Origin of the sequence: Bacillus safensis FO-36b (assembly GCF_000691165.1) — a bacterium.
GTDB classification, from domain to species: Bacteria; Bacillota; Bacilli; order Bacillales; family Bacillaceae; genus Bacillus; species Bacillus safensis.
Genome location: NZ_ASJD01000002.1, coordinates 1 through 461,373, shown reverse-complemented (window position 1 = coordinate 461,373; position 461,373 = coordinate 1). Strand labels below are relative to the sequence as shown.

The window sequence follows — 461,373 nt, the reverse complement described above, 5'->3', positions numbered from 1 at the left end:
CCAATCCTCGTAAGCACCCTCTAAATACGTTTCAGCGACAAATGGTGCTTCATATGTCACAGCGTTTGGGACGGGAATCGTTTGCAAGTAGGATTGTACGTTTAAAAAGAGATCATCACTGCCGGCTCTGTCGTGAAAAAGGGTCACGCCAATGGAGCTTGCTAAATATGTAGGCTTTAAAATAAGCGGTGTCCCGATCTGTTCAATAGCTTGCTGGAAATCAGCTAAAGTCGTGACAGGCTGAGTTTTCACCGCTTTGACACCAGCAGCGTTGAATGCAGCTCTCATTTGGCTTTTATCACGTGCCATTTCAGCTGCTTTTACCCCAGCGCCGCGCAGCCCCAGCCGCTCAGCGGCTTTTGCCATTGGTGCAATGAATAATTCATTATTGGTGGTGATGGCATCAGCTTTGAAAAAGGAAGCCACACGGACTAGGTCATCCACCACCTCTTCCTCTGATTTCAGATAATCATCATGTGCCCAGTAAATAGAATCAGGGTGTTCAAAAGAAGGGTGTGTCTCAAAATAATCACGATCTTTGATGACGGCAATGGAGTATTTTTCGATTAGTTCAGCGTGACCCTTTGTAATGGCAAAGGGTCTAGGGATATAGGAAACGATATGATAAGATGCCGCCACGCTTTCATAAAACATATGGGGCGGGCATCCTCCTAAGTCAGCAATGACAAGTACGGTTTTTTTACTCAATGAAAGCACTCCTTTTTATCTAGCGGTGTATCCGCCATCTGCTGTGACAACACTTCCAGTCATATAGCTGGATAGATCAGAGGCGAGAAACAGCATCACGCCCGCAATTTCTTCGGGTTTTCCGAGACGAAGCAAGGGATTCACCTTTGCTTTTTCCTTTTTAACAACCTCAAGACTTTCTGAATGATTGTCTAAAAAGGATTTTTCATTTAATGGCGTATCAATGATCCCTGGGGCGATACAATTCACCCTGATTTGATGAGCGGCATAGTCGATCGCCATCGATTTGGTGAGCTGGATGACACCGCCCTTTGTTGCGTTGTATGCAGGAATGTCAGGCCAGCCAACGAGACCACCGACAGATCCAGTATTAATAATACTTCCGCTTTTCTTTTCAAGCATATGCGGCAATGTATGCTTACTCATAAGAAATACACCAGTCAGGTTGACCTGTAGAATGTGGTTCCAATCCTCCAGTGTCATCTCGTGAATAGGTGAGACAATTTCGATGCCTGCATTGTTAATCAAAACATCAATTGTCCCGAATTGGCTCAGCACGGATTGAACGGTTTTTTGACAGTCAGACTCATTCGTAATATCTGTTTTGAAAAACGCAGCATGTTCATGAGGCAATGATTCAATGAGTTGTTTACCGCTATCTTCATTGATATCAGCCACTGCTACTTTTGCTCCGTGCTCAAGGAAAAGCTTGACGGCGGCAAGCCCAATCCCAGACGCACCTCCTGTAATCAGGACGACTTTTCCGGCAATGTTCATTTCTTCACCTTAGACGCTTTTGGCTTTAAGCGGTTATAGCGTGGAGGGAAGAAGAGATTAATAGACTTTGATGCTTCTGGCTTTGGATTAATGGCGCCATGATCTTCTTTTGGATCACAGAAGTAGGTCGTGCCAAATTCCATTTTTTCTGTAAAGCCTTCAATCGTCATATCGTACCCACCGCTAATGCAAATCCCGATTTGTTCATTACGGTGCTTATGAAAAGGCATTTCCCCGCCATTTCCCGGAATGTTGGCAATCATAAGCTCCATCCAGTCCTCCACAAAAAAAGTCACTTCCATGCCAGGAAGTAAATCACGCGTTTTGAAAATGTCTAAGAAATAAGTAGGAGGAGCCGTATATTCCTCGCCATCTTTTAATCTCTTAATATCAATGGCGATCACTTCCTCATCTGTCAGATTCGATGCGCCGTGAGGAACGAATGGTGGTGCAATATAGGCTGATTCTAATGGGGTCAGCAATTGGGTCGATTGGCCGACCGTCATTTGAAGCTCGCCTTTTAATACGATGCCGATTTGTGCTTCTGGATGCTCGTGAGGTTCGATGATCGTGTGAGGAGGGACGTATGAAATTAACACTTCCGTATCGCCTCTGACAGTAGAATATTGGATGACACCATTATCCCATTCTCGTTTTTTCGCTTGAGGAAAATATAATTCTTGCACCTTTTGTTCAGTTGTCATGTTACATCTCTCCTTTTCCGAATATAGACCAGCTCATAGGAATGCTTTTAAATGTTCGAATGAAGGTGAGCCCGTATGTAGCTCTTGCCACTTCATTGGTTAAAGCGAAATCAAATTCGCCGTCTCTTACCTTTTGTGCGGCTGTACTTGTAGAATTGACAAGCTCAAATTCAGCATTTTGATGAATAAAATATTGAATCAAATTCACAGGTGCAGGATGAGAAACAATTTTTAAATGGTGAAGCATTTGTTCTTGAAAGGGGAAATCTGGTCTGACAGCCAAACCATACATGGGCGTGTCACATCTGAATATTTGTAAAAGCTGCAGGTCAGGTCTCATGTAGAAGTGTTTGATTCCTTCGTATGCGTGTGGAACGAGAGTGTATTGGAGTGCGTTAGAGAGAGTATGTTCAATGCAAGTTTCGAATGTGTCGTAAAGGGATAGTTTCGTATGGGTGCCGAGTGTAGTGGTGGAATGAGAGATGAAATGTTTTGCTGCATATTCACTGCTTGTCCCTTTAGGGCCTAATGTATTGACTGTAAACATCTTAGGTGAAACGATGGGCTCTTCTTTGAAATGAAAAACATCATTCTTTAAGATCATGTTTACCTTACCATCCAATCTTTTTCAAATTTTTACTAGATTATAAAAAATAAAATTGGTAATTGTCAACAAAATTTATAAAAAATGTATTTTATGATGATATTAAAAATTGATCTAAAAAACTGCACATATCGAGATGTGCAGTGAAATGAGCTCACGTTTCAAATGTGTTTTTATGTTTCTGCTGTAAGGTTTTTTCACGTTTATAGCTGACGAAGCTGATGAGAAAACCAACAAGCGTAATGAGTGCACATACAAGCCCTACTGTATGATAGCCGAAATGGACATAAACAGGTCCCATCAGAGCTGATCCAAGCATTACGGCAAGATTGGAAGCAAGGCTGTAAAAAGCCATCACTTTGCCTCGGTGGGTTTGGGAGCAGTCGCTCAGGACGGTGCTCAAAAGCGTGACAGATAAACTTTGCATGGCACCCCAAATAAATAAAGCAAAAATGAGCAATGTCCATGAGAACGGTGCATAAGGAAGTAAGGCAAGAACAAGCGTAATGCCGCCCAGCACAAAGAAAAGTGAACGTGTTTTGCCAAACCAATCTGCTAATTTCCCGGTAAATATACTCATGGAAAAACCAACGCCATAAGCCATGATCAGAAGTCCAGCTGTTGATTGCCCTCCGGAAAACAGACTTTGCAAGTATGCTCCTAAAAATGAGTACATGCCATAAAATCCAAGCATGTTACAAAATGTCACGGTCAAATAGGCAGGGACTCGGTCGATTTTTAAAGCCCCCCATAAAGAGCCTGATTTCTCCCTAGTTTGAGGTGCCTTCGAAGCAGCTGTTGCGACTTGTTTTCGAGATTCAAGGATGACGAGCAGCAGGACAACGAGACTCATCATGGCGAAAATCCAAAATGTCCAGCGCCAGTTCAAACTTTGACCGATAAAGGCGCCAATGGGCACACCAAGGACAAGAGAAAGAGACCAGCTCGATACAATGAGTCCCATCACTTTGCCGCGATACTCGTATGGAACCCGGTCGCCCACAAGAGCATAGGCTGTTGGCACAAATACACCAGTCGCCAGCCCAGAAATAGCACGGCCTGCAAAAAACACGGCCAAATTTGGGGCAGCAGCACACATCACTGTTCCAATCAAAAAGAAAGACAGCCCAATAATCAAACACAGCTCTCTTGAATACCGGTCCCCTAAAGGAACGAGCAGCGGAGCTCCAACCAGCACAGCTAACCCATAAATGCTGATGGAAAGAGCGAGAATATCAAGAGAGTGCTGAAAGGAGTTTGATAAATCAGGCAGAAGTGGTGAAATCACCAGCTCTTCCGATCCCGCAGCAAAAACGCCAAGTGTGAGTGCGATGGCAAGTGTGATGGGAAATGTTTTAGAAGCCTGGCTGTCTAAAGATTCTTTCATCAAGTAATCCCTCCATACTTGCTTTTTCATTCAATTCCGTTAAAATAAATTCTACCATTATTTAGTTTTATTTTACATTTCATATCATAAGTATTATCATCAAATACTTTTCAAATGGAACGATTTTTGGATAGGAGAGGTACGAATGAAAATCACCGATGTAGATGTGCATATTTTAAATGAATTGAGAGAAGATGCCCGCTTATCCATGAGGGAATTGTCCAAACGAGTGAATTTATCAGCACCTGCGGTAGCAGAAAGAGTGCGTAAATTAGAGGATGCAGGGATTATCGAAGGGTATTCTGTTCAGGTCAATTATAAAAAATTAGGGCTTCTGATTGACTGCCTGCTGGAAGTTACGGTGTTAAATGGGGAGTATCAGCGTTTTGTGGCTTTTATGAATGAGCATCCACGCGCCTTTTTTGCTTATCGAGTGGCAGGTCAGTCTTGCTTTTTCATTAAGCTGTCAGTTTCTTCTCTTGAAGAAATTGAAGCCTTTATTCAAGAAGTATCTGGATTTACAAAAACCGTCTCCCATATTGTCTTGTCAGAGCACTCTTTTTCCCATCCAATTCAGGAACGTGTGAAACCAATAGAAGAGCCAGAAATGACCGTGGTGAAATAAAAAGTTTCAGATTGTTGACAAAGGGCTAAAATGATTTTTATTTTAGCCCTTTGTATTCTTTTCAGCTTTTTATGCTGAAATATTCGTATAGTAATAATTTGAGATTAAAGGAGTTAATTCTTTTGAAGCTTTTAAAGGTAATAGATTACGCAGCATTAATGGATATGCACAGAACAAGAAGCAAAGAAAGTCACTATAATCATTTGCCTATTGACGTAGGTAACAGGGATCGTTTTTTTAGTGCTCAGCCAATTGATTTACAATTTCATATCGATAACCATACAGCAAACTTAAAAAGTGGAATATTTTCTTTTCATTCTAGCATCAAATCTGGTGAAGATAAGAATGACAAGGTTTCGGTGGAAGTGTTTTTACGAAAAGAGTCAAAGCACAAGCCTAATGTAATCTTTGTACATGGATGGAGAATGGATTCATACGACAGAATCAAGAAGATTTTTCACGATAAAATTGTTAAAAATTATGATTGGAATATGTATTACTACACGCTGCCTTATCATTTCGATAGGGAACCACAAAATTCAACATATTCTGGTGAACACATGATTAGCGCCAATATAAGTCGAACCGTGCAATCCTCCCAGCAAGCTATTGTTGAACTTAGAGGGCTGATTAAATGGATCAAGGAAAATGAAGGTGGGGACATAATCGTAGTTGGTATTAGTTTAGGAGGGTGGCTAACAAACTTATTAGCAACAGTCGAGAAAGACGTGAATATTATTGTATCAGTTTTTTATGCGAACAATATTGCGCATTCCATCTGGAACACTCTTCCTGGGAAGTATATACGAAGAGATCTGGAGGAATATGGGACAACGTATGAAGAACTCGACAAAGCTTGGGATATTATGAACCCTAGTAAAGCAAAACTTCTCGTAGAAAAAGAAAATGTACTCTTAATATCAGGAAAATATGACATGTATATCGACATAAACGATGCTGATACTCTGTGGAATAGCTGGGATCAACCTAAAAGGCACGTATACAGTTGTGGGCATGCTGGAATTGTACTATCTAGAAATAGAATAGCAGCCGACACACTTCAATTTATTGAAAGCAGGCTAAAGAAATAAAATGATGTTCATCCTAACTGCATTGTTGTGGGCCATGAGTTTAGTTTTGTTTCTTACTTATCCTGAAAATGAAGATGTGATCACCTTTCTAAACAAATACATAAAAAAGCTTCGGAGAGATCCGAAGCCTTAAGGGTTTATCATACATGGAAATAAGACGCCAGCTGCTCGTTTGCTAATCGGTTTCCAACAAAGAAGGAACCAAATTCGCCGTAGCGTGCACTGACTTCATCAAAGCGCATTTCATAAACCAATTTTTTAAATTGAAGCACATCATCAGAGAAAAGGGTAACGCCCCACTCATAATCATCAAAACCAACAGAACCTGTAATGATCTGTTTTACTTTCCCAGCATAGCTTCGGCCAATTAAGCCGTGGCTTCTCATAAGAGATTTACGCTCATCCATGGAAAGCATGTACCAGTTGTCATTGCCAGAACGTCTTTTATCCATTGGATAGAAGCACACGTATTGAGAAGAAGGAAGCTCTGGATATAAGCGAGCACGTACATGCGGGTTCTCATAAGGATCTCCGCCATCGCCGCCTCCTGCTAAGTAGTTGCTGAGCTCAACAACTGAAACATAAGAATAAGCTGGAATCGTAAACTCTGCTAGTCGTGTCTTGTTGAATTCGAGTTCAATTTCACCTAGTTCTTCCATTGTCGGACGTAAAATCATGAGCATAATATCTGCTTTTTGGCCGACAATACTATAGATTGTTTGGCTCCCAGCCTTATCATGCTCAGCTGTTTTCCATTTTTCCAATAGACCTGTGAATTCATGAATGATGGCTTGGCGCTCATCACTTGTCAGCAGCTTCCAAGCTGTCCAGTCGATTGTTCTAAAATCATGCAGTGCATACCAGCCATCTAGTGTTTGAGCTGCTTCATTTGTTGTATGTTGTTCGCTCATTTCTTTCACTCCTATTAACAGTTTTCCATCTGTTCCAACTATAACATAGTTTGTCCAAATGGAGATGTGTTCAAAACTTGAACGAGGAAAACAGCTTTTATCAAAATTGATTAAATTAGTTTGAAAAATAAGAATTTAATTTGTAAGCGCTATAATGTAAGTTGGTAGTTTGAATTTAGGTAGAAGAAGAGTATGCTTAAAAGAGAACGCTTTTTTTGTAAAATCAAGGAGGGTATTGAAGTGGCAGATATTTTTTCAACAGTTCAGGAAAAGGTTGCAGGTAAAGGAGTTAAGATCGTTTTTCCTGAGGGAATGGACGAACGCATTCTAACAGCCGTTCAAAAACTAGCAGATGGCAAAGTATTGCAGCCAATTGTGGTAGGAAAAAAACAAGAAGTTGAAGCAAAAGCAAAAGAACTAGGTCTTACACTTGATGGTGTTGACGTGTATGATCCTCATACATATGAAGGTTTTGAAGAGCTTGTACAAGCTTTCGTAGAAAGACGTAAAGGCAAAGCAACAGAAGAGCAAGCCAGAAAAGCATTACTAGATGAAAACTACTTCGGTACAATGCTTGTGTATAAAGGTCTTGCAGACGGACTTGTGAGCGGTGCGGCACACTCAACTGCTGACACAGTACGTCCAGCACTTCAAATCATTAAAACAAAAGAAGGCGTAAAGAAAACATCTGGCGTCTTCATCATGGCTCGCGGCGAAGAGCAGTACGTGTTTGCTGATTGCGCAATCAACATTGCACCAGACAGCCAAGATCTAGCTGAAATTGCGATCGAAAGTGCAAACACAGCAAAAATGTTTGATATCGAGCCACGTGTGGCAATGCTTAGCTTTTCTACAAAAGGCTCAGCAAAATCAGACGAAACAGAAAAAGTATCTGAAGCAGTTCGCATTGCAAAAGAAAAGGCACCTGAGCTTGTACTTGATGGAGAATTCCAATTCGATGCAGCTTTCGTTCCTTCAGTAGCAGCGAAAAAAGCGCCAGATTCCGTCATCAAAGGCGACGCCAGCGTATTTGTTTTCCCTAGCCTTGAAGCTGGAAACATTGGCTACAAAATTGCACAGCGCTTAGGTAACTTTGAAGCTGTAGGTCCTATCCTTCAAGGTTTAAACCAGCCAGTAAACGATCTATCAAGAGGCTGTAATGCCGAAGACGTTTACAACCTTGCGCTTATCACAGCAGCTCAAGCACTATAATGATCTCGAAAAAGGCAGCCAGTACGATAGATTCGTGCTGGCTGTTTTTTTGATGACAAATGTGTACAATATAGGGGAAAAGAAAAAATTTTGATCGTAGATAAAGCCGATAGAATGGGCAGGTGCTATAATGGACGATTTAATACATAAGCTTCAGCATAAGGTCGCGGGATTAACCGAGGCACAAAGGAGAATTGCAGATTATATCGTGCACAATCCAATGGAGGTTGCGTTTTTAACTGTAGATAAATTGGCATCAAAAGTAGGGACGAGTACAGCGACCATCATGAGATTCTCTGCTGCTGTAGGGTATTCCGGTTTCTCCGAGCTTCAAAAAGAGCTTCAATCAAATATGAAGCATAAAGCTGCCCCTCAAACGAGACTTGAAGCGAACCTCAAGCATTCAAATAAAAGTAAGCTCCTGCATAATCATGTTGAGCTGCAATTTCAAAATATCCAGTACGCTTTAGACAATATCACGGAAGAAACCTTTCAGCATATTGTTGAAAAAATAGCCAGCTCCCGCCAGGTTCTGTGTACAAGTGTTCGAAGCGGAAGACCTGTCGGCGAGTATCTGTCACTCGGAATCAATCGGCTGTTGGGGAATTGTCAATATATTGATGCAGACAAAAGTGACTGGGTGGATGATCTCGTTCATTTTCAATCTGATGATTTCATTATAGCGGTCAGCTATCCCCGCTATGCAAAGCGTATGAAGGATTTGCTGGAGGCAGCGAAGTCATATGGGGTGGAAGTGCTTTTAATTACAGACAGCTACAGCTCTCCACTAACAAAGTATGCACAATATGTATTGCCATGTTCCTCAGCAAGTGTGAGCTCTCATAACTCTGTCGTATCTGCTATCTTTATCGTAGATTATATTTTAAGTGCCTTAGCCATTAATGATCCTGAAAGAACAAAACCACGTTTAGATCAAATCAATCATATGTTAACGAAAATGAGTTATCACACAACACATTAGTCGTGTGGTGACTCATTTTTTTAATTTGATTTTTTTGAAAGCGCTTTACTAAATAAAATCGAGATGGTATGATCGTATCACAAAAGTAATAAATATTACTTTAACTATATTAAATGTAATGAATATAACTAAAAGGGGATGATGGAAACTATGAGTACTGTTCAATTCGTTTCAAATGATCTAATAGATCGGGCAAGAAAGCTTAACTCGACCTTGCTGTCAGACGTGATGGGATGCACCGGCGCGATGGATCAACAAATTAAACCTGTTGCAAGAGGCATGAATATAGTAGGGACAGCTTTTACCGTTAGCTTACGGCCAGGGGATAATTTATTTCTTCATCAAGCGATCTACTCTGCGAAAGAAGGAGATGTACTGATTGTTGATGGAAAAGACCATAAGGGCCATGCATATTTAGGGGAATTGATGGCAGGGGCAGCAAAGGCTGTAGGAATAGAAGGAATCGTGATTGACGGGCTTGTTCGCGACAAACTCGCTTTAGAGGAGCTGGCTTTTCCGATCTACAGTAAGGGGTTTATGCCAAATGGACCTTTTAAAGATGGTCCTGGGGAATTGAATCAAACCATCTCGTGCGGCGGTGTCAAAGTAGCACCAGGTGATTTAGTCATTGCTGACGATGATGGAGTCGTCATCGTTCCAAAGGAAAAGGCGGAACACCTGCTGACGCTAGCGGAAGAGAAACAAGCGTATGAAAATCATAGATTACAAACGATTCAACAGTATATGAACGAAGGAAAGCAAGACATCAGTCTCTTAGCACCGGCATGGCTGGAAGGCAGAATGAAAAAATATCAGGGATAGGGGAATCTGTGATGAAGATAGGCTTTATTGGATATGGAGAAGCTGCATATGAGTTGTCAACGGGATTGAAAACAGAAGGATTAGATCAATTTTATGCGTATGATGTACTTTTAGAAAATGAGAAATTGTCTGGTGCGTTGAAAGAAAAAGCATCGCAGACAGGAGTTCAATTAACCAGCAGTATTAGCGAAGTCGTTGAGAAATCTGATATTGTGATTGCTGCTGTGCCAGCGAATAAAACTTTAGAAGTGGCCCAATCCGTATCGGGAAGTTTGAAAGAGAATCAAGTATATGTGGATGTGTCGGCATCAACACCAGACATCAAAAAACAAGTGGCAAACGAAGTTGAAAAGCAAAAAGCTCTATTCGTAGATGCTGCCATGCTAGGGCCTCTTCCAGTCAACAAACACAAGGTTCCGATCACGGCAAGCGGCAGTGGAACTGACCAATTCATGAAAGTAATGAATGCTTATGGCATGAATATTAAAAAAATCAGTGACCAGCCAGGAGATGCTTCGGCCTTGAAACTGATCAGAAGCGTTTATATGAAGGGGATCGTTGGTCTCATGATTGAATTTTTGGAAATTTCAAAAAAATATAACGTGGAACATCAAGTGATTTCTTCACTAAGCGATACAATGGATAGCAAAAGTTTTGAAGAGACCATGAATCGTCTTGTGACAGGGAGTGCACTTCATGCGAAAAGACGAGCGATCGAGCTTCTTGGCTCTATTGACATGCTAGATGAAGCAGAGGTTGATGCCAGTATGTCTCGGGCAGCACAACAAAAGCTTGAGAGATTAGCAGACTTTCAATTCGTTGAACGGTTTAATGGGAAAAAGCCGGCCAGCTGGGAAGAAGTCATTGACGTCATGCAGCAGGGTCAATAAATTGTAAGCGTTTTATCGAACAAAGGGGAGGCGAAAAAACGATATGGGTTTTATTGCGTTGATTGTATTCATAGCTGTCATCATTATATGGAATGTCGTCGTGAAACGGAATATGGGAGAAGCCATGCTATTAGGCTTTATTGCAACCACATTATTTGGCGGATTTGATGCATTAAGACTTTTCTGGGATGGATTAAAATTTGCATCCACATATGAGGTGCTCTATGCAGCTGTCGCATTTGTATTCATGGCCTATTTAATCGAAAAGCTGGAACTAATTCATGCACTTTTGCGAATCTTAAATTCGGTTGTAGGAAAACTTCCAGGTGGAGCGGCTTATATGAGTACGTTAGGTTCAGCAGTCTTAGGTGCTCTTTCAGGTTCAAATTCTGCAAACACAGCTGCCACTGGCTCTATCACGGCCTCTTGGATGATTAAATCAGGCTGGAGCCGAACCCATACAGCGACCATTTTAGCGGGGAATGGAGGACTTGGGGCGGCACTGCCTCCGAATTCTTCCATGTTTATCATGCTGGGGTTTGCACCAATTGCAGCCCTTGTATCTGAGGGGGATTTATATATTGCGCTTTTAATAGGAGGACTGTATCAAGTCGTATACCGATTTATTTTGGTGTATATCCTGGTGAAAAAGAATAAAATTCAGGCCATGCCGCCAGATGATATTCTTCCTTTTAGGGAAGCAGTGAAACAAGGGTGGAAGTCGATCTTTATTTTTTTCGGTGCCTTGATTCCTATCATTATCACAATTGGTCCGCTGGCAAACTACTTAAAAAGTAATCCAAACATCGGACCAGAGGCAATGGATCAAATTTCTTTAATTACGTGGATTCCGATTCTCATGATGTTGATTAGTTTAACAATTGGAAGAAAAAAGGCATCTGCACTAGATTGGTCTCAGTTTTTCAAGTCGGCCATTCCTAAGTTTACAACGATCGGTGCCTTGATGCTGTTTGCTGTTGCTGCTAGTCAGGTGCTTGCTGAATTAGGATTGGCAGAAGATTTGACGCAAATCACATCAGTACTGACCATTCCGAAATGGCTCATGGTGCTCATTGTGGGTATTCTTGTCACGCTGGTGGCTGGACCATTATCTTCTACAGCCACATTAACAGCTGTTGGACTTGTCTCATTTTCAGCTTTAGTCTCAGTCGGTGTGGACCCAGTTGTGGCTGTTGTCGCCATTCTTGCTTTTTCATCGACAGAAGGCGCTTCCCCGCCGGCATCAGGATCGATTTTCATTGCTTCTGGTCTTGCAGGAGCCAGACCGGAGAAAACGTTTATACCGCTGATTCTCTACTATATGCTGCCGATCGTGGGAATTGGCTGGCTCATCGGAATGGGAATACTTCCAGTATAGAAAGGAGAAACACATGAGAGCATTGATGGAATTTTTATTTAAAGTGCTGCTTGTCCTGTTCTTAACGTCAGGAGCCCTGTTGGTATTCGGTCAAATACTAGGGATTCTTTTGCAAAAGGGAGATATGATCATTGCAAGTACGAACCTATTCAAAAACCCAACACTGGTGTTAAGTGCCTTTTTTAGTCTTGTTGGTTTCTCTCTCCATTATATTCCTGAAAAGAAAGACACCTCATTTAGCGATCATCCATCAGCAACAGCAGGTGATTCGCTCAAATAAGCAATAAGAAGCTGGATTCAGTAAATGAATCCAGCTTTTTTGCGCGCGAGAATTAGGTATTAAAACCCAATACGTTCGATTCATTTTTTGGTAAATCCACTTTCAATCATATGCCTCTTGTGCTAGTAAATGGTAACATAACGGAGGACTATTTAAGGAATAGAGGTGTTTGACCATATCTGGAGCAATCATCGGTTATAAAGCAGCCTTGTATTCATTAAAGGCAGATATATCTATCAAAAAAGAACAAATCATCGAACTCAATATGTGCCGAAAAGAAATCAAAGAGGCAAAATGGGCCCTGTCAGATGCCAGCAAGAAAATCACTCATCCAGATCTGACATCACATACATGGTTTGGCCATCTTGCAGATACGTTTAATGACATTCGAGACGAAATGGCTTCCGCCAGTCAGGAAATAAAAGGTGTACAGCTAACCAATCTATTAAATCGAATCAATGAGAAAATCAGTGATTTAACATCGGAGATCCATTCGTTAGAACATGAAATTCATTCGGTTGAAAGAAAAATAGAGAAAGAAAAGCAGAAACAACTGGAAGAAAAAAGAGGGTAGTCACATGTCGAGAGAAATTAAAATAGATGCCAGTCAGGTCAAACAAGTATTACAGCATGCAAAACAATCAGGCGCTCAAATGAATGCAGCCCTTCCAACCACCATCAAAGGGAGAAATCAGCTCCTGACGGCAGACACAATAGAAAAGATCAATCAGCAGCTGAACGAATTAAGGTCATCCTATATAGGCATTCTTCAGAAACAGCTTGTACAAACAGAACAAGCGGTGAACACCATGATTGAAACGGACAAGGCGCTTGCTTTCAGCAGTAAAAGAAAATAAAGGAGAACGCAATGAAAACCCTTGACGCCTTTGCGCTAATAAACGGAATAGATCAAACGCTGAATGCGTTAAAGCAGCAGTCGCAGCAAATCAGCTCCCTAGAAAAACAAATCAATCACATCATCTCACTCGATGGCGCACTAAAGGGAGAGGCGGGACAAGCCATCCGCGCCTTTTATACAGAATGCCATATTCCCTTCCTGCAATTCTTTCAGGTCGTCATTGAGGAATATAGTGCTGCATTAAAAAACACAAAGCAGGCTCTTCACGCACTAGAATCAAACGAGCACGGCTTTATCTCACAAGCGTTTATCGAAGATGATCTTGATCAAGGCTTAAAAAAAGCTGAACGTACGATTTCTGAAATCGTATCAGAGGTAAACCACGCCATCGGCAGAGTGGGTCATATTGTTCACTTGCCAAGTGTAAACGAATCAGAGTTTCAGCAAAACTATCAAAAAGCATGGCTCGAAACCTCAAGAACCATTGGTCTGCTTCATGCATTTGACAGGGAGCAGACAAGTGCTTTACATGAAACCAAAAGCTCCCTTCAAACAATGAAGCAATACATAGATACCTTAAGTACCATGTTCACCGGCCCTAAAATCGACATCACGAGCTATCAAAAGGGATCTATTTTCAAAGATGGAAAAGAAGAAAAAATAAGCAGCACCATCAGTGGATTGAACGACAAAATAGACAGCCCAAAAGACCATCCAATGATGATCATACTGAAGAAACTGAAAGAGAAACAACAAGCGAATGTGGAGACGGTTGTTCGGAATGACAACCATAAAAACATCAGTAAACAAGTCACAGCAAACGATCCATCGCTTACAACATTACAAAAGGAAGCTGTGAACGGGAAAAACAAGATTCATAGAGAGATCAGAGTCATAAATGGTAGACTATACAACGTAAAAGACATTAAAAAGTTAAAAGAATTCGACATCGCAGATGAAGTCGACACGGATCCGTCGGATATTGATTTTATTGGTGGAAGATACACTGTTTACGCCAATAAACAAATCATCCGAACGTATATCGCAAACGGCGAAATAAGAATAGAAGAAGTCGACAAAATTCCAGAAAGCCGCAGCCGTGGCAACGCTAAACGCATATTAGACGGTGAAGTCGTCTCAACCACTGAAAACATCATCTTAGAATACAGCGGCATCTACGACAGCTACCGAGCCGTTACTGGCAAAGACCCAGAAACCAGCCAAAATATCAGCAGCACAGACCAAGCTCTATCCGCCGCCTCTATCATCCCAATAACGAAAATAGTGAAGGTTGGGAAATATGTTTTTAGGTTGGATCAAGGGAAGAATGTGAAGAGGGTTAAAACACCTACTTACGGTAAACAATCCGTACCAAAAGGACCGTACCGTGAAGTAAATGGTTTCCCTGCAAAAGTAAAATCAGGAGCTCAAGAAAAACATATTCCAGAAACACCAAATTATAAGCAAGAAGTAGCAAATGGAAAAAAGAAAAGCATTTTTTACGGAGATAATAAAAAGGCACAGGAATTGCTGGATAAATATGCAGGGACAGGCAAAGAATTGGGTAAGAATAAAGAAAGAATAGACTTTGGCCAAGCGATAGGAAAATACTATAATATTGATACTGGAAAGTATGAAGAGACTACTAAGGGAATGATACATTATGGGAAAGATGGTGCTCACATCGTACCAGCGAGGCCTTAAAATGATGAATTGGAGGTAAAAAATGGGTTATGATTCTTTGATTGGAACATTAATAAAGTATGAAAAAAAAGATATGATTTTGGAATGGAATAGTGGATTGAAAATCTTGGGAAAACTAGATACGGTTTTTGAAACAAATAATATGTTAGATGAAGATGATATTCATTTTACAGAATATATTGCTGCTGCTTTCCAAGTAAATGATATTCTATCTCATCCTAATGAAAACAGTGGCAGTGTATACGATTGGTTAATTCAAGAGAAAAGCTCTTTAGTTGAGATATCTCTTTATGATGATCCACCAAATAAGATTTTGGTAGATGGTCAAATAGTATGGGAATTGGCAGATGAGTAACTATTGACAAGCCCTCGGTAAGAGGGCCTTTTTATTATTTATGAGTTAGCGAAATATGCTTCAAGTCGATCGTTGGCAAAACCGGTTTCTGTAGGTTCATAACTGGGGCAGTTTGGGCTGAAATATGATAGCGCATGTGTATCATCAAAGCTCAATAAAAATTATTAACAGTAAAGTACCATTGAATGATTTAAATAAAACCTTGAAAATAGGAGCGTTCAATGAACAAAAAACAACAACTAACGAAACAAATCCAAACCGTCATCAACATCCTAGAAAAAGAATATCCACAAGAAATCAATCAAGGTGTTCTCCAATTAATATACAAAAGATATAAAAATGCACAAAGGATCATTCAGAACAATGAAGATCTCCAAAAGATTATGATCATTGGCGGGGTGAGAGCTTATTTGGATAGTTATAATGACTATCTAAACCCCTTTCTAGATGAATTACATAAAGCAGAGAGTTTGCTTAAAGAAATGCTGTCATAGATAGGACGGTTGTCTGTAGTACTGGAATCAAGTCTTGTATCGGGCAGCAAAACAGAGAAAGGGATGCCTATGGAACATAAACAAAACAAAAAAATATCCAATTGGCTATTAAGTATCAGTGTTCTGATTGTTATAGGAACAGCTTTGCTGAGAGGAGTTTCTTACTCAGATGCTGATTATCGCGGTTTCCCTATTGATTGGCTAGTTCTGCACGGACATCATACTTTTGAATTTCTAGTGTGGGGTTTTATACTTGACGTGGTCATTTTCTATTTTCTTTTAAAAATGCTCCTTCGTTTGTATAAAAGGGTGATGAAAAAATCAGCAACTTAAAATAGAGGAGGCTCTTAAAATGCTCAATTTACCTCAAATCCCACATCTGCACGTGAATAAACCAGCAAGTGACATACAGATCAAAGAGGCAGAATCCCAGCTAAACATGCTGCTGCCCCATGTTTATAAGGAACTGCTGAAACAGACAAATGGATGTTCCGTTGGCGGTGAGGTGCTTCTATACGGTACGGAGGACATTGCGGAACGCAATGCAACATGGGAGGTTCGACAATATGCAAGCGGCTATGTGGCGATTGGCGACGATGGCGGCGGGCAAGTATTTCTCATGCGGCTGGCTGAAGAGGAGAAAAAGGTATGGATCGTGGATGCTGGTGTAATGGACCCTCAGCATGCAGAGCTCCTGACCGACAACTTTCTGAAATGGGTGAGTGAGGGCTGTAACATAGAAGCGTAATCGAAAACCAAATCATCCAACTGAACCGCTCTGTGACGCCAAATGTTATGGAGCTTTTTTGCATTCTCCCCCCATTCATCCCATGGTATAATAAACACAGTTTATGAACGAGAGGATATGCAGGAGATGAAAAATGAACCTATTGAGTTACTGACACAGCCAAAATGGCGAATCATCGATCAGTCGAGTCTTGGCCTCTATGTGGACCCGAAGCAATCCTTTGCGATGGATGATACGCTTTGCGCGTCGGTGGGGAAGGGCCTCTCACCAGCGACAGCCCGTTCTTGGGTGCATCACAATACGATTGTGCTTGGGATTCAGGATACAAGACTTCCATTTCTCCAAGATGGCGTAAAGCTGCTTGAGGAAGAGGGATATCGTGTGATTGTGCGCAACTCAGGGGGTCTTGCTGTGGTGCTGGATGAAGGTGTACTGAATGTGTCTTTAATTTTTGCGGAACAAAAGAAGGGCATTGATATTGACCGCGGGTATGATGCGATGGTGGAATTGATCCGCCGGATGCTGTCGATGTATGATGTGGACATTGAAGCCTATGAAATAGTCGGCTCTTATTGTCCAGGCAGCTACGATTTAAGTATCAATGGAAAGAAATTTGCAGGCATTTCTCAGCGTAGATTACGCGGTGGGGTCGCTGTGCAAATTTATTTGTGTGCAGATGGAAGCGGGCGTGAACGTGCCGACTTGATCCGCCGTTTTTATGACGCCGCCTTAAAGGATAAACGGCAAGAAGTGAAGGCAGTATTTCCTGATATACAGCCGGATACGATGGCATCCTTATCAGAATTAATCGGTGAATCGATTGATTGTACACTTCTTATGCGTTTATTACTAGAGGAGCTTCAAAAGCTTAGTGATCAGCTGACAGCCTCGGGCCTGAACGCAGAAGAACAGCTGGAATTTGAGAAAAACATGACGCGGATGATTGAACGGAATGAAAAGGTATTTTCGTAAATATCAGTCCTTTTATCTTGAAAAGAGTAGAGGTGAAGTGATGGAAACAAAGCTTGAAAAAGCCATTGAACTTCGAAAAAGTGGACATCTTCAAGAATCAAAGGAAATGCTGTCTCATCTTGCAGAAGAGTATCCAGACGATGCCTCTATTCATTATCAATGTGCCTGAAGTTATGACTTGTTAGGAGAGGAAAGGCAGGCTGTCTTTTTTATGAAAGGGCCATTGAGTTAGGATTGTCTTCAGAAGAACTAAGACGCTTTACTAGGGTTAGGAAGTACATACAGAACTTTAGGAGAATATGAAAAGTCAAAACAGATATTCCTAAAAGGGATGGAAACGTATCCGGACAACAAAGCCATTCAAACGTTCTATGCCATACTTTGTATAATTTAAAGGAACATAGCAAAGCAATGGAAATATTACTGAACTGTTTAACTGAAACGACAAAAGATCCTGCTATTTTAAGTTATCGAAAAGTGATTGATTTTTATTCAAATCAGTTAGATACATTGTGGAAATAATATATTGATTTGGTTACTTGAATAGATTTGGAGGGGCAATGTGATGAAAAAATCCCCTCCTTTGTTATGGAGTTTTATATGTGATAGTCATTTATGGCGTAAGAAAGAAGGTAAATTTGTTGTCAATATTCACCACGTATTACCCGCTGTTTATGCTTTGTGTTTTGTCTGTGTTGTATGTGATGTATCGTATTCAGCCGCTGGCCTCTACTGTTAAAAAAATCATCATTGTGCTCTGTGTGTTAACAAATGCCGCCTATATTTGCTGGCGTCTCTTTTTTACACTGCCGCATGAAGGTACATTTAATATAATAATGGGCATCTTGCTTGTAGCCTGTGAATGTATTGGATTTTTACAGCTGCTTGTGTTTTATACACTTGTTTGGAAGCCTTCAAATCGAAAACAAGTCATGATCAGTGATTTGGACAGACTGCCAACAGTTGATATTTTCATAGCTACATATAATGAACCGATTGAAGTGCTGAAACGCACTGTTGCAGGCTGTTTGAATCTGTCTTATCCAAAAGGCAGCGTCCACATTTATTTATGTGATGATGGCAAGAGGGAGTCTGTGGAGCAGCTTGCATCTGAGTTTGGCGTTCATTATCTGACAAGAACAGATAACAAGTTTGCTAAGGCGGGTAATTTAAACCATGCGATGTCTCAAACGAATGGGGAACTGATTCTCACACTTGATGCTGATATGGTCCCCCTTCCTGCCTTTTTAGAAAAGACAGTGCCTTACTTTCATGATGGAGCGACTGCGTTTGTTCAAGTTCCACAGGCGTTTTATAACGAAGACCCTTTCCAATATAATATGTTCTCGAAGGATCGAATTCCAAATGAACAGGACTTCTTCATGCAAACCCTCCAAGCTGGTAAGGATCGGTTCAATGCGGTGATGTATGTCGGGAGTAATACTGTATTTAGAAGAACGGCCTTAGAGGAAATTGGCGGATTTGCTACTGGAGTGATTACAGAAGACATGGCGACCGGAATGCTTCTCCAAGGGAAGTTCAAATCAGTGTCTGTCGGAGAAGTATTAGCCGTCGGTCTGGCACCTGAAAGCTGGCTTGATTTGTTAAAGCAGAGAGACCGGTGGTCGAGAGGGAACATTCAGTGCGCCCGTAAGTTTAATCCATTGAAGGTTCGCGGCTTAACGCTTATGCAGCGAGTTCTTTATTTAGATGGCATTGTGTATTGGTTTAACGGTTTGTTTAAAATGATTTACATTCTTACACCAATATTGTTTTTATTGTTTGGTATTCAAAGTTTCTGGGCCGATTTCCAGTCCATTTTCATGTTTTGGCTGCCGGCGTTCTTTAGTTCGTATTTAGCGTTTAAACTGGTGTCGAATCAAAAAAGAAGTATGTTTTGGAGTCATATTTACGAAAGCTCTATGGCATTCCACTTGGCTGGTGTAGCTTTAAGTGAGCTGTTTTTGAAGAAGAGGGTTGAATTCCTTGTCACGCCGAAGGGAATTCAAACGGACAAGAGACATTTTCATTTGAAAACGATGATTCCTCATTTGATCTTCTTACTGCTCTCATTGCTTGTCCTTGTGAAAATAGGATACGATATGAAGGTAAATGGGACGATGAATGCTGATCTCACGTTGATTAATATTTTTTGGGTGCTTTATAACGGTGCAGGTCTACTCATGGCACTCATTGTGGCGTTTGATCGTCCGCGTTATCGAAAATCAGAGCGGTTTGTCATAGAAAAAGAGGGGCAGCTCTGTTCTGATCGTCAAGATGAGTCGATTGCTTGTTTTCTACTAGACATGAGTGATTCAGGTGCGCGTCTATCCATTCCATTGGATCAAGCTTCTTCTTTAAATCAAGGACAAATGCAATTGTTCTTTTCAGAGGATCAAAGTGTGGCGTGTGATGTGGTTTGGAGCCATCCAGATGGAGACAAGCTGATGGTTGGTGTTGCTTTTACTGATACAGAAAAATCAGAGTATCTGTCACTGATCCGTTTCTTATTCACACGAGAGCATGTATCGATAACGGATCGTGAGAAAAAATCCTATGCTGTTCGGACATTTCTCCGCTTTATAAGAGAAACGGAAAAAGTACCAAGGGCCTTGCGGCGCAAATGGGTGAGAAGACCGTTGCAAGGCGTGGCAGGCACGCTGTCCTATGAGGGCCGGTTAGAAGAGAAGGTGCCGGTCAACATACATGATATTAGTTTATCTGGGTGCAAAATCGAATCTGAAGCTTCAATTGAATTACATGAGAAAGTGCTGATCACCATTGACACAGAATCTCTCACAGATCAGCCGGCGATTGCAGTCTGGACATCACAAAAACGCGGCCGCACAATGGCCGGGCTCAAGTTTGTTCAGCCTGAAATCAAGCAGATAGAAGAAAGAGAGGGAGTGGTTTCTTGAAATCCAAAAACGGCGGTTACCTCTATTTACTATGGCTTCCTGTCATCATGGGAGCCGGCTACGGCATTTCGCTTTTAGTGCCATTTCTTCAGCCTGTCCTGACACTTGGCATTGCAGGTCTTTATATTTTTATGTTGGGTGATTTTCAGGTAAGGCAGGTCAGGTATATTTTTATGTTTGTGTTTTTGATCAATGTCCTTTTTAGTGTGATGCTATTTTTGGGCATTTAAATAAAGTGCTTCCCGTGGCGGGGAGCACTTTTTGTTATTCTGCCATTTTTTCGAGGTTGCCGTTCCGGTCCATTTTAAAGGTTGGTGCGGCACTATCGTCCTCTTCAAACAAAACTAGTTTTCTTGCACGGTTCATGATTTTGACGAGTGTTTCATAATCTTCTTGAATCGTGAGCTGATCCTTTTCAAGCTTTTTCACTTCAGCTTCTAGCTGCGAAACTTTATGAGAAAGCTCATTGTTTTCTCGTTTTAAGCGGCTGTTTTCCATACGTAAGGCAGTGGATTGCTGACCATCGCCTTCATAACGGCGTAAGAAATCAATGATATCGTCGATGGTTAATTCTTGATGCTGCCTAAATGGATTTGCTTCCGGTTTTTTCTCTGCGGTATTTGGGGCAGGAGAAGCCTGTGACAATAAATGTGATAAACTAGCTAACTCTTCATTGTAGCTTTGATCCACAAACTGAAGCTGTTCAGCAGTTTCAGCTGCTGGTGCAAATGTTTCTTCCTTTGCTGGCTCTAGTTCCTGTGAGAATTCCTCTTGAGTAACCGTTTCTTCTACTTGCGGCTGATAAAGTAATCGTTTTTTTGCAGGCTGGCCATTGCCAAGAGCGCGCATCCGTTGTTTTCGCTGTTTTTTGGCAAGTGCCAGCGCTTTTTCATATTGATGCCTGACGACAGCATTCCATCTAAATCCGCATGCCGCTGAGGTGCGGTTCAGTTTATCTCCTACTTCTTCAAACGCATTTAGCTGCGTGCTGCCTTCTCTGACGTGACGTAAGACGGTTTCTGCCAGGAGGAGATCATTTTCCTCTGACCATGCATCTTGTCTTTGTTTTGACATGTGTTTAAACCCCCATATGATTTGATGGTATTAGATTAGCCAAGTTCAAGAAGGTTTATACAAGTTTGCTAAAAGGATAGTGGAAAATACTAGCTTTTATGTAAGCACGTGATTGGGGCGACAAAGCGTCTTGCAAGTCCAGCCGCTTCGATGTACAATGTTGGGTGGTATATTATTCACGATTGGCTGTCCAACTGTTTCATATAGAATGAAGTATCATCATTGAAAGGAAGCGTAAGACCATGGCTAATGAGTTTCGCGTATGTGACGATTGTGATGCGACGAACCTAAAGACGTTATTGCCTCGACTCAAATCGGTTGACCCTGATGCAAAAATTGAGATCGGCTGTCAATCCTATTGTGGTCCAGGACGAAAAAAGGCTTTTGCGTTTGTGAACAATCGCCCATTATCCGCACCAACAGAAGATGAATTACTCGAAAAGGTTCAAAAAAAAGTCAAATAAATGTCACTGAATGTGTTCAGTCGACCTAAAAAGAGGTCCGTCCCTGTCAGGTCGGGCTTTTTACGTCCAAGCAACTTCTGAGAACACATTCACCAGCAAATTCAAGGATGTTTTCGGGAAAAGTTACCCGATATAATAGAAACACGTCTTAAAAAAAGAGGGACGAAACGATGGCGTATCCAAAAGGGAAATTATCTGAGGAAAAGGTATTTAAAGATCCTGTGCACCGTTATGTTCACGTAAGGGATGCATTAATATGGGATTTAATAGGAACAAGAGAGTTTCAGCGCCTGAGACGAATTAAACAGCTAGGAACTACTTATTTGACGTTTCATGGTGCAGAACACAGCCGATTTAATCATTCACTTGGTGTATACGAGATTGTGAGACGAATTGTGGATGATGTGTTTAAAGGGCGGCCTGAATGGGATGAAGGAGAGCGAGAGCTTGTACTTAGTGCTGCCTTGCTTCATGACCTCGGACATGGTCCATTTTCTCATTCCTTTGAAAAGGTCTTCCACTTAGACCATGAATCGTTTACAAGAGATATTATTTTAGGGCAGACGGAAGTCAATGAAGTGCTCCGCCGTGTGAGTGATGATTTCCCGAAGCATGTGGCTGAAGTCATTGCCAAAACGTATCAAAACAAACAGGTGGTCAGTTTGATCTCAAGTCAAATTGATGCCGACCGAATGGACTATTTGCAGCGTGATGCTTACTATACAGGCGTCAGCTACGGCCACTTTGATATGGAACGTATTTTACGTGTGATGCGCCCGAGAGAAGATCAGATTGTGATGAAGCAGAGCGGGATGCATGCGGTTGAAGATTATATTATGAGCCGCTATCAAATGTACTGGCAAGTCTATTTCCACCCAGTGACACGCAGTGCGGAGGTCATTTTAACGAAAATCCTTCATCGGGCAAAAGAGCTGCATGAAACGGGTTATATTTTTACACATGCCCCCGTTCACTTTTATTCAATCTTTGAGGGGAATGTCACCACAGAGGACTATATTAAGCTGGATGAATCCATTGTCTTATTTTATTTTCAGGCGTGGGAAGATGAAGAAGATCACGTGCTGGCTGATTTGTGCCGCCGTTTTATGAACCGCCGATTGTTCCAATATACAGAGTTTAATCCAAATGAAGAAATGACGAAATATTTCAAGCTGACTGCTTTGTTCAAGGAGGCAGGAATTGATCCTGACTATTATTTAGTGGTCGATTCTTCCTCTGACTTGCCCTATGACTTCTACAGACCAGGGGAGGAAGAAGAGAGGCTGCCAATCCACCTTTTGACGCAAAGCGGTCATATTAAAGAACTGTCGAGACAGTCAGATATTGTTGACGCCATTTCCGGTAAACGAAGAACCGATCATAAACTTTATTTCCCGATGGACTTAATTGTAGATATGTCGGAAAAAGCTGAAGAAAAAAAGGCGATCATGAAGCTGCTTGGTTTGGGATAAGGAAGTACTGAAAAAGGAGATGTCGGGAATTTGTTGAAAGAGCATGCAAAGTTGATGAAGGTATTCTCTGAATCAGGGGAAATCGTTGGACGGAAGAAGCTGCAAAAGATGATTTACATAGCAAAAAAGCTAGATTTGCCTTTTTACGAGAAATACGATTTTCATTTTTATGGCCCCTATTCAGAGGAGTTGACGCTCAGAATTGAAGAGCTGTGCAACCTTGGATTCTTGGACGAAATGAAGGAAAAAAAGGGCGGATACTATCAATATCGCTATTCGCTGACGGACAATGGGAAAGAGTTTCTCGATCAGTGTGAAGTGGACATGCCTGACCTCAAAGCGCTGACGCAGCAGATGAACGAGCAATCATCCCGTTTCCTAGAGCTTGTCTCAACGATTTTATATTTTGATGACCTGCCAGAAGATGAGGTAAAGGAAAAGGTCTTTACCATTAAAAGCAAGCAGCGCTATACGGACGAAGAATTTGAGGCGGCCCTTGCTTATATTGATCAGTTGAAGGAATTGAACTAGTTGAACAAAAGCCCGACTTTTAGGGCTTTTTTTGTTTGGTAAGACCCAGACCAAAAGCGCTATTTTTCGATGAAATGTGTGTCAAAATATCCGAAAAATTAGTGAAAATGACGTAATTCGACTTTTTTCCTGTGCATCTAATTCCCTGTTTTTGACTGAATAGAAGGAAAATGGTGAATTTTCAGTGAATATATAACCTTGTGAAAAACAAAGGAGGGATAGGAATGAAAAAGCGTTCAGTCTTTTTGTCATTTTTATTGGTAGGTAGTTTGTTACCGGGGGTAAGTTCAGCTTCAGCACCAGTAGCGAGTGCAGGTCATGGGCATGATCATGGTCATGCGCCGTTCGAAACCCATATTAGTGAGGGGCTGCCAAAAGCAAAAGATTTTAAAGATTTGAAGACAGCACCTCCAATTGAACGAGATGTGACAACAAAGGTATTAGATGAGTCTGGTAAGCAGGTAGGCTCGAGAACCTTTAAGGCCAATACAGGAGATTCAATTTCAACAAAAGCAAGTACAGGCAGTCAGAAGGTCACTGTCTATGCGGTCGCTGATGCGCAGTATCGTGCGAAATATAGTGACTGGCAAACACGGATTGTCAGCATCATCGAGCAAGCAGATGTCACGTTTAACCGTGATCATGATGTGGACTTTGTCGTACAAGCAGTAGGATCTTGGACGTCTTCGGGATCAAATGCAGAGCAAATTCTGTCTAACCTTGCGCGAAGCTTTGATGGCAGAGGATATGACTTTGTCACTGGATTTACAGCAAATCCAAACTTTGATGCTGGCGGAATTGCTTATGTCTACAATAGTGCACCAAGCGGAAGTGCATTCGCCGTTAACCTTGATCAAGGAACAGCGAACACTGCAAAAGCGGCTACGCATGAATACGGCCATAACTTTGGCTTACCGCATGACCCTCAAGGAAGCGGCATTGTCTGCTTAATGAACTATGATTATTCTTACACAGTCGACTTCTTCGATGCGGCCCATAAAAATCAAGTGAACCGTAATAAAGCGTGGTACAGATAAGAATGCAGACAAAAGGACAAACACATTGAGTGTTTGTCCTTTTTATATGCTTACAGATCGCTCATTCGCTTTCCTGCTACGGCATAGTGTTCCTTTTTCATTTCTTCAATAATAACAGAGACTTTTTCTGCCCCTGCGCCTGTTGTTTCAACAACGGCATCAGTGACTTTCTCCACAAGAGCTCTTTTCTGCTCATCTGTTCTTCCTTCAAGCATTTGAACGGTGACAATCGGCATGGCGAAAACCTCCTTTTTCCTTTAATGCTACGCTTCCCTTTAGTTTAAGGGACTTCTTATAGTATACTGAATGAAGTAAATCATTGTATAGAAAGAAAGAGGGATTCTTGCCTTTGAACCAATTTCTTGTTTATCCATTAGAACTTATTCCATATGTTGCCATTACGCTTGTTGTTGCATTTACGATGCACGAGCTGGCGCATGCATATGTTGCGTACCGATTCGGAGACCCGACGGCTAAGAATCAAGGGAGACTGACGCTCAATCCACTGAAGCATCTTGATGTATTCGGGACGATTTTGATCTTTGTGGCCGGGTTTGGCTGGGCGAGACCTGTACCGGTCAATCGTTACCATTTTAAAAAACCGCGCTTAGCAGGGATTTGTGTCTCCATTGCTGGGCCATTAAGTAACTTGGTGCTGGCGTTTTTGGGCTTTTTTGTGTATGTGCTTCTTCAGAAATTTGGCGGGGAGTGGATCATGCGCTTTGAGCCGGGAGTCGATAATTTCTTTTTAATCTTTATTAACTTAAACGTCATCTTGTTCCTATTTAACTTATTACCACTTCCGCCGCTGGATGGGTATCGTATTATTGAGGACGTCGTCAGCCCCCGTATCCGGGCGAAAATGACGCAATTTGAACAATATGGGATCATTATTTTTCTCATATTCGTGATCACACCGCTGGGACAGTTTGTGTTTGGTCCATTGATCGGAATGCGGGATCAAATCATACACTGGTTTAATCTTATTTTGAAGCCGCTGCTTTAGGAGGTTTAATGAATGGAAGGTAAAAAGAAGAAACCAATTGGTTTTAACATCATTAAAAAAACAGATGCAACCGACGGACATGGAGGCTTTGGGGCAGGTGCCCTCAGTCTTGATAATATCTCGCCAGTCATCATTGATGTAGAAGAAAAGGAAGCTGTCATTGATATTGGTGCCATGCATGCAAGAAGTGCCGTCGAAAAAGGAATTAAATTTTTGAAAACAAAAGAAGAGGTGCCGAACGGAAAACCGTATTGGCTCGTATGGGTGACGATTGACCGCAGAGAAGAAGGGCCTTATTATGCAGGTGTGACGGCTTGTGAAATGACCGTTGACCGTTCGATCCGCCGCGGGTATAAGTCACTTCCAGAGCATGTGAATTTAATGGATAAATCGATGAAGCGAAAAATTGTCGTTAGTCATATGGATGACGTATCCAAAAAGGTGCTGGCTGATTTCTTAAAAGGTCATAATCAAGCGCTATGGGACGCATCGACAGATGAATTAAAAGAAGGATTGGCTGTCCCTGAATAATTGTGAAATTTTTGTGAAGATTGGCGGATGGCTACCAATTCTCTCCGGTTTTTGAGTAAACTGGTGTTAAAGCTAGGACATGGAGAATCCCGAGATGCAGGTCTCGGGGTTTTTCATGTCTTTTTTAACGTTTCAGCCACTTTTCCCACCATTTCTTTGGCTTTTGATCTTGAACTGGTTCCTGCTCAGAGGCCTTGTCCTCAGCACCATAGCAGACACTTGTCGGCTCCGTACCTTCTATAAAATAGGTGAATACCTTTGATTCACATCCTGGACCTGCGAGGTCGCCGGTTTTTGGATTAATATATACCCCTTTGACACCGTCTGGCGGCATGAAGGAGGAGGCTGGCTGCTTTGAGAGAGCTGATTCCATAAAGGAAGCCCATATTTTTTTCGCATAGGCTGTTTCTTCGACTGAGTCAATGGTGCGGCCTTTATCATAGCCAGTCCATACACCTGTGACGAGCTGGGGAGAGAAGCCGATCATCCAGCTGTCGGCGCCTGTAGTCCCAGACTTTCCTCCGTATGTTCTTGTAAGGTCCTTTATAATGGTGCGGCCAGTGACACTTGTATAGCCGTTTAATTGATCATTGAACATGCCTGACATCATGTCGGTGGTGACAAATGCTGCTTTTTCATCTAGGATTTGTTCTCGTTTTTGTTTCTCTTCAAAAAGCACATTGCCTTTTGCGTCGGTTACTTTCGTAATAAAGGTTGGTTTGACGCGTTTTCCGCCATTGACCAGCATGGCGTAAGCATTGGTCATTTCAATGGGTTTCACAGGAGACGTGCCCAGGGCAAGAGAGGGTACTTGATCTAGTTTCTCCTTGATTCCAAATGTTTTGCCAGCACGTACAAGCTGTTCCATTCCTAAAAATAGATGGGTCTTTACAGCGTAAATATTATCAGACAGCGCTAAAGCTTGAAGCATTGTAATGCCGTCATTGGCGTAATAGCCGTGATAATTGCTTGGTGAATAAGCGGCATCGCTGCCTTGATCATCCAGTTCAAACACCGTTTCCTCACTGCGCATGACGGTTGCGGGTGTAAACCCGTTTTGCAAGGCAATGTAATAAAGAAGGGGTTTCATGGTTGAACCGGGCTGTCTTTTTGCTTGTGTCACCCGATTGAATGGACTTTTCTCATAATCTCTCCCGCCTATGAGGGCAAGTACATGCCCTGTTTGGGGATGGATGGCGGCAAAGCCGATTTGGATTTCCGATTTGGAATTCATCTCGTTTTTTAGTGTCTTTTCTGCGATTTTCTGTAATTCTGGATTGAGAGTCGTTTGGATATGAAGCCCATAGGTTTCAATCTGTTCCTCAGTTAACCCCAAGCTTTGTTTCAACTCACGAATCACATCGTCATATAAATACGGAGCTTGCTTTGCTTGCAGCTGCTTCTTTTGCAAAGGGCGATAGGACAGCTTTTCTTTCGCAGCGTCATCGGCTGCTTTTTTCGTAATCATGCCATCCTCGTGCATTTGTCTCAAAATCATATTCTTTCTTGCGCCGGCTTTCTCCTCATTCACATAAGGGGAATAGAGAGAAGGCCCCTTTGGGATACCGGCAAGCAGGGCAGATTCAGCGAGGGTTAAGTTCTTTGCTTTTTTCCCGAAATACAGACGGGACGCTGCTTCCACACCGTACGCTCCGTGACCATAATAAATGGTGTTCAAGTATCCTTCTAAAATCTCATCTTTTGTATAGTTTTGTTCTAAACGAATCGTGTAAAAGGCTTCATTCCACTTCCGTTTCCACGTTTTATCATGATCTAAATAAAGGTTTCGTGCATATTGCTGGGTGATCGTGCTGGCACCTTGCACCTTAGCCATGGCACGAATATCGGCCACCGCAGCACCTGCCATCCGTTTCACATCAAAGCCATGATGCTCATAAAAGGTTTTATCTTCAACAGCGACAACTGCCTGTCTGATATGAGGAGACATCTCCTTTAATGGCACCCAATATCTCTTTTCTCCAAAGCTGGATTCTCCAAGCTTTGAGCCATCGGCTGCATAAATGGTCGTGGATTGGGGAACTTGAACAGAAGGGGCACCTTGCCATTTAGCTATTAATAGAATCGTCAAAAAGACGGTACCTGCAAATAGAAAAGCGAGCAAGCCGATAAAAAAACAGGCTCGAATCGTTTTCACGGTCATGCGGATTTTTTTATTACTCATGATTGTGTCCATGCAAAGCCCCCATTTTGACGGTTTTTTATCAGTATGGAACAAAGAAAACCGTTTTAAACAAGCGATTGCAGGAGCGCTTTAAAAAATGAAGAGAACTCATGCGGTTCTTTACAATTTGATATGAATCCACTATACTTTTTTCTTGGACAATCGATATAGTCAAAGCCGATAAAAGGCGCTAACAATAGATGTTTGTTTATTATTGGATGAGAGGAAGATGAACAATGAGCGAACTTTGGTATACAGAGAAGCAAACGAAGAATTTTGGTATTACATTGAAGGTGAACAAAACCCTTCACACAGAACAAACAGACTTTCAGCATTTAGAAATGGTGGAAACAGAAGAGTTTGGTAATATGCTGTTTTTAGACGGCATGGTGATGACGTCTGAGAAAGATGAGTTTGTATACCACGAAATGGTGGCACATGTTCCTCTTTTCACTCATCCAAACCCGGAAAATGTTCTTGTTGTAGGCGGAGGAGACGGGGGTGTCATTCGTGAGATCCTCAAACACTCAAGTGTGAAAAAAGCGACACTTGTTGATATTGACGGAAAGGTCATCGAATACTCGAAGAAATTCCTTCCTTCTATCGCTGGGAAACTAGACGATCCTCGTGTAGATGTGAAAGTAGGAGACGGTTTTATGCACATTGCTGAAGCTGACAACGAGTATGATGTGATTATGGTTGACTCTACTGAGCCTGTTGGACCAGCTGTGAACCTGTTCTCTAAAGGATTTTACGCAGGAATTGCAAAAGCACTCAAAGAAGACGGTATTTTCGTTGCACAAACGGACAACCCTTGGTTCACACCTGAGCTGATTACAAATGTACAGCGTGATGTAAAAGAAATTTTCCCAATTACGAAGCTTTACACAGCGAATATTCCAACGTATCCAAGCGGTCTTTGGACATTCACCATCGGTTCTAAAAAATATGATCCACTTGCTGTAAAAGACAGCCGTTTCTTTGATATTGAGACGAAATATTACACAAAAGAATTGCACAAAGCGGCATTCGTTCTGCCGAAATTTGTGAGCGACTTAATCAAATAAATCAAGCGAAATGGACATGCGCAAATGACGGTTTGCGCATTTTTTGAAGCGTAAAAGGAGGAATCTTGCATGAGATTCGACGAGGCTTATTCAGGAAAAGTGTTTATTGGAAGTCATCCGACATGGGAAGATGCAAAGGTCATTTTATACGGCATGCCGATGGATTGGACAGTCAGCTACCGCCCAGGTTCACGTTTCGGTCCGAACCGCATTCGTGAAGTATCGATCGGTTTAGAGGAATACAGCCCTTATTTAGATCGTGAGCTGCATGAGGTGCCATTCTTTGATGCGGGTGACATCCCACTTCCTTTTGGGAATGCACAGAAAAGCTTAGATTTAATTGAAGAGTATGTCGACAGCATCTTGGAAAAAGGAAAGTTTCCATTAGGAATGGGCGGCGAGCATCTCGTGTCTTGGCCGGTTTTCCGTGCGATGTATAAGAAATACCCTGATTTGGCCATCATCCATATGGACGCACATACGGATCTTCGTGAGGAATATGAGGGGGAGCCGCTTTCACATTCAACACCGATTCGTAAAGCTGCAGGACTGATTGGAGCTGAAAATGTATTCTCTTTCGGCATCCGTTCTGGAATGAAAGAAGAATTTGAATGGGCAAAAGAAGCGGGTATGCACATTTCTAAATTTGAAGTACTGGAGCCATTGAAGCAAGTATTGCCAAAGCTAAAAGGGCGTCCAGTGTACGTGACGATCGACATTGATGTACTTGATCCAGCTCATGCACCTGGTACAGGAACGGTAGATGCTGGCGGTATTACATCAAAAGAGCTGCTTGCATCCATTCATTCAATTGCAGGATCTGACGTCCAAGTCGTCGGGGCTGACCTTGTCGAGGTAGCACCTGTATATGATCATTCAGACCAAACAGCGAATACAGCGAGTAAGCTTTTACGCGAAATGCTGCTTGGGTTTGTGAAATAATCAGTTGATAGAGGAGCTTGTCATCTCATATGGACAAGCTCTTTTTTTACATTGGTCAAAAAATAAAGGAGGCAGTTCATGTTTTCGTCCATATTGATGGTGTTCCTCGCTTTATGTGTGTTAGGGGCAGGCTTTCTTACACTGAAACGAGAGCTCGCAGCTGATCCGCCTGTTTTTGCTTCGAAAAAGGAAGCAAAGGAAGAGATGCTGGGGCTGTTTCACGATCGAGGCTTTTTCTATCTGACGGCCATTGCGTTATTCATGCATGTGATATTTAAAAAGGATCAAATCGCACCATTTGATTTTTTTCAGGCATTTTTGGCAAGTTCAGGCATACAGGCTCTTTTTTACTTAATGAAAAGAAAAGACTTAGGCGTAAAGGCTGGACTTGTCATATTGGTCAGTTGTATTTTTCTTTTTTTCTAAAGGGATGGCTCAAGATGAAAAACGAAGTTTAATCGCCGTGAAGATGAGAAATGATGGTATGATAGGCGATCGTGAATATGGTATACTATTTTAGTTAAACGGGTCTTAGCAAAGGAAGTGCAAAATGACACAAAACCAAATTTCAATTCATGTAAAGTCAGTGATGAAACCAGAGACGGAGCCGGCTGAAACGATCGAATTCCGCACGACTGGAACGTACCAAGAGAAGAATGACAAAACGTATCTCACTTACCATGAAGAACATGAAATGGGTCAAGTAAAAACCGTTGTGAAAATGAGTGAAAAAGAAATTTTTGTGATGAGATCAGGGGCTATTCAAATGAAGCAGCGCTTTCTCATTGGAGAAACAACCGTCACACATTACACGATGCCATTCGGTACACTTCAGCTAGATGTGCACACACATGGTATTGATCTCGATGTGGACAAGGGGCTGCTGCACATTACGTACGATATGCTGACAGGAGAAGATCAAAAGCATTTACATACATTATCGATTTCGTATAAGGAGGATTTACGTTCATGAATATCGCAGAACAGGTCAAAGATGCGTTAAAAGAAGAAATCATAGCGGCAGTCGTCAAAGCAGGACTTGCCGATGAAAGCCAGGTGCCAGATGTCCTTTTAGAAGTGCCGAAAGACAAAACTCACGGTGATTACTCGACCAACATGGCGATGCAGCTTGCCCGCATTGCGAAAAAAGCACCTCGTCAAATCGCAGAGGACATCGTCAATGCATTTGATAAAGGGAAAGCTTCCATTGAAAAACTGGATATCGCAGGTCCAGGGTTCATTAACTTTTATATGAACAATCAGTATTTAACAAAACTCATTCCAGCTGTTCTTGAGGCAAAAGAAGCTTATGGCGAAACGAATACAGGTGGCGGTCAAAAGGTGCAAGTCGAATTCGTCTCAGCCAACCCAACAGGTGACCTTCACCTTGGACATGCCCGCGGAGCAGCTGTAGGAGATTCCCTTTGCAACATCCTTGATAAAGCAGGGTTCGATGTGAGCCGTGAATACTATATCAACGATGCAGGAAATCAAATCAATAACCTCGCTTTATCTGTAGAAGTACGTTATTTTGAGGCACTCGGTCTTGAAAAAGAAATGCCTGAAGACGGCTACAGAGGAGAAGACATCAAAGGCATCGGACAAAAACTTGCGGATGAATTTGGCGACCGTTTCGTGCATGAACCGGAAGAAGAGCGTATGAAGTTCTTCCGTGAATACGGCTTGAAATACGAATTAGAGAAATTACGTGTAGACCTTGAGAATTTCCGTGTCCCATTTGATGTATGGTATTCAGAAACCTCTTTATATGAAAATGGAAAAATCGAACCAGCGCTGGAGACACTTCGCGCTAAAGGCTATGTTTTTGAAGAAGATGGCGCAACGTGGCTGCGATCAACTGATTTTGGCGATGACAAGGACCGTGTGCTGATTAAAAAGGACGGCAGCTTCACTTACCTGCTTCCAGACATCGCATATCATAAAGACAAATTGGACAGAGGCTTTGACCAGCTCATTAACATTTGGGGAGCGGACCATCACGGCTATATCCCTCGAATGAAAGCGGCGATTCAAGCACTTGGATATCCAGCTGACAAGCTTGAAGTCGAAATCATTCAGCTTGTTCACCTTTACAAAAACGGTGAAAAGATGAAGATGAGTAAACGTACAGGTAAAGCCGTCACAATGCGTGACTTGATTGAAGAAGTCGGCTTAGATGCGACTCGTTATTTCTTTGCGATGAGAAGTGCGGCGACACATATGGACTTTGACCTAGACTTAGCGATTTCTACGTCTAACGAAAACCCTGTGTACTATGCACAATATGCGCATGCGAGAATTTGCAGCATGCTGCGTCAAGGTGAAGAAAAAGGCTATGAACCGAACCTTGAAAAAGCCGATTTCTCTCACATTCAATCGGAAAAAGAATACGATCTTCTAAAAATCATTGGCAGCTTCCCAGAAGTTGTAGCAGAAGCAGCTGAAAAGCGTATTCCGCACCGCGTGACGAACTATATTTATGACCTAGCATCAGCCCTTCACAGCTTCTACAATGCCGAGAAGGTCATTGACGCAGAAAACGAAACAAAAACAACAGCACGTCTTTCACTCATGAAAGCAACACAAATCACGCTTGCTAATGCATTAAAACTAATTGGTGTATCGGCTCCGGAAAAGATGTAATGAAATAAAAGAAAGCCCCACTCTATTGAATGAGTGGGGTTTTTTACATTATCCAAGCGTATTAATTATGTTAGAAATAGAATCGAATAATTGGCTTAGTACATCAGAAAACATATTTTTGCCTCCTCTCTTTTCTTTTACATCTACTTAACGAAGGGGATGGAGGGTTGGATCACACTTTTTCTAAAAAAATTTCAAAAAAGATGATGGCAAAAGCACCGCCTATTCTGGTGCTTTTTGGCCTTTCGTTATGAATGAATGCGCAGCTTCACGTCTCCATTTGTACACGCTAGCTGAACGTTTCCACCAATCGGGAAGGTGAAGACTGGCTGTGTATGTCCGATATCGACATTATAAATTACAGGGATGTGTTTGAGTATTGGATGTTTATCTAAAATGAATCTTAAATGTTCTTCTGTCATCTTGGATTTCTTCTGAAAGCGTCCAATGATCAATCCTTTGATTGATTGTGCATGCTGCAAGAGGGAGGTAAGGTCTCTGGCGAACATTTCAGGGAACACCAGCTCATCATCCTCGACAAATAAGATGGCATCCTTTACATTCGGCATAAACGATGTCCCTTGCAGTAAGTTCAGTGTACAAAGATTTCCGCCAAACAAGGTGCCTTCAGCTGTTCCTTCCTGATATATGTTCCATTTCGTCGGATGAAACTGCCTGTTCGCTTGATCGAGATACCACGCGTCATCACTCCATTTTGTCGAAGGAATCAAATCAAACGGTTTGCCGCCATTCATCAAGCAAGCTTGAAACATAGCGGTCTGTTCCTGCTGTCCCTGCTCCATTTGAAAGCTTGAGAAATGGGGGCCAGAATATGTTACCATATCACATTTCGCTGTAATGGCGCTTGCAAGTGCTGTAATGTCACTATAGCCGCAAAGGACTTTAGGATGCTGACGGATCAAGTCGTAATCAATATAAGGCAAAAGCTCATTGCAGTTGAAGCCTCCGATGGCTGTCAAAATACCATCGACCTCATCATCTTTGAACGCCTCATGCAGATCAGACAAGCGGTGTTCAATAGACGATGAGGAATGAAGGTCACATTCAAAGACGTGCTGTCCAAAAGAGACAGTGAAGCCTAAAGACTCTAGACGTTTTTTCGCCTGAGAAATTCCTTCTTTTGATAAAATGCTGGCACTTCTGCTTGGGGCAATGACACGAATATGGCCGCCCTTTTTTAAAGGAGAGGGTGTATGCATAAACAAATCTTCCTTTCCATCACATATTTATCCATTATATCGGATCAAATGGCCCAAGTCTGTAAAGGCTAGTAGAAAGGAATGGGTCGTGTGTTTCATACAAGCTGTGCAAAGGGTATGGAAGAGAAAAAGACAGAATGAGGGCGGAGAATGTGAAAAAGAGGAGACTGGAATTTTTATTTTTATATTTTATGATATTCGGGGCATATGTGGTGTATTGGTGGCCTGTGCCGGCGTGGAGCGTTCAGCTGTACGCAGCGATTTATATCGCCATTATTTTATTTAGTATCATCTCACTCATGCTGGAGAATCGTACATCACAGCACACGCTGTTATGGATGTATGTGCTCATTTTTTTCCCGATCATTGGCTATATGTTCTATCTGTTCTCAGGGCAGCTCTATGTAAAAGGTCTTTTATTCAAATCAAAGAGAATGTATAACCGTGAAAAATTAAGAAGAATCTCTGAGCTTGAGAGCAAGCCGGATGAATCACGTTTAACCGATAATCAGCGTGCTTTTTTTCATTACACAGAAAAAGCCACAGGCATGCATGTGAACACAAATAGTGATATGGACATTTTAAAGAATGGGGAGGAGACGTTTCCCCGAATTTTTGAAGAGCTAAGAAAGGCAAAATCGTTCATTCATATAGAATACTATATGTTCAAATCCGATTTCCTCGGCCGCCGGATGATGGAGATTTTGATTGAAAAAGTGAAAGAAGGGGTAGAGGTCCGTTTCATATATGATGCGGCAGGCAGCATCCGCTTCTCCCGAAAAGATATTAAACGCTTGAAGCAGGCAGGGGTCAAGGTCGCTCCTTTTCTACCTTTAAAATATGGATTCTTTAATCAAAAATTCAATTTTCGAAATCACCGGAAAATCGTCATTATTGATGGAGAGACAGGGTTTGTCGGCGGATTAAATGTCGGCAAGGAATACGTAGGACGGGATGAAAAGATCGGCTTTTGGCGTGATACGCATGCCATGTTAAAGGGTGAGGCTGTTCAGACCCTTCACTCCGTTTTTATGCTGGATTGGGAGTATGTATCAGATGAAGTATTAATTGATGATCCGAGGTATCATACGCCGCATTCTGTGACAGGCGAGGATGTCATTCAGGTTGTACCAACTGGACCTGATATGAAAGAAAGTATGAGTGATTTATATGATGCCCTCATTTCTAATGCGAAACAATTTGTCTGGATTGCCACACCTTACTTTGTACCAAACGAATCGATTCGCACTGCGCTCAAAATCGCTGCCACAAGAGGGGTGGATGTGCGGGTGATGGTTCCAGAGATCAATGACGGATTTCTCACACAATACGCCACACGATCTTATTTTTCTGAGCTTCTAAAAGAGGGCATCAAGGTGTATCACTATCAGAAAGGATTCATGCATCAAAAGGTGATGATCGCAGATGGAGAACTCGCCTCTGTCGGTACCGCGAATGTCGATATGAGAAGCTTTCAGCTCAATTTTGAGGTCAATGTCTTTACAGCTGCGAAAAAGCCAATTGAGCAATTGATGGCCCACTATGAGGAAGATATGAAGGAATGTGAGCAAATGGGCCCTGTTCATTTTTATAAAAGAGGCTTAAAAGAGCGTTTGAAGGAATCATTTGCCCGGTTGTTTTCTGGCGTATTATGAGGATTTCCAGCCAAAGAAATCATTTCCTGATCTAGTATTTTGAAGAGGATTCCTCTATAATTGAAAATGATTATCAATTATAGAGGAAATGAGGTTCTTTTACATATGCTAAAACGCTTTTTCGCCTATTACAGGCCCTATCGCGGTCTGTTCTTTTTAGATTTCTTTTGCGCTGTCGCAGTTGGATTGATGGAACTTGGTTTCCCGCTGATCGTGAACTACTTCATTGATACATTATTACCGACAGGGAACTGGACGGTCATTGCCTGGACCGCACTTGCTCTGTTTATCATTTATGCACTCAGCTCGGTTATGCAGTTTATTGTGTCGTACTGGGGACACATGCTTGGCATCAATATTGAAACAGATATGAGGAAGAAGCTGTTTGATCATTTTCAGCGTCTCTCATTTAAGTTCTTTGATAACAACAAAACGGGTAAGCTTATGTCTCGAATGACAAATGACCTCATGTACATTGGTGAGGTGGCTCATCACGGACCTGAGGATTTGTTTATTGCAATTATGACGATTCTTGGCGCCTTTGCTGTCATGCTGATGATTAACTGGCAGCTTGCTATCTTAACCTTCTTGATCATGCCTGTCATCATTTGGCTTGCCCTTCATTTTAATAAGAAGATGACACAGGCGATTACACAGCTGAACAATGACATTGGAGACTTTCATGCAAGGGTTGAAAACAATATTGGCGGCATTCGTCTTGTTCAAGCTTTTGCCAACGAACATTTCGAGAAAAAGCGTTTTGCTGAAAACAACAACCGCTTTCGGAAAGCGAAGCTTCTTTCATATAAAATCATGTCGGTGAACGGCTCAATCAGTTACATTCTCACACGTCTTGTGACACTGTTTGTCCTTCTGGCAGGGACATGGTTTGTTCTGCAGGGGCAATTAACGGCAGGTGGATTTATCGCGTTTGTTCTCATTACAAATGTCTTATTCAGACCGATTGATAAAATCAACACAGTGATTGAAATGTATCCAAAAGGAATTGCGGGCTTTAAAAGCTATGTCGACTTACTTGAAACAGAGCCAGATGTAAAGGATACAGAGGGAGCTCGTGATGTATTCGGACTGAAAGGTGAAATTGAATATCGAAACGTGACATTCGGCTACGATGAGCACAGCCATGTGTTAAAGGACATCGATTTGAAGATCAAACAAGGAGAAACTGTTGCGTTTGTCGGGCCTTCAGGAGCCGGGAAATCGACGATTTGCAGTTTGCTGCCACGTTTTTATGATGTGGATAAAGGGGAGATTATGATTGATGGTGTAAGTACAAAATCGATGACCCTGTCTTCTTTAAGACAGCAGATCGGCATTGTGCAGCAGGATGTCTTTTTATTCTCAGGCACCATTCGAGAAAACATTGCGTACGGCAACCTAGAAGCCAGCGATGCAGAGATTTGGGAGGCTGTACGTCGTGCGCATTTAGAGGAACTCGTCCAGCGTTTCCCAGAAGGATTAAATACGGTGATAGGCGAGCGCGGTGTCAAATTGTCGGGAGGTCAAAAGCAGCGTCTGTCGATTGCGCGGATGTTCCTAAAAAATCCTTCGATTCTTATTTTAGATGAAGCCACATCAGCACTTGATACAGAAACAGAAAAAGCTATACAGGATGCACTGAGCGAACTGGCTGTCGGAAGGACAACACTCGTCATTGCCCACCGCCTGGCAACAATTAAACACGCCGATCGTATCATCGTCGTGACAGAGGAAGGCATCCAAGAACAAGGCCGCCACCAAGACCTTATTCAAATGGGCGGCGTGTACAGCAGACTGCATGAAGCGCAGTTTGGTCATTAAAGAGAAAGCCCTTTTGATAAAGGGCTTTTTTTGTTAGGATAGAAAAAACGTTTGTAGGAAGGATCTGATGGAATGAAGGGGCTTCGGCGATTACAAAAGGGCGATAAGATCGGTATATTTTCACCTTCTAGTCCTGCTTCAGCGACCTCGCCTCTTAGGTATGAACGGGCGAAGAAGTGGCTTGAGCAAAAAGGATTCATTGTGGTTCCAGGATCATTAACAGGGAAAGAGGATTACTACCGTTCAGGTACAATTCAAGAACGAGCAGATGAGCTGAATGAGCTGATGGCTAGAGAGGACTTGGCGTGCATCATGTCAATGATTGGCGGGACGAATTCAAATAGTTTGCTGCCTTATCTTGATTTTGACCTGCTGAAACAACATCCGAAAATCATGATTGGTTATTCAGATGCGACAGCGATTCTTTTAGCGGCCTACGAAAAAACGGGACTGCCTGTTTTCTACGGACCGGCGCTTGTTCCTTCTTTTGGCGAGTTTGAACCGTTTGTCACTTATACATATCAGTCGTTTCAGGACATCCTGATGTCCCATCAAACCATTCCTTATCAGATTGAAAAACCGCCTTTTTGGACAGATGAACGAATCAATTGGGAAGAAAAGACGGGTGATAAAAAGCAGCGTCCAAATGATTGGCTGTGCGTCATAGAGGGACAAGCAGAAGGCAAATTGATCGGCGGGAACTTGAATGCGATGTACGGCATATGGGGAAGTGAGTTCATGCCAGCCATCCAAAACGGAGACATCCTTCTCATTGAAGATTGTATGAAAACCGCGTCGGTTGTTGAAAAGAACTTCTCTTTATTGAAAGTAAATGGCGTGTTTGAACGGGTTTCTGGGATTCTTTTAGGAAAACATGAGCTGTTTGATGATGAAGGGACGGGCAAAGAGCCTTATGAGATTTTACTTGAGGTACTCGGAGAGACAAAAAGACCACTCATCGCTGATTTTGACTGTGCTCATACGCACCCAATGCTTACGATGCCAATCGGGGCACAAGTGAAAATGGATGCAGCTTCCAAACAAGTTTGGTTAACAAAAGAGTGGATATAGCAAAAGAGCAGCCCGCGGCTGCTCTCCCAGCATGTAGACAAACCCTCGCATTCGTTGTCACGCCTGCGTGCCGGTGCTCACGAATGTCAAATTCGCTCCGCGCCGGTACTCGTCCTTCCTAAGACTGCAAAGGTTTTCTATCACGCTGAAAAGAAGACAAAGGGCTAAAATCAAGATCATTTTAGCCCTTTGTCAACCAATCTGAAAGAGCAGCCATAGGCTGCTCTTCTTTATGAAACCTTCTCTTTTTCAAATGGCTGTAGGAGGTCTTGCGCTTTTTTCCCCTCCACGACAATTAAGTAGTCAGATTCTAAATGAGTGAGCCTGAAGGTTTCAAGCTCTACGATGTTCTTAATGCTGCACATTGTCTTTTTAGAATACACATATAAACGATGCTGAGCCTGCTGGCACTTTTCATAAAGAGAAATAAGCTTATGTAAATTCAACGCTTTTGCAGCGATTCGGATTGAATAAATTTGAGACATCTTCATATCCTCCTGTTAATTACTTTCTCACAATAGCTTTGTTACCCCCATTTGCACAAAGGTAAACCTTTCTCTATGTTTTCCACTCAATGGTTCCCCCGCCCGTCCGCAGATTGCCCCTTATCGCTGACAGCTCTTCGACTAGACGGAGCAGAGCTTGATCCTTTAATTTTGCTTCAATCATAAAATCTACATCACGACCATACGGTTTTAATGCTTGAAAAAGCGGTAAGACAAAGTTCATATCTACTCCATCTGCATGACTGCGTATGGCTTTTTCTGATTTAGGTGAAGACAAATGGATTTTGGGTGGAATGCCAGTGTTTGTCCAAGTGTCGAACATTCTTGGCAGGATGTCATCGAGTGCGGCATCATCATCTTTATTTGCCACATGATGATGGTAATCAAAAACAAACGGAATGTCATGCTTTTCACATACACCAAGCGTTTCCAGCGACGTATATGTTTTGTCATCGTTCTCAAGTGTCATTCTCGCCTTGATATGAGCCGGAAGCTGTTTGATATTTTCATCAAAGCGTTGAAGAGCCGATTCTTTATCGCCGTACGCCCCGCCTACATGAATGTTCATGTAGCCTTCCTTATCGAGCTTCATCGCCTCAAGCATTTGATAATGGTACGTCATATCGATGACGGCATTTTCTGTAATCGAAGGTTTTGGGCTGGTAAACAAGGTGAATTGATTGGGGTGAAAGCTGACCCGTAAGCCGTGCCGTTTCACCAGCTTGCCGATCTCAATAAATTCTTTGTGAAAAGGTGTCACAAAGTCCCAGCGCACCTCTGGATGGGTCGCGAGCGGGACGATCGAGCTTGAAAAACGGTAAAGCGGGATATCATGAGCAATGGCGAAATAAAGCGTTCTTAATGTATTCACGAGATTGGCTTTTGTTGTTCGCAATAAAGCCTCTTTTCTTTCTTCCTTAGCGAGCTTGCTGTATCTAGCAAAGGTCAGCGACTTGGCAGGAGAAGCTTCCCACAAGGTGACGGCATTGGATACATAACCAAATCGATAACGCATAGGTCATCTCCTTTATAAAAAATACGAGAACATGGCGGCAACCCACTCAAGCGGCCGTGTGAAAAGCGGGCGCTTTGACAATGTTTCTTCTGTCAAGATCTCAGATACTTCCATATGCTCCCGAATCTTTTCTTCTACGTGTGCAGTAAAAGCGGGATCATCAATGGCTACATCTACTTCTTCGTTTAAAAACAAGCTGCGTTTATCAAAATTCGCGGTACTGATCATACAGCGTCTGTAATCAATCAAAATGGCTTTCGAATGATAAAACCCTTTATAAAAACGATAAACAAGACATCCAGAGGCAATGAGGTCCTTCAAATAATGAAAGCCAGCCTCTTTGACAAGTGGATGATCCGCTTTCATTGGAATGATGATTTCAACTGTGACGCCCCGCTTTCGTGCATCAAGCAGCGCCTTCAGAAGAGGGGAAGATGGAATAAAATAAGGCGTACAGATGATGATCTGTTTCCTCGCCTGCTGAATATCTTGGAGAAATAAAGCTTCTAAAGAAAAGCCAGCAGTCGCGCGTGTTGTGCATTGTAATGTTCCCGGTTCCAATGCAGGGAAAACCTCATATTGCAGCTGATGAATACCAGACGACCGGTACAAATCATTCAGAAATACATGCTGGAGATCTGCGACAACCTGTCCAGTCATCCGCAAATGATAATCCTTCCAAATGCCAAACCGGCCTTTCTTTCCAACATATTCATCGCCTATATTAAATCCGCCAATATAGCCAATCTTCCCATCAATCACCGTAATTTTACGGTGATTTCTCATGTTTAACCGGTAAATCAAAAAAGGAAAACGAGGCTTATTTAAAAAGTAAAATTGAATGCCGCTTCTTTCTAGCATGTCAATCGACTTTTGATCAAACGGATAGGAGCCTAATCGGTCGGTCAGCAAAAAGACGGAAACGCCTTGCTCCGCTTTGGCTTTCAATGCTTGGAACACCCTTTGACCAATCTTGTCGTTCTTTACAATAAAGAACATCATATGAATAGAAGAAGAGGCCTGCTGTATATCCGTAAGCAGCTGATCGAAAAATGGTTCGCCATCATGATAAAAGGTGGCATCGCCGCTTGTTTGGTCAAAAGACCGTTCAAATGCGTGCGTAGAAAAATATTTTTTTCCCATATAAAGGTCTAACATGACGAGCAAAACGATGGCAATGATTACGAGTAGGATGATCAATGCGATCATGAAACTTCCTCCTTTTTTGCATATTTCAATAGTGTACCCAAACGTGTAAAAAATATTGACTGAATACTCATTCATTATTTATGATAGAGGTACAACATGGAAACGGAACAAAGAGGGTTTTGGGGAATGAAAGGGGGAGCAAGATGAATAGCCTTTTAATCATCAACTTGATCGCATTTGCGGCGGTGACCGCTTACGCTGTGTATTTGTTTGTTTATCTCATTCGAACACGAGCGGCGTATATTCGTCTTGGTAAAAAAGAAGAGTTTCAACAAGACATGAAGAAACGCTTAGAGCGTGTTTGGGTCAATGTATTTGGGCAAAAGAAGCTGTTAAAGGACAAGAAGAGCGGCATCATTCATGTGCTGTTTTTCTACGGATTTATCCTCGTACAGTTCGGAGCCCTTGATTTTATTCTGAAGGGGCTTATTCCAGACAGCGGGCTTCCTTTAGGTCCGGTGTACGGGGTCTTTACGTTTTTCCAAGAGGTGGTCACACTTCTCATTTTAGTGGCCGTTGTATGGGCTTTCCATAGAAGATACGTGGAAAAGCTTGTCCGTTTAAAACGAGGCTTCAAATCGGGACTAGTGCTTTTATTTATTGGCGGCTTAATGCTGACAGTCTTACTTGGGAACGGCATGAACATCATCTGGCATGGACACTCTCTATCACCAACTGAGCCAATCGCTTCTGGTATTGCCTTCTTGCTGGGCGGAATTTCACCTCTTGCGGCTGCGATTGTTTTTTATGCCGCATGGTGGGTGCATCTTCTTATTTTGCTGACATTCTTAGTATACGTTCCTCAGTCAAAGCACGCCCATCTGATTGCAGGGCCTGTGAACGTATTTGTCAGCAGATTAGACCCGCCAGGCAAGCTGCAAAAAATTGATTTTGAAGATGAGTCACAAGAGACCTTCGGTGTAGGAAAAATTGAAGACTTCCGTCAGTCTCAGCTCATCGATCTTTACGCCTGTGTGGAATGCGGGCGCTGCACGAATATGTGCCCGGCAACAGGGACAGGGAAGATGCTGTCTCCAATGGATTTGATTTTAAGGTTAAGAGATCATTTAACCAATAAAGGGGCCGCCATTACATCAAAAACACCTTGGGTCCCGCAGCTTGCCTTCAAGCAGACAACAGGAAACCAGCTGGCACTGCAGGCGAGAGGAGCAGGTGCGGAAGAGTCGGCTGCCAGCTCGATAAATCATCCTTCTCTTATTGGAGAGGTCATTACAGAAGAAGAGATCTGGGCATGTACGACATGCCGAAACTGTGAAGACCAATGCCCTGTCATGAATGAACATGTCGACAAGATTATTGATATGCGCAGATATCTTGTGCTGACCGAAGGAAAAATGGACGCGGATGCACAGCGTGCCATGACAAGCATTGAGCGCCAAGGGAACCCGTGGGGATTGAACCGGAAAGAAAGAGAAAATTGGCGTGAACTGAGAGAAGATGTGCATGTGCCAACAGTGAAAGAGTTGAAAAAAGCAGATCAAAGCTTTGATTATTTATTCTGGGTTGGTTCAATGGGGGCATATGACAATCGAAGCCAAAAGATTGCACTTGCTTTTGCAAAGCTCCTCAATGAAGCGGGAGTATCCTTTGCCATCCTAGGCAATAAAGAGAAAAACTCAGGCGATACGCCAAGAAGACTCGGAAACGAATTTTTATTCCAAGAGCTTGCTGCAAAAAACATTGAAGAATTCCAGAAAAACGGCGTCACAAAGATCGTCACGATTGATCCACACGCCTATAACTTATTTAAAAATGAATACCCAGACTTCGGACTTGAGGCAGAAGTATACCATCATACAGAATTACTGGCAGAGTTAGTGAAAGAAGGGAAAATAACACCTGTACATGAAGTGAACGAAGTGATTACCTTCCACGACTCTTGCTACCTAGGCAGATATAACGAAGTGTACGACCCGCCAAGAGACATTTTAAAAGCCATTCCAGGTGTGACGCTGAAAGAAATGGAACGCAACCGTGAAACTGGTATGTGCTGCGGAGCAGGCGGGGGCTTAATGTGGATGGAAGAAGAGACGGGTACCCGGATTAACACTGCACGAACGGAGCAGGCGTTACAGGTCCAGCCGTCCATCATCAGCTCAGGGTGTCCTTATTGCTTAACGATGCTGGGAGATGGGACGAAGGCGAAGGAAGTAGAGGAACAGGTAGGCACATTTGATGTCGCCGAACTTCTTGAAAAATCAGTGTTTGGTGAGCCTGGAAAGCAAGTGTCGTAAACATGACAGGCCGATGAATAGGATGTTCATCGGCTTATCCATGGCGCTGTTTCATCAGCTGCCTAAATCATATGTAAGCGGTAACAAACGGGGAGGGGCATATATGAGTACGACGGTCATTGTATCTGGAGCAAGAACACCATTTGGGAAACTAGGCGGCGCTCTCAGTGGTTTGACTGCCGCAGAACTAGGCGGTATAGCGATCAAGGCTGCACTGGAAAGAGTTTCGGGTTCTCATGAAATAGATGAAGTCATCATGGGAAGTGTTTTACAAGGAGGGCAAGGACAGATTCCTTCAAGGCAAGCAGCAAGATATGCTGATCTTCCTTGGTCTGTTCCAACACAAACCATCAATAAAGTCTGTGCTTCAGGCATGCGCAGTGTGACCGCAGCAGATCAAATCATTCGAGCCGGAGATGCTGAGGTCATCGCAGCGGGCGGTATGGAATCCATGTCTCACGCTCCTTATCTGCTAAAAAAAGCGCGATGGGGCTACAAAATGGGTGATGGTGCAGTACAAGATGCGATGATTTTAGATGGATTGACCTGTTCGTTTACAGGCGTTCATATGGGTGAGTATGGAAGTGTGGCTGCAAAGGAGCTCGGCATCACGCGCGAAGAGCAGGATCTGTGGGCACTCAGAAGTCATGAACGGGCCATCGAAGCGCAAAAAAACGGCTTTTTTCAACATGAAATCGCCCCCGTCACCGTCAAAACAAAAACGGGAGAACGGCTGATTACAGAAGATGAATCTCCGCGGCGTGATACGTCATATGAACGGCTGTCAAAGCTCATGCCTGTTTTTGATCAGAAGGGTACCATCACTGCTGGAAATGCACCAGGTGTCAATGATGGTGCAAGTGCGCTCCTTTTAATGAAAGACACGTATGCTGCACGGCATGACGTAAAGCCAATGGCAGTCGTTCTCGGTCATGCTCAGGTTGCTGTAGAGGCAAAGGATTTTCCGAAAACACCAGCCTTTGCTATCGAGAAGCTTTTAAAGAAAACAGGAAAGCGCCTAGAGGATATTGATTTGTTTGAAATCAATGAGGCCTTTTCAGCTGTGGCTCTGGCATGTGAAAAAATAACTGGGATCGACCGGCGGAAAATGAATATCAACGGAGGGGCTGTCGCGCTCGGTCATCCGATTGGGGCAAGCGGAACACGCGTGATATTGACATTGATTCATGCATTAAGACAAAGAGGCGGAGGCATTGGCATTGCGGCGATTTGCAGCGGAGGCGGTCAAGGAGACGCCATCATGATAAAGGTAGATGAAAAGGGGGGCGTTTATTGATGAGTATAGAAGAGACCGTTATGGTCGTTGGAGCCGGTCAAATGGGATCAGGCATTGCTCAAGTGTTTGCTCAGTCAGGCTATACAGTTCTGCTCCATGATGCATCAGAAAAGCAGATTCATCGAGCGATCTCCTCCATGACCAAACAACTGACGAAGCGCGCAGAAAAAGGAAAGCTGGCACATCAGGCAGTCCGAGATATTACGCAGCGGCTTGCCGTTTCCACAGATTTAAAAGACGTACAGCAGGCTCACTTAGTCATAGAAGTCGCATCAGAACAAATGAGTGTGAAAAAACAAATCTTTGAAACACTTGATCAATTTGCAGAGGCTGAGGCAATATTTGCGACAAACACGTCTTCCTTGTCGATCACAGAATTAGCAGCTGTGACGAGCAGACCGGAGAAAGTGATTGGCATGCATTTTATGAATCCGGTTCCTGTCATGAAACTGGTTGAAGTCATTCGAGCGCTGCAAACGAGTGATGAAACATATCAAGTTGTTTATGAAACAGCGAAGACATTAAACAAAACCCCAATTGAAGTGGAAGACTTCCCGGGGTTTGTATCAAACCGCATATTGATGCCAATGATCAATGAAGCCATTTACACCCTGTATGAAGGCGTAGCAGATGCAGAAAGCATTGATGGCGTGATGACACTTGGGATGAATCATCCAATGGGACCGCTTCGTCTAGCTGATTTCATCGGACTGGATACATGTTTATTTATTATGAATACCCTTCACGAGGGACTTGGAGACAGCAAATATCGACCTTGTCCTCTTTTGAAAAAATACGTGAATGCAGGCTGGCTGGGCAAAAAGACAAAGAGAGGTTTTTACACATACCACGACCACTCATAGGGGGAGTCAAGATGGATGTTTTGCTTACGGATAAACAGCGTCTCTGGAGAGAACAGACAGCAGAATTTGCACGCCAGCGTATATTCCCTGAAGTAGAAGCCATGGAACAAGGCCGGTTTCCAAACACCCTTTTAAGTGAAATGGGGCGGCAAGGCTATCTAGGGATTCCAATACCAGCTTCGTATCAAGGCTTAGGAGCAGATTTTACAACGTATATCATTGCAATCCATGAATTATCGAAAGTGAGTGCGACCATCGGTGTCATTGTGTCCGTTCATACATCTGTTGTGACGATGCCTATTTTGACTTTTGGAACGAAGGAACAAAAAGAAACTTATGTGCCGCCGCTTGCATCCGGGAAGAAGTTGGGCGCCTTTTGTTTGACTGAACCAAAGGCTGGATCAGATGCCTCCAGTATTCAGTTAAGAGCAGAGCGGATGGGCGGCGATTATGTATTAAATGGGACGAAAATCTTTATCACAAGCGGCGGAGAAGCAGAACTGTATCTTGTCTTTGCGGTGACCGATCCGGCTTCTGCGAGAAAAAATATATCGGCGTTCATTGTCGAGAAAGATACGCCGGGATTTACGATTGGAAAAGATGAGAAAAAGATGGGACTGCACGGTTCAAAAACAGTCACGCTTCATTTTGATGGCGTGCGGATTACAAAAGATCAGCTGCTCGGTGCAGAAGGAGAGGGCTTTCAAATTGCCATGTCCAGCTTAAATGCAGGGAGAATCGGAATTGCGGCTCAAAGCCTTGGCATTGCAGAAGCCGCTTTAACCGAGGCAGTGGTCTATTTAAAGCAGCATCCAGCAGGTCTTGAAACAACCATTCGGCTGGGCGATTTGGCGGCGAAGCTTGAGGCGGCAAAACTGCTCGTCTATCAAGCGGCTTCTTTCAAAGAGGCAAATCGACCGGTCACAAAGGAAGCATCAATGGCAAAGCTATTTGCGTCAAAAACGGCGGTGGAGATCAGTACAGAAGCGCTCCATTTGCTAGGTATGGATGGTTATACGAATCTTTATCAAGCAGAACGTTACTTTCGTGATGCGAAAATTTGTGAAATCTATGAAGGAACAAGTGAAATTCAAAGGCTGGTCATCTGTAAACAGCTAATATGAAACGAGGTGGCTCACGATGCAGTTCCAATTAAGTGATGAACATGAAATGATTCAAAAAATGGTGAGAGACTTTGCGAAAAATGAAGTGGAGCCAACAGCAGCAGAACGAGACGAAACAGAGACATATGATCCATCTATTTTCCGCAAAATGGCGGAGCTCGGTTTAACGGGTATTCCTTGGCCGGAAGACGTGGGCGGAATTGGCAGTGACTATTTAGCCTACGTCATAGCAGTTGAGGAGCTTTCAAGAGTGTGCGCCTCTACAGGTGTCACCCTTTCCGCTCATACATCTCTTGCTTCATGGCCAATCTATACATTCGGAACAAAGGAACAAAAAGAGAACTACTTAAAGCCGCTTGCAAAAGGGCAGAAGATAGGAGCATACGCGCTCACTGAGAGCGGTTCTGGTTCAGATGCCGGCGGAATGAAGACAACGGCCGTCAAGGCAGGCAGTGAATACGTCCTGAACGGGGCGAAAATTTTTATTACAAATGGAGGCATTGCAGATTATTATATTGTGTTTGCCGTCACAGACCAAGAAGCTTCGTCTCGAAATACAACTGCTTTTATTGTAGAAAAAGAGACACCTGGTTTTTCTGTTGGCAAAAAGGAAAGCAAACTGGGCATACGTTCATCGCCAACAACTGAAATTCGATTTGAAGATTGCCGAATTCATGAAAGGAACCGGCTCGGTCTAGAAGGAGAAGGGTTCAAAATAGCCATGATGACACTCGATGGCGGCAGAAACGGCATTGCTGCACAGGCGGTTGGGATTGCGCAAGGTGCTCTTGATGCGGCGGTTGATTATGCCAAGGAGCGTAAACAATTTGGCAAACCAATCATTCAGCAGCAAGGGATCGCCTTTAAACTGGCTGATATGGCCACAGCGATTGAAGCATCAAGGCTGCTTACTTACCAGGCGGCATGGCTCGAAACGAAAGGCCTCCCGTATGGGAAGGAATCAGCCATGTCCAAGCTCTTTGCTGGTGATACAGCGATGAAGGTGACGACAGAGGCGGTTCAAATCTTCGGCGGGTACGGCTACACAAAGGATTACCCAGTCGAACGATACATGCGTGATGCGAAAATCACTCAAATTTATGAAGGAACTCAGGAAATCCAGCGCCTGGTCATCTCAAGGAAACTGCTAGATATGTAGAAAACAAGCATAGACCGCCTGAACGTGAGGCGGTCTGTTTTCGTTCGTCATGCAGTTTTCAAACGTAAGCGTATTGTTAATGTTCATCCATATCATCATGATATGTTAAAATTAGGGAAAATATCAATATGGAGGTTATGATGATGAACTCAACATTTATGGGCATTTTGGCAATCGTCACGATGGTGATCTGGATCATGGTGTCCGCGGAGCTTTCGAAATCTCCAAAAAAGCAGGAAGAAAAAGAAAACAGCCGGAGAAAACTAATCGTACTCATGTCTGCTGGAATGTTATTCACGATTCCTGTCGTTGTCTCACTCATTCAGAACATCCCATTTTAAAACAGACGAGAAAAAACTGAACGACAAAAAGCATGCCGTACCCACTCTAGGTGCTCCCCGTGAGAAAAATCAAAAATTAACATCAATAAAGGTGGCATAAACTCCCCTAATTTGTTTATAATGAGAGGTATGGTTTGTCGTAAGAATAAGGTATAAATACTTATTATTTCACTGATAAATGGATACATACATGTAATAGAAAGGGAGTGTCTGACCTTGAGTTTGAAAGAATACTCACAGGAACAGCTCAAACAAATGTCTTTAGTTGAACTTGCTTATGAAATTTTCAGAGACAGCAAAACACCAATTACGTTTTCCGAGTTAATAGATGAAATTATCCGTTTGCAAGGAATACAAAAATCCGATCTTGATGATCGACTTGCTCAATTTTATACAGACTTAAATATAGATGGCCGCTTTATTTCGTTAGGTGATCAGAGATGGGGACTTCGCAGCTGGTATCCAGTTGATCAAATCGAAGAAGAAGTTCAGCCAGCTGTGAAAACAAAAGCGAAAAAGAAAAAATCAAAAGCAGCTGTCGTTGAAGACGACTTCGATGAGATCGAAGAGGAAGAAGAAATCGACGAGCTTGAAGAAGACCTTGACCTTGTTGAAGACGACGATGATCTCGACCTAGACGATGATGAAGAAATTGAAGAAGATCTTGAAGATTTCGACGAAGATGACGATGAAGATGATGACGGCTTAACGGAGATTGATGAAGACGATTTAGACGATGATGAGGAAGACAAATAACCCTCTCAAACCGGTCTTCAAAACAGGACAAAACCGTCTTGACTTTCGAGAGCGAACTATGTAGTATGTATTTTGGGCTCTCTAAAAAAGAGTACGTAAAGATACGTTCATTTACGCTCCCTTTCATTTATTTGAAAGGGAGCTTTCTTATTTTTCAAGAGATTTAGGGATACACTCTAAAAAGGATGAAGCTGTGCATGTCTAGACATGCAAGGGTAAAAAAGAGAGGAGCATACGAAATGACAAAGTATATTTTTGTAACAGGAGGAGTTGTTTCCTCACTTGGAAAAGGAATCACGGCTGCATCGTTAGGCCGCCTTCTGAAAAATAGAGGGATGGATGTCACCATTCAAAAATTCGATCCATACATCAACGTAGACCCAGGGACAATGAGTCCATACCAGCACGGTGAAGTTTTTGTCACAGATGATGGTGCTGAAACAGACCTTGACTTAGGTCACTACGAGCGTTTCATTGATATTAACTTAAATAAGTACAGCAACGTCACAACTGGTAAAATCTACTCTACTGTTCTGAAGAAAGAGCGCCGCGGTGACTACTTAGGTGGAACAGTACAGGTCATTCCCCACATTACAAATGAAATCAAAGACCGCGTGTACCGTGCCGGAAAAGAAACAGGTGCAGATGTGGTCATTACAGAAATCGGCGGAACAGTAGGAGATATCGAATCCCTTCCATTCCTTGAAGCCATTCGTCAAATGAAGAGTGACATCGGCCGTGAAAACGTGATGTACATTCATTGTACCCTTGTTCCTTACATCCGTGCAGCAGGTGAATTGAAAACAAAACCAACACAGCATAGTGTGAAAGAACTTCGCAGTCTTGGTATTCAGCCAAATGTCATTGTGGTCAGAACGGAAATGCCATTGGCACAAGATATGAAGGACAAAATTGCGCTATTTTGTGATATTGATACAAAAGCTGTTATCGAATGTCAGGATGCAGACACGCTATACTCCATTCCGCTTGATTTACAAAAACAAGGGCTGGACAAGCTAGTATGTGAACATATGAAACTTGACTGCCAAGATGCGGACATGACGGAGTGGACAGCGCTTGTTGATAAAGTGCAAAACCTTTCGAAACAAGTCACAATTGGTCTTGTAGGGAAGTATGTTGAGCTGCAAGATGCTTATATTTCTGTCGTTGAATCACTTCGTCATGCTGGTTATGCGTTTGATGCAGATGTTCAAATTAAATGGATCAATGCAGAAGAAGTGACAGCAGAGAATATCGCTGATTTCGTACAAGATGTGGACGGCATTATTGTTCCTGGAGGCTTCGGAGACCGCGGAGTAGAAGGGAAAATCATTGCTACACAATATGCCCGTGAAAACAAAGTGCCATTCTTCGGAATCTGCTTAGGAATGCAAGTGGCATCTATCGAATACGCGAGAAACGTATTAGGCCTTGAGGGAGCTCATTCAGCGGAAATTGACCCTGAAACAGCATTCCCAATCATTGACCTTCTTCCAGAACAGAAGGATGTAGATGATCTAGGCGGAACACTTCGTCTCGGTCTATACCCTTGTAAATTAAATGAAGACTCAAAAGCATTTGCTGCATACAATGACGAAGTGGTCTACGAACGCCACCGCCATCGCTACGAGTTTAATAACGAATACAGACAGCAAATGGAAGCAGCAGGCTTTGTCTTCTCTGGTACAAGCCCAGATGGACGTCTTGTTGAAATTATCGAGCTGAAGGATCACCCTTGGTTCCTTGCTTCTCAGTTCCACCCAGAATTCGTTTCAAGACCGACAAGACCACAGCCATTATTTAGAGATTTCGTTGGTGCTTCACTTCAAGCATCTGAATCAAAATAAAACAAAAAACTGCCGGGAATATCACTTCTCGGCAGTTTTTTTATTCATATTCCTCGATGATTTCCTTCACAGTAAACGATAGAGCGTGGTAGACGTATAAGCAGGTCATTAAAGCAGGATAACCAAACCTTGTCCCATCTTCAGCGGGCACAAGAGGTTTCTTGAGCTGGAAATCAATGTGGACATCACAATGCTCTTCAATCGTAGACGGCTCCTTTTGTGCCGGCCCTACACCAACAACGGGCGTACCTTGTTCGTGCAGTTCTTTTGCAAGAGATTGAATTTCTTGATCTTCTGGGTCTGAATAAAATAGCAGCACCCTGTCACTTGGATGAAGTAAGCTGCGCTCCTTTTGATCGAGCGGCAGCACCTTCGCACCTGGAAACGGCTCCTTGCTTTCAGATGCCTCTAGGGCGACAGCAGCCAGTTCATTCTTTCCGTGAAAATAAACGGCATGTCCACTGACAACAGCCTGTGCAAGAAGGCGTGCACCGTCCTCAATCGCTTCAGCCTGTTTTTCTCCAATACGTGAAAAAATACCTGATAACTGGGTCGTAAAAATTTTTAACAAGACTCATTTCCTCCTTCGGTCAGATCATTTTATAATAGAATATAAAGAGAATATTAGGAAAAATGCTCAGAAAATGTCGTAAAGTAAACTATTATAATTAAAGGAAATGTGAAAATCAAACAGAATTATTTAACAACAGCTCTTTTTATGGCGAAAAATGAAAGCAATGGGGTGTAACAGATGAATGAGAAAATTTTAATTGTCGATGATCAGTACGGTATTAGAATATTATTGAATGAAGTGTTTCATAAAGAAGGCTATCAAACCTTCCAAGCTGCCAATGGACTACAGGCATTAGATATTGTGAAAAACCATAGACCGAACCTTGTCCTGCTTGATATGAAAATCCCCGGAATGGATGGTATCGAAATTTTAAAACGGATGAAATTAATTGATGAAGACATCCGTGTCATTATTATGACAGCCTATGGCGAATTAGATATGATCCAAGAATCCAAAGAACTCGGTGCATTGACGCACTTCGCTAAACCTTTTGATATTGATGAAATCCGAGATGCTGTCAAAGAATACCTGCCGCTTGAAACAAATGGCTAGATGGAAATGATTGAATCGAGTCATTCTGTTGCCGATTTGTCGAATAATTGGTATCCTAGAAAGGAAGAAGAAAGCGATCTGACTTTGAAAGTTTACATATGGCGAGAAATTCTGGTCATGCTAGGGTGGAGAGCTTTTTTTAGCAAGCAAATTAGCTACATAGGGAGGATTTTTCATCATGCCTTTAGTTTCAATGACAGAAATGTTGAAAGACGCAAAGGAAAAAGGTTACGCTGTTGGACAGTTTAACTTAAATAACTTAGAATTCACGCAAGCGATTTTACAAGCTGCTGAAGAAGAGAAATCTCCTGTTATCTTAGGAGTATCTGAAGGAGCAGGACGCTACATGGGCGGCTTCAAAACAGTTGTCGCAATGGTTAAAGCGTTAATCGAAGAATATAATGTAACAGTCCCTGTTGCGATTCATTTAGATCACGGTTCAAGCTTTGAATCTTGTGCAAAAGCGATTCATGCAGGATTTACTTCTGTCATGATCGATGCTTCTCACCACCCATTCGATGAGAATGTGGAAACAACTGCGAAAGTCGTTGAACTTGCACATTTCCATGGTGTGTCTGTAGAAGCTGAACTTGGAACTGTTGGTGGGCAAGAAGATGACGTCATCGCTGAAGGCGTTATTTATGCTGATCCAAAAGAGTGCCAAGAGCTTGTAGAACGCACTGGTATCGACTGCCTTGCACCTGCATTAGGTTCAGTACATGGTCCGTACAAAGGTGAACCAAACCTTGGTTTCGCTGAAATGGAAGAAATTGGTAAAACAACTGGTCTTCCACTTGTTCTTCACGGCGGAACAGGTATCCCAACTGCTGACATCAAGCGTGCAATTTCACTTGGTACAGCAAAAATCAATGTAAACACTGAAAACCAAATTGCTTCTGCGAAAGCAGTACGCGAAACACTTGCTGCAAAAACAGAAGAGTATGATCCACGTAAATATCTTGGACCAGCTCGTGACGCAATTAAAGCGACTGTTATCGGCAAAATGCGCGAATTTGGTTCTTCTAACCAAGCATAATTTGATGAGAACCGAAAGCCGCCTGAGTCACAGGCGGTTTTCTCCATATCTTGAGAAAGCGCAATCAAATTTACATTTCAGACAATTTATTGATAGGAGAGTGGCACAGTTATGTTATTTTTCGTAGATACAGCGAATATTGAGGACATCAAAGAGGCGCACGAGCTTGGCATTTTAGCAGGCGTCACAACAAACCCTAGTTTAGTAGCGAAAGAAAAGGACGTATCATTCCACGACCGCCTTCGCGAAATCACTGACGTGGTATCAGGTTCTGTCAGTGCAGAAGTGATTTCCCTAAAAGCAGAGGAAATGATTGAAGAAGGAAAAGAGCTTGCTGCCATCGCACCAAATATTACGGTCAAAATTCCAATGACTACAGATGGCCTTAAAGCTGTCAAAGCATTAACAGACCTTGGAATTAAAACAAACGTCACATTGATTTTTAGTGCAAACCAGGCACTTCTTGCAGCTAGAGCTGGTGCGACGTATGTCTCTCCATTCCTTGGCCGATTAGATGACATTGGCCAAAATGGTCTTGATCTCATCAGCGAAGTGAAAACTATTTTTGATGTTCATGGATTAGATACACAAATCATTGCTGCATCTATTCGTCATCCGCAGCATGTGACAGAAGCTGCGCTTAGAGGTGCTCATATCGGCACAATGCCGCTGAAAGTCATCAAGCAACTGACGAAACACCCATTAACGGATGCAGGCATCGAGCAATTTTTAGCAGACTGGAATAAATAAATAATTGTGGCAGGCGGGATCGTCTCTCGTTTGCCATAGTTTTCCTTATAAACGCTAAGAAATGTTTTGTGCAAAGAAGAGAACATCACAGCCTCGCAAAGCTTCGATTATTTTTCTTCCGACAAATTTCGTTTAACCTGTATTCTTTCTCTTGATATTGGCTAAATTTTGGACAAGACCTTTTAAAGCGCGACATCCACAAACAGTATAACTCCAACAGTGATCTTCTTTAAGAAGGGAGACAAATATGGAAAAGTTAAACATTGCCGGCGGTGATCCCTTGCGCGGGACCGTACATATTAGTGGTGCGAAAAATAGTGCTGTGGCACTGATTCCTGCCACGATTCTCGCTGATTCTCCAGTAACCATTGAAGGCCTTCCGCATATATCAGATATCGACACATTACGGGATCTGTTAGAAGAAATTGGCGGAAAGGTCACTTTTGAAAAAGGTGAAATGGTTGTTAATCCTGTTTCCATGATTAGTATGCCGCTTCCTAATGGAAAAGTGAAGAAACTGCGTGCATCCTATTATTTAATGGGCGCCATGCTGGGCAGATTTAAGCAGGCTGTCATCGGACTGCCAGGAGGATGCCACTTAGGACCTAGGCCGATCGATCAGCATATCAAAGGCTTTGAAGCACTTGGAGCCGAGGTGACAAACGAGCAGGGTGCAATTTATTTGCGTGCTGAAAAATTAGTCGGAGCCCGGATTTATCTTGATGTTGTCAGTGTAGGTGCGACGATCAACATCATGCTGGCAGCCGTACTGGCTGAAGGAAAAACCGTGATTGAAAATGCTGCAAAGGAACCCGAAATTATTGATGTAGCGACACTGCTTGCAAGCATGGGAGCTAAAATCAAAGGTGCGGGTACCGATGTCATTCGAATCGAAGGTGTAGAATCTCTTCATGGCTGTAAGCATTCAATCATCCCTGACCGCATCGAAGCAGGAACATTTTTAATAGCTGGTGCAGCGATGGGAGATGAAGTTGTACTTGATAATGTGATCCCAACTCATTTAGAATCAATTACGGCGAAACTTAGAGAAATGGGGTTCACCATTGAAACGAGCAACGATCAGATGCTGATCGTTGGCAGAAACGAAGGACTCAAGCCTGTCGATATCAAAACCCTTGTGTATCCGGGCTTTCCAACTGACCTTCAGCAGCCGATGACGGCACTGTTAACAAAAGCGAAAGGCACGAGTGTGGTCACAGATACGATCTACTCAGCACGCTTTAAGCACATTGACGAATTGCGTCGAATGGGTGCAAACATGAAGGTCGAAGGAAGATCTGCTATTATTACCGGACAAACGCAGCTCCAAGGAGCAAAGGTCAAAGCAAGTGATCTGCGTGCAGGCGCTTGTCTTGTTGTCGCAGGGTTAATGGCAGACGGTGTGACCGAAATCACAGGGCTTGAACATATAGACAGAGGATATAGTTTGCTTGAGAAGAAGCTTGAAGGCTTGGGTGCAACCATCTGGCGTGAAAAGCTGAATGACCAAGAAATAGAAGAACTTCAAAATTCATAAGGCTTTGACTGTGAGAGGAGATTTGGACAAAAATGGAAAGAAGTTTATCGATGGAACTAGTACGGGTGACAGAAGCAGCTGCATTAAAATCTGCCCGTTGGATGGGAAGAGGATTAAAGGACGAAGCGGATGATGCTGCAACAAGTGCAATGCGTGATGTATTTGACACCATTCCGATGAAGGGGACAGTGGTCATTGGCGAAGGAGAAATGGACGAAGCACCAATGCTTTATATTGGGGAAAAGCTTGGGAACGGATATGGACCTCGCGTGGATGTCGCTGTTGATCCATTAGAAGGAACAAACATTGTGGCAAGCGGCGGCTGGAATGCCTTAGCTGTTATTGCAGTTGCAGATCATGGCAACCTGCTGAATGCACCTGATATGTACATGGATAAGATCGCAGTAGGTCCAGAAGCGGTAGGCTGCATCGACATTGAAGCGCCTGTCATTGATAATCTTCGCGCTGTTGCAAAAGCAAAAAACAAAGATATTGAAGATGTGGTTGCAACGATTTTAAACAGAGATAGACATGAGAAAATTATTGCTGAACTGAGAGAAGCAGGAGCAAGAATTAAACTGATCGACGATGGTGACGTTGCAGGAGCCATTAATACAGCATTTGATCACACAGGTGTTGATATTCTATTTGGTTCAGGCGGAGCGCCTGAGGGTGTCCTTTCTGCTGTTGCGTTAAAGGCACTTGGTGGCGAAATTCATGGTAAGCTTCTTCCTCAAAGTGAAGAAGAACTCAGACGCTGTGAGAAAATGGGGCTGGATGTTGGGAAAGTCCTCAGAATGGAAGATCTCGTAAAAGGAGATGACGCCATTTTTGCAGCGACAGGTGTAACGGACGGCGAATTGCTTAAAGGTGTTCAATTCAAAGGCTCTGTTGGAACAACACATAGTGTTGTCATGCGTGCGAAATCAGGTACGGTTCGTTTCGTAGACGGCAGACACAGCTTAAAGAAAAAACCGAATCTTGTCATTCGTCCGTAATCTGAAAGCGGGTATTCATTACCCGCTTTTCATATAGGTGTCAAATGTATATCATTTTCTTTTAAAAGTTGAATATTCTCTGCAAATGAGGTAAAACTAAAGAGTGCTGCGAAATTTTCTGCGAATTTACTTCTTTTAAGCTTCAACAAGTTTAAATACTGCCGCATCATGACGATATACTCATTATCCTTCTCTATGTTGACAAAGCTCTATTTCACATTGTTCCTATCTTTCACGATAAAACGAGTGGGAGCGTTACCATCAGAGCGAGGTCATTCCAACAACAACGGAATTAAAAGCTAATCAAATACAATGGTCATGCATTTGTAAAGAAATACATTGACTAGAAAAGTGTGGTGTCCATATTGAAAGATGTTTCGATTTCATCTTTGGAAAATATGAAATTAAAAGAGCTGTATGAGTTAGCAAAGCGATACAAAATCTCTTATTACAGCAAACTAACAAAAAAAGAATTAATTTTTGCCATCTTAAAGGCGAACGCTGAGCAAGAGGATCTCTTATTTATGGAAGGGGTTCTTGAAATTATTCAGTCTGAGGGATTTGGTTTCTTAAGACCGATTAACTACTCCCCAAGTTCTGAAGACATTTATATTTCAGCTTCACAAATCAGACGCTTTGATTTACGAAATGGAGATAAAGTGTCTGGAAAGGTACGACCTCCAAAAGAAAATGAACGCTACTATGGCCTCCTTCATGTAGAAGCGGTAAATGGGGACGACCCAGAATCAGCAAAGGAACGTGTTCACTTTCCTGCACTCACACCGCTATTTCCTGACCGCCAAATGATTCTTGAAACACAGCCTAATCACCTGTCTACTAGAATTATGGACATGATGGCGCCAGTTGGATTTGGACAGCGTGGTTTAATCGTTGCACCGCCTAAGGCTGGAAAAACCATTTTACTTAAAGAAATTGCCAACAGCATTTCTGAAAATCACCCAGAGGCAGAGCTGATTGTCCTTTTGATTGACGAACGCCCAGAAGAAGTAACAGATATCGAACGTTCTGTTGCAGGGGATGTTGTTAGTTCAACCTTTGACGAAGTACCGGAAAACCACATTAAAGTAGCAGAGCTTGTCTTAGAGCGTGCTATGCGTCTTGTTGAACATAAGAAAGATGTCATCATCTTAATGGACAGCATCACAAGGCTTGCTCGTGCATACAACCTTGTGATTCCGCCAAGCGGCCGAACGCTTTCAGGCGGTATTGATCCTGCGGCTTTCCATCGTCCAAAACGATTCTTTGGTGCTGCGCGTAACATTGAAGAAGGCGGAAGCTTGACGATTTTAGCCACTGCACTTGTTGATACAGGATCACGTATGGATGACGTGATTTATGAGGAGTTTAAAGGGACTGGAAACATGGAGCTTCATTTGGACCGTTCTTTGGCCGAAAGAAGAATTTTCCCTGCGATCGACATTCGCCGTTCTGGTACGAGAAAAGAAGAACTGCTTGTGCCAAAAGAGCATCTTGATCGTTTATGGGCGATGAGAAAATCGATGTCAGATACACCTGACTTCGCTGAGAAGTTCATGCGCAAAATGAGAAAAACAAAGACAAACCAAGAATTTTTCGATATTTTAACGCAAGAATGGAAACAAGCCAATATGTCTGCATCAAGAAGATAGCTTCCCTGAAAAAATACATTTGCAATCATAGACTCACACTGTTATAATTTTATCATGTGCGTTTCAGAATTTATTTCTGAGATATTAACTCTGTTTCCGAATTGGATTCAGGGCGGAAGGAGATGACAGTAGATGAAAACAGGAATTCATCCTAACTACAAAAAAGCTACAGTCAAATGCGCTTGTGGAAATGAGTTTGAAACTGGATCAGTAAAAGAAGAGGTACGCATCGAGATTTGCTCTGAGTGCCATCCTTTCTATACAGGCCGTCAAAAATTCGCTTCTGCTGATGGACGTGTTGACCGCTTTAACAAAAAATACGGTCTTAAGTAATAATAGATACAATAAACAGGCAGGAATCCGTTCTTGCCTGTTTTTTTACGTGGATTGATGGAACTTTAAAACGGGGGAGAAGACCTTATGTATGTGATGAAACAAAGCGGTTGGCTTGAAGTCATCTGCGGCAGTATGTTTTCTGGAAAGTCGGAAGAATTGATTCGGAGAGCCAAAAGGGCCACCTTTGCCAAACAAGAAGTAAAAATATTCAAACCAGCAATTGATAACCGATATAGTACAAGCTCAGTTGTGTCACATAACGGTTCATCATTAGATGGGATTGCAGTAGCCTCACCAAAAGACATAATAACGCACATATCAGAAAGAACCGATGTCATTGGCATTGATGAGGTGCAATTTTTTGATGAGACAATCATTGACATTGTCACTCAATTGGCTGACCAAGGCTACCGAGTCATTGTTGCAGGCCTGGATCAAGACTTCAGAGGAGAGCCATTTGGTGTTGTTCCGCATTTAATGGCATGTGCAGAGCTTGTAACAAAACTTCAAGCAGTTTGTTCGGTATGCGGCTCCCCAGCGAGTAGAACACAACGCTTGATCGACGGTAAACCCGCATCCTATGATGATCCTATTATTTTAGTAGGTGCGCAGGAATCATACGAAGCACGATGCAGACATCACCATGAAGTACCAAGACTTGATGTTGGTACAACACTTGACAAATAAAAAATAGCAAATGCCGCTGTGTTTCGTTTTTCGAGATTTTGGCTGAACACCCATCATTTGTACTTAAATAAATTAAATAACACTACGATTAAATTATCTAATTTTCAACGCTTGCGTTTTGTCATAAGCAGGCATAAAATGACTAACTGTAGTGTAAAGCATTTAAACGAAAAGTTCGATTTCTTGTCATAATTTTTTTGATTAAGGATTTTTCTCCTTAATCGTTCTTTGGATTAATAGTTCACTTTATTTATATTTTAGAAAGAGGGTAGTTTTTGATGAACAACGTGAAGAAAACAAAAGAAGGGTACCTCGAAACCACTTTGACAGGTAAAGATGTATTATCGATTCCAACGTTGAACAAAGGCGTTGCTTTCTCTGAAGAAGAAAGACAAGAGCTTGGACTAGAAGGCTTACTACCTCCAACGGTTCTAACTTTAGAACAGCAAGCAGAAAGAGCGTACAAGCAGTTTCTAGCTCAGCCGGATCGTCTTCGTCAAAACGTATACTTAAGTGATTTGCAAAACCGTAACGAAGTATTGTTCTACAAGCTTCTAACAGAAAAGCTTCGTGAAATGCTTCCAGTTGTGTACACACCAACTGTTGGTGAAGCGATTCAAGAATACAGCCATGAATACAGAAGACCTCATGGTGTCTATCTTTCAATCGACGATATTGACGGAATCGAGAAAGCATTTGAAAACTTGCACGCAACTGCTGGAGATATTGACCTCATCGTTGCAACTGACTCTGAGAGTATTCTTGGAATTGGTGACTGGGGTGTTGGTGGTATCAATATCGCAATCGGTAAATTAGCTGTTTACACGGCTGCAGCAGGTATTGATCCTAGCCGCGTGATTCCAGTTGTATTAGATGTTGGAACAAACAATGAAAAATTATTGAATGATCCATTATACATCGGGAACCATCACAAACGTGTACAAGGTGAAAAATACGAAGAATTCATTGATGCTTACGTGAAAGCAGCACTTAAATTCTTCCCGAAAGCATTGCTTCACTGGGAAGACCTTGGAAACAAAAATGCGCGTAACATCATGAAAAAATACAACGATAACATCTTAACGTTCAACGATGATATTCAAGGTACTGGTGCCATTACTTTAGCGGGTGTTCTTGCAGCTGTCAAGAAAACTGGTACTGAATTGAAAGATCACCGTGTTGTCATCTTCGGAGCTGGATCAGCTGGTATCGGAATTGCAGATCAAATGCGTGACACAATGGTTCTTGAAGGTCTAACAGAAGAAGAAGCAAACAATGCATTCTGGACATTAGACTACAGAGGATTGCTAACAGATCAATTTGAAGATGAAGTGCTTGATTTCCAAAAACCATACCTTCGTACTTCTGATGAAGTAGAAGGCTGGGCACGCGATGAAAAAGGACAAATCTCATTTGCTGAAACTGTTCGCAGGGTGAAGCCGACGATCCTTATCGGTACATCAGGTCAAGGCGGCGCATTCACTGAAGAAATCATTAAAGAAATGGCAGCTCATACAGAGCGTCCAGTGATCATGCCAATGTCTAACCCAACACCGCTTGCTGAAGCTGTGCCAGAGGATCTATTCAAATGGACTGACGGCCGTGCGCTTGTTGCAACAGGAAGCCCGTTCGAAAACGTTGAGTATAACGGAATTGAACATGAAATCGGACAATCCAACAATGCGTTCGTTTTCCCTGGACTTGGTCTTGGTTCAATCGTAACAGAATCAAAAATCATCACAAAAGGCATGTTCGTTGCTTCTGCGAATGCAATTGCTGAAATGGTTGATCATGAGAAACCAGGTGCTGGTCTTCTTCCAAGTATTGATAAATTGCAAGAAGTGTCAATTCATGTGGCTGTTGAAGTAGCGAAAGCAGCAATTAAAGATGGTGTCGCTAGAAGAACACCTGATAACATCGAACAAGCTGTGAAAGACGCAATGTGGATTCCTGAATATAAAAAAATTGTAAGAGCATAATAAAATGTGTAACGCGGCATTGCTTCGGGTAATTTAAGCAATGCCGCAATAAAAAAAGAAACACGTAAAGGATTTAAGGAGGAAGAGTAAGGTGGACTTTTTAAATATTTTGATCCTCCTAGCACCGATTTTTTTCGTTATCGCGCTGGGTTGGTTCGCAGGGAACTTCGGCAGCTATGACGCTAAATCTGCAAAAGGTGTAAGTACACTTGTTACAAAGTATGCTTTACCAGCGCACTTTATCGCCAGTATTCTGTCAACACCAAAAGATAAATTCTATAGTCAAATTCCATTTTTCGTTGCATTGATTTTCGGAATCGTTGGTTTTTATATCATTATCCTTTTAGTTACAAAATTTGCTTTTAAATATGATTTAACAGATTCTTCTGTTTTCTCATTAAACTCAGCACAACCGACCTTTGCATTTATGGGGATTCCGGTATTGGGCAGTTTATTTGGGGCTCAAGAAGTCGCAATTCCGATTGCGATTACCGGAATAGTTGTAAATGCATTGCTTGATCCAATTGCTATTATTGTGTCAACTGTCGGTGAAAAAACAAAAGGAAAAGCCAAAGAAGGCGAAAGTTTCCTAAAAATGACGACAAAAGCAATTTTGCACGGTTTATCAGAGCCGCTTGCACTTGCGCCGTTAGCCAGTATCATTCTTGTTCTTTTAGGATTTAAACTTCCTGCAATCGGACATGAAATGTTGGAGGAAATTGGCAGCGTTACATCAGGGGTTGCGCTATTCGCAGTCGGTGTCACTGTTGGTATCCGAAAAATTAAATTAAGCTTGCCAGCCTTCAGTATTGCATTGCTAAAAGTAGCTGTACAACCATTACTTATGTATTTTATTGCCGTTCTTATGGGTCTTTCGGCTGATGAAATTACAAAAGCTGTATTGCTTGTTGCCTTCCCAGGTTCAGCTGTTGCAGCGATGATCGCAACACGATTTGAAAAACAAGAGGCGGAAACTGCATCCGCATTTGTGATCAGTGCCATCATGTCACTCATCACATTACCGATCATTATTGCACTTACCGTATAATATAGTAGAAAGGCTGCCTATCGAGGCAGCCTTTCTTAACGAAATGAATGAAACAGAGGGAAGAGTACACGCTTTTTTTTGATGTCAGGGTGTGCAATTTCCTTTTTTTCTTCTACTTGTGATGGTTGTTTCAAGGCTGCGGTGAGGCGGTCAAATTTAGTGGATAAATCTTCAATTTCTCTGCGGTGCTGAAGCAGCTGATACGATACACCTTCATCTGCTTTTTTAGCCAATTTCCGTTCAAGCTCTTGCAGGCGGTCTTCTGCATCATTGACGTGTAATTGCTGCTGAATAAGCTCTTTCACCTGTTTTTCTAATGCTTCAATCCGTTGTATGGAGACATCAGTTTGGGCAGCAGGTGCTGATTGACGGACGGTTTCCTTATGGATTGGCAGTTGAATGTCTTGGAGGATTACACCTTCACTCATCTGGTGTTTGACCTCTTTGAGCAGCTGTACAATGTCTTCATGAAATTCATAATGTCCAAGTTCATTCCGGGCGACAGGGATGTTGAGCTGTTTGACCCAACGCTGAATCGTCTTTGAAGAAACACCAATTTCCTTTGCAACCTCATTTGTATTCAAACCAAATGCCCTCCCTTTTTTCAATTACAAGTACCATTCTCTTTAAGGAGGACCTGTTCCTTCACGTTAGACAAAACAAGTAACCAATCGCCAAAGATCGTGTTTTCTAGCGAAAAATTGCAGGAAATCAATTGTTTTGGAAATTTTTTTGACTGTCATACCCCGCTATACTATAATTAGACTGTTACGCACAAAACAGAGGTGAAGACCATGTTAGACCGTTTAAAATCAATTGAAGAACGCTATGAAAAGCTAAATGAATATTTAAGTGACCCTGAAGTGGTGAACGACCCTACGAAGCTTCGTGAATATTCAAAGGAGCAATCCGATATTCAAGAAACTGTTGAGGTATATAGACAATATCGTGCGGCATACGACCAGCTGAATGACGCGAAAGCAATGCTGGAAGAGAAGCTGGATGCCGAGATGCGCGACATGGTCAAAGAAGAAATTTCAGAGCTCACAGAGGAAACGGAACGTTTAGAAGACGAGCTGAAAATCTTGCTGATCCCGAAAGATCCGAATGACAACAAAAACGTTATTGTGGAGGTTCGTGGTGCAGCGGGTGGAGAAGAAGCTGCTCTTTTTGCCGGAAACCTTTACCGCATGTACAGTCGTTATGCTGAAATGCAAGGCTGGAAAACGGAAGTGATGGAAGCGAGTGTCACAGGCACAGGCGGTTATAAAGAGATTATCTTTATGATCAGCGGGAAAGGCGCATACTCCAAACTGAAATTTGAAAACGGCGCACACCGCGTGCAGCGTGTTCCGGAAACGGAATCAGGCGGACGAATTCATACATCAACAGCGACAGTTGCTGTATTGCCTGAGGCTGAAGAAGTAGAAATTGATATCCATGAAAAAGACATCCGTGTAGATACTTTCACATCTAGCGGACCTGGCGGACAAAGTGTCAATACGACCATGTCTGCAGTTCGATTAACTCACCTTCCAACAGGTGTGGTTGTATCCTGTCAGGATGAGAAGTCGCAAATCAAAAACAAAGAAAAAGCCATGAAAGTACTGCGTGCGAGAATTTATGATAAATTCCAGCGTGAAGCACAGGCTGAATATGATCAAACGCGTAAATCTGCGGTTGGAACAGGGGATCGTTCAGAGCGTATCCGTACGTACAACTTCCCGCAAAACCGTGTAACAGATCACCGTATCGGGTTGACGATTCAAAAGCTTGATCAAATTTTAGAAGGAAAACTTGACGAGGTCATTGATGCATTAATTATGGAAGACCAAGCAAGAAAGCTTCAAAATGCAAAATAAAGAGCGAACAATTTTTGAAGCCCTTAAATGGGCTTCTTCTTTGTTAACGGAAGCTGGAAGAGACCAAAATGCAGCAGAGCTTCTTTTGATGCATGTACTTGGCTGGAGCAGAAGTGAGCTTCTTGCACGTTTTCATGATTCGCTGCCTGAGGAGCAAGATCACCTGTTCAGCAAATTTGTGACGCAGCACAAGGCGGGTGTTCCTGTTCAGCATTTAACGGGAGTTGAATTCTTTTACGGACGTCCTTTCGAGGTGAACAAGCATGTTCTCATCCCTCGTCCTGAAACGGAAGAAGTTGTTTTGGCGGCGCTCCATTTAGTAGGTGACGTTTTCCCGCCCGATCAGCCGCTCAAAGCAGTTGACGTTGGCACAGGAAGCGGGGCCATTGCGATTACGCTGGCTCTTGAAAAAAAATCACTATCTGTCACAGCGACTGATATCTCGCAAGAAGCACTTGCGGTAGCAAAACGGAATCAACAAGCGCTCGGTGCAGACGTTCATTTTTTACATGGAGATTTGCTTGAACCGGTTATAGCTCAAGGCATGAAAGTGGACGTATTTATTTCCAATCCACCCTACATTGCGGCGGAAGAAATGGACAGTTTGTCTGAGGTTGTGACAAAGCATGAGCCGGTGAATGCGCTGACAGACGGACGTGATGGCTTGTGGTTTTATCAGCGCCTCGTTCATGATCTTCCCAGCGTGCTGAGTGATCAGGCAGTTGTTGTCTTTGAAATTGGACATACGCAAGGTCAAGATGTCACAGCGCTTCTTGAGCAGGCATTTCCTAAAGCGGATGTCTGTATCGTCAAAGATATTAACGGAAAAGATCGAGCTGTTTGTGCACACATTCAAAACGGAAAGTCCGGCTGAAGAAAGCCGGACTATTTTATTATGTAAAGATGAAACTTATGGTAAAAGAGAAACGTATATATAGAAGAATGAACATTCTGATCATGATTTTTTACATAAATTTGTTTTGAAGGAGCGAATGGTGTGAACAAAAGGTATGCGATGGTGTTGGTCATCGTCAGTGTACTATTGATTGTGAGTGCTTGTGGTAAACCGAGCTTTAAAAAAGAGGCAGCAGCATTTGGAGAAAGCTATAAAAAAGCACAATACACAGTGAATCGAACGGATGACCTATCTGACATGAAAGAGAAGCTGAAGGTTTATTTAACCGAACATGAATATCAAGAATATACACAAGACAGCATGTTCCCGAGCATATTAGAAGCGGCAAAGGATCAAGATTGTCAAATCAAGCTGAAGAAAATTACGTTTACGCCTTCAGATGAAAGCGATGACAGAATTGAATTTAACTATGAAATGGTGATCCAATTTATCGATCAAAAAGGAAAAGTCAAAAAAGAAATCGAGAAAAAAGGAGCCATGACTGTCATCAAAACAGAATCTGGTTTAAAAATCAGCCGAGATTGGGATGGGAGACTATACCCTTCTGACTACCAATCCTCACTCAAAAGTCGTTCTTAATGAGAACGGCTTTTTTGTTTTTGACTCATAATCTATTAAAAAAATCATGTTGACTGTTTATGAGATGGGTTTCCTGGACACAATGTTTGTAGCGAAGAGAAAAAGTGGGGGGAACACACAATGTTGAAAAGTAAAACGATGATTTGTCTTTATATGTTTCTATTATTATGCGGTGCTTTTGCAAATCTTGGCAGAGAGGAGACAGCGGCTGCTTCTGCAAATCAGCCTGTTGTCATACCAGATGAAGCGATTCGATTACGCATTTTAGCAAATAGTGATCGTTCAGCGGATCAGGATGTGAAAAGAAGTATTCGTGACGAGGTCAATGCGAGTATGACAGAGTGGGTCAAAGACCTCACATCCATTGAAGAAGCAAGACGTGTCATTCGATCAAAGCTGCCAGAAATCAATCGTATCACCAAAGCGAAATTGAAGGAACAGCACATAGATCAATCCGTATCGGTCAGTTTTCAAAAAGCTTCATTTCCAACAAAGCTCTATGGAAATTTCGTCTACCCTGCTGGGAAATATGAAGCCATTTTAATTACGCTTGGAGAAGGAGACGGAGCCAACTGGTGGTGTGTGTTATTTCCGCCGCTCTGCTTTATCGATTTTTCAAACGGAGAAGCCATCGCCTCACCAGAAGGGGATGATGATAAACAAGTGACAGCGCAGCAAACGAAAGAGTCTGTTAATGAAGTGGTGAAAGAAGAGGAAGAAGAGACAGGTGAAGTGAAGTTCTTTTTGTTTGAATGGGTCTCTAGTCTTTTCTCTTAAAAAAGGTATAAATCGGTTTTTGCCTCATAGAGTTGAAGTAAGAGAACAAAAAGAGGTGAAAGCATGTATTATCAATTAAGAATAGCCACAGAACAAGATGTCCCGGCGATCAATGCTTTTCTTGAAAAGGGACAAGCAAAAGGCGGAGTAACGCTTGCGGAGCGAACGGCATTTGTAGTGATGGAAGATGCGGATGGTCAGCTGGCAGGCTGCTTAGGTCTTGAACAGCTCAATGAACAAGAGGGATTGCTGCGGTCTCTTGTCATATCAGATAAGCTCGGTCAGGGACACATTGTCTCTTTGTTCCAAAGTGTTCAAACGCTCGGTGAAAAAATGGGTGTGGATACTTTTTATGTCGTCGCAAACCATTCCTCTTCCCATGATTTTTTGGCATTAATGGGCTTTACGCCTTTAGAGGAAATTCCAGAAAGCATATGGAGCTCAGCACATGCAAAAGAGACATTGGGGAAAGAACAGGCTGTGGTCCTGCAAAAAAAAGGCAGTTAATCACAAAATGATGGACTTATACACATACTTATCCACTACTAAACAAGCGTTATCCACAAATTGTGGACAACGCTTGTTTTATTGATCATCATCTTTTATACTTTCAAAAGGATAATTGAGATATATCAACAGTTTTATCTTTTTTTAAAAGGAGTTTGTATGATGTTAAATACAAAAAGGTGGTCTGTGGATGTAGAAAAGGATTTATCCACATACTATCCACAAATTAAACAGGCGGCCGATCTGCTGCAGCAAAATGAAGTGGTTGCGTTCCCGACAGAGACCGTTTACGGACTCGGGGCAAATGCGAAAGAGACAGAAGCCGTTATGAAAATTTATGAAGCGAAAGGGCGTCCGAGTGATAATCCGTTGATTGTTCACATTGCGGAGGTTCAGCAGCTTCACGAATTTGCACAAATAGAAAGCGAAAAAGCGAAGGCGCTGATGGATGCCTTTTGGCCGGGCGCCTTAACCATCGTTCTTCCGTGTAAGCCGGGCACTTTATCAAAGCAGGTTACAGCAGGTTTATCCACAGTAGGTGTGAGAATGCCTGACCATCCCATTGCGCTTGAGCTGATTCGAGCAGCTGGTCTGCCAATTGCTGCACCAAGTGCCAATCGTTCGGGAAAACCTTCACCAACACAAGCTGACCATGTAGCGAGTGATCTCGAAGGGAGAATCGCTGGGATTGTGGATGGCGGTTCAACTGGAATTGGCGTTGAGTCAACGGTTGTATCCTGTGCAGGTGAGACCCCAGTGATTTTAAGACCAGGCGGAATTACAAAAGAAGCATTAGAAGAGGTCGTGGGGACGGTGAGTGTGGACCCAGGGCTGACAAAAAAGGACGAAGCGCCTGTATCGCCGGGAATGAAATACACACATTATGCACCTGAAGCCCAGATGTATATCTTTCATGGAAGTGATGAAGAAATGCAGCGTCACATTCAGAAATACAAAGCTGAAGGTCTAAAAGTCGGAGTGCTGACAACAGAAGAAAAGAAATCGCTGTTTGCGGCAGATGTTGTGTACAGCTGTGGATATAGAGAAAAATCTGAAACGGTTGCTGCAAACCTCTATCGTGTACTGAGACAATTTGATGAAACAGATGTAGACTTGATTATTTCAGAAGCCTTTTCAGAGCAGGGAGTTGGTTCTGCCATTATGAACCGTCTGCAAAAAGCCGCAGGAGGGCGTACACTCCCTTCGTTCCAATAGTTCTAACCTTTCTTGGACAAACATAGGTTAAAGGAGAATGTGTGTCCAAGGGGGATTTACATGAACGAACTAGCTGGCGAATTGCTGACACTCAGCATCATGGCTTTTGCACTTGGGATGGATGCTTTTTCGGTTGGACTTGGTATGGGGATGATTCAGCTGAGGTTCCGCCAGATCATTTATATTGGACTTGTCATTGGGATATTTCATATGTTTATGCCGCTTTTTGGCATGCTGACAGGTCAGCTCTTATCCGGATGGCTCGGTCTACTTGCCACCTATATCGGCGGGGCGCTGCTTTTGGTGCTGGGACTGCAAATGATTGTTGCTTCTATCCGCAAAGAGGATAAGCCCTTTATCGCACCTGTTGGGGCTGGTCTCGTTCTTTTTGCTACAAGTGTAAGCCTAGACAGCTTCTCCGTTGGTTTAAGTCTTGGGATTTACGGTTCCCAGGTGTGGATGACTATATTATTGTTTGGTTTTTTTAGTATGCTCCTCACATGGCTCGGATTATTACTCGGTAAACAGGTTCGGTCATGGGTTGGCTCATATAGCGGCGCGCTTGGCGGAATCATTTTACTAGCCTTTGGTATCAAATTATTATTTCCGCTCTAGCCAATCTCCTTACATAACATGTAGAATGAAATGCTATATAATAGAAGAAAAGGAGGGCGAAAGATGAAAATCTTATTTGTTTGTACGGGAAATACATGCAGAAGTCCAATGGCTCAAGCCCTTTTTGCTTCAATTGCAGATGAAAAAGGTTTAGAGGTCACTGTAAAATCAGCGGGCATTTTTGCCTCCGATGAAGGGAAGGCTTCTCCTCAAGCGATCGAAGCATTATTTGAGAAAAGCATTCCACTAAATCACTCATCATCAAAATTGACAGAGGATCTTCTGCGCGAAGCTCATTACGTCTTCACGATGACGATGCAGCATAAACAGTTGATTGCAGAGCAATATGCGCATGCAAAAGGCAAGGTCTTCACTTTAAAGGAATTTGCGACAGGAACAGAAGGCGATGTATCCGATCCGTTTGGAGGAAGTCTTTCTGTTTATCAGGAAACACGAGATGAACTAGAAGCCTTACTGTATCAGCTTGCTGAGAAGCTGAAAAAAGATCATCATAATAGATAACCTGTAAAACCGTTGCCTCAACGGTTTTTCTGCTATTGTTTGCAAATCACTAGGCAGAGGTTAAAATATAACTGTAAATAAAGAATGAATGTAAGACATAACAGATCAACTCACCCTTAGGAGGAATTGCCCGATGAAAGTAGCCATTGCATCCGATCACGGCGGAACGAATATTCGTGAAGAAATCAAACAACTGATGGATGAATTGAAGATTGAATACATTGATATGGGTTGTGAATGCGGATCAGGTTCTGTAGACTACCCAGATTATGCTTTCCCTGTAGCCAATATGGTGGCAAACGGAGAAGTCGACCGCGGCATTTTAATTTGTGGGACAGGCATCGGCATGAGCATCTCAGCAAATAAAGTAAAAGGAATTCGCTGTGCATTGGCTCATGATACATTTAGTGCGAAAGCAACGAGAGAACATAATGATACGAACGTTCTTGCGATGGGAGAGCGAGTGATTGGGCCAGGATTAGCACGTGAGATTGCGCACATTTGGCTGACGACAGAGTTTACAGCAGGACGCCATGCTGTGCGGATTGGCAAAATTGCTGATTACGAAGAAAAGCACCTATAAGGAGCGCTTAACATGAACATTGGTCAAGATTGGCTTGAAATGTTAAAAGAGTTTCATCAAACAGTTGAATTGCGTGCCGGGCAAATCTTAGTCATTGGCTGCAGTACGTCAGAAGTGGCTGGTGAGCATATTGGTACTGCAGGAAGTGAGCAAATTGCTGCCTCTATCTATCAAGAATTGGATCAGTTAAGACGAGAGACCGGCATCGAGCTCGCCTTTCAATGCTGTGAACATCTAAATCGTGCCCTTGTTGTTGAAGAAGAAGCGGCTTTCCGTTTTAACCTGGAGATCGTAGCTGCAGTACCTGTCCGCAAGGCGGGTGGTTCGATGGCGGCTCATGCGTATCAGCAAATGGAACATCCTGTATTAGTCGAATGCATTGAGGCACATGCTGGAATTGATATTGGCGATACGTTAATTGGGATGCACTTAAAGAGAGTTGCTGTACCTGTCCGCCTCAGTCGTCATCGATTAGGACATGCACATGTGACTTTTGCGAAAACGCGTCCGAAGCTGATTGGCGGAGAACGAGCCGTTTATACAAGATCATAGCTTCGATATATTTCTAATATAATGTTGAATGATGAAGACGCTTTACCACTTGAATATTCGGGTTTTCATAAAAAAGAAGTCGATTTTCCAAAAAAAACTTTTACATTTTACTCAAAAACCGTGTACAATGAGATGGTGAAAACATCGAATGGAAATAGATTGGAGAGGATTTCGCTGATGAAACATTTACCTGAGCAAGACGCACAAGTATTCAAAGCAATTCAACTAGAGCGGAAACGCCAGCAGGACAAAATCGAATTAATTGCATCAGAAAACTTCGTAAGCGAAGCAGTCATGGAAGCACAGGGCTCTGTATTAACAAACAAATACGCTGAGGGCTATCCTGGTAAACGCTACTATGGCGGCTGTGAACATGTAGACGTTGTGGAAGATATCGCACGTGACCGCGCAAAAGAAATTTTTGGCGCTGAGTATGTGAACGTACAGCCTCACTCAGGTGCTCAAGCGAACATGGCCGTATACTTTACAATTCTTGAGCATGGCGATACAGTACTGGGCATGAACTTATCACATGGCGGGCATTTAACACACGGAAGCCCTGTAAACTTTAGTGGTGTACAGTACAACTTTGTAGAATATGGTGTAGATAAAGAAACTCAGCATATCGACTATCAAGATGTACTTGAAAAAGCACGTGAACATAAGCCGAAACTTATCGTTGCGGGTGCAAGTGCATACCCACGTCAAATTGATTTCAAAAAGTTCCGTGAGATTGCTGATGAAGTCGGTGCTTACTTTATGGTCGACATGGCTCACATTGCTGGTCTTGTTGCAGCAGGTCTTCATCCAAATCCAGTTCCTTACGCAGATTTTGTGACAACGACAACTCACAAAACATTACGCGGACCTCGCGGCGGAATGATCCTATGTCGTGAAGAGTTTGGTAAAAAGATCGACAAATCGATCTTCCCTGGTATTCAAGGTGGACCACTTATGCATGTCATCTCTGCAAAAGCTGTTTCTTTCGGTGAAGTATTGAACGGAGATTTCAAAACATATGCACAAAACGTCATTGATAATGCAAAACAACTAGCTGAAACTCTTTTATCTGAAGATATTCAGCTTGTGTCTGGCGGAACAGATAACCATCTTGTTCTCATCGACTTGCGTTCTCTTGGCATCACAGGAAAAATTGCAGAAAACGTTCTTGATGAAATCGGTATTACAGTGAACAAAAATGCAATTCCTTATGATCCAGAGAAACCATTTGTCACAAGTGGTGTACGTGTAGGTACAGCAGCAGTAACAAGCCGCGGTTTTGATCAAGAAGCGATGAAAGAAGTCGGTTCCATTATTGCACTTGCGCTAAAACATCATGAAGATGAAGCGAAATTAGAAGAGGCGAAAAAGCGTGTATCTGATCTTACGGCCCGTTTCCCTCTATATAACGAATTAGATTATTAAAAAACAGACCCATTTGCCTATATTTGGCATGTGGGTTTTTTTTGTAGGATTTGCGAATCATATTGAAAGATGATGTCTTTTTATGTAGAATTGTAGGAAGTGTGCAAAGTTCACCGGAAGATGACAGAAAAGGAGTTGTAGCAAGCAATGGCAAAGGTTTATGTATTTGATCACCCGCTTATTCAGCACAAACTTACATATATTCGTGACGTTCATACAGGAACTAAAGAATTTAGAGAGCTAGTGGATGAAGTTGCAACATTAATGGCATTTGAAATCACAAGAGATTTACCGCTTGAAGAGGTAGATGTAGAAACACCTGTACAAGTAGCGAAATCAAACGTGATCTCAGGGAAGAAACTCGGTGTTGTGCCAATTTTAAGAGCAGGTCTTGGAATGGTAGACGGGATTTTGAAACTCATTCCAGCTGCTAAAGTGGGACATGTTGGTTTATACCGTGATCCGAAAACATTAAAGCCTGTTGAATATTATGTGAAGCTTCCATCTGATGTGGAAGAACGTGAATTTATCGTAGTAGACCCAATGCTTGCAACTGGCGGCTCTGCAGTCGAAGCGTTAAACAGCTTGAAAAAACGCGGTGCGAAAAACATTCGCTTTATGTGTCTGATTGCTGCCCCTGAAGGTGTAGAGGAAATGCAAAAGCATCATCCAGATGTTGATATCTACATTGCAGCATTAGATGAGAAACTAAACGAAAAAGGTTACATCATCCCAGGTCTTGGTGATGCTGGTGACCGTATGTACGGAACGAAATAAGAAAGTCTTAATAAAAGCCCACATGCAAACGTGCATGTGGGCTTTTTGAAATATATGACAAACGGTTGATACCGTTCTTAGAAAAATCAATGTATACTGAACATTGGCTGTTTTTTTCAATGATTGTCACATCTCTCCTAAAGTTTGATGAAATTGTGAACATTTTGTGTGCTCTATCACTATAGAAAAGTTTTTTAACTTTCAACCGATTGACACATCATAGACGCTATTGTATGCTAAACGAGGGTATTATGGTAAGGTTTTCATAGCCTATAGCACTCTACTAATCCTCATTGTGAACCCTTTAATAATCAGGGTTTGTATCAACGAATGAAGCAGCATCCCATAGATCTAAAGATTTCAAGTCTGATTGTGCAATTAGACCGATGGGTGATTGATTTTTTTCGAATAGGACGGCTTATCATAAGCGTCTTCTACGCAGTTTTCATCACCATTTATCACCTTTTTTACAATACTTTTCATCGGGAGTCAGATGAATGAACGATCCAAACGCGATTTTCCGCAGACAGAGTAAATACATGTTCTATCTATTGGCAATTTTTGTGTTTGGCTATGCCATGCCTGGTTTTAAACCACTGTTTCTTGGTTTCATTATCGGCACAATTTTTGCTTTCTTTAATTTATTCCTACTTATACGGAGAATGCACGCTTTTGATCGAGCGGTTAAAAAAGGAAAATCCATTCGTTCAATGGGAAGTACAGCCAGGTGGGCCAACGCGATTCTCGCAGTAGCGATTGCTTGGCGTTACCCTAATGAAGTTCATCTGGCAGGTGTTGTTATAGGATTAATGACAATATATCCTGTCATTATGATAGATTCCTTCATTCAACTTAAACGTTCTACTATGGAAGAGAGGTGAATACTCTTTGGGTCACAGTTCAAAAACTACAGAATTTTTAGGGTTAACGTTCAACTTATCCAATGTTCTCATGATTACGATTGCTAGTATCATCGTTCTTCTCATAGCGGTGCTGACTACTCGTGTTCTGTCTATTCGTCCGACTAAGGCGCAGAACTTCATGGAATGGATCGTTGATTTTGTTCGAAATATCATAGGTAGTTCGATGGACATGAAAACAGGAGCCCCATTTCTAGCGCTTGGCGTTACATTACTCATGTACATATTTGTTTCAAACATGCTTGGACTGCCGTTCTCGATTACGGTCGATCACAACTTGTGGTGGAAATCACCAACTGCTGATCCTGCAATCACAATGACACTAGCAATTATGGTCATGGGACTTACACACTTCTACGGTGTCAAGGCAAAAGGAGTCAAGGAATATACGAAAGACTTTTTCAAGCCAATCCCATATTTAGTGCCGCTGAAAATCATTGAAGAATTTGCAAACACGCTAACACTTGGTTTGCGTCTTTACGGAAATATTTTCGCTGGAGAGATTCTTCTTGGGTTACTTGCAGGACTTGCGACCAATTTCTACACGCAAAATATTGCGCTTGGTATCGTTGGTACATTAGGTGCCATCGTGCCGATGATTGTATGGCAGGCATTCAGTTTGTTTGTCGGAACAATCCAGGCATTTATCTTCACCATGCTGACAATGGTGTACATTTCCCATAAAGTCAGCGATGAACACTAAAAAATTGAGAGTCCAAAAAGGACGTTATTTTAAAGGAGGAGCTTTTTAATGAATTTAATAGCAGCAGCAATTGCAATCGGTTTAGGAGCACTAGGAGCAGGTATTGGTAACGGTCTAATCGTATCTAAAACAGTTGAAGGAATCGCTCGTCAGCCAGAAGCTGGTAGAGAACTAAGAACACTTATGTTCATCGGGGTCGCTTTAGTTGAGGCACTTCCAATTATCGCTGTCGTTATCGCATTCTTGGCATTCTTTGGTTAATATGTGAGAAGCGTTCTAATATGAATTTTAATGGCGAAGATCAGATTAGTTCGAAACTTCGCCATTCCTTTATGTTTTGTTTCTTAACATATTATTTAAAGAAGGGAGTTGCCGTACTAAATGTCTCAGTTACCAGTGGTTTTAGGAGCAGGGGGCTTAAGCTTCAACGCCGGTGATATGTTATTCCAGCTTATCGCTATGCTCATCTTGCTTGCACTTTTAAAGAAATTTGCGCTTAAGCCTTTATTAGGGATTATGAAACAGCGTGAAGATTATATAGGAAATGAAATTTCAAGTGCTGAAGAAAAGCACGTTCAAGCTGAAAAGCTTCTTGAAGAACAACGTGTCTTATTGAAAGAAGCACGCGAAGAATCACATACACTCATCGAAAATGCGAAAAAGATTGGTGAGAAACAAAAAGAAGAGATCATTCAAGCAGCACGTCAAGAATCAGAGCGCTTGAAAGAGTCTGCTAGAACTGAAATCGTGAAAGAAAAAGAACAAGCTGTGGCTGCACTGCGTGAGCAGGTTGCATCACTATCTGTGCTGATTGCATCTAAAGTGATTGAAAAAGAACTTGATGAGCAGGCACAAGAGAAATTGATTCAAGAGTACCTTAAAGAGGCAGGCGAAAGCCGATGAGCGTAACTATTGTCTCTAAGCGTTACGCTTCTGCTCTTTTTGACATCGTTCTTGCTTCTTCGGCAGTAGACGAAACTGAAAAAGAGCTGAATGAGATCAAAAAAGTTCTAAAGGCTGATCAAGAACTCAATGACTTCCTTGTTCATCCAAAGATTACGGCAGACAAAAAGAAACAGTTGATTGCAGAAGCTTTCAAAGGTGTTTCTACTTATGTATTGCACACAATGTATTTACTGATTGACCGCGGACGCACGAATATTTTCTCTGAAATGACGTCGGAGTTTGTGAAACTTGCAAACCGCACGAAACAAATAGACGATGCGGTCGTGTATTCAGTGAAACCGCTGAGCGGTGCTGAAATTCAATCTTTATCTGAAGTATTTGCCAAAAAAGCCGGAGTCACATCACTACGTGTTGAAAATGTGATTGACAAGGATCTAATAGGCGGAGTGAAAATCCGTATCGGAAACCGCATTTATGACGGCAGTGTCAGCGGAAAGCTTTCCCGCATTGAACGTCAGCTTGCAGGCGAAAATCGTTAGAAGGGGTGAAACCTTAGTGAGTATCAAAGCTGAAGAGATTAGCGCGCTGATAAAGCAGCAAATCCAAAACTATCAATCAGAAATTGAAGTAAAAGATGTCGGTACAGTCATTCAAGTAGGGGACGGTATCGCGCGTGTACATGGCCTTGACAACATTATGGCAGGAGAGCTGGTTGAGTTCTCTAACGGTGTAATGGGTATGGCTCAAAACCTTGAGGAGTCTAACGTAGGTATCGTTATTTTAGGACCTTACAAAGATATCCGCGAAGGTGACGACGTAAAACGTACAGGTCGTATCATGGAGGTTCCAGTAGGTGAAGAGTTAATCGGACGTATTGTGAACCCGCTTGGTCAGCCTGTTGATGGACTAGGTCCAATCTTAACAAGCAAAACACGTCCAATCGAAAGTGAAGCACCTGGCGTTATGGATCGTAAATCTGTACATGAGCCGCTTCAAACAGGAATTAAAGCAATTGATGCCTTGATTCCAATCGGCCGCGGACAGCGTGAATTGATCATTGGTGACCGTCAAACAGGTAAAACATCTGTTGCAATCGATACGATTCTAAACCAAAAAGATCAAGACATGATCTGTATTTATGTAGCGATCGGACAAAAAGAATCTACGGTTCGTGGTGTTGTTGAAACACTTCGTAAGCATGGTGCGCTTGACTACACAATCGTTGTCACAGCTTCTGCATCACAGCCAGCTCCACTTCTTTACCTTGCTCCTTATGCAGGTGTAACGATGGGTGAGGAATTCATGTATAACGGCAAGCATGTACTTGTTGTCTATGATGACCTTTCTAAACAAGCGGCAGCTTACCGTGAGCTTTCATTATTGCTTCGTCGTCCTCCAGGTCGTGAGGCATTCCCTGGTGATGTTTTCTATCTTCACTCTCGTTTATTAGAACGTGCAGCGAAGCTTAGTGACGCAAAGGGTGGCGGTTCTATCACAGCATTGCCTTTCGTAGAAACGCAGGCTGGCGATATCTCTGCATATATCCCAACAAACGTTATTTCAATCACAGATGGACAGATTTTCTTACAATCTGACCTCTTCTTCTCAGGCGTACGTCCAGCGGTAAACGCAGGATTGTCTGTATCCCGTGTAGGTGGTTCTGCACAAATCAAAGCGATGAAAAAGGTAGCAGGTACACTTCGTCTGGATCTTGCTTCTTATCGTGAGCTTGAAGCATTCGCTCAGTTTGGATCTGATCTAGACCAAGCCACTCAAGCGAAATTAAACCGTGGTGCAAGAACAGTTGAAGTCTTAAAACAAGACTTGAACAAACCGCTTAAAGTTGAAAAACAAGTAGCGATTCTTTACGCACTAACAAGAGGATATTTAGACGATGTAGCCATTGCTGATGTTAAACGTTTTGAAGCTGAGTTATTCTTGTACATTGAAGAAAACCATAAAGGCTTGTTTGACACAATCTCTCAAACAGGAAATATGCCTGCTGATGAAGAGTGGAAGACAGCAATCGAAGGCTTTAAACGTACGTTTGCACCAAGCAACTAATTAGTAATCTTTCCGAGAGAAAAAGATTCTCTTTTTCTCTCTTTTCACGTAAATGAACACGGATTCCTGAAAAAAGGTGGTGAAATCTTTGGCCTCATTACGCGATATAAAGTCAAGGATCACGTCAACGAAAAAATCGAGTCAGATCACAAAAGCGATGCAAATGGTATCAGCTGCGAAACTGAATCGTGCTGAAAACAATGCGAAGTCTTTTGTTCCTTACATGGAGAAAATCCAGGAAGTGGTTGCTGCAATCGCAACTGGAACAAGTGCTAAGCACCCAATGCTTCTTTCAAGACCTGTCAAGAAAACAGGGTATCTCGTTATTACATCTGATCGAGGGCTTGCAGGACCTTTTAACAGCTCGATTTTGCGTGCCGCTTACCAAACCATTCAATCTCGTCATCAATCCGCTGATGAATATGCGGTGATTGTCATTGGTAAAATCGGACGCGACTTCTTCAAAAAGCGTGGTATTCCAGTTATTTCTGAAGTAACAGGGCTTGGAGACGAAGTAGCGTTTGCTGATATTAAAGAATTAGCAAGCAGTACAGTTCAAATGTTCTCTGATGAAGCGTTTGACGAACTTTATATGTTCTACAACCACTTTGTCAGTGCGATTTCACAAGAAGTAACAGAGAAGAAATTATTGCCGCTAACGGACCTTTCGGCCGCAGCGACACCAAATAAACGTTCCGCATCTTATGAGTTTGAGCCTTCTGAAGAAGAAATTCTTGAAGTTCTCCTTCCTCAATATGCAGAGAGTTTGATTTTCGGTGCGCTTCTTGACAGCAAAGCAAGTGAACATGCTGCAAGAATGACAGCAATGAAGAGTGCAACAGACAACGCAAAAGAATTGATCGACAGCCTGACACTCTCTTACAACCGTGCTCGTCAAGCAGCGATTACACAAGAGATTACAGAAATTGTCGGCGGAGCAGCTGCCTTAGAATAGAAATAATTGTCAGGAGGGAATGCAATGAAAACAGGACGCATCAGTCAGATCATGGGACCAGTCGTAGACGTTCGTTTTGAAGACGGTCACTTGCCTGAGATTTATAATGCGATCAAAGTTTCGCATAAAGCGGAAAGCGAAAGTGAAGTTGATATCGACTTAACTTTAGAAGTAGCACTACATTTAGGTGACGATACAGTGAGAACCATCGCAATGGCATCAACAGACGGTGTGAAGCGCGGTATGGAAGCTGTAGACCTTGGAAAACCAATTTCAGTACCAGTTGGTAACGTAACACTTGGACGTGTATTCAACGTACTGGGAGATAACATTGACTTAGATGAGCCACTTGGTGTGGAAGCTCAAAGAGATCCAATCCACAGACAAGCACCTTCTTTTGATCAACTTTCTACAGAAGTTGAAATTCTTGAAACAGGTATCAAAGTTGTTGACCTGCTTGCTCCTTACATCAAAGGTGGAAAGATCGGTCTATTCGGTGGAGCTGGTGTAGGTAAAACCGTTCTGATTCAAGAATTGATCAACAACATCGCACAAGAACACGGCGGTATTTCTGTATTCGCTGGTGTTGGAGAGCGTACACGTGAAGGAAACGACCTTTACTACGAAATGAAAGATTCTGGCGTTATCGAGAAAACAGCCATGGTCTTCGGCCAAATGAACGAGCCGCCAGGTGCACGTATGCGTGTTGCCCTAACTGGTTTGACAATGGCAGAGCATTTCCGTGATGAACAAGGTCAAGACGTATTGTTCTTCATCGATAATATCTATCGCTTTACACAAGCAGGTTCTGAAGTATCAGCCCTTCTTGGACGTATGCCTTCAGCGGTAGGTTATCAGCCGACACTTGCAACAGAGATGGGTCAGCTGCAAGAGCGTATCACGTCTACAAACGTAGGATCGGTTACATCGATTCAAGCGATCTATGTACCTGCGGATGACTATACGGATCCAGCTCCAGCAACGACATTCGCTCACCTTGATGCAACGACAAACCTTGAGCGTAAGCTGACTGAAATGGGTATTTACCCAGCGGTTGATCCTCTTGCTTCAACATCTCGTGCACTTGCACCTGAGATCGTTGGTGAAGAGCATTATGCGATTGCGCGTGAAGTGCAGCAAACATTGCAGCGTTATAAAGAGCTGCAAGATATTATTGCCATTTTAGGTATGGATGAATTATCTGAGGACGATAAGCTTGTGGTACACAGAGCGCGTCGTATTCAATTCTTCCTATCTCAAAACTTCCACGTAGCAGAGCAGTTCACTGGCCAAAAGGGTTCTTATGTGCCATTGAAAGAAACTGTTAAAGGCTTCAAGGAAATCTTGTCTGGTAAATACGATCACCTTCCAGAAGATGCATTCCGCTTAGTTGGACGCATTGAAGAAGTGATTGAAAAAGCCAAAGAGATGGGTGTAGAGGCCTAATCTGGTCCTTAGGAGGGTAAAAGCATGAAGACCGTTCAAGTCAATATCGTTACTCCCGACGGCCCAGTGTATCAAGCGGATGTGGAAATGGTCAGTGTAAGAGCAGAAAGCGGTGAGCTTGGTATTTTAGCTGGCCACGTTCCAATGGTTGCTCCGCTAAAAATCGGTGCAGTTCGCTTAAAACATAGTGGATCAACTGAATTGGTTGCAGTAAGTGGCGGATTTGTTGAAGTCCGCCCTGAACAAGTAACGATTCTTGCTCAGGCCGCTGAAACATCAGATAAAGTTGATGTCGATCGTGCTAAATCAGCGAAGCAGCGTGCTGAAGAGCATTTGAACCACCCGAATGAAAGTGATGTACGCCGGGCGGAACTCGCATTAAAACGGGCGTTAAACCGTTTAAATGTAGCAGGGAAATAAAACAGAAAATCCTTCTTATCACTGTGATAAGAAGGATTTTTTTTAGGATGACATGAGAGATTGATACATCGACACATAAGGATGAGATGCTTGCTTTTCTAGATATAAGTGCTCGCAAAATTGCGTACTACAATGCCATGTTTTATTATTTCTGCGTAAGCCAAGCGTATATTTGTGCGGAGAATCCATATAAGGCCGTACCACCCAGTCAGCATCTGAATGATGACGGATGACAACCTCTCCTATATACACACTCATCATCGCTTCTAATGCATCTATCGGCATTTTCCACTCAGCGAACAGCTGCTTGGTCAATGCATCAAAGTATAGTGATTCTAACTGATACAAGCTTTCCTCAGAGTAATCCAAAGAAATGTTATGAAAATGACACAATTGTGCTAATTCTTCTAGCTGTGTCTGTCTATAATCAAAGTAGAAAGCAATGGCCTCCCATTCATGATCAAATGAGGGAACCAATTCTCCGTACAAATCAACAAAGTCAGGAAAAGAATCTTTCAATGTGTTCAGCTCCTTCCACACGCAGTATATCATCTCCTTGGCATCAGGATAAGAGGGGATTCACACTAAATGTAGCTCTTTTTTCCAAATGATTCATCTTTCCGATTTTCGAGGATATAATGAAAGGGAGTTTTCCTTTACAGAAATAAATAAAAGGAGGATTCAACTGTATGGAAGACGTAGGACAACAAGCAATCGTGGGCATTGTGATCCACCTATTTTTTATCGCGGTTACATGGTGGGCACTGCTTGCTGTAAATATTGATCCACTCATTAAAAAAGGGAAAATCGTTCAAGCAAGGCTGCTGATGATGCTCATTACCATTGCTATCGCATCTGTAGTCAGCAATTTCTTCCTTGATTACTTAAATTTCTCAAGACAAATTCCTTATATGTTCTAACATAAAAGGTTTGGTCACGGCCTTCTGCGGGAACGTAAAAAGAAGGGTCAAAAGGCTCGCCTTTTGTTGACTTTTCCACGTATGCATTGACCTCCTTGCGGCAACACTTGTAGCAAGGGGGAATGACAAGTGAGAAAGTATTTGAAAGGTTGGCCATTATTTGCGTTTATTCTTTTTTTTGTTCTGATGATTCAAGGTGTTCGTGCGGAAGAATCTTCCCCGCTCGCTCAAATAGCAGAAGGTCTAAAAAACCAGCAAATTGAAGTCGATGGATGGACCCTTCATGCCAAGACAAATGTAGATATTTCATCCGAACAATTTTCAAAAAAAGTGAAACGTTTGAAAGACGAACTACGACAGTATGAGTGGACCGAAAAAAAAGAACAACATGTCACCAAAGTCACAGGAATTTACAAAGATGAAAAAAATGATACAGAATCGAAAATTTTACTCGTGAAGACCGACACAAAATCAAATCAAAAGTCGTATTTATTATATGAGCAAAAAGGTGCTCGCCCACTGAATACCTGGGAGCATACATATGATCAGTTCGTACGTCATGCAAAAAGCATATTACAAGAGAAAATTGTAATTTTTACTTGTCTCGATGGTCATGTAAATGGTATGATGGATGTTGTTTTGCAAAAAAAAGCTGAAATGTTAGCAAATGAATTTCAAGCAAAACCAGTTGAGTATCTCGTTGAGTCTAATTTTGTGTCGCTTTCCGCTTACACAGATAAGTGGGAACAGTTCATTATGACTTCAAATGATAAAATGAATGTTCAAATTGCCATCAGAAGTTCGGAAATGAACGAAAATCATACGATTACGGTTGGCACACCAATCGTAACGACTGAATATTAATATAGAGAATTTGGGACGCGGAGGGGAAGACCTTGGAAAAAATCATCGTCCGCGGCGGTCAAAAGTTAAACGGCACAGTTAAAGTAGAAGGCGCAAAAAATGCCGTTTTACCAGTTATCGCTGCATCTTTGTTAGCAAGTACAGAAAAAAGCGTAATTTGTGATGTACCTACGCTCTCCGATGTATATACAATCAATGAAGTGTTACGTCATTTAGGAGCAGAAGTACATTTTGAAAATAACGAAGTATCAGTTGATGCATCTCATGCACTAGAAACTGAGGCTCCGTTTGAGTATGTCCGTAAAATGCGAGCATCCGTGCTTGTCATGGGACCACTTTTAGCAAGAACAGGTCATGCAAGAGTTGCATTACCTGGAGGCTGTGCGATTGGTTCAAGACCAATTGATCAGCATTTAAAAGGCTTTGAAGCAATGGGAGCTAAAATTCAAGTAGGTAATGGTTTCATCGAGGCTGAAGTAAAAGGCCGTTTAAAAGGTGCAAAAATCTATTTGGATTTCCCAAGTGTAGGGGCAACTGAAAACATCATCATGGCAGCAGCATTAGCTGAAGGAACAACGATTTTAGAAAACGTAGCAAAAGAACCTGAAATTGTTGATTTAGCAAACTACATCAATGCCATGGGCGGTAAGGTTCGCGGTGCTGGTACTGGTACAATCAAAATCGAAGGTGTGGAAACACTTCACGGTGCAAAACACAACATCATCCCTGACAGAATTGAAGCAGGTACTTTCATGGTGGCAGCAGCCATTACAGAAGGAAATGTTCTTGTAAAAGGCGCAGTGCCAGAGCACATGACATCACTTGTGGCAAAAATGGAAGAAATGGGTATTCAGATCATTGAAGAAGAAGAAGGTTTAAGAGTCATTGGACCATCTGAGCTCAAGCCAATCGATCTAAAAACAATGCCGCATCCTGGGTTCCCAACGGATATGCAATCTCAGATGATGGCGCTATTGCTTCGTGCGAACGGAACAAGCATGATCACAGAAACGGTGTTTGAAAACCGCTTTATGCATGCTGAAGAATTCCGCCGCATGAATGGCGATATTAAAATTGAGGGTCGCTCTGTCATTATCAATGGGCCGGTTCAACTTCAAGGTGCTGAAGTGGCAGCGACTGATTTAAGAGCAGGAGCAGCACTTGTACTTGCTGGATTAGTGGCAGAAGGTCATACACGTGTCACTGAGTTGAAGCATATTGACCGTGGTTATGTGAACTTCCACCAAAAGCTTGCAGCAATCGGTGCAGATATTGAAAGAGTAAACGATGAATCAGCAGATGTGACACAAGAACAAGTTGTATCAGATCTGAACGCTTAATCATGAAAGAAATCAGTGTGTCCATTGGGGCATGCTGATTTTTTTTAGAATCATAGAATGCCTCATTTCACGAAGCTTATCATTAGTGTATCCAACCATCTTAAATTTTATTCATACAGACGAACAGTAAAATCCATTCTAAGAACAGGCCCATACCTTCATAAAAGACTTGTCCACTAAATGAAAGAAGCTGTCATATTAGCTTGTCCCTGCCCATAGGATAAAAGAGATTCAATGACAAATGGGGGCAGCCAAATATGAAACCAATGATATGGACAATCGCAGGAATATGCATCATCATTTTAATGATTCCAACATTACTTGTGTTGCCGACGTTCCAAGGGAAGCCGGCGGCCAGCCAGCACGTAGCAGCAGAACCATCAGTTAAAAAAGAAGTGAAGGGTTCAGTCAAATTGAAGCAATCACCCGTCGCTATCCCCGTCTATCGCTCAGCTTATCAGCAGGTAGAAAACATCCCCTTAGAAGAGTATGTGATCGGTGTCGTAGCATCTGAAATGCCAGCTGATTTTGAAATGGAAGCACTCAAGGCACAGGCGCTCGCAGCAAGAACGTATATCGTCAGACAAATGATCAGTGATAAGACTGTCAAATCACCCAAGGGCTCTCTTGTAGATGATACCCAAATGTTCCAAGTTTACAAAAACAAACAGGAACTCAAGAAAATTTGGGGGAAAGCGTACAATTGGAAATTAAAAAAGGTCACGGAAGCTGTCGCCAGCACACAAGGAAAAGTGCTGACTTATGACGAGAAACCAATTGATGCTTCATTCTTTTCAACAAGTAACGGAAAAACGGAAAATGCCGAAGCCTATTGGAAAAACGAAATCCCTTATTTGAAAAGTGTCTCAAGTAAATGGGACGAAAAATCGCCAAAATTTCAAAATAAGAAAACCATCTCGGTCAGTGAATTTCAGCAAAAATTAGGTGTGACGCTCACTCAGCAGGCTCAGGTCGGACAGATTGTAGAACGGACACCAGGAAATCAGGTAGCGAAAGCCGTGATCAACGGTAAAACAATGTCAGGCCGAGACATTCGAGAATCACTAGGCCTTCATTCAGCGGACTTCACATGGGAACGCCAGGGCCAGCAGATTGTCATTACAACAAAAGGATATGGTCATGGTGTAGGCATGAGTCAATATGGTGCGCATTATATGGCGCAGGCAGGCAAAAAAGTAGATGCCATCGTGAAGCATTATTATAAAGGAATTCAAATCGAATCAGCCGATCGTTTTCTCAACACGTATATGGCTAAAAAATAAAGCAAAGGTGCCTCAGAAATGAGGCATTTTTTTGTGTGTTCAAAGAGATTTGAACAGAATGTGTCAAATCGCGACTTAAGACGCAGACCAGGAAATCTTAAACATTTATGTCCTGACAAGAACTGATGGCTGATACAAAGTCCCTCGAAAGACAGAGAAAACGAGAGAATAATGGGTGTGTTAGGTGAAAATATCTAGACATCTGACAGAATTTTAGTGATTTTGATGAAAGAGAAAAAGGGACCGAGTCCTATACCATTCCAAGACAGAATAATTTACGATTAAGATGTTTCAATCAAATACATAAGGAGGAAGAAAAAGTATGTTGAAAAAAGTAATCACACTCGTAACCTTAACTGTATTGACATTATCTATGTCAATCTCTTCACCAGTATTTGCAGAAGCATCTACAGTCAAAAAACATAACAAAGATGTAAGAGTGACAATCTTACTTGATGCAAGCGGAAGCATGGCAAGAAAAGTAGAGGGAGAGCGCAAATTTGATCTCGCTAAACAAGAGGTATTTAAATTTGCTCAGTCACTTCCAAAAGACGCTAAAATTCGTATGAGCTTGTTTGGTTCTGAAGGAAACAACAAAAATTCAGGTAAAGCTCAATCATGTGAAGTCATTAGAGGCGTTTACGGCGTACAGCCTTATGAAAAGAACAGCTTCGAAAACTCTTTAAACGGACTTGGGCCAACTGGCTGGACACCGATTGCACGTGCACTTGAAAATGCAAAGCAAGCGGATGAGCAGCTTACTGCAGGAACAAAGCATATTGTGTACTTAATCACTGATGGTGAGGAAACTTGTGGCGGAGATCCAGTAAAAGTAGCAAAAGAATTGCATAACTCAAAAGGATCAACTGTTGTAAATGTGATCGGATTAGACTTTAACGATGGCTATGAAGGTCAATTGAAGCAAGTAGCCAAAGCTGGTAAAGGCCATTACTACCAAGCAAGCACTGGTAAAGAAATGGGTTCTATCTTTTCAGCAGAATCATTAAAACTACACGAATAACTTGCTGAACAAAAGGGAAACGATTGATTCATGCTTTCGTTTCTCTTTTTCTGTACAAAAGTAAAAAAGGGAGGTTTTTATTGATGAAAAAAAACATCGTATTAACCATTTTGGCTAGTCTTGTCCTGCTTCTTTCTTCACCAGCTCATGCTGTAACAAAACAGGAGCCGCCTGCGCATGTGGTGATATTACTCGATTTAAGCGGGAGCATGGCACAATCAGTTGAAGGTGAAAAGAAAATTGAAATCGCCAAACGGTCTATTCAAAGCTTTGCAAGCATTTTATCAGAAGATACACAAGTTCTGCTTCGTGTGTTTGGTCATGAAGGAACCAATAAAAATGCAGGGAAAGCTGTTTCTTGTTCAAGTTCTGAAGCTGTTTACGGATTTGGATCATATGAGCCATCAACCTTTCAGCAAGCACTGAATGTGTATAAGCCAACTGGCTGGACACCACTTGCAAAAGCATTAACGGATACGAAACAAGATTTTGAAGATCACCAAGCTGAAGGGAAAAATATTGTCTATGTTGTCAGTGATGGTGAAGAAACTTGTGGTGGAAGCCCTTCACAAGCAGCAAAGGAATTACATGAAGACGGAATAGATACAATCGTCAATATCATTGGCTTCGATGTGAATGAAAAGGAAGCAAAAAGTCTTAAATCTGTTGCAAAAGCGGGTGGAGGACAATATCAACCGGCTGCAAATGCCGAAGAATTGAACCATATTCTTCAACAGGAAGCGAGCGCTTTTGGTCGGTAGAGAGTGAATGGCAGCTGGGGAAAACAACCCCAGCTGTTTTTAAGTTGACGATTAATTCAAAGTCGTTTCTAATTCATCAATTCGTTTCTCCACATAATGCTGATCCTTTCTTGCATGGAAGGTTTCGGCTTTTTCTAATATGGCAGCCGTATTATACTCGGGAATCTGTGAGTAGCTCTCATACACACCTTTAGGAATTAAAACGTTCCCTTCCGGCCAATAAACTGCGATATTGCCGCGTCTCAACTCTCCGAATTGAGCCACTCCTTGATAGGATCCATATTGATTAAAGAGAACAACTGGATCACCTTCTTGGACATAAAGCTCTTTTGCATCTTCTTCATTCATTAGGATAGAATGACGTTTTCCACCATTAAAGGCATCCTTTTCACTGTAGATCATGGAGTTGAATTGCTTTCCTCTTCTTGTCGTGATATTGAAATGTCCTTCGGTTTTTCGATATTGAGGAAGCTGGGCAGGAAGAAGATGTCCCTTGCCGTCTGGTGTTGGACACACGCCATCTTCACAAAGCCATGCGCCTCCCCATTGAAAAACGTCTCCCTTGTGACGTAAATGCTGGATGCCATCATAGTTTCGGTTGGCGACCGCAATCTCACGACGAATGTCTTCAGCTGTTTCAAAATGTATCAGCTCAGCATCTTCTGGCCGGACTCTTTTCGCAAGATCAACATAAATGTCCCATTCTGCTCTGGCTTCTTCAATACGAGGTCCTTCAATTTCTGGACTGAAATATACCATGCGTTCCGTACTGGTTGATGTGCCGCCGCCTGGTTGTTCATACCTTGTCATAGCAGGCAGCACAATCACCGCCTCTTCAGCGTCTACCAGCGTAGAGGTATTCAAAATGATATCTTGGTGAACACGGAGTTCAAGTTCAGATAATGCTTTTTCGATCGCTTCCGGATTTGGCATCGTTTCTAAAAAGTTTCCGCCACTCGTAAACAGCATTTTGAGTTTTTGTGGGTGGTCTTTTGGGAGAGCCATCTTTTCAAAGGATTGCCCAATGGTGTCACCATGCCATTTAGGAATGTCAAACCCCCATATACGTTCGATTCTTTCAATATTCTCGTCATCAAAATCACTACCCGGCAAAACGAATGGATCAGCACCCATTTCACCAGAACCTTGGACGCCGCTATGCCCCCGAATTGGCATGACACCACAATGTTTTCTGCCGATAAATCCGCGCAGCATGGCAAGGTTGGCAACCTGTGATATATTATCAGTTGCAAAGCGGTGCTGAGTAAGGCCCATACTCCAAATAAAAACGCCTGAATTAGCATTGGCAAGCAGTGTCGCAAATTCCTTCATTCTTTCTTTTGATAAACCTGATGATGCTTCTAGGTCCTCCCACTTCAATTGTGCGACATGCTGCTTTAAATCCTGTATGCCTGTTGTATGTTTTTGAATAAATTCGTGATCAAGAGCCGAATGGGGAGCATGCTGCTCCATGTCAAACCAATGCTTGATGACGCCGTTCATAAACGCAATATCTCCGCCTATATTGACTTGGTAAAAATCATCTGCAATTTTTGTACCGAATAAAGCACTCTCTGGAATAGAAGGAACCCAATACTTTTCCATAGCAGGCTCTTTATACGGATTGATGACGATAATTTTTGTTCCCTTCTTTTTAGCAGCGTACATATATTTAGTGGAAACAGGCTGATTGTTTGCTGCGACAGATCCCCAAAAAATTAATACATCCGTTCCAATCCAATCACTGTAATTACAGCTGGAAGCACCGATGCCAAGGGACCGTTTAAGAGCGGTTTTACTTGGTGAATGGCAAATGCGAGAAGCATTATCAATATGATTCGTCCCTATAAATCGAGCAGCCTTTGCAGCCGTATAATAAACTTCATTTGTAATTCCTCTGGCGGTTAAATAGAAAGCAAGCTGCCGTTTATCAATTGATTGGATTTTAGCTGCGATTTGATCTAGTGCATCATCCCAAGAAATACGTGTAAAGGCATTGTCACCTTTTTTTCGGATCAATGGATAAGGAATCCGCCCAAGCTTGCGAAGAGAGGTGCTGTCCATTTGCTTTAGCTGATGAATATCTTCAAACCATTTTTGATCAATAGCTGGCATTGTGTTAAGACGAAGCACATTTAGTCTTGTGGTGCATATATGAGGTCCTGCGAGCGTTTGATCATACAGTCCTGAGACGCCAAGGGCACAGCCGTCACAAACACCCTGCGTTAAAATACGGTACGCGTAGGGAAGGTTATCTTTGTTCTCCCATGCCACTTTCATCGTATCTCGAATGTGTTTCGGTTTCACTTTGCCAAGCCCCATTGGTACAAAAGACGCCCATAGCTTTGGTGAGGGTTTTTTATTTAGTTTAACAGGCCCCTTATGTTTTGTTTTCCCCATGAGATCATCACCCTCCTAATACTTTGTAAAGCGTTTTCATATCTAAAAATTACCTTTAGATTGTGATTCTGTCAAATTCAAATTAAGATCGGGCTGAGACAGAGGAAGCAGCAGATAGGTTTTTTTCTCTTAGCTGCTGAATATCCTTTCGAATCAGAAGTGATATGATAAAAGCAATGAAAAATAAGCCAGAGAACACCATAAGGCTTTGTGTGTAATTACCTGTTATATCTCGGATGAAGGATGAAAATAGTGGTCCTGCTAATCCCGCAGCGGCCCAAGCAGTCAAAATATAACCATGTATGGCACCAAGCTGCTTTGTACCAAACAAATCCCCAATATAGGCTGGAATTGAAGCAAATCCTCCTCCATAGCACGTATAAATGATCGCCATGACGATTGAAAAGATGAACGGTTCTTTTAAATAGGGGAGTAAAGGAAAAGCAATGAGCTGGATACTGAAAAAAATCGTATACGTATTCGGTCTTCCTATATAATCTGAAAACGATGCCCAGCCAATGCGTCCTAAACCATTAAAAGCACCTAAAATGCCCACAAGAGTAGCTGCAGCACCTGCAGTGAACCCAACACTTTCTTGAGCAAGAGGTGACGCTACTGAAATAATAGCGATTCCGCATGTGATATTAATAAAAAGCATAAGCCACAAATAATAAAAACGTCTTGTTTTGATCGCTTCATTTGCTGTAAGCTGTGATAAATCTTGAGGGATTTTTCTTTTCTTTGTTTTGAATACATCAAATTGTTTGACGTCATCAGGTGTTGGTGGTGATAAATAAAGAGATGAGATCACCAAGATGATAAAATAGGAGATTCCAAGAATATAAAAAGTATTTGCGATATTCACTTTTTCAATGAGATATTGAATAATTGGGCTGCAAATAAGAGAAGCAAACCCAAACCCCATAATGGCTAAGCCGGTTGCAAGACCTCTTCGATCCGGAAACCATTTGACTAGAGTTGATACAGGTGCAATATAGCCTACCCCTAACCCTATTCCAGCGAGTACACCATAAAATAAATAGAGGAGAGGCAGTGATGACATGTGGACAGCGAATCCTGACCCAGTCATTCCGATGCCGAAGAAAATAGCTGAGAAGAGCCCCGATGCCCTTGGACCATACCTTTCAACAAAATGTCCCATAAAAGCAGCAGATAAACCTAAAAATAAAATAGCAATACTGAAGGTGAGACTTATTTCTGTTAATGACCACTGAAAGGCTTCATGTAAAGGATTCGTAAAAACACTCCAAGCATAAACAGACCCAATAGATAAATGAATTCCTACAGCACTTGCTGCGATGAGCCAGCGATTTTTCGATTTGTTCATTTTGTTCCCCCCATATAAAGCAGTCAAGAAGTTTGATAAGATAGAAATATGTTACATTTTTATGACTTTTTAAAATAATATCACAATTTGATTGGATCATATAACTAAATTTGCATTGAAAGGAAGATCATACAATGAATCCTTCTGTTAAAAAGAAACGAGTCATACACCAATACAATGAAGGCCAGTTTACCTGCAAAACTGATGAAATTGTAGAAGAATATCCTTTAACTGTGATGGTAAATGGAGAAGAATTTGTGACCCTTGTTTGTTCACCAGAGCACTTGAAAGAATTGGTTATCGGCTTTTTGGCTTCAGAAGGGGTCATTCGATTTGAAAAAGAGATTAAAAGGTTTACAATAGATGAAAGTATGGGTTTTGCCTATGTTGATTTAGTTCACTCAAGTGGATTTGATTCATCAGATTTTACAAAACGAGTGATTGGTTCATGCTGCGGGAAAGGAAGACACTTTTATTTCCTTCAAGATGTGAAGACGGCAAAAACAGCCATTGATCGAATCAGTATTTCTGCTGAAACCTGTATGCATCTCATGAAGTGTTTGCAAGAAGAAAGCCAATTATTTCAACATACTGGCGGAGTGCATAATGCTGGACTGTGTGACACAGAGAAGCTATTCATCACTAGAACTGATATAGGAAGACATAATGCTTTAGATAAAATTTATGGATACTGTTTACTTCAGCGAATTCCACTTAGAGATAAAATCCTTGTTTTTAGCGGCCGGATATCGTCAGAAGTTCTATTGAAGGCAGCAAAACTAGGAGTGTCTATCGTCATTTCAAAATCAGCACCTACTGAGCTGGCGCTTAAAATGGCAGAAGAATTAAATATTACGACAGTTGGATTCGTCAGAGGAAAATCCTTTAACATTTACACGCATCCTCATCGTATTACAGAATAGGAGGCAAAGTATGGTCAGTATTTTAGATAAAAGACATCGACCATTGCGCGATTTAAGAATATCAGTAACTGATCGCTGTAACTTTAGATGTACGTACTGTATGCCTGCTGAAATTTTTGGGCCGGATTATCCTTTCTTGAAAAAAGAAGAACTGCTTAGTTTCGAAGAAATTGAACGACTTGCTACCCTTTTTGTAAAGAACCTAGGTGTGGTAAAAATACGCATCACGGGCGGAGAACCGTTAATGCGGAAGGATCTGCCTGTCTTAATAGAAAAGCTCGCAAACATTCCAGGGATTGAAGACATTGCGATGACAACCAACGGAACACTTTTACCTTTATATGCTGATCAGTTGAAGAGAGCTGGTCTCAATAGAGTCACCATTAGTTTAGATTCATTAAATCCCGACCGTTTTAAGCAAATGAACGGAAGGCATATTTCTATCCAAAAAGTGTTTGATGGTATTGAGGCTGCAGAAAAGGCTGGACTTGCTATCAAGATTAATATGGTTGTTCAAAAAGGTGTGAATGATCAGGATGTCTTACCAATGGCAGCTTACTTCAAAAAAGAAGGACACGTTCTCAGATTTATTGAATTTATGGATGTCGGTAATACGAATAAATGGAATCTAGAACATGTCATGACAAAGAAAGAAATAATTGAATTAATTGATTCAACATATCCTATCAAACCAGAACCTCCTCAATATACAGGTGAAGTAGCCAAACGATTTTTTTACAAAGATGGTTCAGGAGAGATAGGTATTATTTCTTCCGTTTCAGATGCTTTTTGTGGAACATGTAACAGAGCAAGGCTGTCTGCAAGGGGGGAATTGTTTACATGTCTGTTTGCTTCATCGGGTTTTGATCTGAAACAGATGATTCGTACGACAAAAGATAATGAAGAATTAACGAACAGGTTAAAGGAATTATGGTCGAATAGACATGACCAATATTCAGCCGAGAGAGAGCAGAAAAAAGATCAGAAAAAGGTTGAGATGTCATACATCGGTGGTTAATGACAACAAAGTATCATGATCATGTATTTTTGAAAAGAAGAAAAAATGTCATAATCGTTGCTGAAAATCCTTTTTTGAAAACAGGCCATTTTATCTTATGAACTCAGTCATTATAAAAACCAGCAGAATCTCTGCTGGTTTTTAAATTGCTATTTTGCACTTCAAAAAGATTGAGATAAGATTGGAAAATAGATTTTCTCTCATTGTGTGCGGCTTTACTTTTACGAGTGCTGTGATAAGATCAAATCATTCTTTACCAGCTCGACTTTTTCACTCCAGGGATATGACCCTTATAGGCAAGCTCACGAAAAGCAATCCTAGACATTTTGAATTTTCGTAAATAACCTCTGGGACGGCCCGTTAATTCACAGCGGTTTTTTAAGCGGGTAGGGGAAGAGTCTCTAGGTAATTTTCGTAAAGCTTCATAGTCACCTTTTTCTTTTAACTCTTTTCTTAATTCTGCATATTTCAATACAAGCTGCTGTCGTTTTTTTTCTTTAGCAATCTTAGATTTCTTTGCCAATTAAAACCCTCCTGGCCTAATTTTGTATTTTCCATTGAAAGGGGTCCTCAAATGTAGTCCAATCTTGATCAAATTCCTCAGGTGTAAGCAAGCATTGATCAAGAGTACGAATGATTTCTGCTTTAGGTAAATCTACACCGATAAACACAAGTTTTGTATGGCGATCACCAAACTCTGCGTCCCACTCATCTAGAAGCTCTGGTTCCTGATTTAATATCCGTGCTTTTTCTTGTTCAGGCAAAGCAGCAATCCAGTATGCAATTGGTTCAATCGCAACAGATTTCCCAGCTTGTGAAATTAAAATGGTTAAATCATGATGTGTGGCAAGCCAAGTAAAACCTTTCGCACGAACGATCTGCTCAGGCATTTGATCTAACCAAGCATTCAGTCTGCCAGTATGAAAAGGGAGTCTTCTTTCGTAAACAAAAGATGAAATTTGGTATTCCTCTGTTTCCGGTGTATGCTGAACATGTCCTGCGTTGATTTCTTTGATCCACCCAGCAGAAGCACTTGATTTTTCAAAGTCGAATAAACCAGTATTCAAAATGTCATCTGGCTGTACTATACCTTTTGAGGTTCTGATGATAGATGCTTCTGGTTGTAGTTTGTTCAGCACATGCTCAAGTCGATCTAATTCAGAGGGAGATACTAGATCACATTTATTGATAATAAGCACGTCACAAAATTCAATTTGATCAATGAGTAAATCGGAAATTTCTCGCACGTCGTCATCGGAAACCGCTTCTTTACGATCTAATAAACTCTCTCCTGACTGGAAATCAGTCCAGAAACGATTTGCATCTACTACTGTGACCATCGTATCTAGACGGCAAAAGCGGGTCAAATCTATACCCATTTCTTCATCAATATAAGAAAACGTTTGAGCGACGGGAATTGGTTCACTAATTCCGGTTGATTCAATGACAATATAATCAATATTACCCGCCTTACAAAGGCGTTCTACTTCGATTAACAAGTCTTCTCTCAAAGTGCAGCAAATACAGCCGTTAGATAATTCAACGAGTTTCTCATCTGATCGAGAAAGCTCGCCGCCTTGTTTGACTAGTTCTGCATCAATATTAATTTCGCTCATGTCATTGACGATTACAGCCACTTTTAATCCTTTGCGATTTTGAAGAACATGATTTAATATCGTTGTTTTTCCTGCTCCTAAAAAGCCGCTTAATACTGTAACAGGTACACGCTTATTCATTTGTTTTTGTCCTTTTGAAAACGATCATTTTGTTTTCCGCCTCACTTAAAAAGTAATCATTACGATTTATAATATAAAAAATTTATTTTGTTTCTCTATGAAGGGTATATTTCTTTAATCGAGGAGAATATTTTTTTAACTCCAATCGGTCAGGATTCGTTCTTTTATTTTTTGTTGTGATGTAGTTTCTGTCACCTGTTTCAGTACAGGCCAACGTAATATTCACGCGCATAAGTAATAGGATCCTCCTTTAATTCGTAATAGTTACGATTTGTATTTTAAAATGATCAAGACTGAATGTCAAGCATAGGAGAATGATCCAAGTCAAATGATAAAAACAAAAGGGGTATCGAATGACTATTGATACCCCTCCCCATTAATAAAAGTCACCGAGTTCTTGTTCGTAATCACCCTCATACTGCTGGACATCATAAGGAATTTCTTGGAGGAAGGCTAACCCGCCTAGTATAAGTATCAAAACGATGGCAATGAATGAAAGAATAACTGCGGCAATACTTGAAATGGCAAAAAGTGTTTGCATTTTCATCATCTTAGCGTACTGTTCTAATAATTCTTCGTAAGAAGTATCTGGAGCCTGAATCAAGTGTTCAGCCGCTTTTACAGATTTTTGTACATGGATCCCCATCATAATGAGGAAGACGCCAAGGGCTGCAGGAAGAACAAGCCAAAAACCAATAAGAATAGCCAGACCGCCTGAAATATAGAGAAAGATACTACCAACCTTTCCCCACTTTACGATTGAATGAAGAGATTGAATGATTTTCTCAGTTTGTTGCAATGGTGTTCACTCCTTTATGTATTCACTCTTTATCATACTTGAGTAAGTAGTGCTTTAGGAAGAGTGAATGTTGATTGATTCAATTGTTTCTCTCTTCACTTCACTTTTTTTACAGCTGTTACTTGCGTCATAAAAAAAGCGTCTCTTTTTCAGGGAGACGCTCGTTTTATAATTCTTTTCCTAGGATATCTAAATCGTATCTGCTGCCGTCCATTTCTGCGATGCGTGGCAGGTGGCCCCATGTCTCAAAGCCGTGCTTTTTAAATAGTCGAATGCTGGCTTCGTTGTGCCCGAAAATAAAGGCAAGTAACGTTCGAATGCCTAATGAGGGTGCTAAATCAATGGCTTCTTGCAAGAAAAGTGATCCTAAGCCTTTTCCTCGATAGTCTTGGTTTAAATAGATACTCATTTCAACGGTCCCGTTGTATGCAGGCCTTCCGTAAAACGTTTCAAAGCTCAGCCAGCCGTAGATATTTCCATCCTCATCTGTTTTCACATAGAGAGGTCTTTTCTCGGAATGATTCAAAAACCATTGCCGGCGGTCCTCGACAGAAACTGGTTCTGTATCAGCGGTCACTTCTCTTGAAGCAATGGTTGAATTGTAGATATCAACGATGGCTTTGAGGTCATCTTCTGTTGCTATACGGTTGAAAGTTTTCACAATTAAGTCCCCCATCTTTTTTTTCATTTATCATACATATTATTGATGCGATTGCGCAAAATAAAAAGAAAAATGATTTCGTGTGTATATATTTTTTGAAAAGTGTTCAGAATGTTGCTGAGGTGATGAAAAATGAGAGAGGAAGAAAAGAAACGTACTTCCAAAATCACAAAAGTTCAGCAATTTTTCCGTAAGCGCTGGGTATTCCCTGCTATTTACTTGGTCAGCGCAGCGGTCGTGTTAACAGCCGTTCTTTGGTATCAAGCTGTATCAAAAGATGTGAAAGACCAACTATCTGATGGAAATCAAACAGGGCAAGAACAGCGCGATGATGCCGTTGAAGTTGGAAAGCCAATTGAAAATGTCGCAATGCCGGTCCAGAATTCTGATAATGTTTCTGTCGTGAAAAAGTTCTATGAAGCAGATGCTGACCAAAAAGAAAAAGAAGCAGCACTTGTAAACTATAATAACACCTATACCTTGAGCAAAGGTATTGATCTTGCAGATAAAGATGGCAAAGTGTTTGATGTCACAGCTGCTCTTAGTGGAACAGTGGTTCAAGCGAAAAAAGATCCAGTCCTCGGTCACGTTGTTGAAATTGAACATGAAGATGGATTATCGACTGTTTATCAATCGTTGTCACAAGTGAGTGTCAAAGAAGGCGATGAAGTCAAGCAGAATGATGTCATTGGTGCTTCTGGTAAAAATCTATATGGTGCTGAAAGCGGCAACCATGTACATTTTGAAATTCGTATGGAAGGTTTAGCGCTTAATCCGCTTAGCTTCATTGACAAGCCTGTTTCTACAATTGAAAAAGCAGCGCAAGAAGTGACGGAACAAGCAAAAGAACCTGCTCAGCCAAAGACTGAGGAAAAAACGAAGGAACCTGCTGCTGAAGATAAAGCCAAAGAGCCAGCTGGAGAAAAATCTGAAGAAAAGTCTGATGAGAAGGGGAAATCCTCTGATCAAGAAAAGTCTTCTGATTCCTCTAAAGACAGCAGTCAGTCAGAAGAAACAAAACAATCTTAATGTTTTACAAGGTCCTCTGTGTATATAAATATGCAGAGGTTTTTTCTGCTTAAAAAGATCCTCCGCCACTCGGCGGAGGATACACTATAGGGCGGCAGGTCCTTCTTCACCTGTCCGAATGTTGATTGTATTCGCTATTTCATATATAAAAATTTTCCCATCCCCTGGTTCGCCTGTCCGAAGTACCTTTTGAGCTGTTTCAACGACCTGTTCGACAGGTACTTTGCTTAGGACGATTTCGATCTTTAATCGTTCGTACACGTTGCTTTCTTTTTTGACGCCGCGGTATAGCTCTGTATGTCCCTTTTGTAAGCCGCAGCCGTGTACATTTGAAAAGGTAATCGAGGTGACACCAATCTTTCCAAGCTCCACCTTTAATGTTTCAAAATTAGCTGGACGTGTGACAATCTCCACTTTATACATTTTGCTCATAGAGACACCCCTTTTTCTTTAATCTTGATAAGCTTTTTCACCGTGCATGGTTAAATCAAGACCCACTGATTCTTCTTCTTCGGTTGCACGAATTTTGAAGAAGACATTGACCACTTTGATGATCACGTATGTCACAACGGCAACAAAAGCGTACGTGGCAACAATTGCGACCACTTGCTTCCAAAGTAAGCTGGGATCTCCGTAAAATAAGCCATTGGCTCCGCCGTCATTGACAGAAGTTGTGGCGAAAAGTCCTGTTGCAATTCCTCCCCAAGTACCGCCAATTCCGTGAAGGCCGAATGCGTCCAGTGCGTCATCATAGCCAAATTTGGCTTTGAGTGAAAAGACTCCCCAGAAACAGACGATCCCGCCAATGATTCCTATTATAATAGAAGCAAACGGTGTAACAAAGCCTGCGGCAGGTGTAATGGCGACAAGACCTGCGATGGCTCCAGAGATCGCGCCGAGCATGGTCGGTTTTTTGTTGATCATCCACTCTACTAACAGCCAGCCGATGATTCCTGCAGCAGCAGCTGTATTGGTGTTAATAAAGGCATACATGGCCACGCTGTCTAATGTAAGAGCGCTACCCACGTTAAAACCAAACCAGCCAAACCAGATGACAGCTCCACCAAGAAGGGTGTAGATCAAGTTATGCGGAGAAGAGCTTGCTGCTTCTTTACGCTTCCCGAGCACAATTGCCACGACAAGACCTGCAACACCGGATGAGATGTGAACCACGTTTCCGCCTGCGAAGTCAAGCGCACCCATCTCGCCAATCCAACCGCCACCCCATACCCAGTGTGCGACTGGAGCGTATACAAATGTGACCCAAAGGAGTGTAAATACAACGACTGCTGAGTAGCGAATCCGTTCAGCAAAGGCCCCTGAGATGATGGCTGTTGTTAAGACGGCAAAGGTCATTTGAAACATCATGAACAATGAATGTGGAATGGTCTCACTATAGGAACCAGGCTCAAAGCCTACGCCTTTCAGGCCCACCCAGTCTAATCCTCCAATCCATGCATTGCCTGGTGCAAAAGCTAAGGAATAACCGAATACGATCCATACGATTGAAACGATTGCTAGTGACGTTAAGCTGTGCATGGTTGTGCTTAACACGTTTTTACTTCTCACGAGTCCTCCGTAGAATAAAGCTAAACCCGGTGTCATTAACCACACGAGTAGTGCGCAGAAGAACATAAATACTGTATCACCCATTTGCATGCTGCATTCCCCCGAATCATTCAGAATTATTGTTTTCTTAATTCTTCATTATAGAGAGAAAAGTCATATATAACATATACATGGAAGTTTATCTGACATGGTTTTTGGTTAAGTTCAATATAAATGGATGAAAAGTTCGTAAAAAATGAGCAAAAACGTAAGTTAAGCACTAAAAATGAAGGGCGTTTGACCTATAAAATGGAACTGAGAAACAGTTTTGTACGTTCCTCCCTAGGAGAATCAAACAATTCCGAAGGGACGCCTTCTTCGACGATGCGGCCTTCGTGCATGTAGACGACACGATCGGCAACTTCTTTCGCAAAGCCCATTTCATGTGTGACAATGACCATGGTCATGCCTTCTTTTGCGAGGCTTTTCATCGTTTGCAGCACCTCGCCTACAAGTTCTGGGTCAAGGGCAGACGTAGGTTCGTCAAATAACATGACATCAGGCTTCATGGCGAGAGATCTGGCTATGGCTACACGCTGTTTTTGGCCGCCTGATAGTTTAGAAGGATATACGTTGGCTTTATCCGCAAGTCCGACTTTTTCTAGCAAGGTGCTGGCTTCAGCGATGGCTTGCGCTTTCTTTGTTTTTTTCACCATAACAGGCGCTTCGATGATATTTTCAAGCACAGTTTTGTGCGGGAAAAGATTAAAATGCTGAAACACCATTCCTATTTTTTGTCTCATTTCGTTTAATTGATCTCGCTTTGGATGAACAGGGCTGCCCTCAATGATAATATCTCCATCATTTTTTATTTCTAAAAAGTTCATACAGCGGAGCAAGGTGCTTTTTCCAGAACCGCTTGCACCAATTAAGACGACCACATCATTTTCATAAACAGTGAGATCGATATCTTTTAAAACATGAAGCTCTCCAAAGTATTTATTGAGTTTTTCAACACGTATGATTTCCTTTGATTCTGTCATGCTTCTCCTCCTATTGGTCACTGGCTGATAGTTTCTTCTCAAAGGTTTGGACAGCGAATGTTAACAGCAGGACAAGAACTAAGTAATAGACGGCTACAACAAGTAAATACGTCATATTGTCAAAGCTGTTGGAGCCTTGCGTGGTGGCGACGTTAAATAGTTCATTGACACTGATAAAGGCGGCGAGTGATGAGTCTTTTAAGCCGATAATGAACTGGTTGCCAAGAGGGGGAAGAGCACGCCGCATCGCTTGAGGGAGAATGATACGCCTCATTGTTAAAAAACGACCCATACCAAGAGATCGTCCTGCCTCTTTTTGCCCCTGATCGATGGATTGGATGGCGCCTCTGAATATTTCGGCTATATAGGCGCCGTTATGAAAGGCGAGCGCAATGGAAGCAGCCCAGAAGTCGGGTATATTCAATTCTGTGAGGCCGAAATATAGGATGAAAATCTGAACAATAAGTGGTGTTCCGCGTACAAGAAAGATATAAGCATTGGCGATATAACCGAAAACGGCTATGCGGGATATTTTCAATAAAGCAAAGAAAAGCCCGATGAACATACCGATGAAGATGCTGATCACCGTCAGCTGTAAGGTGATCAGCATTCCTTCTAAGAAAATACCTCTTGAATCAATGAGTGTCTGAAAAAAGTGTGATAGGGTAGGCAAAACAATCATCTCCATTTGAAGAAAGTGCGCCTATAAAAAGGGCGCACAATCGTGGTTTTAATCTTGTTTGACCGTGATGTCTTCATCAAAGTACTTTTCGCTAATTTGTTTTAATGTTCCGTCTTTTTTTAGTGCGTCAATCGCATCGTTGATCTCTTTTATGAGCTGTTCATTTTCTTTTGAAACAGCAATTGCCTGCTCACTTTGTCCGAGTCTTTCCTGCGCTGTGATTTTTAATTTTTTCTTCATCGCTTCTGCGCCTGTGGCGAAATCTGTCACGACTGCATCGTGTTTTCCGTTGGCCAGTGCTTCTAAGGCGACGACATCACTATCATAATACTTTGGTTCTTGCCCGCTATGTTCCTTGGCAATATCAGCGTAGGACGACCCTTTGGATACAGCAATTTCTTTGTCTTTTAAGTCATCCGCATGTTGAATGTCTGATCCGGGTCTTGTGAAAATTTGCGGACCAGAGTAGTAATATGGCTTAGAAAAAAGGACGTGTTTTTTTCGTTCCTCATTGATGGTATGACTTGCAACTGCCGCATCAAATTTACCTGCTTTCACGCCTTCGACGATGCCTGCGAATTTATATTTTTTCTGTATAGGTTCGAGACCTAGTTTGTCACTAATCGCAGTGCCTACGTCGATATCAAAGCCGGACATCTGATTTCCATCCATGTAACTAAACGGATGAAATTCACCTGATGCTGCAAAAATAAATTTTCCATCCTCCAAAATTGGCGACCCTTTCGCTGTAGAATTACGTTTATCTCCGTTCCCATTTGTTTCATTTGAACCGCACGAAGACAGAAGTAATACTGCAACCGAGAAAAGGGCTGGGACCCAAAACCGTCTTTTTTTAATAATAAGCTTCTCCTCCTTTTCAGCCGTTCTCCATATCAGGAGAAAGTAGGCTTTTCAATATGTGTAGCATCTTACCATTTGTTCCTCATATTCTCAATTTTATATGTGTTATTCCAACAATCGTCCTTTTTAGAATGTATGTCTTGCTTTTCTAAGAGAGAACTTGAATTGATTAGGGTAAAAAAGGGAAATGAATCTCATAATAACGAAAGGATTGCAAAAAGGAGGTCAGTGTATGAACAAGTGGAGAGACAACCGAAAAGTTTTTTTAACCGCTATTGCCTTTGGAACGATGTTGAATCCACTGAATTCATCAATGATTTCTTTGGCCTTGCATCAAATTCAGCATGAATTCGGTTTGTCGTTTACGACCGTATCTTGGCTTATTTCTTCTTTTTATTTAGCCAGTGCAGTGACGCAGCCGGTGAGCGGCCGGATTGGGGATCATGTCATGAGCCGGAGAACCTTATTTTTATTCGGTCTGGTTCTTGTCGCAGTCTCAGCCATTTGCGCGCCGTTTGCCCCAACGTTTGCGGTGCTGATTGTGATCCGTTTGTTACAGGCGATGGGAAGCAGTGCCATTTATCCTTCTGGGGTCGGACTCATTCGGGATCATATTCAAGAAAGACAGGCTTCGGCGTTAGCGGTATTATCCATTTTTGCTTCAGCGATGACGGCGCTTGGGCCGACGCTTGGCGGATTTTTGATGACCATTGGCGGCTGGCCGGCTATCTTTTTAGTGAATCTGCCTTTTATTTTGATCAGTTTCTTTCTCGGCCTATTTTTGTTTCCGAAGGAGCAGAAGAAGAAAAAGCTCCGCATAGGCGAAACTGTGCGAACACTCGATTTGCCAGGGATGCTTCTTTTTACCGTCTGCATTGTTCTCCTGCTTTCATTTTTATTATCACTGGGTGATGGCATTCAATATGTTCAAGGTATTCTTTGTCTCCTGAGTGCAGGCGCTTTTATCTGGTGGGAGTATCAGGTGGATGAACCGTTTATTCAAATACGGATGTTCAGGGAGAAGCAGCGGCTGTCACTTGTGTATGTGCAATTTATCATTTTAAATATCTTTTTCTATTGTCTCTTTTTTGGTTTGCCGAGTTATTTTCAGGATGAGTTAGGCTGGCGTGTGGAGATGACGGGTCTTTTTATGCTGTGTATGTCAGGGGTGAGTATTATTGTGTCACCGCTGACTGGAAAGTGGGTGGATCGCGGGGATGAACGCCATCCAGTTTTAGCGAGTGCTGTATTGATGCTGGCTGGAGCGTCTGCCATGACTTTCTTTTTTATTCCTGCGCCATTATGGGGGAAAGGATTGGTTCTAGCTCTGCTTGGGCTCAGTTATGGGATTGGGAATGTTGCGCTCCAAGCTGCGATGCTCAAGGCAAGTCCTCAGCACATGATTGGCACGTCCTCTGGACTTTTTCAAACATGCCGCTACCTTGGTTCTATTCTGTCGTCTGCTGTGCTTGGTATGCTGTTTGGGGATGAAATTGCTGGTGCTCACTTTGCGCAGTTAGGCTGGACATTGATCATCATTTCTCTTATTGGCATTGGTGTCAGTCTTTATTTTTCGAGTATGGTTAGAGGGGGAAAGCCAATAAAAAAAGCGGCGCGATAAGTGGAAGAAGAATCTTCATCACGTTATCGCAAGTCCGCTTAAGAGTTGGACAGGTCTGAGCCCTGATCCTTTGTCTTCCTTCTGAAAATTTTCCCTACAATTGTCTCGTAAAATGTCACGATACGATCAATAGGAGAGTCAAAGAACTTCCATAATTTATTCATGATAAAGACAACCACAATCGATACGACCAAGCTGCCTAAAACATCAAATGGATAATGATGGCCGACCCAGATGCGGGAGAATCCTGTAAGTAATCCAAAGACGAGCAAGATGTTGCCAAGCTTTTTATTACGGGATCGAATGGCAAGTGAAAGAGCCAATGCACCTGTTGTATGGTCACTTGGGAAGGAAGCATCTGCTGAGTGCGGGATGAGTGTGTCGACTTTATGCGCCACAAACGGCCGCTCTTCATAATGAAACAATGTAATGGCAAAGTTGACGATAAGTGCTGCAATGCCTGTTACACCGGAAAAGAAGACATGCTTCTTAAATTTGTGATTCCCTAATAACCAGCAAATCAATAAGACAAGGGCGTACACAAGAATGGCCTTTTTCGTAATAAAGATCATGGCCTGATCTAAAAACTCAGAATGGTGAGCCATCCCGTGTATGACTTTAAACAATTCGTAATTCAAAACATCACCTATACTTTCGCTTAATGCTAACTATTTTTCAACAAAGCCTGTATGCTCTATTTGGAATATCCTATATTTTAGCATGTTTCCGGCGAAGTTTAAAATAGTACCCTTTTACTCTGAAAGGGAGACCTTTTGTGCTTTTGCTTCCTGAGGTTTTCGTTCGCTCCAATAAAAAACGCCCATACTCAGTAAGACCACAATACCCGCAATGAGGTACACATTTGAAAAGTCTGTGAAGCTGACAAGGAGTCCAAAGACAAATGAGCCGGCAGCAATACCTGTATCATACAGGGTGAAGAAAGTAGCCGTCGCATATCCCGTACGATGAGCTGGTGAGTGCTGAATCGCAAGTGTTTGTAAACATGGCACGAGCGAACCGTAGCCAAGTCCAATCACAGCGCCTGATAGAAGAAGCATTGTAGCTGAATGTGTCGCTGTCAGCATCCATAAACCAATGGCAAAAAGGGCAATCGAAGGATAGATCACAACGTGAGCTCCAACCCGGTCAAAAAGTCTGCCTGTAAATGGACGTGATCCAAGCATTGCAGCCGCAAATACAATAAAGAAATAACTGCTTGCACCCATCAAATGAAGTGAATTGGCATAAACTGAAATAAATGAAATAATCGGCGAATAACAGAAGGAAATAATAATGCCGACGGCCGCTGTTTTTAATGCGCCTTTTTCAAACAGGTGAGAAAACGTGAATCGGAAGACAATGCTTCCACCGTTTTCAGGCTCTGGCTGTCTAATCAGCATCGTAAAAGCGGCTCCGATGGTCACGATAATGGAAAAGAGAAGAAATAATGAATGAAATCCTATTTTTCCTACTTGATTCAGTGCGATAAACGGACCGATGACAACAGCGAGGTTCATAGACATCACAAAGTATCCGAGTCCTTCCCCGCGTTTATGTTTCGGGATCATATCAGCTGCAATGGCACTGGTGACTGTCGTCAAAATACTAAAAAAGATCCCTTGTACGAAACGCAGCATAAGAAGCGTTTGGAATTGATCAATCGGGATGTATAAATAAGTGAGTAAGGCAAAGGCTGTAGAAGAGAAAATCGCCATCCGTTTTTTGCCGAATTTCTCAATAATGGCTCCAGAAAACGGTCTTGTCACAATAGCAGATAATAAGAAGACCGTCACAAGGAGACCGCCCTGTGATTCTGTTCCATTTAGTTCATCCATTGTGTAAATGGGCAGTAATGTCAAAAGGGCATAAAAAGAGGTAAACGTAAATAAATTCACCAGGACAATCATGATAAAGTCTTTTGTCCATATGCGTTCGTTCATGATGTATGTCACTTCCTATTCAGTTGATAATTTGTGTAAAAGTGTATGGAGGAGTTGTTTTTCTTCGTAGGTAAAATCTGAAAGACATTCTTCTTCAAATTGTTCCATCGTGCGTTTGATTTCTTCAAATCGGGCTTTTGCATCATCTGTCATCACGATCAGATTCTCACGTTTGTCTTTTCCTTGTACACGTTTCACCCAGCCGTTTGCTTCTAAACGGGTGACGGTTCTGGTGATGGTCGGTGCTTCGACGTTCAAATATGTCCAGATGTCTTTTTGGGTTTTCGGGCCGAATGTATCCAAACAAAAAAGCACAGTCCACTGGGACATGTACAAGTCATAAGCAGCAAGCGCTTCGTTCGCCTTTTTAGACAGCAGCCGTGCGCCTTGATGTATTTGATGTAAACACTCTCTATTTAACGTATCCATATGCTCACCTTTTTTAAATATTTAGCTAGGTAAATAAATTCACCTTTTCTATTTTACGTGCTGAACTCTTTCTTGTAAAGTGAAAATTTTCGCGCCTCGAAATGATTTTTTGTTTTGCCTTTTCTGATAAATCCCTTGTCCCATCTTCATTTTTAGCATATTCCCTATTCAATGCTAATACACTGTTACAAACCTGACAAAGAGAGTGTTTGAGGTGAGGGATCGTGTTTGGCATTTACTACCTAATGGATGAGAAATTACGACGAACAAGCGCCGCTGAAAATGGATAATCTTCATACGGATCTCATTTCACACTTCTCACATCCATTTTAGGGAGGTCGAGTGGTGTGCACGATTACATCAAAGAGCGAACAATCAAGATAGGAAAGTATATCGTGGAGACAAAGAAAACCGTTCGTGTTATTGCGAAAGAATTTGGAGTCTCTAAAAGTACTGTACACAAGGATCTAACAGAAAGACTGCCAGAAATTAATCCAGATCTGGCTAATGAAGTAAAGGAGATACTGGATTATCATAAATCAATCCGCCACTTGCGAGGAGGAGAAGCCACCAAGTTAAAGTATAAAAAAGAAGAAATTTTAGAAGGCGAACCTGTGAAACAGTAAGCTTAGTTCTTTGTTCATAAACATGATATATATATCTTCCTCATATCGGTAGTTTCTATCCACAAATTTTGTAAAGACTTTTGTAAAGAAATATCTTTTTTTCTGCAAATTATGATAGAATATATAATTAGGGCAGAATGTGGTATTTGCTATGGAAACAGATTTTCAAGGAGGATATATATAGATGTTTGCTAGGGATATTGGAATTGATCTTGGTACTGCCAATGTACTGATTCATGTCAAAGGAAAAGGAATTGTGTTAAATGAACCATCTGTGGTAGCTCTTGACAAAAACAGCGGAAAAGTTTTGGCTGTTGGAGAAGAGGCTAGACGTATGGTTGGACGTACGCCTGGGAATATTGTTGCGATTCGTCCATTAAAAGACGGCGTAATCGCTGATTTTGAAGTAACTGAAGCGATGCTCAAGCATTTTATTAACAAATTAAATGTGAAAGGGCTGTTCTCTAAGCCGCGTATGCTCATCTGCTGCCCGACAAATATTACATCTGTTGAGCAGAAGGCGATCAAAGAAGCTGCTGAAAAAAGCGGTGGTAAGCATGTATTTCTTGAAGAAGAGCCAAAAGTAGCAGCGATTGGTGCTGGTATGGATATTTTTCAGCCAAGTGGAAACATGGTCGTAGATATTGGAGGCGGAACGACAGATATCGCTGTCATCTCAATGGGTGACATTGTAACCGCCTCTTCTATTAAAATGGCTGGAGACAAATTTGATCTGGAAATTCTAAACTACATTAAAAAAGAGTACAAGCTGTTGATCGGTGAGCGCACGGCTGAGGATATCAAGATCCAAGTTGCAACGGTATTCCCAGACGCACGTCACGAAGAAATTTCGATTCGTGGACGAGACATGGTGACAGGATTACCAAGAACGATTACCGTCACAAGCAAAGAAGTAGAAGAAGCATTGCGTGAATCTGTATCTGCGATTGTTCAGGCTGCGAAACAAGTTCTTGAAAGAACACCGCCTGAATTATCAGCTGATATTATCGATCGCGGCGTCATCATTACAGGTGGCGGAGCTCTTCTAAACGGGCTTGATCAATTGCTTGCAGAAGAGCTGAAAGTACCAGTTTTCGTTGCTGAAAATCCAATGGACTGTGTAGCAGTTGGTACTGGCGTGATGCTTGATAATATGGACAAGCTGCCAAAGCGTAAACTCAGCTAATGATTTCCCTCATTCTTTTTAGAAAGAATGGGGGATTTTTATTAAAGAACCCTGCTAATCAGCCGATATATTTCATAGAAGATTGTGTTTAGGTCATGTGAAAGAATTTGAATGAGGTGAGCACGTGTTAAAAGGACTATACACCGCAACATCTGCCATGATCGCTCAAGAGCGGCGGACAGAAATGCTTTCAAATAATATCGCAAATGCGAATACCCCAGGCTATAAAGCGGATGAAGGGGCAATGCGTGCATTTCCAGAAATGCTGCTGAGCCGAATGGAATCAGGACGTTTCCAAACATCCTCAGGCAAAGGCTTTAGCGTTCCACTGCAATCGCCGATTGGTGGAATCAATACTGGGACATATATGCAGGAATTAATCCCTCAATTTACACAGGGAACTTTAAAAACAACAGATCAAACAACAGACATAGCACTAGTTGAAAATAATGTGCCGATCAATCCGGAGACCAATCAGAAATCAGCGCTATTTTATGCCGTCAACACACCAGAAGGCGTTCGTTATACGAAAAGCAGCTCCATTACATTGAACGCACAAAATCAATTGACGATTAATGGCCGTGCTCTTCTTTCCGTGACGGGTCAGCCGATTACGGTTCAGAGTGAGAATTTCAAAGTGAATGCAGATGGTACTGTGTCTGAAAATGGGCAAAATCTTGGTCAAATCGATGTACGTGTTGCGATGGATACAAGAAACCTAGCGCGTGAAGGAAATGATTTATACCGTACAGCTGATAACCAGCCCCTGCCAAGTGCAGTCAATAACGGTCAAATGTCCTATACGTTAAGCCAAGGCGTATCGGAGCTCTCGAACGTGGATGTAACGAAATCATATACAGATATGACAACGGCCTACCGAGCATTTGAAACAAATCAAAAAGTGGTTCAGGCGTATGATAAAAGCTTAGAAAAAGCAGTGAATGAAATTGGCAGAGTGTACTAATCAAGAAATGAAAAAGAAAGGAGGATTCTCATGCTTAGAACGATGATAAACGCAGCTGTATCGATGAATGAAGTGCAAAAGCAGCTTGACATCATCAGCAATAACATCGCGAACAGTGAAACAACAGGGTACCGCGCGAAAAACACCCGTTTCTCAGAGCTGATCAGACAGCAGTTTAATCAGGTAGATGAAAAAAATGAGCAGGTGGCAAACAGTCGTCTGACACCTGCTGGGTTAAGGCTTGGCACGGGGACAATGGTCAATGCGTCCATTAACTCGCTGCAAGGCTCTATTAAAGAAACAGGACGTGATCTTGATGTTGCCTTCGGAGCGCCGTCGCAGTATTTGCAGGTCAACGCCGGCGGTAATATCCGTTATACAAGAGATGGTTCACTTTACTTGCAGCCGGGCAATAATCGTAATCAAGTGCAGCTTGTCACGAGCGAAGGCTATCCGATTCTTGATGAAAACGGAAATGCGATCGTCTTAAATGCAAATTTCCGTGATATTTCAATCGATAAAAATGGGCGGCTTACGGCGATTTCAAGAGACAATCAACCCAATCAGCAAGTGAATCTGGGCGTTGTACAAGTCAATAATTCGTCAGCACTTGTCTCTGAAGGAGATAATTTGTTCTCAGTTGATGGAACCTATCAAGGTGCATTAACAGCACTAAATGGAGCAAACCGAGAGGCGATTCAGCTTCAGCAAGGTGCACTGGAAACATCAAATGTGGACATGTCGAAAGAATTAACAGACCTCATGACAACACAGCGTTCCTATCAGATGAATTCAAGAACAATTACGATGGGCGATCAAATGCTGGGATTAATTAATACAATTCGATAATCAGCAGGCTGGTATCAGCCTCTCATGATAAAAAAGGCGGCTCGCTCAAAGTCGCCCTTTTTTTTATAAAAATCTGAGACATCAGCAAGAAGATCCTCAAGATCAATCCAGGCTTCTTTTCGTTCAAGACATGTGACGAGCGTGGCGATCTGCTCATCTGCCTTTGGCGTTTGGCTGTAGAGAAGAGATAAGATTTGAAACTTCATTCTTAATATATCAAACTGGGAAGCAACAGCTTCTTTCAGACCTTTTTGAATATACTTCATCCCTTCATCGGTTAAATTTTCTTTAAAACAGGAACGCACAGTTTCGTATAGGCACGATACATAGGAGTGTGCTGACTTTCGGTATGCTGGAAGACGAAGCGCTTTTTTGAAGTATTCCAGCGCTTCCTTATGACGGTTTTGTCTTGACTGAATAAAGCCAGCATCATAATAAACGATACCGAGCAGCTCTTGATCATCAATCTTTTTCACGTAATCAATAATTTCAATGAAAATATCTTCCGCTTCCTTATATTTTTTTTGGTCGCTATAGTTAAGAGCGAGCACAATTTTACACCGATAGATGCTATGGATATCACCGTGCTTTGCAAAAATATCCATGGCTTTTTGAACATGACGAATCGATAACAACGAGTAACGGTTGTTATAATAAACACCGCTTGTACGGAAATGGAACTCTGCTTCCTCCAGCTCATCGTTAAGTAATGGCAGTCGTTCCTCAGCCTTTTCGAGATAATGAATCGCATCATTTTGATCACTTTTTAAAGATTCATATAATCCGAGAAAGAAATAAAAATAATATTGCAGTTCTTCGTTCATTTCATCTTTGTGGGGCAGCAGTTCATGTTTGAGTTTTTCTAAGTCCTCTGTCTGATTCATCCAGAGCTGGTGACGGAAAAGCATCAACTGATAATGGAAATAGAGTTCTTGTTTTTTTGATAATTTCCGTTTATATTTTAGCAGTGTTTTTTTGATTTCTTCAGCCTTCGAAAAATGTCGATGCTTTAGCATTGTATACCAGGAATGGAGAAGTTTTTTTACGGATTTATCGCTCATAAAATTCATTTTTACCCTCTTATTCAATCAATGATGTAATATATATTACCATATTTGTGAAAAAACATTGAGTGTAGTGTGGATTATATTTGATGACAATTGGTAATGGTAGATTCTATTTTTTACCATATGCATAAGGCGAATATTGAAAAATGCCAGCATTCATAATATACTTCTATAGGAATCAAATGAAGATCAGCGATATAGAAAAGAAGGAGAGATCAAGATATGCTTGATGCTCAGCAAATTCAAGACATTATTCCACACCGTTATCCATTCTTATTGGTCGACCGTATTTTAGAGGTTGAGGGAGAAAAAAAAGCGGTTGGAATTAAAAATGTCACAGTGAATGAAGAATTTTTTAATGGCCATTTTCCTGGTTACCCAGTCATGCCGGGTGTGCTTATAGTAGAAGCACTCGCACAGGTTTTTGGTGTGATTATGTTAGGCAAGGAAGAAAACAAAGGAAAAATCGGTTTGTTTGCAGGGATTGACGGATGCCGCTTCAAAAGACAGGTCAAGCCTGGAGACCAGCTTCGTTTAGAGGTTGAAGTGACGCGCCTCCGCGGGCCGGTTGCAAAAGGAAAAGCAGTAGCGACGGTAGATGGCGAGGTTGCATGTGAAGCAGAACTGACATTTTCTATTGGTCCTAAAGTATCATGATTTTTCTGGCGGTTCATCAAGCATGAATCGCTTTTTTATTTAGAAACGTTCAGTTAGAACGGATAAGGACTTGCAATTTTGACAAAAAAACGTCATATTAGACAAAAAAAGATGAAGGTGATAAAGGATGCTGAAAGAATTTAGAGAGTTTGCCGTCAAGGGCAATGTCATTGACTTGGCTGTAGGTGTCATCATTGGGGGAGCATTTGGCAAAATTGTCACTTCTCTTGTGAATGATTTAATCATGCCGCTTGTCGGTATTATTATTGGAGGGCATGATTTTAGCGGTTTATCCATTAAAATCGGAGCCGCTCAAATTTTATATGGGAACTTTATTCAAACAGTGGTTGATTTCTTAATTATCTCGTTTTCCATTTTTATCTTTATTCGTTATTTGAATAAGTTAAAACGGAAAAAGGTTGAGGAAGAAGAGGTTGTGGAAACGCCGGATCAAACGGAAGTTTTGCTAACTGAAATTAGAGATCTATTGAAAAATCAAAGCCAGTCTAAAGATGTGCAATAGAAAAAGAGCGGCTGATCCCGCTCTTTTTTATGTGTTTTGTTTAAAAGCATCCAGTAGTTTTTCTCCTGACAGCCCCTCTTTGACGAGGTCTTTTAATACTTCTTCAGTTTCTGTTCTGTAACGATTTGTAATCATTTTACCATCGAGTAACACAGAAATGTTTTCTTCTAAGGCAACGATGTTTTTGACTTGGACAGATAGATGAACAGGGCGGTTGTTTTCTTTAGTGATCGTTACAAGAATCTTCACTTCTGTGTGCTGCTGAAAGAGTACCTCAAACACCTGTCTATGTTTCTTTGGAATGAGTGCCTCGATCATCCAGTGATTTTCACCGTCTTCTTTATTAATGATTAAACCGTCACGAAGGGGAATGCTGGACATTTTATCTTGCTGTGGATCAAGTTCAATTTTTAAATCAATCAGCCTAAAGGTTTTCATATTTATCACCTCACAAGCGTTCATTATTCGTAAGTATTATTATAGCATACAACATCTGTATAAATGAAACCGCTGCCTGCTTAGAACTAGCTGCACATGAGTGAAAGGAGATGTTTTATGGAGTCCTATCAATTGAGAAACATTCATATTGGCGACGACAAGGCAAAGAGTGATATACGTGTTTATTCGTGGGGAGATATTCTTTCATTTTGTGATGTGTATATGGAAGAAGGAGAGTCACTCACGTTTCAATATGTCACCGAGGATCAAATGGACTGTTTTGAGTTTCAGTTGTCGGTTCATGATGGCCGGCTTTGTTTTTATTGGTTTGCGTGGGATGGATCTGATTATATTCACATGCCTTCTAGTAATTGGATTCATTCAGATATTTTTTATCAATTTATGAAAAATAAGTATTTTATCAAACAAAACAAGATGATGTTTTATACGCAAGCGGTAAAAAACAGAAATTAATGAGGATATAGAGAATTTGAAGGCCTATTTTGCTATTTTCCTGTTTTGTCACATACGGCCTTTCTCCGTAGACTAGGGGTAGCTGAAAGGAAAGGAGGCAAGTCCCGAATCAAAAGGTAATGTCTATCATCTGACAGCCCCCCTCTAGCTAAAGCTGATAGATGCTGCCTTGTTCATATGAACACTGCGTAATATAGAACCAATGCTTCTTTGTATAGGTCATGTGTCCCCTTGTGAATCCCCTTTGTGTGTATCCGGTCATATTTGCGTGGCCGGATACCCTTTTATTCACTGTTTAACCGATCAGCTCTTGCAAATAGTGGATACTCATTTCATAATGATGATGGATTTTGTTAACGGTATGTCGGTTGAAAATAAAGACAAAAAGGAGAGAACGATGACAAACATTCAATTAATCGCAACGGATTTAGATGGAACTTTATTGAACAGTGAACACAAAGTGAGTCAGGAAAACGAGCAGGCATTAAAGGAAGCAGCTGCGAATGGAATTGAGGTTGTCGTGTCAACAGGGAGAGCGTATTTTGATGTGAGGTCTATTTTTGACCAGCTTGGTATGAATACATGGGTGATTAGTGCCAATGGAGCTGTGATTCATGATCCAACTGGACAAGTGTACCATTCAGCTGCTTTACAAGAAGAAAAGGCTAAACATATATTGTCATGGCTTGAAGAACGTGATTATTATTATGAAGTCTTTACAAACGAAGCCATTTTCACACCAAATCGCGGAAGAGAGCTTCTTGCGATTGAAATGGACCGTTTAAAAAGTGCAAATCCAGAAACGGATCAAAATGTCTTAAAACAAGCGGCAGAAGTTCAATACAGCCAGTCGGGTTTTTCTTATATTGATACATATAAAGAATTGTTTCGTGAGGATCGAAAACTTTCATTTTACAATATCTTAGGTTTTTCTTTCTTTCAGGACAGATTGAAAGCTGGATGGGAGATGTTTGGTGATGATTCAGATGTAACATTGGTCAGTTCGGCTGATCATAACTTTGAAATTGGTTCAAAGGACGCGTCTAAAGGGCAGGCATTAACAAGGCTGGCAGAAAGACTAGGTATTCCTTTAAGTAGGGCAGCGGCTGTAGGAGACAGTTTAAATGATGAATCAATGCTTCGAGCTGCTGGTGTTGGGGTTGCAATGGGGAATGCGAGACAGGATATAAAAGAAATCGCTGATCACGTGACGTTATCAAATGATGAACATGGTGTCGCGCATATGATCCGTCACCTTTTGAAATAGATGAATCAGATGTCGTGGTATAAATCACATAGGATGAAGCGCATTCTACAAAAGAGGAATTCAGAACCACTTCTATTTACACATGATGTGGAACATCATATAATTTAATTATGAATATAACCCGCTTGTAAGGAAAATAAGGAGAGTAAACGAATGGCGCTGGAATCTTATAAGTCCGAAAATCTGCATTTAATCAAGGAAGCCTTGGACTATACTCAGGTTGGCCTGACGGTGACGGACCCGTCTTTACCTGATAATCCTTTAATATATGTGAACAAGGGCTTTTTAGATATGACAGGCTATCAAGAAACCGAAGTATTGGGGAGGAATTGTCGTTTCCTTCAGGGAGATGAAACTGAGCAAATCGCTCTCAAACAAATTAGAACAGCCATTGAGAACAAAGAGGCTGTCACGGTTCAGCTGAAAAATTATAAAAAATCTGGACAAATGTTTTGGAACGAGTTAAGTGTCGCTCCTCTTTGGATTGACGAAAAGGAAGGAAAACGTCTTTATTTCGTTGGTCTGCAAAAGGATGTCACGAAAGAGAAGGAACAGCAGGAGCTTCTTGAGCAATCAATTGATGAAGTGCTGAATATTTCGGTCCCAATCGTTCCTGTGAAAGATGGTATCTCTGTGTTACCGATCATTGGTACGTTAACAGCGCCTAGATTTGATAAGATCATTTCAACGGTCTCCACCTATATCTCTCAATCCAAGGATGATTATTTTATTGTCGATCTGTCCGGATTATTAGCAGTGGATTCATTTGTGGCAGATGCGATCTTTAAGCTGAATGATTTGATTTTAATGACGGGTACTGAACTCATTGTGACAGGAATTAAACCGAATCTTGCAATGAAGATGGGAGAAATGAGAGAGGACTTCCGTGAATTAAATACGTATATGAATGTGAAATCTGCATTGAAAAAACTGAACATTTAGCATACGTTTATATGAAATAAAAAAGAGGACTTTTCATTAGGCTTGAGAAAAGTCCTCTTTTTGCTGTGATTAAGATGATTGAGCGGCGGCACTTAAGGTAAATAAGTCTTCTAGTTCGTTTGTCGATAGCTCTGTAATCCAGCTCTCGCTTTGGATAATTTGATCATTTAATGTTTGTTTTGTTTCGAGCATTTGATCGATTTTTTCCTCGATTGTGCCCGTTGTGATCATCTTATGGACGTGAACAAATCGTTTTTGTCCAATCCGATAAGCTCGGTCTGTCGCTTGGTTTTCCACAGCAGGATTCCACCATCTATCGTAGTGAATGACATGGTTTGCAGCGGTTAGATTGAGTCCTGTTCCTCCTGCCTTTAAAGAGAGAATTAAGATGTTGAATTCTTTCTTCTGGAAGCGGTCCACCATTTTGTCCCGCTCTTGTTTTGAGAGGCTGCCATTTAAAAATTGGACCGGTTCTCCAAACATCTTTTCTGCCAGCTGCTTGATCATGTTGCCCATTTCAATATACTGCGTAAAGATGAGACAGCTTTCTCCTTGCTCATGTATCACTTTTAACAGCTCTGCGAGTTTATCCATTTTTAACGAACGTTTCAGCAGTTTCACATCTGTTCCGCTCTCTTTTAAATAGAGCGCAGGGTGATCACAAATCTGTTTGAGTCTGCCAAGCATACTTAAAATAATGGCTTTTCGATGCATCCCTGTTAATGATGCCATGTGTTCAAATGTATCCTTCACAAGCTGTTCATATAAAGACGCCTGCTCAGCGGAGAGCGGAATGAATTCTTTTTCTTCGAGTTTCTCAGGCAGGTTCAGGGCAACCTCTTCATCTTGTTTTGTTCGTCTTAATAAAAATGGTTTGATCAGCTGCTGGAGCTGTTCAATTCTTTTTTCTTCACGGTCTTTTTCAATCGGAAGGACGAACTTTTTATGGAAGCTGGTCAGGCTGCCGAGATATCCTTTGTTGACGAAGTCGAATATGGACCAAAGCTCTGTCAAACGGTTTTCCATTGGTGTCCCGCTGAGGGCAATGTGATGCTGTCCTTTGAGCTGTCTAATCGCTCTCGATTGTTTCGTATGGGCGTTCTTGATGTTTTGGGCTTCGTCTAAGCAAATGGTATTCCACTTTGCTGCCGTTAATTCATCACGATCAGAATGTGAGAGTCCATAAGACGTCAGAACAATATCTGTTGACTTGTATGCTTTTGTGAAGTCCTCTCCCTGTGGACGCGATGGGCCATAATGCAGGGCAACCTTCAAATGTGGTGCGAATGTTTCGAGCTCTCGCTGCCAGTTTCCTAAAACAGAGGTCGGCGCAATGATGAGAGATGGAGCGGCATTTTGCTCCTGCTCCTTCAAATACGTGAAATACGCGATCATTTGAATCGTTTTTCCAAGACCCATATCATCTGCTAAACAAGCCCCAAATCCATGAGATCTTAAAAATAAAAGCCAATTCACGCCATGCTGCTGATACGGACGCAGTGTGCCTTTGAAGGACTCACTCATTTCGTAAGAAGGCAGCTCGTGCGAATCATTTAATTGGTGGACAAGCCCTCTTAATTGCGATGAAAGTTCAAATTGAATATGGGCAAATGCTGAACTGTCTAGTAGTTCTGGAATCGATTCAGAGGAAGCTTCTTGATCTGCCAGTTCGCGTGACAAAATATCAGACATGTGAAGCCCTTCATTTTCGGCACGCTCCATCCACTTTTTCATTTGCTGAATGAAGGTCGGGTCTATTTTGATCCATTGTCCTCGAATGTTGACAAGGCGCCGTTTGCTTTGGACAAGTTCGTTGAACTCATCTTCTGTTAGTTCAATGCCGTTTGTAGCAAAGCGCCAATTAAAGTCCATTAATGCGTCCATTCCGACATGCGATTCGCCTCGCGGTGTAGAAGAAATCCTTGCTTTTAACATCATCGTGCTGTCTTTAACAATTTGCCACCACGATGGGAGCAGAATCTCAATGCCCATATTGACAAGTGTTTCACTTGCTTCAGATAGGAAGAGCCATGCTTCTTCTTCTGACATAAGTGTGGTGCCAGATGTGAAAGAAAGCCAAGGGACGATTTGACTGAATCGTTCCAGCTCTCTTGAAATTTTATCTTGATACGGATGCCAAGATCTTTTCAATGAACGAATGCCTTCAAAAAAGTGAAGGTCACTGTTTTTCTTGTCCCGCAAAAACAATTCGATTTTCCAATCATCTCCGTCAAAATCCGGTTCATTTAAGCGCAAGCCGACAGTGAACGGCGTCTCATCATCTATCCAGCCAATCGTCTCCAAGAAATCCTGCTCATCTAGAAAATGTCCTTGGAAGGTTGAGAGCGCAGGCGATTGTGCGTTCATGAGTTCCCATTTGTGCTGCAAGGCATCATCATACTGAATGTAATCCTGTACAGCAAAGGAGAACCAATCAGCCGTATAACCATCTAATAGGCCTTCTTTATCTTTAAACCGAAGCTCGCCTTTTGTCCACGCCTCATAATCGGGCACGAAATCTTCGTCCTCGATGAATTCGTAAATGGTGGAGGCAGTCTTCATCAGTGGTTCCGTTTCATCCGTTAATGTCACATGACTAAACGTATTAAATGAATTTTTTCCTAGCAATTCAACGGTCATCCAAGGGCTTAACAGAAAGGCAGGAGTGCCAATAAAGCTGACATCTTCTAAAAATGTTCCGTAGAAAGAAGATTCGTGCCATTGGAAAAGCTGCCTCTTCATTTCATTAAGCGGAACAGGGTGTCCGTCCTCTGCTTGCGCTGAAATGGTGAAAGAGAAATCTTCAGTTTGTTCTGCATGAATGACAATTTGTTTATGGCGTGTCATCAATCAATTTTCCTTTCTTCATTTCCTCTTGGAACGCACGCAGCCGTTTTGTTGAATCTTGCAGCTGCTTTACATACCTTTCCCAGATCACGGTTTTTTTCGTTTTATGATAAAGCGTACGCAGTTTCTTCAGCATTTTCACAGACTCTCGATAAGCACTTCGATTCTTTTGATCGAGAAGCAGTGAGATTTCACGGTGGTACGATGGAATGAGGGCTTCCGGCTCCTCTTTTGCAATCTGTTTGATCAAATCCTTCTCCAGTTCACTAATGGAGAAACCAACAAGGCTGTGAATCTCAATCCATTCCGCATAACGCTGCTGTGCATACAAAAGCTGACTGTATTCTGTAAACGCATAGGGCATACAGATTTGGAGATAACGTTCATATAAATGATGATCCTTCGTTTGCTTAAAATATGCATCTAAATAAAAGAAGAAATCACTGACGGCTCCTCGCAGTTCTCTGTAGGAAAGGTCGAGCTGGCAATATTCCTCTAATATATAGGTGATTTCATGATACCAGAGCTTGAGCCGCTTCCAGTCCTTTCGGTTTGTGAGATCCTTCAGCCAATTGAGCACATTAGGCAGCATATCCGCATTGAGCAGCTGTAATTGCTGAAAGAGGCTTTCGTCTTCTTTCAGTAAATAATCCATGTGCATCAGGCCGATGGTACGTTCAACCGTTTGTTCTTTCTTCTGGGCGTTCTTTAGTATTTCTGTTTCTTTTTTGACCCATTTCCCTCTATTTAATATGGTGCCCCAAATCTCCATAAAGACCGCTACTCGTTCATGCTGGAAAGGTCCATTGATTTGAAGAAGTGTGCGAACGGCAGTTGGTGTGTTTTCAAGAAACGGATCGAGGGAAAAGGAAAGGGCGTATGTCTTCAAATGATCCACTGAATCGAAAATGGTGTTCATGAGCTGTTCTACATATGGATTCATGGAATAAAAGTCCTTTTCGGCATCAAGCCGGCCGAGGTCGATGAGTTCATGAAGCCTCAGCCATACATCGATCGACGTATGAATCGCATACAAGCTCTTGAATTCAGGTGAAGCAGGTGCGTGTTTTTTTAGGATCGATAAATAGCCGTAATACAAATGCTGCGGTGTTTGCTGATGCTTCGGTGTCCGTTTCAGCCAGAGGTTAAATTCCTCTTGGAAAAAAGTCAGCCAGCTTTGGAGTGATTGTTCGTCTGGGCGCTTCACTTGGAAGTGCTGGCGAATCAGTTCTTTGCTGCGCTGTAATTCATCTTTTTCTGACCAATTTTCTGTAAATCCGGTCACACTCTCTACTTGAGCGTATAGCGAAAAGAAGACAGCAAGAATGTGTTTACAAAGTCCATCTGCTGGACATGAGCAGCTGCTTCTCACAGGAAACAGCACATGAAGGTGGACTCTTGCTGCCACGACATCATGTACGTAAGCTGACCATTCGGTATCAGACTCTTGCTTGAGCCGATATACGCTGTCCTGTCTATAAGTAATCAATGCTTTTTTGATGAGTTGTTTGTTTTCATCTGTTGCAGGAAGAAGTTCTTTGATCTGTTCGGCTGTTTGTTTGATTTCTTCTTCGTTGATGTTGTGCTGAAGCATTTGATCCGCTCCTAACCAAGTAAAAGATTCCAATTCTTTTATTATAGCTCAATGGGGATTTATAAAAAAGTTTTTCATGAAAATGGTCATAAATTTCAAAAGCTGTCGAATGATGTATTAGAGTATTGCATAAACCAACCTTAGAGCATATAATAATGAAATTAGTGGATTCGAAAGGATACAGACATGGATAATAAGGGTTTAAATCAAGAAGAGTTTTTAAAGATTTTGATGTACGCTCATGATATTGGTGAAAATTCAAATGATGTCACAACAAAAGAAATGCTTGAAAATCTGATTGCTCATATTCGAAATGGTCTTGTTTCATAAAAGTGACCCCCTGCTAGTGATGGCAGGGGGTTTTTGTATGCTTTTAAGAATGGAATGAAAGCTCCCGGCATACGATGTCATTACAAGCATAAGGAGTATGGGGAGCTGATGGTGTCATGAATATTGCGATTGCAGGCTGTGGGTATGTGGGGCTTGTGACAGGTGTGTGTTTAGCGGAGGCAGGTCATGATGTCGCGTGTATTGATATTGACCGCCGAAAGGTCATGCAGCTGAAACAGGGAAATCCCCCAATGTATGAGCCAGGGTTAAAAGAGCTATTGAAACGCAATCTTGAGCAGGGACGAATTCATTTTCACATAAATGGAGCGGAAGTCTACCCGCGGGCAGATGTGTTAATGATTGCAGTCGGCACCCCGCAGCAGGCAGATGGCCAAGCTGATTTACAGTATGTGTTTCAGGCTGCAAAAGAGATGGGGATAAAAGCAAAGTCAGGGGCGATCCTTGTGGTGAAAAGTACGGTGCCTGTTGGAACGGGTGATCAAATCGATCAGTTGATCCATCAAGAATTAGGACGGAAGGAGCCGCTAGCGATTGCATCTAACCCAGAATTTTTACGGGAAGGCTCTGCCATTTCAGATACATTGAGGGCGGACCGGCTTGTGATTGGAGCTGAAACAAAAGTCGTATTAGATCAGCTGGAGGAGATGTATGCTGATTTCCACCTTCCAATGGTCAAAACAGACCGTAAAAGTGCTGAAATGATCAAGTATGCATCAAATGCATTTCTTGCGACAAAAATCAGCTTTATGAATGAGATTGCCTCCATTTGTGAAAAAACAGGTGCTGATGTTGAATGGGTGTCGCAGGGAATGGGGCTTGATCAGCGGATCGGTTCGTCCTTTCTCAGAGCGGGCATTGGCTACGGTGGTTCTTGTTTTCCAAAGGATACAAATGCACTTGTCCAAATTGCAGGGCATGTGTCCCATGATTTTGAGCTGCTAAAGGCTGTCATCAAAGTAAATAATGAGCAGCGGGCAGGTTTTATCCGAAATATTCAGGAGCGGCTGGGGGCAGCTCTTGAAGGGAAGCGAATTGCGCTTCTTGGTCTGTCCTTTAAACCGAATACAGACGATATGAGGGAGGCGCCATCTATTCCGATCGCTCATGAGCTCCATCAATTAGGTGCGGAGCTTGTGGCATATGATCCTGTTGCTGCCAGGCATGCAGCTCGCGAGCTGCCGCATCAAGTCTTATTTGCTCAAACGATTGAAGAAGCGATCAAGGATGCTGATGCAGTCTGTCTATTAACAGAGTGGGCGGATATTCAGTCGTTTCCACTTGCTTCCTATAAGAAATGGATGAAGCGGCCGCTTATTTTCGATGGACGAAACTGTCATACACTTGAAGCGGCAGAACAGGCTGGGGTCGAGTATCATTCGATTGGGCGCAGATCAGTTTCTCCAATTTATATGTGAAAGAAAACCGATAACAGTGAATGTTATCGGTTTTTATGAATGCGGCAGAATGAATCCGCCATATAAGAAAGCAGCCACAATCAGAAAGGCAGGGTGCAGCTTGAATTTGGTCATCAAGAAAAAGGAGACCGCAGCAATGGCGAGCGATTGCGTCCAGCCGATGGCTTTCACTGCATCTCCGCCGATTTCCCATGTTAATAAAAGCATCATCATCGCAATGACAGGCTGAACGGATAAGGTCATGCCTTTAACGACGGGAGATTGACGAAAGCGGTCAATCAGCTTGAGCAATAAAATCAGCCCAACAGCAGACGGCAGTACAGTGGCAAGCAGTGCCACGATAAAGCCTGGCCAGCCCATGACGTCATAACCGACATATGCTGCAATCTTCGTAGCGATTGGCCCCGGCAGTGCATTGGCTAAAGCCAGCATATTGGAGAATCCTTCGTTCGTCATCCAATGAAAATGATTGACGATTTCTTCATAATTGAGCGGGATTGATGCAGGACCACCGCCATATCCTAATAGATTGGATAAAAAGAATGCCCAGAATAAAAAGAGAATCAGGATCATGAAGACACTCCTTTCTCTTTATTTGGCCGATTCCAATGATTTTTCAGTTTAAAATGAAAAGCGCCATAAAATAAAAAGATCATCACGATGATTCCTGGATGAATGGACAGCACTTGCAGTCCAATAAAGGCAAGAAGGAATAGAGCGATCCCGAAGATCATGCCGAATCCTTTCAGCGTTTTTTGTCCAAATTCATATGCCATGAGGCCTAACAGAACCGCAATGACAGGGGTCACAGCGCCAATCATATTTTGAATGATTTGTGAGGAGCTTAAGACGCTGACAAGTGTGACAAGGGCTACCATGGCGAGACAAGTAGGTAAAATATGAGCAGCTGTTGCAACAATTGCGCCAGATACACCCTTTAATCGATAGCCGAGGTATGCTGACATTTTTGTTGCGATCGGGCCTGGTAAGGCATTGGCGATGGCGAGTGTTTCTCCGAATTCGTCATCGTTGATCCATTGGTATTTCACCACCGCTTCATGGCGAATAAGCGGTATGACGGAAGGGCCTCCGCCAAAACCGAGAATACCGGTTCGCACCATAGCGATAATGAGTTCGATATATGATTGCAAGTGGTTCAACTCCTGTCTACAATTTCATGCCCATGCGGCTTTTGTATCGTTTAATGAGCATTTGGCAGTCCACACTGACAACGCCTTCTAAGGGGTATAGCTTTTTTGTCAGGAAAGTCTCCATTTCCTGTTCATGTTGAAAAATGCCATGCATATGCAGCTTGCTTGGTCCTGTCATGTGATAAAGACTTGTGACAGCCGTTTCCTTTTCAAGCTGAAGGGCAACCGCTTCTAAAAATTTTGGCTCTACCTCTACATTAAAGAAGACAGAGACATGAATGCCAACCTTCGCGGGGTTAATTACAGCGGTGAATCGTTCAATGACCCCTGCTTCAATGAGCTGCTGAATGCGGGCTTGTACGGCTACACGTGACAGACCGACCTGTTTGCCGAGATCTGTATAAGACATGCGCCCGTCCTCGTGTAATAGGGATAGAATTTGTTTATCTCTTTCGTCTAATGTTAGGTTTGGAATGCTATAGTCTTTTGACACCGTATAACCACCTTTCTTCTGTTGATATTCTATCATATTTCATTACGAATAGACTGGATAATTTCTATTTTGCTATCGAAACGAAAACATCACGTGCAAGAAATCATCTTTGTGCATAAAAAAACACCCCGGAATCAACGGGGTGTCTTCATTTATTGATCCGGGCTGCTTTCTGCACTGGCAATTTGCTGTGCAAGGTCAGCTCGATCAATGTCTGCTTGGAAGAATTCCTGCGTATTTGGCAGGTGTAAATTCATATGGCGTTTTTGAGAAATGCGGATGGTGACTTGATCAACGGTGTAATCAAATACGTGTCCGCCAACACTTCGATCTTCATCAATAAAATGAAGATGATATCCACTCACCGCAATGCCGTGTGCGTACTGCGGTGTACGGAAGCCTGCGATCGTACCTTGAATATCCTCAAAGTCGAAAATAGGCTGAGACTTGACTGCTTCTACCATCGGAACGTAAGGTTTTTCCTGTTTTTCAACCGTACGTGTTTGAACCTTTTTGAATGATCCATCAATGCGGACCGCATAAAAGATATTCTTACTTGGTAAAATGCGGTCGATTTCATCTTCAAGTTCTTTGGACGTCATAGGTGCATCAATTCGATGAACGATATCTGTTTCAAAGAATGCTAGAGAGCAGAATGGTGAATAATCTTGATTGGTGACCGGTGTCGCTGTTCCATCCGAGCGCAGCCGGTAGAATGCGCCGTCAAAGCCGATCAGCTCTCCATCTAATTGATTGAATGTACCGATGCCAAAATCACCGTGTTCAGGAATATGTGCGAGGGAGAAATCTCCATCATATACGGCTTCCAGCAGGGAGGTCATTGTCGATACTTGATAGACCTCTTGCTGTTTGTCATGCTGTCTTGTGTCATTCTGTTGATTCATTGGGTGCATCATACCCATAACCGCTCACTCCTTTAATGTAATGTATCGAAGTCTTATCTGACGTTCATTGCATGTTTTTTGCGAAAGACTTCTGGCCATTTTTGACTGGCGAGGTCAGGGTTGTCTTGATAGTCAATCGGAATATCAATAATCACGGGTCCTTCTATGTTTATACCCTTTTGAAGGACGGTTGAAAGCTCCTCAGGTGAGTTGACCCTTAGTCCAGTTGCTCCAAAGCTTTCCGCATATTTCACTAAATCGATCTGCCCGAATTCAACGCAGGATGTGCGGTCATATTTCATTTCCTGCTGGAACGCGACCATGTCGTATGTGCTGTCGTTCCAAACAAGGTGAACGAGGTTTGTTTTCTTCCGGACTGCTGTTTCTAACTCCATTGCGGAGAAGAGAAAACCGCCATCACCTGAGACCGAGATAATCTTTTCATCTGGATTCATGATAGAAGCCGCAATTGCCCATGGTAATGCGACGCCTAATGTTTGCATGCCGTTACTCACCAGGAATGAGTTCGGTTCATAGACGCGGAAGTGACGGGACATCCAAATCGCGTGAGATCCGATATCACACGTGACCTTCGTGTCATCAGGAATCAGACGTCTCAATGTATGAATGACATCCAGTGGATGAGATCGATGACTTTCTCTTTCTGGTGTCTTTTCGATGTCGCTTAATAGCTCCTGTAATTCAGTGACTAATTCTATGTTCTCTTTGCTTAAAGAAAGGGGAACACTGTCATGCGCGAGATGTTTGACGGTTTCAGAAATATTGCCTACAAGCTCAAGCGCTGGCTCATAAAAATGGTCAATATCTGCCTGCATGTCATCAACATGGATGATCTGACGCTGCTGCGGCTGAAGATTCCAATGCTTCGGATCATATTCAATTGGATCAAAGCCAATGGTCAAAAGGACATCTGCATGTTCAATGAGAAAATCACCCGGCTGATTACGGAATAAGCCGATTCTGCCTACATATTGAGACTCGAGCTCTCTTGAGAGAACGCCGGCTCCTTGATACGTTTCAACAAATGGGATACCAAGTGTTTTTAATAATGCTCTTGTGGCATGTGCAGCAGATGGACGACTAGCTTTCATTCCCACAATCGCAATAGGTAAGTGTGCATTTTGAATTTTGGCGATAGCCGAACTGATGAGAGCATCTGGTGCAGGACCTAATTCTGGAGAAGGGTGAGCAGACACTGGTGTTTGTGTGGTGTGTTCTGTCACGACATCTTGTGGAAAGCTGATAAATGCTGCTCCAGCCTGCCCTTTTTGTGCCGCGCGAAAAGCATTTGTTAATGCTTCTGGTATATTGTTTACGTCTTGTACTTCAACGCTATATTTTGTGACTGGTTTGAATAATGCCGCATTGTCGAGTGATTGATGTGTTCGTTTCAGACGATCTGCACGAATGACGTTTCCAGCGATTGCGACAACAGGATCACCTTCTGTATTGGCTGTTAATAGACCTGTTGCTAAATTAGATGCACCAGGACCTGATGTGACGAGACAAACACCTGGTTTGCCAGTTAAACGTCCGACAGCGGCTGCCATAAAGGCTGCATTTTGTTCGTGTCTGCATAGGACAAGCTCTGGACCTCTGTCTTTTAATACATCAAATACAGCGTCAATTTTTGCACCTGGAATCGCAAAAACATGGGTCACACCTTGAGCAATCAGCGTATCAACAATCAACTCTGCTCCTCGTCTTGTTAGGGGTTGTGCTTGAGATTTCATTTACCCCGCACTCCTTTCGGCAAGTAAAATTTTTTATGAAAATATATTTTCATGATATGATTTACTATACATTTCATAAAATAAATTTTCCAATATATGTTTAACGTGGTTTTGATATGTTTCACGAATAAGTGTGTGAGGAGTGAAAGGATGGAACTGAGACATTTGCAGTATTTTGTCACAGTAGCGGAGGAGCTGCATTTTGGCAGAGCAGCCGCGCGGTTGAATATGACACAGCCTCCACTTAGTCAGCAAATTAAGCAGTTTGAGGAAGAATTGGGTTTTCCTTTATTTCACCGGTCGAAGCGGGTGGTGGAGCTAACAGCAGCTGGAAAGGTCTTTTTACAGGAGGTTCGGGGAGTGCTGCAGCAGCTTGATAAAGCCGTTGATCATGCACGTCATACAGCAAGAGGAGAGCTGGGGAAAATCATCATAGGCTTTGTTGGAACTGCGACATATGATATTCTGCCGCCCGTTGTACGTGAATTTAGGGAGCTGTATCCCTCTGTCAGTATTGAGCTGCAGCAGCTTTCCGTTCCGCAGCAGCTAGAGGCACTTTTAAATGGTGAGATTGATATCGGTTTTTTACACCCTACATCGCCGCATGAAGAGCTAGTCAGTCGTTTGATGAAGCAGAGTGAATGTATTTTTGCGATTCCAAAAAATCATCGATTGGCTAAAAAAGAGACGGTCACAATTGAAGATATCCGTCATGAACCGATTATTTCTTTATCACAGGAATCATGGCCGTCCCTTTATCAGCACTTTATCCTGCTATGTGAAAAGTACGGGTTTTCTCCAAATATCGTGCAGGAAGCAGCGGAATATCAAATGATCATTGGCCTTGTCACAGCAGGGATCGGTATTGCAGTGATTCCACAATCAGCCCGGCGTTTATTTAATCTGGATGTTGTATATCGCTCCATTGAGGATGAACAGCTTCTAGCGGAATGGACGATTTCCTATAGGCGTGAAAATCATAATCCTGCTTTATTTCATTTGGTCCACCATATCCTGCATCGCACCGAGCTGGAATAAGAGGTATAGAGAAAGGGGTATGGTATGATGTCGTTACATTAAAAGGAGGCGTACCTGAATTGATTACATTGCTACTGGATCAGCTGTCACGAAAAGAGGCATATAAATTATTATCTGGATCTATCGTTCCAAGACCGATTGCATTTATTACAAGTCTATCTAAAGAAAATGTCGTCAATGCCGCACCATTTAGTTTCTTTAATGTCATCAGCGGACACCCGCCGCTCATTGCGGTTTCTATCGGACGACGTGATGGTCAGATGAAAGATACTGCGCAGCATATCATCGATAAGAAAGAGTTTGTCGTTCATGTGAGTGATGAAGACATGATAGAAGATATTAATGAAACAGCTGCTACTCTGCCTAGGGAAGAGAGTGAGCTGGATCGCACCGGACTTCACCAAGTAGAGAGTCATGTCATTTCGGTGCCGGGGATCAAGGAAGCACGCATTCGTTTTGAATGTCAGCTGGAAAAACATCTGACATTTCAAAATGATGAAGGGGAGATCACAGTTGATCATATCATTGGCCGGGTTGTATGTGCACATTTAGATGAGGCTGTTTATGATGCAGAAAAAGGCTATGTTTCTACTAATGAACTGAAACCAGTCGCTCGCCTAGCAGGTAATGATTATGCCCATTTAGGCACGTCATTTGTGCTGAAAAGACCACAGTAATAGAAAAATACCCCCGAGGGATATCGGGGGTTTTCTGTTTATTTCTTCTGTTCTAGTTTGAGTGGAGCTGCGATGTTCTTTTGTACTTTTTTCCCTTTTAATACGTCGTTTGCAGCACCGACTGCCAGTTGACCGATCAGCTCTGGCTGCTGCGCAACCGTTGCAGAGAGCTTTCCTGCTTTGATCGAGCTGAGTGCATCTTCGTTGCCGTCAAAGCCAACGACAAGAATGTCTTTCCCAGAGCTTTGAATCGCTTCTAGTGCGCCGAGAGCCATTTCATCATTGTGGGCAAAAACGGCTTTGATGTCAGGGTTTCCTTGAAGAAGGTTTTCCATGACATTCAGTCCTTTTGTCCGGTCGAAGTCAGCAGCTTGTTTTGCAGTCACTTTTAGATCTTTATCCGCTATTTGATGGAATCCTTTTCCACGCTCACGTGTAGCGGAAGCGCCTGGTACGCCTTCTAATTCAGCGACTTTTGCTCCTTTGCCAACCTTGTCAATGATAAATTTAGCTGCCATTTCACCGCCTTTGACGTTATCTGAGGCGACAAGTGCTTCTACCTTTCCACTTTCGGCTGAGCGGTCTAATGTGATGACAGGTATATCTGAAGCGTTTGCTGATTCGACAGCGGTTGATATGGCAGATGAATCCGCTGGGTTGATGAGCAATGCGTCGACTCCTTGCTGAATTAAATCTTCTACATCACTTGTTTGTTTAGCAGAATCATTTTGTGCATCTGCAATCACGACTTCAATGCCAAGCTTTTTTGCTTCTTTTGTCACACCGTTTTTCAGAGAAACGAAGAATGGGTTATTTAATGTCGAGATCGACAGACCGATTTTGATGTCTTTTTTCTTGCCATCCTTAGATGACTTGGCCCACTCCGGCGGTTCAAGCGAGCAGGCAGAAAGCAGAAACAAAGAGAGAGTCAGGATGAGAATAAGATATTTTTTCATAGCAGCTGCCTCCTTAAGCAGATTTCTTTCTGTCTAGCAGGACTGCAATCAAGATGACAATCCCTTTCACAACAGATTGATAGAATGATGAAACACCAAGTAAGTTCATACCATTGTTCAGGACACCGATAATGAGCACCCCGATGAGTGTGCCGACAATTCGTCCTCTTCCGCCGGACAGGCTTGTCCCGCCAAGTACGACGGCAGCAATGGCATCAAGCTCATAGGACGTACCAGCTGTTGGCTGCGCTGAATTTAGGCGAGATGTTAAGATCGCACCTGCTAAGGCAGACATGAAGCCTGCTAATGAATAGATCATAATTTTCACGCGCGGTACTTTGATTCCTGAGATGAGAGCCGCTTTTTCATTCCCGCCGATGGCATATGTTCTTCTGCCGAAAGGTGTTTTATGAAGCAGTACCCAAAGTACGATAAAGGTGAGAAGCATCGTGATCGCTGGAACAGGAATGCCTAAGAAATATCCGCGGCCGAATAACTGAAAGGCATAGTTAGAGCCAAGCCCAGTAATCGGGTTTCCGTCTGTATAAACGAGTGTCAAACCTCTGAAAATCGTCATCGTGGCAAGCGTTGCGATAAAAGGAGCCATTTTTCCTTTTGTAATTAAAAGACCGTTGATCATCCCAAGAACGGCACCGATGATACAGCCGACAATAATGGCTAAAATCGGGTCCATGCCAGAAACGATAAAGCCGGCAGTCAGGGCACTGGACAGTGCAAGAATGGCACCGACAGATAAATCAATGCCTCCAGTTAAAATAACAAATGTCATCCCAAAGGCAATGAGGGCATTAATGGAGATTTGTCTCAGTAAGTTTAAGATGTTTAATGGCTCTAAAAAGGCCGGGTTTAAAATAGAAACAATGGCGACAAGGATGATGAGTCCTAAGAATGGCCCAAGCTTTTGCATGATGTGATCAAATCGTCCATTTGAAGTAAGTGGTTTCATGTTACTTCCCTCCTGTAGCTAGTGTCATAATTCGTTCCTGTGTTGCTTCTGTTTTTTCTAATTCTCCGCTGATGGTTCCTTCATGAATGACGAGCACTCGATCGCTCATCCCGAGTATCTCTGGGAGTTCAGAGGAGACCATTAAAATGGCAACGCCTCGATCGGTCAATTCATTCATTAACTGATAGATTTCTCGTTTCGCTCCGACGTCGACACCTCGTGTCGGTTCATCTAAAATCAACACCTTTGGCTGTATGCCGATCCATTTGGCGATGACGACTTTTTGCTGATTTCCACCAGACAGGCTTCGGGCAGAGATGTCAGAGGAAGCCGTTTTAATCGTCAGTCTTTTAATGAGCAGGTCGACAAAATCCTGTTCAGTTTTCTTATCAATCAATCCCTTTGGAGAGAAGCTTTTTAAGTTTGGCAGACCGATGTTTTCTCGGATGGATGCATCAAGCATCAATCCTTCATCCTTGCGATCCTCTGTGATAAAGCCGATGCCGAGCTTGACGGCATCACTTGGTTTTTTAATAACAGCCTTTTTCCCATGAACCCAGATTTCTCCTTGGTCAAGAGGATCAAGGCCAAACAGTGACCGCATCATTTCGGTCCGGCCAGCACCCATTAAGCCTGCAACACCAACGATTTCTCCAGCTTTAACTGAGAAGCTGATATCTTGAAATTGTCCTTTTCTCGTTGCTTGTTTCACCTCAAGGACAATGTCTCCTGTTGAAGGCGTTCGCTCAGGATATCGATCTGTCAATTCACGGCCGACCATTTTCTTGACGACTTCATGGAAATTCGTTTCAGGTATGGCTTTCGTATCGACCGTTTTCCCATCACGCATGATCGTAATCCGGTCACAGATTGCAAAGATTTCCTCCATACGGTGAGAAATATAGACAATGGAAACGCCTTCTTTTTTGAGAGATTCAATGACCTGGAAGAGCTTCTCGATTTCCCGTTCCGTAAGAGCTGCTGTCGGCTCATCCATGATGATGACCTTTGCATCGGTCATTAATGCTTTTGCAATCTCAATCATCTGTTTTTGTCCAACAGAACAGCTGCCTGCCTCTTGTTCAAGTGAGAGATTCACAGACAAACGGTCCAGCTGCGTTTGGGCGAGAGTCTTCATTTTCTTAGTATCTAGCAGTCCGAGTTTCGTATAGATTTCTTTCCCGATGAATAGATTCTCCAAGACGGTCATATCCGGCCATATGTTGAGCTCCTGATGAATGAAGGCGATGCCGTGCTGTTCCGCTTCCTTCGGATTTTTGAAAGCGGTCTCTTTTCCGTCGATTTGTATCGTTCCTTGATCTAAAGAATAAAGACCTGTAAGCAGATTCATTAAAGTTGATTTTCCCGCACCATTTTCACCCATGAGTGCGTGGACTTCACCTGTGACGAGGTCAAAGGAGACCCCGGAGAGAACGGTGTTTTTTCCAAAAGCCTTATGGATGTTATGCATCTCTATGTTCATATCTGGCTCCTCCTTTTAAAAGATGACACCGGCATGAAGAATGCAGTTTGCGTATGGGGTGGCTTCACCCGTTCGAATGACTGCTTTTGCCTGTTTGGTCATGTCTTTGAACGTCTCGTGGTCTACTTCATGTAACGATTTTGAGAGCGCTTTCTTAAGAAATAAATGATCTCGTTCATTGGCTTCTTTGATTTCACTAGCTACAGTGATGTTTTCAACGGCCATTTCCTGAAGAAGGAGGGAGGTGACCTCCTGAAAGGATGGTGTGCCGATTGATAACGCCAGGTCGATTTTGACTGGACCTTCTGGGATAGGGAGACCACAGTCTGCTATGACGATTGTATCTGTGTGGCCAAGGTCAGCAAGCACCTTGGCGATATGGCTGTTTAGGATGCCGTTTTTTTTCATTTCTTTTTCTCCAATTCTTCTCTTGTTGGCATGCCGCCTTGTGCGCCAAACTTTGTGACGGACATTGAAGCTGCAAGGTTGGCAAAGGCAAGTGCGTCATAAAGGGATTTGCCTTCTGTTAGAGCGACAGCCAAGGCTCCGTTAAAGGTATCGCCAGCTCCTGTTGTATCGACTGCTTCGACAGGAACGCCTGGAACCAACACGTCTTTCATTCCATCAAAATATCGAACCCCATTTTTTCCTTCTGTGATCAATAATTTGTTAGGGTATTGACGCAAGGCATCACTGGTTGGCAGACCATCAAACATCAGAACAGCTTCATGTTCATTCGGTGTAATGTAAGCAGCCTGCTCTAAAACCTGCTGCGATACTTTGCGGGCTGGTGCAGGGTTTAAAATGACAGGGATTTCTTTTTCACTGCAAATGGCGCAGACCGCTTCGACCGTTTCTTCAGGTATTTCCTGCTGGATGAGAACCATCCCGATATTATCAATTGTAGAAAAGGCCTCTCTTACATAGTCAGGAGTGACCTCATTATTTGCCCCTTTGACCACAACAATGCTGTTATCACCTTCTGCTAAAATGATATGAGCTGTGCCGCTCTCCATTTCAGTAACCGGTTTCATATATGAGGTGCGGACACCTTGTGTTTCTAAATTGCTGAGAATATCCTGACCATAAGCGTCATCACCAACTCGGCCGACCATGTATACATCTGCACCGAGTCTGGCGCTTGCGACTGCCTGATTGGCACCTTTCCCGCCTGGGACCGTTTTAAACGATTTGCCTAAAACCGTTTCACCGGCATTTGGCCGTTTATCTGATGTGACGACTAAATCCATTGAACAGCTTCCTACTACAACAATATGACTCATTGTGAATCCACCTTTCTTGTGGTCTCTCGTTCAATAAAAGAGACGGGCATTTGAATAACTGGTTCATCTATCGGTTGTTTCTGAATCGCTTTGATTAACAGCTGTGCCGCTTCTTTTCCCATCTCATAGGCGGGCTGCCTTATGGTCGATAAGGAAGGGAAGAGCAGCTCACTTTGCGGGATATCATCAAATCCAATGATTTGAACGTCTCCTGGAATGGCTTTTCCGATCCGAAACGCTTCATGGATGACCGCTGTTGCGACGATGTCATTGCTGGCAATGATCCCATCTGTTTCAGGGTACAGCTGGAAAAGGGCCTTGGCGCTTTTTCGGGCTTCTTGAAAGGAAAATGAAGCATTAGACATCACATGAAAGTCGACGCCTGTTTCCGTGAGAACATCGAGTGCGCCTTTGAATCGCTGCCGCGCTGTTTGCAGATGGGCAGGTCCTTTTAACAGTGTGATCTGCCGGCTGCCGCGTCTGATTAATTCCATTGCCGCCATTTTCCCGCCAGCTGCAGCATCTGCAAAAACAGAAGGCGCATGTGGGACCGTTCGATCTAAAAACACAACAGGTAGATCATCATCATTGTATATATCTGATTCAGGTTCATTTGTGACCGCGATGACACCGACTACTTGATTTTGTTTAAAGGTTTGTAAGTAAGCCATTTCCTTCTCTCGATCTTCATCACTGTTCCCGAATAATAACCGAAAACCGTGCGCATGAATCTCATCCTCAACGCCTCTAGCAAGCTGAGGAAAGAAGGGATTTGTGATATCAGGCAAGATTAAGCCGATTAAGCGTGATTCTCTTTTAAAAAGGGATCTAGCCACTTCATTGGGAAAGTAGTTCAACTCCTGCATCGCTTGTGTCACGCGGATTTTCGTATCTGAATGAACATATCCAGTATCATTGAGCACGCGTGAAACAGTGGCAACAGACACTTGTGCAGCTTTTGCAACATCTTTAATTGTAGCCAATGGAGAGCCTCCCTTCATGAATGTGTAACCGTTTACACACATAGATTATCATGAAAGCATCGAAATGACAATCTAAAAAAATAAAAAAAGAAAAGAAAGATGGCTTCTTCCTTTTCTTAACTAATGATACCTGTTTGTGTAATGTTCACTTTCACTTTTGGAATGATTTTCACCTTCGGATAATCGGTGACCCAGTTCATTTTCATATATTCATCATAGTGTCTGACCCGATATTTTCTGCCAAGGCTGAGGACGTCAGAATTCGCCTCTTGCAGGGCTGCAATGACTTTTTCGGCATCTTTTGTAAAAATAGCTGACAGCCTTTTATTTAACATTTCGATTTTCTTGTCTGTATCTAAATTGTCTTTCGGATATTCAAGAACAGAGGTGGTGAATTCATAGTCAAGAGAGAAGGTTACGTTTCGATGATCAGGATTGACGATTTTTATGTCTCTCTTTGAATCCGTTACTTGAATGGTGATGTAATTGTTCTCCTTTGATTTCATATCACTTCTTACTTTTTTCGTGAAGTTTGCATAACTGCCCATTTTTCCATCCATAATGGTGAGCAGAATGGCATCCTGTGCATACAGTTCACCTTTCTTTTTCTCATTATCAAATAAGGCAACCCCTCTCACACTCGTTAACTTTTTTGACTTATCGTAGTAGAGTAACGGCAGTGTGAAATCCTCGCCGGTTTGCAGCATTTTGGACCGGATATTTTGAATGTTCTTAGGTGCAACTTGAGAGGAGCGTGATGCGGAAGTGATCAGGTTGTTTAAATAGTCGCTCACAATGAGTTTTTCCTTGAGCAGAGAATTGATTAAGTCCACACAGCTCCCCCCTTGCACCACTGCCAAATTTGCGAGCAAAGGGCTTTTGGGATCGCGATAAAACATATCTAAGTAAGGAAGCAGCCGGTTTTGGGCAAATTCATCACCGATCAGCAGCACCCTCATTTTCGACATATCAATTTTTTGGTCTACACTCCGGCTAAAGTTGCTTCTTGCTTTTCTTAAAGTAGGCGCATCGGTTGTGAGAACAGTGGTTAAATAGCTGCCAGAATTCCCTTGCTGCATACTTTGAGACTGCTGCACCTTTCGATAGGTAATCGAATATCTCGCATTGTCATCCTCTCCTTGATCAACAGCTGAAGTTAATACGAGAGAGATGTCTTTTAATAGGTTTTGATCCCAGCAGCCAGGCATGAAAATGAGGGAAACACACATAAGCAGTGTCAACATGTACCTATGATGCATGTGATTTCACCTTCTTTTTGCGGTGTTTGATAAAGATGATAATGGCCATCATGATCGGAAGTGTGTAAATAAATGAATATTGTGCAACGGTGGTAAAGTCATTAAAGCGCTGAATTCTAAAGTTATCAGTTGAAAGAAAACAGCTTGCAGCATAAATCAAAATGGCAAAATAGTAGACATATTTTTTGTGATTTTTTTTCTTCAGCATACTGGACACACCATTTGCACAAAAGTACAGATAATTACTCAGTGTGGCTAAAATGACAAAGACCCAAAAGCTCAGAAAAATTAAATCCGTGCGCTCAATGACACCGAATGTAATGGTTTTTAATAGATACAAAACAGGATTCGGGATCACATCAAGCTCAGCTGGGCTGAAAAACATAAAACAAATTAATGTAATAAATAGGTAGTAAAGCGTCGTGCATATATTTGAAATGGTCATCACTTTATATCGTTCCTTAATGGTGCCCTTCATCAGTGGAGAGATGATCAAAATCATCTCAAATCCATTCATTGACAGCACCACGTCCTTCAATCCAAGCTGAAATTGAGAAATATCTGTTTGGAAAAAAGGCAGGAGGTAATCAATATTGGTTCCTTTCAATGCATAGAACATCAATAGAGAGAGCATGAGCAAAAAGGGAGTTAAAATAAAGTTTAACCTGACAATGGCTGTAATTTGCTCTTTTGCGATATAGATAATGCATATCATCAGTAATAGGTTAATCACCCAGTTTGGTGTGAGCGGGAGCACCCATATGCCAAGAATCCTTGTGAATATAGAAAGGACTACGATGCAAACCGAGGCAAAGTATAATGTATAGAGTACGACCAAGGCGCGTCCAATCCATTTTCCAAAGACGTCAATCAGCGCTTGGAAAAATGACGTTTCTGGATACTTGTAGATGATATAAAGAAAAATGGTATTGATAATCTGGATAAAAAAACACGCGACAATTATCGCCATCCAGCCATCGTGTCCCATGTCTTTCATCAGCAAATGGGGGAGCGCTAAAATTCCAACACCAATTTGAGACTGGATGATAAAAAAAACAGCTTGAGGTGGAGATATTTTATTTTTCATTTTTCTTTGTCCACCCTCTCAGTTGTTCAATTTGTTTGTCTTTTTGCGGATTTAAATAAACAGGGCGGTTTTTGTACATCCACATTGGGAGTCGAACTACCGTATCTTTTAAGTCCTGCCAGTTAAATGGAGCAACAGGTGATAAATATGGCACCCCTAGTGATTCTAGGCGGCATAAATTCATGAGAATAATGGCGAGCCCAAATGAAATGCCAATAAATCCAAACATCGATGCCATAAACATGAGCGGGAAACGGAGCATCCTGATGGTGGACGTCATTTCAAACGACGGAAGTACAAATGAAGCGACAGCCGTCACAGCGACTACAATGACTTGGACATTCGAAATAAGTCCTGCTTGTACAACCGCATCCCCAATAACCAAACCTCCTACGATGCCAATGGTCTGCCCGATTGGTTTAGGCAGACGCACCCCAGCTTCACGTATAAGTTCAATTGTGATCTCCATCAGTATGGCCTCTATCAATGGAGGAAAGGGAATGCCAATAATAGAGTTCTTCATCGTAATGGCTAGTTCATCTGGGACAACCTCATAATGAAACGCAATAACAGCAATATAAAAAGATGGCAATATGACTGCGATGATGCAGGCAAGATAACGAAGAATACGAATAAACGTAGCAGGAATCCAGCGGCTGTTATAATCATCTGGCGACTGAAAAAAACTAAAGAACGTGATAGGCAGAATGATGGCCATTGGACTGCCATCCATGAGTACGACTATTCTGCCTTCAAGAATCGCAGATCTTACCTTGTCCGGACGTTCTGTATCAATCAGCTGCGGGAAAATAGAATATGAATCTTCCTCAATTGCCTCAACGATAGAGCCAGGACTTATCAGTGTGTCTACTTTAATAGAAGAAATCCGTCTGTTGACTTCTTCGACCTTTTCTTGATTGGCAATATCAGATATATAAACCGTTGCAAGCTTTGTTTCCGATTTTGTACCGACCTTATGATATTGAATGGCGAGCTTCCGATCATTTAAATGCGAACGCAGTAAGTAGATATTGGTATCAAGGCTTTCAACAAACCCGTCATGTGCACCCGCGATAATACTTTCAGAAGAAGGTTCAGAAATAGAGCGAAGCGGCGGCTGTCCGACAGCAAACAGCTTGATTTGCGAGGAGTTTTCATCAAGAAAGGCAATACTTCCCGCAATAATACTGTCTGTGATCAGTGTCAAGTCGCCTGTTTCAAGTGTGCTAAGAGATTTTATATAATTCTGCTTTCCAGGAGAGCCTAACAAGTTACCGATAATGAAATCATTTAGTTTTCCTTCATCTATTCTTGTTTTAATAAAAAACAGTGCAGATTTCGTTTCATTAACCATCAACTCTCGGTACTCAAAGTCGCCGCTTTGCTGAAATGTTTTTTTTAGGATACGGATTTTTTCCTCGAAGCTGCCTGATAAAAAATGCAGGCGTGTCTGCTCATTGGTGTTTGGCATCTTTAGCCTCCTCTCACAGATTTTTTACCCATAGTGTAAGCGGAGAAGCGAATTTTATTCGTCTCCTTTGGGGAAAGCCTGACATAAGCTGACAACTTTCAACTAAATTCACATTAAAAATGTTAAGAAATGATGAATCTTGATAAAAACAAATGAATAATGTTTCATTGTTTAGGTCATAAGATGCGAATCTCGTAAAGAGAAGGTACACCAAAATGATCAAATATTTACATCTTATCCCAATTTTTCGTGACCTAAAAATAAGCAGATGACTTGATTTTTTTAGAGGTGACCTTTGTCATAGGTCAACACACAGCGATCTGACCAATGAGAATGACTTTCTAACCTGTTCATTCAAAAATATAAAACATTCCAAAACACGCACTATTCATTTAAAGCGCTGATATGACTGTTGTTATAGAGAAGAGCGGGCTTTAAAACATTGATTCAAAATACATCTTAATAATTGTCAAAAAATTTAGGGAGAAAAGGACAAAAGATTTTCGGATCATTGATGGTAACGCTTTCTCATGAATTCAGCGGAAATTCAGACTGATTTTTGTCCGCCTTTTGGCCTTTTCATTTAAAGGATGGGTAGGCAAAAAAGCCTTCTGATTAGAGGAATTTGGCATACGAGGAAGTGAAAGATTATGTTACATAATACCGATTGTGATTTTATGCTGAACAGATATACTGTTGATTGAATTTACATATCACACTCATAAAAAAAGGAGATGTAGATAGCGATGTGGTTAATCGTTATAGCCTGTGTCATCATGTTAGGGATTGGCTTTATTGAAAAGAAGCGTCATCAGAAAAATATCGATGCCCTGCCGGTGCGCGTCAATATTAATGGTATTCGCGGAAAGTCTACCGTCACAAGATTGACAACCGGTATCTTAATGGAGGCAGGTTATAAAACTGTCGGTAAAACAACGGGAACGGATGCAAGAATGATTTATTGGGATACGCCAGAGGAGAAACCGATTAAAAGGAAACCGCAAGGACCGAATATCGGAGAGCAGAAAGAAGTTATGAGAGAAACAGTTGAAAGAGGAGCAAATGCTATCGTCAGTGAATGTATGGCGGTAAATCCAGATTACCAAATTATCTTTCAGGAAGAGCTGCTTCAAGCAAACATTGGCGTGATCGTAAACGTTCTTGAAGACCATATGGACGTCATGGGGCCGACACTTGATGAAATAGCAGAAGCCTTTACAGCGACAATTCCTTACAATGGACACTTGGTTATTACGGATAGTGAATATACGGATTTCTTTAAAGAGATTGCGAAAAAACGCAACACAGAAGTCATTGTTGCAGATAATTCCAAGATTTCCGATGAGTTTTTAAGGAAATTTGAGTACATGGTTTTCCCAGATAATGCTTCACTGGCACTTGGTGTTGCCCAAGCATTAGGGATTGATGAAGATACGGCATTCAGAGGAATGTTAAATGCGCCGCCTGATCCAGGAGCGATGAGAATTCTTCCATTAATGGACGCGAAAACGCCTGGACACTTTGTAAATGGATTTGCGGCAAATGACGCAGCATCTACATTGAACATTTGGAAGCGTGTGAAAGAAATTGGATATCCAACAGATGAACCGATTATTATTATGAACTGCCGTGCGGATCGGGTAGATAGAACGATCCAGTTTGCGGAGGATGTACTTCCCTATATTGAAGCAAGTGATCTTGTCTTAATTGGTGAAACAACAGATCCAATTGTGAAGGCATATGAGGAAGGGAAAATTCCGGCTGACCACTTACACAACCTTGAATATCAATCTACAGAAGAAATTATGAATATGCTTGAGAAAAAGCTTCATAATCGAGTGGTTTATGGAGTCGGCAATATCCATGGTGCCGCTGAACCGTTAATCGAAAAAATTCAAGAATACAAAATTAAGCAGCTTGTCAGCTAGGAGGAAATATAGAAAATGTTCGGATCAGATCTTTATATCTCGTTAATTTTAGGTGTTCTACTTAGTTTAATCTTTGCAGAAAAAACAGGAATCGTACCAGCTGGACTTGTTGTTCCGGGTTATCTGGCGCTTGTATTTAACCAGCCAGTCTTCATTTTAGTCGTCTTATCTGTCAGCTTGCTTACGTACGTCATCGTTCGCTTTGGTCTATCAAAATTTATGATTTTATACGGACGCAGAAAGTTTGCTGCGATGCTGATTACAGGGATTGCTTTGAAACTGATATTTGATTTCTTCTATCCAGTGGTCCCATTTGAAATAGCAGAATTCCGCGGAATTGGAATCATCGTTCCTGGATTGATTGCGAATACGATTCAAAAGCAAGGTCTTACAATTACCCTTGGAAGCACGTTACTTCTAAGTGGTGCAACATTTGCCATCATGTATGTTTACTATCTATTTTAAGATAAGGTGTGTCCAATGATGAATAAAAAATTGAGCTTTCAGGAAAAGCTGCTGAAAATCACAAAGAATCAAAAGAAAAAGACGAATAAACATGTACTGATTGCTTTACCGATCGTTATTGCTTGTACATTTCTATTTACGTTTATCGGGCAAGCACAAGTGCCAACTGTACAAAAGAATCCAGAAAACATCCTGACCGCTTCGTTTGTCGGTGACATTATGTTTGGAAGAAACGTAGAGAAAGTAACAGACCGTTATGGAAAAGAGCATCTCTTTCGTTATGCCAAGCCATATTTTGATGTGTCAGATTATGTGACAGGCAACTTTGAGCATCCAGTCGCTTCAGATAAGGAGCAGGCAGCCCAAAAGAATATTCATTTAAAAACAGATGAAGATTCTGTCCAAGCGTTGAAGGATTTAAATTTCTCTGTCTTAAACTTTGCGAATAACCATGCGGCAGACTATGGTGAAAAAGGGCTGAACAACACGATCAATGCCTTTGAACAAGATGGCATGGATTATACAGGTGCAGGCCGTAACCTCCAAGATGCAAAGCAGAACATTTCGTACAAAGAAGTAAATGGTGTCAAAATTGCTACACTTGGTTTTACAGATGTATATGGGAAAGATTTCAAAGCAACGAATCGCCAGGCGGGTATTCTGCCAGCCGATCCATCTATCTTTATTCCGATGATTTCGCAGGCTGCTGAAAAGGCAGATCTCGTCGTTGTTCATGCTCACTGGGGACAGGAGTACAACAATGAAGTAAACGACAGACAAAGAGAATTGGCAAGAGCGATGTCTAAGGCCGGAGCTGATATCATTATCGGTGCTCACCCGCACGTCCTTGAACCAATGGAAGTCTATAACGGAACAGCGATTTTCTATAGCCTAGGCAACTTTATTTTTGATCAAGGCTGGTCAAGAACACGTGATTCTGCACTTGTTCAGTATCATCTGAATGAAAATGGAAAAGCGACATTTGAAGTTGTCCCAATGTACATCAAAGAAGCAACACCTGCACCAGTAAAAGCAGGATCTCTAGAATCAAAAGCCATTATCCGTATGCTGACCAATGGAACGAATGCGGATTGGAAAGAAAAAGACGGACACATTTTCTTTGAAGTAGATCACGCTGATAAAGTTAAAAACTTAAAAGAAAACGGAGGGAAAGAGAAGAAATGAAATTCCTAAAAGCAAGCTGGCCGTTTGTTGCGTTAATTTTAGTCTTTGTCTTTATGTCTGCTTTTAAATTTAGTGACAGTCTGACAGATCACGAAAAACAAAAGATTTCGGTTGAAATGCAGAAAATTGAACAGCAAAAGCAGTCAAAAGCGGAAGCAGGTAAATAACCTAAAAAGGATAAAGGGCACGCACATCGCGTGCTCTTTTTTTGTCGAAATACGGTGTAAAATGAAAGGTGTCATGTCGAAACTATAGAAGAAAGGAGGGAAAGGATCATGAAATGGAAAGGAATGTTAATTGGAGGGTGTGCGCTTGTAGGGCTGATGTTCATGTCTCAAACAGCGGTTTCTGCTCAAACACCATCTCTTTTGGAGCAAGCGGAAAAGCTGATTGGCTCACCTTATCATAAAGGAGGAACCGATCCAAAAACGGGCTTTGATGCATCTGGGTTTATTCAATATGTGTACAAGACATCCGAAACATTTGATTTGCCGCGGAAGGTCATCGACCAATATCAGATTGGAAAAAAGGTATCATGGGATAAAGCGCAGCCCGGTGACCTTGTGTATTTCCGAAGCCTTGAAGAAACAAAGGATATCCCAACACATGTGGCGTTGTACGCTGGGAACAATCAGGTTATCCACATCACGCTTAGTCAAGGTGTGGTGAAAACAGATGTCAGCAAAAGCAAATATTGGACTGATCGATTTTATGCGGTCAAACGACTGCCTGGCACACAAGAAATTTCTGATGACCCTCTTGTGAAAGATGCGATGACCTACTTGGGAATTCCTTATGTGTTTGGAGGAGCAGATCCAAAGACTGGTTTCGACTGCTCAGGATTTTTACAGTATTTATTTGAAAAATCACTTGGAATCTATTTACCTCGAAGTGCTGAACAGCAGTGGATCGTTGGAGAAAAAGTGGCATTAGACGATATCCGCCCTGGGGATTTTGTTTTTTTTAGTAACACATATAAGCCCGGAATTTCTCATGTAGGTATGTATATTGGAGGCGACCGCTTTATTCATGCGAGCCGTTCTGAAAGTGTGACAATTTCTTATTTGTCTGAATCGTATTGGCGCGAAAAATGGACAGGTGCGAAACGATTAACAGATCTGGAGCTTGCGAAAGAGGACCCTATCGTATCAAAAGCCGCTACGTATATTGGTGAAGTCCCTTATGTCAAAGGCGGTACGAACCCAAAGGAAGGGTTTGATACAGCAGGGTTCACGCAGTACGTGTATCAAGAAGTGCTTGGCATTGAGCTGCCCCGCTATGCATCAGGTCAAATCAAAGCAGGTACACCTGTGAAACGTTCTGAGCTTCAGCCGGGAGATCTTGTCTTCTTCAGCGGAACATCATTGATGCCGGCGATATATGCAGGATCCAATCAAGTCATTCATGTGACTGTCTCAAACGGTGTTGTCTTAACCAATATGAAAACAAGTACGTACTGGAAGGACAAATACGAAACGGCAGTTAGAATCAAAAAATAAAGAAAAAGCCCGATCAATACTTGTATCGGACTTCTGCACTTCTCTCTAGGCGCTGATCAGACAAGCGTCTTTTTTTCATGGAATTGATTTTGTAAAAGAAGATCAATAAAATAAGCGACACCATCTTCATGATTTCCTTTTGTGATGAAGGTGCTCTTTTCTTTAATGACATCTACCGCATTTCCCATTGCAATGCGGTGGCCTGCTTCTTCAAACATAGAAAGATCGTTTGGGCTGTCACCAATTGCATAAATATGTGAGCGGTCTACACCATAATGGGCTGCGAGCTTTTTCAGGGCATGTCCTTTTCCAGACTCTTTTGGCAGCACCTCAATAATATGTTTACCAGACGAGGTCAATGAAAGCTCGGGCATGTCTGCCAGAAGATTTCGTGCTTCGTTCAGTTTGTTCATATCAAACGAGAAGCAGAGTAATTTATAGGTCGGTTCGTTCGACTCAAAAATCTCACGGATATCATCCACTGGTTTGATGCCAAATTGTTTAAATTGCGTCATGGCTCCTTCCCATAGATCAGCGAGATCCTCATTTGGGTTTGCGCTTTTGATCAGATCAAATTCTGCTTTCAGCTTCTCTTTTCCATCAAAAGGAGAGAGGAGAGCATCATCTGTATAGACTTCAAAGTAAATGTTTCGTTCCACTAATGCCTTTGCAGCCCGCTTGCCCGCTTCTTGGTCCAATGTGATACGGCTGAAGAGCTCGTATCCTTCTGTATGGACAGTCCCGCCGTTTGCCGCAATAATGGGGATGTCCAAATCGCCAAGCAGCTCCTTTACATCAAAAGTTGCCCGCCCTGTACAGATGGTCACAATATATCCAGCTTCCTTTGCACGAATCAATGCCTCACGGTTTTGTGCGGATATTTCACTTTTTGTATTTAAGAGTGTACCGTCTAAATCAATTGCAATCATTTTTTTCATCGCTGTCAAATCCTCCTTCATTCATGCAATAGCCTCTTCAAAGTATGTACGATTTCCTTCATTCTCATAAAAAAGGAAGGTTGATTCCTCTCTATCAAGGCTAAACAAAAATGAGTGAATGATCAAGGAAATAAGAAAAAGCGCCCCATAGGGACGCTTTTATTTATGATAATTCAAGCTGCTTCTTCAATTCAGTTTTCACTTCGTTCAGCTGGTTTTGATCCAATTGGAAATAATAAACACCGTTGGGCTGGTAATCAGATCCTTTAAGCTGAATGGTATCGACCGATTTCAATGATGTCAGAAGCGGGAAAAGACCGACTAACTCCTTCATTGAAAGGGTGGTTGACACATTATCTCCGAGTGTATCAATGATATTGTCGTATGACGGAATAGATGTTAATGATTTTGATTTATCAAAAATGGCTTTTAACACTTCCATTTGACGCTGTCCACGCATTAAATCACTATCTGCTTTTCTTGTTCTCACATATGCGAGCGCTTGATCACCATCTAGTGTATGAGTTCCAGTTTGAAGCACAACCTTGCCTTTTGTATCCTTTTTAATCTGTTTCACAAGATACTCATCCTTGATGTTAATAGGAACACCGTTTAATTCGTTGACGATTTCTTTAAACGCTACGAAATTACTTTGAATGACAAAATCGACCGGAATATCTAGTAAATCTTCAACTGTGCTCACTGTTAAATCTGCACCGCCAAATGCGTGTGCGTGAGTAATTTTATCAAAACCGTGGCCTGGAATATTAACGTATGAGTCCCTAGGAATGCTTAATAATTTAACGGTTTTATTTGTGCGGTTAATGGTTGCCAAAACCATTGCGTCACTTCGTGCTTGTTTCACTGTTTCGCCCGGTCTGCTGTCAATTCCAAGCAGCAAGACAGAAAAACTGTCTTTTCCTGGATCGAATGCTTCAATTCGTTTCACAGATTGTGCGCCGCGATCAAGAGATACTTGAGCCTTTTTAGCAGCATTGGTTATTTTATAGTAGGCATAGCCTGTGACTGAAGCCGTTGTCAGTAAAAGAATACTAATGATAAAAAGAGTGACTTTCACCCATGGTTTTAAACGCTTTTTTCCTTTGCGTTTACTTCGTGATTGATCCATATATGTTAAACCCTCGCTATGATTTTATAGTAAAGATGTCCTTCTTTCTGCTTACAAACTAAAACAAATATACCTTAAAACGGGATATAGTGCGACATTTTTTTCACTAACGCTTAATTGACGTTTCCTTCTCGTAAAAAGTTTCAAAGATACACAAATGAAATATATTTGTCATAAAACATCGAAATGTTTGAAATGACAGGAAGTGAGGAAAATGACTTTTCATAGAGTACAGAGACAAAAGTGGGGTTATGTATATGAAAAATCGGAATGGATGGCTTTATTTCTTCGGCGCCCTTGGCGGTGCTTTATATGGCTATGATACAGGTGTCATCTCTGGCGCCATCTTATTTATGAAAGAAGATTTAGGTTTAAATGCGTTTACAGAGGGGCTTGTCGTCAGCTCGATTTTAATCGGGGCGATGCTTGGTTCCTCTCTTTCTGGAAAGCTGACAGACCAATTTGGGCGGAAAAAAGCCATCATCGCCGCAGCTATTTTGTTTATTATCGGTGGATTTGGTACAGCTCTTGCCCCGAATACGGAAGTGATGATCTTATTCCGAATTGTACTAGGGCTCGCTGTCGGGTGCTCGACAACGATTGTTCCATTATATTTATCTGAACTTGCGCCAAAGGAATCACGAGGGGCACTGTCCTCTTTAAACCAGCTCATGATCACATTTGGTATTCTTCTTGCCTATATTGTGAACTACGCTTTAGCGGATGCAGAGGCATGGCGCTTGATGCTTGGAATTGCGGTTGTTCCTTCTGTTCTTTTATTATTCGGGATTTTGTTTATGCCGGAAAGTCCCCGCTGGCTGTTTGTCCACGGACAGGCTGACCGTGCGAAGGAGATATTATCTAAACTCAGAAAAAGTAAGCAAGAAGTGGCAGAAGAAATTTCAGATATTCAAAAGGCGGAAAGTGAAGAGAAAGGCGGTTTTAAGGAATTATTTGAGCCATGGGTACGCCCAGCATTGATTGCTGGTGTCGGCCTTGCCTTTCTGCAGCAGTTTATCGGTACAAATACGATCATTTACTATGCACCAAAAACATTCACAAGTGTTGGCTTTGGGAATTCAGCAGCGATTTTAGGAACTGTCGGAATTGGTGCAGTGAATGTCATCATGACGTTTGTTGCCATTAAAATCATTGACCGTGTAGGGCGTAAAGCGCTGCTCCTATTTGGGAATGCAGGAATGGTCCTTAGTTTAATTGTCCTGTCAGTCGTCAACCGATTTTTTGAAGGATCAACAGCAGCAGGATGGACAACCGTTATTTGTTTGGGTCTCTTTATCGTCATCTTTGCTGTCAGCTGGGGTCCTGTCGTTTGGGTGATGCTCCCAGAGCTGTTCCCAGTACATGTCAGGGGAATCGGTACAGGTGTCTCGACCTTCCTTCTTCATACAGGAAATTTAATCATCTCGCTGACATTCCCAGCTTTATTAAGCGCGATTGGCATCAGTAATCTCTTCCTCATTTATGCGTTCATTGGCGTAGTCGCCTTCTTATTTGTAAAATACTTGGTGACCGAAACGAAGGGGAAAAGTCTTGAAGAAATTGAAGAAGATTTAAAAAAGAGAAATCGTGCCGTCACAAGTGGCGAAGGAAAAACGGTATGAACGATGGCCAGCTGCCGTGTGCAGCTGGTTTTTCTATGTTAAACAAACGTTTAATCAAGAAAGGACATTCCCTCATCTTCTGAACGTGCTGCCTATCACATACATATGGAACAGGCGGGAGAAAGGTGGAAATGAGATGAAAGGGAAAACAAGCATTGTCATGCTGACGTACAACGAACTGCATTTAACGAAAACATGTATCGAGAGCATTAAACAGCATACGAACAGCGACCAATATGAACTCATCGTCGTCGATAATGCGTCAACTGATGGCACGAAGGAATATGTAAGAGAGCTGGATGATGTGATTTTCATTGATAATGAAGAGAATAAAGGTTTTGCAAAGGGATGTAATCAAGGGGCAAAAAAAGCTTCAGGAGACAGCATTCTCTTTTTAAATAATGACACGATCGTGACGGAAAATTGGCTCCCTCCATTAAAAGAGGCGCTATTCGCTTCAGAACAGATTGGGATGGTGGGGCCCGTCTCTAATTATGTAAGCGGCCCTCAGATGGTCCAGCCATCGTATACAGATGTGAAGGAGCTCCCAGCCTTTGCTAAGGAGTATACGTCTAAGAGAAAAGGTCAGAGAACTTATGTGCACCGGCTTGTAGGGTTTTGCTTGCTCGTGAAAAGAAAGCTGATCGAGGATGTGGGATTATTTGATGAGCGGTTCGTATATGGATCATTTGAGGATGACGATCTATGTTTGCGTTCATTACTAAAAGGATATCAGCTGCAAATTGTGCATGATTCCTTTGTGCATCATCATGGTCATGCTACCTTCAATGCCAATCAAGAAACGAACATCTCTACACTGTTTACTGAGAATAGACTTCGATTTTTAGATAAGTGGGGCATAGATCTAAATTTGATCACTCCTCATCCGTATTTTGCGGAATTACTCCCTGAGGACGCTGCTCGCGTGCTGGATGTTGGGTGCGGAGCTGGCGCAACTGGGCTTGAACTGATGAATCGGCAGTCTGTACACATGTACGGGGTAGAGGCAGATACATTAAAAGCAGCGGTCGCAAGGGCGTATTATGAAGAAGTCTTCGAGGCAAATGCAGATGAATACCCATGGTCAGAAAAAGAGGCCTTTTTTGATGCGGTCATTTTTTCGTATGTTTTAGAGCATGTGTCAGATCCTTGGCACATCATTGAGCAAGCGCACGCCTCTTTAAAGCCAGGCGGCGTCATCATTTGCTGCCTGCCTAACATGATGCATGCAGAGGTGCTTCTTCCTTTGATGACAGGTGATTTTACTTATCAAGATGTAGGAATCTTAGACCGAACCCATATGCGGTTCTTCACACCAAACACCATGCGTGCGCTTTTCCCAGACCAATTATTTGAACGCGTGATCGAGCAGCGGATTAATGTGCAGATTGATCAAAACGTCCAATTGTTTTTTGACGAAGTGGCAAGAATAGGAGCATCACTTGGCTTTCAAACAAAAGCGTTGTCTGATCAAGTGACTTTGTATCAGCTTCTCATTGTCGTACGTAAAAAAGGCGGCTCTCTTTTGGGATAACCGCCTTTTTGTATTACCATTTGAAGCTTTTCGTTGCACCTTCTGCACCAAAGTTCAAGATGCTCACTTTGATGTCATACGTTATGTCTGCTTCTTGAAATAGTTTGTCCCATTCATCTCGATGCTGATCCCAATATTCAGGATACTTAATACGAAACTGCCGGCTAAAAAAAATAGGATCAACACCTACTTCATGTTGCATATGACTGACCGTTTTTTGTATGCGCTCTTTAATTTTATGAGAAAAAATCTTCTCAAATCGTTTAATGTACTGTTCATCGTATGAGTTTTCCGGGGGATATTGATCCTCTGACAATTTTCCATTTGTTTGTACACTAACGTTAAATGAAACCTTTCCGTCTTTCAGGTAGGGTTCAATCTTGGTTTTGGCTTTCTTAATTTCATACGTAATTGGAAAGCCTTTATAGGTGGCAGGTACAACGCCGCCTGCGATACGGTCCATCACCCAGTTTAAATATTGTACATCCTGTGCAGAGATGAAACCAATCAGCTTTCTTGTTTTTCCGTGAATGATACCTGCCCCATCATAAATAAGTTCACCGTCTACCGCATCTACACTTTGTACAAGGAAGCTAATGCCCATCTGAAAATAATCAGATGCCCGGCCAATACGTGTTGGCAGTGCGATCTTCCCGTTAAAGCTTCGGTTTTTGGATGTTTCGAAGATATGTTCAACCGGAACCTTTTGCTGTGATTTCAATTTTTGATTGATGACTTTTGACGCATCACCTCGTGACACGAGGAGATAGCTGCTGCGCCGAACCTCATCATCTCGAATAAAATGATTGAGTGTTCCTTGAATATCGTGATGCTCCGCCTGGGTTTTGCCGAACAAGAAGATTTTCAGGTGATCACTATAGATCGGCGGGTCCTTCAAGGCGACATTACTGACAGCCTCCAGCACATTTTTTCCCTTCGAGACGACATTCACATAGCCGGGAGAATCGGCTTCTTGTGTTCCGCCTGTTTTCGGTACAAGGTTTTGATAGGTCAGCTTAACTCCATTCTCATCTTGTTCATCAATGCCAACACCGCGTACAAACGATAGTTTTTCAATATCCTTTAAGTCCCAGCAGCCTGCTGATAGAAGGAAAAGAAAGCAGGATAAAAAGAATAAAAGTACACGTCTTCCTCTCATGCAGAACGACCTCCCCATTTTTTGCGTATCATCAGCAGGGCAGCTGTAATAAAAGGAATGGCTAAAACCGCGAACAATGCGTAGCCAAGTAAAGTAGAGTAGTAAAAGACTTCATTGATATTTCTTGGAAAAAGTGAGAGTGCTGATGTAATTAAAAATAACAGCCATAGCAGTCTCGTTATATTGGTCGTTTTAAAAACGGTGAAGCAGCCTTTAATCGCAAATTGGAAAAAGCCCAGCATACAAATGAACTGCTGGCAGGTCCAGATCGTCAGTAAGAAAATATCAAATCGTTCGATAAACACCCCTTCAAGTTCAAGCGCTTGAATGAGGGAAACCGTTGGCCAGGTGAGAGATTTCGTTTCACCCACGGTCATGGAGCCAATCACTATAAAGAGGGTGAGGGAATATACAAGAGAAGTAATTCCAACCCCGATCGCAGCCGCCCATTTTGCCTTAGACCATTTGTCTTTATAAATGAGCGGTACGACAAACAAAATTACTTCAAACCCTGTAAATTGAATAAAGGTTTGAGAGAACAGGTTACTAAAATCTTTAAAACCATGCGCCATCACAGGGCGCAAATAATCAAAATCAAATATTTTTAAACAAAACAGCATAAGCGCTATGTAAATGACCATGGTGATCGGATAAATATAGGTCACCATTTTGACAACTGGAAAGATACCGCTTTTCAAATGATAGATCGCCACAAGTAGAAAAATCATGACAATCACTGCCATGGGAGTCGATTGCAGCAGGAAAAACTGGACCACTTCGCCGAGAACACGTGCCTCAAAGCCGACAATTCCTAGTAAATAGGCGACCAGCATTAAATTAAAGATCGTGCCGAAAAATGCCCCTGCTCCTTTTGTATTTGACTCAAAAATGGTGTCTGGTGCATTCTTTTCAGCAATCCAGCCCAACAAAAAAGCAACGAAAGCAAAGATGACTCCCTGTATTAATACAATGATCCAGCCATCAGGGACTCCTGAATTGGCAGAACTGCGAGGAATGGTTAAAATTCCAGCGCCTATCATTGTAGAGCTGCACAGAATGGTGACTTGTAACAATGATAGCTTTTCAGGTCTGTACATCGTTTAATCTCCTTGTCTTTTGAGATTTTTTATTTTTGCTGTTTTTGGTCTGGATTTAAATAGCCCGATTGGTAAACGAACGTACGTATCCTTTAAATCTGAAAACGGTGAAGAAAGCACTGGTGTGAAATAGTCAAAACCAAAAGTCTTTAACTGCATCAGGTGGCAAAGTACAAATAAATAACACATGATTAAGCCGTATAACCCAAACAATGCTGAACTAAAAATGGCCATAAACCGCAAAATACGCAGTGGGAAACTAAAGTCATATGACGGTGCTGTGAAGTCAGCCAGTGCGGTCAGCGACACAATAATCACCATTAAGGCGCTGACGATATTGGCTTGGACAGCCGCCTGACCAATAATAACGCCGCCAATGAGTCCAATTGTCTGTCCGATGGCTCTTGGAAGCCGGAGTCCAGCTTCCCGCAGCAGCTCTATCGTAAAAGACATGAGAATGGCTTCGACAACAGGAGGGAAGGGAACATTCTGCCGGCTGCCTGCGATGGTGAGTGCCATTCTTGTCGGTAATAAACCGGGATGATAAGAGACAAGTGCAATGTAAAGGCCGGGTAAAAAAATCGTGAGCAGCACGGCAATATAACGAAGTAAACGTAAAAGAGTCGCGCTTGTCCACCTCTGATAATAATCCTCCGGAGATTGCATCAAAGCTGTAAGTGTCATAGGTAAAATGAGGGCAAAAGGAGTGCCATCGAGCAAAATCGAGACTTTGCCTTCAAGCACAGATGCAATCACCCGGTCAGGACGTTCTGTGTTTTGTATTTGTGGAAAAATGGAGATGTGACTGTCCTCAATCAGCTGTTCAATATAGCCGGTTTCAGGGATATCATCCATTTTGATTTCGGTCATGCGTGATAGCACATCTTCTACTAGTTTAGGATCAGCAATATCACGAACATACACAAGAGCAGCGGATTTTTTATTTCGAGTACCTATACTCACCTTTTGAATTACAAGGTGAGGGTCGTTTGCCCGCTCACGGAGTAAAGCCGTGTTTTTTTCAAGATTCTCAATAAATCCGATCCGCGGTCCTCTTACAAGAACTTCAGATTGCGGCTCTTCTACTTCTCTAAATTGAAAAAGATTCGTATGGAGCGCAAGCGCTTGAGCCGCTCCATCTACAAATAAAATAGCCCTGCCGCTATATAACTGCTCGATGGCAAGGTTCATATCATCCAGCACATCACTTTGAATGCCAAAGAACGTTTTTGAAAGGGAGGAAAGTGTAGCAGAACCAACCTCGGTGATGTCGAGTTCCTTTTGCATAGGTGAAATGATTTGCTTAGAAAGCATCTCAAATTCTGTGAGTCCTTCAACGTACACGAGACATGCAGAAATAGTGGAAGGACCAAATGAAAAAGAGTGGAACACGATATCATCACTTCTTCCGGCAAAGCTTTTGACACGCTTAATGACGGACGCTATATCTTGTTCAATACGACTTTTCATAATACCTCACCCTCATCACATGTTTTTTATAGAGTGACTCGGAAGGTGGAGAATTATGCAAATAGAAAAAAGAGAATCCCCTAATAGGAATTCTCTCGTATATTTATCTTGCAAGCCAGCCGCCATCAACAGCTAAAATGTGGCCGTTCATATAATCAGAAGCTGGTGAGCTAAGGAAAACAGCCGCACCGGCTAGATCCTCAGGCTTTCCCCAGCGCCCGGCTGGAATTCGTTTCAGAATCTCTTCATTTCGATTTTCGTCGTCACGAATGGCTTGTGTGTTATTGGTCGCAATATACCCAGGCGCAATCGCATTCACTTGAATATGCTGGCTCGCCCATTCGTTGGCAAAAGCTTTCGTCAGCCCTGCGACAGCATGCTTACTTGCTGTATAAGCAGGGACAAAGACGCCGCCTTGAAACGATAGAAGGGAGGCGATATTGACGATTTTCCCTTGCCCGTTTTTCAGCATCTGCTGTCCAACCTTTTGCGTGAGGAAAAAGAGACTGTTGATATTCACATCCATGACTGTATGCCAATCTTCCTCTGAATAGTGAGCCGCCTGCTCTCTTTTGATCGTTCCAGCATTATTGATTAAAATATCAATCGTATGCTTCTTTAATATGGCGTCGACAGCCTGCTTTGCAGACTGAGGGTTAGAAAAGTCAACCTGAACCGCATGAAATGATCGGCCTGCCTGTTCGACAAACGCCTTTGTTTCTTCAAGTGGTGTATGGTGATATGTGCCGATGATATCTGCTCCTGATTTGGCAAGCGCCACGGCAATGCCTTGTCCAATACCGGTTCCAGGGCCTGTCACAAGGGCTGTTTTTCCTTCAAGGGAAAAGAGGGACGCTGCATATGAAGTTGTCATCACTTCGTTACCTCAGCTGATCCATTGGGACAAAGTCCATATCTTTGAATGTATAGTTTTCTCCCGCCATTGCCCAAATAAATGAGTAATTCGCTGTACCTGAGCCTGAATGAATGGACCAGGCAGGTGAAATGACTGCTTCTTCATTTGCCACAACAAGATGTCTTGTCTCAGATGGCTCTCCCATAAAATGAAAGACCCGCGCATCCTCTTCGATATCAAGATATAAGTACACTTCCATCCGGCGATCATGAATGTGAGCGGGCATCGTGTTCCATGTGTTATTGGTTTCAAGCTGAGTGATGCCCATCATGAGCTGACAGCTTTGGATGCCGTCTGCATGGATGACTTGATACAGGTTTCGTACGTTGGAAGCAGCTGCTTCCCCTAAGTGGTTTGGTGTTAATTCAGCGATAGCTGCTTTTTGCGTAGGATACGCCCTGTGAGCCGTGGCTGATACTAAATAGAACTTGGCCTGCTCGCCTGATGAACTAGCGAACTGTACATCTTCGTGACCAAGACCAATATATAAGAAATCTTTATGCTCCAGCACAAAGGCCTCACCATCAACAGTGACCGTTCCTTGTCCGCCGACATTTACAATCCCGATTTCTCGTCTTTCAAGAAAATACTCCGTCCGTAAAAAGTCTCCGGCATCTAGTGTGATCGGCTCTGCTACCGGCATGGCTCCACCAATCACCACGCGGTCCTCATGCGAGTAATAGAGCTTTAATTCACCACTGACAAACAGTGTAGGAATATGAAAATGACGACGAAGTTCCTCTGTTGTAAAACGTTTGACCTGCTCAGGATGTACAGCATAACGATTTTCCATTTGGATAAGCCTCCCTTTCCATCTGAAACAAATATTGATATTTATTTGGTATCGGTTTCAAGGAAAATTCTAGAGGAAAAAGAGAGCGCCGTCAACCGTTAATTTGAAATCGCTTTCTTTTTCTCTAGTTAGACAAATTTTTGCCATCATCATGCAAAAAAATCTTCTGAAATGCATTCAATTATGATATGCTTTTTTTAAGTTTATTTGAAATCGGTTTCGAACCAAATGAGAAGATCAATCGTGGGAGTTTTTTTGAATGAAAGAGAAAAAGCAAACGAAAGTCACCATTAATGAAGTTGCAGCTTATGCAGGGGTCTCAAAATCAACTGTATCCAGATATATCAATGGCAGAACAAATGAAATTTCTTCAGAAAAGGTAAAAAAAATCAAGAAAGCCATTGAGGAACTCCATTATCGTCCGAGTCAGCTTGCTCAAGGATTGAAAGTCAGAAAAAGCAAGGTCATTGGGTTTATTGTAGCCGACATTACGAATCCATTCTCTGTGGCAACACTTCGCGGGGTCGAAGAGATTTGTGATGAATATGGATACAGCATCATGGTGTGCAACACAGATAATCGTCCAGAAAAAGAACGGGAAATGCTCCTAAAGCTTAATGCACATTATATTGAAGGGCTCATCATCAATACGACAGGACAGAACAATGACATTCTGGAGGATTTTCAGAAAAATGGTGTGCCGATTGTTCTTGTGGACCGGAAGCTGCCTGAACTGAAAGTCGACACAGTGACCACGAATAACCGTGATATCACCATCCGGCTGCTTCAACAAATGTATGAGAAAGGCTATGATCATATCGCTTTCTTTACTGAGCCTGTCGATGGAATCAGCCCTCGTGAAGAACGAAAGGAAGCATATGAACAGACAGCTTTGAGTAAACATAAGAAGCCGATCATTGCAGAGATTGATTTAAAGCAAAAGAAACAAATGCGCGAAGAGATTGTCCGTTATTTACAATCAAACGAACAGAAAAAAGCGATTTTAGCCGGTAATGGATTACTCATGCTGAAGCTGATTAGTGAACTTGTAGAGCTTGGGGTGAAGATTCCTAAAGAGATAGGCATTGCAGGGTTTGATGATACAGAATGGTATAAGCTGATTGGACCTGGAATCACAACGGTTGCCCAGCCATCTCATGAAATGGGGAAAGCAGCCATGCAAAAAATCAAGACACGGCTAGAAGGGGATGAAAGTGCGCCCCAAACCATTCAGCTTGATGGAGAAATCATTGTGAGGAAATCTTTATAAACGATAGGCAGAGAAGAGTATACATACGTGCATGCTCTCTCTTTTTCAACTGATTTGAAACCGGTACCGAGGAAGGGGAGAAATGAGTGAAAGCATTGGATGCGGTCACATTTGGGGAATCAATGGCGATGTTTTATGCAAAGGAAGCCGGAGAGCTTCATCAAGTGCATACATTCCAAAAGGCGCTTGCTGGTGCAGAGAGTAACGTGGCTGTCGGCTTGGCGAGGCTGGGCTTTCATGTGGGATGGATGAGCAAAGTTGGAGCAGATTCACTTGGCACATTTATTTTAGAAGAGCTTCAAAAAGAGGGAGTCGATACAAGTGCAGTACTCCGTTCAAATGATGGGTCTCAAACGGGAATCTTACTTAAATCAAAAGTGATGGATGGAGATCCTGACGTCACGTATTATCGAAAAGGCTCTGCTGCAAGCACAATGAGTCCAAGCGACTTTCCCGCCGCCTATTTCAAACAGGCAGGCCATCTTCATATGACTGGTATTCCGCCTGCCCTATCCAGTGGAATGAGAGCGTTTTCTTTTCGTGTCCTTCAAGAAATGAAAGAAGCGGGCAAAACCATTTCATTTGATCCAAATCTTCGGCTTCAGCTGTGGGAAGAGGAGGAAGATATGATTCATACGGTGAATCATATCGCTTCGCAAGTGGATTGGTTTTTTCCAGGGCTTGCAGAAGGGCAAAGGCTCACGGGTTGTCACGAGCCAGAAGAGATTGCAGATGTTTATTTGCAAAAAGGTGTCAAGCTAGTGGTCATTAAGCTAGGGGCAGAAGGTGCCTTTTATAAAAGTGCAGCCGGTCAGGGGATTGTGAATGGATTTTATGTGCAGGATGTCGTAGACACAGTTGGAGCTGGTGATGGATTTGCAGTGGGGGTCATCAGCGGCTTGCTTGACGGCTTATCAGATGAAAAATCTGTGACAAGAGGCAATGCGGTTGGGGCACTTGCAGTGATGTCACCGGGCGATAAGGATGGACTGCCTACCCGGGAGGAGCTTCAGGCTTTTATGAAAGAAGCCAAGCGATATCAAAGGCGGGAGTACATGAAAGGGGATGAGAGATATGGGAAAGTCAGCAAGTTTGAGCGTTAAAAAGCAGCTAGCGTCTTGTAAATTGATCGCAGTGGTGAGAGCGGGTAGTGAAGCAGAAGGCATTGAAATGATTGATCGTTTAAAGAAAAAAGGAGTCCGTGCCATTGAAGTGACGTATACCACGCCAAATGCTGAACGCATCATCGCATCCTTCCAAGAGGAGCAGGACATCATTGTAGGAGCGGGAACAATTACGACGCTGGAGCAGGCACAATCAGCCATTGAGGCAGGCTCACAGTTTATCGTTAGTCCAGGATATCTTCCTATGATTGGTGAACATCTCTCATTTTACGACACACTCTATGTACCAGGTGTCCTCACCCCAAGTGAAATCATGCAGGCGAAAGCAGATGGCTACTGCTTGCTCAAGCTTTTTCCAAGCGACTCCTTCGGTTTATCTTATATGAAAAACCTGCAAGGTCCATTTCCAGAGATTGAATTTATCCCTACGGGCGGCATTCATCCAGCTGATGTTCCAAAGTGGCTCAAAGCAGGCGCGGTGGCTGTCGGTGTCGGAAGTCAGCTTGAAAGCAGTACAGCAGAGGAATTACAAGCCGTTCTTTCTTCATAAATACTTGTCAAACGAACAAACAACTGGCTCGTTGATGCCGGTTGTTTGTTCGTTTATCTGACATAACAGCAGATGAAATTTCAACTCTTCACGTACAATGATCGGGAAGGAGTGATTGAAAATGTACATTCTACAAGATGAACTCATGGATGGACGAATTGACCAGCTGATTACCGCACATATAGAAGAGATGAAGGAGCATTCGCCGCCAGAAAGCATTCATGCCCTTCCATTAACTGATTTAAAAAAAGAGGATGTCACGGTGTGGAGTGTGCGGGATGGAGAGGAGCTTCTTGGCTGCGGAGCGTTAAAGGAGCTGTCAAGTGAACATGGGGAAATCAAATCGATGAGAACCGCAGCCCTCCATATGCGAAAAGGTGTAGCGAGATATATGCTGAATCATCTTCTCCAAGAGGCAAAACGTCGCGGGTATACACGTGTCAGCTTAGAGACAGGGGCAATGGCTTTCTTTGAACCAGCAAGAAGACTATATGAGAGCGCTGGGTTTCAGTATTGTCAGCCTTTTGGTACATATCAAGAAGATCCAAACAGTTTATTTATGACAAAGGAATTATAGAGGTCGAGAGAGTATGCTTATAAGCAGCTCTTTTTTTTATGCGGAAATAGTGGGAAGGAGGAGGACACGGTGAAATTATCTAAGTGGATCGGAATGAGCGCATTTCTCACATTTTGTGTGGTATCTGTCATCTTCTTAACGTTATTAGGTCAAGATTTATTTAAAATTGAAAGCGCTTCCGATGAAACGGCGTCAACGTATCAATACCATTTTGTCCTTGTACCGGAGGAACTTGATAACGAATATTGGCAGCTTGTACAAAAGGGAGCTGCGGATGCGGCAGACGTTCATCACGTATATCTAGAATATTTGGGCCCAAAACAGGCGGATGTAGACGATCATCTGAAAACTATTGATATGGCGATCGCTGGGCATGTTGATGGCATTATGACGCAGGGACTTGATGCTAAGAAATACAAACCGCTTTTTCAGAAGGCGAGGGAAAAAGGCATTGATGTCGTCACCGTCGATACGGATGCAGAGGGGAGCAAGCGTCAAGTGTATGTAGGGACGGACAATTATTATTCAGGTTTTATCGCAGGACAGGCACTCATCGCAGATACAAAAGGTGAACAGTATGTAGGAATTGTCACAGGCAGGCTGGATGCCATTCATCAAAAGCTGCGCGTCAAGGGCTTTCGAGATGCCGTCTCTGCTGAAAAACGCATTCATATTGCCGGAATAGAAGAATCAGCCATTACGAAGTCAGGTGCCTCAGGTGCCGCTTATAAACTATTAAACGATCATGCAAAGCTCACCTCATTTTATGGCACAAGTGCATTAGATGGTGCAGGCATCATCCAAGCAATTGCACAGTATCGATCATCCACTGATTTTTATGTGCTTGCATTTGACACATTGCCTGATACGATTCAGGCGCTTGATGATGGGACAATTGATGCCGTCGTCGTGCAGCATCCTTATGAAATGGGCTATCAAGCGGTTGAATCGCTTGTTCGTTTGCAGAAAGGTGAAAAAGAAGAACCGCTCCAGTACACGGGAACGAGTGTGATCCGGCGCGGGGATCTGCCTCTTCAGCAAACAGACAGAAAGCAGGGGATGCAGCCATGAGAAAGATTCGAAGTAAGCTGTTATTAGCATTTTTAATCCTTGTGCTTCTTGGCAACGTAGCCGCTTTTTTTGTCTACTGGAGCAGTTCAAAAATCATATCAGAATATAGCCGGAGCTTCCGTTCTTTTCTCCTGCTCAATGATATATCAACAGAGGCGAAAACGATGTATGAAAAGGTCAATGCCTATGCCATTGAAAAGGATCGGAAGTTTGCCAAAGAATATCTTACGTCAAAACAGAAAATGAAATCATACGATCAAGCGCTGCGAAAGGATGCCGGTCTTCATGCGGCAATTCCTTCTATTGAAAAATATCAATATATGATGCGGACGCTCATCAATGAAAGTGATGCGACCATGACACATGTGAAAGCAGGGAAAATCGAAGAATATGCTGCAAGTGTGAAGGAAGTGAGAACCGTCTCCTCCTATATACAAGAGCAGACGATGACCCTGCTTGATGATGAATTATCTGAGTATCAGATACTCTATCAATCTCTTCAAAAAAGGCATCAAACCTATGCGCTCTTTACCTTATGCCTGTTTACGTTATCAATCGGGGTCGCCTTATGGATGGCGTATATGATTGCTGGCGGGATCTCAAGACCCATCGTTCATCTGTCCCGAAGTGTAAAAGAAGTATCAGAAGGAAATTTTGATGGAGCGAATTTGCATGTTACCACAAAGGATGAAATCTCTGTTTTAAATGAAGCCTTTCAGCGAATGCGGCAAGAGATGAAAATGATGATTGAAGAGATCAAACAAAAGGCAGCATTAGATCAAAAAATCAAAGACATGAAGCTAAAAACGCTGCAAAACCAAATGAACCCGCATTTTTTATTTAACACATTAAACATCGTTTCACGGATGGCTTACTTAGAATCAGCAGAAGCCACATCGAGGTTGATTCAATCCGTTTCCACGCTGATGCGATATTCGCTGTCTGCTCTAAGTACATCCGTTACATTGGAACAAGAAGTGAAAGTGGTGAAAGAATATTTTCATATACAAGAAACGAGATTTGCCGATCGTATTACGTGCAAAACCTCCATCGATGAATCATGTTTATCTGTGCATATCCCAAGTCTTACCTTACAGCCGCTTGTCGAAAATGCCTTCATTCATGGCGTTGAACCAAAGGAGGAAGAGGGACTTGTTGAGCTCTCGATCTATCAAGAAGGCGGCTATGTGATGATTCAGATTCAGGACAATGGGATGGGCATCAATGAACAGGAGAAAAGAAGATTGCTGTCAGAAAAAGAAGAGGAAGATCCGAACATACTGAGTAAAGGCCACTCGACAGGAATCGGTCTTCGAAATGTAATGTCAAGACTGCGCTTGTTTTACGGGGTGCAAGATGCCCTTCAAATTGATTCAAAGCCAAACGAAGGCACCACCATACAATTGGCTATTCCGATAAAGGAGGGACCGGCATGCTGAACGTGCTGATTGTCGATGATGAAAAAATAGAACGGCTAGCGATGCGGAAGTTCTTAACCGAATGGCTTCCAGAGTGTCATATAGCAGGAGAAGCGGAAAATGGAAAGAAGGCGGTTGAATTCGTGCAGTCTGAGCCCATTCATCTTGTGCTCATGGATATTCAGATGCCTGGCATGGATGGACTGACAGCGATCAAACAGATCAAAGCAAGCAGTCCTCATACAAAATTCATTATGCTGACAGCCTACGACACATTCGATTACGCCAAGCAAGCGATGCAGGAAGGGGTGAAACAATACCTCGTCAAACCAGCTGACAAGGATGAAACCATCGCAGCCATTCGATTTGTAGCAGCAGAGATTCAGCAGGAGGCGTCTCTGCGGCAGGAGGCAGCGGCCGATCAGCAGTCAAAGTGGCTTGAAGCGCATGTCATGAACGGTCAATCTTATACCGAAATGGAGTTTCAACAATTATTTTCCGAATATGAAGCAGGTCTTATCATTGCTGTGCAGCGGACAGAAGGAGATCAGCTGTTGATCGATTTACAGAAATCTGCACGATTTCATACGGTGCCGATTCAGATGGGGGGAGAACTGTTTACATGTCTCATTTATAGTCAGCAGGGACCAGGTCAGCTAAAGGCAGAGGTGCTGCAAGCCATTCGAGCTGCCATGACAAACGGTCAGCCTTCACCTGTCGTTGGCATAGGGCATCCAGTCTCAAACCCGCTTCATCTTCAGAAAAGTGCAGCAGAGGCGAAGCTTTCCTATTATCAGCGAAAAAAGAGTGACGGCGTTGTTCGTTATGGCTTTTACCAAACAGAAGTGAAGCCCCGCCCATTGATTCATCTGCCGGAGCTTGCAGACAGCATGATGCAGGCGCTCGAGGAAGGGAGAAGAGAGGATGCGCTGGCTTTATTTGATGCCTTTGAATTAGAGGGGGCGGCGATTTCGCAGGTAAAAGAACTGCTGATTCTCTTCAAATCACGCCTCCGTACAGATCTATCGATATTGACAATCAGCACCGCAGCTGAATGCCGCCAGTGCTGTGAACACCTATTTGACGTGTATGAAGCGAGAACACAGACCATCAATGACATCGAGCGGGCAAAACGTTACATCAAAACGCATTATTGTGAACAAATCACACTTGAGCAAACGGCCGCTTATGTTGATTTAAGTCCAACCTATTTCACAAAACGATTTAAAGACGAGACGGGTCTGACATTTAAAGAGTATGTGACAGCCTGCCGGCTGGATAAAATCAAAAAGCTCCTCAAAGACAGCACGCTTAGCTTAAAAGAAATTACCTTTCAGGCAGGATATACAGATCCTAATTACGTCAGCCGTGTGTTTAAGAAGATGGTCGGCTGTTCACCGAAGGAATATCGAAAACAGGCCGTAAAAAAATGAAGAATTTCATAAAAAAGTGAAGAAGTTTGCCTGAAAATAAGCAAGGATCTGCCATTATACTTATTTTGATAACGCTTACAAAATGGGGATAGGGGGATCAATTATGAAGTTCAAATTAGGCTTTACACTGCTGGCACTCTGTATGCTTATCGTCACTGCCTGCAGCTCATCGACGAACTCAGAGGCAAAAAAAGAAGGCGGAGCAGAGAAGCTCGAAATTTTCTCTTGGTGGACAGGAGCGGGTGAGGAAGACGGGCTGAAGGCACTCATTCAATTGTTTGAAGAGGAGAATAAAGACATTCCAATTGAAAATGCAGCCGTCGCAGGTGGTGCTGGTACAAATGCAAAGGCTGTCCTGACTAGCCGGATGCAGGGAAATGATCCGCCTGCTACGTTTCAAGTGCATGGCGGGGCGGAGCTGAATGAGAGCTGGGTCGCGGCAGGCAAAATGGAGCCGCTGGATGATTTATATGAAAAAGAAGGCTGGAAAGACAAATTTCCAGAATCACTGATTGATCTTGTCAGCAAAGATGGGAAAATCTATTCCGTACCGGTGAACATTCACAGGGGCAATGTGCTTTGGTATAACAAGAAGGTATTTGATGATGCAGGCTTAGAGCCGCCAACGACATTTGATGAATTTTTCAAAACAGCAGATGCATTAAAGAAAAAAGGAATCACACCACTTGCACTTGGAGATAAGGAGCCTTGGGCAGCGACTCATTTGTTTGAAAGTGTTTTGCTGGGTGTATTAGGGGCAGATGGTTATCAAAAACTTTGGGCTGGCGAGATGAAAATGGATGACCCGAAAGTGAAGGAAGCGGCAGACATCTTTGGACGTATGCTCGAATACGTCAATGACGATCACAGTTCACGTAACTGGCAGGATGCCTCACAGCTCGTGGCAAAAGGAGAAGCGGCAATGAATGTCATGGGCGACTGGGCGAAGGGGTACTTTGTGAATGATCTTGATTTGAAGGTGAATCAAGACTTTGGATACGCGGCGACTCCTGGAACGGAAGGAAGCTTTATGGTGATCACCGATACATTTGGACTGCCAAAGGGTGTGAAACAGCCAGAAAACGTGAAGAAATTCTTATCTGTTTTAGGATCTGTTGAAGGACAGGATGCGTTTAATCCGCTAAAAGGATCGATTCCAGCACGTGTGGATGCAGATGTATCAAAATATGATGAATACGGAAAATCGGCGATGAAGGCATTTAAAGAGTCAAAACTGGCGCCGTCTCTTGCTCATGGCTCAGCTGCTGAAGAAGGGTTTGTGACAAAAGCGAATCAAGCCGTCAATATCTTCGTGACACAAAAAGACAGCAGTCAGTTTGTTTCATCTTTAAAAGATGCAATGAAATAAAGACGAAGGAGGCGGCTAGGCACCGCCTCTTTTTTAAAAAGGAGTGTAGCTTCATGCGCATAGACACATCGCCGATGACAAAAACACCTGTGCCCAAAGTTAAACGTATGCGGAAAAAATGGAATGGAGACCAGCTGCTGGCGCTGCTCTTTTTAGCCCCGTCAGCGGTATTATTATTCATCTTTGTTTACGGTTTTATCGGCTGGACAGGATATGTGTCATTATCAAACTGGACCACGCTTGTTCCTGATTTCTCTTTCGCAGGTCTTCGCAATTATGTCATGCTGTTTCAAGATTTCCGCTTTCAATCAGATCTTCGAAACACGGTCTTTTTCACTTTATTTTTTATTGGGGCTGTCATTATCTCTGGTCTTGCACTTGCGATTTTACTAGATCAGAAGATCAAGGGGGAATCTCTTTTTCGGAATTTATTCTTCTTTCCGATGGCCCTTTCCTTCGTTGTCACAGGAGTCGTATGGCAATGGATTTTAAACCCGTCAACTGGGGTAAATTTATTTTTGAAAACGCTTGGTATCCAGCCTAAGTGGTATACGGATACGAATATATTGGCCGGATTTGTCTGGGGGAAAATTGAGTTTGGTGTACCTGCGGCCATGATTGCTGTTGTGATTGCAGCTGTTTGGCAAATGACAGGCTTCTCTCTGGCGATGTATTTGGCGGGTCTGCGAGGAATTCCAGAGGAAGTAAGAGAGGCTGCTAGAATGGATGGTGCAACGGAGTGGCAGATTTACTGGAAAATCATTTTCCCTCTTTTAAAACCGATTACTGCAAGTGTTGTCATCATCATGGCTCACATTTCTTTAAAGATCTTCGATTTGATTTACTCGATGACAGGGCCGGGTGCGAACTTTGTCACGGATGTTCCGGGCGTGTATATGTTTGAAATGACCTTTAGAGGAAACCATTATGCAGGCGGTGCCGCCATTGCGGTTGTCATGCTGATCTCTGTTGCGGTCTTTATCGTGCCATATCTCCTGTCGAGCCGGAAGGGGGCTTCATCATGACAGCCAGATGGTTTGTCCGTCCAGTTCTTTATGCTTTATTGATTTTGTGCAGTCTCTTTTTTCTGATGCCTGTTTATGTCATGCTCGTCACAAGCTTGAAGCCATTAGGTGAAGTCACCCTTGAGCGAATGTGGTCGCTGCCATCTACTATTGATTTTTCAAGCTATCAAATCGCGTTTGAAAAGCTAGCGCCCAATTTAATGAATTCTCTTTATCTAGTCATTCCTGCTACCTTATTGTCAGCTGTATTAGGTGCAATGAATGGCTATGTATTATCAAAATGGCGTTTCAAAGGATCAGAAGTCGTCTTTACGCTGATGCTGTTTGGGATGTTTATTCCATATCAAAGTATTCTGATCCCGCTCATTCAATTTTTGCGTGAAGTCGGATTGTATAATTCAATTCCAGGGCTTGTGCTTGTCCATGTCGTATACGGGCTTCCGATCACAACACTCATGTTCCGAAATTTCTATGTGAGCATCCCAGATGAAATGATTGAATCGGCGAAAATGGATGGCGCAGGGTTTATCGGGATTTTCAGACATATGATTCTGCCGCTTTCGATCACAGGATTTGTTGTGGTGGCCATTTGGCAGTTCACAAATGTGTGGAATGAATTCTTATTTGCAGTCACGATGACCACTGCGGAGCATCAGCCGGTGATGGTTGCCTTGCAAAATCTATCAGGCAGTCAAATTGTGCAATGGAACGTCCAAATGGCAGGGGCGATATTGGCTGCGCTGCCGACCCTGCTCGTCTATATACTTCTTGGAAAATACTTTGTCAAAGGGCTTCTCGCAGGCTCTGTCAAAGGGTGAAATATTTTTTGTGTTATCGTTTTCATTCGGTGTACTGAAAGGATTGACTTCTCTTTAGATAGCGTCATAATAAAAGTTGAGACTTACTAGTTTTCATCAAGCTAGGTAAGGATTATCAAAGGGTAGCAAAGGGAGGAGTCATCCTGAATGAAGCAGTCACCAATTTTTTTACTGCCTGAATTGAAGGAGAGAATATGGGGAGGTACAGCCTTAAGGGATCAATTTGGCTATGATATTCCTTCTGATCAAACGGGAGAATGCTGGGCAATTTCTGCTCATCCAAACGGGCCAAGTGTCGTGCAAGACGGTCCATATAAAGGGAAAACGCTGATCGAACTTTGGGACAATCATAGAGAATTGTTCGGGGGGATAGAAGGCGACCGCTTCCCGCTGTTAACCAAAATTTTAGATGCAAACCAAGACTTGTCCGTGCAAGTACATCCAGATGATGATTATGCGGAAAGACATGAAAATGGCGAGCTTGGAAAAACAGAGTGCTGGTATATCATTGACTGCAAAGAAGGAGCAGAAATGATCTATGGGCACAATGCAAGAACAAGAACTGAGCTTGTCACCATGATGAATAGTGGAGATTGGGAAGGTCTTTTGCGGCGGGTGAAGATTAAGCCTGGTGATTTTTATTATGTGCCAAGCGGTACCATCCATGCGCTTTGCGAAGGAACGCTTGTCCTTGAAACGCAGCAAAGCTCAGATACAACTTATCGCGTATATGATTATGAACGAAAAGACCAGGATGGCAATGAACGTGAACTTCATTTTGCGCAAGCGATTGATGTCACAACGGTTCCTCATGTAGATGGGTATGCAGATGAATCAGTTGAAACACGCCGGGGAGTGACCATTCGTACATTTGTCGAAGCAGAATATTTCTCTGTGTATAAATGGGAAATTGATCAAAAAGCAGAGCTTTCGCAGGATTATCCGTTTTTGCTATGCAGTGTGATTCATGGAGAAGGGTCTTTAGAGCATGACGGACACACATATCCACTGCCAAAAGGCGCTCATTTTATTCTGCCGGCTGAAACAGGAAGCTTCTCAATTGAAGGATCTTGTGAACTGATTGTGTCGCATATATAAGGAAAAGAGGACTTCGAGGGGGTCCTCTATTTTTCTATTGCATAAATGACTTGAAAGAGTACTTGTTTTTGTCGATAAAGAGATTAGTAGACTATTATGCAAAGTTAAGAGAGGGACAGGGAACGTGAAAAAAACCATCAAGATTATGTTACTCGCAGCTGCCTTTGGTATGACATTACACACGGGTAAAGAAGCGCAAGCAGCCTCCTATGTCGATCAATCCATTTATACGATGAACACCTCAAAAGTATTTACAACAGAAGCAGAAGTGAAAAAAGCAGTGGAAACACTGAAGAAAGACAAAAAGTGGACAGCCACTTATCAAACCTCAGGAAATAAGTCGACCTATCAGCTCACTGCTTCAGGATATGATTCGCAAGCAGCAGCGAATGCAAGTGCAGCTGCATTAAAAAAAGAAGTGGGCATGAGCGGTACGGTGTCTCCAGTAGGTGACCGCCTTCCTTTACAAAAGGTCGTATCTGATCCAGTTAATGATGAAAGTCAGGCGAAAAAGCTTTCACTCGAACTAACGAAAACATCAGGGCTCAATAGCTCCTATGAAGTCATCAATCAAAGCAAACCTTCTTATCAGGTCATATCAGGAGCCATTGATTCTGAAACGAAAGTGAAAAATATTCAAACCGAGCTGCAAAAGCAGGCAGGCGTCACCAGTACATACCAAACCGAAACGAAAGCTGGCACTGTGTATCAGCTGATTTCAAGCGGTATTGTTGGACAAAGTAAGGCGAATACCATTCTGCAAGGCTTTCAAAAGGCATCCGGCTTAACAGCAGTGCTTCAAACGGTGACAGCAGGTAAGCCGTATTACATCGTCACATCCGCTGCACAAGCGAACCAGTCGAAAGCACAGACGCTTCTTACTCAACTGCAAAAGGAAGCAAAGATCAGCGGGAAGATTCAAAAGACAGGTGCTTTAAAAAATGTCTACAGCTTGGAATCAGGCTATTTTAAAGACAACAAACAAGCAGCTTCAGCTGCAGCTCAGATTAAGAAACAAACCGGTGCTGCAGGTACTGTGCAGCGCGTGGGAAAAACAAAAAATTATATCGTGAAGCTCAATCAACTGAACGATACAGCTTACACAAAAACAGTGGCCTTTTTCAAGAAAAAGAAATGGCGCTACACGTCCAAAAAGATTTCTTCTACAAAGCCATATCAAGTCGTGACGGGAAACCTTTTAGGAGATGACCAAGTCAAAAAAGCAGCGGCTTTCTTCCAAAAGAAAAAAGTATCTGCGACAACGAAAAAAACTGGCAAGGTATCAGACAGCACGTATCGACTCGTCGTCAATCAAGCAGTGGACCAAGCGAAAGTGAATAAAGGGGCCGCCTACTTAAAAACGCAGAAGCTGACAAGCAGCATAACCACAAGTAAGGGACAGGCTGTCAGCAAAACGTATAGTCTCAAAACAACGCCTGTATTTGAACAAAGTAAAGTGAAACAGGCTCAAGAGATCATCAAGAAAAATGGCGTTGCCAGCAGTACAAAAACGCTGACAGAAGCGGTCAAGCAATACCGTATCACGACAGAGCCGACAGTGAATCAGACAAAACTGAATCAAGCACTCAGCTATTTGACGAAACAAAAAATGAAGGCCGCTGCTCAAAAAACAGGCGCAGCCGATTATGCTCAATATCAGATCAAAACAGGTGCCATCTCAACCGCTGCACTGCGTGACCAAGGCTTGGCATTTTTCAAAAAACGGAATGAAACCGCTGCGTATACAACCACAACGAAACCAACTTACAAAATCAACATTACGCAGCAATTTACAGGATTACCAACTGTAAATGAAGCCATTGCTTTTGTGAAAAGCCAATATGGCTGGACCGCCACAGCCGTAAAAATTAAAAATGGCCCAATGGTTATGCAAACGAACTACAACCTTACTGTCAATGAGATGGTCAACAAACAAATGAAGGTGTCACCACAAACAGATGGTGCGGCCTATGTCTATGCAGCATATGTAGACCAAGCAACATCGACAGTGAATACGGATGGCTTAAATGTCCGTTCTACACCTGATTCGAGCTCTGCAAGCAACATTGTGGCACAGCTCAATAAAGGAGCAAAAGTGAAACAGCTTGGGAAAGAAGGGAACTGGATCAGGATCAACCTCGGCTGGAGAAATGCAAGTGCAGCAGAGGTGCAAAAATATGTAGATCCAGCTAATATTGCAGAAGGCACGCAATCTTATTTTCAATTTCTGAAACTCTCTGAAGCTGCGAATCTCAATCCAGCAGAGGTCAATTCAAAGATTTTAGCAGGAAAAGGGATTCTTGCGGGTAAAGGACAGGCCTTTATTACAGCAGCAAAAACGTATCATATCAACGAAATTTATCTTATTTCTCATGCGTTGCTTGAAACGGGTAACGGAAGTTCCATTTTAGCGAATGGCACAATGTATAATGGAAAGAAAGTTTATAACATGTATGGCATTGGCGCATATGACAGCAATCCGAATTATCTTGGTGCAAAGTATGCGTATGAACAGCAATGGTTCACGCCAGAGGCTGCCATTATTGGCGGAGCAAAATTCATTGGCAACAGCTATATCAATAATGCCACATACAAGCAAGATACAATTTATAAAATGCGCTGGTCGGCTGCAGCGACTCATCAATATGCAACAGATATTGGCTGGGCTTCTAAGCAAGTCACTCGCATGTATAGTTTGTATAACCTGCTTGATGACTATACGCTGTATTACGATATCCCGGTGTATAACAAATAAAAAAAACGTCCGTGCTTCCTAATGAGAAGCCGGACGTTTTTTGTGTAGGAGCAGCTGCTGTTCAATGAATGAGAGGAGCTGCTGACTTGATTGTCCCTTTGAATATTGGTTCCATTCCTCAGCAAAGGTTTTGATTCGTTCTTTATTGTTTAATGCGTTTAGGTGCAAAAGCTCCTGCAAGAGCATGTCTTGAGTGACGCAAGCCTTACCAGGAATGATGTCTTCATACCGGTCGACTAAGCCGCGTTTCTCCCGATAAGTGTCTAAGTCATAAGTGAAGAACAAGACAGGCTTTTCGAGCAGTGCATACTCAAACACAATGGACGAATAATCTGTCACCAGGACATCACAAGCACAAAGCAATGGATAGAGCGGCTGATCGGACACATCAAATATCCATTCACCGTCTGTTTCTGCTTTCGCTAAATGTTTGACCGCAGGATGAAGCTTGATGAGCAGAATGTAATCGCCATTCAGCTCAGTTTGCAGCTGCTCTTTTGAAAAAGGCAGCACAAGACCGTCCATTGCAAAGTCTCGATAGGTCGGTGCATAGAGCAGGATCTTTTTCCCTTTTGGAACATCATTCAGCTTCAAGGAAGGCTGGTGCTGTTCATAGTACACATCCGTCAGTGGTACACCAGTTGGTAAAAAGCGTTCATCTTTGACCCCAAACGAGGTCTTGAAAATCTCACGCATGTGATCTGAGCCTGTCACGATGTAATCGAAAGACGCATAAACGCGTTTGAAGCGTTTGATATCACGTGGACTCCGGTCAGAATTTGAAGCATCTTCAAGCCCGAACTTTTTCAAAGCCCCATTGGCATGCCAAACTTGAATACAAGTTGTAGAAGGCCGTTTTCTTAGCACACTCGTCATGAGAAAGTAATTATCCGTCACGACAACCTTGCTTTTAAACATCGTATATATACATTGAATGAGATGGAGAGGATTTTTTTCATGAAAATAGCGAAATGACAGATGAGGCCCGTCCTTTTCTATCGCAGAAGCATGCTTCGTATAGAGGATAGTGAGCTTCATTGTCATGTTCGCCTGTTGTTGATAAGTATGAATGAGAGCAGCCGCATTCTCTTGGAATGAAACAAGCAGCGTCACCTGGTTTTCACGAGGTTTCACGCCGCTCATCAGCCATCCAATGAAAGAAATAAAAGCTGCGTAACATGAAATCATCATTGAGCGTATATTCATCATTTATCAGTCTCTCACAGCTGCTTCGTCTGATCCTTTACCTGCTCAGGATAGTAACGTTTTTTTCCTTTGCTTTCTTTCAATACGGCAAAAGCGTACTTAGGAATATTGAGCATTCGTTTCCATCTCCATGGATTCACAATCAATCTGTACAGCCATTCTGTATTTGTTTTAATCATCCAGCGTGGTGCACGCTTCACCGTTCCGCTAAATACATCAAAGCTTCCGCCTAAACCGATGCAAACAGCCTGCGGGAATAAATGGCGGTATTTGTAAATAAAGTTCTCTTGATTTGGATAACCTAATGCAACGAACACCATATCAGGTTTCGAGCGCGCGATTTGCTTCGCTACGAAACGTTTATCGGCTTGATAGCCGTCACAGCTTCCAGCGAGGACCACATTTGGATATTCCGTATCAATTCGCTGTTTCACAGCCTCAAGCACTTCTTTTTTTGCACCATATAAAAAGATTCTTTTAGACTGCTTGTTTGCTAGGTCAAGCATAGACATGAAGACATCAAAGCCGGCAATTCTTGACTTAAGCGGACTTTGGGTCATGCGGGACATCAATACGACGCCTACGCCATCCGGCAGTACATAATCCGCAGATGAGACGACTTGATGGTACGCATGATCCTTCATGACGGCATAGCCTATCTCTGGATTGACAGTCGCAATCATGGCGCCTCTTCTCTGAGAAATATGATGCTGGTTCATATAGCTGATAAATTCATCTAAGTCGCCGTTTACATAAGAAAGGTTAGAGACCACTTCTGTTTGCATTGTTTAGACCTCCTTTTTAACTTGTTATCTATGAACGTTCATTGTAAATTCATTCTTCGCCTACTCATCATTTTATCACAGATGCTCCACGAAATATTAACAATAACTTTACAAACCTTTAAATTTCATGACATTTTCATCATTTCATCTCGACGATCCTTTGTGAAACATTGATTCTTCGGACTTTTCCTCCTGCGCCCAATAAATTGGAAATAGTTTGTCTTTACATTTTCTTAACCTTTCATAGGCGTTGTGATATAATGAAATTCCGAAGAGCGAAAAATGATCGATGATAATAAGATTACGGATAACATTACTGCTTGAAGCAGACGAATAAGGATGAAAGAAAGGAGTTTATGTTTGCAATGAAGAAAGTTATTACTTACGGTACATTTGATTTATTACACTGGGGGCACATTAAGCTGCTAGAACGTGCAAAGCAGCTCGGAGATTACTTAGTGGTGGCCATCTCTACAGACGAGTTTAACTTACAAAAATCTAAAAAAGCTTATCACAGTTACGAACATAGAAAGCTGATTCTTGAAACCATTCGTTATGTTGACGAAGTCATTCCAGAAAACAGCTGGGATCAAAAAGTCCATGATGTGCAAGAGCATGATATCGATGTGTTTGTTATGGGAGATGACTGGGAAGGCAAATTCGATTTTTTAAAAGAACATTGCGAAGTCGTATACTTGAAAAGAACAGAAGGTATCTCGACAACACAAATTAAAGAAGAAATTGCTGGACTTTAATAGATCAAAAAAGTACTTCTTATCTTTTGGTAAGAAGTACTTTTTCATGTAAAATACAATGAGTAAGCAATCAATATTATGAAGGAGAGCTTCCTTTGTTTCAAAATTGGATGAAGAAAAAAGTTGAAGACACATTGGATCAATCTGAACAACATGAAACAATGGCATCAATGGACGTGCCTGATATGGACTATTACTTTATTATGGGTGATGTGCCAAAACAGGATGAGAGCTTAACAAAATCTTTAAAGACAAAAATTAAGCCTTTGGCTGATCAACATAAACGTACTGCAATTTTAACTTTGAATTATGATGCAAATGTGAAGGAACGTATTCACCGCATGGAAGAGATCTTTTCTTCTGAGATTGACATCTTGAATGTATATGAACACTATATTCTACCGGAAAGTGGTAGTAAGAGACGTTACTCGGAATTTATTGTCGGTGAATCATCGCATTCGATCAATGAAGCAGTGATTCCGGCAGATGAATCCACGATTCAGGTGACGAGATATGAACGATCTTCTTCTCCCATTTGTTATATTGAACAATATAATGAAGAGCAGCAATTGGTGAAAAGGGAAGAATATAATTGGCAGGGCGTTTTATGCAGAGTACAAAGCTTTGTTCCCCATACAGGTGCACTATACTTAGAGGAATTGATCAATGACGATGGCAGTATTTATATGGAGTTCATCTACCATGGAGATGTAAAAAAGAATCCAGTGCGACATATTAATTGGTATAAAAAAACAGGAATTCAAACATTTACAAAGAAGACCGATATTAAACAATTATGGCTATCCAGCATTCAATCACAAAATGACCGTTTGAAACTGATGATCACAGAGGACCGTGATCAAGACCGCCACCTGTTTAAAATCGAGCAGCCTGAAACAACTTATTACGCTGCATTTGTGCATCACGCACATTATGAAGAAGATCTGCATCAAGTCAATTCTCAATATGGAGAATTATTTAAACAAATAAGAAAGCAGCAAGTGGATGCTGTCTTTTTTGGGGATACTAAACATAAAGAAGATGTCGAAAAATTATTGGGAGAACAAGCCTATTTTTATCTTGTTCCTTCTGACGAAGAGACTGTTTGGAATACGGCGATTCATCATATGCTCGAAAATCGTGAGCATAAAGATGAACTGAGAGGGATCGTTGACAGCATGAAATGGGTCTTGCGTGATCTAAGCTCTGAGCATCATGTTCTTCACCTTCAACTTGAGTTAAAAGATGAAATGAGTCATGCGGATCATGTGCAAATTGATTTCGCAGGATATGATCGAGTGAATGGAGCTGAAATCATCTCTCAAACAATCGATGAGAACCATCAAGTCAGCTTCCCAATCGGCCATTTTCAAACAAAGAAAAACATTGAAATCAACCAAACGAAATTTGTGGATTTTTACATTCGTTTTAAAACAGAAGAACTTCAAGAGGTTTTGCAGCGTCTAGAAATAGAAGGTGAGCTGCTTACGAATAAACCATCATCGATCGATGGATGGTCATATCAAACGAAACAAGGCAACTATTCTTGGAAAGTAAAATAGTGATATAACACAACGGTAAGATTTCTGAACAGAGGAGATTAACGATTAATGATTGAAGAGGGAATTCATAAGAAGAGTGTCGTTGAAGGGTTAAAAAATCACCATGAGAAACTAGAAATGCTGATTCGCATCAACGATGACATGCCATTAACAGATAGAGAATTTTATTTGTTTATGAGGGAGAGAGTTTCGAAACAAGAACTTTACCTTCCGCTTGTTCATCAAGAAGAGAATCTATTCAAATTGGTATTGAATGAAGCATCGCTGCCGCTTGCGTTAGAGCAAGGCCAGACATATAACTTGTATGTCACGGACTATTTGAGCACAAACAAAGAAGAGGATGAGGACGAGCTTGAGGACTCGGCTTATGATTCTGATTCCGAAGAAGAGGAAGAAGAAGTAAAAGAAGCGGATATCAAGACAGATATTGAATCTGAAGAGAAAACGTCAAACTATAAACGCCGCTTAAAAATGGAAATAGAAAAGCCTGAGCTGACTTTTTTAGAAAATAAAGACGCCATGCTGTATATCATTCCATACCGCACTGACAAAGGGAATGCTTCTTTGAAAATCAAGCGTGAGCTAAAGGTTGTGAAATTCAATCATATCGAGCTCAACAAAGGGTGTATGTTATCTTTATCCGGGTATGCAGGTGTACTAAGTGCAGAACATCCGTATGAGATCAAAGAAGCAAAGCTTCTATTGAAGAAAAATGGTGAAGAACCAATTGAACATCGTTTTCCGGTCAATATCACCCATATAAAAGACGAAGTGATCGAATACCGTGATGATCAACATGTACCACAGCTTTATCAATTTTTAGCAGAAGTCCCTTTAGAGGAATTGACCTATTCATTAAACAAACGCTTTGTATATCGCTTCTATCTTGAATTTATCTGTGATGTAAACGGAGCAGAGGAAACATTAACAACCACTTCTTTAGTGCTTGGAGACCGCTCGAACAAACTCAAAGGACTTGTTCAAATTCATAAACGAAACGATGTACCGATTCGATATGAAGTGTACCGAAAGAAAAAAAGACAAACGCTTGGCATCCGTATTAATGATTACACAATGAAAACACGTGCCAAGTATTACGTCAAAAGCAAGTGGAAGAAATTCAAAAAGAAGATCAGTAAAATCAAAAAAGTCCGTAACCGCCTTGTGACAAGAACGTTTAAAACGACCTTTAAACTGGCGAGTAAGCTGTCTGTGAAAAAGAAAACGGTTGTTTTTGAAAGCTTTAATGGAAAACAATTTAGTTGTAACCCGCGTGGGATTTATGAGTATATGAAAGAACATCATCCTGAATATACGCTGATCTGGAGCGTTAAAAAGGGTCATGAAGCACCGTTTAAGGAAAAAGGCATCTACTATATCAATCGTCTGTCATTGAAATGGATCTTTGCGATGGCAAGAGCTGAGTATTGGGTCGTAAACAGCCGTTTGCCGCTATGGGTTCCAAAGCCAGATCACACAACATACTTGCAGACTTGGCATGGTACGCCGTTAAAACGGCTGGCAATGGACATGGACGAGGTGCATATGCCTGGAACAAACACGAAGAAATACAAAAAGAATTTCACAAAAGAAGCATCGAATTGGGATTATCTCATTTCTCCAAATGCCTACTCGACTGAAATCTTTACACGTGCGTTCCAATTCCAAAAGACCATGATTGAGTCAGGATATCCGAGAAATGACTTTCTTCACAATCAAAACAATGAAGAAACGATGAGAGCACTGAAACAAAAAATGAACCTGCCGCTCGATAAAAAATTGATCTTATATGCACCGACATGGAGAGACGATCAATTTTATAAAAAAGGGCAGTACAAATTTGATTTAGACCTTGACCTGCATGAGATGAGAGCTGCTATCGGAGATGAGTATATTATCATTCTGCGTATGCACTATCTAGTTGCTGAAAACTTTGATTTAGGGCCTTATGAAGGCTTTGCCTATGACTTCTCTCATTACGAAGACATTAGAGACCTTTATATGATTTCAGATCTGCTCATCACAGATTACTCATCTGTGTTCTTTGATTATGCAAACCTCAAACGTCCGATGCTGTTCTATGTGCCAGACATTGAAACATATCGTGACAAGCTCAGAGGCTTCTACTTCGACTTTGAACAAGAAGCACCTGGACCACTTGTGAAAGAGACAGCAAGTGTCATTGACTGGGTGAGAGAAACAGAACAGCCAGACTTTACACTACCAGAATCATTTGCACCGTTTTATGAGAAATTCTGTTACTTAGAGAGCGGGGCGTCATCGAAGCGGGTGGTTGAAGTAGTTTTTAATTCGCAACGCTTTTGATTGTTTTCTTATAGATGGAAAAACACCTTTGGAAGGTATCAAGTTCAATACTTGACCATTATCCAAAGGTGTTTTTTAATACATATAATTTTATTCTATATATAAGTGGTTAATTAGTTTTTGTACAGACATTTTTGTAGAAGAGGTCTAGCGCCTCGCTATTATACTTTTCGTAATCAAAGGATTTTTGTTCCATACTATTCTGGATAAAATCAGACATACCATTAAATAGCGCAGTTTCATTATTATCAACTAATAATCCATATCCACCCTCTAAGACGGAATGTACTCCAGTTACATCGGTAGCTATAATTGGTTTCTTTAAAATCATTGCTTCCATGAGAACCAAGCCTTGCCCTTCATAATCTGAAGATAAGACAAAACAATCACATTCATCTAGTAAAGAAAATGGATTTTCGAGTTGTCCAACAAAAAACACGCAATGTTCTAGATGTAACTTTTTTGTGTGATCCTTTAATTCTCTTTTTAAAGGCCCTTCACCCACAATATACAATACAGCTTTTGGGTATTGCTTGTGTAATTGTGAGAAAGCAGAAATTAATTTCTTTTGCCCTTTTTCAGGAGATAATCTTCCTACAGTAATAAAGTTGATGTACTCCTTATTTGGAAGTGGAATCGCAGATAGATTAAGACCGATGGATTCGTTTTTATCATTTTGATAAGTAATTAAATATCTCTCATTATTAAATTCTATAATCTCTTTATTTTCTTTCATTTGAAGGACTTTGTTAGGCGAGATTACATTATTAACAAAAACCATTTTCTCTAAAGCATTAGGAATATAAGGGCTTAAGTTCAAGTGATTTTCTATGTTAGTCGATTCGGCAACTGAAACAATTCTATCGAAGAACTTGTACAGTGAGAAAATTACTTTTAGGTTACCACGATGTTTATATTTGTGGTTCACTTTCTTGTTATACTCTTTCATCATGTCGGCATGCAGGAAAATACTTTTGACTTTAAAATCTCCGAATGCGAAAAGAAGAGTCCAAAATTTGTTATACCCTCCAAAATCTATTCCTACATCAAACTTCGTATTACCAATAATTCTCTTTAATTCTCTCTTGTATGAGTTTACTGGAGTGTATTTTAACATTTTGTTATTGTATAAACCACGGCGGAAAATTAGATTCTGTTTATATGTTTCTTTTAATGTTCTATTAACAAAACCTGGTCTATAAATAATATGAACATTAGGATGAAGCTTTTGTATGTTCATCCATTTATCTTTATGATAATTTGAGTTATCAATGACGACAACTTCATATTTGTTGTAATCAATCTGATCAAATAAATTAGTCGCTGAAACGGTTATACCATTATTGTAGAAGCCCCCACAATAAAAAAGTAATTTTTGTTTATTGCTTTCAACCTTGATTAATTCATCTTGATTTTTCCCTTTAAATATTATGTCAATGAGTCGATTAGTAGCATTTCCGTCATCATAAGAGCAGTATTCATCTAAAAACTCTTTGTATTGACTTTCAAACTGTTTATTGAAGTTATTTAAACTGTTTAGTTGGCCTAAGCTGTCAATTAAATCAACTATATTTTCACAGATAGGTCCTGGAAGTTTTGTTATATCTAAATAAAAACCTCTTTCTGATTCATATTCACGTAAGTCAGGCATATAGAAAAAGACAGGTCTTTTTAAAGGTAGGAAATCGAAAAAGATACTTGAATAATCTGTAATCAAAATGTCTATAGCTGATAAAAGTTCATTTGTATCAATCCAGTTTGGAACACAAAGATGTTCAAGACCACTCTGTTTAAAAAATTTATAAGAAAAGTAATGAGATTTTAAAAGTACTAAGTAATCATCACCAAGCGCCTGCTGAATTTTCACCACTTCACTATGCAATGTATAGCAAGTATCCTCTTCGGCCCCTATTGTTCCTCTCCATGTTGGAGCATAAAGTACAATTTTTTTATTAAAAGGTAAGTCTAATCTTTCTTTAACACTTTCACTGTTAGTGTTTAATGTTAAATCTACTCTAGGATAACCGATATTTGCAATTTCCCCGGCAAATATCCCAAATACATCATTTGATTTTAGTAATTTTTCATACGTAAAAGTATTCGGGCTAATAAGGTAATCACAATGAAGCAAATTTCTTTGGATATTTTTATGACCAGACATTGATCTTTTATTAATATCCTTCCCTAAAGTTTTTAAAGGAGTTCCATGCCATGTATTGATATAAACTTGCTCTTCTCTTTTAATAAAGTAAAAAGGAAATGACGTATCATTAACTAAATATTTTGAAGTTGCTAAATATTTTAGATATTCGTTGCTATCAACTTTAACAAAGGAAATATTAGAAGTTTTCTGCTTTAATTCTGCAATCATTGGATCATTGAAATCATTAATGACCCAAACATGATGTAAATCTTTAAAAGTACTATCTTTCATCAAGCCTAGAAAAATTGCGTAACAATTTCCAGAAATACTTTTGCCATGATAAGCTTCATATAGAATATAATTACTTCTAACCGGATTTTTCTCTAAATAGGAGGTGTATTTACTTCTAATACGAAGTCGTGAATCTCTGGAAAACTCAATTAGTGGATTTAAAATAAATTTAATCTTTCTTGTAACGATTTTTTTGAATTGCTTGATTCTCATTAATGTTAAGCCCCTTCATGTAATATATATAATAGGAAAATGATATTTATTTTGGAAATGCAATTATCCTGATAATTATATTCTAATGACAATTATAAAGCAATGATATAATAAGGTAATTAGTAACCTAGAATAGCTGAATATACCAGTGTTTATTTTGATCAAAATTCCCTACTATTTAATATACTTATTCGATTTGAAAAGTGAAATATTTCTCAACATCTGTTACAATTATGAGCGGTGATTTTTTTAAAGAGGCAATCCCAAAAACTTATATCTAAGGAAGATTAGAATGAACGCATTGTTTACAATATTAAGAGAGCAAATCAGCTCACTTCCGCTGATTATGCGACTTGCTGTTTATGAAACAAAATCAAAATATCAGATGAATTATTTGGGTGTTTTGTGGCAGTTTTTAAATCCATTAATGCAGATGCTCGCTTACTGGTTTGTTTTTGGTATGGGCATTCGCGGAGGGCAGCCAATTGCCATTGGAGACATGGAGGTTCCATTTATCATCTGGATGCTTGCCGGTTTAATCCCTTGGTTCTTCATTAGTCCGACCATTCTTGATGGATCAAACAGTGTGTTTAAACGCATTAATATGGTATCGAAGATGAATTTTCCGATTAGTGCGCTGCCGTCTGTGGTGATTATGTCCAACTTGTTCAGCTACTTTGTTATGATGGGTGTCTATCTGATTGTGCTGATTTCCTATGGCATCTACCCTGACGCGCATTGGCTGCAATATATATACTATCTTATTTGTATGATCGCGTTTATGTTTTCGTTTAGTTTGTTTAATTCCACGATTAGTGTACTCGTGAGAGACTATCAATTTCTTTTACAATCTGTGACACGATTACTTTTCTTTTTGCTGCCGATTTTTTGGAATATCTCAGAGAAGCTCACTGGAGACAAAGCGTGGATTGGGGACATATTAAGACTGAATCCTCTTTTCTACATTATTGATGGTTTCAGAAATAGCTTATTAAAGGGAGAATGGTTCTTCCATGATGTCAAATACACACTTTATTTTTGGCTGATCACGCTTCTTCTTTTAACAGTCGGTTCATTGCTTCATATGAAATTTAGGGATAAATTTGTCGATTTTCTTTAAAAAGTAAGGAGATTATACGATGAAACTAAAGGTTTCGTTTCGAAACGTATCCAAGCAATACGTCCTATATAAAAAACAGTCGGATAAGATTAAAGGGCTGTTTTTACCTAATAAAAATGAAAAAGGTTTCTTTGCTGTTCGTGATGTGTCCTTTGATGTCTATGAAGGCGAGACAATTGGTTTTGTAGGGATTAACGGATCTGGGAAATCGACAATGTCGAACCTTCTAGCGAAAATCATTCCACCAACAAGTGGTGAAATTGATATGGACGGCCAGCCATCGTTAATTGCCATTGCGGCAGGGCTGAACAACCAATTAAGCGGGAAAGACAACATTCGTTTAAAGTGCTTAATGATGGGGCTGACGAATAAAGAGATAGACGAGCTTTATGAAAAAATCGTAGAGTTTGCGGATATTGGTGACTTTATTGACCAGCCGGTTAAGAGCTATTCAAGCGGAATGAAATCACGCCTTGGCTTTGCCATTTCAGCGCATATCGATCCAGATATCCTGATTATTGATGAAGCACTGTCTGTTGGAGACCAAACCTTCTATCAAAAATGTGTTGACCGCATAACAGAGTTCAAGGAACAAGGAAAGACGATCTTTTTTGTCAGTCACTCCATTAGCCAAATTCAAAAAATCTGTGATCGGGTAGCTTGGATGCATTATGGTGAACTTCGCATGTTTGATGATACGAAAAAGGTCGTGAAGGAATATAAGGAGTTTGTTGATTGGTTTAACAAGCTTTCCAAGAAAGAGAAACAAAAATACCAAATGGAACATAAAGAAGGTAGAAAAGGCGTACAAAAGACAGAGAAGGTGTCTCGTTATCAAGAGAACGGAAACCGCCGCTCATTGTTAGGACCCGCATTTCAAGTGACAGTTTTAGCGGTCTTAACGCTATTACTAGCCTTATCGATGTTTTCAGATCGCCCGCTTCGTACATTGGCGACATTTGGTGCAATCCCATCAGATAAGACAGAAGCGCCTCAGTCGAAGAACCCGCAGACCAAAGGATCGCCTGATATGAAAAAGGTGGATCAACAGGCGATTGTCACGGCTGATCCACTCAAGGTTTACAAAGACCAAGCCATGAAAAAAAAGGCCGATGTCACTTTGCCATTTGGACAAGAAGTACAGGCTGTGGCTGAAAATAAACAAACCGTTCAAATTAAAACAGCGTCAGAAACGTATTTTGTCAAACCCGATGCGCTTCAAAATGCAGAGGATTTAAAGTCATTATCCATTGGACCAGGACAGTTTAATTCCTATGTATCGCCTGCATCGGCAGGTTCGTATGAGTATTTACTTTCTTTCCTTGGAAAAGAAGAATCTGTGCTGAAACAGAGAATGCAGACGCTGAGTTCAGTGAAAAATGACCAAGGAGATACGATTGAGCGATTGACCACAGAGAAAACCGACTATGTCATTCAAAATGGTCAGGCAAACACGATTGTGTTTCGCGGCATTATGTCAATCTCTCCTTCCACACTTGGGCTGACAGAACAAAATGTCTGGATGAATGAGAAACGAACAAAATTCGCAGTGAAGGGCGAAAACAACCTGTTTGTCATTGATAATGAACAGCATACACTGACTATTTCAGTCATTAAATAAAAAAGCTGCCGAGGCCGGCAGCTTTTTTTAATTCACTTCTTCTTTTTCGAGAAGCTGTTTCATAAATGGAATGAGTTTCTTTTTCAATTCTTCATCCTGAAGAGCAAACTCAAGCGTCGTTTCAATGAAGCCTTGCTTCTCGCCGACATCATATCGTTTTCCCTCGAAATCATAGGCGAAGACGCGCTGGATGTCATTCAGCTTTTGAATGGCATCTGTCAGTTGAATTTCTCCCCCTGCACCAATCTCTTGCTGATCGAGGTACATAAAGATCTCTGGCGTGAAAATGTAGCGCCCTAAGATGGCTAGGTTCGATGGTGCTGTTCCTTGCGGCGGCTTTTCAACAAAGTTTTTGACTTGGTAGCGGCGTCCTTCTTGTGTAAGAGGATCAATGATCCCGTAGCGATGCGTATCGCTGTCTGCTACTTGCTGAACACCGATGACAGATGAAAGGGTTTTTTCGTATTCATCCATCAGCTGGCGAAGCCCAGGCGTTTCGGCTTGCACAATGTCATCACCTAATAAAACAGCAAAAGGCTCATCACCAATAAAGTTGCGTGCACACCAAACGGCGTGTCCAAGTCCTTTCGGCTCTTTTTGACGTATGTAATGAATGTCAGCAATGTTAGAGGATTTTCTCACTTTTTCTAAAAGCTCGCTCTTTCCTTTTTCCTCAAGGTTGCGCTCTAACTCTGGTGCAAAATCAAAATGATCCTCAATGGCTCTTTTTCCTTTTCCGGTGACGATAATAATATCTTCAATTCCTGATTCAACAGCTTCTTCAATAATATATTGAATGGTTGGTTTATCAACGATTGGGAGCATTTCTTTAGGCATCGCTTTTGTTGCAGGGAGGAAACGTGTCCCAAGACCTGCAGCTGGTATTATGGCTTTACGTACTTTTTTCAATGAACTTTGCACCTTCCTTACATATAGAAAAAAATGATTTGGCTTCATTTTTCATCTTTCATAAAGTGTAACTTACAAATGATAGAAATGACAAATGATTTACGATAAATGCATGATTTGATTCATTATCTATTGTAAAGAGTTTGTGTAAATTTTTATGTTGAAAAGAGTAAAGGCGATGTAAAAATTGAAAATAGAATGATTAGGATTCGTTCCTATTCTTTTGTATAATACACTTATGATAAATGAGAAGGAAAGAGGCATCGACTATTGAAAACATTACATGTAATGACTGTATTCGGGACGAGGCCTGAAGCGATTAAAATGGCACCCCTTGTCCTTGAGTTGAAAAAACATCCGCAAATCAAATCCTCAGTCACTGTGACTGCACAGCATCGGCAAATGCTTGATCAAGTGTTGAAAGCCTTTAACATTCGTCCGGATCATGATTTAAACATCATGAAGCAGCGTCAGACATTATCTGAAATCACATCAAATGCACTCTTGAAACTAGATCAACTATTTCAAGAGGAAAAACCTGATATTGTCCTTGTTCATGGAGACACAACAACAACCTTTGCAGGAAGCTTGGCCGCATTCTACCACCAAATTTCAGTCGGTCACGTTGAAGCGGGTTTAAGAACACACAATAAATACTCGCCGTTCCCTGAGGAATTGAACCGACAAATGACAGGTACGATTGCCGATATTCATTTTGCTCCTACAAATGAGGCAAAGCAGAATCTTTTAATTGAAAATAAAAAAGAAGAGACGATTTGTGTGACGGGGAATACTGCAATTGATGCATTGCAAACAACGGTTACAAAGCAGTATCAACACCCTATTTTAGAGAAAATAGGCACAGATAAAATGATCTTGTTAACGGCTCATCGCAGAGAAAATCTCGGCCAGCCGATGAAAAACATGTTTAGAGCGATTAGACGTATTGTAGAAGAGTTTGAAGATGTCCAAGTTGTATATCCTGTACATTTAAATCCTGCCGTTCGTGATGCGGCTCAAACAGAATTCAGTGATCTGGATCGTGTGCACTTAATTGAGCCGCTTGAAGTCGTTGATTTCCATAACTTCGCTGCTGCCTCACACTTTATATTAACGGATTCTGGCGGTGTCCAAGAGGAGGCTCCTTCTCTAGGGAAGCCAGTATTAGTTCTGCGCGATACAACAGAACGCCCTGAAGGTGTGAAAGCTGGCACGCTGAAGCTCGCGGGTACAGATGAAGAGACCATTTACAACATGGCAAAACAGCTGTTAGTCGATCAGAAAGAGTACGACAACATGTCGAAGGCGTCTAATCCATATGGTGATGGACAAGCGTCAAAACGAATTGTCGAAGAGCTTCTCCATCGTTTTGGATTAAGTGAAGAAAAACCAGTTCCATTTCAATCATAAAAAAAGAAGACTACATTTCTGTAGTCTTCTTTTTTACTGCTCCAAACTTTCCTTCAATTCCTTCTTCACATTCGCAAGGCTGCTGTCATCAAGCTGGTAGTAATAAATGTTATTGATACGTGTGCCTGATCCTTTCAACTCGTGCTGCTTCACATGCTGTCTTGCATCACGATAATCATTCATCATCGTCCACATATCATCAAATGACATGTTTGTCTTCATATTATTTTCTACGACTTTGAACATATCGCCGAATTTCGTAATAGATGAAATGTTGGCACCTTTTGCAATGATGCCTTCAATGACCTGACGCTGTCTTTGCTGACGTCCGAAGTCACCTTTTGGATCTTGCTTTCTCATTCTCGTATACGCAAGGGCTTGATCCCCATTCAGGTTAATTTCTCCTGTACCAAATGAATGGCCGTCATAACTAAATGCAAACGTGCTATTTACTGTAATGCCGCCAAGTGTATCAACAATATCTTTGAAGCTTTCCATGTTGACTTTGACAAAGTAATCAACAGGTACATCAAGCAGTTCCTCTACAGTATCTGCTGCCATTTGTGTACCGCCGAATGCATAGGAGTGGTTGATTTTATCCATTGTGCCTTTTCCGACAATCTTCGTATACGTATCACGCGGGATGCTCACCATCTCGGTCGTTTTCGTTTTTGGATTTACTGTCATGTATATTAATGTATCTGCACGGCCTCGATCATTTTTTCGTTCATCGACACCCATGACTAAAATAGAAATCGGGTCTTTCTTACTTAAATCGACATCTTTGTCACGCTTATCTGACTTCTTTAAATTCTCCTGAATGCCTGCAACGGTCGATGCTGCTGTGTTCCAAAGATGATATGCGTATCCGCCAGTTGCTAATACGAATAAGCCAATAATCGATAAAACAATCCAAAGAACCTTTTTCTTCTTTCTTTTTCTTTCAGCTCTCATAATGTCCCTCACCTTTTCTATGATTCTTCCATGATTATAGGTTTACGAATCTTGATAAACAAGTTATTTTTTTACTCTGAACCTAGATATAGACGTTGTAACAAAAAAAAGGTTTCAAAAAACCTTAAATTTACCTTAAAATAATAACTTATAAGACGATACAAAGACATGAGGTGAAAAAAATGAAGAAAATCGTCGTTTTACCGTTCTTAATACTGCTACTAGGTATCGTGCTCACAGCATGTGGAACGGCCGAGCAGTCCTCAGGAGAAAACAAGACAAGCAGTTCAACTCCTCAGGTACTGGAAGAGAAAGCTGAATTTATTGGAATGGCTGATGCACATACAGTCGAAGTGAAAAAAGTGAATACGACCCTAAGCTATGAATTTACGGATAATTTTAAAGATGTGTTAAATGAATTTAAACCAGGAGACACAGTAGAAATCTCTTACTTTATTAATGACAGTGGTCAAAAGGAAATCCAGAAGATTGAAAAACAGAAGTAAAAAAGATGGGCGGGATGAACAAAATTGAAGAAAACAGGCGTTACACTAATCGTTCTCATGATACTGACTCTACTAGTTGCACCCTTTCAGTCTGCCATGGCAAGCTCGGCAATTTCAGTGAAATTGTCTAATTATATCGGAAACAAAACAAGTATGGATATCTCAACAACTGGGGAATACAAGCTATCAGGATCAAATGTTGCTGTGACAAAAAGATATGACGGCAAAAATAGATACGAAGTAGCCAACAGCATCGCTTCTGCTGGCTGGAAAAACCCATCAACTGTTGTCATTGTCAGTCGTGATGCATTTGATCATGCAATTTCTGTATCGCCGTTAGCATACAAACTGGGCGCACCTATTTTGTATACGAATATTGAAAAACTGACGAAAACAACAGAAAACCAGCTGAAGAAAATGAAGCCGGATAACATTCTGATTGTCGGAAATACGAAAAGCATTTCAACAGCTGCTGAGAAGTCTATTAAAAAGTATGGCAAAGTCAGACGTATTAGTGGAAAAGATAAGTTTGAAATCTCCCAAAAAATCGCAAAAGAAATGGGTAACTATAAGCAAGCTGTCGTTGTCGGCGGGAACTCATTTATGAATGGGATTGCCATTGCATCCTACGCATCGAGAAAGGGATACCCTATCCTGTTAACAAAAAAAGATTCCATTCCGTCTTATAGAATGCCAAGTAAAGTGATCATCATCGGCAGTACGAAAAGTACTGGACAAAAAGTTGAAAATCAAATCAAAAAAACCTCACAGGTGACAAGAATCAGCGGGGCCAATCGCTATGAATTATCTGTGAATATTATAAAGAAATTAAATATTAATGCAGATAAAGTTTATTTGGCAAAAGCCTCTAGCTATATTTATGCGATGCCGCTGTCGCAATTGGCTGCAAAATCTAACAGTACGGTTGTGTATGTGAAACCCGATTCTGTCACAGCGTCTTTAAAAGCACTGCTGAAGGAAAAAGGTACATATGCTTATCATCTTGCTGGCAGCACAAGTGCAATTAAAGATAGCTTGAAAAATTCATTAGCCAAACAAGTCTATCTGAAAAAAAATCAAAACTACCAATTGAATATTTCTAACGGAAAAATTTCATTAAAAGGCATAAAGACGTATAACACAGTAAGAGTTGTTCCTGAGAAATATTCAACAAAAAATGTCCTTCAAATTGCAGGAAAGCCGTATTTAGGCAGCGTAAACTTTGCAATTGAATCAGGGTATATCAGGCCGACTCTCGAAAATATTCCATTTGAAGACTATTTAAAAGGTGTAGTGCCAAATGAAATGCCTGCAAGCTGGAATGTTGAAGCGTTAAAAGCACAGGCAGTTGCCGCTAGAACGTATTCGGTGAAAAGTATTGGAAAAGTCGTCCCTGATACAACAGCCTTCCAAGTATATGGAGGATATAACTGGTACACAAATTCAACAAAAGCTGTCGATGCTACAAAAGGAAAGGTTCTGAAATACAACAATCAGCTTATTTCAGCAACCTATTACTCTAGCAATGGCGGTTATACAGAGGCAAGTGAAGAAGTATGGGGAAATGCACTGCCATACTTAGTGGCCAAAAAGGATCCAAAAGATCCAGTCAATCCATGGACACTGAAACTTTCTAAGAAACAGCTGGGCACGACATTGACTGCCAGCACAGCAGCATCTGAGTGGTCTAAAGCAAAAGAGACAAATGCAGCTGACCTTGCCGGCCTGAAATCATGGCTGCTCAAAAACAAAGAAACTGCTGCATCTGATATGAAAATCGCATCGATCTCAAGCCTGACGTTCTCAGGGAAAACAAAAGGCCAGCGTGCGAAGACGGTATCGATCAAACTGACATACCATCTGAAAAACAAAACAGGCACATATTCGGTAAACAAAAGCACAACGGCAAGTATGAAGATGACCGAGTTTCGATCAGTCATGGGCGCAACAAAGGTGAAAAGCACGTTTGCGTCAGTCAAAAACAACACAAATGACTTCACGATTTCAGGAAAAGGGTATGGCCACGGCATTGGTATGAGCCAATACGGAGCCAAAGCGAGAGCTGAATCTGGAAACTCGTATTCTTCCATACTCTCGTTCTACTATCCAGGTACAAAACTAACAAACTATTAAAAGGTAAAAGGAGGACATAGAAGATGCGCTCATTGATGAAAACAGCCATCCTCAGCCTCATCGCCATTTTCGTTATCGTTCCAACAGCATTGGCAGACAATTCAGTCTCAAGAATTGATGGCGGGAGCAGATATGCTGTAGCGGCAAACGTAGCGAAAAAAGGATGGGGAACTGCAAGTACAGTCGTTTTAGTAGGGAAAACTGCGTATGCAGATGCAACAGCAGGAATTCCACTTGCATACCAAAAAAATGGACCAGTTCTTTACACAAACAGTAAAAGCCTTTCGGGTGATACAAAAAAAGCCTTAACTTCATTAAAAACAAAGACGGTGATCGTTTTAGGCAGCACATCAAGTGTGTCAAACAATGTGGTCAACCAAGTGAAGAAAATGGGCATCTCCACACAGCGTATTTCAGGAAAAAACCGATATGAGCTATCTGCCAATATCGCGAAAAAAATGAAAAAGCCAGCAGGCGTCGTTGTCGTTGAGGGTTCTTTCTATGCACATGGGATTGCGATTGCACCTGTAGCAGCTCAAAAAGGATTCCCAATTCTATACACAGATAAAAAGGGACTTCGTTCTGAAATCGCTTCTGTTGCAAAAGCAAGCAATGTGAAACAAACCATTGTAGTCGGCGGAGAGAATTACGTCACAAAAGCAGCTTATAACCAATTGAAATCACCAACGCGGATCAAAGGCTCGACTCGTTATGATGTCGCGGCAAATATTGTGAAAAAGTACAATATGAGTGTCAATAATACCTATGTAGGAAGAGGATTTGGTTACGCCACTTCATCTTCTGCTGCAGGCATTGCAGCGAAGCAAAACAAAGCATTGCTTCTAACGAATGAAAAGACGCTGCCAAAAGTAACGAGAGCAACAGTGAGCAGTAAGAAAATCACCAAATTTACTGTCGTAGGCAGTACAAATACAGTGACACCAACTGTTGTGAACCAGCTGAAAAACCCGGCTGTTGGGAAAAAAGTATTCATTGATCCAGGTCATGGCGCGCATGATTCAGGAGCTGTAGGATACGGATTATATGAAAAGAATTTGAATTTAGATGTAGCGAAGCGTTTAAATACGAAATTAAACAACGCTGGTGCACTTGTGACCATGTCAAGAACATCAGACACATTTGATAGTCTTCAAACACGAGTGAGCAAAGGTGCGTCAGCAAATGCAGATATCTTCATCAGTGTCCATGCGAACTCAAATGATAACAGCAGTGCAAATGGAACAGAAACGTATTATGACAAAACCTATGCGGCTGCAAACAGCCTGAAGCTGGCGCAAAACATCCAGCCTAAAATGGTCAGTGCACTTGGTACAAGAGACCGTGGTGTGAAAACAGCTGGCTTCTACGTCATTAAATATTCTAAGATGCCGAGCGTTCTTTTAGAAACTGGTTTTGTTTCCAGTCCAGTTGATTCAAACATCTTGAAATCTGCTACGTATAAAGATCGATTAGCGTCAGGCATTTCAAGCGGTGTGTCAGGTTATTTTAGATAAGAAAACACAAACCTGAGGGGTGCCTCAGATACTCCTCTTAGGCTGCTCGAGAACGTACTCGGCAGCCTTTTTTCAAAAGTCCATGAAGCATCCTAGGTGAAGGGTTCAAACCAAGGAGGTTGACTTCATGCGTTTTGATATCAAATGTATGTTACTGATTACTGTTTCACTATGTTTATATACACCATCCGTTTTTGCCCAGCACGCTGTATCGAGGATAGAAGGAAGCAATCGATATGAAGTGGCTGTAAATACCGCGAAAAGGGGCTGGCAGGAAGCGCCTGCTGTTGTTCTTGTGGGCGGTGATGCTTATGCAGATGCCCTGAGTGCTGTGCCTTATGCTTACCAGCAAGGGGCCCCAGTCCTGTTAACGAATGCTGGCAGTCTTTCAGGTGCTGTAAAGACAGGGTTGCAGCAGCTGAAAACGAAGCGTGTAACGATTCTTGGCGGGACTGCAAGTATTTCTGAAAAAGTCGTGAAGCAGCTAAAAGCAATGAATCTATCCGTTTTCCGTATTCAAGGAAAGAACCGCTATGAATTGGCGGCAAATGTGGCTAAGCACATGAAGAGTGCTAGTGCGGCTGTCGTCGTGAATGGTTCTGCTTATGCTGATGCTGTCGCGATTGCTCCGTACGCTGCCAAACAAGGCTACCCCATTTTATTAACAGATGCGAAAGGACTGCGCGAGGAAACAGCCAATCTATTAAAAAACAAAGCAGTCAAGCGGACCATTGTGATCGGCGGAGAAGCAAGTATCAATAAAACTGCTTTTCAAAAGCTTCCCTCACCAGTCAGAATAAGCGGAGCCAATCGGTATGAGGTGGCTGCCCAAATTGTTAAAACGTATCCAATGAAGACAAGCCACACATTTATGAGTCATGGGTATGCCTATGCAGATGCAGCCGCTGCGGCAAGTATAGCAGCGAAACAGGGACAAACCCTTCTTCTCACAGATGCTCAAACGGTGCCGGATGCTATCAGAAAAGTCATTGGGGCCAAACAGATGTCAGCATTTTCTGTGGTAGGCGGAACATCAACCATTCAATCAAATGTCATCACACAGTTGAAAAATGCGGTGTTAGGCGAAACAATTTTTATTGATCCAGGTCATGGTGCGCAGGATGCTGGAGCGATAGGGAATGGGCTGCTTGAAAAGAACATCAATTTAGAAGTAGCATTAAAGCTGCGGTCGAGACTTCACCAAGCGGGTGCCCTTACTGTCATGTCAAGAACTTCTGATACATTTGACTCCTTGCAGACACGTGTCAGTAAAGGAGCGCAGGCAAGTGCTGATATATTTATCAGTATCCACGCCAACGCAAATGATAACAGCGGTGCGAATGGAACAGAGACGTATTATGATACAACATATGCGGCTGCTCATAGTGTCAAGCTGGCACAACAGGTGCAGCCCCGAATGGTCAGTGCCCTTGGAACAAAAGATCGCGGAGTGAAAACAGCAGGGTTCTACGTCATCAAATATTCTAGAATGCCGAGTATTTTGCTAGAAACCGGCTTTGTAACAAGTCCAATCGATGCGAGTATTTTAAAATCTACCGCTGCAAAGGATCGGCTGGCTTCTGGAATTGCAACGGGTGTGTCCAACTACTTTGACGTAAAATGAATCATGAATGATGTGTCAAGTTAAAAATACATTTCATTTTTGGTTATGTTTGTTATAATTGAAACATAGAAGGTGAATGGTTTACACATAAATCTTCAAACGACAGCAAACCGACAAATCATGAAGAGGTGACGATCTTGAAAAAATTAATCACAATGCCGTTTCTAGTATTGCTTCTAGGAGTATTGCTCACAGCGTGCGGCACAACAAATCAATCAAGCGATAACAAAAAGGATGACAGCAAAAAAGAAACAACTGAAGCAGCCGATCAAAACAAAGATAAGGCTGCGGACGAAAAATCAGAAGATCAATCATCAAATGAAAAAGCAGATGATCAAAGTAAAGAAACAGCTGCTCAAAAAGAAGAGCCGGCAAGTCAATCTGATGAAGAGGCAAAAGACAGCTCAAGCAAAGAAATTACAAAAGAAGAACCTGCTAAAGACCAATCAAAAGCTGACTCAAAAGCTGACTCAAAAGCTGACTCAAAAGCTGACTCAAAAGCTGACTCAAAAGCTGACTCAAAAGGTGACTCTAAAACAAAGAAAGAATCAACGGCTAGTAAGAAAAATGAAATCACCAAAGAAGGCACATATGTCGGTTTGGCTGATGGACATACAATTGCTGTCAACATTGACGGCAAAGAAGTAGCTATTCAATTCGGAAATACATTTTCTAAACAAGTGAACAGCTTAAAAGAAGAATCAAAAGTGAAAGTAACCTATACAAAAGATGCAAACGGAACACTTCGATTAAAAACGATCGAATCTGTAAAAGCAAAATAAAGAAAAGACCCGGAGACCCGCAGAATTGCGGGTCTTTTTTACGTTCAAAAGGGCATAACTTGATATAAGTGCATATTCTTAACACAGTTTTACAAGACTTAACAGCGCATTTACATTTGCTTAATGTTGCTCTGCTAAACTGACTTTCATAGAACATCTCTTTACACAACAACTACTTTGAATGGTGAGGTGCAGGTCAGTGAGTGCAGAGAAAGCGATGAATCTTTACAGAGAATATGAAGTGAGACGAAATCACTCTTTTGCCTTAACAGAACATATGGTTCGTTATTTATTTGCAAAACGTTTCATAGATTTAATGTTCTCGTTCATCGGATTGATGTTGAGTACGCCAATCATTTTGCTGTTTGCTCTTTTGATTAAGCTGGAAACACCAGGGCCAGCCTTTTATATGCAGGAAAGGGTCGGGAAAGACGGTGTTTACTTTAAATTATGGAAGCTCAGATCGATGAGAACTGACGCAGAAAGCGGAGGAGCGAAATGGGCTCAAAAAAATGACCCGCGTATCACCAAAGTGGGGGCATTCATCCGTAAAACAAGAATTGATGAACTTCCGCAATTTATCAACGTGTTAAAAGGAGAAATGAGTATCGTAGGCCCTCGTCCAGAAAGACCGATGTTTACCGCAGAATTTAATCGGACGATTCCAGGCTTCACAAAAAGGTTGGCGGTAAAGCCGGGGCTGACAGGTCTTGCTCAAGTAAATGGCGGATATGAAATGAGTCCAAGTGAAAAATTAACACATGACTTACAGTATATTCAAAACTTGACATTTTCTCTCGACACGAAGATTATGGTAAAAACGTTAAAAGTCATCATGACTGGTGACGGAGCCAGATAAGTAAAGTAGGGAAGAGAAATGGCAAGTATGAAAAAACGCATGCTAGGCGGGGCAAAATGGACAAGCTTGTCCGCATTGATCATCACCATTATCCAAATCGCACAGTTCGCCTTTTTAGGGAACGTGATGACACTCAAGGAGTTTGGACTTGTTGGCATGATCACAACTGTCACAATATTTACGCAGATTTTACTAGATCTAGGAATTGGGGCAGCAATCATTCAAAAGGAACAAACGACAGAACGTCAATTATCTACATTATATTGGATTAACCTGCTCACAGGGATTATCTTGTTTTGTCTGCTCATTCTGCTAAGCCCAATGATAGCCGCTTTTTATAACCGGCCAGAGCTAGAGGGTCTGCTCAAGCTATTATCGATCATGTTTCTAATCGCACCGATTGGCCAGCAGTACCAGTATATGATGCAAAAAGACTTAGCCTTTAAAACATTAAGCACCATTGAAGCCATTGCGACCATCATATCGCTGCTCGTTTTACTTGTTTTCGCCTTCTTCATGAATCCGATTATCGCCTATGTCATCTCTCAAGTGCTGCTGCAATCAGGAAAAGGTCTCATGTATGCAGCAGCTTATTGGAAGAAGTGGCGTCCAGCACCTGTTTTTGCATTAGGAGAAGTGAAGGAATTTTTCTCATTCGGTGCCTTCCAGCTTGCATCCAGACTGGTCAACCGAGCAGGATCGAACATCGACATGATTTTAATCGGCCGGTTTCTTGGAGCGGAAGCGTTAGGTATTTACAGCTTGGCGTATCAAATTGTAACAATACCCGTGCTGAAGATAAATCCGATTGTGACGAGAGTGGCTTTCCCAGTTTTCGCAAAAAGTCAGCGGGATCACTCCATGCTGCGAGAGGGCTTCCTAAGTATGACGAATATGCTCGCATTGGTTAGTTTTCCATTATTAATCGGCCTTGCTGCCGTATCAGACAGCTTTATTGAAGTCGTGTTTGGAGAGAAATGGCTAGTAGCGGTTCCGGTTCTAAATATATTGTGCATTGTCGGCCTGCTGCGTGTGCTGATGAATCCAAACGGTTCAATACTTCTTGCAAAAGGGAGAGCGGACTTAGCCTTTTATTGGGATACGGGGATGCTTATCGTGTATGGCTGCGCATTATATGCAGGTGTCACTACAGGCAGTCTGCTCACAGTAGCTTGGATCTACTCAGGTGTCAGCCTGCTCAACTTTATTGTCGGCAGATGGCTCATGGCATATGTCATTCAGCTTGATATGAAGGTGTATTTGAAATCACTTGGAAAACCTGCTGTCATGACGCTGCTCATGGCTGTCTGTGCGGTAGCTTTACATCAAGGGATGAAGCTGACGACAGCAGATATTTCACTTCAATTACTACTGACTGTTTGTGTCAGTGCTGCATTGTATGGCTTGCTGCTCATCAAAATGTATCCGCAGGCTGCAGGCAAATTATTGAGAAGAGGTCGTTCGTCATGAAGGTGCTATGGCTGACAAGTGTATATCCTAGTGAAAAACATCCGAGTGAGGGCGTGTTTCATGAAACGCAAGTGCAGGAGCTGCTCAAACAAGGAATAGAAGTGACTGTCATTTGCCCAAATCCAGTGAATCCGCCGGTTTTACGGATGCTGAAGGCATCCTATCGGCAGAAAAGGGATCTGCCTGAACAGGAAGTGAGAAGCGGAGTGACGGTTTACAGACCGCCTTATCCAGCGCTCCCAGGACAGCTGAAATGGGCGCAGCCGAGTAAACGAATAGCGGCTTCCGTTCTCAGAGCAATGCAGCGTCATCAGCTGTCACCAGATTTTATCCATGCGCACTTTGCCATGCCGTCTGGCGGAGCGGCGGCTGTTATTCAGAAAGAAACGAAAATCCCTTATCTTCTGACCTTGCACGGCAGTGATGTGAACGTATATCCGAGCTATAGCAAAGGGGCGAAGGCAGCCTTTGAAACGGCGGTGAGGCAGGCATCTGCTGTTCTGACAGTGAGTGAGGAGCTGGCTAAAAAGACAAATGAGATGACGAAGGTAGAAGCAAAATGTCTTCCGCTTGGTATTCCGCTCCGATCATTTTCCAGAACGGAAGAAGGTCAAGAAGGCATCAGAAAGCACTTAGGTTTACCGCTTCAAGATAAGCTCGTTGTTTTCGTCGGGCGTTTAGTGAAAGAGAAGGGCTTGCTTGAATTAGCTGATGCTGTCAGCAGCATGGATGGAGTGAAAGCAGTCTTTGTTGGAAAAGGCCCCCTTGCAATGGAGCTCACAGAACGGGCGGGAGCATCTATTATACTCCCAGGCCAGGTGCCGAATGAGCAGGTGAGAGACTACTTAATGGCAGCTGATCTGTTTGCACTCCCTTCCTACAGTGAAGGAATGCCAACCGTCGTTCTAGAAGCGCTCGCTTTAAAGGTACCTGTCATTGCAACAAGGGTTGGTGGTCTCCCATCCTTATTTTCAACCTATCAACACCTGCTCGTTGAACCGCGTTCGACGCGTCAGCTGAAAGAGGCGATTCACGCCTGCCTTTATGAAAACAGCTGGAATGAAGAAGTGAAGAACGTTCTTCATGAAATAGTTCATACAGAATATTCATCAGAACATAATACGAAGCATCTCATTCAGCAATATGAGAAGGTGCTCAATCAATCAACATCCATCGTTTAAACAAGATGAAATGTGCAAAGAATGATAGATAGATAAACAGCTTGGAACGGACAATATGCTTTTACTGAGAGGATGAAAAATGTTGAAGAAAATTGCTGTGATTGGAACAGGTTATGTCGGGTTAGTATCGGGTACTTGTTTTGCTGATATCGGAAATCGTGTCATCTGCTGTGACATTGATGAATCAAAAATCAACAGCTTAAAAAGTGGTGTCGTTCCCATTTATGAACCAGGTTTAAAGGAATTGATTGAAAAGAATACAGAAGAAGGAAGACTGTTTTTTACAACGAATATTCCTGCAGCTATTAGGGAATCAGAGATTATCTATATTGCCGTAGGGACACCGATGACACCACAGGGGGAAGCAGATTTAACGTATGTGAAGGCTGTCGCTCAAACGATCGGTGAACACATGAATGGATATAAAATCATCGTCAATAAAAGCACAGTTCCCGTTGGAACAGGCCGTCTCGTTCAAGCCATTGTGGAAAAGGCATCGCGCAGCAAATATCCTTTTGACGTCGTATCCAATCCAGAGTTTCTCCGAGAAGGCTCAGCGATTCAAGACACGATGAATATGGAGCGGGCGGTCATTGGTTCGACTAGCACTCATGCCTCTACCATCATCAAAAGACTGCATGATCCGTTTCAAACAGAGGTTGTAGAGACCAACTTAGAAAGTGCTGAAATGATTAAGTATGCTGCAAATGCCATGCTTGCCACAAAAATCTCATTTATTAATGACATTGCAAATATTTGCGAAAGGGTAGGCGCTGACGTTGAAAAAGTCAGTGAAGGAGTTGGATTAGACAGCCGAATCGGGCATAAATTTTTAAAAGCAGGCATTGGATTTGGAGGTTCTTGTTTCCCGAAAGACACGATGGCTCTTCTCAAAATTGCCGAAACATCCGGATACCGGTTCAAGCTGATCGAATCTGTCATTGAAACGAACAACAACCAAAGAGCCCACCTTGTCAGCAAATTGATGAGTGTGTTCGGTGATATTAAAGGAAAAACCATTTCTGTCTTAGGCCTCGCCTTTAAACCGAATACGAATGATATGCGTTCAGCGCCTGCACTAGATATTATCCCAATGCTGAGAGAGCTGGGGGCTTTTGTGAAAGCCTATGATCCGATTGCTTATGTAGAAGCTGAACGTGAGCTTGGCCCGCAGGCGATCTTCAGCAATGATCTGTATGAAACAGTAAAAGATACGGATGCCTGTCTCATCCTAACAGAATGGGATGACGTACAGAAGATGGATAAAGACCAGATCAAGCAGCTGCTTCGTTCACCGATTGTAATTGATGGAAGGAATTTGTTTGATCCAGCAGAAATGAAAGAGAGGGGATTTATTTACCAGTCTATCGGCCGCCCGAGTGTATGGGAAGCAGAATTGGTATCGAAGGCACAATAACAGGGGGAGCTTGGATGAAGAAAGTATTGGTTACTGGGGGAAGCGGATTTATTGGATCACATACGGTAGAGGCTTTACTAGAAAAAGGCTATGAGCCCATCGTTCTTGATAACTTTTCAACTGGATCTCGAGAAAATATTGCCCATCTTTCCGTGCAATGCATCGAGGCAGATGTTACAAAGCCAGCGACGATTGATTTGATCAAACAAATCGCACCGGATTATATCATTCACCTTGCAGCACAAGTAAGTGTAGCCGTTTCCGTTCAGGATTTCGTATATGACGAAGAAGTTAATATAAAAGGATCTCTGCACGTCATAAAAGCCGCGGCTGAAGCAGGAGTGGAGAAAGTGATCTTTGCCTCATCAGCAGCTGTCTATGGAGACCCGGTGTATCTGCCAGTGGACACCGCTCACCGGCTGAAGCCTGGTTCACCATATGGCTTAGCAAAACTGACAGTAGAGCGCTATTTAGAAATGGCAAAATCACTCTATGATGTGGACTATTGTATTCTCAGATACAGCAATGTATATGGTCCGCGCCAAGACGCACTTGGAGAAGGCGGTGTTGTCTCTATTTTCTCTGATAAGTTTGCAAAGGATGAGGCCCCTTTTATCTTTGGAGATGGGGAACAAACAAGAGACTTCATCTATGTGGGTGATCTAGCGGCAGCGAATGTTGCGGCTTTAACAGCCCACTCAAACGTTTGTTTAAATATCTCGTGTGGTGATTCCATCACTGTAAATGAACTGTTTCAAACGATGAAACGGGTAACGAGATCACAGCTTGAACCGATTTACAAGCCGCAGCGTGCAGGAGATATCGTGCATAGTACATTGGCAAATGAGGAAACGAAACAAGTCTTAGCATGGGAGCCTGTTGTGAGTTTACAGGAAGGTTTGGCTCGTACCATTTCCTACTATAAACAGGAAGTCAAGGCTTAATCCCTCAAATCGGATGGGTTGCTTAGGAGGAAAATGGGTATGAGTGTGAAACAAACAGCATGGCAAATCATGATCGGTTGTATATTATTTGCAGCAGGGCTAGGACTTGTACAAATGGCGTCTGCGCAGCCCGCCGGGTTAAAAAAGATCGTCGCCATTCCGGTCCTGCTTTTGGTTCTGACAGCTTTTCTCGTGTTGATGAAGCTATACATGAACGGTGAGCAAGTGTTCATGTCAGCCATATATCTTTTAATTGCATTGACCTTTCTCAACAACGCTTTCTTTTCAATTAGTGCCGGGTTCTTTAGTCTTTTTCTCTACCGTATCATGCTCATTGCCGCCTTTGCTTTATTTATATGGCGGATGAGAGATAAGGGAACGTACATATCGCAGTGGCAGCAGATTCGTGTAAAAGGAATTCTTGGTTTTTTCGCTGCATGGTTTCTTTACGGGCTCATCTCACTGCTGTGGGCCCACTCGGTGACAGACGGTCTCAAATATATGTCCCTGCTTGCTATGGGGATGGGTTTTGTCTTTCTTGTGGTCATGTACATTCAGCGAATGGATCAAGTGGTCACCTTTTATAGCATTTGGCTCGTCATGACTGTATTTGTCATGGGGATAGGGTTTTATAATCACTTTACTTTGAACCATTTACCGAATACTTCACTGTATCTTGGGCCGGCGTATAAACAGCACTATCCTACAGCTGTCTTTTTTAATCAAAATGACTTTGCGACGTTTTTATCGATTAGCTTTTTCTTGTATTTAGCGTGTATGCGGCAAATGAAAAATGGTTATATCAAAGCATTTGGATTATTTGGCGCCATCGCAGCACTGTATCTCATTTTGTTAACAGAATCCCGCGCGAGCCTGCTTGGCATATTTGCAGGAGCGGCCATCTATGTGTGGCTGCTCATGCCGCGCTTTCTCAAAAAGTGGTCACTCATCGCAGCAGGCGGACTTGGTGTCATCTGTATCGCTGTTTTTTCAGCCAAGATTTATTCAGTTTTTTATGACTTGTTTCTCGCTTCTCAGGTCGCGCATTCTTTTAGTGAACCACTCCCATCCAACATTGCGAGAGCGAATTTGATCAAAAATGCATGGCATTTCTTTACGGATTCATACGGGTTTGGTGTCGGAGCGGGTAATGTGTCTTACTACTTAGCCCACTTTTCGATCTTTGATACAGATCAAGTCGTTGAAGTGCACAATTGGCTGCTGGAAGTGATGACGAACTTTGGATTTGCGGTCATGCTGGGCTATATTTCAGTCTACGCTTATCTCATGTTCACGCTGTATAAACAATACCAATGGGCGGACACAAGATCAGCAAAAATGATCATTGAAGGTTTGTTTGCTGCCATGCTGAGCTTTCTCGTTTCAAGTATCAGTCCTAGTTCGGTCTCGAATTTATATTTCCACTGGGTCTTTTTAGGGCTCGTAATCGTAGCGGTGAATATGTTGAAAAACAAACAGCTCTTGGTAAACCGTGTGTGATGCTGCGCTGGTATGGCTACACTAATGAAAAAGCAAATACGTCAATGTTGGGAGAATGAACATGTCTGGTTTCATATCTAGAATAGGGAAGCGAATCAAAAAGTATATCGTATGGCTCGTGCTGCTGCCTGTCGTATTAGGCGCTTTTGGATTCTTTTTTGCTAAAGGAACAGCGCAGCAGTCTAGTTACACAGCTGCCGTTACCCTCACACTTGGTAAATATGATGACGGAGTGTATAACAATATCGCAGAAGTGACATCTCTATTAAAAAGCGATGCATTTTTGAATGAAGCACTCAGTGATGTTAAAGAAGAAAGGCAGGATGTGAAAAGCCGCCTCATCCTCACCAATCAATCAGATACACAATTACAGCTGTCTTTCACAGATGCTGATAAGGATCATGCTTTAGCTGTCGTGAAGCAGGTGTCGGATACATTTCTGAAGCAAGACAAAGCATTATTTACAAAAAGGCAGCAGGTGATTGAAAGTAGATTATCTGCTCTAGAAGACGAATCTGTCAGCAACGATTCCAAAGTAGATAAAGAACGATTTTTATATGAATTGGAGTCTACAAAGCTTGGAATGAAGCAGGCGAAGATTGTTGATCCTGCCCAAGTTCTTGATGAAGGCAATAAAGGCATGTCAGCGAAAAAGCGGGCACTGCTTGGACTTGTCATTGGCTTTAGCATCTCGCTCATGTTTGTGGTCTTACCCGAAGTGTTCAAAGAATCTTAATGATGAACTGGAGATGAGTCTTAGGTGAACAATCAACCGTTAGTATCAATCATTACACCGGCCTATAATGCGGAACGTTATTTAACGGATACAGTTCATTCCGTCCTTGCCCAAACCTATTCTAATTGGGAACTGATCATCGCAGATGATTGTTCAACAGATGGAACAAGGAAGCTGCTTGGGGACTTAAGTGAAGCAGACGACAGAATCAACGTCATTTATTTAGAGCAAAATGGGGGAGCTGCCATCGCCAGAAACGCAGCCATCAAACAGGCAAAAGGCCGCTTTATCGCTTTTTTAGACAGTGATGATAAGTGGAAAGAGACGAAACTCGAAAAGCAGGTAGACTTCATGCTGACAAACGATTATGCCTTTACATTCACGGCATATGACATCATTGCAGAAAATGGAGAACCGTTAGAAAAAACTGTCACTGCACCAGCAAGATTAACTTATGATGAAGCTTTGAAAAATACCATTATCGGCTGTTTAACGGTGATGCTTGATGTACAGAAGATAGGACATGTAGAAATGCCGAACATCCGCACAAGACAGGATTTAGCTACATGGCTGTCCATATTAAAAAGAGGATTTACAGCCTATGGCATGAGTGAACCGCTCAGTGAATACCGCATCGTTGGAAACTCGATCTCTAGTAACAAGTGGAAAGCAGCGAAAAAAACGTGGTTCGTCTACAGAGAAATTGAGCAGCTTCATTTTGTCAAAGCATCTTGGTGTTTTATGCACTATGCGACAAATGCTGTGAAGAAGCGCTTATAAACAGAAGGGAAAAAAGGTGATAAAGGTGAAAGCAGACTCGATCATACATGTTATCGTAGCGACGGGAGAATGGGGACAGGACGGCCTGAGGTACAGACGGCATCGACTGGCGGAATTTCTAGCATCTGATCCAGAAACGAAAGAGGTCATCTGGGTATGTCCATCTGCATCCCGTCACACAGCTCCCTTTCAGCCCATAACCGATCGAATGAAGCAATTGACCATTCCTGATGTGCTCAAGAGCAAATTTTTCCGCTTTGGCCGATATCAAGACATGTTCTATATTCATAAATTGTCCCCTCTTCTTGAGCATTTGCGGCAGGAGGAAAAGAAGGGAATCGCTGTTTGCTTATGGTATACGTTTCCGGGTTTTCCGCTCTTATCTTCTTTATTTGAATGGAAACATATTGTCTATGATTGCAGTGACCTGTGGGGAGAGCCGATAAGCGGCAAAAATAATTTGCTTTCTTATATGAGGCAGCGTGTCATTGTGAAAGCAGAAAATCGAATCATCAAATACGCACACAGCATTACATGTTCTTCTCAATACTTACACGATCAAATCAAAAGGCGTCTCATGGGTGAACCGAAAGATGTCTTTACAGTTGAAAATGGCGTCGAGTACGATGTGTTTGCAAAAAGCAATCTTCCATGTAAGGAGGATGTGCTGCAAGGTAGAGAAGGAACTGTTCTTGGTTTTATTGGAGGCATCAAGCCGAAGCTGGATTTTGACATGATAGCAGAAGCTGCCCGCATGCAGCCTGATTGGACATTTTTATTTGTCGGTCCGGATGGAACAAATGGTGACCCATCTTTTCAGCATGCACTTAAACTGCCGAATGTGATTTGGACAGGTGCTGTTGCACCAGAAGAAGTGCCTGCGTATATGAAGCTGATTGATGTAGGCATGATGCCATACAAACAATCTCCTTACAATCAAGCTGTGTTTCCGCTCAAGCTATATGAATTTTTAGCCGCAGGAATACCGGTTGTTGGTTTAAATCTTCCGTCAACGGAAAGGCTAAAAGAGAATGATGTGTATGAATATTTAGAAGGCGAGGATCCTGCGCTCTTCGTAGAAGCCTGCCAAAAAGTGATCAGCAAAAAAGACGACATGACCTATAGACATCTAAGACAAAGCCGTGCGAAGAAAAAAGATTGGCACGCGCTGTTCACAAACATGGTGGAACTAACGAATATTAAAGAAAACGCATAATTCATCAGGGATTGTGCGTTTTTATTTGTTTCTTCTTCACAGGGGGAGCTTGTGATCATCCTCTATTCAATTGTATAATGGAAAGAGCGGCCAATATACAAAATACAGATTTCAATTTAGAAGGAGACTGACCTATGGATTACGAACGCGCCTTATTAGCGTTTTTTGTCTCTCTGGCTACAGTTTTAATTGTGACACCAATCGTCAAAAAGTTTGCAATTAAGATTGGTGCAGTGGACCAGCCGAATAAACGAAAAGTTCATGATAAAGTAATGCCTCGAATGGGCGGTTTGGCAATTTTTATTGGGGTAGCGGCTGGAGCATTAGCAGGCGGGCTGTTTCTACATAATAAAATTACAGCAATTTCAGTTGGTGCCGTACTTATCGTCATTCTAGGTATATTTGATGATAAATATAATTTAAGTGCAAGATTTAAATTTCTCGTACAAGTTCTTGTTGCTTGTCTGATTGTAAGCACAGGCTTAAAAATGGACTTTTTCTCTGTTCCTTTCTTAACAGATCGAATTGAGTTAGGCTGGATGGCATATCCCCTAACCGTGTTATGGATTGTCGGAATCACAAATGCTATTAATTTAATTGACGGCCTTGATGGACTGGCTGCCGGTATTTCTGTCATCGGTTTATCAACCATTGCCGTGATGGCATTTTCAGCTGATAAAATTTTGATTCTTTCATTATCCCTTGTTGTCATTGGCAGTACCATCGGCTTTCTCTTTTACAACTTTCATCCAGCGAAGATTTTTATGGGTGACACCGGTTCGCTTTTTTTAGGCTATATGATTTCGGTACTGTCACTATTAGGGCTGTACAAAAGTGTCACTTTGTTTAGTGTTGTTGTCCCAGTGATCATCTTAGGTGTCCCTATTTTCGATACCACTTTTGCCATCATTAGACGAATATTAAACAAACAGCCGATTTCAGCACCTGACAAATCTCATATTCATCATAGACTGATGGCCTTTGGCTTGTCCCATCGCATGGCTGTCATCGTGATTTATATGATTGGCTTAGTCTTTAGCTTAAGTGCCATTTTGCTGACAAGTGCCACCATATGGTTATCACTGATTATTATCTTTTTACTGGTCATGTTCATGCAAGTGATTGCGGAAGTCACAGGCTTGGTGAATGAAGAGTTTAAACCATTTACGAAATTTTATAAACGAATGGTCAAAAGACAATAAAAAACAGCCCGTTCCTAGGAACTGGGCTGTTTTTATTATTGTCCAGGTGTGCTGGTCGAAGAGTTAGGTGTATCACTTGTCCCCGTTTCACCAGAGGACGGATTGGTTTGTGAATCTGTTTCAGTTGAAGATTCAGCAGGCAGCTTTAAATGCGTGCGTAATTCATTTTGTACGTTAGCTAAATTGGTCGGATCTGGCTCAAAGTAATACGTGCGATTTGGCCCTAAATAAAGGTCTGATCCCTTAATAGAAAGAGTTTCTGTGTCGTCTCCTTTAAATCCGCTGTAGATTTGCTGAAGCGCAAGACCTTCTGTGATACGGAAATTGGTCGTAATGTGATCACTGACTTCTTTCGCAATGTTATCGACGTTCGCAATGTTATTTGGCTTCGCCATTTGATCAATCATTGCACGTAAAATTTGTTTCTGACGATCGTTACGTCCGAAATCACCGCGTGGATCTTGTTTTCTCATCCGTGCGTAAGCAAGTGCTTCTTCCCCGTTTAAATGCATATTGCCTTTTTTGAAGTAAATCTTTTTCGATTTTTTAACATCACTTTTTTCATTGAAGTCAAATGGAACATCGATATCAATTCCGCCGACTTCATCAATGACATCCTTGAATCCGTCAAAATCAACGGTTGCATACTTATCAATCGGAATATGCAAGAATTGTTCGACAGTTTCGATCGTTTCGTCTTTACCACCTTTAGCAAATGCTGCATTGATCTTTTCTTTACTTCCTGTTGTATCACTTGCAAGCTGTACGCGTGTGTCACGAGGAATACTAACCATTTTCATCGTTTTGTCTTGGGGGTTTATCGTTGCGACAATGAGTGAATCTGAACGGCCATGATCACCCTTTGTGGCATAATCCTCAATTCCGACAAATAGTACAGAGAAAGGTTTTTTCTTAATATCAATGACAGCATCACGAAGATTCGATTTCTCTCCACGGTTTAGTTCATCATATGTTTTGTCAGCAGCTTGAAGAGTATTGACGATTTTATATACTGCAAATCCGCCCATGCAGATGATAAGAAGCAAAAATAAGACCAGAATACGTTTGATAATTCTCTTCTTCTTACTCTTTTTCTTTCGTACACGCACTTTTACTCGTTGTGCCATTCATCTGTCTCCTTTATCGGACCAATGTCCTTTTCTAAATAAATAAGTTCGCCTTCTTTTGTAACACTCTTTCCATTTGTCAGCTCAGTCATCCACTCAATGAACTGCTCTGTTTGTGTTTCTTCGACATATGTCTCAAAAATAACATCTTCTGCATAATGGATTTCTTTTAGCTGAAAAGATGAGGCTCTAAGCTCATTCTCTACCTTTCCAAGCCATGTATAATCTATTGTTGTGTGCATTGTACGCATTAAACAGCGCTCTACCATTCCAACATGGTTGATAGCTTCTGATACAGATTTTCCGTAGGCACGAATCAATCCACCGGCACCAAGCTTGATACCGCCGAAATAACGAGTGACCACAACGACTGTATCTTTCAGCTTCCGTTTTTTTAGCACTTCAAGCATTGGCACACCTGCTGTACCGCTTGGTTCACCATCATCATTCGCCTTTTGAATCAGGTCATGTTCACCAATGAGATAGGCTGAACAATTATGTGTGGCATTCCAATGTTGTTTTTTAATGGATTGTATAAATGCTTGTGCTTCTTCTTCTGAGACAGCACGCTGTATATGACAAATAAAACGTGATTTTTCAATGACGATCTCATGCTCGCCACGACTTTTTACTGTAAGATAGCGATTCAGCAAAAGACATACCCTCCTGACAAGCAAATTGTAAGACTAGTGAAAATTTGCATTGGTTTTAGAATTTTACAGCGTATTTTGTTATGATGATAGGAGCGGAAAAAGGGTCGTCATAAAAACTTCATGATTATACGCATTCTTTCATTATAATTCGACATAAAATGCAGATCAATGACATTTATAATAAAAAAAGATGACATCACTGTTACGGGAGGGAAAAGCCATGACAACACCCAAAATGGATCCGAAATTATTGGATTCAATCATCATGAAAATGCTAAGTACAGTTGATGGCAGCAAGGACGAAGTATTTAGAATAGGCGAACAGTCCCGTCAACAATATGAAAGCCTAGTAGAAGAGCTGAAGCAAATCAAACAGCAAGTAAACGAAGTAATTGATTTTGGGGATAAGCTGGAAGTCCATACAAGACATGCTAGAAACCGCTTATCTGAGGTCAGCAGAAACTTCAACAAATTCAGCGAAGAAGAAATACGTGAGGCCTACGAAAAAGCACATAACTTGCAAGTGGAACTCACCATGATCCAGCAGCGTGAGAAGCAGCTGAGAGAAAGAAGAGACGATCTGGAAAGACGATTATTAAGCTTACAAGACGTCATTGAACGTTCTGAAACGCTTGTGAGTCAGATTACAGTGGTTCTCAACTATCTCAACCAGGATTTACGCCAGGTCGGCGTTTTACTTGAAGATGCTCAGGCAAAACAAGATTTTGGTCTCAGAATTATTGAAGCCCAAGAAGAAGAACGCAAAAGAGTGTCTCGGGAAATTCATGACGGCCCTGCTCAAATGCTGGCCAATGTGATGATGCGTTCCGAATTAATTGAACGGATTTTTAGAGACCGCGGTACAGAAGAAGGTTTTAAAGAAATTAGAAGTCTCAGACAGAATGTGCGAAATGCACTGTACGAAGTGAGAAGAATCATTTATGATTTAAGACCGATGGCTTTAGATGATTTGGGTCTGATTCCGACACTGAGAAAATACTTAAACACAATTGAAGAATATGATGGAAAAACCAAAATTACGTTCCAATGCCTAGGTGATACAGAAAGCGAAAGAATTGCTTCTCAATTTGAAGTAGCACTGTTTAGACTAGCCCAAGAAGCTGTCACAAATTCATTAAAACATTCTGAAGCTGAAGAAATCTCTGTCAAAGTAGAAGTAACGAAAGACTTTGTGACCTTAATTATTAAAGATGATGGAAAAGGCTTTGATATGAAAGATGTGAAAACAAACAAAAACAAATCCTTCGGTTTACTTGGCATGAAAGAACGCGTAGACTTACTGGAAGGTAAAATGACCATAGACTCAAAAATAGGTCTAGGGACATTCATCATGATTCGCGTGCCATTAACATTGCAAAATAAAATTGTAAAATAGAGTCAAAAGACATATTGACCATAAAGTTCAGGTGTAGAACAATAAACATGGGGAGGCGTAGCTTGTGACTAAAGTAAATATTGTAATTATTGATGACCACCAATTATTCCGTGAAGGTGTCAAACGGATTTTAGATTTTGAACCTACTTTTGAAGTAGTTGCAGAAGGAGACGACGGTGACGAAGCTGCACGTATCGTAGAACACTATCATCCGGATGTTGTCATTATGGACATTAATATGCCGAATGTAAATGGTGTTGAGGCTACAAAGCAGCTTGTTGAGCTTTATCCCGAATCAAAAGTCATTATTCTATCTATTCATGACGATGAAAACTATGTAACACATGCATTGAAAACAGGGGCGAGAGGCTACCTGTTAAAAGAAATGGATGCAGACACACTCATCGAAGCAGTGAAAGTTGTAGCTGACGGAGGCTCTTATTTACACCCGAAAGTCACTCATAACTTAGTAAATGAATTCCGACGCCTAGCGACTAGCGGCGTTTCAGCACATCCACAGCATGAGGTATATCCTGAAATTCGCAGACCACTTCATATCTTAACTAGACGTGAATGTGAAGTTCTTCAAATGTTAGCTGACGGAAAGAGCAACAGAGGAATCGGTGAATCGCTCTTTATTAGTGAGAAAACAGTTAAAAACCACGTGAGTAACATTTTGCAAAAAATGAATGTAAACGACCGTACACAAGCTGTTGTTGTAGCTATTAAAAACGGCTGGGTAGAAATGAGATAGTGTTCCGGACAAGTACTCCTTTTTCGCCTGTTTTTATTCTCTCACATTTTAGGTGAAGGGAAATGATAGACAGGGTAAGGATTCTTTTTCGGATATAGAGGGCTTGCCTATTGATTAGGCAGGCTTTTTTGATTACTATTATAAATCTAATGAAAAAATGATCATTCTTTTAAAATAAAAAAGAGTAACTTAACGAATAAGGAAGGTATTTAAGAATGAAAATAGCCGTTGTAACAGACAGTACTGCTTATCTACCACAAGAGCTGCGTGATAAACATAATATTCATATGATCCCCCTTAACGTCATCTTCGGCAGTGAATCATACCGTGAAGAAATAGAAATGGACTGGAAGACATATTATGAAGAAATCAAAAAACACAAAGATCTTCCAACAACCTCTCAGCCTGCTTTCGGTGAATTAATAGCCTTATATGAAAAACTAAGTGAAACATACGACGCCGTGATTAGTATCCACCTTTCAAGTGGAATTAGTGGAACGTATAATAGTGCGGTCTCAGCGAATGATCTAGTTGACGGGATTGATATTTACCCGTTTGATACAGAAACAAGCTGTATGGCACAAGGTTTTTATGTGTTAGAAGCTGCTGAAAAAATCCAAGAAGGTGCTTCTTTAGAAGAAGTGTTAGCACATCTAAATTACCTGAAAGAAAGTCAGCGGGCGTATTTTATGGTAGACGATTTAACTCATTTGCAAAGAGGCGGCAGATTAAATGGTGCTCAGGCTTTTATTGGAAGCCTCTTAAAGGTAAAGCCTATTTTGCATTTTGACAACAAGCTAATTGTTCCTTTTGAGAAGATTCGCACACGTAAAAAAGCCATTTCACGTATTTTTGAATTATTTGATGAAGATGCATCACGTGGTGTTCCGATGAGAGCAACACTGATACATGGTAATAGAGAAGAAGAAGCAGAAGAATTAATTGCGCACTTATCAGAAAAATATCCTCATGTTGAATTTTATAAAAGCTACTTTGGTGCCGTAATCGGCACCCATCTAGGTGAAGGCTCTTTAGCTCTTGGCTGGGTGATTAGATAATTCCTAAAAAACCTCTTTTCGTATGGAAAAGAGGTTTTGTTTTTTGATTTTAACTGTTGGACGAAAGGTCATGTCTTTGCGCATAATAGCCAAACATCAATTGAAAGGTGTTTGGTGAAGATGAATATGGACAAAGCAATGGAACTAATGGGGCAGCTGCATTCACGCCATCTGCTCACCGTTGAAACAAAGTGCCCGCAGTCCAATTTAGATTGGCTGGAGGAGAAGGGCTTAGTCAATCGGTCTCCAGCCATTGAGAGGAAAGCAAATGGTTTTACATGCTGCCGGTGCGGTGTATCACACAAGCGGTATTTCGCTCATTCTCCATGTGAAGTGTGTCAAAAGGATTGTGTGTACTGTAGATCATGCATCATGATGGGAAAAGCAGCAGAATGTGGGTTTCTTTATGAATGGACAGGTCCACAAATGGTAGAAACAGGTCGAGCCGAATTAACATGGCAGGGAGAGCTGTCTAAAGGACAAAAAAGAGCGTCAGAAAGAATGATTGAAGCTATTAAAAACAAATTTGATCTACTTGTTTGGGCGGTTTGCGGAGCAGGGAAAACGGAAGTGCTTTTTCACGGAATCGAATATGCATTAAATCAAGGAATGAGTGTCTGTATTGCGACACCTAGAACAGATGTTGTGCTTGAACTCGAACCGCGGCTTAGAAAAGCATTTCAAGGGGTGATAATTACCGTACTTTATGGAGGCAGTTCTCAAAGGTTTCAAATAGCACCGCTTGTGATCACCACAACCCACCAGCTGATGAGATACAAAAATGCTTTTGATGTGCTCATTGTAGATGAAGTCGATGTCTTCCCTTATTCAATGGATGAGCGACTCCAATTTGCTGTTCTAAAGGCGATGAGAAAGAACGGAGGGGTTAGGATTTATTTAAGTGCGACACCCTCTAAAAAAATGACGAGAGAGGTTTCTCGCGGAAAACTGGAAGCGATAAAAATTCCTTTGCGTTTTCACGAGCACCCATTACCCGTACCGACCTTTCATTGGATCGGACATTGGAAAAAGAAATTAAAAAAGAACCAACTGCCCCCTAAAGTGATGAATTGGATGCAGAGACATATTGCAAATAAGAGAAGAATATTACTTTTTGTTCCTTCAATTGCTGTCATGAAGAAGGTAACGAAGATTCTTCGAGAACAATCCTTAAACGTGGAGGGAGTATCTGCCGATGATCCGGATAGGAAACAAAAGGTTCAGCACTTTAGAGATTACGTATACGATGTACTAGTTACAACCACTATTCTAGAAAGAGGCGTAACCATTCCAAATGTTCAAGTGGGGGTACTAGGTTCGGAATCTACTATTTTTACAGAGAGTGCACTTGTTCAGATTTCTGGACGGGTAGGCAGACATCCGGATTATTGTACAGGAGATGTTTTCCTTTTTCATTTTGGTTTAACGAGAAGTATGAAACAAGCAAAGAAGCATATCGCAAAAATGAATGATACGGCTGCAAAAGAGTTTTCTGAAAAACAGTGTGGGTTCAACTAAATCATGGTACATTATATTCACAATACACAAATGGCAGGAGAGACAAATATGCTACTCAATGCAAAAGAAATACTACTCAAGGAAATTCTCAATCAATATCTCAACCAATTAAACATGATTTGTCATTGTGAAAAGTGTATGGAAGATGTATTAGCGATTTCACTGAATCAAGTGAAACCACAATATATAACAGATATCGATAAAATATCTTACAGTAAATCTGAGATGGTGGATAAACAGAAGAATACTGCGATGCTGGTCATTCTGACAGAAGCAGCTTCCAAGGTTTCCGCATTTCCAAGGTGTGAAAATCGTCTGCTGCTGAACAAGGAAACCAATTGATTTGTCAAATTTGCGAGGGACATTTTGTGCCTGCTTTTACATGGAAATCATTCCTACTATTAAATGATGATCGTCTTTGTGTAGCATGTAAGAATCACTTAGTAAAGATTGAACGTCCTATTTGTCCAACATGCGGAAGGGCGCAGTCAAATGACCAATTATGCCAGGACTGTAATAGTTGGAATGAACGCTCTGATTCTATTAAAGTCCTTGTAAAAAATAGGTCAGTTTATACTTACAGCGAGTTGATGAAAGATGTCCTTGCCCGCTTTAAATTTCGGGGTGATACGGCTTTAGCTGAGCTGTTTAAAAGAGATGTACAAGCAGCATTTAAACATTCCTTCTGCATAAAAGACCCATTGCTGATACCGATCCCTTTAAGTCATGAAAGACTAAAAGAAAGAGGATTTAATCAGTCCGTAATAATCGCTTCTTTGCTAGATAAGCCAATATTGCAGCCACTCGTGAAAATACATCAAAGTAAGCAGTCTAAAAAAAAGAAAAATGAACGCCTAGATCAAAAAGGATTGTTTCAAATCAAGCAAACAGATGCGGTTGTTCAAAGGGATATTATATTAGTTGATGATATCTATACAACGGGAGCAACCATCTATGATGCGGCAAGAATTTTGAAAGACGCAGGTGCTAAAAGTGTTTCTTCTTTTACGTTGATACGTAGTTAAAAATCATGATAATTAACCGATAATAAGAAAAGAAAATAACGTAAGGGGTTTTGGTTATGAATCAATTGGCAAACTGTCCACAATGTAATCAGCTATTTTTAAAAACCACCATCCAAACGGTTTGTAACAAATGCTTTGAAGAAGAAGAACGTTCTTTTGATATCGTATATAAATTCTTGAGAAAACAAAGTAATAGACAATCAACTATTGCTGAAATAGTAGAAGCAACAGACGTTGATGAAGAATTAATCTTGAAATTTATTCGTTTGAAAAGACTGCAAATTAGTCAATTTCCAAATATTAATTATCCTTGTGAAAGATGTGGCAAAGCGATCAGGAAAAACAAGCTATGCAGCCAATGTGAACAGGATATTCATTCGCAAATCAGCCAAATGAACCAAGAAGAGGAGCGTAAAAGGGAGATTGAATCTAGGAAAAAAGACACCTATTATGCCATTAATCCTAAAAACGACTGATTCCCTAAACTAAGTTGCAGTTTGGTCGATAAAATGGATAGAATCAAGACAGACTGTAACGGAAAGCGAGAGGAATCCCGTGAAAATTAATCGATATGGAACACAACCAGTAAATCCTTACAAGAAAACATATGAGAAACAAACGTTGCAATCGAATCAAGCTAAATCAACTGATAAAGTCGAAATTTCTAAAAAGGCAATCGAAATGCAAAAGGTGCCGAATATTATGAGAGAACGCCAAGATAAAATTGACCAAATTAAAAAAAGCATTGAAGCCGGAACATATCAAGTAGATACAAAAGGCATTGCAGATAAAATGCTGAATTTTTATAAACAACAATAACAAAAGGGAGCAGCGTGAATGTCAGTTAAAATAATTATTGAAGAACTGCATCGTCTCTATGGATTGCATGAACAGCTTTTAAAGTTGTCTAAGGATAAAACAGAAATGCTGAAAAGCAATGAGATTGATGCTCTTTCAGAGGTCCTGAATTTAGAGCAAAAGTATATTCAGGCCATTTCTCAATTAGAAGAAAAACGAATTGAAGCGACCGTTCAATTTTTACAAAGTGATCAATCACCAACCATCACTGCATGTATCGAAAAGGCTGAAGGTACAGATCAAGAAGAGCTCATTTCATTATATGAGAAACTAAATGACATCATGGTGGAACTAAAAGATGTAAATGAACTGAACAAGCAGCTTATTCAGCAGTCACTTCAATTTATTTCACTGACATTCGATCTCGTTAACCCTAATAAAGAAAATATGAATTACGGACAAAATGGTCTTGAGAGTTCAAAGCCTAAACAGCAAAGGGCTTTGTTTGATTCAAAGGCGTAAACAAGGAGGATACCAATGGGTTCTACATTCATGGGACTAGAAACGGCAAAAAGAGGCATCACAGCCCAGCGTGCAGGGCTTTATGTCACATCAAACAACGTCTCCAATGCAAATACGGAGGGCTACTCAAGACAAAGAGTGACCTTTAAAGCAGAAAATCCTTATCCAGTCATTTCTGTTTATGACGGCAAAACGTATGGCCAAATGGGGACAGGTGTACAAGTTGGAACCGTTGAAAGAATTCGAGACAGCTTTTTAGATCTACAATACAGAGATCATAATAATAACTTATCTTACTACTCAACGAAGTCAGATGCCCTTTCACAGATGGAAGGGGTTATGAATGATTTGACGGATGAGGGCTTGAACAGAGCTTTTGATAATCTATGGAAATCATTACAGGTCTTATCGGAATCAAAAAATGCTGATACGGCTTCTGCACGTACAGTTGTTAAAACAAGTGCACAGGCTTTAGTTGACCAATTCCGTCTGCTCAATTCTTCTTTAACAACGATACAAAAGAATTTAAAAACGGAACTCGATTCAACAGCCAAAGATGTAAACACTCTTTTATCTCAAATAGATGAAGTGAACAAACAGATTGCAGCAGTTGAGCCAAATGGATATCTTCCAAATGATCTTTATGATACACGTGATACTTTGGTCGATCAATTATCCTCACTTGTTGATATTAAGGTCAGCTACAATCCACCTGGCGGTAATGCACTCAAAATTGCTGAAGGAACTGTCAACATCGACATTATCGGTGCAAATGGACAATCTGCTGGAAACATTTTGAATGGTATTACGAACGAAAAGTCTGAACTGCAAATCTCTTACGATAATACAACGGGACTTGTTAACTCACTTCAGTTCGGAACAACAACAATTGCAGCGGATCAATTACAAGTGAACGGTAAAGTAAAAGCACTTGTTGAAGCTTATGGCTACATGTCAAACGGTGCTGAAAAAGGCATGTATCCAGATATGCTTGCAGAGCTGGATGAAGTAGCAAAAGTATTCATGGATACATTTAACGATGTACATAAGCAGGGGTACACGTTAAATGGTGTAAGTGGACAAGACTTTTTTGATATCGAAAATAACAATGAGTTGAATAAAGGTTTGGCAGCTCGTATTAAAGTGAGCGATGTCATTTTAGCATCAACAGATAATATTGCTGCATCTCTCAATCAAACACAAGGTGACGGTTCGAATGCTACGAAATTAGCTAATATACAAGACTTAAAGTTACCAATCGGCGGAAATACAACGACAATTCAGGATTATTACCAAAATGTGATTGCTGAGATGGGGGTACAAGGGAAAAAGAACATGACGCTTGAAAGCAGTTCAGCTGCTCTTGTCAATTCAGCCAATGAACGTAGAATGTCGACTAGCGCTGTCTCCATTGATGAAGAAATGACGAATATGATCCAATTTCAGCATGCATATAATGCGGCTGCGAGAATTATGACATTACAAGATGAAGTATTGGATAAGGTCATAAACGGCATGGGTGTCGTAGGAAGGTAGGGATAACGGATGCGAGTCACACAAGGGATGATTTCTCAAAACTCACTTCGAAATATTAGTAAAAGCTATGAAAAACTTTCTAAAATTAATGAGCAGGCACAAACAGGCAAACGTTTTACAAAAACGTCTGATGATCCTGTTGCAGCAGTAAAAAGCCTTCAATATAGTACTGCCTTGTTTCGAAATGAACAATATAAAAATAACTTAAATGAAGCACAAAACTGGATTGATACATCTGAAACAAGTGTCACGGAAATCATTGATATTATGTCAAATATACGAGATAAAGTGCTTGATGCGGCAAATGGAACAAAGCAGCCCGAAGATTTAGCAGCTATCGGAGTGGAAATTGGCCAGATGAAGAATCAAATCATTGATGCAATGAACACTCAAATGCTAGGTAAGTTCGTATTTAATGGGACAAATACAAATGTTAAACCAGTTGTTGAGAATGCAGACGGAACGTATACATTTAACTTCGAAAATTATACAGATGCGAATGCTGTTCAAGCGAATATTTCTGATGGTATCACTTTAAATGTAAACTCAAATCCAATCTCAGCGTTTGGCGGACAGGCTAACGGTCAAAATGTCATTGAAATGCTGACTGATTTAGAAAACTCATTGAAAAATGGAACGTTTGCGAATTCTGATGATGCATTAGGAAGTATCGATCAGTTTAAAGAAGTAATGAGTGCTGAGCGATCTGACCTAGGAGCGCGTTCGAATCGTGTTGACTTAGTAGGAAGTCGTTTGACTTCACAATTTCAAGTACTGAAAAATGCTAAATCAGATAATGAAGATGTTGAAAGTGAAAAGGCAATTCTTGATCTTCTTCAACAAGAGACGGTGAATAGAGCTGCTTTAGCGACAACAGCTAAAGTCATTCAGCCATCCCTTGTTGATTTCTTAAGATAATAAAAAGCATCCGATGGGTGCTTTTTTGCATCATGGAGGTGAACATATGCAAATCCCTAGATTGTTAATGCAGCAAACCTATGCAAAACTTCAAATGTCGACAACTCCTTCCCGGCAAGAAGTAGAGCAGCCACGAGCTGATCTTGAGATTCAGCAGCCACGAGCTGTCATGAATATCAAAAGGACACCGTCGAAATTAACCATTGATCAAACCGAGGCGTTTGCCGATATGGACATCAAGTCAATTTTTAGACGTTCTGAGGAATGGGCAGCTGAGGGGAAGCGTGCTGTTGGAGAAGGAATGGGTCGCAGAGCGGAAGAAGGAAGTGAACTCATCAAGATCGAGAATGGTGGGAATGCGATTGCTGAGTTTGCCAAAATCAATGGCAGTCCCCCAGCAAAACAATTCACCATTGGTGTGATACCTTCATTCTTTAGTGTGAAAATTCACTATCAGCCTTCTGAGCTTCAAATTGATGTGGAGCCGCAAAAAGCTATCATAGAGGCCACACCTCATAAACCAATCGTTAACTACCAGCCAGGTAAGGTCAATATTGATATGTTACAATACCCAGAATTAAAAATAGAAGTTGACGAAACGGGCCAAAATGGTGATAAGGTATAGTTAAGAAAAACGAAAAAGGTCGTGAATTATGATCATTCAAACAAAATACCATGGTGAAGTGACAATCAAAGAGGAGCAAATCATTCACTTCTCTAACGGGATACCAGGATTTCTGGATCAAAAACAGTTTGTCATTTTGCCTTTATCAGAAGAGTCTCCATTTTTAGTTCTTCAATCATTAAATAACTCGGCATTAGGTTTTATCGTCAGCAGCCCGTTTTTATTCTTCAATCAATACGAATTTGATTTAGACGAAACGGTTGTAGACATTCTGGAAGTAGAAGATGCTAATGATGTGGAAGTAATGGTTATTTTAACAATGGAATCATCTATTGAAAAAACAACAGCCAATTTAAGAGCGCCTATTATTGTGAACCGGAAAAACATGAAAGCCAAGCAGGTGATTTTGCATGATTCAGCCTATCATACAAAACATTTGTTAGAGGTGGCATCCTCATGTTAGTGCTGTCTCGTAAATTAAACCAGTCGATTCAAATAGGCGATGATATTGAAGTCAAGATTATTTCAATCGAAGGCGATCAAGTGAAAGTCGGGATTGAGGCTCCTAAGCACATCGATATTCACAGGAAAGAAGTGTACCTGTCAATTCAAGAAGAGAACAATCGTGCTGCGAGTTTATCCTTAGATCTCCTCTCTCAATTATCCTCACAAAAAAAGTGAGGATTTTTTTATCGCATTCAGCTGTCCTTCTCCGTGTGAAAGCGTTTCGATACAGATGTTCATGATCTATAGGAAACTTTAACAAATCGGTCCATCTATATTTAATTTGCAAATTCAAAGCCGATATAAAAGATAGATTAAAGCACAGGAGCTGAATAACTATGTCTGTTGGTAAGTTGACATCGCTAGAGCCAATTATCGATGCATTTCAAACCCGTGTTTCTAATAACCAGAATGACAATGTAAACTCTGACTCACAAGCAAATGGCAGGGCTGTTTCAAAAGAAGAAATTGAAAAAACGCTTCAAGGGGCAAACAAGCTGATTGAACCTACTCAATTTCATCTTCAATTTGAATTACATGAAAAACTCAACGAATATTATGTCAAAGTCGTAGATAACCAAACAGATGAAGTCATTAGAGAAATTCCTTCCAAGGAATGGCTTGATTTCTATGCAGCAATGACAGAAATTGTCGGTTTATTTGTAGATAAAAGAATGTAAATGAAGGGAGAACATAAATAATGGTCAATCGTATTACTGGATTTTCAAATGTGTTCGATATTGATGAAATCGTATCAAAGCTGATGAAAACGGAGCAAGCACCACTTGATACAATGACGCGTCAGAAACAAACGCTTGAATGGCAAAGAGACAGCTATCGCGAGGTTAACTCGAAAATTAAAGAATTAGATGATTTGATTAACAGTTTAAACTTAACGCGTCCAAGTACATATGGCGCCAAAAAGGTGACAAGCTCTAATGAATCTGCTGTCACAGCAACTGGATCAACAAATGCGACCTCTGGCTCTATTCATGTCACTCAGCTAGCGACAGCTTCCGTCTTCAAATCCTCTGGTACATCTGGATTTACACCAACAAACGGAACGTTTACGTTTGAAGTGACGACACCAGATTCGACAAAACCAAAAACGGTGACAATCAATACTTCTGATACCGATACAATTGATGACATCGTGAAAAAGCTGAACAGCGCGCAATTAGGTGTGACGGCTTACAAAGGCCAAATCTCTGATGGCACTAACTACGTGGATACCATCGCTCTTACTTCTCGAACAACGGGTGAAGGCGTCAGTATTAAAGCAGCTGATGGCAATTCGGCTTCATTTTTAACGCAATTAGGCTTCCAAGTAGATGGAGATAACAAATTAGTTGCGACCACTCAAGGACAGAAGGCGCAATACGAGATTAATGGTCTGAAAATGGAAAATAACAACAATACATTCACGCAGGCTGATATTACGTACGAGCTTAAAGCAACCACAGATAAGCCCGTCAGCTTAAACGTTTCAACAGATGTGGATGCAATATATGATAAAATTAAACAATTTGTTGATAAATATAATGAACTCGTTGAGCAGATTAATGGAAAAGTCAATGAAAAGAAAAACAGAGACTATCATCCATTAACGGCTGAAGAGAAAAAAGCGATGTCTGAAAAAGAAATAGAGCTATGGGAAACGACCGCGAAGTCTGGCTTGCTGAGAAGTGATTCCATTTTACGATCTGGTGCCTCTAAAATAAGAAGTGATTTGTATGCTAATATTACGACAAGTGATGCGAATAAAATCCAACTCACACAAATCGGTATTTCGACATCATCCAGCTATAAAGATGGTGGGAAGCTTGAATTTATTAAGGATAGTGATGGAGTAGAGAAATTAAAAAAAGCCATTGAAGAAGACCCGGAGAAGGTCAGACAAATGTTCATCTCGGGTAGTTTAAATGTGGATTCAAAGGATAAAGACAAAGCGCAGCAGCAATATCAAGAACAAGGAATCATCTATCGTATCAAAAATTCCTTATCAGACTTTTCGAAGAGCATTCAAAAAAAGGCTGGCAGCATAACAATGGAATCAAAGGAATACGGACTTGGTAAGGACCTTGATTCTTTGACAAAACGAATGAGTACATTCCAAGATCGTTTAAAAATGGTTGAAGCCCGTTACTACAAAAAGTTTAACGCCATGGATAGTGCAATTCAAAAGCTAAACAACCAATCTGGCTACCTTTCTCAACTGCTTGGACAATAATTGGAGGTTTATAACATATGGCAATACAGAACCCTTATGCCGCCTATCAGAAAAATTCTATTGAGACCGCAACACCTGCCGAGTTGACGCTTATGCTTTATGAAGGCTGCTTAAAGTTCATCAGAATAGCGAAGCATGCCATTCAAAAAGAGGATGCAGAAACGAGAAACTTGAACCTAAAAAAGGCTCAAAACATCATTCAAGAATTAAATGTCACCTTAAATCGTTCCTATGACGTATCAAAGAGTATGGCAAGTATGTATGATTACATTTATCGCAGACTGATAGAAGCCAATCTTCAAAATGACGAAGAGATATTGAATGAAGTAGAAGAGTACGTAACTGATTTCCGTGATGCGTGGAAGGAAGTCATTCAAACCGATCGAAAAGGCCGTCACCACTCTATCGGGGGTTCTCTATGAGTATTGTGGACCAGCTGCATGATCAAACATTAAAAATGGCAGCCGAAATAGCGGAAAATCCGCAAAGTGAGACACTTGTTGAAGACTTTGATGCCTTTTTAATTGAGAGAGACGAATTAATGAGAGATATACAGCATGAATTGACGGATCAAGAAAAAGAGAAAATTCGAGAAATCATCCAAACAGATCAACAGATGGCGCAACAATTAACGGTTATCCAAAATGGGATAAAAGCAGATATTCAAGCCATTCAAAAAAAGAAAACAAAACAGCTGAATTATCAAAATCCATACCAGCCCATAACGAGTGACGGCGTATACTACGATAAACGGAAATAAATAGGTGAGACCTGTGGCGTATCGTTCAAATGACTATATTTTATTAACCACATATTATGAACTTCTATACACGATAGAAGAGAGTCTAAACTATTTAGATGAAATTGAGAAGGATTTTGACAAAACAGAAGGGGATCGGATCTTTAATGATCTGATCCATGCCTTCTTTCATTTAGACACAACACATCCTCTTCTGCTTTCAATTATTGAAAATGAACACTTTGCCAAAACGATTCGTTCGTTTGATCAAATATTTTTAAGTTTTGATATACTAGCTTTCTATACATTCCCTTCAAATCACTTCCAATCATTCCTGAAAACATACTTTATACCTGAATATAGAAAGTGGATGGATGAAATACATGCCTGTATGAGGCCGTATGTCATTCATTAATTTTTGTCCAATTCAGACCATTCGGAGGAAATTATGAGACTAAAAAATCAATTTTTATTTGGGCTTATTGTCATATGTGTATTGTTTGTCAGTATGTTAGGATTCTCAAGCTTTCTCTATTACAAAACAGATCAATCCTATAAAGCGCTATTAAGCAAGGAAGTGAAGCTTTATCAGACCTCGCTGGAATTAGAAGCGCTTCTTCAAAAGCAGGAAGCACAGATTAAAACATATGTCGTCGTGCAAGATGCTGAAAATTTGCAGAAAATTGAGCAAACATATGAAGATATTAATAAGAAAACAGCAGAAGCTTCGAAAATGAGTACGGTCAAACAAGCAAAAAATCTATTAGATCAAATCTCAGAAAAAAATTATCTCTACTACACCTCAACAAATCGATTATTTAATTCATTAAATATGCAAAATCAAAAAGAATTCAACACCCGCCTCAGTCAAGAATTACAACCTATCGAACAAGAAATACATACCTTTACAAAAGAGTTCGCTCAAAATCAGCTAAAACAACGTGATCAAAAAATCAATCAGCTCAATCAAGATAGTAATCAATTATTGCTTACACTCATTTTGGTCAGTGCAGCGATTGTTGTTGGCCTTTTGGTGATTGGAATCAGATTTGTTCATCGCATGACAAAACCAATTGTTTCTGTCACAAATGCCGCAAAAAGGATGGCAGATGGTGATCTAACCCTTGAAGAGATTGAAGTGACCTCTAAAAATGAGATTGGTCAACTCGGCACAGCCTTTAATCAAATGACGGCTCATTTGCGTCAGCTTATTTTGCAGGTGCAAAGCGGATCAAGACAGCTTGCTGATTCTGCTGCTCAATTTGAGGAAACCATCAGTCAAACGTTATCGGCTAGTGAGCAGACATCTAGCTCGATTGAACAGGTCAGTGAAGCTTCACGTGAACAATCAGATGCGGTCGGAAAAGTAGCATCCGCCATTCAGGAAGTGTCGACTGGCATGCAAAATGCAGCTGTACACACATCCGATGTTTCGGGTCACTCAATTTCAGTGACTGAAAAGGCTGAAGAGGGCGCGGCCCTTATTCAACAGTTTGTGAAACAAATGAGTTCTATAAAAGAGTCTGTGAATGAACACCATTCTACAATGACCCATGTGCAAGCGCAGTTTACAGGCATTCAAGATCTGTTAGGTCATATCCATGCCATTGCTGACCAGACGAATTTGCTTGCTTTAAACGCAGCTATAGAAGCAGCAAGGGCAGGAGAGCATGGAAGAGGCTTTGCAGTTGTAGCAGATGAAGTGAGAAAACTGGCAGAAGAATCTAGTCAGCTGACAGATCAAATTAGTCAATTACTCGAAAACGTGAACAAAGATACAGAAAAGTCATCACAATCGATGACGAAGGTCGAGCGGGATGTAGCAGAGGGTGTAAAGGTATCACAATTATCTGAACAGAGCTTCCATGAAATATTGGAATCTATTCGTGATATTTCAATGAAAGCAGAAGAGCTGTCAGCCACTGCAGAACAAATTTCTGCTAGTACAGAGGAAATTTCTCAAACAGTTGGTGTCATTGAAGAAGGTGCGAAACGAAACTCAGAAGAAACAGAGTACATGTCAGCTGCTGTTGAAGAATCATTGGCGGCCAATGAAGAGATGAAAGCCGCTGCGGAGGATTTAAAATCCTTATCTCAATCGCTGAAAACATCGATTTCATCTTTTACCATTTAATGTGCGCTGGTCTTTTTCAAGAATCAGCCGAATATATATTCATCACCTATCAAGCAACAGTTGAAGCACCGCAAAATTCGACAAATTTCAATAAATATTCACATTTTTTTTACGTTTGAGCAGGAGAAAAGGAGGGAAAAGTAGAAATAGGTTTACATATCCTTAATTTTAAAGGAGGCGTTCTTTACATGAATTACAATGTCAGAGGAGAAAACATCGACGTAACACCTGCACTAAGAGATCATGTCGAGAAAAAAATTGGAAAGCTGGAGCGTTATTTTGAGACAGATGTAGATGCTTCAGTCAACGTGAACTTGAAGTTTTACAACGATCAAGAATCTAAAGTTGAGGTTACCATTCCAATGACTGATCTAGCACTTCGAGCTGAGGTGCATAATGAGGATATGTACAATGCAGTAGACCTAGCAGCCAGTAAATTAGAACGTCAAATTAGAAAGCACAAAACAAAAGTAAACCGTAAATTCCGCGAGCAAGGTGCCAAAAAGCACTTATTTGCTGGAGGAAATGGTACGGCTGAAGTAGCAGTTCAAGATGACGAAGAGATTGATGAAACAGAAATCGTCAGACAAAAACGTTTCAACTTAAAGCCGATGGATAGTGAAGAGGCCATTCTCCAAATGAACATGTTAGGTCATAGTTTCTTCGTTTTCACAAATGCTGAGACAAATTTGACCAATGTGGTTTATCGCCGAAATGACGGTAAATATGGACTCATTGAGCCAAACGCTTAAATATCAGTTGATGCTGATTTAAAAACAACCTAAATAAAGTAAACCCGTTCCCTTCATTAGGGGCGGGTTTTTTGTGCGAAATTATGGCAAATTCTTTGGAAATGAAAGAAGGTATGGTATGATAAATGCAGGTAAATATGGACCTGTCAAACTTTTGGACATGCCGAAAAATTGCATGAAATAGAGGAGCGTTATTATATGCTTGGAATCTTAAACAAAGTGTTTGATCCTACGAAACGTACGATCAGCCGATATGAAAAAAAGGCAAATGAAATCGAAGCTCTCGCTCAAGATTTTGAAAAATTATCTGACGAGGCTTTACGAAATAAAACGATTGAATTTAAAGAAAAACTTGAAAAAGGACAATCCGTGGATGACCTGCTGGTTGAAGCATTTGCAACGGTTCGCGAAGCATCCCGCCGCGTAACAGGAATGTTCCCGTTTAAGGTGCAGCTCATGGGGGGCATCGCGCTTCACGAAGGTAACATCGCTGAAATGAAAACAGGTGAAGGTAAAACATTGACATCAACAATGCCTGTTTATTTAAATGCTCTTTCTGGAAAAGGCGTCCACATCGTGACAGTCAACGAATACTTGGCAAGCCGTGATGCGCAGGAAATGGGCAAAATTTTTGAGTTTCTTGGTTTAACAGTCGGCTTAAACTTAAACAGCTTAGACAAAGATGAAAAAAGAGAAGCGTACGCCGCTGATATCACGTATTCAACAAACAATGAACTCGGCTTTGACTATTTACGAGATAACATGGTGCTTTACAAAGAGCAAATGGTTCAGAGACCGCTTCATTATGCCGTGATCGATGAGGTTGACTCCATTTTAATTGATGAAGCGAGAACACCTCTTATTATTTCAGGACAAGCTGCGAAATCAACAAAGCTTTATGTACAAGCCAATGCATTTGTCCGCACATTAAAAATCGAAGATGATTTCACGTATGATATTAAAACAAAAAGTGTGCAGCTGACTGAAAGCGGAATGACGAAGGCGGAAAAAGCATTCGGCATTGAGAACCTGTTTGATGTCAAACATGTCGCGCTGAACCATCACATCGCTCAGGCGCTGAAGGCACATGTTGCGATGCAAAAAGACGTGGATTATGTGGTAGAAGAAGGCCAAGTAGTCATCGTTGACTCCTTCACAGGACGTTTAATGAAAGGACGCCGTTATAGTGAAGGTCTGCATCAAGCCATCGAGGCAAAAGAAGGTCTTGAAGTGCAGAACGAAAGCATGACACTAGCAACAATTACGTTCCAGAACTACTTCCGTATGTATGAAAAATTATCTGGTATGACTGGTACAGCAAAAACGGAAGAAGAAGAATTCCGTAACATATACAACATGCAGGTTGTGTCAATCCCGACCAACCAACCAGTGGTTCGTGATGACAGACCTGATTTAATTTACCGCACAATGGATGGTAAATTTAAAGCAGTGGCTGAGGATGTTGCGCAGCGCTATATGACAGGGCAGCCAGTTCTTGTCGGAACAGTAGCAGTTGAGACATCTGAGCTTATTTCTAAGCTGCTTAAAAATAAAGGCATTCCTCATCAAGTGTTAAACGCAAAAAACCATGAGCGTGAAGCACAAATTATTGAAGAGGCTGGTCAAAAAGGTGCTGTGACCATTGCAACAAACATGGCAGGACGTGGTACAGACATCAAGCTTGGAGAAGGTGTAAAAGAACTTGGAGGTCTGGCTGTTATCGGGACAGAGCGTCATGAATCCCGTCGTATTGATAACCAGCTTCGCGGACGTTCTGGACGTCAAGGAGACCCAGGGATTACCCAATTCTATCTCTCCATGGAAGATGAATTGATGCGCCGATTTGGTGCAGAGCGGACGATGGCGATGCTTGACCGCTTTGGCATGGATGACTCTACACCAATCCAAAGTAAAATGGTGTCTAAAGCCGTTGAATCATCTCAAAAACGTGTAGAGGGGAACAACTTTGATTCCCGTAAGCAGCTTCTGCAATATGACGATGTGCTTCGTCAACAGCGTGAAGTAATCTACAAACAGCGTTTTGAAGTCATCGATTCTGACAACTTAAAATCAATTGTCATCAATATGATCCAATCTTCAATTGAGCGTGCGGTGGGATCTTATACGCCAAAAGAAGAGCTGCCTGAAGAATGGAAACTAGATGGTCTTGTTGAATTAATCAACACGAACTATTTAGACGAAGGTGCCATTACGGTCAAAGATATCTTCGGTAAAGAAGCAGATGAAATCACAACCTTCATCATGGATCGTATTAAAGAAAAATACGATGCAAAAGAAGAAACATTTGGCGAAGAACAAATGCGTGAATTTGAAAAAGTCATCGTTCTTCGTGCGGTGGATTCGAAGTGGATGGACCATATCGATGCAATGGATCAGCTGCGTCAAGGGATTCATTTACGTGCGTACGCACAAACGAATCCGCTTCGTGAATACCAAATGGAAGGATTTGCGATGTTTGAGCATATGGTTGCTTCAATTGAAGATGACGTGGCCAAGTATGTCTTGAAATCAGAAATCCAAAACAACCTAGAACGTGAAGAAGTGGTTCAAGGTCAAACAACGGCTCATCAGCCGCAAGAGGGCGATGAGGAGAAGACAGTGAAGAAGAAGCCGGTACGTAAAGTCGTAGACATTGGACGAAACTCCCCATGTCACTGCGGAAGCGGCAAGAAATATAAAAATTGTCATGGGAAGACAGAATAAGTAATGGAAAGAGGTGAAAACCTCTTTCTATTCATGTCAGCCCCCATACATCTATGAGGTGAAGGATATGGAATTAGTAGAAATTAGACAAGAGCTTGAAAATATGGCTAGCAGGCTAGCTGATTTTAGGGGGTCTCTTTGACTTAGAAACAAAAGAGGCCAAAATCGCAGAGCTTGAAGCGACGATGTCAGAGGCTGATTTTTGGAATGATCAGCAAAAGGCTCAAGGCGTTATCAATGAAGCCAATGCACTGAAGGATTCTGTGAATTCCTACCATGAGCTCAGTGAATCACATGAAGAGCTGCAAATGACGCATGACTTATTAAAGGAAGATTATGACGAGGAGCTTCATGCAGAGCTTGAAAAAGAGCTGAAGAACTTAACGAAGCAGTTTAACGAATTTGAGCTGCAGCTTCTTTTAAGCGAACCTTATGATAAAAACAATGCCATTCTGGAGCTTCACCCAGGTGCAGGCGGTACTGAATCACAGGACTGGGGTTCTATGCTTCTGCGAATGTACACTCGCTGGGCAGAGCGCAGAGGCTTTAAGGTCGAAACGCTTGATTACCTTCCAGGTGATGAGGCAGGGATTAAGTCTGTGACTTTGCTCATCAAAGGGCATAACGCGTACGGTTACTTAAAAGCTGAAAAAGGTGTCCATCGTTTGGTTCGTATTTCTCCTTTTGATTCTTCTGGCCGCAGACATACATCCTTCGTTTCCTGTGATGTCATGCCGGAATTCAATGAAGAAATTGATATTGATATACGGACAGAGGATATCAAGGTAGATACGTATCGTGCAAGCGGAGCAGGTGGGCAGCACGTTAATACGACGGACTCTGCTGTTCGTATCACACACATTCCAACGAATGTCGTCGTGACGTGCCAAACAGAAAGATCACAAATTAAAAACAGAGAACGTGCGATGAAAATGCTGAAATCGAAACTTTATCAAAAACGGATCGAAGAACAGCAGGCAGAATTGGATGAAATCAGAGGAGAGCAGAAAGAAATTGGCTGGGGAAGCCAAATCCGCTCTTATGTATTCCACCCTTATTCTCTTGTGAAAGACCATCGAACCAATACGGAGATGGGAAATGTTCAAGCGGTGATGGATGGAGATTTAGATTCATTTATCGATGCGTACTTACGTTCGAAATTATCATAAAAACTCGGCTTCTTGCCGGGTTTTTTTAATTGTGAGAAAATATAATGAATATAAAGGTATACATACGACATACTGATTCTATATCCTTTGTATGATGAAATTAGCAAATAAAGGGGGAAATATTTTGGGATTAACACCATTGCAAGAAACGTGGGATTTAGATGCCTTTTTTAAAGGAGGCAGTTCTTCACCAGAATTTAAGACATACCTGCAAAACATTCAGCAGCTACTAGATGAATTACGACAAAAGGTGGATGCCTTTTCAAAAGAAGATACACACATTGAAAGCCAATTAACGTCTGTCCTTGACGCGTATGAAACTACATATAAAAAATTGTCTCAAGCAAGTTCATTTGTATCCTGCCTACAAGCTCAAAATACGAAGGATATGAAGGCAGGCAGTCTTCGAGGTACGATTGCCAACCTAGAAGCTGATTTAGGAACCATCCTTGCACTGTTTGATCAAGCGCTAGCTGCTATCCCTGCAAACAAGTGGGAAGAATTGATGAATTCAGCAGCCTTTTCAGATGTCCGCTACATATTAAATGAGCGAAGAGACCGTGTGAAGGATCAATTACCTGTTGAACAAGAAACGCTGATTCAAAAGCTGGCTGTAGATGGGTACCATGCGTGGGATGAGCTTTATTCCAGCTTAGTCAATAAAATTACCATTCCGTTTGAACAGCATGGAGAAACGCAGATGATCTCTGTAGGCCAAGCAGAAAATGCTATGGATGATTCAGATCGTGAAGTCAGAAAGGCCGTTTATCACAACCTAGAGCATGCATGGAAGCAGGATGAACATTTATTTGCTAGTACGCTCAATCACCTTGCTGGTTTTCGTTTGCAAGTGTATGAAGCAAGGGGCTGGGATCACATTTTAAAAGAACCGCTTGAAATTTGCCGGATGAAACAAGAAACCCTTGATGCAATGTGGTCTGTGATTGATGAACATAAGCAGCCATTCATTGATTATTTACACCGAAAAGCTGACATGCTTGGAGTGGATAAGCTGAGCTGGTTCGATGTTGGGGCTCCTATCGGCAGTGAGACCAAAATCTATCCTTATCAAGAAGCAGCTGCTTTTATTGTGAAACATTTCGCAGGATTTGGAGAAGAGCTCGCTGCTTTTACAGAAAAAGCCTTTAATGAACGCTGGGTAGAAGCTGAGGACCGTCCAAACAAACGGGTAGGCGGCTTTTGTACAAATTTCCCTGACAGCGGAGAATCACGTATTTTTATGACCTTCTCAGGAAGTCCATCCAATGTGGCGACACTAGCGCATGAGCTCGGTCATTCGTTCCATCAGGAAGTGATGCAGGATGTTCGCATTCTGAATCGCAAATACGCAATGAATGTAGCTGAAACAGCGTCGACATTCGCAGAAATGATTGTAGCTGATGCCTCATTAAAAGAAGCGGCAAATGAAGAGGGGCGGCTCAGCCTGTTAGAGGATAAGCTGCAGCGCAGTGTAGCTTTCTTCATGAACATTCAATCTCGTTTCTTATTTGAACAGCGCTTTTATGAAGAGCGTAAACAAGGAGAAGTGCCGGCTGACAGATTGAATGAATTGATGGTCGAAGCGCAGAAGGAAGCGTTCGGTGACTCATTAGATGAATACCATCCGCATTTCTGGGCTTCTAAGCTGCATTTCCATATCACGAATGTTCCATTTTATAATTTTCCATACACCTTTGGATACATGTTCTCGTTAGGAATTTACGCAAAAGCATTGCAGGCTGGTACATCGTTTGAAGAGAAATACATTGCATTATTAAAGGATACTGCTTCAATGACAGTAGAAGATTTAGCCAAAAAGCATCTAGGCGTTGACCTTACCCAAAAAGCATTTTGGGAAGAAGCCATTCGTTTGGCTGTAGCAGATGCTGAAGAATTTTTAGAGGTGACAAAAAAATAAAAAATGAAAAGCTCCTATTATGGGAGCTTTTTTGATCGATTCATCCAGTCAAGCATTGTCTGGATGAGATCATTTTGCTGCGATAGGGCTGGAATGTCCGCTGGCTGATCCCCTTTTTGTTTGCCATACATGCCAAACTGCGCATGATTTCCGCCTTTTATTTCATGAAAAACGGTTTGAGACGGCAGATTTGCTTTCGATTTTTTGATTTTTTCTTGTGTTGCCAGCCCATCCTTTTCACCTGAAATAGAGAGGATTTTTAGTGACGATTGTTTCAGGTCATCTGATGCTGGATAAGATGCTAGGAAAAAAAGTCCATCGAGCTTGCTCTGATTTTTTTCTGCAAACATAGCGGCAGCTGCCCCGCCAAGTGAATGTCCGCCAATATACCAGTGTTTGATCGATTGGTGATCTTTGATGATGTCCTGCGCTTTGTTTGGATTGAAGATCGCAAAGGAAAATGGCATGTCAGGGATAAAGACAGAGTAGCCTTTTTTCATCAGCGTATCCCCGATATAGGCATATGCAAGTGGTTCCACCTTTGCCCCAGGATAGAGAATGATGCCAGTATCACTTTTTGATGTTTCAAATGTATAAACATTGTTTTTATGTTCCACTTGCTCCATGTTCACTTGTTTTTTTAATTCTTCTGATGGTCCATATGTAAAGCGGCTCCATGTATAGAAAGCACCAAAAGCTAAGATGATCAGTGCAAGTAATGTCATACCTGTTATCTTCAGTATTTTCTTCATCGCATGCCCCTTCTTTCTCATGTACATATTAAATATACCATCAATTCATCTTATGCCAACCGGCAAGTACGCTGATCCGTCTGTGTGATAAAGTGTTAATCCATTAGCACTGCATTTGGCTGTTATTTACAATCGTTTTAAGAGGGATTAAAATAGGTGTGCATTCAGAAGTAACGGAGGAAGACAGACATGAAGCAGGGACATTCACAATTTTGGATCGAAGTGAAAAATTATTTGTTCATTTTAATCGGATCTGCCATCGTGGCGATTGGTTTTAATACGTTATTATTACCGAATCAGATTGCAGCAGGCGGTGTGAGCGGCATTAGTACCATTATGCAGTCATTCGGCTTTGAAGCGGCGTATGTGCAATGGGGGCTTAATATTCCCCTGTTTATCGCTGGCTTTTATTTATTAGGCGGTACATTTGGAGTGAAAACACTCGTTGGCTCGATTTTTTTACCTTTCATGGTGTTTGTCACAAGACATATTGCACCTGTCACACATGAAGCACTGCTGGCGGCTATATTTGGCGGTGTGGTCATTGGGATCGGAATAGGGCTCGTGTTCCTTGGGAATGGATCAACGGGTGGAACAGCACTCGCTGCCAAAATCATCAATAAGTACACAGGACTCACGCTAGGCACCTGTTTAGCGATGATGGATGGCTTGATTGTTCTGGCTGCGATGACGGTCTTTGGAATTGAAGAGGGGCTGTACGCGGTCATTGGTGTGTTTATTTCTAGTAAAACGATTGATGTGGTACAGGCTGGCTTCAGTCATTCAAAAATGGCAATGATCATTACAGGGCATGAAGATGAGGTCAGACAGGCGGTTTTTGATCAAATTGACCGCGGTGTGACGAAGATCTCAGCAGTCGGAGGATATACCGATCATGACCGCCCAATTTTGATGTGTGTCGTTGGGCAGTCACAATTCACAAAGTTGAAACAAGTGGTGAAAGCAATCGATGCATCAGCATTTGTCATCGTGATGGATGCAAAAGAGGTGCTTGGTGAGGGTTTTAAAAGGGCATAAACAAGGATATAATAGCGTTGACCAAATGATTGTAAGGGAGGGAAATAGATGAAAAAAAGCGGATTAACGATGCTATTTGCAGCGATGCTTCTTGTTCTCGCGGCTTGTGGAGGAAATTCAAGCAGCAGCGACAAAGAAGGCAGCAAAAGTGCATCATCTGTGAGCAGTGGTGAGGAGATCTATCAGCAAAACTGTATCGGCTGTCATGGGAAAGACCTATCTGGCGGAGGCGGTCCAAGCCTGAAGGAAGTAGGGAAGAAATATAATGAAAGCCAAATCGCAGATATTGCGCAAAACGGTAAAGGCTCTATGCCAAGCGGTATGGTAGATGAGAAGCAGGCAAAAGAAGTAGCAAAATGGCTTGCAGAGAAAAAATAAAACCTTTGTCTAATCGACAAGGTTTTTTTGTTTTTTTATATGTAGAAAAAGACTTTTGGATAGTATGAAAACGCATTATATTAAATTTTATTTAAAAAATAAGGGTATAAAGGCATGTTTTTCGGTTTTGATTGTTCTATTTACCTTTTATTTATAAGTTTTGAAATATAAATGTAATACCATTGCGTCGATTCATGACGTATAATTGGAGTTGTTGAAATTTAGACGATTCAATTTTTTCATCTTTTTGGATGAAAAGGACATAAATTGTTAGTAAGTATCGAAGGGTATGTGCGTGACCATACATAACGTTTTTTGACGAGAAGTGTCAAAACATCATGATAAGCTGTTAGTCAGCGAATAAGAAAAGATTAGGTGATTACATGATTCAAATGAAGGAAGTCTACAAGATCTATCCTAATGGCGTAAAGGCGATCAATGGAATCAATGTCTCTATCCATCCAGGAGAGTTTGTGTATGTTGTTGGTCCCAGCGGTGCTGGTAAATCCACTTTCATCAAAATGATGTATCGTGAAGAGAAGCCAACCAAAGGGCAAATCTTAATTAATAACAAAGATTTAGGCTCAATGAAGGAAAAAGAAATTCCTTACGTAAGAAGAGAAATTGGCGTAGTATTCCAAGATTTCAAGCTGCTCCCAACTCTTACTGTGTTTGAGAACGTAGCATTTGCTCTTGAAGTGATTGGTGAACAGCCTCATATCATTAAGAAAAAAGTGCTTGATGTTCTCGATCTGGTTCAGCTAAAGCACAGAGCGCGTCAATTTCCTGACCAGCTGTCCGGCGGTGAACAGCAGCGTGTGTCTATCGCCCGCTCGATTGTTAATAGCCCTGAGGTCGTCATTGCAGATGAGCCGACAGGAAACCTTGATCCAGACACTTCTTGGGAAATCATGAAGACGCTCGAAGAGATTAATAACCGCGGAACAACAGTGGTTATGGCGACACACAACAAAGAAATTGTAAACACCATGAAGAAACGCGTCATCGCAATCGAAGATGGAATGATTGTGCGTGACGAAGCAAGAGGGGAGTACGGAATTTATGATTAAAACTCTCTCGCGGCATTTACGTGAGAGCTTCCGTTCACTTGGAAGAAACACGTGGATGACATTTGCATCAATTAGTGCGGTTACTGTCACATTGATTTTAGTTGGGGTTTTCCTTGTGATTATGCTCAACTTGAATAACATGGCATCGAACGCTGAAAAAGAAGTAGAAGTAAAAGTATTAATCGAATTAACGGCGAATCAAAAGCAGCAGGATGAATTAAAAGCAGAAATTGAAAAGATTCCTGAAATCAGTAATGTGAAGTACTCATCTAAGGATGACGAACTGAAAGCACTGATTAAAAGCTTTGGAGAAAATGGACAATCCATGGGACTTGTTGATCAAGAAAATCCATTAAACGATGCGTTTATTGTGAAAACAACAGATCCTCACGATACACCAAAAGTAGCGAAGAAATTAGAAAACCTAAAGGGTACATATAAAGTAACCTATGGGAAAGAAGAGGTCAGCCGACTCTTCAATGTAGTTGGAGTAGCGCGTAATGTCGGCATTGTGCTCATTATTGGGCTGTTATTTACAGCTATGTTCTTAATCTCCAATACGATCAAAATTACGATTTTTGCTAGACGTAAAGAAATTGAGATTATGAAGCTGGTAGGTGCAACGAACTGGTTTATCCGCTGGCCATTCTTCATTGAAGGATTATTGCTTGGTGTATTTGGTTCCATTATACCAATTGCCCTATTGCTTGGCACGTATCAATATGCAGTTGGCTGGGTCGCACCGAGAGTACAAGGCTCATTTATTTCAATGCTTCCATACAATCCGTTTGTCTATCAAGTATCACTGGTCCTGCTAGTGATCGGTGCAATCATTGGTGTATGGGGAAGCTTAACGTCTATCCGTAAATTCTTAAAAGTATAAATATATTTTGATGGCAGCATTCGAGGATTCTATAGAAGATGTGACCGGTTGACCCGATTCATCCGGTCGGCTCTTCATGTCGACAGTTGTCATGGGAGGGGAATATCGTTTTGAAAAGAAAGCTGATGATGGCTGGAATGGCAGCGTTTATTGGAACAACGTGGCTATACATTCCAGGGAACGAGAATCGTGCATTCGCATACGAAGACCTAGATCAAAAACGTCAACAAATCGAAGAGAAAACATCGAAGACTGAATCAAGCTTGAAGAAGAAGAAGTCAGAGCTGGCAAAGCTTGAAAAGAAAGAATCAAAGCTCAAGAAAGAAATTGAACAAATTGACCAAAAGGTAAGTACTGCAACTGAAAAAGTCGCTGAAAAAGAGAAAGAAGTTAAAAAAACGAAGCAAGAGATCAAGAAGCTAAAAAAAGACATTCAAGTCATCAATGAGCGAATTGAAAAAAGAAAAGCCATTTTCAAAGACCGAATTCGTTCAATGCAAAAAAGCGGCGGTACGATCAACTATTTAGATGTGCTGCTAGGTGCTCGCAGCTTTAGTGATTTTGTCGGTCGTGTTGGGGCTGTCACAACGATTGTCGAAGCAGACAAAGACATGATTACAGAACATGAAAATGACTTAAAGCTGGTGGAGCAAAAAGAAGCAGAGCTAAATAATCAGCTAAGCGGACTTGAAACATCTCTGAAAGAGCTAGAAGCACTGAAAAAAGATTTATCTAAGAAGCACAAAGAAAAAGAACACATTTTAGGTGATGTGACAGATAAAAAAAATCATGCACATGATGAACTAGGCAAGCTTGAGAATGAACAAGAAATCCTAGCGAATCAAAAAGCGGCTGTGAAATCTGAGGAAGCACACCGACAAAAGGAAGAAGCGAAGAAAGCAAAACAAGCAGCTGAAAAAAATGCACCTGCATCTCACAGCGGCGGCTCAGATCAAGTGTCTGATACACCAGCAAGCAGCTCTGGCTTTATTAAACCAGCTGCAGGACGTTTCTCATCTGGCTTTGGCGGACGTTCTGGCGGAAACCACTTCGGATTAGATATTGCAGCAAAAGGCACAGTTCCTGTCTATGCAGCAGCATCTGGAACAGTCACGAACTCCAGCTACTCATCGAGCTACGGAAATGTTGTGTTCATTACGCACAATATCAATGGACAGACATATCAAACTGTATACGCCCACCTGTCTACAAGAAGTGTGTCAACAGGACAGAGAGTCGAACAAGGACAATTCCTTGGATATATGGGAAATACCGGCCAATCGCATGGTCAGCATCTTCACTTTGAAATTCATAAAGGATTATGGAATGGCGCAAAATCAAATGCAGTCAATCCAGCGCAATATATCCGCTAATCAAAAAGCCGATAACATGATGTTATCGGCTTTTTTGATCTAGTTAGAATTAAAATAACAGCAGTAATCCGGCAATAATAGGTGTTAACAGAACAGCTGATTTCAATAAGAGCTTCGGTGCAAGGCGTGTGAATTTCGCGCCGATAAATGCGCCTAATACGGTGCCAATTAATATTTGGATCAGCAAGATAAAATCAACATAGCCCTCTGAAATATATCCAATTCCACCGCCGATGGAAATCGGAATAATGACAAGCATGGTCGTGCCAACGGCTTGCCTTATCGACAGCTTCAGTAAAATCAAAAGTCCTACTTGAATGAATGGTGCAGACCCGATACCAAACATGCCTGACAGCATCCCAGACACAAGGCCTAAAATAATGCCTCTTGTCATCAGCTGACGAGAAGAAAGCGGCTGCTGCTCAGCCTCTTCATTAAGAACAAATAGTTTGATCATCATAAAAACAGCGGATAAAAAAAGCATCCCTGCTGTTAAATAGTGCAGACTCTCTTCTGGAATAAAAGGAGCAACCTTAGCCCCGGCAAAAGAAGCGATACAAGCAAGTGCCCCGACAATCAAACCAGATTTCAGCTGAATGTTCCCTTCCCGGTAGTGGCTGTATGCACCTGATAGTGTCGTAAATGCCATAGCGGCTAATGACGTCCCGAGTGCGGTATGGATAGGGATATCAAAAATTAACGTAAGCAATGCGATGACAAATCCTGCCCCGCCTGCTCCTACAAAACCTAATAAAATTCCTAATAAAAGCATCGTCAAGATAATATACATAGCGAAGACTCCTTCTCAATCATAACAAAATAAAAATTACACCTAATAAAATGATTCGTCAAGCCTTCACGAGAGAATGTCTTTACATGAAATCCCTTCTTCTGGCATATAATAACTCAGGTCATCAGGAAGAGTTGAAGAAGGAGGCCAAATATGAAAAAACAAATCGCATCTATTATGGCAAGTGTCGTTCTCTTAATAAGTGCAGGTGTGATGACGCATAAAGAGGGAACTCATGCGGAGTCACCGCAAGCAGCAGCTGCAATGGCTGGACAAGCTCAATCAAGTGATAAGGCGAAAGAGAATGGGATGGAAAAGATCGAGAAAGCCTATGACCTTATTTCAAATGAATATGTAGAGGAAGTGGATCGGCAAAAGCTGCTTGAAGGCGCGATCCAAGGAATGCTTTCGACGTTAAACGATCCGTATTCAGTATACATGGACAAGCAAACCGCAAAGCAATTTTCTGATTCGCTTGATTCTTCCTTTGAGGGAATTGGGGCAGAAGTGGGGATGGATGAAGGAAAGATCATTATCGTCTCCGCCTTTAAAAAATCCCCTGCGGCAAAAGCAGGTCTAAAGCCGAAAGATGAAGTCATCAGCATAGACGGTGAGCCGATGAAAGAAAAAAGCTTAAACGATGCTGTACTGAAAATAAGAGGAAAAAAAGGAACGTCTGTCGCCTTAACAATCAAACGAAACGGGATTGAAAAAGAGCTAACGTTCCATATCAAACGAGAAGAAATTCCACTTGAAACAGTGACTTCCTCTGTAAAAGAGGTAAATGGTCATAAAACAGGCTATATTGCGATCTCCAGCTTCTCTGAAGATACGGCGAAGGATTTCACTTCAAGCTTGAAACAGCTCGAGAAAAAGGGCATAGAAGGCCTTGTACTGGATGTGAGAGGAAACCCTGGCGGCTATCTGCAAAGTGTGGAAGATATTTTGAAGCATTTTATTACGAAAGATCAGCCTTATATTCAAATCGCAGAACGGAATGGCGACCGGAAACGATATTTTTCAAAACTGAAAGAAAAAAAGCCTTACCCAGTCAATGTCTTAATTGATAAAGGCAGTGCTTCCGCTTCGGAAATACTTGCTGGAGCCATGAAAGAAGCTGGAAAGTATGAAGTCGTCGGTGATGTCTCCTTTGGAAAAGGAACTGTGCAGCAGGCGGTTCCGATGGGAGATGGAAGTAATATTAAATTAACGCTGTATAAATGGCTCACGCCAAAAGGCAATTGGATTCACAAAAAAGGCGTCGTACCGACAATTGCGATTCATCAGCCGGATTACTTTACCGCAGGTCCGCTTCAGCTAAAAGAACCGCTTCAGCGTGATATGAACAATGAAGAAGTGAGACAAGCGCAGACGCTGTTAAAGGGATTGTCATTTGACCCTGGCAGAGTAGATGGATACTTTGATGAAGAAACGAAAAAGGCCGTACTTGCCTTCCAAAGCACATACAATCTCGATAAATCAGGTGTCATTGATTTGAAAACAGCGGAAATGATGAACAAAATGGTGGATGAAGTGAAATCATACGAAAAAAATGACCTTCAATTACAGACTGCACTAAAAGCACTATATCTTAAAAAATAAAGAGGCGAATAATAGCCTCTTTTTTTTGGTTCATAAGTGTCATGAACATGTAATAATTTATGATTAAAAATAAATTATATCGAGAAATATATTCATTTATTTTACAAAAAACATAACATTCCTTCAATTTTACCCGATAACATATGTATATAAGAGACTTTCTGTTGATTTAAACATGTCATGAAAATGAAACTTTTGAAAGTTGTATGTTACATAAATAATTCTTACAATAAAAAGTAGCACTCATTTTAAATATTTTATTTTTTGCGGATATTCAGCTTGAGCATGAAGCTGTACCGAGGTTTGCGCTTTTCTTAAAAGAACTAGTAAATGGGGGTACACAATTGAAAAGGGCAAGTATTGTGAGAGAGAAAAAATATTACGAGTTGGTAGAGGAACTTAAGAGTCGTACGAAAGATGTGACGTTTTCCGCTACAAAGGCATTAAGTCTGCTCATGCTGTTAAGCAGGTACTTGGTCAATTACACAACGGTAGAATCAGTCGACGAAATCGATGAAGACTGTGCTGAGATATACTTCAATTATTTAATGGATAATCATAAGAGACTTGGTATAAACTTAACCGACATCAAGAGGTCGATGCAGCTGCTCGGCGGCATACTAGATGTAGATGTCAATCACTACTTAAAAGATTTTTCACTGTCGAATGTCACACTTTGGATGAATCAGGAGAAATAAACCTGATGTCAAGCATCGATTTATTTGATAGAATAAGAGAAAATGCTTGACTTGGGCGGTGAACGATAATGAGCTCGGAGTGGATGGGAGCTGGATTAAAAGCGGTCGGTCTGTTTTTAATCCATCCTCTTTTTTATTTCATGATATTAATCAGCCTATTGCATGGCTACATCCGCGTAAAGCGGGAGAGAAAAGCGTTTCAAACAAGAATAGAAGATGTATACGATGAACTTAAATTTACATATTCAAAGGGATGGATTCTAGGGATTTGCCTATCCGTTATTTCAGTAGGCTTAGGGATTGCCCTCCCCCCTGGATTCATCGTGCTGATTGCAGCGATGACCATCGTTTTCTCTTTATTCTTTAAGGCGAGTGCGCTTTCGTCTGCATACACACTCGGTTTCAGTTTTATTGCGGCACTTGGACTGATGCATTTCCAAGTGAGTCATTCTTGGCTGCCGCAGCTCTCAATGATGAATGCATCAGCCGTTGTCATTCTGCTAGGACTTCTATTAATGACGGAGGGGATTCTAGCCTATCGAACGGCGCATTTACGTACATCGCCTGCTATGGTGATGAGTGCGAGAGGACTTTTAATTGGTCAGCAGCGGGCAAACCGTCTGTGGCTTTTACCGCTTGTTTTGCTGATGCCGGCAGGTGAATTCACTTCTTCTCTGCCATGGTGGCCGGTGCTTCAAGTACATGATCAAAGCTTTTCATTTATTTTGATTCCATATATCATCGGATTCGGTCAGAGAATTCAAGGCTCACTGCCAATTGTTAGTATTCAAATTACAGCGCGGCGTATTCTCATGCTCGGACTCGCTGTCGCCTTATTAGGGGCTGCAAGTATTTGGTTTGAACCGATTGCTTGGGGAGCTGTATTGATTGCGGTGATAGGAAGAGCCTTTCTCTCATGGAAACAGAGGGTCAATGACAATGCTGCCCCGTTCTACTTCTCTAAGCGTAATCAAGGGCTGATGGTGCTGGGGATTATTCCAAATACACCAGCGGCTGATTTAAAGCTTGAGATCGGAGAAGTCATCACAAAAGTGAATGGAATTGAAGTCAAAACCGTTTCGGAATTTTATGAAGCCCTTCAAACCAATCGTGCTCTAACAAAGCTCGAGATCATTGGCTTAAATGGTCAGACAAGATTTGAGAAACGTGCTTCTTACGAAGGGGAGCATCATCAGCTTGGCATCCTGTTTGTAAAGGATGATCCACAGCAAGAACCAACGGCAATTTCATCTTAAAAAAAGCTGCTAGAGATGGCAGCTTTTTTCTTTTGGGCGCGCTTCTTTCCCGTAGGATTCGCCCCATTCACGCATGGCGAAGATGATAGGCTTTAATGTATTTCCGAGAGAAGTGAGGGAATATTCGACACGAGGGGGGACCTCCTCATAGACTTCTCTATGGACAACGCCGTCTTGTTCAAGCTCACGCAATTGCAGTGTGAGGACACGCTGAGAAATTCTTGGCAGCAGCCGGCGCAATTCATTGTAGCGTTTTGGTCCGCAAGTCAAATGATAAAGGATCACTCCTTTCCATTTCCCTCCGATGACACTTGTCGTCACTGAAACGGGACAGCCATGATTGACAATACTGACTGGATTGGATGGTGCACTCATCTTAACACTCCTTTCTAAGACAAATTTGGTGATACACGAACAAGATGGTACCTAACGAACAAAAATGTGCGTACTTGAATCACTCGAAGCTTTTCTTATACCATAGGGATATCACATCACACATTCGGGCTGTTGTTTTTTTATCATAACAATTTCTATATGGGAATGGAAAGGAATTGGATTGATGAAACTAACGCCCTAATTGGTTAATAGAAAGGATGAATACAATGCAAGACAAAGAGCAATTAAAAAAAGAAATCATTGAGGCGTATGAGTTCCGCCATGCGACAAAAGAGTTTGATCCAACGAAAAAAATATCAGAGGATGATTTTGCATTTATTTTAGAAACAGGAAGACTTTCCCCAAGCTCTGTAGGATTTGAGCCTTGGAAGTTCCTCGTTGTTCAAAATGAAGCATTTAGAGAAAAATTAAAAGAGTATACATGGGGAGCGCAAAAGCAGCTTCCTACTGCCAGCCATTTTGTGATCATCTTGGCAAGAACAGACGCCCGTTATGATTCAGCATATGCAGAATACATCAACAAGCAAATCAAAGGAATGTCAGACGAAACGTTCGAGATGGTGAAGGGACGCTACCAAGAATTCCAAGAGAATGATCTTCATTTGTTAGAAAATGAACGTACGCTCTTTGACTGGGCTTCAAAACAAACGTATATTGCCCTTGGAAACATGATGACAGCTGCTGCACAAATTGGCATTGATTCATGCCCGGTCGAGGGATTCAGCTACGATGAGATTCATCGCATTCTAGATGAAGAAGGGCTGCTTGAGGATGGTCAGTATGATATTTCTGTCATGGCAGCCTTTGGTTATCGTGTCACCGAGCCAAAGCGCGGCAAAACGCGCCGTCCGATGGATGAAGTAGCTGTTTGGATTCGTTAAAAGAGAATGTCTGAAAAAGGATGTTGACAATTGCGTGGTTAGTCAGTATATTTAAAAAATAAAATCTTTGATGAATATACAAATTGACTATAAACGCTTTGACTTGAGAATAGTAGATGAACATCCGTTTTTTTAAGAGAGCTGCGGGTTGGTGCAACGCAGTAAAACGAATCATTGAACTCGCTCAAAGAGCGGTAAGACTGAATGAATAGTAAGTCTTTACGTGTGACCTCCGTTAACGGGTTTTAAGTTGGATTCAGCTATGGCTGAATCAATTAGAGTGGTAACGCGGTTGCAAGGTCAGTCGTCTCTTCAAGGAGATGACTGGCCTTTTTATATGTTTTTATCCTATATTTGTCTGAAGATTCAAATTTAAAGGAGCTATAGAAAATGGAAAAGGAACATGTGCAGTTAAAACGAACAATGACGTCAAGGCATATTATGATGCTCGCACTTGGTGGTGCAATAGGTGCTGGTCTGTTTAAAGGAAGCAGCTCCGCTATTGATATCGCAGGTCCTGCTGTCATTTTGGCATATATGATTGGTGGTCTTATTTTATTATTTATTATGCAAGGACTTGCCGAAATGACGGTTGCACGACCTGGCGCAAGAACATTCCGTGATTTAATTGAACCGGTGTTAGGGAAATATCCGGCTTATTTCTTAGACTGGATATACTGGAAAATGTGGGTGCTGAACATTGCAGCAGAAGCAATCGTATCTGCGATCTTTATTCAGTACTGGTTCCCACAGGTGCCGATTTGGATACTTGTGTTAATCATTTCACTTGTTGTGACATTGATCAATGTTTGTTCTGTTAAAATGTTTGCTGAGACGGAGTACTGGTTAGCTTCTATTAAAATTGCTGTCATTATTTTATTTATTATCATTGGGTTAACCATGCTGTTTGTCTCATTTGGTCAGCATGCTGCACCGGGATTATCCAACTTAACCGACCACGGAGGATTTTTCCCGAATGGAACAGGCGGCTTAATTGCGGCCATGCTTGTGGTGGTGTATTCATATGGCGGGACTGAAATGATCGGGGTCACATTAGCAGAAACAAAAAACCCTGAAAAAGTCATCCCAAAGGCCATTCAAAGTACATTTGTACGAATCATCGGTTTCTATGTACTGCCGTTCTTCATCATCGTCAGCTTGATTCCCTGGAATCAAGTAAACAATGAGCAAGTGAGTCCATTCGTCACCGTGTTTGCAACGATTGGCGTGCCATACGCAAGTGACATCATGAACGGTATCATTTTATTAGCGATCTTGTCTTCTATGAACTCTGGGCTGTACGCATCCTCAAGGGTACTTTATACGCAAGCGATGGATGGGCGTGTATGGAAGGGCTTCTCAAAGCTATCAAAACAGCAGGTGCCTGTCAGAGCGATCCTAGTGTGTACATCTACATTGTATGCCGCTGTGTTGATTTCTCTTTTTGTAGGAAGTCAAACCTTTAATTATTTAATGGGATCTTTAAGCTATACGGTCTTATTCATTTGGTTTATTATTGCTGTCGGGCATTTAAAATCTCGAAGTGTAGCAGAACCAGGAGGATATCGTGTGAAGCTGTATCCTTTCACAACATGGTTTTCTGTGATTGCGATCATTGCCATTTTCATCGGCGTTGTGTCAACAACTCCAATTGTCCAAACGATGGTCACAATGGGCATTTATCTGATTATTACTCTTTCTTTCTTCATCAACAGAAAGCGGTTTGAAACAGCTGTTTGATTTAAAAGCGTGCAGGACGTTCTCAAGAAGGTCTTGCACGCTTTTTTTGTGATAGTATTTCGTGAATGAAGCATTCAGCTCTCCCTTTTGAAAAATAGAATATGTGATGAAAAAGGGATTAAAAATAGTGGTTGTTAAGAAGACTGTTCAAATGTAGACAGCTGATTCTCATAGATAGTCTTCATCTCATTTGTTATTTGGTTGGCACGTCTTCAGTGAAAGGAGTATTTGGCAGCTGAATGATGGCTGTCGTACCAATGCCAGGCTCAGATTGAATGTCGAATGTTCCATGATGTTTTTTGATGATTTGATAGACAACGGCTAGTCCAAGGCCAGAGCCGCCATCCTTTCTTGTTCGTGCTTTATTTACACGATAAAATCGCTCAGAAACATGTGGAAGATCTTCTTTTGGAATACCGCTGCCTTCGTCGGTCACTTTCAATTCAGCAACACCTTGGTGAACTTGTAATTCAATCGATATTGATTTCCCAGATGGCGTGTAATGAATGGCATTGTCCAGTAAATTACGTATCACTTGTTGGAGACGGTCGCTATCACCATAAACAATACAATCCTCTTCTAGCGTTCGTTTGAAAATAATGCTTTTTTTGTCAGCGATGAATGCCATTTGATCAAGAACATCGTGGATGAGCTGTGCAAAGACGACTGGCTCCATCGTAAGTGGATAAGAGTCACCTTCTAACTGTGCAAGATCTAAAAGGTCGTGCACAAGCCGGCTTAAACGTGTGGCCTCATCTTGGATGATTTGCATCCCCTTTTTTTGATCAATGACCCCTTCTTCAATTCCTTCTGCATAGCCTTTCATATAACTTAAAGGCGTTCTAAGTTCGTGAGAGACATTCGCAAGAAATTCCCTGCGGTGCTGCTCAACTTTTTCGAGGGTTGAAGACAGTTTATTAAAGGAGCGGCTAAGCTGGTTTAACTCGTCTCCTTTTTTAGTTACGGCCATTCGTTTTGAGAAATCGCCAGATTCCATTTCCATTGCAATTTCTTTCATTTTATTTATTGTCTGTACAATGTGATTGGAGCTCTTATATCCGATTAAAAATATCAGGAGCAGAATCAATGAGATGGATATACCCAGCGTCAATCTAATTTGGACAAAGGGTTCATATACATCTGATAATGGCATGGAGAGGAAAATAGTTCCCGATAGATCATCATTGCTTGAGAAAACAGGGATGGCGATGCCAAGAATATCTTGGTGAAACTGTGGGTGTTCTCTAATTAACACGACGGTTTCACCTTGAAGGAGCTTTTGGCGTTCCTTGAACGTAATGAGATTATCATTTGTGTTCGTATCAAAAGGAAGACCACTTGAAAGCTCCATTGGATCATCTGTAAAAATAACGTTCGCCTGACTTGAGTCATTTGCCCATTTCATTCTGTCGGTAAAATACTTGTCTTTCCCGTGTGTGTGATAGATTTCTGCAAGCTTCTTACCTTGCAAACTTAAGGAATCAATCTGTTTATCAATATATAAGTGCTGGTATAAGTAAAAGGTAAGGGCAAGCGCTGAGGCTGCAACGATTCCGATCACTGCAAGAATTAAGAAGAGTACTTTCTTTTTAATCGATAATGGCTTCATTCTTCCTCCTCAAACTTATAGCCGACACCCCAAACGGTTTTAATATATCGTTCTGCTTCCTTTAACTTTAGTCGCAGCGTTTTGATATGTGTATCGACTGTTCTTAAAGAGCCGCTCATTGAATGTGATTCCCACAATTTTTGATAAAGGTGTTCTCGTGAAAACACTTGTCCTTGGTTGAGCAAAAGAAACATGAGTAAATCAAATTCTCTTCTTGTTAAATTAACGGGCTGTTGATGGAGGTAAACTTGTCTGCCATCTTGATCAATCTCCATGTCACCAATCTGTATTCGGCTGCGCTTTAGCGAAAGACCTCTAATTCGTCTCAGGGTTGTTTCAATTCTTGCTGCAAGCTCACGCAGACTGAAAGGCTTCATGATGTAGTCATCCGCTCCAATTTCAAGTCCTCTAATTCGGTCCTCTTCATAACTCCTCGCTGTTAAAAATAAAATCGGTATTTGAGATGTTTGTCGAATACGCTGACAGACTTCAAATCCATCCATGTCAGGCATCATGATATCTAATACAACAAGATCAACAGATTCCTTTTCAAGCTGATGCAAGGCATCTTTTCCATTATTCGCAGTGATAATGTGAAAGCCATGTCTCTTTAAAAAAGATCCGATTAACTCAAGCATATCAAGCTCATCATCTACGATTAAAATACGCATTTGTTCCTTCATTTCTTTTCCTCCAACACGATAGCGTAAGGTCCTGATGGGACATTCAGTTGATTTTTCATGATAAATGAGTGTTTATCGATGATGGATACTGAATTGTCATCCAAGTTACTCACATAAATTGATGACGTATCAGCAGTGATATAATTCGGATTTTGACCAGTTTCAACAGAAGCAAGCTGTTTATTTGTTTTGGTATCTACTTTGTATAGCGTATGATCTCCATGACATAGTACATATAAAGTAGAAGAATTTTTCTCTGGAAAAAATGCAACAGGCATAACGCCTAGCTTTATTTCTCGCTGTTTCTTGCCTGTTTTAGGGTCATAAGCAAAAATACTCTTATTTAAGGTGCCTTGTTTACCATGACCGCCGATCCAAATGGACTGTCCATCAAAATGAATCCCAGAAGGCCGTTCAAGTACAGAAAACGTACGTATATTTTTTTCCTTTTCAATATCTATGACGGAGACAGTATGACTTTCTGCATTTAAAACAAATAAAATACCTGACGAAGAAAGAGTCATAGAAGAAGGTAATTTTCCAGTTTTTACAGTCGATTTTATTTTTTTGCGCTCCGTATCAATAAAATAAACGACATTTTTCTGTGAGTTGGCAGCGATTAATGTATGAGAAGCTGCATCATATGTAAGGGAAGTCAGTCCTTTATCCACATTCATATAATCTGTTGCTGTCCCGTGTTTTAGATTAATTTCGATAAGGGATTCTCCCTCTTTACTAGTAGCGATGATGACGTCTTTATTGATTTGAATAAGATCAGTGAGTGGGTGTTTTAAATCCACAGAAGAGAGCATTTTATTTTTTTGTATATCAACTATTGAAAAGGAGGCTTTTTTTAATTGAGAGATGACAGCGATGGATTGAGAGCTGCCTGGCGGCGTAAATTGCTGTTCTTTTCCACAGCCTGTAACGAATAAAAGTAGAGCTGATAAACAGATCAAAACATATTTCACACGTACCATTCTTCCGCTCCTTTGCGTTCTCTATTTTCAAAATCATACCACAAAAATTGTGAAAAAAAATTGAAGTTATCTATGCTGAAAGAATGAAAAAAAGCTTTTAGGTAAGTGAGGGAGACCATTTGTACCTGAAGTTCCTTTTTTGTCTGGATCATATGCCATTTTTTCTTTCTTAAAAGATGATTTTCAGGATTTGATGGATGCACTCGCTATAGTTTACAGTGATACAAATGACGAAAACTCCCCGCTCTAAAGAAACATAGAGCAAGGGAGTCATTAGGCGGAATGTTCGGATGATGGGGAGGTGGATTTGGTTCTTACACGTTGAGATAAAAAGAAACCAAGAATGCCTGCACCCATTAATACAATAAATAAAGATTGAAAACCACTCATGATCCCAATCAATGTAGACGAAATGATACTGCCAAAATATCGAAAGGTAGAGAAAATGCCAGATGCTGAACCAGATAAGCTTTGATCAACAGACGTTAAAGAAGCCATCTGCATACTGGTCATCCCAATACCTGATGAAATTCCACCTGCGACAAGTGTCACGATAAGCAGTGGTAAGGTAGGGAACTGACTGAGTGTGATTAACATGATTCCTGATAAAGTGAGACAGAGAAATGAAAAGCCAATCATTTTTTTCGCGCCTTTTTTCGGATGGAGTCTTGCCCCTAACAAGCCGCTAATAGACATGCAAAGAGAAAATACTGATAGAATAATACCGCTTTGTGTATGAGAAAGTGCAAGTTGTTGTTCCATAAACAGCGGCATAATTAGAAGAATGGCATACATCACAAAATTACTCAGCATGATCGACAGGTTTGCATTTGTAAATGAACTGTTTTTAAAAAGCGACAAATCGATGATCGGATTCTTTACTTTTCGTACATGTTTAAAGAATAAAGGAATGACGATCAACGCTAGAATTCCATAGATCAAGTATTCATTTAGCAATTGGCTTTTAGTGCATAGAATGAGTGTGGCAATCCCGATGGTTAAGTATATTGAACCAGTGATGTCTACATTTGCTTGTAAGCGTGTATGCTTTGTTTTCGGAATGAGTAATACGCCGGTAACAAGTGTAAGGAACAAGAATGGGATATTGACAAAGAATATAGAGTGCCAATCAAAACTCTGAATAAGAATCGAACCAATAAAAGGTCCAAGTGCGGCACCAATACCGGCTCCAAATCCAAAATACCCCATTGTTTTAGACAGTTTTTCGGGGGATACTGTTGCACGAATCAATGCAATGCTATTCGGTGTTAAAATAGCACCGCCAGCTGCTTGAATGGAACGAAAAGTGATGAGAAAAGCTAGATTAGGAGCTAAAGCACATCCAATTGAGCCAATTAAAAAGAGCATGACCCCAATTAAATACATTCGCCTGTGTCCGTATATATCTCCTAACTTACCAGCGATAGGTTGAGTGACTGCCATGACAATAAGATAAATTGTGACAACCCAAGTGATGTTTGCAAGAGATTGATCATAATAAGTTGATATGGATGATAGAGCGACAGCGATCATCGTTGAATTGACGGGAACTAGTATAGCTCCAAGCAACAAAGAATAGATGACGAAACTCTCTTTTTTTAACCTCAATGTGTATACCACCTTTTGTAAAAAAGAAGAATTCCACCCTTTAAGCGGGAGAAATTCCTCTCATGAAAATGTGTGTGCATATTTCAATAAAATCTTCTTTTTGTGTGAGAACGAGTTGAAAATCTTGCTCTAGCTGCTGAATGAAAAATCCGAAATACGTACTAATGAAGATGTCTGCATAAATGTCTTCATTTCCTTTTAATACATGATGCTCGGCACCCATCTTTTTGAAATATTGTATGAGCATTTCTCTCAGTTCTTGAGGGTAAATCTTTTCATGACTGGTTAAATCCTTAAACATAGCCGGTTCTCGCATGCTGATATAAATAAATTCTTTTTTGGAAGTCAAATCTTCAAGGAAATAGGTACCGAGAAACTTCAAATCGGTGTATAAATCGCCTTTGAATTCTGCTTCTAGGATTTTTGTCGGTGTTGATTTCATTTTCATAATGGCAGCAATGACGCCGCGTTTGTTTTTAAAGTTGCGAAAAATAGTTGCTTCACTCACATTCGCTTTTGTCGCTATTTCTTTGGTTGTTGTTTTTTGATAGCCCTTTTCAGTTAATAAATCCATTGTTGCGCGAATGATTCGTTGATTTGTAGATTTTAACAAGCATACTCACCTCAGGTTATGAATGTGTTTGCAACAAAGTAAGTATACCGATAAAACCTATGACCGCCAATATCATCCAAAATGATAAGTTTATACACGCGAATGCTGCTTTAAAATCTGAATGCGTCCATTGCTGCCATCTACTGTCACAAGGTCACCGGATTGAAGTGTTTCAGTTGCTATTCTTGTACCTAAGACAGCTGGCATCATATACTCTCTTGCGATAATAGCTGAATGAGATAAAATGCCTCCAGCATCGGTGATGACTGCTTTTGCATCTCTAAATAAGCTCGTCCATAAAGGTGTGGTCGTTTTACAAACTAAAATATCATCCTTTTGAAATTGTGAGAATTCGTCAGCACATGTAATGACTTTTACTCTTCCAGAAACAATACCGCTGGATGCGCCAATTCCATGGATCACATCGTGTGTGTTGTTTTCATTTTCTCTTAATGAACCAAGCATTCTTTCTACTTGCTGCAGTTCAGCTTCAGTTGGTGTGCCAATGTAAGCCGGTGGTTGAATGTCTTCATTTTCCTTCATTTCTATCTTTCTTTGCTGGATAACCGAATTAAATGAGATAGACGTTGTGAGCGCTTTTTGTACCTCTTCATCGTAGAGATACCAAAGATCTTCTTGATGAGGAATGGCTCCTTTTTGTACAAGAAGTTCACCAATTTTTAATAGATATACCCGGGCCTTTGCATCTAACATGGCATCAATGTAGAAGTGGTGGTCATCTCGGATATTCGCTGCTTGAAGGGCAAATTGATACAGCGTCTCAAATTTTGTTTTAAACGATTCATCCTTCACTTGATTCATAAAATGTTTATACGTCTCTTGTCTTTTGATAACTGCTTTTGCAAATTCTTCATCAAAATCACAATGGCAATGGATATTATTTCTGATGATATCTAATATAAACTCTGGGTTTTCTGCCCAAGTCTCATCTGTAAGGTCATGACTTTTAATAGATCGCCAGCCGTAAACTTGGAGAAAACCCTCCAATTTCGAAATGAAATGCCTTCCTTTTTCCGAGTGATTGAGCGCATGTAACAGCTCCGAGTTCTTTTCATGATGAATAAATGCTTGGTGAAGTTCTGGATCTTGAAGGACATCCTTTGCGATATCAGATAGCACCTTGTCTGTTTCAAGAGATTTGTTCATCACACCTATCATCATTTCATGAAGCAAGACGACTTGGGTTTGGTCACCAGTATACGTGACAAGCATGTCTTCAATGATGGCTGATAGAATGACTTGTGGTATGACGATATCAAAATGATCATCATATGCTTGGATATAAAAATCCTTTAATTCTTCAAAGCCAATGATGGCTTTTTCAATGGTCATAGGTTCATTCATTTGGCGATCGAGTTTTTCGTAAAATGGAAAGAAATTTTTCTCTAGAATCTCATACATCCGTTCACTTAAATGTGGAAATAACTCAAATATACTTTCATCAAAAACGGGTGCAGCTCCCTCTTCCGCTTGTGGCAGATCCGGTGCTGAGTATAGGTGGCCTCTGTAAAGCTTAATATCTTTGATGTTCATATCAGGTACTTGATACTTTTCTCCATTTTTCTTCATCCCGCTTTTTAAGGCTGGTATGATCAGACTTGAGAAAAGAGGGCTCGTTGGACCAGGCATATGATCATCCATTGAAATCCAGAAATCCTGAAGCTCTTCTGGTTTCATTTGTAAAGAAGCACCTGCTGTTTCATTTACTGCTTTTGGAAGAGCTGTAGTAATCGGCCTTGCTTGAAGTAAATAAAACGACCCACCTGCAATTCCAAATTCGATATCGACTCCATGTCCGTAAAGTTCTTCTACTTGTTTCGTGATTTGTGTGATTTCTTTCAATTGATCATCGTTCAGGCAAAACTGGCCAGCCATTTCCTCCGATACTGGCTCCTCGATGACACCCTCTTGGAAAGGAACAATTTGCAGCTCTTTCGCCCCAAGTGTTTTTTCAATCGAAAAGTTCTCTTTATCTACAATAAACGTGTCTGGTGTCACAAGACCGGAGACAATTGCTTCTCCCAATCCGTAGCTTGCGGTCAGCATCATTTCATTTGTTTTCCCCGATACGGGATTCTCACTAAAGATGACACCGGAGACGTCAGAATGGATCAATCCTTGAACGACAACGGCCATGAGCGGCATCTCTTCCTCGTTTTCATTCATCTCTTCCTTATATTCTGTGACCCTCGCTGCAAAATAAGAAGACCAGCATTCTTTGACTGCCTGTAAAAACTCTTCATTTGTTTTGATATTTAAATAGGTCTCGTACTGTCCTGCAAATGAGGCGCCTTCGAGATCTTCAGCAACAGAAGAGGATCTGACTGCAACTGAGGGGTAAGTCTTCCGCAAGGATTGAAAGGACGAAAGCAGCTCTGCTTCCATTTGTAAAGGAAACGATGCTTCTTTGATTTTTTGAGAAAGGTTTTGTTCTGCTGGCTGCAGATTGTGATATGAAAGAAAGCTTGCAAAGCTGTTGGTTTTGATAATAAATCCATCTGGGACTGGCAGGCCGTGATTGTTTAATTTGATTAAATTCAGGCCTTTTGCCCCTGCGAGTGATGCGGATTCTTCAGCCGCATGAAATAAAACTGAATACATGGGAATGCCCCCTTATCCAAATAGCCAATGGTTTGTATGTCTCTCTATTTTTCAAAATGATAGTGCGCACTATCATTTTAATCATAGAATTGATTGGATGTTATTGTCAAAGACGGAAAGACCTATCTTTACAAAGGGGACAATCTCACTAATTTCCTTCTTCTTCTACAACAAAAGTCTCCGAACATGAAGAAAAAAGGCGAAATTGAAAACTGTGAATTGTTCAATATGCCAATCTTTACTATAATCAAGGAAGTAGACCATGAAGAGGGAGGGTTTTTGTGATTACAAAAGCCATATTTGCACTAGTTTTTCCTTTCCTGCTCGTTATTTTATTTTCAAAGGTTACTTACAATCATTACGTGGGCATTGCGTTAACAGCAGCGCTTTTATTTGCTTCGTACATGAAGGGATATACAGAAACCTACTTTATTGTGGGATTAGATATTATTTCTTTAGTAGCTGGGGCTTTGTTTATGGCTAAGAAAGAAATCGAAAAAAGAGAGAAAGCTGAAAAAAATCAATGATGTCATCGCCATCAAGAGCATGATGGCTGAAAAATGACATGTTTTAAACAAGAGCTGTGCTTACGATTTCTAGTAAGCGCAGCTTTCTTTTTCTGCTCATCGAATATCTCACTCCAAAATGTTCCATACTGAAAGGAAGGTTTTCTTAAGAGGGTTATTTGCCATGGGAGAGAGGGTATGACTGTATTGGAAATAAAAATCAAGTAAGAGCCGAACTTTAGTTCGTATTTTTGTGTTCTTTTATGATAATATATTCATTAGATAGATTTCGTAAACGAAACGGAGGCTTTGATGTGAGTGACCGCTTTGAATTAGTTTCTAACTATCAGCCCCAAGGAGATCAGCCAAAGGCGATTGAAAAGCTTGTTGAGGGGATCCATCAGGGGAAACAGCATCAAACGCTGTTAGGTGCTACAGGTACGGGAAAGACCTTTACTGTCTCCAACCTGATCAAAGAAGTGAACAAACCGACACTTGTCATTGCGCATAATAAGACACTTGCCGGTCAGTTATACAGCGAATTCAAGGAATTTTTCCCTAATAACGCTGTTGAATATTTTGTGAGTTACTATGATTATTATCAGCCAGAGGCATATGTGCCTCAGACCGATACATTTATTGAGAAGGATGCCAGCATCAATGATGAGATTGATAAGCTGAGACACTCGGCTACGTCCTCGTTATTTGAGAGAAGAGATGTCATCATCATTGCCAGTGTGTCCTGTATTTATGGCTTAGGTTCGCCAGAGGAATACAGAGAGCTTGTGCTGTCTTTGCGTACTGAAATGGAGATTGAACGCAATCAGCTTCTTCGTAAGCTGGTGGATATTCAGTATTCTCGTAATGATATAGATTTTCAGCGCGGAACCTTCCGAGTCCGAGGAGACGTCGTTGAGATTTTTCCTGCTTCACGAGATGAGCATTGTATCAGAGTGGAGTTTTTCGGTGATGAAATTGAACGTATTCGTGAAGTGGATGCGCTGACTGGAGAAATACTTGGTGATCGTGATCATGTGGCGATTTTCCCAGCATCTCACTTCGTCACAAGAGAAGAAAAAATGGAAAAAGCAATTATCAATATTGAACAAGAGCTAGAAGAACAGCTTGAAAAGCTTCGTGAAAATGGAAAATTGCTTGAAGCGCAGCGCCTTGAGCAGCGGACAAGATATGACCTTGAGATGATGAGAGAGATGGGCTTTTGTTCAGGAATTGAGAACTATTCAAGACATCTGACCTTGCGTCCTCCTGGTTCAACACCTTACACACTGCTTGATTATTTCCCAGATGATTTTATGATTGTTGTCGATGAGTCGCATGTGACGATTCCGCAAATCCGCGCCATGTACAACGGGGACCAAGCTAGAAAGCAAGTGTTGGTTGATCACGGATTCCGCCTGCCATCAGCACTTGATAACAGACCGCTCACCTTTGATGAGTTTGAAAAGCATATCAATCATATTGTGCATGTATCAGCAACGCCTGGTCCATACGAGCTTGAGAAAACACCAGAGGTTGTGGAACAAATTATCCGTCCAACAGGATTACTTGATCCAATTATTGAAGTTCGTCCGATTGAAGGACAAATTGATGACTTAATTGGAGAAATTCATGCACGAGTTGAGAAAAATGAGCGTGTGCTCGTGACAACACTGACGAAGAAAATGTCTGAGGATCTCACAGATTACTTAAAAGAAATCGGAATCAAGGTGAATTACCTGCATTCAGAGATTAAGACCCTTGAGCGGATTGAGATTATCCGTGATCTGCGTCTCGGTAAATATGATGTGCTTGTTGGAATCAACCTTCTTCGTGAAGGACTGGATATTCCAGAAGTGTCGCTCGTGGCCATTTTAGATGCGGATAAAGAAGGCTTTTTACGCTCTGAAAGATCCCTCATCCAGACGATTGGCCGTGCAGCGAGAAATGCAGAAGGCCGGGTCATTATGTATGCAGACAATATGACGAAATCGATGGACATTGCGATTCAAGAAACGAAGCGAAGACGAGAACAGCAAGAAGCATATAACGAGAAATTCGGGATTACACCGCAAACGATCCATAAGAAAATTCGAGATGTCATTAAGGCGACAAAGATACATGAGGATTCAGAAGAATATGAAACAAAAGCAGCACCAAAACTTTCGAAAATGAGCAAAAAAGAACGAGAAAAAGTGATCGAAAAAGTCGAGATGGAAATGAAAGATGCAGCAAAAGCGCTTGATTTTGAAAAAGCAGCAGAATTAAGAGATCTACTGCTAGAGCTAAAAGCGGAAGGATGATTGCCTGATGGCTATGGAACGAATAGAGGTGAAAGGTGCTAGAGCCCACAACCTTAAAAATATTGATGTCAATATCCCGCGTGACCAGCTAGTGGTCATTACGGGATTATCTGGTTCAGGAAAATCGTCGCTTGCCTTTGATACGATTTATGCAGAAGGTCAGCGCAGGTACGTTGAATCTCTTTCAGCGTATGCACGCCAATTTCTTGGGCAGATGGATAAACCGGATGTAGATGCCATTGAAGGTCTTTCTCCGGCGATTAGTATTGACCAGAAAACGACGAGCCGAAACCCTAGATCAACAGTTGGTACTGTTACTGAAATTTATGATTACTTGCGTCTTTTGTATGCTCGAGTCGGAAAACCTATTTGTCCTATACATGGGATTGAAATTACGTCACAAACGATTGAGCAGATGACAGATCGTATTTTAGAGTATCCTGAAAGAACGAAATTACAAGTGCTTGCGCCAGTTGTATCCGGCCGCAAAGGAACACATGTGAAAGTGCTTGATCAAATTCGGAAGCAGGGCTATGTACGAGTGAGAGTCGATGGAGAGATGGAAGACCTTTCAGAAGATATCGAGCTTGAAAAGAACAAGAAGCATTCCATTGAAGTAGTCATTGATCGAATTGTCGTGAAGGAAGGCGTTGCTGCTCGGCTGTCTGACTCCCTTGAAACGGCTCTGCGGCTGGGCGAAGGCCGAGTGATGATTGATGTGATTGGACAAGAAGAGCTGTTATTCAGCGAACATCATGCTTGTCCGCATTGCGGGTTCTCTATTGGTGAGCTTGAGCCGAGAATGTTTTCATTTAATAGTCCTTTTGGTGCCTGCCCGAGCTGTGATGGGCTCGGTTCAAAACTGGAAGTCGACCCTGAGCTTGTCATTCCTAATAAGGATCTGACTTTACGGCAGCATGCCATTGCACCATGGGAGCCGCAAAGCTCGCAATACTATCCGCAGCTTCTTGAGGCTGTTTGTACACATTATGGCATCGACATGGACATTCCAGTGAAAGATATCCCATCGCATTTATTTGATAAAATTTTATATGGAAGCGGATCTGAACGGATTTATTTTAAATATGAAAATGATTTTGGTCAGGTACGTGAAAATGAAATTGAGTTTGAAGGCGTTCTTCGTAATATTGAACGGCGTTATAAGGAAACCAGCTCTGATTATATTCGTGAACAAATGGAAAAATATATGGCCAATCAGCCATGTCCGACATGTAAAGGATATCGTCTGAAAAAAGAAACGCTGGCGGTTCTCATCAATGGCAAGCATATCGGAGAAATCACCGATTTGTCTGTCTCTGATGCCCTTGATTTCTATGAAAAAATTGAGTTGTCTGAGAAAGATTTGCAGATTGCCCAGCTCATTTTACGTGAAATCAAAGAGCGTTTGTCCTTCTTAAATAATGTGGGATTAGATTATCTGAATTTGAGCCGGTCCGCTGGCACACTATCAGGCGGAGAGGCGCAGCGGATTCGCCTGGCGACTCAAATCGGGTCAAGGCTGACAGGTGTTCTTTATATATTAGATGAACCATCCATTGGTCTGCATCAACGCGATAATGACCGGTTGATCGGGACGTTGAAAAACATGCGCGACATCGGGAACACACTAATTGTCGTGGAGCATGATGAAGATACTATGCTAGCCGCTGATTATTTAATAGATATTGGACCTGGAGCAGGAGTTCATGGGGGAGAAGTGATTTCAGCTGGAACGCCAGAAGAAGTCATGAAGGACCCGAAATCCTTAACAGGACAATATTTATCTGGTGAGAAATTTATCCCGCTGCCAATTGAGAGAAGAAAGCCTGACGGCCGCTATATTGAGATAAAAGGTGCAAAAGAAAACAACCTGAAAAACGTGAATGCGAAGTTTCCTCTTGGCGTTTTTACAGCTGTGACCGGAGTATCCGGCTCAGGGAAAAGTACGCTTGTGAATGAAATTCTATTAAAATCACTTTCGCAAAAATTGCACAGAGCGAAAGCGAAGCCAGGGCAGCACAAAGAAATTAAAGGAATGGATCATTTAGATAAGGTCATTGATATTGATCAATCTCCAATTGGCCGTACACCAAGATCCAACCCTGCCACGTATACAGGTGTCTTTGATGATGTGCGGGATGTGTTTGCACAAACCAACGAAGCAAAGGTACGAGGCTATAAAAAAGGCAGATTCAGCTTTAACGTCAAAGGCGGCCGCTGTGAGGCGTGCCGCGGGGATGGCATCATTAAAATTGAAATGCACTTTTTGCCAGATGTGTATGTGCCTTGTGAAGTGTGTCACGGGAAACGTTATAACCGCGAAACACTCGAGGTCACATATAAAGGAAAAAACATTGCTGATGTGCTTGAAATGACCGTGGAGGATGCACTCCAATTTTTCGAGAATATCCCGAAAATTAAGCGGAAGCTTCAAACGATTTATGATGTGGGGCTAGGATACATTACACTTGGACAGCCTGCAACGACATTGTCCGGAGGAGAGGCGCAGCGCGTGAAATTGGCATCTGAGCTTCACCGCCGTTCAAACGGAAGGTCTCTTTATATTTTGGACGAGCCGACAACAGGTTTGCATGTGGATGATATTGCCCGTTTATTAAAAGTGCTTCAGCGTTTGGTTGAAAATGGAGATACGGTGTTGGTCATTGAGCACAACCTTGATATTATCAAGGCTGCTGATTACCTTGTTGATCTCGGACCAGAAGGCGGTGCAGGCGGCGGAACGATCATTGCCTCTGGCACTCCTGAGCACATTGCAAAAGAAGAAGCATCTTACACAGGAAAATACTTGAAGCCTATTTTAGAGCGTGACCGTAAACGCATGAAACAACTGGTTAAAGAAACGGAAAGTGTAACTTCTTCATAAAGAAAACCCCTCGATAAGAGGGGTTTTCTTTTATTGCACATCTTCCTTCGGCATTAAATTACTGAGGTGCGTTAAATCCTTTAAAATATGGGTGCTGCTGCTGTCGAGCAGTACCTTTAAATAACGGATATCACCATACTTTGGATGAGACGGATGAATGGTCTCAAGCTCCTTGATCATATCGCTGTTCATGCTTTTTTGTTTCTGTATAAGGTCTAAAAGCGTTTGAGCCGTGTGGTTTGAATTATGATGATCTGTCAAAATAATTACCCCCTATAATGATAATCACCATCTTTTCAACATATTTTAAAGGGTAATCTGTGAAGAATCTACTCTTAGGTGCAAAAAGAAATAATTTGTGTCTAAGGTCATATGTAAATCGAATGATTTTGAAACTTTTTATACGCAATAAACGTATGAGTTAGAAAGGAATTTTCGTTATGAAGGAGCGAATATATATGAATAGAGATCAGTCGATTATTGCTTCTATTTGTTATTTTAGTGTATTGTTTATGCCGTTTATCGTACCGATCGTGGCGTTTTTTGTAGTAGATCAAAAGGAAACGAAGCGGCACGCATTGCGGGCATTATGGTCACATCTTTTGCCGGTCGCAGCGTGCATTCTGTTGATTTTTGGGTCTATTCCATTTTTATTGACGACCCAGGCAGGTGACTCGCTCATTCCAGTCATGACGGTGTTCATCTTGTCTTTTTTAGTAGTCATTGGCTTTTTGATCTCTGTCATTTGGAATATCATTCAAGGGATTAAAGTACTTCAATCCATCAAATCTTAGGGGGGCTTTGTATGAATGAAAAAGAACGAATTTTAAAATTAGTAGAAGACGGAGTATTATCAGCAAAAGAAGCAATTACGCTGCTGGAAAAACTAGAAGAAGGTCAGTCAGTCTCATTAGAAAAGTCTACGGCTGATCACAGCTTTCATGAAGAAAAAGCTGGAGCAGAGAGCAAAGGAAATGGTACCGAAAATCTTGGTGCAAAGCTGTTTGGCTGGTTAGATTCTGCGGTGAAAAAGGTAAAAGACGTGGATCTTGATTTGAACTTTGGACAGTCAGTTGATGTTGAGCACATTTTTCAGTTCAAAGATGCATCGCTTTCTCATTTAGATATTCAATTGGCGAACGGTAGTCTCAACGTGATGCCTTGGGACGATCGAGATATTCGAGCTGAGTGCCATGCGAAAATCTACCGTGCAGAGGATGGAGAGCAGGCAAGACAGCAATTTCTCAATCAATTGGACTGCGGGCTTGAAGGAGATAAATTTTTTATTCGAACCGAAAAGAAGACGATGAAAGTCAATGTTACATTATACGTACCGCGTATCCAATACGATAAGATTAAGGTCAAGCTGTTTAATGGACCGATTCGCGGGGAAAAGCTAAAGACAAAAGAACTTGCCGCGAAAACGACAAATGGGGTTGTCTCTTTTGCTTCGTTACAAGCAGAAAAAGTCGGAATTGAAACAGCAAACGGACAAATCAAACTGGCAGATCATGAGTGTGGTATGATTGAAGTAGAAACCATCAATGGGCTCATAGACCTGCGCGGGAAAAGTGAATCAATTGATGCCCAAAGCTTTAATGGAAATATTGCTGTTCAGCTGTCAGATGAAAAGTGCCGTTCCATCTATGCGAAAACGACAACAGGCAGTGTGGACGTTCAAATCCCGCGTGCTTGTGCAGTGACCGCTGAGCTGAAAAGCAATCTCGGGTCTATCTCTCACGATTTACTTGATGCAGAGATGATTAAAGAGAAAAATGAAACATTACAAAAAGAGAAAATGATCAAAGCCAATCAACAAGCGGTGCACAGTATATCCATTTTTGCAGAAACAAAAACAGGCTCAATACAAGTAAAGCACCAATCAGACAAGGAGTGATTCTACATGAAGAAGCTTTATCGTTCAGCAACAGATAAAAAAATAGCGGGTGTTGTTGGTGGACTTGCGGAATATTTAAGTGTGGATGCATCCCTGCTTCGCATTTTAACCGTCATCATCGGATTTTTGACAGCATTTATGCCGATCTTCCTGATCTACTTCATCTGGTATTTTGTTGTTCCGGAAGAAGGCACTAAATAAATGCTTAGATGGATCGTCAGTATTTTAGTAAATGCATTACTTTTAATCGTCATTGCTGGATATTTTGATTCGGGCATTCTGCCTGGGCTCGGGAGCGTGTATATTGAAGGTTTTGGCGCAGCCATTGTGGCAAGTATCATTTTGTCTTTGCTCAATATTTTAGTGAAGCCGTTTTTGATCATTTTAACGCTTCCAGTGACCGTTCTTTCACTAGGATTGTTCTTATTTGTCATCAATGCGATTACACTCATGATGACATCGAGCTTTATGGGAGATAGCTTTAACATTGATGGATTCGGAACGGCCATTTGGATGGCTGTCATTTTATCCATTTTCCATCTGTTGATACAAAAAGGAATTGTAGAGCCGTTAGCGAAAAAAAGCTAACGGTTTTTTTGTGCAAATTTGCATCGTTTCTCCGTTCCATCTGACATAAAAACGACCTTCAGGAGACACAATATCCGAAGGGAGGCGGTGCAAGATGGTGAACGTGAGCAGACAAATCATGCTTTTATGTTTTTTTATCATTCTTTTTTGTTTCAGTCAGCCTGCTTCAGCAGGACCTTTTCTTCAAACAGAAGTGAATGTACCGGACAAGCCTTTTTCGCCTTTTATCTTTGACCAATTTCATGTGGACGTCCGCCCGGTTCTAGGAAAAAGCCATGATCTACAGTTTCGTGCGTCCATTAGTGACCAAGAACAGATTTTGTCTGCGAACTTGTATTATAAACAAAGTGATGAACTGGGGTATCGCTTGATTCCAATGGAACGGCTGCCAGGGATGAAGCCAGAATTTACAGCGAAAATTCCGCCAGATCAATTATGGAATCCAACCGTTCGTTACTATACAGAGTTCCTTACGCAAAAATCAGTCATCAAAACGGCTGAGAAATCGGTTCATTTAAATGGATTTGAAGAAGATCTTTCACATATTCCGGATTTATTCATCACAGAAATTGTCGTCAATTCAAAAAACCGAAAAGGCAAAGATGCTTTTGAGTTTATTGAAGTGTATAACACGACACATGCGCCTATCTCTCTTAAACATTATCAGCTCCGCTACCGCAATCCTGCACAGGGAAGTGAAATGGATGATGTATATTCCTTTCACACAAATCCAGTCACCATTTCACCTGGAAAACCTTATGTATTCTGGCTGAGAAAAAAAGGGCAGGAGCATTTAACGGCAGCGGACTTTAATGCCATGTACAAAAGCCAATTAAAAGAGGGCGAGCATCTATCCATTATCGAGAGCAAAGGGCTGTCCAACTCAAAATCTCGTCTTGTTTCGATCACAACAAATATAGGTGAAGAGATTTCTTCTGCCGCATTTCGTTTGAAGCCATCATGGTTTAGCGAGCATAAATCCTTGCTGTTTAAGTATCCAATGGATGGTACTACGCAGACGAAGCTGATTTCGAAAATTGAGGAAGAACCCACTCCAGGTAAAGTGCTAAAAGCACAAATTCCATCTGAAAAAAAGGAAATTTCTCAAGATATCCATAAACCTGTGATTGAAGATATGACGGTAAGGAAACCGGTGAAACCCACTGAAAGTGTAGAGATTAAAGCAGATGTCCAAGATGATCAGGCCGTAAAAACCGTCAAGCTGCGCTATCGAACGAATCGAAAAGATCCGTTTAAGGAAATCCTGCTGCAAAAAGACCATAATGACCGGCTATTTCATCATATTATTTATTCACCTGAGTTGATTGGGAAAGAACAATTGGAATATCAGCTTGAAGCGTCAGACGGCGAAAATGAAGCCAAGACGTTGAAAAAAACGATTGATGTGGAGCAGGTCAGTAAAGCCCACGGTCTGCGATTCAATGTAGAAGAGGGAGATACGGTATCAGGTTTATTTTCATTAAAGGCAACGTCTGATCAGAAAAAAAGCATCGAATTACGGATAGATGGAAAACGGAATCAGCAAGTATCCTCTGCCCTTGAAGCAGATCCATATATCGCATTTGATGTCAAAGGAACAAATTTATATTTTAAAAATGGTGTGTATATAGGTAGGCGTTTACTTTCTATTTTTGATGATTCGACAAAAGTGTACCGTACCTATACAATGCCAATACCCGAAGAAGAGATAAAAAAGGCAGGTCTCCAAACGATCTCTTTTCACGCTGGTACAAAGTCTTCTCCGGTGGACCGGCTGCCTGGAGAGAATCATGATGATTTTGAATTGAAAAACGTCAGGATGATTTTATCAAATGGAACACAAATTCCGCCAATCAATGCGAAGCCGCTAAAAGAATGGAGAATGGGAGACAGCGGGAACGCAAAAAAGGTGAGAACGTTTCAATTTGAGATTCCAAAAGAGGCGTATGTCTCAACCTATATAAAGTGGGACACAAAAAGGCTGAAAGAAGGGCCGCACCTGATTGAGGCCAAAACCTCAGACGAGTACGCTTCAGTACGTGTGAAAGTTGATAACACTGGGCCGAGAATTAAGACCAACGTACAAGCAAAGGATCAATATAAAGGCGCCTTTACATTAAAAGCAAAAGTAACGGATCGCTGGAGTGACATAGAGGAGTTGAAGGCATATGTAGATGGCAAACCAGTTTCTTTGCCATATCAGACGTCCTCTAGTGAATTAAAGCCTGGAAAGCACACGTTTACAATTAAAGCAAAAGACGCTGCCGGGAACATGTCGACGTTGAAAAAAGAGTTCAAGACGGTACATGAGCATCCTGAAACACCAGAGCGGGTGGCAGATAAGACGAAAATGAAATCATCAAAACAAACTGTGCTAACCAAGGATCCAACGAATGATAAGTTAGATTACTCTTTTTATCGTGCCTATCAATATACATCGCTGCATCCTTCAATGAAGATTTTTAAGTATGCAGCAGAGACAGAACCGCCTAAGAGTTATCTCCAAAAAGGAGAAATGATTTTTTCTGATCAAGAAAGGAACCGCATTGCATTTGTTGATGGGAAGTCAGTTGAAACGAAGGATTTACAGCGCTTTCCTTATCATCGTTTTCAAATTAAGGTTCATCATGATGTACGTGAAAAGGATGTCGTCGAAGCTGTATGGAAAGGGAGTTCCTTGTCAGGGAGAAAGGTGACAATGTACGCGTGGAATCACCAGCAGGAAAAGTGGGATAAAATCACTCATCACTTTGCCAAGGATCAAAAGGAATTTTACCTGAAAGGGCTGCTGTCAGTGAGACAGTACATGAAGAATCAAACGTTTGATTTGCTAGTACAGGATGAAATCAGCAAATCGCAAAAGCCATATAAGATGATATGGATGTCTGATACTCAATATTATGCAAAGAGCTATCCTCATATCTTTAAACAAATGGTCGAATGGATCAGAGATCAAAGGGAAAAATTAAACATTCAATATGTGTTCCATACAGGCGATATTGTGGATGATTCAAAGGATAAGCAATGGCACCGTGCTGATACGTTTATGCGTGTATTAGATGAGAATCACATTCCCTATGGTGTTTTAGCAGGAAATCATGATGTTAGACACAAGGATGGTTTATATGCGGAATACGGAAAATATTTCGGGGAAAAACGCTTTGCGGATAAGCCTTACTATGGTGAATCCTATCGAAACAATAAAGGTCATTATGATCTCATCTCTGCCGGCGGCAATGATTATATGATGGTGTACATGGGCTGGGGGATTAAGCAAGATGAAATTGATTGGTTAAACCGTGTCATTTCTGAGCATCCAGATCGTATCGTCATTTTAAATTTCCATGAGTATTTGTTAGTGAGCGGCAACCGAAGCCCGATTGGCGACCTCATCTTCCACCAAGTGGTGAAACGTCATCCTAATATTGTGGCCGTATTTAGCGGCCATTATCATGGAGCAAGCAGGAAAGTAGATGAGCTTGATGATGACCATGATGGAAAAGTAGACAGGAAAGTATATCAAATACTCGCCGATTATCAGTCAGGACCTGAAGGTGGTCAAGGGTTTATGAGGGTGATAACAGCCGATCAAGAAAAAAATCAGCTTCACTTTACGACATACTCACCTTACTTGAATCAAGAGCATTTTTATGATCCTAAAACGTATGGAGATCAAGATGAATTTTCAATCGATGTGGATTTGACACCGAAAATGAAATCTGTCAAAACCAATTATTTTGAACTCAATGTGTATACGAATGTTCTTCTAGGAGAGGCTCGAGGCATAAAAAGCGGCAAAAAAGCGAGCTTTGAGTGGAAGGGCTTAAAGCCAAATGAAGATTATTATTGGTACACTGTAGCAAAAGATCGTTTTCAAGGAAAAGCCATTTCTCCAATATGGAAAATTCATACAAAAGATGATGACGAAATAAAATTTCTTAGGAAATAAAAAAACAGTGCTCCGTGTCAGGGGCACTGTTTATCTTTCCATTGTATGAATGAGCTTGTAACGATCCCCTCTATAAACGGAAACAACATACTCAAATGGAATGTCTTGTTGAAAAAAAGTCGTTCTTGTTATGGACAGCACAGGGTCTCCTGCTAGAATAGACAGCAAGTGTGCTTCTTCCTTTGAGGCAACATTGGCTTCAAGCTCCTGTTTGGCATGAGCAATGACATGGCCAGTGTGAGTTTCAATATATTCATATAAAGAGCCAGTTAAATGTTTCTTTGTTAAATCTCCTGCAAATCTTTCAGGTATATAGCTCGTTTCAATCGCCATCGGTTCATCATTTGCAAGGCGTATCCGTTTTAGTTCAAATACAGCATCACTATTAGTCAGCTGTAAGACGGGCAGCAAGTGCTCTGGACATGCGGTTTTTTTAAAGTCAATCAGCTGGCTTGATGCTTTGAGCCCACGGTGGCGCATATCCTCTGAAAAGCTTGTTAAGCCTTGAAGCGGCTGTTCAAATTTTTTCCGGCTAACAAAGGTGCCTTTTCCTTTTTGACGATACAAATATCCTTCGTTCACAAGATTCGATAAGGCTTGTCTGACAGTCATTCGACTAATACCAAAGCGTTCTGCATATTCTCTTTCAGAAGGAATGAGTGTATCAGGTGCTAATGTTCCATCCTCAATCTGCTTTTTCAAGTTCTCCATAATCTGATGGTACATCGGAATAGGTGACTGCTTATCAATAAACATGTGAAAATCCTCTCGTTTTTAGCGTAGTGATCCAGCTTCTCGATCAATCATAACCGTTACATCTTCATGAAGTTTCAGTGCAGACGCTGGGAAGTCCGGATGAATCTCTGCCCGTTCTAAATATTGTATCACTTTCGCTTTTGATTTTCCCGAAGCAAGAAGGAGAATCTTTTTACTTGAAAGAATGCTCGCGATTCCCATTGTGATGGCATGTGTAGGTACCTCATCAATAGAAGAAAAGTATCTTGCGTTAGCCTGTCTCGTGTTTTCATCTAACTGCACGACATGAGTCTTTGAGTTGAAAGGGGTACCTGGTTCGTTAAAACCGATATGCCCATTTTGACCGATTCCAAGGAGCTGAAGATCGATGCCGCCTACATCCTCAATGAGCTGGTCATATCTTAAGCATTCCTTTTCTAAATGAGCTGCTTTGCCATTTGGAAGAAAATACTGATCCTGAGGGAGATCAATATGGTCAAATAAATGACGTTTCATGTAGGTCATATAACTATTTTCGTGTTCTGGATTGAGTCCTGCATATTCATCTAAATTGATTGTTTTTGTTTGCTTGAAAGACAGTTGATTCGCTTGATGAAGTTGAATTAACTCTTTGTAAGTTTCAATAGGTGTACCTCCCGTCGCTAGGCCGAGTACGGCATCGGGTTTAGCAGCTATTGTTCTTGCAATAATGGCAGCTGCTTCTTTCCCTAATTGATCTTTGCTTTCAAATTCGATGATGTTCATGAGTGGTTGGCCTCCTTTTTTTCAAAGACGATTTGTCCACGGCAGATCGTCATCATCAGTTCACCAGATTCATCCCAAATCACCAAATCTGCTATTTTTCCAATTTCGATGGAACCGAGCTGTTGGTCAAGACCCAGTTGAGCGGCTGCATTGGTTGAGGTCATCTTCGCAATCTCTGTCCATTCACAATTTGTGAGCTGTTTCATCCGTTTGACGCCATCTTTCATTCGCAAAATTGATCCTGCAAGTGTCCCATCGTCCAGCAATGCTTTTTCGCCGCTGACTGTGACCGTCTGACCGCCAAATTCGTATGTTCCATTCCCAAGACCTTTTGCACGCATTGAGTCTGTGATCATGATCAAACGATCACTTCCTTTTGCCAAATACGCAAGCTTGATGGAAAGAGGGTGGGAGTGAATCCCATCTGTGATCAGCTCGGTATAAAGGTTCTCATTCGTAAGAGCAGCACCTACAGCATTCGGTTCACGATGCTGAAACGAACTCAGTGCATTATAAAGGTGTGTTACATGGCGTGCACCATGCTTAGCTGCTAAATTCATCATGTCATGATGGGCATTCGTATGTCCAATAGATGGGATCATGTTCATTTCCTGTAACATGGAAAGGAAAGCAAAATCTGTGTCTTCCTCAGGCGCAAACGTGACAATTCGAATGAGCTGTTCAGAAGCATCCAGCCATTTTTTAAAAAGCGGAATATCGGGCTGTTTAATCCATTGAACAGGCTGTGCCCCTGCCTTATCTTTAGAAATAAATGGACCTTCTAGGTGGATTCCTATACATTGTGCCTGACTTCCTGCTTGTTCTTCATTACTTTGTTTCCACTGAGCGACATTTTTAAGTGCCTGCTCAATCTCATGATGGTTTTGTGTGATGGTTGTCGCTAAAAAACTTGTCGTTCCTTCGGACGGAAGGTTGTCAGCGAGTGTATTCATTGCTTCTGCTGTCGCATCCATCATGTCTGCACCATATCCGCCATGGATGTGAATATCAATCATTCCAGGGAGTAAATAAAAGTTTTCCCGGGAAATATATACTTTTTCATAATTTCCTGTCGGTGGAGATGTTGAAATATAGTCAATCTTGCCATCGCGTAAACCGACAAAACCGTTTTCAATGATCTTTGTCTTTGTCACAATATGAATATTGGAGAGCAATAAAGAACCGCTCATGTTTGAGCCCCCTTATTCGTTATCTTTACTTTAAGTTTACTCTTTTTAAGTATAGTTGTCTATACCAGTTAGGGCGGTCAAACAGGAACAGGATAAAATACTGTTTTGGGTTCATCATTGAAAGTGATAAAATAGAGCTGTATTTCTGAATCGCCTGTGATAAAAGGAGGAAGAAGCGTGCCGAAAGTTCGTACGAAGGACATAATGGAACAATTTCATCTTGAACTGGTAAGTGGGGAAGAAGGGATTAATCGTCCCATTACAATCAGTGATCTTTCCAGACCAGGTATTGAAATGGCTGGTTATTTTACATATTACCCAAAAGAAAGAGTTCAACTTTTAGGGAAAACAGAGCTTTCTTTTTTTGAACAGCTCCCAGAACGCGAACGAAAGCAGAGAATGATGTCTCTTTGTACAGATATTACCCCTGCGATTATTTTGTCACGAGATCGTGATGTCCCGAAGGAATTAATCGAAGCATCAAATGAAAATGGCGTGCCCGTTTTACGATCTAGCCTAAAAACGACAAGACTTTCGAGTCGATTGACCAACTTTTTAGAAAGTAAGCTTGCACCAACGACTGCTATTCATGGTGTGCTCGTAGATGTATATGGTGTAGGTGTATTATTAATTGGGAAAAGCGGAGTAGGAAAAAGTGAAACAGCCTTAGAATTAGTGAAGAGGGGACATCGGCTTGTCGCAGACGATTGCGTGGAAATCCGTCAAGAGGATCAGGATACATTAGTCGGGAGCGCACCAGAGCTGATTGAACATCTTTTGGAAATCCGCGGGTTAGGTATTATTAATGTGATGACCTTATTTGGAGCAGGCGCTGTTAGAAGCTATAAGAGAATTACGATTGTAATGAACCTTGAGCTTTGGGAACAAGGCAAACAGTATGATCGTTTAGGACTTGAAGAAGAGAAAATGCGCATCATCGATACAGATGTGCCGAAGCTGACGATCCCTGTACGGCCAGGTCGAAACTTAGCTGTCATCATTGAGGTGGCTGCGATGAACTTCAGGCTGAAACGTATGGGACATAATGCAGCAGAACAATTTACAAGTAAACTTGCCGATGTCATTGAAGACAATGGCCAGGATGAATAGGAGTTGACTATATGAACGAAGCAATTCAGCCAATTGATCCGATTGCTTTTCAGCTTGGACCTATTTCGGTTCATTGGTATGGTGTGATTATTGGGGTCGGGGCCTTGCTTGGACTCTGGCTCGCACTGAGAGAATGTGAAAAAAGAGGAATCGATAAAGATATGTTTATTGACTTAATCTTATTTGCCATTCCAATAGCCATTATTTGTGCACGAATTTATTATGTATCTTTCGAATGGGATTACTATCAGCAGCACCCAAACGAAATCATTAAAATTTGGAATGGTGGAATTGCGATTCACGGCGGGCTGATCGGTGCCGTGCTGACAGCCATCGTTTTTACAAAAGTGAGAAAGGTATCCTTTTGGAAAATAGCTGACGTCGCAGCACCTAGTATTTTACTAGCGCAGGCAATTGGGCGCTGGGGGAACTTTATTAACCAAGAAGCGCACGGTGAGGCGGTTTCAAGAACCTTTTTAGAAAATTTGCATCTGCCTGAGTTTATCATTAATCAAATGTATATTGATGGGACCTATTATCACCCGACGTTCTTATACGAATCATTCTGGAATCTTGCCGGTGTTGTCATATTGATTTTATTACGCAGAACATCGCTGAGAAGAGGCGAAATCTTCTTGTCTTATTTAATTTGGTATTCAATCGGCCGTTTCTTCATAGAAGGGATGAGAACAGACAGTTTAATGCTGACAGAGCATCTTCGAATCGCACAGATGATTTCGATTGCGATATTCGTAGTGGCTGTTCTACTGATTTTCTTTAGAAGAATGAAAGGATACGCATCGATTCCGTATAAAGAGAACAACTCATCGAATTAAGCAGGGGGGATCATAAGAGATGGGAGAGACATGGAAAAACGGCTTGAAGGCAGGGCTATCGACAACTTGGACACTTGGCAAAGTCATCTTTCCAGTTACCATTCTCGTCAGTATCTTGCAGCATACGCCTGTAATGGGTTGGATCATACAATTCATTCGGCCATTTATGGGGGTGTTTGGTCTTTCGGGAGAAGCGGCTATTCCGCTTGTATTAGGAAACATGCTGAACTTGTATGCGGGGATTGCGGCCATTTTGACATTAGAGCTTCCTGTGAAGGAAGTGTTTATTTTGGCAGTGATGCTGTCCTTTTGCCATAACCTGATCATCGAATCGACAGTGGCAGCAAAGGTTGGACTGAGAGTATCTGTGATTTTGTTGGTCAGAATCAGTCTTGCTGTTATTTCGGCTATTGTCATTCATCTCGTTTGGCAGGGAGGCGAGGAGCCGGCGCAATATGGACTACTGACGGCAGCTCAGGCGGCTGATGTGCCTTCCAGCTGGTACATGATCGTCCTGCTTGCTTTACAAAAAGCTGTACTCGGTGTGCTCCAGCTCGCCTGTATCGTCATCCCTCTCATGGTCATCATTCAATTCATGAGAGATTTAGGGTGGCTTCATACACTGTCTAAGTGGCTGTCACCTTTTACTAGAATGCTTGGAATGAAAGAAAATACATCTATGACGATGGTGGCTGGATTAACGATTGGTCTGGCGTACGGAGCCGGCGTGATGATGAAGGCAGTGGAAGAGGACGGTGTGAGTAAAAAGGACTTAACTCTTGCCTTTATTTTCCTCGTTGCCTGCCATGCGGTGGTCGAAGATACGCTGATTTTTATACCACTTGGTATTCCAGTATGGCCGCTTCTTGTCATCCGCCTGATTTCTGCAATTTTATTGACAGCTGCTATTAGCTATATTTGGCGGAAGCGGGAACTTGCAGCTGTTAGAAAGGAAGCCATATGAACGAATCGACGATCAACACAGTGCTATTTGATTTAGATGGCACATTAATCAATACAAATGAATTAATTATTGCTTCATTTCAGCATACGCTGGATCATTATTACCCTGGTCAGTACAGCCGTGAGGATATTCTTCATTTCATTGGTCCGTCCTTGTTTGATACATTCTCTGCGATGGACCCTGATTTGACGGATGATATGATTCAGATGTACCGCACGTTTAATCATAAGCAGCATGATCTGCTTGTGACTGAATATGAGACCGTTATCGACACATTGAAAGTCCTGCAGGATCGAGGATTTAAGCTCGGTATTGTCACAACGAAGATACGGGATACGGTTTTAATGGGATTGAAGCTGACCGGTTTAGAGCCGTTCTTTGAGGTCATTGTGACGCTCGATGATGTGCAAAATGAGAAGCCGCATCCGGAGCCTGTTCAGCTGGCATTATCAAAGCTTGGCAGTGATCCGCATGAAGCGGTGATGGTCGGTGATAATTATCACGATATTTTGTCTGGTCAAGCGGCAGGGACAAAAACGGCAGGTGTTGCTTGGTCGATTAAGGGAGAAGAGGCGCTTTTAAAGCATCGCCCTGATTTCATGCTGAAGAAAATGAGTGATCTCCTGGCGATTGTTGGAGCTGATTAAGTTGAGAAAAACAGATCGTTATCCTGTAAAAGGGGTCAATTCACTGCGGCAAGTCTATCGGACAGTTCCCTTTTTCAAAGTGGTGAAAAACTTCATTTTTATTCAAATGGCAAGGTACACGCCTTTTATGGGAATGAAAAATTGGATATACCGAACCTTCCTTCGTATGAAGGTCGGCGAGGATACGGCGTTCGCCTTAATGGTGATGGTTGATCTGATGTTTCCTGAGAAAATCACTGTCGGTCGAAATAGTGTGATCGGCTATAATACGACCATCTTGTCCCATGAGTATTTGATTAAAGAGTACAGACTTGGGGAAGTCTATATTGGTGATGAAGTTTTAATTGGAGCTAATTCAACTATTTTACCTGGTGTGACCATTGGGGATGGTGCGATCGTATCGGCTGGTACACTTGTTCATAAGGATGTGCCAGCAGGCTCATTTGTTGGAGGAAATCCAATGCGCATGATTTATACGAAAGAAGAAATGGAAGCACGTCAATCTACGTCTGCTGAGTAGCTCGGCAGACTTTTTTGTTGACAATGTGACATGGTGTAACTATAATGATTACAACAGAGGTGAGAAAACATGAAAATCAGCAGCAGATTTACTGTCGCTGTCCATATTCTGGCCTTGCTATCACTTGAAAAAGGATCATTACAGACATCGGAGGATATCGCGGGAAGTGTGAATACAAACCCAGTGGTCATCCGCCGCATTATGAGTAAATTAAAAAAAGCTGGCCTAATCTCAACGAGTCTTGGCAAAGGCGGTTCTCAGCTGAACCGCAGTGAAGACGACATCACACTGCTCGATGTGTATAAAGCGGTTGAAGTCGTGGATGAGGGAGAATTGTTTCAAATTCATGAAAGCCCAAATCCTGACTGTCCGATCGGTGCAAATATTCAAGCGGTGCTTGAATTAATTTTATGCCGCGCTCAAAGTGCGATGGAGCAAGTACTTGCTGAGATCAAATTAAGTGAACTAACGCATGTGCTAATCAAAAAAATTGGATGATCTATTCAATTTTTTTTACCTCTGTTGTAACCGTATTAGTTACACCTTTCTTTATCAACATAAAACCATATTGCAGGAGGAGTTAACATGAAAATTGGAATTATTGGCGCAACAGGTAAAGCAGGACAAGAAATTGTGAAAGAGGCTCAATCAAGAGGACATGAAGTAACGGCGATCGTCCGAGATGCACAAAAGGTGACAGATTCATCACTAGCTGTTCTTGAGAAGGATGTGTTTCACTTGCAAGCAGAAGACATCAAAGGCTTTGATGTGATTGTAAATGCATTTGGCGCACCTGCTGGAAAAGAGCACCTGCACGTAGAAGCTGGGAAAAAGATGATCGATATTTTAAAAGAGGCACCTGAGACTCGTTTGATCGTTGTGGGCGGAGCAGGAAGTCTATTTGTAGATGAGGCGAAAACAACAAGACTAGTGGACACACCAGAGTTTCCTAAAGAATATGCTGCTACGGCTTCACAGCAAGGAGAAAACCTAAAAGATCTTCAACAGACAGAGGGATTAAAATGGACCTTCCTCAGTCCAGCTGCATTCTTTAATCCAGCTGGCAAACGTACAGGTTCTTACGTGAAAGGGAAAGACCATCTGATTGTCAATTCTAAAGGTGACAGCTATGTGAGCTATGCTGACTACGCCATTGCGCTGGTTGATGAGGTGGAGCAGGCAGCCCATGTTGGAGAACGTTTTACCGTTGTATCTGAAGCTGAATAAGCAGTTTCATGACCGCCTAAAAATGATAAATGGGGAGTCTAACGTATGAATGAGCAAGAATTGTCTTTCATCTATGTATGGGATGCATATTGTGGCTGGTGTTATGGATTTTCAAACAGTATCCGCACTTTGCATGAAAATCATCCGGAGATATCATTAACACTTGTGTCGGGTGGTTTATTTGTAGGGGAAAGAAGTCTTCCAATAAAGGATTATCCACACATTTCAGAAGCAAATCAGCGTATTAGTCAGCTGACTGGTGTCGAGTTTGGTGAACGTTATCAGGAGCTGCTAGCAAACGGAACGTTTCTTTTAGACTCTGAAGCTGCGGCCATTGGTTTTTCTGCATTAAGATCCATCGCACCTGAGCGCGCATTGCACTTGGCTTCATCGATGCAAAAGGCTTTTTATCAAGACGGAAAAAGCCTGAGTGATGAAGAAACGTATCGGGAGATCGCTTTGGCGCATCATCTTGATCCTGACGCAGTCATTGAACGCATGAAAACAAAAGAAGCGATGAATGATGCGTATGCCGACTTTGCGAAGGTTCATCAACTTCAGGTGAACGGCTATCCTACACTTTTATTAAAAAGAGGGGAAGAATACTTTAGCCTGGGCGGAGGTGCGATGACAGCTGAAAAGCTTGAAGACCGCCTGAAGGAATTACTAGAAAAATAAATCATTCAAAAACAACCTCTATGCGGATAGAGGTTGTTTTTTTACGCTTTAATGATAATCGCCTGACTGCCCATCTGTTCCCAAGAATCTTCAAACTGATCACGGTCGACTTTTTGATTCTTTTCTCCATAGGGGTTATTCAAGTAGACATGCTCCTTGTCATAGCCTGTGATGACCACGCTATGCATATTAAAGCTTACATTTATTTTGCCATTCGGTGTATTCCAAGTTTCGATGTTATCTGTTTTGTCAAAGGTGGATGTCGTAATCACCCAGACAGGATAGCCCTTTTCAAGTGATTGATAGATGGCCTTTTTAACAGGCTTTCCGGTTAAGTCGACAACTTGATCGCCTGCATATTTTTTCGCAAGCTGATAAATCGGTTCGTGGTAAACACCAAGACCCGGCCCATTCTCCATATCGCCTACAAACCCGTCATGAGGGTCTCCTTTTAAGCCATTTTCATAATTGAGCGGAACACGTTTTACTTCATTTGCCAACTTGTTTTTCGTTACATGCTCATAGCCGCTGTAATGAAGCAGCATCGCTAAGCTCGTGACTTCGCATCCGTTATAAAGCCTTGGCGCATCCATTTGATTGTAGAGGATGACGTCCATGGCTTTTTTGCTTCCTTTTAATGAATGATGTGTGGTTTCTGCTTTTTTCGTTGAACGAGTTTCTTCAGCTGCAAGTGCCGTATCGTTTTCTTTTGCTGCTTTTTGCGGCGAAGCTGTTTTCTTGACTTGATCGATTTGCGAAACGTATATAAAGCCGAAATAAACAAGACATGCGCACAACAAAGTTAAGATGAATGTCTGGATGAACTTCACTGTTAATCTCCTGTGTTATTCAATATTTTTAAGTATTATAGCACGTTCTTTCTTCGAACATACAGAAAAGGCACAGGTGTCACTCGAATGTAATAATTCCAGAATATGTTGATGAAAATAGGGGGAAATAAAAATGATTGATTTAATCGCTTTATTTTGTTAGCATATTATCATATTAGCGAACTAAAGGATTCGGAATTTTTTGTTTTAATGTGTTGGAGGTGCGGAAGAACATGTTTATGTTTGAGAAACCATATGGTATGCGGGATTCATTACCTGGATTGTATGAGACGAAGAAAAAAGTGAGACATTCTTTAACAGAGGTCATGACTGGTTGGGGTTTCCGTTTGATGGAGACACCAACGCTTGAATTTTACGATACAGTCGGTGTTCAATCGGCGATTACAGATACACAGCTCTTTAAGCTGCTTGATCAAAACGGGCAAACCCTTGTACTGAGACCTGATATGACGGGGCCGATTGCAAGAGTGGCGGCTTCCAAGCTTCACCAGCAGGCGTATCCGCTTCGTGTTGGGTATGCAGCCAACGTGTTCCGAGCGCAGGAAAGAGAAGGCGGAAGGCCGTCAGAATTTGAGCAGGTCGGAATTGAATTGATTGGTGATGGTTCGATTAGTGCAGATGCTGAAGTCATCGCGCTTGCCGTATTTGCCTTAAAAAATGCCGGGCTAAGGTCCTTCAAAATCGCGATCGGGCATGTCGCTTTAGCAGAGACGTTATTTGTCGATGTACTCGGAAATACAGAGCGTGCAAATGTCCTTCGCCGCTTCTTATATGAAAAGAATTATGTGGGATACCGTCAGCATGTGAAACAATTACCGCTCTCCTCCATCGATAAAACGAGGCTGTTACAGCTTTTAGAGTTAAGAGGCGGCCAAGAGGTAATAGGGCGGGCAGAGGAAATCGTCGTTTCACAAGAAGGAAAAGAAGTGCTCGCACAGTTAAAGTCGCTTTGGGAGACACTTGAAGATTACGGCTGTACAGAATATATCCGTTTAGATTTAAGCATGGTGAGTCATATGAGCTATTATACGGGTATTTTGTTTGAAGTATTTGCAGATCATGTTGGGTCGGTCATCGGAAGCGGCGGGAGATATGATCAATTGCTTGCTCATTTTGATGCACCTGCACCAGCTACAGGGTTCGGACTTCGACTAGACCGTCTTCTTGAAGCGCTCGATGCAAAAGAAATTGTTGAGCCGCAGGAGGCTGTGATTTTTAGCAAAGAACAAAGACTGGAAGCTTTTGCTTTTGCAGAAAAGGAGCGGTCAAAAGGGAAAAAGATCGTCCTGCAAGACTTAGCGGGGATTGAAAATATTGACGCGATGACCAAGGCATTTGAGCAGGTGACTTATTTTATCGGTGCTAGAAAGGAAGAGCAAAATGGGTAAAGTGTTGACGATGGCGATGCCAAAGGGTCGGATATTTGAAGAAGCAGCAGGGCTGTTAAGACAGGCGGGGTACCAGCTGCCAGAGGAATTCGAGGATTCAAGAAAATTAATCATTGATGTACCAGAAGAAAACCTCCGCTTTATTTTAGCCAAGCCAATGGATGTGACCACCTACGTAGAGCACGGCGTGGCGGATGTTGGCATTGCAGGGAAGGATGTCATGCTTGAAGAAGCTCGTGATGTGTACGAAGTGCTCGATTTAAACATCAGTAAATGTCATTTAGCTGTTGCTGGCTTGCCAGGAGCGAGCTGGGGGGGTGTCGCACCGCGTGTGGCGACAAAGTACCCAAATGTTGCATCGTCCTATTTTAGAGAGCAAGGGGAGCAGGTGGAGATCATTAAGCTGAATGGTTCCATTGAATTAGCACCGCTCATTGGGCTTGCCGATCGCATTGTGGACATTGTCTCCACAGGTCAAACACTAAAGGAAAATGGCCTTGTGGAAACGGAGCATATTTGTGATATCACGTCACGTTTTATTGTGAATCCTGTGAGCTATAGGATGAAGGATAAGGTGATCGATGAAATGGCGCAGCGTCTTGCAAGAATCATTGAAGGAGAAGGGGAGGAATCATCATGAACATCACCTGCATACAAGAAGGTGAGACAGATACTCTCTCACTCAAACGGTCTTTAGATACAGGAACAGAAGAGCAGCGTCAGGCTGTTCAGCGCATTATACAAGAAGTAAGAACAAATGGTGATGAAGCTGTACGGTCTTTTACAAAGCAATTTGACGGGGTGTTGATTGAAGATCCACTTGTCACAGAGGAGGAAATGGCAAAAGCCTGCGACCGCTTGGATAAAGAGATGATTCAGATTATCCAAACGGCTATCAAGCATATTCGCACATACCACGAGCGCCAGCTGACGTCCTCTTGGTTTTATCACCAAAAGGACGGCTCAATGCTAGGACAAAAGGTAACACCGCTTGATGCAGTAGGTGTGTATGTCCCCGGTGGAACAGCTGCCTATCCATCATCTGTATTAATGAATGTGATCCCTGCGCTAGTCGCAGGCGTTGAACGAATCGTTCTTGTGACACCCCCTGGGAAAGATGGCTGTCTCTCTGACGCTGTCTTGGCTGCGGCGAAGGAGCTTGGTATTTCTGAGATGTATAAAATGGGCGGTGCACAGGCGGTTGCGGCACTTGCCTATGGAACGGAAAGCATCAAACCTGTTGATAAAATCACAGGTCCAGGCAACATTTATGTCGCGCTGGCAAAGCGGGAAGTATTTGGTCAGGTAGACATTGATATGATTGCAGGGCCAAGTGAAATTGCAGTCCTAGCAGACGAAACAGCAGTCGCGCATGAGGTAGCGGCGGATTTACTTTCGCAGGCAGAGCATGATGCGCTGGCATCTAGTATTTTGGTGACACCGTCTAAGACACTTGCTGAAAGCGTGCAGGCTGAAGTAAGAAAGCAGCTTGATAGTTTACCGAGAAAATCAATCGCAGCAAAATCTATACAAGATCATGGCCGTATTTACGTGACAGAATCAATCGATCGTGCAGTAGACGTCATCAATCAATTAGCACCAGAGCACTTAGAGGTGCTGACAGCATACCCAGAATCACTTCTTGGTCAAATCAAGCATGCTGGTGCGATTTTCTTGGGACGATATAGTCCAGAGCCGGTGGGCGATTATTTTGCAGGACCGAATCATGTGCTGCCAACAAACGGAACAGCTCGATTCTCCAGTCCGCTTGGTGTGACTGATTTTCAAAAGAAAACGAGCATTATTTCATATAGTCAAGAAGCCTTTGAAACACACCGGGAAAGCATTGCGGCTTTTGCCAGATTAGAAGGGCTTGAAGCACATGCAAGGTCGATTGAAGCGAGAAAGCGGGAGGAATCGTAATGAGACAGGCGGAAACATCGAGAAAAACAAATGAAACGAACATTTCATTAGCGCTAGAAATTGATGGAGAAGGAAAAGCGGATATTCAAACAGATGTCCCTTTTATGACGCACATGCTCGATTTATTTACGAAGCATGGACACTTTAATTTGACCGTCGATGCGAAAGGAGATACGGATGTTGATGATCACCACACAACAGAAGATATCGGCATTGTACTTGGGCAAATGTTTAAGGAAGCGTTAGGCGATAAAAAGGGAATTAAGCGGTATGGATCAAGCTTTGTTCCGATGGATGAAACACTTGCCCAGGTCGTGGTCGACTTAAGCAATCGTCCTCATTTGGAAATGAGAGCGGCCTTTCCGAGTCAAAAGGTTGGTACCTTTGATACAGAGCTAGTGCATGAGTTTCTGTGGAAATTTGCACTTGAAGCCCGGATCAACCTTCATGTCATTGTTCACTACGGAACCAATACACATCATATAATTGAAGCCATTTTTAAAGCGATGGCACGTGCCTTAGATGAAGCAACAACTATTGATCCACGTGTGAAAGGAATTCCTTCAACAAAGGGGATGCTCTAATGATCGGAGTCATTGATTACGGAATGGGAAATTTGTTCAGCGTATCAAAAGCACTGGAACGAGCAGGTGCCCGCTATATCGTCTCCTCTGATGTAGAGGAGCTGAAAAAAGCAGATGCTTATATTTTGCCTGGGGTCGGTTCGTTTCATGATGCAATGCAGCTGTTAAAAGAGACTGGACTTGAGGCGTTTATCCATCAAGTCGTAGAGGAAGGAAAGCTGTTATTCGGCATTTGCCTTGGTATGCAGCTGTTATTTGAAGAAAGCGAAGAGGCAGGACACACAAAAGGATTGGGTCTGTTAAAAGGGCGTGTCGTTCTTTTAAAGGATCGTGATCAGGACGGGCAAAGGCTGAAGGTACCTCATATGGGGTGGAATGAGCTCACGTTTCATCAGCCCTCCCCATTGTTTGACGGTGTGCCAGAAGGATTTGCGTACTTTGTTCATTCTTATTATGTGAGTGATATGAATCCAGATGAGCAATTAGCAAGCGCGGACTATGGTGTTCAAGTACCAGCTGTTGCTGGCAAGGGAAATGTGCTTGGAGCACAGTTTCACCCTGAAAAAAGCAGTACAACGGGAATGGCGCTGCTCAAACAATTTATTCAATTAGCAAACGAACAGAAGGTGAACAAATGAGTGAGTTTACATTATATCCAGCGATTGATATGAGAAATGGCAAATGTGTACGTCTTGTGCAAGGAGATTATGATCAAGAAACCATTTATGGAGATTCACCGCTCGACATGGCCGCGCAATTTGTAAAAGAAGGAGCTAAATGGATTCATCTTGTCGATCTAGATGGTGCAAAAGCAGGGAAACGTGTCAATCATGAGCATGTGCTGGCGATTGCTTCCTCCTTAGATGTGAAGGTACAAATCGGCGGCGGTATTCGGTCGGAAGAAGACGTTGCCTTTTATTTAAAGAGCGGCGTAGATAGAGTGATTCTCGGCAGCTCAGCTGTTTCGAACCCAGTCTTTGTGAAAAAAATGCTGGCGCAATATGGAGAGAAAATCGCAATTGGGATTGATGCGCGAAATGGCTTTGTATCAACTGAAGGATGGCTTGAAACGTCTAAAGTGAAGGCAGAGGAACTCGGCAGGGAATTGGCAAAGGAAGGCGCAGAGGTCTTTATTTTTACCGATATTCAAATGGATGGCATGCTGTCTGGTCCCAATGTAGAAAGCACGGTTCGCTTAGCAGAAGCAACCGGCAAACAAGTGATTGCTTCAGGTGGTGTCAGCGCAGTAGCTGATCTTCAAAAGCTGTCAGCGCAAAAACAGTCTGGTGTGTCTGGTGCGATCGTTGGAAAAGCACTTTACACAAAGCAGTTTACTTTAGCAGAAGCATTTGAAGGGCTTGACCGCATATGATGACAAAACGAATCATCCCATGTCTTGATGTGAAGGAAGGGCGTGTTGTCAAAGGGGTGCAATTCCTAGGCTTAAAGGATGCTGGTGATCCGGTCGAATTAGCGCAGATCTATGATGAGGAAGGGGCGGATGAACTAGTCTTCCTTGATATTTCCGCTTCTCATGAAGGCCGGAAAACGATGGTGGATGTGGTCAAACAAGTCGCGTCCACTCTTGCGATACCATTTACGGTGGGAGGCGGGATTAACCATCTTGATGACATGAAGCGTATATTAAGAGCGGGTGCAGACAAAGTATCTGTCAACACAGCAGCTGTGTTAAGGCCGGAACTGATTTCAGAAGGTGCTGACTTTTTTGGCTCCCAGTGTATCGTTGTTGCAATTGATGCAAAATACGATGAAGAGAAAAAAGCATACATGGTCTATACACACGGAGGACGCCGTCAAACAGATTTAGAGGTCAGCGACTGGGCGAAGGAAGCTGTGCAAAGAGGGGCAGGAGAGATTTTGCTGACAAGTATGGATGCCGATGGTGAAAAGACAGGCTTTGATCATCGATTGACAAAGCTTGTATCAGAGGCAGTCAATGTGCCAGTTATTGCTTCTGGCGGCGCTGGCAATGCCCAGCATATGCTAGAGGCCTTTACAAAAGGAGAAGCTGATGCAGCATTAGCAGCATCTATTTTCCATTATAAAGAAACCTCCATTCATGAGGTGAAGACATATTTGAGAGAACACGGGGTGAAGGTCAGATGAAACAGGCAAATGAATTAACCTTTAATGAGGCAGGCCTGATTCCTGCGATTGTACAGGATGCTCAAAGTAAGGAAGTATTGACGCTTGCGTATATGAATCAAGAATCCTATGAAAAAACGCTGGAGACAGGTGAAACATGGTTTTATAGCCGGTCGAGAAACGAGCTTTGGCACAAAGGCGCCACCTCTGGACATACCCAGCAAGTGATTTCTATTCGATATGACTGTGACAAGGACGCTCTGCTTGTCCTTGTCGCGCCGGCGCCACCTCTGGACATACCCAGCAAGTGATTTCTATTCGATATGACTGTGACAAGGACGCTCTGCTTGTCCTTGTCGCGCCAAGCGGCCCAGCCTGCCATACTGGCAGCTATAGCTGTTTTTCAGAAGAAGGCGTGAAGCGCCAAAGCGAAGAGCAGGATCGTTTTGCGATATTAAATGAACTTGAACAGGTCATTGCAAAGCGTCAGGCGGAAATGCCAGAAGGGGCTTATACAACCTATCTATTTGAAAAAGGGGTCGATAAAATCCTGAAAAAGGTAGGGGAAGAGGCGTCTGAGGTGATCATTGCAGCGAAAAACCGGGATCAAGAAGAATTGAAATGGGAAACTGCTGACCTCCTCTATCATCTTCTTGTATTATTACGTGAACAGCAATTGCCGCTTGATGATGTATTAAAGGTATTAAAAAAACGTCATCAAGGTGAATGAAAAGCCGGGGGATATCCCTGGCTTTTTTATTTTAAATGAAAAACAAATCCTTCCTTTCTTTTTGTTCTATGTGACGACTGGTGAAGTATGTTATACTACACACGGTACACTGTTCGAAATGGAGGGTATCGGTGAGTAAATACACTTCTCAAAATAATCACACACAAGTCGTCCAGCTATTTCAAGATGGGCATTACTTTTTTCATAAAGGTCTTAAAGCATATAGAGAAAGAAATCTGTCCAGAGCAAGTAAGCTGATACAGCGGGCCATCGTACTTGAGCCTGAAAATGTAGAAATGCTGTCACAGCTTGCCATTATCTATACTGAAATGGGTCATTACCAGCAATCAAACGAACTGCTTGATTTTATCCTTGAACACATCGATGAAAACATGTCTGAGTGCCACTATTTTAAAGCCAATAATTATGCGAATCTCGGACTGTTTCAAGAGGCATATAAATCAGCTACTGCTTATGCCGCGCTGGAAGAGAACGGGGAATTTGCGGATGAAAATGAAGACCTTCTTGACCTGCTCGATATGAGCGACGAAGAGGACGAAGATTTTCCTTATGATCAGGATGACCTGATTGTGAAGCAGGATCAAGCAAACCATTTGCTAGAAAGCGGCAGACTCGATGAAGCCATTGAGATGCTGGAACAGATGATTGTTGAGTATCCAGAATTTTGGTCAGCGTATAATAATCTTGCTTTGGCCTATTTTTATTCTGGCCGAATCCATCAGGCGAAAGAAATGTTGAACCGGGTCCTTCTTGAAAATCCCGGTAATCTGCATGCCCTTTGCAATCAGCTAGTCTTCTACCATTATGAAAAAGAAGAAGAAAAGGTCAACGTGTTAGCAAAGCAGTTAACGCACGTGTATCCAATACTAAGTGAACAGCGTTATAAGCTTGGCGCAACATTTGCCCTTGTGGGAGAATTTGAATGGGCCTTTAAATGGCTTTATTCTTTGTACAAAACAGGTTTTCAGGGAGATAGTACATTTTTATACTGGCTTGCAAGCGCAGCCTATCATACAGGCCACAAAACACTCGCCCAAACGGTTTGGGATAAGATGGTTGAAGAAGATATCGACGCAGATGAAATCAAGCCGTGGCAGGATAAACCTGAGGAGACTGAGCCAATGGTCTCGATTGAGGAACGGCTGACTGCATACTATGTCAGTAAACAAAAAGGGGAACGTGACGTACTGCAGTCTGTCCTTGATGCACGCGCAGCGAAAACGGCCTTTGAACAGCAATTTATAGAACTGCTTTTGTATGAAGATGAAATGAAAGAAAAGTCTTTTTCAGAAGATGCTGTTTTTGCAAAACAGGCGGCATCCAGTCTGGAGGAAGCGGTTCAGCCTGACAGCCATATGCCTTATTTTTGGTTATTCCATATTATTCAGCAGGCACGTGCTTCTGGTATTGATAAGAAAAATGCGCCTGCCTGGGCAGCAGCATCTTATTATCTATGGATGAATGAACAAGAAGAAGCAGCTGTCAGCAAAAAAGACGTTGCGTCCGCTTTTCAGATCAGTGTTCAAACACTGTTTAAATACGAACGAAAGATCTGTACGTTAATCGATTAAATAGGTAAATAGATTCAGAACATCCCAGCATGGCCGAAAAGGTCATGCTTTTTTCTTGGATAAAAAGGTGTGATTTGCAAGGAATTGGCGAAGTATGACAATCACGACATGTTTTTGAAACATAAATGTAATAAAAATATTAGCTCATTTTGTCGATGTCTCATGTATAATGAAAATCGTGGATTAAAACAAAGATAGATATTTAAATATTTTACTATACATAATGAAACACCTAGTGATAGAAACAATCTGGTCAACATCTGACTGAACAATCAGGAAGAAAGACATAGAGAGCACAGATTGGTCGCAGAGAATTTGCTGCTTTCTAATGTCGCTTGGGAAATTGTCAAAGGAGGAACTATTCGTGAAAAAGTTTATTACTTTCGGTTTAGCTTCGGTGATCGGAGCGAGCGGTTTATTTATTCCATTTACGCATGAAGCAAACGCACAGAACTTTGAACAAAAGAAACAAGAACTAGACAGCAAGCAGTCTGAGGTAAACAAGAATCTTCAAAAGAAAAAAGAAGAGCTTTCAAAGCTTGAAGCAAAACAAGAGGCACTTGCACAAAAGCTTAAGGATATTGATGAGAAAGCTTTAAAAACAAGTGATCAAATCGAAGAAAAACAAAAAGAAAATGAAAAAACAAAAAAAGAAATCAAAGCACTGAAAAAAGAAATTGCCGATACAGAAAAACGTATTGAAGAAAGAAACGAGTTCTTGAAAAAGCGTGTACGTGCCCTTCAAGAGAGCGGCGGTTCTACGAAATACATAGATGTATTACTAGGAGCAAAAAGCTTTAGCGATTTCATCAGCCGTGCAGGTGCAGTATCTACACTGATCAACGCAGACAGTGAAATCATTAAAGAGCAGGAAAAAGACAAAGCAGAACTTCAAAAGTCTGAAAACGAATTAAACACAAAGCTTGAAAATGTGCAAAACACACTTGCAAAGCTTGAAACGCTTCAATCAGACTTGAATAAACAGCTTGATGAAAAAGACAAGCTATTCAAGCAAGTGAAAAAGCAAAAAGGAAGTGCTTTTTCTGAAATCAGCGAGTTAAACAGTGAGGCTAACAGCATTGCATCTGAAAAAGACGCAACAATCGCTGCACAAAAACAAGCTGAAAAAGAAGCAAGAGAAGCAGCTCAAAAAGCAAAAGAAGAAAAAGCGCAAAGACAACAGCAGCAGCGTCAAGCTAGTGTTCAAGCGGAAGACAACAGCTCAAATAACGATAGCAGCCCGTCTTCAAGTAACAGTGGATCATCTAATGACAACAATAACAGCAACAGCAGTTCACCAAGCAAGAAGCCATCTTCTGGCGGTGGATCACCTGTCAGCAGTAACGTAGGCGGAATTGAAGGTGCGATCAGCACAGGTTCTACGATTGTTGGACAATCTCCATATAAATGGGGCGGCGGCAGATCACAAGCCGATATTGACGCACGTCGTTTTGACTGTTCTTCATTCGTTCGCTGGGCATTTGCATCAGCAGGCATCAACCTTGGACCAGTTGGCGGTACAACAACAGATACGCTTGTAGGTAAAGGAAGAGCTGTAAGTGCATCTGACATGAAACGCGGAGACCTTGTGTTCTTTGATACGTATAAAGTAAATGGACACGTTGGTATTTACTTAGGAAACGGTTCATTCTTGAACGACAACAGCTCTCGCGGTGTTTCAGTTGACTCAATGAACAACGTATACTGGAAAAAAGCTTTCAATGGCGTTGTAAGAAGAGTCGTTGAATAAATCATTACTTTTTATATAACCGTAAACAGGCTTCCTTAAACAGCAGTTTAAGGAAGCTTTTTCTTTTTTGAAGATATGAGCAAATGATTCGCTTATTCCCCGCAGATTTAATAGGATATGGGTAAGGAATAAAAGCTAAGAGTGGAAATGATGCTCTCTGTCATGAATGGAAGCATCACCCAAGGGCATTCTAATAAGAAATGCGAGCAGCAATTGAAGAGGGAGTGACAGTTGTGTCAGAAGAAAAAATCTACGATACGATCATCATTGGAGCGGGTCCTGCCGGAATGACAGCCGCTGTTTATACATCACGGGGAAATCTTTCAACATTAATGATTGAAAGAGGAATTCCAGGCGGACAAATGGCGAATACGGAAGATGTCGAGAACTATCCTGGCTTTGAAAGCATTTTGGGGCCGGAACTTTCAAATAAAATGTTTGAGCATGCGAAGAAATTCGGTGCAGAGTATGCATATGGCGATATTAAAGAAATCGTGAACGGTGAAGAATACAAAATCGTCAAAGCCGGCTCAAAAGAATACAAAGGACGCTCTGTCATTATCGCGGCAGGGGCTGAATACAAAAAAATCGGGGCACCAGGTGAAAAAGAACTTGGCGGCCGCGGCGTATCATATTGTGCAGTATGTGACGGGGCTTTCTTTAAAAACAAAGAACTTGTCGTCATTGGCGGCGGTGATTCTGCGGTAGAAGAGGGTGTGTATCTCACACGCTTCGCTTCTAAAGTAACGATTATCCATAGACGCGATAAACTTCGTGCACAAAGCATTTTACAAGCGCGTGCCTTTGATAATGAAAAAATTGACTTCAAGTGGAACAAAACCGTCAAACAGATCAATGAAGAAAACGGGAAAGTCGGCAGTGTGACATTGGTTGATACGGTGACTGGTGAAGAAGAAGAGTTTAAAACAGACGGTGCCTTCATCTATATCGGAATGCTGCCGCTGTCTAAACCATTTGAAAATCTCGGCATTACAAATAAAGAAGGCTACATCGAGACAAACGAAAGAATGGAAACAAGAGTGGAAGGTATTTTCGCAGCTGGTGACATTCGTGAAAAAACACTTCGTCAAATTGTGACAGCAACAGGTGACGGAAGTATTGCAGCACAAAGCGCACAGCATTATGTAGAAGAGCTTGCTGAAAAACTCAAAGCAACGAAATAAAAGGCTGTCGTAAATCCTTAATATAGCGTCATGGGCTTTTAACTGGAATGTAACACGGGTGAAATAATTTTCCGTTATGATGAAACTAGTAATTGACCCCCTTTTATAAGGAATACATGTTTGGCACGGATGTGAATCCGTGTCCTTTTTTTTGCCTGAAATGAGAAATTCACGAGATGTTCACAAATGACGCATGGAGAACCATTAGATGCTGTAAAATAAAGAGTAGAGAAATTGCCCGTTACACGATCCAAACGAAAACCGGTCTGTTTTCGGGGAAGAACGGGCATGTTCATTGTGGGAGTCAGGTTGAACCTGTATAATAAGTTAAAGACATAAAAGAGTAGGTGACAGCTGATGCAACGAGTAACCAATTGTGTGCTGCATCACGAAGATCAAGTTCTCTTGCTGCAAAAGCCAAGACGGGGCTGGTGGGTAGCACCGGGCGGCAAAATGGAAAGCGGAGAATCGGTCAAGGATTCAGTCGTTCGAGAATATAGAGAAGAAACAGGTATTTATATTTTAAATCCGCAGCTGAAAGGTGTTTTTACCTTTATCATAAAAGAAGGCGATCAAATCGTTCAAGAGTGGATGATGTTCACCTTCATGGCAGATTCATTTACCGGAAAAAACGTAACAGAGTCAGAGGAAGGCGTTTTAAAATGGCATGACGTAAAGGATGTGCCTGATTTGCCGATGGCCCCAGGAGATTCCCATATTCTTGATTTCATGCTTAAAGGAAAAGGACTACTGCACGGCACTTTTACGTATACACCCGACTTTGAGCTGATTGCTTATCGGTTAGATCCTCAGGGAGAATAATACATGAACCGTTTTCATAAAGAAGGAGAGGAAGCAGGCATGAATACACACAAACAAGAAGATATTCAGCTTGTGATTATTACAGGAATGTCAGGTGCGGGGAAAACCGTCGCCATTCAAAGCTTTGAAGATTTAGGCTACTTTTGTGTTGATAACCTGCCGCCATCACTTTTACCGAAGTTCTTAGAGCTCATGAAGGAATCGAATTCCAAGATGAGCAAGGTCGCTCTTGTGATGGATTTGCGCGGACGCGAATTTTTTGACAGCTTAATTGCCGCCTTAGATGAAATGAGTGATCTTGACTGGATTACGCCAAGAATTCTATTTTTAGATGCAAATGATAAGGTGCTTGTCTCAAGATACAAAGAAACGAGACGTTCGCATCCCCTTGCGACAACAGGTTTGCCGCTCGAAGGAATTGAAATGGAGCGCGAGCTGTTAGAGGAGTTAAAAGGCCGGTCTCAAATGATTTTTGATACATCGGATTTAAAACCGAAACAGCTGCGAGAAAAAATTGTCACGCATTTTGCCACCAATCAAGGACAGGTGTTTACAGTAAATGTGATGTCCTTTGGTTTTAAATACGGCCTGCCGATTGATGCTGATCTTGTCTTTGACGTGAGATTCCTGCCGAATCCTTACTATATTGAGAGCATGCGTCCACAGACTGGAAACGATGAAGAAGTGCGCTCCTATGTGATGAAATGGAGTGAAACGCAAAAATTCACAGAGAAATTAATCGATCTCCTCAGCTTTATGCTTCCGTCCTATAAACGGGAAGGAAAAAGCCAGCTTGTGATTGCCATCGGCTGTACAGGCGGACAGCATCGATCTGTGACACTGGCCAACTATTTATCGGAGTATTTTAAAAACGATTACTATACACATGTCACTCACCGGGACATTGAAAAGAGAAGCAGAAAATAGATGACGACACTACCAAAGGTGGTCATTCTTGGCGGGGGCACTGGCTTATCTGTTTTGCTCAGAGGGCTTAAAACGAAGCCAGTGGACATTACCGCTATTGTAACGGTTGCTGACGACGGGGGCAGTTCAGGCAGACTGCGGCATGATTTGAATATTCCCCCTCCAGGAGATATTCGAAACGTCCTTGCGGCTCTCTCTGATGTGGAACCGCTAGTAGAAGATCTATTTCAGCACCGTTTTAACAAAGGGAATGACTTAACAGGCCACTCACTCGGCAACCTCATTCTTGCGGCCATGACAAATATAACCGGTGATTTTTTTCATGCCGTCACTGAAATGAGTAAGGTTTTAAATGTGAGAGGAAAAGTATTGCCAGCAGCAAATTCAAGTGTTGTTCTTCATGCTGAATTAGAAAATGGGCAAATGGTGACAGGAGAATCGAAAATTCCCACCTATGGTGAGCGAATCAAACGAGTGTTCCTCACACCCGATACGATTGAACCGCTGCCAGAATCCATTCAAGTCATTCGTGAGGCGGATTTGATCGTCATTGGGCCCGGCAGCCTGTATACAAGTATTTTACCAAACTTGCTTGTCCCGCATATTGGAGAAGAAGTGATTCGCTCTAAGGCGAAAAAAGTATATATTTGCAATGTCATGACGCAGCCGGGGGAAACGCTTTCCTACAGTGCAGCTGATCATGTTCAGGCATTAAATGATCATATGGATCGTCCATTTATCGATACGATTTTTGTGAACAATAAAGAAATTCCAGAAGAAATCAAAGCAAAATATGCAGAAGAACAGGCACAGCCTGTCCAATTCGACACAGATGCACTGAAAGCAATGGGACTAGAAGTGATTCCTGGAGAAATCATTACATATGACCAGCATGTCATTCGTCATGACACGCTGAAAGTAGCCTCGCTGCTTGTCGACCTGCTGCATCAGAAAAAATAGGAATGGGGGTGGCAAGGATGTCATTTGCATCCGAAACAAAAAAAGAGCTGACTAATCTGGACGTGAAGGACTGCTGCACAAAAGCAGAGCTTTCTGCCCTCATCCGTATGAACGGTTCATTATCTTTCTCTAATCGAAAATTGATTTTAGATATACAGACAGAGAACGCAGCCATTGCAAGACGGATTTATACGCTGCTCAAGAAGAAATACGATGTGACAGTCGAACTGCTCGTCCGTAAAAAAATGAGATTGAAAAAGAATAACGTGTATATTGTCAGACTGGTAGAACGAGCGAGAACCATTTTAGAGGATTTAAAAATATTAGGTGAGCAATTTGTATTTGAGCGCAATATTTCAGAAGAGCTTGTGAAGAAAAGATGCTGCAAGCGCTCCTATATGAGAGGTGCTTTTTTAGCAGGCGGTTCTGTGAATAACCCAGAAACGTCCTCCTATCACCTTGAAATTTTTTCACTATATAAAGAACATAATGATGCCCTTTGTGAGCTGATGAATCAATTTCATCTCAATAGTAAAACACTTGAGCGCAAAAAAGGGTACATTACGTACATGAAGGAAGCAGAAAAAATCACGGAATTCTTAAGTGTTGTGGGCGCTCATAACTCACTGCTCCGCTTTGAAGATGTGCGGATCGTCCGAGATATGAGGAACTCCGTCAACCGGCTCGTCAATTGTGAAACAGCAAACTTGAATAAAACGATTGGTGCATCACTGCGTCAGGTCGAGAACATTCAATTCATTGATGAAAAAATTGGACTTGATGCCCTGCCGGAAAAGCTTCGTGAAATTGCCAAACTGCGAGTCGACTATCAAGAGGTCACGCTGAAGGAACTTGGGGAAATGGTAGAAAGCGGCAAGATCAGCAAGTCAGGGATTAACCACCGTTTAAGAAAGCTAGATCAAATCGCAGAACAATTACGAAACGGACAAGCTGTTACACTCAAATAGGAGAATGAAAAAGGGAGGCAGATCATATGGTGGAAAAAACGGTCACCATCCAGCTGAAAACAGGCTTGCAGGCACGTCCAGCTGCTTTGTTCGTACAAGAAGCCAATCGCTTTGGTGCTGATATTTTTCTAGAGAAAGATGGGAAAAAAGTCAATGCGAAAAGCATTATGGGTCTCATGAGTCTTGCGATCAGCTCTGGGGTTACTGTCACACTGATCGCAGATGGTGCGGATGAGCAAGAAGCCATTGAGGCGTTAACGGATTTTATCAATCAAGAAAACTGAGTCTCTTCAAAGGCTCAGTTTTTTTAGGAGGGAATGTCATGATTCAATCAGCTTTTTTACAGAAGATCGAATATGAAGGCCAGTCCATCACCTTTGATGACTTGCCTGTAGTATTAAAAAAAATGGCCTTTACCTTTCCGTTTGAAAATAGAGCTGTTCTGAACAAACAATCCTACGCTTTGAATCAAGAAGGGTTGAAGCAGCATCTACTTGAAGGAAACAGAGGAGGTCTTTGTTACGATCTCAATCCTCTCTTATACTATGTGTTAAAAGAGGCAGGGCTCTCTGTACAGCTTCTTCAAGGCACAGTGTATAACAAAGAAGCGGGTACGTGGGCCATTGATGGCACGCATGTAGCCATCATGTTGAAGCATCACAACGAACGCTTCCTCATTGATGCGGGATTTGGTGTGAATTTACCTCTTCAACCTGTGCCTTTTACAGGAGATTGGGTGGAAGGAGGGTCAATGCGGTTTCGCGTCAAAGCTGAGGAAACCGAAAAAGGGACACATCTGCTCCAATTAGATAAGGGAGATGGCGCTGAAACAGGCTATGCTTTCACATTGAACGAGGTGGACGAGGCTGTATTGGCCCAAATGAGACACGAGATTTATGAAAATGAATCCTCTCCATTTAACAAAAGACCGCTTGCCTCAAAGCTCACGCCAACAGGACGTGTGGTCGTTACTGAGGATCATGTCACCACACATGAGCATGAAGAAGTGTCGAAAAAGCCGCTGCCGATTCCTTTTGAGGATTACGTGAAAAACCTGATACCGTAAACCACCATACGAAAAGACAGCCCCAGATCAAATAGGGCTGTCTTTTTTGATTATCGAATACGGGTGAAAGTCGCATAATGGTCTGTTGTTTTGTAAATGAGCCAGTCGCTTGAATACACAAGACGGTCAGCATTGCGGAAGCCTGAAACGTAGTTGATGTCTGCCTCACGCCATGTTCGGCCGCTTGCTGAAGGAAGACGTCCCTCCCGGTTTGAGAAAATATCTCCACCAATGCTTTTACCTGGCGCCACCTCGGCTAGATTTCCCTTAGATGCCACCCATCCGAGAGCACTTGCTTGTGATTTCGTAATGTAGTTATCAGGCAGTCGTTTGTAGCGAATTAAATAATCTGCTACACCATCAAACGTATTAATGACGGCAAGGGTACGCACATCCGGCGTGAGCTGAATAGAAGCAGTTTCAGTTGTGGCTGTTGGTGTAAGAGGTGTTTCTGCATGAGCTTGCTGCGGGACAAATCCAGAAAACAGAATAGCAGCGATCAGAGCGAACATAGTAAAAACCGAACTTAATCTTTTCATCTTCATCCTCCTATTAAGGAAATCGGATGCCGTCCTCTTGATGCTTGTCTAGCTCATATTATAGCACCCGAACATAAAGGAAATGTAAAGAATCAGGATATTTGCTAAAATGAGTCTTTTATCCTGATGTCTCCTAAAAGAAATAAATAAAAAGACGCAGTTTCTGCGTCTTTCAGCGTGTAGACAAACCCTCGCATTCTTTGTCAGTCCTGCGCGCTGGTGCTCACGAATGTCAAATTCGCTCCGCGCCAGTGCTCGTCCTTCCTAGACTGCAAAGGTTTTCTATCACGCTGAAAAGAAGACAAAGAGCTAAAATAAAGATCATTTTAGCCCTTTGTCAACAATCTGAAAGACGCAGTTTCTGCGTCTTATCTGTTCAAGATGAAGCAAGCTCCTTCACAACATCAACAGGCGCCTTCCCATCTATTCCATGAATCACATTATGAATGGCTCGTTTCAGCATGAGATCCCTTGTTGTTTCAGTAGCGGAACCGATGTGAGGGGCTAAGGTGACATTATTCATCTCTTTGAAAGGATGATCCTCTTGAAGCGGTTCCTGCTCATACACATCAAGACCAGCGCCTTTGATCCATCCCTCCTGAAGTGCTTGAATGAGGCTTTTTTCATCCACTGTTTTCCCGCGGGAAATGTTTACAAATAAAGCCGTTTGCTTCATTAACTTCAATTCTCGTTTCCCTATCATATGATATGTTTCCTCGGTCAGCGGTGTAATCAACACGATGATATCAGCTTGTTTTAAAAGATCATCAAGTGCACAATAGACAGCGCCATACGCCGTTTCAGCCTTTTCATTCCGGCTTCGGTTATGATAAAGAACGTTCATATCAAAACCATGTGCTGCCCGTTTGGCCACTTGTTCTCCTATACGTCCCATGCCAATAATACCGAGCGTTTGGTGATGTACGTCGATGCCAAAGATCTCTTCCTCCTGTACGAATTTCGTCCATTTTCCTTCACGGATAAAACGGTCAAGCTCGGCGATTCTTCGCGCAGAGGAGAGAATGAGCGAAAAGGCAAGGTCAGCCACGGTATGATCGAGGGTATAAGGAGTGTGCGTACCAATCACGCCTCTTTGCCTCATCGCTTCTATATCGAAATTGTCATAGCCGACAGAGTTATTACTCACCACCTTGAGTTTTGGTGCGTGATCTAACAGCTCTTGATCGATTTTTGTTCCAGACGTTAAAAGACCATCAGCGTGCTGCAGCTTCTCAAACAAAATGTCTCTTGGAATAGGGTCTTTGGATTGCCATATCTCGTATGTACAATGTTCCTTTAGCATTTCTTCAAAAGAGGCAGGTAAGGGTTTGGCGACAAAAATGTGTGGTGTCACAGTCAATTCGCTCCTTTCACATGGTCATCTTACTCCTTTTATTATATAGCAACGATTTCGGCAGAACACGTTTGAATGTTAGCAGCTCAATATTTAATATACTGAAATAACGGTAAAGAAAGACATTTTCTTAGTGAAAAAGTAGATTCTTATGCCATCTGATGCATTTTTTATCTATATAAAAATAAGCTGATAGTAGATGATACATGTGAAATTGCAAAATTTTACGAGAGATTATCTGACAAACTGGAAAATAGATCGAGACTTTTTGGTAGAAAATTTATTATATTTGAAATGTATTAAACGGGATGGTCATTTTCTACTAAACCATTTTATTGTCTTTTGGTGTGATGAGAACAATAGATTGAAAACAAACCCGCGAAGCCGTTGGGATGCAGCGTAAAATAGAGAAAATGATGATATTTCTTCTCATCGTTTTCTCATTTTTTTCTTTTTTTTCTATCATTTTTCTTCTCTATTCTTGAGAACACAAGAAAGAAAAGGAGGACAGGCACGAGCTTACGTTACTTAAAAAAAGATGGGAGATGGCAAAATGGAGTCAAAATTAGAACAGATTCTTCGGCACAATTCAGAGTTTGTGAATAAGAGACATTATGAGCCTTACAAAGCGGGGAAATTTCCTGAGAAAAAACTGGTTATTTTAACGTGCATGGATACCCGTCTTTTGGAATTATTGCCGCAATCTATGGGACTGCGCAACGGGGATGCAAAAATCATTAAGAATGCAGGCGCCATCGTGACACATCCGTTCGGCAGTGTGATGCGGAGTATCCTGCTAGCCATCTATGAACTAAAGGCAGAGGAAGTATGCATTGTAGGGCATCATGAATGCGGAATGGCAGGTCTTGCGGCGGACCCTTTACTTGAAAAGGCGAAAGCACGCGGAATCGAAGAGAAATGCTTAAGCATTGTGAAAAACTCAGGAGTTGATTTAAAGGGCTGGCTGACAGGCTTTGATTCAGTTGAAGAGAGCGTGGCCCAAAGTGTGAAATTAGTGAAAGAGCATCCACTGATGCCAAGTGATGTGGCTGTTCATGGACTGGTGATTCACCCAGCAACAGGAAAGCTGGATGTCGTTGTGAAAGATAAACTGATTGACCCGCAGTATATCTAAATCATCTACACATACTTGAAGGAGGCCAACACATACCATGCGTTTTTATGGAAGATTTGAAGGGTACAATTCATCAAAGTTTAGACGCGATTTAATCGCTGGGCTTGTCGTGGGGGTTGTGGCAATTCCTTTAGGCATGGCATTTGCCATAGCATCTGGTGTCGGACCAGAATATGGATTATATACAGTCATCGTTGCCGGCATTTTGATTTCATTGTTTGGTGGTTCAAAGTATCAGATCGGCGGGCCGACCGGGGCGTTTGTTCCCATTTTATTCGGGATCGTCAGCCAGTACGGTATTGAAAACTTGCTCATTGCCGGTTTTATGGCAGGCTGTATGCTTGTATTATTCGGAATATTCAAACTAGGAAAGCTCATGAAATTTATTCCTCGTCCGGTTATCATCGGTTTTACTGCTGGCATTGCTGTCATTATTTTTTCAGGACAGATTGCCAACTTCCTCGGATTAAAGGGTGTTGAAAAACATGAAAGCTTTTTCCTCAATATGAGAGAAATCGTGGTCCATCTTGGGACCTCAAACAGTCTCGCCATCATCACAGCCGTCATCGGGCTCATCGTGATTTTGGCGGCACAAAAATACATTCCCAAAATACCTGGTGCTCTATTAGGTCTATTGGCTTCTACGTTTCTAGCCGTTCTCTTTTTTCAAGGACAAGTTGAAACGATTGGCTCTGCATATGGTGAAATCCCTCGTCAGCTGCCAACCTTCGCTTTTCCTGAATTGACGATTGAAAAAATGATATACCTCCTGCCTCCAGCAATTGTCATTGCGCTTTTAGGCGGCGTGGAATCGATTTTATCCGCAATGGTCGCTGATAATATGAAAGGCTCTAAGCATGACAGCAATAAAGAGCTTGTGGGGCAAGGAATTGCCAATATGGCGGCACCGCTTTTCGGAGGAATTCCAGCGACGGGAGCTATTGCCCGAACGGCCACGAACATAAAAAATGGCGGGGCAAGTCCGATTTCTGGTGTGGTGCATGGCGTTGTCGTCTTGCTGATCTTAATGGTATTTGCGCCGTATGCGTCGATGATTCCACTTGCTGCAATGGCACCGATTTTAATGTTTGTTGCTTGGAATATGAGTGAGAGAAAAGAGTTTATCAATATTTTGAAAGTGAAAAATGCTGATTCGCTTGTACTGGTCGTGACCTTCCTGCTCACAGTCATCGGTGATTTGATTATTGGCGTCACTGCTGGTCTCATTTTAGCGTTTATCGCCTTTATCAAAAAAATGAGCCAGACGACCAATATTCATACCAATGTCGCTGTTCCTCAAATGGAAACAGCAGCTGCTTTAGAAAAACAGACAGAGGAGAAAGGGATCAGTATGTATTCCATTGAAGGGCCGCTCTTTTTCGGAACAACAGATTCATTAGAAAATTCGATATTGGATCATGTCCAAACAAAACCGAAAACGCTCATTCTGCTTATGAATAAAGTCAATTATATGGACACATCGGCAGAAGCGGTTCTAATGAATATCTCCAATCGGTTAAAGCATCATAATGGAAAGCTGATGATCGTTGGACTTCAATCACAGCCTAAGGAGCTTTTGCATCGAACAGGTCTATTCCATCATATCGGAAAACAGCATTTCTTTGAACGAACGGATGACATCTCACCACAGCATCTTTAAGGCGTAAAAAACACGTGACAGCTTGGTCACGTGTTTTTTACTGGCTCTTTTTCTCCAGAAAAGCGTTTGTTGAGTTTTTGTTGATGAGCGCTGAAGACCTCTTCTACTGTGACATCATATTGATCCGCTAAAATGAGGAGATTTGCTAAAACATCTCCCATTTCTTCAATGAGTTCTTTCTTAAGCTCAGATGATTCCTGTCTCTGCTCATCAGGCCGGTCTCGTCCGATTTCTATTGCTCTAACAGCGCGAGCGAGTTCTCCCGTTTCTTCCATTAAGAAGCCTAACCGGATAAACGGTCCGTATTCTGTCCAGTTTCTCGTTTGATAAAAATCCTTGATCCACTTCTCCATCTCAGTTGTTTGCATTCTCTCTATACAGCTCCTTATATGGTGTTCACTCTTTTGATTTTACACTATATATAGAAGAAACGGCTGTTTCTTTACAAATCATTATAGTAGAATGAGTGGGTGAAGAAATCATAGAGAGAGATGGAGCTGTTTTGATGAAAACGATTTGTGTGTTTGCTGGTTCGAATCCAGGTGTAAATGATGTCTACAAACAAAAGGCTGTAGAGCTGGGTGCTTATATGGCGAAGCAGGGCATTCGTCTTGTTTACGGCGGATCGCGTATTGGGTTAATGGGCGCGATTGCCGATGAGGTCATGAGACATGGCGGGCAAGTGATCGGGGTCATGCCTAAGGGACTTTTTAGAGGAGAAGTCGTGCATCACGAGCTGACAGAGCTAATTGAGGTAACAGGCATGCATGAACGAAAAGCGAAAATGAGCGAGCTGGCCGATGGGTTTATTGCGATGCCAGGCGGCTTTGGTACATATGAAGAATTATTTGAGGTGCTGTGCTGGGCACAAATCGGCATCCATCAAAAGCCGATTGGATTGTATCAAGTGAATGACTACTTCAATCCGCTCATAGACATGGTGAAATTCAGTGTACAGGAAGGGTTTTCGAATGAATCACACCTTCAATTGTTACATGCTTCGAGTGAACCGGAGGAACTAATCACGCAGATGGCTTCTTATCAAACACCGTCTCTTCAGCAGAAATGGACGGAGCTGTCTTAAAGTATGATGAAAACAAAAAACCGTCTGTTCAGGAACAGACGGTTTGTGTTGTGATGATTATTTTTGGTCTTCTGTATTACGGGTCAAGACTTTGTCAATGAGTCCGTATTGAAGTGCTTCTTCCGCTGTTTTGAAGTTGTCACGATCTGTATCGCGCTCAATGACTTCAATTGGCTGACCAGTACGTTCAGCAAGTACTTGGTTCAGTTTATCGCGTAAAGAAAGGATTCGTTTTGCCGCAATTTCAATTTCAGTTGCTTGACCTTGGGCACCGCCGAGTGGTTGGTGAATCATGACTTCACTGTTTGGAAGAGCATAACGCTTACCTTTTTCACCAGCAGCAAGCAGGAACGCACCCATAGATGCAGCCATACCAATACAAATAGTTGATACCTTTGGTTTAATAAATTGCATCGTATCGTAAATGGCCATACCAGCTGTAATTGAACCGCCAGGGCTGTTAATGTAGATAGAAATATCTTTTTCTGGATCTTCAGCTTCTAAGAAAAGCAGCTGTGACACGATGGAGTTGGCAACATTGTCATCGATCGCAGAACCAAGCATGATAATACGGTCTTTTAAAAGACGAGAATAAATGTCGTAAGCTCTTTCCCCACGATTTGTTTGCTCAATGACTGTAGGTATTAAATTCATAATGTTCCTCCTTCACCTTTTAGGTAAGTATGTAATTCAATGATACATTTTTGGTCAATAAAGGTCAAACAAAACGCTGACCTAAATTCAAATACCCCTATCCATTTTCCCCAAAATCATTCCACTTCAAACCAGCATATTATTCTATGTATCCAAAAGAAGAAAATACATCATCAAGACGAATGATTAATCATTGCTTTCTTGCAGCATTTCCCTTATAATTTGATATGCTGACGTTCAAAAAACATATCGTGCGCTCGTAGCTCAGTTGGATAGAGCGGTGGTTTCCGGTACCACGTCTGCCGGGGGTTCGAATCCCTCCGAGCGCGTACTTGACCTTGCTTACGATGTTAAAGGTCTTTCATGAACCCCTCTTCATATGGAGAGAGGTTTTTTTGTTTTCATTCGGGTTTATCGTTCACTAGGGTGAGGGAAGTGAAAAAATGATCTGATTGCATGCCAGCAACATCTATCCGGATATAATAAAATAACCCCCACTCTTAACATAAGAATGGGGGTTATTGCTATAAAGGAGTTACCTGCCTTTCTGGCCTTTCCTGTAAATAGCCGCAGGTATAATTGTTAGAAGAACGATGATACTTCCGATCACTGATACAGTATTTTTTATTGTATTGTCATTCACGGTGAAATTTGTCACAATCATTGCTGCCAGACAAAGAATGATGATTAAATAACTGTATTTCTCCAAGTCTTTCACAAAATATCCCTCCAATATGAAGCTGAAAATAATATTATGACTAATTATACAAAAATAAATAATAACGGGTTATATTGGATGTTTGCTCATGAGAAGGCGTTATGTTCATGTCCCTCCATGAAATACTGGACGTAAGCCTCATTTTTTCCCTTTTCAGGCGTATTTGTTGAGCCGGCTTGCTGTATATGATTAACATGGAAGGGAATTGACAATGAGGAGGAATTTCTTGTGGCGAAGATTTTATTGATTACGTTTCCAGCTGAAGGACATGTGAACCCTATGTTAGGAATGATTAAAGCATGGGCTGATCGAGGCGATGAAGTGCATGCGGTCACAACTGTACATTATGAGGAACGAATCAAACGCTTAGGCGCTCACGTACATATACATCCAGACTATATTCGGACATTACATGTGGAAGAAGGAGATTTAGATTCTATGCAGCCGTTCTTTCATGCCATGCTGCAAACATCCTATGATATTTTAGAGGTGGTGGAAACACTTTCCGAGAAGCATTCATTTGATTTGGTCTACTTTGATATGTTTGGGGCAGGGGAGCTTGTTCGAGATTATTTGCACATTCCAAGCATCGGTTCCAACCCATCTTTTGTGCTGCAAGAGGCACATTTTGATACACCGCTATACAGAAAGGATGAGAAAGCCGATCATCTGTTAGAAAAAATACAAGAGCGTTTTGGCGTTCAGCCGACGCGTTTGATGCAATTTATGAAAAACCGTGGAGAACTGAATATCGTCTATACAAGTGAATATTTCCAGCCTTCTGTTGATTCATTGAACGATTCGTTTGTTTTCATTGGACCGAGCTTTCTAAAAAGAGCCGACCAGCATGATTTCCCGCTGGAAGCACTTGAGCAAGAAAAAGTCGTTTTCATTTCCATGGGCACCGTTCTTGGGGATACAGAAGCATTTTTTAATATGTGTATAGATGCTTTCGAAGACTTTGACGGAAAAGTGATTATCGCAACAGGTGAAAAAGTAGATCGTTCTCTCTTAAAAGAGGCGCCTGCTCATTTTCTGATCGAGCCTTATGTGCCGCAGCTTGAAGTGCTCGAACTGACAGATGTGTTTATAACGCACGGCGGGATGAATAGTGTCAATGAAGGTATTCATTACCACGTTCCGATGGTTGTCATTCCAGTCGATAAAGATCAGCCGATGGTGGCACAAAGACTGACCGAATTATCTGCTGCCTGTACACTTGATAAAGATCAGCTGACACCAAAGCAGCTAAGAGAAACTGTTGAGAAGGTTTTAGGCAGTGACTCGTACCGTGCGGGGATTGAGAAAATTGAAGAAAGCTTCCAAGCGGCAGGTGGAACAGAAAAAGCATTAAAGGTGATCGACCAATTTATACAAGCGAAACAGACTCAATCATGAGTCTGTTTTTTTATGAAAAGACGTTGTATTTCCCATTTCTGTATGCTAATATTCAATTCGTAATCATTTCGATTAATAATCGTAATGATTACGATAATGTTGAATTGGGGGAAGTACATATGAAGGATCAACCTGTTTACATAAAAAAGAAATATGAGAAAAGGCATCCCTATGTGACATACACCTTGATGCTGTTTTCAGTGATGGCTTGTTTTTTATTGGCATCATGCTCTGAAAACAAAGCATCTTCCAGCAATGATAGAGAAGAAGATGAGCTCGTGTATGCAAGTACAAAAGATATCAGGGACATCAATCCCCATCTATACGGTGGAGAGATGGCTGCTCAAAATATGGTGTTTGAATCGCTTGTCGTCAATACAGAGAAGGGCGTTCAGCCTGCCTTAGCGAAAAGCTGGGACATATCAAAGGATGGAAGGACCTACACCTTTCATCTTCGAAAAGGTGTGACTTTTTCAGATGGTGAGCCTTTTAATGCAAAGGCAGTGAAATTGAATATTGATGCTGTCGTCAAAAATATTGAAAAGAACGCTTGGCTTAATCTCGTATCTGAAATCAAATCCACAAAGGCGGTAGATGACGATACATTTGTTCTCACGTTGAAAGAGCCTTATTATCCTACGTTAGAAGAGCTGGGCTTAACACGCCCCTTCCGTTTTATTTCTCCAAAAAGCTTCATTGATGGAACGACTGCAAAAGGAGTTAAAAGCTATGCAGGTACAGGTCCTTATGTACTAAAGGAACATAAGAAAAATCAATATGCCGTTTTTGAAATGAATGACCACTATTGGGGGCAAAAGCCGAAAATTTCAACTGTGAAATGGAAAGTCATGCCGGATCACCAAACCATCTTACTTGCGCTTCAAAAAGGAGAGATTGATCTTTTATTTGGAGCAGATGGTGACATGATTGATGGAGACTCATTCCAGGCTTTAAAAGAAGCAGGGCAATATGGTGTCACCATGAGCCCTCCTGTTGGTTCAAGATCGATTGTGATTAATTCAAACCAGACAATCACAAAAGATCCGAAAATAAGAGAAGCTTTTCAATACGCCATTCAAAAGGACATGATCACTGAAGGCATTTTAAATGGAACGGAAAAGGTGGCACACACATTGCTTGCTCCTTCTGTCCCTTACGCAGATATTCCACTGAAAAAGAAAACTTATCAAAAGAAGAAAGCAGAGGCAATATTGGATGAGGCAGGCTGGAGGATGAAAGAAGACGGGTATCGCTATAAAAATGGCAAACTGCTGAGTGTGGCTATTTACTATAATTCCGATAATGCAGGGGAAAGAACGATCAGTGAATCGATTCAACAAGACTTCAAGCAGGTGGGGATCAAGCTGGATATTAGAGGAGAAGAAAAACAGGCATTCTTAGATCGCCAAAAAACAGGAAAGTTCGATCTGATGTACTCGCTGTCTTGGGGGCTTCCTTATGATCCACAAACTTATGTCTCTTCATTCCGTGTAGCATCCCATGCTGATTATCAAGCTCAATTAGGACTGAAAAAGAAAAAGTGGCTGGACGAGACGATTACGGAAGTATTAGTAGAACCAGATGAGCAAAAGCGGAAACAAATGTATCAAGAAATATTAACGTATATCCATGATGAAAATGTCTACCTCCCAATCTCTTATTCTGTGACAAAGGCTGTTTATAATAAGCGCCTGAAAGGCGTAGGTTTTCATGTGTCTCAGTATGAAATCCCATTTGACCGTATGTATTTTGCGTCATAAAACGGAGGTAGAGACATGACTCGCTATCTCTTAAAACGAATAATGATGCTTTTCCCGCTTATGATCTTCATCACCTTCTTTGCTTTTGTACTGCTGACGATGCGGGCAAGTGATCCAGCAGAGGTCGCTTTGCGGGTGAATCAAGTCACTCCAACAGAAGAAATGATTGAATCGATGCGGCAGGAGTTAGGCTTAGACCAGCCATTTTTCATCCGATATGCGACATGGCTTAAAAATGGATTAACAGGTGATTTTGGCAGGAGCTATGTCACGCAGGAGCCCGTTTTTGATCTTATCATGGAGGCGCTGCCTGCGACATTGCAGCTTGCAGGAGCAGCGCTCTTTTTTATCATAGTGCTCAGTTTATTGTTCGGGGGGATCTGTGCATATGCTGCTCACACTTGGGTGGACCGTTTATTGAGAGCCTTTGTGTTTATCGCCGCTTCAATGCCTAGTTTTTGGCTGGGAATTTTGTTGATTTGGCTTTTTTCTGTCAAATTCAATTGGGTTAATACGAGTGGAATGGAAGGGTTCAAATCGATTCTTCTTCCAGCTGTCACATTATCATTAGGCTACTTATCGACCTATGTGAGACTCATACGTAATCAAATTCTAAAATTTCAGCACGAGCCCTTTGTTTTTTATGCAAGAGCACGTGGTTTAAAGGAACGAACCGTTCAACTGAAAGTCATGAGGCATGCCCTGCAATTAGCGGTAACAGCACTTGGCATGTCTATTCCAAAGCTCATTGCGGGAACCGTCATTATTGAGAACCTTTTTGCTTGGCCAGGGGTTGGCCGGTTGTGTGTAACGGCTATTTTCCATGCTGACTTCCCTATTATTCAAGCCTATTTGTTTGTGATGGGGTTCCTGTTTGTTATGTGCAATCTCATCGCTGATATGATGCAAATGACCATGAATCCGCAATTGCGAAAGGAGGTATGACAACAATGATAGGGTGGCATCAATTAAGAAAAGACCGTATGGCGATTCTTTCAATCTGGCTGTTAGCGCTTGTCGCATTAGCTGGACTGTTTGCTCCAATGTTAGCACCACATGACCCAACAAATACGAACATTCTTCAAAAATATGCCGGTATCAGTCTTACTTACCCACTCGGAACGGATCATCTGGGGAGATGTGTATTATCGCGGCTTTTATATGGCATTCGGACAACAATGCTTGCGGCTATGCTGACGATGTGTATCACGATGCTCATTGGCAGCGCACTTGGACTCATGGCAGGCTTCTTTCGAGGAAAGGTGGATGGGGTTTTGATGAGGCTGTGTGATGTCATGCTGTCCTTTCCAGCAGAGGTGATGATTCTTGCGGTTGTGGGAATACTCGGACCTGGACTATTCAATATTATTTTGGCCAATGTCCTAGCGAAATGGGCCTGGTATACAAGAATGATTCGGTCGTCTGTCCTTCAATATGCGAATGAACCTTCTGTTCAATTTGCAAAGGTGACAGGCGGCAAACCCCTTTACATATTGAGGAGACATCTATTTCCTCGCATCTCAGGAGAAATGGCTGTTTTTGCGACACTTGATGCGGGCTGGGTGATCTTAAATATATCAGCACTGTCTTTTCTTGGATTAGGTGTGAGTGCACCTACACCAGAATGGGGCATGATGCTCAACGAGGCGAAGAATGTCATGGTGACACATCCAGCTCATATGCTTGCGCCTGGACTTGCCATCTTGTTTGTGGTCATGGCGTTGAGCTTTTTAGGAGACAGCCTTCAGCATGCCGCGAATCCTGCCATGCATCATACCAGAAAGAAAGGGGTGAGGCCATTTGCCTTTAATCGCCGTAAAAAATCTGTCCGTACATGATCCACAGCAGCAAAAGAATATAGTGACGAATATCACATTTTCTTTACATCAACAACGCTGTTTAGCCATCATTGGGGAAAGTGGCAGTGGAAAATCAACTGTCGCCAAAGCGTTAATTGATCTTGTCGCTCCTTCGCTAGAAGTGGAAGGAACGATCATTTTTGACGGCAAAACATTAACAAATCAAGAAGCGCATCAATGGCGGGGGAAACGAATAGGTTTCATCTCACAGGATGTCATGAATGCATTCAACCCTATCGAAACGATTGGTCATCAAATGGTGGAAACATTTCAGCAGCATTTGGGCTTACGAGGGAAAGAAGGGAAAGCACATGCTATGGCTGGGCTTACACGTGTCCATTTAAAAAATCCATATGATTTGATGAAAAAATATCCGTATGAACTGTCTGGAGGAATGCTTCAGCGTGTGATGATTGGCATCACGATGATGCTTTCTCCAGATGTGATCATTGCAGACGAGCCAACTGCATCACTTGATGCCTTTAATCGGCGTGAAGTCATCAGACAATTACACAGTTTAAAGGAAGAAACGGGTGTTACCTTAATCGTCATAACGCATGATCTAGGCATCGTTCAGGAAATCGCTGATGAATTGATGGTTATGCACCAAGGAGTAATGCTTGAGCATGGGTCAGCCAAGGAAGTGTTCACATCACCCGAGCATCCCCAAACAAAGCATTTACTTGAGACGAGGCTTCGATTATCTGCCCCTACTGAAGCACTGCGGCAGCAGAAGAGAGTGGAGGCGTTTCCATGATGATCACAGCTATCGATCTAGTCAAACACGGTGAGAAGAAAGGTCTTTTTTCAAATCAAAGGAAATCAAAAGACCGCATATCAAATGTTTCGTTTCAAATCGAAAAAGGACAATGTGCCGGATTAGTCGGTGAGAGCGGCAGTGGCAAAAGTACATTGGCACGTATCCTGCTCGGTTTAGAAAAAATAGATGGAGGAGAGGTACAGATTGATGGTATGACAGCTGACAAATGGCGGAGGGTGAATCGGGGGAAAATGAGTGTTGTCTTTCAAGATTATCTATCTTCTGTTCACCCTTCCTTTACCGTGAAAGAGATCATAGCAGAACCGATGCGTTTGTTAAAGCAGAATCAGAATCTGGATCAGAAGGTTTTGTCATTACTTGAGCAAGTCAGACTGCCCTCGTCTGTACTGAATCAATATGCTCATCAGCTAAGCGGTGGTCAGCTCCAGCGAGTGTGCATCGCACGAGCCATATCGACGCATCCAGCCATTCTCATACTAGATGAAGTCTTGAACTCACTGGATGTCTCTGTTCAAGTACAAATATTGGAGCTGCTTGAGACATTAAAACAAGAGCTAGACATGACCATGCTTCTCATTACTCATGATGTAGAAGCAGCGGTGTATCTATGTGACCGCCTCCTATTTTTACATGAAGGAAGCCTAGTGGAAGAATGCAAAAAGGACGAACTGTTTGAAGTGTCCCATCCATTTACACTCCAGTTAATTGACTCACTTATGCCATTTCAGCTTGACAAAAAATAACCAATCTTTTATCGTATATGTAACAAACGACGGAAGGGTGACCCAATGCAATGAAGTACTAATCCTATGACCTGTAAGCAAAATGAACGAACGAAGGCAGTGAGCAAACGATCCGTTTGCCATGTTTGCTGCGTTTTCATTTTTTAGCTTCGGAATAGGATGGTACAGCTTGGGAATCAAAAAATGAAGTGATTGATACGCGGGATGTGTGTGTTCAAATAGGAACAGCCCTCCATACTGGATCAATCCGCTTATTTTTGTACACCATTTTGCCTCCTATTCTGAGAATGGGAGGCTTTTTCATGTCTCCTGATATGAAAGGAGAGGATTGGATGTTATTAAAAGCCAATCAGTTAAAGGTATTTCGAAAAGATCGCTTGTTATTTGATATTGAGGAGCTCGCCATCCATCAAGGTGATCGCATTGGTCTTGTAGGGACAAATGGCAGCGGAAAAACGACTTTATTGCATGTGCTGGCGGGGCAGGAAACACCAGACAGCGGCACGGTTGCCGCCACAGCGGTCTGTACGCTGCTTCCTCAATTGAAACAAGGAGACGGCAGACAGAGTGGCGGTGAAATGACCCAGACTTATATTGAAAGAGCATTAAGCCGGCCGTCTGCTCTTTTATTAGCAGATGAACCGACCACTCATTTGGATACGGAGCATATTGAGTGGCTGGAAGATAAGCTGCGTCATTATCAAGGAGCTCTCATTGTTGTTTCACATGATCGTGCTTTTTTAGATGCAATATGTACGGAGATTTGGGAGCTGGATCATGGGAAGCTTCATCATTACAAAGGCAATTACACACATTTTGCACAGCAAAAAGAGCTGGCACATCGTCAGCAGGTGGAAGCGTATGAAGCCTATACACAAAAGAAAAAACAGTTAGAGCATGCACTGGAAAAGAAAAAGAAAAAGGCGGACAAAGCGACAAAGCCCTCCCAAAAGGTGAAATCCTCAGGGCCTAAAATTGCAAAGCCCTACTATGCAAATAAGCAAAAAAAGCTGCAAAAAACAGCCAAATCCATTGAAACAAGGATGGAGAAATTAGAAAAGGTGGAGAAGGTAAAGGACATTCAGCCGATTCAAATGTCTCAGCATACGATGAAGGAAGTAGCAAGCCGTACCATTTTGCGAGTGGAAAATGTAGATGGCAAGGCGGGCGATAAAGTGCTTTGGAAGCAGGCGAATGTGGAAGTGAGGGGCGGAGACAAGGTTGCCATTATCGGAAAGAACGGGAGCGGAAAAACGACATTTCTCCGCATGTTAGTGAATGGACACCCCGGAGTTACTCGTTCAGAGGCTGTCAAGCTAGCCTATTTTCGTCAGGATCTTTCAGGACTGAAGGCAGATGAATCGATTTTACAAAATGCGCTCAAAGAGGCGGTTCAAGATGAGACAGTGGTTCGAACGGTTTTGGCGAGACTAGGATTTAGAGGGGATGATGTGCACAAGCCTGTTGAGGTATTAAGCGGGGGAGAACGGGTGAAGACGATGCTTGCGTCCTTACTCGTCAGTGATGCCAATGTTCTCATGCTGGATGAACCGACGAACTTTTTAGATCTGGCGGCAGTTGAAGCACTTGAAGGTCTATTGAAGGATTACCCTGGTACCGTTGTGTTTGTTTCCCACGATCGCAGGCTGATTGAGGAGGTTGCCACTCGTATTTTCCATATTCACGAGGAACGTATTGAAGCTTTTGACGGCACATATGAAGCCTATAAACAAAAGGAAGAAAAACCAGCTGTGACAAATCGAGAAGAGGAGCTTCTGTTAATTGATATGCAGCTGTCTGAAGTGCTCAGCCGTTTAAGTATTGAGCCGTCGCAAGAGCTTGAAGAGGCATTTCAAGCATTATTGAAACAAAAAAAGTCTTTGGAGTCATAAAAGAAAACCCCTGTTTACTCTACAGGGGTTTCAGCGCGCGGACAAACCCTCGCATTCTTTGTCAGTCCTGCGTGCCGGTGCTCACGAATGTACAATTCGCTCCGCTCCAGTACTCGTCCTTCCTAGACTTCAAAGGTTTTCCATCACGCTGAAAAGAAGACAAAGGGCTAAAATAAAGATCATTTTAGCCCTTTGTCAACAATCTGAGACCCCTGTTTACTCTACAGGGGTTTGTTCATGTCGTTCTTTTTTTAATTGTTCAAGTTCACTCACTGTGACGAGCTGGTAGCCTTGTTTGGTGAGTTCATGGATGATCTTTACGGCTGCTTGGGCTGAGCTTTCATAAATATCGTGCATTAACACTGTTCTGCCATCGGCTGCATGTGAGAGAACGCGGTTTGTGATCTGCTGGCTGTTGCGGATTTTCCAATCCTCAGGATCAACATCCCACAAAGTGACCTTCATCCCAATTGCATGATTGATATCTTGATTTGTACCGCCATATGGCGGTCTAAAGTGCGTAGGTGTATATCCGCTCGCTTTCTCAATCAGCTGCTGGGTGTCCTTCACTTGTTTCACCGCTTCATCTAAAGACAGTCTTGTTAATAAAGGGTGATTGTAGGAATGGTTTCCGATCTCATTCCCGCCTTTTAAAATATCGGCAAGCATTCCAGGATAATATTGCACCCTGCTGCCCAATACGAAAAAGGTGGCATGTCCTTTATTTTTCTTCAGCGCATCTAAAATTTTTGTGGTTGTCGCTGGATTCGGTCCATCATCAAATGTGAGTGCGATGGCTTTTTTATTCGGGTCAAGCTTTGATTTTTGCGGCAGCTTGACGGCTTTTCTTTTTGGATTCGGTTCTTTCATTTCATTTTTATTTTTGAGTTTATCCATATATTCTGGCTTTAATATGTCCTTCAGCAATGTCTTTTTGATTGCGAGTGTTTGCGGACCAAGATCCTCTGCGGCTACTTGAGATGCAGGGAAATAAAATTCTACATATTTGTCTTTCAAGGCAAATTGACTGAAGTTTTGAGCATCAGGGGCTGTCCCTTTCTGAAGGAGAGGCTGATCCTTAGATAAGGTTTTGTCCTTCCGAAGCTCTGTATATGTAATATAGGATAATTTCTTTAAATAATTGGTTTTAGGCAGAAATAAATCTTTGGTGTCAAGAAAGGCTTTTTTCTGAAAATCAAAGTTAATCGTGAGATGATTGGTGGTTCCATTTTGCTGGCCAGTATACGTATAGGTCGTAAAGCGAATGGCAGCAGACTGCTTCGCATAATGCACCATTTCATAATCAATATTCAGTTCATAGCGTTTATTTTCATCAATATCCTTTGCTTCACTGAATGTTTTTTTGAAATGCTCTAATGCTGAATTGGCATAGCTTTGAATCTTGTCATCTAGCTCTTTTTGATGAAAAAGAGGATAGTTGACTGCATATCTCATAAATTTCCCGTCATTTACGAGAGTGACAATTTCTACGTCTTTATAGTTCGTATCCTGCTTTACATTTTTCTTCTCTGTACCGCTTGCTTGTTGATTTTGAAAGAAAGCAACTGCTCCAATGACGACTGCAAGCGCAAATAGGACGATACTCCATTTTCCCTTTACTGACACAACTTTCAAATCTCCTCTCATGACGGGTCATTCTTTATTAGTTTGACATCTGTTTGTAATATTTTTATAACATTTGACTTACTTTTGTAATTTTAGGGGATATTCATGCGAACTGTCAACTATTTTCCTATTAAACTATGAGAAAAAATGATAGGCCGTACTGAGCGGCAAAAAGAACCTCCCACCTCGATGCTCCGCACATACCTTCATTAATTAAAAAAAGGGGTGTACATTGATTTTTTAGAGGCTGACGGCTATAATTTTGTTGATTATGATTCTCATTTTCAAACTGACTTTTAATGAAGAAAAGGATGACACCGATTTTGCAGGATAAGCGAAAACCTCAACAAAAACGATCATCACATATTCTGTTCTTTTTGATATTTTTTCTCGCCGTCATTGGTTTAGCGGCTGCCATGTTTTTTGCTGTGTCATACGGTGCAAAAACATTGTCTCTGCAAACGGTTTGGACAGCTGTATTTGACTACCAGTCAAATGTCACAGAGCAGCAGATCATCCATGAATTAAGACTTCCACGTGTTTTAGGGGCAGCTCTAGTGGGAGCGGCGTTTGCCGTAGCGGGTGCTCTTATGCAGGGCATCACAAGAAATCCACTGGCAGATGCGGGGATTTTGGGCATTAATGGCGGTGCGATGTTTGTGGTCGCTCTCTGTTTTGCTTTTTTCCCAGGAATGCCTTATTCAGCACTGATGTTTTTTTCCTTTAATGGTGCTGTGCTCAGTACGCTGCTGATCTTTGCGATTGGAGCGGCTGGCGGCGTATTGACACCGCTGCGCCTCACTGTAGCAGGAGCGGTTGTAGCTGCATTGCTTCATGCGCTCAGCTCTGGGATCGCGATTTATTTTGACCTGAGTCAGGATCTGGCTTTTTGGTATGCAGGCGGGGTAGCTGGTGTGAAATGGCCGCAGCTGACGATTCTCGCCCCGGTTATTCTGATTGTGATCGTATGGGCCATGCTATTAGGCCGGTCACTTTCCTTACTATCGCTCGGTGAAGATACAGCGGCAAATTTAGGGGTGAAAACACGACAAGTGCGAATACTAGGAATGGCCGCTGCTGTGTTATTAGCAGGAGTTTCTGTATCAGCAGTTGGATCGATTGGGTTTGTCGGTCTCGTCATCCCGCATATTGCACGAAAGCTTGTTGGTGTAGACTATCGTTTCGTCATTCCAATGTCAGCGATATTAGGCGCCATGCTGCTTGTCTTTGCAGACCTTGCCAGCCGTACAGTCAATCCGCCAAGAGAGCTTGCCATTGGCGTGATGGTGGCACTTGTTGGTGTTCCTTTCTTCTTATACATTGCCAGAAAAGAAGGGAGGAACCTGTCATGAGAGAGAAACAGCGTGCTCTTGTCGTGACAGTCGTTTTGCTTTGCCTGAGTGCGGCTGTTGTGCTGTATAGTTTAAATACCGGTACGCTGAAACTAAACCCTGTCATGGTCGTCAAGACGTTATTTGGCTTTGGAGATTTTCAAAGTGAAACGGTGCTGTTTGACTATCGTCTGCCTCGAATTGTGGTGACGATGTTAGCTGGTATTGGTCTTGGCATTGCTGGCGGCATTTTGCAGAGCTTATCCCGTAACCCGCTGGCCGATCCTGGGATAATTGGACTGAATGCAGGGGCGGCATTTGGCTTAATTGTGTTTGTGACATATTTTCACGCACTTGAAGGCAATCCGTCTCTTCTTATTCCGCTCTTTACGTTTGGCGGCGGACTGCTCGCGGCAGCGGTCATCGTGCTTCTTGCATATGACCGGCATGAAGGGCTTGTTCCTATCCGGCTGATCTTAGTTGGCATTGCGATTGCTGCGGGATTTAGTGCACTCACCTTATATTTGTCATTGAAGCTGGATGAAGATACATATACGTTTGCTTCAAGATGGCTTGTGGGCAATGTATGGGGGAGAGACTGGATTCATGTGCTGGCGCTTCTGCCTTGGATTGTATGCCTTGTGCCGCTTACGCTGATGCAGTCAAACACGCTCAATGCATTGACATTAGGAGATGCTGTCGCCTCAAGTGTAGGTGTACGTGTCCAGCGTAAACGTCTCCTTTTGCTGACCTTAGCGGTAGGCCTCGCGAGTGCAAGTGTTTCAATGACAGGCGGTATTGGCTTTATAGGCCTCGTCGCCCCGCATTTGGCTAGACGGCTTGTCGGTTCATTGCATCAGTATTTTTTACCAGTTAGTGCGCTGCTTGGCTTGTTGATTTTGGTCAGTGCCGATACAATCGGACGTTCCATCTTTGCTCCAAATGCGATACCGGCGGGTGTGGTCGTGGCCTTTATCGGTGCCCCATATTTTCTTTATTTATTAACTAAAACGAAATAAACACGAAAGAGGAACTCATCATGAAAAAATTACTAGTGTTTGGATTAACGCTCTGTTTCTTGCTGCTTGCCGCTTGCGGCGGACAACAGGAAACAAAGAATACAACAAATGAAAAGACCAATGGAACACCAAAGATTGCTTCCTTGTCTATTCATTTAACAAATGACTTATTAGCACTAGGTATCAAGCCGGCGGGCTCTGTTGTAGGAGGAGACTTAAAAGATTTCCTTCCACATGCGAAAAAGCAGCTGAGTCAGACGAAGAAGCTCGGCATTGCAGCCGATCCAGATATGGAATCACTGCTTGCGTTACAACCAGATGTCATTTATGTTGATGAAGAATTAGCCGGACAAGACTTATCGAAATATAAAAAGATCGCTAAAACAGAAGTGTTTAATTTAAATGATGGCACATGGCGGGATCATTTGAAAAAAATCGCCAAACACGTCAATAAAGAAAAAGAAGCGGATCAATATATTAAGAATTACAATCAAGAAGCAAAAGAAGTCAAATCGCTCATCAAGAAAAAGATTGGAAACGGGAAAGTCATGGCGATCCGTGTGACAGCAAAGGAGCTTCGTGTATTTAGCATGAAGCGCCCAATGGGTCCTATTTTATACGAGGATTTAGGCCTAACACCTGTCGATGGTGTGAAAAAGCTGGACAGCAAGCGCCCATTTGAAGTGATTTCTCAAGAGGTTCTTCCTGATTATGATGCTGATGCGATCTTTGTCGTTGTCAACCGTGATGATAAAGCGCAGCAGGCATTCAAGCAATTAGAAAAGACTCCGATTTGGAAGGGTCTAAAAGCAGTGAAGAAAAACCAAGTCTATCCGATTGCCGATCAGCCGTGGCTCGATTATTCAGCTCTAGGCAATAAAATGGCATTGGATGAAGCAAAAGAGATGTTTTCTAAATAATAGCAAATGAAATCAGGCATCATTCCGCATATAGGAATGATGTCTCTTTTTTTGATTCGTTCTTCTATTCATTCGGCGGCTGCATACATATGAGAGAGAACAAGCAATACCGCCCGTAAGAAGAGGAAAGGGAGGGGTTACAGTTGGAGGTTCAAAAAATTAGTGCAGGTACAATTGCAAGGCTTGTGCTGCTTTTACTGGCGCTTGTTAACAGTGCGCTAACCGCTGCGGGAAAAAGCCCAATTCCTATTGATGAAGAAGGCGTTCAGCAATTTATCACGCTGGCTTTTCTGGGAATTACATCACTATGGGCCTATTGGAAAAACAATGATATAACGAAAAAAGCACGAACAAAAAAAGAAGAATAAAAGAAAAAAGAGCCTTTCATGAATCAAAGGCTCTTTTTCATCGAAGCGTCAAACGCCTCTCCCCGCAATCATTCTTCCTGAAAGGCTTACGCCCGGCGTTCTCCCATGTTGTTGAGGAAAGCTTTTACTTCCTCAATGCTTAAACCAATTGCCTTCGCTTCACTCATTAGACGCTTCCACTCTGCGATATTTGAATCGGTCAGCTTTCTATGGGTGACATGTAACGACTTTTCTTCCTGCTCCTTTCGGTACGTTTGGAGCAGCTGATAGAGCTCTTCTTTAGGCATGCCTGATTGGACGGCACTCACAATATGCTCCCGCCATTCGTGTTCACTACCCTCAGCGTAATGAAACATCATCGTCTCTGCATCAAACAGCTCTTGTAAATCAATCTCTAATGAAGAGGATACCTTTTTTAAGAACTGGACAGATGGATTTCTGTGGACACCACGCTCAATTTTGCTCAAATATGACTTAGAGACATGAGCATCCTCAGCCAGCTGCTGAATCGAGTATCCTTTTCTCTTTCGGTAAATGCGTATCACCTTGCCTATCATTCGATCAATGATCTCCCTTCTCCCCGGCGAATAGTTCTGCGACCTTTTCGTTCATTATAAGAAATAAATTGTTCTTTATAAAATTCAAAAACGTAAGAATCAGGAAGTAAACAAAAGAAAACGAACGATTTCGTTCTTTAAAAAGAACTATAAGACCTATTATGACATTTTTCTTTGCGGGTATTATCTTTTATAATCCAATCATTAACAAAAAGAAACCATATATAACCTTTTTATGATGAAATCGGGAGGTATCCATGAATGAGAATATAGGTTTTAAGCAGCTGTTTTCTGTCATTAAAGAGAAAATGGCCCTTCTGATCCTGATTGTCCTGATCGTAACGGGCATTTCAGCCTATTATCAGTTCTATGTCTCGACTCCTGTATATCAGGCAACCACTCAAATTCTTGTTCATAAACGCAGCAATGACGCACAAGCAGATTTAAACGATATTCAGATGAACCTTCAATATACACGTACCTTTCAAGTTTTATTAAAAAGCCCAATCGTCATTGAAAAAGTAAAAGAAACACTCCATCTCACAGAATCAGCAGAAGGACTAAAACACAAAATTGCCACAAGTACAGAAAATGAGTCTGAGGTCATCAATATTTCTGTACAAGATGAGGATCGCGCGAAGGCAGTCGCCATTGCGAATACCGCAACAGAGGTGCTGCAAGAAGAAATCAAAAAAACAATGAATATGGATCGCATTAATGTTTTGTCTGAAGCCAAGCTGTCCAACACGATTCTGATGAATTCAAGGAAATTCGTTCATATCGTTCTGGCACTAGGCGCCTCTTTATTAGGAGGCATGACACTCATTTTCTTAATGAATTTACTCGATGATACTGTAAAACGAACACATCAAATAAGAGAAGAGATCGGATTGCCGTCGCTTGGCAGTGTCTATCAGATGCAGGCAGACAGGAGGGCCAAAAAAGACAAGCAGTCCGTCATAACGGGAGGACAGAACATTGATCTTTAAGAGGAAGAAAAGAGAAAAGAGAGATTTATCCTGTATTTCTGTATTAAATCCTCACTCTGTCATTGCGGAACAATTCCGTACGATCCGAACAAACATCGAATTCACATCGATCCAAACAAGGCTGAAATCGATATTAGTGACCTCCTCCTTACCGAAGGAAGGGAAATCATTTACGGCTGCAAACTTAGCAGCTGTTTTTGCACAGCAGAACAAGCGGGTGCTGCTCATGGACGCTGATTTGCGAAAGCCGGCCGTCCATGAATATTTTGACCTGAGTCATCATACCGGTTTGACGAATGTGCTATTAAATAATTGCAGCTTGGAAGAAGCCATTTTACCGACACCGATTGAGCATTTAGAGCTGCTTCCGAGTGGAACCATTCCGCCGAATCCAGCTGAGCTGCTCTCCTCTTCTGTGATGAAGCAGCTCTTTTATGAGATTGAACAGCAATATGACATGGTGATTGTTGATTCCACGCCGCTTCTGCCAGTTGCAGATGCAAAGATCTTGGCCAACCGTACGGATGGGAGCATTCTCGTTGTCTTAAGCGGCAAAACAAAGATTGCTGCTGTGAAGAAATCAAAAGAAGTATTAGAAGGAACAACAAGTAAACTGCTTGGAGCTATGCTAAATGGCAAGAAAGAGAAAAAGGGCAGGCTGTATATGTATTAAAAAGATTGATAGGTGATGTCTCCTAATCTTTAACAATGGAGGCACTCGATCCTGCTGTGGGCATAACCGGTGCCTTAGATGCTCGTCATCAGTAGTGGGATGTGAGGACGGGTTTGATGCCCATGTTACGTAAGAATAGTGATGCTTTAAAAAGGGGGAGGAGCGTTGACTTACGCCCAAAGATTATCAATCATCGTAGCACTAGATTCATATCTCATCTTAGTTGCCGTCTTTTTTGGTTTTCAATTTGTCCAAGAGGCGGCTTTAACCGTTTATACATTTGAAATGCTCGCCATTTCTTCACTCAGTCTGCTCATTGGGCACCATATATTTGCCTGCATGTTTCATGTGTACAAGCAAGTATGGGCTTATACAGGAGTAAGAGAGTTATTTTCTTTAATGAAGACCTTTGTGTGTTCTTTTTTATTTTCGATGACGATGCTGTACCTTTTCGTGCAGACATGGCCATTTCGGTTTTTATTCATCGTGTGGCTTTTTCATATCTTATTCATCGGTGCATCTCGTATGGCCTCTAGGCTATTTCATGACGGGGCAAAACGGCTTCAGGCAGAAAAAGAGCGGGCATTAATTATTGGCGCCGGATCAGCGGGGACCATGCTCGTTCGTCAGCTTCAGCAATCGAGTGATGTACATATTGAGCCAGTCGCCTTCATCGATGATGACAAGACGAAACATCGGCTTGAAATTATGGGTCTGCCTGTCATAGGAGGAAAAGAACAAATTCAAACAGCTGTCGTCATGATGGATATTCAGAAGATCATCATCGCCATTCCGTCCAAAAGCAGCCACACCTTAAAAGGGCTGTATAAGGAATGTGTCGCGACCGGAGTCAAAACACAGATCATGCCGGAAATGGAGCAGATTTTAAAAGGAACCCATGCGCTGAATCAATTACGGGATGTACAGCCAGAGGATTTACTAGGGAGAGAACCGATTCAATTAGATACGAGCCGTCTATCTGCTCATTTAAAGGGAAAAACAATCATGGTCACAGGGGCAGGCGGATCAATTGGATCAGAAATCTGCCGTCAAATTTGTGTGTTTGCTCCTCAAGCGATTGTACTTGTGGGACATGGAGAATTTAGCATTCATTCTATTTTACTAGAGCTGAAAGAATTATATGGAGGCAGCATCAGACTCTATCCACAAATTGCGGATATTCAAGATAAACAGAAAATGAGTGAAATCGTTGGTCAATTTCAGCCGGATATGATTTATCATGCTGCGGCACATAAGCATGTTCCGCTCATGGAGATCAGTCCGAAAGAAGCCGTGAAAAACAATATTATCGGGACAAAAAATGTCGCAGAAGCCGCACACGAGCACGGCATTGAAACATTCGTCCTCATCTCATCTGACAAAGCGGTCAACCCTGCTAATGTGATGGGAGCTACTAAGCGGTTTGCTGAAATGCTGATCATGCAAATGGGGGCAAGCAGTGAAACAAAATTTGTCGCCGTTCGATTTGGAAATGTACTCGGAAGCAGAGGGAGCGTCATCCCTATTTTTAAGAAACAAATCGAGCAAGGCGGGCCGGTGACGGTCACGCACCCAGCCATGACAAGATATTTTATGACCATCCCAGAAGCATCAAGGCTTGTGATTCAGGCAGGTGCACTGGCAGAAGGAAGACAGATTTTTGTTTTAGATATGGGGGAGCCAGTGAAAATCGTGGACCTCGCAGAAAACCTCATTCACCTCTCAGGCTACACCACAGACCAGATTCCGATCACTTTCACAGGCATTCGTCCTGGAGAGAAAATGTACGAGGAATTACTCAACCAGCATGAAAAAGCACAGGAGCAAATCTTCCCGAAAATTCATATCGGCCATGCGCTGGATGGTGACCCATATGTGCTGAACCGCTTTATCCATGAATTTGACATGATGAGCGAAGAGCAAATGAGACAAGCATTATTTGCTGCCATTGAGTCACATGATATGTCGTCCGAACAGATGAAACGAGAGGAGGAGCCGCTTGTCAATGAAGAAAAAAGTCTTGTTTTGCGCAACGGTTGATTATCACTTTAAAGCCTTTCATCTTCCGTATTTCCGGTGGTTTCAGGAACAAGGATGGGAAGTGCATACAGCGGCAAACGGCCAGCTGAAGCTGCCCTATGTGAATCAAGCTCACTCAATTTCGATTCAGCGCTCTCCTTTTCATGTACGCAACCGGCTTGCGTATGTAGAACTGAAGAAGCTGTTAGCAAAAGAGCACTATGATTTCATCCATTGCCACACACCAATGGGAAGTGTCATTGGCAGGCTCGCAGCCAAAGGTACGCGCAAAAAAGGAACGAAGGTTCTTTACACGGCACATGGCTTTCACTTTTGGGAGGGGGCGCCGCTTCAAAACTGGCTGTTCTATTATCCAATAGAGAGATTTCTAGCCCGCTATACAGACGCTCTGATCACCATTAATGGAGAAGATTTTAAAAGAGCCGACCGTCTATCAAAAGAGCGGACATCTGTTTATTATGTGCCCGGTATGGGTGTGGATATGAAGCGGTTCGCACCTGTCGATGAAAAAGAGAAGCAGCGTCTTCGCGCAGCCTATGGCTTTCCCTCGGAAGATTTTATCGTGCTGTGTGCTGGCGAATTAAATAAGAATAAAAATCAAGGGATGCTCATCAAAGCATGTGCACAGCTGTCTAAGAAAATACCAAATATAAAAATCGTGTTTGCGGGGGAAGGGACAATGAGGCCGAACTATGAAAAGCTTACCCGCCAGCTCCATCTTGAAAAGCATATCCACTTTGCTGGGTTTTGCAAACAAATGGAGGAATGGATGCATATGAGCGATGTATGTGTTTCCACCAGCTTGAGAGAAGGGCTCGGCATGAACCTGCTTGAAGCGATGTCGGCAGAAAAACCTGTGATTGCAACGGAGAATAGAGGACATTGTGAGCTTGTCAAACATGGCGTCAATGGTTTTTTAGTTAAACCGCAAGATGTGAATAGTTTAGCTGATTACTTGCAGCAGCTCTACGACAAAAAAGATCAGCTGCCCCTCATGGGAAAAGCGGGACGCTCTATGGCTCATGCATTTGCACAGGAGCAGACGGTCAGTGCAATGGAAGAAATTTATACAATCTATATGGATCAAGCAGAGAAGGTGATACAGCATGCATAAACCAAAGGTGTCTATGATCATGGGCGTCTACAATTGCCAAGAAACAGTAGAAGAAAGCATTGAATCTATTCTTCATCAAACTTATGAAAACTGGGAGCTCATCATATGTGATGACGCATCAACAGATGGCACTTATGAGAAAGTGCTGTCTTATACAAAACGACATCCTGAAAGAATCCGCCTGATCCGCAATAAACAAAATCAAAGACTCGCTGCCAGTCTCAATCGCTGCCTGGCTGAAGCGAGGGGAGAGTTGATTGCAAGGCAGGATGGCGACGACATTTCTGTGCCTGTTCGTTTAGAAAAACAGGTTCATTTCCTCGATACATATCCTGAATATGATGTGGTTGGTACGGCGATGACAGTTTTTGATGAATCGGGAACAAAGGGTGTACGGGCACTTGTTTCAGAGCCCGATCGGAAGGTGATGGCAAGAGGGACTCCTTTTTGTCATGGGACCATTATGATGAGGGCTTCTGCTTACAAGGCTTTACATGGATATCGCTCTGTGAAAACAACAAGGCGGATGGAAGATATCGATCTTTGGATCCGCTTTTTTGCTGCTGGGAGAAAAGGCTTTAATTTACAAGAGCCGTTATATCTGGTGAGAGAGGATGATGCGGCTTTTCAGCGGCGGAAGTTTCGATATTCGATAGATAATGCCTGGCTCGTTTTGAAAGCATGCTGGCTATTAAAGCTGTCGCCGCTTGACTATTTATTTGCTCTAAAGCCGGTGGTCCGTGCCTTCTTGTCACCGAAGATCATGAAGCTTTATCATCGCCGGAAGCTGGCGTCGTCTATGCTGAAGAGGAGGGCGGTTCGGGATGAGTGAGCCAAAGCGCGTGCTTCATATTGTGGGCGGGATGAACCGCGGCGGAGCTGAAACGATGATTATGAACATTTATCGTGCACTCGACAGGAATGTCCTTCAATTTGATTTCATTACCCACCGGCAGGACGTCTGTGATTATGATGAGGAAATTCGCCGGCTTGGGGGACGCATCTTTTACGTCCCAAGTATTGGGGCGTCCTCTCCGGTTGCTTTTGTGAAAACATTGACCAAGACAATTAGGCAAACAGGGCCCTATCAGGCAGTGCATGCACATACGGATTTTCAGACAGGCTTCTCCGCACTTGCTGCCAAACTAGCGGGGGTGAAGGTGCGCATTTGCCATTCACATAATACAGCGTGGAAGCCGTCGCCAAACTGGCTGGATCATATGATGCTCAAAGGGTTTCGCCAGCTGATCTTTACATTCTCTACACAGCTTGTTGCATGCGGCGAGGATGCCGGTGTCTTTTTATTTGGACAGAAAAAAATGCAGAACGGGCAGGTTGAGGTGCTGCCAAATGGGATTGATTTATCCCTTTTTTTTCAGCCCAATCCAGAAGAAAAGGCGGAGATCAAAAAGCACCTCCATCTTCGCGAAAAAAACATGGTCATTGGTCATATTGGACGGTTCCATGAGCAAAAAAATCATGTTTTTTTTATAGAGCTGGCACAGACCTTAAAGAAGCAAGGAGTTTCATTTCAGCTTGTCCTCGTAGGGGATGGACCGCTGAAGCAAGTAGTCGAATCGTATGCGGAGAAGGCAGGCTTGATGGATGACGTTGTCTTTACAGGCGTCGTATCAGACGTTCCGCAGTATATGAAAGCATTTGATGTATTTGTGATGCCTTCCTTGTTTGAAGGTCTTCCGCTTGTATTAGTGGAAGCCCAGGCGTCTGGTCTGCCTTGTGTGATTTCAGATCATATTACAGAGGAAGTAGATTTAGGCTGCGGGCTTGTGAAAAGGAAGTCGCTGCGAGATTCCGCGCATGAATGGATGAAGGCGGTGCTTGAAGCATATCATGCAGAACCTCCTCTTCAAGAGACCATTACCTCTCAGCTTGAAAAAAGAGGATTTGATGTGAAACAGAATATTACACGTGTGATGAATCTATACGGACTGTAAGGAAGGAAGAGCAGATGGCGGTTTATTTGGTGAACATGATCATGGTCTATTTATGGTCGAGCTTTGCCGCATTCTACGGCAGGCGTGATGATACCATTCAAAGCGGATGGCGGCCTAATAAGCTTCTGGTGTTTTTTCCGTTTCTGTTTCTTTGTATCGTAGCTGGTATTCGGTATAAAGTAGGAACCGATTTTGTCACATATGGCCAGATGTATGAGTTCTCCATCAATTACGAAAAGCCTTGGCATATATTTGGATTCGGTGTGGATAAGGCCGCAACGGATCCAGGGTTTACGTTTATTTTATGGATGCTTAATCAACTGTCTCATGATCCGCAAATCATGTATATCTCAGTCGGAGCCATTACTTATTTTTTTATCATCAAGACGCTTATTCAATATGGCCGTCCATTTGAGCTGAGTATGCTGCTTTTTCTTGGGACCTTTCATTATTATGCGTCATTTAATGGCATGCGTCAGTATATGGTGGCAGCGATTCTTTTTTATGCCGTCCGGTTGGTGATCAATGGACAGTGGAAATTGTATTTTCCGCTCGTCCTTGTATGTTCATTGTTTCATTCATCCGCTCTCATCATGATTCCTGTGTATTTTATTGTGAGAACAAAGGCTTGGTCTTGGATGATGCTGGTCTTATGCCTGGTGTTCTTAGGCTTAACCGCTCTTTATGACCGTTTTGTCTCAGTGTTTGTCGTGATGCTGCAAGGCAGTTCATATGGTCATTACGAGGAATGGCTCACAACGAATACGAATGGAATGAATGTGACAAAAATCGGTGTCTTGATTTTGCCGCTTCTGCTTGCTTTTTTTTATCGAAAACGACTTCGTGAGCTGACGCCTGAGAGTGATTACATTGTGAATTTTTGTTTGCTTGGTTTCTTGTTTGGCATCCTTGCAACGAAGGATGTCATTTATGCAAGATTTCATATTTATTTTGGCTTGTATCAGCTCATTTTACTGCCATATTTCACACGCATTTTTGATCAGCGGTCTAATGTGTTTATGTATGTAGGGATTGCTGTTTGCTATATTCTGTACAGCATCATGCTGATGCCGTTTGATTCTTCGGTTTTGCCGTATAGAACGATATTTACAAAGTAGATTTGAAGAAAGGTGGGGCATGCTGTAATGCCAGCTATCAGTCTATTGGTCGCAGTTTACAATACGAGTCAATATGTGGAGCAATGTCTTCAATCAATTGCAGATCAAAGCTTTTCTGATATAGAAGTCATTCTTATCAATGATGGATCGACCGACCGCAGCGGTGAATGGCTTGAAGCATTTGCTGAGCGTGATGAGCGTTTCCGGGTAATCCATCAACCCAATCAAGGGTTAGGCGCTGTGAGAAACCGGGGCATCGAGGAAGCGAAGGGGACGTATCTCGCCTTTGTGGATTCAGATGATATTCTCGCTCCTCATTACTGTGAAGCTATGTATGAAAAAGCCGAAATGACCGGGGCAGATCTTATTGTGAGCGAGTATTGGATTCAATTTGAACAGTCAAAGCGAACGATAGGAACGACGCTGTTAGACAAGCGCTCAGCCGAAAAAACGGATTTAATCAAAGCGTTATTACACGGAGACTTGACTGGATTCTCATGGAATAAGCTGTATCGGCGTGCCTTTATGGAGGAACACCACATTCGATTTCCGCTGCGGGGTGAACTTGAGAACATTGAAGATCAATATGTGACGCTGCGCTGTTTTTCTTTATCACGCAGCATCGCTTTTGTTCATGAGCCCCTTTATTATTACAGGGTTCATCTGTCATCTATTGTGCAGCGATATCAGAAGCAGTATTTTCATCATGGACTGAGCTTTTATCATGCACAGCGCTCTTTTTTAAAAGAGCATGATGACATCTCTCTGTATGAGAAAGCATTAGACTTTTTTATCGTCAATCATACGCTTCATTGTATGCTCAACGAATGGAAGAGCCAAAATGATCTCTCTATTCAGGAAAAGCTTGATCACATGCGTGAAATGATCACACATGATGCTTTTCAGCATGCCGTCAAACAGGTGGAACTATCGAAGCTCACGGTTCGAAAGCGAATGATTTTATTTCTTGCTAAGTGCCGATTGGTTTATCCGCTTTCTGCCGCGGCTTCTAGCTATCAAAAATGGATCGAATATCAGACAAGGAAATAGGGGTGATGGGATTGACAGTGCAGCAATTGAAGGCAAAAACCGCAGAGTGGCTGCTTTTAAAGGTCAAATATCCGCTTGAGTATAGACTGAGCCGCCAAAGGCTGCCAGAGCTGAGTCATCAGAAGAAAATCATTCTCACGCTGCTGCCGGGCCATGATAATTTAGGGGATCATGCGATTGCCTATGCGAGTTATTATTTTTTAAAGAAACACTTTCCAGCCTATGACATCATAGAAGTGGACATGAAGGATATCTATCGCCTTGCCCGTCCGCTAAAGCGCAGCCGGCATCCAGAAGACATCGTCTGTATGATCGGCGGGGGCAATATGGGGGATTTATACCGGTACGAAGAATGGACGAGACAATTTATCATCAAGACCTTCAAGTCCTATCCCATGATCCAGCTGCCTGCTACTGTACATTTTACAGAAACAAAGAGAGGGAAACGAGAGGAGCGCCGCGCCATTTACACGTATAGTCAGCATCCAAGACTACTCCTCATGGCAAGAGATCAAACAACCTATGAATGGATGAAGCTTCATTTTCCTGATCAAGATGTGTGGAAACAGCCTGATATGGTGCTGTCATTAGACGAATCATCAAAGGATGAAACACGTGAAGGGGTTTTGCTTTGTCTGCGTGAGGATCAAGAAGCGTATCTCACAAAGAAGGAGCGCCAGCAGCTGCAGCAGCATATCCAAGAGACATATGATCAAGTCGGTTTAATCACAACGACAATTGGCAGACGAGTCGATCGAACGACTCGCTTGGAGGAGTTAACGTCTTTGTGGACGGAGTTAAAACAAGCGCAGGTCGTCGTGACAGATCGTCTGCATGGCATGATCTTTTGTGCGATCACTCATACACCGTGTGTTGTCCTTAGATCGTTTGATCATAAGGTGATGGAGGGATTTGAGTGGGTGGCTCACCTTCCGTTTATGACCCTTTTAAAAGAACCAAATGAGGCAGCTGTGAAAGAGGCCGTTCATCAGCTGATGAAAACAACCGGTCAAAAGGGAGAGGAAGCTGGATGAGGGCTCTTAAACGCTGCGTGAAAGCACAATGAATCGAGCGTTTCTTTACAATGCCAGTGCGAACTTAATCACGTTTGTCCTAATGATGCTTATGTCTGTATGTTTAACACCTTATATTGTTCATACGCTTGGGGTGGAAGCATTCGGCTTAATCCATCTGACACAAAATATGATCAACTATTTATCGGTCATTACGGCTTCGTTAAGTGCGGTTGTTGTGCGATTTTTTTCTGTAGCGGCTCATAAAGGAGAGATGGAGAAGGCGCAGCGCTATCTCGCTTCCTATTTCGTCAGTTCGTTTTTACTATCGATCAGTCTCTTTTTGTTTTGTCTTTTCATGTCTCAACAGCTGGTTGAATGGCTTCATGTACCTGTTCATCTCGCGAAAGACACACAGACCGCCTTTATTTTAGGGGGTCTTTTATTTATGCTCAATTTCGTCATGTCTGGCATTGGGTCTGCACCGTTTTATGCAAATAAGCTCTATGTATCAAGTGTTGGACAGGCGATTCAAATGTTTTTGAGGGCGCTGATGATTGTCATCCTGTTTACATGGACGACACCAGCCATTTGGCATATCCCGCTTGCGGCCGTCATTGGAAGCTTAGCGGCTATGGGAATCGGTATCTATTATTTTAAGAAACTCATCCCTTGGTTTTCGTTCAAGTGGCGGCACGTCTCATTATCGTCTAGTCTCACTCTTGTTCGATCAGGGGTCTGGCATTCATTTGAGCAAATGGGGATATTGTTGTTTTTACAAATTGATTTATTGATGACCAACTTGCTCATTGGAGCGGAAGCGACGGGCCAGTATGCGGCAATTTTACAGTTCCCATTATTATTACGCACACTGGCAGGGACACTGGCCGTTGTGTTTGCACCAACGATCACGAAATTTTATTCGAATCAGGACAAAGAGGGGCTCATTCAATATGCTGCAAACGCCATTAAGTGGAGCGGCTTATTTGTTGCGTTCCCAGCCGCACTTCTAGGAGGTCTCGCTGGTCCGCTTATGCTTTTATGGCTTGGGCCTGCCTTTGAAGAACTGAAATGGCTTCTTATGATTCATGCGGCTTATTTATGTTTGACCTTGATGTTTTTACCGCTCACATATGTGCCGACTGTGTTTAATCGATTGAAAATTCCTGCGGTTGTCACCCTTATATTAGGTGTCTCTAATGTGCTTTTTGCCTATGGATTGACTCATATGCTGCAGCTTGGTTTATATGGCATTGCATCAGCGGGGGCAATGGTTTTATTGATTAAAAATATTGTGTTTCTGCCATTTTATACAGCCAGGATCACGAATCAGAAACGCACTATCTTTTACAAGCATACTCTGGTTCCACTTGCTGGAGGGCTATTTATTTGGGGCATCTGTGCGGGGATTCAGGCGGTATATAACGTGACTTCATGGTGGGAGCTGTTTTGTATTGGCGGGCTTTGTTTCATTCTCTATATGGGCTACTTGTATCTGTTTGCAGGAACGAAACGAGAGCGGATGCAGCTGATGCGTAAGGTAAAACATGCGGTCTCCCGCTAATATGAAAAGGAGATGCAATGATGAAAAGAATGATAGATGTGACGGTGGCATTGACGCTGCTCATCGCAGGCAGTCTTCTTTTTCTTCTCATCTATGGACTGATTAGATGGAAAATTGGAACGCCTGTGGTGTTTCGGCAGAAGCGGCCTGGTCTGTATGGCCGGCCTTTTATGCTATATAAATTTCGGACGATGACCGATGAACGCGATGAACATGGGGTGCTGCTGCCAGATCATCTGCGATTAACAAAAACCGGCGCCTTGATTCGAAAGCTTAGTCTTGATGAATTGCCGCAGCTTGTCAATGTACTCAAAGGAGAGCTTAGTCTTGTAGGGCCAAGACCGCTTTTGATGGAGTATTTGCCTATGTATACAGAAGAACAAGCAAGGCGTCATGTTGTGAAGCCCGGCATAACAGGATGGGCACAGGTGAACGGCCGGAACAAGCTTACCTGGGAGGAGAAATTCACCTATGATCTTTGGTATGTCGAGCATCAATCGTTTTGGCTCGATATGAAAATTTTGTGGATGACCTTGCTGAAGGTCATGAAAACAGAGGGGGTGCAGCAGCCGGATCATGCCACAGCTGAAAAATTCAAAGGAACCGATATATAAGAAGAAAACCATTGGTTTAATTGGGGCCGGAGGACATAGCAAAGTCATCCAAGATCTCATTTTTGCACATGCCGATTACTCATTATGTGCGGTGTTAGATGATCAATTTGAAGAGGCGGTCACTCAAAGCGGGATTTTGTATGGACCGATCTCCATGAGTGAGCAGCTGAGAGAGACAATGCCTCATATGAAATGGCTGATTGCGATCGGACAAAATGAGATCAGACAGCTTATCAAGGAACGCCTCTCATTTGAAAATACAGCATTTGCCACACTCATTCACCCAGAGGCGGTGATGAGTCCGTCAGCTGTCATTGGAAGGGGGACTGTCGTGATGGCAAGGGCAGTGGTTCAAGCAGATGCAGCCATCGGTGAGCATACGATTATAAATACAGGGTCTATCGTCGAGCATGACTGCAAACTCGAATCGTTTGTGCACCTGTCACCAGGCGCGGTGCTGACTGGCGGTGTTTCCGTGCGGGAAGGTGCCCATATTGGGGCTGGTGCCGTGGTGACACCCGGTACAACGATCGGAAGCTGGACGGTCATTGGCGCTGGAGCGGCAGTGACAAGAGATATACATGATCATAAGGTCGCTGTAGGAATTCCTGCAATTGAAATCAAAGACCGGAGAGAAGGTGGGAAGTGATGAAAAAAAGGAAGCGAATTTACTTATCTCCTCCGCATATGAGCGGAAAAGAGTCTCTCAAAATAGAGGAAGCCTTCAAGAGCAACTGGATTGCGCCGCTTGGACCGCTTGTGAATGAATTTGAACAGGCAGTGGCGGACTATGCAGGAGTGAAGTCAGGAGCGGCTTTATCCTCAGGAACAGCAGCGATTCACCTTGCTTTAAAGCTGATAGGTGTACAAAAAGGAGACATTGTCTTTTGTTCCACCCTCACGTTTGTTGCAACGGCAAATCCGATTTTATATGAACAAGCTGAGCCCGTTTTTATTGATTCTGAAAGGGAGACATGGAATATGTGCCCGCTTGCTTTAGAGAAAGCCTTTGTTGAATCAAAACGTCTTGGTAAAAAACCTCGCGCGGTCATCGTTGTCCATTTATATGGGCAAAGTGCAAAAATGGACGAGATCATGGCTTTGTGTGAAGCATATGATGTACCAGTCATTGAGGATGCGGCTGAATCGTTAGGCGCGCTTTATAAAGGAAGAAAAAGCGGCTCAATGGGCAGGTTCGGTATCTATTCTTTTAATGGAAATAAAATCATTACAACATCAGGGGGCGGAATGCTTGTGAGTGATGATGAAGCTGCGATTGAACGATGCCGCTTTCTTGCTTCACAGGCCAGAGAACAAGCGATGCACTATGAGCATCAAGAGATGGGATACAACTATCGCATGAGCAACCTCTTAGCAGGGGTCGGGATTGCTCAAATGGAAGTGCTGGACGAGCGTGTTGAACAAAAGCGCCGCATTTTCCAGCGTTATCAGGACGCTTTATCAAAATCAGAGGGTCTTCATTTGATGCCAGAATATCAAGAAACGAAATCCAACCGCTGGCTGACGGCCTTGACCATTGAATGTGACACACAATTGTCTCCAGCAGATATCATTGGTGCTTTAGAAAAAGAACAAATCGAAGCAAGGCGTGTATGGAAGCCGCTGCACCAGCAGCCGCTCTTTCGTCATTGCCCTTTTTATACTGCGGAAAAAGGCACTCCTGTATCTGAGCTGTTATTTGAGCGGGGGCTTTGTCTTCCGTCTGGAACGAGCATGACAGATGCAGATCAGGAGCGTATCATCCATATACTCCATGACATGCTGCGAGAAAAAACATTTACCTCTTCACAGGCTGCTCATTCGTAAGCAGCCTGCCTCTCTTTCTATCAAATTCCTCAATTTATGGAATAAATAGGAATAAGTGTTGTCATTTCGTATCAAATATGATATTGACAACAGGTGCCTTCCTCCTTAAAATGAAAATGATTATCAGCATCAATTAGGAGGAACAACTTATGTCTATTTGGAGAAATTTTCCGAAAATTAAAATAAATTCAGCATTACCATTTCTGCTTATTTTCTTTTTACTTGTAGGATGCTCTCAAACAAACAATGGAGCAGAAGGCAATAAGGATCATCCTGATATGATCACAATGGCGTGGCCAAGAGATATTGGTGAAATGAATCCACACGTATACAACCCATCACAATTATTTGCGCAATCAATGATTTATGAGCCATTGGTCAGCTATCAAAAGAATGGTAAGCTGAAACCTGAATTAGCGAAATCATGGGATGTTTCAAAGGATGGCAAGGTGTATACGTTCCATTTAAGAGATGGAGTGACATTCTCAGACGGCTCTAAATTTAATGCGGACATTGTCAAAAAGAACTTCGATACGATTTTAAAAAATAAAGATTTACATAGCTGGTTAGGTGTCATTAAGAAAATCAAAAAGACAGAAGCCGTTGATAAAAAGACATTTAAACTCACATTAACAGCACCTTATTATCCAACTGTGCAAGAATTAGCTGTTGTTCGTCCAGTTCGTTTCTTAGGTGAAGCAGGTTTCCCTAAAAACGGAGATACGTCAAAAGGAATTGAAAAACCAGTGGGGACAGGCCCTTGGGTTTTAAAAACATATAAGAAAGATGATTATGCCATTTTCGAACGAAACGATCATTATTGGGGAGAAAAACCAAAGGTAAAAGAAATCAAGGTAAAGGTCATCCCAGATGCGGAAACGAGAGTCATGGCATTTGAAAAAGGTGATGTGGATTTACTTTACGGAGAAGGAACCATTAGCCTTGATTCCTACAAACAGCTTGAGGCAAGCGGCAAGTATGAAACGAAAATGTCAGAGCCTGTTGCAACGAGACAGCTTGTTATGAACACAAAAGTGAATCAGCTGTCTGATGAGAAAGTGCGTCATGCCCTTCAATATGCCTTCAATAAAAAATCAATGGTAGAAGGGGTCACCTCAGGTTTAGAGGATGAAGCAGATCACATCCTGCCGACTAACATGCCGTATATGTCACACATTCAAGTGAAGTCTTTCAAATATGATGTGGACAAAGCCAAAGCATTGCTGGATGAAGCGGGCTGGACACTTCCAAAAGGAAAATCCGTTCGTGAAAAAGATGGGAAAAAGCTTGAGTTTAGTATGATGTATGACTCAGCGGAATCGATTCAAAAAGCGATGGCGGAAACGCTGCAAGCAGAATGGGCAGCCGTTGGTGTCGGCGTTAAGCTTGAGGGTGTGGATTTGGCCACACAGGTTCAGCGCTTTAAAGCCAATAAGTTTGATATGAACTTCTTTAGCAACTACGGAGCGCCGTATGATCCGCATACATTTATGAACGTTCTCTCATCAGATGGTTTTGGATTCAAAGAAGCCATTTCAGCCTACCCAAATAAGGAAAAGCTGATCAAAGAAATGACGGAAATTCCATCCACAACAAATGAAAAGAAACGCAAAGCACTGTATTCGTCTGTTTTATCCTCTTTACAGGATCAAGGGGCAATTGTGCCAATCTCTTATTTTAAAAAGACAGCCGTTTATCAAAAAGCTGTGAAGGACTTTGAATTCCCTGCAAATCGTGATGAACATCCTTTCACAGGCATTAAGCTGAAGTAACAGAAGGAAGGTAAGGAAATGGGCCGCTATATCGTCAAACGAGTGCTATCAATTATTCCTGTATTTTTATTAGCCACACTGCTCACAACTGGTATGATTCACCTCTCGCCAGTTGACCCGGCTGAGGCATATTTAGCAGCGGCTCATATTCAGCCTACGGATGAAATATTAGCGCAAAAACGAAGTGAATTCGGCTTAGATGAGCCATTTTATATGCAGTATCTTCATACCATTGAAAAAGTCATTCACCTTGATTTCGGCCAGTCGTATATGTCCAATCAGCCTGTCGTTGATGAGGTGATTTATCGAATACCGGCGACAATTCAATTGGCGCTTACCAGTCTGCTGATCGCTATTTGTGTCAGCATTCCGCTCGGCTTTTTCAGCGGCATGAGGAAAAATGGTGCCGTGGATCATGTGAGCCGGCTCATTTCTTTCTTAGGAGCATCTATCCCGACGTTTGTCTTGGGGTATTTGCTCATCTTCTTTTTTTCAGTGAAGCTTGACCTCTTACCAGTTGAAGGGATTGGAACATGGGAGCATCTCATTCTGCCGTCGATCACACTGGCAGTCCCTTTAATTGCTACGTATACAAGGCTGTTACGGTCAAGTGTGAGTGAGGCGCTTCAAGAGCCTTTCGTTCAATATGCGAGAATCAGAGGATTGAAGGAACAATCGATCATGTTCAAGCATGTGTTCAGAATGGCGATATCGCCGATGCTGACCGGACTAGGGGTGAACCTTGGCAAGCTGTTAACCGGAACCATTATTGTAGAGGCCGTTTACTCATGGCCGGGGTTTGGCCGCTTTTTTATTGAAGCGATCTTTAACCGGGATCTGCCTGTCATTCAATTTTATGTCCTCATGTCGGCCTGTATTTTTATCTTGAGCAGCTTGATCGTTGACTTAGTTCAGCTGATCATTGACCCCCGTATTTCTAGAAAGGAAGGCCGCCAGCAATGATGACAAAAGTAAAACATCTCTTCTCTCATCAAAAGATGATCTCGATCTGCGCTTTGCTGCTCGGTCTCCTGCTGATTGTGACAATATGTGCACCGTGGATCGCTCCGCATGATCCGGCAGCTGTCAATCTAGCGATGAAGCTAAAGGGGTCTTCGTGGGAGTATCCTCTTGGGACAGATCAATTAGGGCGATGCAATTTATCTCGTGTTTTATATGGTGCGCGTGTTTCGCTTGGCTGTGCGCTATTAATCTTTCTTTCTTCGTTATTCATTGGTTTAATTGTCGGCCTGTTTTCAGGATACAAAGGCGGCTGGATCGATCACGTATTGATGAGAATCTGTGACGGCGTCATGGCATTTCCAAACCTGGTGCTGATCCTTGGATTAGTCGGCATCTTCGGTCCGGGACTTTCTCAAGTCGTACTTGCCTTGATGCTTGTGCAATGGGTGTATTATGCGCGCGTCTTCCGAGGAATGGTGCTCAGTTTAAAAGAACAGAACTTTATTGCAGCTGCGAAGATCAGTGGGACCTCGCACTGGAACATCATGAGAAAGCATATGATTCCAAATGTTCTGCCGCCATTAGCCGTCATTGGAACACTTGAAATGGGCTGGGCGATTATGGACATTTCTGCGATGTCTTTCCTCGGATTAGGGGTTCAGCCTCCTATGCCTGAATGGGGAGCGATGATTCATGAAGGAAAGTCGTACATTCAAACGAATCCTCAGTTAATGCTGTACCCAGGTCTTGTGATCATGGCTGTGGTGGTTCTGTTTAATTTACTAGGAGAAGCCCTTTCAGAGAAATATGGCATCAAACGCCGTGTGTAAAGGAATGATCAATGTGCAAGAGTCCATTTTACAAATAGAGAACCTGCATGTGCAGACGAAAACACCTCAAGGGACAACCCCTCTTATTCAAGAAGTCTCGTTTGAAGTAGGGCGTGGTCAAATTCTTGGATTAATCGGTGAGAGCGGCTGCGGGAAAACAGTAACAAGTATGTCGATCTTACGGATGCTTGATCGAAAAACAACTGAAGTCACTGGCAGTATCACATTACAGGGACGAGAATTGATCGGTATAAGTGAAAAGGATATGCGTTCCATTCGGGGCAAAGACATCTCGTATATTATGCAAAATCCAATGAACAGCTTTACGCCGGTATGGACAATCGGCCATCAGCTGGTTGAAACCATCCGCCGGCATACTGCTGTCAGTAAAAGGAAGGCACGATCACAGGCAATAGATGCGTTAGCGAAAATGAATCTGCCGCAGCCAGACCAGCTGTTCAATAAGTATCCTTTTGAATTAAGCGGAGGGATGCTGCAGCGTGTCATGATTGCCATGGCTGCCTGTATGCACCCGCCCCTCATCATTGCAGATGAGCCGACAACCGCATTAGATGTACACAATCAGAAACGGGTGCTTCAGCATCTGAACCAAATTCGTCATGAACATGGAACGGCCATTTTACTCATTACCCACGATCTTGGTGTCATTGCTGAAATGGCAGATCAAGTTGTCGTCATGAAACAAGGAGAAATAGTTGAAAAGGCGGGAGTTCTTGAACTTTTTGAACAACCAAAGCATGATTATACAAAAAAACTATTAGCAGCTCGTCCATCCATCCCAGCTGTTTGTCCGATTTGAGGTGAGAAGTCCCTTGCATTTATTAGAAGTGAAAGCAGTCAGTCATGCATACAACAGCCGGTCATTTCTAGTGAGAAAAAAAGGCGCAGCCCCTGTTCTGAAAAGCGTCGATTTAACTATTGAAGAAGGCACCTGCCTTGGGCTGCTGGGACAAAGCGGTGCAGGAAAAAGTACACTTGGCCGCATCATACTTGGTTTAGAGAAACCAAGAGCTGGACAGGTTCTTTTTGAAGGTCAGGATGTCTATCGTGCAGATCAGCCAACACGTAAGCATTTTCGCCGGCATGTGCAAGCGGTGTTTCAGGATTCCTATTCGGCGGTAAATCCAAGGTGGACAGTCGAACAAATTTTATCTGAGCCGCTTGAAAACTATGAATCTATGAGCCGGAAGGAACGTAAAAACATACTGATTCACTGGCTGGAAAGAGTCGGGCTCGGTGAAAAGGATTTGTCTAAATATCCGCACCAATTCAGCGGCGGCCAGCTGCAAAGGATCAACATCGCTAGAGCCTTATTGCTCCAGCCAAAGCTCATTGTACTTGATGAATCTGTCAGCAGCTTAGACATGGTCACACAGGCTGTCATTTTAGATTTATTAGTAGAATTAAAGAAGGAGCTGGGTGTGGCTTACTTATTTATTACACATGATATAACAGCAGCCTATCACTTATGTGATCAATTGGCGATTCTTGATCAAGGAGAGCTTGCTGCCCAGTTTCAATCAAAGGATGATTTTTTTTCATCAGAAAAGGAAGCGGTGCGGAAAATGAGAAATGCAATGCTCGCAGACCATCCTTTGTCACGAACGATTGGCAGACCGGTTCGGTAAAACTTCATTTTATCAATACCTCAGCGTGTAGGTCTCAAGCTGAAAAAAAGACAAAGGGCGAAAAGAAAGATTTTAGCCCTTTGCGAGCAATCTGCGCCTCTTTTAGGAAAGAGGCTATTTTTCATGAAAGGAAGGCGGCAGCGATGAACCATCGAGCGTATTTGGCTTTGGCTATTCCTTTAACAATTTCAACGATGACCACTCCATTACTTGGAGCTGTTGATACAGCGGTTGTCGGTCAGCTCGCAAATCCCGCTTACATTGGAGGCGTTGCGGTCGGCAGTCTCATTTTCAGTACATTATATTGGCTGTTTGGTTTTTTGCGGGTCAGTACATCTGCTTTTGCCGCCCAGGCAAACGGAGCGCAGAATGAGGAACTAGGCGTTCTTGCTTTTCTAAGACCTTTTTTCGTCGCCGTCATCGTCGGACTTTGTTTTATTGCTCTGCAATGGCCGATCATTCAATCTGCTTTTCTAGTCATCTCTCCTGATGCTGATGTCCGTCAATTTGCCGCAGACTATTTTCATATTCGCATTTGGGGAGCGCCATTTACTTTAATGAATTATGTCATATTGGGCTGGCTGATGGGGATGGCAAAAATGAAAGAAGCTCTTTCATTACAAATCTTGATCAATGTCATGAATATGGCGCTCGCATTTCTGCTTGTTCATGTGTTTTCGTTTGCAGTCAAAGGAGTTGCGGCTGCGACATTGATATCTGAACTAACCGCTTTTGTGTTAGGGGCATGGATCATCATGAAGCATTCGTCAAACGGATTCCAGATGCCTTCCATTAAGAAAATCATGGATACACAGGCAGTGCAGAAAATGTTTCATGTGAATAAGGATTTGTTTATTCGTACGATCTGTCTGCTAGTGGTCATCAACATGTTTACCGCAAAAGGTGCTTCTTTTGGTACAGAGCTGCTGGCAGCCAATGCCATCTTATTTCAAATTCACTACATCATGGCTTATTTGTTCGATGGTTTTGCCAATGCGTCCAGCATCCTTGTTGGCCGATCAGTTGGTGCAAATGACCGCACCCTCTATGAAAGAACCTTAACCCTTTCAAGGCAGTGGGCACTTGTCATGGCATGTGTCATTGCGGCGGTTTATTTTTTATTAAAAGAGCCGATATTGAGCTTGTTTACAAATCTCCCTCAGCTGCTTGATGTGACATTACACTATGCAGACTGGCTTGTTCTTTATCCATTTGCAGCTTGCTTCGGATTGGTCATTTACGGCGTATTTACAGGTGCGACAGAAATTGCCCCTGTTAGAAACTCGATGCTGTTTGCGATGATTTTGTTTATCGTCGTTCAAACCGCGGTCACGCCTATTTGGCACAATCATGGCCTATGGTTTGCTTTTATCATCTATACTGTAGGGCGGTCTGGCTTTTTGATGATGTATAAATCGAGGCTGGATCAGAAACTTTTCGCATATGATAAACACCCTTTGCCATCTTGACAAAGGGTGTTCTTTTTCGTTCATTCGCTTTCTTTTTTCACCTTTTGATAGGCTTCATCAAGATGCTGAATTCGCTTCAATACAACCGCATTTTTGGTCAGCTGGTCTTGAACAAGCGTTGACACCACTGAGCGGTAATAGGCATTCATGGCATGAACCTTGTCTTCATTTTGGTTCATGGCGATGTGCTGCTTCAAGTTGTCGACAAAGTATGGAACGGAAAAAAGTTCAGACATAGAAATCACTCCTATTTCGTATATACGGTCCGTCAATCTTCATGTAAAATGATGAGAGGGAGGGGAGACAATGAGCCTTAAACTGCAACAAGAACAGGTATTAAAGCAGGTGCTCACACCAGAACTCAGGCAGGCCATTACGCTGCTGCAGCTGAATTGCACAGAGCTCGGCGAGTATCTTGACCAGTTAGCACTTGAGAACCCTCTGATTGAGCGGAAAGACACGGACAGCTACCAACCAGTTTATCATAAAAAATCACACGATCGAATGACAGAGCCGTATCGAACGCATCAAAAAGAAAGCCTGCAAATGTTTTTAAAGAGACAGGCGATTGATTTAAATTTAAGTGAAAAGAATCAAAGAATCTTCTACTTTATGATTGAGTCCATTGATTCCAATGGCTATCTAAATGAACCGATTGACGCAATGGCAGCTGTCTTAGAGGTCCCAGCTGAAGAAGTAGAAGCTGTCCTTCATCAGCTGCAATCCCTAGAGCCTGCCGGTATTGGCGCAAGATCATTGCAGGAATGTATCCTCCTTCAACTGAGAAGAAAAAAGGAACGCTGGTATGAAGCCGAGCTGATCATCGAAGAGCATTTCTTTCTTTTTGCCAGAAAGGCTTGGAAGGAAATTGCGGCGAAAACAGGTGTTTCAATGAAAACACTCCAAGCGGTACAAGATGTAGTGTCTCAGCTTGAACCAAGACCAGGCCTTCATTTCTCATATGATGAAGAGCATCTGTATATAGAGCCTGATGTGACGATTACTGTGATGCAGGATCACATCACATTTGAGCTGAATCAGCGCGCTTTTCCAGACGTTGAAATGAATGAAGGCTACTTCGCCATGATTCAAGAACAAAAGCGGCATGAAGCATACACGTATTTAAAGGAAAAAGAGCAGCAGTACAATTGGCTTGTCCAAGCGCTGAAGCAAAGAAAGCAAACGATGACTCATGTCGTTCGTGAGATTATCTCACATCAGACAGATTTTTTCCTAACAGGGAAACATAAAATGAAACCGCTTACGATGAAGCGGATCGCAGATATACTGCAAGTGCATGAGTCAACAGTCAGCCGGACTGTAAAAGGGAAAATGGTGCAAACCCCTTATGGTCTCATGGAAATGAAACAATTTTTCCAAGCAAAATTAGAAGGGCATTCACGAGAAGAGGCGTCCAGCTACACTGTCAAAACGCACATTGCAGAACTCATCCAAACGGAAAATAAGAAAAAACCGTATTCAGATCAGCAAATCATGACGCTGCTTCAGCAAACCTTTGGCATCCGGGCGTCACGCAGAACCATTGCAAAATATCGCGAACAAATGAATCTTCCGTCCTCTACGCTGCGGAAGCGATACGATTAAAAAGAAGTACTTGCCAGAACATGGCACGTGCTTCTTTTTTTGTTGAAAGCAAGGCAGCCCGAAGATTTCTTGAAAATTAAAGAGGGGAGACGTGTGATCGGAAATTTTGGGGTAAAGTATAAGATAGGGCATGAGCCGATAGGGATAGACAACAGTGATGAGGTGAGACCAATTGAAATATAAACAAATCAAAACGAAAAAAATATATGAAGAAATTGCGGATGCATTAATTGAATCCATTCGTACAGGTGAGCTTCTTCCGGGGGAAAAATTAGATTCGGTTCAAGCGCTCTCAGAAAGCTTTCAAGTCAGCCGTTCTGCTGTAAGAGAGGCGCTGTCTGCTCTCAAAGCGATCGGATTAATAGAGATGAAGCAAGGGGAAGGTACATATGTGAAGCAGTTCGATCCTGAACAGCTCACATTTAGTCTGTCTCCTGCATTTTTGATGAAGCAGCATGATGTCACGCAGCTCCTTGAATTAAGGACCATTATTGAGACGGGTGCTGTCAAAAAGGCAGCGCTGCTCCGAACGGACGATGACCTTCATCAGCTGCGTGAGGCACTCGAACAAATGAAACTCGCAGAAGCACATAAAGAAACTGGTGAAGAGGCAGACCTCTCCTTCCATCTCGCCATAGCCACAGCCTCAAAGAATGATTTATTAAAAGCATTAATGAATCAGGTCTCCACCTTGCTGGTAGAAACGATGCGTGAGACGAGAAAAGCCGTCTTGTTTTCAAAAAAAGCCTCCATTCGGCAGCTTTACAAAGAACATGAACACATTTACAAAGCCGTCTTGGCAAGACAGCCAGAAGAAGCAGAAAGAGCGATGCTCACGCATTTAAAAAATGTAGAAAAACTGCAGAGTGACGTGATTCAAGAACCGGCAAGAGAGTCAGAACCACAGTAAGCTGTGCCGAATAAGGGCACAGCTCTATTATTAACGAGAAATATGCAGCTTTTTCATGCGATATTGCAGACTTTGCCTGCTCATGCCCAGTATCTTTGCAGTCTGTGAAATATTATCGTCCATTTTTTCTAAGTAATGGACGATGTATTGTTTTTCGAATCGTTCCATTTGGGTTTGAAAATCAGTCGTATGTTCTTGGCTTGTATAAATAAACGTGTCAGCTGCTGCGGTATGCTGCAAAGGATTCGTCTGTAATTGCGCTGCAGGACGCCCTTCCCCATGCTTAAATCTAAAATGATATGGAAGGTGATGCAGGCTTAAGTAATCCTCATCCATCATCATATTCATCCCCGCTTCAATCACATGCTCCAGTTCTCGTACATTACCCGGCCAATCATACGCTTGAAAAAGGGCTAGTACCTCTTCGTCAGCCGCTTTCACCTTCATTTGAAACAGCTCATTATATTTTTGAATAAAATGACTGACAAACGTAGGAATGTCTTCTTTTCGCTCAGAAAGCGGCGGAATAAATAAGGTGACAATACCCAGCCGGTAAAATAAATCCTTGCGCATGCGTCCGCCTGCGATTGCATCTACAGGATCCTCATTCATATTGGCAATGACTCTTACATCAACAGCGATTTCTTTTGTGCTGCCAAGCCTTCTCACACGTTTCTCCTGTAATACACGCAGCAGTTTTGCTTGAAGACCAGGATTTAATGAGTTGATCTCATCAAGCAGCAGTGTACCTCCCTGCGCCTGTTCAAATAAGCCGGGCTGATCAGTTGCGCCTGTAAAAGCCCCTTTTTGTGTACCAAAGAGCAGACTTTCAATGAGATTATCAGGCAGTGCCGCGCAATTTTGGGTAATAAATGGTCCAGATGACCGGCTGCTGCCGTTATGAATACTTTGTGCAAATAGTTCTTTTCCTGTCCCTGTTTCTCCAACAATGAGCACATAGGAAGAGGTGCGTGTCGCTCGTTTTGCATGCTCAATCACCTCTAAAAACGCAGGGCTTTGTCCAATAATGGAATCAAAGGTAAAGCGCGTGCTTCCTTTTTTCTTCATATTGTGATGAATCAACCGTTCCAGCTTCGTCACATCATTCGAAATTTCAACCGCTCCTTGGATGAGGCCGTCTCGAACGAGCGGGTATGTATGATTAATCGTTGTGATTTCTTTTCCGTTGTAATTATGATACGTCTGCTTTGCATGAACGGTTTGTTTCCCAGTACGCAGCGCTTGGACAAGCGTACTGTGCATGTCGTCTTGGAAGACGAAGAGGTCTAATACATTTTTATGGAGAACATCAGAGCGTTTCAAAGACTCAATCTCCATCATTTTTTTATTATAGACAACAGTGTTGCCATTCTCGTCAATTGCATGAACCCCGACATCTATTAAATCGAGCATTTGTTTATACAGATCAATCTCATTTTCGAGCTTTGCAGTATACGAATCTTCTTTCATTGCGCCACCTCCAGACGTTACCTCTATTTTACATGAAAAATTTTGCGGTTTCCTCTAAAAAATTTGGCAGATGCAAAAATATTTTGCATAAAAAACCAGATCAATCACCGCCATAATGCAGGCAGAAAGTTGGCACGATCCTTGCATATCATATGTGTGTAGATGAACCTAATGAAAAAGAGGCTGCTTATAGAAGGAGGAATAGACGATGACACAGACAAATGAATTGATTCAACAAACCGAACAATACGGTGCGGCAAACTATCATCCACTGCCAATTGTGATTTCAGAGGCTGAAGGAGTTTGGGTGACAGACCCTGAAGGCAATCGATATATGGATATGCTGAGTGCATATTCCGCAGTGAACCAAGGGCATCGCCATCCCCGCATTATTGAAGCGCTCAAAAAACAGGCAGACCGGGTAACACTGACCTCAAGAGCTTTTCACAATGATCAGCTTGGTCCTTGGTATGAGAAAATTTGTCAACTGACGAATAAAGAGATGGCACTCCCGATGAATACTGGAGCTGAGGCTGTAGAAACAGCTGTCAAAGCAGCAAGACGCTGGGGCTATGACGTCAAGGGAATCGAAGACAATCGCGCAGAAATCATTGCGTGCGTCGGTAACTTCCATGGCAGAACGATGACGGCTGTTTCCCTTTCTTCTGAAGCAGAATATCAAAGAGGTTTCGGTCCAATGCTTCCAGGCATTAAACTGATTCCTTACGGAGATATTGAAGCGTTGCGTGAAGCCATCACACCACAAACAGCGGCTTTTCTGATCGAACCTATTCAAGGAGAAGCGGGAATTGTCATGCCGCCAGAAGGCTTCTTGAAGGAAGCGAAGGCGCTTTGTGAAAAGGAACATGTGCTGTTCATTGCGGATGAAATTCAGGTTGGATTAGCGCGAACAGGAAAGATGTTTGCATGTGACTGGGAAGACATTGAGCCAGATATGCTGATTCTTGGGAAAGCTTTAGGCGGCGGTGTATTCCCAATCTCGTGTGTGGTCGCAAACCGCGATATATTAGGTGTGTTTAACCCTGGATCTCACGGCTCTACCTTCGGCGGAAATCCTCTTGCGTGTGCGGTATCGCTGGCTGCACTGGATGTCTTAATCGACGAAAACCTTGCAGCGCGTTCTATGGAGCTTGGCGAATACTTAAAAGACAAACTCACGCGCATTCAAAGTCCTGTCATCAAGGAAGTGCGCGGCCGCGGATTATTTATCGGCATGGAGCTGACAGAGGCAGCGAGACCTTATTGTGAAAAGCTGAAACAAGCAGGGCTGTTATGTAAGGAAACCCATGAGACCGTCATCCGCTTTGCACCGCCTCTCACGATATCTAAAGAAGATTTAGACTGGGCGATTGGTCATATTGAAGCATTATTTCAAGCATAAATGTCAAAGGGGGAGAAACCTTCACTTTCTCCCTTTCTCTTTCAACGAACAGCGAATTTTGTCAAAGGATGATGAATAGAAGAGTGAAAGTGGGGAAGCGGATTTGAACCAAGAACAGCATAATGAACTAGAACGTTCCATGAAAAGCAGGCATCTCTTTATGATTGCCTTAGGCGGCGTCATTGGTACTGGTCTTTTCCTTGGGTCAGGACTCATTATCCATCAGGCTGGACCCGGGGGAGCCATTCTATCCTTTATCATTGGCGGATTGTTAATGTATTTGGTGATGCTCTGTCTTGGAGAATTAGCAGTGGCGATGCCAACAGCGGGTTCCTTTCAGGAGTATGCAACCAAATATATAGGTCCGTCCACAGGCTTTATGATCGGCTGGCTTTATTGGTTTAGCTGGGCATGTACAATAGGACTGGAGTTTACGTCAGCAGGCATTTTGCTCCAAAGGTGGTTCCCAGATATCCCTGTTTGGCTGTGGTGTCTTGCGTTTAGCGTGATTTTATTTGCCGTGAATGCCATCTCAGCTCGCAGCTTCGCTGAAACCGAGTTTTGGTTTTCAGCCATTAAGGTCGCTGCCATCCTATTATTTATTATCATTGGAATTGGCGCAATTTTCGGAATGATTCATTTGAAAGATGGAGAACCAGCTCCTCTATTTCGTCATTTGACGGATCATGGCGGACTATTTCCTAACGGCGTTTTTGCTATTTTATTAACCATGGTCACGGTCAATTTCTCCTTTCAAGGAACAGAACTTGTAGGGATTGCCGCAGGAGAGAGTGAAAACCCTGAAAAAACATTGCCTCGTTCTATACGAAATATTATTTGGAGAACGATGGTCTTTTTCGTTTTATCCATTGCGGTTCTGGCCGCACTTCTTCCATGGCAGACAGCAGGCACCGTCGACAGCCCGTTTGTCGTCGTGCTGGACAAGGTCGGTATACCGTATGCTGCAGATATCATGAATTTTATCATCATCACAGCGGTCTTATCTGTAGCAAACTCTGGATTATATGCATCATCACGTATGCTTTGGGCACTGTCGAAAGACGGGAAAGGACCTGACTTTACGAAAAAGCTGTCCAAGCGTAAAATTCCGATCAATGCACTATTGGTCACAATGGGCGTATCTGCACTATCTCTGCTGACAAGTGTTGTGGCACCAAAAACGGTGTATGTGTGGCTCATTTCTATTTCTGGTATGGTTCTTGTTGTGGTGTGGATGTCTATTTGCTTGTCCCAGTATTTCTTTAGAAAACAATTCATAAAGGCGGGCGGAGATGTAAAGGATCTCGTCTTCCGAACACCGCTCTATCCATTTGTCCCATTAGCAGGCTTTATCGCATTTGGCATTGTCCTCATCAGCTTGTTTTTTATCGAGGATCAGCGGATCGGTCTTTATTGCGGAATTCCGTTCATGGCTGCCTGTTACATCATTTATTATCTCAAAATCAAACCGAAAGAAGAGGCAAAACAGTTTGGAACCATCACAAAAACATAAGCAAATCCTGAAAAAAATGTGCATGCTGATCTCACCAGCATGCACATTTTGCATCGTGAATACATTCTATATAAAAGAAAATAAATATTTTGAAAAGAAATATCATAGCAAGAACCTTGATGACAAGCAGGTTATCTTTGAAAATGTGTCTATTTTTTGTCTAAATGTGTTTGTAAGAGTTGAAAATGCAAGATTATCCTGTTAAAATAATTAAAGAAAGCAGGGATTGATTTTTTTTGGCTGTGGCGGGACGTTTTTTGTCACAGTGGGACGTTTTTGGTCCAACGTGAAAAGAAAGGGTCGTTAGCCATGAATCATTTATTGGAAGCTCAAAAAAAATTATTGCCAGATCTTCTCATTGTTATGCAAAAACGCTACGACATTTTGCAGTACATCAGATTAGCTGAACCAATTGGCCGCAGAAGCCTTGCGACGAGTCTTGGTCTCAGCGAGCGCATCTTACGTGCTGAAGTTCAGTTTTTAAAAGAACAAAATCTGCTGGATGTCAAAACGAGCGGCATGATGCTGACGAGTGAGGGTCACGCTTTGCTTGAAATGCTTGAAGGAATGATGAAGGACGTTTTAGGTTTAACCTTTTTGGAAAATACATTAAAGAGAAAGTTAGGTCTGGAAGAAGTCATGATCGTTTCTGGTGACAGTGACGAATCCCCGTGGGTGAAGCAAGAAATGGGAAGAGCTGCTGTCCAATGCATGAAAAAAAGGTTTACTGGAAATAATATCGTCGCCGTCACTGGCGGAACGACGATGGAAGCCGTTGCCGAAATGATGACCCCTGATGCCAAAAACCGCGATATGATGTTTGTCCCTGCGAGAGGCGGTCTTGGGGAGAATGTAAAAAATCAGGCAAACACCATTTGTGCCCACATGGCTGAAAAAGCTTCCGGTACTTACAAACTGCTGTTTGTTCCAGGGCAGCTGTCAGAAGGTGCTTACTCTTCCATTATTGAAGAGCCGTCCGTCAAAGAAGTGCTTCAAACGATTAAATCGTCCACGATGCTTATTCATGGTATTGGTGAAGCAAAAACAATGGCGATGAGACGAAATACACCAGCTGAAGATTTAAAAAAGATTGATGAGCATGACGCAGTGACAGAGGCCTTTGGCTATTACTTTAATCGTGATGGTGAGGTCGTACACAAAGTGCACTCCGTCGGTATGCAGCTAGATGATCTAGAAAGCATTCCACACATCATTGCTGTTGCAGGTGGATCATCAAAGGCGGGGGCGATTGAAGCTTATTTCAAAAAACCGCGCCGAACGGTTCTCGTCACAGACGAAGGAGCCGCAAAAGAGTTATTAAGGGAGTCAATTGATCCCTCAATATAAAACATTGTGACCTATAAAAGGAGGAAACATCATGGCAGTAAAAGTCGGTATTAACGGATTTGGACGTATTGGACGTAACGTATTTCGTGCAGCATTAAATAATCCTGAAGTTGAGGTAGTAGCGGTTAACGATCTAACAGATGCTAACATGCTTGCACACCTTTTACAATATGACTCTGTTCACGGAAAACTAGATGCAGAGGTTTCTGTAGACGGTACAAACTTAGTAGTGAACGGTAAAACAATCGAAGTATCAGCTGAGCGTGACCCTGCGAAATTAAGCTGGGGTAAACAAGGCGTAGAAATCGTTGTTGAATCTACTGGATTCTTCACAAAACGTGCAGACGCTGCGAAACACTTAGAAGCTGGCGCTAAAAAAGTCATCATCTCTGCTCCTGCTAACGAAGAAGATATCACAATCGTTATGGGTGTAAACGAAGACAAATACGATGCAGCTAGCCACGATGTCATCTCTAATGCATCTTGTACGACAAACTGCTTAGCTCCATTTGCAAAAGTACTTAACGATAAATTTGGTATCAAACGCGGTATGATGACAACTGTTCACTCATACACAAATGACCAGCAAATTCTTGATCTTCCGCACAAAGACTACCGTCGTGCTCGTGCAGCTGCGGAAAACATCATCCCAACTTCTACAGGTGCTGCGAAAGCTGTTTCACTTGTATTGCCTGAACTTAAAGGTAAATTAAACGGTGGCGCTATGCGTGTTCCAACACCTAACGTTTCTTTAGTTGACCTTGTGGCTGAATTAAACCAAGATGTAACAGCTGAAGACGTAAATGCAGCACTTAAAGAAGCAGCTGAAGGAGAACTTAAAGGAATCCTTGGCTACAGCGAAGAGCCATTAGTATCTGGTGACTACAATGGTAATGCAAACTCTTCAACAATCGATGCTCTTTCTACAATGGTAATGGAAGGCAGCATGGTGAAAGTGATTTCTTGGTACGATAACGAGAGCGGATATTCTCACCGCGTTGTTGACCTTGCAGCTTACATTGCAAAACAAGGTCTTTAATTTCTCACACTGAAGGAACTCACTTGGTTCTTTCCTAGAGACACGATATAATGAAGACGGACAAGGGAAGGGGAAGCATCCCTTTCCCTTTTTCTCTGTTTTTATCCGTTCTGCACGATTTCTCGTTTTGATGAGGGCAAAATGGGAAAAGGATAAAGAGAGTCTTGTCCAATGCGTAAGGAAACCAGAATAAAGGAGGATCTCCTGACGAGCATGAATAAGAAATCAGTAAAAGACATTGACGTAAAAGGTAAAGTTGTGTTCTGCCGCGTAGATTTTAACGTTCCGATGAAGGACGGAGAAGTGACGGATGATACTCGTATCCGCGCAGCATTACCAACAATTGAGTATTTAACAGGACAAGGCGCAAAGGTACTGCTAGCTAGTCATTTGGGTCGTCCGAAGGGTCAAGTTACTGAAGAACTGCGTCTGACACCTGTGGCAAAACGTCTGCAAGAGCTTCTTGGAAAAGAAGTGAAAAAAGCAGATGAAGCTTACGGCGACAACGTGAAAAAGCAAATCTCTGACTTAAAAGAAGGAGATGTGCTAGTGCTTGAAAACGTTCGTTTCTATCCTGGTGAAGAAAAGAACGATCCTGAATTATCAAAAGCATTTGCTGATTTAGCCGATGTGTATGTCAATGATGCGTTCGGTGCTGCACACCGTGCACATGCATCGACAGCTGGTATTGCAGCTTATCTTCCGGCTGTTTCAGGCTTCCTCATGCAAAAAGAGCTTGAGGTTTTAGGAAAAGCCATTTCAAACCCTGATCGCCCATTTACAGCGATTATCGGCGGCGCAAAAGTAAAGGATAAAATCGGTGTGATTGAAAGTCTTCTTGATAAAGTGGACAACCTCATCATCGGCGGCGGACTTGCTTACACATTTGTGAAAGCATTAGGCCACGAAGTAGGGAAATCTCTATTAGAAGAAGACAAAGTAGATTTAGCGAAATCCTTTATGGACCGTGCAAAGGAAAAAGGCGTGAACTTCCTGATTCCAACAGATGTTCTGGTAGCCGACGACTTTTCAAATGATGCGAATACAAGCATTGTGCCAATCTCTGAAATTCCAAGTGATCTAGAAGCACTTGATATTGGAACAGAGACAAGAGAAAAGTATGCTGACGTTATTAAAAACAGCAAACTTGTTGTCTGGAACGGACCAATGGGTGTATTTGAAATCGATGCATTCGCTAAAGGAACAAAAGCTATCGCAGAAGCACTGGCAGAAGCAAAAGATACATATTCTGTCATTGGCGGTGGAGATTCAGCAGCAGCTGTTGAGAAATTTGGTCTTGCCGATCAGATGAGCCATATTTCTACAGGCGGCGGCGCTTCACTTGAATTTATGGAAGGCAAAGAACTTCCTGGTGTTACTGCATTAAACGATAAATAAGACCAAAACTGCTATAAGGAAGTGTCAATCATGAGAAAACCAATTATAGCTGGGAACTGGAAAATGAACAAAACACTTGGCGAAGCAGTCAGCTTCGTTGAAGAAGTCAAGTCATCTATTCCATCTCCTGACAAAGTGGAATCCATTGTCTGTGCGCCAGCTCTTTTCCTTGAAAAGTTAAACAGCCTTTCAAACGGAACAGACCTTAAAATTGGTGCACAAAACATGCACTTTGAAGAAAATGGTGCATTCACTGGTGAAATCAGCCCTGCTGCTCTAAAAGATTTAGGCATCGGCTATTCAGTGATTGGGCATTCAGAGCGCCGTGAATTCTTTGCTGAAACAGATGAAACAGTGAACAAAAAAGCACATGCTGCATTCAAGCATGGCATCGTTCCAATCATTTGTGTAGGTGAAACGCTTGAAGAGCGTGAAGCTGGCAAAACAAATGAACTTGTCGCTGATCAAGTGAAGAAAGCACTAGCTGGTTTAACGAAGCAGCAAGTCGCTGAATCTGTGATTGCATATGAGCCAATCTGGGCGATCGGTACAGGAAAATCTTCTACAGCGAAAGATGCAAACGACGTTTGCGCACACATCCGCCAAACCGTTGCAAGCGAATTTGGTCAAGAAGCGGCAGACAGCCTTCGCATTCAATATGGCGGAAGCGTGAAGCCGGCAAATATTAAAGAATATATGGCAGAATCCGATATTGACGGTGCTTTGGTAGGCGGCGCAAGCTTAGAACCTCAGTCTTTCGTTCAATTATTGGAGGAAGGTCAATATGAGTAAGAAACCAGCTGCATTAATCATCTTAGACGGGTTCGGTTTAAGAGGCGAAACAGTCGGTAACGCTGTCGCACAAGCAAAAAAACCGAACTTTGACCGCTACTGGAATGAATTTCCGCATCAAACCTTAACGGCTTCAGGTGAGGCAGTAGGCCTCCCAGAAGGTCAAATGGGAAACTCTGAAGTTGGGCATTTGAACATCGGTGCAGGACGTATTGTGTATCAAAGCTTAACAAGGGTGAATGTTGCCATCCGTGAAGGGGAATTTGAGAAAAACGAAACGTTCCTAGATGCAATGACTTATGCAAAAGAGAATGACAAGGCGCTTCATTTATTTGGACTCTTGTCAGACGGCGGTGTGCACAGTCACATCCAGCATCTTTTTGCCCTGCTGAAGCTGGCGAAAAAAGAAGGCTTAACAAAGGTATACATTCATGGCTTCTTGGACGGACGTGATGTTGGTCAGAAGACAGCCAAAGTGTACTTGAAACAGCTGGAAGATCAAATCAAAGAAATCGGTGTCGGTGAAGTGGCAACACTTTCTGGACGCTATTACTCAATGGACCGTGACAAACGCTGGGATCGTGTGGAGAAAGCGTACCGCGCGATGGCATATGGTGAAGGCCCAAGTTATCAAAACATTTATGATGTCGTTGATGACTCCTATGAAAATGGAATCTACGATGAATTCGTTATTCCATCTGTCATTACGAGAGAAAATGGTGAGCCGGTTGCCAAAGTAAACGACGGTGACTCTGTGATTTTCTATAACTTCCGTCCAGACCGTGCCATCCAAATCTCGAACACTTTCACAAATGCAGATTTCCGCTCGTTTGACCGCGGAGAAGCTCATCCGAAGAATTTACACTTCGTCTGCTTCACACACTTCAGTGAAACGGTTGATGGTTATGTTGCCTTCAAACCAGTGAATTTGGATAACACAGTAGGAGAAGTGCTTTCTCAAAACGGATTGAAACAGCTGCGGATTGCTGAAACAGAGAAATATCCTCACGTGACGTTCTTTATGAGTGGTGGACGTGAAGAAGAATTTCCTGGTGAAGACCGCATCTTAATCAATTCACCAGATGTGGCAACCTATGACCTCAAGCCGGAAATGAGCGCTTATGAGGTAAAGGATGCACTTGTTGCAGACATCAATGCTGACAAGCATGATGCGATCATTCTGAACTTTGCTAACCCGGATATGGTTGGTCATTCAGGTATGCTTGAGCCAACAATCAAAGCTATTGAAGCAGTAGATGAGTGCTTAGGAGCTGTAGTCGACGCAATCCTGGCAAAAGGCGGACATGCCATCATCACGGCAGACCACGGTAACGCAGACGTGCTCATTACCGAAGAAGGAAAGCCGCATACTGCACATACAACGAATCCTGTACCAGTCATCGTGACGAAAAAAGGTGCGACGCTTAGAGAAGGCGGTATTTTAGCCGATCTATCTCCAACGCTTTTAGACTTACTTGGTCTTGAAAAACCAAAAGAGATGACAGGAACATCATTAATTCAGAAATAAAAAAATTGATTCAAAAGGAGAGAAATTAAACATGCCATACATTGTTGACGTATATGCACGCGAAGTATTAGACTCTCGCGGTAACCCAACAGTTGAAGTAGAAGTTTACACAGAATCTGGCGGCTTTGGCCGTGCGCTTGTTCCAAGTGGTGCTTCTACTGGTGAATATGAAGCAGTAGAACTACGTGACGGAGACAAAGCCCGTTACCTTGGAAAAGGTGTTCTGACAGCTGTAAACAACGTAAATGAAATCATTGCACCAGAGCTTTTAGGCTTTGATGTAACAGAACAAGTAGCGATTGACAAAATGTTAATCGAACTTGACGGAACAGAAAACAAAGGGAAATTAGGCGCAAACGCAATCCTTGGTGTATCTATCGCTGTAGCACGTGCGGCTGCTGATTTCTTACAAATTCCACTGTATCAATACCTTGGTGGCTTCAACTCCAAAACGCTTCCAGTACCGATGATGAACATCGTCAACGGCGGAGAGCATGCGGATAACAACGTAGACATTCAAGAATTCATGATCATGCCTGTAGGTGCACCGAACTTCCGTGAAGCACTTCGCATGGGCGCTCAAATCTTCCATAGCCTGAAATCTGTATTAAGCGCAAAAGGCTTAAACACAGCTGTAGGTGACGAAGGTGGATTCGCTCCAAACCTTGGTTCTAACGAAGAAGCACTTCAAACAATCGTTGAAGCGATCGAAAAAGCTGGCTTCAAACCAGGTGAAGAAGTGAAGCTTGCAATGGATGCTGCATCTTCTGAGTTCTACAACAAAGAAGACGGTAAATATCATTTATCAGGCGAAGGTGTTGTGAAAACATCTGCTGAAATGGTTGACTGGTATGAAGATATGGTATCGAAATACCCAATCATCTCTATTGAAGACGGCCTTGATGAAAACGACTGGGAAGGTCACAAACTATTAACTGAGCGCCTTGGCAGCAAGGTTCAGCTAGTAGGAGATGACTTGTTCGTTACAAATACGAAGAAGCTATCTGAAGGAATCAAAAACGGTGTTGGTAACTCAATCCTGATCAAAGTAAACCAAATCGGTACATTAACTGAAACATTTGATGCAATCGAAATGGCAAAACGCGCAGGATACACAGCTGTTATCTCTCACCGTTCTGGTGAAACTGAAGACAGCACGATTGCAGACATCGCTGTTGCAACAAACGCTGGACAAATCAAAACAGGTGCTCCGTCTCGTACGGACCGTGTGGCGAAATACAACCAATTACTTCGCATCGAAGATCAATTGGCTGAAACAGCACAATATCACGGCATTGCAACATTCTATAACTTGAATAAATAATGTCAGCTATGCGCTGCGTTCCGCTCTTTCATGAGAGCGGGACGCAGCGTTTTTTTTGTGTTGAGCGAAAATCCGGTGGCTAATTCATTTGGCTTATCCTATTTCTGTAAAAAATCCTCCTTCAGTTAGAGAAGAAGCCAAAATCCTCTCCATTTATAAGCACTAAATCATGAAAAATCGACTAAAAATATGATCTGAAATGAACTTATGCTTTTTGTAAGGAGGTGGTATCATTTTACATATATTAGGGGGTGATGAGATGCTGAATCCTTTTAGCCTTCGTTTTCCAGTAGGTGTGTATATGTATGTCCTTCACCTATTGGCGGCATATGATGAAAGGAAGCAACGAATTTTAACTTCTAAGAATGTACAGAAAAACGCATTTTGGATTTATGTCCTTGCCGCTATATTAGGCATTATTTCACTTGGAGCATTGATTTGGGCATGCAAGACCTTTGGACGGGGCTCGAAATTTTTAGGAGAGTTCAAATTATTAGGCATGTACGTTAAAATCCAGTGCGGTTTTTAACAGGGATGAGAACAGATGCAAGGTCATCTGTTCTATTTGAAACAAACGGAGGGATATGATGCTGACATTACGATTAAAAGAAAAAACATATAGCCGCACCTTCTCTCTCCGTAATATTCAAATGAATGTCGAGAAAGGGCAGATGCTGCTGCTTTTGGGGCATAATGGTGCGGGAAAGACGACGATGATCCAATCCATGTTTGGGCTGACACCATTTATAGGATGCGTCACTTTACACGGTAAACAGCTGAACCTTCAATCCTCAGAACATATCTCCTTGTTGAAAAAACATGTTTCCTATATTCCTGACGAGCATTCGTTGTTCGATTATTTATCACCGAGGGAATACTTTCAATTACTTCAGCTGCCAAATGAGCAAGATGTCACACGGGAGGAGACGTTCATCGAACTGTTTGAGCTGGGTTCATATATGGATCAGCCTATCGCTCAGCTGTCTCATGGCAATCAAAAGAAAACGCAGATCATTTCCCAGCTCCTCAGGCCATGTGATTATTATGTGTTCGACGAGCCAACGAACGGACTTGATCCAGATATGATGATCATCTTAAAAAAGGTGCTCATGAAGCTGAGAAATCAAGGCGCTGGCATTCTCATTTCAACCCATCATTTGAGCTTTGGTGATACGCTTTATGACCATCTCATGATCTTAAGAAATGGGGACGTCAAACTGGATATGTCCCGCCAAGAAACGAATCAGACATTTCCTCATCAGGCACTTGAAGAGATTTATAAAGAAGTGAATCGAGATTACTATATGCAGGTGGAGAGGTTACTCAATGATCTGGACACGACACGTTCTTCATAAAATAGAATGGGGAATGCTGACAACGAAAGGAAAGCAGCTCGCAAAAAAGTATCCTATACAGCTTCTCGCAGCCGCGGCTTTTTTCTTGCTCATGTACGCGATATACGTCGTTATCAGCCTGCGCTTTTTCATGCAGGCAGGAGAAAGTGAGCCGGCTGCTCTATACCTCCAATTGATGAAAATGACGCTTCTACTTTTAGGCGCAGCTATTTTGTTATCCCGCAATAAATTAAAGCGACAGGAATATCAATTCTACTTTTTGAATAGTGCGATACAAAGTGTGCCATTTGTCCTTTGTGTGTATTTCTTTCCGATGCTCTTTTGTTTTCTCATGGTAGGACTGCTTTTTTTACCGATTGTCTTAGGCCTTTTGATCAGCGGTGTTACGCCATCTTTGTATTGGATAACGGCTGTATGCATGACTTGCTGTGTACTGGCGCTGCTTGCACTTGCTTCTTGGATGGTGATGCGGATTGCTGTGAGCCATTTCGTATCTAAAACAAAAGAGCATTTGCTGCTGCAAACGCTAGGCTTTGCGGTGCTGAATCTATTGGTGTTTCTCCTTTTGAAAAAAGCAATGGAGATGATCCGTGTATGGCCATCAGTCTATCTCATATTTCTGGTGATCCTTCTAAGCGCTGGCTGGCTATGGCTGAAGGGGTTAGCGGCTTCTTATGTCCATCGGATGTTTTTGCAGCTGAAAACAGAGGTAAAGTCGTTTTCTTACAAGAAAATCAGAACGCAATCTTCCTTTCTGACGCACCTGCGGCAGGAATTGGTCTATTTCAGCCGGTCAGCTGTTTTTAAAGAACAGGGCATTTTGTTTTTATTTCTCGTTTGTTTGACGGCGGGGCTGCCATTTGTTTTTACACCGGTAGAAACCGGCTGGCTGTATGCCTTTATTTTGCAGTATGCATTAAAGGAAATATTGATCATGCTTCCGCTGATGATTGGCAGAGAATATCATATGAATCAAAGGGCTATTTTTATGTTAAATACATCAAAGAGTGCTTATTTATTGTCGAGAATTTTATTTTATTACGCTATTAATTTGTTGACATATTTTGTGTTTATTTGGCTTGCATCTATGGTGATAGGCATTGAAAGTGAAGGGCATGGCCTCGCAAGTTTGTCCATTTTGTTGATCACTGCCATGGCGGCCTGTACAGGGTTTATCGTGAAGATCAGTGAGTTCAATAAACTGTTTGTCATCGTGATGATGATTGCTGTATTCAGCTTCATCGATATGCTTTTATTGAAGTGGCTTTCATCAGATGTGTATCTTCTCGCCACCGCCTATCTGCTAGGTTCACTTGCATTCTTTATCTGTATATATGCTGTCATGTTAAAGAGGCCTGTCTTGCGATGATAGAGCTTGTGTGCAGTTTCCTAGCGGTTGTGGTGATACATGAACTCGGTCATATACTGATGGTCATGGTGTGTAACAAATTCGAAAAAAGGCCGCTCTTTGATTTTGTGATAACGATTGATCGGAAGCATGTGGCGGTCGTCCATGAAACGTTTGGCCGGCCGAGCTTCAATATGATGGTGGCACTTGCAGGGCCGCTCTTTCCGGTGCTTTGTTCGATTGTTCTTTTTATGATATGGAAGCATCCGGTCAGTCATCAGCTGCTGTTTTTTTCTTTACTAAATACGGTGATGCTGCATCCAGCTTGTCCAGACGGGAAAAATATCACAGCCAGTTTAAAAGAGATGAAGGAGAGAAAGAGATGATCAAAGTATTTCATTCGTTTTCCAGCGGTATAACACTTGCGATGCTGTATGTATTTGCTGTGTTTATGACCCCTGTTTTTTTATTGCTGCTAGAGGTCAATCATGTTGAATCAAGCCCAACATTGTTTGGCATGCCATTTTATATCATGAAAATTGAAGAGTATCAATTCAGCTCAGAGGCGACGCTCTTTGGATGTGTGGTCTGTTTTTTAGCTGGCGCCGTCCTTTATTTCTTCATTCAATATGTGAAGCATTTGGTAAAAAAGCGCAGAACATAAAAAAAGCAGACGGAACAAAACATCAGTCTGCTTGCAAAGTGAGTGACAGCCGTACCATATCCATACACTGAATGCCATTTTCAAAAATCGGTTCATCATAATGCTTAAGAAAGAAATCGTGGTCAATAGATGTCATGCGGAAGCCGCATTTCTGATAAAGTGCGAGCTGCTGAATGCTCGAGTTGCCTGTGCCGATTTCAACCGTGTGAAAACCTGCGGCTTTCGCTTCAGCAATGGCATGGCGGATCAGTTGCTTCCCAATTCCTTTTCCTTGCCATGATTCCTTCACGGCGACATTAATGATTTCGACTGTCTGCTGAGACAGAGATAAAAGCACATAGACGCCAATCACGTCCTGATCATGATACGCGGCATAACAAGAGCCGGATTGCACATAAGTAAGAACCTTTTCCTTGGAAGGATCAGCTAAGAGTAAAAGATCCATAGGAACAGATTGATCACCTGACAATGGCTGAATGTGTATCATGTTTTTCATCCTTTCTATTCTTTAATATACCCTTGTTTCACACCCCAATCATATTGATCCTGTACCCATTGTGAGGGCGGATTGTGGGTGACATTTGGGTCTTTTTTGACAGTTGGTTTCCTTGCAGCCTGTGCTCTCTGCTTATTCGCTTGAGCAGTGGCTTTCGCTGCTGTCAGCTCTTTTTGAAGCTGGTCAATTTTTGCCTCAAGCGCTTTTCGCTGCTTGACTTCTTTTTGATAGGCTTTCTTTTCGTTTTTGAGCTTTTTCGACATGGTCGACAGTTTCTTTTTTTGATCTTCGTTTTCATGCTTCATATCCGCTTGATCTGATTTTAACTGCGAAAGCTGCTCAGTGTTCGTTTTGCTTTCTTGCTGATGTTTTTCCTCAGCTGCTTGGATGGTCTGCTGCTGCCAAACCATCCAGCCGGCTGCGCCTAAAACCGCAACAGATAGAAGGACGATAGTGATTGTTTTCTTCATGTGTAATTCCCCTTTCAATAAAACCTCTATTAACATCGGTTAAATATATACAGGTTTTAACATCACAAGGGAATATTCACATCAGATTGGCAGACACTATGAAAAAAGGAGGGTGTCTGTTGATTTCCTTTATGATTCATGTCGTGGTCTCATTATTTGCTGTATCAAATCCCATTGGAAACGTGCCTCTTTTTATCACCTTAACAGAGGGATATACAGAGAAAGAACGCTCCCAGACAGCCAAAAAAGCCATTGTGGTCTCTTTCATCATTCTGATTGCCTTTCTATTGGCAGGAAGGCTTATTTTCAAATTGTTTGGGATCGATATTCATGCACTCCGCATCGCTGGAGGTATTTTTATTTTTGGTATCGCTTACAATTTACTGAATGCAAAGGAGTCACATGTCCAAAATCCACATTCTGAAGAAAAGGCAGAAAGCAAAGAGAAAGCGGATGTCTCCGTTACGCCGCTGGCGATCCCGATCATCGCTGGTCCTGGTACAATCGCTACAGTGATGAGCTTAACCCCGGGAAGTCAAGTGATGCTTCACATGTTTGCCATTGTAATTGGCATTGTCATCGTTCTGGCAATGACCTTTTATGCCTTTCATTATTCAAGTTTCATTATGCGGAAAATGGGGAAAACAGAGATGAATGTCGTGACGCGGTTAATGGGATTAATTCTTGCTGTAGTGGCAGTTGAGATGATCGGCGCAGGCTTAAAAGGGATGTTTCCAATGTTTATGCAATAAGTGTATATAAAAAAGCTGTTTTTTCTACAATGATGTAAAATAAAACAGCTTTTTTTAAGGTTTCGGCACATGCTTAAACACTTCTTCACTTTCAAAGAATTCAATTAAGCGGCTAATCCAATCATAGTAATCAAGACTTTCCTTGATTTCTGAAAGAAGCAGATTGATTTTATCCTCTGTCTCTTCTGGCAGGTCGTCCTGTTCAAGCAGCTCCAGCAATTCCTTGCACGTTTTCTTATGTGCCTTGCGGTTTTTGCTGACAACTCGGGACCAATTGGCTGCAAACAAGGAAATAAACGTTTGATATTGATCTTGCTCAACGTCATATAGATCTTTACGTATTCCTTTTTCATAAACCTTTTCCGCAATATTCAAATCAAGCATTTCTCGAACGACTTGACTCATTCTCGTTTTGCTCATGCCTGTCGCCTCTGATAGCTCCCCAAGCGTCATTGGTTTACGGTTCATGTGAATGATACCAAGCACTCTACCCACTGTAGAAGAAAGACCAAAGGCATTCATGTTCTCGGCAGCTTTTTCAATATAATGATCCTGTGCTTTTTGAATGGCGCCTAACGCTAGCTTGTCCACTCCCCGATTCATCCCTTCACGACTGACAATTTGTAACACAATATATCATATACCTGTTTGTTGATGAAAACAATAAATATTGAGTATTTGCTCGTAATTTGGAGGAAAAAGGAGAGATCTCTATCTATCGGGCCGTTAACTGAAAATTTTAAATAAATGTTATGCAATACAAACACATCGTAAACTTTTTATTTTATAAAGTTTGCACTATAATAAATAAGGTGTAAATTTTCTGAAAATATTGATCCGACTAATTGGAGGTGTCTCATTTGCTGAAACTAGAGAATGTATCTAAGACGTATAAAGGCGGAAAAAAAGCTGTCAAAAATATTGATTTAGAAATAGCAAAAGGAGAATTTATTTGTTTTATTGGACCGAGTGGCTGTGGTAAGACAACAACCATGAAGATGATCAACCGACTCATCGAACCTTCCTCAGGAAAAATCTTCATCGAGGGAGAAAACATTATGAAAAAAGATCCAGTTCAATTAAGAAGAGAAATTGGCTATGTGATTCAGCAAATTGGACTGTTCCCCCATATGACCATCGCACAAAACATTTCACTTGTTCCGAAGCTGTTAAAATGGCCGGAAGAAAAACGAAAAGAACGGGCGCGTGAACTGCTGAAGCTTGTCGACATGGGACCGGAATATTTAGAGCGCTATCCTCATGAACTCAGCGGAGGACAGCAGCAGCGTATTGGTGTTCTTCGCGCACTAGCAGCGGAACCCCCTCTGATCCTCATGGATGAACCGTTTGGCGCACTTGATCCAATCACACGAGATTCATTGCAGGAGGAATTTAAGAAACTGCAAAAAACGTTAAATAAAACCATCGTATTCGTCACACATGACATGGACGAAGCTATTAAACTAGCTGATCGAATTGTGATTTTAAAAGATGGAGAGATTGTCCAAGTAGGTACGCCTGACGATATTCTGCGAAACCCAGCCAATGAATTCGTAGAAGAATTCATCGGCAAAGAACGTCTGCTTCAATCAAATCCGAATATGGAACGTGTAGAACAAATGATGAACACGTCACCAGTCACCGTTACAGTTGAAAAAACATTAACAGATGCCATCTACATCATGAGAGAAAAGCGGGTCGATTCCTTGCTTGTAGTAGATGAACATCATGTGCTAAAAGGCTATATCGATATTGAAACAATCGATGCGAACCGCAGAAAAGCAGCTTTTGTTGGTGATATTTTAAATACAGAGTTCTATACCGTACAAGAAGGCGCACTTCTAAGAGACACTGTCCGGAAAATCTTAATACGCGGCATTAAATATGTACCGGTTGTGGATGCAGAAGGGCACTTAAAAGGCATTGTGACACGTGCAAGTCTGGTAGATGTTGTGTACGACTCCATTTGGGGAGACGATACGCCGGCAGCTGTCACTGAAATGAAGTAAGGGAGGTGTACACATGGATCAAATCATCGACTTTCTAGAGAAAAATGGCGGGGAACTCCTCACAAAAATGTGGGAGCATTTATATATTTCCTTAATTGCTGTTGTGCTCGGTATTCTTGTTGCCGTTCCTTTAGGCGTGGTACTCACACGAATGAAGCGAGGCGCAGGTTTTATCATCGGTATCGTGAATATCTTTCAAACACTCCCTAGTTTAGCGATTCTTGCCTTTTTTATTCCTATTTTGGGGGTTGGGAAAATACCTGCAATCGTTGCTCTCTTTTTCTATTCGGTTTTACCTATTTTAAGAAATACGTATGCCGGGGTACAAGGTGTGAACAAAAACTTGCTTGAATCCGGTAAAGGAATCGGGATGACAACATGGGAACAAATTCGTCTTGTTGAACTCCCGCTTGCTGTACCGGTCATTATGGCAGGTGTCAGAACGTCAACGATTTATTTGATTGGCTGGACAACACTTGCAGCCTTTATCGGTGGAGGCGGTCTAGGTGACTACATTTTGATTGGACTTCAGCTGTATCAGCCGGAATTCATTATTGCGGGTGCGATCCCAGTCACAATTTTAGCAGTCATCATCGACCTATCATTAATGAAGCTGGAGAAAAAAGTAACACCTGAAGGCTTAAAAGGATTGAAGGAAGTTTCATAAGGAGTTGGCTTATGTGAAGAATCGAAAAACAAAATGGATCAGTGCACTGCTTGCCGGATGCTTGCTATTGATAAGCGGCTGTTCACTTCCTGGACTAGCCGGCTCCTCAGGGGGCACGCTGCGAATTGGAGCACAAAACTTTACCGAATCAGAAATTATGGCCTATATGGTTAGCGATATGATCGAACATTACACTGATAAAAAGACGACCATTGTGAAAAACTTAGGTTCCAACACTGTGCAGCAGAAAGCAATGGAAAACGGAGATGTCGACATTTCTGCCACAAGATATTCAGGCACAGATTTAACAAGCACGCTTGGAATGGATGCGGAAAAAGACCCGGAGCGGGCGATGGAGATCGTCCAAAAAGAATTTAAAAAACGCTATGATTACAAATGGTTTGATTCTTATGGATTTGATAATACGTATGCCTTTGCCGTGACGCAAAAGATGGCGAAGGAAAATAATTTAGAAACGGTCTCTGATTTGAAAAAGAATGCGACCAATTACCGATTTGGGGTCGATAACATATGGCTCAAAAAGAAAGGCGACGGCTATGACGGATTTGTGAAAACATACGGAATCAAATTTGGCAGCACATATCCGATGCAGATTGGTTTAGTCTATGATGCATTAAAAAATAAAAAAATGGATATTGTACTTGCCTATTCAACAGATGGACGAATCAAAGCCTATAATCTCAAAATCTTAAAAGATGATAAACGGTTCTTCCCGCCATATGATGCATCGCCAGTAGTCCCGGAGAAAGTCTTAAAAGAAAATCCAGGGCTTGATAAGGTGATCAACAGGCTGATCGGAAAAATCGATACAGAACAAATGCAAGAGCTGAACTATCAAGTCGACGGAGAGCTTCAAGAACCAGCAACCGTTGCGAAGAATTTCTTGAAAAAACACAATTACTTTGAGTAAGATGGGGAGGTGTCACGGCTGATGGACACACTGCAGCAATTATGGACGTATTATCAGCAGAACGGGTCATATGTGTTAGAAGAATTTTATCGGCATTTTCTCATGTCGGCGTATGGGGTGTTGTTTGCGGCGATTGTCGGGATTCCAGTAGGCATCTTTGTAGCGCATTACCGCAAGCTGAGCAATTGGGTCTTTGCCATTACCAACGTCATCCAAACGATACCGGCATTAGCGATGCTTTCCGTGTTGATGCTTGTATTAGGACTTGGCGCAAATACAGTCATCCTATCACTCTTTCTGTATTCGCTTCTGCCGATCATCAGAAACACGTATACAGGCATTGTCAGCATTGAACATGCCTATTTAGAATCAGGTAAAGCGATGGGCATGACGAAATGGCAAGTGCTGAGAATGGTTGAACTACCGCTTGCTTTATCAGTCATTATGGCTGGTTTAAGAACCGCACTGGTCATTGCCATCGGAATTACAGCGATTGGAACATTTGTGGGCGCGGGAGGTCTTGGTGATATCATCATCAGAGGGTCAAACGCCACAAACGGAACAGCCATCATTTTAGCAGGTGCGATTCCAACTGCACTTATGGCTATTATCGCTGACCTTGTCATGGGCTGGCTCGAACGCTATTTAAGCCCGACAAACAAGAAAAAAGAAAGAAAAGCGTTAGCTGAAAAAAACATCACATCTGCTTAAGCAGTTGAAAAGACAAAACCTCCCTTACATCGCTGTAAGGGAGGTTGTTTTATGATGATCAGGCGGTTCGAATGCTGGTTTATGATTCAAGCGTGATCCATTCAGAGGACCACTTCGCAATTTCCTCAAAAACGGGTGCAAGTGAACGCCCCATATCTGTTAAAGAATACTCAATGCGCACGGGTGTTTCAGCAAAAACCTCCCGTTTTACAATACCTGCTGCTTCCAGCTCTTTTAATCTCTCAGATAATACTCTTCCGCTTAAATTTGTCAGAGCCGCCTCAATTTCACTAAAGCGCTGCTGACCTGAGAGAAGCTGAAAAACAATCAGTGCCACCCAGCGTTTACTCAATAACTCAACTGCTTTTTCAAACCGCGGGCACATGTCAGATTGATTCATCTTTCTTCACTCCAATCTGAACCCATTATACCGTAAATCTGTCATAAATCGGCGCAAAAAGCTTAAACATTTATGAGGACGAACGGCTGTTTAACATAAATAACAAATAGCGGTTGAGGTCCTCTATTTCTTTTTTCGAAAGGGTTGACCATATGTCACCATCAAATATTTCGAGATCACCAAGTTCATATTGCGCTGCGGCTTCCTTTATTTTGGATAAAGCAAGATCATCTTCCCTAAGCTGTTGGACAGAAGCGGCTTCCTCAATATAGCCCGCAGCCTGCATCATGTCTTCATAAGGTACCTTTAACGCACCAGCTAACTTTTTAATCGTAGGAGGTTTCGGAATGCCGCGTTTCCCGTTTTCAATACGAGATATACCGGCAGCGCTGACCTCAGAATACATCGCTAATTGGTTCACCGACAGCTTCTTTTCCTCACGTAATGCTCTTAAATATGCACCAAAGTTCATTAACGCAAAACCTCACATGGTTATAGATTAGATATGTCTATTTTACTTGATTTGTTGACTATTGGCAATAAGTGCACCATGAAAATATTGACATTAGTTAATGGTGGATGTACATTAGGTTTATGCCCCGCTATTTGTTCACCTTTTTTGGTTGATGAGCGTGAGAAAGTATTCATTCAGCTGGCTGATGTCTTGTGCGGAGAGCCTTTCCCATTTGTCCCCGTCAAAAATGGGGAGATGTTCTACATCCTTTTGAAGCGCCGTTTGATAGATTTTTAACATGGACTCATATTTCGGTTTCATTTCATGAACTTGTTCCTGTTCAATATGACCGGCAAGCAGCATTAAATCCTCATAAGGCACCTTCAAAGCGTGTGCTAATTTTTTTATGGTTAAAGGCTTTGGCACACCGCGCTTTCCATTTTCAATACGAGAAATACCAGCAGCGCTGACACCTGAATACATGGCAAGCTGATTGACCGACATTTTTCTATTTTCTCTTAAAATGCGTAATTGTTCACCAAAGTGATTCATGACATCGAACCTCACATTTCAGTATATGACTTATTTTAGTATGATCATTGACCAAAGGAAATAGCAGAGGGGTAAAAGTGTTGACATAAGTTAATGAATCTGCTTGATGTGAAAGTCTTACATGTTGTACATAATGATTCCATAGGAGGTTGTAATGATGGTCGAAAAGATTCAGATCAGGCGGGCTTTTGTCATGCAGTATATGATCGAGAACGATATGTCGTTAAATCAGCTCGCTGATGAAATTGGCATCTCTCCTGCCACACTTAGCAGGGTATTAAATGGTCACCGAAAACCGGGACAGCTTGTCATTGGCAAAATGATTCATTACTTTGATAAAAAATTTGAAGATCTATTTTACTATGAAAATGTTGACAAAAGTCAATGAGTGATATCATCATATCATCATCAAGGAGGAAATGTCATTGAAAAGGACTGGGATGGTCAGACATATTGATTCTCTCGGCAGAATTGTTCTGCCCTCAGAAATGCGCAAGGTACTCAATATTAAAGAAGAGCAGCTGTTAGAAATTTTCATTGAAGATCAAACCATTATGCTGAAAAAATATGATGCAGATAAGAGCTGCCTGCTGACGGGACAAGTGACGAAGTACAACAAAAGCTATGGAAATGGGAACGTGATGCTGAGTCCTGAAGGAGCTGAACGTTTGTTAGTAGAATTAAAACAGCTATTGAAGGAAGAAGCAACTCATTAAAAATGTGTTTTTAACCGAAAAATTGCATATAAAAATGCTGCAGCCAGCACTTTGGAACGAAATTGTATCAAAATAACGAATCAAGTCGACAATATATAGGAAATCTTTATTTTGATGTTTCGTGACATGCACCTTGTTTTCATGTAAAATAAAGTTATGTGTACCAGTTTGTCTGGAGGTGTTTTCATGCACGCATTTGTTATCACATTACTCGTAATTGTCAGTATCGCACTTATCATCGTTGTATTACTACAATCAAGTAAAAGTGCTGGACTGTCAGGCGCTATTTCAGGTGGAGCCGAGCAGCTTTTCGGTAAGCAAAAAGCGAGAGGCCTTGACTTGATTCTTCACCGTTTAACGGTTATTTTGTCAGTGCTTTTCTTCATCTTAACACTTGCATTGGCATATTTAGGCGTGTAAAGCGCGAGTAACAGAAGGTCTGATCTTTTTTCAGACCTTTTTTTATTATCAGCACTCTTTTGTGTTTGTTTCATACATACAAGTGGAAAATATAAACCATACCAGAAGGAAAGGAAGTCACATCATGAAAGTTGTTACACCAAAACCATTTACGTTTAAAGGTGGAGAAAAGGCGGTGCTTCTTCTTCACGGTTTTACTGGGAATACAGCCGATGTTCGAATGCTTGGCCGTTATTTGAACGATAGAGGATATACATGCCATGCACCTCAATATAAAGGACACGGTGTGCCGCCAGAAGAGCTTGTCCATACAGGCCCGGCTGACTGGTGGAAAGACGTTGAAGAAGGCTATCAATTCTTAAAAGATGAGGGTTATGAGGAGATTGCAGTTTGCGGACTATCCCTCGGAGGAGTTTTTTCATTGAAATTAGGTTACACTGTACCTGTAAAGGGAATTGTACCTATGTGTGCACCTATGTACATAAAAAGTGAAGAAGTCATGTACCAGGGTGTACTAGATTATGCCCGTAACTATAAGAAATTTGAGGGTAAGTCAGAGGACCAAATTGAACAAGAAATGGAATCGTTCAAGAAAACACCAATGGATACACTGAGGAGCCTGCAAGAACTGATTGCAGATGTTAGAAACAATGTCGACATGATCTATTCACCTACTTTTGTTGTGCAGGCACGTCACGATCATATGATTAATACAGACAGTGCGAATATCATTTATAACGAAGTAGAGACAGATGATAAGCATTTGAAATGGTATGAAGAATCAGGCCATGTTATCACGCTTGATAAAGAGCGGGAGAAGGTTCATCAGGATGTCTATGCATTCTTAGAATCACTTGATTGGTCAATTTAAATATATAGGGGGTTAGAGTGTGCAAAAAGAAGAATTTATGGATGAATTACTCGCTTTTATGAAAGAAGAAGCGTATAAACCGTTAACCGTTCAAGAGCTGGAAGTCATGATGGAGATTACCAATCCTGATGATTATAAAGAGCTCGTCAAAGCACTTGTGACGCTGGAGGATCAAGGACTCATCGTTCGCACGCGCAGCGACCGTTACGGTGTACCAGAAAAAATGAATTTGGTAAAAGGAAAGCTGTCTGCTCATGCAAAAGGATTTGCATTTGTGACGCCTGAAGAGTTTGGACAGGATGATATTTTCATCCCGCCAAATGAGTTAGGCACAGCGATGAATGGAGATACCGTCATGGTTCGTGTCAGCCACAAATCAACCGGCACGAAAAAAGAAGGAACTGTTATCCGTATTCTCGAGCGTAATACTCAGACGGTTGTCGGTACCTACACAGAAACGAAAAGCTTTGGCTTTGTCATTCCTGATGATAAAAAAATCACAAACGATATCTTCATTCCGAAATCCGCTAAAAACGGTGCGGTCGAAGGTCATAAAGTCGTTGTGACGCTGACAAGCTACCCTGAAGGAAGAATGAGTGCAGAAGGTGAAGTGACTGAAATCCTCGGTCATAAAAATGACCCTGGCATTGATATTTTGTCGATCATTCATAAACACGGTCTGCCAGGTGAGTTCCCAGAAGAAGCACTTCAGCAGGCAGCAGACACACCTGAAACGATTGATGAAAAAGACCTTGAAGGCAGACGCGACTTGCGCAATGAAACGATTGTGACGATTGACGGTGCAGATGCGAAGGACTTAGATGATGCTGTAACTGTGCAAAAGCTGGATGATGGCAAATATAAGCTTGGCGTGCACATTGCAGACGTTTCTCATTATGTCACAGAGAATTCGCCGATTGATCAGGAAGCTTATGAACGTGGAACGAGTGTGTATCTCGTCGACCGCGTCATCCCTATGATTCCGCATCGTTTGTCAAACGGTATTTGTTCATTAAATCCAAAGGTCGATCGTCTCACACTGTCTTGTGAAATGGTCATTGATCGAAACGGAAAAGTCGTCAAACACGAGATTTTCCAAAGTGTGATCAAAACGACGGAGAGAATGACCTATTCTGATGTGAATAAGATTTTAGTCGACCAAGACGAAGAGCTTTTAAACAAATATGAGCCGCTAGTGCCGATGTTTCAAGAGATGGAGAAGCTTGCAGAGATTCTTCGTGACAAACGAATGGAGCGCGGAGCTGTAGACTTTGATTTCAAGGAAGCAAAAGTACTTGTAGATGATGAAGGCGCAGCGAAAGACGTTGTCATTCGTGAGCGTTCCGTTGCAGAGAAATTAATTGAAGAATTCATGCTTGTTGCAAACGAAACGGTTGCAGAGCATTTCCACTGGATGAATGTTCCGTTCATTTACCGAATTCACGAAGAACCAAACCCTGAGAAGCTTCAGCGCTTTTTAGAGTTCGTAACGACGTTTGGTTACATTGTGAAAGGGACGTCAACGAACATTCACCCGCGCGCACTTCAAAGTGTCCTCGATGCTGTCAGGGATCAACCAGAAGAAGTTGTCATTCAAACTGTGATGCTTCGCTCTATGAAACAGGCGAAGTATGATCCAGAAAGCATTGGCCATTTTGGGTTATCAACGGAATTCTATACACACTTCACATCACCGATCCGCCGTTACCCGGATTTAATCGTGCATAGACTGATTAGAACCTATTTGATTCAGAAAAAGACAGATGAAGCGACTCTAGAAAAGTGGGGCCAGCTGCTTCCTGAAATCGCAGATCATGCGTCCACGATGGAGCGCCGCTCAGTCGATGCAGAGCGTGAAACAGATGATCTGAAAAAGGCAGAGTTTATGCTAGATAAAATCGGTGAAGAGTTTGATGGCATGATTAGTTCTGTGACGAACTTTGGACTATTCGTTGAACTGCCGAATACGATAGAAGGTCTTGTCCATGTCAGCTACATGACAGACGACTATTATCGCTTTGATGAACAGCACTTTGCCATGATCGGTGAACGTACAGGGAATGTCTACCGTATCGGTGACGAAATCACTGTCAAAGTTGTTAATGTTAATAAAGATGAGCACTCAATTGATTTTGAAATCGTCGGGATGAAAGGCACTCGCCGTAAATCTCCAAAAGATTTCAAGTTCAAAAAACGGACAGATCCACCAGCGAAAAAAGGGCGTGGAGGTCAAAAAGCCTCTGGGGAAAAAGGCAAAGAGGATAAAAGCGGAAGTGACTGGTTCACAAACCGTAAAAAGAAGAAAAAGAAAAAACGCGTATTTGAAAACGCACCGAAACAAAAACGCAAAAAGAAAAAGTAACGTGCCAAAAAGCAAATAGGGCATCCCGCTCTATTTGCTTTTTGACCACATGGCGTCAGCATTGTCGAAAGCTGGATTGTTTGATAAAATAATCCGTACGATTTGGACCGTGTTTGTGTCAAAAGGAGGGTGTACGCCAATGCCAAAGGGAGAGGGAAAAGTTGTTTCCCAAAACAAAAAAGCAAATCATGATTACTTTATAGAAGAAACATACGAAGCCGGCCTAGTATTACAAGGAACTGAAATCAAATCGATTCGTGCTGGAAAAGTGAATTTAAAAGATTCCTTTGCCAAAATCGAGCGAGGAGAAGTGTTTCTTCATAATATGCACGTGAGCCCATACGAACAGGGGAACCGTTATAACCATGATCCGCTGAGAACGAGAAAGCTGCTGCTTCATCGCAAGCAAATCAGCAAATTGATTGGTGCGACAAAGGAAGAAGGCTACTCACTTGTGCCTCTGAAACTTTATTTGAAAAATGGCTTTGCCAAAGTGCTGATCGGAATCGGAAAAGGGAAGAAGAAATACGATAAACGTGAAGATCTGAAGAAAAAAGATGCAAAACGTGAAATCGAACGTGCCTTCCGCGATCGTCAAAAGCAATTCTAGCCTAATGCAGATGGCTTGCTGAGAGCGGAAGCATTATGCTACAATATGTTATGCAGTAAACAATCATCGCTCTTTTTACAGAAACCACCAGTTGTTTCGAGCGATGAGATTGTTATAATAGTTATATACGGAAGCAGTGAAGCTGAACTTCCATCCCGTATATCCCTTTTACAAGGGGACGTTACGGATTCGACAGGGATGGTTCGAGCTTAGGCTGCGAGCCGAGAGGCGATCTCGTTAACACGCACTTAAATGTAACTGGCAAAACTAAAAGTTTTAACCAAAACTTAGCACTAGCTGCCTAATAAGCGCAGCGAGCTCTTCCTGACATCGCCTATGTGTCTGTGAGGAGCCCAATGAAGTAGGCTACGCTTACGTTTCCGTCTGAGGACGTAAGAAGAGATCCATCAGACTAGCTCTCCAAGCGCCCGTCAGCAGGCATGAGGATGAGTGAACACGTAAATATGTTGACTACGCTCGTAGACGCTTAAGTAATCGATGTCTCTGGACGTGGGTTCGACTCCCACCGTCTCCATAATTTTAAATATTTAAAAAGGCCCCTTTCTATAAAGGGGCTTTTTTTATCTAATTTAAGAAGTTAAGTTAGTTTTGATTTTGATATTTAATGTTTTTTGAATTTATTTACATTTTTGATTGGGTTATTCCTACAAGGAATAATCGGAGTTTCTTTAATTATTTACTTATGTACGGTTTCTCAAAGAAGACTGCACCAACCGAACAAACAAAGGAAAAACGACAACCACCGCAAGCATCATCAAAAATCCATCCGGTACAAGTTCCACAAACGTTGTCTGAATCACATAAACCGCAATCAGCAGTAAATAACTGATCAAAAATAACAATCCAGAACTTCTCTTTTCAAACGGTTTTTCTAAAAGAATCAACATAAACAGCCCCGTCATAATCATCCAAAAAGTCATATTCCTTTCGAGTCTCCTCTCCATTGATCTCCACATTGTACAGATATTTCTCCAGACGCAACATACTTCTCCCTCAAATTAAGCAAAAAGTAGTGAAAATATAAGGGATCACAAACAGATAACGCCTGAAATTTTACAAAAAACCTCCAACCAATTCAAAATCACATCTTCCCATTTGTGACTTCCTCATATATAGTAAGATTAGACTAGTTCTAAATAACTGAAATTGGGGCGTTTACATGGATTCGATTGTTTTACATTTTATTGTGATCATGAGTGTTTCTGGCATTCTGTCCGTGATATTATCAATCATTGCTCATGCGAACCGCCACCGGTATATTGGCTGTCAATTGTTTATGTACATGTCTGGAGCAACTGCGATTTATATCTTTGGGCATACGTTTGAATTATTGGCTCGTACCCCTGAAGAAATCATGTTCTGGGTTTGTTTTCAATACATAGGTCTTCCGTTTATCGCACCGCTCAGTCTGCTGATTGTGCTGCAATTTACGGGGTTCCAACAATATTTCACAAAGCGCCGCGTGCTTCTCATCTTATTGATTCCAACTCTCACAACCATTATGGTGTTCACCAACTCTTTACATTCACTCTTTTATCGAAGCATCACGATGAATCCAGTAGATGGGTTTTTATTGGCTGATTTTACGATTGGCTATTGGTATATCATTCATGGCGTTTATACGTTTGGCTGTTCGATGCTTGCTATTTTTATGCTGCTTTGGTTTTTACGTGTCACAAAAAAAGAATATTTAAAGCAGATTCTGATACTGTTAGTGGGAATGTCCTTACCAATTTTGACTTCTTTTATTTATTTATTAGGCGTTACACCCCTGCATATTGATCCTGTTCCTGTGGTGATGTTTATTACCAACGCACTCTATTTATGGGCAATTATGTCGTTCCAGCTGTTTAAGCTGTCTCCCATTGCAATGGAGCGTGTGTTTGAGCATATGTCTGAAGGGGTTTTGATTTTAGATCGATATCGAACACTCATTGATTACAATCCCGCTGCTGCATCGATCATTCCAGCACTTGCGAATAAAAAGGGAATTGGCTATAAGATCGACGATATTTTCTCAGCAATCATCAAAGATTCAGCGTTCATTCAATGGCTGCGCTCTCCGCAGGATCATTCGCAATATGATTTAATGTGGAAAAAAGAAAAAGACCAGTCCTATTATTATCATCTGACCGCTTCCTCTCTATTTAATAGAAGAGGAGAGATTGAGGGCAGGCAAATAGTGATCAGTGATGTTACAGAGCAGCGTTTGCTGCAGGAAGAGCTGGAGCGTCGTGCGTATATCGATGGTTTGACGAATATTTTCAATCGATCTTCTTTCATCGAACGAACGCAGTTGATCCTTGAAGAGGATGCGCAGGATACCGCTGTTATGCTGTTTGATATTGATTTCTTTAAACAAATCAATGACACACACGGACATCATATCGGGGATGAAGCGCTGCGTCATGTTGTCTCTATTTGTCAGGAGCATTTACAAATGGATGATTTATTTGGACGATATGGGGGAGAAGAGTTTGCCATTTGTCTGCCTCATCAGTCATTTAAAGAGGCATGTCATATCGCGGAACAAATAAGACATTCGTTTGAAGCAAGTTTCTTTACGAATGATAAGGAAAAAGTGCGAGTGACAGCGAGCTTTGGAATTGCTCACACAGCCAATGATCCTTGTGTATTAGAGACACTTCTATTTGAAGCGGACCAGGCCTTGTATATGTCAAAACGCCAAGGACGGAACCGGATTTATGCATCCACTGGTAAGGGCCATGTGCTGTATCAAGAGCAGGATCTTCCGCATTGACTGTTGTCCTGACATTCGATATGATAAACATAACATTTGAACGGTTTCCTAAAGGGGAGTAGCTTTTACGGTTTTGGTCGTCACTACAGAAACATTCGTTGTTTCTCGGCCATTCCGGCATGAACAATGTTAGCCAGACCTTTGCCTATCACACATGAGGCAAAGGTCTGGCTATTTTTAAGGTCTTTTTGCATCTGTGTGATAGGGAAGCGGAACAAATGATGCTTTTAATCCTACAGATGAAAGGATGATCGATCTTGAAAAAATACGTGATGGCTTGTCTATTTTCCGGAACGCTTGTATTAAGCGGTTGCTCCGGCTTGCTTGATCAGGTCAACGATACAACGACATATGTCACTGAGGCAAATGACTATGTGACGGACATTCAGCAATTTACAGAGGAATTTCCAAAGCTCGCTGAAGAAGCTGTGCAAAACGCCGCCAAAAAGGCAGAATTAACGCAGCAGCTAGAATCGTTGAAGGCAGACATTCAAGATTTTAATGAAGTCACAGCGCCAAAAATGGCAGAAGACCTTCATGCACAAATCATTGAAAAAAATAAAGTGCTGTCAGAGGAGATCCAAACATATATACAGCAATTGAAAGCAGGCGATATCGATGTTGCCGCCATACTGGAGGATCAGCAGGGATTGATGAAACAGCTTCAGCAATCCGTCAATCTTTTGCAGGATATCGAACAATTAACAAATTAGGACAAACACAGCTTTATATGCGGTGCTCAGCATATCTTTGCCTTTTTCGGTGGAGATATGCTTTAATTTAGGTAAAGACAAGTCATAATGAAAAAAAGGTGATCACATGACAGAACATGAAGAAAGACATATGGCTTCGCCTAGAGCCGAAAAGGAAAAGGACCAATTGATCAATCGCTTGAAACGAGTGGAAGGACAAGTTCGCGGGATCCAGCAAATGATTGAAAACGATCGTTACTGTATAGATGTTGTGAATCAAATCTCTGCAGTCAATGCGGCTTTGAAAAAAGTCAGTCTTCATTTGATGGAAAAGCATACACATCATTGTGTTGCAGATGCTATCAAGAGCGGCAATGGGGATGAAGCCATTGAAGAGTTAATGACGGTCTTTACGAAACTGACAAAATCGTAGCATTTATGTTTACATCGATACCCTACTAGGGTATAGTAAATTGTAGAAAATGATTGATGGAGGCGATGAGAAGTGGAACAAGCAACACTTCAAGTGCAGGGCATGTCTTGCGGACATTGCGTGAAAGCAGTCGAAGGAAATGTAGGAGAATTAGCAGGTGTGGAATCTGTGAAAGTCCATTTAGACAAAGGACAGGTGGAGGTTTCATTTCATCCGGATCAAGTCACGTTACACCGTATTTCTGATGTGATTGAAGAACAGGGATATGATGTCGTATAAATAAGTATACGTGCTGCAGTACAGCACGTATTTTTTTCAAAAAATAATACCCCCATGGAGTATGTGGAGAGGTGAGATCAATGAAAAAGGAAATTGACTTTCAAATTACGGGGATGACCTGTGCTGCTTGTGCAGGCCGTATCGAAAAGGGATTGAACAGGCTGGAAGGTGTGGAGGATGCCAGTGTGAATTTGGCGCTTGACACTTCCCATATTGTCTATGAAACAGAGAAACTAACACCAGATGATTTAAAGCGAAAAGTTCAATCGCTTGGCTATGATGTGGTGATGGAGCAAGCAGAATTTGATATAGAGGGAATGACGTGTGCGGCTTGTGCAAACCGAATCGAGAAAAAAATTAACCGAATGGACGGTGTCGATCACGGGTCTGTAAATTTTGCGCTTGAGACACTTCAGGTCACATATCATCCGGGCCAAACGTCTACAAATGACATAAAAGATGCGGTGCAGTCTATTGGGTATTCTTTAATTGAACCAGCTGCAGATCAAGCAGAGGAAGGAAAGAAAGATCACCGCCAAGCAGCAATAGAGAAGCAAACGGCACGCTTTTTATTCTCGATGATTTTGTCACTGCCGCTTCTTTGGGCAATGGTCAGCCATTTTTCTTTTACGTCCTTTATTTGGCTGCCTGAAGCGTTTATGAATCCATGGGTACAGCTGGCGTTAGCAGCGCCTGTGCAGTTCATTGTCGGCTGGCCCTTTTATGTAGGGGCGTATAAGGCTTTAAGAAATAAAAGTGCCAATATGGATGTTCTTGTCGCTCTTGGGACATCTGCCGCGTTTTTCTATAGTTTATATGAAAGCATTCAGTCAGCGGTTCAAGGCACACATGAGGCAGCCCTCTATTATGAAACAAGTGCTGTCCTCATTACGTTGATCGTGCTCGGAAAATTAATGGAAGCAAGAGCAAAAGGAAGATCATCAGAAGCGATTCAAAAGCTCATGGGCTTACAAGCGAAAGAAGCGGTTATCGAGCGAGATGGCAAACAGATGACTGTGCCTATTTCTGACGTGAAAGTGAATGACCTTGTGTTTGTCAAACCCGGGGAAAAAGTACCGGTAGATGGGGAGATCATGGAGGGGACATCCGCAATAGATGAGTCCATGATTACAGGAGAAAGTCTGCCTGTTGATAAAACAGCAGGAGATATGGTCATCGGGGCAACGATCAATAAAAATGGATTCATCAAAATAAAAGCGACTAAAGTCGGGAAAGAGACCGCTCTTTCACAGATTATCCGAGTTGTAGAACAAGCGCAGGGCTCAAAAGCACCAATTCAAAGAATGGCAGATCAAATATCAGGAATATTTGTTCCCATTGTTGTAGGAATTGCTGTGCTCACATTCCTCATATGGTTTTTCTTTGTTGACCCAGGAAATGTGACGTCAGCACTTGAAACCTTTATAGCCGTCATTGTCATTGCATGTCCGTGTGCGCTCGGCCTTGCGACACCAACCTCTATTATGGCTGGCAGCGGCCGTGCGGCTGAATCAGGCATTCTGTTTAAAGGCGGAGAGCATTTAGAAGTGACTCAATCACTCGACACGGTCGTGTTAGATAAAACAGGGACTGTAACAAAAGGAGAGCCTAGTCTGACAGATGTACTGGCATATGCCAACTGGACAGAAGATACGCTGCTTCAGCTAGCAGGATCGGCAGAACAGCAGTCGGAACACCCGCTTGCCCGGGCGATCACAGACGGTATGAAAGAACAAGGTCTTGAAGCAGTCGAAATTGAAGCCTTCCAAGCAGATCCAGGTCATGGAATTGAAGCAAAGGCAGCAGGACACAAGCTTTTGATTGGAACGCGTAAGCTATTACAGAAACATCATATCCAATATGAGCAAATAGAAGCATCTGTCACAACGCTGGAGGAGCAAGGAAAAACGGCTATGCTTGTTGCGATTGACGGCGAAGTCGCCGGCATTGTCGCGGTCGCAGATACAATCAAAGTATCCTCTCCTCAAGCCATCGCTCGTCTGAAAGAGCAGGGGATTCACGTTGTGATGATGACAGGTGATAATAAACTAACAGCAGAGGCGATTGCGAAACAGGCAGGCATTGATCATGTCATTGCTGAAGTGCTTCCTGCAGAAAAAGCGGCTCACATTACGGCACTTAAGGAACAAGGAAAAAAAGTCGCCATGGTCGGAGACGGTATCAATGATGCCCCAGCTCTTGCAACAGCGAATATTGGGATGGCTGTGGGAACAGGGACAGACGTTGCCATGGAAGCAGCAGATATTACGCTCATGACGGGAGATCTCCATGCCGTTGCAGATGCGCTGGAATTTAGTAAAAAAACAATGAGAAACATTAAACAAAACCTATTTTGGGCGCTTGCCTATAACTGTATTGGGATACCGATCGCTGCATTTGGTTTCCTTGCACCATGGCTTGCAGGAGCAGCAATGGCCTTTAGCTCCGTGTCCGTTGTGCTGAATGCACTCAGATTGCAGCGATTGAAGCCAGTCAGAGAGGGAGTGGCAGAATGAAGATGAATGTCAAATGGGTTTGGACCGTTAGTGCATTGCTCTATGTTGCTCTTGTGCTCATTGGATATACGATTTATGATGAATTTTTTTCAAATCAACTTACACCAAGTGAACAGATGCAAAATCATTAAGACTTCGCCAAAAGCAAAGTCTCAGCGTGTAGACAAACCCTCGCATTCGCCCGCAGTCCTGCGCGCTGGTGCTCACGAATGTCAAATTCGCTCCGCGCCAGTGCTCGTTCTTCCTAGACTGCAAAGGTTTTCTATCACGCTGAAAAGAAGACAAAGGGCTAAAATAAACATCATTTTAGCCCTTTGTCAACAATCTGAGACTTCGCCAAAAGCGAAGTCTTTTTTTTACAATATTGTGGAAAAACCCACCTTTTTAAAGATTTTTCATAAAAAATTCACTTCTTTTTGTTCTTTTTTGTCGTTTTTTGTAGGTTCGTCGTTAAGATGCGATTAAGCAACAAAGAAAGCGTTATCAATAAAAGGGGGTTCACGTATGAAAAAGTTAGGGTTAGCTTCTCAAATACTCATTGCACTTGTTCTGGGTGTTGTCGTGGGAGCGCTGTTTTATCAAAATGAAACCGTTATTAATGTGTTAACGCCGATTGGCGATATATTCATCCATTTAATTAAAATGATCGTTCTTCCAATTGTTATTGCTGCATTGATTGTAGCAGTTGCAGGTGTTGGAGATATGAAAACGATCGGAAGACTCGGCGGAAAAACCATTCTGTACTTCGAGATTGTGACAACGATTGCATTAGCAGTTGGACTGCTTGCAGCAAACTTGTTCCATCCTGGTACAGGAATTGATATGAGCAACATGGAGAAAGGCGATATCTCTAAATATGAAGAGACATCTAAGGCTTCTTCTGAAAAAGCGACTTTCTCAGAAACGTTGGTGCATCTTGTACCGACAAACGTTTTCCAATCCATTGCAGAAGGTGATCTATTACCAACCATCTTCTTTACAGTCTTATTCGGATTAGGAATTGCCGCAGTTGGAGACAAAGGAAAACCAGTATTAGGATTCTTTGAGGGTATACTCGAAGCCATGTTCTGGGTAACCAATAAAGTGATGAAGTTTGCACCATTTGGTGTATTCGCGCTCATCAGTGTGACGGTGATCAAATTCGGGGTCGGAGCGCTTCTCCCGCTAGGCAAACTGGTACTTGTCGTTTACGGTACAATGGCATTCTTCGTCATTGTTGTACTTGGCATTATTGCGAAAATGGCTGGAACAAGCGTCTTTACACTATTTAAAGTATTAAAAGAAGAAATCATTCTTGCATTCTCAACAGCAAGTTCAGAAGCTGTACTGCCTAGATTAATGGACAAAATGGAGAAGTTCGGCTGCCCGAAAGCGATCACGTCGTTCGTTATTCCAACAGGCTACACCTTTAACTTAGATGGAAGTGCCATCTATCAATCCATTGCTGCGATATTTGTTGCACAAATGTACGGCATGCCGCTTTCCATCTATGAGCAAATTACGTTACTATTAATTTTAATGCTGACATCTAAAGGAATGGCTGGTGTACCAGGTGCTTCGCTCGTTGTTGTCATCACAACTCTTGGTGCCATGGGACTGCCGCTTGAAGGACTTGCCTTCATCGTTGGGATCGACCGACTTCTTGACATGGTTCGTACAACAGTGAACGTATTTGGTAACTCACTTGCAGCCATTGTCATGTCTAAGTGGGAAAAAGTATTTGATCAAGAGAAATCGAAGAAGTATATTGAGGAATTAAAACAACAAACAAAAGCAGCGTAAAAAAGGAGATCTTTTCAAATGACGAAGCTACAGGACAAGCAAGTTCGAATCGAACGAGACTTTCTAGGTGAAAAGGAAGTAGACACTCAAGCATATTATGGAATTCAAACATTACGTGCAGTGGAGAACTTTCCAATTACAGGCTACCGTATTCATGAGGAACTCATCAAAGCATTAGGGATTGTCAAAAAGGCAGCCGCACTTGCAAATATGGATACACAGCGACTATATTCTGGTCTTGGAGAAAAAATTGTTCAAGCCGCAGATGAGGTCATCGAAGGAAAATGGAACAATCAATTTATTGTCGATCCAATTCAAGGCGGGGCTGGCACTTCAATGAATATGAATGCCAATGAAGTCATTGCAAACAGAGCGCTTGAACTACTAGGAAAGGAAAAAGGCGCTTATACTGAGCTAAGTCCAAACACGCATGTGAACATGTCGCAGTCAACAAACGACGTTTTCCCAACAGCGATTCATATTTCAACATTGAATATGATTGAAAAACTACTTTATACGATGGAAAACATGCATCAAGTCATGACCGAAAAAGCGCAGGAATTCGATCATGTCATCAAAATGGGACGCACGCATCTTCAGGACGCTGTTCCAATCAGACTTGGACAAGAGTTTAGTGCTTATGCAAAAGTTCTTGCTCGTGATATTAAACGTATCAAGCAGTCTAGACAGCATTTATATGAAGTCAATATGGGTGCAACAGCAGTCGGAACTGGATTGAATGCAGATCCTAAGTATATTCGCCAAGTGGTTGGCTACCTATCTGACATTAGCGGATTACCGTTAGTTGGTGCTGAAGACTTAGTCGATGCAACGCAAAATACGGATGCTTATACAGAAGTATCGGCTGCGCTTAAAGTATGTATGATGAACATGTCCAAAATGGCGAACGATATTCGTCTGATGGCTTCAGGTCCAAGAGCGGGCTTTGGTGAGCTGCACCTGCCGCCGAGACAGCCAGGTTCATCCATCATGCCAGGAAAAGTCAACCCAGTTATGCCTGAGGTCATGAACCAAGTGGCATTCCAAGTTATTGGGAACGATCACACAATCTGTCTTGCATCAGAGGCTGGCCAGCTTGAACTAAACGTTATGGAACCAGTGTTAGTGTTCAACCTGCTTCAATCTCTCAGCATGATGAAAAATGTATTCGAGTCCTTCGTGGACAACTGCTTGCGTGACCTAAAAGCAGATGAATCTAGATTAAAAGAATATGTAGAAAAGAGTGCCGGTGTCATGACGGCGGTGAACCCGCACATTGGTTATGAAGCGGCTGCACGAATTGCAAGAGAAGCCATCCTTACAGGTGCATCTGTACGTGAGCTTTGTCTGCAAAATGATGTGTTAACAGAGGAAGAGCTTGATGTCATCTTAAATCCTTTTGAAATGACAAAACCAGGTATTGCTGGTGCATCACTTTTAGAAAAGGATCGTTTAGAAGATTAAGCGGCATCATGAGAAGCGCACACCGGCAAAGTTCCGGTGTGCGCTTTTTCATGGAGGTTTGTTTTTCTTTAGCTCACATAGTATACTATCGTCAATTATTAGGGATGTGACTGCGTTTGAATCTACTGAAAAAATGGCTGAATACAGAGCCTTATTTAATTGTGCTGCTCATTGTACTGACGCCGATTGGTGGAGAGTTTAAATTTTATCCATTTGAGGACAGCTTTCGGGTCAGCTTTGGAACCGTTGTCTTTTTCTTTATCCTGCTTCAAATGAAAAGATTTCCGGCATGGGCAAGCGGCATCATCGCTGGGATATCTGTTTTTGCGTTTCGCGTGCTGCTTGATACAGCTGTGACAGGGCATCTTCCGCTTGAAGAGGCAGTTTCATTAAGATTTCCTTCCCTGCTTTATTATGTTGTCTATGGCACACTCTTTTATTTATTGAAGGTCAGACGTTTCCGCGATCAGCCATGGCTGATTGGCGCAACAGGCATCGTCATGGAGCTGTGCGCAAGCGTTGTTGAAATCATCGCACTTCGAGGCACGATGGATGAAATGTTAACGGTGAGGACGCTGTTCCAATTATTTGTTTTAGCGATTTTCAGAAGCTTTTTCGTGTTGGCTTGTTATACAATGATTCGCTTATATGAAGAGCAGGCGAGAGAGCGTCAGATGAAAAAGGAAAAGGAACATCTGCTGATGCTCCTGTCCAACCTTTACACGGAATCTACATATTTTCATAAAACACTCGCACATGCCGAGCACATTACGGCTACATCCTATCAATTGTATCAATCCCTTCACCACGCAAAGGATGCGGAATCATTGGATTTGAAAAAGCTCGGTAAAACCGCCTTGCAAATTGCAGGAGAGGTGCATGAAATCAAAAAGGATAACCAGCGGATTTTTTCTGCCTTATCAAAGCTGATTCATGAGGAAAACTTCCAGGCTTATGAGAGTCCTTCTCATATCGCTGGGCTTGTCATTCGCATTCATGAAAATTACGCAGAATCTCTTAAAAAAAACATCGTCTTTCATTATGATGAAGATGGGAAGCATCCCGCCTATCACGTGTATACCATTCTATCTTTGTTAAATAACATCGTATCCAACGCTGTTGAAGCCATTCCTGTAGATGGAGAGGTGTCACTTTCTATTTCACAGAAAGAAAACCACGTGATTTTTCAGATCAGCGACAACGGGCCTGGCATAAAAGAACGTAATCATCATGTGATTTTTAAACCGGGCTTCACTTTGAAATACGACCAGGCTGGGAATCCATCTAGCGGTATCGGGCTTGCCTATGTAAAGGATACAGCGGAGAAGCTTGGCGGAAGTGTTGAGATGAAGAGTATCCCAAATAAACAAACGATTTTCACATTAACGATACCAGTAGATCAAGTCAGTAGAAAAGAGGGGATTGGGAGATGAGATTTTTTATAGTTGATGATGATGAAGCCGTTCGTTCTTCACTGGCTCAGCTCATTGAAGATGAAGAGCTTGGCATTGTGGCCGGGGAAGCAGAGGATGGCGCAGAGTTAACAGCCAGCTACTTAAATGATTTGCACATTGATATCTTATGTATTGATCTATTGATGCCGGAAAGGGACGGGCTTGAAACGATTCGAGCGATCAAGGATGAGTTTCATGGGAAATACTTAATGCTGTCACAGGTTGAAACAAAGGAATTAATCGGACAGGCGTATACGCTTGGCGTCGAATATTATGTGACAAAGCCGATCAATCGTGTAGAGGTCTTAAGTGTCCTCCATCTGATGATTGAACGTCTTCATTTAGAGCATTCAATTGAAAATATTCAGCACTCACTCAAATCGGTCATGCAATTTCAGCAGCGCGGTCAGACGAAAACGAAGCAGCGGGGGAAAAGTCTTGCAGAGGCAGGTCAGTTTTTGCTGGCGGAGCTTGGTATTGTTGGTGAGAAGGGGTCTAAAGATTTATTAGATATGATTCTGTTTACAGACCAGTATTTAGCGCTGCATGCTGATCATCATGATTCCTTTCCTTCTTTAAAGATCATTTTTACTGGGATTACGGAGGATAAGTTAAGTGAGCCCTACACATCGGCAGACATCGCAAGAGAAGCAAAGGCAGCCGAACAGCGGGTAAGACGTGCGATCAACCAATCATTAAAGCACATCGCATCACTTGGGCTAACCGATTTTTCTCATCCAACGTTTGAAAATTACGCATCTAAATTTTTCGATTTCACCATCGTACGAAAGAAAATGAGTGAATTGACGAAAGAGATGAGCGGAAGAGAAGAACACACCCGCATCAATGTGAAGAAATTTGTGCAGGTGCTTTACTACGAAGCGAAACGTATTTTTATGGAAGATTAAAAAAAGACATGCTCTCCAATTAAGGAGACATGTCTTTTTTTGTGATGGATTGCAGGTGCATCTGCAGTACGGAGCGTATGAGCTGAGGCGGTATACGTTCGGGCTGCACGATTCCATTCAATGCAAGTCCATTGATGACCGCATAAAGCCGTTCGGTTTCTAATAAAAGATCGATATCATTTAGCAGCAGCCCATCCTCTTTCAATTTCATTAAACAATATTGGACCGTTTGGAAAAGCTCGTCATACATCTTTGCATTGAGCGGCTGTAAATCTGGTTCAGTCAGCGCCTTGACTGCAAAAGCCTGCCACACCTCCATTTCAAATTTTCTTTCTTCATCAAGTGGAAGAAGCTGCTCCAATAAAGTGAGGACATTTTCCTCCGTTGAACCGTTTAATGAAAGCCCTGTAATCCGCTCCTTGACTCTTTCTTGAATTAAATTCATAGAGAATAGAAATAACTCTTGCTGTGTGGAAAAATAATGACGCATAGAGCCGGCTGAAATTCCAGCTTCGACTGCTATTTTTCGTACAGAAGCGCTTTCCAATCCCTCTTGTTTAATCACTCTCATTGCAGCTTGAGCGACCTTTTGTTTTTGTTTATGGTGATCGACGATTTTTGGCATACATTGATTTTAGCATAGCTGTTGTTTTTTTAACACATCTGTGTTATTTTTTATTTAATACAATTGTATTAAAAAGGATGTGGAAAAATTGGTCGGGTTATTGATTGTGGCATGTGAAATTGGTTTTTGGCTGTTTATTCTAATGGGCTTAACGCTGCGTTATGTGTTTAAACAGAAAAAGTTGGGTGCTTTCTTTCTTGTCTGTACGCCGATTTTGGATCTCATACTTCTTGCGGCTACTTATATAGATTTAAGGCAAGGGGCTGTGGCGAGTGTCATCCACGGGCTTGCGGCTGTTTATATTGGTGTGAGCCTTGCCTTCGGACATCAAATGGTGAAATGGGCAGATGCTAGGTTTGCCTATCGATTTGCAGGAGGTCCTAAGCCAAAGGGAAAACCAAAGTACGGGAAAGAGCGGTCTGTGTATGAAATGGTCGGCTGGGCGCGGCATTTCATTTCTTATGTTATTGGAGCGGGGCTGTTATATGGATTAACCTATCTCATCCAAGCACCAGAGCGGACGGAAGCACTGATGCAGCTTGTCAATACATGGGGGATGATCTTAACTATTGATTTCATCATTAGCATCAGCTACGTCATTTGGCCGAAAAAACATCCAGAAAATATAACAGGCTGACAAAAAAGACAGGCGGATTCACTCCACCTGTCTTTTCTTATGATGACAGCCCTTTGTAAATGGTGTCGATATTCCATTTCATCATCTTATAGTAGCTGTCTCCATCTTCACCTTCTTTTCCAATAGAGTCAGTGAAGACTTTTCCTTTGATCGGAACCCCGGTTTCCTCAGAGAGGCTTTCAAGGCTGCGTTTATCAACACTTGTTTCAAGAAAGAGCGCAGGAACTTGATGATCTTTGACAAAATGAATAATGCGCTTCATTTGTCCTGGTGTTCCTTCACTTTCTGTGTTGATCTCCCAAATATAGCCGGCTTTCAATCCATACGCCTCTGCAAAATACTTGAATGCCCCTTCACTTGTGACAAGGAGCTTTTTATCTTTTGGCAGCTGATCAAACTTGTCTTTTGCTTCATCGTGAAGCGCTTGAAGCTTTTTGATATAGGCTTCTGCATTTTTTTCGTAATCCTCTTTATGTTCAGGGTCTGCTTGAATGAGCGCATCTCGGGCATTTTGGGCATAAATGATCCCGTTCTCGACATTCAGCCATGCGTGCGGATCCTGCTGGCTTTCAAGGCCTTTTGATGACAAATGCTTCACTTTGACGCCTTTACTCAGCTCGGCTACAGGTGCATCATCCCCGTCCTTGCCGCTCGATTCAAGCAGCTTTTGAAACCAGCCGTTTCCTGTTTCAAGGTTCAAGCCATTATATAGAACAAGGTCTGCATCCGTCGTATACTGAACATCCTTTGGCAGCGGGTCAAATTCGTGTGGATCTGTACCAATGGGAACAATGCTGTGAATAGAGACATGCTGCCCACCTACTTCCTTCACAATGTCATAAAGAATGGAGTAGGTCGTGACAACTTTTAATGTGCCGTCATCTTTACCGGAATTACTTTGCTGGGTCGAACAGCCTGCGATGATCATAAGGGCAATGAATACTGCGGTCAAACGGATAGCAAATACCTTCTTCATATATGTCCTCCTTTTACATAGACGCTTCCTTTTTTAAGTGCGTTCGTTTTCGTTTAGATTTTAATGATCTCCATAGAATGCCTTGCTTTGGTGAAAAGATAAAGGCACTGCCGAATAAAATAGTCGCGACCAGCACGATGGAAGCGCCTGATGACAAGTTATACGTAAAACTAAGCCCTAGACCTACGACAGCAGAAACAGCACCGAAAAAAGCAGATAAATAAATCATGATCCATAGCCGGTCCGTTAAGAGATAAGCGGTGGCTGCCGGCGTAATCAACATGGCAACAACAAGAATAATTCCAACGGTTTGCAGTGATGCAACGGTCACAAGGGTCAATAAGGTCATGAGAAAATAATGAATCATACGATTCGGCAAACCGTAAACCGAAGAAATCACCGGATCAAATGAACTAATGAGCAGTTCCTTGTAGAAAACAATGACGGCTAGCAAAATAAATATACCGATTCCCAGTGTAATCCACATATCAGATGATCGAACAGCTAGAACGTTTCCAAATAGAATATGATATAGATCACTTGAACTTTTCAAAAATGTGATCAAAATAATTCCGATTGAGAAAAAGGCTGTGAAGACAATGCCGATGGCAGAATCATTTTTTATGCGGCTGTTTTGACTCACATAACCGATCCCAATCGCTGTTAACACCCCAGTTAAAACGGCCCCGAAGAAAAAGTTAATTCCCAGCATATAAGAGATGGCGACACCTGGCAGTACGGCGTGTGAAATGGCGTCTCCCATCAGGGCCATGCCGCGTAAAATGATAAAGCAGCCGATAACGCCGCAAATGATGCCTACCATGACAGATGTAAATAGCGCTTTTTGTAAAAAAGCATATTCAAAGAGTCCGGTTAAAAATTCCATTACACGTCTCCTCCTGCTGATTTTAAGAATGGCAGCTGTGTTTCATATGCTTCCAGCATGATTTCTGGGCGAAGGATGTCGTGTACAGGCCCTGCTTTGATGAGTTTTTTATTTAACAGAACAAGATGGCTGAAATAATCATCTGCCTTACTCAAATCATGATGGACAACCAAAATGGTTTTCCCTTCATCTCGTAATTCCTTCAAAATGCGAACCATCGTTTCTTCACTTCCCATATCAATCCCGACAAATGGTTCATCCAAACAGAAGAGCTGTGCGTTTTGAGCAAGTGCCCTTGCAAGGAAGACACGCTGCTGCTGTCCGCCGGATAACTCACCGATTTGTCTTTTGGCAAAGTCCTGCATCCCGACTTTTTCTAAACAGTGATACGCATATGCCCGGTCTTCTTTTTTTGGACGTTTGATTAGTCCGAGCTTCGGATATGTTCCAAGTAGTACGGTATCCAGTACATGAATCGGAAACGTCCAATCTAAATCATTTCTCTGCGGTACATAGGCGATCTGTTTTCTGACTTGTTTAAAGGGCTGCTCAAAAAAACGAATATCCCCTTGATCTTTTTCAATGAGATCCAAACATGCCTTGAGTAACGTCGATTTACCAGCACCATTTGGACCGATGATTCCTGTCATTGTCCCTTCCTGTATGGAAAGAGAGACATTCTCTAATGCATCCTGTCCGTGATATGAGACATGAAGACGGTCGATTGTTAAAGCATTTGACATCTCTTGCGGCCCCTTTCAATCATCATTGCACTTCCTAAAGATATATGCATACATTAAATAATTTTGACTAAAGGATGAAATGATTCACTAACGCTAATTTGTTTCCTTAGGGAAACTTTTATTTTATTCTAAGCTTATGTCCTTCTTTTGTAAAGAGAAAAACTGCAAATGATCGTTTTTATGTTATGCGGGGAGCGGGGGACATGAGCTTGGTTTATTGAAAATCCGTGTGACAGAATTGGACACAAAAAACCAATGATTTCTTCAGAAATGATTGACAGAAGACAAGAACTCCTCATATAATAAAGGTAATCTAATATATGAATATATGCTCATATATAAAGTTTTTGATTTTTAATAGGTTTCATCGATCCAGGGAACGTTACTTATCATATAGAAAAAAGGTGAGAACATGAAAAAAATGAAGGATGAATACGTATTAAGCGGTCTTGATTGTGGAAACTGTGCACGTAAAATTGAAACAGGTGTCAGCAAAATGGATGGCGTTGAAGCTTGTTCCGTTAATTTTGCGACAGGGACATTGACTGTCACACATGCAGATAAGCAAGAAACGATGTCAAAGCGTATTGAAAAAACGGTTCAGTCCATCGAACCTCATGTGAGTGTATCACCAAAAGAAGAGGGACATCACCACGATCATGATCATGGGACAAAGAATTTAAAAGCGATTGTGCTGAAATTAATTGGCGGTGCAGTTATTGGAACAGCAGCTTATTTTATACCAGAAGATGGCTTACTGAAATTTATCATGTTTTTCGCAGCGTATTTACTAGTCGGCGGTGATGTGGTTTTTAAAGCGCTGAAAAATATCGTGCGCGGCCAAGTATTTGATGAGAACTTCTTAATGACCATTGCAACAGCTGGCGCTTTTGTGATTCAGCAATATCCAGAGGCACTGGCAGTGATGCTGTTTTACCAAATTGGAGAGCTGTTCCAAGGGGCAGCAGTGAATCGTTCAAGACGATCCATTAGTGAATTAATGAATATTCGCCCTGAATATGCAAATCTCAAAGTAGGAAATGAAACAAAAAAAGTGAAGCCGGAAGAAGTAAAAGTCGGTGACCGTATCGTCGTAAAACCGGGCGAAAAAGTTCCACTTGATGGTCTTGTCCTTGAAGGATTTTCACTTGTGGATACCTCTGCATTAACAGGTGAGTCTGTGCCGCGGGATGTAGAAGCAGGGAAAGAAGTTCTTGCAGGATTTGTGAATCAAAACGGTATTCTTGAAATTGAAGTGCAAAAAGGGCTAAGTGAATCGGCCGTGACGAAAATTTTAGATTTGGTTGAAAATGCGAGCAGCCGAAAAGCACAGACAGAAAACTTTATCACAAAGTTTGCAAAATACTATACACCGGCTGTCGTTGTATTAGCATTGCTGCTTGCCTTTGTGCCGCCGCTTCTCATTCCATCAGCACAATTGTCTGACTGGGTTTACCGGGCACTCGTTTTCCTAGTGATTTCTTGTCCTTGTGCGCTTGTCGTGTCCATCCCATTAGGGTTCTTCGGGGGAATTGGGGCAGCTTCTAAACGAGGCATCTTAGTAAAGGGCAGTAACTATTTAGAAGCATTGAACTCTGTGAGTTATGCTGTATTTGATAAGACGGGCACACTCACAAAAGGGAACTTTACGGTGACCAATATCGTGACAACGAGCGACAAGTGGTCAGAAGAGGAACTGCTTTCTTTTGCAGCTTTAGCAGAAGCTCACTCCTCACATCCGATTGCTGAATCGATTAAAGCGGCATATGGTTCGCCGCTTGATGAAAGCCAGATCGAAGCCTATGAGGATATTGCGGGACATGGAATTAAAGCGACCATCAGTGGTTCACAAGTGTTAGCGGGTAATCATCGCTTGATGGAACGAGAAGGCATTTCGTATGAAAAAGAAAAACGAAGCGGAACAGTTGTGTACATGGCCATTAACGGTGAGTTTGCCGGATCGATCTTGATTGCAGATGAATTAAAGGATGATGCAATTGAAGCGGTCTCAGCTCTAAAAGCATCTGGCATTCAAACAGTCATGCTGACTGGTGATGCCAAGCAAGTTGGAACAGCGGTCGCCCAGCAAATTGGCATTGATGAAGTACATGCCGAATTATTACCGCAGGATAAAGTAACGAAATTAGAAGAAATTGATCAGAAAAAAGCGCCTCAAGAAAAATTATTATTTGTTGGGGACGGCATTAATGATACACCGGTATTAGCAAGAGCAGACATAGGAATTGCGATGGGCGGACTTGGTTCAGATGCAGCGGTAGAAGCGGCTGATATCGTCATTATGACAGACCAGCCGTCAAAAGTAGCAGAAGCCATCGCTGTCGCTAAACGAACAAGAAGAATTGTATGGCAGAACATTGCATTTGCTCTTGGAGTTAAAGGGGTTTTCCTATTACTCGGAGCATTTGGTATTGCGACCATGTGGGAAGCCGTCTTCTCGGATGTCGGTGTGACTGTACTCGCTGTTTTAAATGCCATGAGGGTAATGAAATAAAATTGTTAGGAAAAATTCATGAATACCATCTTTCATAATGAATCCCCTCTTGTTAAAATAGAAGAAGTTGGATAATGGCATTATTCTAAGCTATTATCCTTTTTCTTTTGAAGGAATGAAAAAGATAAGGTAGGTGCTTATGTGAGTAAAAAAAATAATCAATCATCATCCATTAAATTTGCTGTCATTTTAACCATTATCGCAGCTCTTCTCATCGGATTATTCGTCGTCATTGGAAATAACAACAGCAAAGAAGCACAAACGGTTGACAGTAAGCCTTCTATTAAAGGACAGCCTGTCATGGGAGATAAAAACGCAGCCGTACAAATTGTCGAGTTTGGGGATTATAAATGTCCATCATGTAAATCATTTGAAACAGACATTTTCCCAAAGCTGAAAGCGGACTACATAGATAAAGGCGATGTATCATTTTCGTTTATTAACTTGCCACTTCCTGTTCATGGAGATGGCGCAGTGCTGGCAGCACTAGCTTCTGAAGAAGTGTGGAAAGAAGATCCGAAAAACTTTTGGGCATTTCATGAAGCTGTCTATCAAGCACAGCCAGATAGTGAAGCAGAATGGGTCACGCCTGCTAAGCTGACAGAGCTAGCGAAAAAGACAACAAAAATAGATACGGACAAGCTTAAAGATCATCTATCAAAGAAAACATATCAGCCGCAGCTGAACACAGACGATCAGCTTGTGAACCAATATAAAGTGAATGCAACACCAACTCTTTTCATTAACAATAAACAAGTCGAAAACTTTTATGACTATGATGAAATCAAAGAATTAATTGATCAAGAGCTCAAAGGGAAAAAATCATGAAGAATAAGCTTGTTTACTTATACAGTGCTTGGATCGTTTCTATCGTTGCGACGATGAGCAGCCTGTATTTAAGTGAAGTAAAGAAGTTTATCCCATGTGATATGTGCTGGTTTCAGCGCATTTTCATGTACCCGCTCGTGCTTTTACTTGGAATTGCGACATTCAGAGGCGATGTGAAAGTGAAATATTACGTTCTGCCTCTGGCTGTGATTGGCGCTTGTTTTTCTATCTATCATTATATGGAACAAAAGATACCTGGCTTTGCATCGATCCGCCCTTGCCTGAGCGGTATTCCTTGTTCTGTTGATTATTTGAACTGGTTTGGTTTTATCACCATTCCACTGCTAGCCCTTATTGCATTTATTCTCATCATCATTAGTATGCTGCTGTTAAATGCAAAAGAAGATTGAAAGAGATAGCCTGCTTATAAGCGGGCTATTTTTTATTTTTGCAAAAAGATAAAATTTAAAGAAAATTTGTATTGCTTTTCACCTGTGTCAGATATACATTAAGGGAGTAGTGTTAGATGATCAGATAAAGGTAAGGAGATAAGCGGAAAATGGCATGGGAAGTCTTAAGTATCATTGGCATTGTCGCATTCGCTATTAGTGGTGCGATTGTGGCAATGGAGGAAGAGTACGATATTCTTGGTGTGTACATTTTAGGGATTGTGACAGCATTTGGCGGTGGAGCGATTCGGAATCTATTAATTGGTCTTCCGGTGTCTGCTTTATGGTCACAGGGCAAAATGTTTACGATTGCCCTTGTATCCATTACGATTGTGTTTCTTTTTCCAAAGCTTTTGCTCAAGCACTGGAGCACATGGGGAAATTTCTCGGATGCGATCGGTTTAGCAGCGTTTGCGATTCAAGGCGCATTATTTGCTGTGCAAAGAGAACTCCCGCTCAGTGCAGTCATTGTGGCAGCCATATTGACTGGAAGCGGCGGCGGAATTGTGCGTGATTTATTAGCAGGGCGAAAGCCGCTTGTGCTAAAAGCAGAGATTTACGCCGTATGGGCAGCCCTTGGCGGCTTATTCGTTGGACTCGGCTTAGCGCAAGGAGAGCTTGCTTTATATTTGCTGTTTGTCATCCTCGTCGTATGCAGGGTTTGTTCCTACTTATTCAAATGGCGCCTTCCCGCCAGGTCTTATTTTTTAAATAAAGGGTAAAACGAAAAAGGGCGATTCCGCTCTTTTTTTTTGTGTTTAATAAGAGCTGAATATCAGCAGATGATGGAGTTTTCGTGTAAAATAAAAGCAGGGTCTTTTGTTCATCATTTGAACAATACATATGATGAAAATTTTGTCAGCAGGCTGAATATCTGGATTCAGCCTTTTTTTGCCTAGATGGATTGTTATGTGTTGGTTTCACTTTTTGCGGAATACTAAAGAAGCACTTCTGAGCGGACGGATGTAATGAACACATCTTTGCATGTAAGCAAAACTTGACGAAAAATATACATAGGAGGGACATGTACTAGTGGAGATTTTTTTGGCAGTGCTCGTACTACTGGCACTCATTGCAGCATCTAATATTATCAATCGTTTTGTCCCCTTTATTCCCGTTCCGTTAATTCAAGTGGGCTTAGGAATATTGGTGGCAGCTTTTCCTTCAGGTTTACATATTTCTTTAAATCCTGAACTCTTCTTCGTTCTATTTATTGCGCCGCTGTTATTTAATGACGGGAAGCGTACCCCAAGGGACGAGCTATGGAAATTAAGAGCACCGATTCTTCTTTTAGCGCTTGGTTTAGTGTTTGCGACCGTCATTGTAGCGGGATATACCATTCATTGGATGATTCCAAGCATACCGCTTCCAGCCGCATTTGCGCTTGCAGCAATTTTATCACCGACAGATGTGGTGGCAGTAAGTGCTTTATCCAGCCGTGTGAATATGCCAAAGGGCATCATGAGACTGCTGGAAGGCGAAGGGCTGATGAACGATGCATCAGGACTTGTCGCCTTTAAATTTGCCATTGCTGCAACGGTGACCGGAGCTTTTTCAATTGCTCAGGCATCCTTTAGTTTTGTACTGATTGCAGCAGGCGGGTTATTGACTGGATTTATTCTATCCTTTTTTATCATTCGTTTTCGCTATTTCCTCCGCCGTTTAGGAATGGACGATGTCACAATGCATATCATCCTGCAAATCCTTACACCATTTGTGATTTATTTAGTAGCGGAAGAAATCGGTGTATCCGGCATTTTAGCTGTTGTGGCTGGCGGTGTGACACATGCCATTGAGCAAGACCGAATGGAAGCGAATTTAGCCAAGCTGCAAATTGCTTCATCAAACACCTGGAATATTATTTTATTTATTTTAAACGGCCTTGTTTTCGTCATACTTGGACTGCAGATTCCGGATGTTTCCACAGTTATTTTCCAGGATGAAGCCTTTAACAACATGCAGGTGATTGGCTACATCTTAATTATTACACTATGTCTCATGGTGCTGCGGTTCTTATGGGTATGGCTGTTCTGGGCAGGAAAATGGAGTGCAACGAAAAAGCAAAATGTGAAAAAGCCGAAGCTTCGCGCCTCGATGCTCATGACATTCTCTGGTGTCCGCGGGGCTGTGACATTGGCCGGTGCCTTCTCTATTCCATTTACGCTTGCGGACGGATCACCATTTCCAGAGCGGCACTTGATTATTTTCCTCGCAGCTGGTGTGATTTTATGTACGCTCATTTTAGCCAGTGTGTTACTGCCTCTTTTATCAGAGAAAAAAGACAAGCAAGTCGACGTGGACTTGGATACAAAGATTCAGCATGCAAAACGAAAGCTGCTGAGAAGTGCCATTAAAACCTTAAAAGAAGGAATGAATGAGGACAACAGGGAAGTGTCTCTTTCACTCATCAATGATTATAGAATGAAGCTGAGAAATATCCAGCGTGAACCATACCAATTCGGGATGAGAAAACAAGAGCGAAAAATCAGACTGCACGGTATCAAAGCAGAACAGATGAAACTTCAACAATTAATTGAGGAAGAGAAAATTGACAAGGAAGAAGCCTATGAACTGCAAGAAAGATTTCATGAGCTGGAAATGCTGTATTCAAACTCCTTCAAAATTCGCTTTTCAAAGGTGAAGTTTCTGCGCTTGCTTCAATGGCTGCAATTATGGCGGCCGAATCAGCACATTTCAAGCGGCATTTTAGAAAACGAGGAATCGTACAAACAAATCCGTAAGAAAACCGCTGAAGCTGCAGTAGATTCGATCAAACATCATATGACAGATGAAAACCAACAAACGTGCCACCAAGTCATTGGTTTTTACAATCAAGTGATTTTCCGCTGTGAACACGGTCCAAGCTTCTTCCAGCAAAAAGACCGTTCATTTGACCGGAAGAAAAAAGAGCTGAACTTCCAAGCTGTACAGACGATTCGAAATGAAATTCAAACCTTATATGAAGACGGTGAGATCAATCGTGATATTGCCCATCATTTAAGGGAGTATATCAATGACATGGAGGCTGTTCTGCTCACCAATACGTGATGTTGTCATCTTCTCCCCCATGTTTTATGATGAAGAAAGAGAACAAGCAGGGGGGATCAATGATGGCGTATTATGGAGCAATTGAAGCTGGGGGTACAAAATTTTGTTGTGCAATCGGCAATGAGCATGGAGACATCTTAGAGGAAATGACGATTCCGACAGAGCACCCGGAGAAAACAATACAAAAGCTCATTCCATTTTTTGAGCAGCATGACATTGCAGCATTAGGGGTTGGCTCCTTTGGACCCATTTGTGTTCAAAAGGATGATCCTTCATACGGTTATATCATGAACACGCCAAAAGTGGAGTGGAAGCATTATCCGTTCATTCCTGAGCTTGAGAAGCAATTAGGTGTCCCAGTATCCTTTACAACCGATGTCAATGCTGCAGCACTAGGTGAATTAACAAAGGGGGCAGCCAAAGGGCTAAGCAGCTGTTTGTATATCACGGTCGGTACAGGCATTGGTGCGGGAGCTGTTGTGAAAAATGAGCTTCTACACGGCCATTCACATCCTGAGATGGGACATATCCTTATCAGACAGGATGAATCGGATTCGTTTGCAGGTATCTGTCCGGCACATGGAAATTGTTTAGAAGGACTGGCAGCTGGACCAGCGATTGAGAAAAGGTGGGGGAAACCTGCCAAAGAGCTTACGAAGGAAGAAGCAGTTTGGTCACTTGAGGCGGATTATTTAGCGCAGGCGCTTATGCAGTACTCGCTCATTTTAAGCCCAGAGCGCATCATCATGGGCGGAGGCGTTATGAAGCAAAAGCAGCTATTCCCACTAATTCGTGAGAAGCTGGCTGCTTATGTCAATGATTATGTGGACCTGCCGCCGCTTGATACATACATTGTCTCCCCTGGACTTGAGGACAAGGCTGGCATGACAGGTGCGCTGCTCTTAGCCATCGAAGCAAAGAGAAACGCCTGATAATAGAGTTTTGAAGTACAACATGAGATAATGAAAGAGATGGAATCTATAAAAAAGGTGGTTGTTAAAATGGTCAAAAGCTTGAATGATACCGTAACATTGAATAACGGAGTCGAAATGCCTTGGTTTGGTTTAGGTGTATTCAAAGTGGAGGACGGCAATCAAGTGGTAGATGCCGTAAAAGCAGCCATACGAAACGGATATCGCAGCATTGATACGGCAGCTGTTTATAAAAATGAGACAGGCGTAGGAAAAGCGATTAAAGAATCTGGCGTGAAACGAGAAGACTTATTTATTACGTCTAAAGTATGGAACACAGATCAAGGCTATGACAAAGCGCTTGAAGCGTTTGACGCAAGCTTAAACCGATTAGGTCTTGATTACTTAGACCTCTATTTGATTCATTGGCCTGGACCAAATGCAGATACATTTAAAGACACATGGCGCGCACTTGAGAAGCTTTATAAAGACGGGAGAGTCAGAGCCATTGGAGTCAGCAATTTCTACATTCAGCATTTAGAAGAGCTGTTAAAAGATGCTGAGGTTGTTCCAGCTGTGAACCAAGTTGAATTTCATCCGAAACTGACACTTGTTGAACTGCGTCAATATGCAAAGGAAAAAGGCATTCAAATTGAGGCATGGTCTCCGCTGATGCAAGGGAAGCTATTAGATCATGACGTATTGAAAGACATTGCTGCACGCTACAACAAATCTGTTGCTCAAGTCATCTTGCGCTGGGATCTGCAAAGCGGTGTTGTGACAATTCCTAAATCAATCAATGAAGAACGCATTAAACAAAATGCAGACATCTTTGACTTCGAGCTTTCCAAAGAAGACATGGGAAAAATCGATGCATTAAACAATAACGAACGCGTCGGCTCAAATCCAGAGACAATGACGGTTGGGTTTGAATAAATAATAGAATCCTCTTTCTTATATGAGAAAGAGGATTTTTTACGTACTGCTTCGGCGCACAGCCAAGAGCATGATAAAAGATAAGATCACAATACAAATCGTCCAGGCCCAAGCGAGCTCCATTCGTCCAGAATCAATCGCTACATAGATAGCGGTTGGGAGAGTTTGCGTTTTTCCTGGGATGTTGCCGGCAAACATTAAGGTCGCCCCAAATTCTCCAAGGGCTCTGGCAAAGCTGAGGACGCTGCCTGACAAGAGGGAAGGCAGGGCAAGTGGTACTGTAATATAGGCAAAGACTTGGAATGAATGAGCACCATCTACTTTTGCAGCCCCTTCAATGTCTGACTCAATCGTAGAAAATCCAGCTTTTGCTGATTGATACATAAGCGGGAATGCCACAACCGTTGATGCAATTACCGCCGCCCACCATGTGAAAATGACCGGCTGGTGGAAGATCCATTCAATCGCGCCCCCGATCATGCTATGCCTTCCGAATATGACGAGCAATAAGAACCCTACAACCGTTGGCGGGAGGACAAGCGGCATCATCAGGAGTGTTTCTACGATCATTTTCCCTTTAAATGATGTTCGCGCCATCCAATAGCCAATCATTGTACCAAAAACAGTTGCCAGCAGCCCGCTCACAACGGCAACTTGCACGGACAGCCAGATGGGAGATAGAAATTCTTCAGTCAGCATGGGCATTATGTCACTTGAAAGCCGTACTTTTTAAAAATGGATTTGGCTGCTTTTGATTGAAGGAATTGAAAAAAGGACTTGGCTTCCTCTAAATGTTCTGTCCCTTTTACGATCCCTACTGGGTAAATGATCGGGGAATGCATGTCCTGTTTGGCTTCAGCCGCAATCTTTACTTTTTTGGAAACGAGGGCATCTGTCTTATACACAACACCTGCTTCCACATTTCCTGTTTCTACGTAGCTTAAAACCTGCCGTACATCCTTGCCGTACACAGTATTCTTTTTCACTTGATCCCAGATGTTCAGTTTTGTAAAAATCTCTTTGCCGTATGTACCAGCAGGAACGGATTCAGGTGTGCCAAGAGCAACCTTTCCTTTTATGTGCTCGACATCTTGAAAGCTTTTAATAGAGGAAGAGTGATCTTTTGGCACAATGAGTACAAGCTCATTTTGGATGGCATCCTTGATAAAATGTTGATCGATGTCTCCAGATTTCACAAGCTCATCAAAGGGCGCTTCAGCTGCAGAGAAAAAGAGATCCGCCTTTGCCCCTTGCGCAATTTGCTGCTTCAATGCGCCGGATGACCCGAAATTATTTGTTAATGTCACATTCGGATGCTCATCGTTAAAGGCAGATTCAATTTCTTTAAGTGCATCCTGAAGACTTGCCGCAGCTGAAATGACAAGCTCTGTTTTTTTGGTTGTTGTATCCGATGACTTCATCTCTGTTTGACACCCGCTCAGGAGCAAACAGATGGCGATGAAGGCGAAGAACGTATACTTCATGTTCACACCTCTTATTATTCAATATCATCTGTATCCTTTATTATAAGCAAACTTATTTGACCATTCATAGGCTTTCAGTAAAAAGAGAAAAGAAAAAGCCGCCAGAAGGCGGCTTTTATTGCTGATAAAAACGGAGCAAATTCCCATTGATCACTTTGTCTGATAAGGAAAGCTCTTTATTGGCTTTTTCGATATAAGGCTGACACACCTCATCCTGTTCAACAGGTTCTTTTGTTTTTTGATCATAGCAGGTGTTCTTTGTATAGAGATAATCATCTGTAATAAAGTTCCCGTTTCTCAAAACAGCAAAAGGCGTCCGTTCGTTTGAAAATAAATCATTGCCAAATTGAATGGCATCCTTCGTTTCAATACCGAGTAAGTGCAGGAGTGTCGGCTTCACGTCGATTTGCCCGGCTGTTTCAGAGATTGTCTGCGGTGCTTGATCTGTAACTCCCGGAATGTAAATCAAAAAGGGAACACGCTGCAATTTCACAGCATCATACGGTGTAATCTCATCTTTTTTGAGCAGCTCTGCCATTGCCTGATGATGTGCCTCGGAGATGCCATAGTGATCTCCCATGAGAACAAACATTGTATTGTCATACAGTCCTTCTTCTTTCATACGGTCAAAAAAGTTCTTAATGGCTTCATCCTGATAGCGGACGGTCGTCACATAGCGGTTTAAAATGGCGCTGGACGAATCATATTCATCAATCAATTGATCCTTTGGATCGATTTCAAATGGAAAGTGATTGGTCAAGGTAATGAACGTGCTGTAATAAGGCGCCTTCAACTTTTTTAAATAATCAATGGATTGGTCAAAGAAGTCGTTATCCTTTAAGCCCCAGCCAGTTGAATTCTGTTCATTGACCTGATACGAATCGACATCATAAAAGCGGTCAATCCCAAACGATTCATACATCACATCACGATTCCAAAACGTTTTATTATTCGCATGAAATTGGACGGATTGATAGTTCTCTTTTTTCAACTGCTTGTATAACGTGTCGTATTCGTTGTCACTAGCTGTGAAAAAGACAGCGCCGCTGCTAGATGGATAGAGGGAATTTGCGACAATAAACTCTGAATCTGACGTCTTTCCTTGCTCAGTCTGCTGATAAAATTCATCAAAATAAAAACTCTTTTTAGCGAGTTGATTTAAAAAGGGGGTGATGTATTGTCCATTCACCTTTTGATCAACGACAAATTGCTGGGTTGATTCGAGTGAAATGAACACAACGTTCTTGCCTTTAGCAAGTCCAAAATACTCTTCGTTTGGTGCACTGTAATCAGCCTTTGTGTAGTTTGCTACGGTTGAAAGTGTATCTTCATCTGCAAAGGCTTTTTGTCCAATACGCGCTGTTTGGGCAGCGCCGTCATACAAGTGGAACTGGAACAGCCCAAGGTTTCGAACAATCACTTCTCGATCATAAGAGCTTGTCAGAAAGCGAGGGTGATCCAGCATGGCTGAACTGACATGAAACAATAGAAAGCTGCAGCACACGGCATAATATGTTTTGATCGTCTTGAAGGAGGCTTTTGGCGCTAAAGGTTTGCGCTTTAACAGCCAAGCCAGCACCACGAAATCAATGAGCATCAGCAAGAACAGCGGGTGGAATAATTCTGTCATACTGCTGCCCATATCTCCCATGTTTTTCGCTTGGAATAATACAGGGATCGTAATGAAATCAATATAAAATCCATAAAAAATCGTATTCGATATGAGAATCGCCGTCAAAATCAAATTTGCGGTTAATAAAAAAACCTTTTGCTTCGTTTCATTTAAAAAAAGAGCAATCCCAAACAAGGGGAGCAAAAAGCTAAGTGGATTGATCAAAAGTAGCCATTCATGAAACAGATTGGCTGTTCGTATGTGAAATCCGAATTGATAAATGATGTATGTTTTCATCCACATGAAGAGGATGGAGTACACTAAAAACCAGTGATCTTTGAAAAACGCTTTCATTTATGTAGCTCCTCACCATTCTGTATTCAGCTGCAAGGCAAAAACACTTATCTTAAACCTACTAAAAAAATGAGGAATGATCAATTCATATCCTGTGTTTTTCGGAAATCTCTTTTTGATTCATTAGAATGGGATGGATATGCCGCAGATAACAGCGATGTAATAGCAGGTAACGACGGTAAGAGCAGCCAGTACGACTTGTTCTCCTGCGCTGCCTGTTTTGACATAGAAGGGAAGACGCACTTTAATGGAAGCTGGAAATAAAAATTTAATCCCGTTCACTGTTCCTGCATCCAGGATGAGATGACTTGCCATCCCGACTAGTAAACCGATACTTAGGCTGTCATTTGGAATGTATGTTGTCGCTAGAAAATAAATGATCAGCAAAAATAATAAACTGTGTGTAAACGTGCGATGACCGAACACACTGCTGATCAGTGCCGAGAGCAGCGGGAATTTTCTGCCGATTTTACTTTTTGTATGGCAAAGGTCAGGGATCAGGGCACCTGCTGATCCAGCGGCAGCCATTATCACTGGGTCGAATCCATAATAGTAGGCAACGGCTGTGGAGGCGGCAATTCCGCCCATGATGTGTGTTTTTCCTGTCATGATGCGTACTCCTGTTCTATCTTTAGTTCAAGTACTCACTATATCAAGGGTGGATTCATTCAGCAAGGCTTATTTCTAAAGAAAAAGAGGCCAAAAGGGTTGGCTGAATGGAAAAACATTCTATAATAAGGGGGAAGTCATGTTGATACTAACGATAAGGATGCGATTCGGATGGGTAATGCAGACATTTTAAAAGAAATTGTTCTTGTACATTATGAAGTCAGCCGTAAATTAAACCGCAAGTTACTTGAGTTAGAGAAAGACATCACGCCGCCGCAGATATATGCTCTTTCTATTTTGATACAAGGCAAAGTATCACATGCCGAAGAGCTGAAGCAAAGACTCTCATTAAACCCAGGTGCAGCCTCTATTGCGCTCAATAAATTATGTGAGCAGGGTTATATTCAGAGAGAACGGGACAAGGACGATTCATCACTTGTTCGTTTAGAAGTCACGGAAAAAGGGATGGCGATTTATGAAAAGCATACACGTCTTTTCGGAAAAGTGATTCAGCATATGATGTCAGACTTCACAAAGGAAGATTTAAAAACCTTTCTGTCGTACTTGCAAAAAATGAGACAGACCTTTCATGATGATTGAGCCTCTTCCCTTGAATAAGTCTGAGCGCTGTAGCACAAATTAAACAGGCAATCGCATTTTATGAAAAGGGAGGAAACAGCGATGTCATTTTTCCAAAAGGATAAAAAGGCGAAAAGTGAGAAAGACCATCAGCAGGTAGATCAGCTGTTAGAGGAAGCAAGTAAAGAGCTAGCAGGCGACCCGCTACAGGAAGCTGTACAAAAGAAGAAAAACAACCAACAATAAGCAGGTAAAGGGCAGAGAAACAGTTCTCTGCCTCAGCGCGCGGACAAACCCTCGCATTCGGTGTCAGGTCTGCAAAGGTTTTCTATCACGCTGAAAGAAGGAAGACAAAGAACTAAAATAAAGATTATTTTAGCCCTTTGTCAACAATCAGGGGCAGAGAAACACTTCTCTGCCTTTTTTCTATGTTTTTCCCTTTGACAGATGTGAGAATGTTTGATAACCTTCGTGTAGTAAAAATGAATAGAAATCCTCACGCTATGTCTCAGTGAGGTAGAGGTTGCGCGGATGATGAGTCACTCATAGGAGAGATGGAATCGTAGATCATGAGAAAAAAGGCATCAGCGCCGAAGTGTAAAGAGAGCTCCAACTTTCTTTATGCTGGGTCTGCATTGAATAAATGCAGGACTGCCACGTCTTTAAAGCGTGGAGGGCTATCCGGAGATCAAGGTGTATGTTTTGAAAAGCATGGACTTTTGTTCAGGCTTTTTTTTATGTTCTGAGTAACAAAAATAAGGGTATGCTGTGAATAAGTAATCCATGATGAACATAAAGAATGCAAGTCATTGCTTCACAAATATATCAATGAAGATACTGCCGGGTCTGGTCCAAAGTGAATAAAACGGAGGTACGGAAATGGAACAGACAAAAAAATGGGGTTTTTGGTTATTGACGGCCTTTGTCGTCGGAAATATGGTAGGTTCAGGCATCTTTATGCTGCCAAGTACGCTTGCCCAGCACGCCAGTCCTTTAGGTGTGACGATGGCATGGCTTGTCACAGGCGGCGGTGTGCTGATGATTGCGCTTGTATTTGGGCATTTGTCCATTCATAAGCCGCAGCTGACGGCTGGACCACAAAGTTATGCAAGGGCGCTTTTTAAAGATCCGAAAAAAGGGAAAGCGGCCGGTTTTACAATGGTTTGGGGATATTGGGTGGCAAGCTGGATTAGTAATGTCGCGATTATTACAAGCCTTGCTGGTTATTTAACGACTTTTTTCCCTATTCTCACCGTGAAGACTGAGGTTTTTACCTTTGGAAAAGAAGCGGTCACACTTGGCCAGCTCATGACGTTTATCGTATGTACCCTTCTTCTATGGGGAACACATACCATTTTAATCACAAGCTTAAGTGCTGCGAGTAAATTGAATTTTATTACGACCTTTTCGAAGGTGCTTGGATTTGTCCTTTTTATTGTTGCGGGATTATTTGCTTTTCAAACGGCATTATTTGAACATTATTACTTCCCGGTTGAAACAGGCGGGGAAGGAGTGCTCGGACTTGGAGGCCAAATTCATCATGCGGCTATTTCCACACTATGGGCATTTATTGGGATTGAATCAGCTGTCATTTTATCAGGAAGAGCATCCTCACAGCGTGATGTGAAACGTGCGACGATTACAGGTCTTTTAATCGCACTTTCGATCTACATGATTATCACATTGATTACAATGGGCGTTCTGCCGCATGATCAACTGCAAGGCTCTGACAAACCATTCGTGGATGTGCTTCAGCTTATTATTGGGCCGGCTGGCGGAATTGTCATGGCACTGCTGGCGATTATTTGTTTGTTTGGTTCGATGCTTGGCTGGATTTTACTTGGTTCAGAAGTACCGTATCAAGCAGCAAAGGCTGGTGATTTTCCAGCAGTATTTGCAAAAACAAACAAAAAAGGAAGCCCTGCTTTCGCTTTGACTGTTACAAATATTATGTCACAGCTGTTTATCTTCTCTGTGATGTCACGTACGATTAATGAAGCTTTTACCTTTTTAACCACATCAGCGACACTTGCGTATCTTATTCCGTATATTGTGTCTTCCATCTACAGCTTTAAGGTCATCATGCAAGGTGACACATATGAGCTTCAAAAAGGAAATCGAACAAGAGACGGCATCATTGCACTTGTTGCGATGGGGTATTCGGCTTGGGTCATTATTTCAGGAACAGCCGACTTGAAAACTTTTGGTCTTGGAATCGGTCTATTCTTAGTTGGTATTTTGCTTTATCCATTCATGTCAAAAGGATTTGCCAAAGAAACGGTATAAGATAAGGAAGACGTTTCTCCATCTCTGGAGAAACGTTCAGCGTGTAGACAAACCCTCGCATTCGTTGTCAGGTCTGCGCTCCGGTGCTCACGAATGTTCAATTCGCTCCGCTCCGGTACTCGTCCTTCCTAGACTGCAAAGGTTTTCTATCACGCTGAAAAGAAGACAAAGGGCTAAAATAAAGCTCATTTTATCCCTTTGTCAATAATTTGGACGTTTCTCCATCTCTGGAGAAACGTTTTTTTATGACGCAGATGTCAATCGGTCCACAATGAACTCTAGCTGACCTTCTAGTGACACTGGGTCATTAAAGAAGTAACCGACTGGATCTATTTCAAATACACGTTTATTTTTGACGGCAGGAAGTGATGACCAAATGCTGCTTTGATAGACTTGGTCACCATTACTTTTTGAGCCGCTCCATGGACCTGTGAAAATATAGTCGCCTGCGAATTCTGGCAGCTTCTCAAGAGAAATGTTTGCATAGCCGACACCGCTGTCGATCGCTTCTTTTTTGACGACTTTCGGTGCTTTTAATTTCAGCTCGTCATAAATGATTTCTCCCCCGCGGCCAAAGGTGTTTCCAAAGATATAAATACCTTTATCAAATGGCGATACGATCGAAACCGTTTTGCTGCCGACAGCTTTTGTTACCTTTGGTTTCACCTCAGCAATTTTAGTATCCCATTTCTTGATCCATTCTGTTGCTTTTTTTGGTGTACCTGTCATTTTACCGAATTCTTTTAGCTGGTCTTTGAAGGAATATTGGTTGTATTTAACCGCTACAGTTGGGGCGATTTTTTTGTATTGATCAAACTTCTCGTCTTCTCCCCATGCAATAATCATATCTGGCTTCAAAGCGGCTACCTTTTCGACTGATGGGGTCCTTCCGAGATTCTTCACTCCATCTGTTTTCCCTTTATAAAAAGGGTTTTTAAAGATGGGTGATGTCGTAGCAACCGGCGTCTTGCCGAGTGTAACGAGGTCCCCGTAATAGCTTTCTGCAAGAAGCACTATTCGCTTCGGATTTTTCGGAAGCTTCACTTCTCCTTTGGCATCCTGATATGTGATCATGTCATTCTTTTTCGCTGCAGATTGTTTATTTGAAGTGCTGCCGCAAGCGGCTGTAAAGATCATAAGGATGGATAAAGAAATCAAAAGAACTCCAGTTCGTTTTTTCACAAAAATTCTCTCCTATTCACTTTTCCTTGATAATGATTCTCATTTTCAATTTTATCGTACCATGATAGGAATAAAAATGCATCGGCTAATTTAGAACCAAAAGAAAAATGATGAAATTCTCACAGTTTTTTGCGGAAAATAAAGAAATTTATCAGAACAGTGATTTCAAAAAGAAAAGAAAGTGATATACTAGACTTCGAGATTGATAATCATTATCACTAATAGAGAATAGACATGAACGGAAAGGAAGAGACTGGTTTTGGGCTCACAATCGAATAAACAGCTGCCAGCCAGAGATGATACGATCGATATTGTCACGAAGCCTTTTGGAACAGCAGCTGTTATCATCATAGGAATGATCGCTTTAGCATTTGGTCTTTTTTTATCAGTATCATTAGGAGCGGCAAACATTCATCTACAGACTGTATGGGAAGCCGTTTTTCATTTTGATTCACATCAAACTTCACATCAAATCATTCGGGAATTGAGGCTGCCGCGTACAGTTGGAGCTGCCCTCGTCGGTGCCTTTTTAGCCGTATCAGGTGCCATTATGCAAGGAATGACGAGAAACGCGCTTGCGTCACCTGAGATTATGGGTGTGACAAATGGTTCCGCATTTGCGATTGCCATTGCACTAGCATTTTTCCCTGGCCAATCTTCTTTTACATTAATTCTTTGGTCATTTGTTGGAGCCGCACTCGGTGCCTCTATTGTATTTGGTGTTGGTACTATGTCAAAAGGGGGGCTGACTCCTGTAAAGCTCGCACTAGCTGGTACAGCGGTTGGAGCACTTTTGAGCTCCATCTCCTCAGCCATTGCCATCCGTTTTGACGTCGCTCAAGATATGAGCTTTTGGTATGCTGGCGGAGTGGCAGGTGTGAATTGGAGTAACATTCATATCATCATTCCAGTTGCCATTGCAGGGCTAATCATTGCAATGATCCTTGCCCGTTCGATCACGGTTTTAAGCTTAGGTGAAGAACTGGCGAAAGGGCTTGGACAGTATACGAAAACGGTCAAGGTGCTTGGTATAGTGGTTGTTATTCTTTTAACGGGTGCTGCCGTGTCGGTAGCAGGCTCTATTGGTTTTATTGGGCTTGTGATCCCTCATGTCACTCGGTTCTTGGTCGGAGTGGACTATCGCTGGATTATCCCATGCTCCGCTATCTTAGGGGCCACATTGTTAATTTATGCAGACATTGCTGCAAGGCTGGTCAATGCTCCGTTTGAAACGCCAGTCGGTGCCATTACGGCGATTATAGGCGTTCCTTTCTTCTTATACTTAGCTAGACGTGAAAGGAGCGGGATTTAAATGGAAATGGTGCAGCAAGCAAAGAAAAAGAAATATCAACGAACGATGCTCATGATTTTTTTCGCGATCGTAGCTGTGTTTCTCATTAGTTTAAATACCGGAGAAATTCGGATCTCTCCGATGGATACATTGAAAACACTTTTTGGATTCGGAAGTGAAATGGATGAACTCGTATTATTCGAGTTCAGGCTTCCAAGAATGGTCATCGCTTTACTTGTCGGCGCTTCTATCGCTGTATCAGGAGCGATTTGGCAAGGTGTTTCTCAAAATGGTTTAGCTGACCCAGGTATTCTTGGTGTCAATGCCGGTGCAGGCTTTGCCGTTGTGCTATTTATCTTTGCATTTCAAGGCACGATGACAAATTTAGGTGATCTTACAATTTTTATACTGCCGCTTTTCGCGTTCGTAGGTGCAGGCTTTGCTGCATTTCTCATCTATGTGTTAGCGTGGAAAAAAGGCATCACACCTGTTCGATTGATTTTAACTGGTATTGGTGTGAATGCTGCGTTTTCAGCAGCAATTGTGGTCATCCAGTTGAAAATGAGCCCAAATGATTTTAACCAAGCTATCGTGTGGTTATCTGGAAGCATTTATGGCTCGAGCTGGACATATGTCCTATCTGTTCTGCCATGGATGCTGATTTTCCTTATATTAGCGCTTGTCAGATCACGCTACTTAAACATTATGAATTTAGGTGATCAGCTGTCCTATGGATTGGGCATTTCTGTTCATAAAGAAAGAAGTCTTCTCATGCTGATTGCCGTTGCATTAGCAGGTGCGAGTGTTGCTGTTGCAGGAAGTATCTCTTTCCTAGGATTAGCCGCACCGCACTTAGCTAGAAAGCTTGTTGGGCCAAAGCATCAAGGAATGATACCGGCCTCCGCGCTGATTGGCGCGCTGTTATTATTACTGGCAGATACAATTGGCCGCGTCATCCTTGCACCATCAGAAGTGCCAGTTGGCCTTGTCGTTTCTGCTTTAGGCGCACCTTACTTCATTTACTTATTGATGAAATCGAACTAATGAGGAAGGAGAGACAACATATGAAATCGCTCGAAACAGAAAAGCTTTGTATCGGTTATCAAGACCGTTTGATTGTAGAAGATTTGAATGTCAGCATCCCAAAAGGCAAGGTGACAACACTGATTGGACCGAATGGCTGCGGGAAATCAACCATTTTAAAAACGATGTCTCGTATTATGAAGTCCAATCGAGGAGCTGTTTACTTAAATGGCAAGGCTATCCATGAGACGCCGACAAAAGAAATTTCAAAACAAATGGCGATCTTACCGCAAACGCCGGAAGCACCAAGTGGATTGACAGTGTATGAGCTCGTGTCATATGGACGTTTCCCGCATCAAAATGGGTTTGGCCGTTTATCAAATGAAGATAAACGAATCATTAGGTGGGCACTTGAGGAAACGGGAATGATTGCTTTTCATGATCGGCCAATTGAAGCACTTTCCGGCGGACAGCGTCAGCGTGTATGGATTGCGATGGCACTTGCCCAGGAAACAGAGCTGCTCCTATTAGATGAACCTACGACGTATTTGGATCTTGCACATCAGCTCGAGATTCTTCAGCTGTTAGAACGCTTAAATAGAGAGCAGGGCCGAACTGTGTTGATGGTCATCCATGATTTGAATCATGCGGCGCGTTTTTCACATTACATGATTGCCCTCAATCAAGGGAAAGTCATAAAAGATGGTACGCCTCATGAGGTCATGACCAAAGATGTACTCAGTCGGGTATTCCATATTGATGCAGAAATTGTGCTTGATCCAAGAACGAATAAGCCGATCTGTTTAACCTATGACTTAATGAATCATGAACGAAAGCTAGAAGCTGTGAATGGATAATAGATGTAAAGGAACCCGGTGCAGCTGCCGGGTTTTTTTGCATGTTTGAAACTTCCTCGTGCTGCCATTTTCTCCAGTTGATATTTTTTCGCTTTTATGCGGAAAAGAGGTACTTTTTTACTTTAGACAATGGTAATATACGGTTAGAGATCATAGCTAGAAAGGAAAGAGATGCGTGGAAACAGCAAAAATATTGATTGCAGATGACGAAGAAGCAATTGTGAAAATGGTTGAACGCGTATTAAAAAAAGAAGGATTTAAGCATATTTATAAAGCCTACCATGCAGATGAAGCATTAGATATTGTCAAAAACGAGGACATCCACCTCTTACTTCTAGATGTAATGATGCCCGGTAAGTCTGGTTTTGACGTTCTGCCTGAAATCAGAAAGTTAACGAAAGTGCCTATTTTCTATTTAACTGCAAGAACTTCAGATGTCGATAAACTGACGGGCTTTGCACAGGGGGCAGATGATTACATCACAAAGCCATTTAACCCGCTTGAGCTAGTGGCTAGAATTAAGGCTCACCTAAACCGAACTTATATCTCCTTACAGGAGGAGCAAGAAGACACTCAAAGCCAATATCATTATGCCCATTTCTCCTATCATCCTCATGCAGCCGAATTGAAAGTAAGAGGAGAGGTGACGGCATGTTCTGCTCAGCTTCTTTCTTTGCTGAAGTACTTTTGTGACCATCCGAATGTGGTTCTCTCAAAAGATCAAATCTATGAGAAAGTATGGGGCGTACCATCATATGGTGATAACAACACTGTCATGGTTCATATTCGAAAGCTGAGGGAAAAGATTGAATTAGATCCGAGTCAGCCAGAATATATTGTGACGATCCGTGGTATGGGATATAAATTTATACCGCACCCTGCAAAGGTCCTTCAATAATTTATGAATTTACGAGCAAAACTTTTCTTTCACTTTGTCGGACAAATGTTTATTGTGATTGCCATTCTGACGATCGGCAATACGTTCTCTGAGAACTTATATTTAAATAAATACTATGAGAACATGACCGAAACTGGTTTAACAAAAGCTGATGGAGATACACTCATGAGCTGGCTGTATTTTAACGAGGATGGAAAAATGGAAGCCGACGATCAGCTCAAGCAAGCAGTGGAAAAAAGAGACGGCTGGCTGCAAGTGATTGATTCAAAGAAGAATACCGTTTATAGCTATCACCGCCCTAAATCAATTCCAACGTCTTATCAAAAGGATGAAATGATCAAGATCTTTGAAAAAAGAGAATTTAAAGATTACAAGATGTACTTCTGGCCAATTGAGATTGATCAAGAAAGTTTTACTGTGTTATATGGGTTCAAAACGAACAGCACAAAGGTAGCCAATTATCTGAAACAGCACGAGAAAAATTTGGCTGCATTATCTCAATATTCGGTTGAAACAAAAGAATTCTTGAAGAGAATGAATGGATCGGTTCATTTGTTCAATGAAGAAGGAAAATATTTAAAAGGCATTCGGGCCAACACTAGTTTGAAACATAACGTAACAGATGTTGAATTGCTCAAGTATCAATCGAAGCCTTGGGAGTTTAGAAGTGACCTCACTTATATGAAGGTGAATAAAAACCTGTATATCATCGTCTCGGTACCAAATAAAGTATACAGCCCAGACGAGCTTTACGATAAAGAGAGGGACGCTTTAAATCAATATACAACCATCTTAATTGCAGGTCTTGCACTCACTATTATTATTGTCATGACATTGTGGTATTCGTATCGTTATGGGCTGCCAATTTATCACATTATTCGCTGGCTGATTTTCTTATCAAAAAATAAATTGCAGGAACCAACAAATAGAAAGGGAATTCCAGTCAGTAAAAATAAAAAAGGCCGTATTAAGCGGGAATACCGATTATTTGAGGATATCCTAAAAACAATGGATCAGCTCACGCTTACATTAAAAGAGAATGAAGCAAACCGAAGAAAAATTCAAACCACAAGGGAAGAATGGATTGCAGGATTGTCTCATGATTTGAAAACGCCTCTAAGTACGATTTACGGCTATGGACTCATGCTTGAATCCGATCAATATCAATGGTCCAAAGAAGAAGTCATGGAAATGGGACAGGTGATTCGTGAGAAATCAGAATACATGTCGACACTGATTGAGGATTTAAACCTCACGTACCGATTGAAGAATGGTGCCCTGCCTATTAATCGGAAACCGGTTGAACTCAGTGAATTTTTAACTTCCATTATGGACGAGTTTTCAAGAAGCTCTTCATCTGAGGATTATCCATGCTCCTTTGAAGATCAAACAGATGGTGTCATATTTGAGATCGATAAAGCATGGTTCAGACGAGTGATTGAGAACCTGCTGGCGAATGCAGTGAAGCATAACGAAAAAGGCACTCATATTACAGCAGTTTTATCTGAAACAGAGGAAGAAGTTCGGATCGAAATGAAAGACAATGGCCGCGGAATGGCACAGGAAACGGTGGATCACCTATTTAACCGCTATTACAGAGGAACAAATACAAATGATCCAACGAACGGAACAGGTCTCGGGCTTGCGATAGCAAAAGAGCTCGTCTTGCTGCATGACGGTGATATTCAAGTTGAAAGTGAACTAGGCACTGGAACAACTATTGCGATTATCCTAAAAAAATCATCACCTGTAAAATAGCCAAAAAACGATTTTCTTTTCTAAAGGAGATCGTTTTTTCCTGTTTTAGGATTGAAATCAATTTTGTGAACGATTACAATAAAATTGTTAACGTGAACAAATTATTTTTATCTATATGAGAAATGGGGGAGTTTGATGAAAGCCTTTTTAGATGAACAGTTTTTACTCAACAGTCAGACGGCGGAAAAGCTATACCATGAGTTTGCTAAGGACCTTCCAATTATAGATTACCATTGTCATTTAAGCCCCAAAGAAATCTATGAAAATAAAACCTTCCATAATATCACCGAAGCATGGCTTTACGGAGATCATTACAAATGGCGTGCCATGAGAGCTAATGGCATACCCGAATCGCACGTCACAGGGGATGCCTCAGACTATGAGAAATTTCTGGCGTGGGCGAAGACCGTTCCCATGACCATTGGAAACCCGCTCTATCACTGGACTCATTTAGAGCTGAGACGATATTTTGGAGTTGAAGAACTTTTAAACGAAAAAACCGCACACATCATCTGGCAAAAAGTAAATGAAAAGCTGCAAGGAGAGGGTTTTGGTGCAAGAGACTTCATTGTGAAATCGAACGTTGAAACAGTCGTGACAACAGATGATCCAGTCGACTCGCTTTGCTATCATCAAAAACTGCGGGAAGAAGGATTCACTGTGCAAGTACTGCCCGGATTTCGGCCTGATAAGGCACTTGATATAACGAATCACCTATTTACAGCGTATGTTCACGAACTGGCAGAGGCTTCATCTACTCCAATCCAATCCTACCAAGACTTTTTGAAAGCACTCCGTACAAGAATTGATTTTTTCCATGAACAGGGCTGCCTGATCTCAGATCATGCCATTAACGAAATGACGTTTGAAGAAACGACGGAAGAAGAAGTGGAAGCCATCTTTCATAAAAGAATGTCTGGGCATTCATTGACGGAAAAAGAGAAGATCAAATTTAAAACACAAACATTCATAAAGCTAGGTCAGGCTTACTATGAGCGTGGCTGGGCGATGCAGCTTCATATCAATGCGCTTAGGAACAACAATACGAAAATGTTTGAGCGGCTTGGGCCAGATACAGGGTATGATGCGATGAATGATGAAGACATTGCCAAGCCGCTTTGCCGAATATTGGACCGTTTAGAACAAGAACAGGCACTGCCAAAAACCATTCTTTATTCCTTGAATCCTAGGGATCATGTTGTGATTTCCACATTGGCTGGAAGCTTTCAAGACGGGACGACACCTGGGAAGATCCAGCACGGCACAGCTTGGTGGTTTAATGATACGAAACAAGGGATGACAGAGCAGATGATGGCTCTATCCAGTATTGGGCTGATCAGCCGTTTCATTGGGATGCTGACAGATTCACGAAGCTTTTTGTCGTATACAAGGCATGAATATTTTCGAAGACTGCTTTGCGATATCATTGGAGATTGGGTAGAAAAAGGAGAAGCCCCTTATGATCTTGAGCTGTTAGGGGGAATCGTGAAAGGAATCAGCTATGAAAATGCCAGGCAGTATTTCCAATTTGACCGAGCAAATCAGCTCAAGCATCACCCAAACAAAATGACATGAAGAAAATGAAAGCGGTTTTATGATAAGATGGTAAAAAATCATAAAAGGCGGAATAGCATGACAGTCACAATTAAAGACATAGCAAAATTGGCAAACGTCTCTCATACCACGGTATCAAGGGCTTTGAATAACAGTCCTTTTATTAAAGAGAAGACAAAACAAAAGATTTTGTCGATTGCAAAACAGCTGAATTATTCACCGAATGTCCATGCGAGAGGCCTAGTATCACAAAAATCATTCACAATTGGTCTGTTTTTTACGAGTTTAACAGAAGGCACATCTTCAAGCTTCTTTGTGGATGCGTTAAAAGGTGTCAACAGCGTCATGACAGAGTATTATAATCTCTTTGTAAGAGGAATTGACGACTTTCACGATTACACAACCATTCATAAACAACGCTACGATGGCATTTTGCTCATGAGTCAAAGCGAACACGATGAAGCATTTATCCATCATGTGAAGAAACAGGGCATTCCCATCATTGTGCTGAATCGCCGTGTAGAAAGTCATGAGGTCATGAATATATTAGCAGATGATAGTCAAGGAGCTTACCAGGCTGCACACCATTTCATTCAGCAAGGTCATGAACAAATCGCCATCATTGAAGGGAAAGAAGGCTTTAAATCAACTCAAGAAAGAAAAGCTGGTTTCCTGCAAGCGTTAATTGATCACCAAATACCTATGAAGAAAGAATATATGATGAAAGGCGACTATCACATGAAAAGCGGCTATGAATCAATGGAATCGCTGCTGGCCCTTGATGATCCGCCAACAGCGCTCTTTTGCTCAAACGATGACATGGCGATTGGTGCAATGAATGCATTGTTTGCAAAAGGCAAAACGTGTCCAGGTGATATTTCTATTATTGGTTTTGATGATATTGCCTTTTCATCCTATACCACACCTGCATTGACAACGGTGAAAAAACCGATTGAAAAAATGTGTGCACTTGGAGCAGAAGCTATCCTTTCAGTGATAAACGGTGAAGAGCAAGAAGAAGATCATATGGAAAAAGTGTATGTCCACACAGAGCTGATGATCAGAGATTCAGTCAAAAAGGTGCAGTAATCAGCACCTTCTTAGAAAAATGTTCACGTGTGCATAATACTTGGAGAGGGGAATCCATTTGAAACGATTATCAAAAGCCTTAATCCCAGCACCTGAGTATCCGGAAACGATTTTGCAGATTGGTGAAGGAAATTTTATGCGAGGATTTATCAATTGGCACATCCAGAAGCTGAACGACTGCACAGATTTTAAAGGAAGAGCGGTTGTTGTTCCTCCTCGAAAAGGATCGGTAGCAGCCTTAAATGAACAAGATGGCCTGTATACATTATGTATTCAGGGATATCATGACCAGCAAGAAATGAATGAACGTATGATCATTCAATCGATTAGCAGAGGAATTAGTACGTATACGGATTACGAGGAATTTTTACACGTAGCGGAAAACCCGGATCTCCGCTTTGTTTTCTCAAACACGACAGAGGCAGGACTTGTGCTCAGAAAGGAGGATCGTTTGGAGGATCGGCCGCAAGCCAGTTTTCCAGGAAAGCTGACAGCGTTCTTGTATCACCGGTTTAAAGCATTTGCTGGAGATGAGCAGAAAGGACTGATCATTCTGCCTTGTGAATTGGTTGAACAAAATGGTGATCGATTGAAGGAATATGTGATCAGTATGGCAGCTGAGTGGGAACTGCCGCCTGCGTTTTTTACATGGATTAAGGAAGCCAACACGTTTTGTAATACGCTTGTGGACCGGATTGTCCCTGGATTCTCTAAGAAAGCGGCTGACATCGTACGAAAGGAAGAAGGGTATATCGACGAATTGCTTGTCACGGCAGAATATTATCATCTTTTTGTCATTGAAGCGCCCGCTTTTGTGAAAAAGGAGCTCCCCTTTCAAGAAGCAGGATTAAATGTACTTTTTGTAGAGGATATTGCGCCTTATCGTATGAGCAAGGTACGAATTTTAAATGGTGCACATACGGCGATGGTGCCGATTGCCTATTCATGCGGTTTAGAAACTGTAAAGGAAGCTGTGGATGATGAGCATGTTGGTCCGTTCATCCGGCGTATGCTGGAGGAGGAAGTATTGCCAGGGCTTGAACTCCCTGAAGATGAGCTTCTTCTTTATACACAATCCGTTTGGGATCGTTTTTGCAATCCATTTGTAAAGCATCAATTGCTGGATATTGCGCTGAATGGGGTATCCAAATTCCGAACCCGTAATCTTCCGTCATTGCTTGATTATGTCGAGCGAAAGAAACAGCTGCCAATGAAACTTGTGTTTTCACTTAGCAGTCTCATTTATTTCTACAGAGCACATGCAGGAAGGGTAAAGGATGATGAAACTGTGCTAACGCTCATGAAGGAAGCATGGGACGAGGAAAACCATTCTAATGAAGGAGTTGCAGCGAAAATTCTTTCATGCGAGTCATTATGGGGCAGAGATTTAACAGATATAAATGGATTGAGTCAAGCTGTAGCTGATCAGCTTACCCTCATACAGACGCATGGGATGAGAGCAGCTGTTCATCGAATGATGCTTCATCAATATGAAAGTCAGGGGGAGAAAGCATGAAAGACTTTATTGTCATCCACCCTTCAGATAATGTCGGTATTGCTTTAAAAGGACTTGAGCAAGGGGAGGAGCTGCAGCATCAAGGACATACGATTATCTTAAAAGAGACCGTCGCCAAAGGTCATAAGTTTGCATTGGCTGAAATCAAGCAAAGAGAGAATATTATCAAATATGGCTATCCCATTGGTCATGCAGTGACTGCCATTTCTGCTGGAGAATGGGTGCATACGCATAATATCAAAACCAATCTATCTGGCAAGCTGGAATACGAATACCAGCCTTCATTATCAGAAAACCCCTATGAAAAAACGAATCTTACATTTAAAGGGTATAAACGAAAAAATGGCGGAAGCGGAATCCGCAATGAGCTTTGGATTGTTCCTACCGTTGGATGCGTGAATGGCATCGCCGATCAAATGATCCAAATATTCATCGCTGAAATGGGTGGAAACATCCATCCTTTTGAAACAGCCCTTGTATTAAAGCACAATTATGGCTGCTCACAGCTTGGGGACGATCATGAAAATACCAAAACCATTTTACAAAATGCGGTGAAGCATCCTAACGCTGGAGGAGTACTCGTTCTTGGGCTTGGGTGTGAAAACAATGACATTGAGGATTTTCAGTCCACATTAGGTGAATATGACCGTACGAGAGTGAAATTTTTAAGAAGCCAAGAAGTAGGAGATGAGATTGAGACGGGAGTCGCTTTACTCAAGGAAATTTATGATGCGGCGAAAGAAGATCATCGTGAAGACATTCCGTTATCTGAGCTGAAAATTGGCTTGAAGTGCGGAGGATCAGATGGATTCTCTGGTATTACCGCAAATCCGCTTTTAGGCAGACTGTCCGATTTTCTTGTCGCGCAAGGCGGAACAACTGTGCTGACAGAAGTGCCAGAAATGTTTGGTGCTGAAACGATTTTAATGGAGAGAGCGGAATCAGAAAAGACTTTCGACAATATTGTGCAAATGATCAATGACTTTAAACAATACTTCATGGATCATCGACAGCCGGTATATGAAAATCCTTCCCCGGGAAATAAAGCAGGTGGAATTTCGACATTAGAGGATAAATCTCTTGGCTGTACACAAAAAGCAGGTACTTCTGATATTAAAGATGTATTGAAATATGGAGAGCTGCTGAAACAAAAGGGATTGAACCTATTAAGTGCACCTGGTAATGATTTAGTTGCTTCATCTGCACTTGCTGCTTCTGGCTGTCAAATGGTCCTGTTTACAACAGGCCGGGGGACACCATTTGGTACGTTTGTGCCAACAATGAAGATCTCAACCAACACAGCCTTATATGAAACAAAAAAGCACTGGATTGACTTTAATGCCGGAGAACTGCTTGAAGATGTACCGGAAGATGTTGTATTAGAAAAATTCATTTCAACTGTCATTGATGTGGCGAGCGGGAAGCTGTTAAATCATGAAAAAAACAATTTTAGAGAGCTGGCTATTTTCAAAACAGGTGTCACACTTTAAGGCGACTGGGGGATGAGAAAGTGTCTAAAAAACGGGATTTGATGTATATCACAGCAGGAACGGTACTAACTGGAGTCGGAATTGCTCGTTTAGCAAAGCAAGTGAAGAAAAATAAGAAAGCAAACGGAATTGATCAAGTGCTAAAGCAGATAAAAGCACCGCAGTTCCAAGATCGTGAATTGAATGTGGTGCATTATGGAGCAGATGCGGAAGGGCAAGAGCTTTCTACAAATGCCATTCAGTCTGCCATTGATGATGCGCATCGGTTGAAAGGGGGACGGGTGCTGATCCCAGCAGGGACATTTTTGACAGGTGCTTTAGAATTGAAAAGCAATGTAGAACTTCATCTGCATGAGAAAGCCTATGTGACATTCAGCCAAGACCCAAAGGATTACTTGCCTCTTGTACTGACAAGATATGAAGGGGTTGAACTTTATAATTATTCACCTCTCATTTATGCACACCATGCAGAAAACATCGCTATAACTGGAGCCGGAACCCTTGATGGCAGAGGGGATGAGCATCATTGGTGGCCCTGGAAGTATGGGACAAATGGCCAGCCCTCTCAGGATCGGGATCGCCAGCTTTTGTTTGAAATGGCGGAAAAGAGAATACCGGTAGAAGAAAGGGTATTTGGAGAAGGTCATTATTTAAGGTCGAGCTTTATTCAGCCATACCAATGTCAGCATGTGCTAATCGAAGGAGTGACAGTGAAGGATTCACCGATGTGGCAAATTCATCCTGTGTTAAGTGATAACGTCATCGTCCGCGGCGTTAAAATCATTGGGCATGGACCAAACACAGATGGTGTCAATCCGGAATCTTGCCGGAATGTGCTCATTGAAGATTGTTATTTTGATAACGGAGATGATTGTATTGCCATCAAATCGGGCAGAAACGAGGATGGACGGAGAATAGGGATTCCATCTGAAAACATTGTCATTCGTAGAAATGAGATGCGGGATGGACACGGCGGTGTGACGATCGGGAGCGAAATCTCTGGCGGAGTAAGGCATGTTTATGCAGAAGATAATGTCATGGACAGTCCGAACCTTGACCGGGCACTGCGTATTAAAACCAACTCTGTCAGAGGCGGCACCATTGAACATATTTATTTTAAAAACAATACAGTCAAAAGTCTAAAGCATGAAGTGGTCTGTATCGACATGATGTATGAGGAAGGAGATGCTGGTCCGCATCGTCCTGTTGTACGTCATATTGAAGTGGAAGGACTCAAAAGCAGCGGCGGACGATATGGTGTGAAAATAGCCGCATACGCACATTCTCCTGTGACTCACTTTAAAATGAAAGATTGTGTCATAGATGATGTGACGTATCCATTATCTTTAGAGCATGCCGTTTCTCCTGCTTTTCAGAAAGTCGTCATCAATGGAGAACAAATCAATTCATTGAAGAGTGAAAAACAGTCTTTTTAGAGGCTGTTTTTTTGTTTTATGAACAGAAAAGACGCTTTTAGAAATCACATATACAACCTATCTGCACTGTAGTATAATATTCCCGAAATTAGAAAAGAATTGACGAAAGAGATTTCGTTAAGCAGTACATAAACCAGGGGGTTACTCATGAAAAAGTTAACAGCTATTTGGCTATCGTTATTGCTTGTGATGGGTGTTTTAGCAGGATGTGCAGGCGCTGAGACAGATCACAAAGCAAAAGGGTCACAAAATAAAGAAACGGCCACTGCGGCATTTCCCGTATCGATAAAAGATGCAGCTGGCAAAACAGTCGAAATCAAAGAACAGCCTAAACGAATTGTTTCGTTAATTCCAAGTAATACGGAGATTGCTTATGCACTCGGTCTTGGAGATAAAATGGTTGGACGATCAGACTTTGACAATTATCCAAAGGAAGTCGAAAAGGTAGAGAAGATTGGCGGACTGGAATTCAATGTCGAGAAGGTCATTTCCTTAAAGCCAGATCTTGTCTTAGCACATGCATCTCAGATGGGATCAAAAAATGGATTTAAACAGCTTGAAGATGCAGGGATCCAAGTGCTGACTGTAAATGATGCAACGTCCTTTAAGGATGTGTACAAATCAATCAATATGATCGGTGAAGCAGCCGGCGTGAAAGAAGCATCAACAAAGCTTGTAGACGAAATGAAAACAAAGCTGAATGACATCAAGAAACAAGCAGAGGGGATTTCGAAAGACAAGCAAAAAACAGTCTTTGTTGAAGTATCAGGAGCACCTGAAATCTATACAACTGGTAAAAATACATTTATGGATGAAATGCTTTCTGTTATCCATGCCAAAAATGCTGCAGGTGATCAAACTGGCTGGGTGCAAATGACGGAAGAATCGATCATCAAGCGAAATCCTGATGTCATCGTTACAATTGATGGATCAGGCTTAGCTGATTTGAAAAAAAGAGACGGCTGGAATGCAATGAAAGCAGTGAAAGAAAAACAAGTCTTTCAATTGAATACGGATCTCGCATCAAGACCGGGACCGCGATTGGTTGAAGGAGTCGAGGCTCTTGCGAAAAACGTCTATCCTGACACGTTCAAATAAATTGATCATCGCATATACACTAAGTGTTTTACTTCTTGTGATGAGCGTTGGAATGGGAATCTCCTTTGGAAGCTTAGGGATTCCCATTCCTTCTATTCTTCGTATATTTGTTCATGAACTATTCGGAGTGCAGTTTGGAACCATTGATTCCATCGATCGCAATATTATGATGAACATTCGGCTGCCAAGAGTCATATTAGCGGCATTAGTCGGAGCAGCACTTGCGTTATCTGGTGCAGCTTTTCAAGGTTTATTAAAAAATCCTCTCGCTGACCCTTATACGCTGGGGGTATCTCAAGGGGCATCAGTTGGAGCCGTAGCGACCCTGTTTTTCAGCTTGCAGCTCCCGCTTTTTGGCAGTTTCACACTGCCATTATTCAGTATGACAACAGCGCTTGTGACCCTCTGTCTCGTTCTCTTTTTTGCGCGTCTTGTTCATCGGGGGATGAGCATTTCTTCTTTAATTTTGACAGGAGTGATTTTCAGCTCTTTTTTGGGTGCGCTCATTTCATTGATGATTGCTTTAACAGGTGATGATCTAAAAGAGATCATTCATTGGCTGCTTGGCAGTGTGTCCATGAGGGGCTGGCGTTATATTGTGCTTTTTCTTCCTTTCTTTCTTATTGGGACCTTTGCGTTAATGTTGATGGGGCGGGATTTGAATGTGATGACGTATGGCGAGGAGAAGGCAAAGCTATTAGGTGTTCATGTGAAAAGGAGCAAATATATTGTGCTGCTGGCGGGCTCGATCCTGACCGGAAGTGCAGTAGCGGTATCAGGGACGATCGGTTTTGTAGGACTTGTGATTCCGCATTTTATCCGCCTCTTAACTATCACAGATCATCGGCATCTGCTGCCTTTATCTATGCTGAACGGTGCTTCCTTTCTTGTATTAGCAGATGTGTTATCCCGTACCATCATTGAGCCGACTGAATTACCGATTGGCATCATTACTGCGTTAATTGGTGCACCTGTATTTGGCATCATCCTCATTCGTAAATATAGAGGGGGGACGCACGTATGATTCAAGTGAAGGAAATCAGAGGTGCATATGGAGAGAAAGAGGTTATTCGAGGCATTAATCTTGAAGTAAAGCAAGGAGAATTTCTCGGTATACTCGGTCCAAACGGGAGCGGTAAGACGACCCTTCTTAAAATGATGGCAGGGATTTTAGCACCTAAGAGCGGAGAGGTGCGTATCGGCGGTCACCTTATTCAATCCTATCCGCCAAAGGCGCTTGCGCAAAAGGTGGCCGTTCTGCCGCAGAAAACGGACCAAGCTTTTTCATTTACGGTGGAAGAAACCGTCCAATTCGGTCGTTATCCATATCAAAAAGGGTGGCTGCAATCTGTCACGCGAGAAGATGTGCAGGTCGTCAGCAAAGTAATGGAACAAACGGGTGTTGCACAGTTTAAGAATCAATCCATCCATGAGTTAAGCGGAGGAGAACAGCAGCGTGTATATTTAGCACAGGCATTGGCGCAGCAGCCTGAATATTTATTGCTGGATGAACCAACGAGTTTCCTTGATTTAGCCTATCAAAAAGATTTGCTTGATTTAATTAAAGAAGAAACTGATTCCTCTAGGTTAACGGTCATTGGTGTATTCCATGATGTGAACATCGCTAGTTTATATTGTGATCGGCTGCTTCTGCTTCATGAAGGAAAGACAGACATGTTAGGACTGCCGCATCACGTCTTGACCACTGAACGAATCAACCGTGTGTATGAAACAAATGTGACACCGCTCCAGCATCCATTTAGGGCTAACCCCCAGCTGATGGTTGAGCCTGCAGCCCCTTCAAAAGCATCAATTGTAAACATAGCCGATGGCTGGAGGACTTATAGCTCAGAAGGAATGACGTTTTCCATTAATCAGCCTCTTCGCATCCTTTCCTCACATAAGAAAAACGGCGGGTTCTTTTGGAAAAGGTCTATTGGAACGGGAAAGAAGACGCTTCATGAGCAGCTAGAGTCATCTGAAGATATGCTGTTTTTCGAGCAAGCTAACGGATTAGCACAATTTGCCGCAGAAGACGCCGAAGACGATATGATCCTTTGCGGCATGCTTCAGCAAGAAGAGTTGGCCATTTGGCTTATCCTGAAACGATCTTTATCAGACGGAGCAGCTGTTCAGCTCATGGGGCAGCTTATGCACATCATGAAGCAAGAAACAAGCATTCCAATCCATCATCTTTGTATTGCTACACCCAATACGCATGAAACGGAAGATGCTGACCTTTTACACGAAAGATTAGGACAAAAGGTGCACGGGCTTCTTCAAAAGTTGAGTGCCATTCAAAAGTGAACCAAAATGGTTCGCTTTTTTTGTTGAAAACATCAACAGCTACATAAGAAATGAACTTAATATAACGAAAAATCAAAAAAGTGTTGCTAATTAAATCACAATCCTTTTATAATAAAAAATATGAAAGCGCTTAAAATATGACATGTTTAAAAATGCAACACATAAGAAAGGGAGGATTATTTGGACATTCAAGGGATTATACCAGCTATTTTGACACCGCTTACTGAGGAAGAACATTTTCATCCCGAAGTGGCAACGCAATTAGTGAATCGTTTGATCGAGTCAGGTGTACACGGCATCTTTGCTTTAGGCACAAATGGAGAGTTTCATTTGTTTTCAGAGGAAGAAAAGCTTCAAATTGCTGAAACTGTCGTGAATGCTGTTGACAGACGAGTGCCGGTATTCATTGGAGCAGGTGAAAATAGTACGGAGGCAACCATCAGGCTGTCAAACAAACTGGCAGATCGAGGGGTAGATGTTCTGTCTATCATTACACCTTACTTTGTTGCACCAACCCAAGAAGAGCTGTATGAGCACTTTCGTCACATATCTGAGAATGTAGATATTCCGATTCTGCTTTATAACATTCCATCTAGAACAGGAGTATCTCTAGCACCAGAGACGGTTGCACGGCTCAGTGCACTGCCGAATGTGCTAGGCATTAAAGATAGCAGTGGAAACATTGAAAATATCAAGGCATATCTGGATGTCACAAAAGATGAAGATTTTGTTGTCCTTGCAGGTACGGACTCACTCATTTTGGATACCTTGAAACTCGGCGGAGCAGGGGCGGTCGCAGCAACTGCAAATGTACTTCCTGAAACTGTCGTTGGACTCTATGAATCTTTTCGAAAAGGGAAGCTTGACGAAAGTGAGCACTTCCAGAAGCAGCTGCAGCCATTAAGAGCAACATTCGGTTTAGGGACATTACCAGCGCCTTTGAAAAAGGCAGCAGAGCTTTATGGAATTCCGGTTGGCCCGCCCAAAAGCCCTGTAAAAGAGCTGTCAGGTGAGGCATTAGAAGCTGTGGCACAAATGGTTGAAGACTATCGCAAACAAGGAAAAGCGGCAAAGGAGTAGTGAAGAGATGACGATCACGCATTATCACTTTCAGACGGCATCACACATTGTATCTGGCGCAGGTTCTTTAGACCTTCTTGGGGAGAAATTAGATAGTTTAGGGCTTAGCAGACTCACATCCATTTTTATATTAACGCAGCCATCGATCGTATCACTTGGTTATGCAGATCACATCAAAAGAGAACTTGCGAAAAAGGGGATAGCAAGTGAGATAAGTACAGAAATCAAACCTGAACCAACAGAAGAAAATATCGAGGATGTATTCCACACCTTTTTAAGAGGAGCGCATGACGCCATTATTGGAATTGGTGGCGGGAGTGTCCTTGATGCTGCAAAAATTTTAGCTGTTCTTAAGACAAACGATCAGCCGATTTCTGCTCTCGTTGGCACAAATCTTGTGGAAAAAAGGGGAGTGCCAACGATTCTCATTCCGACAACCTCTGGTACGGGATCTGAGGTGACACCAAATGCAATTGTGACTTTTCCAGAAAAGGAATTGAAAATTGGAATGGTTAGTCCGCATCTTTTGCCAGACCTTGTCATCTTAGATCCAGCACTTACTCTCAACTTGCCGAAATCTATTACCGCAGCTACAGGTATGGATGCTTTTACGCATGCGCTTGAATCTTATATTTCAAATAAAGCCAATCCATTCAGTGATATGTTTGCACTGGAATCGATGCGGCTGATTTCAGGAAGTATTCAGGAGGCATATCATCACGGGGAGAACATGAAGGCAAGAGAAAATATGCTTGTTGGTGCAATGTATGGAGGAATGGCGCTTACAAGTGCCGGAACTGCTGCTGTTCACGCTATGGCTTATCCATTAGGGGGGAAATACAAGATTTCTCATGGTGTTGCTAATTCCATGCTGCTTCCGCATGTCACTGCTTTTAATGCAGATCATATCATTGATCGGCTTGAACATGTGGCAAGAGCAATAGGACTAGCGGGAGCTCACACAAAGCAGGAGCTTGCAGAGCGTGTGATTCATCAAATTGAAGATTGGACAGCGGATTTACACATTCCACAGCAGCTCAAAGCTTTTGGCGTGTCCAAGGAGGATGTACCGGCACTTGCTCAAGCAGCTTCAGAGGTGAAGAGATTAATGGACAACAATCCAAAGCCAATGTCTGTTTCTGATATTGAACAGGTATACATGAAACTGCTCGACGCTTAACGCTTCATTGGGATGGGAATGAGAAGTTGCTTCACACGGCTTGCACACAAAGGGGGATTTTAAATGAATGTCTTAAGCAGTTCTGTCATCACATTTATTTTGATCGTCATTATTCTCTATATACTCTTTACGACTTGGCTGACGATGCGTTTCCGCAGTAAATCCAATTCAGAATTTAACAATGCTGCTAAGTCACTTCCAGCCATTGTAGTCGGTATTTTGCTCATGAGTGAATTCATTGGAACGAAATCCACTGTTGGAACAGCAGAATCTGCCTTTACGCATGGGCTTTCTGCTTCATGGTCTATTGTGACTGTCGCTATCGCCTTTTTTATCTTTTCCTTTTTCTTAGTAGGCAAGTTTTATCGAACAGGACAGTACACCATTTCAGGTATTATCGATCAGAAGTTTGGAAAATCAACGAAGCTAGTTGTTTCTGTTATTATGATTGCCGCATTGCTGCTTGTGAATCTAGGAAACTATTTAAGTGGTTCAGCTGCCATTGCATCCATTTTGGGGCTTCCTTTAATGACCTGTGCGATCATTACGGCCGTTGTGAGTACATTTTATTTTACATTCGGAGGAATGAAAGGGGTTGCATGGGTCACGATCCTTCATTCGATCGTGAAGTATGCGGGAATTTTAATTACACTAGGGGTAGCTCTTTACTTAACAAAAGGCTTTGAACCAATGAAACAAACGATGCCTGATCATTTCTTTACATGGGACGGGACAATTGGATGGGGGACGATAGGAGCTTGGTTTATAGGAAACATGGGTGCCATCTTTGCTACGCAGTTTATCATTCAAGCAATCACTTCGTCGAAAAGTGAGCGTGAGGCAAAGAAATCAACGCTTTATGCGGCTTTGCTTTGTTTGCCGCTCGCCATTGCAATCGGTGTGATCGGCGTAGCTGCACATTATTTGTATCCAGACATTGATCCTATTTATGCCTTCCCTGTCTTTTTACAGCATATGAATCCAATTTTGAGTGCCATTGTGGCAACATCGCTTGTGGCATCCATCTTTGTCGGTGTGTCGACGGTTGCGCTTGCGACAACAACCTTAATTATGGATGATTTTTATGTACCGAAAATGAAACCAACACCGGAGCAGAGAATGAAAGTCACGAGGTATGTGGCTGTACTCGTTGGAATTGTGCCTCTTGTAGGAGTAGCACTTGCGCCGGAGCTGCTGTCCCTTTCCTTTTTTACAAGGGCGCTTCGAACATCGATCGCTGTTGTAGCAGCAATGGGCTTTTACTTGCCGTACTTTAATTCAAATAGAGGGGCGACCATTGGCCTTGCTGCTTCAGGTGTTACCACGACGGTTTGGTATTTACTCGATAATCCATTCGGAATCGATAATATGTATATTGCCATTATCATTCCTTTCCTTGTGCTGGTAATCGACCGACTTTTCAGTCCGCCTGCTAAAAAGGATCAACCATTGAAAGGAGAATTGTCATGAAAAATGAAGAGACTGTGATAAAAATAGATGGAATTTTGCGACAAAATGAACAAGATACAGAGAGAAAAGAAGCCTTTCTGCCAACAGACTGTGTGCAGAATCATGCGGCCAATCTACTTGAGCTGGATAATGGAGATGTATTATGTGTTTGGTTTGGCGGAACGCAGGAGGGAATACCTGATATCTCAATCTATATGTCGAGACTCAAACGGGGAAGTAACAAGTGGACAGAGGCAGTGAAGTTATCTAACGATCCTGCACGCTCTGAACAAAATCCAGTTCTGTTTCAAGAGGAAAATGGCAGGCTATGGCTGCTGTATACCGCACAGCTATCTGGGAATCAAGATACGGCCATCGTGAGATACCGGCTATCAGAGGATAGAGGGGAGACATGGGGGGAGATTGGTACTTTGTTTGAACAGCCGGGTACGTTTATACGTCAGCCGATTGTTGTACTGGATAATCAAGATTGGCTGCTGCCGGTCTTCTATTGTAAGAGCATTCCAGGCGTCAAATGGACGGGGAACCGGGATGTCAGTGCTGTGAAGATTACATCCGACCAAGGAAAGACATGGGATGAGGTCATTGTACCAAACAGCACGGGCTGTGTTCATATGAATATTGGAAAGTGTGCAGACGGCTCCCTCATAGCCCTCTTTAGAAGCCGGTTTGCTGATTCGATTTATATTAGCCGTTCCGTCGATCATGGGCGGACATGGTCTGAGCCAAAGGCGACGGAGCTGCCCAATAATAATTCATCCATTCAATTTACCGTGCTCCAAAATGGGCATCTTGCCCTCGTCTATAATCATATCAATGCAGATGAGCAAACAGAACGAAGAGCTTCTTTATATGATGAAATTGAGGATGAAGGCGATACGCGCACGGCGGTTGATACAGAAGCACGTCCAGCCTTTTGGGGAACACCGCGTGCACCGATGACTTTGGCGCTCTCTGAGGATAATGGTGATACATGGCCTATCAGACGTAACCTTGAAGTGGGTGATGGATATGCGATGACAAACAATTCAAAGGATAAACTAAATCGAGAGTATTCTTATCCATCCATTACGGAAGGAAAAGACGGGAAGCTGCATATTGCGTTTACGTATTATCGGCAGGCGATCAAATATGTGTGTGTGACAGAAGAATGGGTCAATCGCACTTCTTAACTGCAAGAGGGCCCTGCTTCTGGTGAATTGTAACCCTCATTTGCTTCATTTATAATTGATGTTTGGAGGGTTGTCCCCATTTTCTATCGGCTGGACTCCCTCAAGCTATGTCTCGTGATGAAGAGATAAAAAATGGGGGTCCTTTTCATGAATATCAAAGTGTTAGGTGTTGCGCCGTATAAAGGGTTGGGCGATGTGTTAATCGACCTTGCCAAAGAAGAAGAAAATATGACATTCCAGCTTGTAGTCGGAGATCTCCGGTCTGGTGTTGCTCTTGCAGAACAAGCAGAAGCTCAAGGAATGGATATCATTATGAGCCGGGGCGGAACAGCTGCGCTCATTCAAAAACATGTGAACATCCCAGTAGTTGATATCCCTGTGTCAGGGTATGACTTGCTTCGTGCCTTAACACTGATAAAAGATTATCAAGGTAAAAAAGCGGTCGTGGGTTTTGAAAATATTACACAAGGTGTACGCACCATTGGGGAATTATACGGGATTAAAATTGATATTTACACAGTGCAGCAAGAGGAAGAGGTATGGGATCTCTTAAAACAATTACAAGAACAAGGGACTCAGGTCGTGCTTGGAGATGTCATTACTGATAAAGCGGCTAAAGAGCTGGGAATGCAGAGTATGCTCATTACATCAGGTCGTGAATCGGTCAAAGAAGCATTTCATCAAGCAAAACAAATGTATCGTTTATATAAAGAGGCGACAGCTGAACAGCGTCTCTTTCGTGAAATGATTGATCAAGAGCCGAAAGGGATGCTCATCATTGATCCGCACAACCAGCTACATTTTATGAACCAACAAATGAAACAATGGACAGAAAAAGGATTATTTGCACCGTCTACTTCTCATGCTGATGTGATTGCGTGGTGTCCAGCACTTGAACCGGCACTAAAGGCGATTCGAGAAGGGAAACAAAATGGCTATTCTCAAATATCCCATCAGCAGCAAGTGTGGCATGTCAAAGGAAGCATGCTATCGAAAGGCGAGTTGCTTGTCACGATTGAAAAGCCTTCGGCTGTGATGAATCAAGAAGGTCATCGTATTTGGACGCTTGCGTCGCCTATTCATTCAGAACATCCATTTGCTCTTTTTACAGATCAAAGCCCAAAAATGAAAGATGTGATCAATAGGGCAAAAGCGTTTAGTCAAACGGAGCGCTCGATTTGCCTGTATGGTGAACAAGGAACGGGTAAATCATGCCTTGCATTTGCTATCCATCAAATGAGCGAGAGGAAAAATGAGAGCTTTACGACAGTACATTGCAGACGTTTGACAGAACCGGAAGATATAAAATCAATCCCTCTGCATCAAAAAGGGACGATGTTTCTAAAGGATATTGAGAGCGTTCCAATGGATATACAGCAGCTCATTGCCGAGCAGCTGCATCATCATCAGAATATTCGCTGGATGGCTGCGTCTCAAGTGGATTTGTTCAAATTGATGCAATCTGGAGCGTTTAGTGAGGAATTATATACAGGCTTACAGGAGCTCACAATTCATGTCCCTGCGTTGTCTGAACGGCCAGAAGATATTGAGGACATGAGCAGGTTATTTATTGCGGAACTGAATTCTCTTTACGGGACGCAGGTGGTTGGGCTGTCAGCAGATGTGATTGAAGCCTTTCAACACCAGAAATTCAGAGAAAATGTCAGGCAGTTCAAGCGGATCATTGAGGAACTGGTACTGACAACAAAAAGTGGATATATCACGTTGAATAGGGCAAAGGCAGCAATTGATCAGCTTGCCTTTGAAAATGAAGAAAAACAGCTGTCCAGCTATTTGAATGGAACGCTTGATGAGATTGAAAGACGGATTATCAAAACGGTGCTGGAAGAAGAAAATATGAATCAATCAAAGGCGGCAAAGCGGTTGAATATCAACCGTACGACGCTATGGAGAAAGCTAAAGGAATAATATGTAATGAGGCCGAGGTGTCTAAATGACAAACGATCTATTAAAAAAAGGAGCGAAATTAGAGCAAAAGGTAATCATTGTGGCGGATGATTTGACAGGTGCCAACGATACAGGTGTTCAATTTGTCAAAGCGGGCTTAACAGCCTCTGTCCTGTTTCAGCCGTCATTTGAAGGCATTGACAGGTATAAAGAGGATGTGCTGATTGTGGATACCGATTCACGAAGTATGTCTTCAGAGAACGCCTACCATGAGGTCAGCCAAATGGTGCAGCCATTTCTCCAAGATGAATCGCACCTTTTCTTTAAAAAAATAGATTCAACGTTAAGAGGCAATATAGGAATTGAACTGCAAGCACTAATGGATATTGGCCCATTTGATGCGGCGGTTATCGCTCCTGCCTACCCAGATGCACAAAGAGCAACCAATAATGGCATACATTATGTGGAAGGAGTGCCTGTTCATCTGTCAGAGGCAGCAAAGGATCCGAAAACTCCAGTTTTGACATCCAGCATATCAGATTTAATTGAGGAGCAGACGAACGTCAGACCAAAAAACCTTTCTCAACAGACAATCGGCGAAGAGCTAAAAGTAACGAGTGATGAGGTATCATCCTTATTGAAGCATGGTCATCAATGGTTTGTGTGTGATGCAGAAACAAGTGATGATTTAGGGCGGATTGTGGAAGTGTTTATGAAGATGGATAAAAGAATACTATGGGTCGGTTCAGCGGGACTAGCTGGTGCATTATCTGCATATGTCGCTAAACATAGAAATACTTCTCGTCTTAAAAAACAGAGACCTGTCCTCATCGTATCTGGAAGTGCCTCTCAAAAAACAAATGAGCAGTTTGCTTATTTAAGAGAAACTCACGATTGTTTTGAGATAAAAGTGAACCCGCTGAATGTATTAAACGGCCGTGAAGCATGGGAACGAAAATCAGTTCTCGATCAACTGCGTAAGCGTCAGAACGAAGATATTCTCCTTTATACAGATGCACGGCCAGAGATGGTTGAAAAGATGCTGGTTTACGGAGAAAAGAAAGGGCTGTCAAGACAAGAGGTTGGAAGTGCTTTGTCCGTCTTTCTTGGAATGATCACAAAAGACATTGTCACATTATCAGGAATGAGACGACTTTTCCTAACTGGCGGAGATACAGCGCGGGCGATTTGCCAGGAGCTTGGAGCAGGAGGTATTCGGCTGCTGAAAGAAATTGAACCTGGCATCCCGCTCGGCCAGCTCGTTGATACGAATTTATATGCGGTTACGAAAGCAGGAGCTTACGGTCAAAAAAATTCAGTACTCCACGCGGTAGAAGTGCTGAAAAAGATAGAGGGGGAAGTCGAATGTCAAAACCAATCATTGCTGTAACGATGGGAGATGCGGCTGGTGTTGCTCCTGCAATTATTTTAAAATCTTTTCAGCAAACGCGTTTACATGAAGAAGCCGTTCTATTTGTGATCGGAGACACCAGTATATTAAATAGGGCGAAAGACTTTGTGAATACAGATGTGGAGATTGTAAGTATCATAGAACCAGAGGAAGCGGAGCAGGTGAAAGCCGGAGCTGTTCCCTGCTTAGACCTTAAGCTCTTAACGAACGAGATGCCGATTGGGGACATATCAAAAGAAGCAGGAAATGCTGCTTTCCGATATCTTGAAAAAGCCATTAGTCTTGCAAATGACCGTAGAATTGACGGCATTTGCACAGCGCCGCTAAACAAAGAGGCACTTCATAAGGCAGGTCATATGTATCCAGGACATACAGAAATTTTAGCTGACCTGACGGGTACAGAAGATTATGCGATGATGCTGGCGGCCCCTAACTTAAAGGTAGTTCATGTCACCACACATATTGGATTAATGGATGCCATTTTAAAGATTAATCCTGAGCGTGTATACACGACGATTAAGCTGGCACATGATACACTCGTCCGTTCTGGAATCTCTGACCCTAAAATTGCTGTATGCGGGATTAACCCGCATGCTGGGGAGAATGGGTTGTTTGGGAACGGAGAAGAAGAGGAGAAGATCATCCCAGCGGTTGAACTAGCACAGGAAGAAGGGATTCAAGTATTTGGGCCGCTGCCTGCTGATACCTTGTTCTTTAGGGCAGCAAGAGGTGACTTTGATATCGTTGTGGCGATGTATCATGATCAAGGGCACGGACCGATTAAGGTGCTTGGCTTAGAATCGGGTGTAAACATTACAGTTGGGCTGCCGATTATTCGTACAAGTGTCGATCATGGGACGGCATTTGATATCGCAGGAACAGGAAAAGCCGATTCTGCGAGCATGGAAGAAGCTATTAGACAGGCCATCATGCTTTCTGGTACGAGAGAAAATCAATATGAGAAGAAAAAGAGCCTTTAAGAGGAGGCTCTTTTTTTCTAGTTCATATACGTTCCGCCATTCATATTGATGGTTTCTCCTGTGATAAAATCCGACTGGTCAGAAGCTAAAAATGTCACAACATTTGCGACTTGTTCTGGTGTTCCAATCGTTTTCAAAGGAATTCTATCTAAAACCGAACGCCGGTATTCATCGCTCCACTGTTTGCTCATGTCTGTTTCGATTGGACCAGGGCAGACAGCATTCACATGAATGTGGTGCTCTGCTAATTCTTTGGCAAGATGCATGGTTAAATAATTGATGCCTGCCTTTGATGCACCGTATGCAGGTGATGCATTGTGGTGAGGGGTTTTGCCAGTTGTAGAACTCATATTGATAATCTTTCCGCCTTGTTGTTTGATCATGTCAGGAATGACCGCTTGGCACATGAGGAATGTGCCGGTCAAATTAATATCAATCAATCGTTTCCACTCATCAAGGGATGTCTCGACTGTGGATTTTCGTAAATTGATCCCAGCATTGTTGACCAGCAGATCAATCTGTCCAAAATGTGTTTTCGCTTGCTCCACGAGTGAAGAGGCTGTCTCTGGTAAACTAGCATCACCAGCAACATAAACGGCTCGTTTCTCTTTTTTATTCAGTGAGGAGCAAACCTCTTGCAGCAGCATGTCGTTCGTTCCATTGAGAACGACGTGCGCTCCTTCGCAGACAAGTGCCACCGCAATGGCGCGGCCAATCCCTCTGCTTGCACCTGTAATGATCGCTACTTTATTTTGTAAACTCACGTACATCCCACCCCATCTCTCATAATTAAAAAGCGCTTTCATTCATTATAAAACGGGATGTTTCATCATTCAACATATATAAGAGGGTTGGAGTGATTTTCAGTAAAAGTGTTTCATAATAAAACAAATACATTTTTTTAACTTCAGGTTATACTAGAAGGACAAAGCAGTAGAAAAGAGGGGAAACCGTTGAAACTTTATACGAAAACCGGGGATCAGGGCCAAACAGGCTTGATTGGCGGAAGAGCCGATAAAGATGATGTGAGAGTAGAGGCGTATGGTACGTTAGATGAGGCGAATAGCTTTATTGGACTCGCGCATGCAAATTTACGACAGCATGTCGAATTGTTTCCGGACCTTTTGTCAGAGCTGATCGTTATACAGCATGAGCTGTTTGACTGCGGGGGTGATTTGGCAGCAGTCAAACCACGTAAAGAAGGCAAATTAACAGAAGCCTCTGTGACAGTCCTTGAGGAAAGAATGGATGTCTATGTAGAAGAGGCTGAGCCGCTTACTAAGTTTATTTTACCGGGTGGTCAGGAAGGCGCTGCTCTCTTACATGTGGCGCGGACAGTCGTCAGAAGAGCCGAGAGGCATATTGTGACGCTTGCAAAACAGGAGGAGATTCCAGCCGCTGCGCTCACATACGTAAACCGTCTATCCGATTATTTATTTGCAGCCGCCCGAATCGTGAATTATCGGCTTGGTGAAGCTGATGTTGAATATGAACGAAGTGCCGACGTGTTTCGTTCTAAATAAGGAAAGCACTCTTCAAATAGAAGAGTGCCCAGCGTGTAGACAAACCCTCGCATTCTTTGTCAGGTCTGCGCTCCGGTGCTCACGAATGTTCAATTCGCTCCGCTCCGGTACTCGTCCTTCCTAGACTGCAAAGGTTTTCTATCACGCTGAAAAAAGAAGACCAAGGGCTAAAATTGCCCTTGGTCAACAATCTGAGCACTCTTCAAATAGAAGAGTGCTTTTTTATTAGGTTCTGCCGCTCAGTCTGAGCATTGTTACGACTCTAGTCGCAATCAAAGATCAATCTGTGACACGTTTTGCCGGCTTTCTTTTTTGACTATAGTTAAAGCAAGGAGCAAGAAAGGAGGCATGAAGATGAAAATAACAAGTAAAACCATTATCGGTTCAATTTTATTGTTTGTCGGTTTATCCATCTTCTTTGGTGGTTCATTTGGTGGACTGATCCCGGTTTTGATTGGGGCAGGCCTCATCTATGTAGGTGTTAAAAAATACGAAAAAGGCAGTAAAACCTTAAGTGTCATTCTAGCAGTCATTGGTGTATTGATCGTCGTGCAATTTTTGCCGTTTATACTTGGCATCGCATTTGCAGGGGTACTTCTTTATTTTGGCTGGTCGATGATCAATGGTGAATCTACCAAAAAATCATCAAGCAGAGCATATATGGAGCCAAACACGGCACCTAATACGGAAGAACCGCTTCACACGTCTTTTGATCAAGAATGGGAAGACTTTTTAAAGAAAAAATAAAAGGAGGAACATCAAATGGTATTAAGAAGAGTAAGAGATATGTTTGTTGCAACTGTCAATGAAGGCTTAGATAAATTGGAGAATCCGCGTGTCATGCTGAATCAATACGTTCGTGATATGGAGGATGATGTTGCGAAAGCGAAACATGCCATCATCAAACAGCAAACGATTCAGCAAGGCTTCCTGCGCAAAGCAGAAGAGACGGAAGCATTTGCTGAAAAGCGAAAGAAGCAGGCCGAGCTGGCATATCATGCGGGAGAAGAGGAGCTTGCACGAAAAGCGCTCACAGAAATGAAGTATTTTGAAGAAAAGCACAACGAATATCAGGAAGCCTACCAGCAATCTGTGAAACAATTGAAAGAGCTGAAAGAGCAATTGCAGCACTTAGAAACGAAGCTGCGTGATATAAAAGACAAGAAGCAGGCACTGATTGCAAGAGCCAATGCCGCACAGGCAAAGCAGCATATGAATGATTCCATCAATAAAGTAGACAGTGAAAGTGCATATAAAGAGTTTCTCCGAATGGAGAACCGTATTGAAGAAATGGAAACAAAAGCAGGCAGCTATGCACAATTTGCGGATCAAGGTGCATATGCTCATTTAGATTATGCCGACGAGGTTGAAAAAGAATGGCAGAAGCTGAAGCTCGAGAAAAAGCCTGAACAACAGCAAGCAAACGTATAGAGATCACATCGGAAGAAAAGCAGGCTTTTTCTTCCGATATTTGATTTCTTTCTGTTTCGCTTTTCCTTATAATGAAAAGGTCAGAAGATAAAGGGATGGTATGAATGAAGCGATTAATCGGTCTAATTTGTATACTTGTAGGTATCTTTTTAATGATTGGCATGCTTTTCAAAAATGAAGATCTCTTTCATTTAAGTTTTTCCCGTGAAAAACCAGTGACAAAAGCTTCAGCGAAAAAAGAGGAGATTGATCAATTAGATATTTCTCTTTCTGGGTTTCGCGTGAAGGTAAAACCTGAAAATCGTTCCGATATTTCCGTGACTGCTCTCAATGGAAAAGGGAAAATGTATGCGGAGCAAACAGGCGGTACCTTTAAAATTCGCGCTGAAAATAAAAGCTTCTTGTTTTTCACTCAATTTGAAAAAGGAGAGCTTTTAGTTAAAATTCCAACAGATTATCATAAAAATGTGAAGATTACGGGTGGAAGCGGAGTCAGCGAGATGAACGGAGAAGGAAAGCTGTCCCTTCAAGATGTGATACTCAAATCAACGAGCGGAAACCTCACAGCTGAGAATTTCTCAGCCAAAAATGTGGAAATCAAAGCAACCTCTGGCAGGCTGGCAGTGTCGCACATTGATGCGAAGGATAGTGATATTGGGGCAACTTCAGGGCGTGCCGATATTAATGATGTCAAAGGCGAGCTGCAATTGGGCATGACAAGCGGCCGGTTGACAGCAAGTTTTGATACAATTGAGTCACCTGTCTCCTTTCATATGACATCAGGGAGCGCGAAATTTAATTTGCCAGATGACGGAGATTTCAACGTTCAGGTGAAAAAAACAAGTGGAAGCGTCGATCACTCGTATGACTTTGATCAAGTGGATAGTGAAGGTCGAGGCTTTACAGGTACGCGGGGGAAAGGGACACATTTAGTCGATATTGAAATGACAAGTGGTAACCTCAAGCTGCGGTAATGATTGAAAGAAAGGAAGGAGGCGAGTCAACTGCGTTTTACAAGGAATCAAATTTTAGGCATCATTGTCGTGATATTTGGTATTAATTTATTTCTCAAAATTATTGGGATCGGAGCAGATTTGTTTTGGCCTGTGTTTTTTGCGCTGGCAGGTTATTGGCTGCACTCACGATCCAAACGTTGGCTCGGTTCAGTTTCCTATATTTTTGCCGGCTTTCTCTTCTTAAAATTTCTGCTCAATATTACATTTAGTTTAACAGGTTACTTATTTGCGGCCTTTTTGATTTATGCCGGCTATCGCTTATTGAAAAATAAACCTGTTTTTGATGTCGATAAAAAAGAAACATCAGACGACGGGAAGCCTTCATTGAAAGTCAATCTTGAAAAAAAGGACGATCAGAAAAAAACAAAAAGCCAGACAAAGCCGCGCAAAGAGCATGACTTTTTTATCGGTGAAGTCAGGCTGATGAAAAAGCCGTTTCAATTAAGTGATTTGACGATTTCAGGTTTTATTGGCGATGTTAAAATCGATTTATCAAAGGCGATCATCGCAGAAGAAGAGAGTACGATCGTGATTAGCGGGCTGATCGGAGATGTGGATATTTACGTACCGCAGGATATTGAAGTATGTGTGAGTGCTTCCGCCGCGATTGGTGATATGAAAATCATAGATGAAAAAAGAAGCGGGTTCGGCAGTAAAGTGTACGTGATGACCAACGATTACGATGAGAGCAAACGAAAAGTGAAAATCTCCATCTCTCTATTGATCGGAGATGTGGATGTGAGATACTTATGAGGAAATTCCATTTAGGCCTCCAGTGGCAATCTGTTCGTCTTGGCGTCGGTATCTCGCTCGGTGTTGTGACGATGACGACACTGCCGATGTTTTTTTATTATCAGCTTGATCCGATGATTCTGCTTTCTACCCGCTGGTTTGGCATACCGTTTTTTTGTATTTTACTCATCGTTAGTCTTGCGATTGGGATTTCTGCCGGGAGTGTATTTGGCTATCAGCATAAGAAGCGACTCGATCAGCTTGTAGAGTCGATTTTGAAATTTGAAAATGGAAACTTTGCATACAGACTGCCGTCTCTTGGCGACGATGAAATTGGCTTAGCCGCCGATCAATTAAATGAAATGGCGAAGCGGGTGGAAGGGCAAGTAGCCTCTTTGCAAAAGCTTTCAAATGAACGGGCTGAATGGCAGGTTCAAATGAAGAAATCGGTCGTCTCAGAAGAGCGGCAGCGGCTTGCACGAGAGCTCCATGATGCGGTCAGTCAGCAGTTATTTGCGATTTCGATGATGACTTCAGCTATTCTTGAAGGCATGAAGGAAAAGGACGAAAAGATATTAAAGCAAATGCAGCTTGTCGAACGAATGGCTGGCGATGCACAAAATGAGATGCGTGCTCTTCTGCTTCACCTAAGACCGATCACGCTAGAAGGAAAAGACCTGAAAAAAGGCTTAATTGAGCTGCTAAATGAATTTCAAGCAAAGCAGCCGATTGATATTGATTGGGAAATCGAAGATGATGTTCCGTTATCTAAAGGAGTAGAGGACCACCTCTTCCGAATTGTGCAAGAAGCCCTGTCTAATGTATTTAGGCATGCAAAGGCGACAAAGGTAACTGTGCGCCTGCTCATAAGAAACCGGCAAGTGCAGCTAAAGATTATTGATAATGGTATCGGCTTTCAAACAGACCATGTGAAGACAGCCTCCTACGGACTTGAATCGATTCGAGAGAGAACAAGTGAAGTAGGCGGTGTCGCAGAGATTATGTCATTTGAGGGAAAAGGCACACAAATTGATGTGAAGGTTCCCATTTTTGATGAAGGAAAAGGAGAGAACGTTCGATGATTCGAGTGCTTTTAATCGACGATCACGAAATGGTGAGAATGGGTCTTGCGGCCTTTTTAGAGGCGCAGGCTGATATTGAAGTCATTGGTGAAGCGTCAGATGGACAAAAAGGTGTAGAGCTAGCCGTTGAATTAAAGCCAGATGTGATTTTAATGGATCTTGTCATGGAGGGGATGGATGGCATCGAAGCAACGAAAAGAATTTGTCAGGAAATTGAAGATGCCAAGATTATCGTTCTGACGAGCTTTATTGACGATGATAAAGTCTATCCAGTGATTGAGGCGGGTGCTTTAAGCTATTTATTAAAAACATCCAAGGCAGGAGAAATTGCTGATGCCATCAGATCTGCAAGTATCGGCGAACCAAGACTTGAATCAAAAGTGGCTGGGAAGGGCATGAATAAAATCCGTCATTCATCAAATGGGTCCATCCTTCACGATTCATTAACGGCAAGAGAAATGGAGATCTTGAAGCTGATTGCGGATGGGAAATCGAATAAGGTCATTGCCGAGGAATTATTTATTACAATTAAAACGGTGAAGACCCATATTACCAACATTCTTTCCAAACTTGATGTGGAAGATCGAACGCAGGCGGCTGTGTATGCGCACCGTCATAAGCTGATTCAATAAAAAAACAGCTTTCAAGTGAAAGCTGCTAGAACATGCGTAAAATTAGTCCTTCTGTCCTGTGATCGGACGTTCGGATAGTTGATGGAGCTCAGGAACTGGAAAAGCCTCCTGCTCCTTGGCCGGTTTTTCTTCCAGGGTTTTCTTCATTTCGGATAAAAGCTTTACGCTCTCCTTTGCTGCTGCCGCTTTTTTTTCCTGCAAATCAATGATCTGTGAAAGTCCGACGAATAATCCGCCTCCCAACAGAAGGAGCGCAGGGGTTTGTCCATAATAAACCACGATCAAAAATGTGCTTGAAAAGCTGTCGGCTTCAATGAAGAAATCTTCTTTTGATTGCGTGAATACAACGATTAACAGAAGTATCCCTAGAATCAAAAATAGAATGCCGGCCGAAAGTAAAGCTCGTTTCATGATTGACACCCTTTTTTTCTTACCATTTTAACATACTCTATAAAGATTGTGTTGCGCCCTTAGTCCCGAAGTCACGGATTTTCACATTTGCTTTGTAACGAATGTCCGATTCACTAAATATTTCATCCCAATGCTTCGCTTCTTTTCGAAAGTCCTTCGGATACGCAATACCCGCTTTTTGATAAAACCCGCAAATATCTGCTTTGATCTCATGCTGTAATTCCCCAATGAAATCTTTTACGTTTTTCTCTAATCGACGCTCCACAACACCTTCAATCTCTTGGAGATACTTTTCATTAAATGCATTTTCCCGCTCATTCCAATCCTCAGATAATCTTCCTTCAAGCGCCACTGACACATTAAATTGATATTTTCCGCTGGCTGTTTTATTTGTTTCAATGTTGTGTTTCAGTTTAAAAATCTCAAAAGAATAGATGCTGTGATCATATTCAAATTCAATGACTCCGCCTTCTCCGTCTCCAGTCAACAGGTTATACGACTGCACGGCTAACGGAGAGATGTTGGTGAGAAATCGTCTGTTCTTTATAATAGAGGCTCCGTCCAGCATTAATTTCCCTTGATCCACACCGACTTTCGGAACAGCAAAAGATACGTTGTTTTGCATAGCAGAAGAAATATCTCCTAATGAAGCGGGCTTGAGCATACGTATAGTCGATTTAGTATTCCTAGAAATATCATATAATGTAGAAGAAGCTGGCTGTCCATCGTCATTGATTTTCAGCAAGTCCCCAGGCTTCTCAGAAGTCATAAAGACAAGGCTTCCTCTCCGTGTTTCATTGTCGCGAATAAATTGATTAATGACGAGGTCGAAATTATTCTCATTGATGAGCTCCTCAGAAAATAAATACACCCTCAGCTGCTGGGCGAAAATCCGGTGACTCTTGAGCGTTGTTGTTCGGAATATTTGATGTACGGAATCACCACTAGTTTCAATAATCTTTGTTGGGTCTTTTACGCTGGATTCTTGCTCAATTTTTTGAGGAACAAGGACTTGCATAGATATTTTAAGCTTATGACCGTCATCTCCTTTATCTAAGCCAAAACCAATCGCCATGTTGAGCTCCTCAATATTGGTACTATCCCAGCATCCACTTAATAGAACAAGGGCCAGGTATGCAAAGGCCGCCTTTTTTTTCATGCTGCTTTCCGCCTCCTTTTAAAAAACACGATGATAAATAAGAGAAACGGGAGGATGCCGAATAAAAGGAAAAATAAATGGTTCACATAGGTTAGATAATCACGCACTGTATCAACATCCTTTGGGAAAACGGCGGCAAAGTAGATGACAATTCCCATCAACGTGAGTACGACTTTTTTGGGTAATTTTGTTAGTTTGGATACCCCCATTGCAGCAAAAAACGTATATCCTACAAAGCTCGTATAAAGCTGAACAAGCCAAACGATAAGCAAAAAAGATTCAATTCGCTCAATAAAAATCCCCTGTATATCGAACGATTGAAATAAAGCAATCGTCGGCCAAGTCAACGTCGCAGTTTCTTTCACAGTGAACGCACCAACGACAAGAATATAGGTGAATATATAAATGATCGCAGGAATCAAAAAGCCGATTGCGCCATAAGCAAAGGTGTGTTTTTGCGTGTTCATATAGACAGGCATAAACAGCATCATTTCAATGCCGACAAACGAAATGGCTGATGCGTTAAGGGATTTGAAGACAGGGGAGAATCCCTCTCCTAAAACAGGCCGGAGGTTATCTAACTTAAATTCTTGAACACTGAGTCCATATGCAACAAATAAGATAATCAAGGTCACAATGAGGAAAAAAGGGCACAGTCTGGCAAAATCACCAATCCCGCCGACTACGAGATAAAGACCAACCAAAATAAAGCTGATCATTGTCACCGCTACAGGTGTGTTTTGAAGCAGAAAGAACTTCACCATTTCTGACATAGCCCGTACTTCATAGCTGGCAACGCCAAGAAAATAAACAATAATGAGCAGGTTAGCAAGAGCACCAATCCACTTTCCAAGCCCCTCATTTGTATAATCATAGTAAGAGGAGAAGGGGACTTTTTTCATCATAAGGACATTCACAAAAATAAATACAATGTAAATGACGCTCATGAGTAAGAGTGCAATCCAGCCATCAGGTGTAGTTGCAGCCTGTGCCATTGCTCTGGGCAGAATCATCATACTTGCACCTAATGTTGTATTGGCAATAATGGCACTTGCCTGATAGCTGGTGATCGACTCTTTATGATTGACCATATCGTTCTCCTTTCTTTTGATTTTTCAAAGGCAATCGAATGATGGAATTGTCTTCATTTTTATAGCTGAACACAAAGTCTGGCGAAAAATAAGGCGTACCAAAACTTTTTTGCCGTGTTAAATGGGTAAGGAGAACGAGCATGAACAGCACAATCCCATATAAACCCAAGGTAGCTGCCGTAAACATGGACACAAAGCGGAGCACGCGGAACGACATGCCCATCCCGTATTGAGGCACAGTAAAGGAAGCAAGGGCAATCACACTGACGATAATCACCATAATCGAGCTCACAATATGAGCCTGAACGGCCGCCTGCCCAATGACGACTCCGCCTACAAGTCCAATCGTTTGACCGAGCGGATTTGGCAGCCTTAAACCAGCTTCCCGCAGCAGCTCAATCGTTATCTCCATGATGAGTGCCTCCACAATAGGCGGAAAGGGGACATTTTCTCTTGTACTTGAGATCGAAATAGCCAGTGTTGTTGGTAAAAGTCCTTGATGGAAGGACACAAGCGCAATATAAATGGCTGATAAAAATAATGTCAGAAAGATAGAGGTAAACCGCAGCATACGAATGAGAGAGGCGGCGATCCACCTTTCATAATAATCATCAGGTGATTGCATAATCGTCGCGAGAGAAGCAGGTACAATTAACACAAAAGGTGAATGATCAACAAAAATGGCGACACGTCCATTATTTAAAGCAGATGCCACTTTATCCGGCCGTTCTGTGTTTTGGATTTGCGGGAAAGGCGAGTACACATTGTCCTCAATCAGTTCCTCAAGAACACCAGAATCTTGTATATCATCAATCGTGACCTGTTTGAGCCTTTTTTTCACTTCTTTTAAAACAGACGATTGAGCCATACCGTCAATGTACATGATGGTCACTTGGGTGTACTTTTTTTGACCAATTTTCATGTCGACGGTTTTAAGATTGGGGTTTTTCAAGCGCTGCCTCACAAGAGCTAAGTTCGTATCTAAATCTTCAATAAAGCCAATTTTCGGGCCTCTCACAATTGTTTCAGAGGTAGCATCACCTATACTGCGTTTCTTCGTTCCATGCGTTTCTAAAATATACGCATGCTGAAATCCGTTAATCAGTACCACACAATGCCCTTCAAAAATCGCATCGACCAATTCCTCGGTGGTCTTCACAGAACGGGTGGTCATCATCGATAAATTGGATTCCAGCTTCTCTTTTGTGAGAGACGTATGATCTTGGAGAAGCAGCTTTAAAAAGGTTTGAATCTCCATCGTTTCGTTCATTTCTTTTATGTATAAATAGTAAACCACCTGTCCGTGAGGCAGTGTTTTTTTCTCATGGACCAAATCGTCCATTTCTTTTAATTGCGGAAGGATGACGGAGAGATTATCGTATAAGTGCTCTTTTAATGGAGTTTGATTCATTTGGATCACCCGCCTCAAATCTTTTTCTTAGCATTACCTGCTTGAAAAAACAATATTCTGTGTTACATTATTTTGTGGTAAAAGAAAGAATGAGGGTTTTGGAGGAAACAAGATGGCACAGATTCGTTTAGCAGGAACAAAAGAGGAGATCGACCGTATTCTACAGTCGTTTGACAAGCATTATGAGGTGACCTATACATCAAAGGATTACGGAAAAACGAACCCAAAATACAAATATTCGAAGGATGTTCGCGTTTATATTGAACTAAAATTAAAATAAAGATAAAATTTTAATTGAAAACGCTTAAAGGATTTTCGTTTTTTGTATAGAATAGAGTTGAGTGATGAGAAGCTATGGAGGGATACATAATGACGGAATTTAGAATCGAAAAAGATACAATGGGCGAAATCAAAGTGCCAAAGGACAAGTTCTGGGGTGCACAAACACAACGAAGCAAAGAAAATTTCAAAATCGGTTCTGAGAAAATGCCAAAGGAAGTTGTGAATGCGTTTGCAATTTTGAAACGTAGCACAGCGATTGCGAACGAACGACTTGGCAACCTTGAAAGCGAAAAAGCAGAAGCAATTGCTGCTGTATGTGATGATATCATCAGCGGAAAGTATGACGAGCATTTCCCGCTTGTTGTTTGGCAGACAGGCAGTGGAACACAAAGTAACATGAACATGAACGAAGTCGTTGCAAACAGAGCAACTGCTTACTTGAAAGATAAAAATAGCGAGTTCAGCATTCACCCGAATGATGACGTTAACCGCAGCCAAAGCTCAAATGATACATTCCCAACGGCTATGCACGTGGCAGCTGTTTTAGCTGTGTACAAAAAATTGCTGCCTGCAATTGACCAGTTAAGAACAACTCTTGATGAGAAAGCAAAAGCGTATCAAGAGATTGTGAAAATCGGCCGTACGCACTTGCAGGATGCAACACCGCTGACAGTTGGCCAAGAGATTAGCGGCTGGGTATACATGCTGGATCGTTCAAAAGAAATGATTCTAGAATCAACTGAAAAAATGAGAGAATTAGCCATTGGCGGAACTGCTGTTGGTACAGGAATTAACGCACATCCTGAGTTCGGTCAATATGTTGCTGAGGAAATCAGCCAGCTGACAGGTCAAACTTTCAATTCTTCACCAAACAAATTCCATGCGCTGACAAGCCATGATGAAATTACGTATGCACATGGTGCCTTAAAAGCACTTGCAGCTGATTTAATGAAAATTGCCAATGATGTAAGATGGCTTGCAAGTGGTCCTCGCTGCGGAATTGGCGAATTGATCATTCCTGAAAATGAGCCGGGAAGCTCCATTATGCCAGGAAAAGTTAACCCAACCCAAAGTGAAGCATTAACTATGATTGCAGCGCAAATCATGGGGAATGATGCCACAATCGGTTTTGCGGCAAGCCAAGGAAACTTTGAGCTGAACGTATTTAAGCCAGTCATCATTTATAACTTCCTGCAATCAGTTGAACTACTTGCTGATGGCATGAACTCATTCCATGACAAGTGTGCAGTTGGAATCGAACCAAACCTTGAAACGATTGAGAAAAACTTGAACAATTCATTGATGCTTGTGACGGCACTAAACCCGCACATCGGATATGAAAATGCAGCGAAAATTGCGAAGCTTGCGCACAAAGAAGGATTAACACTAAAAGAAGCAGCACTTCAATTAGAGCTGTTAACTGAAGAGCAGTTCGAGCAATTTGTGAAACCAGAGGAAATGGTGACACCGAAAGCAAAATAAGAAACCAGGGGCAGCTGCCCCTGGTTTTTATGTGGGAAGATATTTGAGGTGAATAGTTGTGAGAACAATAAAGACAAGATTTATTAGATGGCTGCGGACACGTGATGTTGAATTCTTTCAAGTAATGTCCCCAGATACGGAGGAGTCAGCTTTTTTGTTATATATTGATCAAAGACGGCCCGAGGGTGTGAATCATATTGATATATTTTTGATCTCTCATTTTGAGCTGTCAGAAGAGTCGTATGAAGATGTTCTAAGTTTCAATAACGATAAGCTAGGCTTTAAACCAACCTGTTCGTATTGTATGGACACACTGTCGATAGAGGAAGAATTTGAATTTGATTTTCCTTGTGACATGCTTGCTGTTCAAAGATATGTAGATGACTTACTAAATAGAGTTCAAGCCAGCAAACTTCCTGAACTGACACATAAGGATTTTGATTTTTTATCACAACAATAAACCCAGGGCATCCCCTGGGTTTTACAAATGATCCTCTTTCAAAATACGCAAAAGTGAATCAGAATTGGTTTGAAGCGGCGCATATAATTTCAATTGGTACAGCATGCCTTTCACGATGACTTGTCTTGGTTTTTGTTTGTTTAATTCATTTTCCAGGATGCCAAGCGCTTCAAATAACTCAGGCTCGTCTTTCACTTCATAGTGTGCTTCAGCAATCTCTCTTAATTCCTTTAAAAGAGATTCTGTGAGCGGATCGAATGACCGTTCATAAATTGGACCAAACCAATCGCTCGCTTGATCTACAGAAATGAGAGGAAGATCATTTCGCTTCATCATACCGCCCATCAAATCATCGATACGATGAATCATGGTTTTGGCAAGCTCTTCTGCTTCCAGCTGAAAATCATATAAAATGGCAAGCTCGAAATAAACGTGGCTCATGCCCTCAATCGTCAAACATAAATCAGCCATATATGGAATAGCAGCGTCTCCATACACTTGTTTAATGTTATCGATGTGAAGCTGGATGGTTGCAAGCCTAATTTGTTTTGCGAGCTGCTGCGTTTCTTCATTCAATGGAAGCGCCCTGTCGCTCAGCTGCATTTTAATAAAATCCTTTTGCTGCAAAATATTATCGTAATAGACAGTGAGCTGTTTGCGGTAGGCTTCTTTTGGTGTGCCGCCCTCTGTTTGAACCTCATGAATCCGGGTAAATACCTTATCGTAATAGTAATGAAGGATCGAAATGAGCAGTGCTTCCTTTGATTTAAAATAAAGATAAAAAGCGCCCTTTGACATGTGGCATTCATCTGCAATTTCCTGAACAGACGTTGTGTTATAGCCTTTGCTGGCAAATAATTTCATGCCAGCCTCAATGATCATTTTTTCTTTCTTTTTCAAAATGAATGTCATCCTTTCTTACCGAGAGACAAATGTCTTAGGAAACGTGCGCAAAGAGATGTGACTTATCGGTCATAAACGACGAAAGTTTTCAAAAATTAATCAGATTGTAACTTGTTTTTTACAGTGTAATTCTTTATATTATAAAGTAAGGTGACCAACTGGTCAAAATATGTGAAAGGATGATGTTCCATGAGAGAAATCGATGATATGATTAGACGCCTGCGAACAAAAGGGATTCAAGTAGAAAAAGTCAAAATGCCGAAAGAGACAACCATTGAAAAGAAATGGATGTATCAAGCTGGCAAAAAGATCAAAGCCACATACCGTGATTTCAATGGGTATTCATTCATCTAAAAAAGACTGCGGTCAAAAACCTACAGTCTCTTCTTTGGAACCATAATTGTATAACGTACACCTAGATCATCATTTTCAATTGATATGGACGCTTGATGCATTGAAAGAATTCTTTTGACAATGCTTAATCCAATACCGAATTCGCCCTTTTTTCCCTTACTAAAAGGCTCGTATAGGTTGGACAGCATATGTTCTTCAATTGGAGGACCGTCATTACGAATGACAATGCGGATTTGATCCTCTTCCTGTTTCATCTGAATATCAATCTTACTTTTTGCGTACCGAAGTTGATTTTCTAGTACATTCTCAAATAATTTACTCCATTGTTCTGGATCGCCTTCAAGAGCAGCCTCATCATCTAAGTCCACGTTCCACTGCAATTCATTTTTCGACCAGCGTATTCGGTCGACCACTTCCAGCATCGTATTACTGAGTAGGAAGGAAGAATGTGCGGGATGTTGTTTTGATAAATAATCAAGCTTTGTTAAGTACAGCAGATCCTTGATTTTCTTCTCAAGCTTTTCCGCTTCACCTTCAATGACTTCCACCGTTTGTTCAAGATCTCCCTTAGGAAAAATACCATCTTTAATGGACTGAGTGTAGCCGCGGATGACCATGACAGGTGTCTTTAAGTCATGTGAAATATTCTGCAAAAGTGTCCGTTCTGTTTCATCTTTTTGAATGAGTTTTTGTCTCATTTCTTCAATGGTATGACCAAGTTTGCCAATTTCATCTTGCCGGTCAACGATGACAGGATCGTCCCAGTCCTCTTGTGCAATCCGTTTGACGTGCTTTTCAAACGCAACGATTGGTCGGGATAAATAGCGAGCAAGCCAAATCGATGGAATCCAGCTTAGTAAAATAACGGTGCCTAAGATAAAGATCAGCTGTTTAAACAGGGTAAAGGACAGGTCATCTCGATAAGAATCTGGTGCATAGGACAGAAGAATATATTGTGTATTGCCTGATGATACCTTTTTGATGACAAAGAAGATATGCTGGCCGTTCACCTCTTCAGAATACCGTTTCGTTGCGCTTTTTTGTTTTTTCACAAACGATTGGATTTTCTCAATAAAAGCATGCGGAAAAAACTGCGCCATTTGATCTAATTCATCTGATGGGATCAAAATGTGCTGCACGGAGCGGTTTTCCGGTGTCGATTTTGGCGAGCCGTCTCGGTTCAATGGATATTCTGTCAGCACTTGCTGTTCATTTTCAATATTTTTATAAATTTCATTTGTGAAGAAGTCACGTAATGTATTGGAAAATAGAATAATCAGGACAATGGAAATGGTGAGCAAAATGCCAGAGATCACGACCCAAATTTGAAAAGCGAGCGGTTTGTTCTTCATCCTTTAAGCATCCTATAGCCAAATCCATAGATGGTCTCGACCTTTAAGTCGGGCATTTTTTTGCGCAGCCGTCTGACAAGGTCATCCACCACACGATCTGTCCCGAAGTAATCGTGTCCCCAAATCTTGACGAGGATATCTTCACGAGAAAAAGCATGTCCCTGGTGATGTGTAAATAAAAGCAGCAAGTCAAATTCCTTAGAAGTTAAGTTAATGAGCTGTCCCTCTTCATAGACCTCTCTTACATCCTCATGAATGACATAAGAAGAAACTGAAGTGACGCTTTGCTGCGGTGTATCGCTGTTTTTATACACAAGCTCCAGCAGCTTTTGAACCCGAATGATCAGCTCACGCGGAAGAAACGGCTTCGCAATATAATCACTGCTTCCCAGCTCTAAACCGAGGACACGGTCGATATCTGCATCCCGGGCTGAAATGAAAATGACCGGTACGTCAGGTGATGCGGCTTTAATTTCTTTTATGAGGGTATAGCCGTCTGTATCAGGCAGCATGATATCTAAAATCCATAGATGCGGCGGCTTGTTCATTGCCTCGCGTGCCGCTTCTCCGGTTAAAAAAGAGGAGACATTCCAACCTTCACTCTCTAAATATTTGGTTAACAGTTCATTTAAATTTTGTTCATCTTCAACTAAATAAATGGTGTACGACAAAGTCTTCCACATCCTCTCAACGTCATTATAACGGGATACGAAGGCGGCATGTCAACAATCACACGCTTTTTTCACAATTTCACATATTCTTCTCATCATTATCCCATAATGTTTGATTATGATAAGGTCAAGGGAAAAAAGGGCATAGACAAAAGGCGGGTGAATAGGTGCTTTTCATCAATGTGCGCACCTTGCTTTTTTTCTATGAATAAGTATTATATAATTTGACATATTGCCATAAAGTATTTTTCAATGATCTTTCCATTAAGAGGACCTGAGTCCTATCTAGACATATGAATGAAACATGATGTAAAGGAGTGCAAGCGATGGATTTCCGAAGAGAAGATGAAGAGAATAAGATGAATCATCATGAAAACGCGAATCAAGACAATGAAATGAATCAGCAAAAAGATACCTATCCAGAGAATGAGAAACAAATAGACGCACCAGAAAAAGAGAAGGAACTTGTTTTTCATCAGCATGAAAACGAAGCATCTGCCACTCAGGAGAGTGTGACAAATCATTCTCCTCAAATGGTGGATGACCGTGCGTCGAAAAAAGAGAAAAAGCGGAAGGCGGCATGGCTGAGCCCGATTCTTGGAGGAATTATTGGCGGGGGTCTTGTACTTGGCATTACACCGCTTTTGCCGCAGTCACAGGATACAGCTGCCAACACGCAAACGCAGACAGCATCAAGCGAGCCGGCAGCCTCAGATAATTTCTCGACAAAACAAATCACCAATGCCACAAATGTGGCTGATATGGTAGAAGATTTAGAGCCAACCATTGTTGGGGTCTCAAACTATCAATCTACACAAAATTCGTTTGGCCTGAGCGGTGATCAAACAGAAGCTGAAGCTGGAACAGGCTCTGGTGTCATCTTCAAAAAAGATGGCAAAAAAGCGTACATTATTACAAATAACCATGTTGTCGAAGGTGCCAATAAAATCAAGGTCACCCTTTATGATGGAAAAACGAAAGACGCAAAGCTTGTCGGCAGTGATGTCATGACAGATTTAGCCGTTGTTGAAATGAACGCAGACGGTATTGATAAAGTGGCGAGCTTTGGTGATTCTTCTAAGCTTCGTGCTGGAGATAAAGTCATTGCCATTGGGAATCCGCTCGGTGCACAGTTCTCAGGTACTGTGACAGAAGGAATTATTAGTGGTCTTGATCGTACTGTAGAAGCAAATACGTCATCTGGTACGGTGGAGATGAATGTGCTGCAAACAGATGCAGCGATTAACCCAGGAAACAGCGGGGGGCCACTGATCAATACTGACGGTCAAGTCATTGGCATCAACAGCTTGAAAATCAGCGAAAGCGGTGTGGAATCACTCGGATTTGCGATCCCAAGTAACGATGTCAAACCGATTGTAGATGAGCTGTTGAAAAATGGAAAAGTTGAACGTCCATACCTTGGCGTACAAATGATTGACCTTGAGCAAGTGCCTGAGACATATCAGGAAAATACGCTCGGCTTATTTGATAAACAAATCGGCAAAGGCATTTACGTAAAGGATGTTTCAAAAGGTTCACCTGCACAAAAAGCAGGCTTGAAATCTGGAGATGTCATCATCAAGTTCAAAGGGAAAGACGTAGTGAACAGCTCTCAGCTGAAAGAAATTCTTTACAAAGAAACAAAAGTCGGCGATAAAACCACAATGACTGTCATCCGTGAAGGAAAGAACAAAAATCTAGATATTACCCTTGGACAATCAGATAGTGAATAAATAAAAAAACAGGTGGATGTCAACATGTCCGCCTGTTTTTTTGTGCTTATTTTTTTGAAGAGAGTGTCCGTAGAATGATGTGTTCCCACATGTTCCAAGGCAGAAGCTGCTTTGCTGTGAATGAAAGCCGTACGCCTTTTCCAACAAGATATCTCAGCCGTTTCAGCCGCTTCTTTTCTGCTAATCGTACAACAAGCTCCGCCACTTCACCAGGGTCTCCATAGTTGGATTTCTGGGCATCAATATGGGCCATCATCTTTAGATAGAGCTTTGTGTATTTCGATCCTTCTGCTGGCTGAATCATTTGCTCGTTCATGGAGGTGTTCCAAATATTCGTCTGGAAAGAGCCCGGCTCGATCAAGGCCGCCTGTATACCGAACGAAGCCAGTTCAATCCGCAAGCTTTCTGTATAGCCTTCCAACGCAAACTTAGACGATACATATGGAGAAAGTGCAGGCATCCCCATTAACCCGCTGATGCTGCTCATATTGAAAATCTTTGCACCACTCGTCATAAACGGCAGCACTGCTTGGGTCATTTCCATCACACCGAAGACATTCACTTCAAATTGCTGGCGGTACGTGTCGACAGGAACCTCCTCCGCAAAACCAGCAAAGGCTGTTCCCGCATTGTTCACAAGCAGGGTAATGGGTGCATAGGCATGAAGCTTCTTCTGAAATGCTTGAATCGACTGCGTATCGGTCACATCTAACGCTTCAATATGTATCATGCCAGATAAAGAGTCTTGATCAATTTCTTCAGCGAGCTTTTTGGCATTGGTTTCCTGTCTGACGCCGGCAATCACTGTATAGCCCCGCTTGGCGAGACGCATCGTGATGAGCTTGCCAAAGCCGCTATTGGCACCAGTTACAATGGCTGTTCTTTTCATCATCCCATTCTCCTTTTTGTTTCAATTTATCATAGTGCGATGTTTTATTGAATAACGAAAAGGAGCTTGGAGAAGAATAAAAAGCGATGCTGTGAAATAGGAGGAAACACATGATGTGTTGGAAGAAGGCGGGACGAATAGGAGTGCTGCTCTTTATGCTGTCCGGCTGTCAATCAGTTGAACCGTTACAACAAACACATGAAGCAGAAGCAGAAAGTCTGTCAGCTGTTCAAATGAAGGAACTGCCATTTCAGCATGTGCATCTGCATGTACAATATGGACAGAAAAACGAATTATACGAAGCGACTTATCGTCAGGCAAGAGGCAAAGAGGAGGCGATCATTCGTGATCATATGAATGGTGTCCGCTATGAAGGAGAAGAAGCCTTGCGCGAAATGAAGATGAAGCTGAATGATATGTCGATTCCTAGTGAAAAGATCAATGAAGTGTATGTAAAGGAACTATTAGCTGCTTTTAATTTAGATGATGATTATCAGCGGATACAGATCGATCTGAAGCTAGAAGATGGGACCAAACGTACATTCCAAAGGAAGAAATAAACGAGAGTTTCTCATTTTTTAATTGAAAATGATTTTCAAGATCACTTAAATCTGATACACTAAATTGAGATAAGTGATCTTTTACGTCTGTACATAGACGATATTTCATATAAAAATTTGGATGAGAAAAGGAGCGTTTGAGCGGAATGAGTGCCATTTCTACTGAAGGTTTAAGCTTAGGCTACGGAGAAACAATGATCATCGATGAACTAAATGTATCAATCCCTAAGGGTGAAATCACAGTATTTATTGGCAGTAATGGATGCGGTAAATCCACGCTACTTCGCTCTTTGGCCCGTCTCATGAAGCCAATGGGTGGTTCTGTCCTGCTTGAAGGTCATTCCATTGCAAAATTACCTACAAAAGAAGTAGCGAAACAACTCGCCATTCTTCCACAAGGACCAGAAGCGCCAGAAGGATTAACCGTGCATCAGTTAGTGAAGCAAGGCAGATATCCTTATCAAAATTGGCTGAAGCAGTGGTCGAAGCAAGATGAAGAAGCAGTGAACCGCGCATTAAAGTCAACAAAGATGGAAGACCTTGCTGACCGGACCGTTGATTCATTATCAGGTGGGCAGAGGCAGCGTGCATGGATTGCGATGACGCTGGCCCAAGAGACCGATATTATTTTGTTAGATGAGCCGACGACATATTTAGACATGACACATCAAATCGAAATTTTGGACCTTCTGTTTGATTTAAATGAGAAAGAGCAGCGCACAATTGTGATGGTTCTTCATGACCTCAATCTTGCATGCAGATATGCTCATCATCTTGTGGCGATTAAAGACAAGTCAATCTATGCAGAAGGCAGACCAGAAACAGTGATTAATTGTGATCTCGTGAAAAATGTCTTTGATATGAATTGCCAAGTGACAACAGATCCTTTATTTGGAACACCATTATGTATTCCGCACGGTAGAGGACGCTGTATTGTGCAGCAAGCGCAAGCTGAAACATTTCTTGCTGCAAGATAATCGTATGTCAAAAGCCTGACATCTGTATCTCACAGAGTCAGGCTTTTTTCTGAAAAAGGAGCGGAATATCAATGGGAAATGAATTAGATGAAAAGCTGAAAGGCTTGCTTGATAAATATACAGAGCTGCTGCTCGGTGAATCAACAGACGAGCTGAAACAAGATGTGAAACAGTGGGTGATCTACTCTCATATTGCAAAAAGCATGCCGCCGCTAGCAAAGCATTTCAATGAAACGTATCCAGAAGCAAAAGAAGAAATCAAACACACGATTCAACGGATCAAACAGTTGAACGAAGCTCATCGCGCCAATAAAGACCGTTAAAAAACTGCCAGCACTAGACTGGCAGTTTTTTTCTTATGACATTTGTGATGAACCGTACGGCGATTGATCTGTCAGTGTTTGCTGGAATTTCTGGTGTGCCTGCTGGAGCTTTTGCTGATCAGCGGCTTCAACAGAATACCAGCCATATCGGAACATGACATCATATAAATGTCTTTGTGTTTTCTGTGTTTCCAGTGCAATTCGCTGAATATCCTGATAAAGAGATTCATGACTGAATTCATTGAGCGCTGTGTTGTATCCGTTTGTCATATATTTTTCAGTCGACAAGAGATCTGTGACAAAATCACGATCGTTCATGTTGATTGTTGTGGGAACCGGAGTTTGTGGATTCCCGATTTTTTGTTGGTTTTGCTGTTCCATGTTTTTTCCTCCTATTGCATAAAGCCAGTAGACTGGCCTTGCCCTGAGCTGCCTAAATGCTGAAGAATTTGTGTATAATGCTGATGATGCATTTGCCCAACTTGATTCAATTCTTGTTTCAAGGTTTGATCCTGGCAATGCTCGGCCATAAAATGAGCCTTTTTCATGGCGATCAAGTTCCAGTTGAGCATATCCTCTAAGTACAAGGAATCCTTCACTGAAATGACTTCTGGGGGCATATTCATTTGCTGATTATTCAACATGTGTTCCTCCTTACGATTTTGTTTCCTTACTGATTCTTTTTATATTGCTGATTTTGACTGGTTTTTTTCCCGCCAAGGTCTGCTTCCTGTGATGGACCTGCGTTTCCTTTTACACTTGCAGCACTTACGCCTGCTTTCGATGGGTTTTTTTTCAAACGAGACATGTGGACATCACCTCCATTCTTACAATTCCCTCTCATCTGTAATTCATACGCCGCAAACGGAGGCACACGAGAATGTGTAAATTTTTGAAATCTGCTATTGAACTGTTTCGGAAAATCTTTTAAGATAAAGAAAGAGGCATTGCTTTTTTTTGGACAAAAAAATGAATGACTGTTCATTCAAAAAGTTTAGGGGGATATTTATGGGCAAACATATTCGCAAGGCGGCTGTCATTGGTTCAGGTGTCATGGGCTCAGGCATTGCTGCACATTTAGCCAATATTGGGATACCAGTTACACTGCTAGATATTGTGCCAAATGAACTGACAAAGGAAGAAACGGCGAAAAAGCGGACGCTTGATCACCCTAGTGTTCGGAATCGATTAAGTCAAGAAGCGATGAAAAAATTATTAAAGCAAAAGCCAGCACCTCTTACTTCAGCAAAAAACCTATCATACATCACACCGGGAAATCTCACAGACCACCTTTCCTTATTACACGATGCTGACTGGATCATTGAAGTCGTCACTGAAAAGCTCAGCATCAAACAACACGTATTCTCTCTCATCGACGAACACCGCAAAGAAGGAAGCATCGTATCAAGCAATACATCCGGTATTTCAGTTGAAAAAATGGCAGAAGGCCGATCAGATGATTTTAAACGCCACTTTTTAGGCACACATTTTTTTAACCCAGCTCGTTATCTAAAGCTCTTAGAAATCATTCCTATTCAAGAAACAGATCCAGAAGTACTGTCATTTATGAAAACATTTGGCGAGGATGTACTCGGCAAAGGGGTGGTTGAAGCAAAGGACACACCGAACTTTATTGCAAACCGCATTGGCACTTATGGACTTCTTGTCACAGTGCGTGAAATGCTTGAGAACAAATACACCATCGGAGAAGTGGATTCTGTCACAGGACCCCTCATTGGAAGACCGAAAAGTGCGACCTTCCGTACACTTGATGTCGTGGGGCTCGACACGTTTTCTCATGTGGCACGAAACGTATATGAACAGGTGGAAGGAAAGGAAAAAGAGATTTTTCAGCTGCCTGAGTTTATTGAAAGAATGCTCGAAAAAGGATGGATTGGCAGCAAGGCAGGCCAAGGTTTTTATCAAAAAAATGGGAAGGTCATTTTAGAGCTTGACCCAGTGACGCTCACATATGGTGAACGCACAAAGCTAAAAGATCCAGGCATTGAGATGGCGAAACAGCAAAAGGGTGCAAAAGCAAAGTTGAAAGCGCTTATTTATCAGGATGACCGTGCAGGGCAATTGCTTTGGAATATGACAGCGCCCGTGCTTCTTTATTCAGCTCATCTAAAAGGTGAAATTGCGGATGATATTCTTTCCATCGATAACGCAATGAAATGGGGATTCGGCTGGCAGCACGGCCCATTTGAGCTGTGGGATGCAATTGGTGTCAAAAAAGCCGCCGAGCGCATGGAAGCAGAAGGCCGCAGCATCCCAGCGTGGGTGCAAGACATGCTGTCAAAAGGACACGAGACATTCTATCAAGAGAATGCTGAAGGAGAGCGAGCTTTTTATCATAACGGGGCTTATGAACAGGAAAAAGGGAACGACAAACATATTTCTTTAGCTAGATTGAAAAAGAAACACGACGTTATCTTCAAAAATTCTGGTGCGAGCCTGATCGATATTGGTGATGACGTCGCCTTGCTCGAATTTCATTCTAAAAGCAATGCCATTGGACTAGATGTCATTGATATGATCAATCGCGCTGTTGATGAGACGGAAAAGAATTATAAAGGGCTTGTCATCGGAAACCAAGGGAAGAACTTCTGTGTTGGCGCAAACCTTGCCCTGATTTTAATGGAAGCACAGGACGATAATTTCTTTGAGATTGACTTTGTGATCAGGCGCTTCCAGCAGGCGATGATGAAGGTCAAATATAGCGAGCGCCCAGTCGTAGCCGCACCGTTTGGGATGACATTAGGAGGCGGAACAGAAGTTTGTCTGCCGGCAGCAGCTATACAGGCGTCCAGCGAAACGTACATGGGACTTGTGGAAGCGGGAGTAGGACTGATTCCAGGAGGCGGCGGAAACAAAGAGTTATATCTTCGTCACCTGCAAGGGTCAATGAAGCCGTCGCAGACGGCTATACAGGATGCCACGCTGAAAACATTTGAAACAATTGCGATGGCAAAAGTATCAACTTCAGCTGAGGAAGCGCGGGATATGAACATGCTCCGCGTGAACGACCGGATCAGTATGAACGGGGATCACCTGATCTATGATGCAAAACAACTGGTGCTCTCTCTTGATGAAGCCGGTTATCGTGCGCCGCTCAAGCAAAAGGTGCCGGTCATGGGAGAAACAGGCTATGCAGCGATGATTTTGGCTGCTGAAAATATGAGACTGTCTGGATACATTTCAGAGCATGACATGACCATTGTAAAAAAATTAGCTCATGTCATTTCCGGCGGGAAACTGCCATTTGGAACAGAGGTAGAGGAGCAATATTTATTAGAGCTTGAAAGAGAAGCCTTTTTAAGTCTTGTAGGAGAAGTGAAATCACAGGCACGTATGCAGCACATGCTCGTCAAAGGAAAACCTTTACGTAACTAAGGGGGAGTCAAAATGAGAGAAGCAGTCATTGTCGCTGGCGCAAGAACACCAGTAGGGAAGGCGAAAAAAGGATCGTTAAAACATGTCCGTCCTGATGATATGGGCGCATTATGTGTAAAAGAAACGTTAAAGCGTGCCGGTGAATACGACGGACAGATAGATGATTTGATCATTGGCTGTGCAACGCCAGAAGCAGAGCAGGGGTTAAATGTGGCCCGAAATATTGGAGCATTAGCGGGACTGCCTTATACAGTACCTGCCATCACCATAAACCGTTACTGCTCGTCTGGTCTTCAATCTATCGCTTATGCGGGTGAACGTATTATGCTCGGGCAGGCAGACACGATTTTAGCCGGAGGAGTCGAATCGATGTCGCAGGTGCCGATGATGGGGCATTCCATTCGTCCAAATGCTCTCTTGGCAGAGCAAGCGCCTGAATACTACATGAGCATGGGTCACACGGCAGAGCAAGTGGCGCAAAAGTATCAGGTCACACGTCAAGATCAGGACGCCTTTGCGGTGAGGAGTCATCAAAAGGCAGCAAGGGCACTTCAAGAGGGGAAATTCTCAGATGAAATTGTGCCCGTTGATGTAACGGAACGACGGGTAGGAGAGCAATATCAATTAGAAGAGCATCAATTCACGTTCTCACAAGATGAAGGTGTGAGAGCAGGCACAACGGAGGAGATTCTTTCCACTTTGCGTCCAGCCTTTTCGACAAAAGGCACAGTGACCGCAGGGAACTCTTCGCAGACAAGTGACGGGGCTGCGTGTGTGATGATGATGGACCGCGAGAAAGCATCCTCACTTTCTCTTCAGCCGCTCGCTAAATTCAGAGCATTTGCTGTTGGCGGTGTACCGCCTGAAGTGATGGGAATCGGTCCGGTTGAAGCCATTCCGCGTGCGCTGAAAATCGCTGGACTTGAGCTGAAGGATATTGGCCTGTTTGAATTAAACGAAGCGTTTGCTTCTCAGGCAATTCAAGTCATTCGCCATTTAGGAATTGATGAGGAAAAGGTGAATGTCAATGGCGGGGCCATTGCGCTCGGACATCCGCTCGGCTGTACAGGAACGAAACTAACGCTGTCACTGATTCATGAAATGAAACGGCGAAACGAGCAATTTGGCATTGTCACAATGTGTATCGGCGGGGGCATGGGAGCAGCAGGCATTTTTGAATTGATCTAAAGGGGGAAATCAGGATGAAAGCATTGGAAGATGTAAAAAAGGGTGGAAGCTTTTTAATTGATGAGACGAATTATGAGCATATTTTTACACCGGAGGATTTCTCTGATGAACATCAAATGATTGGAAAAACAACAGAGGATTATATTTTACAAGATGTTGTTCCGCATATTGATCAAATTGAAAACCATGAGTTCGAGCATTCGGTCAGGCTTCTCAAAAAGGCTGGTGAGCTTGGACTTTTAGGAGCCGATGTGCCTGAAGAATTCGGCGGGCTTGGATTAGATAAAATCAGTTCAGCGATCATTACTGAAAAATTCGCTAGAGCAGGAAGCTTCTCACTTTCCTATGGTGCTCATGTCGGTATTGGTTCTCTGCCGATCGTGCTCTTCGGAAATCAAGCGCAAAAGGAAACGTACCTGCCTGGACTCGCCTCTGGTGAAACCATTGCGGCGTACGCACTCACTGAGCCAGGATCAGGCTCTGACGCTCTTGGAGCAAAAACAACCGCAGTTCTGAATGAAGCAGGTACTCATTATGTCCTGAATGGAGAAAAGCAGTGGATCACAAACTCCGCATTTGCCGATGTCTTTGTTGTGTATGCGAAGATTGATGGTGAACACTTCTCTGCTTTTATCGTCGAAAAGGATTTTCCAGGTGTCAAAACGGGACCTGAGGAGAAAAAGATGGGCATTAAAGGATCATCGACAAGAACATTAATTCTTGAAGATGCCCAAGTACCGAAGGAGAATTTGCTCGGTGAAGCCGGCAGAGGTCATGTGATTGCCTTTAACATTTTGAATATTGGGCGCTATAAGCTGGCAGTCGGCACAATCGGTGCATCAAAGCGCGTCATTCAATTGTCGGCAGAATATGCGAACCAGCGTAAGCAGTTCAAAACACCAATTTCTCAATTCAGCTTAATTGGTGAAAAAGCAGCCAATATGTCAGCAAAGCTCTATGCGATGGAAAGTGCAGTTTACCGCACGGTTGGATTATTTGAACAGCGGATGGGGCTCTTAAGTGATGAAGAGCAAAAAGACGGCAAACAAATTGCCCAATCCATTGCGGAATATGCGATTGAATGTTCTCTCTGTAAAGTGCTCGGCTCTGAAACGTTAGATTATATTGTGGATGAAGGCGTGCAGATTCACGGCGGATATGGATTCATGCAAGAATACGAGGTCGAAAGAGCCTATCGCGACTCACGAATTAACCGTATCTTTGAAGGGACAAACGAAATCAACCGTTTGCTTGTACCAGGTACATTCTTGAAGAAAGCGATGAAAGGAGAGCTTCCGCTGCTTCAAAAAGCGCAAACCTTACAGGAAGAGCTGATGATGATGATGCCGGAAGAGCCAGGCGATCAGCCGCTCGATCAAGAAAAATATTTGCTCGCCCATGCGAAAAAGATCGCCTTAATGGTGGCTGGTATGGCAGCCATGAAATACGGGAAAGCCTTAGACAAAGAGCAAGAAATTCTTGTGAACATAGCCGATATCGTCAATGAAATTTTTGCTGCTGAATCAGCGGTTCTGCGTACAGAAAAGGCAATCGCTGCAACAGGGGCAGAAAAGAATGAACAAAAGCTTGCTTACACACAAATTTTCACGCAGGAGGCTTTCTTAAAGATTGAAGCCCATGCAAAAGAATCCTTGATTGCGATGGAGGAAGGAGATTCACTCCGCATGAGCCTGTCAGCCCTTCGCAAGCTGACAAGATTTACGCCGATCAATGTCATCGCTAAAAAGCGCGAAGTGGCGAAACGAATCTTTGAAGCAGAGAAATATATCGTATAAGGACGGCTTAAAAGGTGCGGATATCACTCCGCACCTCAGCGTGTAGACAAACCCTCGCATTCGTTGTCAGTCCTGCGTGCCGGTGCTCACGAATGTTTCATTCGCTCCGCTCCGGTACTCGTCCTTCCTAGACTGCAAAGGTTTTCTATCACGCTGAAAAGAAGACAAAGGGCTAAAATAAAGATCATTTTATCCCTTTGTCAACAATCTGAGGTGCGGATAACACTCCGCACCTTTTTGTAAGCATACATTTAGGTTTTTAAAATATTTTGTGATAAAATGTTGTCACAATTTGCAGGAGGTGAAAATGGTGGCTTTAGATTTTTACGAATACCCATCTTGTGGTACATGCCGAAAAGCAAAAAAGTGGCTGGAAGCACACAATAAAGACATCAACAGCATACATATCGTCGAAGAGACGCCTGATAAAGAAACATTAAAAGCCCTTTACGAAAAAAGCGGTTTAGAGCTGAAGAAATTCTTTAATACAAGCGGGCAAAAATACCGGGAGCTGCAGCTGAAAGATCAACTTCCTGCAATGTCAGAGGACGAGCAGCTAGAATTACTCGCGTCTAACGGAATGCTGATCAAGCGCCCGATTACAACAGACGGAAAACGAGTCACGGTAGGATTTAATGAAGATACATTTAAAAGCGTCTGGAAATGATGTAACTTTCATTCAGATTGTGGTATCTTCAATATAGATTGTAAGAAAAGACTGGAGGGGTATTGAATGAGCACACCAAAAGATTTACGTTATTCAGAAGAACATGAATGGGTCAAAGTAGAAGGAGATAAGGTGCGTATCGGTATTACGCATTTTGCTCAATCTGAGCTGGGCGATATCGTGTTCGTTGAGCTTCCTGAAGTAGGAGACAAAATCACAGCGGACGAGCCTTTCGGAAGTGTAGAATCAGTGAAAACAGTTTCTGAACTTTATGCACCGATCAATGGCACAATTGTTGAAGTGAACGATGAGCTGGATGACAGCCCAGAATTCGTCAACGACTCTCCATACGAAAAAGCATGGATGATCGTGGTAGAACCAGCTGATGCATCTGAAATTGAGAACTTAATGACAGCTGAGCAATATGAAGAAATGACAAAAGAAGACTAATTCATGAGAAATTGGACACTCTACCTTTATGGGGGGTGTCCAATTTGTCTTTTCAAAAAGAACACGTGGATATAACAGAGCATGTCACTGGACGATTCAAAGAAAGCGGCATGGTGCTTTATCATCAAAATGAAGAGATTGGCACGATGATTAGTGAAAACCAATATGAGCTGAAATCGGGATATTCCTATGATCAAAATCGTTTTTATCGTTTAACGGACACATTAACCGATGGGACAGAAAAATATGTTGACTGTGACGATGAAAATGGCTGGTGCTAATCACAGATGAGACTGCAGTGAACAGAAGCTGCAGTCTTTTTGATGACGAGGCGCCCAATCTTTACAACCTGAATGAAAGATTGTAATCTAAGGAAGAAGTGAATCAACGTCAAAAGGGCCGGGTGATCGTGATGAATGTCGAGATAGAAAAGGTCATCATTGTAGAAGGTAAAACAGACAAACAAAAGTTAAAAGAAGTCATAAGTGAACCTGTTACCATCATTTGCACCAATGGCACGATCAGTACATCGAAGCTGGATCAGCTTGTGGACGATTTATTGGGGAAAGACGTTTACATATTAGCTGACAGTGACGATGCAGGCGACAAACTGCGGAAGCAATTTCGAAAAGAATTCCCTGAAGCACTTCATCTTTTTGTCGACAGAACGTACCGCGAAGTGGCCGCTTCACCGTCAGCCCACATTGCATCTATCCTATTAGCTGCAAACATTGATGTTCATTCGAAATATTTATGAGGGTGGACGTATATGAAAGAGATTGAAGAACACGAATTCAAGGAGATAGAGGACGATTTATTTCTTTTATACTTATATACACCGTTTTGCGGAACATGCCAGCTGGCAAAGAAAATGCTGGCAGTCGTAGACGCCATGCAGCCGGATGTACCATTTTACGAAAACAATTTAAACTATTCACCAGGCTTTGCGAAAGCATTTGAAATTGAGAGTGTTCCTTGCTTTCTCCTGTTTAAAAAAGGTGAATTGGTGCAAAAAGGCTATGCCTTTCACTCAGTTCCATATCTTCATGAAATGATTGAAACCGCTAAATAAAGCGGTTTTTTGTCATATTTCAAGAAATTCATTTGAAAATTTGTCGAGTTATTTATAAAGGACAAGAAGATGTTTGTAGAGAAATGTTATGTATAACCAAATGACAGGGAGGTTATACATGTGGAAAATGTGAAAGCCCATGGTAACACAGGGCAGCGTTTATTATTAAAGCCGCTGCTCTCATCATCATCCTTGAAGATTACATTTGAGGCGGAAACTGACTCTTGTACATTGATTGTGGATGAACGTGGTGAAGTGAAGAAACTACCTGCAATTGAGTTATCGGATCTCATCTTTTATGGTGAGAGGAAAGAAATTCTTCAATTATTAGACGGAGATATGTCCTTACAGCAGTTAATCAGCAGGGGACAAGTCAAAGTCAAAGGGTCATTCCGTGCGCTCCTTAGACTAGAGGCAGTGCTTTGGCTGACGAACGGTTTTTTTCGAAAAATGATAACGTAGTTGTTTACTTGGAAATTAACGATTTACAGCGTTGACATATCTCGGGTAGCATGATATTCTACGTTAGTAAAAACATGAACATCACATAAAACAACATATTTTCTCTTATTAAGAGAGGTGGAGGGACGTGCCCTATGAAACCCGGCAACCGTCAGCATAGCTGAAATTGGTGCCAATTCACTCAAAGCCGCAGCGCTTTGAAAGATGAGAGAAAGGCGTAATTGACATAAAAGGCCTTTCTGCTTGCGTTGCAGTTAGGTCTTTTTTACTGACCTGGCGTCAGGCTAGAGTCATGACAGAAAGAAGAATAAATAATGTATGTGATGGCAACCTATAGATTCAGCAAGAAAGCAGGTGATCAGACTGTGATTTATTTACAGAATGTATCAAAAACGTACCATTCAAAAAGCGGAAATGTTGATGCCGTGAAAGACGTCAACCTAGATATTGATAAAGGTGAAATATTCGGAATTATCGGGTATAGCGGTGCAGGGAAAAGCTCGCTTATTCGCCTATTAAACGGTCTGGAGCTGCCAACAGAAGGAATTGTTGAAGTGGCAGGCAACCGGATCAATGAAGTATCGAATGCGAAACTTCGGAAAGCAAGACAAGAAATCAGCATGATCTTCCAGCACTTTAATTTGCTTTGGTCAAGAACGGTGAGACAAAATATTATGTTCCCGCTTGAGATCGCAGGTGTACCGACATCAAAACGGAGAGAGCGTGCGAATGAACTGATTAAATTGGTCGGTTTAGAAGGAAAAGAAAATGCGTATCCGTCTCAGCTGAGCGGCGGGCAAAAACAGCGTGTCGGCATTGCGAGAGCATTAGCGAATGATCCAAAGGTTCTTCTATGTGACGAAGCGACATCTGCGCTAGATCCGCAAACGACCGATTCGATCCTTGAGCTTTTGGCGGATATCAATAAACGATTAGGGCTCACGATTGTGCTCATTACACACGAAATGCACGTCATTCGCAAAATTTGTCATCGCGTTGCGGTCATGGAAAATGGACGCATTGTCGAAGAAGGCGAAGTATTACGCGTCTTCAGACAACCGAAGGAAGAAATGACGAAACGATTTGTGCAACAGCTTGCAGAACCAGAGGAAGCGAAAGAAACAATTGAGCATGTGCTAGAGCGAGTAAAAGAAGGTCAGGTCGTACGATTGTCCTTTATCGGAGATTCTGCCGAGCAGCCGCTGATCACTGAAATCATTCGATCCTTCAACGTCGATGTGAATATCCTTCAAGGGAAGATTTCTCAAACGCAGGAAGGCGCGTTTGGAACACTCTTTATCCACATTAATGGAGAAGAGACCGAGGTAGAAAAAGCCATCGCCTATATCCAAAGCAAACAGGTTGAAATCGAGGTGATGACACATGTTTGAGAAATGGTTTCCGAACGTTGATTTAGACGTCATCTGGAGTGCAACAGGTGAAACAGTGTATATGACACTCATTTCATTGGCATTTGCTTTTGCCATTGGTATCATCCTTGGACTATTACTCTTTCTAACGAGTAAAGGCGGTCTTTGGGAAAATAAACCGATTAATGCTGTCATCGGCGCTGTCGTCAACATTTTCAGATCGATTCCTTTTATCATTTTAATTATTCTATTACTAGGGTTCACGAAATTCTTAATGCATACGATTCTAGGCCCAAATGCAGCACTCCCTGCCCTTGTCATAGGGTCAGCTCCATTCTATGCACGTCTTGTCGAAATTGCACTGCGTGAGGTAGACAAAGGAGTCATTGAAGCAGCACGATCAATGGGAGCGAAAACGTCGACAATCATTTTCAAAGTATTGCTGCCAGAATCATTGCCAGCCCTTATTTCAGGTATTACCGTAACAGCAATTGCTCTGATTGGCTCTACTGCGATTGCAGGTGCAATTGGAGCAGGCGGACTTGGTGACCTCGCCTATGTGGAAGGGTACCAATCTGGTAATACAGATGTCACACTTGTAGCTACTGTGTTTATTCTCATCATCGTCTTTATTATTCAAATAATCGGTGATTTGATTACAAATAAAATTGATAAACGTTAAGGGAGGATTTATTCATGAAGAAATTGATATTAAGTGCACTATTTCTAGCATTTGCAGGTATTTTAGCTGCGTGCGGTTCATCAAATAACGCAAGTGAAAGCAAAACCATTACGGTTGCCGCTTCAAAAACGCCTCATGCCGAAATTCTTGAAGAAGCAAAACCACTTCTAAAAGAAAAAGGCTACGATTTAAAAGTGAAAGTGCTTAGCGATTATAAAATGTACAACAAAGCGTTAGCTGAAAAAGAAGTGGATGCGAACTTTTTCCAACATATCCCTTACTTAAACGAAGAAAATAAATCAAACAAAGATTATAACCTAGTGAGTGCTGGTGCGGTTCACCTTGAGCCTTTCGGTATCTACTCTAAGAAATACAAATCTGTAAAAGATATTCCAAACGGCGGCACAATCATCATGACAAACAACGTAGCTGAACAAGGCCGTATGCTTGCCCTGCTGCAAAATGCTGGTGTCATCAAGCTTGATCCAAAGGTTGATACAATCAACGCAACAGTAAAAAACATTAAAGAAAACCCAAAGAACCTAAAATTCAAAAAAATCGCGCCTGAATTAACTGCGAAAGCTTATGAAAACAGTGAAGGCGATGCTGTATTCATCAACGTCAACTATGCGATCCAAAATAAATTGAATCCGAAAAAAGATTCAATTGAACTTGAGCAAACAAAGAACAACCCATATGCAAACATCGTTGCGGTTCGCAAAGGTGACGAAAAATCAGATAAGATCAAGGCACTAATGGAAGTTCTTCACTCTGATAAAATCAAAGAATTCATCGACAAAAAATATGACGGTGCAGTATTGCCTGTATCTGAATAACAACATTTCAACCTCGCTTCTATCAAAGCGAGGTTTCAGCATGTAGACAAACCCTCGCATTCTTTGTCAGTTCTGCGCTCCGGTGCTCACGAATGTCAAATTCGCTCCGCTCCGGTACTCGCCCTTCCTAGGGCTGCAAAGGTTTTCTATCACGCTGAAAGGAAGATAAAGGGCTAAAATAAAGATCATTTTAGCCCTTAATCAACAATCTGCAACCTCGCTTCTACCAAAGCGAGGTTTTTTGTGTATTTTTTCAAATCTCGCTCATAATAAAAACGTACAAATGACCTGAAGGGATGGAATCAAGATGAATGAACAGCATATGAGCGGATCCATGCAGCAATCACTGACTGATTATAAAACCGCAATGGGTGAATTCCAGAAGAAAATGCCGGTGTTTGGAAAGAAATTCAATGAATTTACGGAGCAGTGCTTCCAAAGCGATTCATTAACGCAAAAGGAAAAACAAATGATTGCCCTCGGTATCAGTATTCATGCGCAGGATGAATACTGCATGATTTATCATACAAAGGGAGCGCTCGATCAAGGGGCGACAGAAGAGAATTTGCTGGAGGTTGTCAGCGTGGCGGCAGCTTTTGGCGGCGGAGCAGCACTAAGCCAAGGAATCACTGTCGTTCAGCAATGTATTGATGAATTTGGAGGACAGACGCATTAAGGGAAGCATAACACGGTATTTTTCCATCTCAGGGAGTTGAGCGCTTCTCATCCGTTTGTGTGAGAAAATATGCCAGCATAGGGTGTCATATCCCTTTTGAGTGAAGCCGCATACGTTTGCTACAATAAAGCTACACTCAAGGAAGGGAATGGTTTATTATTTGTTCGGACCATAGTACACTAGGATTGGATTATACCGCCGAGATGGAAAAGGCCATGCATCAAGCTCATGGCATGAGCTATGCAGAGTACGAAAGAGACCATGACTTACGGATGAAAGTGGAATATAAACGAGAGCAGTCCTACCGAGATGAGAAAAGACAGCTCGCAAAAATGAATATACGAGGCTAATAATAGCTGAGGGGCGGGGAGAACAGTTTCCCGCCCTTTCTTTATGAAAACAGTCTTTTCGACATAAATCCTTTTATCTACCTGCTTTTTTTGTTAGAATTTTGAGAGCATCCTCTCACGCTTATCGTGAATGTGTTGTATTCAGTTTTAATTTGTTATAAAATTAGAATGAGAATAAATTGAGAATAATGATTATTTTGGAGGTATCGATATATGACTGCTTCGACATTAACAATTAAGGACTTGCACGTTGAGATTGAAGGGAAAGAAATCTTAAAGGGTGTAAACCTCGAGATAAAAGGTGGAGAATTCCACGCAGTAATGGGACCTAACGGAACAGGTAAATCTACTTTATCTGCTGCCATTATGGGTCACCCAAAATATGAAGTAACACAAGGCAGCATCTTGCTTGATGGCGAAGATGTCCTTGAAATGGAAGTAGATGAGCGCGCTCAAGCTGGTCTTTTCCTTGCAATGCAATACCCGTCTGAAATCAGCGGTGTTACAAATGCTGACTTCCTTCGTTCTGCAATTAACGCACGCAGAGAAGAAGGCGATGAAATCTCTCTTATGAAATTCATCCGCAAAATGGACGAAAACATGGAGTTCCTTGAAATGGACCCAGATATGGCACAACGCTACTTAAATGAAGGTTTCTCAGGCGGGGAGAAAAAACGCAACGAAATTCTTCAATTAATGATGATTGAACCAAAGATCGCCATCCTTGACGAAATCGATTCTGGTCTTGATATCGATGCCCTGAAAGTTGTTTCTAAAGGAATTAACAAAATGCGCGGCGAAAGCTTCGGCTGCTTAATGATCACTCACTATCAGCGCCTGCTGAACTACATCACACCAGATCACGTTCATGTCATGATGCAAGGCCGTATTGTGAAATCTGGCGGACCAGAACTTGCGCAGCGTCTAGAAGCAGAAGGCTATGACTGGATTAAAAAAGAGTTAGGAATTGAAGACGAAACTGTTGGTCAAGAAGCGTAAGCGTTAGGAGGATTATTGATGACATTAGAAACGAAATTATCAGTAGATCAAGATTATGTCAAAAGCTTCTCCGAGAAGCATCAGGAACCGGCATGGATGAGCTCCCTTCGCTTACAGGCTCTTGAAAAAGCAGAAGACCTCCCAATGCCAAAGCCTGACAAAACGAATATTTCAAAATGGAATTTAACGAATTTCAAACAGCATACAGTCGAAAGTGCGCCATTTGGATCATTAGAAGAGCTTCCAGAAGAAGTGAAATCTCTGATTGATTTAGAGGACACAGATAAGACAGTTTACATTCAGCGTGATCAAACGCCGGCCTATTTGTCTCTTTCAGCTGAAGCAAAAGACAAAGGTGTGATCTTCACTGATCTTCATACAGCGATTCGTGAGCATGGAGATTTAGTGAAACAATACTTCATGACAGATGCAGTGAAAGTGGATGAGCATAAACTAACAGCTTTACATGCTGCTTTAGTGAATGGCGGAGCTTTCCTCTATGTACCGAAAAACGTAGAGCTTGAAGCACCAATTCAAGCTGTTTATCTTCATGAAAATGACGAAACGACTTTGTTCAACCATGTCATCGTTGTAGCAGACGATCATAGTGCTGTGACATATGTAGAAAACTACATCAGTACAGCAAAACCGGAAGAAGCGATCTTCAATATCGTTTCTGAAGTGTTCACAGGCGCTAACGCCCGCGTCACATACGGTGCTGTAGATAACCTTGCAGAAGGAGTCACAGTATATGTAAACAGACGCGGTATGGCAAATGGTCGTGACAGTAAAATCGAATGGGCGCTTGGCCTGATGAATGATGGAGACGTCGTATCTGAAAACATCACAAAACTGATGGGCGACGGTACATTCGGTGATACGAAATCAGTTGTTGTCGGCCGAGGAAACCAAACAGAAAACTTCACAACAAGCATCATCCACTTCGGTAAAAACTCTGAAGGATATATCTTGAAGCATGGTGTGATGAAGGATCAAGCATCCTCTATCTTTAACGGGATTGGTAAAATCGAGCATGGCGCAACGAAGTCAAATGCAGAGCAGGAATCACGTGTCCTCATGCTGAGTGAGAAAGCACGCGGTGACGCAAACCCAATTCTTTTAATTGATGAAGATGATGTGACAGCAGGGCACGCCGCTTCTGTTGGACGTGTCGATCCAATTCAATTGTACTACCTCATGAGCCGCGGGATTTCCAAAGAAGATGCAGAAAGACTTGTGATTTACGGCTTCTTAAATCCAGTTGTAAAAGAACTGCCGATTGAAGGAGTTAAAAAGCAGCTTGTTTCTGTGATTGAAAGGAAAGTAAAATAATGAATATCAAAGACGTTCGTGAGCAATTTCCAATCCTTCATCAGCAAGTGAACGGACATGATTTGGTGTATTTGGACAGTGCAGCGACTTCTCAAAAACCAAGAGTGGTCATTGATGCAATGAATGAGTATTACCGGTCTTACAACTCGAACGTCCACAGGGGTGTTCATACCCTTGGCACAAGAGCAACGGACGCATACGAGGGTGCGAGAGAGAAAGTTCGTGCATTCATCCGTGCTTCATCTGTTCAGGAGATTATTTTTACTAGAGGTACAACAACTGCACTAAACACAGTGGCGATCAGCTATGCTAGAGCCAACCTCAAAGAAGGCGATGAGATTGTCATTACGCATATGGAGCATCATGCGAATATCATCCCTTGGCAGCAAGCAGCAAAAGCAACTGGCGCCACATTGAAATACATTCCGTTACAGGAAGACGGCACGCTATCGCTTGAAGATGTGAAGCAAACGATCACACATCAAACGAAAATCGTCGCTGTCACACATGTCTCAAACGTATTAGGAACCATCAACCCGATTAAAGAAATCGCCAAAATCGCCCACGATCATGGGGCAATCATTGTCGTCGACGGTGCGCAAAGCACCCCGCACATGCAAATTGATGTTCAGGATCTAGATTGTGACTTTTTCGCATTCTCTGGGCATAAAATGTGTGGACCGACTGGCATCGGTGTGCTTTACGGGAAGAAGGACCTTTTGAATAATATGGAGCCTGCTGAGTTTGGCGGTGAAATGATCGACTTTGTGGATCTATATGATTCCACATGGAAAGAGCTGCCGTGGAAATTTGAAGCGGGAACACCGATTATTGCTGGAGCAGTTGGACTAGGAAAAGCAATTGACTTCTTAAATGACATTGGTATGGAGGAAGTCAGCCGTTACGAGCATAAGCTTGCGACTTACGCGCTTGAGCGCTTTAAGGAGCTTGACGGTGCGACTGTTTATGGACCGCAGCACCGAGCTGGGCTTGTGACGTTTAACTTAGACGATGTTCATCCGCATGATGCATCAACTGTTCTGGATACGGAAGGTGTCGCCATTCGTGCTGGACACCACTGTGCACAGCCGCTCATGAAATGGCTTGGTGTATCAGCGACTGCAAGAGCAAGCTTTTATCTGTATAATACAGAAGAAGAGATTGACCGGCTCATTGCAGCGCTCCGTAAGACAAAGGAGTATTTTACGAATGTCTTTTAATGTAAACTTAGACACACTGTACAGACAAGTGATTATGGATCATTATAAAAATCCGAGAAACAAAGGTGTGCTAAACGACAGCATTGTCGTCGATATGAACAACCCAACGTGTGGTGACCGCATTCGTCTCACGATGAAAATCGAAGACCAAAAAGTCACGGATGCGAAATTTGAAGGAGAAGGATGCTCGATTTCTATGGCATCTGCCTCGATGATGACGCAGGCGATTAAAGGGAAAGATATTGAAACAGCTTTGAAAATGTCTCAGATTTTCTCCGATATGATGCTAGGAAAAGAATACGACGATTCCATTGATCTTGGTGACATTGAAGCGCTGCAGGGAGTGGCAAAATTCCCAGCCCGCATCAAATGTGCAACATTATCCTGGAAGGCGCTTGAAAAAGGCGCATCTGCCGAAGATAACGGCAAATCATAAGATTGGAGTGAAAATGGATGGCTAAAAAAATGCCAGATGTTGGTGAATATAAATACGGCTTTTCTGATAAAGACGTTTCCATTTTCCGTTCAGAGCGCGGACTGACAAAAGAGATCGTTGAAGAAATTTCTCGTATGAAAGAAGAGCCTCAGTGGATGCTCGACTTCCGTTTGAAATCTCTTGAGCACTTTTACAACATGCCGATGCCACAATGGGGCGGAGATTTAAATGCATTAAACTTTGATGAAATTACGTACTACGTAAAGCCATCAGAGCGCTCTGAGCGTTCTTGGGATGAAGTACCAGAAGAAATCAAACAAACCTTTGATAAGCTTGGTATCCCAGAAGCAGAGCAAAAATATTTAGCTGGTGTATCTGCTCAGTATGAATCTGAAGTTGTGTATCACAACATGAAGCAAGACCTTGAAGATCTAGGAATTGTGTTTAAAGATACAGACAGCGCATTAAAAGAGAACGAAGACATCTTCCGTGAGCACTGGGCAAAAGTCATTCCTCCGACTGACAACAAATTTGCTGCGCTTAACTCGGCTGTATGGTCTGGTGGTTCATTTATCTACGTACCAAAAGGCGTAAAAGTAGATACTCCACTTCAAGCATACTTCCGTATCAACTCTGAAAACATGGGTCAGTTCGAACGTACACTGATCATCGTTGACGAAGGCGCACATGTGCATTACGTAGAAGGCTGTACAGCACCAGTTTACACAACAAACTCACTTCACAGTGCGGTTGTTGAAATCATCGTGAAAAAAGGCGGCTACTGCCGTTATACAACGATTCAAAACTGGGCAAACAACGTCTTCAACCTTGTGACAAAACGTACGATTTGTGAAGAGAATGCAACAATGGAATGGATTGATGGAAACATCGGTTCTAAGCTGACAATGAAATACCCAGCGGTCATCCTAAAAGGTGAAGGCGCTCGTGGTATGACATTAAGTATTGCCCTAGCAGGTAAAGGTCAGCACCAAGATGCAGGTGCGAAGATGATTCACCTTGCACCAAACACATCTTCAACGATCGTATCGAAATCGATTTCCAAACAAGGCGGTAAAGTCACATACCGAGGAATCGTTCACTTCGGACGCAAAGCAGAAGGTGCACGCTCAAACATCGAGTGTGATACACTCATCATGGATAACAAATCAACGTCTGATACGATCCCTTACAATGAAATCTTAAACGACAACATTTCATTAGAGCACGAAGCAAAAGTATCAAAAGTATCAGAAGAACAGCTATTCTACTTGATGAGCCGCGGAATTTCTGAAGAAGAAGCAACAGAAATGATCGTCATGGGCTTCATCGAGCCATTCACAAAAGAACTGCCAATGGAATACGCCGTTGAAATGAACCGTTTGATTAAGTTTGAAATGGAAGGTTCAATCGGTTAACCGTTGATATAGCGGGGATTAAAGGTGTTTAGATGTTATATTTATATTAAGCACCCACAAAGCGCCCACAAAATTTAATTATTGAACATACCGCAGATACATTTCCTTTGGTCCTCAATTTTTGGGTGACATGGAGATACGTGTCTGCGGTTGTTTTTTATACTAGAATGTCTTAACCTTTCCCCATACATAGTTCTTATTCAAAATGTTTACAGCATGGCTATGTCTCAATGCATGTCTTTTACAAACTTCTTTGAAATACTCTCTCACAACATTTGTTATGAACCTTTTAAAGGAGAAATGATTTTACCTTTAAGGCCGCAACAACTTCGAGGTTCAGATCAACTTTATTCAAAATAAATACTTGCAACATTTAAATTAGTACTGTATAGTTCTAATTATGACAAAGGCAAAATTAATGAATCAAAAGCGTGTACTTGAAGTAGCTGCAACATTATTTTTGGAAAAAGGGTTTGCTTATACAAGTATGGATGAATTGGTACGTGTAAGCAAAGTATCAAAGTCGAATGTGTATTATCACTTTTCTAATAAGGAGGAATTATTAGAAGGGGTCGTTGATTATTGGATTGATATGTATCAAGCTGCAATTGATGACGTAATGTCTCAGAATCAATTTTTGGTTGAAGAGCGTGTCCAAATGTTTTTAAAGCAATTATCACAAGGCGTTCAGTCGAGAGAGTATCAGGGAGGCTGTCCATTTATTACTCTTTATATTCAAAGTCCTGTACAGGCCACGCAAATAAAAGAAAAAATAGGTTTATTTTTTACAGGATTACAAAAGAAAGTTTCTCTATTACTGAAACAAGGTGTAGAGAAGGGGGAATTCAGAGATACGATTCAGATTGATGAGGTGGCATCACTTTTTATTACAAATCTTGAAGGAGCGTTATTTATTTCAGAAACATTGAAGGATGCCACTGTCATCACAAAAACAGCAGATCATTTATTTAACTTGCTTCGATAAAGAAGCATTTTTTTTACATCAAATTAGTACTATGTAGTACTAAAAAGGAGCCTTCATATGAAAACAGTATTTTTAATTGGTGGAACAGGCTTTATCGGAAAGCAATTAGTCGAAGAATTAGCCAAAGAGGATGTGAACATTCTTCTTTTAGTGAGGTCGAAAAGTAAAGCGACACGCATTTTTCAAGAAAGAGGCATTTTAAAAGAGTCAGTGATGCACTTTGTTGAAGGTGATTTGACGAAAATATATTTAGGTCTAAGTGCTGAAGATAAGGAAAGGGTATTGAAAACGGATGTGATCATTCACGCAGGAGGCCCCATGGATATTCAAGCGACAAGTAATGAGGCAGCTTCCGTCTTTTTAAATGGCGCCAAACATATGAGTGAATTAGCTAAAAGTATTCATCAATCGAAGGGCTTGCATCAATTTATTCATGTTGTCGGTTATATGAGTCCCTTTGATGATCAAAATAGCAAGGTTACAATTGATGTGTTTAAAGAAGGAAACAACTATTTGAAAATAAAAAATCCATATGAGAGAACAAAATTTTTAGCAGATCTTTATATCCGTCAACAGGCATCAGCAATAGGTTATCCGCTGTCTGTCATTAATCCGCCAACTGTGGTCGGTAGTAGTAAAACAGGGAGTACAGAGCAGATAGCAGGATTAGGTTTGCTTGTAAAGAGTATGCGAAGAGGGCTCATGCCAGTGATTCCTGGAGGTAAAGGATATAGGCTGCCACTTATTTCAAACGATATGTTTGCGAAGTTTATTGTGCAGGTTTTCAGGATGGAGCAGCCGGCTATTCAAACATTTACACTTGTTGAAGACAAAGAGCATGATCAGAACATTGCTGAATTATTAAGTGTGATGTCGGAAAGTATGAATATGAGGGCACCAAAAATCTCTGTCCCAATGCCACTAATGAAAGCTGTTATGAATAGTGGCGTAAGCAAAATCACTAAAATTCCTTCTGACGGACTGAATTTTATGACAAAACGAACATTCTCAAATGTTTCAGCGAAAAAAATAATGGGAGACGATTGGTTTAAGAAGACGAGTGTCATGAACTTTTTCCCTGCCGTAGCAGCTGATCTAGATTATCGAATGATGGATCAACATGGTGAGCATCATCATGTATTTGAGCGAACATTATGCGATAACAATACCCTTTACCAACTAAAAGGAGAGGGGAAACCATTTATTTTATTACATGGTTTATTGAGTGATGGAGAGGATTTATTTCCTTTAGCACAAGAGCTTCATGAAAAAACGGGTCAACCGGTATGGATCTTGGATCTTCCAGGTTTGGGACGTTCTCCATTTAAACGAGAGAAACATCTTCTAGATCTCTATTTGAATGTAGTGAAAAAGGTATTGGAGAAAGCGGCTAATGGTGCACATCTCATTGGCCATTCATTTGGTGCGTTTATTTTACTAGAAGCATTGGGACAAGGGTACATAGATAAGAAGTATTCAATCACTTTACTTCAGCCGCCTGTTGCCAAAAAAAATGCTAAATCGCTAAATGTTCCACAATGGATGAACAAATGGTCTTTAAAATTAGCAACTCCTAAAATGATAGAGCGTTATTTATTAAGTAATGGTTTGTTTGAAAGGATGGAGAGCATCCCTGAACATTATATTGAAAAAATCAGAAACAGCTTTACTTCTCCTAGAATTTTAAATACGACGGTTCAGCTTAACCAGTTACTATTGAAAAACGATCAAGGGGAATTCAACGACGTAAGAAAGGATAATCTTCATATTATCTGGGGGGAGTACGACAGAGGCTATTCTGCTCCATCGCATTTTGGAAAAGTTGATGTTGTCCCATATGGTCATCATTTCCCTCTTAGCCATCCGAGTGAAACGGCAGCATTGGTTATAAAAAATAGTCTTATTAGCAGTTGAGAATGTGGGATAAATAAAGTATGTCGTAATTGAAAAATCGCATTGCTTGTGGTCCCGCCGTTGCACACCAACTGAAAGATTTTATAAAACACCCCAAAACGAAAAATGAGATTTATATGACAAGTTAGCACAATTTTTCTTTTTGGGGAGTTGTTCTTAGATTGATGATGATGTGGGCTCACCTACAGAACACTAACAAGCTTCTGACAGTTCAAAATGTTATAAGACGCATAACAAATATAAAACGTGGGAATCAAGTAGGATGGCTGCATGGCATTTTTAAATTGTAGCGGCATGAAGAAGCAGCATTGCATTTCATAAAAGCTGGAGATTATTTATTTAAGATTGTACAGGAAGTATCATGAAATTGCTTGTTCATGATGGTTCTAATCATTCACTATCTCTTAGTGAATGAATTACTATCTTGGTAGTTGAAAATATGGATTTACTAGACTTTGGGGAACGTATAGAAAATTTCGCGAAGTCACAATTAAAATCAAGTGCGGTCATGTTTGCGCTTGGTAAGTTTTGCGAGCTTTTTGGAATGAATGTAGAAGAAAAAACAGCGGAATTTATTGATGAAGCATGGATATTTACAGCTTCACCACAGGGTAAAAAGTAGAGCTTCAAATGAGACGTATTGGGTGTTCTTACAACAATGCTGTGTTCTTTGTCTCTCAATCCACTAAGGACGCACTTCATGAAGATGACACTGGGAACTTTGGTGTAGCATTCGCCTTTGACGAACCAAACGAACGTGAAGAACTTGAAATGGATGAACCTTGAACCAAGCGAGGAAAACAAAATATGCTTGAATCCATGTTTCAAGGTCAACGCTTATTTAAGGACATTTATGGGCGTACAGCTAAAATATCCATTGAATGCTTGTTTGATGAGTGGAAGGGTGCTTTCGAGACCATTAATAAAAGTGATGTTGCGTATGCTGAAGAAATGTATTTGTAATTCTTGAGTTAACGACCTTAAACTTGTCACTAATTAAAAAATTACACATACCCATCTACATGTATATAGATATATGTTATTTGTGTTTTTGTGTTATAATCCAGATATACGTCATTTAACATAATACTCGTTAATCTGCAATTATGTTAAATGAATCTTACTACACTTTTTTAAAATAAAACCATTGCAATGAATTAGAGCATTAAAATAAAAATTATCCATAAAACACAGCATAATAGATTAAACAAAAGTATTGCAATTAAAACACATCTTCTCTTGTATTTCTGTTCATTTTCCATCGATAAAGGGCGGAGAGAAGGCGGGAGCATGGCGGTATTAAACGAAAGATTATACTCGAGGCGCAACAAATAATTACAAAATGATGCCTTTACAGTTTGTTTTTTGAAGCTGGAGGTGAAATAAAGCGTAAGTATTGCTTTAATAAATAACAAATAACATATATTGAGACTAGTGAGTCTTATCCGATGATGTCTTCTAATTAGAGAAGGCGGAGGACAAACAAAAAATGGCCCAATTAAGGACCATTTTATGAAGTGTAGCTTACTTGATTAGAGTGATTAAACTCACAATCAAGTGAGCCAAAGCTATCACGATGAGGATAATAGTGGATAGCTTCATATTTTTCACCTCCTTTGAGGTGGAACGAGCTTGGGCTAGTGCAATAGCCTAGGCTCTTTTTTGATTATACCTTAAAACATCCATCAATTGGTGTGTTTTATGTAATATTGCTAAAAGCATCTGTGGTATTAGGCACGACAAGGAATTGATGATCGTCAGTTTAGAACATTGGCTCTTGATATGATAGAAAACAAATATTTTTGATAGAATGTTCAAATGACTGGTTGGCAAGGCAATAGCTTAGGGTGTTGTGAATATGGCATTGTGGGAAGGACAATGTTATCACTGTGTGAATCAGAATCAAAGTATGAACGTGAATAACAAACAATATTGTCGAAATGGATAATTGTAAAAAAGACCCAAAACGTTGACAACATACGTTTTAGGTCTTTTTGTTTTTGAAAAATAGAAATTAATTAGGTGCATAAAACTTCTCTAAGGTTTTCGTCATATCATCAGATGCAGATTGTAAGATCGCATCTTGTTCTAAAATCGCTGTTCCTTGTGCTCGGACAATATGAAATTGATGAAACCCCATCAAGTTTTGAAATATTTCTTTTAGGTAATAATGTGAAAATTCCAGAGGTGTATATCGATCGTTATTTGTGAAAATTGAGCCGCTTGCTTGAAGTAAAAGTACACGATAATCGTCAGTCATCAGACCAACAGAACCATTTTCTGTATATTTGAACGTTTCTCTCGCAATAAAGATATTATCTATATAATCTTTCATTCGTGAAGTCACATTGAAATTATGAACAGGTGACACGATCACAATTCGATGATGTGCTTTGAATTGAGCCAATAAAGCAGATGAAGCAGCGGCGATTTTTTCCTCGGCAGCCGTTAATGCTTGTTTGGATGCTTGCTTATCCCAAATTCCTAGCAGCTGTTCTTTTTCGATACGAGGAATTTCAGTTCCATATAAATGTAAAATGGTTGGTTCCTCATGAGGAAACCTTTCTTTAAATTGTTTTAAAAATAGTGTTTGCAGTTTGTTTGAATAACTTTCTCGATGAGTGAAATCTGGGTGCGCGTTAATGATTAATGTTTGCATGTACATGCTCCTTTTCTTTTGATAAGCTGAGTATAAATGATAAAGGTGACAAAAGAAGGCACCTTTTTAAGAGGGAAAACAAATGAAAAAATCAGAACGATTAAACCAAGAACTTATTTTTTTAAGCGATAAACACTCTTTTCAGTTAAAGGACTTACAGTCCGAATTCGGCATTTCTAAAAGGACGGCTTTAAGAGATATAGAAGAGCTGGAGTCAATGGGTTTAGCTTTTTACGTTGAACCTGGCAGACACGGAGGATATCGACTGGTGAATCAATCTCCATTGGTTCCTATTTATTTCAATATTGAAGAAGTCCAAGCTATTTTTTTCGCTCTTAAAGCGCTAGACCTGGTGTCAGCAACACCATTTAAAAAATCCTACTCACAAATTCGGCAAAAGTTGTTTGCCACAATGTCTGATGAGAGAAAGCAAATGATTACGGAGACTTTGGATGTGATTCATTACTATAATGTCGCACCAGTTAGTGAACAAAATCATTTGGAATTGATTTTACAGGCAATGATGAAAGATCAAATCGTGAAGATGACGTACACTCAATATGAAAATAAATGGATCAGGCTGCAATTTCTTGAGTTGTTTTATCGAAATGGCATTTGGTTTTCTCAAGCATATGATGTTCAAAATAAAAAGTGGGGCATCTATAGATGTGACTTTATGAAGGACATGATGATTGAAGAAGAAATGAGAGACACATTTACGAAGGATGAATTAAAAGAACTGCAGCTCGAGTACGAAAAAACTTATCATGATATCTCATTTAAATGTCGATTAACGGAACAAGGAAAAGAAAAGTTTTTGAAGCATCATTACCCAAATATGAGATTGGAGATCATTGATCAGATTCCTTATATTGTGGGTGGGTACAACCAAGAAGAATTATCGTATATGACACACTATTTGATGTCTTTTGGGAAACATGTGAAAATTGAATATCCAGATGAATTGAAAGAAAGTTATTTGAATCAATTACGAGAAGTGATTGATCAGTATTGAAAGTAAACGAATTGTCTCTGAATCACAAAAACTTCACATATTAAAAGAGGCGAATTATAGCAATTCGCCTCTTTTTTTTACTTCGCCGCATGAAATGTATTTGTTTTCGGTTGATCATCAACCTTCCCATATGTCAGCTGCCGCCAAATAAATTCCATCGGTCCATACTTAAACCGCTTTAACCATAATGTACTAAAGAGCACGAGGAAGACATAAACCCCGAGTCCAATCATAAACGTGCCAGCCGGCTGAAGATGATCGGCAAGTCCGGCTCCATATTTCAGAAATAGCATTGTGCCAATGATGGAGTGAAGCAAATAGCAGGTCAATGACATCCGTCCAACTTTGGTAAAGACCATCAAAGCACCACGCAGCTGAGGGACATGAAGAAACAGCATCGCAAGTGTACTCATATAGAACATACTGCCCGTTAATCCGCCGTTTTGTTCAAGGGCAGAGGCTATGTTCATCCAGAGTGTATTTTCAAAAGGATTGACCGCTGTTATGATCGTACTGCCTTGGGTGATGAGAAAAGCGATAGCAAAAATGATCCAAATGCGATTCCAAATCGCTTTTTTCGCCTCCATGTTTTTGAAAAACTTCATTTTCACAAAATACACACCAAGTAAAAACATGAAAAACATAGAATAGACGGTGGAAAAAGAACTGGAAGCCATTGTGACCATATCTGTCCACCGATCACTAATTGATGCTAAATAAGTCAGACTGTTGTGGCTGGTCAGCTCGAAATCAGCAAAATCCGGCTTGGCTGATGATGCTGTGTTCATGGTATTGAACAGCATCGTGAAAAAAGGTGTAAGCAATTGAATCACAAATAGTGTAATCAGCCAGTATAGGATGGTTTTAGCTGTGCGTTTGTAAAAGAAAAGCAATAAAAAGCCAGCGACTGCATAATAGGCCAAAATGTCACCAATCCAAACAAAGGTCAAATGCAGAAGGCCAAATCCTAAGAGAATGGTTAATCTGCGGGCAAACAGCTTGTTCGGGCTGTCCACCTTCTGAGCAGCTCGGTCCATAAAAATCATAAAACCAACCCCGAATAGAAAGGAAAACAGTGTAATGAATTTCCCTGAGGCGAACCAATTCACCACATTGTGAAAGACATCATTTGACAGCATGTCAAATCCCTTGGCTGAATCCACGATCAAAAAGTAATTGACTAGAATAATCCCCATTAAGGCGAATCCTCGTACGATGTCCAAGAAATGAACCCGTTCGCGCAGACTCATCGGTTGTCCGTGTGCTACTTTGTTTGCATTCATATCCATGCTCCTTTTCTTGTTATGATAAATGTAATGCGGATCAATTCATCGATCCTTACAATGAATCAATATACGGCCAAATTCTTAACAATTTATGAAGATCCAATTTTTTGAAAATGAATGTGACGAATTGATGGCAGATGATCAAATTCATAAACTGTTAAGGTTTATGCTGTATCTTTTCACATAGCTAGATGATATATAGTAAAGACATAAAAGAAAGAGCATCACATTACATGAGGTGAGAGACATGACCCATCGAATATTAGTCGTAGAAGATGATCAGGATATTGGTGACCTTCTGCAGGAATCCCTTACACGTGCAGGATATGAGGTGCTAAGAGCGATGAATGGCGAGCAAGCATTGAAGCTTGTGGAGGATTCGCTCGATTTGGTGATCTTAGATGTGATGATGCCGGGGCTCTCAGGCATCGAAACATGCCAACACATAAGAGCCTCATCTAACGTTCCGATTCTATTTCTGACAGCCAAGTCGAGCACATTCGATAAAACTGAAGGATTACTTGCCGGCGGGGATGATTATATGACAAAGCCCTTCTCAGAAGATGAGCTTCATGCTAGAGTCATTGCACAATTACGCAGATATACCATTTATCAGGAAAAAAAGGAGCAGGAAGATACGTTTCTTGTCGGGGGCAAGCTGAGGGTAAGTGAAGAATTTAATGAAGTATGGAAAGAAAGCCAGCAAATTAAGCTTTCTGATCTAGAATATCGGATGTTAAAGCTGCTCATGAGCAGGCGAAACAAAATATTTTCTGCTCAAAATATTTATGAAAGCGTGTGGGGGCAGCCCTATTTCTATTGTTCCAACAATACGGTGATGGTGCATATTCGAAAGCTTCGTGCCAAAATTGAAGATGATCCATCAAGTCCTGTATATATCAAAACTGAATGGGGAAGAGGATACCGGTTTGGCACATCGTAAATATACACTGGCCAAAAAGCTTGCACTGCTGATTTTGGCGGCTGCAATTGTGAGTGGTATTGTCTTTTTGACGCTGCAAAAGATCACCAATGATTTGATCGATGGATATTTGAGTTCAGACGAGTATTACGAGCAGGAGTCAGCCAAGTACATTCAAAAATTCAGCCGCTATGTGTCTGAGAATGAGCTGTCCTCAACGGATCGAAAAGCGTTTGGCGAGTGGGTGAAAAAAGAGAATTACATTAATTTGACCATCTTCAAGGATCAAGTGCTGCAATATGACTCTATTTATTCCGCTGACGATGAATCGGCGTACGGAAAAGAAAGGATGACCCAGTACGCTGAGCATCATTCATATCCGGTTCAGTTTAGCGACGGTAAAGGCTGCGTCATGGTGGACGGTTTCTATTCATCTCGCTACCACGATCTTGCCTTTACACTCGAGCTGCTCGGGGCGACGCTTATTTTTCTCCTCATTGTTCTTCTCGGTATTCGCAAAAGTCTGCGCTATCTGCAAACGATTCATCAAGAGATTCATATTCTTGAAGGCGGAGAGCTGGACTATGAAATGACGGTAAAAGGGCATGATGAATTAGCGATGATTGCCAAAAGTATTGAGGATCTGCGTAAAGCCTTTTTGGACAAGCTTCAAGCCATTGATGAGCTGCAAGAAGAGAGCCGCAGCTTGGTCACCGAAATGTCCCATGATATGAGGACACCGCTGACGTCGCTGATGATGAATCTGGAGTTTGCGAAAAAAGAGGAGACTGGAGCGGATACCCGTAAGGATCAATATATAGCGAGTGCCTACGGGAAAGCACTGCAATTAAAAAATCTGTCTGACAATCTGTTTGCCTATTTTCTGCTGGATAAAGAACATGAATCTGAGCTTGAGACCGTTGCAGTCAAAGAGGTGATTTACGATCTTCTGTCAGATCAGGTGGCCATCCTGCATCAAGAGAACTTTAAGGTTCATCTTTTAGGAGAGCTGCCTGACAGCTATATCAATGTGAATGTCGAACTGCTTGGCCGAGTATTTGATAATGTGATGTCCAATTTACGGAAATACGCAGATCCTAAAAAGGATATCAATCTCACGTTTTTATCCGATCAAGAAATCTTTGAGATCCATGTCAGCAATGCGATAAAAGAGACAAAGGTTACGCCGGAAAGCAATGGACTTGGTGAACGAAGTATCAGACGAATGATGACCCGCATGCACGGGCAGTTTGAAAGTATAGAAAGGAACGATGTTTACTACATCGTGCTGCGATTTTGGAACATCAAAATGTAGAAAACAAATGAATATACTGGAATGGAGAGACAGCCCAATGAAACGATTCAACAATTTCCAAAAGATACCTGATCTCTTGCAAGGCCTTCTCAATATCTGTTTGTTCTTTTTGGCCATCGCTTTAAGCGTTCTCTTAATCAGTGAAACATGGTACATTGTCCAATTTGTTTATAAGACACTGTTCAACAAAGGAGAAAGCTATTATGGAATGCTTGGGGAACTGCTGATCTTCTTTATGTACTTTGAGTTTATTGCCTTAATTATTAAATACTTTAAATCTAACTTTCATTTTCCGCTTCGTTATTTTATTTATATAGGGATCACAGCTGTCATCCGTTTGATTATCATTGATCATGAAGAGGCA

Annotated in this window: 455 protein-coding genes, 1 tRNA gene, 1 other RNA gene, 4 pseudogenes, 2 riboswitches and 1 other annotated feature (1 of these 464 only partly in view); of the genes and pseudogenes, 345 read left to right on the top strand and 116 right to left on the bottom strand. The window is 42.0% G+C overall.

Annotated elements, in window-relative coordinates; genetic code table 11:
* The 5 genes from bacD to BA81_RS06735 form a co-directional block, all read right to left on the bottom strand.
* Window positions 1–708 carry the start of an alanine--anticapsin ligase gene (bacD, locus tag BA81_RS06755; RefSeq protein ID WP_034281273.1) on the bottom strand. Its footprint begins 714 nt before the window's first position, so only the first 708 of its 1,422 coding nucleotides appear in the window; its start codon is at window positions 706–708; the stop codon falls past the left edge of the window.
* A gap of 15 nt (window positions 709–723) precedes the next feature.
* Window positions 724–1,485 carry a glucose 1-dehydrogenase gene (locus BA81_RS06750; RefSeq protein ID WP_034281272.1) on the bottom strand — a complete coding sequence of 254 codons (762 nt, stop codon included), beginning with the start codon at window positions 1,483–1,485 and terminating at the stop codon, window positions 724–726.
* Entirely contained in the window at window positions 1,482–2,189 is a 708-nt protein-coding gene (gene bacB, locus BA81_RS06745; RefSeq protein WP_034281271.1) for a 3-((4R)-4-hydroxycyclohexa-1,5-dien-1-yl)-2-oxopropanoate isomerase, read from the bottom strand. The genes BA81_RS06750 and bacB overlap by 4 nt, the downstream gene beginning before the upstream one ends.
* A gap of 1 nt (window position 2,190) precedes the next feature.
* Window positions 2,191–2,793 carry a type 2 periplasmic-binding domain-containing protein gene (locus BA81_RS06740; RefSeq protein ID WP_024423797.1) on the bottom strand — a complete coding sequence of 201 codons (603 nt, stop codon included), beginning with the start codon at window positions 2,791–2,793 and terminating at the stop codon, window positions 2,191–2,193.
* Window positions 2,794–2,947: 154 nt separating this feature from the next.
* Entirely contained in the window at window positions 2,948–4,180 is a 1,233-nt protein-coding gene (locus tag BA81_RS06735; RefSeq protein WP_034281270.1) for an MFS transporter, read from the bottom strand.
* A gap of 145 nt (window positions 4,181–4,325) precedes the next feature.
* Here BA81_RS06735 and BA81_RS06730 point away from each other — a divergent pair, with 145 nt between their 5' ends.
* On the top strand, window positions 4,326–4,805 hold the full coding sequence (locus tag BA81_RS06730; protein WP_034281269.1) for an Lrp/AsnC family transcriptional regulator: 480 nt from the start codon (window positions 4,326–4,328) through the stop codon (window positions 4,803–4,805).
* A 122-nt stretch (window positions 4,806–4,927) separates the two neighbouring features.
* Window positions 4,928–5,896 carry an alpha/beta fold hydrolase gene (locus tag BA81_RS06725; protein ID WP_034281268.1) on the top strand — a complete coding sequence of 323 codons (969 nt, stop codon included), beginning with the start codon at window positions 4,928–4,930 and terminating at the stop codon, window positions 5,894–5,896.
* Window positions 5,897–6,036: 140 nt separating this feature from the next.
* Here the strand turns inward: BA81_RS06725 and hemQ are convergent, their stop codons facing one another.
* Window positions 6,037–6,807 (bottom strand): hydrogen peroxide-dependent heme synthase, encoded by a 771-nt coding sequence (gene hemQ / locus BA81_RS06720; protein ID WP_034281267.1) that lies wholly within the window; start codon window positions 6,805–6,807, stop codon window positions 6,037–6,039.
* Window positions 6,808–7,047: 240 nt separating this feature from the next.
* On the opposite strand from hemQ, the gene pta reads away from it, so the two are divergent.
* From pta to BA81_RS06635, 17 genes and pseudogenes are all read left to right on the top strand, one after another.
* Complete coding sequence (gene pta, locus BA81_RS06715) at window positions 7,048–8,019, top strand: phosphate acetyltransferase (RefSeq protein ID WP_024423792.1); 972 nt, start codon at window positions 7,048–7,050, stop codon at window positions 8,017–8,019.
* Window positions 8,020–8,149: 130 nt separating this feature from the next.
* Window positions 8,150–9,001 (top strand): MurR/RpiR family transcriptional regulator, encoded by an 852-nt coding sequence (locus BA81_RS06710; protein WP_034281266.1) that lies wholly within the window; start codon window positions 8,150–8,152, stop codon window positions 8,999–9,001.
* A 150-nt stretch (window positions 9,002–9,151) separates the two neighbouring features.
* The gene (locus BA81_RS06705; protein ID WP_080701171.1) at window positions 9,152–9,823 is read left to right on the top strand and encodes an RraA family protein; all 672 of its coding nucleotides are present in this window, start codon (window positions 9,152–9,154) and stop codon (window positions 9,821–9,823) included.
* A gap of 11 nt (window positions 9,824–9,834) precedes the next feature.
* On the top strand, window positions 9,835–10,713 hold the full coding sequence (locus tag BA81_RS06700) for a prephenate dehydrogenase/arogenate dehydrogenase family protein (protein ID WP_034281264.1): 879 nt from the start codon (window positions 9,835–9,837) through the stop codon (window positions 10,711–10,713).
* A gap of 43 nt (window positions 10,714–10,756) precedes the next feature.
* The gene (locus tag BA81_RS06695) at window positions 10,757–12,091 is read left to right on the top strand and encodes a TRAP transporter large permease subunit (RefSeq protein WP_034281263.1); all 1,335 of its coding nucleotides are present in this window, start codon (window positions 10,757–10,759) and stop codon (window positions 12,089–12,091) included.
* 13 nt (window positions 12,092–12,104) lie between these two features.
* Window positions 12,105–12,371: a hypothetical protein gene (locus BA81_RS06690; RefSeq protein WP_034281262.1), complete on the top strand. Its 267-nt coding sequence runs from the start codon at window positions 12,105–12,107 to the stop codon at window positions 12,369–12,371.
* Window positions 12,372–12,546: 175 nt separating this feature from the next.
* A complete protein-coding gene (locus BA81_RS06685) occupies window positions 12,547–12,945 on the top strand; it encodes a YwqH-like family protein (RefSeq protein WP_034281454.1) in 399 nt (132 codons plus the stop codon).
* Window positions 12,946–12,949: 4 nt separating this feature from the next.
* Entirely contained in the window at window positions 12,950–13,228 is a 279-nt protein-coding gene (locus tag BA81_RS06680) for a YwqI/YxiC family protein (RefSeq protein ID WP_034281261.1), read from the top strand.
* A gap of 11 nt (window positions 13,229–13,239) precedes the next feature.
* Window positions 13,240–14,934 carry a T7SS effector LXG polymorphic toxin gene (locus tag BA81_RS06675; RefSeq protein WP_034281260.1) on the top strand — a complete coding sequence of 565 codons (1,695 nt, stop codon included), beginning with the start codon at window positions 13,240–13,242 and terminating at the stop codon, window positions 14,932–14,934.
* Window positions 14,935–14,956: 22 nt separating this feature from the next.
* A complete protein-coding gene (locus BA81_RS06670) occupies window positions 14,957–15,289 on the top strand; it encodes a hypothetical protein (protein ID WP_024426385.1) in 333 nt (110 codons plus the stop codon).
* A 221-nt stretch (window positions 15,290–15,510) separates the two neighbouring features.
* Window positions 15,511–15,783, top strand: a complete 273-nt coding sequence (locus BA81_RS06665; RefSeq protein WP_034281259.1) for a hypothetical protein — start codon at window positions 15,511–15,513, stop codon at window positions 15,781–15,783.
* Window positions 15,784–15,852: 69 nt separating this feature from the next.
* Window positions 15,853–16,116 carry a hypothetical protein gene (locus tag BA81_RS06660; RefSeq protein WP_101676570.1) on the top strand — a complete coding sequence of 88 codons (264 nt, stop codon included), beginning with the start codon at window positions 15,853–15,855 and terminating at the stop codon, window positions 16,114–16,116.
* A gap of 1 nt (window position 16,117) precedes the next feature.
* Window positions 16,118–16,531 carry an SMI1/KNR4 family protein gene (locus tag BA81_RS06655; protein ID WP_264371867.1) on the top strand — a complete coding sequence of 138 codons (414 nt, stop codon included), beginning with the start codon at window positions 16,118–16,120 and terminating at the stop codon, window positions 16,529–16,531.
* Window positions 16,532–16,657: 126 nt separating this feature from the next.
* Complete coding sequence (gene lipL, locus BA81_RS06650; protein WP_034281256.1) at window positions 16,658–17,503, top strand: octanoyl-[GcvH]:protein N-octanoyltransferase; 846 nt, start codon at window positions 16,658–16,660, stop codon at window positions 17,501–17,503.
* A 40-nt stretch (window positions 17,504–17,543) separates the two neighbouring features.
* Window positions 17,544–18,025 (top strand): annotated as a pseudogene (locus BA81_RS06645) (tetratricopeptide repeat protein).
* Between the two features lie 119 nt (window positions 18,026–18,144).
* Window positions 18,145–20,421 carry a glycosyltransferase gene (locus tag BA81_RS06640; RefSeq protein ID WP_034281255.1) on the top strand — a complete coding sequence of 759 codons (2,277 nt, stop codon included), beginning with the start codon at window positions 18,145–18,147 and terminating at the stop codon, window positions 20,419–20,421.
* Window positions 20,418–20,651, top strand: coding sequence for a DUF5970 family protein (locus BA81_RS06635; protein WP_034281254.1), 234 nt, complete (start codon window positions 20,418–20,420; stop codon window positions 20,649–20,651). Before BA81_RS06640 ends, BA81_RS06635 begins: the two co-directional genes overlap by 4 nt.
* Before the next feature lie 34 nt (window positions 20,652–20,685).
* Here BA81_RS06635 and BA81_RS06630 read toward each other — a convergent pair whose 3' ends face one another.
* Window positions 20,686–21,495, bottom strand: a complete 810-nt coding sequence (locus tag BA81_RS06630) for an RsfA family transcriptional regulator (RefSeq protein WP_034281253.1) — start codon at window positions 21,493–21,495, stop codon at window positions 20,686–20,688.
* A 242-nt stretch (window positions 21,496–21,737) separates the two neighbouring features.
* Between BA81_RS06630 and BA81_RS06625 the strand changes: the two genes are divergently transcribed.
* The 4 genes from BA81_RS06625 to BA81_RS06610 all read left to right on the top strand — a co-directional run bounded on the left by BA81_RS06625 (window position 21,738) and on the right by BA81_RS06610 (window position 24,999).
* Entirely contained in the window at window positions 21,738–21,959 is a 222-nt protein-coding gene (locus BA81_RS06625; RefSeq protein ID WP_003215259.1) for a YuzB family protein, read from the top strand.
* Between the two features lie 170 nt (window positions 21,960–22,129).
* Entirely contained in the window at window positions 22,130–23,431 is a 1,302-nt protein-coding gene (locus tag BA81_RS06620; RefSeq protein WP_007497716.1) for an HD domain-containing protein, read from the top strand.
* Window positions 23,432–23,461: 30 nt separating this feature from the next.
* Complete coding sequence (locus BA81_RS06615; protein WP_034281252.1) at window positions 23,462–23,962, top strand: YwgA family protein; 501 nt, start codon at window positions 23,462–23,464, stop codon at window positions 23,960–23,962.
* A gap of 224 nt (window positions 23,963–24,186) precedes the next feature.
* On the top strand, window positions 24,187–24,999 hold the full coding sequence (locus BA81_RS06610) for a zinc-dependent metalloprotease (protein WP_025093861.1): 813 nt from the start codon (window positions 24,187–24,189) through the stop codon (window positions 24,997–24,999).
* 50 nt (window positions 25,000–25,049) lie between these two features.
* Here the strand turns inward: BA81_RS06610 and BA81_RS06605 are convergent, their stop codons facing one another.
* Window positions 25,050–25,235: a 2-hydroxymuconate tautomerase gene (locus BA81_RS06605; protein ID WP_003214939.1), complete on the bottom strand. Its 186-nt coding sequence runs from the start codon at window positions 25,233–25,235 to the stop codon at window positions 25,050–25,052.
* A gap of 113 nt (window positions 25,236–25,348) precedes the next feature.
* Between BA81_RS06605 and BA81_RS06600 the strand changes: the two genes are divergently transcribed.
* Window positions 25,349–26,005 (top strand): site-2 protease family protein, encoded by a 657-nt coding sequence (locus BA81_RS06600; RefSeq protein WP_024423770.1) that lies wholly within the window; start codon window positions 25,349–25,351, stop codon window positions 26,003–26,005.
* Between the two features lie 12 nt (window positions 26,006–26,017).
* Window positions 26,018–26,536, top strand: a complete 519-nt coding sequence (locus BA81_RS06595; RefSeq protein WP_024423769.1) for a YwhD family protein — start codon at window positions 26,018–26,020, stop codon at window positions 26,534–26,536.
* Between the two features lie 124 nt (window positions 26,537–26,660).
* Here the strand turns inward: BA81_RS06595 and BA81_RS06590 are convergent, their stop codons facing one another.
* The gene (locus BA81_RS06590; RefSeq protein WP_034281251.1) at window positions 26,661–28,730 is read right to left on the bottom strand and encodes a transglycosylase domain-containing protein; all 2,070 of its coding nucleotides are present in this window, start codon (window positions 28,728–28,730) and stop codon (window positions 26,661–26,663) included.
* A gap of 224 nt (window positions 28,731–28,954) precedes the next feature.
* Between BA81_RS06590 and speE the strand changes: the two genes are divergently transcribed.
* The 5 genes from speE (at window position 28,955) to argS (ending at window position 33,370) form a co-directional block, all read left to right on the top strand.
* The gene (gene speE / locus BA81_RS06585) at window positions 28,955–29,785 is read left to right on the top strand and encodes a spermidine synthase (RefSeq protein ID WP_034281250.1); all 831 of its coding nucleotides are present in this window, start codon (window positions 28,955–28,957) and stop codon (window positions 29,783–29,785) included.
* A gap of 69 nt (window positions 29,786–29,854) precedes the next feature.
* A complete protein-coding gene (gene speB, locus BA81_RS06580) occupies window positions 29,855–30,727 on the top strand; it encodes an agmatinase (protein ID WP_034281249.1) in 873 nt (290 codons plus the stop codon).
* Window positions 30,728–30,805: 78 nt separating this feature from the next.
* Window positions 30,806–31,153 (top strand): hypothetical protein, encoded by a 348-nt coding sequence (locus tag BA81_RS06575; RefSeq protein WP_034281248.1) that lies wholly within the window; start codon window positions 30,806–30,808, stop codon window positions 31,151–31,153.
* Window positions 31,154–31,277: 124 nt separating this feature from the next.
* Entirely contained in the window at window positions 31,278–31,700 is a 423-nt protein-coding gene (locus BA81_RS06570; protein ID WP_003215400.1) for a YwiB family protein, read from the top strand.
* The gene (gene argS, locus BA81_RS06565; RefSeq protein WP_034281247.1) at window positions 31,697–33,370 is read left to right on the top strand and encodes an arginine--tRNA ligase; all 1,674 of its coding nucleotides are present in this window, start codon (window positions 31,697–31,699) and stop codon (window positions 33,368–33,370) included. Before BA81_RS06570 ends, argS begins: the two co-directional genes overlap by 4 nt.
* Before the next feature lie 248 nt (window positions 33,371–33,618).
* Here argS and BA81_RS06560 read toward each other — a convergent pair whose 3' ends face one another.
* Window positions 33,619–34,590, bottom strand: a complete 972-nt coding sequence (locus BA81_RS06560; RefSeq protein WP_034281246.1) for a S66 family peptidase — start codon at window positions 34,588–34,590, stop codon at window positions 33,619–33,621.
* Between the two features lie 152 nt (window positions 34,591–34,742).
* On the opposite strand from BA81_RS06560, the gene cls (BA81_RS06555) reads away from it, so the two are divergent.
* From cls (BA81_RS06555) to BA81_RS06545, 3 genes are all read left to right on the top strand, one after another.
* A complete protein-coding gene (gene cls / locus BA81_RS06555) occupies window positions 34,743–36,245 on the top strand; it encodes a cardiolipin synthase (RefSeq protein WP_034281453.1) in 1,503 nt (500 codons plus the stop codon).
* Between the two features lie 105 nt (window positions 36,246–36,350).
* The gene (locus BA81_RS06550) at window positions 36,351–38,066 is read left to right on the top strand and encodes an ABC transporter ATP-binding protein (RefSeq protein WP_034281452.1); all 1,716 of its coding nucleotides are present in this window, start codon (window positions 36,351–36,353) and stop codon (window positions 38,064–38,066) included.
* Between the two features lie 72 nt (window positions 38,067–38,138).
* Window positions 38,139–39,137, top strand: coding sequence for a S66 family peptidase (locus BA81_RS06545; protein ID WP_034281245.1), 999 nt, complete (start codon window positions 38,139–38,141; stop codon window positions 39,135–39,137).
* A 230-nt stretch (window positions 39,138–39,367) separates the two neighbouring features.
* Here BA81_RS06545 and BA81_RS06540 read toward each other — a convergent pair whose 3' ends face one another.
* The 3 genes from BA81_RS06540 to cls (BA81_RS06530) all read right to left on the bottom strand — a co-directional run bounded on the left by BA81_RS06540 (window position 39,368) and on the right by cls (BA81_RS06530) (window position 41,867).
* On the bottom strand, window positions 39,368–39,622 hold the full coding sequence (locus BA81_RS06540) for a hypothetical protein (protein ID WP_034281244.1): 255 nt from the start codon (window positions 39,620–39,622) through the stop codon (window positions 39,368–39,370).
* Between the two features lie 73 nt (window positions 39,623–39,695).
* Window positions 39,696–40,658, bottom strand: a complete 963-nt coding sequence (uvsE, locus tag BA81_RS06535; protein ID WP_034281243.1) for a UV DNA damage repair endonuclease UvsE — start codon at window positions 40,656–40,658, stop codon at window positions 39,696–39,698.
* Between the two features lie 12 nt (window positions 40,659–40,670).
* Entirely contained in the window at window positions 40,671–41,867 is a 1,197-nt protein-coding gene (gene cls / locus BA81_RS06530; protein WP_034281242.1) for a cardiolipin synthase, read from the bottom strand.
* Between the two features lie 143 nt (window positions 41,868–42,010).
* On the opposite strand from cls (BA81_RS06530), the gene BA81_RS06525 reads away from it, so the two are divergent.
* The 8 genes from BA81_RS06525 (at window position 42,011) to pyrG (ending at window position 51,509) form a co-directional block, all read left to right on the top strand.
* The gene (locus BA81_RS06525; protein WP_034281241.1) at window positions 42,011–44,122 is read left to right on the top strand and encodes a heterodisulfide reductase-related iron-sulfur binding cluster; all 2,112 of its coding nucleotides are present in this window, start codon (window positions 42,011–42,013) and stop codon (window positions 44,120–44,122) included.
* Between the two features lie 103 nt (window positions 44,123–44,225).
* Entirely contained in the window at window positions 44,226–45,419 is a 1,194-nt protein-coding gene (locus BA81_RS06520) for an acetyl-CoA C-acetyltransferase (RefSeq protein WP_034281240.1), read from the top strand.
* A complete protein-coding gene (locus BA81_RS06515; protein ID WP_034281237.1) occupies window positions 45,419–46,282 on the top strand; it encodes a 3-hydroxybutyryl-CoA dehydrogenase in 864 nt (287 codons plus the stop codon). Before BA81_RS06520 ends, BA81_RS06515 begins: the two co-directional genes overlap by 1 nt.
* Before the next feature lie 11 nt (window positions 46,283–46,293).
* A complete protein-coding gene (locus BA81_RS06510) occupies window positions 46,294–47,406 on the top strand; it encodes an acyl-CoA dehydrogenase family protein (RefSeq protein ID WP_034281236.1) in 1,113 nt (370 codons plus the stop codon).
* A gap of 16 nt (window positions 47,407–47,422) precedes the next feature.
* Window positions 47,423–48,565 (top strand): acyl-CoA dehydrogenase, encoded by a 1,143-nt coding sequence (locus tag BA81_RS06505; RefSeq protein WP_034281235.1) that lies wholly within the window; start codon window positions 47,423–47,425, stop codon window positions 48,563–48,565.
* A gap of 143 nt (window positions 48,566–48,708) precedes the next feature.
* Window positions 48,709–48,906, top strand: a complete 198-nt coding sequence (locus BA81_RS06500; protein ID WP_034281233.1) for a hypothetical protein — start codon at window positions 48,709–48,711, stop codon at window positions 48,904–48,906.
* A gap of 216 nt (window positions 48,907–49,122) precedes the next feature.
* Window positions 49,123–49,662, top strand: a complete 540-nt coding sequence (gene rpoE / locus BA81_RS06495) for a DNA-directed RNA polymerase subunit delta (protein ID WP_034281231.1) — start codon at window positions 49,123–49,125, stop codon at window positions 49,660–49,662.
* Between the two features lie 239 nt (window positions 49,663–49,901).
* A complete protein-coding gene (gene pyrG, locus BA81_RS06490; protein WP_034281230.1) occupies window positions 49,902–51,509 on the top strand; it encodes a glutamine hydrolyzing CTP synthase in 1,608 nt (535 codons plus the stop codon).
* 40 nt (window positions 51,510–51,549) lie between these two features.
* On the opposite strand, the gene BA81_RS06485 is transcribed toward pyrG, so the two are convergent.
* Entirely contained in the window at window positions 51,550–52,080 is a 531-nt protein-coding gene (locus BA81_RS06485) for a DUF2529 domain-containing protein (RefSeq protein ID WP_034281229.1), read from the bottom strand.
* Window positions 52,081–52,260: 180 nt separating this feature from the next.
* Here BA81_RS06485 and BA81_RS06480 point away from each other — a divergent pair, with 180 nt between their 5' ends.
* From BA81_RS06480 to BA81_RS06435, 10 genes are all read left to right on the top strand, one after another.
* Window positions 52,261–52,635: a response regulator gene (locus tag BA81_RS06480; protein WP_003214681.1), complete on the top strand. Its 375-nt coding sequence runs from the start codon at window positions 52,261–52,263 to the stop codon at window positions 52,633–52,635.
* A 178-nt stretch (window positions 52,636–52,813) separates the two neighbouring features.
* Window positions 52,814–53,671, top strand: coding sequence for a class II fructose-bisphosphate aldolase (locus BA81_RS06475; protein ID WP_024423748.1), 858 nt, complete (start codon window positions 52,814–52,816; stop codon window positions 53,669–53,671).
* A 111-nt stretch (window positions 53,672–53,782) separates the two neighbouring features.
* Entirely contained in the window at window positions 53,783–54,421 is a 639-nt protein-coding gene (gene fsa, locus BA81_RS06470; protein ID WP_024426351.1) for a fructose-6-phosphate aldolase, read from the top strand.
* A 247-nt stretch (window positions 54,422–54,668) separates the two neighbouring features.
* Complete coding sequence (murA, locus tag BA81_RS06465) at window positions 54,669–55,958, top strand: UDP-N-acetylglucosamine 1-carboxyvinyltransferase (RefSeq protein ID WP_024423746.1); 1,290 nt, start codon at window positions 54,669–54,671, stop codon at window positions 55,956–55,958.
* A gap of 32 nt (window positions 55,959–55,990) precedes the next feature.
* On the top strand, window positions 55,991–56,956 hold the full coding sequence (gene glpX / locus BA81_RS06460) for a class II fructose-bisphosphatase (protein WP_012011567.1): 966 nt from the start codon (window positions 55,991–55,993) through the stop codon (window positions 56,954–56,956).
* A gap of 365 nt (window positions 56,957–57,321) precedes the next feature.
* Complete coding sequence (gene rho / locus BA81_RS06455) at window positions 57,322–58,605, top strand: transcription termination factor Rho (RefSeq protein WP_008354975.1); 1,284 nt, start codon at window positions 57,322–57,324, stop codon at window positions 58,603–58,605.
* 132 nt (window positions 58,606–58,737) lie between these two features.
* The gene (gene rpmE / locus BA81_RS06450; protein ID WP_003215407.1) at window positions 58,738–58,938 is read left to right on the top strand and encodes a 50S ribosomal protein L31; all 201 of its coding nucleotides are present in this window, start codon (window positions 58,738–58,740) and stop codon (window positions 58,936–58,938) included.
* An 87-nt stretch (window positions 58,939–59,025) separates the two neighbouring features.
* Complete coding sequence (locus tag BA81_RS06445) at window positions 59,026–59,628, top strand: thymidine kinase (RefSeq protein ID WP_024423745.1); 603 nt, start codon at window positions 59,026–59,028, stop codon at window positions 59,626–59,628.
* 278 nt (window positions 59,629–59,906) lie between these two features.
* Window positions 59,907–61,607 carry an oxaloacetate-decarboxylating malate dehydrogenase gene (gene malS, locus BA81_RS06440; protein ID WP_034281228.1) on the top strand — a complete coding sequence of 567 codons (1,701 nt, stop codon included), beginning with the start codon at window positions 59,907–59,909 and terminating at the stop codon, window positions 61,605–61,607.
* Window positions 61,608–61,698: 91 nt separating this feature from the next.
* Window positions 61,699–62,655 (top strand): AEC family transporter, encoded by a 957-nt coding sequence (locus BA81_RS06435; protein WP_024423743.1) that lies wholly within the window; start codon window positions 61,699–61,701, stop codon window positions 62,653–62,655.
* Between the two features lie 35 nt (window positions 62,656–62,690).
* Here the strand turns inward: BA81_RS06435 and racA are convergent, their stop codons facing one another.
* Entirely contained in the window at window positions 62,691–63,239 is a 549-nt protein-coding gene (racA, locus tag BA81_RS06430; protein ID WP_034281227.1) for a chromosome-anchoring protein RacA, read from the bottom strand.
* A 210-nt stretch (window positions 63,240–63,449) separates the two neighbouring features.
* On the opposite strand from racA, the gene prfA reads away from it, so the two are divergent.
* From prfA to BA81_RS06325, 21 genes are all read left to right on the top strand, one after another.
* Window positions 63,450–64,517: a peptide chain release factor 1 gene (gene prfA, locus BA81_RS06425; protein WP_034281226.1), complete on the top strand. Its 1,068-nt coding sequence runs from the start codon at window positions 63,450–63,452 to the stop codon at window positions 64,515–64,517.
* Window positions 64,507–65,391 carry a peptide chain release factor N(5)-glutamine methyltransferase gene (prmC, locus tag BA81_RS06420; protein WP_034281225.1) on the top strand — a complete coding sequence of 295 codons (885 nt, stop codon included), beginning with the start codon at window positions 64,507–64,509 and terminating at the stop codon, window positions 65,389–65,391. The genes prfA and prmC overlap by 11 nt, the downstream gene beginning before the upstream one ends.
* A 141-nt stretch (window positions 65,392–65,532) precedes the next feature.
* Complete coding sequence (locus tag BA81_RS06415) at window positions 65,533–66,012, top strand: hypothetical protein (RefSeq protein WP_034281451.1); 480 nt, start codon at window positions 65,533–65,535, stop codon at window positions 66,010–66,012.
* Window positions 66,013–66,132: 120 nt separating this feature from the next.
* Entirely contained in the window at window positions 66,133–66,789 is a 657-nt protein-coding gene (gene spoIIR, locus BA81_RS06410; RefSeq protein ID WP_034281224.1) for a stage II sporulation protein R, read from the top strand.
* A gap of 63 nt (window positions 66,790–66,852) precedes the next feature.
* Complete coding sequence (locus tag BA81_RS06405) at window positions 66,853–67,296, top strand: GNAT family N-acetyltransferase (protein WP_034281223.1); 444 nt, start codon at window positions 66,853–66,855, stop codon at window positions 67,294–67,296.
* Between the two features lie 162 nt (window positions 67,297–67,458).
* A complete protein-coding gene (locus tag BA81_RS06400; RefSeq protein WP_080701170.1) occupies window positions 67,459–68,511 on the top strand; it encodes an L-threonylcarbamoyladenylate synthase in 1,053 nt (350 codons plus the stop codon).
* Window positions 68,512–68,571: 60 nt separating this feature from the next.
* Window positions 68,572–69,126, top strand: a complete 555-nt coding sequence (locus BA81_RS06395; protein WP_024423735.1) for a manganese efflux pump MntP — start codon at window positions 68,572–68,574, stop codon at window positions 69,124–69,126.
* A gap of 63 nt (window positions 69,127–69,189) precedes the next feature.
* A complete protein-coding gene (locus BA81_RS06390) occupies window positions 69,190–69,648 on the top strand; it encodes a low molecular weight protein arginine phosphatase (protein ID WP_024423734.1) in 459 nt (152 codons plus the stop codon).
* 133 nt (window positions 69,649–69,781) lie between these two features.
* Entirely contained in the window at window positions 69,782–70,231 is a 450-nt protein-coding gene (gene rpiB, locus BA81_RS06385; protein ID WP_003214714.1) for a ribose 5-phosphate isomerase B, read from the top strand.
* Window positions 70,232–70,243: 12 nt separating this feature from the next.
* Entirely contained in the window at window positions 70,244–70,783 is a 540-nt protein-coding gene (locus tag BA81_RS06380) for a TIGR01440 family protein (protein WP_034281221.1), read from the top strand.
* Window positions 70,784–70,960: 177 nt separating this feature from the next.
* Window positions 70,961–72,208 (top strand): serine hydroxymethyltransferase, encoded by a 1,248-nt coding sequence (glyA, locus tag BA81_RS06375; RefSeq protein WP_034281450.1) that lies wholly within the window; start codon window positions 70,961–70,963, stop codon window positions 72,206–72,208.
* 147 nt (window positions 72,209–72,355) lie between these two features.
* On the top strand, window positions 72,356–72,985 hold the full coding sequence (gene upp, locus BA81_RS06370) for a uracil phosphoribosyltransferase (RefSeq protein ID WP_003214553.1): 630 nt from the start codon (window positions 72,356–72,358) through the stop codon (window positions 72,983–72,985).
* Window positions 72,986–73,482: 497 nt separating this feature from the next.
* A complete protein-coding gene (locus BA81_RS06365) occupies window positions 73,483–73,866 on the top strand; it encodes an ATP synthase subunit I (protein ID WP_024423731.1) in 384 nt (127 codons plus the stop codon).
* A 7-nt stretch (window positions 73,867–73,873) separates the two neighbouring features.
* Window positions 73,874–74,608: a F0F1 ATP synthase subunit A gene (gene atpB, locus BA81_RS06360; RefSeq protein WP_024423730.1), complete on the top strand. Its 735-nt coding sequence runs from the start codon at window positions 73,874–73,876 to the stop codon at window positions 74,606–74,608.
* A gap of 48 nt (window positions 74,609–74,656) precedes the next feature.
* Window positions 74,657–74,869 (top strand): F0F1 ATP synthase subunit C, encoded by a 213-nt coding sequence (atpE, locus tag BA81_RS06355; protein ID WP_003214968.1) that lies wholly within the window; start codon window positions 74,657–74,659, stop codon window positions 74,867–74,869.
* Between the two features lie 120 nt (window positions 74,870–74,989).
* Window positions 74,990–75,511: a F0F1 ATP synthase subunit B gene (gene atpF, locus BA81_RS06350; RefSeq protein ID WP_034281220.1), complete on the top strand. Its 522-nt coding sequence runs from the start codon at window positions 74,990–74,992 to the stop codon at window positions 75,509–75,511.
* Window positions 75,508–76,053: a F0F1 ATP synthase subunit delta gene (locus tag BA81_RS06345; RefSeq protein ID WP_024426340.1), complete on the top strand. Its 546-nt coding sequence runs from the start codon at window positions 75,508–75,510 to the stop codon at window positions 76,051–76,053. Before atpF ends, BA81_RS06345 begins: the two co-directional genes overlap by 4 nt.
* Window positions 76,054–76,069: 16 nt before the next feature.
* The gene (atpA, locus tag BA81_RS06340) at window positions 76,070–77,578 is read left to right on the top strand and encodes a F0F1 ATP synthase subunit alpha (protein WP_034281219.1); all 1,509 of its coding nucleotides are present in this window, start codon (window positions 76,070–76,072) and stop codon (window positions 77,576–77,578) included.
* Window positions 77,579–77,666: 88 nt separating this feature from the next.
* Complete coding sequence (locus tag BA81_RS06335) at window positions 77,667–78,533, top strand: F0F1 ATP synthase subunit gamma (RefSeq protein WP_024423727.1); 867 nt, start codon at window positions 77,667–77,669, stop codon at window positions 78,531–78,533.
* Between the two features lie 24 nt (window positions 78,534–78,557).
* Entirely contained in the window at window positions 78,558–79,979 is a 1,422-nt protein-coding gene (atpD, locus tag BA81_RS06330) for a F0F1 ATP synthase subunit beta (RefSeq protein ID WP_024423726.1), read from the top strand.
* 24 nt (window positions 79,980–80,003) lie between these two features.
* A complete protein-coding gene (locus BA81_RS06325) occupies window positions 80,004–80,399 on the top strand; it encodes a F0F1 ATP synthase subunit epsilon (protein ID WP_003214592.1) in 396 nt (131 codons plus the stop codon).
* 42 nt (window positions 80,400–80,441) lie between these two features.
* Here the strand turns inward: BA81_RS06325 and BA81_RS06320 are convergent, their stop codons facing one another.
* Complete coding sequence (locus tag BA81_RS06320) at window positions 80,442–80,918, bottom strand: hypothetical protein (protein ID WP_024426339.1); 477 nt, start codon at window positions 80,916–80,918, stop codon at window positions 80,442–80,444.
* A gap of 170 nt (window positions 80,919–81,088) precedes the next feature.
* Between BA81_RS06320 and BA81_RS06315 the strand changes: the two genes are divergently transcribed.
* The 6 genes from BA81_RS06315 to BA81_RS06290 all read left to right on the top strand — a co-directional run bounded on the left by BA81_RS06315 (window position 81,089) and on the right by BA81_RS06290 (window position 86,588).
* Window positions 81,089–81,319, top strand: coding sequence for a DUF1146 family protein (locus BA81_RS06315; RefSeq protein ID WP_034281218.1), 231 nt, complete (start codon window positions 81,089–81,091; stop codon window positions 81,317–81,319).
* Window positions 81,320–81,448: 129 nt separating this feature from the next.
* Window positions 81,449–82,183, top strand: a complete 735-nt coding sequence (locus BA81_RS06310) for a YwmB family TATA-box binding protein (RefSeq protein ID WP_024423723.1) — start codon at window positions 81,449–81,451, stop codon at window positions 82,181–82,183.
* 32 nt (window positions 82,184–82,215) lie between these two features.
* Complete coding sequence (murA, locus tag BA81_RS06305; protein WP_024423722.1) at window positions 82,216–83,523, top strand: UDP-N-acetylglucosamine 1-carboxyvinyltransferase; 1,308 nt, start codon at window positions 82,216–82,218, stop codon at window positions 83,521–83,523.
* 257 nt (window positions 83,524–83,780) lie between these two features.
* Window positions 83,781–84,806 carry a stage II sporulation protein D gene (gene spoIID / locus BA81_RS06300; RefSeq protein WP_034281217.1) on the top strand — a complete coding sequence of 342 codons (1,026 nt, stop codon included), beginning with the start codon at window positions 83,781–83,783 and terminating at the stop codon, window positions 84,804–84,806.
* Window positions 84,807–85,128: 322 nt separating this feature from the next.
* Window positions 85,129–85,827: a VWA domain-containing protein gene (locus BA81_RS06295; RefSeq protein WP_080701169.1), complete on the top strand. Its 699-nt coding sequence runs from the start codon at window positions 85,129–85,131 to the stop codon at window positions 85,825–85,827.
* Window positions 85,828–85,910: 83 nt separating this feature from the next.
* Entirely contained in the window at window positions 85,911–86,588 is a 678-nt protein-coding gene (locus BA81_RS06290; RefSeq protein WP_034281216.1) for a VWA domain-containing protein, read from the top strand.
* Window positions 86,589–86,639: 51 nt separating this feature from the next.
* On the opposite strand, the gene BA81_RS06285 is transcribed toward BA81_RS06290, so the two are convergent.
* Both BA81_RS06285 and BA81_RS06280 read right to left on the bottom strand, forming a co-directional pair.
* Window positions 86,640–88,988, bottom strand: a complete 2,349-nt coding sequence (locus tag BA81_RS06285; protein WP_034281215.1) for an FdhF/YdeP family oxidoreductase — start codon at window positions 88,986–88,988, stop codon at window positions 86,640–86,642.
* 82 nt (window positions 88,989–89,070) lie between these two features.
* On the bottom strand, window positions 89,071–90,336 hold the full coding sequence (locus BA81_RS06280; protein ID WP_034281214.1) for an L-lactate MFS transporter: 1,266 nt from the start codon (window positions 90,334–90,336) through the stop codon (window positions 89,071–89,073).
* A 134-nt stretch (window positions 90,337–90,470) separates the two neighbouring features.
* Between BA81_RS06280 and fdhD the strand changes: the two genes are divergently transcribed.
* Window positions 90,471–91,259, top strand: a complete 789-nt coding sequence (gene fdhD / locus BA81_RS06275; RefSeq protein WP_034281213.1) for a formate dehydrogenase accessory sulfurtransferase FdhD — start codon at window positions 90,471–90,473, stop codon at window positions 91,257–91,259.
* A gap of 10 nt (window positions 91,260–91,269) precedes the next feature.
* A complete protein-coding gene (gene moaA / locus BA81_RS06270) occupies window positions 91,270–92,277 on the top strand; it encodes a GTP 3',8-cyclase MoaA (protein WP_034281212.1) in 1,008 nt (335 codons plus the stop codon).
* Between the two features lie 253 nt (window positions 92,278–92,530).
* Here the strand turns inward: moaA and rpsN are convergent, their stop codons facing one another.
* The 5 genes from rpsN to BA81_RS06245 form a co-directional block, all read right to left on the bottom strand.
* The gene (rpsN, locus tag BA81_RS06265; protein ID WP_025093900.1) at window positions 92,531–92,800 is read right to left on the bottom strand and encodes a 30S ribosomal protein S14; all 270 of its coding nucleotides are present in this window, start codon (window positions 92,798–92,800) and stop codon (window positions 92,531–92,533) included.
* A 16-nt stretch (window positions 92,801–92,816) separates the two neighbouring features.
* Window positions 92,817–94,013, bottom strand: coding sequence for a GTP-binding protein (locus BA81_RS06260; protein ID WP_034281211.1), 1,197 nt, complete (start codon window positions 94,011–94,013; stop codon window positions 92,817–92,819).
* 82 nt (window positions 94,014–94,095) lie between these two features.
* On the bottom strand, window positions 94,096–94,245 hold the full coding sequence (gene rpmG / locus BA81_RS06255) for a 50S ribosomal protein L33 (protein ID WP_024423713.1): 150 nt from the start codon (window positions 94,243–94,245) through the stop codon (window positions 94,096–94,098).
* Window positions 94,246–94,389: 144 nt separating this feature from the next.
* Complete coding sequence (locus BA81_RS06250) at window positions 94,390–94,812, bottom strand: DUF5362 family protein (protein WP_024426331.1); 423 nt, start codon at window positions 94,810–94,812, stop codon at window positions 94,390–94,392.
* 166 nt (window positions 94,813–94,978) lie between these two features.
* The gene (locus BA81_RS06245) at window positions 94,979–95,488 is read right to left on the bottom strand and encodes a GNAT family N-acetyltransferase (protein ID WP_029706351.1); all 510 of its coding nucleotides are present in this window, start codon (window positions 95,486–95,488) and stop codon (window positions 94,979–94,981) included.
* A gap of 117 nt (window positions 95,489–95,605) precedes the next feature.
* Between BA81_RS06245 and spoIIQ the strand changes: the two genes are divergently transcribed.
* Window positions 95,606–96,502, top strand: a complete 897-nt coding sequence (spoIIQ, locus tag BA81_RS06240; RefSeq protein WP_034281210.1) for a stage II sporulation protein SpoIIQ — start codon at window positions 95,606–95,608, stop codon at window positions 96,500–96,502.
* Window positions 96,503–96,586: 84 nt separating this feature from the next.
* On the opposite strand, the gene BA81_RS06235 is transcribed toward spoIIQ, so the two are convergent.
* From BA81_RS06235 to BA81_RS06215, 5 genes are all read right to left on the bottom strand, one after another.
* Complete coding sequence (locus BA81_RS06235; protein WP_034281209.1) at window positions 96,587–96,934, bottom strand: P-II family nitrogen regulator; 348 nt, start codon at window positions 96,932–96,934, stop codon at window positions 96,587–96,589.
* Between the two features lie 18 nt (window positions 96,935–96,952).
* A complete protein-coding gene (locus BA81_RS06230; protein WP_034281208.1) occupies window positions 96,953–98,161 on the bottom strand; it encodes an ammonium transporter in 1,209 nt (402 codons plus the stop codon).
* Between the two features lie 191 nt (window positions 98,162–98,352).
* A complete protein-coding gene (locus BA81_RS06225) occupies window positions 98,353–99,093 on the bottom strand; it encodes an amino acid ABC transporter ATP-binding protein (RefSeq protein WP_034281207.1) in 741 nt (246 codons plus the stop codon).
* A 10-nt stretch (window positions 99,094–99,103) separates the two neighbouring features.
* Entirely contained in the window at window positions 99,104–99,781 is a 678-nt protein-coding gene (locus BA81_RS06220; protein ID WP_080652918.1) for an amino acid ABC transporter permease, read from the bottom strand.
* 42 nt (window positions 99,782–99,823) lie between these two features.
* Window positions 99,824–100,672, bottom strand: coding sequence for a transporter substrate-binding domain-containing protein (locus BA81_RS06215; RefSeq protein WP_227001748.1), 849 nt, complete (start codon window positions 100,670–100,672; stop codon window positions 99,824–99,826).
* Window positions 100,673–100,868: 196 nt separating this feature from the next.
* Here BA81_RS06215 and BA81_RS06210 point away from each other — a divergent pair, with 196 nt between their 5' ends.
* The gene (locus BA81_RS06210; protein WP_034281204.1) at window positions 100,869–102,257 is read left to right on the top strand and encodes an MFS transporter; all 1,389 of its coding nucleotides are present in this window, start codon (window positions 100,869–100,871) and stop codon (window positions 102,255–102,257) included.
* A 38-nt stretch (window positions 102,258–102,295) separates the two neighbouring features.
* On the opposite strand, the gene BA81_RS06205 is transcribed toward BA81_RS06210, so the two are convergent.
* The 3 genes from BA81_RS06205 to BA81_RS06195 all read right to left on the bottom strand — a co-directional run bounded on the left by BA81_RS06205 (window position 102,296) and on the right by BA81_RS06195 (window position 104,626).
* Window positions 102,296–102,895, bottom strand: coding sequence for an undecaprenyl-diphosphatase (locus BA81_RS06205; protein WP_034281202.1), 600 nt, complete (start codon window positions 102,893–102,895; stop codon window positions 102,296–102,298).
* 114 nt (window positions 102,896–103,009) lie between these two features.
* On the bottom strand, window positions 103,010–104,197 hold the full coding sequence (locus tag BA81_RS06200; protein ID WP_034281200.1) for an MFS transporter: 1,188 nt from the start codon (window positions 104,195–104,197) through the stop codon (window positions 103,010–103,012).
* 15 nt (window positions 104,198–104,212) lie between these two features.
* The gene (locus BA81_RS06195; protein WP_024423697.1) at window positions 104,213–104,626 is read right to left on the bottom strand and encodes a MarR family winged helix-turn-helix transcriptional regulator; all 414 of its coding nucleotides are present in this window, start codon (window positions 104,624–104,626) and stop codon (window positions 104,213–104,215) included.
* Between the two features lie 347 nt (window positions 104,627–104,973).
* Between BA81_RS06195 and spoIIID the strand changes: the two genes are divergently transcribed.
* From spoIIID to BA81_RS06175, 4 genes are all read left to right on the top strand, one after another.
* On the top strand, window positions 104,974–105,252 hold the full coding sequence (spoIIID, locus tag BA81_RS06190; RefSeq protein ID WP_008343327.1) for a sporulation transcriptional regulator SpoIIID: 279 nt from the start codon (window positions 104,974–104,976) through the stop codon (window positions 105,250–105,252).
* Window positions 105,253–105,436: 184 nt separating this feature from the next.
* Complete coding sequence (mbl, locus tag BA81_RS06185; protein ID WP_007497573.1) at window positions 105,437–106,438, top strand: cell shape-determining protein Mbl; 1,002 nt, start codon at window positions 105,437–105,439, stop codon at window positions 106,436–106,438.
* A 124-nt stretch (window positions 106,439–106,562) separates the two neighbouring features.
* The gene (locus BA81_RS06180) at window positions 106,563–107,402 is read left to right on the top strand and encodes a flagellar hook-basal body protein (protein WP_034281198.1); all 840 of its coding nucleotides are present in this window, start codon (window positions 106,563–106,565) and stop codon (window positions 107,400–107,402) included.
* Between the two features lie 30 nt (window positions 107,403–107,432).
* On the top strand, window positions 107,433–108,251 hold the full coding sequence (locus BA81_RS06175) for a flagellar hook-basal body protein (protein WP_034281197.1): 819 nt from the start codon (window positions 107,433–107,435) through the stop codon (window positions 108,249–108,251).
* Window positions 108,252–108,265: 14 nt separating this feature from the next.
* On the opposite strand, the gene BA81_RS06170 is transcribed toward BA81_RS06175, so the two are convergent.
* Window positions 108,266–109,321, bottom strand: a complete 1,056-nt coding sequence (locus tag BA81_RS06170) for a tetratricopeptide repeat protein (protein WP_034281195.1) — start codon at window positions 109,319–109,321, stop codon at window positions 108,266–108,268.
* A gap of 219 nt (window positions 109,322–109,540) precedes the next feature.
* On the opposite strand from BA81_RS06170, the gene fabZ reads away from it, so the two are divergent.
* Window positions 109,541–109,975, top strand: a complete 435-nt coding sequence (fabZ, locus tag BA81_RS06165) for a 3-hydroxyacyl-ACP dehydratase FabZ (protein WP_034281193.1) — start codon at window positions 109,541–109,543, stop codon at window positions 109,973–109,975.
* A gap of 127 nt (window positions 109,976–110,102) precedes the next feature.
* The gene (gene mscL / locus BA81_RS06160) at window positions 110,103–110,498 is read left to right on the top strand and encodes a large conductance mechanosensitive channel protein MscL (protein WP_024423693.1); all 396 of its coding nucleotides are present in this window, start codon (window positions 110,103–110,105) and stop codon (window positions 110,496–110,498) included.
* A 27-nt stretch (window positions 110,499–110,525) separates the two neighbouring features.
* On the opposite strand, the gene BA81_RS06155 is transcribed toward mscL, so the two are convergent.
* The gene (locus BA81_RS06155; RefSeq protein ID WP_024423692.1) at window positions 110,526–110,936 is read right to left on the bottom strand and encodes a YwpF-like family protein; all 411 of its coding nucleotides are present in this window, start codon (window positions 110,934–110,936) and stop codon (window positions 110,526–110,528) included.
* Between the two features lie 117 nt (window positions 110,937–111,053).
* Here BA81_RS06155 and BA81_RS06150 point away from each other — a divergent pair, with 117 nt between their 5' ends.
* The 3 genes from BA81_RS06150 (at window position 111,054) to ytvA (ending at window position 113,619) form a co-directional block, all read left to right on the top strand.
* Window positions 111,054–111,410: a hypothetical protein gene (locus tag BA81_RS06150; RefSeq protein WP_034281192.1), complete on the top strand. Its 357-nt coding sequence runs from the start codon at window positions 111,054–111,056 to the stop codon at window positions 111,408–111,410.
* A gap of 406 nt (window positions 111,411–111,816) precedes the next feature.
* Window positions 111,817–112,677, top strand: a complete 861-nt coding sequence (locus BA81_RS06145; protein WP_211253649.1) for a Cof-type HAD-IIB family hydrolase — start codon at window positions 111,817–111,819, stop codon at window positions 112,675–112,677.
* Between the two features lie 153 nt (window positions 112,678–112,830).
* Window positions 112,831–113,619: a YtvA family blue-light photoreceptor gene (gene ytvA, locus BA81_RS06140; protein ID WP_034281190.1), complete on the top strand. Its 789-nt coding sequence runs from the start codon at window positions 112,831–112,833 to the stop codon at window positions 113,617–113,619.
* A 69-nt stretch (window positions 113,620–113,688) separates the two neighbouring features.
* Here the strand turns inward: ytvA and BA81_RS06135 are convergent, their stop codons facing one another.
* Window positions 113,689–116,466 carry a DEAD/DEAH box helicase gene (locus BA81_RS06135; protein WP_034281189.1) on the bottom strand — a complete coding sequence of 926 codons (2,778 nt, stop codon included), beginning with the start codon at window positions 116,464–116,466 and terminating at the stop codon, window positions 113,689–113,691.
* Window positions 116,453–118,060: an SWIM zinc finger family protein gene (locus tag BA81_RS06130; RefSeq protein ID WP_034281188.1), complete on the bottom strand. Its 1,608-nt coding sequence runs from the start codon at window positions 118,058–118,060 to the stop codon at window positions 116,453–116,455. Before BA81_RS06130 ends, BA81_RS06135 begins: the two co-directional genes overlap by 14 nt.
* Before the next feature lie 186 nt (window positions 118,061–118,246).
* Between BA81_RS06130 and BA81_RS19700 the strand changes: the two genes are divergently transcribed.
* Together BA81_RS19700 and BA81_RS06125 are read left to right on the top strand one after the other, a co-directional pair.
* Entirely contained in the window at window positions 118,247–118,390 is a 144-nt protein-coding gene (locus BA81_RS19700; RefSeq protein WP_003214884.1) for a YwzD family small protein, read from the top strand.
* Between the two features lie 116 nt (window positions 118,391–118,506).
* Window positions 118,507–119,826: a UDP-glucose dehydrogenase family protein gene (locus BA81_RS06125; RefSeq protein WP_034281187.1), complete on the top strand. Its 1,320-nt coding sequence runs from the start codon at window positions 118,507–118,509 to the stop codon at window positions 119,824–119,826.
* Window positions 119,827–119,859: 33 nt separating this feature from the next.
* On the opposite strand, the gene chrA is transcribed toward BA81_RS06125, so the two are convergent.
* The 5 genes from chrA to alsS all read right to left on the bottom strand — a co-directional run bounded on the left by chrA (window position 119,860) and on the right by alsS (window position 124,129).
* The gene (gene chrA / locus BA81_RS06120) at window positions 119,860–120,399 is read right to left on the bottom strand and encodes a chromate efflux transporter ChrA (RefSeq protein WP_198422907.1); all 540 of its coding nucleotides are present in this window, start codon (window positions 120,397–120,399) and stop codon (window positions 119,860–119,862) included.
* Window positions 120,396–120,977, bottom strand: a complete 582-nt coding sequence (gene chrB, locus BA81_RS06115; protein WP_034281186.1) for a chromate efflux transporter ChrB — start codon at window positions 120,975–120,977, stop codon at window positions 120,396–120,398. The genes chrA and chrB overlap by 4 nt, the downstream gene beginning before the upstream one ends.
* A gap of 16 nt (window positions 120,978–120,993) precedes the next feature.
* The gene (gene chrS, locus BA81_RS06110; RefSeq protein WP_024426311.1) at window positions 120,994–121,470 is read right to left on the bottom strand and encodes a chromate efflux transcriptional regulator ChrS; all 477 of its coding nucleotides are present in this window, start codon (window positions 121,468–121,470) and stop codon (window positions 120,994–120,996) included.
* Window positions 121,471–121,622: 152 nt separating this feature from the next.
* Window positions 121,623–122,393: an acetolactate decarboxylase gene (gene budA / locus BA81_RS06105; RefSeq protein ID WP_034281185.1), complete on the bottom strand. Its 771-nt coding sequence runs from the start codon at window positions 122,391–122,393 to the stop codon at window positions 121,623–121,625.
* A gap of 35 nt (window positions 122,394–122,428) precedes the next feature.
* Window positions 122,429–124,129 (bottom strand): acetolactate synthase AlsS, encoded by a 1,701-nt coding sequence (alsS, locus tag BA81_RS06100; protein ID WP_034281184.1) that lies wholly within the window; start codon window positions 124,127–124,129, stop codon window positions 122,429–122,431.
* Between the two features lie 150 nt (window positions 124,130–124,279).
* On the opposite strand from alsS, the gene alsR reads away from it, so the two are divergent.
* Together alsR and BA81_RS06090 are read left to right on the top strand one after the other, a co-directional pair.
* Window positions 124,280–125,167 (top strand): acetoin biosynthesis transcriptional regulator AlsR, encoded by an 888-nt coding sequence (gene alsR / locus BA81_RS06095; protein WP_034281183.1) that lies wholly within the window; start codon window positions 124,280–124,282, stop codon window positions 125,165–125,167.
* Between the two features lie 59 nt (window positions 125,168–125,226).
* Window positions 125,227–125,844, top strand: a complete 618-nt coding sequence (locus tag BA81_RS06090) for a flavin reductase family protein (protein ID WP_034281182.1) — start codon at window positions 125,227–125,229, stop codon at window positions 125,842–125,844.
* Between the two features lie 38 nt (window positions 125,845–125,882).
* Here the strand turns inward: BA81_RS06090 and rbsB are convergent, their stop codons facing one another.
* From rbsB to BA81_RS06045, 9 genes are all read right to left on the bottom strand, one after another.
* Entirely contained in the window at window positions 125,883–126,800 is a 918-nt protein-coding gene (rbsB, locus tag BA81_RS06085) for a ribose ABC transporter substrate-binding protein RbsB (RefSeq protein WP_034281181.1), read from the bottom strand.
* Window positions 126,801–126,813: 13 nt separating this feature from the next.
* The gene (rbsC, locus tag BA81_RS06080) at window positions 126,814–127,767 is read right to left on the bottom strand and encodes a ribose ABC transporter permease RbsC (RefSeq protein ID WP_024423678.1); all 954 of its coding nucleotides are present in this window, start codon (window positions 127,765–127,767) and stop codon (window positions 126,814–126,816) included.
* Window position 127,768: 1 nt separating this feature from the next.
* A complete protein-coding gene (locus tag BA81_RS06075; RefSeq protein ID WP_034281180.1) occupies window positions 127,769–129,250 on the bottom strand; it encodes a sugar ABC transporter ATP-binding protein in 1,482 nt (493 codons plus the stop codon).
* Between the two features lie 15 nt (window positions 129,251–129,265).
* Complete coding sequence (gene rbsD, locus BA81_RS06070; RefSeq protein ID WP_034281179.1) at window positions 129,266–129,658, bottom strand: D-ribose pyranase; 393 nt, start codon at window positions 129,656–129,658, stop codon at window positions 129,266–129,268.
* Entirely contained in the window at window positions 129,655–130,533 is an 879-nt protein-coding gene (gene rbsK / locus BA81_RS06065; protein ID WP_034281178.1) for a ribokinase, read from the bottom strand. The genes rbsD and rbsK overlap by 4 nt, the downstream gene beginning before the upstream one ends.
* On the bottom strand, window positions 130,530–131,516 hold the full coding sequence (locus tag BA81_RS06060) for a LacI family DNA-binding transcriptional regulator (RefSeq protein WP_034281175.1): 987 nt from the start codon (window positions 131,514–131,516) through the stop codon (window positions 130,530–130,532). The genes rbsK and BA81_RS06060 overlap by 4 nt, the downstream gene beginning before the upstream one ends.
* Window positions 131,517–131,632: 116 nt before the next feature.
* Window positions 131,633–132,775 (bottom strand): Ger(x)C family spore germination protein, encoded by a 1,143-nt coding sequence (locus tag BA81_RS06055; RefSeq protein WP_034281174.1) that lies wholly within the window; start codon window positions 132,773–132,775, stop codon window positions 131,633–131,635.
* The gene (locus BA81_RS06050) at window positions 132,765–133,862 is read right to left on the bottom strand and encodes a GerAB/ArcD/ProY family transporter (protein ID WP_034281171.1); all 1,098 of its coding nucleotides are present in this window, start codon (window positions 133,860–133,862) and stop codon (window positions 132,765–132,767) included. Before BA81_RS06050 ends, BA81_RS06055 begins: the two co-directional genes overlap by 11 nt.
* A complete protein-coding gene (locus tag BA81_RS06045) occupies window positions 133,852–135,333 on the bottom strand; it encodes a spore germination protein (protein ID WP_034281169.1) in 1,482 nt (493 codons plus the stop codon). Before BA81_RS06045 ends, BA81_RS06050 begins: the two co-directional genes overlap by 11 nt.
* Before the next feature lie 746 nt (window positions 135,334–136,079).
* Here BA81_RS06045 and pgsB point away from each other — a divergent pair.
* The 5 genes from pgsB to BA81_RS06025 all read left to right on the top strand — a co-directional run bounded on the left by pgsB (window position 136,080) and on the right by BA81_RS06025 (window position 140,410).
* On the top strand, window positions 136,080–137,261 hold the full coding sequence (pgsB, locus tag BA81_RS06040; protein WP_024423670.1) for a poly-gamma-glutamate synthase PgsB: 1,182 nt from the start codon (window positions 136,080–136,082) through the stop codon (window positions 137,259–137,261).
* 15 nt (window positions 137,262–137,276) lie between these two features.
* Complete coding sequence (gene pgsC, locus BA81_RS06035; protein WP_007497520.1) at window positions 137,277–137,726, top strand: poly-gamma-glutamate biosynthesis protein PgsC; 450 nt, start codon at window positions 137,277–137,279, stop codon at window positions 137,724–137,726.
* Between the two features lie 18 nt (window positions 137,727–137,744).
* Window positions 137,745–138,911, top strand: coding sequence for a CapA family protein (locus BA81_RS06030; protein ID WP_034281166.1), 1,167 nt, complete (start codon window positions 137,745–137,747; stop codon window positions 138,909–138,911).
* A complete protein-coding gene (gene edmS, locus BA81_RS19695) occupies window positions 138,908–139,078 on the top strand; it encodes an extrachromosomal elements maintenance protein EdmS (protein ID WP_087976066.1) in 171 nt (56 codons plus the stop codon). Before BA81_RS06030 ends, edmS begins: the two co-directional genes overlap by 4 nt.
* 108 nt (window positions 139,079–139,186) lie before the next feature.
* A complete protein-coding gene (locus BA81_RS06025; protein ID WP_034281164.1) occupies window positions 139,187–140,410 on the top strand; it encodes a C40 family peptidase in 1,224 nt (407 codons plus the stop codon).
* A gap of 56 nt (window positions 140,411–140,466) precedes the next feature.
* On the opposite strand, the gene BA81_RS06020 is transcribed toward BA81_RS06025, so the two are convergent.
* Together BA81_RS06020 and BA81_RS06015 are read right to left on the bottom strand one after the other, a co-directional pair.
* A complete protein-coding gene (locus BA81_RS06020; RefSeq protein WP_025093926.1) occupies window positions 140,467–141,348 on the bottom strand; it encodes a Cof-type HAD-IIB family hydrolase in 882 nt (293 codons plus the stop codon).
* Between the two features lie 163 nt (window positions 141,349–141,511).
* Window positions 141,512–142,477, bottom strand: a complete 966-nt coding sequence (locus BA81_RS06015) for an LCP family protein (RefSeq protein ID WP_025093927.1) — start codon at window positions 142,475–142,477, stop codon at window positions 141,512–141,514.
* 257 nt (window positions 142,478–142,734) lie between these two features.
* On the opposite strand from BA81_RS06015, the gene BA81_RS06010 reads away from it, so the two are divergent.
* Window positions 142,735–144,099: a sugar porter family MFS transporter gene (locus tag BA81_RS06010; protein ID WP_108909017.1), complete on the top strand. Its 1,365-nt coding sequence runs from the start codon at window positions 142,735–142,737 to the stop codon at window positions 144,097–144,099.
* A gap of 136 nt (window positions 144,100–144,235) precedes the next feature.
* Window positions 144,236–145,633 (top strand): bifunctional glycosyltransferase family 2 protein/class I SAM-dependent methyltransferase, encoded by a 1,398-nt coding sequence (locus BA81_RS06005; RefSeq protein ID WP_034281159.1) that lies wholly within the window; start codon window positions 144,236–144,238, stop codon window positions 145,631–145,633.
* Between the two features lie 13 nt (window positions 145,634–145,646).
* On the opposite strand, the gene BA81_RS06000 is transcribed toward BA81_RS06005, so the two are convergent.
* The 5 genes from BA81_RS06000 to kduI all read right to left on the bottom strand — a co-directional run bounded on the left by BA81_RS06000 (window position 145,647) and on the right by kduI (window position 151,068).
* Window positions 145,647–146,792, bottom strand: coding sequence for a Ger(x)C family spore germination protein (locus tag BA81_RS06000; protein WP_034281158.1), 1,146 nt, complete (start codon window positions 146,790–146,792; stop codon window positions 145,647–145,649).
* Window positions 146,789–147,889 carry a GerAB/ArcD/ProY family transporter gene (locus BA81_RS05995; protein WP_034281157.1) on the bottom strand — a complete coding sequence of 367 codons (1,101 nt, stop codon included), beginning with the start codon at window positions 147,887–147,889 and terminating at the stop codon, window positions 146,789–146,791. Before BA81_RS05995 ends, BA81_RS06000 begins: the two co-directional genes overlap by 4 nt.
* Window positions 147,890–147,892: 3 nt before the next feature.
* Complete coding sequence (locus BA81_RS05990) at window positions 147,893–149,359, bottom strand: spore germination protein (protein ID WP_034281156.1); 1,467 nt, start codon at window positions 149,357–149,359, stop codon at window positions 147,893–147,895.
* Between the two features lie 103 nt (window positions 149,360–149,462).
* The gene (kduD, locus tag BA81_RS05985; protein WP_034281154.1) at window positions 149,463–150,233 is read right to left on the bottom strand and encodes a 2-dehydro-3-deoxy-D-gluconate 5-dehydrogenase KduD; all 771 of its coding nucleotides are present in this window, start codon (window positions 150,231–150,233) and stop codon (window positions 149,463–149,465) included.
* A 7-nt stretch (window positions 150,234–150,240) separates the two neighbouring features.
* On the bottom strand, window positions 150,241–151,068 hold the full coding sequence (gene kduI, locus BA81_RS05980; RefSeq protein WP_034281153.1) for a 5-dehydro-4-deoxy-D-glucuronate isomerase: 828 nt from the start codon (window positions 151,066–151,068) through the stop codon (window positions 150,241–150,243).
* A 259-nt stretch (window positions 151,069–151,327) separates the two neighbouring features.
* On the opposite strand from kduI, the gene BA81_RS05975 reads away from it, so the two are divergent.
* From BA81_RS05975 to BA81_RS05920, 12 genes are all read left to right on the top strand, one after another.
* Window positions 151,328–152,338 (top strand): LacI family DNA-binding transcriptional regulator, encoded by a 1,011-nt coding sequence (locus tag BA81_RS05975; protein ID WP_034281152.1) that lies wholly within the window; start codon window positions 151,328–151,330, stop codon window positions 152,336–152,338.
* Between the two features lie 86 nt (window positions 152,339–152,424).
* The gene (locus tag BA81_RS05970) at window positions 152,425–153,441 is read left to right on the top strand and encodes a sugar kinase (protein WP_034281151.1); all 1,017 of its coding nucleotides are present in this window, start codon (window positions 152,425–152,427) and stop codon (window positions 153,439–153,441) included.
* A complete protein-coding gene (locus BA81_RS05965) occupies window positions 153,413–154,012 on the top strand; it encodes a bifunctional 4-hydroxy-2-oxoglutarate aldolase/2-dehydro-3-deoxy-phosphogluconate aldolase (protein ID WP_034281150.1) in 600 nt (199 codons plus the stop codon). The genes BA81_RS05970 and BA81_RS05965 overlap by 29 nt, the downstream gene beginning before the upstream one ends.
* Before the next feature lie 121 nt (window positions 154,013–154,133).
* Window positions 154,134–154,589, top strand: coding sequence for a GNAT family N-acetyltransferase (locus BA81_RS05960; RefSeq protein WP_034281149.1), 456 nt, complete (start codon window positions 154,134–154,136; stop codon window positions 154,587–154,589).
* Between the two features lie 69 nt (window positions 154,590–154,658).
* Window positions 154,659–155,660, top strand: a complete 1,002-nt coding sequence (locus BA81_RS05955; RefSeq protein WP_034281148.1) for a sugar-binding protein — start codon at window positions 154,659–154,661, stop codon at window positions 155,658–155,660.
* Window positions 155,657–157,099 (top strand): sensor histidine kinase, encoded by a 1,443-nt coding sequence (locus BA81_RS05950; protein WP_034281147.1) that lies wholly within the window; start codon window positions 155,657–155,659, stop codon window positions 157,097–157,099. The genes BA81_RS05955 and BA81_RS05950 overlap by 4 nt, the downstream gene beginning before the upstream one ends.
* Window positions 157,093–158,511, top strand: coding sequence for a response regulator (locus tag BA81_RS05945; RefSeq protein WP_034281146.1), 1,419 nt, complete (start codon window positions 157,093–157,095; stop codon window positions 158,509–158,511). Before BA81_RS05950 ends, BA81_RS05945 begins: the two co-directional genes overlap by 7 nt.
* 103 nt (window positions 158,512–158,614) lie before the next feature.
* Window positions 158,615–159,880 (top strand): ABC transporter substrate-binding protein, encoded by a 1,266-nt coding sequence (locus tag BA81_RS05940; protein ID WP_034281145.1) that lies wholly within the window; start codon window positions 158,615–158,617, stop codon window positions 159,878–159,880.
* A 53-nt stretch (window positions 159,881–159,933) separates the two neighbouring features.
* Window positions 159,934–160,905: a carbohydrate ABC transporter permease gene (locus tag BA81_RS05935; RefSeq protein WP_034281144.1), complete on the top strand. Its 972-nt coding sequence runs from the start codon at window positions 159,934–159,936 to the stop codon at window positions 160,903–160,905.
* The gene (locus BA81_RS05930; protein WP_024426281.1) at window positions 160,902–161,723 is read left to right on the top strand and encodes a carbohydrate ABC transporter permease; all 822 of its coding nucleotides are present in this window, start codon (window positions 160,902–160,904) and stop codon (window positions 161,721–161,723) included. The genes BA81_RS05935 and BA81_RS05930 overlap by 4 nt, the downstream gene beginning before the upstream one ends.
* Window positions 161,724–161,870: 147 nt before the next feature.
* A complete protein-coding gene (gene manA / locus BA81_RS05925) occupies window positions 161,871–162,821 on the top strand; it encodes a mannose-6-phosphate isomerase, class I (RefSeq protein ID WP_034281142.1) in 951 nt (316 codons plus the stop codon).
* A gap of 124 nt (window positions 162,822–162,945) precedes the next feature.
* Window positions 162,946–165,576 (top strand): N-acetylglucosaminidase, encoded by a 2,631-nt coding sequence (locus tag BA81_RS05920; RefSeq protein WP_034281141.1) that lies wholly within the window; start codon window positions 162,946–162,948, stop codon window positions 165,574–165,576.
* Window positions 165,577–165,594: 18 nt separating this feature from the next.
* On the opposite strand, the gene BA81_RS05915 is transcribed toward BA81_RS05920, so the two are convergent.
* Window positions 165,595–166,785 carry a CDP-glycerol glycerophosphotransferase family protein gene (locus tag BA81_RS05915; protein WP_080701167.1) on the bottom strand — a complete coding sequence of 397 codons (1,191 nt, stop codon included), beginning with the start codon at window positions 166,783–166,785 and terminating at the stop codon, window positions 165,595–165,597.
* Window positions 166,786–166,796: 11 nt separating this feature from the next.
* Complete coding sequence (locus tag BA81_RS05910; protein WP_034281139.1) at window positions 166,797–167,567, bottom strand: WecB/TagA/CpsF family glycosyltransferase; 771 nt, start codon at window positions 167,565–167,567, stop codon at window positions 166,797–166,799.
* A gap of 365 nt (window positions 167,568–167,932) precedes the next feature.
* Between BA81_RS05910 and tagD the strand changes: the two genes are divergently transcribed.
* The 3 genes from tagD to BA81_RS05895 all read left to right on the top strand — a co-directional run bounded on the left by tagD (window position 167,933) and on the right by BA81_RS05895 (window position 172,209).
* Window positions 167,933–168,322, top strand: a complete 390-nt coding sequence (gene tagD / locus BA81_RS05905) for a glycerol-3-phosphate cytidylyltransferase (RefSeq protein ID WP_034281137.1) — start codon at window positions 167,933–167,935, stop codon at window positions 168,320–168,322.
* 95 nt (window positions 168,323–168,417) lie between these two features.
* Window positions 168,418–169,884 carry an alpha-glucosyltransferase N-terminal domain-containing protein gene (locus BA81_RS05900; protein WP_034281135.1) on the top strand — a complete coding sequence of 489 codons (1,467 nt, stop codon included), beginning with the start codon at window positions 168,418–168,420 and terminating at the stop codon, window positions 169,882–169,884.
* Between the two features lie 48 nt (window positions 169,885–169,932).
* Window positions 169,933–172,209 carry a CDP-glycerol--glycerophosphate glycerophosphotransferase gene (locus tag BA81_RS05895; protein WP_034281133.1) on the top strand — a complete coding sequence of 759 codons (2,277 nt, stop codon included), beginning with the start codon at window positions 169,933–169,935 and terminating at the stop codon, window positions 172,207–172,209.
* A gap of 109 nt (window positions 172,210–172,318) precedes the next feature.
* On the opposite strand, the gene BA81_RS05890 is transcribed toward BA81_RS05895, so the two are convergent.
* Window positions 172,319–174,856 (bottom strand): glycosyltransferase, encoded by a 2,538-nt coding sequence (locus tag BA81_RS05890; RefSeq protein ID WP_034281132.1) that lies wholly within the window; start codon window positions 174,854–174,856, stop codon window positions 172,319–172,321.
* A gap of 292 nt (window positions 174,857–175,148) precedes the next feature.
* On the opposite strand from BA81_RS05890, the gene BA81_RS05885 reads away from it, so the two are divergent.
* Together BA81_RS05885 and tagH are read left to right on the top strand one after the other, a co-directional pair.
* Complete coding sequence (locus BA81_RS05885) at window positions 175,149–175,976, top strand: ABC transporter permease (protein WP_034281130.1); 828 nt, start codon at window positions 175,149–175,151, stop codon at window positions 175,974–175,976.
* A 19-nt stretch (window positions 175,977–175,995) separates the two neighbouring features.
* Window positions 175,996–177,597 carry a teichoic acids export ABC transporter ATP-binding subunit TagH gene (gene tagH / locus BA81_RS05880; protein ID WP_034281128.1) on the top strand — a complete coding sequence of 534 codons (1,602 nt, stop codon included), beginning with the start codon at window positions 175,996–175,998 and terminating at the stop codon, window positions 177,595–177,597.
* 27 nt (window positions 177,598–177,624) lie between these two features.
* Here the strand turns inward: tagH and galU are convergent, their stop codons facing one another.
* Window positions 177,625–178,506 (bottom strand): UTP--glucose-1-phosphate uridylyltransferase GalU, encoded by an 882-nt coding sequence (gene galU / locus BA81_RS05875; RefSeq protein WP_008343198.1) that lies wholly within the window; start codon window positions 178,504–178,506, stop codon window positions 177,625–177,627.
* 270 nt (window positions 178,507–178,776) lie between these two features.
* On the opposite strand from galU, the gene wecB reads away from it, so the two are divergent.
* Window positions 178,777–179,916, top strand: coding sequence for a non-hydrolyzing UDP-N-acetylglucosamine 2-epimerase (gene wecB / locus BA81_RS05870; RefSeq protein WP_034281126.1), 1,140 nt, complete (start codon window positions 178,777–178,779; stop codon window positions 179,914–179,916).
* A 33-nt stretch (window positions 179,917–179,949) separates the two neighbouring features.
* On the opposite strand, the gene tagU is transcribed toward wecB, so the two are convergent.
* Window positions 179,950–180,870 (bottom strand): polyisoprenyl-teichoic acid--peptidoglycan teichoic acid transferase TagU, encoded by a 921-nt coding sequence (tagU, locus tag BA81_RS05865; RefSeq protein ID WP_024423641.1) that lies wholly within the window; start codon window positions 180,868–180,870, stop codon window positions 179,950–179,952.
* Between the two features lie 182 nt (window positions 180,871–181,052).
* Here tagU and BA81_RS05860 point away from each other — a divergent pair, with 182 nt between their 5' ends.
* The 15 genes from BA81_RS05860 to BA81_RS05790 all read left to right on the top strand — a co-directional run bounded on the left by BA81_RS05860 (window position 181,053) and on the right by BA81_RS05790 (window position 198,734).
* Complete coding sequence (locus BA81_RS05860) at window positions 181,053–181,376, top strand: hypothetical protein (RefSeq protein WP_024423640.1); 324 nt, start codon at window positions 181,053–181,055, stop codon at window positions 181,374–181,376.
* A gap of 24 nt (window positions 181,377–181,400) precedes the next feature.
* Complete coding sequence (locus BA81_RS05855; protein WP_034281125.1) at window positions 181,401–183,509, top strand: SpoIID/LytB domain-containing protein; 2,109 nt, start codon at window positions 181,401–181,403, stop codon at window positions 183,507–183,509.
* A gap of 23 nt (window positions 183,510–183,532) precedes the next feature.
* A complete protein-coding gene (locus BA81_RS05850; protein WP_034281124.1) occupies window positions 183,533–185,023 on the top strand; it encodes an N-acetylmuramoyl-L-alanine amidase in 1,491 nt (496 codons plus the stop codon).
* Window positions 185,024–185,150: 127 nt separating this feature from the next.
* Window positions 185,151–186,647, top strand: a complete 1,497-nt coding sequence (locus BA81_RS05845; RefSeq protein WP_034281122.1) for an N-acetylmuramoyl-L-alanine amidase — start codon at window positions 185,151–185,153, stop codon at window positions 186,645–186,647.
* A gap of 137 nt (window positions 186,648–186,784) precedes the next feature.
* Window positions 186,785–187,429: a prolipoprotein diacylglyceryl transferase gene (locus tag BA81_RS05840; protein WP_034281121.1), complete on the top strand. Its 645-nt coding sequence runs from the start codon at window positions 186,785–186,787 to the stop codon at window positions 187,427–187,429.
* 199 nt (window positions 187,430–187,628) lie between these two features.
* The gene (locus tag BA81_RS05835; RefSeq protein ID WP_034281119.1) at window positions 187,629–188,288 is read left to right on the top strand and encodes a sugar transferase; all 660 of its coding nucleotides are present in this window, start codon (window positions 187,629–187,631) and stop codon (window positions 188,286–188,288) included.
* Window positions 188,289–188,306: 18 nt separating this feature from the next.
* Complete coding sequence (gene tuaB, locus BA81_RS05830; RefSeq protein WP_034281115.1) at window positions 188,307–189,758, top strand: teichuronic acid biosynthesis protein TuaB; 1,452 nt, start codon at window positions 188,307–188,309, stop codon at window positions 189,756–189,758.
* The gene (tuaC, locus tag BA81_RS05825) at window positions 189,755–190,939 is read left to right on the top strand and encodes a teichuronic acid biosynthesis protein TuaC (protein ID WP_034281113.1); all 1,185 of its coding nucleotides are present in this window, start codon (window positions 189,755–189,757) and stop codon (window positions 190,937–190,939) included. The genes tuaB and tuaC overlap by 4 nt, the downstream gene beginning before the upstream one ends.
* Before the next feature lie 79 nt (window positions 190,940–191,018).
* On the top strand, window positions 191,019–192,356 hold the full coding sequence (gene tuaD, locus BA81_RS05820) for a UDP-glucose 6-dehydrogenase TuaD (RefSeq protein WP_034281112.1): 1,338 nt from the start codon (window positions 191,019–191,021) through the stop codon (window positions 192,354–192,356).
* 14 nt (window positions 192,357–192,370) lie between these two features.
* Window positions 192,371–193,300, top strand: coding sequence for an NAD-dependent epimerase/dehydratase family protein (locus BA81_RS05815; protein ID WP_034281110.1), 930 nt, complete (start codon window positions 192,371–192,373; stop codon window positions 193,298–193,300).
* A 39-nt stretch (window positions 193,301–193,339) separates the two neighbouring features.
* Entirely contained in the window at window positions 193,340–194,800 is a 1,461-nt protein-coding gene (tuaE, locus tag BA81_RS05810; RefSeq protein WP_034281108.1) for a teichuronic acid biosynthesis protein TuaE, read from the top strand.
* Between the two features lie 61 nt (window positions 194,801–194,861).
* Entirely contained in the window at window positions 194,862–195,536 is a 675-nt protein-coding gene (tuaF, locus tag BA81_RS05805) for a teichuronic acid biosynthesis protein TuaF (RefSeq protein ID WP_034281107.1), read from the top strand.
* Between the two features lie 24 nt (window positions 195,537–195,560).
* A complete protein-coding gene (tuaG, locus tag BA81_RS05800) occupies window positions 195,561–196,316 on the top strand; it encodes a teichuronic acid biosynthesis protein TuaG (RefSeq protein ID WP_034281105.1) in 756 nt (251 codons plus the stop codon).
* Between the two features lie 19 nt (window positions 196,317–196,335).
* Window positions 196,336–197,532 carry a teichuronic acid biosynthesis protein TuaH gene (tuaH, locus tag BA81_RS05795; RefSeq protein ID WP_034281445.1) on the top strand — a complete coding sequence of 399 codons (1,197 nt, stop codon included), beginning with the start codon at window positions 196,336–196,338 and terminating at the stop codon, window positions 197,530–197,532.
* Between the two features lie 134 nt (window positions 197,533–197,666).
* Window positions 197,667–198,734, top strand: a complete 1,068-nt coding sequence (locus BA81_RS05790) for a glycosyltransferase family 4 protein (RefSeq protein ID WP_024423627.1) — start codon at window positions 197,667–197,669, stop codon at window positions 198,732–198,734.
* A 35-nt stretch (window positions 198,735–198,769) separates the two neighbouring features.
* Here the strand turns inward: BA81_RS05790 and BA81_RS05785 are convergent, their stop codons facing one another.
* Both BA81_RS05785 and BA81_RS05780 read right to left on the bottom strand, forming a co-directional pair.
* Window positions 198,770–199,861, bottom strand: coding sequence for an LCP family protein (locus BA81_RS05785; protein WP_034281103.1), 1,092 nt, complete (start codon window positions 199,859–199,861; stop codon window positions 198,770–198,772).
* Window positions 199,846–200,514, bottom strand: coding sequence for a YigZ family protein (locus BA81_RS05780; RefSeq protein ID WP_012011434.1), 669 nt, complete (start codon window positions 200,512–200,514; stop codon window positions 199,846–199,848). Before BA81_RS05780 ends, BA81_RS05785 begins: the two co-directional genes overlap by 16 nt.
* 220 nt (window positions 200,515–200,734) lie before the next feature.
* Between BA81_RS05780 and degS the strand changes: the two genes are divergently transcribed.
* The 24 genes from degS to BA81_RS05660 all read left to right on the top strand — a co-directional run bounded on the left by degS (window position 200,735) and on the right by BA81_RS05660 (window position 222,834).
* Complete coding sequence (gene degS / locus BA81_RS05775; RefSeq protein WP_003213166.1) at window positions 200,735–201,910, top strand: two-component sensor histidine kinase DegS; 1,176 nt, start codon at window positions 200,735–200,737, stop codon at window positions 201,908–201,910.
* Window positions 201,911–201,974: 64 nt separating this feature from the next.
* Complete coding sequence (degU, locus tag BA81_RS05770) at window positions 201,975–202,664, top strand: two-component system response regulator DegU (protein WP_008348273.1); 690 nt, start codon at window positions 201,975–201,977, stop codon at window positions 202,662–202,664.
* 215 nt (window positions 202,665–202,879) lie between these two features.
* Window positions 202,880–203,722, top strand: a complete 843-nt coding sequence (locus BA81_RS05765) for a DegV family protein (protein ID WP_024423625.1) — start codon at window positions 202,880–202,882, stop codon at window positions 203,720–203,722.
* A gap of 120 nt (window positions 203,723–203,842) precedes the next feature.
* Window positions 203,843–205,240 (top strand): ATP-dependent helicase ComFA, encoded by a 1,398-nt coding sequence (locus BA81_RS05760; RefSeq protein WP_152031917.1) that lies wholly within the window; start codon window positions 203,843–203,845, stop codon window positions 205,238–205,240.
* Window positions 205,241–205,288: 48 nt separating this feature from the next.
* Window positions 205,289–205,582, top strand: coding sequence for a late competence protein ComFB (gene comFB / locus BA81_RS05755; protein WP_024423623.1), 294 nt, complete (start codon window positions 205,289–205,291; stop codon window positions 205,580–205,582).
* Between the two features lie 26 nt (window positions 205,583–205,608).
* Entirely contained in the window at window positions 205,609–206,265 is a 657-nt protein-coding gene (locus BA81_RS19835) for a ComF family protein (protein WP_227001684.1), read from the top strand.
* 56 nt (window positions 206,266–206,321) lie between these two features.
* Entirely contained in the window at window positions 206,322–206,741 is a 420-nt protein-coding gene (locus BA81_RS05745) for a TIGR03826 family flagellar region protein (protein WP_034281098.1), read from the top strand.
* 79 nt (window positions 206,742–206,820) lie between these two features.
* Window positions 206,821–207,084: a flagellar biosynthesis anti-sigma factor FlgM gene (gene flgM / locus BA81_RS05740; RefSeq protein ID WP_024423620.1), complete on the top strand. Its 264-nt coding sequence runs from the start codon at window positions 206,821–206,823 to the stop codon at window positions 207,082–207,084.
* 18 nt (window positions 207,085–207,102) lie between these two features.
* Window positions 207,103–207,585, top strand: coding sequence for a flagellar protein FlgN (locus tag BA81_RS05735; RefSeq protein ID WP_024423619.1), 483 nt, complete (start codon window positions 207,103–207,105; stop codon window positions 207,583–207,585).
* A 15-nt stretch (window positions 207,586–207,600) separates the two neighbouring features.
* On the top strand, window positions 207,601–209,121 hold the full coding sequence (flgK, locus tag BA81_RS05730) for a flagellar hook-associated protein FlgK (RefSeq protein WP_034281097.1): 1,521 nt from the start codon (window positions 207,601–207,603) through the stop codon (window positions 209,119–209,121).
* A 9-nt stretch (window positions 209,122–209,130) separates the two neighbouring features.
* On the top strand, window positions 209,131–210,039 hold the full coding sequence (flgL, locus tag BA81_RS05725; protein ID WP_034281095.1) for a flagellar hook-associated protein FlgL: 909 nt from the start codon (window positions 209,131–209,133) through the stop codon (window positions 210,037–210,039).
* 46 nt (window positions 210,040–210,085) lie between these two features.
* Entirely contained in the window at window positions 210,086–210,664 is a 579-nt protein-coding gene (locus BA81_RS05720; protein ID WP_024423616.1) for a DUF6470 family protein, read from the top strand.
* A gap of 28 nt (window positions 210,665–210,692) precedes the next feature.
* On the top strand, window positions 210,693–211,127 hold the full coding sequence (gene fliW, locus BA81_RS05715; protein WP_024423615.1) for a flagellar assembly protein FliW: 435 nt from the start codon (window positions 210,693–210,695) through the stop codon (window positions 211,125–211,127).
* The gene (gene csrA, locus BA81_RS05710; protein ID WP_008360181.1) at window positions 211,121–211,345 is read left to right on the top strand and encodes a carbon storage regulator CsrA; all 225 of its coding nucleotides are present in this window, start codon (window positions 211,121–211,123) and stop codon (window positions 211,343–211,345) included. The genes fliW and csrA overlap by 7 nt, the downstream gene beginning before the upstream one ends.
* Before the next feature lie 161 nt (window positions 211,346–211,506).
* Window positions 211,507–211,848: a flagellar protein FlaG gene (gene flaG / locus BA81_RS05705; protein ID WP_034281093.1), complete on the top strand. Its 342-nt coding sequence runs from the start codon at window positions 211,507–211,509 to the stop codon at window positions 211,846–211,848.
* Window positions 211,849–211,868: 20 nt separating this feature from the next.
* The gene (locus BA81_RS05700) at window positions 211,869–213,398 is read left to right on the top strand and encodes a flagellar hook-associated protein 2 (protein WP_034281091.1); all 1,530 of its coding nucleotides are present in this window, start codon (window positions 211,869–211,871) and stop codon (window positions 213,396–213,398) included.
* A gap of 17 nt (window positions 213,399–213,415) precedes the next feature.
* Entirely contained in the window at window positions 213,416–213,820 is a 405-nt protein-coding gene (gene fliS / locus BA81_RS05695) for a flagellar export chaperone FliS (protein WP_024423612.1), read from the top strand.
* Complete coding sequence (gene fliT / locus BA81_RS05690; RefSeq protein ID WP_024423611.1) at window positions 213,817–214,158, top strand: flagella biosynthesis regulatory protein FliT; 342 nt, start codon at window positions 213,817–213,819, stop codon at window positions 214,156–214,158. Before fliS ends, fliT begins: the two co-directional genes overlap by 4 nt.
* Window positions 214,159–214,171: 13 nt before the next feature.
* Window positions 214,172–214,552, top strand: a complete 381-nt coding sequence (locus BA81_RS05685; protein ID WP_024426250.1) for a DUF8042 domain-containing protein — start codon at window positions 214,172–214,174, stop codon at window positions 214,550–214,552.
* A 33-nt stretch (window positions 214,553–214,585) separates the two neighbouring features.
* A complete protein-coding gene (locus BA81_RS05680) occupies window positions 214,586–216,271 on the top strand; it encodes a methyl-accepting chemotaxis protein (protein WP_034281088.1) in 1,686 nt (561 codons plus the stop codon).
* A 188-nt stretch (window positions 216,272–216,459) separates the two neighbouring features.
* Window positions 216,460–217,023: a ribosome hibernation-promoting factor, HPF/YfiA family gene (gene hpf, locus BA81_RS05675; RefSeq protein WP_024423608.1), complete on the top strand. Its 564-nt coding sequence runs from the start codon at window positions 216,460–216,462 to the stop codon at window positions 217,021–217,023.
* A gap of 198 nt (window positions 217,024–217,221) precedes the next feature.
* Window positions 217,222–219,747, top strand: coding sequence for a preprotein translocase subunit SecA (secA, locus tag BA81_RS05670; protein ID WP_034281086.1), 2,526 nt, complete (start codon window positions 217,222–217,224; stop codon window positions 219,745–219,747).
* A gap of 67 nt (window positions 219,748–219,814) precedes the next feature.
* A protein-coding gene (gene prfB / locus BA81_RS05665) for a peptide chain release factor 2 (RefSeq protein ID WP_098677688.1) occupies window positions 219,815–220,916 on the top strand; the annotation gives its coding sequence in 2 pieces (ribosomal slippage) (window positions 219,815–219,886 and window positions 219,888–220,916; 1,101 coding nt in all).
* A gap of 124 nt (window positions 220,917–221,040) precedes the next feature.
* Entirely contained in the window at window positions 221,041–222,834 is a 1,794-nt protein-coding gene (locus tag BA81_RS05660) for a M3 family oligoendopeptidase (protein ID WP_034281083.1), read from the top strand.
* A 17-nt stretch (window positions 222,835–222,851) separates the two neighbouring features.
* Here the strand turns inward: BA81_RS05660 and BA81_RS05655 are convergent, their stop codons facing one another.
* Complete coding sequence (locus BA81_RS05655) at window positions 222,852–223,586, bottom strand: alpha/beta fold hydrolase (RefSeq protein ID WP_034281081.1); 735 nt, start codon at window positions 223,584–223,586, stop codon at window positions 222,852–222,854.
* Between the two features lie 189 nt (window positions 223,587–223,775).
* Here BA81_RS05655 and BA81_RS05650 point away from each other — a divergent pair, with 189 nt between their 5' ends.
* The 5 genes from BA81_RS05650 (at window position 223,776) to BA81_RS05630 (ending at window position 228,328) form a co-directional block, all read left to right on the top strand.
* Window positions 223,776–224,624, top strand: coding sequence for a YitT family protein (locus tag BA81_RS05650; protein WP_024426245.1), 849 nt, complete (start codon window positions 223,776–223,778; stop codon window positions 224,622–224,624).
* 48 nt (window positions 224,625–224,672) lie between these two features.
* Window positions 224,673–225,002: a cytochrome c551 gene (gene cccB / locus BA81_RS05645; RefSeq protein ID WP_024423602.1), complete on the top strand. Its 330-nt coding sequence runs from the start codon at window positions 224,673–224,675 to the stop codon at window positions 225,000–225,002.
* 383 nt (window positions 225,003–225,385) lie between these two features.
* Window positions 225,386–226,072, top strand: coding sequence for a cell division ATP-binding protein FtsE (ftsE, locus tag BA81_RS05640; protein WP_024423601.1), 687 nt, complete (start codon window positions 225,386–225,388; stop codon window positions 226,070–226,072).
* Window positions 226,065–226,955 carry a permease-like cell division protein FtsX gene (gene ftsX, locus BA81_RS05635; RefSeq protein ID WP_034281079.1) on the top strand — a complete coding sequence of 297 codons (891 nt, stop codon included), beginning with the start codon at window positions 226,065–226,067 and terminating at the stop codon, window positions 226,953–226,955. Before ftsE ends, ftsX begins: the two co-directional genes overlap by 8 nt.
* Window positions 226,956–227,065: 110 nt before the next feature.
* Window positions 227,066–228,328, top strand: a complete 1,263-nt coding sequence (locus BA81_RS05630) for a murein hydrolase activator EnvC family protein (RefSeq protein ID WP_034281077.1) — start codon at window positions 227,066–227,068, stop codon at window positions 228,326–228,328.
* A gap of 49 nt (window positions 228,329–228,377) precedes the next feature.
* Here BA81_RS05630 and BA81_RS05625 read toward each other — a convergent pair whose 3' ends face one another.
* On the bottom strand, window positions 228,378–229,118 hold the full coding sequence (locus BA81_RS05625) for a sulfite exporter TauE/SafE family protein (protein WP_024423598.1): 741 nt from the start codon (window positions 229,116–229,118) through the stop codon (window positions 228,378–228,380).
* Window positions 229,119–229,271: 153 nt separating this feature from the next.
* Here BA81_RS05625 and ctpB point away from each other — a divergent pair, with 153 nt between their 5' ends.
* From ctpB to BA81_RS05610, 3 genes are all read left to right on the top strand, one after another.
* On the top strand, window positions 229,272–230,720 hold the full coding sequence (gene ctpB, locus BA81_RS05620) for a carboxy-terminal processing protease CtpB (RefSeq protein ID WP_034281075.1): 1,449 nt from the start codon (window positions 229,272–229,274) through the stop codon (window positions 230,718–230,720).
* A 344-nt stretch (window positions 230,721–231,064) separates the two neighbouring features.
* Entirely contained in the window at window positions 231,065–231,418 is a 354-nt protein-coding gene (locus tag BA81_RS05615; RefSeq protein WP_007500014.1) for a swarming motility protein SwrAA, read from the top strand.
* 68 nt (window positions 231,419–231,486) lie between these two features.
* On the top strand, window positions 231,487–232,674 hold the full coding sequence (locus tag BA81_RS05610; RefSeq protein WP_024426241.1) for a PDZ domain-containing protein: 1,188 nt from the start codon (window positions 231,487–231,489) through the stop codon (window positions 232,672–232,674).
* Window positions 232,675–232,683: 9 nt separating this feature from the next.
* Here BA81_RS05610 and BA81_RS05605 read toward each other — a convergent pair whose 3' ends face one another.
* Window positions 232,684–233,049 carry a winged helix-turn-helix transcriptional regulator gene (locus tag BA81_RS05605; protein WP_024423595.1) on the bottom strand — a complete coding sequence of 122 codons (366 nt, stop codon included), beginning with the start codon at window positions 233,047–233,049 and terminating at the stop codon, window positions 232,684–232,686.
* Between the two features lie 227 nt (window positions 233,050–233,276).
* Here BA81_RS05605 and BA81_RS05600 point away from each other — a divergent pair, with 227 nt between their 5' ends.
* Together BA81_RS05600 and BA81_RS05595 are read left to right on the top strand one after the other, a co-directional pair.
* Entirely contained in the window at window positions 233,277–233,951 is a 675-nt protein-coding gene (locus BA81_RS05600) for an NAD(P)H-dependent oxidoreductase (RefSeq protein ID WP_034281073.1), read from the top strand.
* 89 nt (window positions 233,952–234,040) lie between these two features.
* Window positions 234,041–234,266 (top strand) — a binding site (T-box leader).
* 75 nt (window positions 234,267–234,341) lie between these two features.
* Entirely contained in the window at window positions 234,342–235,691 is a 1,350-nt protein-coding gene (locus tag BA81_RS05595; RefSeq protein ID WP_034281072.1) for an amino acid permease, read from the top strand.
* A 193-nt stretch (window positions 235,692–235,884) separates the two neighbouring features.
* Here BA81_RS05595 and BA81_RS05590 read toward each other — a convergent pair whose 3' ends face one another.
* The 6 genes from BA81_RS05590 to BA81_RS05560 all read right to left on the bottom strand — a co-directional run bounded on the left by BA81_RS05590 (window position 235,885) and on the right by BA81_RS05560 (window position 243,806).
* Window positions 235,885–237,300, bottom strand: a complete 1,416-nt coding sequence (locus tag BA81_RS05590; RefSeq protein ID WP_034281071.1) for a HAMP domain-containing sensor histidine kinase — start codon at window positions 237,298–237,300, stop codon at window positions 235,885–235,887.
* Window positions 237,297–237,983 carry a response regulator transcription factor gene (locus tag BA81_RS05585; RefSeq protein WP_034281069.1) on the bottom strand — a complete coding sequence of 229 codons (687 nt, stop codon included), beginning with the start codon at window positions 237,981–237,983 and terminating at the stop codon, window positions 237,297–237,299. The genes BA81_RS05590 and BA81_RS05585 overlap by 4 nt, the downstream gene beginning before the upstream one ends.
* Window positions 237,980–238,963: a YncE family protein gene (locus tag BA81_RS05580; RefSeq protein ID WP_034281067.1), complete on the bottom strand. Its 984-nt coding sequence runs from the start codon at window positions 238,961–238,963 to the stop codon at window positions 237,980–237,982. Before BA81_RS05580 ends, BA81_RS05585 begins: the two co-directional genes overlap by 4 nt.
* 273 nt (window positions 238,964–239,236) lie before the next feature.
* Window positions 239,237–240,571 (bottom strand): MFS transporter, encoded by a 1,335-nt coding sequence (locus BA81_RS05570; RefSeq protein WP_034281064.1) that lies wholly within the window; start codon window positions 240,569–240,571, stop codon window positions 239,237–239,239.
* A 40-nt stretch (window positions 240,572–240,611) separates the two neighbouring features.
* Window positions 240,612–241,184: a TetR/AcrR family transcriptional regulator gene (locus BA81_RS05565; protein ID WP_034281062.1), complete on the bottom strand. Its 573-nt coding sequence runs from the start codon at window positions 241,182–241,184 to the stop codon at window positions 240,612–240,614.
* Window positions 241,185–241,274: 90 nt separating this feature from the next.
* Window positions 241,275–243,806, bottom strand: coding sequence for a PEP/pyruvate-binding domain-containing protein (locus BA81_RS05560; protein ID WP_034281061.1), 2,532 nt, complete (start codon window positions 243,804–243,806; stop codon window positions 241,275–241,277).
* A gap of 281 nt (window positions 243,807–244,087) precedes the next feature.
* Between BA81_RS05560 and BA81_RS05550 the strand changes: the two genes are divergently transcribed.
* From BA81_RS05550 to uvrA, 3 genes are all read left to right on the top strand, one after another.
* Entirely contained in the window at window positions 244,088–244,333 is a 246-nt protein-coding gene (locus BA81_RS05550) for a CsbA family protein (RefSeq protein ID WP_034281059.1), read from the top strand.
* 293 nt (window positions 244,334–244,626) lie between these two features.
* Complete coding sequence (gene uvrB, locus BA81_RS05545) at window positions 244,627–246,612, top strand: excinuclease ABC subunit UvrB (RefSeq protein ID WP_024423583.1); 1,986 nt, start codon at window positions 244,627–244,629, stop codon at window positions 246,610–246,612.
* Between the two features lie 7 nt (window positions 246,613–246,619).
* Complete coding sequence (gene uvrA, locus BA81_RS05540) at window positions 246,620–249,496, top strand: excinuclease ABC subunit UvrA (protein ID WP_025093988.1); 2,877 nt, start codon at window positions 246,620–246,622, stop codon at window positions 249,494–249,496.
* Window positions 249,497–249,526: 30 nt separating this feature from the next.
* On the opposite strand, the gene BA81_RS05535 is transcribed toward uvrA, so the two are convergent.
* Window positions 249,527–249,757: a hypothetical protein gene (locus BA81_RS05535; RefSeq protein ID WP_034281058.1), complete on the bottom strand. Its 231-nt coding sequence runs from the start codon at window positions 249,755–249,757 to the stop codon at window positions 249,527–249,529.
* A 197-nt stretch (window positions 249,758–249,954) separates the two neighbouring features.
* Between BA81_RS05535 and BA81_RS05530 the strand changes: the two genes are divergently transcribed.
* From BA81_RS05530 to BA81_RS05510, 5 genes are all read left to right on the top strand, one after another.
* A complete protein-coding gene (locus BA81_RS05530) occupies window positions 249,955–250,290 on the top strand; it encodes a hypothetical protein (RefSeq protein ID WP_024427655.1) in 336 nt (111 codons plus the stop codon).
* 11 nt (window positions 250,291–250,301) lie between these two features.
* Window positions 250,302–251,393: a DUF4097 family beta strand repeat-containing protein gene (locus BA81_RS05525; RefSeq protein ID WP_034281057.1), complete on the top strand. Its 1,092-nt coding sequence runs from the start codon at window positions 250,302–250,304 to the stop codon at window positions 251,391–251,393.
* A gap of 6 nt (window positions 251,394–251,399) precedes the next feature.
* Window positions 251,400–251,594, top strand: a complete 195-nt coding sequence (locus BA81_RS05520; RefSeq protein ID WP_024423578.1) for a PspC domain-containing protein — start codon at window positions 251,400–251,402, stop codon at window positions 251,592–251,594.
* Window positions 251,595–251,981 carry a phage holin family protein gene (locus BA81_RS05515; protein ID WP_024423577.1) on the top strand — a complete coding sequence of 129 codons (387 nt, stop codon included), beginning with the start codon at window positions 251,595–251,597 and terminating at the stop codon, window positions 251,979–251,981. It abuts the gene before it with no gap.
* Window positions 251,982–252,075: 94 nt separating this feature from the next.
* Window positions 252,076–255,930 carry a lamin tail domain-containing metallophosphoesterase family protein gene (locus BA81_RS05510; protein ID WP_034281055.1) on the top strand — a complete coding sequence of 1,285 codons (3,855 nt, stop codon included), beginning with the start codon at window positions 252,076–252,078 and terminating at the stop codon, window positions 255,928–255,930.
* 30 nt (window positions 255,931–255,960) lie between these two features.
* On the opposite strand, the gene BA81_RS05505 is transcribed toward BA81_RS05510, so the two are convergent.
* The 3 genes from BA81_RS05505 to nagA are packed head-to-tail and all read right to left on the bottom strand — an operon-like array spanning window position 255,961 to window position 258,620.
* Window positions 255,961–256,686 (bottom strand): GntR family transcriptional regulator, encoded by a 726-nt coding sequence (locus BA81_RS05505; protein WP_034281054.1) that lies wholly within the window; start codon window positions 256,684–256,686, stop codon window positions 255,961–255,963.
* Between the two features lie 18 nt (window positions 256,687–256,704).
* Window positions 256,705–257,430: a glucosamine-6-phosphate deaminase gene (gene nagB / locus BA81_RS05500; RefSeq protein WP_034281053.1), complete on the bottom strand. Its 726-nt coding sequence runs from the start codon at window positions 257,428–257,430 to the stop codon at window positions 256,705–256,707.
* On the bottom strand, window positions 257,427–258,620 hold the full coding sequence (nagA, locus tag BA81_RS05495; protein ID WP_034281051.1) for an N-acetylglucosamine-6-phosphate deacetylase: 1,194 nt from the start codon (window positions 258,618–258,620) through the stop codon (window positions 257,427–257,429). Before nagA ends, nagB begins: the two co-directional genes overlap by 4 nt.
* Before the next feature lie 177 nt (window positions 258,621–258,797).
* Here nagA and hprK point away from each other — a divergent pair, with 177 nt between their 5' ends.
* From hprK to BA81_RS05455, 8 genes are all read left to right on the top strand, one after another.
* The gene (gene hprK, locus BA81_RS05490) at window positions 258,798–259,730 is read left to right on the top strand and encodes an HPr(Ser) kinase/phosphatase (RefSeq protein WP_024423572.1); all 933 of its coding nucleotides are present in this window, start codon (window positions 258,798–258,800) and stop codon (window positions 259,728–259,730) included.
* An 11-nt stretch (window positions 259,731–259,741) separates the two neighbouring features.
* Window positions 259,742–260,566 (top strand): prolipoprotein diacylglyceryl transferase, encoded by an 825-nt coding sequence (gene lgt / locus BA81_RS05485; protein ID WP_034281049.1) that lies wholly within the window; start codon window positions 259,742–259,744, stop codon window positions 260,564–260,566.
* 19 nt (window positions 260,567–260,585) lie between these two features.
* Entirely contained in the window at window positions 260,586–261,530 is a 945-nt protein-coding gene (locus BA81_RS05480) for a nucleoside recognition domain-containing protein (RefSeq protein ID WP_034281047.1), read from the top strand.
* Window positions 261,527–262,177, top strand: a complete 651-nt coding sequence (gene ppaX, locus BA81_RS05475) for a pyrophosphatase PpaX (RefSeq protein ID WP_024423569.1) — start codon at window positions 261,527–261,529, stop codon at window positions 262,175–262,177. Before BA81_RS05480 ends, ppaX begins: the two co-directional genes overlap by 4 nt.
* A gap of 1 nt (window position 262,178) precedes the next feature.
* Window positions 262,179–262,697, top strand: coding sequence for an acyltransferase (locus BA81_RS05470; protein ID WP_024423568.1), 519 nt, complete (start codon window positions 262,179–262,181; stop codon window positions 262,695–262,697).
* 69 nt (window positions 262,698–262,766) lie between these two features.
* On the top strand, window positions 262,767–263,195 hold the full coding sequence (locus tag BA81_RS05465; RefSeq protein ID WP_024423567.1) for an Rrf2 family transcriptional regulator: 429 nt from the start codon (window positions 262,767–262,769) through the stop codon (window positions 263,193–263,195).
* 87 nt (window positions 263,196–263,282) lie between these two features.
* Window positions 263,283–263,924: an NAD(P)-dependent oxidoreductase gene (locus BA81_RS05460; protein WP_034281044.1), complete on the top strand. Its 642-nt coding sequence runs from the start codon at window positions 263,283–263,285 to the stop codon at window positions 263,922–263,924.
* Window positions 263,925–263,969: 45 nt separating this feature from the next.
* On the top strand, window positions 263,970–264,602 hold the full coding sequence (locus BA81_RS05455; RefSeq protein ID WP_034281043.1) for a DsbA family protein: 633 nt from the start codon (window positions 263,970–263,972) through the stop codon (window positions 264,600–264,602).
* A 41-nt stretch (window positions 264,603–264,643) separates the two neighbouring features.
* On the opposite strand, the gene BA81_RS05450 is transcribed toward BA81_RS05455, so the two are convergent.
* Complete coding sequence (locus BA81_RS05450; RefSeq protein ID WP_034281042.1) at window positions 264,644–265,432, bottom strand: C39 family peptidase; 789 nt, start codon at window positions 265,430–265,432, stop codon at window positions 264,644–264,646.
* A gap of 233 nt (window positions 265,433–265,665) precedes the next feature.
* Here BA81_RS05450 and BA81_RS05445 point away from each other — a divergent pair, with 233 nt between their 5' ends.
* From BA81_RS05445 to BA81_RS05365, 17 genes and pseudogenes are all read left to right on the top strand, one after another.
* The gene (locus tag BA81_RS05445; RefSeq protein WP_034281040.1) at window positions 265,666–266,841 is read left to right on the top strand and encodes an ATP phosphoribosyltransferase regulatory subunit; all 1,176 of its coding nucleotides are present in this window, start codon (window positions 265,666–265,668) and stop codon (window positions 266,839–266,841) included.
* The gene (gene hisG / locus BA81_RS05440; protein ID WP_034281039.1) at window positions 266,834–267,481 is read left to right on the top strand and encodes an ATP phosphoribosyltransferase; all 648 of its coding nucleotides are present in this window, start codon (window positions 266,834–266,836) and stop codon (window positions 267,479–267,481) included. Before BA81_RS05445 ends, hisG begins: the two co-directional genes overlap by 8 nt.
* Window positions 267,478–268,764 carry a histidinol dehydrogenase gene (gene hisD, locus BA81_RS05435; RefSeq protein WP_034281038.1) on the top strand — a complete coding sequence of 429 codons (1,287 nt, stop codon included), beginning with the start codon at window positions 267,478–267,480 and terminating at the stop codon, window positions 268,762–268,764. Before hisG ends, hisD begins: the two co-directional genes overlap by 4 nt.
* On the top strand, window positions 268,764–269,348 hold the full coding sequence (hisB, locus tag BA81_RS05430; RefSeq protein WP_034281037.1) for an imidazoleglycerol-phosphate dehydratase HisB: 585 nt from the start codon (window positions 268,764–268,766) through the stop codon (window positions 269,346–269,348). Before hisD ends, hisB begins: the two co-directional genes overlap by 1 nt.
* Window positions 269,348–269,986 (top strand): imidazole glycerol phosphate synthase subunit HisH, encoded by a 639-nt coding sequence (hisH, locus tag BA81_RS05425; protein ID WP_034281036.1) that lies wholly within the window; start codon window positions 269,348–269,350, stop codon window positions 269,984–269,986. The genes hisB and hisH overlap by 1 nt, the downstream gene beginning before the upstream one ends.
* Entirely contained in the window at window positions 269,983–270,720 is a 738-nt protein-coding gene (hisA, locus tag BA81_RS05420) for a 1-(5-phosphoribosyl)-5-[(5-phosphoribosylamino)methylideneamino]imidazole-4-carboxamide isomerase (protein WP_034281035.1), read from the top strand. Before hisH ends, hisA begins: the two co-directional genes overlap by 4 nt.
* Window positions 270,717–271,475, top strand: a complete 759-nt coding sequence (gene hisF, locus BA81_RS05415) for an imidazole glycerol phosphate synthase subunit HisF (RefSeq protein ID WP_034281034.1) — start codon at window positions 270,717–270,719, stop codon at window positions 271,473–271,475. The genes hisA and hisF overlap by 4 nt, the downstream gene beginning before the upstream one ends.
* Window positions 271,472–272,184, top strand: a pseudogene (gene hisE, locus BA81_RS05410) (phosphoribosyl-ATP diphosphatase). Before hisF ends, hisE begins: the two are co-directional and overlap by 4 nt.
* A 131-nt stretch (window positions 272,185–272,315) precedes the next feature.
* The gene (locus BA81_RS05405; protein ID WP_034281032.1) at window positions 272,316–273,776 is read left to right on the top strand and encodes a tetratricopeptide repeat protein; all 1,461 of its coding nucleotides are present in this window, start codon (window positions 272,316–272,318) and stop codon (window positions 273,774–273,776) included.
* Window positions 273,777–274,140: 364 nt separating this feature from the next.
* The gene (locus tag BA81_RS05400) at window positions 274,141–275,526 is read left to right on the top strand and encodes a C40 family peptidase (protein WP_034281030.1); all 1,386 of its coding nucleotides are present in this window, start codon (window positions 274,141–274,143) and stop codon (window positions 275,524–275,526) included.
* A 233-nt stretch (window positions 275,527–275,759) separates the two neighbouring features.
* The gene (trxB, locus tag BA81_RS05395) at window positions 275,760–276,710 is read left to right on the top strand and encodes a thioredoxin-disulfide reductase (protein WP_087976242.1); all 951 of its coding nucleotides are present in this window, start codon (window positions 275,760–275,762) and stop codon (window positions 276,708–276,710) included.
* Window positions 276,711–277,067: 357 nt separating this feature from the next.
* Entirely contained in the window at window positions 277,068–277,532 is a 465-nt protein-coding gene (locus BA81_RS05390) for an 8-oxo-dGTP diphosphatase (protein WP_034281027.1), read from the top strand.
* A gap of 39 nt (window positions 277,533–277,571) precedes the next feature.
* Window positions 277,572–278,459: an RNase adapter RapZ gene (gene rapZ, locus BA81_RS05385; protein ID WP_034281443.1), complete on the top strand. Its 888-nt coding sequence runs from the start codon at window positions 277,572–277,574 to the stop codon at window positions 278,457–278,459.
* Complete coding sequence (locus BA81_RS05380) at window positions 278,460–279,419, top strand: gluconeogenesis factor YvcK family protein (RefSeq protein ID WP_034281026.1); 960 nt, start codon at window positions 278,460–278,462, stop codon at window positions 279,417–279,419.
* Between the two features lie 17 nt (window positions 279,420–279,436).
* Window positions 279,437–280,387: a DNA-binding protein WhiA gene (gene whiA, locus BA81_RS05375; RefSeq protein WP_034281025.1), complete on the top strand. Its 951-nt coding sequence runs from the start codon at window positions 279,437–279,439 to the stop codon at window positions 280,385–280,387.
* Window positions 280,388–280,413: 26 nt separating this feature from the next.
* Entirely contained in the window at window positions 280,414–280,671 is a 258-nt protein-coding gene (locus tag BA81_RS05370; protein WP_024423549.1) for an HPr family phosphocarrier protein, read from the top strand.
* Window positions 280,672–280,709: 38 nt separating this feature from the next.
* Window positions 280,710–281,453, top strand: a complete 744-nt coding sequence (locus BA81_RS05365) for an arylamine N-acetyltransferase family protein (RefSeq protein ID WP_034281024.1) — start codon at window positions 280,710–280,712, stop codon at window positions 281,451–281,453.
* A gap of 50 nt (window positions 281,454–281,503) precedes the next feature.
* Here BA81_RS05365 and BA81_RS05360 read toward each other — a convergent pair whose 3' ends face one another.
* The gene (locus tag BA81_RS05360; protein ID WP_024423547.1) at window positions 281,504–281,992 is read right to left on the bottom strand and encodes a ribonuclease; all 489 of its coding nucleotides are present in this window, start codon (window positions 281,990–281,992) and stop codon (window positions 281,504–281,506) included.
* Between the two features lie 376 nt (window positions 281,993–282,368).
* Entirely contained in the window at window positions 282,369–283,346 is a 978-nt protein-coding gene (locus tag BA81_RS05355; protein ID WP_034281023.1) for a 2-hydroxyacid dehydrogenase, read from the bottom strand.
* Window positions 283,347–283,899: 553 nt separating this feature from the next.
* Between BA81_RS05355 and BA81_RS05350 the strand changes: the two genes are divergently transcribed.
* Together BA81_RS05350 and BA81_RS05345 are read left to right on the top strand one after the other, a co-directional pair.
* Entirely contained in the window at window positions 283,900–284,481 is a 582-nt protein-coding gene (locus BA81_RS05350) for a beta-class carbonic anhydrase (protein ID WP_034281442.1), read from the top strand.
* A gap of 37 nt (window positions 284,482–284,518) precedes the next feature.
* Window positions 284,519–286,141: a SulP family inorganic anion transporter gene (locus BA81_RS05345; RefSeq protein ID WP_034281022.1), complete on the top strand. Its 1,623-nt coding sequence runs from the start codon at window positions 284,519–284,521 to the stop codon at window positions 286,139–286,141.
* Between the two features lie 26 nt (window positions 286,142–286,167).
* On the opposite strand, the gene BA81_RS05340 is transcribed toward BA81_RS05345, so the two are convergent.
* Entirely contained in the window at window positions 286,168–286,509 is a 342-nt protein-coding gene (locus tag BA81_RS05340; RefSeq protein WP_034281021.1) for a MazG nucleotide pyrophosphohydrolase domain-containing protein, read from the bottom strand.
* Between the two features lie 137 nt (window positions 286,510–286,646).
* Here BA81_RS05340 and BA81_RS05335 point away from each other — a divergent pair, with 137 nt between their 5' ends.
* Window positions 286,647–287,225: an LOG family protein gene (locus BA81_RS05335; RefSeq protein WP_034281020.1), complete on the top strand. Its 579-nt coding sequence runs from the start codon at window positions 286,647–286,649 to the stop codon at window positions 287,223–287,225.
* Window positions 287,226–287,282: 57 nt separating this feature from the next.
* On the opposite strand, the gene clpP is transcribed toward BA81_RS05335, so the two are convergent.
* Window positions 287,283–287,879, bottom strand: a complete 597-nt coding sequence (gene clpP, locus BA81_RS05330; RefSeq protein ID WP_024427684.1) for an ATP-dependent Clp endopeptidase proteolytic subunit ClpP — start codon at window positions 287,877–287,879, stop codon at window positions 287,283–287,285.
* 253 nt (window positions 287,880–288,132) lie between these two features.
* Between clpP and BA81_RS05325 the strand changes: the two genes are divergently transcribed.
* The 8 genes from BA81_RS05325 (at window position 288,133) to abc-f (ending at window position 297,030) form a co-directional block, all read left to right on the top strand.
* Window positions 288,133–288,208 (top strand) — tRNA-Arg (locus BA81_RS05325).
* A 617-nt stretch (window positions 288,209–288,825) separates the two neighbouring features.
* Window positions 288,826–289,995 carry a macrolide family glycosyltransferase gene (locus BA81_RS05315; protein WP_034281017.1) on the top strand — a complete coding sequence of 390 codons (1,170 nt, stop codon included), beginning with the start codon at window positions 288,826–288,828 and terminating at the stop codon, window positions 289,993–289,995.
* 119 nt (window positions 289,996–290,114) lie between these two features.
* Window positions 290,115–291,755 (top strand): nickel ABC transporter substrate-binding protein, encoded by a 1,641-nt coding sequence (gene nikA / locus BA81_RS05310; protein ID WP_034281015.1) that lies wholly within the window; start codon window positions 290,115–290,117, stop codon window positions 291,753–291,755.
* Between the two features lie 15 nt (window positions 291,756–291,770).
* Entirely contained in the window at window positions 291,771–292,700 is a 930-nt protein-coding gene (opp1B, locus tag BA81_RS05305; RefSeq protein WP_034281013.1) for a nickel/cobalt ABC transporter permease, read from the top strand.
* Window positions 292,701–292,705: 5 nt separating this feature from the next.
* Window positions 292,706–293,593, top strand: coding sequence for a nickel/cobalt ABC transporter permease (gene opp1C, locus BA81_RS05300; RefSeq protein ID WP_034281011.1), 888 nt, complete (start codon window positions 292,706–292,708; stop codon window positions 293,591–293,593).
* Window positions 293,556–294,371 carry an ABC transporter ATP-binding protein gene (locus tag BA81_RS05295; RefSeq protein WP_034281009.1) on the top strand — a complete coding sequence of 272 codons (816 nt, stop codon included), beginning with the start codon at window positions 293,556–293,558 and terminating at the stop codon, window positions 294,369–294,371. The genes opp1C and BA81_RS05295 overlap by 38 nt, the downstream gene beginning before the upstream one ends.
* Window positions 294,368–295,138: an ABC transporter ATP-binding protein gene (locus BA81_RS05290; protein ID WP_034281007.1), complete on the top strand. Its 771-nt coding sequence runs from the start codon at window positions 294,368–294,370 to the stop codon at window positions 295,136–295,138. Before BA81_RS05295 ends, BA81_RS05290 begins: the two co-directional genes overlap by 4 nt.
* A gap of 332 nt (window positions 295,139–295,470) precedes the next feature.
* Window positions 295,471–297,030 carry a ribosomal protection-like ABC-F family protein gene (gene abc-f, locus BA81_RS05285; protein WP_193510701.1) on the top strand — a complete coding sequence of 520 codons (1,560 nt, stop codon included), beginning with the start codon at window positions 295,471–295,473 and terminating at the stop codon, window positions 297,028–297,030.
* A gap of 216 nt (window positions 297,031–297,246) precedes the next feature.
* Here abc-f and BA81_RS05280 read toward each other — a convergent pair whose 3' ends face one another.
* On the bottom strand, window positions 297,247–298,656 hold the full coding sequence (locus tag BA81_RS05280) for a polysaccharide deacetylase family protein (RefSeq protein ID WP_024426100.1): 1,410 nt from the start codon (window positions 298,654–298,656) through the stop codon (window positions 297,247–297,249).
* Between the two features lie 323 nt (window positions 298,657–298,979).
* On the opposite strand from BA81_RS05280, the gene BA81_RS05275 reads away from it, so the two are divergent.
* The 4 genes from BA81_RS05275 (at window position 298,980) to BA81_RS05260 (ending at window position 302,294) form a co-directional block, all read left to right on the top strand.
* Entirely contained in the window at window positions 298,980–300,008 is a 1,029-nt protein-coding gene (locus BA81_RS05275; protein WP_193510687.1) for a FecCD family ABC transporter permease, read from the top strand.
* Entirely contained in the window at window positions 300,005–301,006 is a 1,002-nt protein-coding gene (locus BA81_RS05270; protein WP_034281002.1) for a FecCD family ABC transporter permease, read from the top strand. The genes BA81_RS05275 and BA81_RS05270 overlap by 4 nt, the downstream gene beginning before the upstream one ends.
* Window positions 301,007–301,023: 17 nt before the next feature.
* A complete protein-coding gene (locus tag BA81_RS05265) occupies window positions 301,024–301,926 on the top strand; it encodes an iron-hydroxamate ABC transporter substrate-binding protein (protein WP_034281000.1) in 903 nt (300 codons plus the stop codon).
* 143 nt (window positions 301,927–302,069) lie between these two features.
* Window positions 302,070–302,294, top strand: coding sequence for a phage holin (locus BA81_RS05260; RefSeq protein WP_024423530.1), 225 nt, complete (start codon window positions 302,070–302,072; stop codon window positions 302,292–302,294).
* A gap of 86 nt (window positions 302,295–302,380) precedes the next feature.
* Here the strand turns inward: BA81_RS05260 and slrR are convergent, their stop codons facing one another.
* A complete protein-coding gene (gene slrR / locus BA81_RS05255; RefSeq protein ID WP_034280998.1) occupies window positions 302,381–302,851 on the bottom strand; it encodes an HTH-type transcriptional regulator SlrR in 471 nt (156 codons plus the stop codon).
* A gap of 257 nt (window positions 302,852–303,108) precedes the next feature.
* Between slrR and BA81_RS05250 the strand changes: the two genes are divergently transcribed.
* The 19 genes from BA81_RS05250 (at window position 303,109) to BA81_RS05160 (ending at window position 323,491) form a co-directional block, all read left to right on the top strand.
* On the top strand, window positions 303,109–303,840 hold the full coding sequence (locus BA81_RS05250) for a YveK family protein (protein WP_024423528.1): 732 nt from the start codon (window positions 303,109–303,111) through the stop codon (window positions 303,838–303,840).
* Entirely contained in the window at window positions 303,830–304,513 is a 684-nt protein-coding gene (locus tag BA81_RS05245) for a CpsD/CapB family tyrosine-protein kinase (protein ID WP_024423527.1), read from the top strand. The genes BA81_RS05250 and BA81_RS05245 overlap by 11 nt, the downstream gene beginning before the upstream one ends.
* 165 nt (window positions 304,514–304,678) lie before the next feature.
* The gene (locus tag BA81_RS05240; RefSeq protein ID WP_034280996.1) at window positions 304,679–306,553 is read left to right on the top strand and encodes a polysaccharide biosynthesis protein; all 1,875 of its coding nucleotides are present in this window, start codon (window positions 304,679–304,681) and stop codon (window positions 306,551–306,553) included.
* Window positions 306,519–307,667, top strand: a complete 1,149-nt coding sequence (locus tag BA81_RS05235; protein WP_034280994.1) for a glycosyltransferase family 4 protein — start codon at window positions 306,519–306,521, stop codon at window positions 307,665–307,667. The genes BA81_RS05240 and BA81_RS05235 overlap by 35 nt, the downstream gene beginning before the upstream one ends.
* Window positions 307,660–308,499, top strand: a complete 840-nt coding sequence (epsE, locus tag BA81_RS05230) for a glycosyltransferase EpsE (RefSeq protein WP_034280992.1) — start codon at window positions 307,660–307,662, stop codon at window positions 308,497–308,499. The genes BA81_RS05235 and epsE overlap by 8 nt, the downstream gene beginning before the upstream one ends.
* Complete coding sequence (locus tag BA81_RS05225) at window positions 308,492–309,622, top strand: glycosyltransferase family 1 protein (RefSeq protein ID WP_034280989.1); 1,131 nt, start codon at window positions 308,492–308,494, stop codon at window positions 309,620–309,622. Before epsE ends, BA81_RS05225 begins: the two co-directional genes overlap by 8 nt.
* Before the next feature lie 14 nt (window positions 309,623–309,636).
* Window positions 309,637–310,740 carry an EpsG family protein gene (locus tag BA81_RS05220; RefSeq protein ID WP_034280988.1) on the top strand — a complete coding sequence of 368 codons (1,104 nt, stop codon included), beginning with the start codon at window positions 309,637–309,639 and terminating at the stop codon, window positions 310,738–310,740.
* Window positions 310,741–310,767: 27 nt separating this feature from the next.
* Window positions 310,768–311,790: a glycosyltransferase family 2 protein gene (locus tag BA81_RS05215; protein WP_034280986.1), complete on the top strand. Its 1,023-nt coding sequence runs from the start codon at window positions 310,768–310,770 to the stop codon at window positions 311,788–311,790.
* A gap of 11 nt (window positions 311,791–311,801) precedes the next feature.
* On the top strand, window positions 311,802–312,824 hold the full coding sequence (locus BA81_RS05210; protein WP_034281441.1) for a polysaccharide pyruvyl transferase family protein: 1,023 nt from the start codon (window positions 311,802–311,804) through the stop codon (window positions 312,822–312,824).
* Window positions 312,825–312,852: 28 nt separating this feature from the next.
* Window positions 312,853–314,367, top strand: a complete 1,515-nt coding sequence (locus BA81_RS05205) for an MATE family efflux transporter (protein ID WP_034280984.1) — start codon at window positions 312,853–312,855, stop codon at window positions 314,365–314,367.
* Window positions 314,368–314,387: 20 nt separating this feature from the next.
* Window positions 314,388–314,981, top strand: coding sequence for a sugar transferase (locus BA81_RS05200; RefSeq protein ID WP_080701163.1), 594 nt, complete (start codon window positions 314,388–314,390; stop codon window positions 314,979–314,981).
* A complete protein-coding gene (locus BA81_RS05195; protein ID WP_051627322.1) occupies window positions 314,944–315,630 on the top strand; it encodes an acetyltransferase in 687 nt (228 codons plus the stop codon). The genes BA81_RS05200 and BA81_RS05195 overlap by 38 nt, the downstream gene beginning before the upstream one ends.
* The gene (locus BA81_RS05190; RefSeq protein WP_034280979.1) at window positions 315,630–316,808 is read left to right on the top strand and encodes a DegT/DnrJ/EryC1/StrS family aminotransferase; all 1,179 of its coding nucleotides are present in this window, start codon (window positions 315,630–315,632) and stop codon (window positions 316,806–316,808) included. The genes BA81_RS05195 and BA81_RS05190 overlap by 1 nt, the downstream gene beginning before the upstream one ends.
* A gap of 149 nt (window positions 316,809–316,957) precedes the next feature.
* The gene (gene nikA, locus BA81_RS05185) at window positions 316,958–318,580 is read left to right on the top strand and encodes a nickel ABC transporter substrate-binding protein (RefSeq protein WP_034280976.1); all 1,623 of its coding nucleotides are present in this window, start codon (window positions 316,958–316,960) and stop codon (window positions 318,578–318,580) included.
* An 18-nt stretch (window positions 318,581–318,598) separates the two neighbouring features.
* Complete coding sequence (nikB, locus tag BA81_RS05180; protein ID WP_034280974.1) at window positions 318,599–319,543, top strand: nickel ABC transporter permease subunit NikB; 945 nt, start codon at window positions 318,599–318,601, stop codon at window positions 319,541–319,543.
* A complete protein-coding gene (gene nikC, locus BA81_RS05175) occupies window positions 319,540–320,373 on the top strand; it encodes a nickel ABC transporter permease subunit NikC (RefSeq protein ID WP_034280971.1) in 834 nt (277 codons plus the stop codon). Before nikB ends, nikC begins: the two co-directional genes overlap by 4 nt.
* Window positions 320,374–320,377: 4 nt before the next feature.
* Window positions 320,378–321,193, top strand: a complete 816-nt coding sequence (nikD, locus tag BA81_RS05170) for a nickel import ATP-binding protein NikD (RefSeq protein ID WP_183002022.1) — start codon at window positions 320,378–320,380, stop codon at window positions 321,191–321,193.
* A gap of 13 nt (window positions 321,194–321,206) precedes the next feature.
* Window positions 321,207–322,022, top strand: coding sequence for a nickel import ATP-binding protein NikE (nikE, locus tag BA81_RS05165; RefSeq protein ID WP_034280968.1), 816 nt, complete (start codon window positions 321,207–321,209; stop codon window positions 322,020–322,022).
* A 143-nt stretch (window positions 322,023–322,165) separates the two neighbouring features.
* Window positions 322,166–323,491 (top strand): MATE family efflux transporter, encoded by a 1,326-nt coding sequence (locus BA81_RS05160; protein WP_034280966.1) that lies wholly within the window; start codon window positions 322,166–322,168, stop codon window positions 323,489–323,491.
* 20 nt (window positions 323,492–323,511) lie between these two features.
* On the opposite strand, the gene yvfG is transcribed toward BA81_RS05160, so the two are convergent.
* Window positions 323,512–323,727 carry a protein YvfG gene (gene yvfG / locus BA81_RS05155; protein WP_024423509.1) on the bottom strand — a complete coding sequence of 72 codons (216 nt, stop codon included), beginning with the start codon at window positions 323,725–323,727 and terminating at the stop codon, window positions 323,512–323,514.
* Between the two features lie 70 nt (window positions 323,728–323,797).
* Between yvfG and rpoN the strand changes: the two genes are divergently transcribed.
* Window positions 323,798–325,096: an RNA polymerase factor sigma-54 gene (gene rpoN, locus BA81_RS05150; RefSeq protein ID WP_034280965.1), complete on the top strand. Its 1,299-nt coding sequence runs from the start codon at window positions 323,798–323,800 to the stop codon at window positions 325,094–325,096.
* Window positions 325,097–325,268: 172 nt separating this feature from the next.
* A complete protein-coding gene (locus tag BA81_RS05145; RefSeq protein ID WP_034280963.1) occupies window positions 325,269–326,006 on the top strand; it encodes a FadR/GntR family transcriptional regulator in 738 nt (245 codons plus the stop codon).
* 30 nt (window positions 326,007–326,036) lie between these two features.
* Here BA81_RS05145 and BA81_RS05140 read toward each other — a convergent pair whose 3' ends face one another.
* Window positions 326,037–327,476 (bottom strand): sigma-54 interaction domain-containing protein, encoded by a 1,440-nt coding sequence (locus tag BA81_RS05140; RefSeq protein ID WP_034280962.1) that lies wholly within the window; start codon window positions 327,474–327,476, stop codon window positions 326,037–326,039.
* 208 nt (window positions 327,477–327,684) lie between these two features.
* Here BA81_RS05140 and BA81_RS05135 point away from each other — a divergent pair, with 208 nt between their 5' ends.
* From BA81_RS05135 to BA81_RS05070, 13 genes are all read left to right on the top strand, one after another.
* Complete coding sequence (locus BA81_RS05135) at window positions 327,685–328,878, top strand: ornithine--oxo-acid transaminase (protein ID WP_034280960.1); 1,194 nt, start codon at window positions 327,685–327,687, stop codon at window positions 328,876–328,878.
* A gap of 139 nt (window positions 328,879–329,017) precedes the next feature.
* Window positions 329,018–330,391: an amino acid permease gene (locus tag BA81_RS05130; RefSeq protein WP_051627329.1), complete on the top strand. Its 1,374-nt coding sequence runs from the start codon at window positions 329,018–329,020 to the stop codon at window positions 330,389–330,391.
* A 309-nt stretch (window positions 330,392–330,700) separates the two neighbouring features.
* Entirely contained in the window at window positions 330,701–331,738 is a 1,038-nt protein-coding gene (locus BA81_RS05120; RefSeq protein ID WP_034280955.1) for a sugar-binding transcriptional regulator, read from the top strand.
* 31 nt (window positions 331,739–331,769) lie between these two features.
* Window positions 331,770–332,777 carry a type I glyceraldehyde-3-phosphate dehydrogenase gene (gene gap / locus BA81_RS05115; RefSeq protein ID WP_007500174.1) on the top strand — a complete coding sequence of 336 codons (1,008 nt, stop codon included), beginning with the start codon at window positions 331,770–331,772 and terminating at the stop codon, window positions 332,775–332,777.
* Window positions 332,778–332,990: 213 nt separating this feature from the next.
* Window positions 332,991–334,175: a phosphoglycerate kinase gene (locus BA81_RS05110; RefSeq protein ID WP_024426073.1), complete on the top strand. Its 1,185-nt coding sequence runs from the start codon at window positions 332,991–332,993 to the stop codon at window positions 334,173–334,175.
* Window positions 334,176–334,205: 30 nt separating this feature from the next.
* A complete protein-coding gene (gene tpiA, locus BA81_RS05105; protein WP_017359213.1) occupies window positions 334,206–334,967 on the top strand; it encodes a triose-phosphate isomerase in 762 nt (253 codons plus the stop codon).
* Window positions 334,960–336,495 carry a 2,3-bisphosphoglycerate-independent phosphoglycerate mutase gene (gene gpmI / locus BA81_RS05100; RefSeq protein ID WP_034280952.1) on the top strand — a complete coding sequence of 512 codons (1,536 nt, stop codon included), beginning with the start codon at window positions 334,960–334,962 and terminating at the stop codon, window positions 336,493–336,495. Before tpiA ends, gpmI begins: the two co-directional genes overlap by 8 nt.
* A 31-nt stretch (window positions 336,496–336,526) precedes the next feature.
* On the top strand, window positions 336,527–337,819 hold the full coding sequence (gene eno / locus BA81_RS05095; RefSeq protein WP_034280950.1) for a phosphopyruvate hydratase: 1,293 nt from the start codon (window positions 336,527–336,529) through the stop codon (window positions 337,817–337,819).
* Window positions 337,820–338,078: 259 nt separating this feature from the next.
* Window positions 338,079–338,348 (top strand): hypothetical protein, encoded by a 270-nt coding sequence (locus tag BA81_RS05090; protein WP_024423498.1) that lies wholly within the window; start codon window positions 338,079–338,081, stop codon window positions 338,346–338,348.
* Between the two features lie 58 nt (window positions 338,349–338,406).
* Window positions 338,407–339,174, top strand: a complete 768-nt coding sequence (locus BA81_RS05085) for an ATP-binding cassette domain-containing protein (RefSeq protein WP_034280947.1) — start codon at window positions 338,407–338,409, stop codon at window positions 339,172–339,174.
* On the top strand, window positions 339,146–340,543 hold the full coding sequence (locus BA81_RS05080) for a hypothetical protein (protein ID WP_034280945.1): 1,398 nt from the start codon (window positions 339,146–339,148) through the stop codon (window positions 340,541–340,543). Before BA81_RS05085 ends, BA81_RS05080 begins: the two co-directional genes overlap by 29 nt.
* Entirely contained in the window at window positions 340,540–340,908 is a 369-nt protein-coding gene (locus BA81_RS05075; protein WP_034280943.1) for a metalloprotease family protein, read from the top strand. Before BA81_RS05080 ends, BA81_RS05075 begins: the two co-directional genes overlap by 4 nt.
* Window positions 340,905–341,186: a hypothetical protein gene (locus tag BA81_RS05070; protein ID WP_034280942.1), complete on the top strand. Its 282-nt coding sequence runs from the start codon at window positions 340,905–340,907 to the stop codon at window positions 341,184–341,186. Before BA81_RS05075 ends, BA81_RS05070 begins: the two co-directional genes overlap by 4 nt.
* A gap of 22 nt (window positions 341,187–341,208) precedes the next feature.
* On the opposite strand, the gene BA81_RS05065 is transcribed toward BA81_RS05070, so the two are convergent.
* On the bottom strand, window positions 341,209–341,673 hold the full coding sequence (locus tag BA81_RS05065) for a GNAT family N-acetyltransferase (RefSeq protein WP_034280940.1): 465 nt from the start codon (window positions 341,671–341,673) through the stop codon (window positions 341,209–341,211).
* 14 nt (window positions 341,674–341,687) lie between these two features.
* Window positions 341,688–342,152: a hypothetical protein gene (locus BA81_RS05060; RefSeq protein ID WP_034280939.1), complete on the bottom strand. Its 465-nt coding sequence runs from the start codon at window positions 342,150–342,152 to the stop codon at window positions 341,688–341,690.
* A gap of 119 nt (window positions 342,153–342,271) precedes the next feature.
* Between BA81_RS05060 and BA81_RS05055 the strand changes: the two genes are divergently transcribed.
* A complete protein-coding gene (locus BA81_RS05055; RefSeq protein WP_034280938.1) occupies window positions 342,272–342,904 on the top strand; it encodes a MarC family protein in 633 nt (210 codons plus the stop codon).
* A gap of 54 nt (window positions 342,905–342,958) precedes the next feature.
* Here the strand turns inward: BA81_RS05055 and BA81_RS05050 are convergent, their stop codons facing one another.
* Window positions 342,959–343,495, bottom strand: coding sequence for a GbsR/MarR family transcriptional regulator (locus BA81_RS05050; protein ID WP_034280936.1), 537 nt, complete (start codon window positions 343,493–343,495; stop codon window positions 342,959–342,961).
* A gap of 269 nt (window positions 343,496–343,764) precedes the next feature.
* On the opposite strand from BA81_RS05050, the gene BA81_RS05045 reads away from it, so the two are divergent.
* The 4 genes from BA81_RS05045 to BA81_RS05030 are packed head-to-tail and all read left to right on the top strand — an operon-like array spanning window position 343,765 to window position 347,222.
* Window positions 343,765–344,913, top strand: a complete 1,149-nt coding sequence (locus BA81_RS05045) for a betaine/proline/choline family ABC transporter ATP-binding protein (protein ID WP_025094044.1) — start codon at window positions 343,765–343,767, stop codon at window positions 344,911–344,913.
* Window positions 344,914–344,926: 13 nt separating this feature from the next.
* The gene (locus BA81_RS05040; RefSeq protein ID WP_034280933.1) at window positions 344,927–345,580 is read left to right on the top strand and encodes an ABC transporter permease; all 654 of its coding nucleotides are present in this window, start codon (window positions 344,927–344,929) and stop codon (window positions 345,578–345,580) included.
* A 13-nt stretch (window positions 345,581–345,593) separates the two neighbouring features.
* On the top strand, window positions 345,594–346,511 hold the full coding sequence (locus BA81_RS05035) for an osmoprotectant ABC transporter substrate-binding protein (RefSeq protein ID WP_034280932.1): 918 nt from the start codon (window positions 345,594–345,596) through the stop codon (window positions 346,509–346,511).
* A gap of 21 nt (window positions 346,512–346,532) precedes the next feature.
* Window positions 346,533–347,222: an ABC transporter permease gene (locus BA81_RS05030; protein ID WP_034280931.1), complete on the top strand. Its 690-nt coding sequence runs from the start codon at window positions 346,533–346,535 to the stop codon at window positions 347,220–347,222.
* A 79-nt stretch (window positions 347,223–347,301) separates the two neighbouring features.
* On the opposite strand, the gene catR is transcribed toward BA81_RS05030, so the two are convergent.
* The 3 genes from catR to BA81_RS05015 form a co-directional block, all read right to left on the bottom strand.
* On the bottom strand, window positions 347,302–347,622 hold the full coding sequence (gene catR, locus BA81_RS05025) for a catDE operon transcriptional regulator CatR (RefSeq protein WP_024423485.1): 321 nt from the start codon (window positions 347,620–347,622) through the stop codon (window positions 347,302–347,304).
* A gap of 70 nt (window positions 347,623–347,692) precedes the next feature.
* Window positions 347,693–348,094 carry a helix-turn-helix domain-containing protein gene (locus BA81_RS05020; RefSeq protein ID WP_034280930.1) on the bottom strand — a complete coding sequence of 134 codons (402 nt, stop codon included), beginning with the start codon at window positions 348,092–348,094 and terminating at the stop codon, window positions 347,693–347,695.
* A gap of 138 nt (window positions 348,095–348,232) precedes the next feature.
* On the bottom strand, window positions 348,233–348,628 hold the full coding sequence (locus BA81_RS05015; RefSeq protein ID WP_034280928.1) for a helix-turn-helix domain-containing protein: 396 nt from the start codon (window positions 348,626–348,628) through the stop codon (window positions 348,233–348,235).
* A gap of 154 nt (window positions 348,629–348,782) precedes the next feature.
* Between BA81_RS05015 and BA81_RS05010 the strand changes: the two genes are divergently transcribed.
* The 7 genes from BA81_RS05010 to ssrA all read left to right on the top strand — a co-directional run bounded on the left by BA81_RS05010 (window position 348,783) and on the right by ssrA (window position 354,145).
* The gene (locus BA81_RS05010; protein WP_024719830.1) at window positions 348,783–349,016 is read left to right on the top strand and encodes a helix-turn-helix domain-containing protein; all 234 of its coding nucleotides are present in this window, start codon (window positions 348,783–348,785) and stop codon (window positions 349,014–349,016) included.
* A 37-nt stretch (window positions 349,017–349,053) separates the two neighbouring features.
* Window positions 349,054–349,344, top strand: a complete 291-nt coding sequence (locus tag BA81_RS05005; RefSeq protein ID WP_024423481.1) for an AbrB/MazE/SpoVT family DNA-binding domain-containing protein — start codon at window positions 349,054–349,056, stop codon at window positions 349,342–349,344.
* A gap of 186 nt (window positions 349,345–349,530) precedes the next feature.
* The gene (secG, locus tag BA81_RS05000; protein WP_003212746.1) at window positions 349,531–349,764 is read left to right on the top strand and encodes a preprotein translocase subunit SecG; all 234 of its coding nucleotides are present in this window, start codon (window positions 349,531–349,533) and stop codon (window positions 349,762–349,764) included.
* Between the two features lie 124 nt (window positions 349,765–349,888).
* Window positions 349,889–350,635: an alpha/beta hydrolase gene (locus BA81_RS04995; protein ID WP_034280925.1), complete on the top strand. Its 747-nt coding sequence runs from the start codon at window positions 349,889–349,891 to the stop codon at window positions 350,633–350,635.
* 19 nt (window positions 350,636–350,654) lie between these two features.
* Window positions 350,655–352,997, top strand: a complete 2,343-nt coding sequence (gene rnr, locus BA81_RS04990; RefSeq protein ID WP_034280924.1) for a ribonuclease R — start codon at window positions 350,655–350,657, stop codon at window positions 352,995–352,997.
* Between the two features lie 139 nt (window positions 352,998–353,136).
* A complete protein-coding gene (gene smpB, locus BA81_RS04985) occupies window positions 353,137–353,607 on the top strand; it encodes an SsrA-binding protein SmpB (RefSeq protein WP_012011279.1) in 471 nt (156 codons plus the stop codon).
* Window positions 353,608–353,781: 174 nt separating this feature from the next.
* Window positions 353,782–354,145: a transfer-messenger RNA gene (gene ssrA / locus BA81_RS19165) on the top strand.
* Window positions 354,146–354,308: 163 nt separating this feature from the next.
* Here ssrA and BA81_RS04980 read toward each other — a convergent pair.
* A complete protein-coding gene (locus BA81_RS04980) occupies window positions 354,309–354,548 on the bottom strand; it encodes a hypothetical protein (protein WP_034280923.1) in 240 nt (79 codons plus the stop codon).
* A gap of 239 nt (window positions 354,549–354,787) precedes the next feature.
* On the opposite strand from BA81_RS04980, the gene BA81_RS04975 reads away from it, so the two are divergent.
* The 10 genes from BA81_RS04975 (at window position 354,788) to BA81_RS04935 (ending at window position 365,917) form a co-directional block, all read left to right on the top strand.
* Window positions 354,788–356,389, top strand: coding sequence for a histidine kinase N-terminal 7TM domain-containing diguanylate cyclase (locus BA81_RS04975; RefSeq protein WP_034280922.1), 1,602 nt, complete (start codon window positions 354,788–354,790; stop codon window positions 356,387–356,389).
* Window positions 356,390–356,646: 257 nt separating this feature from the next.
* Window positions 356,647–357,102, top strand: a complete 456-nt coding sequence (locus BA81_RS04970) for a DUF6376 family protein (protein ID WP_034280921.1) — start codon at window positions 356,647–356,649, stop codon at window positions 357,100–357,102.
* A gap of 106 nt (window positions 357,103–357,208) precedes the next feature.
* Window positions 357,209–357,514, top strand: coding sequence for a metal-sensing transcriptional repressor (locus tag BA81_RS04965; RefSeq protein WP_012011272.1), 306 nt, complete (start codon window positions 357,209–357,211; stop codon window positions 357,512–357,514).
* A 72-nt stretch (window positions 357,515–357,586) separates the two neighbouring features.
* On the top strand, window positions 357,587–357,793 hold the full coding sequence (gene copZ, locus BA81_RS04960; protein ID WP_024423475.1) for a copper chaperone CopZ: 207 nt from the start codon (window positions 357,587–357,589) through the stop codon (window positions 357,791–357,793).
* A gap of 80 nt (window positions 357,794–357,873) precedes the next feature.
* Entirely contained in the window at window positions 357,874–360,309 is a 2,436-nt protein-coding gene (locus BA81_RS04955) for a heavy metal translocating P-type ATPase (RefSeq protein WP_034280920.1), read from the top strand.
* A complete protein-coding gene (locus BA81_RS20060) occupies window positions 360,306–360,440 on the top strand; it encodes a hypothetical protein (protein ID WP_255290992.1) in 135 nt (44 codons plus the stop codon). The genes BA81_RS04955 and BA81_RS20060 overlap by 4 nt, the downstream gene beginning before the upstream one ends.
* 373 nt (window positions 360,441–360,813) lie before the next feature.
* The gene (locus BA81_RS04950) at window positions 360,814–362,091 is read left to right on the top strand and encodes a cation:dicarboxylate symporter family transporter (RefSeq protein WP_034280918.1); all 1,278 of its coding nucleotides are present in this window, start codon (window positions 360,814–360,816) and stop codon (window positions 362,089–362,091) included.
* An 18-nt stretch (window positions 362,092–362,109) separates the two neighbouring features.
* On the top strand, window positions 362,110–363,555 hold the full coding sequence (gene aspA / locus BA81_RS04945; protein WP_024426050.1) for an aspartate ammonia-lyase: 1,446 nt from the start codon (window positions 362,110–362,112) through the stop codon (window positions 363,553–363,555).
* Between the two features lie 116 nt (window positions 363,556–363,671).
* Window positions 363,672–364,988: a sensor histidine kinase gene (locus BA81_RS04940; RefSeq protein WP_034280917.1), complete on the top strand. Its 1,317-nt coding sequence runs from the start codon at window positions 363,672–363,674 to the stop codon at window positions 364,986–364,988.
* Window positions 364,985–365,917 (top strand): response regulator, encoded by a 933-nt coding sequence (locus BA81_RS04935; RefSeq protein ID WP_034280916.1) that lies wholly within the window; start codon window positions 364,985–364,987, stop codon window positions 365,915–365,917. Before BA81_RS04940 ends, BA81_RS04935 begins: the two co-directional genes overlap by 4 nt.
* A gap of 19 nt (window positions 365,918–365,936) precedes the next feature.
* On the opposite strand, the gene BA81_RS04930 is transcribed toward BA81_RS04935, so the two are convergent.
* Window positions 365,937–366,542, bottom strand: coding sequence for a TetR/AcrR family transcriptional regulator (locus BA81_RS04930; RefSeq protein ID WP_034280915.1), 606 nt, complete (start codon window positions 366,540–366,542; stop codon window positions 365,937–365,939).
* 88 nt (window positions 366,543–366,630) lie between these two features.
* Here BA81_RS04930 and BA81_RS04925 point away from each other — a divergent pair, with 88 nt between their 5' ends.
* Window positions 366,631–367,179, top strand: a complete 549-nt coding sequence (locus tag BA81_RS04925) for a hypothetical protein (protein WP_034280914.1) — start codon at window positions 366,631–366,633, stop codon at window positions 367,177–367,179.
* 37 nt (window positions 367,180–367,216) lie between these two features.
* Here BA81_RS04925 and BA81_RS04920 read toward each other — a convergent pair whose 3' ends face one another.
* From BA81_RS04920 to BA81_RS04910, 3 genes are read right to left on the bottom strand one after another with little or no spacing between them, the layout of a single operon-like run.
* Window positions 367,217–368,155, bottom strand: a complete 939-nt coding sequence (locus BA81_RS04920) for a metal ABC transporter substrate-binding protein (protein ID WP_034280913.1) — start codon at window positions 368,153–368,155, stop codon at window positions 367,217–367,219.
* Window positions 368,156–368,168: 13 nt separating this feature from the next.
* The gene (locus tag BA81_RS04915) at window positions 368,169–369,041 is read right to left on the bottom strand and encodes a metal ABC transporter permease (protein ID WP_024423468.1); all 873 of its coding nucleotides are present in this window, start codon (window positions 369,039–369,041) and stop codon (window positions 368,169–368,171) included.
* Window positions 369,041–369,784 (bottom strand): metal ABC transporter ATP-binding protein, encoded by a 744-nt coding sequence (locus BA81_RS04910; RefSeq protein WP_034280912.1) that lies wholly within the window; start codon window positions 369,782–369,784, stop codon window positions 369,041–369,043. Before BA81_RS04910 ends, BA81_RS04915 begins: the two co-directional genes overlap by 1 nt.
* 412 nt (window positions 369,785–370,196) lie before the next feature.
* Between BA81_RS04910 and BA81_RS04905 the strand changes: the two genes are divergently transcribed.
* From BA81_RS04905 to BA81_RS04875, 7 genes are all read left to right on the top strand, one after another.
* A complete protein-coding gene (locus tag BA81_RS04905; protein WP_034280911.1) occupies window positions 370,197–372,296 on the top strand; it encodes a heavy metal translocating P-type ATPase in 2,100 nt (699 codons plus the stop codon).
* 141 nt (window positions 372,297–372,437) lie between these two features.
* The gene (locus BA81_RS04900; protein WP_034280910.1) at window positions 372,438–373,124 is read left to right on the top strand and encodes a DsbA family protein; all 687 of its coding nucleotides are present in this window, start codon (window positions 372,438–372,440) and stop codon (window positions 373,122–373,124) included.
* The gene (locus BA81_RS04895) at window positions 373,121–373,534 is read left to right on the top strand and encodes a disulfide oxidoreductase (RefSeq protein ID WP_024423464.1); all 414 of its coding nucleotides are present in this window, start codon (window positions 373,121–373,123) and stop codon (window positions 373,532–373,534) included. Before BA81_RS04900 ends, BA81_RS04895 begins: the two co-directional genes overlap by 4 nt.
* A gap of 149 nt (window positions 373,535–373,683) precedes the next feature.
* Entirely contained in the window at window positions 373,684–374,295 is a 612-nt protein-coding gene (locus tag BA81_RS04890) for a trimeric intracellular cation channel family protein (RefSeq protein ID WP_024423463.1), read from the top strand.
* Window positions 374,296–374,605: 310 nt separating this feature from the next.
* A complete protein-coding gene (locus BA81_RS04885; protein ID WP_034280909.1) occupies window positions 374,606–376,621 on the top strand; it encodes a Na+/H+ antiporter in 2,016 nt (671 codons plus the stop codon).
* Window positions 376,622–376,683: 62 nt separating this feature from the next.
* The gene (locus tag BA81_RS04880; RefSeq protein ID WP_034280908.1) at window positions 376,684–377,553 is read left to right on the top strand and encodes an ROK family protein; all 870 of its coding nucleotides are present in this window, start codon (window positions 376,684–376,686) and stop codon (window positions 377,551–377,553) included.
* 69 nt (window positions 377,554–377,622) lie between these two features.
* Window positions 377,623–378,468 (top strand): aldo/keto reductase, encoded by an 846-nt coding sequence (locus tag BA81_RS04875; RefSeq protein WP_034280907.1) that lies wholly within the window; start codon window positions 377,623–377,625, stop codon window positions 378,466–378,468.
* 39 nt (window positions 378,469–378,507) lie between these two features.
* On the opposite strand, the gene modB is transcribed toward BA81_RS04875, so the two are convergent.
* The 4 genes from modB to BA81_RS04855 form a co-directional block, all read right to left on the bottom strand.
* Window positions 378,508–379,173 carry a molybdate ABC transporter permease subunit gene (gene modB, locus BA81_RS04870; protein WP_034280906.1) on the bottom strand — a complete coding sequence of 222 codons (666 nt, stop codon included), beginning with the start codon at window positions 379,171–379,173 and terminating at the stop codon, window positions 378,508–378,510.
* Window positions 379,173–379,952 (bottom strand): molybdate ABC transporter substrate-binding protein, encoded by a 780-nt coding sequence (modA, locus tag BA81_RS04865; protein ID WP_034280904.1) that lies wholly within the window; start codon window positions 379,950–379,952, stop codon window positions 379,173–379,175. The genes modB and modA overlap by 1 nt, the downstream gene beginning before the upstream one ends.
* 115 nt (window positions 379,953–380,067) lie before the next feature.
* Window positions 380,068–381,918, bottom strand: coding sequence for an LTA synthase family protein (locus BA81_RS04860; protein WP_034280903.1), 1,851 nt, complete (start codon window positions 381,916–381,918; stop codon window positions 380,068–380,070).
* A 123-nt stretch (window positions 381,919–382,041) separates the two neighbouring features.
* Window positions 382,042–382,527, bottom strand: coding sequence for a metal-dependent hydrolase (locus BA81_RS04855; RefSeq protein ID WP_034280902.1), 486 nt, complete (start codon window positions 382,525–382,527; stop codon window positions 382,042–382,044).
* Window positions 382,528–382,698: 171 nt separating this feature from the next.
* Here BA81_RS04855 and BA81_RS04850 point away from each other — a divergent pair, with 171 nt between their 5' ends.
* The 3 genes from BA81_RS04850 to BA81_RS04840 all read left to right on the top strand — a co-directional run bounded on the left by BA81_RS04850 (window position 382,699) and on the right by BA81_RS04840 (window position 385,392).
* On the top strand, window positions 382,699–383,127 hold the full coding sequence (locus BA81_RS04850) for a MarR family winged helix-turn-helix transcriptional regulator (RefSeq protein ID WP_034280901.1): 429 nt from the start codon (window positions 382,699–382,701) through the stop codon (window positions 383,125–383,127).
* 81 nt (window positions 383,128–383,208) lie between these two features.
* Window positions 383,209–383,352, top strand: a complete 144-nt coding sequence (gene sspJ / locus BA81_RS04845) for a small acid-soluble spore protein SspJ (protein WP_034280900.1) — start codon at window positions 383,209–383,211, stop codon at window positions 383,350–383,352.
* Window positions 383,353–383,615: 263 nt separating this feature from the next.
* A riboswitch (Lysine riboswitch) is annotated at window positions 383,616–383,794 on the top strand.
* 191 nt (window positions 383,795–383,985) lie between these two features.
* On the top strand, window positions 383,986–385,392 hold the full coding sequence (locus tag BA81_RS04840) for an amino acid permease (RefSeq protein ID WP_034280899.1): 1,407 nt from the start codon (window positions 383,986–383,988) through the stop codon (window positions 385,390–385,392).
* A gap of 243 nt (window positions 385,393–385,635) precedes the next feature.
* On the opposite strand, the gene BA81_RS04835 is transcribed toward BA81_RS04840, so the two are convergent.
* Window positions 385,636–386,574, bottom strand: a complete 939-nt coding sequence (locus tag BA81_RS04835) for an iron-hydroxamate ABC transporter substrate-binding protein (RefSeq protein ID WP_034280898.1) — start codon at window positions 386,572–386,574, stop codon at window positions 385,636–385,638.
* A 259-nt stretch (window positions 386,575–386,833) separates the two neighbouring features.
* On the opposite strand from BA81_RS04835, the gene BA81_RS04830 reads away from it, so the two are divergent.
* From BA81_RS04830 to pdxA, 20 genes are all read left to right on the top strand, one after another.
* Window positions 386,834–387,886 carry a FecCD family ABC transporter permease gene (locus tag BA81_RS04830; RefSeq protein ID WP_034280897.1) on the top strand — a complete coding sequence of 351 codons (1,053 nt, stop codon included), beginning with the start codon at window positions 386,834–386,836 and terminating at the stop codon, window positions 387,884–387,886.
* Entirely contained in the window at window positions 387,887–388,909 is a 1,023-nt protein-coding gene (locus tag BA81_RS04825) for a FecCD family ABC transporter permease (protein WP_034280896.1), read from the top strand. It begins immediately after the preceding gene.
* Window positions 388,910–388,929: 20 nt separating this feature from the next.
* The gene (locus BA81_RS04820; RefSeq protein ID WP_024423449.1) at window positions 388,930–389,745 is read left to right on the top strand and encodes an ABC transporter ATP-binding protein; all 816 of its coding nucleotides are present in this window, start codon (window positions 388,930–388,932) and stop codon (window positions 389,743–389,745) included.
* A gap of 175 nt (window positions 389,746–389,920) precedes the next feature.
* A complete protein-coding gene (locus tag BA81_RS04815; protein ID WP_024423448.1) occupies window positions 389,921–390,643 on the top strand; it encodes a response regulator transcription factor in 723 nt (240 codons plus the stop codon).
* Between the two features lie 3 nt (window positions 390,644–390,646).
* Entirely contained in the window at window positions 390,647–392,401 is a 1,755-nt protein-coding gene (locus tag BA81_RS04810) for a HAMP domain-containing sensor histidine kinase (protein ID WP_034280895.1), read from the top strand.
* 135 nt (window positions 392,402–392,536) lie between these two features.
* A complete protein-coding gene (uxaC, locus tag BA81_RS04805) occupies window positions 392,537–393,976 on the top strand; it encodes a glucuronate isomerase (protein WP_034280893.1) in 1,440 nt (479 codons plus the stop codon).
* Between the two features lie 57 nt (window positions 393,977–394,033).
* Window positions 394,034–395,044 carry a LacI family DNA-binding transcriptional regulator gene (locus BA81_RS04800; protein WP_034280892.1) on the top strand — a complete coding sequence of 337 codons (1,011 nt, stop codon included), beginning with the start codon at window positions 394,034–394,036 and terminating at the stop codon, window positions 395,042–395,044.
* A 58-nt stretch (window positions 395,045–395,102) separates the two neighbouring features.
* Window positions 395,103–396,560, top strand: a complete 1,458-nt coding sequence (locus tag BA81_RS04795; RefSeq protein ID WP_034280891.1) for a tagaturonate reductase — start codon at window positions 395,103–395,105, stop codon at window positions 396,558–396,560.
* Window positions 396,557–398,050 (top strand): UxaA family hydrolase, encoded by a 1,494-nt coding sequence (locus tag BA81_RS04790; protein ID WP_034280890.1) that lies wholly within the window; start codon window positions 396,557–396,559, stop codon window positions 398,048–398,050. Before BA81_RS04795 ends, BA81_RS04790 begins: the two co-directional genes overlap by 4 nt.
* Before the next feature lie 20 nt (window positions 398,051–398,070).
* Window positions 398,071–399,486, top strand: coding sequence for a glycoside hydrolase family 28 protein (locus BA81_RS04785; protein ID WP_034280889.1), 1,416 nt, complete (start codon window positions 398,071–398,073; stop codon window positions 399,484–399,486).
* 147 nt (window positions 399,487–399,633) lie between these two features.
* Window positions 399,634–400,584 carry an ABC transporter substrate-binding protein gene (locus tag BA81_RS04780; protein WP_034280888.1) on the top strand — a complete coding sequence of 317 codons (951 nt, stop codon included), beginning with the start codon at window positions 399,634–399,636 and terminating at the stop codon, window positions 400,582–400,584.
* Window positions 400,550–401,608: a FecCD family ABC transporter permease gene (locus tag BA81_RS04775; RefSeq protein WP_034280887.1), complete on the top strand. Its 1,059-nt coding sequence runs from the start codon at window positions 400,550–400,552 to the stop codon at window positions 401,606–401,608. The genes BA81_RS04780 and BA81_RS04775 overlap by 35 nt, the downstream gene beginning before the upstream one ends.
* Window positions 401,605–402,891, top strand: coding sequence for a heme ABC transporter ATP-binding protein (locus tag BA81_RS04770; protein ID WP_034280886.1), 1,287 nt, complete (start codon window positions 401,605–401,607; stop codon window positions 402,889–402,891). The genes BA81_RS04775 and BA81_RS04770 overlap by 4 nt, the downstream gene beginning before the upstream one ends.
* A gap of 180 nt (window positions 402,892–403,071) precedes the next feature.
* Window positions 403,072–403,971 (top strand): 4-hydroxy-tetrahydrodipicolinate synthase, encoded by a 900-nt coding sequence (gene dapA / locus BA81_RS04765; protein ID WP_034280885.1) that lies wholly within the window; start codon window positions 403,072–403,074, stop codon window positions 403,969–403,971.
* 7 nt (window positions 403,972–403,978) lie between these two features.
* Window positions 403,979–405,151 (top strand): iron-containing alcohol dehydrogenase, encoded by a 1,173-nt coding sequence (locus tag BA81_RS04760; protein WP_034280884.1) that lies wholly within the window; start codon window positions 403,979–403,981, stop codon window positions 405,149–405,151.
* A gap of 63 nt (window positions 405,152–405,214) precedes the next feature.
* A complete protein-coding gene (locus BA81_RS04755; RefSeq protein ID WP_034280883.1) occupies window positions 405,215–406,621 on the top strand; it encodes a sodium:solute symporter family protein in 1,407 nt (468 codons plus the stop codon).
* Window positions 406,618–407,793 carry a sialidase family protein gene (locus tag BA81_RS04750; RefSeq protein ID WP_034280882.1) on the top strand — a complete coding sequence of 392 codons (1,176 nt, stop codon included), beginning with the start codon at window positions 406,618–406,620 and terminating at the stop codon, window positions 407,791–407,793. Before BA81_RS04755 ends, BA81_RS04750 begins: the two co-directional genes overlap by 4 nt.
* A gap of 147 nt (window positions 407,794–407,940) precedes the next feature.
* On the top strand, window positions 407,941–409,722 hold the full coding sequence (locus tag BA81_RS04745) for a sigma-54-dependent Fis family transcriptional regulator (RefSeq protein WP_183002021.1): 1,782 nt from the start codon (window positions 407,941–407,943) through the stop codon (window positions 409,720–409,722).
* A gap of 25 nt (window positions 409,723–409,747) precedes the next feature.
* Window positions 409,748–411,091 (top strand): four-carbon acid sugar kinase family protein, encoded by a 1,344-nt coding sequence (locus tag BA81_RS04740; protein ID WP_034280880.1) that lies wholly within the window; start codon window positions 409,748–409,750, stop codon window positions 411,089–411,091.
* The gene (gene pdxA, locus BA81_RS04735) at window positions 411,067–412,092 is read left to right on the top strand and encodes a 4-hydroxythreonine-4-phosphate dehydrogenase PdxA (protein ID WP_034280879.1); all 1,026 of its coding nucleotides are present in this window, start codon (window positions 411,067–411,069) and stop codon (window positions 412,090–412,092) included. Before BA81_RS04740 ends, pdxA begins: the two co-directional genes overlap by 25 nt.
* 17 nt (window positions 412,093–412,109) lie before the next feature.
* Here the strand turns inward: pdxA and BA81_RS04730 are convergent, their stop codons facing one another.
* Window positions 412,110–412,856, bottom strand: a complete 747-nt coding sequence (locus BA81_RS04730; RefSeq protein ID WP_034280878.1) for an SDR family NAD(P)-dependent oxidoreductase — start codon at window positions 412,854–412,856, stop codon at window positions 412,110–412,112.
* Window positions 412,857–413,045: 189 nt separating this feature from the next.
* Here BA81_RS04730 and BA81_RS04725 point away from each other — a divergent pair, with 189 nt between their 5' ends.
* The 7 genes from BA81_RS04725 (at window position 413,046) to liaR (ending at window position 418,508) form a co-directional block, all read left to right on the top strand.
* Window positions 413,046–413,615: a cob(I)yrinic acid a,c-diamide adenosyltransferase gene (locus tag BA81_RS04725; RefSeq protein ID WP_034280877.1), complete on the top strand. Its 570-nt coding sequence runs from the start codon at window positions 413,046–413,048 to the stop codon at window positions 413,613–413,615.
* Between the two features lie 354 nt (window positions 413,616–413,969).
* Window positions 413,970–414,362, top strand: coding sequence for a membrane protein (locus BA81_RS04720; RefSeq protein ID WP_034280876.1), 393 nt, complete (start codon window positions 413,970–413,972; stop codon window positions 414,360–414,362).
* Window positions 414,363–414,377: 15 nt separating this feature from the next.
* Window positions 414,378–415,046 (top strand): stress responsive protein LiaH, encoded by a 669-nt coding sequence (gene liaH, locus BA81_RS04715; RefSeq protein ID WP_024423427.1) that lies wholly within the window; start codon window positions 414,378–414,380, stop codon window positions 415,044–415,046.
* 104 nt (window positions 415,047–415,150) lie between these two features.
* A complete protein-coding gene (liaG, locus tag BA81_RS04710) occupies window positions 415,151–416,020 on the top strand; it encodes a LiaG family protein (protein ID WP_034280875.1) in 870 nt (289 codons plus the stop codon).
* Between the two features lie 30 nt (window positions 416,021–416,050).
* The gene (gene liaF / locus BA81_RS04705) at window positions 416,051–416,815 is read left to right on the top strand and encodes a cell wall-active antibiotics response protein LiaF (RefSeq protein WP_034281438.1); all 765 of its coding nucleotides are present in this window, start codon (window positions 416,051–416,053) and stop codon (window positions 416,813–416,815) included.
* Window positions 416,812–417,876 (top strand): two-component system sensor histidine kinase LiaS, encoded by a 1,065-nt coding sequence (gene liaS, locus BA81_RS04700; protein ID WP_034280874.1) that lies wholly within the window; start codon window positions 416,812–416,814, stop codon window positions 417,874–417,876. Before liaF ends, liaS begins: the two co-directional genes overlap by 4 nt.
* Entirely contained in the window at window positions 417,873–418,508 is a 636-nt protein-coding gene (liaR, locus tag BA81_RS04695) for a two-component system response regulator LiaR (protein WP_034280873.1), read from the top strand. The genes liaS and liaR overlap by 4 nt, the downstream gene beginning before the upstream one ends.
* 42 nt (window positions 418,509–418,550) lie before the next feature.
* On the opposite strand, the gene BA81_RS04690 is transcribed toward liaR, so the two are convergent.
* Genes BA81_RS04690 through BA81_RS04675 form a run of 4 tightly spaced genes read right to left on the bottom strand, consistent with a single transcriptional unit; the run spans window position 418,551 to window position 422,580 of the window.
* Window positions 418,551–418,919: a hypothetical protein gene (locus BA81_RS04690; RefSeq protein WP_034280872.1), complete on the bottom strand. Its 369-nt coding sequence runs from the start codon at window positions 418,917–418,919 to the stop codon at window positions 418,551–418,553.
* 37 nt (window positions 418,920–418,956) lie between these two features.
* Window positions 418,957–420,078 carry a Ger(x)C family spore germination protein gene (locus BA81_RS04685; RefSeq protein WP_034280871.1) on the bottom strand — a complete coding sequence of 374 codons (1,122 nt, stop codon included), beginning with the start codon at window positions 420,076–420,078 and terminating at the stop codon, window positions 418,957–418,959.
* Window positions 420,075–421,169 carry a GerAB/ArcD/ProY family transporter gene (locus BA81_RS04680; RefSeq protein WP_034280869.1) on the bottom strand — a complete coding sequence of 365 codons (1,095 nt, stop codon included), beginning with the start codon at window positions 421,167–421,169 and terminating at the stop codon, window positions 420,075–420,077. The genes BA81_RS04685 and BA81_RS04680 overlap by 4 nt, the downstream gene beginning before the upstream one ends.
* Window positions 421,156–422,580, bottom strand: a complete 1,425-nt coding sequence (locus BA81_RS04675) for a spore germination protein (RefSeq protein WP_034280868.1) — start codon at window positions 422,578–422,580, stop codon at window positions 421,156–421,158. The genes BA81_RS04680 and BA81_RS04675 overlap by 14 nt, the downstream gene beginning before the upstream one ends.
* A 112-nt stretch (window positions 422,581–422,692) precedes the next feature.
* Here BA81_RS04675 and BA81_RS19155 point away from each other — a divergent pair, with 112 nt between their 5' ends.
* The 3 genes from BA81_RS19155 to BA81_RS04665 all read left to right on the top strand — a co-directional run bounded on the left by BA81_RS19155 (window position 422,693) and on the right by BA81_RS04665 (window position 424,804).
* Window positions 422,693–422,860 carry a YvzF family protein gene (locus tag BA81_RS19155; protein WP_003213147.1) on the top strand — a complete coding sequence of 56 codons (168 nt, stop codon included), beginning with the start codon at window positions 422,693–422,695 and terminating at the stop codon, window positions 422,858–422,860.
* An 89-nt stretch (window positions 422,861–422,949) separates the two neighbouring features.
* Window positions 422,950–424,344, top strand: a complete 1,395-nt coding sequence (fumC, locus tag BA81_RS04670) for a class II fumarate hydratase (RefSeq protein WP_024423418.1) — start codon at window positions 422,950–422,952, stop codon at window positions 424,342–424,344.
* Between the two features lie 154 nt (window positions 424,345–424,498).
* Window positions 424,499–424,804, top strand: a complete 306-nt coding sequence (locus BA81_RS04665) for a hypothetical protein (protein ID WP_227001682.1) — start codon at window positions 424,499–424,501, stop codon at window positions 424,802–424,804.
* A gap of 21 nt (window positions 424,805–424,825) precedes the next feature.
* On the opposite strand, the gene BA81_RS04660 is transcribed toward BA81_RS04665, so the two are convergent.
* Window positions 424,826–425,704, bottom strand: coding sequence for a TetR/AcrR family transcriptional regulator (locus BA81_RS04660; RefSeq protein WP_034280864.1), 879 nt, complete (start codon window positions 425,702–425,704; stop codon window positions 424,826–424,828).
* Window positions 425,705–425,896: 192 nt separating this feature from the next.
* Here BA81_RS04660 and spxO point away from each other — a divergent pair, with 192 nt between their 5' ends.
* On the top strand, window positions 425,897–426,061 hold the full coding sequence (spxO, locus tag BA81_RS19690) for an anti-adapter protein SpxO (RefSeq protein ID WP_003212782.1): 165 nt from the start codon (window positions 425,897–425,899) through the stop codon (window positions 426,059–426,061).
* A 20-nt stretch (window positions 426,062–426,081) separates the two neighbouring features.
* On the opposite strand, the gene BA81_RS04655 is transcribed toward spxO, so the two are convergent.
* Window positions 426,082–427,413 carry a HAMP domain-containing sensor histidine kinase gene (locus tag BA81_RS04655; RefSeq protein WP_034280863.1) on the bottom strand — a complete coding sequence of 444 codons (1,332 nt, stop codon included), beginning with the start codon at window positions 427,411–427,413 and terminating at the stop codon, window positions 426,082–426,084.
* Entirely contained in the window at window positions 427,410–428,084 is a 675-nt protein-coding gene (cssR, locus tag BA81_RS04650) for a two-component system response regulator CssR (protein ID WP_034280861.1), read from the bottom strand. The genes BA81_RS04655 and cssR overlap by 4 nt, the downstream gene beginning before the upstream one ends.
* A gap of 326 nt (window positions 428,085–428,410) precedes the next feature.
* On the opposite strand from cssR, the gene BA81_RS04645 reads away from it, so the two are divergent.
* Window positions 428,411–429,817 (top strand): S1C family serine protease, encoded by a 1,407-nt coding sequence (locus tag BA81_RS04645; protein WP_034280859.1) that lies wholly within the window; start codon window positions 428,411–428,413, stop codon window positions 429,815–429,817.
* A gap of 46 nt (window positions 429,818–429,863) precedes the next feature.
* On the opposite strand, the gene BA81_RS04640 is transcribed toward BA81_RS04645, so the two are convergent.
* The gene (locus tag BA81_RS04640; RefSeq protein ID WP_080701162.1) at window positions 429,864–430,706 is read right to left on the bottom strand and encodes an oxidoreductase; all 843 of its coding nucleotides are present in this window, start codon (window positions 430,704–430,706) and stop codon (window positions 429,864–429,866) included.
* A gap of 113 nt (window positions 430,707–430,819) precedes the next feature.
* Between BA81_RS04640 and BA81_RS04635 the strand changes: the two genes are divergently transcribed.
* The 3 genes from BA81_RS04635 to BA81_RS04625 all read left to right on the top strand — a co-directional run bounded on the left by BA81_RS04635 (window position 430,820) and on the right by BA81_RS04625 (window position 432,566).
* Window positions 430,820–431,266, top strand: a complete 447-nt coding sequence (locus BA81_RS04635; RefSeq protein WP_176544474.1) for a YusW family protein — start codon at window positions 430,820–430,822, stop codon at window positions 431,264–431,266.
* 146 nt (window positions 431,267–431,412) lie between these two features.
* A complete protein-coding gene (locus BA81_RS04630) occupies window positions 431,413–432,243 on the top strand; it encodes an ABC transporter ATP-binding protein (RefSeq protein ID WP_008347057.1) in 831 nt (276 codons plus the stop codon).
* Window positions 432,244–432,314: 71 nt separating this feature from the next.
* Entirely contained in the window at window positions 432,315–432,566 is a 252-nt protein-coding gene (locus BA81_RS04625) for a YusU family protein (RefSeq protein ID WP_034280853.1), read from the top strand.
* Window positions 432,567–432,599: 33 nt separating this feature from the next.
* On the opposite strand, the gene BA81_RS04620 is transcribed toward BA81_RS04625, so the two are convergent.
* Genes BA81_RS04620 through BA81_RS19150 form a run of 3 tightly spaced genes read right to left on the bottom strand, consistent with a single transcriptional unit; the run spans window position 432,600 to window position 433,374 of the window.
* Window positions 432,600–432,947 (bottom strand): spore coat protein, encoded by a 348-nt coding sequence (locus BA81_RS04620; RefSeq protein WP_034280852.1) that lies wholly within the window; start codon window positions 432,945–432,947, stop codon window positions 432,600–432,602.
* 11 nt (window positions 432,948–432,958) lie between these two features.
* Window positions 432,959–433,210 (bottom strand): hypothetical protein, encoded by a 252-nt coding sequence (locus BA81_RS04615; protein ID WP_048237393.1) that lies wholly within the window; start codon window positions 433,208–433,210, stop codon window positions 432,959–432,961.
* Window positions 433,211–433,236: 26 nt separating this feature from the next.
* Window positions 433,237–433,374: a YuzL family protein gene (locus BA81_RS19150; protein ID WP_003212904.1), complete on the bottom strand. Its 138-nt coding sequence runs from the start codon at window positions 433,372–433,374 to the stop codon at window positions 433,237–433,239.
* A 200-nt stretch (window positions 433,375–433,574) separates the two neighbouring features.
* On the opposite strand from BA81_RS19150, the gene BA81_RS04610 reads away from it, so the two are divergent.
* The 19 genes from BA81_RS04610 (at window position 433,575) to sufB (ending at window position 450,913) form a co-directional block, all read left to right on the top strand.
* Window positions 433,575–435,962: a 3-hydroxyacyl-CoA dehydrogenase/enoyl-CoA hydratase family protein gene (locus tag BA81_RS04610; RefSeq protein ID WP_034280850.1), complete on the top strand. Its 2,388-nt coding sequence runs from the start codon at window positions 433,575–433,577 to the stop codon at window positions 435,960–435,962.
* A 12-nt stretch (window positions 435,963–435,974) separates the two neighbouring features.
* Window positions 435,975–437,150 carry an acetyl-CoA C-acetyltransferase gene (locus tag BA81_RS04605; protein WP_034280848.1) on the top strand — a complete coding sequence of 392 codons (1,176 nt, stop codon included), beginning with the start codon at window positions 435,975–435,977 and terminating at the stop codon, window positions 437,148–437,150.
* A 14-nt stretch (window positions 437,151–437,164) separates the two neighbouring features.
* On the top strand, window positions 437,165–438,946 hold the full coding sequence (locus tag BA81_RS04600) for an acyl-CoA dehydrogenase family protein (protein ID WP_034280847.1): 1,782 nt from the start codon (window positions 437,165–437,167) through the stop codon (window positions 438,944–438,946).
* 310 nt (window positions 438,947–439,256) lie between these two features.
* The gene (locus BA81_RS04595; RefSeq protein ID WP_024423406.1) at window positions 439,257–439,613 is read left to right on the top strand and encodes an arsenate reductase family protein; all 357 of its coding nucleotides are present in this window, start codon (window positions 439,257–439,259) and stop codon (window positions 439,611–439,613) included.
* A gap of 66 nt (window positions 439,614–439,679) precedes the next feature.
* Window positions 439,680–440,063 (top strand): glycine cleavage system protein GcvH, encoded by a 384-nt coding sequence (gene gcvH / locus BA81_RS04590; RefSeq protein WP_008347039.1) that lies wholly within the window; start codon window positions 439,680–439,682, stop codon window positions 440,061–440,063.
* Between the two features lie 44 nt (window positions 440,064–440,107).
* Window positions 440,108–440,344 (top strand): YusG family protein, encoded by a 237-nt coding sequence (locus BA81_RS04585; protein WP_024423405.1) that lies wholly within the window; start codon window positions 440,108–440,110, stop codon window positions 440,342–440,344.
* A 131-nt stretch (window positions 440,345–440,475) separates the two neighbouring features.
* The gene (locus tag BA81_RS04580; protein ID WP_034281437.1) at window positions 440,476–440,820 is read left to right on the top strand and encodes a ribonuclease M5; all 345 of its coding nucleotides are present in this window, start codon (window positions 440,476–440,478) and stop codon (window positions 440,818–440,820) included.
* A gap of 12 nt (window positions 440,821–440,832) precedes the next feature.
* Window positions 440,833–441,135, top strand: coding sequence for a thioredoxin family protein (locus BA81_RS04575; RefSeq protein ID WP_024426005.1), 303 nt, complete (start codon window positions 440,833–440,835; stop codon window positions 441,133–441,135).
* 120 nt (window positions 441,136–441,255) lie between these two features.
* Window positions 441,256–441,597 carry an SCP2 sterol-binding domain-containing protein gene (locus BA81_RS04570; protein ID WP_024423403.1) on the top strand — a complete coding sequence of 114 codons (342 nt, stop codon included), beginning with the start codon at window positions 441,256–441,258 and terminating at the stop codon, window positions 441,595–441,597.
* A 102-nt stretch (window positions 441,598–441,699) separates the two neighbouring features.
* Window positions 441,700–441,808, top strand: a riboswitch (SAM riboswitch).
* Between the two features lie 154 nt (window positions 441,809–441,962).
* Window positions 441,963–442,988, top strand: a complete 1,026-nt coding sequence (locus BA81_RS04565; RefSeq protein ID WP_034281436.1) for a methionine ABC transporter ATP-binding protein — start codon at window positions 441,963–441,965, stop codon at window positions 442,986–442,988.
* Window positions 442,981–443,649 (top strand): methionine ABC transporter permease, encoded by a 669-nt coding sequence (locus BA81_RS04560; RefSeq protein ID WP_034280845.1) that lies wholly within the window; start codon window positions 442,981–442,983, stop codon window positions 443,647–443,649. The genes BA81_RS04565 and BA81_RS04560 overlap by 8 nt, the downstream gene beginning before the upstream one ends.
* A gap of 14 nt (window positions 443,650–443,663) precedes the next feature.
* Window positions 443,664–444,485, top strand: a complete 822-nt coding sequence (metQ, locus tag BA81_RS04555) for a methionine ABC transporter substrate-binding lipoprotein MetQ (RefSeq protein ID WP_024423400.1) — start codon at window positions 443,664–443,666, stop codon at window positions 444,483–444,485.
* 307 nt (window positions 444,486–444,792) lie between these two features.
* Complete coding sequence (locus tag BA81_RS04550) at window positions 444,793–445,161, top strand: carboxymuconolactone decarboxylase family protein (RefSeq protein ID WP_003212803.1); 369 nt, start codon at window positions 444,793–444,795, stop codon at window positions 445,159–445,161.
* 215 nt (window positions 445,162–445,376) lie between these two features.
* The gene (locus BA81_RS20055) at window positions 445,377–445,511 is read left to right on the top strand and encodes a YuzK family famiily protein (RefSeq protein ID WP_254965641.1); all 135 of its coding nucleotides are present in this window, start codon (window positions 445,377–445,379) and stop codon (window positions 445,509–445,511) included.
* 213 nt (window positions 445,512–445,724) lie between these two features.
* Entirely contained in the window at window positions 445,725–446,510 is a 786-nt protein-coding gene (sufC, locus tag BA81_RS04545; RefSeq protein ID WP_034280842.1) for a Fe-S cluster assembly ATPase SufC, read from the top strand.
* A gap of 18 nt (window positions 446,511–446,528) precedes the next feature.
* A complete protein-coding gene (sufD, locus tag BA81_RS04540; protein WP_034280840.1) occupies window positions 446,529–447,842 on the top strand; it encodes a Fe-S cluster assembly protein SufD in 1,314 nt (437 codons plus the stop codon).
* A complete protein-coding gene (locus BA81_RS04535) occupies window positions 447,842–449,062 on the top strand; it encodes a cysteine desulfurase (RefSeq protein WP_034280839.1) in 1,221 nt (406 codons plus the stop codon). The genes sufD and BA81_RS04535 overlap by 1 nt, the downstream gene beginning before the upstream one ends.
* A complete protein-coding gene (sufU, locus tag BA81_RS04530; protein ID WP_034280837.1) occupies window positions 449,052–449,498 on the top strand; it encodes a Fe-S cluster assembly sulfur transfer protein SufU in 447 nt (148 codons plus the stop codon). Before BA81_RS04535 ends, sufU begins: the two co-directional genes overlap by 11 nt.
* A gap of 17 nt (window positions 449,499–449,515) precedes the next feature.
* A complete protein-coding gene (sufB, locus tag BA81_RS04525) occupies window positions 449,516–450,913 on the top strand; it encodes a Fe-S cluster assembly protein SufB (protein WP_017368012.1) in 1,398 nt (465 codons plus the stop codon).
* Between the two features lie 46 nt (window positions 450,914–450,959).
* Here sufB and BA81_RS20235 read toward each other — a convergent pair.
* A pseudogene (locus BA81_RS20235) lies at window positions 450,960–451,192 on the bottom strand (hypothetical protein); the annotation flags it as partial.
* Window positions 451,193–451,331: 139 nt separating this feature from the next.
* On the opposite strand from BA81_RS20235, the gene BA81_RS04520 reads away from it, so the two are divergent.
* From BA81_RS04520 to BA81_RS20100, 3 genes and pseudogenes are all read left to right on the top strand, one after another.
* On the top strand, window positions 451,332–451,898 hold the full coding sequence (locus BA81_RS04520; RefSeq protein WP_034280835.1) for a TetR/AcrR family transcriptional regulator: 567 nt from the start codon (window positions 451,332–451,334) through the stop codon (window positions 451,896–451,898).
* A 57-nt stretch (window positions 451,899–451,955) separates the two neighbouring features.
* Complete coding sequence (locus BA81_RS04515; RefSeq protein WP_034280833.1) at window positions 451,956–453,812, top strand: alpha/beta fold hydrolase; 1,857 nt, start codon at window positions 451,956–451,958, stop codon at window positions 453,810–453,812.
* Window positions 453,813–454,251: 439 nt separating this feature from the next.
* Window positions 454,252–454,775, top strand: a pseudogene (locus BA81_RS20100) (ATP-binding protein).
* Between the two features lie 1,051 nt (window positions 454,776–455,826).
* Here the strand turns inward: BA81_RS20100 and BA81_RS04505 are convergent.
* Window positions 455,827–456,471 (bottom strand): FMN-dependent NADH-azoreductase, encoded by a 645-nt coding sequence (locus BA81_RS04505; protein ID WP_034280830.1) that lies wholly within the window; start codon window positions 456,469–456,471, stop codon window positions 455,827–455,829.
* Window positions 456,472–456,553: 82 nt separating this feature from the next.
* Between BA81_RS04505 and BA81_RS04500 the strand changes: the two genes are divergently transcribed.
* Complete coding sequence (locus tag BA81_RS04500) at window positions 456,554–457,486, top strand: helix-turn-helix transcriptional regulator (protein ID WP_034280828.1); 933 nt, start codon at window positions 456,554–456,556, stop codon at window positions 457,484–457,486.
* Between the two features lie 77 nt (window positions 457,487–457,563).
* On the opposite strand, the gene BA81_RS04495 is transcribed toward BA81_RS04500, so the two are convergent.
* Window positions 457,564–458,769: a DUF418 domain-containing protein gene (locus BA81_RS04495; RefSeq protein WP_034280827.1), complete on the bottom strand. Its 1,206-nt coding sequence runs from the start codon at window positions 458,767–458,769 to the stop codon at window positions 457,564–457,566.
* Between the two features lie 250 nt (window positions 458,770–459,019).
* Here BA81_RS04495 and BA81_RS04490 point away from each other — a divergent pair, with 250 nt between their 5' ends.
* The 3 genes from BA81_RS04490 to psiE all read left to right on the top strand — a co-directional run.
* The gene (locus BA81_RS04490) at window positions 459,020–459,715 is read left to right on the top strand and encodes a response regulator transcription factor (protein ID WP_034280825.1); all 696 of its coding nucleotides are present in this window, start codon (window positions 459,020–459,022) and stop codon (window positions 459,713–459,715) included.
* Window positions 459,702–461,009, top strand: a complete 1,308-nt coding sequence (locus BA81_RS04485) for a HAMP domain-containing sensor histidine kinase (protein WP_034280823.1) — start codon at window positions 459,702–459,704, stop codon at window positions 461,007–461,009. Before BA81_RS04490 ends, BA81_RS04485 begins: the two co-directional genes overlap by 14 nt.
* Window positions 461,010–461,046: 37 nt before the next feature.
* The coding region (gene psiE / locus BA81_RS04480; RefSeq protein ID WP_034280822.1) for a phosphate-starvation-inducible protein PsiE at window positions 461,047–461,373 on the top strand (327 nt) is incomplete at its 3' end.

Excerpts from the sequence above, each read along its gene's own strand:
- BA81_RS06750 (WP_034281272.1), bottom strand. The coding sequence starts at position 1,485 with ATGAACATTGCCGGAAAAGTCGTCCTGATTACAGGAGGTGCGTCTGGG.
- bacB (WP_034281271.1), bottom strand. The coding sequence starts at position 2,189 with ATGACAACTGAACAAAAGGTGCAAGAATTATATTTTCCTCAAGCGAAA.
- BA81_RS06740 (WP_024423797.1), bottom strand. The coding sequence starts at position 2,793 with ATGATCTTAAAGAATGATGTTTTTCATTTCAAAGAAGAGCCCATCGTT.
- BA81_RS06735 (WP_034281270.1), bottom strand. The coding sequence starts at position 4,180 with ATGAAAGAATCTTTAGACAGCCAGGCTTCTAAAACATTTCCCATCACA.
- BA81_RS06730 (WP_034281269.1), top strand. The coding sequence starts at position 4,326 with ATGAAAATCACCGATGTAGATGTGCATATTTTAAATGAATTGAGAGAA.
- hemQ (WP_034281267.1), bottom strand. The coding sequence starts at position 6,807 with ATGAGCGAACAACATACAACAAATGAAGCAGCTCAAACACTAGATGGC.
- BA81_RS06710 (WP_034281266.1), top strand. The coding sequence starts at position 8,150 with ATGGACGATTTAATACATAAGCTTCAGCATAAGGTCGCGGGATTAACC.
- BA81_RS06705 (WP_080701171.1), top strand. The coding sequence starts at position 9,152 with ATGAGTACTGTTCAATTCGTTTCAAATGATCTAATAGATCGGGCAAGA.
- BA81_RS06700 (WP_034281264.1), top strand. The coding sequence starts at position 9,835 with ATGAAGATAGGCTTTATTGGATATGGAGAAGCTGCATATGAGTTGTCA.
- BA81_RS06695 (WP_034281263.1), top strand. The coding sequence starts at position 10,757 with ATGGGTTTTATTGCGTTGATTGTATTCATAGCTGTCATCATTATATGG.
- BA81_RS06690 (WP_034281262.1), top strand. The coding sequence starts at position 12,105 with ATGAGAGCATTGATGGAATTTTTATTTAAAGTGCTGCTTGTCCTGTTC.
- BA81_RS06680 (WP_034281261.1), top strand. The coding sequence starts at position 12,950 with ATGTCGAGAGAAATTAAAATAGATGCCAGTCAGGTCAAACAAGTATTA.
- BA81_RS06675 (WP_034281260.1), top strand. The coding sequence starts at position 13,240 with ATGAAAACCCTTGACGCCTTTGCGCTAATAAACGGAATAGATCAAACG.
- BA81_RS06670 (WP_024426385.1), top strand. The coding sequence starts at position 14,957 with ATGGGTTATGATTCTTTGATTGGAACATTAATAAAGTATGAAAAAAAA.
- BA81_RS06665 (WP_034281259.1), top strand. The coding sequence starts at position 15,511 with ATGAACAAAAAACAACAACTAACGAAACAAATCCAAACCGTCATCAAC.
- BA81_RS06660 (WP_101676570.1), top strand. The coding sequence starts at position 15,853 with ATGGAACATAAACAAAACAAAAAAATATCCAATTGGCTATTAAGTATC.
- lipL (WP_034281256.1), top strand. The coding sequence starts at position 16,658 with ATGAAAAATGAACCTATTGAGTTACTGACACAGCCAAAATGGCGAATC.
- BA81_RS06630 (WP_034281253.1), bottom strand. The coding sequence starts at position 21,495 with ATGTCAAAACAAAGACAAGATGCATGGTCAGAGGAAAATGATCTCCTC.
- BA81_RS06625 (WP_003215259.1), top strand. The coding sequence starts at position 21,738 with ATGGCTAATGAGTTTCGCGTATGTGACGATTGTGATGCGACGAACCTA.
- BA81_RS06620 (WP_007497716.1), top strand. The coding sequence starts at position 22,130 with ATGGCGTATCCAAAAGGGAAATTATCTGAGGAAAAGGTATTTAAAGAT.
- BA81_RS06610 (WP_025093861.1), top strand. The coding sequence starts at position 24,187 with ATGAAAAAGCGTTCAGTCTTTTTGTCATTTTTATTGGTAGGTAGTTTG.
- BA81_RS06605 (WP_003214939.1), bottom strand. The coding sequence starts at position 25,235 with ATGCCGATTGTCACCGTTCAAATGCTTGAAGGAAGAACAGATGAGCAG.
- BA81_RS06595 (WP_024423769.1), top strand. The coding sequence starts at position 26,018 with ATGGAAGGTAAAAAGAAGAAACCAATTGGTTTTAACATCATTAAAAAA.
- BA81_RS06590 (WP_034281251.1), bottom strand. The coding sequence starts at position 28,730 with ATGGACACAATCATGAGTAATAAAAAAATCCGCATGACCGTGAAAACG.
- speE (WP_034281250.1), top strand. The coding sequence starts at position 28,955 with ATGAGCGAACTTTGGTATACAGAGAAGCAAACGAAGAATTTTGGTATT.
- speB (WP_034281249.1), top strand. The coding sequence starts at position 29,855 with ATGAGATTCGACGAGGCTTATTCAGGAAAAGTGTTTATTGGAAGTCAT.
- BA81_RS06575 (WP_034281248.1), top strand. The coding sequence starts at position 30,806 with ATGTTTTCGTCCATATTGATGGTGTTCCTCGCTTTATGTGTGTTAGGG.
- BA81_RS06570 (WP_003215400.1), top strand. The coding sequence starts at position 31,278 with ATGACACAAAACCAAATTTCAATTCATGTAAAGTCAGTGATGAAACCA.
- argS (WP_034281247.1), top strand. The coding sequence starts at position 31,697 with ATGAATATCGCAGAACAGGTCAAAGATGCGTTAAAAGAAGAAATCATA.
- BA81_RS06560 (WP_034281246.1), bottom strand. The coding sequence starts at position 34,590 with ATGCATACACCCTCTCCTTTAAAAAAGGGCGGCCATATTCGTGTCATT.
- BA81_RS06550 (WP_034281452.1), top strand. The coding sequence starts at position 36,351 with ATGCTAAAACGCTTTTTCGCCTATTACAGGCCCTATCGCGGTCTGTTC.
- BA81_RS06545 (WP_034281245.1), top strand. The coding sequence starts at position 38,139 with ATGAAGGGGCTTCGGCGATTACAAAAGGGCGATAAGATCGGTATATTT.
- BA81_RS06540 (WP_034281244.1), bottom strand. The coding sequence starts at position 39,622 with ATGTCTCAAATTTATTCAATCCGAATCGCTGCAAAAGCGTTGAATTTA.
- uvsE (WP_034281243.1), bottom strand. The coding sequence starts at position 40,658 with ATGCGTTATCGATTTGGTTATGTATCCAATGCCGTCACCTTGTGGGAA.
- cls (WP_034281242.1), bottom strand. The coding sequence starts at position 41,867 with ATGATCGCATTGATCATCCTACTCGTAATCATTGCCATCGTTTTGCTC.
- BA81_RS06525 (WP_034281241.1), top strand. The coding sequence starts at position 42,011 with ATGAATAGCCTTTTAATCATCAACTTGATCGCATTTGCGGCGGTGACC.
- BA81_RS06520 (WP_034281240.1), top strand. The coding sequence starts at position 44,226 with ATGAGTACGACGGTCATTGTATCTGGAGCAAGAACACCATTTGGGAAA.
- BA81_RS06515 (WP_034281237.1), top strand. The coding sequence starts at position 45,419 with ATGAGTATAGAAGAGACCGTTATGGTCGTTGGAGCCGGTCAAATGGGA.
- BA81_RS06510 (WP_034281236.1), top strand. The coding sequence starts at position 46,294 with ATGGATGTTTTGCTTACGGATAAACAGCGTCTCTGGAGAGAACAGACA.
- BA81_RS06505 (WP_034281235.1), top strand. The coding sequence starts at position 47,423 with ATGCAGTTCCAATTAAGTGATGAACATGAAATGATTCAAAAAATGGTG.
- BA81_RS06500 (WP_034281233.1), top strand. The coding sequence starts at position 48,709 with ATGAACTCAACATTTATGGGCATTTTGGCAATCGTCACGATGGTGATC.
- pyrG (WP_034281230.1), top strand. The coding sequence starts at position 49,902 with ATGACAAAGTATATTTTTGTAACAGGAGGAGTTGTTTCCTCACTTGGA.
- BA81_RS06480 (WP_003214681.1), top strand. The coding sequence starts at position 52,261 with ATGAATGAGAAAATTTTAATTGTCGATGATCAGTACGGTATTAGAATA.
- BA81_RS06475 (WP_024423748.1), top strand. The coding sequence starts at position 52,814 with ATGCCTTTAGTTTCAATGACAGAAATGTTGAAAGACGCAAAGGAAAAA.
- fsa (WP_024426351.1), top strand. The coding sequence starts at position 53,783 with ATGTTATTTTTCGTAGATACAGCGAATATTGAGGACATCAAAGAGGCG.
- murA (WP_024423746.1), top strand. The coding sequence starts at position 54,669 with ATGGAAAAGTTAAACATTGCCGGCGGTGATCCCTTGCGCGGGACCGTA.
- glpX (WP_012011567.1), top strand. The coding sequence starts at position 55,991 with ATGGAAAGAAGTTTATCGATGGAACTAGTACGGGTGACAGAAGCAGCT.
- rpmE (WP_003215407.1), top strand. The coding sequence starts at position 58,738 with ATGAAAACAGGAATTCATCCTAACTACAAAAAAGCTACAGTCAAATGC.
- BA81_RS06445 (WP_024423745.1), top strand. The coding sequence starts at position 59,026 with ATGTATGTGATGAAACAAAGCGGTTGGCTTGAAGTCATCTGCGGCAGT.
- malS (WP_034281228.1), top strand. The coding sequence starts at position 59,907 with ATGAACAACGTGAAGAAAACAAAAGAAGGGTACCTCGAAACCACTTTG.
- prfA (WP_034281226.1), top strand. The coding sequence starts at position 63,450 with ATGTTAGACCGTTTAAAATCAATTGAAGAACGCTATGAAAAGCTAAAT.
- prmC (WP_034281225.1), top strand. The coding sequence starts at position 64,507 with ATGCAAAATAAAGAGCGAACAATTTTTGAAGCCCTTAAATGGGCTTCT.
- BA81_RS06415 (WP_034281451.1), top strand. The coding sequence starts at position 65,533 with ATGGTGTTGGTCATCGTCAGTGTACTATTGATTGTGAGTGCTTGTGGT.
- spoIIR (WP_034281224.1), top strand. The coding sequence starts at position 66,133 with ATGTTGAAAAGTAAAACGATGATTTGTCTTTATATGTTTCTATTATTA.
- BA81_RS06405 (WP_034281223.1), top strand. The coding sequence starts at position 66,853 with ATGTATTATCAATTAAGAATAGCCACAGAACAAGATGTCCCGGCGATC.
- BA81_RS06400 (WP_080701170.1), top strand. The coding sequence starts at position 67,459 with ATGTTAAATACAAAAAGGTGGTCTGTGGATGTAGAAAAGGATTTATCC.
- BA81_RS06395 (WP_024423735.1), top strand. The coding sequence starts at position 68,572 with ATGAACGAACTAGCTGGCGAATTGCTGACACTCAGCATCATGGCTTTT.
- BA81_RS06390 (WP_024423734.1), top strand. The coding sequence starts at position 69,190 with ATGAAAATCTTATTTGTTTGTACGGGAAATACATGCAGAAGTCCAATG.
- rpiB (WP_003214714.1), top strand. The coding sequence starts at position 69,782 with ATGAAAGTAGCCATTGCATCCGATCACGGCGGAACGAATATTCGTGAA.
- BA81_RS06380 (WP_034281221.1), top strand. The coding sequence starts at position 70,244 with ATGAACATTGGTCAAGATTGGCTTGAAATGTTAAAAGAGTTTCATCAA.
- glyA (WP_034281450.1), top strand. The coding sequence starts at position 70,961 with ATGAAACATTTACCTGAGCAAGACGCACAAGTATTCAAAGCAATTCAA.
- upp (WP_003214553.1), top strand. The coding sequence starts at position 72,356 with ATGGCAAAGGTTTATGTATTTGATCACCCGCTTATTCAGCACAAACTT.
- BA81_RS06365 (WP_024423731.1), top strand. The coding sequence starts at position 73,483 with ATGAACGATCCAAACGCGATTTTCCGCAGACAGAGTAAATACATGTTC.
- atpE (WP_003214968.1), top strand. The coding sequence starts at position 74,657 with ATGAATTTAATAGCAGCAGCAATTGCAATCGGTTTAGGAGCACTAGGA.
- atpF (WP_034281220.1), top strand. The coding sequence starts at position 74,990 with ATGTCTCAGTTACCAGTGGTTTTAGGAGCAGGGGGCTTAAGCTTCAAC.
- BA81_RS06345 (WP_024426340.1), top strand. The coding sequence starts at position 75,508 with ATGAGCGTAACTATTGTCTCTAAGCGTTACGCTTCTGCTCTTTTTGAC.
- atpD (WP_024423726.1), top strand. The coding sequence starts at position 78,558 with ATGAAAACAGGACGCATCAGTCAGATCATGGGACCAGTCGTAGACGTT.
- BA81_RS06325 (WP_003214592.1), top strand. The coding sequence starts at position 80,004 with ATGAAGACCGTTCAAGTCAATATCGTTACTCCCGACGGCCCAGTGTAT.
- BA81_RS06315 (WP_034281218.1), top strand. The coding sequence starts at position 81,089 with ATGGAAGACGTAGGACAACAAGCAATCGTGGGCATTGTGATCCACCTA.
- spoIID (WP_034281217.1), top strand. The coding sequence starts at position 83,781 with ATGAAACCAATGATATGGACAATCGCAGGAATATGCATCATCATTTTA.
- BA81_RS06295 (WP_080701169.1), top strand. The coding sequence starts at position 85,129 with ATGTTGAAAAAAGTAATCACACTCGTAACCTTAACTGTATTGACATTA.
- BA81_RS06290 (WP_034281216.1), top strand. The coding sequence starts at position 85,911 with ATGAAAAAAAACATCGTATTAACCATTTTGGCTAGTCTTGTCCTGCTT.
- BA81_RS06285 (WP_034281215.1), bottom strand. The coding sequence starts at position 88,988 with ATGGGGAAAACAAAACATAAGGGGCCTGTTAAACTAAATAAAAAACCC.
- BA81_RS06280 (WP_034281214.1), bottom strand. The coding sequence starts at position 90,336 with ATGAACAAATCGAAAAATCGCTGGCTCATCGCAGCAAGTGCTGTAGGA.
- fdhD (WP_034281213.1), top strand. The coding sequence starts at position 90,471 with ATGAATCCTTCTGTTAAAAAGAAACGAGTCATACACCAATACAATGAA.
- moaA (WP_034281212.1), top strand. The coding sequence starts at position 91,270 with ATGGTCAGTATTTTAGATAAAAGACATCGACCATTGCGCGATTTAAGA.
- BA81_RS06260 (WP_034281211.1), bottom strand. The coding sequence starts at position 94,013 with ATGAATAAGCGTGTACCTGTTACAGTATTAAGCGGCTTTTTAGGAGCA.
- rpmG (WP_024423713.1), bottom strand. The coding sequence starts at position 94,245 with ATGCGCGTGAATATTACGTTGGCCTGTACTGAAACAGGTGACAGAAAC.
- BA81_RS06245 (WP_029706351.1), bottom strand. The coding sequence starts at position 95,488 with ATGGGGGACTTAATTGTGAAAACTTTCAACCGTATAGCAACAGAAGAT.
- spoIIQ (WP_034281210.1), top strand. The coding sequence starts at position 95,606 with ATGAGAGAGGAAGAAAAGAAACGTACTTCCAAAATCACAAAAGTTCAG.
- BA81_RS06235 (WP_034281209.1), bottom strand. The coding sequence starts at position 96,934 with ATGAGCAAAATGTATAAAGTGGAGATTGTCACACGTCCAGCTAATTTT.
- BA81_RS06230 (WP_034281208.1), bottom strand. The coding sequence starts at position 98,161 with ATGCAAATGGGTGATACAGTATTTATGTTCTTCTGCGCACTACTCGTG.
- BA81_RS06225 (WP_034281207.1), bottom strand. The coding sequence starts at position 99,093 with ATGACAGAATCAAAGGAAATCATACGTGTTGAAAAACTCAATAAATAC.
- BA81_RS06220 (WP_080652918.1), bottom strand. The coding sequence starts at position 99,781 with ATGGAGATGATTGTTTTGCCTACCCTATCACACTTTTTTCAGACACTC.
- BA81_RS06210 (WP_034281204.1), top strand. The coding sequence starts at position 100,869 with ATGAACAAGTGGAGAGACAACCGAAAAGTTTTTTTAACCGCTATTGCC.
- BA81_RS06200 (WP_034281200.1), bottom strand. The coding sequence starts at position 104,197 with ATGAACGAACGCATATGGACAAAAGACTTTATCATGATTGTCCTGGTG.
- BA81_RS06195 (WP_024423697.1), bottom strand. The coding sequence starts at position 104,626 with ATGGATACGTTAAATAGAGAGTGTTTACATCAAATACATCAAGGCGCA.
- mbl (WP_007497573.1), top strand. The coding sequence starts at position 105,437 with ATGTTTGCTAGGGATATTGGAATTGATCTTGGTACTGCCAATGTACTG.
- BA81_RS06175 (WP_034281197.1), top strand. The coding sequence starts at position 107,433 with ATGCTTAGAACGATGATAAACGCAGCTGTATCGATGAATGAAGTGCAA.
- BA81_RS06170 (WP_034281195.1), bottom strand. The coding sequence starts at position 109,321 with ATGAATTTTATGAGCGATAAATCCGTAAAAAAACTTCTCCATTCCTGG.
- fabZ (WP_034281193.1), top strand. The coding sequence starts at position 109,541 with ATGCTTGATGCTCAGCAAATTCAAGACATTATTCCACACCGTTATCCA.
- mscL (WP_024423693.1), top strand. The coding sequence starts at position 110,103 with ATGCTGAAAGAATTTAGAGAGTTTGCCGTCAAGGGCAATGTCATTGAC.
- BA81_RS06155 (WP_024423692.1), bottom strand. The coding sequence starts at position 110,936 with ATGAAAACCTTTAGGCTGATTGATTTAAAAATTGAACTTGATCCACAG.
- BA81_RS06150 (WP_034281192.1), top strand. The coding sequence starts at position 111,054 with ATGGAGTCCTATCAATTGAGAAACATTCATATTGGCGACGACAAGGCA.
- ytvA (WP_034281190.1), top strand. The coding sequence starts at position 112,831 with ATGGCGCTGGAATCTTATAAGTCCGAAAATCTGCATTTAATCAAGGAA.
- BA81_RS06135 (WP_034281189.1), bottom strand. The coding sequence starts at position 116,466 with ATGACACGCCATAAACAAATTGTCATTCATGCAGAACAAACTGAAGAT.
- BA81_RS06130 (WP_034281188.1), bottom strand. The coding sequence starts at position 118,060 with ATGCTTCAGCACAACATCAACGAAGAAGAAATCAAACAAACAGCCGAA.
- BA81_RS19700 (WP_003214884.1), top strand. The coding sequence starts at position 118,247 with ATGGATAATAAGGGTTTAAATCAAGAAGAGTTTTTAAAGATTTTGATG.
- BA81_RS06125 (WP_034281187.1), top strand. The coding sequence starts at position 118,507 with ATGAATATTGCGATTGCAGGCTGTGGGTATGTGGGGCTTGTGACAGGT.
- chrA (WP_198422907.1), bottom strand. The coding sequence starts at position 120,399 with ATGATCCTGATTCTCTTTTTATTCTGGGCATTCTTTTTATCCAATCTA.
- budA (WP_034281185.1), bottom strand. The coding sequence starts at position 122,393 with ATGGGTATGATGCACCCAATGAATCAACAGAATGACACAAGACAGCAT.
- alsS (WP_034281184.1), bottom strand. The coding sequence starts at position 124,129 with ATGAAATCTCAAGCACAACCCCTAACAAGACGAGGAGCAGAGTTGATT.
- alsR (WP_034281183.1), top strand. The coding sequence starts at position 124,280 with ATGGAACTGAGACATTTGCAGTATTTTGTCACAGTAGCGGAGGAGCTG.
- rbsB (WP_034281181.1), bottom strand. The coding sequence starts at position 126,800 with ATGAAAAAATATCTTATTCTCATCCTGACTCTCTCTTTGTTTCTGCTT.
- rbsC (WP_024423678.1), bottom strand. The coding sequence starts at position 127,767 with ATGAAACCACTTACTTCAAATGGACGATTTGATCACATCATGCAAAAG.
- BA81_RS06075 (WP_034281180.1), bottom strand. The coding sequence starts at position 129,250 with ATGAACATAGAGATGCATAACATCCATAAGGCTTTTGGAAAAAACACC.
- rbsD (WP_034281179.1), bottom strand. The coding sequence starts at position 129,658 with ATGAAAAAAAACGGCATCCTAAACAGCCATATCGCCAAGGTGCTTGCT.
- rbsK (WP_034281178.1), bottom strand. The coding sequence starts at position 130,533 with ATGAGTCATATTGTTGTAGTAGGAAGCTGTTCAATGGATTTAGTCGTC.
- BA81_RS06055 (WP_034281174.1), bottom strand. The coding sequence starts at position 132,775 with ATGCATCATAGGTACATGTTGACACTGCTTATGTGTGTTTCCCTCATT.
- BA81_RS06050 (WP_034281171.1), bottom strand. The coding sequence starts at position 133,862 with ATGAAAAATAAAATATCTCCACCTCAAGCTGTTTTTTTTATCATCCAG.
- BA81_RS06045 (WP_034281169.1), bottom strand. The coding sequence starts at position 135,333 with ATGCCAAACACCAATGAGCAGACACGCCTGCATTTTTTATCAGGCAGC.
- pgsB (WP_024423670.1), top strand. The coding sequence starts at position 136,080 with ATGTGGTTAATCGTTATAGCCTGTGTCATCATGTTAGGGATTGGCTTT.
- pgsC (WP_007497520.1), top strand. The coding sequence starts at position 137,277 with ATGTTCGGATCAGATCTTTATATCTCGTTAATTTTAGGTGTTCTACTT.
- BA81_RS06030 (WP_034281166.1), top strand. The coding sequence starts at position 137,745 with ATGAATAAAAAATTGAGCTTTCAGGAAAAGCTGCTGAAAATCACAAAG.
- edmS (WP_087976066.1), top strand. The coding sequence starts at position 138,908 with ATGAAATTCCTAAAAGCAAGCTGGCCGTTTGTTGCGTTAATTTTAGTC.
- BA81_RS06025 (WP_034281164.1), top strand. The coding sequence starts at position 139,187 with ATGAAATGGAAAGGAATGTTAATTGGAGGGTGTGCGCTTGTAGGGCTG.
- BA81_RS06020 (WP_025093926.1), bottom strand. The coding sequence starts at position 141,348 with ATGAAAAAAATGATTGCAATTGATTTAGACGGTACACTCTTAAATACA.
- BA81_RS06015 (WP_025093927.1), bottom strand. The coding sequence starts at position 142,477 with ATGGATCAATCACGAAGTAAACGCAAAGGAAAAAAGCGTTTAAAACCA.
- BA81_RS06010 (WP_108909017.1), top strand. The coding sequence starts at position 142,735 with ATGAAAAATCGGAATGGATGGCTTTATTTCTTCGGCGCCCTTGGCGGT.
- BA81_RS06005 (WP_034281159.1), top strand. The coding sequence starts at position 144,236 with ATGAAAGGGAAAACAAGCATTGTCATGCTGACGTACAACGAACTGCAT.
- BA81_RS06000 (WP_034281158.1), bottom strand. The coding sequence starts at position 146,792 with ATGAGAGGAAGACGTGTACTTTTATTCTTTTTATCCTGCTTTCTTTTC.
- BA81_RS05995 (WP_034281157.1), bottom strand. The coding sequence starts at position 147,889 with ATGTACAGACCTGAAAAGCTATCATTGTTACAAGTCACCATTCTGTGC.
- BA81_RS05990 (WP_034281156.1), bottom strand. The coding sequence starts at position 149,359 with ATGAAAAGTCGTATTGAACAAGATATAGCGTCCGTCATTAAGCGTGTC.
- kduD (WP_034281154.1), bottom strand. The coding sequence starts at position 150,233 with ATGACAACTTCATATGCAGCGTCCCTCTTTTCCCTTGAAGGAAAAACA.
- kduI (WP_034281153.1), bottom strand. The coding sequence starts at position 151,068 with ATGGAAAATCGTTATGCTGTACATCCTGAGCAGGTCAAACGTTTTACA.
- BA81_RS05975 (WP_034281152.1), top strand. The coding sequence starts at position 151,328 with ATGAAAGAGAAAAAGCAAACGAAAGTCACCATTAATGAAGTTGCAGCT.
- BA81_RS05965 (WP_034281150.1), top strand. The coding sequence starts at position 153,413 with ATGGGAAAGTCAGCAAGTTTGAGCGTTAAAAAGCAGCTAGCGTCTTGT.
- BA81_RS05960 (WP_034281149.1), top strand. The coding sequence starts at position 154,134 with ATGTACATTCTACAAGATGAACTCATGGATGGACGAATTGACCAGCTG.
- BA81_RS05950 (WP_034281147.1), top strand. The coding sequence starts at position 155,657 with ATGAGAAAGATTCGAAGTAAGCTGTTATTAGCATTTTTAATCCTTGTG.
- BA81_RS05945 (WP_034281146.1), top strand. The coding sequence starts at position 157,093 with ATGCTGAACGTGCTGATTGTCGATGATGAAAAAATAGAACGGCTAGCG.
- BA81_RS05940 (WP_034281145.1), top strand. The coding sequence starts at position 158,615 with ATGAAGTTCAAATTAGGCTTTACACTGCTGGCACTCTGTATGCTTATC.
- BA81_RS05935 (WP_034281144.1), top strand. The coding sequence starts at position 159,934 with ATGCGCATAGACACATCGCCGATGACAAAAACACCTGTGCCCAAAGTT.
- BA81_RS05930 (WP_024426281.1), top strand. The coding sequence starts at position 160,902 with ATGACAGCCAGATGGTTTGTCCGTCCAGTTCTTTATGCTTTATTGATT.
- manA (WP_034281142.1), top strand. The coding sequence starts at position 161,871 with ATGAAGCAGTCACCAATTTTTTTACTGCCTGAATTGAAGGAGAGAATA.
- BA81_RS05915 (WP_080701167.1), bottom strand. The coding sequence starts at position 166,785 with ATGATGAATATACGCTCAATGATGATTTCATGTTACGCAGCTTTTATT.
- BA81_RS05910 (WP_034281139.1), bottom strand. The coding sequence starts at position 167,567 with ATGCAAACAGAAGTGGTCTCTAACCTTTCTTATGTAAACGGCGACTTA.
- tagD (WP_034281137.1), top strand. The coding sequence starts at position 167,933 with ATGAAGAAAGTTATTACTTACGGTACATTTGATTTATTACACTGGGGG.
- BA81_RS05895 (WP_034281133.1), top strand. The coding sequence starts at position 169,933 with ATGATTGAAGAGGGAATTCATAAGAAGAGTGTCGTTGAAGGGTTAAAA.
- BA81_RS05890 (WP_034281132.1), bottom strand. The coding sequence starts at position 174,856 with ATGAGAATCAAGCAATTCAAAAAAATCGTTACAAGAAAGATTAAATTT.
- BA81_RS05885 (WP_034281130.1), top strand. The coding sequence starts at position 175,149 with ATGAACGCATTGTTTACAATATTAAGAGAGCAAATCAGCTCACTTCCG.
- tagH (WP_034281128.1), top strand. The coding sequence starts at position 175,996 with ATGAAACTAAAGGTTTCGTTTCGAAACGTATCCAAGCAATACGTCCTA.
- tagU (WP_024423641.1), bottom strand. The coding sequence starts at position 180,870 with ATGAGAGCTGAAAGAAAAAGAAAGAAGAAAAAGGTTCTTTGGATTGTT.
- BA81_RS05860 (WP_024423640.1), top strand. The coding sequence starts at position 181,053 with ATGAAGAAAATCGTCGTTTTACCGTTCTTAATACTGCTACTAGGTATC.
- BA81_RS05850 (WP_034281124.1), top strand. The coding sequence starts at position 183,533 with ATGCGCTCATTGATGAAAACAGCCATCCTCAGCCTCATCGCCATTTTC.
- BA81_RS05845 (WP_034281122.1), top strand. The coding sequence starts at position 185,151 with ATGCGTTTTGATATCAAATGTATGTTACTGATTACTGTTTCACTATGT.
- tuaB (WP_034281115.1), top strand. The coding sequence starts at position 188,307 with ATGGCAAGTATGAAAAAACGCATGCTAGGCGGGGCAAAATGGACAAGC.
- tuaC (WP_034281113.1), top strand. The coding sequence starts at position 189,755 with ATGAAGGTGCTATGGCTGACAAGTGTATATCCTAGTGAAAAACATCCG.
- tuaD (WP_034281112.1), top strand. The coding sequence starts at position 191,019 with ATGTTGAAGAAAATTGCTGTGATTGGAACAGGTTATGTCGGGTTAGTA.
- BA81_RS05815 (WP_034281110.1), top strand. The coding sequence starts at position 192,371 with ATGAAGAAAGTATTGGTTACTGGGGGAAGCGGATTTATTGGATCACAT.
- tuaE (WP_034281108.1), top strand. The coding sequence starts at position 193,340 with ATGAGTGTGAAACAAACAGCATGGCAAATCATGATCGGTTGTATATTA.
- tuaF (WP_034281107.1), top strand. The coding sequence starts at position 194,862 with ATGTCTGGTTTCATATCTAGAATAGGGAAGCGAATCAAAAAGTATATC.
- BA81_RS05790 (WP_024423627.1), top strand. The coding sequence starts at position 197,667 with ATGGATTACGAACGCGCCTTATTAGCGTTTTTTGTCTCTCTGGCTACA.
- BA81_RS05785 (WP_034281103.1), bottom strand. The coding sequence starts at position 199,861 with ATGGCACAACGAGTAAAAGTGCGTGTACGAAAGAAAAAGAGTAAGAAG.
- degS (WP_003213166.1), top strand. The coding sequence starts at position 200,735 with ATGACAACACCCAAAATGGATCCGAAATTATTGGATTCAATCATCATG.
- BA81_RS05765 (WP_024423625.1), top strand. The coding sequence starts at position 202,880 with ATGAAAATAGCCGTTGTAACAGACAGTACTGCTTATCTACCACAAGAG.
- BA81_RS05760 (WP_152031917.1), top strand. The coding sequence starts at position 203,843 with ATGAATATGGACAAAGCAATGGAACTAATGGGGCAGCTGCATTCACGC.
- comFB (WP_024423623.1), top strand. The coding sequence starts at position 205,289 with ATGCTACTCAATGCAAAAGAAATACTACTCAAGGAAATTCTCAATCAA.
- BA81_RS05745 (WP_034281098.1), top strand. The coding sequence starts at position 206,322 with ATGAATCAATTGGCAAACTGTCCACAATGTAATCAGCTATTTTTAAAA.
- BA81_RS05735 (WP_024423619.1), top strand. The coding sequence starts at position 207,103 with ATGTCAGTTAAAATAATTATTGAAGAACTGCATCGTCTCTATGGATTG.
- flgK (WP_034281097.1), top strand. The coding sequence starts at position 207,601 with ATGGGTTCTACATTCATGGGACTAGAAACGGCAAAAAGAGGCATCACA.
- flgL (WP_034281095.1), top strand. The coding sequence starts at position 209,131 with ATGCGAGTCACACAAGGGATGATTTCTCAAAACTCACTTCGAAATATT.
- BA81_RS05720 (WP_024423616.1), top strand. The coding sequence starts at position 210,086 with ATGCAAATCCCTAGATTGTTAATGCAGCAAACCTATGCAAAACTTCAA.
- fliW (WP_024423615.1), top strand. The coding sequence starts at position 210,693 with ATGATCATTCAAACAAAATACCATGGTGAAGTGACAATCAAAGAGGAG.
- csrA (WP_008360181.1), top strand. The coding sequence starts at position 211,121 with ATGTTAGTGCTGTCTCGTAAATTAAACCAGTCGATTCAAATAGGCGAT.
- flaG (WP_034281093.1), top strand. The coding sequence starts at position 211,507 with ATGTCTGTTGGTAAGTTGACATCGCTAGAGCCAATTATCGATGCATTT.
- BA81_RS05700 (WP_034281091.1), top strand. The coding sequence starts at position 211,869 with ATGGTCAATCGTATTACTGGATTTTCAAATGTGTTCGATATTGATGAA.
- fliS (WP_024423612.1), top strand. The coding sequence starts at position 213,416 with ATGGCAATACAGAACCCTTATGCCGCCTATCAGAAAAATTCTATTGAG.
- fliT (WP_024423611.1), top strand. The coding sequence starts at position 213,817 with ATGAGTATTGTGGACCAGCTGCATGATCAAACATTAAAAATGGCAGCC.
- BA81_RS05680 (WP_034281088.1), top strand. The coding sequence starts at position 214,586 with ATGAGACTAAAAAATCAATTTTTATTTGGGCTTATTGTCATATGTGTA.
- hpf (WP_024423608.1), top strand. The coding sequence starts at position 216,460 with ATGAATTACAATGTCAGAGGAGAAAACATCGACGTAACACCTGCACTA.
- secA (WP_034281086.1), top strand. The coding sequence starts at position 217,222 with ATGCTTGGAATCTTAAACAAAGTGTTTGATCCTACGAAACGTACGATC.
- BA81_RS05655 (WP_034281081.1), bottom strand. The coding sequence starts at position 223,586 with ATGAAGAAAATACTGAAGATAACAGGTATGACATTACTTGCACTGATC.
- BA81_RS05650 (WP_024426245.1), top strand. The coding sequence starts at position 223,776 with ATGAAGCAGGGACATTCACAATTTTGGATCGAAGTGAAAAATTATTTG.
- cccB (WP_024423602.1), top strand. The coding sequence starts at position 224,673 with ATGAAAAAAAGCGGATTAACGATGCTATTTGCAGCGATGCTTCTTGTT.
- ftsE (WP_024423601.1), top strand. The coding sequence starts at position 225,386 with ATGATTCAAATGAAGGAAGTCTACAAGATCTATCCTAATGGCGTAAAG.
- ftsX (WP_034281079.1), top strand. The coding sequence starts at position 226,065 with ATGATTAAAACTCTCTCGCGGCATTTACGTGAGAGCTTCCGTTCACTT.
- BA81_RS05625 (WP_024423598.1), bottom strand. The coding sequence starts at position 229,118 with ATGTATATTATCTTGACGATGCTTTTATTAGGAATTTTATTAGGTTTT.
- ctpB (WP_034281075.1), top strand. The coding sequence starts at position 229,272 with ATGAAAAAACAAATCGCATCTATTATGGCAAGTGTCGTTCTCTTAATA.
- BA81_RS05610 (WP_024426241.1), top strand. The coding sequence starts at position 231,487 with ATGAGCTCGGAGTGGATGGGAGCTGGATTAAAAGCGGTCGGTCTGTTT.
- BA81_RS05605 (WP_024423595.1), bottom strand. The coding sequence starts at position 233,049 with ATGAGTGCACCATCCAATCCAGTCAGTATTGTCAATCATGGCTGTCCC.
- BA81_RS05600 (WP_034281073.1), top strand. The coding sequence starts at position 233,277 with ATGCAAGACAAAGAGCAATTAAAAAAAGAAATCATTGAGGCGTATGAG.
- BA81_RS05595 (WP_034281072.1), top strand. The coding sequence starts at position 234,342 with ATGGAAAAGGAACATGTGCAGTTAAAACGAACAATGACGTCAAGGCAT.
- BA81_RS05590 (WP_034281071.1), bottom strand. The coding sequence starts at position 237,300 with ATGAAGCCATTATCGATTAAAAAGAAAGTACTCTTCTTAATTCTTGCA.
- BA81_RS05585 (WP_034281069.1), bottom strand. The coding sequence starts at position 237,983 with ATGAAGGAACAAATGCGTATTTTAATCGTAGATGATGAGCTTGATATG.
- BA81_RS05580 (WP_034281067.1), bottom strand. The coding sequence starts at position 238,963 with ATGGTACGTGTGAAATATGTTTTGATCTGTTTATCAGCTCTACTTTTA.
- BA81_RS05560 (WP_034281061.1), bottom strand. The coding sequence starts at position 243,806 with ATGTATTCAGTTTTATTTCATGCGGCTGAAGAATCCGCATCACTCGCA.
- uvrA (WP_025093988.1), top strand. The coding sequence starts at position 246,620 with ATGGCTATGGAACGAATAGAGGTGAAAGGTGCTAGAGCCCACAACCTT.
- BA81_RS05530 (WP_024427655.1), top strand. The coding sequence starts at position 249,955 with ATGAATAGAGATCAGTCGATTATTGCTTCTATTTGTTATTTTAGTGTA.
- BA81_RS05525 (WP_034281057.1), top strand. The coding sequence starts at position 250,302 with ATGAATGAAAAAGAACGAATTTTAAAATTAGTAGAAGACGGAGTATTA.
- BA81_RS05520 (WP_024423578.1), top strand. The coding sequence starts at position 251,400 with ATGAAGAAGCTTTATCGTTCAGCAACAGATAAAAAAATAGCGGGTGTT.
- BA81_RS05515 (WP_024423577.1), top strand. The coding sequence starts at position 251,595 with ATGCTTAGATGGATCGTCAGTATTTTAGTAAATGCATTACTTTTAATC.
- BA81_RS05510 (WP_034281055.1), top strand. The coding sequence starts at position 252,076 with ATGGTGAACGTGAGCAGACAAATCATGCTTTTATGTTTTTTTATCATT.
- BA81_RS05505 (WP_034281054.1), bottom strand. The coding sequence starts at position 256,686 with ATGTTTATTGATAAGCAGTCACCTATTCCGATGTACCATCAGATTATG.
- nagB (WP_034281053.1), bottom strand. The coding sequence starts at position 257,430 with ATGAACATCATCGAATTTGAAAGCAAAGATCAATTAGGGAAAGAAGCA.
- nagA (WP_034281051.1), bottom strand. The coding sequence starts at position 258,620 with ATGAGCGGTTCTTTATTGCTCTCCAATATTCATATTGTGACAAAGACA.
- lgt (WP_034281049.1), top strand. The coding sequence starts at position 259,742 with ATGAACGAAGCAATTCAGCCAATTGATCCGATTGCTTTTCAGCTTGGA.
- BA81_RS05480 (WP_034281047.1), top strand. The coding sequence starts at position 260,586 with ATGGGAGAGACATGGAAAAACGGCTTGAAGGCAGGGCTATCGACAACT.
- ppaX (WP_024423569.1), top strand. The coding sequence starts at position 261,527 with ATGAACGAATCGACGATCAACACAGTGCTATTTGATTTAGATGGCACA.
- BA81_RS05465 (WP_024423567.1), top strand. The coding sequence starts at position 262,767 with ATGAAAATCAGCAGCAGATTTACTGTCGCTGTCCATATTCTGGCCTTG.
- BA81_RS05460 (WP_034281044.1), top strand. The coding sequence starts at position 263,283 with ATGAAAATTGGAATTATTGGCGCAACAGGTAAAGCAGGACAAGAAATT.
- BA81_RS05455 (WP_034281043.1), top strand. The coding sequence starts at position 263,970 with ATGAATGAGCAAGAATTGTCTTTCATCTATGTATGGGATGCATATTGT.
- BA81_RS05445 (WP_034281040.1), top strand. The coding sequence starts at position 265,666 with ATGTTTATGTTTGAGAAACCATATGGTATGCGGGATTCATTACCTGGA.
- hisG (WP_034281039.1), top strand. The coding sequence starts at position 266,834 with ATGGGTAAAGTGTTGACGATGGCGATGCCAAAGGGTCGGATATTTGAA.
- hisD (WP_034281038.1), top strand. The coding sequence starts at position 267,478 with ATGAACATCACCTGCATACAAGAAGGTGAGACAGATACTCTCTCACTC.
- hisB (WP_034281037.1), top strand. The coding sequence starts at position 268,764 with ATGAGACAGGCGGAAACATCGAGAAAAACAAATGAAACGAACATTTCA.
- hisH (WP_034281036.1), top strand. The coding sequence starts at position 269,348 with ATGATCGGAGTCATTGATTACGGAATGGGAAATTTGTTCAGCGTATCA.
- hisA (WP_034281035.1), top strand. The coding sequence starts at position 269,983 with ATGAGTGAGTTTACATTATATCCAGCGATTGATATGAGAAATGGCAAA.
- hisF (WP_034281034.1), top strand. The coding sequence starts at position 270,717 with ATGATGACAAAACGAATCATCCCATGTCTTGATGTGAAGGAAGGGCGT.
- BA81_RS05390 (WP_034281027.1), top strand. The coding sequence starts at position 277,068 with ATGCAACGAGTAACCAATTGTGTGCTGCATCACGAAGATCAAGTTCTC.
- rapZ (WP_034281443.1), top strand. The coding sequence starts at position 277,572 with ATGAATACACACAAACAAGAAGATATTCAGCTTGTGATTATTACAGGA.
- BA81_RS05380 (WP_034281026.1), top strand. The coding sequence starts at position 278,460 with ATGACGACACTACCAAAGGTGGTCATTCTTGGCGGGGGCACTGGCTTA.
- whiA (WP_034281025.1), top strand. The coding sequence starts at position 279,437 with ATGTCATTTGCATCCGAAACAAAAAAAGAGCTGACTAATCTGGACGTG.
- BA81_RS05370 (WP_024423549.1), top strand. The coding sequence starts at position 280,414 with ATGGTGGAAAAAACGGTCACCATCCAGCTGAAAACAGGCTTGCAGGCA.
- BA81_RS05365 (WP_034281024.1), top strand. The coding sequence starts at position 280,710 with ATGATTCAATCAGCTTTTTTACAGAAGATCGAATATGAAGGCCAGTCC.
- BA81_RS05360 (WP_024423547.1), bottom strand. The coding sequence starts at position 281,992 with ATGAAAAGATTAAGTTCGGTTTTTACTATGTTCGCTCTGATCGCTGCT.
- BA81_RS05350 (WP_034281442.1), top strand. The coding sequence starts at position 283,900 with ATGGAGTCAAAATTAGAACAGATTCTTCGGCACAATTCAGAGTTTGTG.
- BA81_RS05345 (WP_034281022.1), top strand. The coding sequence starts at position 284,519 with ATGCGTTTTTATGGAAGATTTGAAGGGTACAATTCATCAAAGTTTAGA.
- BA81_RS05340 (WP_034281021.1), bottom strand. The coding sequence starts at position 286,509 with ATGCAAACAACTGAGATGGAGAAGTGGATCAAGGATTTTTATCAAACG.
- BA81_RS05335 (WP_034281020.1), top strand. The coding sequence starts at position 286,647 with ATGAAAACGATTTGTGTGTTTGCTGGTTCGAATCCAGGTGTAAATGAT.
- clpP (WP_024427684.1), bottom strand. The coding sequence starts at position 287,879 with ATGAATTTAATACCTACAGTCATTGAGCAAACAAATCGTGGGGAAAGA.
- nikA (WP_034281015.1), top strand. The coding sequence starts at position 290,115 with ATGAAGGATCAACCTGTTTACATAAAAAAGAAATATGAGAAAAGGCAT.
- opp1B (WP_034281013.1), top strand. The coding sequence starts at position 291,771 with ATGACTCGCTATCTCTTAAAACGAATAATGATGCTTTTCCCGCTTATG.
- opp1C (WP_034281011.1), top strand. The coding sequence starts at position 292,706 with ATGATAGGGTGGCATCAATTAAGAAAAGACCGTATGGCGATTCTTTCA.
- BA81_RS05290 (WP_034281007.1), top strand. The coding sequence starts at position 294,368 with ATGATGATCACAGCTATCGATCTAGTCAAACACGGTGAGAAGAAAGGT.
- abc-f (WP_193510701.1), top strand. The coding sequence starts at position 295,471 with ATGTTATTAAAAGCCAATCAGTTAAAGGTATTTCGAAAAGATCGCTTG.
- BA81_RS05270 (WP_034281002.1), top strand. The coding sequence starts at position 300,005 with ATGAGAGAGAAACAGCGTGCTCTTGTCGTGACAGTCGTTTTGCTTTGC.
- slrR (WP_034280998.1), bottom strand. The coding sequence starts at position 302,851 with ATGATAGGCAAGGTGATACGCATTTACCGAAAGAGAAAAGGATACTCG.
- BA81_RS05250 (WP_024423528.1), top strand. The coding sequence starts at position 303,109 with ATGAATGAGAATATAGGTTTTAAGCAGCTGTTTTCTGTCATTAAAGAG.
- BA81_RS05235 (WP_034280994.1), top strand. The coding sequence starts at position 306,519 with ATGAAGAAAAAAGTCTTGTTTTGCGCAACGGTTGATTATCACTTTAAA.
- epsE (WP_034280992.1), top strand. The coding sequence starts at position 307,660 with ATGCATAAACCAAAGGTGTCTATGATCATGGGCGTCTACAATTGCCAA.
- BA81_RS05225 (WP_034280989.1), top strand. The coding sequence starts at position 308,492 with ATGAGTGAGCCAAAGCGCGTGCTTCATATTGTGGGCGGGATGAACCGC.
- BA81_RS05220 (WP_034280988.1), top strand. The coding sequence starts at position 309,637 with ATGGCGGTTTATTTGGTGAACATGATCATGGTCTATTTATGGTCGAGC.
- BA81_RS05215 (WP_034280986.1), top strand. The coding sequence starts at position 310,768 with ATGCCAGCTATCAGTCTATTGGTCGCAGTTTACAATACGAGTCAATAT.
- BA81_RS05205 (WP_034280984.1), top strand. The coding sequence starts at position 312,853 with ATGAATCGAGCGTTTCTTTACAATGCCAGTGCGAACTTAATCACGTTT.
- BA81_RS05200 (WP_080701163.1), top strand. The coding sequence starts at position 314,388 with ATGAAAAGAATGATAGATGTGACGGTGGCATTGACGCTGCTCATCGCA.
- BA81_RS05195 (WP_051627322.1), top strand. The coding sequence starts at position 314,944 with ATGCCACAGCTGAAAAATTCAAAGGAACCGATATATAAGAAGAAAACC.
- BA81_RS05190 (WP_034280979.1), top strand. The coding sequence starts at position 315,630 with ATGAAAAAAAGGAAGCGAATTTACTTATCTCCTCCGCATATGAGCGGA.
- nikA (WP_034280976.1), top strand. The coding sequence starts at position 316,958 with ATGTCTATTTGGAGAAATTTTCCGAAAATTAAAATAAATTCAGCATTA.
- nikB (WP_034280974.1), top strand. The coding sequence starts at position 318,599 with ATGGGCCGCTATATCGTCAAACGAGTGCTATCAATTATTCCTGTATTT.
- nikC (WP_034280971.1), top strand. The coding sequence starts at position 319,540 with ATGATGACAAAAGTAAAACATCTCTTCTCTCATCAAAAGATGATCTCG.
- nikD (WP_183002022.1), top strand. The coding sequence starts at position 320,378 with ATGATCAATGTGCAAGAGTCCATTTTACAAATAGAGAACCTGCATGTG.
- BA81_RS05160 (WP_034280966.1), top strand. The coding sequence starts at position 322,166 with ATGAACCATCGAGCGTATTTGGCTTTGGCTATTCCTTTAACAATTTCA.
- yvfG (WP_024423509.1), bottom strand. The coding sequence starts at position 323,727 with ATGTCTGAACTTTTTTCCGTTCCATACTTTGTCGACAACTTGAAGCAG.
- rpoN (WP_034280965.1), top strand. The coding sequence starts at position 323,798 with ATGAGCCTTAAACTGCAACAAGAACAGGTATTAAAGCAGGTGCTCACA.
- BA81_RS05140 (WP_034280962.1), bottom strand. The coding sequence starts at position 327,476 with ATGAAAGAAGATTCGTATACTGCAAAGCTCGAAAATGAGATTGATCTG.
- BA81_RS05135 (WP_034280960.1), top strand. The coding sequence starts at position 327,685 with ATGACACAGACAAATGAATTGATTCAACAAACCGAACAATACGGTGCG.
- BA81_RS05130 (WP_051627329.1), top strand. The coding sequence starts at position 329,018 with ATGAAAAGCAGGCATCTCTTTATGATTGCCTTAGGCGGCGTCATTGGT.
- BA81_RS05120 (WP_034280955.1), top strand. The coding sequence starts at position 330,701 with ATGAATCATTTATTGGAAGCTCAAAAAAAATTATTGCCAGATCTTCTC.
- gap (WP_007500174.1), top strand. The coding sequence starts at position 331,770 with ATGGCAGTAAAAGTCGGTATTAACGGATTTGGACGTATTGGACGTAAC.
- BA81_RS05110 (WP_024426073.1), top strand. The coding sequence starts at position 332,991 with ATGAATAAGAAATCAGTAAAAGACATTGACGTAAAAGGTAAAGTTGTG.
- tpiA (WP_017359213.1), top strand. The coding sequence starts at position 334,206 with ATGAGAAAACCAATTATAGCTGGGAACTGGAAAATGAACAAAACACTT.
- gpmI (WP_034280952.1), top strand. The coding sequence starts at position 334,960 with ATGAGTAAGAAACCAGCTGCATTAATCATCTTAGACGGGTTCGGTTTA.
- eno (WP_034280950.1), top strand. The coding sequence starts at position 336,527 with ATGCCATACATTGTTGACGTATATGCACGCGAAGTATTAGACTCTCGC.
- BA81_RS05090 (WP_024423498.1), top strand. The coding sequence starts at position 338,079 with ATGCTGAATCCTTTTAGCCTTCGTTTTCCAGTAGGTGTGTATATGTAT.
- BA81_RS05085 (WP_034280947.1), top strand. The coding sequence starts at position 338,407 with ATGCTGACATTACGATTAAAAGAAAAAACATATAGCCGCACCTTCTCT.
- BA81_RS05080 (WP_034280945.1), top strand. The coding sequence starts at position 339,146 with ATGATCTGGACACGACACGTTCTTCATAAAATAGAATGGGGAATGCTG.
- BA81_RS05075 (WP_034280943.1), top strand. The coding sequence starts at position 340,540 with ATGATAGAGCTTGTGTGCAGTTTCCTAGCGGTTGTGGTGATACATGAA.
- BA81_RS05070 (WP_034280942.1), top strand. The coding sequence starts at position 340,905 with ATGATCAAAGTATTTCATTCGTTTTCCAGCGGTATAACACTTGCGATG.
- BA81_RS05065 (WP_034280940.1), bottom strand. The coding sequence starts at position 341,673 with ATGATACACATTCAGCCATTGTCAGGTGATCAATCTGTTCCTATGGAT.
- BA81_RS05060 (WP_034280939.1), bottom strand. The coding sequence starts at position 342,152 with ATGAAGAAAACAATCACTATCGTCCTTCTATCTGTTGCGGTTTTAGGC.
- BA81_RS05040 (WP_034280933.1), top strand. The coding sequence starts at position 344,927 with ATGGATCAAATCATCGACTTTCTAGAGAAAAATGGCGGGGAACTCCTC.
- BA81_RS05030 (WP_034280931.1), top strand. The coding sequence starts at position 346,533 with ATGGACACACTGCAGCAATTATGGACGTATTATCAGCAGAACGGGTCA.
- catR (WP_024423485.1), bottom strand. The coding sequence starts at position 347,622 with ATGAATCAATCTGACATGTGCCCGCGGTTTGAAAAAGCAGTTGAGTTA.
- BA81_RS05020 (WP_034280930.1), bottom strand. The coding sequence starts at position 348,094 with ATGAACTTTGGTGCATATTTAAGAGCATTACGTGAGGAAAAGAAGCTG.
- BA81_RS05015 (WP_034280928.1), bottom strand. The coding sequence starts at position 348,628 with ATGAATCACTTTGGTGAACAATTACGCATTTTAAGAGAAAATAGAAAA.
- BA81_RS05010 (WP_024719830.1), top strand. The coding sequence starts at position 348,783 with ATGATGGTCGAAAAGATTCAGATCAGGCGGGCTTTTGTCATGCAGTAT.
- secG (WP_003212746.1), top strand. The coding sequence starts at position 349,531 with ATGCACGCATTTGTTATCACATTACTCGTAATTGTCAGTATCGCACTT.
- BA81_RS04995 (WP_034280925.1), top strand. The coding sequence starts at position 349,889 with ATGAAAGTTGTTACACCAAAACCATTTACGTTTAAAGGTGGAGAAAAG.
- smpB (WP_012011279.1), top strand. The coding sequence starts at position 353,137 with ATGCCAAAGGGAGAGGGAAAAGTTGTTTCCCAAAACAAAAAAGCAAAT.
- BA81_RS04980 (WP_034280923.1), bottom strand. The coding sequence starts at position 354,548 with ATGACTTTTTGGATGATTATGACGGGGCTGTTTATGTTGATTCTTTTA.
- BA81_RS04975 (WP_034280922.1), top strand. The coding sequence starts at position 354,788 with ATGGATTCGATTGTTTTACATTTTATTGTGATCATGAGTGTTTCTGGC.
- BA81_RS04965 (WP_012011272.1), top strand. The coding sequence starts at position 357,209 with ATGACAGAACATGAAGAAAGACATATGGCTTCGCCTAGAGCCGAAAAG.
- BA81_RS04955 (WP_034280920.1), top strand. The coding sequence starts at position 357,874 with ATGAAAAAGGAAATTGACTTTCAAATTACGGGGATGACCTGTGCTGCT.
- BA81_RS20060 (WP_255290992.1), top strand. The coding sequence starts at position 360,306 with ATGAAGATGAATGTCAAATGGGTTTGGACCGTTAGTGCATTGCTCTAT.
- BA81_RS04950 (WP_034280918.1), top strand. The coding sequence starts at position 360,814 with ATGAAAAAGTTAGGGTTAGCTTCTCAAATACTCATTGCACTTGTTCTG.
- aspA (WP_024426050.1), top strand. The coding sequence starts at position 362,110 with ATGACGAAGCTACAGGACAAGCAAGTTCGAATCGAACGAGACTTTCTA.
- BA81_RS04935 (WP_034280916.1), top strand. The coding sequence starts at position 364,985 with ATGAGATTTTTTATAGTTGATGATGATGAAGCCGTTCGTTCTTCACTG.
- BA81_RS04930 (WP_034280915.1), bottom strand. The coding sequence starts at position 366,542 with ATGCCAAAAATCGTCGATCACCATAAACAAAAACAAAAGGTCGCTCAA.
- BA81_RS04920 (WP_034280913.1), bottom strand. The coding sequence starts at position 368,155 with ATGAAGAAGGTATTTGCTATCCGTTTGACCGCAGTATTCATTGCCCTT.
- BA81_RS04915 (WP_024423468.1), bottom strand. The coding sequence starts at position 369,041 with ATGGAATTTTTAACCGGACTCTTTGAATATGCTTTTTTACAAAAAGCG.
- BA81_RS04910 (WP_034280912.1), bottom strand. The coding sequence starts at position 369,784 with ATGTCAAATGCTTTAACAATCGACCGTCTTCATGTCTCATATCACGGA.
- BA81_RS04905 (WP_034280911.1), top strand. The coding sequence starts at position 370,197 with ATGAAAAAAATGAAGGATGAATACGTATTAAGCGGTCTTGATTGTGGA.
- BA81_RS04895 (WP_024423464.1), top strand. The coding sequence starts at position 373,121 with ATGAAGAATAAGCTTGTTTACTTATACAGTGCTTGGATCGTTTCTATC.
- BA81_RS04890 (WP_024423463.1), top strand. The coding sequence starts at position 373,684 with ATGGCATGGGAAGTCTTAAGTATCATTGGCATTGTCGCATTCGCTATT.
- BA81_RS04880 (WP_034280908.1), top strand. The coding sequence starts at position 376,684 with ATGGCGTATTATGGAGCAATTGAAGCTGGGGGTACAAAATTTTGTTGT.
- BA81_RS04875 (WP_034280907.1), top strand. The coding sequence starts at position 377,623 with ATGGTCAAAAGCTTGAATGATACCGTAACATTGAATAACGGAGTCGAA.
- modB (WP_034280906.1), bottom strand. The coding sequence starts at position 379,173 with ATGCCCATGCTGACTGAAGAATTTCTATCTCCCATCTGGCTGTCCGTG.
- modA (WP_034280904.1), bottom strand. The coding sequence starts at position 379,952 with ATGAAGTATACGTTCTTCGCCTTCATCGCCATCTGTTTGCTCCTGAGC.
- BA81_RS04860 (WP_034280903.1), bottom strand. The coding sequence starts at position 381,918 with ATGAAAGCGTTTTTCAAAGATCACTGGTTTTTAGTGTACTCCATCCTC.
- BA81_RS04855 (WP_034280902.1), bottom strand. The coding sequence starts at position 382,527 with ATGACAGGAAAAACACACATCATGGGCGGAATTGCCGCCTCCACAGCC.
- BA81_RS04850 (WP_034280901.1), top strand. The coding sequence starts at position 382,699 with ATGGGTAATGCAGACATTTTAAAAGAAATTGTTCTTGTACATTATGAA.
- sspJ (WP_034280900.1), top strand. The coding sequence starts at position 383,209 with ATGTCATTTTTCCAAAAGGATAAAAAGGCGAAAAGTGAGAAAGACCAT.
- BA81_RS04840 (WP_034280899.1), top strand. The coding sequence starts at position 383,986 with ATGGAACAGACAAAAAAATGGGGTTTTTGGTTATTGACGGCCTTTGTC.
- BA81_RS04825 (WP_034280896.1), top strand. The coding sequence starts at position 387,887 with ATGGAAATGGTGCAGCAAGCAAAGAAAAAGAAATATCAACGAACGATG.
- BA81_RS04820 (WP_024423449.1), top strand. The coding sequence starts at position 388,930 with ATGAAATCGCTCGAAACAGAAAAGCTTTGTATCGGTTATCAAGACCGT.
- BA81_RS04810 (WP_034280895.1), top strand. The coding sequence starts at position 390,647 with ATGAATTTACGAGCAAAACTTTTCTTTCACTTTGTCGGACAAATGTTT.
- uxaC (WP_034280893.1), top strand. The coding sequence starts at position 392,537 with ATGAAAGCCTTTTTAGATGAACAGTTTTTACTCAACAGTCAGACGGCG.
- BA81_RS04800 (WP_034280892.1), top strand. The coding sequence starts at position 394,034 with ATGACAGTCACAATTAAAGACATAGCAAAATTGGCAAACGTCTCTCAT.
- BA81_RS04790 (WP_034280890.1), top strand. The coding sequence starts at position 396,557 with ATGAAAGACTTTATTGTCATCCACCCTTCAGATAATGTCGGTATTGCT.
- BA81_RS04780 (WP_034280888.1), top strand. The coding sequence starts at position 399,634 with ATGAAAAAGTTAACAGCTATTTGGCTATCGTTATTGCTTGTGATGGGT.
- BA81_RS04770 (WP_034280886.1), top strand. The coding sequence starts at position 401,605 with ATGATTCAAGTGAAGGAAATCAGAGGTGCATATGGAGAGAAAGAGGTT.
- BA81_RS04760 (WP_034280884.1), top strand. The coding sequence starts at position 403,979 with ATGACGATCACGCATTATCACTTTCAGACGGCATCACACATTGTATCT.
- BA81_RS04755 (WP_034280883.1), top strand. The coding sequence starts at position 405,215 with ATGAATGTCTTAAGCAGTTCTGTCATCACATTTATTTTGATCGTCATT.
- BA81_RS04750 (WP_034280882.1), top strand. The coding sequence starts at position 406,618 with ATGAAAAATGAAGAGACTGTGATAAAAATAGATGGAATTTTGCGACAA.
- BA81_RS04745 (WP_183002021.1), top strand. The coding sequence starts at position 407,941 with ATGAATATCAAAGTGTTAGGTGTTGCGCCGTATAAAGGGTTGGGCGAT.
- BA81_RS04740 (WP_034280880.1), top strand. The coding sequence starts at position 409,748 with ATGACAAACGATCTATTAAAAAAAGGAGCGAAATTAGAGCAAAAGGTA.
- pdxA (WP_034280879.1), top strand. The coding sequence starts at position 411,067 with ATGTCAAAACCAATCATTGCTGTAACGATGGGAGATGCGGCTGGTGTT.
- BA81_RS04720 (WP_034280876.1), top strand. The coding sequence starts at position 413,970 with ATGAAAATAACAAGTAAAACCATTATCGGTTCAATTTTATTGTTTGTC.
- liaH (WP_024423427.1), top strand. The coding sequence starts at position 414,378 with ATGGTATTAAGAAGAGTAAGAGATATGTTTGTTGCAACTGTCAATGAA.
- liaG (WP_034280875.1), top strand. The coding sequence starts at position 415,151 with ATGAAGCGATTAATCGGTCTAATTTGTATACTTGTAGGTATCTTTTTA.
- liaS (WP_034280874.1), top strand. The coding sequence starts at position 416,812 with ATGAGGAAATTCCATTTAGGCCTCCAGTGGCAATCTGTTCGTCTTGGC.
- liaR (WP_034280873.1), top strand. The coding sequence starts at position 417,873 with ATGATTCGAGTGCTTTTAATCGACGATCACGAAATGGTGAGAATGGGT.
- BA81_RS04690 (WP_034280872.1), bottom strand. The coding sequence starts at position 418,919 with ATGAAACGAGCTTTACTTTCGGCCGGCATTCTATTTTTGATTCTAGGG.
- BA81_RS04685 (WP_034280871.1), bottom strand. The coding sequence starts at position 420,078 with ATGAAAAAAAAGGCGGCCTTTGCATACCTGGCCCTTGTTCTATTAAGT.
- BA81_RS04680 (WP_034280869.1), bottom strand. The coding sequence starts at position 421,169 with ATGGTCAATCATAAAGAGTCGATCACCAGCTATCAGGCAAGTGCCATT.
- BA81_RS04675 (WP_034280868.1), bottom strand. The coding sequence starts at position 422,580 with ATGAATCAAACTCCATTAAAAGAGCACTTATACGATAATCTCTCCGTC.
- BA81_RS19155 (WP_003213147.1), top strand. The coding sequence starts at position 422,693 with ATGGCACAGATTCGTTTAGCAGGAACAAAAGAGGAGATCGACCGTATT.
- fumC (WP_024423418.1), top strand. The coding sequence starts at position 422,950 with ATGACGGAATTTAGAATCGAAAAAGATACAATGGGCGAAATCAAAGTG.
- spxO (WP_003212782.1), top strand. The coding sequence starts at position 425,897 with ATGAGAGAAATCGATGATATGATTAGACGCCTGCGAACAAAAGGGATT.
- BA81_RS04655 (WP_034280863.1), bottom strand. The coding sequence starts at position 427,413 with ATGAAGAACAAACCGCTCGCTTTTCAAATTTGGGTCGTGATCTCTGGC.
- BA81_RS04645 (WP_034280859.1), top strand. The coding sequence starts at position 428,411 with ATGGATTTCCGAAGAGAAGATGAAGAGAATAAGATGAATCATCATGAA.
- BA81_RS04640 (WP_080701162.1), bottom strand. The coding sequence starts at position 430,706 with ATGAAAAGAACAGCCATTGTAACTGGTGCCAATAGCGGCTTTGGCAAG.
- BA81_RS04635 (WP_176544474.1), top strand. The coding sequence starts at position 430,820 with ATGTGTTGGAAGAAGGCGGGACGAATAGGAGTGCTGCTCTTTATGCTG.
- BA81_RS04630 (WP_008347057.1), top strand. The coding sequence starts at position 431,413 with ATGAGTGCCATTTCTACTGAAGGTTTAAGCTTAGGCTACGGAGAAACA.
- BA81_RS04625 (WP_034280853.1), top strand. The coding sequence starts at position 432,315 with ATGGGAAATGAATTAGATGAAAAGCTGAAAGGCTTGCTTGATAAATAT.
- BA81_RS04620 (WP_034280852.1), bottom strand. The coding sequence starts at position 432,947 with ATGGAACAGCAAAACCAACAAAAAATCGGGAATCCACAAACTCCGGTT.
- BA81_RS04615 (WP_048237393.1), bottom strand. The coding sequence starts at position 433,210 with ATGTTGAATAATCAGCAAATGAATATGCCCCCAGAAGTCATTTCAGTG.
- BA81_RS19150 (WP_003212904.1), bottom strand. The coding sequence starts at position 433,374 with ATGTCTCGTTTGAAAAAAAACCCATCGAAAGCAGGCGTAAGTGCTGCA.
- BA81_RS04610 (WP_034280850.1), top strand. The coding sequence starts at position 433,575 with ATGGGCAAACATATTCGCAAGGCGGCTGTCATTGGTTCAGGTGTCATG.
- BA81_RS04605 (WP_034280848.1), top strand. The coding sequence starts at position 435,975 with ATGAGAGAAGCAGTCATTGTCGCTGGCGCAAGAACACCAGTAGGGAAG.
- BA81_RS04600 (WP_034280847.1), top strand. The coding sequence starts at position 437,165 with ATGAAAGCATTGGAAGATGTAAAAAAGGGTGGAAGCTTTTTAATTGAT.
- gcvH (WP_008347039.1), top strand. The coding sequence starts at position 439,680 with ATGAGCACACCAAAAGATTTACGTTATTCAGAAGAACATGAATGGGTC.
- BA81_RS04580 (WP_034281437.1), top strand. The coding sequence starts at position 440,476 with ATGAATGTCGAGATAGAAAAGGTCATCATTGTAGAAGGTAAAACAGAC.
- BA81_RS04575 (WP_024426005.1), top strand. The coding sequence starts at position 440,833 with ATGAAAGAGATTGAAGAACACGAATTCAAGGAGATAGAGGACGATTTA.
- BA81_RS04560 (WP_034280845.1), top strand. The coding sequence starts at position 442,981 with ATGTTTGAGAAATGGTTTCCGAACGTTGATTTAGACGTCATCTGGAGT.
- metQ (WP_024423400.1), top strand. The coding sequence starts at position 443,664 with ATGAAGAAATTGATATTAAGTGCACTATTTCTAGCATTTGCAGGTATT.
- BA81_RS04550 (WP_003212803.1), top strand. The coding sequence starts at position 444,793 with ATGAATGAACAGCATATGAGCGGATCCATGCAGCAATCACTGACTGAT.
- BA81_RS20055 (WP_254965641.1), top strand. The coding sequence starts at position 445,377 with ATGCATCAAGCTCATGGCATGAGCTATGCAGAGTACGAAAGAGACCAT.
- sufC (WP_034280842.1), top strand. The coding sequence starts at position 445,725 with ATGACTGCTTCGACATTAACAATTAAGGACTTGCACGTTGAGATTGAA.
- sufD (WP_034280840.1), top strand. The coding sequence starts at position 446,529 with ATGACATTAGAAACGAAATTATCAGTAGATCAAGATTATGTCAAAAGC.
- BA81_RS04535 (WP_034280839.1), top strand. The coding sequence starts at position 447,842 with ATGAATATCAAAGACGTTCGTGAGCAATTTCCAATCCTTCATCAGCAA.
- sufU (WP_034280837.1), top strand. The coding sequence starts at position 449,052 with ATGTCTTTTAATGTAAACTTAGACACACTGTACAGACAAGTGATTATG.
- sufB (WP_017368012.1), top strand. The coding sequence starts at position 449,516 with ATGGCTAAAAAAATGCCAGATGTTGGTGAATATAAATACGGCTTTTCT.
- BA81_RS04520 (WP_034280835.1), top strand. The coding sequence starts at position 451,332 with ATGAATCAAAAGCGTGTACTTGAAGTAGCTGCAACATTATTTTTGGAA.
- BA81_RS04515 (WP_034280833.1), top strand. The coding sequence starts at position 451,956 with ATGAAAACAGTATTTTTAATTGGTGGAACAGGCTTTATCGGAAAGCAA.
- BA81_RS04505 (WP_034280830.1), bottom strand. The coding sequence starts at position 456,471 with ATGCAAACATTAATCATTAACGCGCACCCAGATTTCACTCATCGAGAA.
- BA81_RS04500 (WP_034280828.1), top strand. The coding sequence starts at position 456,554 with ATGAAAAAATCAGAACGATTAAACCAAGAACTTATTTTTTTAAGCGAT.
- BA81_RS04495 (WP_034280827.1), bottom strand. The coding sequence starts at position 458,769 with ATGAATGCAAACAAAGTAGCACACGGACAACCGATGAGTCTGCGCGAA.
- BA81_RS04490 (WP_034280825.1), top strand. The coding sequence starts at position 459,020 with ATGACCCATCGAATATTAGTCGTAGAAGATGATCAGGATATTGGTGAC.